The 461,373-nt window shown below is 63.3% G+C and carries 352 protein-coding genes, 18 tRNA genes and 18 pseudogenes (2 of these 388 cut by a window edge); 154 read left to right on the top strand and 234 right to left on the bottom strand.

The genetic code is table 11. The annotated features are described in order from the left end of the window. The 9 genes from folD to E6B08_RS09545 all read left to right on the top strand — a co-directional run. Window positions 1-622: the 3' portion of a bifunctional methylenetetrahydrofolate dehydrogenase/methenyltetrahydrofolate cyclohydrolase FolD gene (folD, locus tag E6B08_RS09580; protein ID WP_136913785.1), read on the top strand. 233 nt of this gene lie to the left of the window's left edge; 622 of the gene's 855 nt are visible here — the last part of the coding sequence; its start codon lies off the left edge, out of view; its stop codon occupies window positions 620-622. Window positions 623-1,624: 1,002 nt separating this feature from the next. Then, window positions 1,625-2,689, top strand: a complete 1,065-nt coding sequence (locus tag E6B08_RS09575) for an ornithine cyclodeaminase (RefSeq protein WP_136913784.1) — start codon at window positions 1,625-1,627, stop codon at window positions 2,687-2,689. 118 nt (window positions 2,690-2,807) lie between these two features. Next, on the top strand, window positions 2,808-3,293 hold the full coding sequence (locus tag E6B08_RS09570) for an Lrp/AsnC family transcriptional regulator (RefSeq protein ID WP_136913783.1): 486 nt from the start codon (window positions 2,808-2,810) through the stop codon (window positions 3,291-3,293). 85 nt (window positions 3,294-3,378) lie between these two features. Then, on the top strand, window positions 3,379-8,004 hold the full coding sequence (locus E6B08_RS09565; protein ID WP_238349299.1) for a dermonecrotic toxin domain-containing protein: 4,626 nt from the start codon (window positions 3,379-3,381) through the stop codon (window positions 8,002-8,004). Then, window positions 7,983-8,144, top strand: coding sequence for a hypothetical protein (locus E6B08_RS31075; protein WP_238349298.1), 162 nt, complete (start codon window positions 7,983-7,985; stop codon window positions 8,142-8,144). Before E6B08_RS09565 ends, E6B08_RS31075 begins: the two co-directional genes overlap by 22 nt. Window positions 8,145-8,437: 293 nt before the next feature. Further along, window positions 8,438-9,748, top strand: coding sequence for a C4-dicarboxylate transporter DctA (locus E6B08_RS09560; RefSeq protein WP_136913782.1), 1,311 nt, complete (start codon window positions 8,438-8,440; stop codon window positions 9,746-9,748). A gap of 44 nt (window positions 9,749-9,792) precedes the next feature. Next, window positions 9,793-10,500 carry a FadR/GntR family transcriptional regulator gene (locus E6B08_RS09555; protein ID WP_136913781.1) on the top strand — a complete coding sequence of 236 codons (708 nt, stop codon included), beginning with the start codon at window positions 9,793-9,795 and terminating at the stop codon, window positions 10,498-10,500. Window positions 10,501-10,515: 15 nt separating this feature from the next. Further along, on the top strand, window positions 10,516-11,190 hold the full coding sequence (locus E6B08_RS09550; RefSeq protein ID WP_136913780.1) for a GntR family transcriptional regulator: 675 nt from the start codon (window positions 10,516-10,518) through the stop codon (window positions 11,188-11,190). 101 nt (window positions 11,191-11,291) lie between these two features. Continuing rightward, entirely contained in the window at window positions 11,292-12,341 is a 1,050-nt protein-coding gene (locus tag E6B08_RS09545) for a hypothetical protein (RefSeq protein WP_136913779.1), read from the top strand. Window positions 12,342-12,351: 10 nt separating this feature from the next. Here E6B08_RS09545 and E6B08_RS09540 read toward each other — a convergent pair whose 3' ends face one another. Genes E6B08_RS09540 through E6B08_RS09530 form a run of 3 tightly spaced genes read right to left on the bottom strand, consistent with a single transcriptional unit; the run spans window position 12,352 to window position 14,985 of the window. Then, window positions 12,352-13,416: a hypothetical protein gene (locus E6B08_RS09540; protein ID WP_136913778.1), complete on the bottom strand. Its 1,065-nt coding sequence runs from the start codon at window positions 13,414-13,416 to the stop codon at window positions 12,352-12,354. Between the two features lie 47 nt (window positions 13,417-13,463). After that, window positions 13,464-13,835: a RidA family protein gene (locus E6B08_RS09535; protein ID WP_136913777.1), complete on the bottom strand. Its 372-nt coding sequence runs from the start codon at window positions 13,833-13,835 to the stop codon at window positions 13,464-13,466. A gap of 19 nt (window positions 13,836-13,854) precedes the next feature. Further along, the gene (locus E6B08_RS09530) at window positions 13,855-14,985 is read right to left on the bottom strand and encodes an NAD(P)/FAD-dependent oxidoreductase (protein WP_136913776.1); all 1,131 of its coding nucleotides are present in this window, start codon (window positions 14,983-14,985) and stop codon (window positions 13,855-13,857) included. 112 nt (window positions 14,986-15,097) lie between these two features. Between E6B08_RS09530 and E6B08_RS09525 the strand changes: the two genes are divergently transcribed. Continuing rightward, window positions 15,098-15,721: a helix-turn-helix domain-containing protein gene (locus E6B08_RS09525; RefSeq protein ID WP_136913775.1), complete on the top strand. Its 624-nt coding sequence runs from the start codon at window positions 15,098-15,100 to the stop codon at window positions 15,719-15,721. Between the two features lie 117 nt (window positions 15,722-15,838). Beyond that, window positions 15,839-16,624 carry a sulfite exporter TauE/SafE family protein gene (locus E6B08_RS09520; protein ID WP_136913774.1) on the top strand — a complete coding sequence of 262 codons (786 nt, stop codon included), beginning with the start codon at window positions 15,839-15,841 and terminating at the stop codon, window positions 16,622-16,624. A 9-nt stretch (window positions 16,625-16,633) separates the two neighbouring features. On the opposite strand, the gene E6B08_RS09515 is transcribed toward E6B08_RS09520, so the two are convergent. After that, window positions 16,634-17,173: a histidine phosphatase family protein gene (locus E6B08_RS09515; RefSeq protein WP_136913773.1), complete on the bottom strand. Its 540-nt coding sequence runs from the start codon at window positions 17,171-17,173 to the stop codon at window positions 16,634-16,636. 128 nt (window positions 17,174-17,301) lie between these two features. On the opposite strand from E6B08_RS09515, the gene E6B08_RS09510 reads away from it, so the two are divergent. Beyond that, window positions 17,302-17,895, top strand: coding sequence for a biliverdin-producing heme oxygenase (locus E6B08_RS09510; protein WP_136913772.1), 594 nt, complete (start codon window positions 17,302-17,304; stop codon window positions 17,893-17,895). Window positions 17,896-17,908: 13 nt separating this feature from the next. Here the strand turns inward: E6B08_RS09510 and E6B08_RS09505 are convergent, their stop codons facing one another. The 4 genes from E6B08_RS09505 to E6B08_RS09490 all read right to left on the bottom strand — a co-directional run bounded on the left by E6B08_RS09505 (window position 17,909) and on the right by E6B08_RS09490 (window position 22,406). Beyond that, entirely contained in the window at window positions 17,909-18,244 is a 336-nt protein-coding gene (locus E6B08_RS09505; RefSeq protein WP_136913771.1) for a DUF3325 domain-containing protein, read from the bottom strand. Further along, window positions 18,241-19,761, bottom strand: coding sequence for a PepSY-associated TM helix domain-containing protein (locus tag E6B08_RS09500; RefSeq protein WP_136913770.1), 1,521 nt, complete (start codon window positions 19,759-19,761; stop codon window positions 18,241-18,243). The genes E6B08_RS09505 and E6B08_RS09500 overlap by 4 nt, the downstream gene beginning before the upstream one ends. Then, window positions 19,758-20,045 carry an iron transporter gene (locus tag E6B08_RS09495; RefSeq protein ID WP_136913769.1) on the bottom strand — a complete coding sequence of 96 codons (288 nt, stop codon included), beginning with the start codon at window positions 20,043-20,045 and terminating at the stop codon, window positions 19,758-19,760. The genes E6B08_RS09500 and E6B08_RS09495 overlap by 4 nt, the downstream gene beginning before the upstream one ends. Before the next feature lie 126 nt (window positions 20,046-20,171). Continuing rightward, window positions 20,172-22,406 (bottom strand): TonB-dependent siderophore receptor, encoded by a 2,235-nt coding sequence (locus E6B08_RS09490; RefSeq protein ID WP_136913768.1) that lies wholly within the window; start codon window positions 22,404-22,406, stop codon window positions 20,172-20,174. Window positions 22,407-23,035: 629 nt separating this feature from the next. Between E6B08_RS09490 and E6B08_RS09485 the strand changes: the two genes are divergently transcribed. After that, window positions 23,036-24,253, top strand: a complete 1,218-nt coding sequence (locus E6B08_RS09485) for an MFS transporter (RefSeq protein ID WP_136913767.1) — start codon at window positions 23,036-23,038, stop codon at window positions 24,251-24,253. Here the strand turns inward: E6B08_RS09485 and E6B08_RS09480 are convergent. From E6B08_RS09480 to E6B08_RS09410, 16 genes and pseudogenes are all read right to left on the bottom strand, one after another. Continuing rightward, window positions 24,250-26,064, bottom strand: coding sequence for an ABC transporter ATP-binding protein/permease (locus E6B08_RS09480; RefSeq protein WP_136913766.1), 1,815 nt, complete (start codon window positions 26,062-26,064; stop codon window positions 24,250-24,252). The two genes, E6B08_RS09485 and E6B08_RS09480, sit on opposite strands and share 4 nt — an antisense overlap. A 204-nt stretch (window positions 26,065-26,268) precedes the next feature. Next, window positions 26,269-26,472: a formate dehydrogenase subunit delta gene (locus E6B08_RS09475; RefSeq protein WP_136913765.1), complete on the bottom strand. Its 204-nt coding sequence runs from the start codon at window positions 26,470-26,472 to the stop codon at window positions 26,269-26,271. Continuing rightward, on the bottom strand, window positions 26,469-29,354 hold the full coding sequence (gene fdhF / locus E6B08_RS09470; RefSeq protein ID WP_136913764.1) for a formate dehydrogenase subunit alpha: 2,886 nt from the start codon (window positions 29,352-29,354) through the stop codon (window positions 26,469-26,471). Before fdhF ends, E6B08_RS09475 begins: the two co-directional genes overlap by 4 nt. Further along, on the bottom strand, window positions 29,351-30,910 hold the full coding sequence (locus E6B08_RS09465) for a formate dehydrogenase beta subunit (RefSeq protein WP_136913763.1): 1,560 nt from the start codon (window positions 30,908-30,910) through the stop codon (window positions 29,351-29,353). Before E6B08_RS09465 ends, fdhF begins: the two co-directional genes overlap by 4 nt. Continuing rightward, complete coding sequence (locus tag E6B08_RS09460; RefSeq protein ID WP_136913762.1) at window positions 30,904-31,386, bottom strand: formate dehydrogenase subunit gamma; 483 nt, start codon at window positions 31,384-31,386, stop codon at window positions 30,904-30,906. The genes E6B08_RS09465 and E6B08_RS09460 overlap by 7 nt, the downstream gene beginning before the upstream one ends. Before the next feature lie 396 nt (window positions 31,387-31,782). Further along, a pseudogene (locus tag E6B08_RS09455) lies at window positions 31,783-31,906 on the bottom strand (dimethyl sulfone monooxygenase SfnG); the annotation flags it as partial. A gap of 421 nt (window positions 31,907-32,327) precedes the next feature. Further along, complete coding sequence (locus E6B08_RS31070) at window positions 32,328-32,984, bottom strand: cellulose synthase subunit BcsC-related outer membrane protein (RefSeq protein ID WP_238349297.1); 657 nt, start codon at window positions 32,982-32,984, stop codon at window positions 32,328-32,330. Next, window positions 32,981-35,896, bottom strand: a complete 2,916-nt coding sequence (gene bcsC / locus E6B08_RS09450; protein ID WP_238349296.1) for a cellulose synthase complex outer membrane protein BcsC — start codon at window positions 35,894-35,896, stop codon at window positions 32,981-32,983. Before bcsC ends, E6B08_RS31070 begins: the two co-directional genes overlap by 4 nt. Beyond that, window positions 35,884-36,972, bottom strand: coding sequence for a cellulose synthase complex periplasmic endoglucanase BcsZ (bcsZ, locus tag E6B08_RS09445; RefSeq protein WP_136913761.1), 1,089 nt, complete (start codon window positions 36,970-36,972; stop codon window positions 35,884-35,886). The genes bcsC and bcsZ overlap by 13 nt, the downstream gene beginning before the upstream one ends. Before the next feature lies 1 nt (window position 36,973). Continuing rightward, window positions 36,974-39,328 carry a cellulose biosynthesis cyclic di-GMP-binding regulatory protein BcsB gene (gene bcsB, locus E6B08_RS09440; protein WP_136913760.1) on the bottom strand — a complete coding sequence of 785 codons (2,355 nt, stop codon included), beginning with the start codon at window positions 39,326-39,328 and terminating at the stop codon, window positions 36,974-36,976. After that, the gene (gene bcsA / locus E6B08_RS09435; protein WP_416194377.1) at window positions 39,325-41,649 is read right to left on the bottom strand and encodes a UDP-forming cellulose synthase catalytic subunit; all 2,325 of its coding nucleotides are present in this window, start codon (window positions 41,647-41,649) and stop codon (window positions 39,325-39,327) included. The genes bcsB and bcsA overlap by 4 nt, the downstream gene beginning before the upstream one ends. A 283-nt stretch (window positions 41,650-41,932) precedes the next feature. Further along, on the bottom strand, window positions 41,933-42,661 hold the full coding sequence (gene bcsQ / locus E6B08_RS09430) for a cellulose biosynthesis protein BcsQ (RefSeq protein WP_136913758.1): 729 nt from the start codon (window positions 42,659-42,661) through the stop codon (window positions 41,933-41,935). Beyond that, window positions 42,658-42,858 carry a cellulose biosynthesis protein BcsR gene (gene bcsR / locus E6B08_RS09425; protein WP_136913757.1) on the bottom strand — a complete coding sequence of 67 codons (201 nt, stop codon included), beginning with the start codon at window positions 42,856-42,858 and terminating at the stop codon, window positions 42,658-42,660. Before bcsR ends, bcsQ begins: the two co-directional genes overlap by 4 nt. Before the next feature lie 18 nt (window positions 42,859-42,876). After that, window positions 42,877-44,472 carry a cellulose biosynthesis protein BcsG gene (bcsG, locus tag E6B08_RS09420; RefSeq protein ID WP_136913756.1) on the bottom strand — a complete coding sequence of 532 codons (1,596 nt, stop codon included), beginning with the start codon at window positions 44,470-44,472 and terminating at the stop codon, window positions 42,877-42,879. Then, window positions 44,465-44,680: a cellulose biosynthesis protein BcsF gene (locus tag E6B08_RS09415; protein ID WP_136913755.1), complete on the bottom strand. Its 216-nt coding sequence runs from the start codon at window positions 44,678-44,680 to the stop codon at window positions 44,465-44,467. The genes bcsG and E6B08_RS09415 overlap by 8 nt, the downstream gene beginning before the upstream one ends. Beyond that, window positions 44,677-46,218 carry a BcsE family c-di-GMP-binding protein gene (locus E6B08_RS09410; RefSeq protein WP_136913754.1) on the bottom strand — a complete coding sequence of 514 codons (1,542 nt, stop codon included), beginning with the start codon at window positions 46,216-46,218 and terminating at the stop codon, window positions 44,677-44,679. Before E6B08_RS09410 ends, E6B08_RS09415 begins: the two co-directional genes overlap by 4 nt. A 282-nt stretch (window positions 46,219-46,500) precedes the next feature. Here E6B08_RS09410 and azu point away from each other — a divergent pair, with 282 nt between their 5' ends. Then, complete coding sequence (gene azu / locus E6B08_RS09405) at window positions 46,501-46,950, top strand: azurin (protein WP_136913753.1); 450 nt, start codon at window positions 46,501-46,503, stop codon at window positions 46,948-46,950. A 49-nt stretch (window positions 46,951-46,999) separates the two neighbouring features. Here azu and E6B08_RS09400 read toward each other — a convergent pair. After that, window positions 47,000-48,606, bottom strand: a pseudogene (locus tag E6B08_RS09400) (PvdJ/PvdD/PvdP-like protein). A gap of 146 nt (window positions 48,607-48,752) precedes the next feature. Here E6B08_RS09400 and E6B08_RS09395 point away from each other — a divergent pair. Genes E6B08_RS09395 through E6B08_RS09375 form a run of 5 tightly spaced genes read left to right on the top strand, consistent with a single transcriptional unit; the run spans window position 48,753 to window position 54,721 of the window. Then, window positions 48,753-50,129 (top strand): dipeptidase, encoded by a 1,377-nt coding sequence (locus tag E6B08_RS09395; protein WP_136917365.1) that lies wholly within the window; start codon window positions 48,753-48,755, stop codon window positions 50,127-50,129. Further along, on the top strand, window positions 50,126-51,004 hold the full coding sequence (locus E6B08_RS09390) for a formylglycine-generating enzyme family protein (protein ID WP_136913752.1): 879 nt from the start codon (window positions 50,126-50,128) through the stop codon (window positions 51,002-51,004). Before E6B08_RS09395 ends, E6B08_RS09390 begins: the two co-directional genes overlap by 4 nt. Before the next feature lie 18 nt (window positions 51,005-51,022). Beyond that, window positions 51,023-52,132: an aminotransferase class I/II-fold pyridoxal phosphate-dependent enzyme gene (locus E6B08_RS09385; protein WP_136913751.1), complete on the top strand. Its 1,110-nt coding sequence runs from the start codon at window positions 51,023-51,025 to the stop codon at window positions 52,130-52,132. Between the two features lie 53 nt (window positions 52,133-52,185). After that, window positions 52,186-53,847 (top strand): cyclic peptide export ABC transporter, encoded by a 1,662-nt coding sequence (locus E6B08_RS09380; RefSeq protein WP_136913750.1) that lies wholly within the window; start codon window positions 52,186-52,188, stop codon window positions 53,845-53,847. A gap of 25 nt (window positions 53,848-53,872) precedes the next feature. Next, entirely contained in the window at window positions 53,873-54,721 is an 849-nt protein-coding gene (locus E6B08_RS09375; RefSeq protein ID WP_136913749.1) for a N(5)-hydroxyornithine transformylase PvdF, read from the top strand. A 351-nt stretch (window positions 54,722-55,072) separates the two neighbouring features. On the opposite strand, the gene E6B08_RS09370 is transcribed toward E6B08_RS09375, so the two are convergent. Further along, entirely contained in the window at window positions 55,073-63,625 is an 8,553-nt protein-coding gene (locus E6B08_RS09370; protein ID WP_416194392.1) for an amino acid adenylation domain-containing protein, read from the bottom strand. A 42-nt stretch (window positions 63,626-63,667) separates the two neighbouring features. After that, entirely contained in the window at window positions 63,668-74,656 is a 10,989-nt protein-coding gene (locus E6B08_RS09365) for a non-ribosomal peptide synthetase (RefSeq protein WP_136913747.1), read from the bottom strand. Window positions 74,657-74,862: 206 nt separating this feature from the next. On the opposite strand from E6B08_RS09365, the gene E6B08_RS09360 reads away from it, so the two are divergent. Beyond that, window positions 74,863-77,298 (top strand): TonB-dependent siderophore receptor, encoded by a 2,436-nt coding sequence (locus E6B08_RS09360; RefSeq protein ID WP_136913746.1) that lies wholly within the window; start codon window positions 74,863-74,865, stop codon window positions 77,296-77,298. A 794-nt stretch (window positions 77,299-78,092) separates the two neighbouring features. Here the strand turns inward: E6B08_RS09360 and E6B08_RS09355 are convergent. From E6B08_RS09355 to E6B08_RS09345, 3 genes are all read right to left on the bottom strand, one after another. Beyond that, window positions 78,093-84,533 (bottom strand): non-ribosomal peptide synthetase, encoded by a 6,441-nt coding sequence (locus E6B08_RS09355; protein WP_136913745.1) that lies wholly within the window; start codon window positions 84,531-84,533, stop codon window positions 78,093-78,095. A gap of 422 nt (window positions 84,534-84,955) precedes the next feature. After that, window positions 84,956-86,350 carry an aspartate aminotransferase family protein gene (locus E6B08_RS09350; RefSeq protein ID WP_136913744.1) on the bottom strand — a complete coding sequence of 465 codons (1,395 nt, stop codon included), beginning with the start codon at window positions 86,348-86,350 and terminating at the stop codon, window positions 84,956-84,958. An 85-nt stretch (window positions 86,351-86,435) separates the two neighbouring features. Beyond that, complete coding sequence (locus tag E6B08_RS09345) at window positions 86,436-99,302, bottom strand: non-ribosomal peptide synthase/polyketide synthase (RefSeq protein WP_136913743.1); 12,867 nt, start codon at window positions 99,300-99,302, stop codon at window positions 86,436-86,438. 295 nt (window positions 99,303-99,597) lie between these two features. On the opposite strand from E6B08_RS09345, the gene E6B08_RS09340 reads away from it, so the two are divergent. The 3 genes and pseudogenes from E6B08_RS09340 to E6B08_RS09330 all read left to right on the top strand — a co-directional run bounded on the left by E6B08_RS09340 (window position 99,598) and on the right by E6B08_RS09330 (window position 103,574). Beyond that, window positions 99,598-100,086, top strand: coding sequence for an RNA polymerase sigma factor (locus E6B08_RS09340; RefSeq protein ID WP_136913742.1), 489 nt, complete (start codon window positions 99,598-99,600; stop codon window positions 100,084-100,086). A 12-nt stretch (window positions 100,087-100,098) separates the two neighbouring features. Then, window positions 100,099-101,034 (top strand): FecR family protein, encoded by a 936-nt coding sequence (locus tag E6B08_RS09335; protein WP_136913741.1) that lies wholly within the window; start codon window positions 100,099-100,101, stop codon window positions 101,032-101,034. A 282-nt stretch (window positions 101,035-101,316) separates the two neighbouring features. Then, window positions 101,317-103,574, top strand: a pseudogene (locus E6B08_RS09330) (FepA family TonB-dependent siderophore receptor). A gap of 154 nt (window positions 103,575-103,728) precedes the next feature. Here the strand turns inward: E6B08_RS09330 and E6B08_RS09325 are convergent. The 7 genes from E6B08_RS09325 to E6B08_RS09295 all read right to left on the bottom strand — a co-directional run bounded on the left by E6B08_RS09325 (window position 103,729) and on the right by E6B08_RS09295 (window position 112,550). Further along, the gene (locus tag E6B08_RS09325) at window positions 103,729-105,111 is read right to left on the bottom strand and encodes an aspartate aminotransferase family protein (RefSeq protein ID WP_136913740.1); all 1,383 of its coding nucleotides are present in this window, start codon (window positions 105,109-105,111) and stop codon (window positions 103,729-103,731) included. Between the two features lie 12 nt (window positions 105,112-105,123). Beyond that, window positions 105,124-106,590: an NAD-dependent succinate-semialdehyde dehydrogenase gene (locus tag E6B08_RS09320; RefSeq protein ID WP_136913739.1), complete on the bottom strand. Its 1,467-nt coding sequence runs from the start codon at window positions 106,588-106,590 to the stop codon at window positions 105,124-105,126. Between the two features lie 49 nt (window positions 106,591-106,639). Next, window positions 106,640-107,659, bottom strand: coding sequence for a N(2)-acetyl-L-2,4-diaminobutanoate deacetylase DoeB (gene doeB, locus E6B08_RS09315; RefSeq protein ID WP_136913738.1), 1,020 nt, complete (start codon window positions 107,657-107,659; stop codon window positions 106,640-106,642). Window positions 107,660-107,662: 3 nt separating this feature from the next. After that, window positions 107,663-108,853, bottom strand: a complete 1,191-nt coding sequence (gene doeA / locus E6B08_RS09310) for an ectoine hydrolase DoeA (RefSeq protein ID WP_136913737.1) — start codon at window positions 108,851-108,853, stop codon at window positions 107,663-107,665. 36 nt (window positions 108,854-108,889) lie between these two features. Beyond that, window positions 108,890-109,882, bottom strand: coding sequence for an ectoine utilization protein EutC (gene eutC / locus E6B08_RS09305; RefSeq protein WP_136913736.1), 993 nt, complete (start codon window positions 109,880-109,882; stop codon window positions 108,890-108,892). A 32-nt stretch (window positions 109,883-109,914) separates the two neighbouring features. Then, window positions 109,915-110,886, bottom strand: a complete 972-nt coding sequence (gene eutB / locus E6B08_RS09300) for a hydroxyectoine utilization dehydratase EutB (RefSeq protein WP_136913735.1) — start codon at window positions 110,884-110,886, stop codon at window positions 109,915-109,917. Window positions 110,887-111,155: 269 nt separating this feature from the next. Continuing rightward, window positions 111,156-112,550 carry a PLP-dependent aminotransferase family protein gene (locus E6B08_RS09295; RefSeq protein ID WP_136913734.1) on the bottom strand — a complete coding sequence of 465 codons (1,395 nt, stop codon included), beginning with the start codon at window positions 112,548-112,550 and terminating at the stop codon, window positions 111,156-111,158. 225 nt (window positions 112,551-112,775) lie between these two features. Here E6B08_RS09295 and ehuB point away from each other — a divergent pair, with 225 nt between their 5' ends. The 4 genes from ehuB (at window position 112,776) to ehuA (ending at window position 115,859) form a co-directional block, all read left to right on the top strand. After that, window positions 112,776-113,630 carry an ectoine/hydroxyectoine ABC transporter substrate-binding protein EhuB gene (ehuB, locus tag E6B08_RS09290; RefSeq protein ID WP_136913733.1) on the top strand — a complete coding sequence of 285 codons (855 nt, stop codon included), beginning with the start codon at window positions 112,776-112,778 and terminating at the stop codon, window positions 113,628-113,630. A gap of 62 nt (window positions 113,631-113,692) precedes the next feature. Further along, the gene (gene ehuC, locus E6B08_RS09285) at window positions 113,693-114,352 is read left to right on the top strand and encodes an ectoine/hydroxyectoine ABC transporter permease subunit EhuC (RefSeq protein ID WP_136913732.1); all 660 of its coding nucleotides are present in this window, start codon (window positions 113,693-113,695) and stop codon (window positions 114,350-114,352) included. Further along, a complete protein-coding gene (gene ehuD, locus E6B08_RS09280; RefSeq protein ID WP_136913731.1) occupies window positions 114,349-115,005 on the top strand; it encodes an ectoine/hydroxyectoine ABC transporter permease subunit EhuD in 657 nt (218 codons plus the stop codon). Before ehuC ends, ehuD begins: the two co-directional genes overlap by 4 nt. A gap of 59 nt (window positions 115,006-115,064) precedes the next feature. Continuing rightward, on the top strand, window positions 115,065-115,859 hold the full coding sequence (gene ehuA / locus E6B08_RS09275) for an ectoine/hydroxyectoine ABC transporter ATP-binding protein EhuA (RefSeq protein ID WP_192938688.1): 795 nt from the start codon (window positions 115,065-115,067) through the stop codon (window positions 115,857-115,859). A gap of 86 nt (window positions 115,860-115,945) precedes the next feature. On the opposite strand, the gene E6B08_RS09270 is transcribed toward ehuA, so the two are convergent. Both E6B08_RS09270 and E6B08_RS09265 read right to left on the bottom strand, forming a co-directional pair. Continuing rightward, on the bottom strand, window positions 115,946-116,170 hold the full coding sequence (locus E6B08_RS09270; protein WP_136913730.1) for a DUF2188 domain-containing protein: 225 nt from the start codon (window positions 116,168-116,170) through the stop codon (window positions 115,946-115,948). A gap of 140 nt (window positions 116,171-116,310) precedes the next feature. After that, entirely contained in the window at window positions 116,311-117,801 is a 1,491-nt protein-coding gene (locus E6B08_RS09265) for an MmgE/PrpD family protein (RefSeq protein ID WP_136913729.1), read from the bottom strand. A 111-nt stretch (window positions 117,802-117,912) separates the two neighbouring features. Between E6B08_RS09265 and E6B08_RS09260 the strand changes: the two genes are divergently transcribed. Beyond that, window positions 117,913-118,809, top strand: coding sequence for a LysR family transcriptional regulator (locus tag E6B08_RS09260; protein WP_136917363.1), 897 nt, complete (start codon window positions 117,913-117,915; stop codon window positions 118,807-118,809). Between the two features lie 33 nt (window positions 118,810-118,842). Here the strand turns inward: E6B08_RS09260 and E6B08_RS09255 are convergent, their stop codons facing one another. The 4 genes from E6B08_RS09255 to E6B08_RS09240 all read right to left on the bottom strand — a co-directional run bounded on the left by E6B08_RS09255 (window position 118,843) and on the right by E6B08_RS09240 (window position 123,313). Continuing rightward, window positions 118,843-119,646 carry an SDR family NAD(P)-dependent oxidoreductase gene (locus tag E6B08_RS09255; RefSeq protein ID WP_238349295.1) on the bottom strand — a complete coding sequence of 268 codons (804 nt, stop codon included), beginning with the start codon at window positions 119,644-119,646 and terminating at the stop codon, window positions 118,843-118,845. 283 nt (window positions 119,647-119,929) lie between these two features. After that, entirely contained in the window at window positions 119,930-121,234 is a 1,305-nt protein-coding gene (locus E6B08_RS09250; protein WP_136913728.1) for an MFS transporter, read from the bottom strand. Window positions 121,235-121,296: 62 nt separating this feature from the next. Next, window positions 121,297-122,493, bottom strand: coding sequence for a CaiB/BaiF CoA transferase family protein (locus tag E6B08_RS09245; RefSeq protein WP_202877488.1), 1,197 nt, complete (start codon window positions 122,491-122,493; stop codon window positions 121,297-121,299). A gap of 1 nt (window position 122,494) precedes the next feature. Next, window positions 122,495-123,313, bottom strand: a complete 819-nt coding sequence (locus tag E6B08_RS09240) for an enoyl-CoA hydratase/isomerase family protein (RefSeq protein ID WP_136913727.1) — start codon at window positions 123,311-123,313, stop codon at window positions 122,495-122,497. A gap of 237 nt (window positions 123,314-123,550) precedes the next feature. Here E6B08_RS09240 and E6B08_RS09235 point away from each other — a divergent pair, with 237 nt between their 5' ends. Further along, window positions 123,551-124,228: a GntR family transcriptional regulator gene (locus tag E6B08_RS09235; RefSeq protein WP_136913726.1), complete on the top strand. Its 678-nt coding sequence runs from the start codon at window positions 123,551-123,553 to the stop codon at window positions 124,226-124,228. Window positions 124,229-124,413: 185 nt separating this feature from the next. Here the strand turns inward: E6B08_RS09235 and E6B08_RS09230 are convergent, their stop codons facing one another. From E6B08_RS09230 to E6B08_RS09220, 3 genes are all read right to left on the bottom strand, one after another. Beyond that, window positions 124,414-124,944 (bottom strand): glyoxalase superfamily protein, encoded by a 531-nt coding sequence (locus E6B08_RS09230; RefSeq protein ID WP_136913725.1) that lies wholly within the window; start codon window positions 124,942-124,944, stop codon window positions 124,414-124,416. Window positions 124,945-125,618: 674 nt separating this feature from the next. Next, complete coding sequence (locus E6B08_RS09225; protein ID WP_136913724.1) at window positions 125,619-125,936, bottom strand: helix-turn-helix domain-containing protein; 318 nt, start codon at window positions 125,934-125,936, stop codon at window positions 125,619-125,621. A 1-nt stretch (window position 125,937) separates the two neighbouring features. Continuing rightward, window positions 125,938-126,234, bottom strand: coding sequence for a type II toxin-antitoxin system RelE/ParE family toxin (locus tag E6B08_RS09220; RefSeq protein WP_136913723.1), 297 nt, complete (start codon window positions 126,232-126,234; stop codon window positions 125,938-125,940). 839 nt (window positions 126,235-127,073) lie between these two features. On the opposite strand from E6B08_RS09220, the gene E6B08_RS09215 reads away from it, so the two are divergent. From E6B08_RS09215 to E6B08_RS09200, 4 genes are all read left to right on the top strand, one after another. Next, entirely contained in the window at window positions 127,074-127,337 is a 264-nt protein-coding gene (locus E6B08_RS09215; RefSeq protein WP_136917360.1) for a DUF3077 domain-containing protein, read from the top strand. Window positions 127,338-127,458: 121 nt separating this feature from the next. Then, entirely contained in the window at window positions 127,459-128,658 is a 1,200-nt protein-coding gene (locus E6B08_RS09210; RefSeq protein ID WP_136913722.1) for an MFS transporter, read from the top strand. A gap of 91 nt (window positions 128,659-128,749) precedes the next feature. Further along, window positions 128,750-128,899, top strand: a complete 150-nt coding sequence (locus E6B08_RS09205) for a CopG family transcriptional regulator (protein WP_136913721.1) — start codon at window positions 128,750-128,752, stop codon at window positions 128,897-128,899. A 722-nt stretch (window positions 128,900-129,621) separates the two neighbouring features. Continuing rightward, window positions 129,622-129,885, top strand: coding sequence for a DUF3077 domain-containing protein (locus tag E6B08_RS09200; protein ID WP_136913720.1), 264 nt, complete (start codon window positions 129,622-129,624; stop codon window positions 129,883-129,885). A gap of 254 nt (window positions 129,886-130,139) precedes the next feature. Here the strand turns inward: E6B08_RS09200 and E6B08_RS09195 are convergent, their stop codons facing one another. After that, window positions 130,140-130,382 (bottom strand): hypothetical protein, encoded by a 243-nt coding sequence (locus E6B08_RS09195; RefSeq protein WP_136913719.1) that lies wholly within the window; start codon window positions 130,380-130,382, stop codon window positions 130,140-130,142. An 11-nt stretch (window positions 130,383-130,393) separates the two neighbouring features. Next, window positions 130,394-130,894 carry a hypothetical protein gene (locus E6B08_RS09190; protein ID WP_136913718.1) on the bottom strand — a complete coding sequence of 167 codons (501 nt, stop codon included), beginning with the start codon at window positions 130,892-130,894 and terminating at the stop codon, window positions 130,394-130,396. Window positions 130,895-131,250: 356 nt separating this feature from the next. On the opposite strand from E6B08_RS09190, the gene dusA reads away from it, so the two are divergent. The 3 genes from dusA (at window position 131,251) to E6B08_RS09175 (ending at window position 135,377) form a co-directional block, all read left to right on the top strand. Then, complete coding sequence (dusA, locus tag E6B08_RS09185) at window positions 131,251-132,261, top strand: tRNA dihydrouridine(20/20a) synthase DusA (RefSeq protein WP_136913717.1); 1,011 nt, start codon at window positions 131,251-131,253, stop codon at window positions 132,259-132,261. A gap of 120 nt (window positions 132,262-132,381) precedes the next feature. After that, window positions 132,382-133,308, top strand: coding sequence for a transaldolase (gene tal / locus E6B08_RS09180; RefSeq protein WP_136913716.1), 927 nt, complete (start codon window positions 132,382-132,384; stop codon window positions 133,306-133,308). A 197-nt stretch (window positions 133,309-133,505) separates the two neighbouring features. After that, entirely contained in the window at window positions 133,506-135,377 is a 1,872-nt protein-coding gene (locus E6B08_RS09175; RefSeq protein WP_136917359.1) for an alkaline phosphatase D family protein, read from the top strand. Between the two features lie 103 nt (window positions 135,378-135,480). On the opposite strand, the gene rssC is transcribed toward E6B08_RS09175, so the two are convergent. Both rssC and rssB read right to left on the bottom strand, forming a co-directional pair. Next, window positions 135,481-135,963, bottom strand: a complete 483-nt coding sequence (gene rssC, locus E6B08_RS09170) for an anti-sigma factor antagonist RssC (RefSeq protein WP_008099230.1) — start codon at window positions 135,961-135,963, stop codon at window positions 135,481-135,483. Next, window positions 135,960-137,144 (bottom strand): two-component system response regulator RssB, encoded by a 1,185-nt coding sequence (rssB, locus tag E6B08_RS09165; RefSeq protein ID WP_136917358.1) that lies wholly within the window; start codon window positions 137,142-137,144, stop codon window positions 135,960-135,962. The genes rssC and rssB overlap by 4 nt, the downstream gene beginning before the upstream one ends. A 270-nt stretch (window positions 137,145-137,414) precedes the next feature. On the opposite strand from rssB, the gene E6B08_RS09160 reads away from it, so the two are divergent. After that, window positions 137,415-137,714: a PilZ domain-containing protein gene (locus E6B08_RS09160; protein WP_136913715.1), complete on the top strand. Its 300-nt coding sequence runs from the start codon at window positions 137,415-137,417 to the stop codon at window positions 137,712-137,714. Window positions 137,715-137,783: 69 nt separating this feature from the next. Here E6B08_RS09160 and E6B08_RS09155 read toward each other — a convergent pair whose 3' ends face one another. Beyond that, window positions 137,784-138,491, bottom strand: coding sequence for a VacJ family lipoprotein (locus tag E6B08_RS09155; protein WP_136913714.1), 708 nt, complete (start codon window positions 138,489-138,491; stop codon window positions 137,784-137,786). A gap of 189 nt (window positions 138,492-138,680) precedes the next feature. Between E6B08_RS09155 and E6B08_RS09150 the strand changes: the two genes are divergently transcribed. Next, window positions 138,681-139,244 (top strand): phosphonoacetaldehyde phosphonohydrolase-related protein, encoded by a 564-nt coding sequence (locus E6B08_RS09150; RefSeq protein ID WP_136913713.1) that lies wholly within the window; start codon window positions 138,681-138,683, stop codon window positions 139,242-139,244. A gap of 122 nt (window positions 139,245-139,366) precedes the next feature. Next, the gene (locus tag E6B08_RS09145; RefSeq protein WP_136913712.1) at window positions 139,367-139,630 is read left to right on the top strand and encodes a DUF4404 family protein; all 264 of its coding nucleotides are present in this window, start codon (window positions 139,367-139,369) and stop codon (window positions 139,628-139,630) included. Window positions 139,631-139,731: 101 nt separating this feature from the next. Here the strand turns inward: E6B08_RS09145 and queF are convergent, their stop codons facing one another. Together queF and E6B08_RS09135 are read right to left on the bottom strand one after the other, a co-directional pair. After that, entirely contained in the window at window positions 139,732-140,562 is an 831-nt protein-coding gene (gene queF / locus E6B08_RS09140; RefSeq protein ID WP_136913711.1) for an NADPH-dependent 7-cyano-7-deazaguanine reductase QueF, read from the bottom strand. 68 nt (window positions 140,563-140,630) lie between these two features. After that, on the bottom strand, window positions 140,631-141,134 hold the full coding sequence (locus tag E6B08_RS09135) for a cupredoxin domain-containing protein (protein ID WP_136913710.1): 504 nt from the start codon (window positions 141,132-141,134) through the stop codon (window positions 140,631-140,633). Between the two features lie 164 nt (window positions 141,135-141,298). Between E6B08_RS09135 and E6B08_RS09130 the strand changes: the two genes are divergently transcribed. Beyond that, a complete protein-coding gene (locus tag E6B08_RS09130) occupies window positions 141,299-141,979 on the top strand; it encodes a heavy metal response regulator transcription factor (RefSeq protein WP_136913709.1) in 681 nt (226 codons plus the stop codon). Next, on the top strand, window positions 141,979-143,328 hold the full coding sequence (locus E6B08_RS09125) for a heavy metal sensor histidine kinase (protein WP_192938634.1): 1,350 nt from the start codon (window positions 141,979-141,981) through the stop codon (window positions 143,326-143,328). The genes E6B08_RS09130 and E6B08_RS09125 overlap by 1 nt, the downstream gene beginning before the upstream one ends. A gap of 159 nt (window positions 143,329-143,487) precedes the next feature. Here the strand turns inward: E6B08_RS09125 and E6B08_RS09120 are convergent, their stop codons facing one another. From E6B08_RS09120 to E6B08_RS09110, 3 genes are read right to left on the bottom strand one after another with little or no spacing between them, the layout of a single operon-like run. Next, the gene (locus E6B08_RS09120) at window positions 143,488-144,729 is read right to left on the bottom strand and encodes a lipoprotein-releasing ABC transporter permease subunit (RefSeq protein ID WP_136913708.1); all 1,242 of its coding nucleotides are present in this window, start codon (window positions 144,727-144,729) and stop codon (window positions 143,488-143,490) included. Between the two features lie 59 nt (window positions 144,730-144,788). Next, window positions 144,789-145,472, bottom strand: coding sequence for a lipoprotein-releasing ABC transporter ATP-binding protein LolD (gene lolD / locus E6B08_RS09115; RefSeq protein ID WP_192938633.1), 684 nt, complete (start codon window positions 145,470-145,472; stop codon window positions 144,789-144,791). 7 nt (window positions 145,473-145,479) lie between these two features. Then, the gene (locus E6B08_RS09110; RefSeq protein WP_136913706.1) at window positions 145,480-146,730 is read right to left on the bottom strand and encodes a lipoprotein-releasing ABC transporter permease subunit; all 1,251 of its coding nucleotides are present in this window, start codon (window positions 146,728-146,730) and stop codon (window positions 145,480-145,482) included. A gap of 93 nt (window positions 146,731-146,823) precedes the next feature. Between E6B08_RS09110 and E6B08_RS09105 the strand changes: the two genes are divergently transcribed. Beyond that, window positions 146,824-147,408, top strand: coding sequence for a PilZ domain-containing protein (locus E6B08_RS09105; protein ID WP_136913705.1), 585 nt, complete (start codon window positions 146,824-146,826; stop codon window positions 147,406-147,408). Window positions 147,409-147,438: 30 nt separating this feature from the next. Then, window positions 147,439-148,154: pseudogene (locus E6B08_RS09100) on the top strand (glycerophosphodiester phosphodiesterase). A gap of 48 nt (window positions 148,155-148,202) precedes the next feature. Here E6B08_RS09100 and sthA read toward each other — a convergent pair. The 3 genes from sthA to E6B08_RS09085 form a co-directional block, all read right to left on the bottom strand. Next, a complete protein-coding gene (gene sthA / locus E6B08_RS09095; protein WP_136913704.1) occupies window positions 148,203-149,597 on the bottom strand; it encodes a Si-specific NAD(P)(+) transhydrogenase in 1,395 nt (464 codons plus the stop codon). A 204-nt stretch (window positions 149,598-149,801) separates the two neighbouring features. Continuing rightward, window positions 149,802-150,800, bottom strand: coding sequence for an FAD:protein FMN transferase (locus tag E6B08_RS09090; protein ID WP_136913703.1), 999 nt, complete (start codon window positions 150,798-150,800; stop codon window positions 149,802-149,804). A 186-nt stretch (window positions 150,801-150,986) separates the two neighbouring features. Beyond that, entirely contained in the window at window positions 150,987-152,450 is a 1,464-nt protein-coding gene (locus E6B08_RS09085) for a glyceraldehyde-3-phosphate dehydrogenase (RefSeq protein WP_136913702.1), read from the bottom strand. A gap of 167 nt (window positions 152,451-152,617) precedes the next feature. Here E6B08_RS09085 and mfd point away from each other — a divergent pair, with 167 nt between their 5' ends. The 3 genes from mfd to E6B08_RS09070 are packed head-to-tail and all read left to right on the top strand — an operon-like array spanning window position 152,618 to window position 159,974. Next, complete coding sequence (gene mfd, locus E6B08_RS09080; RefSeq protein ID WP_136913701.1) at window positions 152,618-156,067, top strand: transcription-repair coupling factor; 3,450 nt, start codon at window positions 152,618-152,620, stop codon at window positions 156,065-156,067. A 9-nt stretch (window positions 156,068-156,076) separates the two neighbouring features. Beyond that, complete coding sequence (locus E6B08_RS09075; RefSeq protein ID WP_136913700.1) at window positions 156,077-156,646, top strand: CsiV family protein; 570 nt, start codon at window positions 156,077-156,079, stop codon at window positions 156,644-156,646. A 1-nt stretch (window position 156,647) separates the two neighbouring features. Continuing rightward, a complete protein-coding gene (locus E6B08_RS09070; protein WP_136913699.1) occupies window positions 156,648-159,974 on the top strand; it encodes a DEAD/DEAH box helicase in 3,327 nt (1,108 codons plus the stop codon). Window positions 159,975-160,041: 67 nt separating this feature from the next. Here E6B08_RS09070 and nagZ read toward each other — a convergent pair whose 3' ends face one another. Both nagZ and E6B08_RS09060 read right to left on the bottom strand, forming a co-directional pair. Beyond that, window positions 160,042-161,040: a beta-N-acetylhexosaminidase gene (nagZ, locus tag E6B08_RS09065; protein ID WP_192938687.1), complete on the bottom strand. Its 999-nt coding sequence runs from the start codon at window positions 161,038-161,040 to the stop codon at window positions 160,042-160,044. Between the two features lie 38 nt (window positions 161,041-161,078). Next, window positions 161,079-161,786 carry a TetR/AcrR family transcriptional regulator gene (locus E6B08_RS09060; protein ID WP_136913697.1) on the bottom strand — a complete coding sequence of 236 codons (708 nt, stop codon included), beginning with the start codon at window positions 161,784-161,786 and terminating at the stop codon, window positions 161,079-161,081. Between the two features lie 243 nt (window positions 161,787-162,029). Between E6B08_RS09060 and lexA the strand changes: the two genes are divergently transcribed. Both lexA and sulA read left to right on the top strand, forming a co-directional pair. Further along, on the top strand, window positions 162,030-162,638 hold the full coding sequence (gene lexA / locus E6B08_RS09055; RefSeq protein WP_136913696.1) for a transcriptional repressor LexA: 609 nt from the start codon (window positions 162,030-162,032) through the stop codon (window positions 162,636-162,638). A 13-nt stretch (window positions 162,639-162,651) separates the two neighbouring features. Next, complete coding sequence (gene sulA / locus E6B08_RS09050) at window positions 162,652-163,128, top strand: SOS-induced cell division inhibitor SulA (RefSeq protein WP_136913695.1); 477 nt, start codon at window positions 162,652-162,654, stop codon at window positions 163,126-163,128. A 67-nt stretch (window positions 163,129-163,195) separates the two neighbouring features. On the opposite strand, the gene E6B08_RS09045 is transcribed toward sulA, so the two are convergent. The 7 genes from E6B08_RS09045 to E6B08_RS09015 all read right to left on the bottom strand — a co-directional run bounded on the left by E6B08_RS09045 (window position 163,196) and on the right by E6B08_RS09015 (window position 171,353). Next, on the bottom strand, window positions 163,196-163,429 hold the full coding sequence (locus E6B08_RS09045) for a hypothetical protein (protein ID WP_136913694.1): 234 nt from the start codon (window positions 163,427-163,429) through the stop codon (window positions 163,196-163,198). Between the two features lie 51 nt (window positions 163,430-163,480). Beyond that, window positions 163,481-163,996: a DUF6586 family protein gene (locus E6B08_RS09040; protein WP_136913693.1), complete on the bottom strand. Its 516-nt coding sequence runs from the start codon at window positions 163,994-163,996 to the stop codon at window positions 163,481-163,483. 89 nt (window positions 163,997-164,085) lie between these two features. Continuing rightward, complete coding sequence (gene topA / locus E6B08_RS09035) at window positions 164,086-166,695, bottom strand: type I DNA topoisomerase (protein ID WP_136913692.1); 2,610 nt, start codon at window positions 166,693-166,695, stop codon at window positions 164,086-164,088. 100 nt (window positions 166,696-166,795) lie between these two features. After that, the gene (locus E6B08_RS09030) at window positions 166,796-167,047 is read right to left on the bottom strand and encodes a DUF1653 domain-containing protein (RefSeq protein WP_136913691.1); all 252 of its coding nucleotides are present in this window, start codon (window positions 167,045-167,047) and stop codon (window positions 166,796-166,798) included. A gap of 79 nt (window positions 167,048-167,126) precedes the next feature. Further along, the gene (gene fadA / locus E6B08_RS09025) at window positions 167,127-168,302 is read right to left on the bottom strand and encodes an acetyl-CoA C-acyltransferase FadA (RefSeq protein WP_136913690.1); all 1,176 of its coding nucleotides are present in this window, start codon (window positions 168,300-168,302) and stop codon (window positions 167,127-167,129) included. A gap of 31 nt (window positions 168,303-168,333) precedes the next feature. Beyond that, on the bottom strand, window positions 168,334-170,481 hold the full coding sequence (gene fadB, locus E6B08_RS09020; RefSeq protein ID WP_136913689.1) for a fatty acid oxidation complex subunit alpha FadB: 2,148 nt from the start codon (window positions 170,479-170,481) through the stop codon (window positions 168,334-168,336). Between the two features lie 434 nt (window positions 170,482-170,915). Further along, the gene (locus E6B08_RS09015; RefSeq protein WP_136913688.1) at window positions 170,916-171,353 is read right to left on the bottom strand and encodes a hypothetical protein; all 438 of its coding nucleotides are present in this window, start codon (window positions 171,351-171,353) and stop codon (window positions 170,916-170,918) included. Between the two features lie 110 nt (window positions 171,354-171,463). On the opposite strand from E6B08_RS09015, the gene E6B08_RS09010 reads away from it, so the two are divergent. After that, a complete protein-coding gene (locus E6B08_RS09010; RefSeq protein ID WP_136913687.1) occupies window positions 171,464-171,904 on the top strand; it encodes a universal stress protein in 441 nt (146 codons plus the stop codon). Between the two features lie 111 nt (window positions 171,905-172,015). On the opposite strand, the gene E6B08_RS09005 is transcribed toward E6B08_RS09010, so the two are convergent. Then, window positions 172,016-173,944, bottom strand: coding sequence for an ATP-binding cassette domain-containing protein (locus E6B08_RS09005; RefSeq protein WP_136913686.1), 1,929 nt, complete (start codon window positions 173,942-173,944; stop codon window positions 172,016-172,018). Between the two features lie 222 nt (window positions 173,945-174,166). Between E6B08_RS09005 and E6B08_RS09000 the strand changes: the two genes are divergently transcribed. Beyond that, complete coding sequence (locus E6B08_RS09000; protein ID WP_136913685.1) at window positions 174,167-176,095, top strand: transglycosylase SLT domain-containing protein; 1,929 nt, start codon at window positions 174,167-174,169, stop codon at window positions 176,093-176,095. 92 nt (window positions 176,096-176,187) lie between these two features. Here the strand turns inward: E6B08_RS09000 and E6B08_RS08995 are convergent, their stop codons facing one another. Next, window positions 176,188-176,991 (bottom strand): MOSC domain-containing protein, encoded by an 804-nt coding sequence (locus E6B08_RS08995; protein ID WP_136913684.1) that lies wholly within the window; start codon window positions 176,989-176,991, stop codon window positions 176,188-176,190. A gap of 57 nt (window positions 176,992-177,048) precedes the next feature. Continuing rightward, a complete protein-coding gene (locus tag E6B08_RS08990; protein WP_136913683.1) occupies window positions 177,049-177,984 on the bottom strand; it encodes a chemotaxis protein CheV in 936 nt (311 codons plus the stop codon). 362 nt (window positions 177,985-178,346) lie between these two features. On the opposite strand from E6B08_RS08990, the gene E6B08_RS08985 reads away from it, so the two are divergent. From E6B08_RS08985 to E6B08_RS08975, 3 genes are all read left to right on the top strand, one after another. Further along, window positions 178,347-178,856 carry a histidine kinase gene (locus E6B08_RS08985; RefSeq protein WP_136913682.1) on the top strand — a complete coding sequence of 170 codons (510 nt, stop codon included), beginning with the start codon at window positions 178,347-178,349 and terminating at the stop codon, window positions 178,854-178,856. Between the two features lie 378 nt (window positions 178,857-179,234). Further along, window positions 179,235-180,131, top strand: coding sequence for a sensor histidine kinase (locus E6B08_RS08980; RefSeq protein ID WP_136917356.1), 897 nt, complete (start codon window positions 179,235-179,237; stop codon window positions 180,129-180,131). Next, window positions 180,121-180,780 carry a response regulator gene (locus E6B08_RS08975; protein WP_136913681.1) on the top strand — a complete coding sequence of 220 codons (660 nt, stop codon included), beginning with the start codon at window positions 180,121-180,123 and terminating at the stop codon, window positions 180,778-180,780. The genes E6B08_RS08980 and E6B08_RS08975 overlap by 11 nt, the downstream gene beginning before the upstream one ends. Here the strand turns inward: E6B08_RS08975 and yegS are convergent. Then, a complete protein-coding gene (gene yegS, locus E6B08_RS08970) occupies window positions 180,764-181,651 on the bottom strand; it encodes a lipid kinase YegS (RefSeq protein ID WP_136913680.1) in 888 nt (295 codons plus the stop codon). The genes E6B08_RS08975 and yegS overlap by 17 nt on opposite strands. 224 nt (window positions 181,652-181,875) lie before the next feature. Here yegS and E6B08_RS08965 point away from each other — a divergent pair, with 224 nt between their 5' ends. Then, window positions 181,876-183,123 carry a glycosyltransferase family 4 protein gene (locus tag E6B08_RS08965; RefSeq protein ID WP_136913679.1) on the top strand — a complete coding sequence of 416 codons (1,248 nt, stop codon included), beginning with the start codon at window positions 181,876-181,878 and terminating at the stop codon, window positions 183,121-183,123. Here E6B08_RS08965 and glp read toward each other — a convergent pair. Next, the gene (glp, locus tag E6B08_RS08960; protein ID WP_136913678.1) at window positions 183,112-184,338 is read right to left on the bottom strand and encodes a gephyrin-like molybdotransferase Glp; all 1,227 of its coding nucleotides are present in this window, start codon (window positions 184,336-184,338) and stop codon (window positions 183,112-183,114) included. The two genes, E6B08_RS08965 and glp, sit on opposite strands and share 12 nt — an antisense overlap. Further along, window positions 184,322-184,861, bottom strand: coding sequence for a molybdenum cofactor biosynthesis protein B (gene moaB / locus E6B08_RS08955; RefSeq protein ID WP_136913677.1), 540 nt, complete (start codon window positions 184,859-184,861; stop codon window positions 184,322-184,324). Before moaB ends, glp begins: the two co-directional genes overlap by 17 nt. 176 nt (window positions 184,862-185,037) lie before the next feature. Here moaB and E6B08_RS08950 point away from each other — a divergent pair, with 176 nt between their 5' ends. Continuing rightward, window positions 185,038-185,259, top strand: coding sequence for a YgdI/YgdR family lipoprotein (locus tag E6B08_RS08950; RefSeq protein ID WP_027596642.1), 222 nt, complete (start codon window positions 185,038-185,040; stop codon window positions 185,257-185,259). A gap of 81 nt (window positions 185,260-185,340) precedes the next feature. Further along, window positions 185,341-185,417 (top strand) — tRNA-Pro (locus tag E6B08_RS08945). 108 nt (window positions 185,418-185,525) lie between these two features. On the opposite strand, the gene E6B08_RS31465 is transcribed toward E6B08_RS08945, so the two are convergent. From E6B08_RS31465 to E6B08_RS08935, 3 genes and pseudogenes are all read right to left on the bottom strand, one after another. Then, complete coding sequence (locus E6B08_RS31465) at window positions 185,526-186,230, bottom strand: methyl-accepting chemotaxis protein (protein ID WP_416194391.1); 705 nt, start codon at window positions 186,228-186,230, stop codon at window positions 185,526-185,528. Between the two features lie 228 nt (window positions 186,231-186,458). After that, window positions 186,459-186,569 (bottom strand): annotated as a pseudogene (locus E6B08_RS31460) (hypothetical protein); the annotation flags it as partial. Between the two features lie 743 nt (window positions 186,570-187,312). Next, complete coding sequence (locus E6B08_RS08935) at window positions 187,313-189,094, bottom strand: ABC transporter transmembrane domain-containing protein (protein WP_136913675.1); 1,782 nt, start codon at window positions 189,092-189,094, stop codon at window positions 187,313-187,315. A gap of 268 nt (window positions 189,095-189,362) precedes the next feature. Between E6B08_RS08935 and E6B08_RS30800 the strand changes: the two genes are divergently transcribed. Further along, on the top strand, window positions 189,363-189,536 hold the full coding sequence (locus E6B08_RS30800; RefSeq protein WP_192938632.1) for a PA1571 family protein: 174 nt from the start codon (window positions 189,363-189,365) through the stop codon (window positions 189,534-189,536). Between the two features lie 61 nt (window positions 189,537-189,597). Here E6B08_RS30800 and pdxB read toward each other — a convergent pair whose 3' ends face one another. From pdxB to rlmM, 3 genes are all read right to left on the bottom strand, one after another. Continuing rightward, complete coding sequence (gene pdxB, locus E6B08_RS08930) at window positions 189,598-190,740, bottom strand: 4-phosphoerythronate dehydrogenase PdxB (RefSeq protein WP_136913674.1); 1,143 nt, start codon at window positions 190,738-190,740, stop codon at window positions 189,598-189,600. Between the two features lie 60 nt (window positions 190,741-190,800). Beyond that, window positions 190,801-191,043 (bottom strand): sulfurtransferase TusA, encoded by a 243-nt coding sequence (gene tusA, locus E6B08_RS08925; RefSeq protein WP_136913673.1) that lies wholly within the window; start codon window positions 191,041-191,043, stop codon window positions 190,801-190,803. 114 nt (window positions 191,044-191,157) lie between these two features. After that, on the bottom strand, window positions 191,158-192,222 hold the full coding sequence (rlmM, locus tag E6B08_RS08920; protein WP_136913672.1) for a 23S rRNA (cytidine(2498)-2'-O)-methyltransferase RlmM: 1,065 nt from the start codon (window positions 192,220-192,222) through the stop codon (window positions 191,158-191,160). Between the two features lie 223 nt (window positions 192,223-192,445). Between rlmM and acnA the strand changes: the two genes are divergently transcribed. Together acnA and E6B08_RS08910 are read left to right on the top strand one after the other, a co-directional pair. Continuing rightward, on the top strand, window positions 192,446-195,187 hold the full coding sequence (acnA, locus tag E6B08_RS08915) for an aconitate hydratase AcnA (protein ID WP_136913671.1): 2,742 nt from the start codon (window positions 192,446-192,448) through the stop codon (window positions 195,185-195,187). Window positions 195,188-195,318: 131 nt separating this feature from the next. Continuing rightward, window positions 195,319-196,884 (top strand): methyl-accepting chemotaxis protein, encoded by a 1,566-nt coding sequence (locus E6B08_RS08910; protein ID WP_136913670.1) that lies wholly within the window; start codon window positions 195,319-195,321, stop codon window positions 196,882-196,884. Window positions 196,885-197,087: 203 nt separating this feature from the next. On the opposite strand, the gene E6B08_RS08905 is transcribed toward E6B08_RS08910, so the two are convergent. The 4 genes from E6B08_RS08905 to E6B08_RS08890 form a co-directional block, all read right to left on the bottom strand. Further along, window positions 197,088-197,972: a pseudouridine synthase gene (locus E6B08_RS08905; RefSeq protein WP_136913669.1), complete on the bottom strand. Its 885-nt coding sequence runs from the start codon at window positions 197,970-197,972 to the stop codon at window positions 197,088-197,090. Window positions 197,973-198,023: 51 nt separating this feature from the next. Beyond that, window positions 198,024-198,344, bottom strand: coding sequence for a transcriptional regulator (locus E6B08_RS08900; RefSeq protein WP_136913668.1), 321 nt, complete (start codon window positions 198,342-198,344; stop codon window positions 198,024-198,026). 60 nt (window positions 198,345-198,404) lie between these two features. Next, window positions 198,405-198,641, bottom strand: coding sequence for a glutaredoxin family protein (locus E6B08_RS08895; protein WP_136913667.1), 237 nt, complete (start codon window positions 198,639-198,641; stop codon window positions 198,405-198,407). A 70-nt stretch (window positions 198,642-198,711) separates the two neighbouring features. Beyond that, window positions 198,712-199,920: an ammonium transporter gene (locus E6B08_RS08890; RefSeq protein WP_136913666.1), complete on the bottom strand. Its 1,209-nt coding sequence runs from the start codon at window positions 199,918-199,920 to the stop codon at window positions 198,712-198,714. A 325-nt stretch (window positions 199,921-200,245) separates the two neighbouring features. On the opposite strand from E6B08_RS08890, the gene E6B08_RS08885 reads away from it, so the two are divergent. The 6 genes from E6B08_RS08885 to E6B08_RS08860 all read left to right on the top strand — a co-directional run bounded on the left by E6B08_RS08885 (window position 200,246) and on the right by E6B08_RS08860 (window position 207,203). Then, entirely contained in the window at window positions 200,246-200,560 is a 315-nt protein-coding gene (locus tag E6B08_RS08885; protein ID WP_136913665.1) for a DUF883 family protein, read from the top strand. Window positions 200,561-200,570: 10 nt separating this feature from the next. Next, window positions 200,571-200,945, top strand: coding sequence for a phage holin family protein (locus E6B08_RS08880; RefSeq protein ID WP_136913664.1), 375 nt, complete (start codon window positions 200,571-200,573; stop codon window positions 200,943-200,945). Beyond that, window positions 200,942-201,274: a hypothetical protein gene (locus E6B08_RS08875; RefSeq protein ID WP_136913663.1), complete on the top strand. Its 333-nt coding sequence runs from the start codon at window positions 200,942-200,944 to the stop codon at window positions 201,272-201,274. Before E6B08_RS08880 ends, E6B08_RS08875 begins: the two co-directional genes overlap by 4 nt. A 76-nt stretch (window positions 201,275-201,350) precedes the next feature. After that, window positions 201,351-202,682, top strand: coding sequence for a deoxyguanosinetriphosphate triphosphohydrolase (locus E6B08_RS08870; protein ID WP_136913662.1), 1,332 nt, complete (start codon window positions 201,351-201,353; stop codon window positions 202,680-202,682). Window positions 202,683-202,958: 276 nt separating this feature from the next. Next, on the top strand, window positions 202,959-203,579 hold the full coding sequence (locus tag E6B08_RS08865) for a response regulator transcription factor (protein WP_136913661.1): 621 nt from the start codon (window positions 202,959-202,961) through the stop codon (window positions 203,577-203,579). Window positions 203,580-203,588: 9 nt separating this feature from the next. After that, window positions 203,589-207,203, top strand: a complete 3,615-nt coding sequence (locus tag E6B08_RS08860) for a transporter substrate-binding domain-containing protein (protein ID WP_136913660.1) — start codon at window positions 203,589-203,591, stop codon at window positions 207,201-207,203. Window positions 207,204-207,248: 45 nt separating this feature from the next. Here E6B08_RS08860 and E6B08_RS08855 read toward each other — a convergent pair whose 3' ends face one another. Beyond that, window positions 207,249-207,593: a YggL family protein gene (locus E6B08_RS08855; RefSeq protein ID WP_136913659.1), complete on the bottom strand. Its 345-nt coding sequence runs from the start codon at window positions 207,591-207,593 to the stop codon at window positions 207,249-207,251. A 187-nt stretch (window positions 207,594-207,780) separates the two neighbouring features. Between E6B08_RS08855 and dacB the strand changes: the two are divergent. Beyond that, a pseudogene (gene dacB / locus E6B08_RS08850) lies at window positions 207,781-209,237 on the top strand (D-alanyl-D-alanine carboxypeptidase/D-alanyl-D-alanine-endopeptidase). A gap of 783 nt (window positions 209,238-210,020) precedes the next feature. Here the strand turns inward: dacB and E6B08_RS08840 are convergent. Next, window positions 210,021-212,389, bottom strand: a pseudogene (locus E6B08_RS08840) (diguanylate cyclase). A gap of 91 nt (window positions 212,390-212,480) precedes the next feature. Next, window positions 212,481-214,673, bottom strand: a complete 2,193-nt coding sequence (gene rlmKL, locus E6B08_RS08835) for a bifunctional 23S rRNA (guanine(2069)-N(7))-methyltransferase RlmK/23S rRNA (guanine(2445)-N(2))-methyltransferase RlmL (protein ID WP_136913658.1) — start codon at window positions 214,671-214,673, stop codon at window positions 212,481-212,483. A 561-nt stretch (window positions 214,674-215,234) separates the two neighbouring features. On the opposite strand from rlmKL, the gene rmf reads away from it, so the two are divergent. Beyond that, entirely contained in the window at window positions 215,235-215,450 is a 216-nt protein-coding gene (rmf, locus tag E6B08_RS08830) for a ribosome modulation factor (protein WP_003248687.1), read from the top strand. A gap of 95 nt (window positions 215,451-215,545) precedes the next feature. On the opposite strand, the gene E6B08_RS08825 is transcribed toward rmf, so the two are convergent. Next, window positions 215,546-216,571 carry a quinone-dependent dihydroorotate dehydrogenase gene (locus E6B08_RS08825; protein WP_136913657.1) on the bottom strand — a complete coding sequence of 342 codons (1,026 nt, stop codon included), beginning with the start codon at window positions 216,569-216,571 and terminating at the stop codon, window positions 215,546-215,548. A 140-nt stretch (window positions 216,572-216,711) separates the two neighbouring features. On the opposite strand from E6B08_RS08825, the gene E6B08_RS08820 reads away from it, so the two are divergent. From E6B08_RS08820 to E6B08_RS08800, 5 genes and pseudogenes are all read left to right on the top strand, one after another. Then, window positions 216,712-217,926 (top strand): CmpA/NrtA family ABC transporter substrate-binding protein, encoded by a 1,215-nt coding sequence (locus tag E6B08_RS08820; RefSeq protein ID WP_136913656.1) that lies wholly within the window; start codon window positions 216,712-216,714, stop codon window positions 217,924-217,926. Between the two features lie 11 nt (window positions 217,927-217,937). Then, window positions 217,938-218,513 (top strand): ANTAR domain-containing response regulator, encoded by a 576-nt coding sequence (locus E6B08_RS08815; protein WP_136913655.1) that lies wholly within the window; start codon window positions 217,938-217,940, stop codon window positions 218,511-218,513. A 204-nt stretch (window positions 218,514-218,717) separates the two neighbouring features. After that, entirely contained in the window at window positions 218,718-219,929 is a 1,212-nt protein-coding gene (locus E6B08_RS08810; protein WP_136913654.1) for a nitrate/nitrite transporter, read from the top strand. A gap of 9 nt (window positions 219,930-219,938) precedes the next feature. Then, window positions 219,939-221,606 carry a bifunctional protein-serine/threonine kinase/phosphatase gene (locus E6B08_RS08805; protein WP_136913653.1) on the top strand — a complete coding sequence of 556 codons (1,668 nt, stop codon included), beginning with the start codon at window positions 219,939-219,941 and terminating at the stop codon, window positions 221,604-221,606. A gap of 23 nt (window positions 221,607-221,629) precedes the next feature. Next, window positions 221,630-221,812: pseudogene (locus tag E6B08_RS08800) on the top strand (uroporphyrinogen-III C-methyltransferase); the annotation flags it as partial. A gap of 80 nt (window positions 221,813-221,892) precedes the next feature. On the opposite strand, the gene E6B08_RS08795 reads toward E6B08_RS08800, so the two are convergent. From E6B08_RS08795 to ppsA, 8 genes are all read right to left on the bottom strand, one after another. Beyond that, a complete protein-coding gene (locus tag E6B08_RS08795) occupies window positions 221,893-222,927 on the bottom strand; it encodes an OmpA family protein (RefSeq protein ID WP_136913652.1) in 1,035 nt (344 codons plus the stop codon). A 110-nt stretch (window positions 222,928-223,037) separates the two neighbouring features. Further along, entirely contained in the window at window positions 223,038-223,604 is a 567-nt protein-coding gene (gene sigX, locus E6B08_RS08790; RefSeq protein WP_136913651.1) for an RNA polymerase sigma factor SigX, read from the bottom strand. 114 nt (window positions 223,605-223,718) lie between these two features. Beyond that, window positions 223,719-224,543: a mechanosensitive ion channel family protein gene (locus E6B08_RS08785; RefSeq protein WP_136913650.1), complete on the bottom strand. Its 825-nt coding sequence runs from the start codon at window positions 224,541-224,543 to the stop codon at window positions 223,719-223,721. Between the two features lie 2 nt (window positions 224,544-224,545). After that, window positions 224,546-224,809 carry a CrfX protein gene (locus E6B08_RS08780; RefSeq protein WP_136913649.1) on the bottom strand — a complete coding sequence of 88 codons (264 nt, stop codon included), beginning with the start codon at window positions 224,807-224,809 and terminating at the stop codon, window positions 224,546-224,548. 57 nt (window positions 224,810-224,866) lie between these two features. Further along, entirely contained in the window at window positions 224,867-225,877 is a 1,011-nt protein-coding gene (locus tag E6B08_RS08775; RefSeq protein WP_136913648.1) for a zinc transporter ZntB, read from the bottom strand. A gap of 27 nt (window positions 225,878-225,904) precedes the next feature. After that, window positions 225,905-226,396, bottom strand: a complete 492-nt coding sequence (rraA, locus tag E6B08_RS08770) for a ribonuclease E activity regulator RraA (protein WP_136913647.1) — start codon at window positions 226,394-226,396, stop codon at window positions 225,905-225,907. Between the two features lie 208 nt (window positions 226,397-226,604). Then, on the bottom strand, window positions 226,605-227,630 hold the full coding sequence (locus E6B08_RS08765; protein ID WP_136913646.1) for an alpha/beta fold hydrolase: 1,026 nt from the start codon (window positions 227,628-227,630) through the stop codon (window positions 226,605-226,607). A 65-nt stretch (window positions 227,631-227,695) separates the two neighbouring features. Continuing rightward, a complete protein-coding gene (ppsA, locus tag E6B08_RS08760; protein WP_136913645.1) occupies window positions 227,696-230,071 on the bottom strand; it encodes a phosphoenolpyruvate synthase in 2,376 nt (791 codons plus the stop codon). A 175-nt stretch (window positions 230,072-230,246) separates the two neighbouring features. Here ppsA and E6B08_RS08750 point away from each other — a divergent pair, with 175 nt between their 5' ends. Beyond that, window positions 230,247-231,065, top strand: a complete 819-nt coding sequence (locus E6B08_RS08750; RefSeq protein WP_136913644.1) for a pyruvate, water dikinase regulatory protein — start codon at window positions 230,247-230,249, stop codon at window positions 231,063-231,065. A 270-nt stretch (window positions 231,066-231,335) separates the two neighbouring features. Here E6B08_RS08750 and E6B08_RS08745 read toward each other — a convergent pair whose 3' ends face one another. Beyond that, window positions 231,336-236,201: an NAD-glutamate dehydrogenase gene (locus E6B08_RS08745; RefSeq protein ID WP_136913643.1), complete on the bottom strand. Its 4,866-nt coding sequence runs from the start codon at window positions 236,199-236,201 to the stop codon at window positions 231,336-231,338. A gap of 274 nt (window positions 236,202-236,475) precedes the next feature. Between E6B08_RS08745 and E6B08_RS08740 the strand changes: the two genes are divergently transcribed. The 4 genes from E6B08_RS08740 (at window position 236,476) to E6B08_RS08725 (ending at window position 240,378) form a co-directional block, all read left to right on the top strand. Further along, window positions 236,476-236,829 carry a hypothetical protein gene (locus E6B08_RS08740; protein ID WP_136913642.1) on the top strand — a complete coding sequence of 118 codons (354 nt, stop codon included), beginning with the start codon at window positions 236,476-236,478 and terminating at the stop codon, window positions 236,827-236,829. Between the two features lie 169 nt (window positions 236,830-236,998). Continuing rightward, window positions 236,999-237,709 carry a FadR/GntR family transcriptional regulator gene (locus E6B08_RS08735; RefSeq protein WP_136913641.1) on the top strand — a complete coding sequence of 237 codons (711 nt, stop codon included), beginning with the start codon at window positions 236,999-237,001 and terminating at the stop codon, window positions 237,707-237,709. Window positions 237,710-237,812: 103 nt separating this feature from the next. Next, complete coding sequence (gene lhgO, locus E6B08_RS08730; RefSeq protein ID WP_136913640.1) at window positions 237,813-239,006, top strand: L-2-hydroxyglutarate oxidase; 1,194 nt, start codon at window positions 237,813-237,815, stop codon at window positions 239,004-239,006. A gap of 43 nt (window positions 239,007-239,049) precedes the next feature. Then, the gene (locus tag E6B08_RS08725; RefSeq protein ID WP_136913639.1) at window positions 239,050-240,378 is read left to right on the top strand and encodes an MFS transporter; all 1,329 of its coding nucleotides are present in this window, start codon (window positions 239,050-239,052) and stop codon (window positions 240,376-240,378) included. Window positions 240,379-240,492: 114 nt separating this feature from the next. Here the strand turns inward: E6B08_RS08725 and E6B08_RS08720 are convergent, their stop codons facing one another. Further along, on the bottom strand, window positions 240,493-241,740 hold the full coding sequence (locus E6B08_RS08720; protein ID WP_136913638.1) for a T6SS phospholipase effector Tle1-like catalytic domain-containing protein: 1,248 nt from the start codon (window positions 241,738-241,740) through the stop codon (window positions 240,493-240,495). Window positions 241,741-241,961: 221 nt separating this feature from the next. On the opposite strand from E6B08_RS08720, the gene E6B08_RS08715 reads away from it, so the two are divergent. The 9 genes and pseudogenes from E6B08_RS08715 (at window position 241,962) to E6B08_RS08675 (ending at window position 254,752) form a co-directional block, all read left to right on the top strand. After that, a complete protein-coding gene (locus E6B08_RS08715) occupies window positions 241,962-242,921 on the top strand; it encodes an AAA family ATPase (RefSeq protein ID WP_136913637.1) in 960 nt (319 codons plus the stop codon). Window positions 242,922-242,925: 4 nt separating this feature from the next. Continuing rightward, window positions 242,926-243,870, top strand: a complete 945-nt coding sequence (locus E6B08_RS08710; RefSeq protein ID WP_136913636.1) for a DUF58 domain-containing protein — start codon at window positions 242,926-242,928, stop codon at window positions 243,868-243,870. Beyond that, window positions 243,867-244,360, top strand: a pseudogene (locus E6B08_RS08705) (DUF4381 domain-containing protein). The gene E6B08_RS08710 and the pseudogene E6B08_RS08705 overlap by 4 nt, the downstream one beginning before the upstream one ends. Continuing rightward, window positions 244,353-245,429, top strand: coding sequence for a vWA domain-containing protein (locus tag E6B08_RS08700; RefSeq protein WP_136913635.1), 1,077 nt, complete (start codon window positions 244,353-244,355; stop codon window positions 245,427-245,429). The pseudogene E6B08_RS08705 and the gene E6B08_RS08700 overlap by 8 nt, the downstream one beginning before the upstream one ends. After that, entirely contained in the window at window positions 245,426-247,147 is a 1,722-nt protein-coding gene (locus E6B08_RS08695) for a tetratricopeptide repeat protein (protein ID WP_136913634.1), read from the top strand. Before E6B08_RS08700 ends, E6B08_RS08695 begins: the two co-directional genes overlap by 4 nt. Then, on the top strand, window positions 247,144-248,766 hold the full coding sequence (locus E6B08_RS08690) for a protein BatD (RefSeq protein ID WP_136913633.1): 1,623 nt from the start codon (window positions 247,144-247,146) through the stop codon (window positions 248,764-248,766). The genes E6B08_RS08695 and E6B08_RS08690 overlap by 4 nt, the downstream gene beginning before the upstream one ends. 516 nt (window positions 248,767-249,282) lie before the next feature. Further along, window positions 249,283-250,521 (top strand): exonuclease SbcCD subunit D C-terminal domain-containing protein, encoded by a 1,239-nt coding sequence (locus E6B08_RS08685; protein ID WP_136913632.1) that lies wholly within the window; start codon window positions 249,283-249,285, stop codon window positions 250,519-250,521. After that, window positions 250,518-254,162 carry an AAA family ATPase gene (locus E6B08_RS08680; protein WP_136913631.1) on the top strand — a complete coding sequence of 1,215 codons (3,645 nt, stop codon included), beginning with the start codon at window positions 250,518-250,520 and terminating at the stop codon, window positions 254,160-254,162. The genes E6B08_RS08685 and E6B08_RS08680 overlap by 4 nt, the downstream gene beginning before the upstream one ends. Beyond that, window positions 254,159-254,752, top strand: coding sequence for a glutathione S-transferase (locus E6B08_RS08675; protein ID WP_136913630.1), 594 nt, complete (start codon window positions 254,159-254,161; stop codon window positions 254,750-254,752). The genes E6B08_RS08680 and E6B08_RS08675 overlap by 4 nt, the downstream gene beginning before the upstream one ends. Window positions 254,753-255,112: 360 nt before the next feature. Here the strand turns inward: E6B08_RS08675 and E6B08_RS08670 are convergent, their stop codons facing one another. The 10 genes and pseudogenes from E6B08_RS08670 to E6B08_RS08625 all read right to left on the bottom strand — a co-directional run bounded on the left by E6B08_RS08670 (window position 255,113) and on the right by E6B08_RS08625 (window position 266,789). Next, a complete protein-coding gene (locus tag E6B08_RS08670) occupies window positions 255,113-256,243 on the bottom strand; it encodes a lactonase family protein (RefSeq protein ID WP_192938630.1) in 1,131 nt (376 codons plus the stop codon). Next, window positions 256,209-256,499 carry a DUF5629 family protein gene (locus E6B08_RS08665; protein WP_136913628.1) on the bottom strand — a complete coding sequence of 97 codons (291 nt, stop codon included), beginning with the start codon at window positions 256,497-256,499 and terminating at the stop codon, window positions 256,209-256,211. Before E6B08_RS08665 ends, E6B08_RS08670 begins: the two co-directional genes overlap by 35 nt. A gap of 64 nt (window positions 256,500-256,563) precedes the next feature. Beyond that, entirely contained in the window at window positions 256,564-258,963 is a 2,400-nt protein-coding gene (locus tag E6B08_RS08660) for an efflux RND transporter permease subunit (protein WP_192938629.1), read from the bottom strand. After that, window positions 258,960-259,988, bottom strand: coding sequence for a YCF48-related protein (locus E6B08_RS08655; protein WP_136913627.1), 1,029 nt, complete (start codon window positions 259,986-259,988; stop codon window positions 258,960-258,962). The genes E6B08_RS08660 and E6B08_RS08655 overlap by 4 nt, the downstream gene beginning before the upstream one ends. Before the next feature lie 279 nt (window positions 259,989-260,267). Further along, window positions 260,268-262,940: an aminopeptidase N gene (gene pepN, locus E6B08_RS08650; protein ID WP_136913626.1), complete on the bottom strand. Its 2,673-nt coding sequence runs from the start codon at window positions 262,938-262,940 to the stop codon at window positions 260,268-260,270. A 12-nt stretch (window positions 262,941-262,952) separates the two neighbouring features. Then, on the bottom strand, window positions 262,953-263,783 hold the full coding sequence (locus E6B08_RS08645; protein WP_136913625.1) for a DUF2797 domain-containing protein: 831 nt from the start codon (window positions 263,781-263,783) through the stop codon (window positions 262,953-262,955). Then, window positions 263,780-264,040 carry a YeaC family protein gene (locus E6B08_RS08640; RefSeq protein ID WP_011532970.1) on the bottom strand — a complete coding sequence of 87 codons (261 nt, stop codon included), beginning with the start codon at window positions 264,038-264,040 and terminating at the stop codon, window positions 263,780-263,782. The genes E6B08_RS08645 and E6B08_RS08640 overlap by 4 nt, the downstream gene beginning before the upstream one ends. A 13-nt stretch (window positions 264,041-264,053) precedes the next feature. Beyond that, window positions 264,054-264,931: pseudogene (locus E6B08_RS08635) on the bottom strand (rhomboid family intramembrane serine protease). Further along, window positions 264,928-265,899 carry a metallophosphoesterase gene (locus tag E6B08_RS08630; protein ID WP_136913624.1) on the bottom strand — a complete coding sequence of 324 codons (972 nt, stop codon included), beginning with the start codon at window positions 265,897-265,899 and terminating at the stop codon, window positions 264,928-264,930. The pseudogene E6B08_RS08635 and the gene E6B08_RS08630 overlap by 4 nt, the downstream one beginning before the upstream one ends. Next, window positions 265,899-266,789, bottom strand: coding sequence for an NAD(+) kinase (locus E6B08_RS08625; protein ID WP_136913623.1), 891 nt, complete (start codon window positions 266,787-266,789; stop codon window positions 265,899-265,901). Before E6B08_RS08625 ends, E6B08_RS08630 begins: the two co-directional genes overlap by 1 nt. On the opposite strand from E6B08_RS08625, the gene E6B08_RS08620 reads away from it, so the two are divergent. Beyond that, window positions 266,788-267,813 carry a DUF1853 family protein gene (locus tag E6B08_RS08620; RefSeq protein ID WP_238349294.1) on the top strand — a complete coding sequence of 342 codons (1,026 nt, stop codon included), beginning with the start codon at window positions 266,788-266,790 and terminating at the stop codon, window positions 267,811-267,813. The two genes, E6B08_RS08625 and E6B08_RS08620, sit on opposite strands and share 2 nt — an antisense overlap. A 124-nt stretch (window positions 267,814-267,937) precedes the next feature. Then, the gene (locus tag E6B08_RS08615; protein WP_136913622.1) at window positions 267,938-268,483 is read left to right on the top strand and encodes a cytochrome b; all 546 of its coding nucleotides are present in this window, start codon (window positions 267,938-267,940) and stop codon (window positions 268,481-268,483) included. Here the strand turns inward: E6B08_RS08615 and E6B08_RS08610 are convergent. Continuing rightward, window positions 268,474-269,367, bottom strand: a complete 894-nt coding sequence (locus E6B08_RS08610) for a 1-aminocyclopropane-1-carboxylate deaminase/D-cysteine desulfhydrase (protein ID WP_136913621.1) — start codon at window positions 269,365-269,367, stop codon at window positions 268,474-268,476. The two genes, E6B08_RS08615 and E6B08_RS08610, sit on opposite strands and share 10 nt — an antisense overlap. Window positions 269,368-269,940: 573 nt before the next feature. Further along, window positions 269,941-271,977 (bottom strand): NADPH-dependent 2,4-dienoyl-CoA reductase, encoded by a 2,037-nt coding sequence (locus E6B08_RS08605; protein ID WP_136913620.1) that lies wholly within the window; start codon window positions 271,975-271,977, stop codon window positions 269,941-269,943. Window positions 271,978-272,276: 299 nt separating this feature from the next. On the opposite strand from E6B08_RS08605, the gene nhaA reads away from it, so the two are divergent. From nhaA to E6B08_RS08585, 4 genes and pseudogenes are all read left to right on the top strand, one after another. Further along, window positions 272,277-273,608 carry a Na+/H+ antiporter NhaA gene (nhaA, locus tag E6B08_RS08600; RefSeq protein ID WP_136913619.1) on the top strand — a complete coding sequence of 444 codons (1,332 nt, stop codon included), beginning with the start codon at window positions 272,277-272,279 and terminating at the stop codon, window positions 273,606-273,608. Window positions 273,609-273,690: 82 nt separating this feature from the next. Then, window positions 273,691-275,037: a chloride channel protein gene (locus E6B08_RS08595; RefSeq protein WP_136913618.1), complete on the top strand. Its 1,347-nt coding sequence runs from the start codon at window positions 273,691-273,693 to the stop codon at window positions 275,035-275,037. 168 nt (window positions 275,038-275,205) lie between these two features. Next, window positions 275,206-276,323 (top strand): annotated as a pseudogene (locus E6B08_RS08590) (nitrilase-related carbon-nitrogen hydrolase). Window positions 276,324-276,327: 4 nt separating this feature from the next. Beyond that, complete coding sequence (locus E6B08_RS08585) at window positions 276,328-277,368, top strand: AraC family transcriptional regulator (RefSeq protein WP_136913617.1); 1,041 nt, start codon at window positions 276,328-276,330, stop codon at window positions 277,366-277,368. Window positions 277,369-277,616: 248 nt separating this feature from the next. Here E6B08_RS08585 and E6B08_RS08580 read toward each other — a convergent pair whose 3' ends face one another. The 21 genes from E6B08_RS08580 to leuC form a co-directional block, all read right to left on the bottom strand. Further along, complete coding sequence (locus E6B08_RS08580) at window positions 277,617-278,510, bottom strand: DUF2242 domain-containing protein (protein WP_136913616.1); 894 nt, start codon at window positions 278,508-278,510, stop codon at window positions 277,617-277,619. Window positions 278,511-278,699: 189 nt separating this feature from the next. Next, window positions 278,700-278,776 (bottom strand) — tRNA-Asp (locus E6B08_RS08575). Window positions 278,777-278,907: 131 nt separating this feature from the next. Continuing rightward, window positions 278,908-278,983: transfer RNA gene (locus tag E6B08_RS08570), tRNA-Asp, on the bottom strand. A 100-nt stretch (window positions 278,984-279,083) separates the two neighbouring features. Next, a tRNA-Asp gene (locus E6B08_RS08565) sits at window positions 279,084-279,160 on the bottom strand. A 78-nt stretch (window positions 279,161-279,238) separates the two neighbouring features. Next, window positions 279,239-279,314: transfer RNA gene (locus tag E6B08_RS08560), tRNA-Val, on the bottom strand. Between the two features lie 143 nt (window positions 279,315-279,457). Beyond that, on the bottom strand, window positions 279,458-280,228 hold the full coding sequence (locus E6B08_RS08555; RefSeq protein ID WP_192938628.1) for an SDR family oxidoreductase: 771 nt from the start codon (window positions 280,226-280,228) through the stop codon (window positions 279,458-279,460). Further along, window positions 280,228-281,439, bottom strand: a complete 1,212-nt coding sequence (locus tag E6B08_RS08550; protein WP_136913614.1) for an O-succinylhomoserine sulfhydrylase — start codon at window positions 281,437-281,439, stop codon at window positions 280,228-280,230. Before E6B08_RS08550 ends, E6B08_RS08555 begins: the two co-directional genes overlap by 1 nt. Window positions 281,440-281,455: 16 nt before the next feature. After that, on the bottom strand, window positions 281,456-282,961 hold the full coding sequence (purF, locus tag E6B08_RS08545) for an amidophosphoribosyltransferase (RefSeq protein ID WP_136913613.1): 1,506 nt from the start codon (window positions 282,959-282,961) through the stop codon (window positions 281,456-281,458). 42 nt (window positions 282,962-283,003) lie between these two features. Further along, window positions 283,004-283,558, bottom strand: a complete 555-nt coding sequence (locus tag E6B08_RS08540; RefSeq protein WP_133332196.1) for a CvpA family protein — start codon at window positions 283,556-283,558, stop codon at window positions 283,004-283,006. Between the two features lie 183 nt (window positions 283,559-283,741). Next, a complete protein-coding gene (locus E6B08_RS08535) occupies window positions 283,742-284,419 on the bottom strand; it encodes an SPOR domain-containing protein (RefSeq protein ID WP_136913612.1) in 678 nt (225 codons plus the stop codon). Then, entirely contained in the window at window positions 284,403-285,719 is a 1,317-nt protein-coding gene (gene folC / locus E6B08_RS08530; protein ID WP_136913611.1) for a bifunctional tetrahydrofolate synthase/dihydrofolate synthase, read from the bottom strand. Before folC ends, E6B08_RS08535 begins: the two co-directional genes overlap by 17 nt. After that, window positions 285,719-286,612 carry an acetyl-CoA carboxylase, carboxyltransferase subunit beta gene (gene accD, locus E6B08_RS08525; protein ID WP_136913610.1) on the bottom strand — a complete coding sequence of 298 codons (894 nt, stop codon included), beginning with the start codon at window positions 286,610-286,612 and terminating at the stop codon, window positions 285,719-285,721. The genes folC and accD overlap by 1 nt, the downstream gene beginning before the upstream one ends. 222 nt (window positions 286,613-286,834) lie before the next feature. Further along, window positions 286,835-287,455 carry a phosphoribosylanthranilate isomerase gene (locus tag E6B08_RS08520; RefSeq protein ID WP_136913609.1) on the bottom strand — a complete coding sequence of 207 codons (621 nt, stop codon included), beginning with the start codon at window positions 287,453-287,455 and terminating at the stop codon, window positions 286,835-286,837. Between the two features lie 60 nt (window positions 287,456-287,515). Then, window positions 287,516-288,370, bottom strand: a complete 855-nt coding sequence (gene truA / locus E6B08_RS08515; protein ID WP_136913608.1) for a tRNA pseudouridine(38-40) synthase TruA — start codon at window positions 288,368-288,370, stop codon at window positions 287,516-287,518. 203 nt (window positions 288,371-288,573) lie between these two features. Beyond that, window positions 288,574-291,219 carry a FimV/HubP family polar landmark protein gene (locus E6B08_RS08510; RefSeq protein WP_136913607.1) on the bottom strand — a complete coding sequence of 882 codons (2,646 nt, stop codon included), beginning with the start codon at window positions 291,217-291,219 and terminating at the stop codon, window positions 288,574-288,576. A 69-nt stretch (window positions 291,220-291,288) separates the two neighbouring features. Beyond that, entirely contained in the window at window positions 291,289-292,293 is a 1,005-nt protein-coding gene (locus tag E6B08_RS08505) for an aspartate-semialdehyde dehydrogenase (protein ID WP_136913606.1), read from the bottom strand. Between the two features lie 203 nt (window positions 292,294-292,496). After that, complete coding sequence (asd, locus tag E6B08_RS08500) at window positions 292,497-293,609, bottom strand: aspartate-semialdehyde dehydrogenase (protein ID WP_136913605.1); 1,113 nt, start codon at window positions 293,607-293,609, stop codon at window positions 292,497-292,499. 63 nt (window positions 293,610-293,672) lie between these two features. Beyond that, window positions 293,673-294,755 carry a 3-isopropylmalate dehydrogenase gene (gene leuB, locus E6B08_RS08495; RefSeq protein WP_136913604.1) on the bottom strand — a complete coding sequence of 361 codons (1,083 nt, stop codon included), beginning with the start codon at window positions 294,753-294,755 and terminating at the stop codon, window positions 293,673-293,675. Between the two features lie 66 nt (window positions 294,756-294,821). Continuing rightward, entirely contained in the window at window positions 294,822-295,586 is a 765-nt protein-coding gene (locus E6B08_RS08490) for a class I SAM-dependent methyltransferase (protein WP_136913603.1), read from the bottom strand. A 146-nt stretch (window positions 295,587-295,732) separates the two neighbouring features. After that, entirely contained in the window at window positions 295,733-296,377 is a 645-nt protein-coding gene (gene leuD / locus E6B08_RS08485; protein WP_136913602.1) for a 3-isopropylmalate dehydratase small subunit, read from the bottom strand. Beyond that, window positions 296,374-297,807, bottom strand: coding sequence for a 3-isopropylmalate dehydratase large subunit (gene leuC / locus E6B08_RS08480; RefSeq protein WP_136913601.1), 1,434 nt, complete (start codon window positions 297,805-297,807; stop codon window positions 296,374-296,376). The genes leuD and leuC overlap by 4 nt, the downstream gene beginning before the upstream one ends. A 131-nt stretch (window positions 297,808-297,938) precedes the next feature. Here leuC and E6B08_RS08475 point away from each other — a divergent pair, with 131 nt between their 5' ends. Then, complete coding sequence (locus tag E6B08_RS08475; protein WP_136913600.1) at window positions 297,939-298,817, top strand: LysR family transcriptional regulator; 879 nt, start codon at window positions 297,939-297,941, stop codon at window positions 298,815-298,817. 61 nt (window positions 298,818-298,878) lie between these two features. Continuing rightward, entirely contained in the window at window positions 298,879-302,175 is a 3,297-nt protein-coding gene (locus tag E6B08_RS08470; RefSeq protein ID WP_136913599.1) for a PAS domain S-box protein, read from the top strand. A gap of 48 nt (window positions 302,176-302,223) precedes the next feature. Here E6B08_RS08470 and E6B08_RS08465 read toward each other — a convergent pair whose 3' ends face one another. From E6B08_RS08465 to uvrB, 13 genes are all read right to left on the bottom strand, one after another. Then, window positions 302,224-302,667, bottom strand: a complete 444-nt coding sequence (locus E6B08_RS08465) for an Hsp20 family protein (protein ID WP_136913598.1) — start codon at window positions 302,665-302,667, stop codon at window positions 302,224-302,226. A 215-nt stretch (window positions 302,668-302,882) separates the two neighbouring features. Then, a complete protein-coding gene (locus tag E6B08_RS08460; RefSeq protein ID WP_136913597.1) occupies window positions 302,883-303,854 on the bottom strand; it encodes a tRNA dihydrouridine synthase in 972 nt (323 codons plus the stop codon). A gap of 51 nt (window positions 303,855-303,905) precedes the next feature. Further along, window positions 303,906-304,340 carry an acyl-CoA thioesterase gene (locus E6B08_RS08455; protein ID WP_136913596.1) on the bottom strand — a complete coding sequence of 145 codons (435 nt, stop codon included), beginning with the start codon at window positions 304,338-304,340 and terminating at the stop codon, window positions 303,906-303,908. 64 nt (window positions 304,341-304,404) lie between these two features. Next, window positions 304,405-305,238 carry an alpha/beta hydrolase gene (locus E6B08_RS08450; RefSeq protein ID WP_136913595.1) on the bottom strand — a complete coding sequence of 278 codons (834 nt, stop codon included), beginning with the start codon at window positions 305,236-305,238 and terminating at the stop codon, window positions 304,405-304,407. Between the two features lie 26 nt (window positions 305,239-305,264). Further along, window positions 305,265-305,804 (bottom strand): TetR/AcrR family transcriptional regulator, encoded by a 540-nt coding sequence (locus E6B08_RS08445; RefSeq protein ID WP_136913594.1) that lies wholly within the window; start codon window positions 305,802-305,804, stop codon window positions 305,265-305,267. 191 nt (window positions 305,805-305,995) lie between these two features. Beyond that, window positions 305,996-306,071 (bottom strand) — tRNA-Glu (locus E6B08_RS08440). Between the two features lie 42 nt (window positions 306,072-306,113). Continuing rightward, window positions 306,114-306,189, bottom strand: a tRNA-Ala gene (locus E6B08_RS08435). A gap of 64 nt (window positions 306,190-306,253) precedes the next feature. Next, window positions 306,254-306,329, bottom strand: a tRNA-Glu gene (locus E6B08_RS08430). Between the two features lie 42 nt (window positions 306,330-306,371). After that, window positions 306,372-306,447, bottom strand: a tRNA-Ala gene (locus E6B08_RS08425). A 50-nt stretch (window positions 306,448-306,497) separates the two neighbouring features. Beyond that, window positions 306,498-306,573 (bottom strand) — tRNA-Glu (locus E6B08_RS08420). A 72-nt stretch (window positions 306,574-306,645) separates the two neighbouring features. Further along, window positions 306,646-306,721, bottom strand: a tRNA-Ala gene (locus E6B08_RS08415). A 291-nt stretch (window positions 306,722-307,012) separates the two neighbouring features. Beyond that, a complete protein-coding gene (gene gltX, locus E6B08_RS08405) occupies window positions 307,013-308,494 on the bottom strand; it encodes a glutamate--tRNA ligase (RefSeq protein WP_136913593.1) in 1,482 nt (493 codons plus the stop codon). 92 nt (window positions 308,495-308,586) lie between these two features. Then, window positions 308,587-310,602 (bottom strand): excinuclease ABC subunit UvrB, encoded by a 2,016-nt coding sequence (gene uvrB, locus E6B08_RS08400; protein ID WP_136913592.1) that lies wholly within the window; start codon window positions 310,600-310,602, stop codon window positions 308,587-308,589. A gap of 287 nt (window positions 310,603-310,889) precedes the next feature. On the opposite strand from uvrB, the gene E6B08_RS08395 reads away from it, so the two are divergent. Both E6B08_RS08395 and E6B08_RS08390 read left to right on the top strand, forming a co-directional pair. Continuing rightward, the gene (locus tag E6B08_RS08395; protein ID WP_136913591.1) at window positions 310,890-312,086 is read left to right on the top strand and encodes an amino acid aminotransferase; all 1,197 of its coding nucleotides are present in this window, start codon (window positions 310,890-310,892) and stop codon (window positions 312,084-312,086) included. Window positions 312,087-312,148: 62 nt separating this feature from the next. Further along, window positions 312,149-312,224: transfer RNA gene (locus tag E6B08_RS08390), tRNA-Asn, on the top strand. 57 nt (window positions 312,225-312,281) lie between these two features. Here the strand turns inward: E6B08_RS08390 and E6B08_RS08385 are convergent. From E6B08_RS08385 to E6B08_RS08300, 18 genes and pseudogenes are all read right to left on the bottom strand, one after another. Continuing rightward, the gene (locus tag E6B08_RS08385) at window positions 312,282-312,842 is read right to left on the bottom strand and encodes a DUF1285 domain-containing protein (protein ID WP_136913590.1); all 561 of its coding nucleotides are present in this window, start codon (window positions 312,840-312,842) and stop codon (window positions 312,282-312,284) included. A 10-nt stretch (window positions 312,843-312,852) separates the two neighbouring features. Next, window positions 312,853-313,458, bottom strand: a complete 606-nt coding sequence (locus E6B08_RS08380; RefSeq protein WP_136913589.1) for a DUF4823 domain-containing protein — start codon at window positions 313,456-313,458, stop codon at window positions 312,853-312,855. Between the two features lie 68 nt (window positions 313,459-313,526). After that, complete coding sequence (locus E6B08_RS08375) at window positions 313,527-314,495, bottom strand: GTP 3',8-cyclase MoaA (RefSeq protein WP_136913588.1); 969 nt, start codon at window positions 314,493-314,495, stop codon at window positions 313,527-313,529. Window positions 314,496-314,602: 107 nt separating this feature from the next. Continuing rightward, window positions 314,603-315,238: a TetR/AcrR family transcriptional regulator gene (locus E6B08_RS08370; RefSeq protein WP_136913587.1), complete on the bottom strand. Its 636-nt coding sequence runs from the start codon at window positions 315,236-315,238 to the stop codon at window positions 314,603-314,605. A gap of 419 nt (window positions 315,239-315,657) precedes the next feature. Next, window positions 315,658-316,958, bottom strand: a pseudogene (locus E6B08_RS08365) (IS4 family transposase). 695 nt (window positions 316,959-317,653) lie between these two features. Then, window positions 317,654-318,832 carry an integrase core domain-containing protein gene (locus E6B08_RS08360; protein ID WP_136913586.1) on the bottom strand — a complete coding sequence of 393 codons (1,179 nt, stop codon included), beginning with the start codon at window positions 318,830-318,832 and terminating at the stop codon, window positions 317,654-317,656. Between the two features lie 229 nt (window positions 318,833-319,061). Continuing rightward, on the bottom strand, window positions 319,062-319,844 hold the full coding sequence (locus tag E6B08_RS08355; RefSeq protein ID WP_136913585.1) for a TatD family hydrolase: 783 nt from the start codon (window positions 319,842-319,844) through the stop codon (window positions 319,062-319,064). Window positions 319,845-319,875: 31 nt separating this feature from the next. Beyond that, on the bottom strand, window positions 319,876-320,862 hold the full coding sequence (locus E6B08_RS08350; RefSeq protein ID WP_136913584.1) for a DNA polymerase III subunit delta': 987 nt from the start codon (window positions 320,860-320,862) through the stop codon (window positions 319,876-319,878). After that, window positions 320,855-321,487 (bottom strand): dTMP kinase, encoded by a 633-nt coding sequence (gene tmk / locus E6B08_RS08345; protein WP_136913583.1) that lies wholly within the window; start codon window positions 321,485-321,487, stop codon window positions 320,855-320,857. Before tmk ends, E6B08_RS08350 begins: the two co-directional genes overlap by 8 nt. A gap of 9 nt (window positions 321,488-321,496) precedes the next feature. Beyond that, entirely contained in the window at window positions 321,497-322,735 is a 1,239-nt protein-coding gene (gene mltG, locus E6B08_RS08340) for an endolytic transglycosylase MltG (RefSeq protein ID WP_136913582.1), read from the bottom strand. A 3-nt stretch (window positions 322,736-322,738) separates the two neighbouring features. Further along, complete coding sequence (gene pabC, locus E6B08_RS08335) at window positions 322,739-323,560, bottom strand: aminodeoxychorismate lyase (RefSeq protein WP_136913581.1); 822 nt, start codon at window positions 323,558-323,560, stop codon at window positions 322,739-322,741. Continuing rightward, complete coding sequence (gene fabF / locus E6B08_RS08330) at window positions 323,560-324,804, bottom strand: beta-ketoacyl-ACP synthase II (protein ID WP_136913580.1); 1,245 nt, start codon at window positions 324,802-324,804, stop codon at window positions 323,560-323,562. The genes pabC and fabF overlap by 1 nt, the downstream gene beginning before the upstream one ends. 183 nt (window positions 324,805-324,987) lie before the next feature. Next, window positions 324,988-325,224: an acyl carrier protein gene (gene acpP, locus E6B08_RS08325; RefSeq protein WP_136913579.1), complete on the bottom strand. Its 237-nt coding sequence runs from the start codon at window positions 325,222-325,224 to the stop codon at window positions 324,988-324,990. 203 nt (window positions 325,225-325,427) lie between these two features. Next, window positions 325,428-326,168 (bottom strand): 3-oxoacyl-ACP reductase FabG, encoded by a 741-nt coding sequence (gene fabG, locus E6B08_RS08320; RefSeq protein WP_136913578.1) that lies wholly within the window; start codon window positions 326,166-326,168, stop codon window positions 325,428-325,430. A 16-nt stretch (window positions 326,169-326,184) separates the two neighbouring features. Continuing rightward, entirely contained in the window at window positions 326,185-327,123 is a 939-nt protein-coding gene (fabD, locus tag E6B08_RS08315; RefSeq protein WP_136913577.1) for an ACP S-malonyltransferase, read from the bottom strand. A 166-nt stretch (window positions 327,124-327,289) separates the two neighbouring features. After that, the gene (gene plsX / locus E6B08_RS08310) at window positions 327,290-328,300 is read right to left on the bottom strand and encodes a phosphate acyltransferase PlsX (RefSeq protein ID WP_136913576.1); all 1,011 of its coding nucleotides are present in this window, start codon (window positions 328,298-328,300) and stop codon (window positions 327,290-327,292) included. A 3-nt stretch (window positions 328,301-328,303) separates the two neighbouring features. After that, complete coding sequence (gene rpmF, locus E6B08_RS08305; RefSeq protein WP_010223221.1) at window positions 328,304-328,486, bottom strand: 50S ribosomal protein L32; 183 nt, start codon at window positions 328,484-328,486, stop codon at window positions 328,304-328,306. Between the two features lie 13 nt (window positions 328,487-328,499). Beyond that, on the bottom strand, window positions 328,500-329,027 hold the full coding sequence (locus E6B08_RS08300; RefSeq protein WP_136913575.1) for a YceD family protein: 528 nt from the start codon (window positions 329,025-329,027) through the stop codon (window positions 328,500-328,502). A gap of 96 nt (window positions 329,028-329,123) precedes the next feature. Between E6B08_RS08300 and E6B08_RS08295 the strand changes: the two genes are divergently transcribed. After that, a complete protein-coding gene (locus E6B08_RS08295; RefSeq protein WP_136913574.1) occupies window positions 329,124-329,702 on the top strand; it encodes a Maf family protein in 579 nt (192 codons plus the stop codon). A gap of 99 nt (window positions 329,703-329,801) precedes the next feature. Here E6B08_RS08295 and E6B08_RS08290 read toward each other — a convergent pair whose 3' ends face one another. From E6B08_RS08290 to rluC, 3 genes are read right to left on the bottom strand one after another with little or no spacing between them, the layout of a single operon-like run. Then, window positions 329,802-330,791 carry a S49 family peptidase gene (locus E6B08_RS08290; RefSeq protein ID WP_136913573.1) on the bottom strand — a complete coding sequence of 330 codons (990 nt, stop codon included), beginning with the start codon at window positions 330,789-330,791 and terminating at the stop codon, window positions 329,802-329,804. 2 nt (window positions 330,792-330,793) lie between these two features. Continuing rightward, window positions 330,794-331,474 carry an HAD family hydrolase gene (locus E6B08_RS08285; protein WP_136913572.1) on the bottom strand — a complete coding sequence of 227 codons (681 nt, stop codon included), beginning with the start codon at window positions 331,472-331,474 and terminating at the stop codon, window positions 330,794-330,796. Beyond that, window positions 331,464-332,420 (bottom strand): 23S rRNA pseudouridine(955/2504/2580) synthase RluC, encoded by a 957-nt coding sequence (rluC, locus tag E6B08_RS08280; RefSeq protein WP_136913571.1) that lies wholly within the window; start codon window positions 332,418-332,420, stop codon window positions 331,464-331,466. The genes E6B08_RS08285 and rluC overlap by 11 nt, the downstream gene beginning before the upstream one ends. Before the next feature lie 809 nt (window positions 332,421-333,229). On the opposite strand from rluC, the gene rne reads away from it, so the two are divergent. Next, window positions 333,230-336,547, top strand: coding sequence for a ribonuclease E (rne, locus tag E6B08_RS08270; RefSeq protein WP_136913570.1), 3,318 nt, complete (start codon window positions 333,230-333,232; stop codon window positions 336,545-336,547). 875 nt (window positions 336,548-337,422) lie between these two features. Here rne and murB read toward each other — a convergent pair. The 8 genes from murB to E6B08_RS08230 form a co-directional block, all read right to left on the bottom strand. Beyond that, window positions 337,423-338,442 (bottom strand): UDP-N-acetylmuramate dehydrogenase, encoded by a 1,020-nt coding sequence (gene murB, locus E6B08_RS08265; protein WP_136913569.1) that lies wholly within the window; start codon window positions 338,440-338,442, stop codon window positions 337,423-337,425. Then, entirely contained in the window at window positions 338,439-338,903 is a 465-nt protein-coding gene (locus E6B08_RS08260; RefSeq protein ID WP_136913568.1) for a low molecular weight protein-tyrosine-phosphatase, read from the bottom strand. The genes murB and E6B08_RS08260 overlap by 4 nt, the downstream gene beginning before the upstream one ends. After that, window positions 338,903-339,667, bottom strand: coding sequence for a 3-deoxy-manno-octulosonate cytidylyltransferase (gene kdsB, locus E6B08_RS08255; RefSeq protein ID WP_136913567.1), 765 nt, complete (start codon window positions 339,665-339,667; stop codon window positions 338,903-338,905). Before kdsB ends, E6B08_RS08260 begins: the two co-directional genes overlap by 1 nt. Then, window positions 339,664-339,849 carry a Trm112 family protein gene (locus E6B08_RS08250; RefSeq protein WP_003247142.1) on the bottom strand — a complete coding sequence of 62 codons (186 nt, stop codon included), beginning with the start codon at window positions 339,847-339,849 and terminating at the stop codon, window positions 339,664-339,666. Before E6B08_RS08250 ends, kdsB begins: the two co-directional genes overlap by 4 nt. A 43-nt stretch (window positions 339,850-339,892) precedes the next feature. Further along, window positions 339,893-340,915, bottom strand: a complete 1,023-nt coding sequence (gene lpxK, locus E6B08_RS08245) for a tetraacyldisaccharide 4'-kinase (protein WP_136913566.1) — start codon at window positions 340,913-340,915, stop codon at window positions 339,893-339,895. Further along, entirely contained in the window at window positions 340,915-341,349 is a 435-nt protein-coding gene (locus E6B08_RS08240; RefSeq protein ID WP_136913565.1) for an ExbD/TolR family protein, read from the bottom strand. Before E6B08_RS08240 ends, lpxK begins: the two co-directional genes overlap by 1 nt. Beyond that, entirely contained in the window at window positions 341,346-341,981 is a 636-nt protein-coding gene (locus E6B08_RS08235; RefSeq protein ID WP_136913564.1) for a MotA/TolQ/ExbB proton channel family protein, read from the bottom strand. The genes E6B08_RS08240 and E6B08_RS08235 overlap by 4 nt, the downstream gene beginning before the upstream one ends. A gap of 425 nt (window positions 341,982-342,406) precedes the next feature. After that, window positions 342,407-344,623, bottom strand: a complete 2,217-nt coding sequence (locus E6B08_RS08230) for a DNA internalization-related competence protein ComEC/Rec2 (protein ID WP_136913563.1) — start codon at window positions 344,621-344,623, stop codon at window positions 342,407-342,409. Between the two features lie 143 nt (window positions 344,624-344,766). On the opposite strand from E6B08_RS08230, the pseudogene E6B08_RS08225 reads away from it, so the two are divergent. Continuing rightward, window positions 344,767-345,273 (top strand): annotated as a pseudogene (locus E6B08_RS08225) (DUF2062 domain-containing protein); the annotation flags it as partial. A 9-nt stretch (window positions 345,274-345,282) separates the two neighbouring features. Here the strand turns inward: E6B08_RS08225 and E6B08_RS08220 are convergent. The 3 genes from E6B08_RS08220 to E6B08_RS08210 form a co-directional block, all read right to left on the bottom strand. Beyond that, on the bottom strand, window positions 345,283-346,062 hold the full coding sequence (locus E6B08_RS08220; RefSeq protein ID WP_136913561.1) for an ABC transporter permease: 780 nt from the start codon (window positions 346,060-346,062) through the stop codon (window positions 345,283-345,285). Beyond that, window positions 346,059-346,991 (bottom strand): ABC transporter ATP-binding protein, encoded by a 933-nt coding sequence (locus tag E6B08_RS08215; RefSeq protein ID WP_136913560.1) that lies wholly within the window; start codon window positions 346,989-346,991, stop codon window positions 346,059-346,061. Before E6B08_RS08215 ends, E6B08_RS08220 begins: the two co-directional genes overlap by 4 nt. Window positions 346,992-347,135: 144 nt before the next feature. Continuing rightward, window positions 347,136-347,759 carry a glutathione S-transferase gene (locus tag E6B08_RS08210; RefSeq protein ID WP_136913559.1) on the bottom strand — a complete coding sequence of 208 codons (624 nt, stop codon included), beginning with the start codon at window positions 347,757-347,759 and terminating at the stop codon, window positions 347,136-347,138. Between the two features lie 283 nt (window positions 347,760-348,042). On the opposite strand from E6B08_RS08210, the gene E6B08_RS08205 reads away from it, so the two are divergent. The 4 genes from E6B08_RS08205 to E6B08_RS08190 all read left to right on the top strand — a co-directional run bounded on the left by E6B08_RS08205 (window position 348,043) and on the right by E6B08_RS08190 (window position 352,954). Further along, window positions 348,043-350,490: an acyl-CoA dehydrogenase gene (locus tag E6B08_RS08205; RefSeq protein WP_136913558.1), complete on the top strand. Its 2,448-nt coding sequence runs from the start codon at window positions 348,043-348,045 to the stop codon at window positions 350,488-350,490. Window positions 350,491-350,662: 172 nt separating this feature from the next. After that, window positions 350,663-351,592, top strand: coding sequence for an RHS repeat-associated core domain-containing protein (locus E6B08_RS08200; RefSeq protein ID WP_136913557.1), 930 nt, complete (start codon window positions 350,663-350,665; stop codon window positions 351,590-351,592). A gap of 33 nt (window positions 351,593-351,625) precedes the next feature. Continuing rightward, a complete protein-coding gene (locus E6B08_RS31455) occupies window positions 351,626-352,360 on the top strand; it encodes an RHS repeat-associated core domain-containing protein (RefSeq protein WP_416194376.1) in 735 nt (244 codons plus the stop codon). Window positions 352,361-352,543: 183 nt separating this feature from the next. Beyond that, entirely contained in the window at window positions 352,544-352,954 is a 411-nt protein-coding gene (locus E6B08_RS08190) for a PA2817 family protein (protein ID WP_136913555.1), read from the top strand. A gap of 42 nt (window positions 352,955-352,996) precedes the next feature. On the opposite strand, the gene E6B08_RS08185 is transcribed toward E6B08_RS08190, so the two are convergent. Beyond that, window positions 352,997-354,490 (bottom strand): hypothetical protein, encoded by a 1,494-nt coding sequence (locus E6B08_RS08185; RefSeq protein WP_136913554.1) that lies wholly within the window; start codon window positions 354,488-354,490, stop codon window positions 352,997-352,999. A 317-nt stretch (window positions 354,491-354,807) separates the two neighbouring features. On the opposite strand from E6B08_RS08185, the gene E6B08_RS08180 reads away from it, so the two are divergent. The 3 genes from E6B08_RS08180 to E6B08_RS08170 all read left to right on the top strand — a co-directional run bounded on the left by E6B08_RS08180 (window position 354,808) and on the right by E6B08_RS08170 (window position 356,795). After that, window positions 354,808-355,347, top strand: coding sequence for a fimbrial protein (locus tag E6B08_RS08180; protein ID WP_136913553.1), 540 nt, complete (start codon window positions 354,808-354,810; stop codon window positions 355,345-355,347). 63 nt (window positions 355,348-355,410) lie between these two features. Then, window positions 355,411-356,136 carry a molecular chaperone gene (locus E6B08_RS08175; protein WP_136913552.1) on the top strand — a complete coding sequence of 242 codons (726 nt, stop codon included), beginning with the start codon at window positions 355,411-355,413 and terminating at the stop codon, window positions 356,134-356,136. Between the two features lie 116 nt (window positions 356,137-356,252). Next, on the top strand, window positions 356,253-356,795 hold the full coding sequence (locus E6B08_RS08170; protein WP_136913551.1) for a fimbrial protein: 543 nt from the start codon (window positions 356,253-356,255) through the stop codon (window positions 356,793-356,795). Window positions 356,796-356,880: 85 nt separating this feature from the next. On the opposite strand, the gene E6B08_RS08165 is transcribed toward E6B08_RS08170, so the two are convergent. The 5 genes from E6B08_RS08165 to E6B08_RS08145 form a co-directional block, all read right to left on the bottom strand. Next, window positions 356,881-360,798, bottom strand: coding sequence for an RHS repeat domain-containing protein (locus E6B08_RS08165; protein ID WP_136913550.1), 3,918 nt, complete (start codon window positions 360,796-360,798; stop codon window positions 356,881-356,883). Window positions 360,799-360,876: 78 nt separating this feature from the next. Further along, window positions 360,877-361,773 carry a hypothetical protein gene (locus E6B08_RS08160; protein WP_136913549.1) on the bottom strand — a complete coding sequence of 299 codons (897 nt, stop codon included), beginning with the start codon at window positions 361,771-361,773 and terminating at the stop codon, window positions 360,877-360,879. Further along, a complete protein-coding gene (locus E6B08_RS08155; RefSeq protein WP_136913548.1) occupies window positions 361,770-363,719 on the bottom strand; it encodes a hypothetical protein in 1,950 nt (649 codons plus the stop codon). The genes E6B08_RS08160 and E6B08_RS08155 overlap by 4 nt, the downstream gene beginning before the upstream one ends. A 1-nt stretch (window position 363,720) precedes the next feature. Beyond that, window positions 363,721-366,177, bottom strand: a complete 2,457-nt coding sequence (locus E6B08_RS08150) for a hypothetical protein (protein ID WP_136913547.1) — start codon at window positions 366,175-366,177, stop codon at window positions 363,721-363,723. Between the two features lie 86 nt (window positions 366,178-366,263). Next, a complete protein-coding gene (locus E6B08_RS08145; protein WP_136913546.1) occupies window positions 366,264-368,090 on the bottom strand; it encodes a hypothetical protein in 1,827 nt (608 codons plus the stop codon). A gap of 311 nt (window positions 368,091-368,401) precedes the next feature. On the opposite strand from E6B08_RS08145, the gene E6B08_RS08140 reads away from it, so the two are divergent. From E6B08_RS08140 to E6B08_RS08120, 5 genes are all read left to right on the top strand, one after another. Further along, window positions 368,402-368,959 carry a hypothetical protein gene (locus E6B08_RS08140; protein ID WP_136913545.1) on the top strand — a complete coding sequence of 186 codons (558 nt, stop codon included), beginning with the start codon at window positions 368,402-368,404 and terminating at the stop codon, window positions 368,957-368,959. Next, window positions 368,923-369,798: a hypothetical protein gene (locus tag E6B08_RS08135; protein ID WP_136913544.1), complete on the top strand. Its 876-nt coding sequence runs from the start codon at window positions 368,923-368,925 to the stop codon at window positions 369,796-369,798. The genes E6B08_RS08140 and E6B08_RS08135 overlap by 37 nt, the downstream gene beginning before the upstream one ends. Beyond that, on the top strand, window positions 369,795-374,075 hold the full coding sequence (locus tag E6B08_RS08130) for an RHS repeat-associated core domain-containing protein (protein ID WP_136913543.1): 4,281 nt from the start codon (window positions 369,795-369,797) through the stop codon (window positions 374,073-374,075). Before E6B08_RS08135 ends, E6B08_RS08130 begins: the two co-directional genes overlap by 4 nt. A 236-nt stretch (window positions 374,076-374,311) precedes the next feature. Continuing rightward, on the top strand, window positions 374,312-376,828 hold the full coding sequence (locus tag E6B08_RS08125; RefSeq protein WP_238349293.1) for a fimbria/pilus outer membrane usher protein: 2,517 nt from the start codon (window positions 374,312-374,314) through the stop codon (window positions 376,826-376,828). A 44-nt stretch (window positions 376,829-376,872) separates the two neighbouring features. Then, a complete protein-coding gene (locus E6B08_RS08120; protein WP_136913542.1) occupies window positions 376,873-377,952 on the top strand; it encodes a fimbrial protein in 1,080 nt (359 codons plus the stop codon). A 101-nt stretch (window positions 377,953-378,053) separates the two neighbouring features. Here E6B08_RS08120 and E6B08_RS08115 read toward each other — a convergent pair. The 5 genes from E6B08_RS08115 to E6B08_RS08095 form a co-directional block, all read right to left on the bottom strand. Then, window positions 378,054-378,129 (bottom strand) — tRNA-Gly (locus E6B08_RS08115). Between the two features lie 85 nt (window positions 378,130-378,214). Then, window positions 378,215-378,290 (bottom strand) — tRNA-Gly (locus E6B08_RS08110). A gap of 3 nt (window positions 378,291-378,293) precedes the next feature. Beyond that, window positions 378,294-378,369 (bottom strand) — tRNA-Glu (locus E6B08_RS08105). Window positions 378,370-378,461: 92 nt separating this feature from the next. Then, window positions 378,462-378,537 (bottom strand) — tRNA-Gly (locus E6B08_RS08100). A gap of 4 nt (window positions 378,538-378,541) precedes the next feature. After that, window positions 378,542-378,617, bottom strand: a tRNA-Glu gene (locus E6B08_RS08095). Window positions 378,618-378,950: 333 nt separating this feature from the next. Between E6B08_RS08095 and E6B08_RS08090 the strand changes: the two genes are divergently transcribed. Continuing rightward, window positions 378,951-379,718 (top strand): hypothetical protein, encoded by a 768-nt coding sequence (locus E6B08_RS08090; RefSeq protein ID WP_136913541.1) that lies wholly within the window; start codon window positions 378,951-378,953, stop codon window positions 379,716-379,718. Window positions 379,719-379,838: 120 nt separating this feature from the next. Here E6B08_RS08090 and E6B08_RS08085 read toward each other — a convergent pair whose 3' ends face one another. Next, window positions 379,839-380,321 (bottom strand): GAF domain-containing protein, encoded by a 483-nt coding sequence (locus E6B08_RS08085; protein ID WP_136913540.1) that lies wholly within the window; start codon window positions 380,319-380,321, stop codon window positions 379,839-379,841. Further along, window positions 380,322-381,209: an ATP-binding protein gene (locus E6B08_RS08080; protein WP_136913539.1), complete on the bottom strand. Its 888-nt coding sequence runs from the start codon at window positions 381,207-381,209 to the stop codon at window positions 380,322-380,324. It lies immediately after the preceding gene. Between the two features lie 182 nt (window positions 381,210-381,391). Between E6B08_RS08080 and E6B08_RS08075 the strand changes: the two genes are divergently transcribed. After that, window positions 381,392-383,749 (top strand): response regulator, encoded by a 2,358-nt coding sequence (locus tag E6B08_RS08075; protein ID WP_136913538.1) that lies wholly within the window; start codon window positions 381,392-381,394, stop codon window positions 383,747-383,749. Here E6B08_RS08075 and E6B08_RS08070 read toward each other — a convergent pair. Then, complete coding sequence (locus E6B08_RS08070; protein WP_136913537.1) at window positions 383,739-384,227, bottom strand: glutathione peroxidase; 489 nt, start codon at window positions 384,225-384,227, stop codon at window positions 383,739-383,741. The two genes, E6B08_RS08075 and E6B08_RS08070, sit on opposite strands and share 11 nt — an antisense overlap. Window positions 384,228-384,229: 2 nt before the next feature. Further along, entirely contained in the window at window positions 384,230-384,631 is a 402-nt protein-coding gene (msrB, locus tag E6B08_RS08065) for a peptide-methionine (R)-S-oxide reductase MsrB (RefSeq protein WP_136913536.1), read from the bottom strand. A gap of 168 nt (window positions 384,632-384,799) precedes the next feature. Here msrB and E6B08_RS08060 point away from each other — a divergent pair, with 168 nt between their 5' ends. Beyond that, window positions 384,800-386,011 (top strand): pyridoxal phosphate-dependent aminotransferase, encoded by a 1,212-nt coding sequence (locus E6B08_RS08060; protein ID WP_136913535.1) that lies wholly within the window; start codon window positions 384,800-384,802, stop codon window positions 386,009-386,011. 289 nt (window positions 386,012-386,300) lie between these two features. Further along, on the top strand, window positions 386,301-387,188 hold the full coding sequence (htpX, locus tag E6B08_RS08055) for a protease HtpX (RefSeq protein WP_136913534.1): 888 nt from the start codon (window positions 386,301-386,303) through the stop codon (window positions 387,186-387,188). Window positions 387,189-387,289: 101 nt separating this feature from the next. On the opposite strand, the gene E6B08_RS08050 is transcribed toward htpX, so the two are convergent. After that, a complete protein-coding gene (locus E6B08_RS08050) occupies window positions 387,290-387,940 on the bottom strand; it encodes a thiopurine S-methyltransferase (RefSeq protein ID WP_136913533.1) in 651 nt (216 codons plus the stop codon). 103 nt (window positions 387,941-388,043) lie between these two features. Here E6B08_RS08050 and E6B08_RS08045 point away from each other — a divergent pair, with 103 nt between their 5' ends. The 4 genes and pseudogenes from E6B08_RS08045 to E6B08_RS08030 form a co-directional block, all read left to right on the top strand. Continuing rightward, window positions 388,044-388,811, top strand: coding sequence for a DODA-type extradiol aromatic ring-opening family dioxygenase (locus E6B08_RS08045; protein WP_136913532.1), 768 nt, complete (start codon window positions 388,044-388,046; stop codon window positions 388,809-388,811). 250 nt (window positions 388,812-389,061) lie between these two features. After that, window positions 389,062-389,169: pseudogene (locus E6B08_RS08040) on the top strand (dioxygenase); the annotation flags it as partial. A 249-nt stretch (window positions 389,170-389,418) separates the two neighbouring features. Further along, a pseudogene (locus tag E6B08_RS08035) lies at window positions 389,419-389,526 on the top strand (dioxygenase); the annotation flags it as partial. 249 nt (window positions 389,527-389,775) lie between these two features. Next, window positions 389,776-389,883, top strand: a pseudogene (locus tag E6B08_RS08030) (dioxygenase); the annotation flags it as partial. A gap of 191 nt (window positions 389,884-390,074) precedes the next feature. On the opposite strand, the pseudogene E6B08_RS08025 reads toward E6B08_RS08030, so the two are convergent. Further along, window positions 390,075-391,788 (bottom strand): annotated as a pseudogene (locus E6B08_RS08025) (DEAD/DEAH box helicase). 416 nt (window positions 391,789-392,204) lie between these two features. Continuing rightward, window positions 392,205-392,960, bottom strand: a complete 756-nt coding sequence (locus E6B08_RS08020) for a spermidine synthase (protein WP_136913530.1) — start codon at window positions 392,958-392,960, stop codon at window positions 392,205-392,207. 118 nt (window positions 392,961-393,078) lie between these two features. Between E6B08_RS08020 and E6B08_RS08015 the strand changes: the two genes are divergently transcribed. Further along, window positions 393,079-394,425, top strand: coding sequence for a class II 3-deoxy-7-phosphoheptulonate synthase (locus E6B08_RS08015; protein ID WP_136917352.1), 1,347 nt, complete (start codon window positions 393,079-393,081; stop codon window positions 394,423-394,425). A gap of 145 nt (window positions 394,426-394,570) precedes the next feature. On the opposite strand, the gene E6B08_RS08010 is transcribed toward E6B08_RS08015, so the two are convergent. Beyond that, window positions 394,571-394,789: a DUF1127 domain-containing protein gene (locus E6B08_RS08010; RefSeq protein ID WP_136913529.1), complete on the bottom strand. Its 219-nt coding sequence runs from the start codon at window positions 394,787-394,789 to the stop codon at window positions 394,571-394,573. 97 nt (window positions 394,790-394,886) lie between these two features. Between E6B08_RS08010 and E6B08_RS08005 the strand changes: the two genes are divergently transcribed. Beyond that, entirely contained in the window at window positions 394,887-395,738 is an 852-nt protein-coding gene (locus tag E6B08_RS08005) for a LysR substrate-binding domain-containing protein (protein ID WP_136913528.1), read from the top strand. Window positions 395,739-395,841: 103 nt separating this feature from the next. Here the strand turns inward: E6B08_RS08005 and E6B08_RS08000 are convergent, their stop codons facing one another. Then, window positions 395,842-396,591, bottom strand: a complete 750-nt coding sequence (locus E6B08_RS08000) for a sulfite exporter TauE/SafE family protein (protein ID WP_136917351.1) — start codon at window positions 396,589-396,591, stop codon at window positions 395,842-395,844. A gap of 113 nt (window positions 396,592-396,704) precedes the next feature. Between E6B08_RS08000 and E6B08_RS07995 the strand changes: the two genes are divergently transcribed. From E6B08_RS07995 to E6B08_RS07985, 3 genes are all read left to right on the top strand, one after another. Further along, window positions 396,705-397,658, top strand: a complete 954-nt coding sequence (locus E6B08_RS07995; protein ID WP_136913527.1) for a LysR family transcriptional regulator — start codon at window positions 396,705-396,707, stop codon at window positions 397,656-397,658. 57 nt (window positions 397,659-397,715) lie between these two features. Next, a complete protein-coding gene (locus tag E6B08_RS07990) occupies window positions 397,716-398,171 on the top strand; it encodes a MarR family winged helix-turn-helix transcriptional regulator (RefSeq protein WP_136913526.1) in 456 nt (151 codons plus the stop codon). A gap of 143 nt (window positions 398,172-398,314) precedes the next feature. After that, the gene (locus E6B08_RS07985) at window positions 398,315-398,743 is read left to right on the top strand and encodes an organic hydroperoxide resistance protein (protein WP_136913525.1); all 429 of its coding nucleotides are present in this window, start codon (window positions 398,315-398,317) and stop codon (window positions 398,741-398,743) included. Window positions 398,744-398,802: 59 nt separating this feature from the next. Here E6B08_RS07985 and efp read toward each other — a convergent pair whose 3' ends face one another. Both efp and earP read right to left on the bottom strand, forming a co-directional pair. Then, window positions 398,803-399,372: an elongation factor P gene (gene efp / locus E6B08_RS07980; RefSeq protein WP_013971530.1), complete on the bottom strand. Its 570-nt coding sequence runs from the start codon at window positions 399,370-399,372 to the stop codon at window positions 398,803-398,805. 48 nt (window positions 399,373-399,420) lie between these two features. Further along, window positions 399,421-400,554 carry an elongation factor P maturation arginine rhamnosyltransferase EarP gene (gene earP / locus E6B08_RS07975; RefSeq protein ID WP_136913524.1) on the bottom strand — a complete coding sequence of 378 codons (1,134 nt, stop codon included), beginning with the start codon at window positions 400,552-400,554 and terminating at the stop codon, window positions 399,421-399,423. A gap of 132 nt (window positions 400,555-400,686) precedes the next feature. Between earP and E6B08_RS07970 the strand changes: the two genes are divergently transcribed. The 6 genes from E6B08_RS07970 to E6B08_RS07945 all read left to right on the top strand — a co-directional run bounded on the left by E6B08_RS07970 (window position 400,687) and on the right by E6B08_RS07945 (window position 406,631). Continuing rightward, window positions 400,687-401,082, top strand: a complete 396-nt coding sequence (locus E6B08_RS07970; protein ID WP_136913523.1) for a hypothetical protein — start codon at window positions 400,687-400,689, stop codon at window positions 401,080-401,082. Beyond that, complete coding sequence (locus E6B08_RS07965) at window positions 401,082-401,552, top strand: GreA/GreB family elongation factor (protein WP_136917350.1); 471 nt, start codon at window positions 401,082-401,084, stop codon at window positions 401,550-401,552. The genes E6B08_RS07970 and E6B08_RS07965 overlap by 1 nt, the downstream gene beginning before the upstream one ends. Before the next feature lie 337 nt (window positions 401,553-401,889). Next, entirely contained in the window at window positions 401,890-402,639 is a 750-nt protein-coding gene (locus E6B08_RS07960; RefSeq protein WP_136913522.1) for a 3-oxoacyl-ACP reductase family protein, read from the top strand. A gap of 47 nt (window positions 402,640-402,686) precedes the next feature. Then, the gene (locus E6B08_RS07955) at window positions 402,687-403,877 is read left to right on the top strand and encodes an MFS transporter (RefSeq protein WP_136913521.1); all 1,191 of its coding nucleotides are present in this window, start codon (window positions 402,687-402,689) and stop codon (window positions 403,875-403,877) included. Between the two features lie 70 nt (window positions 403,878-403,947). Next, entirely contained in the window at window positions 403,948-404,322 is a 375-nt protein-coding gene (locus tag E6B08_RS07950) for a hypothetical protein (RefSeq protein ID WP_136913520.1), read from the top strand. Between the two features lie 173 nt (window positions 404,323-404,495). After that, window positions 404,496-406,631, top strand: a complete 2,136-nt coding sequence (locus E6B08_RS07945) for a TonB-dependent siderophore receptor (RefSeq protein WP_136913519.1) — start codon at window positions 404,496-404,498, stop codon at window positions 406,629-406,631. Between the two features lie 161 nt (window positions 406,632-406,792). Here E6B08_RS07945 and E6B08_RS07940 read toward each other — a convergent pair. Further along, window positions 406,793-406,882 (bottom strand) — tRNA-Ser (locus tag E6B08_RS07940). A gap of 298 nt (window positions 406,883-407,180) precedes the next feature. Here E6B08_RS07940 and E6B08_RS07935 point away from each other — a divergent pair. The 3 genes from E6B08_RS07935 (at window position 407,181) to E6B08_RS07925 (ending at window position 409,873) form a co-directional block, all read left to right on the top strand. Continuing rightward, a complete protein-coding gene (locus E6B08_RS07935) occupies window positions 407,181-407,870 on the top strand; it encodes a crotonase/enoyl-CoA hydratase family protein (protein WP_136913518.1) in 690 nt (229 codons plus the stop codon). Between the two features lie 245 nt (window positions 407,871-408,115). Further along, window positions 408,116-408,838, top strand: a complete 723-nt coding sequence (locus tag E6B08_RS07930; RefSeq protein WP_136913517.1) for a lysophospholipid acyltransferase family protein — start codon at window positions 408,116-408,118, stop codon at window positions 408,836-408,838. Window positions 408,839-408,901: 63 nt separating this feature from the next. Further along, complete coding sequence (locus E6B08_RS07925; protein ID WP_136913516.1) at window positions 408,902-409,873, top strand: magnesium and cobalt transport protein CorA; 972 nt, start codon at window positions 408,902-408,904, stop codon at window positions 409,871-409,873. 106 nt (window positions 409,874-409,979) lie between these two features. Here E6B08_RS07925 and E6B08_RS07920 read toward each other — a convergent pair whose 3' ends face one another. Further along, window positions 409,980-410,717 (bottom strand): amidotransferase, encoded by a 738-nt coding sequence (locus E6B08_RS07920; RefSeq protein ID WP_136913515.1) that lies wholly within the window; start codon window positions 410,715-410,717, stop codon window positions 409,980-409,982. A gap of 528 nt (window positions 410,718-411,245) precedes the next feature. Here E6B08_RS07920 and E6B08_RS07915 point away from each other — a divergent pair. Further along, window positions 411,246-412,046 carry a c-type cytochrome gene (locus E6B08_RS07915; RefSeq protein WP_136913514.1) on the top strand — a complete coding sequence of 267 codons (801 nt, stop codon included), beginning with the start codon at window positions 411,246-411,248 and terminating at the stop codon, window positions 412,044-412,046. A gap of 117 nt (window positions 412,047-412,163) precedes the next feature. On the opposite strand, the gene E6B08_RS07910 is transcribed toward E6B08_RS07915, so the two are convergent. From E6B08_RS07910 to E6B08_RS07895, 4 genes are all read right to left on the bottom strand, one after another. Next, complete coding sequence (locus E6B08_RS07910; protein WP_136913513.1) at window positions 412,164-412,496, bottom strand: ribonuclease E inhibitor RraB; 333 nt, start codon at window positions 412,494-412,496, stop codon at window positions 412,164-412,166. 186 nt (window positions 412,497-412,682) lie between these two features. Further along, window positions 412,683-412,919 (bottom strand): hypothetical protein, encoded by a 237-nt coding sequence (locus tag E6B08_RS07905; RefSeq protein ID WP_136913512.1) that lies wholly within the window; start codon window positions 412,917-412,919, stop codon window positions 412,683-412,685. Window positions 412,920-413,036: 117 nt separating this feature from the next. Beyond that, window positions 413,037-415,094 carry an LTA synthase family protein gene (locus E6B08_RS07900; protein WP_136913511.1) on the bottom strand — a complete coding sequence of 686 codons (2,058 nt, stop codon included), beginning with the start codon at window positions 415,092-415,094 and terminating at the stop codon, window positions 413,037-413,039. A 165-nt stretch (window positions 415,095-415,259) separates the two neighbouring features. After that, window positions 415,260-415,451, bottom strand: a complete 192-nt coding sequence (locus E6B08_RS07895) for a PLDc N-terminal domain-containing protein (RefSeq protein ID WP_133330873.1) — start codon at window positions 415,449-415,451, stop codon at window positions 415,260-415,262. A 123-nt stretch (window positions 415,452-415,574) separates the two neighbouring features. Between E6B08_RS07895 and E6B08_RS07890 the strand changes: the two genes are divergently transcribed. Further along, window positions 415,575-416,525, top strand: a complete 951-nt coding sequence (locus tag E6B08_RS07890; RefSeq protein ID WP_136913510.1) for a ZIP family metal transporter — start codon at window positions 415,575-415,577, stop codon at window positions 416,523-416,525. A 124-nt stretch (window positions 416,526-416,649) separates the two neighbouring features. Here the strand turns inward: E6B08_RS07890 and E6B08_RS07885 are convergent, their stop codons facing one another. Then, complete coding sequence (locus E6B08_RS07885) at window positions 416,650-417,180, bottom strand: hypothetical protein (RefSeq protein WP_136913509.1); 531 nt, start codon at window positions 417,178-417,180, stop codon at window positions 416,650-416,652. Between the two features lie 59 nt (window positions 417,181-417,239). Beyond that, window positions 417,240-417,764 carry an ankyrin repeat domain-containing protein gene (locus E6B08_RS07880; protein WP_136913508.1) on the bottom strand — a complete coding sequence of 175 codons (525 nt, stop codon included), beginning with the start codon at window positions 417,762-417,764 and terminating at the stop codon, window positions 417,240-417,242. A gap of 258 nt (window positions 417,765-418,022) precedes the next feature. Here E6B08_RS07880 and E6B08_RS07870 point away from each other — a divergent pair, with 258 nt between their 5' ends. Further along, window positions 418,023-418,295, top strand: coding sequence for a DUF3509 domain-containing protein (locus E6B08_RS07870; RefSeq protein ID WP_027596016.1), 273 nt, complete (start codon window positions 418,023-418,025; stop codon window positions 418,293-418,295). Window positions 418,296-418,396: 101 nt separating this feature from the next. Here the strand turns inward: E6B08_RS07870 and E6B08_RS07865 are convergent, their stop codons facing one another. The 3 genes from E6B08_RS07865 to aroC form a co-directional block, all read right to left on the bottom strand. Beyond that, complete coding sequence (locus E6B08_RS07865; protein ID WP_136913506.1) at window positions 418,397-418,933, bottom strand: oxidase; 537 nt, start codon at window positions 418,931-418,933, stop codon at window positions 418,397-418,399. After that, window positions 418,933-420,087 carry an MFS transporter gene (locus E6B08_RS07860; RefSeq protein WP_136913505.1) on the bottom strand — a complete coding sequence of 385 codons (1,155 nt, stop codon included), beginning with the start codon at window positions 420,085-420,087 and terminating at the stop codon, window positions 418,933-418,935. Before E6B08_RS07860 ends, E6B08_RS07865 begins: the two co-directional genes overlap by 1 nt. Before the next feature lie 129 nt (window positions 420,088-420,216). Further along, window positions 420,217-421,308, bottom strand: a complete 1,092-nt coding sequence (gene aroC / locus E6B08_RS07855) for a chorismate synthase (RefSeq protein WP_136913504.1) — start codon at window positions 421,306-421,308, stop codon at window positions 420,217-420,219. Window positions 421,309-421,727: 419 nt separating this feature from the next. Between aroC and E6B08_RS07850 the strand changes: the two genes are divergently transcribed. Together E6B08_RS07850 and E6B08_RS07845 are read left to right on the top strand one after the other, a co-directional pair. Then, window positions 421,728-422,690, top strand: a complete 963-nt coding sequence (locus E6B08_RS07850) for an alpha/beta hydrolase (RefSeq protein ID WP_136913503.1) — start codon at window positions 421,728-421,730, stop codon at window positions 422,688-422,690. 192 nt (window positions 422,691-422,882) lie between these two features. Next, window positions 422,883-423,670, top strand: a pseudogene (locus E6B08_RS07845) (hypothetical protein). 112 nt (window positions 423,671-423,782) lie between these two features. Here E6B08_RS07845 and prmB read toward each other — a convergent pair. Then, complete coding sequence (prmB, locus tag E6B08_RS07840) at window positions 423,783-424,691, bottom strand: 50S ribosomal protein L3 N(5)-glutamine methyltransferase (RefSeq protein ID WP_136913502.1); 909 nt, start codon at window positions 424,689-424,691, stop codon at window positions 423,783-423,785. Window positions 424,692-424,889: 198 nt separating this feature from the next. On the opposite strand from prmB, the gene E6B08_RS07835 reads away from it, so the two are divergent. The 5 genes from E6B08_RS07835 to E6B08_RS07815 all read left to right on the top strand — a co-directional run bounded on the left by E6B08_RS07835 (window position 424,890) and on the right by E6B08_RS07815 (window position 427,651). Then, window positions 424,890-425,480 carry a cysteine hydrolase family protein gene (locus E6B08_RS07835; protein ID WP_136913501.1) on the top strand — a complete coding sequence of 197 codons (591 nt, stop codon included), beginning with the start codon at window positions 424,890-424,892 and terminating at the stop codon, window positions 425,478-425,480. Between the two features lie 71 nt (window positions 425,481-425,551). After that, window positions 425,552-425,872, top strand: coding sequence for a hypothetical protein (locus E6B08_RS07830; protein WP_136913500.1), 321 nt, complete (start codon window positions 425,552-425,554; stop codon window positions 425,870-425,872). Window positions 425,873-426,040: 168 nt separating this feature from the next. After that, entirely contained in the window at window positions 426,041-426,601 is a 561-nt protein-coding gene (locus E6B08_RS07825; RefSeq protein WP_136913499.1) for a Smr/MutS family protein, read from the top strand. A 70-nt stretch (window positions 426,602-426,671) separates the two neighbouring features. Continuing rightward, the gene (gene folE / locus E6B08_RS07820; protein ID WP_136913498.1) at window positions 426,672-427,217 is read left to right on the top strand and encodes a GTP cyclohydrolase I FolE; all 546 of its coding nucleotides are present in this window, start codon (window positions 426,672-426,674) and stop codon (window positions 427,215-427,217) included. 62 nt (window positions 427,218-427,279) lie between these two features. After that, entirely contained in the window at window positions 427,280-427,651 is a 372-nt protein-coding gene (locus E6B08_RS07815; RefSeq protein WP_136913497.1) for a glutaredoxin, read from the top strand. Window positions 427,652-427,758: 107 nt separating this feature from the next. Here E6B08_RS07815 and E6B08_RS07810 read toward each other — a convergent pair whose 3' ends face one another. Then, window positions 427,759-428,361 carry a glutathione S-transferase family protein gene (locus E6B08_RS07810; RefSeq protein WP_136913496.1) on the bottom strand — a complete coding sequence of 201 codons (603 nt, stop codon included), beginning with the start codon at window positions 428,359-428,361 and terminating at the stop codon, window positions 427,759-427,761. Between the two features lie 143 nt (window positions 428,362-428,504). Between E6B08_RS07810 and E6B08_RS07805 the strand changes: the two genes are divergently transcribed. The 4 genes from E6B08_RS07805 (at window position 428,505) to E6B08_RS07790 (ending at window position 432,441) form a co-directional block, all read left to right on the top strand. Then, the gene (locus E6B08_RS07805; protein WP_136913495.1) at window positions 428,505-429,695 is read left to right on the top strand and encodes a benzoate/H(+) symporter BenE family transporter; all 1,191 of its coding nucleotides are present in this window, start codon (window positions 428,505-428,507) and stop codon (window positions 429,693-429,695) included. Between the two features lie 171 nt (window positions 429,696-429,866). Further along, the gene (locus E6B08_RS07800; RefSeq protein WP_136917349.1) at window positions 429,867-430,070 is read left to right on the top strand and encodes a cold-shock protein; all 204 of its coding nucleotides are present in this window, start codon (window positions 429,867-429,869) and stop codon (window positions 430,068-430,070) included. Window positions 430,071-430,213: 143 nt separating this feature from the next. Further along, window positions 430,214-431,215 (top strand): NADP-dependent oxidoreductase, encoded by a 1,002-nt coding sequence (locus E6B08_RS07795; RefSeq protein ID WP_136913494.1) that lies wholly within the window; start codon window positions 430,214-430,216, stop codon window positions 431,213-431,215. A 425-nt stretch (window positions 431,216-431,640) separates the two neighbouring features. Then, window positions 431,641-432,441 (top strand): polysaccharide pyruvyl transferase family protein, encoded by an 801-nt coding sequence (locus E6B08_RS07790; RefSeq protein ID WP_136913493.1) that lies wholly within the window; start codon window positions 431,641-431,643, stop codon window positions 432,439-432,441. A 95-nt stretch (window positions 432,442-432,536) separates the two neighbouring features. On the opposite strand, the gene E6B08_RS07785 is transcribed toward E6B08_RS07790, so the two are convergent. After that, window positions 432,537-433,190: a hypothetical protein gene (locus E6B08_RS07785; protein ID WP_136913492.1), complete on the bottom strand. Its 654-nt coding sequence runs from the start codon at window positions 433,188-433,190 to the stop codon at window positions 432,537-432,539. Window positions 433,191-433,605: 415 nt separating this feature from the next. On the opposite strand from E6B08_RS07785, the gene E6B08_RS07780 reads away from it, so the two are divergent. The 3 genes from E6B08_RS07780 to E6B08_RS07770 all read left to right on the top strand — a co-directional run bounded on the left by E6B08_RS07780 (window position 433,606) and on the right by E6B08_RS07770 (window position 435,290). Next, window positions 433,606-434,448, top strand: a complete 843-nt coding sequence (locus tag E6B08_RS07780; RefSeq protein WP_238349292.1) for a lipopolysaccharide kinase InaA family protein — start codon at window positions 433,606-433,608, stop codon at window positions 434,446-434,448. A gap of 339 nt (window positions 434,449-434,787) precedes the next feature. Continuing rightward, the gene (locus E6B08_RS07775) at window positions 434,788-435,042 is read left to right on the top strand and encodes a hypothetical protein (protein WP_136913491.1); all 255 of its coding nucleotides are present in this window, start codon (window positions 434,788-434,790) and stop codon (window positions 435,040-435,042) included. After that, window positions 435,039-435,290: a DUF3077 domain-containing protein gene (locus E6B08_RS07770; RefSeq protein WP_136913490.1), complete on the top strand. Its 252-nt coding sequence runs from the start codon at window positions 435,039-435,041 to the stop codon at window positions 435,288-435,290. Before E6B08_RS07775 ends, E6B08_RS07770 begins: the two co-directional genes overlap by 4 nt. Window positions 435,291-435,424: 134 nt before the next feature. Here the strand turns inward: E6B08_RS07770 and pyrF are convergent, their stop codons facing one another. Then, a complete protein-coding gene (gene pyrF, locus E6B08_RS07765) occupies window positions 435,425-436,126 on the bottom strand; it encodes an orotidine-5'-phosphate decarboxylase (RefSeq protein ID WP_136913489.1) in 702 nt (233 codons plus the stop codon). A gap of 180 nt (window positions 436,127-436,306) precedes the next feature. Here pyrF and E6B08_RS07760 point away from each other — a divergent pair, with 180 nt between their 5' ends. Further along, window positions 436,307-436,474, top strand: a complete 168-nt coding sequence (locus E6B08_RS07760) for a DUF2897 family protein (protein ID WP_136913488.1) — start codon at window positions 436,307-436,309, stop codon at window positions 436,472-436,474. 51 nt (window positions 436,475-436,525) lie between these two features. Here the strand turns inward: E6B08_RS07760 and E6B08_RS07755 are convergent, their stop codons facing one another. From E6B08_RS07755 to E6B08_RS30795, 3 genes are all read right to left on the bottom strand, one after another. Further along, entirely contained in the window at window positions 436,526-436,858 is a 333-nt protein-coding gene (locus E6B08_RS07755) for a ComEA family DNA-binding protein (protein ID WP_136913487.1), read from the bottom strand. A 127-nt stretch (window positions 436,859-436,985) separates the two neighbouring features. Further along, window positions 436,986-437,105, bottom strand: a complete 120-nt coding sequence (locus tag E6B08_RS31450; protein WP_416194375.1) for a DUF6429 family protein — start codon at window positions 437,103-437,105, stop codon at window positions 436,986-436,988. Continuing rightward, window positions 437,102-437,248 (bottom strand): hypothetical protein, encoded by a 147-nt coding sequence (locus tag E6B08_RS30795; protein WP_192938627.1) that lies wholly within the window; start codon window positions 437,246-437,248, stop codon window positions 437,102-437,104. Before E6B08_RS30795 ends, E6B08_RS31450 begins: the two co-directional genes overlap by 4 nt. Window positions 437,249-437,464: 216 nt before the next feature. Between E6B08_RS30795 and tnpB the strand changes: the two genes are divergently transcribed. From tnpB to E6B08_RS07735, 3 genes are all read left to right on the top strand, one after another. Beyond that, window positions 437,465-437,752, top strand: coding sequence for an IS66 family insertion sequence element accessory protein TnpB (tnpB, locus tag E6B08_RS07745; protein WP_238349291.1), 288 nt, complete (start codon window positions 437,465-437,467; stop codon window positions 437,750-437,752). 237 nt (window positions 437,753-437,989) lie between these two features. Further along, window positions 437,990-438,379: an acyltransferase family protein gene (locus tag E6B08_RS31445; RefSeq protein ID WP_416194374.1), complete on the top strand. Its 390-nt coding sequence runs from the start codon at window positions 437,990-437,992 to the stop codon at window positions 438,377-438,379. Between the two features lie 846 nt (window positions 438,380-439,225). Then, window positions 439,226-440,236, top strand: a complete 1,011-nt coding sequence (locus E6B08_RS07735; RefSeq protein ID WP_136913486.1) for a D-glucuronyl C5-epimerase family protein — start codon at window positions 439,226-439,228, stop codon at window positions 440,234-440,236. Window positions 440,237-440,315: 79 nt separating this feature from the next. On the opposite strand, the gene E6B08_RS07730 is transcribed toward E6B08_RS07735, so the two are convergent. The 18 genes from E6B08_RS07730 to rpsA form a co-directional block, all read right to left on the bottom strand. Next, the gene (locus E6B08_RS07730; RefSeq protein ID WP_136913485.1) at window positions 440,316-442,310 is read right to left on the bottom strand and encodes a polysaccharide biosynthesis protein; all 1,995 of its coding nucleotides are present in this window, start codon (window positions 442,308-442,310) and stop codon (window positions 440,316-440,318) included. 129 nt (window positions 442,311-442,439) lie between these two features. Then, the gene (locus tag E6B08_RS07725; protein WP_136917346.1) at window positions 442,440-443,408 is read right to left on the bottom strand and encodes an MraY family glycosyltransferase; all 969 of its coding nucleotides are present in this window, start codon (window positions 443,406-443,408) and stop codon (window positions 442,440-442,442) included. A 44-nt stretch (window positions 443,409-443,452) separates the two neighbouring features. After that, window positions 443,453-444,424: an NAD-dependent epimerase/dehydratase family protein gene (locus E6B08_RS07720; protein WP_136913484.1), complete on the bottom strand. Its 972-nt coding sequence runs from the start codon at window positions 444,422-444,424 to the stop codon at window positions 443,453-443,455. Between the two features lie 14 nt (window positions 444,425-444,438). Then, window positions 444,439-445,650, bottom strand: coding sequence for a glycosyltransferase family 4 protein (locus E6B08_RS07715; RefSeq protein ID WP_136913483.1), 1,212 nt, complete (start codon window positions 445,648-445,650; stop codon window positions 444,439-444,441). Window positions 445,651-445,657: 7 nt separating this feature from the next. Beyond that, complete coding sequence (gene wecB, locus E6B08_RS07710) at window positions 445,658-446,737, bottom strand: non-hydrolyzing UDP-N-acetylglucosamine 2-epimerase (RefSeq protein ID WP_136913482.1); 1,080 nt, start codon at window positions 446,735-446,737, stop codon at window positions 445,658-445,660. A gap of 11 nt (window positions 446,738-446,748) precedes the next feature. Further along, window positions 446,749-447,852 (bottom strand): glycosyltransferase family 4 protein, encoded by a 1,104-nt coding sequence (locus tag E6B08_RS07705; protein ID WP_136913481.1) that lies wholly within the window; start codon window positions 447,850-447,852, stop codon window positions 446,749-446,751. Then, window positions 447,849-449,177, bottom strand: coding sequence for a hypothetical protein (locus tag E6B08_RS07700; RefSeq protein ID WP_136913480.1), 1,329 nt, complete (start codon window positions 449,175-449,177; stop codon window positions 447,849-447,851). The genes E6B08_RS07705 and E6B08_RS07700 overlap by 4 nt, the downstream gene beginning before the upstream one ends. A 69-nt stretch (window positions 449,178-449,246) precedes the next feature. Further along, window positions 449,247-451,133, bottom strand: coding sequence for an asparagine synthase (glutamine-hydrolyzing) (gene asnB / locus E6B08_RS07695; RefSeq protein WP_136913479.1), 1,887 nt, complete (start codon window positions 451,131-451,133; stop codon window positions 449,247-449,249). A gap of 5 nt (window positions 451,134-451,138) precedes the next feature. Continuing rightward, window positions 451,139-452,416, bottom strand: a complete 1,278-nt coding sequence (locus E6B08_RS07690; RefSeq protein ID WP_136913478.1) for an oligosaccharide flippase family protein — start codon at window positions 452,414-452,416, stop codon at window positions 451,139-451,141. Next, the gene (locus tag E6B08_RS07685; protein ID WP_136913477.1) at window positions 452,410-453,495 is read right to left on the bottom strand and encodes a DegT/DnrJ/EryC1/StrS family aminotransferase; all 1,086 of its coding nucleotides are present in this window, start codon (window positions 453,493-453,495) and stop codon (window positions 452,410-452,412) included. Before E6B08_RS07685 ends, E6B08_RS07690 begins: the two co-directional genes overlap by 7 nt. Before the next feature lie 2 nt (window positions 453,496-453,497). Further along, window positions 453,498-454,073, bottom strand: a complete 576-nt coding sequence (gene wbpD / locus E6B08_RS07680) for a UDP-2-acetamido-3-amino-2,3-dideoxy-D-glucuronate N-acetyltransferase (RefSeq protein WP_136913476.1) — start codon at window positions 454,071-454,073, stop codon at window positions 453,498-453,500. Between the two features lie 254 nt (window positions 454,074-454,327). Continuing rightward, on the bottom strand, window positions 454,328-455,272 hold the full coding sequence (gene wbpB / locus E6B08_RS07675; RefSeq protein ID WP_136913475.1) for a UDP-N-acetyl-2-amino-2-deoxy-D-glucuronate oxidase: 945 nt from the start codon (window positions 455,270-455,272) through the stop codon (window positions 454,328-454,330). A 72-nt stretch (window positions 455,273-455,344) separates the two neighbouring features. Beyond that, window positions 455,345-456,655, bottom strand: a complete 1,311-nt coding sequence (gene wbpA, locus E6B08_RS07670) for a UDP-N-acetyl-D-glucosamine 6-dehydrogenase (protein WP_136913474.1) — start codon at window positions 456,653-456,655, stop codon at window positions 455,345-455,347. Window positions 456,656-456,930: 275 nt separating this feature from the next. Next, window positions 456,931-457,995 (bottom strand): LPS O-antigen chain length determinant protein WzzB, encoded by a 1,065-nt coding sequence (locus E6B08_RS07665; protein ID WP_136913473.1) that lies wholly within the window; start codon window positions 457,993-457,995, stop codon window positions 456,931-456,933. A gap of 203 nt (window positions 457,996-458,198) precedes the next feature. Then, window positions 458,199-459,611, bottom strand: a complete 1,413-nt coding sequence (locus E6B08_RS07660; protein WP_136913472.1) for an MBL fold metallo-hydrolase — start codon at window positions 459,609-459,611, stop codon at window positions 458,199-458,201. Window positions 459,612-459,709: 98 nt separating this feature from the next. Beyond that, window positions 459,710-459,973 (bottom strand): lipopolysaccharide assembly protein LapA domain-containing protein, encoded by a 264-nt coding sequence (locus E6B08_RS07655; protein ID WP_136913471.1) that lies wholly within the window; start codon window positions 459,971-459,973, stop codon window positions 459,710-459,712. Window positions 459,974-459,992: 19 nt separating this feature from the next. Further along, a complete protein-coding gene (gene ihfB, locus E6B08_RS07650) occupies window positions 459,993-460,295 on the bottom strand; it encodes an integration host factor subunit beta (protein WP_136913470.1) in 303 nt (100 codons plus the stop codon). A 315-nt stretch (window positions 460,296-460,610) separates the two neighbouring features. Further along, window positions 460,611-461,373, bottom strand: the 3' end of a protein-coding gene (gene rpsA, locus E6B08_RS07645) for a 30S ribosomal protein S1 (RefSeq protein ID WP_136913469.1). 914 nt of this gene lie beyond the right edge of the window; the window shows 763 of its 1,677 coding nt (coding positions 915-1,677); the start codon falls outside the window, past its right edge; it ends in the stop codon at window positions 460,611-460,613.

Below are 461,373 nucleotides of genomic sequence, written 5' to 3'. Positions count from 1 at the left end.
CCTGACCGAGCTCATCGACCGCCTCAACGATGACCCGGCCGTGGATGGCATTCTCCTGCAACTGCCACTGCCGGCGCACCTGGACGCCTCGCTGCTGCTCGAGCGCATCCGCCCGGACAAGGACGTGGACGGCTTCCACCCCTACAACATCGGTCGCCTGGCCCAGCGTATCCCGCTGCTGCGCCCCTGCACGCCAAAGGGCATCATGACCCTGCTGCAGAGCACCGGCCAGGACCTGTACGGCATGAACGCCGTGATCGTCGGCGCCTCCAACATCGTTGGCCGGCCGATGGCGATGGAACTGCTGCTGGCCGGCTGCACCGTGACCGTGTGCCACCGCTTCACCCAAGACCTGCCAGGCCACGTCGGCCGCGCCGATCTGGTGGTGGTCGCGGCGGGCAAGCCAGGCCTGGTCAAGGGCGAGTGGATCAAGGAAGGTGCGATCGTCATCGACGTCGGCATCAACCGCCAGGACGACGGTAAGCTGGTCGGCGACGTGGTCTACGAGACCGCCCTGCCCCGCGCTGGCTGGATTACCCCGGTGCCGGGTGGCGTCGGCCCGATGACCCGCGCTTGCCTGCTGGAAAATACGCTGTACGCCGCTGAAGAGCTGCACAAGTAACGCTACGCAGTGCAAGAACGGCACCTCTGGCGGGTGCCGTTTTTTTTGGTTGTTCACGGATTGTCGATGGCTTGGCTTGGCTTGGCTTGGCTTGGCATTTAGATCGTGAGCTGATCCATTGTGTGTAGCGGCGCTACTGGCCCCTTCCGCCTTTACGGCGGGTCCCTTTTGTCTTGGCAAAAGGGACGCAAAACCGCTCGCTCCTGCATCCGGCCCTCCGCTGCGCTACGGGTCCCCTCGCTACGGCGCCTTCCGGGCCCGCGCGGCCTACGACTTGCTCCGCAAGTCTACATCTCGCGCCTTCGGCTACGCCGAAGGGTGCTGCGCACCTGGCCCTACAGGCGCCTACGCTCGGCCTCCTGACGTCGCGAAGTTAGCGGCGGCGCCTGCACTGGCGTTATCTTCGAAAGAGACACCGCGCTATCCGCTACAACGCAAAGCGATAGGTAAACCGCGAGAGCGCAGCGATTCGCCTGCCGTTGCTCTGGCTGTTGATCTTGCTCTTGCTGTTGATCTTGATCTACCCGCGACCTCAGGAGGCCGAGCGTAGGCGGCTGGAGGGCCAGGTGCGCAGCACCCTCCGGCGTAGCCGGAGGCGCGAGATGTAGACTTGCGCAGCAAGTCGTAGGCCGCGCGGGCCCGCAAGCCGCCGAAGCGAGGGAACCCCGAAGCGCAGCGTAGGGGCCGTATGTGGGAGCAAGCGGTTTTGCGCAACTTTTTCCAAGAAAAAAGTTGCCCGCCGTAAAGGCGGAAGGGGCCAGTAGCGCCGCTACACAAAATGGATAGTTCCCAGTCTCAAAGCCAAACCAGCCAGCCCCCCCAACAATCCGTGAAGAACCTGCCTATGCAGCACCACCCAGCTACAGCCGATTCAGCTGTCAGACCGAGATAGACAGCCGCGCCCGCTGCCCGCGCCCCCATCTTCAGCCGAGATCACCACCCCCCAACCGCGATAATCATGGGGCAGCCCACCTCAAGTGGGGCGCCGCAAGGAGGAGTCCCATGACCCGCTTCATCGATGTCCAAGATCTCGCCCGCCTGGTCAACCGCAAGGGCCTGGCCACCTGCCTGCTGGAAATGGCCGACTATATCCGCCAGGACTACCTGCGCTGGGAACAGTTCGAGAAGTGCCCACGCCTGGCCAATCATTCGCCGAACGGGGTCATCGAACTCATGCCGGTGTCCGATGCCAGCCGTTATACCTTCAAGTACGTCAACGGCCACCCGATCAATACCCGCGATGGGCTGCCCACCGTCATGGCCTTCGGCGCCCTGGCCGACGTGGCCACCGGCACGCCGCTGCTGCTCAGCGAAATGACCCTGACCACCGCGATCCGCACCGCCGCCACCTCGGCCCTGGCTGCGCGCTATCTGGCGCGTGAGGACAGCCGCAGCATGGCGCTGATCGGCAACGGCTCGCAGAGCGAATTCCAGGTCATCGCCTTCAATGCGCTGCTGGGGATCGATGAGGTCCGCCTGTACGACATCGATCCTGCAGCCTCTGCCAAGCTGGTGGCGAACCTCGCCGGCCGCCCAGGCCTGAAGCTGACCATTGCTGGCAGTGTCGCCGAAGCCGTCAAGGGCGCCGACATCGTCACCACGGTTACCGCCGACAAGGCCTACGCGACCATTCTCACGCCCGAAATGATCGAGCCGGGCATGCACCTGAACGCCGTAGGCGGCGACTGCCCCGGCAAGACCGAACTGCACCGCGAGATCGTCGAGCATGCGCGGGTGATCGTCGAGTACGAACCGCAAAGCCGCGTGGAAGGCGAGATCCAGCAGATGCCGGACGACTCGCCAGTCACCGAGTTCTGGCAGGTGCTTGCCGGGCATGCCAAAGGCCGCGAACACGCCGAGCAAGTCACGCTGTTCGATTCGGTGGGTTTCGCCCTGGAAGACTACTCGGCGCTGCGCTACGTCATGGACGTGGCCCAGGCCCTGGATATCGGCGAAGACATCGAACTGGTGCCCTCCCTGGCCAACCCCAAGGACCTGTTCACCCTGCTGCAGCCACGCGTGACCAGCACCCGCTCCATCCCCCAGGCCCGCAGCGTCTCGGCCTAGGAAGTTGATCGCACGGCGCCTGGGGCAAATCGCCCCAGGCGCTACTGCGCCTTGCAGACGCGCGCCGCAGAAGCGCCTACCCTGTTTCCATGCCCCTCCCCCACAACGAGGCCCGAGCATGGACACCAAGGCTGACGCCGCCTACCCGCTGGACCGCATCGATCATGCGATCATCGAGGTGCTGCGCCACGATGGTCGCATCACCTTCGAAAAGCTCTCCACATTGGTCCACCTGACCCCGCGCCCTTGCCTGGAGCGGGTGCGCAAGCTCGAACGCAATGGGGTCATCCGCGGCTACGGGGCGATCATCGACCCGCAGAAAGTAGCACCGGGGTTGTCGTTGCTGGTGCTGGTGGCCGTGTCCAACCTCAGCGGGCGTAGCGCGCAAAAGGCCTTCGAGGCAACCATGCGCGAGTGCGTGGAGGTTTTCGAATGCCAGCTGATCAGTGGCCACTTCGACTACGCCCTACGCCTGCGCTGCCGCGACATGGAACATTACCGCGTGCTCAGCGAGCGCTGGATGAACGATGCCGCCTTGCATATCGACAAGCTGGTCGCGCACCCTGAACTGGCGACGGTCAAAAGCACGGCACCAGGGTCCTGAGCCCTCCACAGCAGGTGCTAACCCAGTAGCACCGCCTACGTATCCCTGTTCCTAGGCTGGGCGTTTTCCTCATGGAGAACCGCCCGTGCCCACGGCATCCTCATCGCACTTCGACTTCATGCAACCCCGCCTGCCCGCCTGGCTGGCGGCGGCGACGCCTACCCAACGGCAAACACTAGAGCGCCTCGTGCGCGGGAGCCACCGCGCCATGCGCCGCGTACAAGCGCTGTTGAGCCCCATCCAGGCTCCCTCGGCATTTTGCCGGACGCGTCTGGAGGATGCATTGGCACACGGCTTCCCTGACCACGAGCTGCCGGACCCTGACCAGGGTTGGCTATGGCATGTGACAGGCAAGCACGACATGTCCTGGCTGGAAGCAGGGATGCAGAACTTCGATGCCGACGAGCAGGTCAGGCTGTTCCTCTCGAGAAACGCACCAGGCCCGATGACGTTGGACGCCGGGCGTTTTGTCAAGGTGTTGCGCAACCTCGACCTGGGCGAGGCGTACCAGTACCACCTGAACGACCATCTGGGCCAACCGGTATTTCTCAAGGCCTTGCAAGCCCAGGACCGCGCTGCTTTCGCGGCAGAACTGTGCCTTGCGCGCCTCAAGGGAGAGCTCGATGACCACGGCGCCGCACTCGGCGACGCAGCACTTGCAGGTCTGCCCGAAGCCACTCGGCAACCGCTGGAGTGCAGTTACCTGAGCCTGTTCGACATGCCATTGAACGGTCCACTGCTGATTCGCAGGCAGCCCCAGCAAAGTCCCGAGGCCTGCCTGCTCTATCTGCCAGGGCATCCTACCCAGCCGCTGCGCCAGTATGCCTCCCTCAAGGCAGTAGGCCAGGCCATCACTGAAATGTTATGGCAAGACCACGACCGACAGTTCTTCCTGCGCTATGTGAAGCGTTCCCTGCAGCCGGCTTTTGCATTGAAACTGCGCGAGACGCTCTATCCCTCTTATCCCTATCCCTACCTGATGCCGGGTGAACCGGTACTGGAAAAGGGCCAACACATCAGTGTGTTCAAGCGTTTGTTCCCCGGCCCCAAGGCCCTTTGGCAAGCCACCCTGGACAAGAACGTTCGCCTGCCCTGGGCGCATACGCCCTGGGACCGCGAGTGCTTTGGCGAGCGCGCCAGGACCCAGCGCGAGCGCCATCTGGAGGATGCCGCCGATATCGTGGTGCCCGTCGCGCAACGCGATGCCGCCGCTTACCAGGCCCACCTTCAAGGATGGCTGCAGTGGGGGATGAATGTACTGAACGTGGCGAGTTTCTTCGTACCAGGGCTGGCGGAAGTCATGCTGGTAGTGGGTGGCGCGCAGTTGGTCGACGAGTTTCTCGAAGGTGTGCATGCGGCCAATGAAAACGAAGCCGATGCCGCCATCAACCACCTGTTCGCGGTGTTCGCCGGCCTGGCCCAATTCGCCATACTGGGCAGCGCCGTGCATGCCTACGAAGTGGCGGGGCCACTGCATGGATGGCAGCGCGTGGGTGCGGGTGCCAGTGAGCGTCTATGGCACGGCGATCTCACCCCATTCAGCTACCCCCGGCCCTGGCCGCCGGACCTGCCATTAACCCCTTCGGGCATACGCCACTGGCAGGGTCGGCCTTGGCTGGAACTCGACGGCCAGGCGCTGCCCCTGCAAGCCTCTGGCAAAGGCCGCTGGCGCCTGGCCCCTCAACCAGGCCAGCGTTACCAGCCCAGCGTGTTCGGCAATGGCGCGGGCAGTTGGGTACTCGAGCACGAACGCCCGCTGGCCTGGAACGGTACCACGCTGATGCGCAGGCTTGGCCCGGTGAGCGCCGGCCTGAACGATGCCACCCTGGCTGATGCGCTGGCCTGCAGCGGATACGATGACGCTGCCCTGCGCGAACTGCTGACGGACCACAAACCCCTGCCGGCTCTGCTGCTGGACAGCCTTGAAGCCTTCGGTGCGACCCATATCGGTCAGGCTGAGGCCGGCGACACAACCGTGCTCGCCCGCGACTTCCCCAGCCTCAGCCCGCGTGCGCGCAACGAAATCCTGGAACACGCCACACCAGGCCAGCGCGCCGAACTGCAACGCACGGCACGTCTGCCACTGCCGATGGCCGAAAGCGCCCGCCTGTACCTGCGCCAAGCCCGCATCAATCGTGCCCTGGCACGCTTGCGCCAGGTGGCCGGCGCAGACCCCGACCGCGACACGCTGGTATTCACCAACCTGGAGCGTTTGCCGGGCTGGACCGGAAATGTGCGCCTGGAGCTGCGAGAGGGCGGTCGGCTGGTTCATGCCACAGGCCGCCCAGGCGCAGCGCTCAAACAGGTGAATCGCGGCCTCGATGGTTATGAACCAAGCGATGCACGCGGGCAGGTACTGGCCAATCGAAGCAATCTGTTCCACGCCCTGTTACGCGCCCTGCCAGACAGCGAGCGCAATGCCCTTGGCTTGCATATCGGCGACACCGACGGCCTGCGCGAGTCCATATACCAATTGGCGGTGAGCGATCGCGAAGGCTGTGCTCGGCAGTTGGGCATGGCCCCCGTGCGGCCACTGGTTCGCTTGCCCAACCGACTGCCGGGCAGCCCAGGCCTTGGCTATCGGCTCAGCGGCCGCGGACGCGGCTGGCAGTCCGAGGACGCGTTGTTCGACGAGTTGTTCCCCAGCGCCCCTGAACGTGACCGGCGCTTGCTGCGCCAGCACCTGCGCCACGTGGCAGGCCGCCGACCTGGCGCCTTCATGCGCCTGCTCGAAGGCTTGCGCAGCGACTACCGGCACCTGGACGAAGATCTGCAGGCCTGGGTCGAGCAAGGCATCGGACAGCAACGTACCCAACGCGACCTCCTGGCCCAGCAAATACGCCAGGCTTGGCGCCGGCAAAGTACCGAGGGCGAAATCGGTGACATCGACTTCGTCACCCTCAGGCTCGACATCACCGAGTTGCAGAGCCTTCCGACCCTGCGAAGCCAGCTGCCGCAGGTGCGCCAGTTGCATATCAGCGGGCTTTCAGCACGCTCCCCGACCTTGCTCGATGGTTTTCTTCGCACGTTCCCAGGCGTGCGTCACCTGGATCTGGAAGCTAACGCCCTGAGTGCTCTGCCGACCGTACTGAGCGAGCTGCGAGAAATCGAAACCCTCGATCTGTCTCACAACAACCTCGACCTCAGCCAGGCAAGTCTATGCCAGACCCTGACGAGCATGCCCGCACTGCGACAACTCAACCTCAGTCACGGTATCACCACGCTGCCCGTGGCTGCCCTCGAGCAGCTTGCCAGTTTGCAGTCGCTGCGATTCCTGCAACTCGACAGCAACGCCCTGGCCCTGGGAGCAGAACACTTCCGTGCCTTGGAGCGCTTGCCAGCGCTGACCCACCTGGAGCTGGGCCGCAACGCCATCACCCTGACCGAAGACAGCCGCGCCGCACTGGCAAGCCTCAACCGTCTGCAGTTGCTCTCGTTGCGGCATAACCCCCTGGAGCTTGCGCCCGATCTGACCGGGTGGACGCAGCTCGCGCAACTGGATCTGGAGCACGCAGGCCTGCAGGAGTGGCCGAACGGCCTGGTGCAGTTGATGAACCAATCCCCGCTGAGACTGCGCTCCATAGACCTGAGCATGAACGAACTGAGCGATGCCCCGGACCTGCGTGATACCGCGTTCGCCTGGCTGATTCGAGAAGACGATCAGGAACTCAACTATGCCTTCGACGACAACCCTTTCAGCGACATCGCGCTGCGCAGCCTCGAGGAGGCCGGCCTGCCGGTGAGGGGAGAACACGACGACACCGACTGGTCCAGCGGCTGGCCGTCGACATTACGCGCCCACCTGAGCGAGCTCTGGTTCGACCCACAGTGGCGACCGTTGCATGACCTCTACCAACGCCTACCCGACACCGAGGCCTATTCACGCAGCCCCGAGGCCAGCAACGAACGCATGCGCCATGTAATGCAAACCTTGGTCGATGCCTCGCACGACGACGCCAGCTGGGGCTTCAGCGAACTGCAGCAGCGGATCAACGACCTGTTGAACGATGCCGCTCAAGCCTGCGTCGATCAGGCCAGCCTGCTGTTCCAGCAGGTCGAGACCGAAGTCTCGCTATGGCAGGCGGTGGCCCACGCCGCGCCCGGCGCCAGCCATGAGCAGGTAGCGGTGGATAGCGCCACCGGACTGCTGCGCCAGCAATTGCTCGATGAACGCATCGGCACACTGTTCAATGCCCGCCGGGCACGTCGCACCGCCCTAGACGAAGGCCTGGACGCGCCGGCATTGGTCAGCTATGACACGCTGAGCGACGAACAGCTGGTCGATCCGAGCCTGCCTCTCGATGAACTGGAGATCGCGCTCTATGCACGTATCCGCCTGCAGAGCCGCTTACGCTTGCCGGCGCAGCCCGAGGGCATGCGTTTCGAATATCTGGCGCGGGTGAGCGATGCCACCTTGCAGGCCATCGCCGAGGAGGTAGGAGCGCGGCCTCGGCGTCACACCTGCGCGAGTGGGCCGGCGAGCAGGCCTTCTGGCAGCGCTGGTTGCAGCGCTTGCGCCCGGCGTCGTTCGAGGCCCTGCAGTTGGAGTGGGAGGCAGCCTCGGAGTACTTCGACACGCTCAACGAAGCGGATCCTGCCCCCGGCCCCTACACAGGCCCGGCCGTGCCCCAAACCTACATCGACAGGCTGGAAGCGGACATCGGGCAGATCGCCTGGCGCCAGGACGGCGTGCTGCAACGGATCGACCTGAGCCACGACAGCGGCCTTTATGCCCAGGCATCGGCGCTGCTGCTGCAAAGCCGCCAGCAGGCCCAGGCCGCCCTGATCGATGAGTTGACCACGGCATTGAGCGAGGCCAATCCCCAGGCCTTCACCCCAACCGAGGGCTGAAGCGCTGCGCACCCCGGTCCTGGCAAGCTGCTTGCACAGCAGTAAGCCGGGGCCTGGCTCCTTGCGCCATTTCATTCATTGCAACGTGCGCCGCATGCACCGGCTTAGAGCCACTGCATGGCAAGTGCACCACAACTGGTCAGACCGGTCAGGCCAAAAACCCTTGCAACTCGGTTTTTTTCGCGCTTTCATGACGTCGCGCTGAACAAACCGGTAAGACCACAATAATTAAGTCCTGCGCTCTTTCGCCCCGTGCGGCACCGAAGCAAGGACACCGACCTGAGATCACTCCCATGCTCAAATGGTGCTCGCGTTCGATCTTCCTTCAAGTCGTGCTCGGCCTTGCCCTCGGCATCGCCTGCGGCCTCAGCTTTCCCGACCTTTCCTTGCAGCTCAAACCCCTGGGCGACGGCTTTATCAAGCTGATCAAGATGCTCATCGGGCTGATCGTGTTCTGCGTGGTGGTCAGCGGTATTTCCGGTGCCGGCGACCTGAAGAAGGTCGGGCGCATCGGCCTGAAGTCAGTGATCTACTTCGAAGTGCTCACCACCCTGGCCCTGGTGATCGGCCTGGTGTTCGCCTTCAGCAGCGGCATCGGCAGCGGCGCCAATATCCACCTCGACCAGTTGTCCAGCGCCGATGCCAGCAGCCTGGCCGAGCGCGGCCAGCACATCCATGGCGCCACCGCGTTCTTCATGGACCTGATCCCGACTTCGGTGGTGGGCGCCTTCGCCGATAACAACATTCTCCAGGTGCTGCTGTTCTCGGTGCTGTTCGGCAGCGCCCTGAACCTGGTGGGTGACTCCGCCGCCGGCATCTCGCGACTGATCAACGAGCTCAGCCACGTGGTGTTCCGCATCATGGGCATGATCGTGCGCCTGGCCCCCATCGGTGTGTTCGGCGCCATCGCCTTCACCACCAGCAAGTACGGCCTGGAGTCGCTGCAGCACCTGGGCGGCCTGGTGGCACTGTTCTACCTGACCTGCGCCGGCTTCGTGCTGATCGTCCTCGGCACGGTGATGCGCCTGTCCGGGCTCAAGCTGCTGCCATTCATCAAGTACCTGCGCGAAGAACTGACCATCGTCCTCGGCACCGCTTCGTCCGATGCCGTGCTGCCGCAGATCATGCGCAAGCTCGAACACCTGGGCATCGGCAGCTCCACGGTCGGCCTGGTGATCCCCACCGGTTATTCGTTCAACCTCGACGGTTTCTCGATCTACCTGACCCTGGCCATCGTGTTCATCGCCAACGCCACCGGCACGCCACTGGAGATGACCGACCTGCTGACCATCCTGCTGGTGTCGCTGGTGACGTCCAAGGGCGCTCACGGCATCCCAGGCTCGGCGCTGGTGATCCTGGCCGCCACCCTGACCGCCGTTCCGGCCATCCCGGTGGTCGGCCTGGTGCTGGTGCTGGCGGTGGACTGGTTCATGGGCATTGGCCGGGCGCTGACCAACCTGATCGGCAACTGCGTCGCCACCGTGGCCATCGCCCGCTGGGAAAAGGACATCGACCTCGAGCGTGCGCACAACGTGCTCGACGGCAAGCCAGGCTTCGCCCACACGCCGCGCAAGCCAGCCAATGTCCAGCAACAGGAATTCTGACCGAAGCCGGCCGGCGCCCACGCCGGCCACTTTAGGAGCACACCGTGATCAGCTCATCGACCGTCGTCAACTCAGTGGTGGAAAAACTGCGCAAGGCCTTGGCCCGCGGACAATGGCGCAGTGGTGACATGCTGCCCGGCCAGCGCGAGCTGGCCGAACAGCTGGGCATCAGCCGCCCCAGCCTGCGCGAAGCGGTGATCGTATTGGAGACCTTGGGCCTGGTGCGTTCGTTACCCGGCAAAGGCGTGCTGGTGCTCGATGCCGATGCGGCAGGAGCCGAGTCGCCCAGCAGCGAAGCCAGCGCCGCCGCCAGCCTGGCCGACGTGCTGGAGCTGCGCTACACCCTCGAGCCTTTCATCGTCGGCCTGGTCGCGCAATCGGCCAACAGCCAGGACATCGGCCAACTGCGCCTGACCCTGATGGACATGCGCGAGGCGCTCGACGCCGAGGATAGCGAGGCCGGCGTGGCGGCCTACATTGCCTTCCACCAGGCGCTGTTCGCCCTGACCAGCAACCCGATTTTCCAGAGCGTGGTGCAACAGACCGGCAATGCCCTCAAGCAGAGCGCCGACATGTTGCGCAATTCACCTGAGCACCTGGCCGCACGCCTGCGCGAGAACGAAGCGGTGGTGCGCGCCATCCGCGAACGCAACAGCGCCCAGGCCAGTGCCCAGATGCGCCGGCACATCCTCGCCGAAGGCCTGCGCATGGGCATCGAACTGAACGTTCCCGACGACCAACCGGGCCTTTAGGACAAGACAGCGACCATGACCGACCACGCCGCCCTCCCCCTGCCCGCCCTGCTGGCCGCTGGCGAAACCAGGCTGTCAGCCGAACAGATCTACCCACGCCTGTTCGACGCCATTCTCGAACAGCGCCTGCCCCCCGGCAGCTTGTTGCCCGAACAGGCCCTGGGCAACGTTTTCGGTGTCAGCCGCACGGTGATCCGCCGGGTGCTCGGGCGCCTCTCGGACCAGCAGGTGGTGGTGCAGCGTCCGAGCCACACGGCGCACCTGGCCGTGCCCGACCCGCAACAGGCACGCCAGGTGCTCAGCGCCCGGCGCCTGACCGAGACCACGCTGATCGGCCTGGCCGCGCAACGCGCGCGGCCCACGCAGATTCGCCAACTGCGTCAACTGGTGGAGCGTGAACGCCAGCATCATCAGCGCGGCGAACGCTGCGCGGCCATCCGCCTGGGCGGCGAGTTTCACCTCAAACTCGCTCAGGTCGCCGCCAATGCCCCGTTGGCGCGCTTTCTCAATGGCCTGGTGCCGATGACTTCGCTGATCATCGCCCGCTACGAGGCTCCAGACTGCGAACACTGCGCCTGGCAGGAGCACGCCGCCATCATCGACGCGCTGGAACAGGCCGGTGGCGCGGCGGCGCTGGCCTTGATGCACGAGCATCTGGACCGCCTGGAAGGCAAGCTCGACCTCGACTGAACGCAGGAGCCGGCTTGCCGGCGATGGGCTGCACAGCAGCCCCCTGCCCCCCACCCTATACTCCGATGACCACCCCGCCTCTAGACCCGGGAGGCCGTCGAGTGAGCCCACGATTCCCGATCCTGCTCTGCCTCCTGCTGGCCCTGGGCGGCTGCGCCAGCAAGCGCCCGCCCCCGCCGCCACCGCCGGTGGTACTGACTCCAGCCATGTGGCAACGCCTCGACCGCGAGCTGATCGACGCCTCGGTCGGCGCAGCCGGCTCGGCCAACGATTATGCGCGACGCTCGATGCGGGTGTGGAAGGAGCAGGTCCAGCAACGTACCGAGCAGGACTTCATCCCCTGGTTCACCGGCTACTGGACCCAGCAGTGGCTGACGCTCAAGGTGGCCTGGTACAAGATCGACAGTGGCGAAGGCCGCGAGCCTGCGCAAAAACGCCTGGCCCTGTACCTGCAGGAGCAGTACCACGAACGGGTGATCGAACCGGTGGCCGAACAGATCAACCCCGAGATTATCCGGGACCGCGCCTGCGAGCTGTACCTGCAGCTGTTCGCCCAGCAACTGCCAGCGCTGATCGCCCGCTACAACGCACCACCCGAGCAGGTCAGCCAGCGCCTCAACCGCATCCCGGCCATCGCCCTGGGCCCGCCGGCTGCGCGCAACGCCAGCTTGTACCAGCTGTTGCGGGCCAAGCCACTGGAGCAGCAACCAGCCTGGCAGGCCTTGCGCCAGCACCTGCACCAGCAGGCCAGCAAAGGGCCGGGGCAGACCGACGTGGGGCTGTCATCGGTGGCCAACCAGGCCAGTGAAAAGCTTGGTGCCACCCTGGCGCCGCGGGGCATCGCCAGCGCGGTGGCATCGGCGGTGGGCAAGGTGGCCGGGGCGATGATCTCCGTGGCAGCGGCGGGCTACGGCATGATTACCCATGACCGCGACCAACCGCAGATGGTCGAGCAACTGAGGGTGATCCTCAACGTGGCGCTGAACCAGGAATGGCAGGAACTGATGGAAAATCGCCAGAGCGGCGCCATGGCCGGGGTGTACTACCTGTCCGGCCAGGTGGAGGACAGCCTGCTGGCCAGTGCGCCCAGGCAAGCGCCGCAAGCGGATCAGCAGCGGCAAGCGCCGCTGCTGATCCGCTTGCCGCCTTAACCACCACGCCTCAGGCAGGTACCGCCCGCCCTAGCTTGCTGCGCCGTAGCCAGGCAATCACCACCGCCGCCATCAGCACGAAGCCCAGATAACCGAAGAACGGATACACCTCACCGACCAAGCTGATGAACCCCACCAGGCTGCAGACGAATGCCGCCACGCCAGTCACCACCGAGCCCCAGCGGAACCGCGCCGTCCCCACCGGTAACAGCCGCGAAAGGAACGAGAACAGCGTGCCCACCGCCGTGTTGACGATCATGCCGAAGATGATCAGGCACATCACCACGCCGAGCAGTGGCGACACTTCGCTGGCAATCGACAGCATCGGCATCGGCAGGTCGGCGACGCTGTCAAGGCGCGACAACAGCCCCGCGCTCATCACCAGCATCAGCCCGCCCAACGCCAGGCCGCCGAGCAACCCGCCCCAGATCGCGGTCTTCTCGACCTTGGCCGATCCCCCGAGAATCGCCAGGATCGGCGCACCTGCGACGATGTTGTACGACACATACAACAACGCACCCAGCAACCAGTGCCGGGTCCCGGCCTCTTGCTGGCTGGCCAGCACATCCAGAGCCGCGAAGCTCTGGTCGCGGGTGAACACCCCGTACAGGGCGATGGCCGAGGCCACCAGGATCAGCAGCGGCGTAATCGCGCCGATGGCGAGAATGACGTTGCGCACGTCCAGGCACACGATGCCCACCACCAGCAGTGTCACCAGCACGCTGCCGGTCAATGCCGGGATGCCGAACTGCTGTTCCAGCAAGGCCCCCCCGCCCGCCAGCATCACCACGGTGACGGCGAACATGAAGAAGGTGATCAACCAGTCGACGAACAGGCCCAGGTGGCGCCCGCATATCGCCTGTATCACATCCTTGTGCGAGGTGGCCCGCTGACGATTGCCAAGCCCAGCCAGGGCCATGCCCAGGAAGGTGAACAGCGCGGCGCTGACCAACGCGCCAAGCAGCCCCCAGACGCCGAAATTGACGAAGAACAGCAACAGTTCCCGCCCGGACGCAAAGCCCGCCCCCACGATGACGCCGACGAAAGCGCCGGCGATTTTCAGCTGTTCCTGCATGTGGACCTCTGGATTTATTGTTGTTGTGCCGGGCTCATGGCTGTGGCTCAGCCGACGTACGCCTGGACTTCGATCTCCACGTCCACGCCCAGCGCCAGTGCCGAAGCCACGGTCGAGCGCACCGGCAGCGCGGCACCGAAGAATGCTTTGTAGACCTCGTTGAAACCTGCGAAATGGCTCATGTCGGACAGCCATACCGTCACCTTGACCACCTGATCGAAGCGCGCCTCGCACGCCGCCAGGCTTTCGGCGATGCGCTCGCAGGCTGCGCGGGTCTGGGTCTGGATATCGCCGCGCACCACTTCACCGGTCGGCGTCATCGGCACCTGGCCGGAGAGGAACAGGAAGCCGCCGGCCTTCACCGCACGGGAAAATGGGAACGGCAGGCTGCTGGGAACGCGCTGGATGTCATTGCTCATGGAAAAGTCCTCTTGGGATTTATTGGAAACGGGCCGGGGACAGCCGTGCAGGGCTCACCCCCTGGGCAGTCAGGCTGGAGCACAGCGGGCGCTCCAGCAGCAGGTCGGCGGCCAGGCGCGAGGCCCCAGCGGCCGACTGGATGCCGTAGCCGCCCTGGGCCGCCAGCCAGAAGAACGCTGGGGTGTGTGGGTCGAAACCGATCACCAGGTCGCCATCGGCGACGAACGAACGCAGGCCCGCCCAACTGTGGCTGGGGCGGCGGATCGCCAGGGTGGTCATGGCCTCGATGTTGTAGATGCCCAAGGCCACGTCGAGCTCCTCTGGCACCACATCCTGCGGCGCCACCGGATCGGCGTTGGCGGGCGAACCCAGCAGCTGGCCAGCATCGGGCTTGAAGTAGAAGCTTTCGTCCACGCCGATCACCGCGGGCCAGGCTGCAAAGTCCTGGTCGGCCGGGCCTGGGAAGGTAAAGGCGCTACGCCGGCAGGGTTGCAGGCCGATGCGTGTCACCCCCGATAGCTCCGCCACCTGGTCGGCCCAGGCGCCTGCGGCATTGACCAGTTGGCGGGCCTGAAGCTGGCTGCCATCGGCCAACTGCACCTGCCAGAGCTCGTCCTGATAACGGGCCTGGAGCAACTCGGCATTGCACCGCAACTCGCCGCCGGCTGCTTTGAAGCCTCGCAGGAAGCCTTGATGCAAGGCGTGGACATCCAGGTCCATGGCGCCCGGCTCGTGCACGGCCCCCGCGAGAATGTCGGCACGCAGGCTCGGCACCATCGCCAATGCCGCATCGCGGTCGAGCAGACTCACTTCGGTGCCATTGGCCTGGTTCTGCGCGTAGGTGTCGGCCAACAATTCGCGCTGCTCGACACTTGCCACGTACAAGCAACCACGTGGTTCGAGCAGCGGGTGTTCGCAGAAACCCGCCGGAGGGGCCTCGTAGAACGCCCGACTGGCGCGGGTCAGCGCCTGGATCTGCGGCGTGCCGTAGGCCTCCATGAACATGGCGGCCGAACGCCCGGTGGCGTGATAACCGGGCTGCGACTCGCGCTCTAGCAGCAGCACCCGGCGCTCGCCCGCCAGGCGATAACCCAAGGATGCGCCGGCAATGCCGGCTCCGATGATCAGGGTGTCGTAGATCTGCGTCATGCACATTCCCGCCGCATAATTATCATTTATGAGAATTCTAATATATGAGAATTTATCAATGTGCAAGCGCCCACGGTAAGATGCCCGACCAAAGCCGTACACGAGAGCCCCGATGTCCGACCACCGCCCTACTCCTCCAGGCCGCCCCGACGGGCTGCCGTTGCTCGATCGCGCAGAGGTCGGTGGCCGCCTGCGCCAGGTGCGCAAGGCCCGGCAATTGACCCTCAAGCAACTGTCGGCGCTCAGCGGCGTGCCGGTATCGACGCTGTCGAAAATGGAGTTGGCCCAGGTATCGGTAAGCTATGAAAAGCTGGCCGCCGCGGCCCGTGCTCTGGAAGTCGACATTGCCCAGTTGTTCCGCTCCAGTAGCGCCACCAACGCCCCAGGGCCGGCCACCGTGGTGGTCGACTCACTGCCCGCCGCTGCCGGCTACTCCACCGGCACCTACGACTACCATCCCATAGCCGGAGGTTTTCCCGGTCGCCGCATGACACCGGCCTATGCCCGCATCATCGCCCGCGAACGCGGCCAGTTCGACGATTTTATCCGCCATCCCGGCCAGGAGTTCGCGCTGGTGCTGAGCGGTAGGGTGCGCATCGTGTTCGAAACCGGCGAGGCGGTGAGCATAGGCCCCCAGGAGACGGCTTATTTCGACAGCCAGGTGGGGCATATCTACCTGTCGGAGAGCGAAGATGGCGGCGATGCCCATGTGATGGTGGTGATGACCGATCGCTAACGCGGTAAGCGTTGCGGCTCGGTTATAACCTAATAACGAACAAGTCTATTTGGCTATAAAAAAATCTATATGCTGCTTGCATCCGATAACGGGCAAAGCTGGGCAGTCGAGTAGCGTATGGATGTAGGTTCTTTCGGTTTCACCATTGCCGGACTGGTGGTGGGTTTCATCGTTGGCATGACCGGTGTAGGTGGCGGCTCGCTGATGACGCCGATCCTGCTCTGGTTCGGTATCAACCCCGCTACTGCCGTGGGCACCGACCTGCTCTACGCCGCCATCACCAAGGCCAGTGGCGTCTGGGTGCATGGCCGCAACAAGAACATCGACTGGAAGATCACCGGCTACCTGAGCCTGGGCAGCGTGCCTGCCGCAGCCTTGACCCTGTGGTTCCTGAGCACCCTGCATACCGACACCTCGGCGCTCAACGCGATCATCAAGCAAGGCCTGGCGGCGGTGCTGATCCTCACCGCGCTGGCGATCATGTTCAAGTCGCGCCTGCAGGCCTTCGCCAACCGTCACGCCGGCGATCACTACCACCTCAGCGACCGCACCCTGAACCTCCTGACCGTGCTCACTGGCGTGGTGCTGGGCGTCATGGTCACGCTGACTTCGATCGGGGCCGGTGCGTTGGGCACGGTGGCCCTGTTCCTGCTCTACCCGTTCCTGCAAACCCGTCGCCTGGTCGGTACCGAAATCGCCCACGCCGTGCCGCTGACCCTGGTCGCCGGCCTGGGCCATGCCGGCATGGGCAACCTCGACTGGTCGCTGCTGGGCTACCTGTTGCTCGGGTCGCTGCCGGGTATCTACCTGGGTAGCCACCTGACCGGGCGTATTTCCGACCGCGTGCTGCGCCCGTGCCTGGCCGCCATGCTCCTGCTGATCGGCTACAAGCTGGCGTTCTGAAGCCAGCCTTCAACCCAGGCGCAAGCGCCATTGCCCGGTGTGGCTCAGGCACACACGCGACAGTGGCAGCACGTCGATACGTGACTGGGCGGCAAGCGGTGCGCCCATCACCTCGACCAGCACGGCGCGGATGACCAACGGATGGGTCACCGCCAGCCAGTGCCCAGCCTCCTCGAATTCGCCCAGCCAGGCCGCCACTCGCTGGCAAAGCTCGGCAAAAGACTCGCCGCCATGAGGCTTGCTGCAGGGATCGCCCAGCCACTGCGCCAACGCCTCGGGCTGTTCGGCCTGCAATTGCTTGAGCGCCAGCCCCTGCCAGTTTCCCAGGTCGCAATCGGCCAGTGCCGGCGCGAGTCGAACGGGCAGACCCAACATGACGGCGGTGTCCTGGGCTCGGCGCTCCGGCGCACTCAGTACCTGGGTCGCGGGGTTGGGGATCCACGGCAGTTCGATTACCGGCAGAATAGGGTCGCCATGTCGCGGCAAGTGGCCGGTGCGCTGGGCATCGGTCAAGGCGTGACAGACCAGGGTGAGGTGCACGGCTTTCATCGCAGGGGCTTTTCACTCAAATGAAGTGGACTCGTTTATCACGACGTGGCGATTTTGTCGCGGCCAGTGGGGAACACTGCGGTAGGATGCCACTCCAAACTAGGCAAATTGCCAGCAGAGCCTGATCGATGTCGACCCGCACTACTTCCACCCCCTCCCCCTTGTTGCTTGCCCTGCGCGCAGGCACCCGCGAATGCCACAGGGCGTTGGAGGATCGACTGCCGTTTTTCCGCGAAGGCTTCGATGCCCACGCCTACCGTCGTCTACTCGCTGCCTATTACGGCTTTCATGCCCCCCTGGAACTGCACCTGGGCGGGTACCTGGCTGACGAACGAATGAAGGCGCCGGTGCTGGTACGCGACCTACTGGCCCTGGGCCTGAGCGCGGCGGATATCGATGCGTTGCCGTTGTGCCAGGCGCTGCCGAGCCTCGATGACGAGGCACGGGCGCTGGGCGTGATGTATGTGATCGAGGGCTCGACCTTGGGGGGCCAGGTATTGAAGCGCGCCATGGCCGAACGCCTAGGGCTCGGTCCCGACTGCGGTACGGGCTTTCTCGATGTGTATGGCGCGTCGACCGGCAGCTACTGGCGAGCCTTTCTCGACAGGCTCGGGCAAGCCCCGAACACGCCAGCGGCGCAGGCCGCCACGGTGCAGGCGGCGATCGATACGTTCGAGTGCTTTGAGCGGTGGTTGGGGCAGTGCGGGGTGTTGGAGCCTTGAGATCGAGCGCCCCCTAAAGCGAACACACCTGCATCACCCCCCAAACCGGCACCAAGCCCACCAACCCCGCCGCCACCCGGGGCCAATAAGGCAACAGCAGCACCAGCAACAACCCCGCCAGCGACATCACCCCGAACCAGGCCACCGGCCCCATGGCCCAGCCCCAGGCCTGGACACACAGCAACAGGCTGAGCAGCAGCCCCAACCAGCCCATTGCGCGCAACGAGCGGCGCAGTGCCGGCGGACAGGTGCGTCCCCACACCGGCTTGAAATGCCGCTCCAGGCCCTGGCACAGCGCGAGCATTCCCCCGTAGGCCAGCACTGCCCCACCCATTACCGACAGCATCATGCCCTGGCCTCCCTGCGTGGCATTGCCCGCGTCCTGCGTGGCGCTGCCGCGTGATGATGAACGCGCCAGGCCGCCAGGCCCAACACGGCACCGAGTATCAACGCCGTGACCACCACAGCCAGGCGCATGCCGTCGGCCAGGCCGCCCAACAGCCCCAGGCCGCAGCACAACAGCGCCACCAAACCCAGCTGCTCGACCCAGGCGCGCCGAGCCGGTCGCAGCCCGGCATGCAGCAGTGCCAACAGCCACACACCGAAGAATGCCCGCACCTCCCAGTCCTGCCGCTGCGCAAGCTCCACCGGCAACAGCCGGCTGGCCCAGAGCAATGCGACACAAGCCAGCAGCAGCCCGGCGATGAAACCGATGTTGCACACCTCGGCCAACCGGTACCAGCGCCGCGCCGAGGCATCCTCGGTGGCGCTGGCGTACTTGCGCCCGCGCTTGACGCAGAACAACACCAGGCCACTGGCGATCATCAAGCAACTGACCAAGCCGCAAGTGAAGTACAGCCAGCGCATCGGGTAGCCGCCGAACTGGGCGAAATGCAGGCCGACCATCACCCGCTGGGTCAGCGGCGCCGGGCGCCAATCGGCGACATCACTGAGCAGCTCGCCTGTAACGCCATCGAAGACCATGGCCTGGCCCTTGGACAGGGCGATGCGGTTGCCCAGTTCCGGGCGGACCTCGATGCGCGCGCCGGCCGTATTCGGGTGACTCACGCTGAAACCGCTGAGCGGGCCCAGCCGCGCCTCGGCCTGGGCCAGCAGCGGCACCACATCGACCAGTTCGCCTGGTTGCCTGGCCAGCGCCCGCGGCTGCTCCAGGCGAGCGTTGCCCTGAGCCTGGGAATAGGCTCGGTTGTCGCCCTCGAACAGTGCATCGACCCCAGCCGGGATGTAGATGAGCATGAAGATCACCAGGCCGGTGTAAGTGATCATCAAATGGAACGGCAGCAACAGCACCGCGCTGGCGTTATGGAAATCCAGCCACGATCGCTGCCCCTTGCCGGGCCGGAAGGTGAAGAATTCCTTGAAGATCTTCTTGTGGATGACGATGCCGGTGACCAGCCCCGCCAGCATCACCAGGGCCAGCGCGCCGACCACGAAGATGCCCCAGTTGCGGGGCAGGTCCAGGGTGAAATGGAAGCGGAAGAAGAAATTGCCACCGACGCTCTTGCGCACCTCGATCGCTTCGCCGCTTTGCGGATCGAGCTGCACGCTGTGGCCATGGCGACGATCACCGGTAGACACGCGCAGACCCGGCGCACGCTCGCCGGGCAGGCTGACGCCCCAGTTGCCGGCGTTCGGCTCGTGGGTTTGCAGATAGGCGATGGCACGCCGCGCGGCATCGGCCTGGGACACCTCGCTTGCCGGGATTTCCGGCTGCATCCAATGGTTGAGTTCCTTGTCGAACACCGCCAGCGTGCCAGTGACGAAAATGGCGAACAGCAGCCAGCCGAAGATCAACCCGGCCCAGGTGTGCAGCCAGGCCATCGATTGCGTGAAGCTGTTCTTCATGCCAGCCACCTCATTGCCTGGGGCCAGAATCCGACCAGCGCCAAGGGGAGCGCCAACACCAGCGGCCACCAGGCGCGTAGCGCATCGCGACTGGCGAAGGCCCAGAGCATGGCGGCGGTATAGAAGACGAAGGCCGGCAGCGTGGCGGCGATCACCGCGTCGCCAGGTGCCAGTGGCAGTAGCCTGGCCAGGCAAGCGCTGGCGGCGTAGCTGAAGGCATAGCCACCGAGCAGTGCGGCGCCGCTGCGCGAGAGGATCTGCAGCCAGGGGGGAAGACTGTTCATGGGTGCTCCTGGGGCTGCTGTACAGTCCAATCGCCGGCAAGCCGGCTCCTACGGTTCACCCAAGGCCCCAGGGCAACCTGTAGGAGCCGGCTTGCCGGCGATTGGGCCGCACCGCGGCCCCTACGATCAGAAGGAAATGTTCAACGCGGCAAACACCGCCCGCCCCGGCTGGTTATAGGTATTGGCCCCCGAACTGCTGGCATTGCCGCCGCGCAGGATCTGCTTGTCGAAGACGTTGTTCACCCCGACCCGCACGTCATAGTTGGCGTTGAACTTGTAACCTGCGCTCAGATCCACCAGCCCATAGGCCTCGACATCCTGCTGCGCCGCGGCGTCGTAATCCTCCTGGGTGCGGTAGTTGTAGGTCGGCGACTTCTGCTTGCCGAAGTAGGTCCCGGCCACCTGGAACGACAGCTTGTCGGTAGCGCGCCAGTCCAGCGTAGTGTTGACCGTGTACTCGGGGATCACCGACAGCGGCTCGCCGGTTTCACGGTTGTCGTTGTCGAGCATCCAGGTCAGGTTGGTGTTCCAGTCCAGGGTCGGGGTCAGCTCCATGAAGAAGTTGCCCTCGATGCCCTCGACCCGCGCCTTGCCGGCGTTTTCCCATTGGGTCACACGGCGGCCGCTGTTGATCGCATACAGCACGTCGGTGCCGCCGATGATCTTGTTCTGATAATCGTTGCGGAAGTAGGTGGCACTGGTACGCCAGGTGCCGCGGTCGTACAGCAGGCCAATTTCCTTGTTCACGCTGATCTCGGGCTTGAGGTCGGCGTTGCCCTGCAGGTAGCAGCCACCGGAGTTGGTCTGCTGCACGCTGCAGCCGTTGCCACGGCTGTACAGCAGGTAGTTGGGGTTGGACTGGTACAGGTTCGGCACCTTGTAGGCCCGCGCGATGCCGCCCTTGACGGTCAGGGCATCGGTGATCTTGTGCGACAGGTTCAGGCTCGGGCTGAAGTTGTCGCCGAAGGTTTCGTGATGGTCGAAACGCAGGCCTGGGGTGATCGTGGTGTTACCGACGATGATGTTGTCCTCGGCGAACAACGCGTAGCTCCTGGCGGTCATCTTCGAGTCGCTGCGGTCGAAGCCGCCGATGACATCACCGCCGCCACCGCTGGGGTCGAAGCTTTGAGGGCGGAACGACCCCTGGTCGTTGAGCGATTCGTAGAGGTACTCGCCGCCCAACGTCAGCACGTGTTCGGTGCTGCCCATGGCGAACGGCAGGTTGACCTCGCTGGAGAGGCGCGTGTTGCGCAGCCGCGACATGGCCGCGCCGCTGTCGTTGATCGCACCTTCCGGGCCACCGGCCAGGCCCTCGTTGAGGCGCCAGTTGCGCACGTACTCATAGGCCAGGGTGGTCTTGCTGGAGCCCCAGGTGAAATCGCCGAGGTGGGTCAGGTCGTAGGTGCTGCGCTGCATCACGTTGGTCTCCTTGCCGTACAGGCTGGAGATCAGGTCGATATTGCTGCCGCCGTTGCTGTTCATGGTGTCGCCAGCGTAGATGTTGCCCTGGCGGCTATAGCCGGCACTGGCTTCGAGGCGGTGCTCGTCGTTGAGCCGCCAGCTCAACAGGCCGTTGATGTCCTTGTTGCGCACGCCTTCGCGGCCGGCGGCCAAGGCACTGTTGGCGTGGCTGGCGTTGATGTCCAGGTCGTCGGCATCGGTCTTGGCCAGGCCACCATACAGGCGGAAACCCAAGTTGTCGGTGAGCCCGCCGCCAAGGTTGAAGTTGGCTCGGCGGCTGGCGCCCTCGGCGCTGTCTTCTGGCATCTGGGTGTAGAAAGTGACGTTGCCTTTGAGCTCGTCCGTTGGGCGTTTGGTGATGATGTTGACCACCCCACCCATGGCGCCGGAGCCATAACGTGCTGCCGCCGGCCCGCGCAGGATCTCGATGCGCTCGACCGCCTCAGCTGGCACCCAGTTGGTCTCGCCGCGGGTGTCGCGGTCGCCGTTCCAGCCGTAGCGCACGGCATTGCGAGCGCTGGACGGTTTGCCGTCGATGAGGATCAGGGTGTTCTCCGGGCCCATGCCGCGCAGGTCGATCTGGCGGTTGTTGCCCCGTGCGCCACTGGCGCTGTTGCCGGTGAGGTTGACCCCCGGCTCACGGCGGATGATATCGGAGAGATCGTTGGCCGGCGGGTGACGCTTGATGTCCTCAGCGGTGATGATCGACGAACCCAGGGCCTGGCGTGCCTCTCGTTCGGCGGTGACCAGGGTGTCCTGGATCACCAGCGCGTCCTCGGCCACCGGCACTTCCAGTACCTCGCCGGGCACGGCCTGCTGGCTCTCGGCCGCCATCACGGCCGGCGACGCCAGTGCGAACAGGGCCAGAGCCAGGCGATTCGGTGAGGTTCTGGGTTGCATCGGTACATCTCCTAGAAAGGTGAGCAAGGGGCAAGATCCGTCTGCGCAGCCGGAAAGCCCTCGCCCTCCGACCTCTCAAGCACAGCTTGGGGAGTCACTAGGGATGGTGAATATAGTGATTCTCAAATGAGTTTAAATCTTATTTACGAAGTTTACATATCTGATGGGGAACTTGACGGTTTCTTACGCTGAGGGTTTTTAGCGCTGCATAGATCGAGCGCCGCCAGCGCGGCGCATCGCGACGCAAGGCCGCTCCCACATCTGTTTCGGGCCAATTTTGTCTGGTAGGCCATGGTGGTCAGCCTGGCGGGCCCGGTGCGATATCTGTGTTGGCGCAGGGCGCACCCCGATATTCCGTGGTGCCCCCGAACAACCATGGCCTGACAGACAGTGGCACGTTGCAACAAATGTGGGAGCGGCCTTGCGTCGCGATGCGCCGCGCGGGCGGCGCTCGATGTATGCGGCACCACACCTCTCCAGCGCACACTCCGCGATGCGCCGCGCGGGCGGCGCTCGATGTGTGCGGCACCACACCTCTCCAGCGCACACTCCGCGATGCGCCGCGCGGGCGGCGCTCGATCTCATAGGCGCTAGAATTCTCCCGACAAGCACCTCAGAGCCGGCCCAGAATGCGCACAGCCGAAAAAGCCGACCCGCAAAACGCCACCAGCACCCTGCCAAAAATTCCCCGCAGCGTCTGGGCGCTGGGCTTCGTTTCGATGTTCATGGACCTCTCCTCGGAAATGATCCACGCCCTGCTACCCCTGTACATGGTCACCGTGCTGGGCACCTCGGTGGTCGCGGTGGGCTTCATCGAGGGCATCGCCGAGGCGACCGCGTCGATCACCAAGGTGTTTTCCGGGGCGTTGAGCGACCGCCTGGGCAAGCGCAAGCTGCTCACCGTGCTCGGTTATGGCCTGGCGGCGCTGACCAAGCCGGTGTTTCCCATGGCAGGGGGACTTGAGTGGTTGGTAGGGGCGCGTTTCGTCGACCGCATCGGCAAGGGTATCCGCGGAGCACCCCGCGATGCGCTGGTGGCCGACGTCACACCCCCGGCGCTACGCGGCGCCGCCTACGGCCTGCGCCAGACCCTGGATACGCTGGGCGCGTTTCTCGGGCCATTGCTGGCGATCCTGCTGATGTGGCTGACCGCGAGCCATTTCCAGACTGTGTTCTGGATCGCGGTGATCCCGGCATTCGTCGCGGTGTTCATCCTGGTCGTCTACGTGCGTGAACCAGCACCGGGCCCGGCACCACGCCCCACGCGCGCGCCACTTTCCCTGAAGCAACTGGTACACCTGGGACCCGACTATTGGCGGCTGGTGCTGCTGGCCGTGGTATTCACCCTGGGCCGCTTCAGCGAAGCCTTCCTCCTGCTACGCGCTCAGGACATGGGGTTGGCGGCCCTGTGGGCGCCGGCAGTGCTGGTGGTCATGGCCCTGGCCTATTCGCTGTCGGCCTACCCCGCCGGTGCCCTGTCCGATCGCATCGGTCGGCGCGGCGTGCTGCTCATGGGCCTGGGCCTGTTGGTGCTGGCCGACCTGCTGCTGGCCTTGCTGCCCGGCTGGAGCGGGCTGGCGCTGGGCGTGGTGGCCTGGGGGCTGCACCTGGGCTTCACCCAGGGCATCTTCGCCGCGCTGATCGCCGACAGTGCCCCTGGCCACCTGCGCGGCACCGCCTTCGGCGTATTCCATCTGCTCACCGGCGTGGCCTTGCTGGTGGCCAGCGTGGTCGCTGGGCTGCTGTGGGATGGTGTGGGCTTCCGGGCGACCTTCCTGGTCGGCGCGACCTTTGCCGGCGCCACCCTGGTCGGGGTGGCCCTGCTGTCCCGTCCTTCCACCCGCTAGGCCAATACCTCGCCACTGGCTTGCGGCTGGAAGGTCCACCCGCCTTGACCGTCCACCTCCAGACGATGCGTGTGGAAGCTCGCCAGGGTGCTGCGGTGGCCGATGCTCACCAGCAACGTGTCGGGCAATTGATTGCGCAGCAGCGCATACAAGGTGTGCTCCAGACCTTCGTCCATGGCCGAGGTGGACTCGTCGAGAAACACCACCTGGGGCCGGTTGAACAGCACCCTGGCAAAGGCCAGGCGCTGCTGCTCGCCGATCGACAACACCTGCGACCAGTCGTAGGTCCCGCTCAAGCGTTCGGCCAGGTGGCCCAGGTTGACCTGGCGCAACGCCTGCTGCATGCGCGCATCGTCCTGCGGCTGCGCATCGGCCGGGTAGGCGATCGCGGTGCGCAGATCACCCAGCGGCAAGTACGGGCGCTGCGACAGGAACAGCGCCTGGTGCCCCGTCGGCCGCCGCACTTCGCCTTCAGCGTAGGGCCAAAGGCCCGCCAGCGCACGCAACAAGGTCGTCTTGCCACTGCCCGAAGGGCCCTTGATCAGCAAGGCCTGGCCGGGCTGCAAACTGAGTTCCAGATCGCCGATCAAGCGATGGCCATCGGGGCGCGAGACCTGCAAGCGATGGATGCGCAGGGCATGGGCCTGGTCGTGGGTATCGACACGGGGCAGCTCGCCGGCCTCGCGATTGGCCTCGACGAAGCCGGTCAAACGGTCGAGCGTGGCGCGGTACTGGGCGAACGCATCGTACGACTCACGGAAGAACGACAGCGAATCCTGGACCTGGCCAAACGCCTGGGAGGTCTGCATCACATCGCCGAGCTTGATCGCGCCGCTGAAAAAGCGCGGCGCCTGCAGAATGAACGGGAACACCACCGCCACCTGGCTGATACCGAGGTTGAAACCATCGAACTTCAAGCCTCGGAACACCAGCGCCCAGGCGTTGGCGATCAGCGCCGCGAAACGGCCCAACAGGGTGCCGCGCTCGACCTGCGCGCCTTGGTAGAACGCGATGTTCTCGGCGTTCTCGCGCAGGCGCATCAGTGCGTAACGGAAGTTGGCGGTGAGCTTTTCGTTGAGGAAGTTAAGGCGGATCAACGGCCGCCCGAGGCGGAATGCAACCCACGTGGCCACCAGCACATACAGGTAGACGGCGAACACCATCGCCCGTGGAATCTCCACCCCAGCCACCGCCAGTGGCGCCGACAGCCCCCAGAGAATGGCCGTGAACGCCACCAGCGAGACCAGCGCACTGACCGCGCCGAGGGCCAGGGTCACCGAGCCGGTGACGAAGGTACTGACGTCCAGTTCGATACGCTGGTCAGGGTTGTCCACCGGATCCGCGACGAAGCGACCCCGGTAATAGGCATCGCCATGCATCCATTCACCGGTCAGACGCTCGGTCAACCACATGCGCCAGCGGATGCTGAAGGCCTGGGTCACGTAGGAAGTGAACAGCGAGCGTGCCACGTGGATGATCGCCAGAACGCCGAACACGCCGAGCAGGTACCAGAAGGCTGATTGATCCAGGCCCTGCAGGGCGCTGTAGAAGCGGTTGTACCAGAACGAGAACAGCACGTTCAGGCGCACCGAGAACAGCGTCAGCACCAGCAGCAAGGCGAACGCCAGCAAGGGTCGCCAACTGCGGCGGAGATTGAAGTAAGGCCCGGCGAGCTGCCAGAACTGCGCGCCCCAGCGGGTGAAGCGCACGGCCAGGGTCGCGGCAACGGCGAAGCCGACAAAGGTGGAGAGTGTGGCGATTGCCAGCCAGCTCAGGCTTTCTTGCAGGGCCTGGTGCCAGTTCATGTCCATGGGTGGAATCCGCGGCGGCGAGTGATTTCGCGAGCGTAGCATCGGGGGCAGAATCTACCGGCAAACATGACGGACATTTCATTTTGTCTGTGCCGGCCTCTTCGCGGGACAAGCCCGCTCCCACAGAGTCTCCAGCGCTTCCAAAACCTGCGCTGTACGTGTGGGAGCGGGCTTGTCCCGCGAAGAGGCCGGCACAGGCAAACGTCAGTTCAAGGCCTCCAACACCTTGGAATCCACCCCCTCCCCCGCATGCGCCTCGATCCATTCAGTCAACTGCCGACGCATCGCCGGGGTCCAGAAACTCTGCAGATGCTGCCTCACCCCCTGCACCGCCAGCGCCCGATTGGGTTCGCTGTCGAAGTAATGGGCTATCTGGTTGGCCATCTTGATCAGGTTGTCACTACTCATCGACGCACCTCGGCGTTTTCCTCGGTGGTACGGCGCTCCTTGAGCAGGCGCCGCTGTTCGTCACTGAAGTCCTGGTAGCGCTTCTGCCACTGCGACGGCTGGAACACCTTGACCACTTCCACAGCGGTGACCTTGTATTCCGGGCAGTTGGTCGCCCAGTCGGAGTTGTCCGTGGTAATCACGTTCGCCCCCGATTCGGGGAAGTGGAAGGTGGTGTAGACCACTCCCGGCGCCACCCGCGCACTGACCTTGGCACGCAGCACGGTCTGCCCGGCGCGGCTGCCGATGCCTACCCAGTCACCATCGCCAATGCCCCGGCTCTCGGCGTCAGTGGGGTGGATTTCCAGGCGGTCGGCGTCATGCCAGGCGACGTTGCCGGTGCGCCGGGTCTGAGCGCCGACGTTGTACTGGCTGAGGATCCGCCCAGTGGTCAGCAGCAACGGATAACGGCTGTTGACCTTCTCGTCGGTGGGTACGTAGCCGGTCAGCATGAAGCGCCCCTTGCCCCGCACGAACTGCTCGATGTGCATGGTCGGCGTGCCATCGGGTGCGGCGTCGTTGCATGGCCATTGCAGGCTGCCACGGCGGTCGAGCTCGGCGTAGCTGACACGCTGGAAGCTTGGGGTCAGGCGAGCGATCTCGTCCATGATCTCGGACGGGTGACGGTAGTTCATCGGGCAACCCAGGGCATTGGCCAGGGCCACGGTCGCCTCCCAGTCGGCCTTGCCGGCCAGCGGCTGCATGACCTTGCGCACCCGCGAGATGCGCCGTTCGGCGTTGGTGAAGGTGCCGTCCTTTTCGAGGAACGAGCTGCCGGGCAGGAACACGTGGGCGAACTTGGCCGTCTCGTTGAGGAAGATGTCCTGCACCACCACGCATTCCATGGCACGCAGCGCGGCAGTGACGTGCTGGGTATTGGGGTCGCTCTGGGCGATGTCCTCGCCCTGGCAATACAACGCCTTGAAACTGCCGTCCAGGGCCGCCTCGAACATGTTGGGGATGCGCAGGCCCGGATCGGGTTGCAAGGTCACGCCCCAGGCCTGCTCGAATTCGGCGCGCACGCCTTCGTTGGCGATGTGCCGGTAGCCCGGCAGCTCATGGGGGAACGAGCCCATGTCGCACGAGCCCTGCACGTTGTTCTGCCCACGCAGCGGATTGACCCCTACTCCTTCGCGGCCGACGTTGCCGGTGGCCATGGCCAGGTTGGCGATGCCCATCACCGCGGTGCTGCCCTGGCTGTGCTCGGTCACGCCCAGGCCATAGTAGATGGCCGCGTTGCCGCCCGTGGCATACAAGCGTGCGGCGGCGCGGATCTGCTCGGCGGGCACGCCGCAGATCGGCCCGAGGATCTCAGGGGCGTTCTCTGGCAGGCTGACGAAATCGCGCCAGCGGGCAAAGTCTTCGGTTTCACAGCGGGCATCGATGAAGCGTTGGGCCAGCAGGCCTTCGCCGACGATCACATGGGCCAGGGCGTTGAGCATGGCCACGTTGGTACCGGGGCGCAGTTGCAGGTGCAAGTCGGCGCGGGCATGGGGCGCGTCGACCAGGTCGATGCGCCGCGGGTCGATGACGATCAGCCGCGCGCCCTCGCGCAGCCTGCGCTTGAGCTGCGAGCCGAACACCGGGTGGGCATCGGTGGGGTTGGCGCCGATCACCAGGATCACATCGGCCTGCATCACCGAGTCGAAGCTCTGGGTACCGGCCGATTCGCCGAGGGTCTGCTTCAGGCCATAGCCGGTCGGCGAATGGCAGACCCGCGCGCAAGTGTCGACGTTGTTGTTGCCGAACGCCGTGCGCACCAGCTTCTGCACCAGATAGGCCTCCTCGTTGGTGCAGCGGCTGGAGGTGATGCCGCCGATCGAATCGCGCCCGTACTTGAGCTGGATACGCCGGAATTCACTGGCGGCGTAGGTCACGGCCTCGTCCCAGCTGACTTCCTGCCAAGGGTCTTCCAGGCGCTTGCGGATCATCGGCTTGGTGATGCGGTCGGGGTGGGTAGCGTAGCCCCAGGCGAAGCGCCCTTTGACGCAGGCGTGGCCATGATTGGCGCCGCCGTTCTTGTCCGGGACCATGCGCACCAGTTGGTCGCCCTTCATCTCGGCGCGCAACGAGCAGCCGACGCCGCAGTAGGCGCAGGTGGTGATCACCGCCCGCTCGGGCTGGCCGAGCAGAACCAGCGACTTCTCGCTCAAGGTCGCGGTCGGGCAGGCCTGTACGCACGCACCGCACGACACGCACTCGGAGGAGAGGAAATCGTCACCACCGGCCGCCACCACCCGCGAGTCGAAGCCACGCCCGGTGATGGTCAGGGCGAAGGTGCCCTGGATGTCCTCGCAGGCGCGTACGCAGCGGCTGCAGACGATGCATTTGCTCGGCTCGTAGTCGAAGTACGGATTGGACACGTCCTTCTTCTCGGCCAGGTGGTTGGCACCGTCATAGCCGTAGCGGACCTCGCGCAGGCCGACCTGGCCGGCCACGGTCTGCAGCTCGCAGTTGCCGTTGGCCGAGCAGGTCAGGCAGTCCAGCGGGTGGTCGGAGATAAACAGCTCCATGACATTGCGGCGCAAATCGGCCAGACGCGGCGTTTGCGTGCGCACCACCATGCCCTCGGTGACCGGCGTGGTGCACGAGGCCGGATAGCCACGCATGCCATCGATCTCGACCATGCACATGCGGCACGAGCCGAAGGCTTCGAGGCTATCGGTGGCGCACAGTTTGGGAATGCTGGTGCCAAGCAGCGCCGCAGCGCGCATCACCGAGGTGCCGGCGGGCACGCTGATGCTGCGTCCGTCGATGTTCAGGCTGACCTGCACGGCGCTGTCTCGAGCAGGCGTGCCGAGGTCGCTGCTTTTATCAAAAGCGGGGTCGAAGTAATTGATCACTGCGCGGCCTCCGTGGTGGTCAGGCCAAAGTCGGCGGGGAAGTACTTGAGGGCGCTGGCCACCGGATAGGCGGTCATGCCGCCCATGGCGCACAGCGAGCCGTACTGCATGGTGTCGCACAGGTCGCGCAGCAACAGGGCCTGGTCGTGACGCTCGGTGAAGTCGCTGCTGGCGATCAGGCGGTCGACCACCTCCATGCCGCGGGTCGAGCCGATGCGGCAGGGCGTGCACTTGCCGCAGGACTCCTCGGCGCAGAACTGCAAGGCGAAGCGCGCCATGCTGGCCATGTTCAGGGTGTCATCTGCCACCACCACGCCACCATGACCGAGCATCGCGCCCATGGCGGCGAAGGCTTCGTAATCCAGCGGCGTATCGAAGTGGCTCGGCGGCACCCAGGCGCCCAGCGGGCCGCCGACCTGCGCAGCCTTCAAGGGCCGACCACTGGCGGTACCACCGCCGTAGCCTTCGACCAGCTCACGCAGGGTCAGGCCGAAGGCGCGCTCGACCAGGCCGCCATGACGGATATTGCCGGCCAGCTGGAACGGCATGGTGCCCAGCGAGCGGCCCATGCCGAAGTCGCGGTAGAAGGCCGCGCCCTTGGCCAGGATGATCGGCACCGAGGCCAGGGTGAGGACGTTGTGCACCAGCGTCGGCCGGCCGAACAGGCCTTGCAGCGCCGGCAGTGGCGGCTTGGCGCGAACGATGCCGCGCTTGCCCTCGATGGACTCGAGCAGCGCGGTTTCCTCGCCGCAGATATACGCCCCTGCTCCCACCCGCACTTGCAGCTCGAAGGCCTGGCCGCTGCCGGCCACATCGGTGCCAAGGTAGCCGGCATCGCCGGCGATCGACAGCGCCTGGTTGAGCACGCGAATCGCATCGGGGTATTCCGAGCGCACATAGATGTAGCCTTTGTCGGCACCGACCGCGAGACCGGCAATGATCATGCCTTCGATCAGCAGGAACGGGTCGCCTTCCATCAGCATGCGGTCGGCGAAGGTACCGGAATCGCCTTCGTCGGCATTGCAGACCACGTACTTCTGCCCGCCCCCGGCGTCGCGCACGGTGCGCCACTTGATGCCTGCCGGAAACGCCGCGCCACCACGACCGCGCAGGCCGGAATCGAGCACGGCTGCCACCACGTCGGCGCCTGGTTGGGAAACGGCATTGGCCAAGCCAGCGAAGCCGCCATTGGCCCGGTAGTCGTCCAGCGACAGCGGTCGGGTTATACCGGCGCGGGCGAACAGCAGGCGCTGCTGGGTCTTCAGGTAGGGAATCTGCTCGACCAGGCCCAGCGCCAGCGAGTGGCCACCGGGCTGGCCGGTCAGGGCGTCGAGCAGTGCGGGCACATCTTCAGGGGTGACCGGGCCATAGCCCATGCGCCCTTCTGCGCTGTCGCACTCCACCAGCGGCTCCAGCCAGTACAGGCCACGCGAGCTGGTACGTTGGATGTCGAGGGCGAGTTGGCGCCGCTCAGCCTCGTTCTGCAAGGCGTTGGCGACCTGGTCGGCGCCCACGGCGCGGGCCACCGAGTCGCAGGCAATGTACACCTTCAGCATGCTTCACCCTCCAAGCAACCATTGACCAGTGCGCGCAGGCGCTCCGGGGTCAGGCGCGCGTGCACCTGGCCGTCCAGTTCCAGCGCCGGCGAGCAGGCACAGGCGCCCAGGCAATACACCGGGCGCAGGCTGATGGCGCCGTCGGCGCTGGTGCCATGGTCGTCGAGCGCCAGTTGCTCGCGCAGCTGCGCGGCCAACGCCTCGCTGCCACGGCTCTGGCACGACTCGGCGCGGCACAGGCGCAAGGTATGGCGGGCCGGGGGCTGGGTACGGAAATCGTGGTAGAAGCTGATCACCCCGCGTACTTCGGCGAGGCTGAGGTTCAGGGCATGGGCGATGTGGTCGACGGCGGCGTCGGGGACGAAGCCGATGGCATCCTGGATAGCATGAAGGATCGGCAACAAGGCGCCGGGCTTGGCCTTTTCGCGGGCGAGGATGGTCTGGATTTCTGGCAGGTGCAGTAATTCATCAGGCATACAGCGGACCTCGGCATCACGGACCCTGCCTGAATTGTTGTGAGGGGCAGGTGTCCAGCGTGTTCTGCTGCGGCGCGCGGGTCACGTCACGGATACGTGCTGGCGGCCTCCTTGCACCTGGCCATGCGTCTGCGCGCACTGGGTCCAGGGCATCTGACAAGCATGGCACTTGTACGGCCGAAAGGTTGTACGCGAACGACCAGGCGCATCCTGAAACCGACCTGGGATTTCGCAGGGTGTGGACTCATGCTGTTCACTCAAGAATGCCGGGGCTGCTGCGCAGCCGATCGCGGCACAAGGCCGCTCCTACATAGGCCTGCGTACGCCGATCGAAGTGGGAGCGGCCTTGTGTCGCGATGGGCCGCAAAGCGGCCTCATGTTGCATCAGGCCACCGCCTGCACAGCCGTTGGTGAAGTACCAGTCCGACACCCGAGCCGCCATGTCGCGCGCGGCACGCGAGCTGCCGCCCTGGAAGATCTCCGGATGCGGTTGCTGCAGCGGTTTGGGTTTCAGGTTGTAGTGAGTGTGGCTGGGTGTGCACTGGAGAGGTGTGGTGCCGCATACATCGAGCGCCGCCCGCGCGGCGCATCGCGGCGCAAGGCCGCTCCTACATTTGTTTCGGGCCAATCATGTCGGGTAGGCCATAGTTGTCAGCCTTGTTGGCCCGCCGCGATATTTGTGTTGGCGCGGGGCGCACCACGTTGCTCCGTGGTGCCGCCAAAGGCGAACAACTATGGCCTAACTGACATAGGCACGTTGCAACAAATGTAGGAGCGGCCTTGCGCCGCGATGCGCCGCGCGGGCGGCGCTCGATCTATGCGGCGCGACAAATCTCGTGCCGAACCCACCCGGCGGCACAGCAACTCTCGCGCCGAACCCACCCAGCACCCCTACAATTGCTCGCCACCCCCACCAACCTCACCCAACCCTCACCCAACCCTCACCGAAAATCCGCATACGGCTTGAGCGGATTGACCGGCAACGGCAAGTTCCCCTGCCACACATCGAAGCTGTACCGCAGATACATCAGCACCCGATTGGGCGCATAGTCCTCGCTACGCTGGGCCGTGAAGCCCGCGCCCAGTACCCAGTGGTCATCCAGGCGCCGCTCGACGAACGCCTGTGCCATGTACCCTGCGCCGCTGTTGTTGTCGCCACCACGCATCACGCCGATGTTGCTCGACACCAGCGACGGGTACTGGGCGAGAATGTCGTCGTTCACCGAGTCCAGCGGGAAGGCCCGCTCGGCGTCGTTGCGTGCCCAGGAATAACTCAACGACCCTTCCAGGTACACCGACCAGTCGGCATTGCGCCACGCATAGCTGACCGGCAAGCCCACCGACATGTACCGCTGCGGGCTGTAGTAGCCACCCTGGCCCAAGGTATAGCCGCCCAGGTTGCGATCGTAGGTCCAGTACATCGCGCTGGCGCCCACCCGCAGCTCCTCGTCGACGCGCTGGATCAGCCGGTAGTAATAGCCGCCCATCGCACGGAAGCGGCTGTTGTCCTCGACGTTCTCGCCGCGCAGCAAGTGGTAGCCCAGGCTGGCCCAGATGCCATCGTCGCCGCCCTGGTCGCGGCTCAGGTTCAAGGTCACGCCGGTAGCCGTGACCCCACCCCAGCTGATGCCCGTGCGCGGGTCCTTGGCCCCGCATAGGACAGCAGCGAGTTGTTCATCGGCCGCCGCGAAGCGGTCACCGTCCAGCCGGTGCCTAGATGCTTGCCGCTGTAGCTGATACCCCCGAGGATATTCTGCTCCTCGAAGCCCAACGGCGAAGTGCCGATGTCGGCGCTGAACCGATCGGTCTGCCAGCCCACCGCCAGGGTGGTGCCATCGGCGCTTTCCGAGCCGCCGGGGCAGCCGGTCGGCACCGGTCCCGACGTGGTGTTGCCGCGCAACGAACAACTACCGTAGGCCTCGCGGTGCAGGCCGTCGGCATCGGTGTCGAAGCTCGAGGTACGCAGCGATACCCGCTCCACCCGGGCAAAGCCACGGCCCTCGGCCACCGGCATCTCGGCATGCATCATGGTGGTCCAGGTGGTCAGGTCGGAAATGCCCGACGAGCCGTCGTTGTCGCGCCAGCCGTAGTCCTGGTGGATGGTCACCGTGGGGCTCTTCCACTGGTACAGGCGGTCGACGTCACTGCGCAGGCTGCGCTTGAGCCAGTCGTCGTCATCCTTGGCCCGGCTGGCCCGGGTCAGGGCGATGTCGTCACGCGGGCTGGCCTGCTCGGCGGTCAGCAGGCCAGCATCGCGCATGCCCAACGCGTAGTAGTCCAGCGCCTGCTCGGCATTGCTGCGTGGCTGCATCTGCGCCAGGTCGCGGTAGAGCAAGGCGTCCGGCTCCGTGCGCTCCTTGGCCAGGTCCGCGAGCAGGCTGGCTGCCTTGTCCTTCTCGCCCACCGCTGCCCAGGCGTTGGCCAAGCGCCGACGGGCGTCGTAGCTGGCAGACTCGAACCGAGGCGGGGCGCTGCGCAGGGCCTGGCGTGCAGCGTCGATGTCACCCCGAGCGATCTGCGCCTCGATGCGGCCCAGCCGGGCATCGCCATCGCCCGGCTGTAGGGTCAAAATGCGTGCGTAATAGCCATCGGCAGCGTCCAATGCCTGACGTTGTCTGGCCCAACCGGCAAGTTGACGCAGATCGTCGAGCTTCTGCTTCGGATCGTTGCTGGCGGCGATACGTTGCTCGAGCAGGGCTTCGGCGCCCTGCACATCGCCCTGGGCGAACAGTGCGCGGGCTCGTTCCAGACTGGCCTGGCGCTGCAGGCGTTGCTGCAACTGACGCATGCCGTCGTTCCACGTGCTGGTCGGCACGCGCTGCAGGCTGTCCAGGCCAGCCTGATAGCGGCCAGTGGCTTCCAGGTGCAAGCCATGGGCGAAGCGCGCCTGGGCATTGTCGGGCTGGCGTGCCAGCAGCTCGTCGAACACCGCATCGGCCTGGGCCTGCTGGCCCTGCTCGCGCAGCGCACGGGCCAGGTCGGCGGCCAGCCAGGGATCGTCTGGCGCACGTTGCCGGGCCTCGCGCAGCAACGGCGTCGCCGCTGCCCAGTCCTGGCGCTCCAGCGCCTGCCGAGCCTGCTCGCGCAGGCGCTCGACCTGCCCATCGCTGGCCGTACCGCCACCGCCGCCCTGCCTCTGCGAGCGGGCGAAAGCCTGGCGTTGCTTGGGCGACAAGGTCGCCAGAAACTGTTCATAGCGCTTGGCCGACTGTCCCTGATAGAGCTTGGCCAGGCCCCAGGTAGCACTGTCGTTGCCCGGGTCCATGCGCAGCGCCTGCTGGTAGTACCCTTCAGCCTGGCTGCGCTGACCACGGGCCAGGGCCACATTGCCCAGGCCGACAACGGCCTGGGGCTCCTTGGGGTCTTGCTGCATGGCCTGGCGATAGGCCTGTTCGGCGCCGTTGTAGTTACCTGCATCCAGCGCCTGCTTGCCGCGTTGCATCACCAGCCAGTACTCGGTGGAGGCCAGCAGGTCATGCCATTTGCTGAGGATGTAGGTGTCCTGCTCTTCGGCCACCGCCTGCTTGAGCCACTGCACCGCCTCCTGCCTGCGCCCCTGGCGGGCCAGGGCCAGGCCCAGGTAGCCCTTGAGCGTGGCATCCTGCGGGTAGGCCGCCAGTGCCTGGCGCAGCTTGCGCTCGGCCACCGCTGGGGTGCGCCGGGCCACCAGCAGCTGGATGCCCTCCTGCCCGGCCCGCCAGGCCGGGTCGCCGGTCAGCTTGCGCTGGCCGGCCAGCAGCTCCTCGACCTGGGCGGTGTGGCTGGCGCCGGGGTAGCGCTCCAGGTAGGCCTGCCAGGCGCGCACGCTGGCGTCGCTGGTCGGTTGCTTGCTCAGGTAGCCGAATTCGAGGTCGGCGGCCACCTGCCGCGACTGGCTTTGCTCGGCCATGCGCGCCAGCACCGCGAGGGCCTCGTCGTTGCGCTTGGCGCGAAACAGCTGCTCGACCAGAAACTGCTGCAACTCGGGGCTGCCCGGGTATTGCTGGTCAAGCTGGCGCAAGTGATCGATGGTGACCGGCAATTGCTCCGGCAGGCGGCTGCGAATGCGCCAGTATTCCAAGGCCAGTTCCAGCGAAGGCGGCTCGCCCTTGCCGAACGCGGCTTCATACTGCGCCAGCGCCTCCTCGAAACGCCCTGCAGTGGCCAGCAGGCGCACCTGTTGCAAGGCCTGCTCGCCGTCGCCGCTGTACATCTCCAGCAGGCGCGCCATTTGTTTGTCTTGCGGGCTGCCAGGGGCGATGCGTTGCAGGTCGCCATACAGCTGGCGCGCCCGGTCGACCTCCTGGGTGCGCAGCGCCTGGCGGATGGCCGCGGTAATCGCATCGAGGTTGTCCGGTTCGAGCAGACGCAGGCGGGCCAGGGAGTCTTCCACCAGCGACTCGCGGTGCGTGGCCTCGCCCAGGCGGATCTGCTGCAACAGCCAGGCACGCTGCTCGTCCCGGTCGGCCGGCGCCGCCAGCAACGCAGCCGGTAGCGAGCCCAGCAACACCAGCGTGATCAGTCTGCGCATTGTGCATCCCAGCGAATCATCAGTCGTCCCTTGTCATCGAAGCGGTAGCGCGCCTGGTCCCAGCCCTGGCCGAACAGCGCCAGCATGCCGCCGTAGTAACCGGTGGGCGGGTGCTGTTGCAGCCGTTGGCGCTGCGCCTGCAGACCAGCCTGCTCATCGAGCGCCACCAGCATCGGCAACATCGCCGCGGAAAATCCCACCGGCCCCTTGCCCTTACCGGTGCCCTCGACGATGTCGACTTTCTCGGGGGGAACGCCCTCGGCCAGGGTCATCGCGACCATCGGCCGATAGCGTTGCAACAGTTCATCACGCTGGGCCGCGCCCGCACCGAGCATGCCCAGCCAGAGGTACACACGGATGGCGTCATAGCTGCCACGGGTGCCATTGTCCGGATCGTTGGCCGGCTTGCCGTCGTTGCCCCACAACAGCCAGTCCGGCGCCAATCCTTTCGGCGCACTGCGCAGCAGCAAGGTGCGGCTGTTACGCGCCAGGTCGGCCCAGACCGGCGCCACCTGGGCGAAGCGGTCCAGCAGCTGCGGCGGCAGGTAGCTGGTGTTCAGGCGGGTGCCCTTGGCCGTGACGAAACCCTGGTCGCCCGGCAGCAGCATCAGGCCCAGGCCAGGTAGCGGGCGCAGGGTCTGCGCAGCCACGCGCCAAAGAATCTGCTCGCCCAGCACGCGGTACTCGCTGACCGCCCACAGACGCGAGGCTTCGAGCAGCGCATAGGCCATCCACAGGTCGGCATCGCTGGCGTTGTTGCCATCCAGCACCCCCCAACGCCCTTGGGCATCCTGGCCCCATTTCCAGGCGGGCAGGCGTTTGCGCAGGTCGCCCCCGGCAAGGTTGTTCTCGGCCCAGCCGAGGATGTGCTGGAAGTAGGCGCGATCGTTGCCCACCAAAGCGAAGAACATGCCATAGGCCTGGCCTTCGGAGGTACTGATGCCCTGGGCCGGGTCCATCACCCGGCCATCGGGTTTGACCAGTGCCGTCTTGAAGGTCTCCCACTGCGGCCAGCAGGTCGCCGACGCCATCGGCGCCAGCAGGTACAACACGAGCACCAGCCCGAGCCTGCGCATGTCAACCCTGCAGGCGCCGGCGCGCCACCCAGGCCAGCAAGCGCCAGATCACGATCCCCAGCAACAACATGCTCAGCACCGCACCGAGTGCAAGCAATACCGGGTGATGGGAAAGGTGGAACCACAACAGCATCCACCACGGCAGGTGGCCGACATAGTAGGTATCGCCCACGTAATGGCTGGCGACCCCGCTGCTGCGAATCAGGCTCACCGATCCGAACACGTAGTCGTTCAGCCGTCCCGGATCGGTCAGGGTATCGCGCAGCAGCTGGTAGTCACCGTCATCGCTGGCCAGCAGCGCGACGATGCTGCGCTGGCCATGGAACGGCGACTGCAGCCCGGTGATCGCGGCAATCGGGGCACGTGCCGTGACATTCACCTGGCTCACCGGCTCGCTTCGCCCTCCTTCGCGCAGGCGCTGCGAACTCGGCACGTTGGTCGACCAGGGCGAGCGGGCCTGACGCAGCCAGTCGCTGGAGCGGCTGAGCAGCAGGTTCAGTTGGCGGCCATCACGCAGCTCCTCGGGCAGTGGCCCGAGCAGCAGCAGGTCGGCATCGGCCGTGGTGGCACTGGCCCAGTCATCCGACAAGGTCAGGCCCAGCGCCGGATAGCCGATCCGAGAGGCCATGCCGCCGACCAGGTCGAGCAACGTGCCGACCTGCATCGGGGTGGGTTTGGAAGGCACCAGCAGCAGAGTCTGCGACAGATCGGCCAGGCGGCTGTAGGGGAAGGCACTGCGGGCGAATGCGGCCAGGTCGGGCATGGCGATGTAGTGGTAGTAGCCCGACAGGTCGATGGTGGAGTTCTCATCGATGGCGGCGCGCACGTCGGCCGGCAGGTAGGTCTGGCACTGGCCGTTCTGCGCATTGCCGATACGGCTGGCGAAGCTGAAGTCGTAACGCAGGCGGTTGCGGTCGCCGACCTTCAACGCCGGCACCAGGGTCTTGTCTTCCAGGGTCGAGGCATCGCCGGGCAAGAGGTTGGCGCGCAGGGTCTGCAAGGCACTGCCGAACCCATCGGAGCCGGGCAGCGGGATGCTGCCGATGAACTGGTCGTTGAGGCTGATGGTCAGGCGCGACTCGTCGGTGACCACGGGCGGTGTGTAGCGATACAGCGTACGCAGCGGCACGCCCTGGTTCCGCCAGACGAACAGGTCCGGCGGCAGGTTGATCGACAACTCGATGGGCGCGGGACGCAAGCCGCTGACCTGCAACTGCCCCGGGTAGTCGAGCAGTTCTGCCAGGCGCACCGGGCGGTCGGTGGGCACCCAGTTGGGCGCGTCATAGGGCTCGCGGGGCTTGAGCGCCTCGACCTGGTCCACCGCCACCTGCGACCCGCGGAACAGGTCGGTGCCCACCGCCAGCGCCGAGGCGGCCTTGACCAGGTCTTCCTCGTTGCGCCCAAGCACCAGCAATACCTTGGCGTAGCGGTTGTCGGGGTGGCTGATCTGCTGGATCACCGGCCCGGCCACATCCGGGAAACGCGCCTTGTCGGCGAGAAATGCCGGTCGATGATCGTTGGTGGCGAAAACGATGCTGGGCAGCGGTTGCTCGCCGCTGGCCGCCGGCAAGGTGTCGAACAGCACCGGGAAGGTCGCCATGCGCCATTTGGCCAGGCTGCCGAAGTAGGAGGCGATGATCGCAGCGGCCTTCTGCTCGCCAAGGCTGGGGCTTGCGGCGAAGACCATGGGGATTTGCACCTTGCCGGTGTCGCGGGCATCGAAATACGGCAGCGGGAAGTAGGCCAGGTCGTTGTCGGTGACCAGGGCCTGCTCATCGACGATGATCCGGCTCTCGCGGCTGAGGTTAAGCCACAGCGAACTGTGCGCGGGGTCTTCGCAGATGTCGGTGTAGTGGCCGACGAACTCCACGCGGACCCGGTTGAAGTCCTGCACCAGCTTGGGGTCGAGCTTGATCTTGTGGTCGCGCTGTACGCCGATGTCGTCTTCGGTGATCGGCACCACGCCCATCATCGCGTCGTTGAGGTACACCCGCAGGTGCGACAGGCGCGGCACCAGCGCAGGCGACGGGGTGAAGCGCAGATCCAGCTCCACGGCCGAGGCCAGGCGGTCGCGGCGCAGGCCGAACTCGACCTGGTCGCTGTTGCGCACGCCCATCAACAGGCTGTCCGAACCGCGGCCCAGGGCCTCGAAGGTCTGGTTGCGCACCCAGTGCGGCACGCCGGGCTGCGGCGCGGCCTCGCTGGCCTCGGTAGCCTCGCCGGCCTGAGGAACCGCAGCGGCTTGCGGCGCCTGTGGTGGCGAGGTCTTGGCCGACGGTGGCGCCACGGCGGGCGCAGCGATGGCCGCATTGAACAGCAAGGCCAGAACCAGCAATGGCAGGCGCGGAGCGATCATGTCGAGCTCTTCCGTAAGTCAGGTGAAATGGAATGCGGCGCCCGTGGCAGGAAGCTCGCCAGCCAGCGCGCCAGCGCTGCCATAGGGCGCAACGGCAGGCGAATCCAGGCAGGGGCGTACTCCAGCACGCGGTAGTAACCTGTGAACCCCAAGGCCAACACGTCGAAGAAACTGCGCAACGGGCGGTCCGGTACGTGGGCGTCGGTCCAGTTCAGCCAGTTGTCGGCGCGGGCGAAGGTGCATTGCACGTAGTCGATGCGTTGCTGCTGATCCAGCACCGCCAGGCTGATGCCCAGGTTGCGCCCACGGGCACGCACCACCTGGCCGGGAAAGACGTATTCGCGATCGGCGCGTTCGAGCACCAGCATGACCTCGGTGCCTTCGGCCAGGTCGCGCGTTTCGGCAAGCTCCAGGCCAACGCCACCATCGGAGTAGTCGGTCAGCACCGCTGGGTAGAGATGGCCGTCAGCCACGCGCAAGGCCGCCGGCAACCTCGCCGGTACCCGGTGATAGCGGCGCACCTGGTGCACCTCGGCGGCAACCGCCAGGGCCGCGCCGATCAGCAGCATGTTGTAGATCACCCACAACGAGCTGACCATCACGGTGCCGTACTCGTTGCTCGGCCCATAGGCGAAGCGCCACGCGGCGAAGCCCAGGCCGACGAAGTTGATCGCGGCCAGCCACAGGTAGGGCCTGGCCACCTGCCAATCGAGCTGGTCGCTGTCGGTCTGGCCGCCCTTGAGGGTGACGTTGAACGTGCCGCGCTTGGGCGCGAACAAGGCCACCAGGGTCGGCCGCACGATGTACCAGGCCAGCACCGACTCGTACACCTCGCCCCAGAAGGTCTGCCGGTACGGGCCCTGCACCCGCGAGTTGACCATGCTGGCATGGACCATGTGCGGGAGCACGTACAGCAACAGCAGAAAGGCCGGGGCATAGATCACGTAGGCATGCATCAGCAGGAAGGCCAGCGGCGCGGTGAGGAATATCAGACGCGGCAGCCCGGACAGGAAATGCAGCATGGCGTTGGCGTAGCAGATCCGTTGGAACAGGCTCAGGCCTCGGCCGAACAGCGGGTTGTCGAGGCGGAAGATCTGCACCATGCCGCGCGCCCAGCGAATGCGCTGGCGCACGTGGGCTGCCAGGCTGTCGGTGGCAAGCCCCGCCGCCAACGGGATGCGAATATAGGCCGAGTTCCAGCCATGGCGGTGCAGGCGCAGCGCGGTGTGGGCATCCTCGGTGACGGTCTGGGTGGCGAAGCCGCCGATTTCGTCCAGTGCGCTGCGGCGCAGCACCGCGCACGAGCCACAGAAGAAGGTCGCGTTCCACAGGTCGTTGCCATCCTGCACCAGGCCATAGAACAGCTCGCCCTCGTTGGGCTTGCGGCGGAACGAGCCCAGGTTGTGCTCGAACGGGTCGGGCGAGAAGAAGTGATGCGGCGTTTGCACCAGCGCCATCTTCGGATCCTTGAGGAACCAGCCGACGGTCATCTGCAAGAAAGCACGCACTGGAATGTGGTCGCAGTCGAACACCGCCACCAGCTCGCCGCTCAGTTGCCCCAAGGCGTGGTTGAGGTTGCCGGCCTTGGCCCCGCGGTTGTCCTGGCGGTCGATATAGCCGATACCCACCTCATCGGCGAAGGCCTTGAAGCTGGGGCGCGCGCCATCGTCGAGCAGATAGATGCCGAGCTTGTCGGACGGCCAGTCGATGCCTTTGGCGGCCATCACCGTGGTGCGGATCACCGACAGGTCTTCGTTGTAGGTCGGGATCACCAGGTCCACGCTCGGCCACAGCCGCTCGTCCTCGGGCAGTGCCGCGACCGGTCGGCGCAGCGGCCAGATGCTCTGGATGAAGCTGAAAATCAGGACGATCCACGAATAGGTCTCGGCCAGCAGCAGGGTCAGGCCGAGCACCAGGTCGAGGCTGTTGGTCCAGTTCAGGGTCGAGGTGTAGCGCCACCACAGGTAGCGGCAGGAAATGGTGATCGACAGAATGATCAGCATCAGCGTCGGGAAACGTCCTGGCATGTAGCGCATGAGCATCGCCAGCAACCACAGGGTGAGGACGAAAGCCAGTTGCGCGGCGATATCGAACGGCGAGGTGATGCACAACACCGCAACCACCAGGCCGAGGGTGCCGAGCGCCCAGTAGAAAACCCGTTGTGCTGTGCTGCCACTGGCCTTGAGCCGCTGCTGGGTGCGTGCCAGGGTGGCGCTGTGACCGATACGCTTGGGCAGCGCACGCATGCTCCGGGCGATGCGACCGCGCACCTCACCCAGCCGCGCCAGCGACCAGGCGCCGCTGCGGCGCAAGGTGCGCATGGCCGCGCCACGGCCGACATCGGCGCCCGGTGTCGCCGCGGCGGGCGCACCACCAGCAACCACAGGGTCTGGATCGGCCCGCGCAGCAAGTCGCCCAGGGTCGGGCGCTTGTCCGCCAGTTGCGGGTAGAACTGCTCGCGATGGCGCAGGACGCTCTGCCATTGCGGCGAGTCCAGGCGCAGCACCACCCAGGCCAGGGCCAGCGCGGCGCTCAGCACCCCAGCGGTGAGCGGCCGGGCACCCCGTTGGCGATACTGACGGTAGGCGACCAGGCGCAAGCTGCTCATCGCACCGCCCCCCACTGGCCGATGCACCAGGTGGCCAGGCTGCCGACATCCCGGGCGGCCAGGGAATCGCCGGCGTAGTGCCCCAGCGGGCTTTTCCAGGCCAGCGCGCCGGCCATGGCTTCATCGCGGTGCACCACTTGCGGCGCCAGGCGTGCGCCGAAGCGCTCACGCCAGAGCAGCAACAGGTCGCGCTGCAAGGGGCTGATCGGGTCGAAGCGATTCAACAGCAAGGTGCCCTGCCCCGCCATGTCCAGGCTGAGCAAGGCGTGGCAGGCCGCATCGGCCTCGAGCACACGCAGGTATTCGACCTCACCGCCCAAGCCCGGCATGGCCAACCCCGGCACTGCTGCGGGAAGGTCGAGCAACAACCAGTCGAAGTGCCGGCGCAACTGGCCCAGGCGCTGTGGCCAAAGCGCTGCGCCAGCGCCATGGGCTTGGCCCATTTGGCCCAGCTCTGCTGCCTCGAGCCGCCCGTGGGGCAGCAAATAGAGTTCGTCGGCCACCTGCAGCAACGGCTCGCTCCAGAGCTGACCATCACACTCCGCACGGGCCCAGCCCTCGGTAGCCTGCAAGGCATGGTTACAATGCAGCCGCAGCAGGTTTTGCGGGCACAGGTCCAGCAGCAGCACCCGCTGCCCCAGCCGGCGCAGGGCAAACCCCAGCGCCGCCACCAGCGACGTGGTGCCGACGCCGCCACGCACCCCGCTGAGCGCCAGCACCGTCATGCGGCGAACGTCCCGTCGGGCGCGGGCGCGTCGAGCATGGCCAGCCCCTCGCTTTCCGCCAACAACGGCCAGCGCGCGCACACCGCTCGCAGTTCGGCTGCACGGGTAATGTCGTGGTAACGCAATCCCTCATCACCCAGGCGCTCCTTGAGCTGGGCGATGTCATCGCTGCCTTGCAGGCGATCATCAGGTTCCATGTAGGCTCCTTCACAGAGTCATTTCGGATACGGCATCCACTGCGACTGGCCCTTGAGCTTCACATAGGGCAAGCCCTGGAACTCCACCACCGCCGAGTCGGAGTTCTCCGAAACCGGGGCGGTGGTCGGCAGGTCGTGGATCAGCGCGGGCAGGTCGAGCGCCCCACCCTGCTGCGCATACAGCCGCGAAACCACTTCGGAGACAGCCAGGTAGCTGGTTTGCGTGGTCACGTGCAGCGGCCCCTGGGAGTCGTCCTCGCCCATGTTGATCAGCTTGATACCCACCGGCACGTGGGTGATCGAGCGCGAAGGAATCTCGCGCATGCCGGAAATCTGCATGCGGTCACCATGCACCGCGGCGCCGTGCTCGGGCACGAAGACCAGGGCCACGCGGCGGCCGCTCTGCTGCATCAGGCTGATGAAGTCGTCGATGTCGTTGAGGAAGGTTTTCGCCCGTTCCTGGAACGACGCCCGCCGGGTGCTGCCGTCGGGGTTGGTGATGCGGTTGCCGTCGTGCAGGGTGATGGTGTTGTAGAACAGCGAAATGGCCGGTTTCTGCTCCTTGAGCCGGTGCTGCCACCAGGCCTGCAGGATGTCCTGGTCGCGGGCGATGTTGGCGCCATCGTAGGCCTTGAGCGCCGCCGGGAAGTCGTCGCTGTCCATCAGCCGCTCCGGCAGGTGCTGGCCGGCGAGGAAGGTCAGGTACTTGCGGGTGATCGGACCATTGTGGTTGAGCATCAGCTCAGGGCTGTAGCCGAGCTTGGCGAGGTTGTCGAACAGCATGCACTGCTCGTTGGCCGGCTCGTAGAGGTCGACATGATGCGGCTGGCCGCAACTGGCACGCAGCATCCGGATAGCGGCCGGGCCACTGTAGGAGGTGGCCGAGTTGAAGTTGTCGAAGACGATGTTCATGCGCCGGAACAAGGCGTTGTCGCGCATGCCGGCGTCTTCCAGGTCGTCCCAGGCCAGCGAGCAGACGTTGAGCACCAGCAGGTCGAACGGCTCGCCCTTGTCGCTGCGTGCCGGGAAGCGCGACACCTTGCCAGCCTGGTCGCGGTAGAACTGGTCCAGGAAATCGTCGATGGCGTTGCTGCTGGCCGGTCCGCTGGCCGAGCCCTGGGTACCATCGGCATTGGCCACCGCCACCGCACTGGGGGCGACCGCCGGCAGCGCCCCGGCCAGGTACACCCACAGCAGCAGCGTGACGTTGAGCAGGGTCAGGCGTAGCCAGGGAGCGATGAACAGGTAGGCCAGCACCAGGGCGAGGATGATCCCGACCACGTCCCAGTTGACGAAGCGGCTGAGCAGGTCGGCCACGTAGGCCCAGGAAAACGCCAGCACCTCGGACTGCTCGAACAGCCGGCGGAACGGCGGGTACCAGGTGTCCTTGTAGAACAGCGCAACGCCCAGCGGCACGGCGATCACCTGGCGCAGGCGCGGCAGCCACACACCTGGCAACGGCAGCAGCAGGCCGGTAGCGAACAGCAGGTTGAGCAATGCGTTGAAGTCGAGCAGGCCCATCCACAGCAGCACGAACTTGGCCAGGAAATACAGATTCCAGTGCCCAAGCTCCGGCCAATGCACCCCCTTGCGCGCGGCCAGGGCTTCACTCATGCAGCCGCTCCTGCGTGGCGCCCGGTGCATCGGCCTGGGGGGTGGTCGCGGTCACCCGGCGCCAACCGCGCCCGACCAGGTGGCGGGTCGGCAGTTGTCGGCGCAGCCAAGGTGCCAGGTGCTGGAACAGGGCGAAGGCGAGCATGGCTGCCGGCGCGGTCAGCAGCGCGGTCAGGCCGATCACCCAAAGCAGCAACTCCTGGGTCATCGGCGTACCTCCAGGCTGTCCAACCTCGCTGGCGTCGGTCGCAGGGCCTGGAACACGGCCTTGGCGTTCTCCTCGTCATCCTGGGCCGGAGCAGGTGGCAACCGCTCGGCGGGCGCCCGATCGGACAGAAACTGCTTGCCCGGCAACACGCTGTAGGGCGTGAGGATGTCGAAACCGGCCAGCAGTTCTTGCCAGGGCAGGCGCAGCACATTGCGCAGCGCCGCATCGAGCGCCGCCTCGCTGCAGGCGAACAGGAACAGGTAAAGCTGGCCACCGGCGACGCAGGCGATGTCGCCATTGCGGCGCAATGCCAATTGCTGCATCAACTGTTCACCTTGCAGCGCCGGCAGCGGTTTAAGGCGCAACAGCTGATTGCGCACCTCGGTACCGGCCGTGTTGTCGGTCATTTTCTTCACCGCAGCGGCAAAGGCCTTGGGCGACACAGCGCCGCGCACCGGCAAAGGTCGCAGACGCTGCAGTACCGCCGACGGCTCATCGGCCAGGTCACGACGCCAGTGATGCCCTTGGATGGAGCGCAGCAGGGTGAGAAAGCGCAGGAATGCCGTACCGGCCGGCACGACCAGGTTGGCACCATTGGCCAGCAACAGTTGTTCGTCATTCTGTCGCAGGGTGGGCAGCATCTCGCGCACCAGCAGTTTCAGCGAGCGGCCGCAATGCTTGCGCAGTCGATACAGCTCGCTGGCGAGCGCCGGCACCTGGCCGTTGCTGGTGAGGGCGAACACCACCGTCGCCACCTGGGCCTGCAGGGCCCGTTCGATGAACGCATCGTCTTCCTCGAACAACTGCCAGAACTTGGTCGGCCGTGGTTCACCGCCCAGGGCCGCGGCTTGCGCGAGCACCAGGCGCTGGTCGTCGGCGGTCGGCGGCACGTCTTCGGCCTGAGGCACCTCCATGGCCCGCAGGTTGTCGCCTTCGAGCGGCATCAGGTAGTCGTGGGGGCCGTTGACCCCGGCTTCGTTGCTCCAGAAGTGCTGCAGCAGGTGCCGTGCACCTTGGGTGATGTAGATCTGCCCTACACCGGAGACGCTGTCGTTGTAGCGCAGCAGCATGTCGAACAGCGCCGGCGGCGGCTGGTCGCCCACCACCAACAGGGTGCTTTGCACCCGCGCCAACCAGGCCTGGGCGCGCCGGCACCAAGTGGCCAGCGATTCGGCGACCATCTCGTCCCAGCCCTTGAGCGACACGCGCACGACCCACAGCGCTCGATTGCCGCCGCGCACCCGCGGCACGTCCTTGAGCAGGGCCAGGATCATCGGTACCGGGTCCTGCGGTTTGAGATCGAACAGCCCGAGTCGGCCAGGCCCTTGCGCGGGGTCGATGGCCGCGACCAGGTCACGGGCGGAACCTGCGGCATTGACCAGCACCGCGCGCACCGAAACAGGCTGCGCGGCGAGCACCTGACGACTCAGGCGGTCGGCGGTTTCCTGGGTTTCGCAAGTCAGCCAGTAAAGGCCACCGACGCGCATGCCCGCTTGTCTCTCGGGCAGCCCGGGTACGGCCAGGGTCGATGCAAACAAAGCGGGCCACCTCCAGATGGCAAGATCCGTCCAGACGCCGCAAGGTCCTCTGCGAAAGCAGATGCGGCTAACAAGTTCCGTTACCCAGATGAATGTAGACGTATTCCTGCGCTTTGCATTGCAGCGGGCGGTGTAGAGGCGCTGTCGCGGCGGATTGACGCAGGTGCCGGCGGTCGATCGCCTGCGGCGTCCGGCCCTTTTTCGCTAAAGCGTCGCCACCGGGCTTCGTCATGCTTAGGCCGGTGTTCGACAACGCCGCCCGTTCATTTCTGGAGATAGACCATGCTTCGCACTGCCGCAGCCCTGGCTGCACTGACGCTTTCCGGTTTCGCGTTTGCCGACGCCCAGTGCTCGGTGACCATCCATGGCACCGATCAGATGACCTACGACCTCAAGACCATCGCCGTACCTGCCAGCTGCAAGCAGTTTCAGGTGACCCTGGAACACCCAGGCACCCTGCCGAAGAACGTCATGGGCCATAACTGGGTGCTGAGTAAAAAGGATGACCTCAAGGGGGTGGTCGACGACGGCGCCAAGGCCGGCGAAAGCAATGACTACATCAAACCCGGGGACACCCGGGTACTGGCGCATACCAAGCTGATTGGCGGCGGCGAAACCGCGACGGTGACCCTGGACACCCAGAAGCTGAAGAAGGGTGAAGACTACCTGTTCTTCTGCTCCTATCCCTTCCACGCCACCCTGATGAAGGGCTCCCTGACCATCGAAGGCTGAGCAGGTCGCGGTGGTTCCCCCGAGAGGTAACCACCGCCGATGGCATCCTTCAGAGGCCGTCGCGGCGAGGGCCGCGCGCCAGGTGGCGGGCGAACCACGGGCGGCGCTGGGGCACGCGCTGCATCAGGCGATCGGCCTCCTGCTCGGGGCTGAAGATGACCTGCAACGCCAGCTTCATGGTCTCGATGTCCAGTTCGCTGCCACCCCCGTTCGGCCTGCCCCAGGCACCACAACCCTGGCTCGATGGCCCCAGCCACGGATCGGCCACGCATACCCAGCGCCCCGGCGCGAACCAGGGAATGCCCTTGACGGTGAGTTGCCGCACCTCACCTGGATGCGCCTGCTCATGGGCCAGGAACCAGTCGTTGATTCGGTCGTCGATCCAGCCATGGAACGCCCAGAACACCGGGTTCACGTGGGAAGAAAACGGATCGCCGAGAAAATCATTGTCGGCCGCGAACCAGCGTTCGGCGAAGTCGTAGTTGCGCCGCGCATACGGCATCGGCCAGCCGCTTTGCGGATCACGGCCCATGGCCGACCAGCGCATGTGCAACCAGTCATGGATGCCCAACTCGATGCGCGAGCCCAGCTCGCCCAGGCACAGGGTGCTGAGGTACTGCGGGTCATGCAGTTGCGACTCCCACAACTGGAAATTGGCGTACAGACCTTCACGACTCTTGATGTGGTACAGCCACTGATTGAAGTGTTCATCGCCATTGGCCTGCCAGCCCGGTGGCACGCTGTAGCCGCTGCGGTTGCTCACGTAGTCGGCGAACGCCTGGACGTTCTCGCTGACATAAGGCCGAGGGGTCGGCATGCTCGGCCACGAGCGCAGGTCCTGGACCTCGCGCACGCCATGCAGCATGTGCCGGTGCATGAACAAGAAGTCCTCGCCCGAGCCGTTGCTGTGACGCTCATGGCCACGGGCATTGCGTTCCTTGCCCAGTGGCCCGGCCTGCCAACCCAGAGCCCGGACGGCCTGGCGGCGCGACGCGTCGATGCGATGCCAGCGGTCGCGGGCCGCGTGCCATAGCTGGTGAAAGTAGCGCCAGCCTGGCGAGATCAGGCGCTCGTGCAATTCAGGCACATAGGCCAGCCGCTCACGCGCCTGGACGAAGGGCCGGCGCTTGGCGACGAAACGTGCCTGAGGCCCGGAATACCCGGCTTGGGTGCCTGCCGGTCGCACCTGGCCACTGATCGTCGCCTCGCCGCCGCCCTGGCTCCACACCGTCCAGATCTCGTCCAGCACCGCCTCGCAGTCATACGCCTGGCCAGACGCCGCCACCAGCTTGAAACGCACATGGGGCAAGCGCTCTGCGGCCAAGGGGCCATAGACCTGCAAGCCGTCGCCATACGGCGGCGCCCCGAGAAAGCCGCGCACCGCCCGCGCGCCCTGGCCCACGTCCAGCAGCAGCTCCAGTGGCCGGCCAGCTCGGCAAGCGCCTGCTCGCCCTCCAGCAAGTGCCAGTCCCAGATCCCGGCCAGGCGTTCGCCCAAAAGCGCGTTGGGCAAGTCCGCGACCTGCACCGTGGGCTCGTCGGATGCGAGCTCGGCCTCCTGGGCCGCGACCCATTTCTGCCGGGCGTAATAACCCGCGGGCAGCAGTACACCGGCGGCCCCAAGACCGGCCAGCAATCCTCGACGTGACACCTTCATCCACTGTACTCATTACGTGACTACTGCTGCGAAAACGAATGGTTGTCGAGGCGATTTAGGCATTTGTAAATTCTTCGCGCGTCGGCTCGTTTCACCCAACAAGTTCGAACGGCATGGGGCCGTCCTGAAAGCGGGTCGAAATGGCAATGACGAAACACCGGGTTCTATCGCGCAAGTGGCCATGGTTGGTGGTCTTGGTTGTTCTGCTGACAGGCGCAGGCGTCGGTGCCTGGTGGTACTGGGTGTACCTGGCCAAGCCCCATTTCAGCCGCGACATCGAGCAACGCGCCAATGCCTTGCAAGAACGCATCCTGGCGCTGGACGCCCACCTGGATGTGCCACTGAACTTTGGCAGCGAAGGCCGCGAAGCCGACCGCGACGGCCCGACCCAGTTCGACCTGGTCAAGGCCGGCAAGGCGCGCCTGCGCGGCGCCAACATCGCCATCTGGTCGTGGCCCGAGTTCTGGAGCGGGCCCAACTGGCCGCACCGCCCTACCGAGGGTTTCCAGGCGGCCATGGCCAACGAGCTGGAGGTGCGCTACAAGATCGTCACCGGCATCGCCCGCGACTTCCCCAACCAGGCCGGCATCGCCTACAGCCCTGCGGACTTCCGCCGCCTGGCGGGCGAAGGCAAGTTCGCCATCGTCATCAGCATGCTCAATGCAGCGCCCCTGGGCGACGATATCGACAAGCTCGACCTGTGGGCCGCGCGCGGGGTGCGGGTGTTCGGCCCTGGCTACGTGGGCAACAACAGCTGGGTCGATTCCGCCCGCCCGCTGCCGTTCCTCGGCGACTCGGTCGACCCCTTGGGCGGCCTGTCGGACATCGGCCGCCGCGCCGTGGCCAAGCTCAACGACCTGGGCATCGTCATCGACGTGTCGCAAATGTCCAGCCAGGCCCTGGCCCAGGTCACGCACCTGAGCCGCGCCCCGGTAATCGCCTCGCACACCGGCGTGCAGGGCATGATGGACATCCGCCGCAACCTCAGCGACGCCGACCTCGCCAACATCAAGGCCACCGACGGTGTGGTCAACATCGTCGCCTATTCCAAGTACCTCAAGCCGTTCTCCCGCGAAACCATCGCCAGGATGAACGACCTGCGCGCTCGCTACGGCCTGCCCGACGTGCAGAACCAGACGCAGATGGGCACCACCACCGATCCTGTGTTCTCGATCTGGTCGGAGAAGAAGTTCGGCGAATTCCTCACGCCCTTCTACGACATCCTGCGCCAGGAGCCAGAGGCGACCCTGGCGGACTACGTCGACTCCATCGACTACGCGGTGAAGAAGATCGGTATCGACCATGTCGGTATCAGTTCGGACTTCAACGACGGCGGCGGTGTGATCGGATACCAGAACGTCGGCGAGAGCCGCAACGTCACCGCCGAGCTGATGCAGCGCGGCTACTCGGACGAAGACATCGCCAAGCTCTGGGGCGGCAACTTCCTGCGTGCCTGGGAAGCCGCCCAGAAGGCCGCCAAGCCGGCCACCACTCCTGTCGCTCACCTGAAAGGACACCCATGAATCGCCTCAACCTGCTGTTTGCCCTAGGTTGCCTGTCATTGTCGGCCCACGCCGCGGCTGCCGACCCCACGGAGCCAGGGAAGGTCTTCACCGACTGCAAGAAGCATTGCCCGGAAATGGTGGTGCTGCCCGCGGGCAGTTTCGTGATGGGCACCCCGAATGATGAGGTCGGCAAGCAGGACGACGAGGGCCCGCAGCACACCGTCACCTTCGCCCGCCCGTTCGCGGTCAGCCGCTTCAACATCACTGCCGAACAATGGCAGGCCTACGCCGAGGCCACCGGCACGGTACTGCCCGACGGCGACCTGCGCCCCGGCCGCCTGTGCCAGAACGGCAAGCCCCATTACGCCCAGGGACCACGCCAGCCTGCAGTGTGCATGACCTGGTTCGAGGCCCGCGACTACATCGCCTGGCTGGCCAAGACCACCGGCAAGCCCTATCGCATGCTCAGCGAGGCAGAACGCGAATACGCTGCCCGCGCAGGCTCCAAGGGTGCGTTTCCGTTCCCGTTCGACAAGGAAGGCGAGTACGCCATCAGCAAGCATGCCAACGTCTACGGCCCCGCCGACGGCTTCTCGTTCACCTCGCCGGTCGGCAGCTTCCCGGCCAACGCCTTTGGCATGTACGACATGCACGGCAACGTCTACGAGTGGGTAGAGGACTGCTGGCACACCGACTATGTCGGCGCTCCCGCCGATGGCAGTGCCTGGACCACCGGTGGCACCTGCGAGCATCGGCAGATCCGCGGCAACGACTACAGCGAACCGGCGATCTTCTCGCGCTCGGGCAACCGCAACGAGCGCAAACCCGAAGTGCGCGGCGACTGGTTGGGCTTTCGCGTGGCCCGCAACCTCGACGGTGCCGACGAGGACTGATCTCACAGGAGAACTACCATGACTGCCTTGAGCCGACGCAACTTCGTCACCACCGCAACCCTGGCCAGCCTCGCCCCCGCCCTGCCCGCCTGGGCAGCCACTGGCGCGGCGCCAAGCATCAAAGGCCCGCTCGCTGGCGATGACATCGTTCGCCTGGATTACAACGAAAGCCCTTACGGACCCACACCGTCTGCAGTCAAGGCGATGGAACTGGGCGCCCGGCACAGCGGGCGCTATGAATACGAGCAGCAGGTACGGTTGATCGAACTGTTCGCCAGGCAGAACCAGGTCCCCGTGGACCATGTCGCGGTGTTCAGCGGCTCACGCGCGCCCTTGCAGTACGGGCTGGCGAGCTACGCAGGCGAACGCAGCGTGGTCATCTGCACGCCCACCTACGATTCGGTAGCCGCCGGCACCAAGGCCATCGGTGCCGTCTTGCACGAAACGCCCCTGGATGCCCGCCACGCCCATGACGTGCGCGCCATGCTCGCCGCCGACACCCAGGCTGGGGTGCTTTACCTGTGCAATCCGAACAACCCGACCGGCACCCTCACCCCACGCGCCGACATCGAACAACTCGTCGCCCAAAAGCCGGCGGGCTGCCTGGCGATCATCGACGAAGCCTATATCCATTTCTCCGATACCCAGCCCTGCCTGGACCTGGCAGTGCAGCACGATGACGTGGTGGTGCTGCGTACGTTCTCCAAGCTGTATGGCATGGCGGGTGCGCGGTTGGGGCTGGCGGTCGGCAAGCCTGACGTGCTCGCGGCGCTCGAACGCTTCAATGGCCGCAACTTCATCAGCCTGGCCGCAGCCCTGGGTGGCATCGCCAGCCTGGAGCAGCCAGACCTGGTGGCCGAACGCAAACGCACCAACCGCACCAACCTCGACAGCACGCTCGCCCGCCTGCGCGCTGCCGGCTACACCTGCACCGACGCCCAGGCCAACTGTTTCATGGTGGCCCTCAAGCGCCCCGCCGCGCCCGTCATCGAGGCGTTGGAAGGCAGCGGGGTACGCGTGGGCCGCGTGTTCCACGCCTGGCCAGACTGGATGCGCGTGAGCGTCGGCAGCGCAGAGCAGATGGACGTGTTCGTGCGGTCCTTCTTGCGCGTCATGCAGCACGCCTGAATTCACTTCCCTCAAGGAGCCCGCAAATTGACGAAGCCCAGCGAGACATCGACATGACCCGTGCATCGAACAGCCTGACCGGCGAAACCTGGCGCATCCTCAAGCCTTACTGGCTGGCGGTACTGGCCTCCATCCTGATGGGCATCGTCAGCGGGTTGAGCGTGACGACGCTGCTGGCGACCATCAACCATGCCATGAACGAAGGCCCCGGCCCCACCGTGCGCCTGGCGCTGCAGTTCGCCGGGCTTTGCATGCTGACACTGGGCTGCTCGACAGGATCGCGGCTGTTGACCAACTACGTCGGCCAGCGGGTGGTGCGCAACCTCAGGCGCGAGCTGGCAGGCAAGGTACTGGCCGCTCCGATCGAACAGCTCGAGCGGTTTCGCGGGCACCGGTTGATTCCGATCCTGCTCAATGACGTCACCACCATCAGTACCTTCGCGTTGTCGGTCGCGCCGATGGTCATCGCCTTTACCGTCACCCTGGCCTGCCTGTGCTACCTGGCCGTACTGTCCTGGCAGATCCTGCTGTTGACCGTGCTCACCGTGATGGTGGGGGTCGGCGCCCAGTACATCGCCCAGCGGTTCGGCAACGTCAGGCTGGCCCAGGCACGCGATGGCGAGGACGAACTGCAGGGCTACTACCAGGCGATGACCGACGGCGCCAAGGAGCTGCGCATCCAGCGTCCACGCCGCTGGCACCTGCGCGACGAGCTGATCGAAGGGGTCACCGAGCGCATCGCGCAGGCCAACATCCGCGCGGCGAACATCTTCATCAGCGCGGAAACCTTCGGCTCGATGCTGTTCTTCGCCGTGATCGGCGTGGCCATCGCGTTCCAGGTGCTGTGGCCAGCCGCCGAACGCACCGTGCTCGGCGGCTTCGTGTTGGTCATGCTGTACATGAAAGGCCCCTTGGAGCAATTGGTACTCAACCTGCCGATGGTCAGCCGTGCCCGTATCGCCCTGGCCCGCGTGGCCGATGTTTCCTGGCGTTTCTCGTCACCGGAGATCCAGGGGCAACCTGGCCGCCCGACCGCCCCTGCCCCGTTCCAGCAGCTCGAACTGGCTGCGGTGCGCTACGACTACCCGGTGGTCGAAGGCAGCGAGCCCTTCAGCCTCGGCCCGGTGGACCTGAAAATCGAGCGTGGCGAGATCCTGTTCATCGTCGGCGAGAACGGCTGCGGCAAGACTTCGCTGATCAAGCTGCTGCTGGGGCTCTATCCCCCGCAAGCAGGCGAGGTACGCGTCGACGGGCGCTGCGTCAGCGACGCGCAACGCGACGATTACCGCCAGTTGTTCACCACCATCTTCGCCGACCATCACCTGTTCGACGACCTCAGCCCCGAAGCGCTGGACAAGCCTGAACGGGTGAGCCGCTACCTGGAGCGCCTGGACATCGCCCACAAAGTGAGCCTGGTGGGCGGCAGCTACAGCACCACGGCGCTGTCCACCGGCCAACGCAAGCGGCTGGCCCTGGTCAATGCGTGGCTGGATGAACGCCCGGTCCTGGTCTTCGATGAATGGGCAGCCGACCAAGACCCTTCGTTCCGCCGGGTCTTCTATACCGAGCTACTGCCGGAGTTCAAGCGCCAGGGCCGAACCGTCATCGTGATTTCCCACGACGATCGCTATTTCAATGTCGCCGACCAGTTGATCCGCATGGACAAGGGTCGCGTCACCACCGAACGCGTCGCCGCTCCCCTGCAGCCGGCATGACGCCCCTTTTTCAAGGAGGGTTCCTATGAGCAAGCAGAAAATCGCCTACCTGTGGTCGCTGCGCAATGCAGCAGCCGACAAGGCCGGTCAGATGGTGCCGTACAAAGGCGAACAGCGTTACATGAAGTCGGTGCTGGAGTACCTGGTCGAGCAGTTGGAACATACCGAACTGGGCGATCACTATCACCTGGAGACGATCATCTACGATGACGATGCGCAATCGCCACGTGACCGCGAACACCTTGCCGAGTATGGCTTCAGCCATGACCCTGGCCAGCGTTGGTTCTACCCGGCGCAACTGCAGGTACAGGGCCGTTCGGTCAACGACCTGCTGACTCCGATCCCTTCGTCGTATCGCAGTCTGCCCCTTGGCTCCAGTGACCGGCCAGCAGGCAAGCACGCTTTCGAGCAACGGCTGCTGCAGCATTTGCAGGCCTTGGAGATCGATCTGGTGGTGGTCGACGGGTTGCTGGTGATTCTCGACGAACTGGTGCGCCCGACCAGCCCCTACTACCGCCGCATGATCAACATCCACCCAGGCATTACCCGGCTGGAGTCGCCTTATGAGCGTCGTGGCGCCTACGCGACCCTGGACGCCCTGAGCGGTGCCCGCGGACGCAAGGTGGTGGACTGGGTGACGCGGGAGGAGATCGACGTGCCGGTGGTCGACAAGACCGGCGCCTCGCTGCATTACATGGATACCGGTATCGACTCGGGCGAGGTGATCCATGATGTGCTCAATACGCCTATCGCGGCGCAGGACACCATTCTGGAATTGCGCTGGAACAACTTCAATCGCAGCCTGTTCCCGGCGTTGAGCGAGGGGATGATGAAGCTGGCCATGGCACGGCAGGAAAGTCTGGCACCGGCTTGAGGCGGTTAGGGTAGTGAGGAAAGCCCCCGGTCTTGTGGCCGGGGGCTTTTTTTGGGTTTGGCGTGCGCTTGAGTTGTGCAGTGCCGCATACATCGAGCGCCGCCCGCGCGGCGCATCGCGACGCAAGGCCGCTCCCACATTTGTTGCAACGTGCCACTGTCTGTCAGGCCATGGTTGTTCGCCTTTGGCGGCAATACAGATATCGCGGGGCTACCAGACATGATTGGCCCGAAACAGATGTGGGAGCGGCCTTGCGTCGCGATGCGCCGCGCGGGCGGCGCTCGATTTCAGCGGCACCACAACTCCCAAGCGCATACCCCGCGACTCACCGCAAAACCGCAGCGCCCCTCCTCACCCAAGCCGCTGCACCAACGCCTCCAACACCGCCTCATGGCGAGTGATATCCACATGCGTGCAAGCCAGCGCAGCAACACCCGACAAATCCTGCCCCAACTGCCGCTCCAATTGCAGAACCTGCCGCTCACGCCCCGGTGTCCACCACGCCAGCGGCTTGGCCGCCACCGGCCCGCAACCTTCGAACTGCTCCGCCAGCCGGCGCAGCTTGCGCGCCGCATGGAAGATCCCGGCCAGTTCACCAGCGCTCAGCGCCAGGAACCCATTGCCCTGCCGATCAGCGCCTTGGGCAACGCTCGCCAGAATGGACTCGAACAATTCGCAGACCTGCGCCTGATCCATCTCGTCACTGCCAACGGCATGCAGCGGCGCAAGATCGAGGCCAGGCGCGATAAGCGCCCAGAACCCGTGCAGGTCGGTCAGCCAGGTGTCTGCAGCCGGCGCTACCGCCACTGTTTCGACAAAGCTGTCGACCAGCCCGAGAAACGCGACTTGCTCGCCTTGGCGCTCCAGCTCAGCCGTCATCAGCGACACCAACGTGCCACCCAATGACCACCCCAACAGGTGATAAGGCCCCTGAGGCTGCTGCTCGCGAACCAACCGCACATAATCCTGCGCGGTCGCTTCCAGCGAGTGATCCGCCCAGCCAGCGTCGACCAGCATCCGCGACTGGATACCTACCACGCTGCGGCGGCCATCCAGGGCGCGGGCCAGGGGCTGGTAGTCGAACACCGTGCCGAACCCACCATGGACACAGAACAGCGGCGCTCTACCTGCCACCGCACGGTTGAGCGGCAACAGCGCAGCGTCCGCCGTGCTTGGCTCGAGCAACTGGCCAATGGTCGGTCTACCGATCAGGTCGCGGACCTTGATCTGCAAGCCTGGGTGGCCCAGGTCTCGAACCCGGGCGACCACCTGCATGCAGGTAATCGAGTCGCCACCGAGCTCGAAGAAGTTGTCCTCCACGCCGACCCGATCGATCTTGAGCACCTGCATCCAGATCGCGGCCAACTGACGTTCCAGCGGTGTGCGGGGCTCGACATGACGACCACCGGCATCTTCGGCATTCGGCGCGGGAAGACGTGCGCGGTCGAGCTTGCCATTGGGGCTCAACGGCATGCTCGCCAGCACCATGAGCACGCTGGGCACCATGTAGTCCGGCAGGCGCTCGCGCAAATGCGCCTTGAGGATATCGCCCACCTGCTGCGCTGAGTGTCCGGGCAACACCGCCACCACATACCCCACCAACTGCCGCCCGGCAGGCCCAGGCACGTCGACCACCAAGGCCTCACGCACGCTCGGGTGCGACTGCAGGGATGCCTCGATCTCGCCAAGCTCGATACGCAAGCCGCGGATCTTGACCTGGTGATCGATTCGTCCCGCGTAGTCGATGACGCCATCGGCGCTATAACGCGCCAGGTCGCCGGAGCGATAAAGCCGTGCCCCCGGCGCACCGAACGGGTCGGGGATGAAGCGCTCGGCGGTCAGACCCGGCCGGCCATGGTAACCACGGGCCAGCAAGTCGCCACCGATGGTCAGTTCCCCCGCCGCCCCTACCGACGCCAACTGCCCATCGACATCCAGCAGGTACAGGCTACGGCCAGGCAACGGCCGGCCAATCGGCATCACCGCAGGCAACGTCTGGGCCTGCTCGACGTAAGGTGCGCAGGCTTGTGCCGACACCGTGACGGTCGCTTCGGTGGGCCCGTAGGTATTGAGCAACCTGACGTGCTGCAACCCTGCGGCCCGCCATGCTGCCAACCCTTCCGGCGGCATCGCTTCGCCCCCGGCGTGCACCTGGTGCAGGCGCCCATAATCACGCGGACCGCGCTCGGCGAAGTCCTTCGCCAGCATGAACCAGTAGGCCGTCGTCAGGTCGACCACACTGATATCGTTGGCCAGCAGTTCACGATAGAACGTCTCGCTGTCCCACAACTCGTTGCCACGGATCACCACTGAGGCACCGCACATCAGCGCCGGGTAAAGCTGCTCGACGAAACCGTCGAAATTGAAGGTGGCGAATTGCAGCACACGGTCATCGCGCCCGAGGTTGAAGAACCCTTGGGACATCCGTGCATGCGCCGCCAGCGCACCATGGCTGATGCTCACGCCCTTGGGACGGCCGGTAGAGCCCGAGGTATACATGATGTAGGCCAGGTGCCGAGGGTCTACTTCCATGGGACGTCCGGCCTCGTTGTCGGCTAGCCACTGCTGCGGGTGATCCAGGCACAACGCGTCGACACCTTTGGGCAGGGACAACTGTTGCGCCCAGTGACTTTGCGTGAGCAACAGGCGCATACCGCTGTCCTCCATCATGTAATGGAGGCGCTCGCGAGGATAGGCAGGATCCAGTGGCACGTAGGCACTGCCGGCCTTGAGAATGGCCAACAGCCCGACCACCATGTCCAGGCCGCGATCCACCGCCACGCCGATCGGCACATCAGGGCCCGCGCCGTTGCGCAGCAGGGTTGGCAGCAATGCCTCGGCGCGGTCGTCGAGCGCCTTGTAGCTCAAGCGCTGGCCGTTGCAGATCAAGGCCACGGCGTCCGGCTGCGCGGCTACCTGCGCTGCGATGGCCTGCAATACGGTAGCCGGCGCATCGTCGATCGCACCGCCGTTGCTCCATTGCTGCAGCACCTTGTCACGCTGGCTGGCTGGCAACATCGGCAACTCACCGATGGGCGCCTTGGCGTTTGCGCAGATGCCCAGCAGCAGCTCCAGGAAGTGTTCGCCGAGCTGCGCCACGGCCGCCTCGGCGAACAGCGAACGGTCGAAGCTGTAGTGCACCCTCAATTGCTGGCCGAGGGTCACGCCCAAGGTCATCGGGTAGTTGGTCTGTTCGCGGTTGTAGACCTGGCCGAACGCCAGCCCCGCCGGTGCGCCCTGCTGCAACGCCTCGGCCACCGGGTAGTTCTCGAACACCAGCAGCGTGTCGAACAGGCTTTCGCCGCCGCGACCGGCCCAGCGCTGCACGTCATACAGCGGCGTGTACTCGCGTTCGCGCAGGCTCAGGTTCTGCGCCTGCAACTGTGCCAGCCATTGCTCCACCGGTTGCTCGGCGCGCACCTGGGCGAACACCGGCAAGGTGTTGATGAACAGCCCCAGTTGCTCCTCGATGCCTACCAGCGCCGCGGGCCGGCCGGCCACGGTCGCACCGAAGCTGACGCCGGCCTGCCCGGTGTAGCGGTGCAACAGCAGCAGCCAGGCAGCCTGCACCACGGTGTTGACGGTCAGGTGCTGTTGGCGGCTGAAGGCGACCAGACGCTGGGTGGTGGCCTCGTCGAGCGCTTGGTGCCATTCGCCTTGGCCATGCGCCAAGGCGCCCTCTGGGCGGCGGATGGCCTGGGCCAGTCGGGTCGGCTCGTCGAACGCCTGCAACTGCTCGGCCCAGAAGGCCTGGTTGGCAGCGGCATCCTGGGCGCCCAGCCATTGGATGTAGTCGCGGAAACGTCCTTTCGGCGCGGGGATTTGCACCCCGGCATAGCGTTGCAATACCTCGCCCAGCAGCCGCGAGTTGCTCCAGCCGTCCATCAGGATGTGGTGGTTGGTGTAGATCAGGTGGTGCAGGTCTGGCCCGGTCTTGATCGCGGTCAGGCGCAACAGAGGGTCGTTTTCAAGATCGAACCCGCGTTGCCGATCACGATCGGCGAACGCTTCCAGGTCTGCGGCCAGGTCGTCGCGGCCCTGCCAGTCAAGCGCCTCCAGGGACAAGGTCACGTGCTTGCGGATCAGTTGCAGGGCTTGCGCCTGGCCACTCAGGAAGCTGGCGCGCAGCACCTCGTGGCTATCCACGGTCGCTTGCCAGGCGGCGCGGAAACGCTCGATGTCCAAGCCACGGACATCGACCCGCAACTGGTTGACGTAGGCGCCGCCCTCCTCCTGGCCAAGGCTGTGGAACAGCATGCCCTGCTGCATCGGCGACAGCGGATAGAGGTCGGCGATGTCGCGTGCAGCCACCGGTAGTTGATCCAGGTGCGCCTGGTCAAGACCGGCCAGTGGCACGTCGGACGGCGTCAGCCCCCCGGTTTGGGTGGCTTCGCAGTGGCTCACCAAGGCCTTGAGTTCTTCAGTGAAAGCGTCTGCCAGCGCCTGTACTGTCGCATCGTCATAAACCTGCTGGCTGAACGTCCAGTTCAGTTCCAGCTCGCCGGCAAATACCTGGCCATTGATCGACAGCCTTGCCGGCAGCGGGGTTTCGCTGCTCTGGCCGGCGCCGCTACTTTCCTGGGCGGGAGTGAACAGGCCTTGCTGCTCGTCGAAGCTCTGGTCGAACTGCCCCAGGTAGTTGAACACGATCTGCCCTTGCGGCAATGCCGCCAGGGCCTGCCGGGTCGGTTCATCTCCCAGGTAACGCAACATGCCGTAGCCGATGCCCTTGTGCGGCACCGCACGCAGTTGTTCCTTGACCGCCTTGATCGAATCGCCAAGCGCCTCGCTCGGGCTCAGGCAGACCGGATAGACACTGGTGAACCAGCCGACGGTCCGGGTGATGTCGACGTCGTCGAACAAGTCTTCGCGCCCGTGCCCTTCCAGACGGATCAGCGCCGACGGTTGCCCGGTCCAGCGGCACACCACCCGGCTCAGGGCGGTGAGCAGCAAGTCGTTGATCTGCGTTCGATAGACGTGGGGGATCTCCTGCAGCAGGCGCCGCGTCCAATCACGGTCCAGGCGTGTACGTGCGCTGCGGGTATCGCCCTGGGTCTGCCGACCGTGAGGCCGGTCGCAGGGCAAGGCATCGGAGGCATCGAGCAGTTGCCCCTGCCAGTACGCCAAGCTGCTGGCAAAGCCTGGCTCGTTGGCGTGTGCACGCAAGCGTCGGGCCCAGGTCTTGAAAGCATCGCTCTTGGCCGGCAGGGCCAATGTGCGCTGCGCTGCCAGGTCGGTGTACGCCTGTTGCAGATCTTCCAGCACGATTCGCCACGACACCCCGTCGATCACCAGGTGGTGCACCACCAGCAGCAGGCGCTGGCCCTGCGTGCCCCGGTCGATCAGCACAGCGCGCAGCAACAAGCCCTCTTCCAGGCTCAGGCTGCGCTGCGCTTGCTCCGCCACTTCGGCCAGCGCCGCATCGTCCAGCGCCTGGCGTTGCCACAGCACCGCGGGCACTGGCCCGTCGTAGTTCAGGCCGTTGTCGCGCAAACACGCGCGCAGCGCATCGTGGTGGCTGAGCACCGCGTGCAGCGCCGCCTCCAGCACCGGCGCTTGCAGCGGCTCGCGTGGGGCCAGCATCACCGCCTGGTTCCAGTGGTCGCGGTGCGGTATCGCCGCTTCCACGAAGCCGCTCTGGATCGGCGTCAGCGGCGCATCGCCACTGACCAGCCCCTGGTCGATGGCCACCGCGCCACCGCGCCGTACCACCTGGGCCAGTTCGCCCACCGTCTGGTGCTCGAACAGCTCCTTGGGCGTGAACTGCAGGCCTTGGTGGCGCGCACGGCTGACCACCTGGATCGACATGATCGAGTCGCCGCCCAGTTCGAAGAAGTTGTCCTCCAGGCCGACCCGCTCGAGTTTGAGCACATCGGCCCAGACCGCCGCCAGCTGCGCTTCGGTTTCGTTGCGCGGGGCCACGTAGCCCTGCTGCAAGGCGCTCACGTCCGGCAGCGGCAGGGCCTTGCGGTCCAGCTTGCCGTTGGGGGTCAGCGGTAGCGCCGGGATCACCAGCACATGGCTCGGGACCATGTAGTCCGGCAGCAGGGTTTTCAGGTGCTGGCGTACTTCGTTGCCCTGCACCGCGTCCGACCCCACCACATAGCCCACCAGCTGCTTGCCTGCCGGCCCGTCCTGGGCCAGTACCACGGCTTCGCGCACCTGCGGATGCGCCAGCAGGCGGGCCTCGACCTCGCCCAGTTCGATCCGGAAGCCGCGCACCTTGACCTGGTGGTCGACGCGGCTCAGGTATTCCATCAGCCCATCGCCCCGGCAACGGGTCTGGTCACCACTGCGGTACAGCCGCGCCCCCGGCGCGCCATATGGGTCGGGCACGAAACGCTCGGCCGTGAGCCCTGGGCGATCCAGGTAGCCACGGGCGATGCCCTGCCCGCCCAGGTACAGTTCGCCGGCCAGCCCTTGCGGTTGCAAGCCCAGCCCGTCGTCCAGCACATAGCCGCTGCGGTGGCCGACCAACTCGCCGATCGGCGCGTAGGCCGCCCCGCACGGGTCGCCGACGCCAGCCTTCCAGATCAGCGGCGTGACCACCGTTTCGGTCGGGCCGTAGCCGTTGAAGATCCAGGTCGGTTTCAGCACCCGCCGGGCCAGCTCGTAGCTGGCCTGCGACACCGCTTCGCCACCGAAGCAGTAGACCCGCACCGCCGGTGGATGGCCTTCGCGCTCCACGTGCTCGGCCAGTTGCTGCAGGTAGATCGGCGGGAACACGCCGATCGTTACGCCGTGGCGGTGCATCTGTGCGCAGGTTTCATCGGGCAGCCACAGCCGGTCGTCGCGCACCAGTACGCGGGCGCCATTGATCAGGGGGTGCATCCAGCCTTCGTGGGCGCCATCGAAGGCGAACGACATGAAGTGCAGCTCGCAATCGGCGGGGCTGGTTTCGTAACGTTCGCCCGTGGCCTGGATATGCATCGCCAGCGGGCCGTGCTCGACCGCCACGCCCTTGGGCAGGCCGGTGGAGCCGGAGGTGTAGATCACGTAGGCGAGGTTACCGGCAGCCAGCGGTACACCAGGGTTCGCGGTGTCGTAGCCGTCCAACTGCAGTTGGTCCAACGCCACTCCAGGGGTACCTGAAGGCAACGGCAGTTGGTCGAGCCACTGCGTTTCGCTCAATACCAGCGCGGCGTGGCTGTCGCGCATCATGTGCAGCAGTCGCTCGGCCGGGTACGCCACATCCAGCGGGACATAAGCCCCACCAGCCTTGAGCACGGCCATGAATGCGACCAGGCTTTGCTCGCTACGGCTCATGGCGATTGCCACGCGGCCCTCCGGGCCTACGCCTTGCTCGATCAACCAGTGCGCCAGGCGGTTGGCCTGGAGGTTGAGTTCCCGATAGGTGAGTTGGCACTCGGCACCAGGCCGCTGACCGATAACCGCCACCGCATCCGGAGTGCGCAGCACCTGCGCCTCGAACAACTGATGCACCGGTGGCAGCACCACCTCCGGCCCGGTGTGGTCCCAGGCCTGCAACAGCGCCTGGCGCTCGCCGGTGCCCAGCAGCGGCAGGGCTGCAACTTCCTGCGCAGGATCGCGACAGACTGCTTCGAGCAGGTTCAACCAATGGCCCGCCAAACGCTCGATGGTCGAGGCATCGAACAGGTCGGTCGAGTACAGGAACGCTGCGCTCAAGCCGTTTTCGCTCTCGAAACTGTCCAGGCTCAGGTCGAACTTGGCCACATGGCCTTGTCCTTCGAGACGCTCGATGGCCAGCCCCGACACGCTGCCAACCGCCGTCTTGCTCGCGCTCTGGTGGTTGTACATCACCTGGAACAGCGGGCTATGGCTGACGCTGCGCTCAGGTTGCAACGCCTCCACCAGCTGTTCGAACGGCAGGTCCTGGTGCGCCTGTGCGCCCAGCGCCGCCTGGCGCACCTGGGTCAGCAGCTGGTCGAAGCCCAGGCCCACGTCGAACTGCGCACGCAGCACTTGGGTGTTGACGAAGAAGCCGATCAGGCCTTCGGTTTCGACCCGGTTGCGGTTGGCCACCGGTACGCCCACACGAATGTCGCGCTGCCCGCTGTAGCGGTGCAGCAAGGTCTGGAACGAAGCCAGCAACAGCATGAACAACGTCACCCCGCGCTCGCGGGCCAGCCCTTGCAGGGCCTGGCTCAGCGCTGGGCTCAGCGGCACCTGCAGACGGGCGCCACGGAAACTCGAGCGCGCCGGGCGCAGGCGGTCCAGGGGTAATTCGAGCACCGGCTGTTCATCGCCCAGTTGCTCTTTCCAGTACGCCAGTTGCCGTGCCTGCTCGCCGGCTTCCATCCACTGGCGTTGCCACTGGGCATAGTCGGCGTACTGGATCGGCAATGCCGGCAGCGAAACTTCGCGACCTTGGCAATCGCCCTCGTACAAGGCCACCAGTTCGCGCACCAGGATCGGCGTCGACCAACCATCGGAGACGATGTGGTGCAGGGTCAGCATCAGCACATGCTCGTCGCTGCCCAAACGCAACAGCCGCGCCCGCAGCAGCGGACCACGCTCGAGGTCGAACGGCTTGGCAGCTTCAGCGTCGATCCACGCCTGCACTTGCGCGGGCTCCACCGCCTCGGGTTCGAGGCTGAACGGGCTTGGCGGCTCGATGACCTGCAGCGGCTGGCCATCGACCTGCTCGAAGCGCGTACGCAGGGTTTCGTGCCGCGCGATCAGAGCAGTGAAACTGCGCTGCAAGGCCCCCACGTCCAGCGCACCGACCAGGCGCAGGGCCACGGGCAGGTTGTAGCCTGCACTATCGGGTTCCAGTTGCCAGAGAATCCACTGGCGCTGCTGGGCATAGGAAAGCCCTGGCCGATGGCCCGGATCCCGTTTGCAGATGGGGGTGACGCCATACAGATTCACCCCCTGCTTTTTAAGCAAGGCCGCCAGGGCCTTGCGTTCGTCCGCAGACAGTGACTTTACGGAGTCGAGCAGCGCTTGCATGAAAAATCTCTCCTAAGAAATCAGCTCGTTCATTTCCTCCGTTGATAGACGTTTGAGAGCCTCCAGCGATTTAGCCAATTGCTCCTGCAAGCTGTCCTGCGCGTTGGCCTGGGGCTCGAGCTGATCACAGAAGTCAGCCAGCACCGGGTGCTCGAACAAGGTCGCAAGCGACACCTCCCGGCCCAACTGATCGCGCAACCTGACCAACACTTGCACCGCCAGCAGGGAATGCCCACCCAGGGCGAAGAAATCGTCGTCTGCGCCCACGCTGTCGAGCCCCAGCACCTGCGCCCAGATCTGGGCAACCTGCCGGGCCAGTTCGCTTGCCAGGGGCTCCCCGCGCCCCTGCGCGGTGGCGCGACGCACCGGCGCGGGCAATGCCTTGCGGTCCAGCTTGCCATTGGGGCTCATCGGCATGGCCGGCAACACCGTCACGTAGCTCGGCACCATGTGCCCAGGCAGGCATGCCTTGAGATGTCGCTCGATGGATTCGAGCAAGCCGGCATCGTCGCCGTCATGACCCTGCACCGGCACCACATACGCCGCCAACTGGGTACCCGCGCCCAGGTCGACATCGACCACCACCGCTTCTCGCACCGCGTCCAGTTCAAGCATGCGCGAGACGATTTCGCCAAGCTCGATGCGCAGGCCGCGGATCTTCACCTGGTGATCGAGTCGCCCCAGGTAGTCGATGACACCGTCGTCACGCAGGCGCACCAGATCGCCCGTGCGGTATACCCGCCCACCGGGCTCCACGGCGAAAGGATCGGGAATGAACCGCTCGGCCGTCAGCGCCGGGCGTAGATGGTAACCACGGGCAAGGCCGATGCCGCCCAGCAGCAATTCGCCATTCACCCCCACCGGCACGCTGTGCAAGCCAAGATCGACGACATGGGTACGCAGGTTGTCGATAGGCTGGCCGATTGGAACGCTGCCCGCGTTTTCACGCGTGCAGTGCCAATGGGTGACGTCGATGGCGGCTTCGGTTGGGCCATAGAGGTTGTACAGGCGCGCCGTAGCCAATCGCGCCAGCGCCTCTTGCGCCAACTCGGGGGGTAACGCCTCACCACTGCAGACCAGACGCGTGATACTGCTGCAGCGCTCGACCGGCGCCGCAGCCAGGAACGCCTGGAGCATCGACGGCACGAAGTGCAACGTGGTGATGCCATTGTCGACGATGGTTTCAAGCAGCCGTTGCGGATCTCGATGATCACCGGGCTGGGCTACGACCAGTCGTGCACCGGTCATCAGCGGCCAGAAGAACTCCCACACCGACACGTCGAAACTGAAGGGCGTCTTCTGCAAGACTGCGTCGCTTGCGTCGAGTGCATACGCCTTCTGCATCCAGCACAACCGGTTGACCAGCGCCCGATGGCTGTTGCCCGCGCCTTTGGGCCTGCCGGTGGAACCGGAGGTGTAGATGATGTACGCCAGGTCATCGGCGCTCGCGCTACTGGCCAGGTTCTGCTCGGCCTCGGCGCCGTCGGCCAGCGGGCACGTATCCAGGCACAGCACCTGTACGCCTTCGGTCAAGGGCAGTTGCTGCGCAAGCGTGGCCTGGGTCAGCAACAGGCGGACACCACTGTCCTCGAGCATGTAGCCCAGGCGATCGATGGGGTATTCCGGATCCATGGGCACGTACGCCCCGCCGGCCTTGAGCACGGCCAACAAGCCGATCACCATCTCCAGGCTGCGATGGGCGGCGATCCCCACCGGTACATCGGGCCCCACGCCCATCTCGCGCAAGGTATGCGCCAGGCGGTTGGCCTGGGCATTGAGCTGGCGGTAGCTGAGTTGCCGTTCGCCGAACACCAGGGCGATGGCGTCGGGCGTTCGCTCGACCTGCTCTTCGATCAAGCGATGGATCGGGCGATCCACGGGATGGATAGCCGCCGTGTCGTTGTAGCCTTGCAGACGCTGATGCTCGGCCGAGCCGAGCATGATCAGTTCGCCCACCGGGGCGGTGGCCCGCTCAGCCAGTTGTACCAGCAAGGTGAAGAAGTGCTCGCCCAGACGTTGCACCGCTGCGTCAGCGAACAGCGCTCGGTTGAAGCTGTAATGCACCTTCAGTTGCTGGCCGAGGGTCACGGCCAGGGTCATCGGGTAATTGGTCTGCTCGCGGGTGTGCACCTGGCCGAACGCCAGCCCCGCCGGTGCGCCCTGCTGCAACGCCTCGGCCACCGGGTAGTTCTCGAACACCAGCAGCGTGTCGAACAGGCTTTCGCCGCCGCGACCGGCCCAGCGCTGCACGTCATACAGCGGCGTGTACTCGCGTTCGCGCAGGCTCAGGTTCTGCGCTTGCAACTGTGCCAGCCATTGCTCCACCGGTTGCTCGGCGCGCACCTGGGCGAACACCGGCAAGGTGTTGATGAACAGCCCCAGTTGCTCCTCGATGCCTACCAGCGCCGCGGGCCGGCCGGCCACGGTCGCACCGAAGCTGACGCCGGCCTGCCCGGTGTAGCGGTGCAACAGCAGCAGCCAGGCAGCCTGCACCACGGTGTTGACGGTCAGGTGCTGTTGGCGGCTGAAGGCGATCAGGCGCTGGGTGGTGGCCTCGTCGAGCGCTTGGTGCCATTCGCCTTGGCCATGCGCCAAGGCGCCCTCTGGGCGGCGGATGGCCTGGGCCAGTCGGGTCGGCTCGTCGAACGCCTGCAACTGCTCGGCCCAGAAGGCCTGGTTGGCAGCGGCATCCTGCGCGCCCAGCCATTGGATGTAGTCGCGGAAACGTCCTTTCGGCGCGGGGATGTGCACCCCGGCATAGCGTTGCAATACCTCGCCCAGCAGGCGCGAGTTGCTCCAGCCGTCCATCAGTATGTGGTGGTTGGTGTAGATCAGGTGATGCACGCCGGGCTCGATCTTGATCGCGGTCAGGCGCAGCAAGGCATCGCTTTCCAGGTCGAAACCGCGCTGGCGATCACCCTCGGCGAACGTATCGAGTGCCGCCGCCAGATCCTCACGGCCCTGCCAGTCGAGTTCTTGCAGAGGCAAGGTAACCTGCTTGCGGATCAGTTGCAGGGCTTGCGCCTGACCACTCAGGAAGCTGGCGCGCAGCACCTCGTGGCTGTCCAGAGTGGTTTGCCAGGCAGCGCGGAAACGCTCGATATCCAGACCGCGAACGTCGACCCGCAGCTGGTTGACGTAGGCGCCGCCCTCCTCCTGGCCGAGGCTGTGGAACAGCATGCCCTGCTGCATCGGCGACAGCGGGTAGAGGTCGGCGATGTCGCGTGCGGCCACCGGCAGTTGATCCAGGCTCGCCTGGTCGAGACCTGCAAGCGGCACGTCCGAGGGCGTCAGCCCGGCGATCGCCGGATTGATGCAATGATCGATCAGACCCTCGAGCTCCTGGGTCAATTCATTGGCCAGGCCCTGCAGGGTTTGACGATGGAACACCTTGGCACTGTAGGTCCAGTTCAACTGCAAGACGCCTTCATGCACCTGCCCGTTGATACTGATCAGGGCCGGCAACGGGGCCGCGCCATCCTGCTTGGCGCCGCTGTATTCGCCGCTAGGGGCGAAGATGGCGGTGCTGTCGTCGAAGGTCTGGTCGAACTGCCCCAGGTAGTTGAACACGATCTGCCCTTGCGGCAATGCCGCCAGGGCCTGCCGGGTCGGTTCATCCCCCAGGTAGCGCAGCATGCCGTAGCCGATGCCCTTGTGCGGCACCGCACGCAGTTGTTCCTTGACCGCCTTGATCGACTCGCCAAGCTCCTCCTGAGGGCTCAGGCTCACCGGGAAGACGCTGGTGAACCAGCCTACGGTCCGGGTGATGTCGAGGTCGTCGAACAGGTCTTCACGACCGTGCCCTTCCAGGCGGATGAGCGCCGACGGTTGCCCGGTCCAACGGCACACCACCCGGCTCAGGGCCGTGAGCAGCAAGTCGTTGATCTGGGTCCGGTAGGCCTGGGCAGTGTGTTGCAACAGCTGGCGCGTACGGGTTGCATTCAACTGGCTGCTGACGAAGGCTGCATCAGCCTGACGACTCGACCCTTGGGGGAAATCGCAAGGCAGCGTCTGCGTGCAGTGCGACAGAGCCTCGTGCCAATAGCGCGACTCGGCGCTGATCGCAGGGTCCACGGCGCGGCGTTGCAGGCGGGTGGCCCAGGTCTTGAAGGCGTCGGTCTTGGCCGGCAGAGCCAATGTGCGCTGCGCTGCCAGGTCGGTGTACGCCTGTTGCAGATCCTCCAGCACGATTCGCCAGGACACCCCGTCGATCACCAGGTGGTGCACCACCAGCAGCAGGCGCTGGCCCTGCGTGCCCCGGTCGATCAGCACAGCGCGCAGCAACAAGCCCTCTTCCAGGCTCAGGCTGCGCTGCGCTTGCTCCGCCACTTCGGCCAGCGCCGCATCGTCCAGCGCCTGGCGTTGCCACAGCACCGCGGGCACTGGCCCGTCGTAGTTCAGGCCGTTGTCGCGCAAACACGCGCGCAGCGCATCGTGGTGGCTGAGCACCGCGTGCAGCGCCGCCTCCAGCACCGGCGCTTGCAGCGGCTCGCGTGGGGCCAGCATCACCGCCTGGTTCCAGTGGTCGCGGTGCGGTATCGCCGCTTCCACGAAGCCGCTCTGGATCGGCGTCAGCGGCGCATCGCCACTGACCAGCCCCTGGTCGATGGCCACCGCGCCACCGCGCCGTACCACCTGGGCCAGTTCGCCCACCGTCTGGTGCTCGAACAGCTCCTTGGGCGTGAACTGCAGGCCTTGGTGGCGCGCACGGCTGACCACCTGGATCGACATGATCGAGTCGCCGCCCAGTTCGAAGAAGTTGTCCTCCAGGCCGACCCGCTCGAGTTTGAGCACATCGGCCCAGACCGCCGCCAGCTGCGCTTCGGTTTCGTTGCGCGGGGCCACGTAGCCCTGCTGCAAGGCGCTCACGTCCGGCAGCGGCAGGGCCTTGCGGTCCAGCTTGCCGTTGGGGGTCAGCGGTAGCGCCGGGATCACCAGCACATGGCTCGGGACCATGTAGTCCGGCAGCAGGGTTTTCAGGTGCTGGCGTACTTCGTTGCCCTGCACCGCGTCCGACCCCACCACATAGCCCACCAGCTGCTTGCCTGCCGGCCCGTCCTGGGCCAGTACCACGGCTTCGCGCACCTGCGGATGCGCCAGCAGGCGGGCCTCGACCTCGCCCAGTTCGATCCGGAAGCCGCGCACCTTGACCTGGTGGTCGACGCGGCTCAGGTACTCCATCAGCCCATCGCCCCGGCAACGGGTCTGGTCACCACTGCGGTACAGCCGCGCCCCGGGCGCGCCATACGGGTCGGGCACGAAACGCTCGGCCGTGAGCCCTGGGCGATCCAGGTAGCCACGGGCGACGCCCTGCCCGCCCAGGTACAGTTCGCCGGCCAGCCCTTGCGGTTGCAAGCCCAGCCCGTCGTCCAGCACATAGCCGCTGCGGTGGCCGACCAACTCGCCGATCGGCGCGTAGGCCGCCCCGCACGGGTCGCCCACGCCGGCCTTCCAGATCAGCGGCGTCACCACCGTTTCGGTCGGGCCGTAGCCGTTGAAGATCCAGGTCGGTTTCAGCACGCTTCGGGCCAGCTCGTAGCTGGCCTGCGACACCGCTTCGCCGCCGAAGCAGTAGACCCGCACCGCCGGTGGATGGCCTTCGCGCTCGACATGCTCGGCCAGTTGCTGCAGGTAGATCGGCGGGAACACGCCGATCGTCACGCCGTGGCGGTGCATCTGTGCGCAGGTTTCATCGGGGAGCCACAGCCGGTCGTCGCGCACCAGCACGCGGGCGCCATTGATCAGGGGGTGCATCCAGCCTTCGTGGGCGCCATCGAAGGCGAACGACATGAAGTGCAGTTCGCAATCGGCGGGGCTGGTTTCGTAGCGCTCGCCGGTGGCCTGGATATGCATCGCCAGCGGGCCGTGCTCGACCGCCACGCCCTTGGGCAGGCCGGTGGAGCCGGAGGTGTAGATCACGTAGGCGAGGTTACCGGCAGCCAGCGGTACGCCTGGATTGGCTTCGCTGTAATTGCTCAGGTCGAGCTGATCCAGCGCCACGCCTGGCGTGCCAGCGGGCAATGGCAGTTGATCGAGCCATTGAGCCTCGCTCAGCACCAGTGCCGCGCGGCTGTCGCGCATCATGTGCAGCAGCCGCTCGGCCGGGTACGCGACGTCCAGCGGGACATAAGCCCCGCCAGCCTTGAGCACGGCCATGAACGCCACCAGGCTTTGCTCGCTACGACTCATGGCGATTGCTACACGCTCTTCCGGGCCTACACCCTGTTCGATCAGCCAGTGCGCCAGGCGGTTGGCTTGGAGGTTGAGTTCCCGATAGGTGAGTTGGCACTCGGCACCAGGCCGCTGGCCGATAACCGCCACCGCGTCTGGCGTGCGCAGCACCTGTGCCTCGAACAGCTGATGCACTGGCGGCAGCACCACTTCCGGCCCAGTGTGGTCCCAGTTCTTCAAGAGGGTCTGGCGTTCGGACTCAGATAACAAAGGCAGCGCCGCGATCTCCTGCGCCGGCTCGCGGCACACCGCTTCGAGCAGGTTCAACCAATGGCTTGCCAAACGCTCGATGGTCGAGGCATCGAACAGGTCGGTCGAGTACAGGAACGCTGCGCTCAAGCCGTTTTCGCTCTCGAAACTGTCCAGGCTCAGGTCGAACTTGGCCACATGACCTTGCCCTTCCAGACGCTCGATGGCCAGCCCCGACACGCTGCCAACCGCCGTCTTGCTCGCGCTCTGGTGGTTGTACATCACCTGGAACAGCGGGCTATGGCTGACGCTGCGCTCAGGTTGCAACGCCTCCACCAGCTGTTCGAACGGCAGGTCCTGGTGCGCCTGCGCGCCCAGCGCCGCCTGGCGCACCTGGGTCAGCAACTGGTCGAAGCCCAGGCCCACGTCGAACTGCGCACGCAGCACCTGGGTGTTGACGAAGAAGCCGATCAGGCCTTCGGTCTCGACCCGATTGCGGTTGGCCACCGGCACGCCCACACGGATGTCGCGCTGCCCGCTGTAGCGGTGCAGCAAGGTCTGGAACGAAGCCAGCAACAGCATGAACAACGTCACCCCGCGCTCGCGGGCCAGGCCTTGCAGCGCCTGGCTCAGCGCTGGGCTCAGCGGCACCTGCAGACGGGCACCACGGAAACTCGAGCGCGCCGGGCGCAGGCGGTCCAGCGGCAGTTCGAGCACCGGCTGTTCATCGCCCAGTTGCTCTTTCCAATACGCCAGTTGCCGTGCCTGCTCGCCGGCCTCCATCCACTGGCGTTGCCACTGGGCATAGTCGGCGTACTGGATCGGCAATGCCGGCAGCGAAACTTCGCGACCTTGGCAATCGCCCTCGTACAAGGCCACCAGTTCGCGTACCAGGATCGGCGTCGACCAACCATCGGAGACGATGTGGTGCAGGGTCAGCATCAGCACATGCTCGTCGCTGCCCAAACGCAACAGCCGCGCCCGCAGCAGCGGACCACGCTCGAGGTCGAACGGCTTGGCGGCTTCAGCGTCGATCCACGCCTGCACTTGCGCGGGCTCCACCGCCTCGGGTTCGAGGTTGAACGGGCTCGGCGGCTCGATGACCTGCAGCGGCTGGCCATCGACCTGCTCGAAGCGCGTACGCAGGGTTTCGTGCCGCGCGATCAGGGCAGTGAAGCTGCGCTGCAAGGCCCCCACGTCCAGTGCACCGACCAGGCGCAGGGCCGTCGGGATGTTGTAGGTAGCGCCTTCTGGCTCCAACTGCCACAGCACCCACTGGCGCTGTTGCGCGTATGAAAGGCGCGGCACCTGGCCGCGCTCGCGCGGCAGGATCGGTTGCTGTACCTCGGCAACGCCACTGGCCAGGGCGGCGAATCCGGCGAGGTCATGGGTTTCGAACAGCCCCTTGAGGGGCAATTCGATCTGCGCCTGCTGACGCAAGCGGGCAATCATCTGAATGGCCAGCAGCGAGTGCCCGCCCAGGCGGAAGAAGTTATCGCCGCGCCCCACGCGCTCCACTTCCAGGACCTGCGCCCAGACGTCGGCGATGGCCTGCTCGGTGGCATCGGCCGGTGGCTGATAGCGTACCTGGGCCTTTTCCGGTACCGGCAGCGCCTTGCGGTCGAGCTTGCCGTTGGAGGTCAGGGGCAGCGCCGGCAGGACCATGAAGCTCTCCGGCACCATATAGTCGGGCAACAGGCTCTCGAGCCGTCCGCGCAGGATGTCGGCCAACGAACGGGGGTCAGCGAGGTCGCCTACCGCTACCAGGTAGGCGACCAAGGCTGCCCCATCCCTCTGCAGGACCACGGCTTCCGCCACTTCCGGCTGCGCCTGCAGCGCATCGACGATCTCGCCTGGCTCCACACGGAACCCGCGTATCTTGATCTGCTGGTCCAACCGTCCCAGGTAGCGAATGCGCCCATCGGCCAAACGGCTCGCCCGATCACCCGTGCGATAGAGACGCGCCCCTCCGGCCGCGTCGAACGGATCGGGAACGAAGCGTTCGGCCGTCAGCGCCGGCTTGCCCATGTAGCCATCGGCCAGGCCTGCGCCGCCAATGTACAGCTCACCCGCCGCGCTTGTTGGAACCGGTTGCATCTGTGGGCTCAGCACCGCGACCCGGCAGCGGCTCAAGGCTGCCCCCAAGGTCACCGGCTGCCCTGGGTCAAGCGCTGCGGTCAACACGCCCACGGTGGTTTCCGTAGGCCCGTAATGGTTGATCACCGCCAACCCCGGCGCCGCCGCATGTATCCGAGCCAACAGCCGTTCGCCAATCGACTCGCCACCGACCACCAGGCAGGCACGTGGGAGTACCTGCTCAGGGCCTGAAGACGCCATCAATGCCTCGAGGTGCGATGGCACGATCTTCAGCGCGTCGATGCCGTGCTGCTCCAGGTAGCCCGCGAAGGCCCGGGCATCCACGCTGCAATCGCGGCTGATCAGGTGCAGGGTCTTGCCTGCGCACAGGGCGCCATAGAACATCGTGTGCCCAAGGTCCGACGCAGGCGTCGAGACCATCGCCAGTGTCGCCATCGAAGCCATTGGCAAACGCTCGCTGACCGCCTGCACGTAATGACTCAGCGCGGCATGGGACACACCAACGCCCTTCGGCTGCCCGGTGGTGCCGGAGGTGTACATCACATAGGCCAGTTGCCGCGAGTCGACCGAGCACACGGGCGGCGCAGTGAGTGCCAGCGCCGGATCGGCGACGAACTCGACGAAAGCGACGTGGGTCCGTTCGGCAAGCTGCGGCGAGCGCCCCACCACGCAACGAACCCCAGCGTCTCCCAGCAGATAGGCCTGTCGCGCCGCCGGCAGGCCTGGCTCGAGCGGCAGGTAGGCAGCGCCTAGCTTCATCAATGCCAGCACCGTTGCCACGTATTCGACGGTGCGTTCGGCCACCACCGCCACCACGTCTCCCGAGGCGACACCCTGCGCCTGCAAGCGAACGGCAAGCCCGTTGGCATTGGCATCCAGCTGGCGATAGGTCAACTGACCGTTTTCGGCGACCACGGCCAGCACATCCGGCACGCTGGCAGCCTGTCGTTCGAACAAGCGGTGCACCGCCACCTGATCGGCCGACGCAGGTAATGGCGCCTGCCACTGCGCAAGCAACGCGCCCCCCTCGGCGTCGTCCAGCAACGGGATGTCCCCAACAACCTGCTCCGGCGAGCGGCTCACAGCCCGCAGCACGTGCTGCCAATGCGCGGCCAGGCGTTCGATGCTGGCTGGCTCGAACAGCTCGCTGCGGTAGACAAAGGCGGCCTGCAAGCCGTCTTCGCTTTCAAGGGTTTCCAGCGTCAGGTCGACCTTGGCGCTTGGGGCATGCGGATCCAGATGCTCGATGGTCAAACCGGCCAACGACGTTGACCGTCCCTTGCGGGCCATCTGGTGGTTGAACATGGCCTGGAACAGCGGCGTATTGCCCAGGCTTCGCTCCGGCTGCAGCGCTTCGACCAACTGTTCGAACGGCAAGTCCTGATGCGCCTGGGCTTCCTGCGCCGCAACGCGAACCTGCTTGAGGAACTGATCGAAGCGCAGTTGCGGGCTGAAATGCCCGCTCATTACCTGGGTGTTGACGAACAACCCCATCAGCCCCTGGGTCTCGATGCGGTTGCGGTTGGCCATGGGCACGCCCACGCGGATCTGTTCCTGCCCGCTGTAGCGGTGCAGCAGCACTTGGTACGCAGCCAACAACAGCATGAACAGCGTCACGCCCTGGGCCTTGGCCATCGAACGCAACGACTCGACCAGTTCGGCGGGCAACGAGACCTTGACCCGAGCACCTCGGTGACTGGGGAATCGAGGGCGTGGGTGATCCAGCGGCAGCTCCAGCACGGGCTGCTCCGCACCCAGCTTCTCTACCCAGTAGGCCAACTGACGGCTGCGTTCACCCGCTTCCATCCAGCGGCGCTGCCACAGCGCATAGTCGGCATATTGAATCGGCAATGACGCCAGGGCCGGCGCCTGACCGGTGCAGCACGCCAGGTATAGCGCCAGCCACTCATCCACCATCACCTGCATCGAGAAACCGTCGGAGATGACGTGATGCTGGATCAACACCAGCACATGCTCCTGGTCGCTCACCCGGCCCAGCACCACGCGCAGCAGAGGGCCGTTGGCCAGGTCGAAAGGCTCGCGCGACCACTGCTCGACCCAGCGCCCCAATGAAGCCCCGGCAAGGCCCGGTTGCATCGCAACCTGGTCGATCACGATGCGCTGATCGACGACGTGCTGCAGGATGCCCTGCTCATCCTGGGAAAACCGCGTGCGCAAGCTTTCATGGCGCGCCACCAGGGCATCGAGGCTTGCCTGCAGCGCCTGGGGCTGCAACGCGCCTTCAAGACGCAACACGCTGCAGATGTGGTAGGCGCTGCTGTCGGGCTGCAACTGCCAGAGGAACCACTGGCGCTCCTGCGCATAGGAAGCAGGCGCTGGCGCATCGCCTTCGCGCAACGTGGGGATCGGCAGCCTGGCGAAGCTCATGCCCTTTTCCAGCAGCCGTTGATAGAACACTTCACGCTGCTGCAACGGCAGCCGGACGAAGCGCTTGACCAGATCCACGTTCTTATCGAAATCCATGCGTAACAGCCCCGCTTAATCAGGTAGGCAGGCAGCCTCGGCGAAGAGATGCCCAATGCCTGACAGTACGAGTGGTTGCCGCCTGAATTTACCCTTTTGCTTGGCGCACTAAATTTCCCGAACGCTCGTTCGTCTGGCTCTGAATGAAGGGATTCGAGTTCAACAGCTTTCATTCACTCATCATCAAACTCCATCAGAGAGCCAACATGCCAACCCCCCAACGCTTGTCTTCACTGACGCCCACCCTGGTGCTCAAGTGGTCGCTGAAAAAGCCAGCCGCCGCGATGTCCATCGGCCTGGCCATGAGCTACCCGTGCTTCGCCGCGCAGGCTCAGGAAATGGCGTTCCGCATCCCCGCGCAATCGCTGAATTCTGCCCTGCAGAGCTTTGCCAAGCAGACCAATATCCAGGTGCTGTACAGCCCGGACGATGTCGCCGGCCTCAGGACCCAGGGCATCAACGGCCAGTTCACGATCGAAAGGGCCATCGGCGAGCTGCTGCGGGGCAGCCCAGTGTCGTACTCGTTCACCGACAACACGCTGACCCTGACGGCGAGAAGCAATGCAGCCGTGGAACTGGGCGCGACCAACGTGGACGCGAACAAGCTTGGGGCAACCACCGAAGGTACCGGCTCCTACACCACCGGTTCCGCGCAGACGGCCACCAAGCTGCCGCTGTCCCTGCGCGAGACGCCGCAATCGGTGACGGTCATCACTCGCCAACGCATCGAGGACCAGAACCTGGCCAACCTCAATGATGTGGTGCAGAACACGCCCGGCCTGACCCTTCGCCGCACCGGTCCCGAGCGTTCCTCGTACTACGCCCGTGGCTTCTCGCTCGACAACATCATGTACGACGGCCTGCCCACCAGCCTGGACAGCTCCCAGGTTTCCCAGGACCTGCTGTCGGCCGACATGGCCATGTACGACCGGGTCGAAGTGGTGCGCGGCGCCACTGGCCTGATGCAAGGTGCTGGCAACCCTTCTGCGGCGATCAACCTGATCCGCAAGCGGCCGACCCGCGAATTCCAGGCCAGCATCGAAGGCAGCGCGGGTACCTGGGACCGCTATCGCACCGAGGTCGATGTGTCCGGTCCGCTGAACGACACAGGGTCCGTTCGCGGCCGGATGGTGACGGCGTATCAGACCGGCAACAGCTTCCGCGATACGCTGGAAAACGAGCGCAACCTTTTCTACGGCATCATGGAAGCCGACCTCAACGACAGCACCACCTTGACCCTGAGCGCTTCGCGCCAGCAGGACAACAACAACGGCAACGGCTGGACCGGCATCCCGGTAGGCGTCGGCGGCAAGGACCTGCACCTGTCGCGTTCGACCTCGCTGAGCAACGACTGGGAGTACTGGGACAAGGTCAGCACCTCGGCCTATGCCGCGCTGGAGCACATCCTGGACAACGGCTGGAAACTCAACCTCTCGGCCACCAAGACCTGGGCCGACCTGGACATGCTCGGCACCTACATCGTCTTTCCCGCAGCCACGCAGGTCTATAACCAGTACGTCGGTGCCGGTCACTACCGGGAAACCCAGAACAGCTTCGACGCCTATGCCAGTGGTCCGTTTCGCCTGATGGACCGCGACCATGAACTGGTGGTCGGTGCCAGCCACCGACGCGTGGTGTTCAACGGCGACGTGCCCTACAACATTCTTCTGAACAGCGATATCGACCCTGCGAACTGGGATTCGGGTGCCACGCCAAAACCCGAGAGCCAGGATAAGTATGGTTGGCAGAACACCAACGCCAAGCTCAACAGTGTCTACGCCACCACCCGACTGAGCCTGGCCGACCCGTTGAAGCTGATTCTCGGCAGCCGTCTGGACTGGTATGAGAACAACACTACCCAGCCTTACAAGGACACCGAGAGCGAGTTGAAGGAAACCCGCCATGTCACCAAATACGCCGGCCTGATCTACGACCTGAATGACAACCACAGTGTCTACGTCAGCTATACCGATATCTTCAAACCGCAGAACTACCTGGATGAGTCCGGCAGTATCATTGCCCCTATCACCGGCAAGAACTATGAGCTGGGTATCAAGGGTGAGTACTTCGATGGCGCGCTGAACGCATCTGCCGCCATCTTCCAGATCGACCAGGAGAATCGCGCCAAATCCTTCAGTTGTAATACCTCGTTCGCCACTACGTGTTACGAGGCATCGGGCAAGGTACGCAGCAAGGGTATCGAACTGGAAGTGCAGGGTCAGCTGACCCCGAACTGGCAACTGGCCGCCGGCTACACCTTCGCCGAGGCCAAGTATGTGAAGGATACCAACGAAGCGAACGAAGGCCGTCTGTTCGACACCGACATTCCCCGCCACCTGTTCAAGATGAGCACCACCTACACCCTGCCTGGCCAATTCAACCAGTGGCGCGTAGGCACCTCGCTGTACCACCAGAACCGCATCTACAACAAAGGCACGACATACATGATCGAGCAGGATGGCTACACCCTGGTCGACTTCATGGTGGGCTTCAAGCCGACCGAGCACATCGACGCACGCCTGAACCTGAACAATGCGTTCGACAAGAAGTACTACAACTCGCTCAGCAACAACGTCACCGTGCCGAGCAACGTCTACGGTGACCCACGCAACCTGATGTTGTCGGTCAAGTACACGTTCTGATTGATTGCGATATGGAAAACGCCCCGGCTGCTGAGCAGCCGGGGCGTTTTTTTTGAATGGATTCGTGCTGGGTTTCCCGTAAAACCCACAGGTACGGCGCAGGCCCTGACAGCTATGAAGATCCTGTGGGAGCGGGCTTGCCCGCGAAGCAGACGCTGCGGTGAATGGCACCGGCTTCGCCGGTGTTCGCGGGCAAGCCCGCTCCTACAGGTACCCCGCCGAACCTGAGCATGGCGGTGACCTTGTAGGAACAGGTTCACCCGCGAATAGGCCAGCACAGGGTACCCCGCCGAACCCGAGCATGGCGGTGACCCTGCAGGAGCGGGTTTACCCGCGAATAGGCCAGCACAGGGTACCCCGCCGAACCTGAGCATGGCGGTGACCCTGGAGCGAGTTCACCCGCGAATAGGCCAGCCCAGGCAACCCGCCGAACCCGAGCATGACGGTGACCCTGTAGGAGCGGGTTCACCCGCGAATAGGCCAGCCCAGGCAACCCGCCGACCCCGAGCATGGCGGTGACCCTGTAGGAACAGATTTACCCGCGAATAGGCCAGCCCAGGCAACCCGCCGAACCCGAGCATGACGGTGACCCTGTAGGAGCGGGTTCACCCGCGAATAGGCCAGCCCAGGCAACCCGCCGAACCCGAGCATGACGGTGACCCTGTAGGAGCGGGTTCACCCGCGAATAGGCCAGCCCAGGCAACCCGCCGAACCCGAACATGACGGTGACCCTGTAGGAGCGGGTTCACCCGCGAATAGGCCAGCCCAGGCACCCCCGCCAGCCCAAGCCAGCCCTACGACATCTGCTCTTCAGGCGCCTCCAGCTCCCCGAGCAGACGCTCCAGATCGTCGAGGTCATCACTGCTGCCAGTGTCATCGCGGGCGATGCTCTGCACATAGTGCTCAAGATCCCGGGCCTGGAACAGCGCCAGCAGCGGCAGCTCGAACTGCAACTGCACCTGCAACCGCGCCGTGACCTGCGTGGCCAGCAACGAATGCCCACCCAACTCGAAGAAATTATCGCCAAGCCCCACCTGGTCGATCTCCAGCGCCTCGGCCCAGATCGCCGCGACCTGCCGCTGCAACTCGCTTTGCGGTGCCACGTAGGCCAACTGCTGGACGCTGACATCCGGCGCCGGCAGCGCTTTGCGGTCGAGCTTGCCGTTGGGCGTCAGTGGCAGCGCATCGAGCCGCACCAGGTGTGCCGGGACCATATAGTCCGGCAGTGTGGTGCGCAGATGCGCGCGCAAGTCCGGGATCTCCCCTTGCGCTACCAGATAGGCCACCAACTGCCGGCCACCCGGGCCCTCGACGTCGATCACCACCGCCTCGCGCACCGAGGCATGGGCGAGCAGCGTCTGCTCGATCTCACCCAGCTCGACGCGAAAACCGCGGATCTTCACCTGGTGGTCGATACGCCCGACGAACTCGATCACCCCGTCGTCGCGGTAGCGGGTCAGGTCACCGCTGCGGTACAGGCGGCCACCGCCCTGCGCGCTGGTGTCGAACGGGTCGGGCAAGAACTTCTCGGCAGTCAGCGCCGGGCGGCCCAGATAGCCCCGCGCCAGGCCAGCACCGGCCAGGCACATCTCCCCTGCCGCACCGATCGGTCGCGGGTTGCCGGTGCCGTCGAGCACGTAGCCGGCGCTGTTGGGCAGCGGTCTGCCAATGTTGGCCGGGCCGTTCGCCTCGCGGCGGGTGCAAGTGGAGTAGGTGGTATCTTCCGACGGCCCATACAGGTCGTACACATGCTGCACGTGGCCCAGTCCGTAGAGCTGGTCCACCAGCGCCTGCTTCAATGTCTCGCCCGCCGTGTTGATGATGCGCACGCTGGCAGGTATGTGCCCGGCGTCGTACAAGGCCTTGATCGCCGACGGCACGGTGTTGATCAGGCGCACCCGATCGCGCGCCGCCAGCGACGACAGCGCCAGGGCATTTGCCGCGATCACCGCGTAGCCGCCCGCCGACAGGGTCACGAACAGCTCCCACAGCGACAGGTCGAAGCACACCGAGGTCGCCGCCAGCACGCCCTTGAGATCGTCCTGGCTGTACTGGGCGAGCGCCCAACCGATCAGCGCCGTGATGTTGCGCTGCTCGAGCAGCACGCCCTTGGGTCGGCCGGTGGAGCCGGAGGTGTAGATGGTCAACGCAAGATTGCGCGGCGAGCCGAAGGTCTCGAGGTTTTCCTCGGCGTAGTGGTGCAACACCAGCGAATCGAGCAGCACCACCTTGGCCGAAGTGGCCTCCGGCAAGCGTTCCAGCAACGAGCCCTGGGACAGCAGCACCCGTGCCTGGCTGTCTTGCAGCATGTACGCCAAGCGCTCCTGTGGGTAGGCCGGATCCAGCGGCACGTAGGCACCACCGGTCTTGAAGATCGCCAGCAAGCCGACCACCAGGTCCAGCCCCCGCTCCAGGGCCACGCCCACCAGCACTTCCGGGCCCACGCCCTGCTCGCGCAGATAGCGAGCCAGTTGGTTGGCGCGGCGGTTGAGCTGCGCATAGGTCATTTCCTGCAGGCCATGCACCAGGGCGACGGCATCGGGGGTGCGGGCCGCCTGGTCTTCGATCAACTGGTGGACGCACTGCTCGGCGGGGTACGGCTGTGCATTGCGGTTCCACTCGACCAGCATCCGCTGGCGCTCGACACCGCCGATCATCGGCAATTCGGCGAGCGGCTCGTCGGCGTGACTGGCGATGGCCTGCAGCAGGTTCAGCCAATGCTCGCCCATGCGCTGGATGCGAGGCGCATCGAACAGGTCCGAGGCGTAGTTGATCACGGCCATCACCCCATCGCTGCGCTCCAGGGTATTGAGGCTGAGGTCGAACTGCGAGGTGTGTTCGGCCAGGTCTATTTCGCTGGCGCTGATGCCCTGCATGCTATCGGACGAGACCCGCTCGCCCACAGCATCAAGGTGGTTGTACATTACCTGGAACAGCGGGTTGTAGCCCAGGCCACGTTCGGGCTTCAATTCCTCCACCAGTACATCGAACGGAATGTCCTTGTGCGCCTGGGCCTGCAAGGCGGTTTCCTTGACGCTGGCCAGCAGTTGCGGGAACGACTGCAGCGGGTCAACGGCCACGCGAGCGACCAGGGTATTGACGAAGAAACCGATCAGCCCCTCCAGCTCCAGGCGGTTGCGGTTGGTGGCCGGCACGCCGATGTTCAAGGTCTCGCGCCCGCTGTAGCGCGACAGCAACAGGGCGAACGAGGCAAGGAAAACGTGGAACAGCGAGGCGTTGCCCTGCACCGCCAGGCTTCGCAGACGCGACGTCAGCTCGGCAGGCAGGTGGATATCGATGCGCCCGCCGCGGTAGCTCTGCACCTGCGCACGCAAGCGATCGGCGGGTAGCTCCAACACCGAGAAATCGTCTTCCAGGGCCTCTCGCCAATAGGCCAGCTGCGCCTGCAACTGGCCGCTGGCCAAGCGCTCGCGCTGCCAGCTGGCGTAGTCGGCGTACTGTACGGCCAGGGGCGTACGCTGCAACGGCTGCCCGGCGGCGAACGCGTTGTAGGTCGTCACCAGCTCGCTCACCATCACGCCCATGGACCAACCGTCGGAAACGATGTGGTGAAGCACGATCGACAGCACATGCTCATCGGTACCGACGCGCAGCAACTGGACACGAATCAGCGGTCCGTTGCCCAGGTCGAAGGGCTCGGCCGCTGATGCCTGCAGGTGCTGGGTCAGCGCCTCGACAGGCTGGTCGCTCAGATCATGTTCGGCGATGGCGACCGGTCGAGCCGGCTGCACGCACTGGTACGGCACGCCTTGGCGCTCCTCGAACACGGTACGCAGCGTTTCATGGCGTGCCACCAGTTGGTCGAACGCTGCCTGCAGCGCCGCGCGGTCCAGCCCGCCCTGCAGGCGCACCGCCAACGGCGTGTTGTACGCAGTGCTATCGGGGTTGAGCTTCCAGAACATCCATTGCCGGTATTGGGCATGGGAAACCGGCAACGGCTGCTCGCGGTCCACCCGCGCTATGTCGCTATCCAGTGCTTGCCCAAGGCTCTCGACCACCTCGGCGAAGCCTTGCAGGTCGGTGGTATCGAACAAGGCCCGCAATGCCACATCCACGTTGAGTTGCTGGCGAATCCGCGATACCACCTGGGTCGCCAGCAGCGAGTGGCCGCCGAGGGCGAAGAAGTTATCGTCCAGCCCCACCTGCCCGACCTGCAACACATTGGCCCAGATCGCGGCGACCTGGATCTGCATGGGCGTGCACGGGGCCCGGTACTCGGCCACCGTGGCCACGGGCTCCGGCAACGCCCGGGTATCGACCTTGCCATTGGCGGTCACTGGCAAGCGTTCAAGCAACGCCAGGTACTGCGGCACCAGATGCTCCGGCAAGGCCTGACGCAGGCGGGCGCGCACACCGTCGACGAAGGTGCGGCGTGCATCCTCGTCAGCGGGCCAGGCCTGGGGCACCAGGTAGGCGGCCAACTGGGCATCGCCCTCCTTGCCCACCAGGCGCACCACGACGTTGTCGATCCCAGGTTGCTGGCGCAGGCAGTTGTCGATTTCCGCCAGCTCGACGCGGTAGCCACGGATCTTGACCTGGCCATCGATACGCCCGGCGAATTGCAGGTTTCCTTCGGCGGTTTGCCGCACCCAGTCGCCACTGCGATACATGCGGGTGCCGGGAGCGCCCAGCGGATCGGGGACGAAACGCTCGGCGGTCAAGCCCGGTTTGCCGAGGTAGCCACGCGCCAGGCCCATGCCGGCGATATGCAGTTCACCCCGCGCGGCGCCCGGTACCGGCTGCAGGCAAGCGTCAAGGACGTAGGCGCGGCTGTTCTGCAGCGGACGGCCCAGCAGCGGCTGACGGCCCATCGCATGGGTCAGCACGCCTACGGTGGTTTCCGTGGGGCCGTAGTGGTTGATCACCGCCAACCCAGGCGCCAGCGCGGCGATTCGCTCCAGCAACGCACAGGCGCAGGCCTCGCCGCCCAGAACCAGGCAACGCGCCGGCAAGGCTGCGGCACCGGCGGCCAGCATGGCTTGCAGGTGCGACGGCACGATCTTCAGCGCGTCGATTTCATGCTGCGCCATGTAGCCGGCGAAGACATCGGCGTCCAGCACCTGGTCCTTGGCCAACAGGTGCAAGGTCTTGCCGTTGCACAGGGCGCCGAACAGCAGGGTATGCCCAAGGTCCGCAGCCGGCGTGCTGACCATGGCCAGCCGTTCCAGCTGCGCCATGGGCAGCCGCTGCGTCACGCCTGCCACATAGTTCACCAGAGCGCCGTGGCTGACGGCTACGCCCTTGGGCGTGCCGGTGGTGCCCGAGGTATAGATGACGTAGGCGAGGTTGCCGCCATGTACCGGCACCTGGCGCAACGGCTGCGTCTGCTGCTCGCCGTCCAGGGCGATACAGGCCACGTCGAGGGGCACGCTGGACGGGTCGATGCGCCCCAGCAGGCGTTTCACGCCACTGTCTGCGAGCATGAACGCCAGGCGGCTCGATGGTTGATCCGGTTCCAGTGGCAGGTAGGCAGCACCGGCTTTGAGCACGGCCAGCATGCCGACCAGCATGTCGATCGAGCGATCGGCCACCAGCCCTACCCGCTCGTCCACTGCCACGCCGATATCCAGCAACCGCCGGGCCAGGGCATCGGAGCGGGCCTGCAGCGCTGCGTAGGTGATCGATTCGTCACCGCTGACCGCCGCGACACGCTGGGGATGAGCGCTGGCGGCGGTGTCGATCAGGGTGTGGATGCACAGGGTTTCATCGACATCGGCCACCTCTGGCAACTGCGTAGCCGGTGCATCGGCTGCCAGCGCCAGCTCGCCGACCCTGACGCCGGGATCTGCTGCCAGAGCTTCGAGCAAGACCAGCCAGTGCTGGCTCATCGCAGCCACGCTCTGCGGGGCGAACAGCTCCTGGGCATAGGTGAACACCGCGTGCAGGCGCCCGCCGCTCTCGTAGGTATCCAAGGCCAGGTCGAAGCGCGCACTGTGCTTTTGCAGCGCGACCTTCTCCAGGCTCAGGCCGCTGCCCAGGCGAATCTGCCCGGCATCGGCGATGGCCGCCTGGTGGTTGAACAACACCTGGAACAACGGACTATGGCCACTGCTGCGGTCGAAATCCAGCGCTTCGACCAGGCGCTCGAAAGGCAGGTCCTGGTGCGCCTGGGCACCGAGCGCGGTGTCCTTGACCCGGCGCAGCAACTCGGCCACGTCGATCAACGGATCGATCTCGGTATGCAGCACCTGGGTATTGATGAAACAGCCGATCAGGCCTTCCACTTCCGCCCGATGACGGTTGGCCACCGGGACGCCCACGCGTACGGCTCGCTGGCCGCTGTAGCGCTGCAGCAGCAGCTTGAAGGAAGCCAACAGCACCATGAACAGCGTCGCGCCCTGGGCTTTGGCCAGGTCTGCGATCCGCTCCACCAGCGCTGGCGGCACTTGCAGTTCAAGGCGCGCTCCGCGGTGGCTCGGTACTGCTGGGCGGGGGTAGTCCAGTGGCAGCTCCAGCGGGCTGTGATCGTCACCCAGCTTGGCTTGCCAGTAAGCCAGTTGTCGCGCCTGTTCGCCCGCCTCCAGCCAGCTGCGCTGCCACAGCGCGTAGTCGCGGTACTGGATCGGCAAAGCCGGCAAGGCCGCGTCGGCCTGGTTGCAGGCGGCATCGTAAAGCTGGACGAACTCTTGGATCAGCACGTTGAGCGACCAGCCGTCCGCGATGATGTGGTGCAGGGTGAGCAGCAACACGTGTTCTTCGACGTCCAGGTGCAGCAGTTGCACGCGCCACAGCGGCCCCTGCAACAGGTCGAAAGGTGCTTGCGCCTCGGCCTCGGCCACAGCGCTGACCTGTGCTTCGCGCTCGGCTTGAGGCAGAGCGCCAAGGTCACGCCGAACGATCATGGCCGCCGATGGCGGGAGCACGACCTGGCGCAGTTGATCGCCTTCTGCCTGCAAATGCGTGCGCAGGCTTTCATGACGGGCCACCATCTGGTCGAAGGCGCTTTGCAGGACCTGCAGGTTCAACGGGCCGTTGAGGCGCACTGCCATCGGCAGGTTGTAGGCCGCGCCCTGGGGTGCCAGTTGCCAGAGAAACGCCATGCGCCGCTGGGCGTAGGACAGCCCGTCGCGATCACTGCCGGTCACGTTGGCAGGGATCGGAAACAGGGAAAAGTCGATACCCTCTTGTTGCAGGCCAGCCAGGAACAAACGGCGTTTTTCCAGCGGCAGTTCGATAAAGCGGCGAGCGAGTTTCAACGATTGTTCGGCATTCATGCGATGCGTCCTCGAGGATCGGAAGCGGGGCGGGCCCGGTCGTTACCTCAAAGACGAATGTCAGGCGGGTTGATTTATGGGTGGGGTGCGGGGCTGCCGGGGTGTGCGCTTGAGAGTTGTAGCGGCGCACAAATCGAGCGCCGCCCGCGCGGCGCTTCGCGGGACAAGCCCGCTCCCACATTTGTTTCGGGCCAATCATGTCTGAAAGGCCATGATTGTCAGCCTGGGGGGCCGGCGCGATATCTGTGTTGGCGCCCGGGCGCACCCCGATTGACCGTAATGCCCCAAAGGCGAACAACCATGGCCTGACAGACCGTGGCACGTTGCAACAAATGTGGGAGCGGGCTTGTCCCGCGAAGCGCCGCGCGGGCGGCGCTCGATTTCAGCGGCACTGCACAACTCCAGCGCACCCCCACCCAAAATCACCCAACAACCGAAGCCGCTACCGCCCGTTCAAAAATCCCCGCCACCTCGTCGATCTGTTGCGCCGTGATGATCAACGGCGGCAAGAACCTCACCACGCTGCCATGACGCCCGCCCAACTCGATGATCATCCCACGCTTGAGGCATTCACGCTGAATGCGGCTGGCCAGCGCCGGGTCCGCTGGAGGATGGCCCAGCGCGTCAGGCGTGCCGTTGGGGTCGACGACCTCGACGCCCAACATCAGCCCGCGCCCACGCACATCGCCCAGTTGCGGGTTGTGGCGTTGCAGGCCCGACAGATGCTCGTACAGGCGCCGGCCCATGTCGGCAGCGTGATCGACCAGTCGCTGCGATTCGATATGGCGGATCACCGCGGAGCCTGCGGCCATGGCCATCTGGTTACCGCGGAAAGTGCCGGCGTGGGCGCCGGGTTGCCAGGTGTCGAGCCAGTCGCGGTAGACCATCACCGACAGCGGCAGGCTGCCGCCGATGGCCTTGGACAGCACCACCACATCAGGAACGATATGGGCATGCTCGAAGGCGAACAGCTTGCCGGTACGCCCAAAGCCGGTCTGGATTTCGTCGACGATCATGGCCACGCCAGCGCGTGCGGTGATTTCACGCACGCCACGCAGCCACGCATCCGCCGCCGGGACCACACCGCCCTCGCCCTGCACCACCTCGACGATCACCGCTGCAGGAGGCTGCACACCGCTCTCCGGATCGTTGAGCAGGTTGTCCAGGTAACGCAGGTTCACCTCCACGCCCTGCTGGCCACCCAGGCCGAACGGGCAGCGGTAGTCGTAGGGGAACGGCATGAACTGCACGCCCTGGCTGAGCAGCGCACCGAGGGGCGTCTTGGCCTTGAGGTTGCCCATCAGGCTCAAGGCGCCCTGGCTCATGCCGTGGTAGCCGCCCTGGAAGGCGATGACGGTACTGCGGCCGGTGGCGATGCGCACCAGCTTCAGGGCCGCTTCCACGGCATCGGTGCCGGTAGGGCCGGTGAACTGGATCTTCGCATCCTTGACGAAGGCCGGAGGCAGCACCGCGAACAGGTCCTGGACGAAACGGTCCTTGACCGGGGTGCTCAGGTCCAGCGTGTGCAGCGGCAACTCGTCGTCCAGCACCTGACGGATCGCGTCGATCACCACAGGGTGGTTGTGGCCCAAGGCCAAGGTGCCAGCACCGGCCAGGCAGTCGATGAAGGTGCGACCCTCGACGTCTTCGACGTGGATGCCACGGCCGCGCTTGAGCGCCAGCGGAATACGACGCGGATAGCTACGGGCATTGGACTCTTGCAGTTTCTGACGCGCCAGGATCGGGTTGTCCTCGAACTGGTAGTCCTTTTCCACGACGTCATCGATGCCAGGTTTTTCGGCCAACACTGTGCTCATTGCTGTGCTCCTGAGAGAAAAGATAAAAAGCCGAGGGAGTGCCCGGGCGCTCCGGCGCCCGGTTCGTTGAAACAGTCAGTCAGCCTCACAGCGCCTCCAGACGCGCCATCAGGTCATCGATACGGCTGACCTTCTGCTCGTCCAGTGCGCTGCCGTCCAATGCCTCGATGTGCGCTGCCAGCTCCTGCACCGTGCTGCACTCGAACATCGCCCGCAGCGGCACCGTGCGCTGCAGCGCCTGCTGCACCCGCGAGGCGATCTGGGTGGCAAGCAGCGAGTGCCCGCCGAGGTCGAAGAAGTTGTCGGTGACGCCCACCCGCTCGGTGCCCAGCACCTGGGCCCAGATCTCGGCCAGGGTGCGCTCCAGGTCGCTGGACGGTGCCTGGTAATGCAGCGCCGTGCCGAACGCCAGGGCCGGCAAGGCCTTGCGGTCGAGCTTGCCGTTGGCGTTGAGCGGCAACTGCTGCATGGCCTGCCAATGGCGCGGCACCATGTACTCGGGCAGGGTCTGGGCCAGGTGTTGCTTGATGGCCTGCCAGTCCTCGCAGCCCACCACGTAGCCCACCAGGTAGTGCCCGGTCGCAGCCTGCTGGGCGGCCACGGCAGCGTCGCGGACCTGGGGCAGCTCGCGCAGGCGCGCTTCGATTTCGCCCAGTTCGATGCGATAGCCACGGATCTTCACCTGGTGGTCGACCCGGCCGACATACTCCAGCACCCCGTCGACCCGCCGCCGCGCCAGGTCGCCAGTGCGGTACAGGCGCTCGCCTGGGGCGCCGAAGGGGTTGGGCAGGAAGCTTGCAGCAGTGCGCGCAGGATCCGCCAGGTAGCCTCGGCCAACACCGGTGCCGGCGATGAACAGTTCGGCGTCGGCCAGCAGCGGCACGGGCGACAGGTCATCGCCCAGCAGGTACAGCAGGTTGTTGTCGGTCGGGGTGCCGATCGGCAGGTAGCTGCCGGCGGCGGAGGCTTCGTCGACCTTGAACAGCGCCACGTCGTCGCTGCACTCGGCCGGCCCGTAGGCGTTCACCAGCGGCACCGCCGGGTAGGTCTGCAGCCACTGGCGCGCCAGGGCCGGGGGCATGGCTTCGCCGGTGGGCAACATCCAGCGCAGGCCGTCCAGTGCGCCGGCTGGTTCGGCCAGCAGGCCCTGGATCAACGACGGCACGCTTTCCAGCACGGTGATGCCGGTGTCGCGGACATGCCCGAGCAACGCCGCCGGGTCGTGGGCGATGGCGTCCGGCACGATCTGCACCCGTGCCCCGCACAGGGCAGCGGTGAGGAACTGCCACACGGAGATGTCGAAGCTCTGGGAAGCGGTCTGGGCGATCACGTCGTGCTCGTCCAGCGCCAGGTAAGGCACCTTGCTCAGCTGGTTGTTGAGCATGCCGGCCTGATGCACGGCCACGCCCTTGGGCACACCGGTAGAGCCGGAGGTGTAGATCACATAGGCCAGGTGCTGGCCGCTGACGCCGATACCCGGCGCGGTATCGCTACCCTCCCCGGCTTGCACCTGGTCCCAGACCAACAGCCGCGGACGCACAGCCGCGTCTCCAAGCTCATCGAGCAGCAAGCGGGCCTGCGCCTCGCACTCGGCGCTGCACACCAGCACCGGTGCGCAGCTGCGCTGGACGATGCCCGCCAGGCGTTGGTGCGGGTGCGCAGGGTCCAGCGGCAGGTAGCCCGCACCGGCTTTCAGGGTGCCGACGATCATGCCCAGCAGCGGCAGGCCGCGCTCGGCCAACAGCGCAACCGGCGAGTCGGGCTGCAAGCCGGCCGCCAGCAGGGCGTGGCCCAGGCGATTGGCGTAGCGGTCCAGCTCGGCGTAGCGCCACTGCTCATCCAGGCAGGCGGCGGCGATGCGCTCGGGGTGAGCGGCCACACGGGCTTCGAACAGCGGCACGTAGCCCTGTTGCAGCGGGTACTCGCGGGCGCTCTGGTTGCAGTCCAGAAGGACCGACCGGCGCTCGTCCTCGGCCAACAGCGGCAAGGCATCCAGGTCGCCCTCGAAGCCATCGGCCAAGGCCAGCAGCAGGCGCTGGAAATCAGCCAGCAGGCGCTCGATGGTCGCCACCTCGAAGAATCGACGATCGTAGGACAGGTGCAGGCCCAGGTCGTCACCGGGGTAGCAGACCACGGTCAGCGGATAGTTGGTGTGGGTTCGGCCAGAGCCGGACTTGGCGTTCAGGCCTTCGGCGCCTTCGAGCACGGTGGCGTCCACCGGGGCATTCTCGAACACGAACAAGCTGTCGAACAGCGCCTGGCCCTTGGGCAGCTCACTGCACTCCTGGATGCTCACCAGCGGCAGGTGCTCATGCTCGCGCAGCGCCAGGTTGCGCTCGAACAGCTGCTGCAGCCACTGGCGCACGCTGAGCTTCTCGCCGGGGGCCGGCATGCCCACGCGCAGCGGGATGCTGTTGATGAACAAGCCGACGCATTGCTGCATCTGCGGCAGGCTGGCCGGGCGACCGGCCACGGTAACGCCGAACAGCACGTCGCGCTCGCCGCTGTAGCGGCGCAGCACCAGCGCCCAGGCCGCCTGGGCGAAGGTGTTGACGGTCAACTGGTGGGCCTGTGCCAGCTCGCGCAACCGTGCCCCCTGCTCGGGCAACAGGCGGCTGTGCAGGTCGCCCACCAGCATGCCGCCGTTGTCGTGGAGGATTGGCCGGTCGCTGGGGATGTAAGTTGGACGGGCAAAACCGGCCAAGGTCTGGCGCCAGTACTGTTGCGAGGTCTCCAGCCCTTGATGGTGCAGCCAGGCGATGAATTCGCGATAGCGCGGCGGTGTCGCCAGGCGGGCTTCGCTGCCCTGCTCCAAGGCTGTGTAGATGGCCAGGAAGTCGCCCATCATGATCGACCGGCACCAGGCGTCGATGAGGATGTGGTGATTGCTCATGATGAACCAGTGCTGCTCCGGCGCCAGGCGAATCAGGCGCAGGTGCAGGGGTGGGCGCTCGAGCAACTCGAAGCCAGCCAGGCGCTCACGCTCCAGCATGGCCTGCAAACGCGCTTCATGCTGGTCGGCAGGCAACGCGCTCCAATCCAGGAACTCGACCCCATCGCCGTCACCGCGGTGGATGATCTGCAGCATCTGCTCGCCGGTGTTCCAGCAGAACGAGGCGCGCAGGGCTTCATGGCGGGCCACCACGGCGCGCCAGGCGCGGTCGAAGCGCTCGACGTCCAGCGCACTGTCGATGCTGTAGCGGTCCTGCATGAAGTAGATGCCGGTGCCGGGCTCCAGCAGCGTGTGCAACAGCAACCCTTCCTGCATCGGCGTCAGCGGGAACACGTCCTCGATGGCGCTGGAGGCCAGCGGCAAGGCGTCGAGCTGGGCCTGGTCGAGCCGCGCCAAGGGGAAGTCCGACGGCGTGATGCCACCGGCCTCGGGTTGCAGGCAATGCTCGATCAGGGCGTGCAGGGTGCGCTGGTAGGTCTGCGCCAGTTGCTCGATGGTCTCGGGGCGGAACAGCTGGTCGCTGTAGGTCCAGCGCAGGGTCAGCTCGCCGCCGTACACCTGGCCGTCGACGCTCAGCCAGTTGGCAAGGGCGGCGTCACCGCTGTGCTGCGCGCCACCGGCCTCGGACAGCGGGCGGAACAAGGCGCCGTCGGCGAAGCCCTGGTCGAACTGGCCCAGGTAGTTGAAGGTGATGCGCGCCTCGGGCAAGGCCGCCATGGCAGAACGGCTCACAGGGTCGGCCAGGTAACGCAGTACGCCGTGGCCCAGGCCCTTGTGCGGGACATCACGCAGTTGTTCCTTGATGGCCTTGAGGCTGTCGCCGAGGGCGCTGGCCGGGGTCAGCTGCAGCGGATAGGCGCTGGTGAACCAACCCACGCTGCGGCTCAGGTCCAACTCGTCGAACAGCGCTTCACGGCCGTGGCCTTCCAGTTGCACCAAGGCCGACGGTTGACCGGTCCAGGCGCACAGCGTCTGGGCCAGGGCGGTGAGCAGCAGGTCTTCGACCCGCGCGCGGTAGGCCAGCGGCGCCTCTTGCAGCAACTGGCGAGTGGCCTCGGCGCCCAGGGTGAGGCTGACGCTGCGGGCGTCACGCTCCAGGTTGGGATTGCCGGTGAAATCCCGCGGCAGGTCGATTGGCGCACTGCGCAACTGGCCTTGCCACCAGCCCAGTTCCTCGCGCAGAGACTCGCCGGTGGCGTAGGCGCCCAGGCGTTGGGCCCAATCGCGCACCGCACTGGTCTTGACCGGGAGCTCGATGGCCTGGCCCTGTTCCAACTGGCGGTAGGCCGTTTGCAGGTCTTCGAGCAGCACGCGCCAGGACACGCCATCGACCACCAGGTGGTGGATCGCCAGCAACAGGCGCGGCTGATCGCCCGGTACCAGTACGCCGCGCAGCAGCGGCCCCTGGTGCAGGTCAAGGCTGCGCTGGGCCTGCTCGAACACTGCCAGACGCTGTTCGGCGGTGTCGGCCTGGCGCTGCCAAAGCAGTGCTTGGCCCGCATCGATGGCCGCGTAGTGGGCCTGCCACTGGCCGTCGTCATCGGCGGCGAAACGCAGGCGCAGGGCATCGTGATGGCTGACCAGCGCTTGCAGGGCCTGCTCCAGCAGCTCGGCCTGCAAAGGCTGTTCGGCGCCCAGCAGCAACGACTGGTTCCAATGCTGCGGTGTCACCAGGTCCTGGTCGAAGAACCAATGCTGGATCGGCGTCAGCGCACTGGCCCCGGTGACCGGGCCTTGGTCGATGCTGACCTGCTGGCTCTGGCTGGCAACTGCGGCCAGGGTGCGCACGGTCTGGTGCTGGAACAGGTCCTTGGCGGTGAAGTGGATACCCGCCTGACGGGCGCGGCTGACCACCTGGATGGACAGGATCGAGTCGCCGCCCAAGGCGAAGAAGTTGTCGTCGATACCCACTCGGGCGGCGCCCAGCACGCCCTGCCAGACCTCCACCAGGCCGCGCTCGACCTCGCTGCCCGGCGCGGCATAGCTGTGCTGGCTGGCGCTGAAGTCCGGGGCGGGCAAGGCACGTCGGTCGAGCTTGCCGTTGGCGGTCAGGGGGAATCGCTCGAGCACCATCAGGTGCGCGGGCACCATGTGCTCGGGCAGGCCGGCGTGCAGGTGCGCACGCACCTGCTCCAGGTCCAGATCGGCTGCTGCCAGCAGGTAGCCTGCCAGTTGCTTGCCCGACGGCCCGTCGACGGCCAGCACCACGGCTTCGCGCACCTTGTCGTGAGCCTGCAGGCGCGCTTCGATTTCGCCCAGTTCGATGCGGAAACCCCGTACCTTGACCTGATGATCGATGCGGCCCAGGTATTCCAACTGACCATCGCCGCGCTGGCGCACCAGGTCGCCAGTACGGTACAGGCGGCCACCGCCAGCGGTATCGAAGGGGTCGGCGACGAAGCGTTCGGCGTTCAGCCCGGCGCGGCCATGGTAGCCACGGGCAAGGCCCTGGCCACCGACGTACAGCTCACCGGTGGCGCCAGCGGGCACCTGCGCCAGGTCGGCATCCAGCACGTGCAGCTGGCGAGCACCGACCACCCGGCCGATGGGTACGTTGACCACATCTTCGGCCAGCATGTCGGCCACGGCGCAGGCAGTCGGCATGACCACGGTCTCGGTCGGGCCGTAGGCGTTGAACAGGGTTTGCGGGGCGAACGTTGCACGCAGGGCGTGCACATGCTCCGGGGTCAGCGCCTCGCCACCGGTGATGCACAGGCGTACCGGCAGGCGTTCGTCGCGGCTGCTCAACCACTGCGCCAGTTGGCCGCCATAGCTGGGGGTGAAGCCCAGCACGTTGATGCCGTGGGTGCGGATCAGCGCGCAGATGGCCTCTGCGTCCCACTGGCCCTGTTCGCGCAGTACCACATGGGCGCCGAACAGCAGCGGCACCAGCAGGCGCTCGCTGGCGGCGTCGAAGTTGATGGAATAGAAATGCAGTTCGCAATCGGCCGGTGTGGTGCCGAACAGTTTGCCCACCGCCAGGCAGTGCATGGCCAACGGGCCTTGGTCCACGGCCACGCCCTTGGGCAAGCCGGTGGAGCCGGAGGTGTAGATCATGTACGCCAGGTGCCCAGGCGCAGAGCGCTCGACCGGGTTGGCGTCGGGATAAGCCGCCAGCGCGGCGAGATCCTGCTCCAGGCTCCAGGCCTGGACATCGGCCGGCAGCGCCCCCTGTTGCAGCAGTTCGTCATGACCCAGCAGCACGGCAACGCCGCTGTCCTCGATCATGTAGCGCAGGCGTTCGTTGGGGTACTCGGGATCCAACGGGACGTAGGCGCCACCCGCCTTGAGGATGGCCAGCAGGCCCACCACCAGGTCCACCGAGCGCCGTAGGGCCAGGCCCACGCGAACCTCTGGGCCGACGCCCAGTTCGATCAGGCGATGGGCCAAGCGGTTGGCCTGGGCATTGAGCTGGGCATAGCTCAGGGAGCGACCGGCACAGGTCACTGCCAGGCCGTTCGGGGTCGCCAGCGCCTGGCGCTGGAACAACCCATGGACGCTTTCTGCCTGGACCACCGGCGCATCGCCGCGACCTGCGGCGAGCAGCGCCAGGCGTTCGTGCTCGGCCAGCAGCGGCAGTTCGCTCAAGGCTTGCTGCGGGTCGGCGAGCATGGCGCGCAGCAGTTGCTGCCAGTGCTCGGCCATGATGGCGATACGCGCCTCATCGAACAGGTCGGTACTGTACGTCAGGCAGCAGCGCAGCTGTTCGTCGAAGTCGGTGACCTCCAGGTTGAGGTCGAACTTGGTCGCACGGGCGTCGTTGACCAGGTAGTCCACCTTCACCCCACCCGCCAGCTCGCGCTGCTGCTGGAACTCCCAGCGCTGCACGTTGCACATCACCTGGAACAACGGGTTCCAGGCAGCGCTTCGCTCGGGTTGCAAGGCTTCGACCAGGTGATCGAACGGGATGTCCTGGTGCGACTGGCCGTCGACGGCGACTTGCCGGACCTGGGCCAGCAGCTCGTCGACGCTCATCTGCCCATGGGGGCGGATGCGCAGCACCTGGGTGTTGAGGAACGCACCGATCAGCCCTTCGCTTTCCGGGCGGATGCGGTTGGCCAGCGGCACCCCGATGCGCAGGTCGTCCTGGCCGCTGTAGCGGTACAGCAGCACCGACAGCGCGGCGGTCATGGTCATGAACAGGGTGAGACCGCGCTCGCTGTTGAAACGGCTCACCTGCTGGGCCAGTCGCTCATCGAGGTCGAAGCGATACAGTTCGCCATGGTGGCTCTGCACTGCCGGACGCGGGCGGTCGCTGGGCAGTGCCAGGAGAGGTTGCTCACCCCCCAGCTGCGCACGCCAGTAATCGAGCTGACGCTGCATCTCGCCGCCTTCCAGCCAGCCACGGTGCCAGGCGCTGTAGTCCAGGTATTGCACCGGCAGCGGCGCCAGAGGCGATTCGCGGTCGTCGACGAAGGCCTCGTACAGGGCGCCCAGTTCGCGGGCGAAGATATCCATGGCCCAGCCTTCGGTGACGATGTGGTGCAGGGTCAGCAGCAGGTGGTGCTCGCTTTCGCCGCTCTTGACCAGGCACACCCGCAACAGCGGGCCGCGCTCGAGGTCGAAAGGAGCATGGGCCTGTTCGTCGGCCAGTCGGGCGATGCTCGCTTCGCGCTCGGCCGGGGCCTGGGCGCTGATGTCCAGCCATTGCATGGCCACATCGGAGCGACTGGAAACCTGCTGCCAGGGCTTGCCGTCCTCGGACGGGAACGTGGTGCGCAGGCTTTCATGCCGGTGAATCAAGGCTTGCAGGGCACGCTCGAAGCTGTCCACGTGCAGCGCGCCGCGCAAACGCGCCATGCCGCCAACGTTGTAGGCAGGGCTTTGTGGGTCGAGCTGCCAGAGGAACCACATGCGCTGCTGCGAATATGACAGCGCCACGCGCTGCCGACGGTCGACCAGGGCGATGGCGCCCTGTTGATCCACCTGGCCTTCGGCCTTGGCGCGGGCCACCCAGGCAGCAAAGGCTTCCAGCCGGCGCGACTCGAACAGGCTGCGCAGCGGCAGGTCCACGCCCAGGGCCTGACGGGCGCGGGAGACGATGCGGGTAGCCAACAGCGAGTGGCCGCCCAGGGCGAAGAAATCATCGTCCAGGCCGACGCGCTCCACCTCCAGTACCTGCGCCCAGATGGCCGCCAGTTCACGTTCGCAGGCATCGCGCGGGGCGCGGTACTCGCGCAGGCTGACATCCGGCTGCGGCAAGGCGCGGCGGTCGAGCTTGCCAGTGGGCCCCAGTGGCAACGCAGCCAGGCGCAGGAAGTGCGCGGGCACCATCGCTTCGGGCAGGCGTTGCAGCAGCGCATCGCGCATGCGCGCGGCCAGCGCCGCTGGCGGCTCCTCGCCTTCGAGCACCAGGTAGCCCAGCAGTTGACCGCCGCCGGCGCCCTCGCCCAGCACCACGGCGGCCTGACGCACGCCCGGCTGCTCCAGCAGGAGGTTGCGGATTTCCTCGATCTCGATGCGCACGCCGCGCAGCTTGACCTGCTCATCCACACGCCCCAGGTACTCCAGGGCACCGTCGTGGCGCCAACGCGCCAGGTCGCCACTGCGGTACAGGCGCCCGCCACCTTCGGCGGGCAGGAAGCGCGCCGCGGTCAGGCCCGGTTGCCCCAGGTAGCCACGGGCCAGGGCATTGCCGCCCAGCAGCAGTTCACCCTGAGCACCGGCAGGCGCGACGTGCCAGCCAGCGTCGCGGACCTGCACCACGGCATTGCTCAGCGGGCGGCCAATGGGCACGCGCGCACCGGCTTCGGCGTCGGCACATGGCCAGTGGGTGATGTTGATGGCGCTTTCGGTCGGGCCGTAACGGTTGTGCAGGGCCACGCCAGGCAGGCGCTGCTGGACGCGACGACACACGTCGGCCGGCAGCGTTTCACCGCCGCTGAACAGTTGGCGCAGGCTGCTGCATTGCTCCACCTCGGGCTCTTCGATGAACAGTTGCAGCAACGGCGGCACGAAGTGCAGCACCGTCACGCCATGCTCGCGGACCAAGGCCACCAGGCGCCGCGGGTCGCGATGATCGCCTTCGCCGGCCAGGGCCAGACGGCTGCCGGCGATCAGCGGCAGGAAGCACTCCCAGAGCGATACGTCGAAACTAAGCGAAGCTTTTTGCAGCAGCACGTCACGTTCGTCGATGCCGTACTCGCGCTGCATCCACGCCAGGCGCTCGGCCAGGGCGGCATGGCTGACACCCACGCCCTTGGGCTGGCCGGTGGAACCGGAGGTGTAGATCACGTAGGCGAGGTTGTCCGGGTGCAGGTTCGACGCTGGCCCCTCGCTGACGCCCGGGCCACTGGCCACGCCATCGAGGGCCAAGGTGGCGAAGCCGGTTTGCCCGGCGAAGCGATCGAGCAAGGCTTGCTGACCCAGCAGCAACACAATGCCGCTGTCCTGGAGCATGAACCGCAGACGTTGCTCGGGGTAGTCGGGGTCCAGCGGCACGTACACACCGCCGGCCTTGGCGATGGCCACGAGGGCGACCATCGTGGCCAGGGAACGCTCGCCCAGCAGGCCGACGCGCACTTCCGGGCCAACGCCCTGCTCACGAAGGCGCAGGGCCAGGGCGTTGGCCGCCCGGTCCAGGTCGGCGTAGGTCAGCGCCTGGTCGCCAGCCATCACGGCAGTCTGGGTTGGGCGCTTGGCCGCTTGCTGGGCCAGGCGTGCCGGCAACAGCCAGTCCACCTCGGCACCGGGGTTGCTGCCCCAGGCCTGTTGCTGGGCCAACTGGCGCTCATCCAGCATGACGATATCGCCGACTGGCTGGCGAGGTTCGGCGCACAGCTGCTCCAGCAGGGTCACGAAATGCCCGCAAAGACGCTGGATGGTGCTTGCCTCGAACAGCGCCTCGGCGTAGTCGAAGGACACCCGCAGGCGGCCCTGGGTGTCCTGCTCGCTGTGCAACTGCAGGTCGAACTTGGCCTCGCGGCTATGCCACGGCAGCTCTTCGGCGAACAACCCGGGCAGACGGCGCAGGGCGCTGCTGTCGCGTTGCAGGTGGTTGAACATCACCTCGAAACCGGCAGCGTCACCCAGGGCGGCGCTGACCTGTTCGTAGTCCAGTACCTGATGGGCGTGCGCGTCCAGCACCGTGGACCGCACACTGGCCAGCAGCGCGTCGAAGCCGGCGCGGCCATCGACCTCGCTGCGCAGCACCTGGGTGTTGATGAAAAAGCCCACCAGGCCTTGGGCGTGGCGGTGTTCGCGGGTGGCGCTGGGCACGCCGACACGGATGTCGGTCTGGCCCGTGTAGCGGTGCAACAGCACCTGATAGGCGGCCAGCATCAGCATGAAGGTACTGACACCTTGGGCCTTGGCCGTGGCCGCCACTTGCTCGCAAAGCTTGGCTGGCAGGTTCACGCTCAGGCGTCGTGCGGCCGAGGGAGTCAGGCTGCGGGCGTGATCCAGGGGCAGCACCAAGGCCTCGCGCTCGCCACCCAGTTGCGCCTGCCAGTAGGCCAGCGATGGCGCCTGGTCGGTGACGCGGGCGTGCAGCCAGGCCAGGTAATCGCCATGGTTGATCGGCAGCGCTGGCAACGTCGCCCCGGCGTCGGCGTACAGGCGTGCGAACTCGTCCAGCACAATGGCGAACGACCAACCGTCGGCGACGATGTGATGCACGGTCACCAGCAGCAGGTGGTCCTGCTCGTCGACCTGTACCAGGCGTACGCGCAGCAGCGCGCCCTCTTGCAGGTCGAACGGAGTGGACGCCTCCTGGGAGACGATGGCTTGGGCGAGTGCCCCGCGCTGGTCCGGAGCCACGTCGCGCAGGTCATCGTGGTACACGGAGAAATCGGCAGTGTCCGCGATCTGTTGCAACGCCACGCCATCTTCTTCGAAGAAGTAGCTGCGCAGGGCTTCGTGGCGCTGTACCAGCGCCTGGAAAGCGCGCTCCAGGGCTGCGCGATCCAACTCGCCACGCAGGCGCAGGCCGCCGGGGACGTTGTAGGCAGCGCTATTTGGCTGCAACTGCCAGAGGAACCACAGGCGGCTCTGGGCGGCGCTCAGCGGCACCGGCTGGCCGGGTACCCGAGCGATCGGTGGCTCGGGTTGCTCGCCGCGGGCCAGAGCCTGCACCTGGGCTGTGAACGCTTCCAGGGTCGGGGCTTCGTACAGGGTGCGCAGGGACAGGTCGATGCCCAGTTCGTCGCGCAGCTCGGCGATCATCTGGATGGCCTGGATCGAGTTGCCGCCCTGGCTGAAGAAACTGGCGCCGGGCTCCAGCGCGTCTAGCTTGAGGGTTTCACGCCACAGGTTGTGCACCTGCGCGGGCAAATCCTGCGCAACGGGAGCGCTGACGGTGCTGGCCTGGCCGGCCTGCCAGTGGGCCACACATGCCAGGCTGCCGTCGCGCCATTGCGCCGCGCAGGCCGAACGTTGCAACTTGCCGCTGGAGGTCTTCGGCAGGCTGCCGGGCTCAAGCAAGAGGACCACCGCCGGGGTTTCCCGGTGAACGTCTGCCACCTGTGCCCGTACCTGCTCGATCAGTTGCTCAAGGGGCTGTTGCTTCTGCGCCCGCCGCCCGACTTCGGCGGCGATACCGAAGGATTCCGCGCCCTCGTGCTGCAGGGCGAACACCGCCACCCTGCCCTTGCGCACGGCTTCGATGCGGGTTTCGACGGTGCGCTCGATGTCCTGCGGGTAGAGGTTCTGGCCGCGGATGATCAGCATGTCCTTGAGGCGGCCACTGACGTACAACTGGCCTGCGTGCATGAAGCCCAGGTCACCGGTGCGCAACCAGGTCTGGCCGTTGCGCACCACGAAGGCACGGGCGCTGGCCTCGGGGTTGCGCCAATAGCCCTGGGCGACGCTGGGGCCGGTGCTGCAGATTTCGCCGACTTCGCCGTCGGCCAGCACGCTCTGGGTCAGCGGATCGAGGATCTGCACTTCATGCTCGGGCTGCGGCCAGCCGCAGCTCAGCAGCTGCGCGCCTATGCCGGGCACTGCGCGATTGGCGGCCAGGGCTTCGGCATCCAGCTGCAAGGCATCGATGCCCTGCCCCGGCCGGCTGCCGGACACGAACAAGGTGGCCTCGGCCAGGCCATAGCTGGCGAGGAAGGCCTTTGGCTCGAAACCGCAACTCACGAAGCGTGCGGCAAAGTCGTCGAGGCTGTCCTGGCGAATCAGTTCGGCACCGGAAAACGCTACGCGCCAGCGGCTCAGATCGAGGCCCGCCAGCTTGCTCTGGGCGATGCGTTCGTGGCAAAGCCGGTAGGCGAAGTCGGGGCCGCCACTGATGGTGCCGCCGAAGCGGCTGATCGCATCCAGCCAGCGCAGGGGGCGTTCGAGGAAGTACTGCGGCGACATCAGCACCACCATCACGCCGCTGTAGATGCCCTGCAACAGGCCGCCGATCAGGCCCATGTCATGGTAGAGCGGCAGCCAGCTGACGATGACTTCGCCGTCGTCGATGCCATAGCCCTGGCGAATCAACCAGGCATTGGCTTCGAGGTTGCCGTGGCTGACCTGCACGCCCTTGGGCGTGGAGGTGGAACCGGAGGTGTATTGCAGGAAGGCGATGTCTTGCGGTTGCGGCAATTCGCCGGCAAAGGGCGGTGCGTCCTGGATTTCGTCCACTGCCAGCAGCCCCGGCATGGCCAGGCCGGAATCGCGCAGCGTCGGCAACAGTTCGGCGGTGGTGAGGATCACGCTCGGTTCGGCGTCGTCGATGATCGACACCAGCCGCTCCAGGTGCTGCGGGCGCATGGATTCTGGCGGATAGGCCGGCACCGCGATGACCCCGGTGTACAGGCAGGCGAAGAACCCGGCCACGTAGTCCGGGCCGCTGGGCAGCAACAGCAGCGCCCGCTCGCCACGGCCGGTGCGCTGCGCGATGGCCGCAGCGATGGCGCGGGCGCGGGCGTCCAGTTGCCCGTAGCTGAGCAGTAGCCCGTCGTCACTATGCCCATCGAGAAAACGCAGGGCGGGCGCCTCCGGCTGCCGGGCGGCGTGCCGCATCAGTGCGTGAGCCAGGGAAGTCGGGCGCTCGAAGGTAGTGGCCATCGCTGTATCGGTCCTCAGATCCATGCTTGGGGAACGGCCGCGTGTTGTACAAGCGGTCGTTTTCATAGGAACAGTGACGGGTGAGGCGGGGGGAAATTAGTCTTCGTGGTCGGTCAGCGGATGGGAAGCGATGCAGTAACAGTCATGTCGTTGGTGGGTAGGAAATGCCCAAGGTTGCAGCCTACAGCCCGGCACTTGGAAGATTGATATCAGCAAATGGCAAAGACATATTGCGAATAATTCTCAATAAATCTATTCTGCGCGCCTTCGGAATCATCCGCTCTGGAGCGCCACCGTGCCCACCAACCTGGACCAGCTGTTCCGCCTGTACCATCGCGACCTGCAGCACATTGCCTACCGCCGTCTGGGCGATCGCGAACTGGCGGCGGATCTGGCACAGGACACTTTCGTCCGCTATGCCGGCATGGGCGATGCCAGCATTGCTCAACCGAAATTTTTCCTCATGCGTCTGTTACGCAATCTGGTTATCGATGTGGTCCGCCGACGCAAACGCGTCGGCGAGCATAGTGCTCTGCAGGATGTCGAAAACGAGTTGCTAGACCCAAGACCCAACCCCGAACAGTTACTGGAACTGCGCCGTCAACTTGAACTGCTGCGCGAGGCGTTGGACGAACTACCGAGTAACTGCCGCCAGGCACTTTTGCTCAACCGCATGGACGGCCTTGGCCACGCCGCCATCGCCGAACGCCTCGGGGTGTCGCCCAGCATGGTCAGCAAATACATCATGCGCGGTCTGCGCCACTGCGTCCGTCGCCTGGCGTGACAGAGAACCGACATGCCCGTTGACCAAACCCTGCTGGACCAGCCTCTGCCCGACCTTCAGGAACAAGCACTGCAGTGGCTGGTGGACCTGCACGACGGCAGGCCCAATGCCGACCGATGGGACCGCTACCTGGCCTGGAGCGAACAATCCCCGGCGCATCACAGCGCCGCGCTGGCCGCCGAGACGCTGTGGGAAAGCCTCGGCACCAGCCTGCGCCGCCCTCGTCGGCGGGGCCTGCCAATCCTGATGCTTGGCATCGCCGCGATGCTCGGCGTCAGTAGCCTGCACCAGGCTCAGGAGCAGGGTTGGCTGGCCGATCAGCGCACCGGCCCAGGTGAACGCCGCGAGCTTCACCTGCCTGACGGCTCGACCCTCACGCTTGCGCCGGGCACTCGGGTGGACATCCGTCTGACTGGCGAGCTTCGTCTGGTGCGCCTGTACAGCGGAGAACTCCATGTACAGGTCGGGGCCGACCCCGCTCACCCGTTCGATGTCGAGTCGGCCGGTGTGCGCATGCGAGCGCTGGGCACTGGCTTCGACACACGCAGCGATGGCAAAGGAGTTCGTCTGGTCGTCACTGAGCACCAGGTCGAAATGACCGCAGGAGGGAAATCGCAACAGGTCGACCAGGGCCAGGCGCTGGACTACGCCAACGGACAAATGGGCACGCCACATCCGGTCGACGTCGAAGCCCTCACCGCCTGGCGACGCGATCGCCTGGTGTTCGATGGCGAACCACTGGGCGAAGTGCTCGAAACCCTTGGGCGTTACCACAGGGGACTGATCTGGGTCAGCGACCCCCACCTGCGTGCTCTGCCGGTGACCGGCTCGCTGCCGACCAACGATGCCGATGCGCAGTTGCGTTGGCTTGAGCAAGTGCTACCGGTACGTATTCGTCAATGGCCATGGCTGACGCGCATTGAACCGATCTCCCAGGGTCATCATTGAAAAAATTTGGATCCGTGCTGTCAGCTTCCGGGACACCGTCGTGTATCCCCTTTGAGAGCCGCAACCGACGGCTCATCGTCGAGTGCAAAGGGGATAAACATGCAGCAGTTGTTTCGTCGCGGCGGGTTGTATCTGGCTATCAGTGGCAGCCTTGCCGCCAGCGTCAGTGGCCCACTGTGGGCCGCCCAGCCCACCCAATCGGCCGCGCGCCAGTTCACGGTAGCGCCTGGCCCTCTCGGCCAGGCGCTCAACCGGTTCGCAGAGCAGGCCGGGCTGCGCCTGATGGTCACCAGCGAACTGGTCGCCCAACGGACCAGCCCTGGGGTCAGCGGCAGTGCCAACACCGAACAGGCGCTCGCCAGGCTGCTGAGCGGCACCGGGCTGGTTGGCCAGGTGCAGGGCGACCGGCTGATCGTGCTGCCTGCCCCGACCGAGGAAGCCGCCCTTACCCTGGACGCCAGCCAGGTAATCGCCACTGCCGAGGAAGAATCCAAGCAGATGCCCGGCGTGTCGATCATCACCGCCCAGGACATCCAGAAGTCGCCGCCGGTCAACGACCTTTCGGACATCATCCGCAAGATGCCTGGCGTGAACCTGACGGGAAACAGTGCAACCGGCGTGCACGGCAACAACCGCCAGATCGACATCCGTGGCATGGGGCCGGAGAACACCCTGATCCTGATCGACGGAAAACCCGTCACCTCGCGTAACTCCATTCGCTACAGCGTTACCGGCGACCGCGACACCCGTGGCGACACCAACTGGGTGCCGGCCGAGCAGGTCGAGCGCATCGAGGTGATCCGCGGCCCGGCGGCGGCCCGCTATGGCAATGGTGCCTCAGGTGGCGTGATCAATATCCTCACCAAACGGCCCGACAACCAGACCCATGGCATGTTGTCGCTGTACACCAACGTGCCCACGCACCACGACGAGGGGGCCACCAAACGCGCCAACTTCAGCCTCAGCGGCCCCTGACCGAGACCCTTCACTACCGGCTCTACGGCAATATGAGCACCACCGATAACGACGACTTCGACATCAACGAAGGTCACCAGGCCGGCAGCAACAAGTTGCCGGCCGGCGCCGAAGGTGTGCGTAACAAGGACGTCAACGGGTTGCTGACCTGGCAGCTCGATGATCGCCAGTCGCTGGAATTCGAGACGTCCTTCAGCCGCCAAGGAAATCTGTATGCAGGCGAGAGTCAGGGCAACGTCGACACCTCCAACAAGCTGGCAGGCAACTACCTGGGTCGCGAAACCAACAAGATGTACCGGGAAACCTACTCGATCACCCACAATGGCGATTGGGATTTCGGCACCAGCAAGTTTTTCGTCCAATATGAAAACACCCGCAACCGTCGGTTGAACGAGGGATTGGGCGGAGGTGCCGAAGGCCTTATCAATTCCGACACGTTCACCACCAGCGAATTGAAGAACTGGCTCGCCCATGGCGAATTCAACCTGCCCATGGCCACCGTGCTGCCGCAAACCTTGACGGTGGGAGGCGAGTGGACGCGCCAGGAGCTCAATGACCCCGCATCCTTGAGTGCAACCGCCTCCAGCAGCAACCCACTGCCCAACGCTACCGATGGTGTACGCGACAGCGCGGTCGGCGCGACGATAGGCTCACTGTTCGTCGAGGACAATATCGAACTGGCAGAGGGCACCATGCTCACCCCTGGGGTGCGCATGGACGATCATCAGGACTTCGGCCCCAACTGGTCGCCGAGCCTGAACTTCTCGCAGCGTTTCTGGGATGACTACACCTTCAAGGCCGGCATCGCCCGCGCTTTCAAGGCGCCCAACCTGTACCAGATCAACCCCAACTACATGCTGGTCAGCAACGGCAACGGCTGCTCCATGGGTGGCACGAGCGGCTGCTACATTCTTGGCAACGCGCACCTGGACCCTGAAATCAGCATCAACAAAGAGCTGGGTGTGGAGTTCAGGCATGACAGCTGGGTGGCTGGCTTGACGTACTTTCGCAACGACTACCGCAACAAGATCACCGTTGACCTCACTGACTCGGTGGCCGACGCCGGTAGCTACGAGGTGTACCAGTGGGCCAATGCCAAGAAGGCGGTGACCCAAGGTATCGAGGGCACGCTGCAGATACCGCTGGCCGATAACTTGACCTGGTCGAACAACGCGACCTGGATGATCGAATCGAAGAACAAGGACAACGGCAACCCGCTGTCGCTGATTCCCAAATACACCCTCAACTCCATGCTTGACTGGCAGCTGACACCGGAGCTGTCCTCCCAGCTCAGCGTGACCAGTTATGGGCGCCAGAAGCCGCCAACCAACGCCACCACTCGCTCCGAGGCAACCGGCGGCGTGAACTCCCAGTCGCTCGGCAGCTACAGCCTGGTCGGACTCAACCTGGGCTACACGCTCAACGAGCACATTCGGCTGGGGGCCGGGGTCAGCAACCTATTTGACAAACGCCTGTTTCGCAAGGGCAATGCCAGCGCGGCAGGTGCTGCGTCTTACAACCAGCACGGCAGGGCCATCTACACCAGCCTCACGGCGTCCTTCTAAGCAACGTAAGCGCGAGTGTTTGGAGCTGATCCAGATACGTTGTTGTCTGGGCCGGCCTCTTCGCGGGTAAACCCGCTCCTACAGGTTCGGCGTTGACCTTTGCAGGAGCGGGCTTGTCCGCGAAGAGGCCCGCCCAGACACACGCCCATCGAGGTCAGAGCAGCTTGTCAGCTACCTCATCGACCGCCGCCTTGGTGATAGCAACGATGCGGTCAGCGTCCTTATGGTCGAGCACCAACGGCGGTGCAAAACCGAGGATGTCGCCATGTGGCATCGCCCGGGCGACCATGCCGCGTTCCAGGCACGCCGCCGATACCTGCGGTCCGACCTTGAGCGCCGGATCGAATGGCGTGCGCGCCTCGCGCTCGGCCATGAACTCGACCGCGCAGAGCATGCCGTCGCCACGCACCTCACCGACCAGCGGATGGCCTTCGAGCGTCTCGCGCATGCGCAGGTTCAAGTAACCGCCCACCACTTCGGCGTTATCGGTGAGGTTTTCCCGCTCGAGGATGTCCAGGTTGGCCAGCGCCGCAGCGGCGCAAATCGGGTGCCCGGAATAGGTCCAGCCATGGCCCATCGGCCCGGCTTTCTGCGAGCCCTCCTCGATCACGTTCCACACCTTCTCGCCGACGATCACCGCTGAAAGCGGCGCGTAGGCGCTGGTCAGGCCTTTGGCCGTGGTGATCAGGTCCGGGCGGATGTCATAGCGCTGGCTGCCCATCTTCGAGCCCAGCCGACCGAAAGCACACACTACCTCGTCGGCGATCAACAGCACATCGTAGCGCTCGAGCACGGCCTGGATCGCCTTCCAGTAACCTTTGGGCGGAACGATGATGCCACCCGTCCCCATGAGCGGTTCGCCGATGAAGGCGGCCACGGTGTCCGGGCCCTCGGCGAGGATCAACTGCTCCAGCGCGTCGGCGCAGTACTGCACGAAGGCCTGCTCGTCCATGCCTGCCGGGGCTTGCCGGTACCAATGCGGACAGACCGTGTGCTTGACCCCTTCCACCGGCAAGTCGAAATGCTGGTGGAAACTGGGCAGCCCGGTCAGGCTGCCGGTCATGATGCCGGAGCCGTGATAGCCGCGGTCGCGGGAAATGATCTTCTTCTTGCGCGGGCGACCGAGGATATTGTTGTAGTAACGCACCAGCTTGACCTGGGTCTCGTTGGCATCGGAGCCCGACAGCCCGTAATAGACCTTCTTCATGCCGGCTGGCGCCCAGTCGATGATGCGCCTGGACAGCTCGATGATCGCCTCGGTCGAGTGGCCGACGTAGGTGTGGTAGTAGGCCAGCTCCTGGGCCTGGCGGTGGATCGCATCGGCGACCTCGGTACGACCGTAACCGATGTTGACGCAGTACAGCCCGGCGAAAGCGTCGATCAGTTCACGACCTTCATGGTCACGCAGGCGGATCCCTTCGGCACCGGTGATGATCCTGCCCTTGAGCGCGCCGCTGGCGTGATCGTGGGCATGGGTCGAGGGGTGCATGAAGTGGGCGCGGTCCTGTTCGAACAGCTGGCTGAAATCTTGGCTCATGACGAAGGCTCCTTAGAACTGACCGTGGTGGTGCAGGCAAACGTATTTGGTTTCGACGAAGGGCTCGAAGCCCTCGCTGCCACCCTCGCGGCCCAGGCCCGAGGCCTTCATGCCGCCGAATGGAATGGGATGGCCGGTGAACTTGACGCCGTTGATGGCCACCATCGCGTGATCGAGTCGGCGCACCAGGGGGTGGACGACATCCAGGCGGTTGCCGACGATGTACGCCGCCAGGCCGTACTCGGTGTCGTTGGCCATGGCGATGGCCTGCTCCAACGTATCGAACGGCATGACCCCGGCGATGGGCGCGAAGTTTTCTTCCTGGTAGATGCGCATCGCCGGGGTGACATCGGCCAGCACCGTCGGCTGGAAGAACCAACCGCCCAGGGCATGGCCCTCGCCACCGGCCAAGCGCCGGGCACCGAGCTGCAATGCGTTGGCGACCCGCGCCTGGGTGGCATCGAAGGCCGCCTGATGCATCAAGGGGCCGACCTCGGCTGCCGTCTCATCGCCATCGACCATCGCCGGGCCGACTTTCAGCGCTCTTACGGCCTCGGCGAACCGCGTCAGGAACGCCTCGTACAATGGCCGCTGCACCATGATCCGGTTGGCCGCGCAGCAATCCTGGCCGGATGTCTGGAACTTGGCCGCCACGGCGACGCGTACCGCCAGTTCAAGATCGGCGTCGGCGCAGACGATGAAGGGCGCATTGCCGCCCAGCTCCAGCGCCACCTTCTTCACATCCTGCGCCGCAGCCTGCAGCACCAGCTTGCCGACGCGGGTCGAGCCAGTGAAGCTGACCGCGCGCACGCGGCTATCGCGCACCAGGGTTTCCATGGTCATCTGGGGCTCGCCGATGACCACGTTGAACACCCCCGGCGGGAACCCTGCATCCTCTGCCAACTTGGCCAGGGCCAGCGCCGAAAACGGCGTTTCATGCGCCGGCTTGACCACCACCGTGCAACCGGCAGCGAGCGCCGCAGCGGCCTTGCGGGTGATCATCGCGCTGGGGAAATTCCACGGGGTCAGCAACGCGCAGACACCCACCGGCTCCTTCAGCGTGCTGAGCTGGGCGCCTGGGATATGGCTGGCGATGGTCTGGCCATTCAGGCGCCTGGCCTCCTCGGCGAACCAGGGAATGAAACTGGCCGCGTAGGCGATTTCACCGCGCGCCTCGGCCAGCGGCTTGCCCTGTTCCTCGCTCAGGATGCGCGCCAGTGACGCCTGGTGCTCGATCATCAATTCGGCCCAGCGCCGCAGCATTGCCGCACGGTCGTCCAGGCTGCGCTGGCGCCATGCCGGGAACGCCCGCTCGGCGGCATCCACTGCGTCGACGATCTGTTCATGGTCGAGCAGCGGTACATGGCCGATGACCTGGCGAGTGGCCGGGTTGTGCACCGCGATGCTGTTGCCGCTGTGGCTGTGCAGCCATTGGCCGTCGACATGGCACAGGCTATTGAATGGGTAGTGGTGTGACATGACTGTTCTCCATACCTCTTTGTCGTGGTGACGCGGCTGAGCCCGCAGGTCAGGCCAGCACGTCGGCGATCACCGCCAGGGTGTCGCCGCACTGCACCAGCCCGGGGAAGTGCCGGGCCGCGAGCAGGCCGCTGCGCCGGGCGCGGTATTCAACCGGGGCACTGCCGGTGCGGCGGATATCATGGATGCGCGCAATCACTTCGCCCTGGCTGACCGACTCGCCCAGGTCGCGGCACATCTCCAGCAGGCCGTCGTGCTCGCTGGCGATGAAGCAATCGCCATCGGGCATGTCGAGCAGTACCGACTCACCTGGCTGCATCTGGCCGGCGAGGATGCCGGCATGGATCAGCAGGTTGCGCACCCCGCGTTCGGCGAGGGCCACGCTTTTCGCCGTGGAGGTCCCGCCGCCGCCGAGCTCGGTGGTGACGAACACCTTGCCCTGCGCTTCGGCCGCGGTGTCGTACATGGCCTGCGCGTCCAATTCGAGCATGCGCATGCTGTAGGGCGCGGCGAAGGCCCGCATGCCGGCCTCGCAGCGGGCCTGCTGGGCCTTGTCAGGCAGCACATGGCAGGCGGCGAACGGCAGGAAATCAAGGGTTCGGCCACCGGAATGAATGTCCAGCACGATATCGGCGAGTGGCAGCAAGGTGCGCCGGAAATAGTCGGCGATCTTTTCCGTCACGCTGCCATCGGGCCGACCGGGGAAACTGCGGTTGAGGTTGCCCTTGTCGATCGGCGAGGTGCGGGTACCGGCATGGAACGCCGGCGTGTTCATGAACGGCACGATGATCACCCGCCCCGTCACCTCCCCGGCCTGCAGTTGCTGGGCCAGCTTGCTCAGCGCCACCGGACCTTCGTATTCGTCACCGTGGTTACCGCCGGTCAGCAGGGCGGTAGGCCCGATGCCGTTCCTGACCACGGTCAACGGGATCATCACCGCGCCCCAGGCCGAGTCGTCACGCGAGTACGGCAGCTTGAGAAAACCATGCTGCACGCCGTCCTGGTCGAAATCCAGGTTGCAACTGATCGGGTTGGCCAGCGCGCTGGTGGCCTGTGCGATTGCGTTCATGGTTCAGTCCTTGACGAACAGTTGGCGCGGCACGTTGCACAGGGTCTGGACCCCGGTCTCGGTGATGAGGATGCTTTCGGTGATTTCCAGGCCCCAGTCGTCCATCCACAGCCCCGGCATGAAGTGGAAGGTCATGCCCGGTTGCAACACGCTGGTGTCGCTCGGGCGCAGGCTCATGGTGCGTTCGCCCCAGTCTGGCGGGTAGCTGATGCCGATCGGGTAGCCACAGCGGCTGTCCTTGTGAATGCCGAACTTCTCCAGCACACCGAAGAATGCGCGGGCGATATCGCCAGTGGTGTTGCCTGGCCGGGCGGCATCGAGACCGGCAGCAATGCCTTCGACCACGGCCTTCTCCCCTTCGAGAAAATGCTGCGGCGGCTTGCCCAGATACACCGTGCGCGACAGCGGGCAGTGGTAGCGTTTGTAGCAACCGGCGATCTCGAAGAATGTCCCGGCACCCCGGGTGAAGGGCGAGTCGTCCCAGGTCAGGTGCGGCGCGCTGGCATCGGCGCCGGTCGGCAGCAATGGCACGATGGCCGGATAGTCGCCGCCATGGCCATCGACCCCGAGGATGCCACTGCGGTAGATCTCGGCCACCAGCTCGTTCTTGCGCATGCCCGGCTCGATCCGTTCGAGGATGCCCGCGTGCATCTTTTCGACGATGCGGGCGGCGATGCGCATGTATTCGATTTCCTGCGGCGACTTCACTGCCCGCTGCCAATTGACCAGGCCTGCAGCATCGCTGAAACGCGCCTGTGGCAGATGCTGGCACAGTGACTGATAGGCCGCGGCGCTAAAATAGTAGTTGTCCATTTCCACGCCGATGCGCAGGCCACCCCAGCCCTTGGCCAGGATGACTTCCTGGCACAGGTAGTCCATTGGATGACGTTCGCGCGACTGCACGTAGATGTCCGGGTAGCCGACGATATTGTCGTGTTGCATGAACACCGTGCGCTTGGCGCCGTTGGCATCCTGCCCGCGGCCGTACCAGATCGGCTCGCCATCGAGCGCCAGCAGCACGCACTGGTGGACGTAGAACGACCAGCCGTCATAGCCGGTGAGCCAGGCCATGTTCGATGGATCGGTGACCAGCAACAGCTCCAGCCCCTGCGCCTGCATGGCGGCGCGGGTCTTGGCCAGGCGCTGGGCGTATTCCTGCCGGCTGAACGGCAGGTTGACCACTGTCTGTGACATACGGATGCCCTTCTTGTGATTGGATCGGAAAAAGTCTCAGCTGCTGAACGCCAGGCCTTTGTTGGCGGCGACGGCACGTTCGAAGGCCAGGTTGGCGATGGCGGTGTCCTGGGCGCCGGTGCCGGTCAGGTCGCACAAGGTGACCGCCTCGGCGCGCTCGCGACCTGGCTGCAGGCCAGCGATGACCTGGCCCAGTTCGCAATGGTTGGCTGCCTCGTCGACCACGCCGGCGCGCAGTGCGTGGTGCAGTTCGCCCAGCACGCGGGTCTGGCTCAGGCGGTCGGCGACATAGCGGTCGACCTGGGCCAGGGCCTGCGGCGCGATCTCATTCTTGTGCTCGGCATCCGCGCCCATGGCGGTGATATGCAAGCCGGGCTGCAGGTGTCGCGGCTGGATCAGCGGCTCGCGGCTGGCGGTGCAGGTGATGGCGATATCGACGCCCTGCATCGCTTCGTCGACGCTGCCGCACACCTGTATGTGCAAACGCCCGTCGCGCCCGAGATCGTCAGCCAATCCGGCAGCCTTTGCCGCATCGCGCCCCCAGACCTTCACCTGTTCGATCGGCCGCACCAGGCGCAGCGCCTGCAGTTGCAGACGGGCCTGTTCACCGCTGCCGATCAGCGCCACGCAGCGGCTGTCCTCGCGCGACAGCCAACGCGCGGCGACCGCGCCAGCCGCGGCAGTGCGCACGGCCGTGAGATAACCATTGTCGAGCAGCAGCGCATCGAGCAGACCGGTGCGTGCCGACAGCAACATCATCATGCCGTTGAGGCTGGGCAGGCCGAGCTTGGGGTTATCGAAAAAACCCGGGCTGACCTTGATCGCGAAGCGCTCCAGGCCCGGCAGGTAAGCCGTTTTCACATCCACTTCGCCGTTGTGCTCAGGCACGTCCAGGCGCAGGATCGGCGGCATCGCCACCTTGGCCGTGGCGAGCAGGGCAAAGGCCTGTTCGACGGCATCGAGCGCAGGCTGGTCGAGGGTGATGCAACTGCGCAGGTCGGCTTCGCTGAGCAAGGTGATGGCGGGCATTCGAATACCTCCAATGAAGGAAACCAGAAGACTCAGGCGTCGCCGCCGTTGAGAACGCGCAGGTGCTGGGCGCTATCGACATTGCGCCCGCTGACCACCACCACGACCGGCCCACGGGCTTCGACCAGGCCATCGAGCAGTGCGGCGATGCCAACCGCGCCGGCACCCTCCAGCACCAGTCGCTCATGCTGGTAGGCATGGCGCATGCCGTTGGCGATCGACGCTTCGCACAGCAGATGCAACTGGTCGAGATGGCGTTGCGTCATGGGCAAGGTGTATTGGTTGTTCAAGCCGATACCGCCGCCGAGCGAATCGGCCAGCGTCGGCAGCTCCACGACCTCGGTCGGGCTGCCGGCCTGCAGGCTGGCGTGCATCGCCGCTCCGCGTTGCATGCTGATGCCATGGGCGGTGATCGCCGGGTTGATGCTTTTCAGCGCCAGCGCCACGCCGGCGAACAGACCGCCCCCGGAAAGTGGGATCAACACCTGCTCGACCTCGGGCAACTGCTCGAGGATTTCCAGGCCCAGGGTGCCTTGGCCGGCAATGACACCGGGGTGATCGAAAGGGGGTATGGATGCCGCGCCGTGTGTGTCGGCATGCTGTTGCGCGGCCTGCTGGGCGTCATCCTGCGAGTGGCCATTGATGCAGACCTCGGCGCCAAGGTCGCGAATGGCCTGGACCTTGTTGCTCGGCACCAGCTGCGAGAGGAATACGGTCGCCTTCACCCCCAGTTGCGCGGCAGCGTGAGCCACTGCCCGGCCGTGATTGCCGGTGGAGGCGGTGACCACGCCACGCGAGCGTTGCGCCGGGCTCAGTGCAGCGATGGCATTGCTGGCGCCGCGCAGCTTGAAGCTGCCGGTGGTCTGCAGCGCTTCGAGTTTCAGGTAGACCGGCGTGCCCAGGTGCCGTGACAGGCTGGGCGACAGCTCCAGCGGCGTGCGACGCACAAGGCCGTGGATACGCTGACGGGCGAGGTAGAGATCGTGAAGCGAAAGCGCTGGCATGACCGGGACCCAACGAGTGACCTGACGTTGGGCCGAGTGTATGAGGCGAAAATTGTCACGATGAATGTACTAGGGCAATTTGCCAGAGATTTTGTTTTTTGCCGGTACCGGCCTGTTCGCGACGGTTCGGCGCCCCGACTTGTCCCGCGAATGGGGCGGCGAGGTGGATGGCACCGGCTTCGCCGGTGTTCGCGGGACAAGCCCGCTCCCACAGATCCTTGCTAAATCAATGAGTTATGTTTGTTCTATGAGAGGCCGGTGCGACCGGATCAAAGCTCGTGGATCTGCGGATACTGCCCAAACAACTCGCGCATGTCGCCCAGCGCCTGGCGCAGCTTGGCCTCGGAACATTCGGCCCCCACGCACAAACGCACCGCCCGCGGGCGTGGCGTACCGCGTACCAGGAACGGTTCGGGCGGCGTCACCGCGATATCCCGGCGGCGCAAGGCACGCACCAGGCTGTCCACTTCCCAGCGTTCGGGAATGTTCAGCCACGCTCCCAAGGCATGGGCATGCTGGCCGCGGATAGAGTCTCCAAGGTACTCACGCAACAGTGCCTGACGCTCCCCGAGCAACGTGCGCTGCAGTTCCACCAGCTCCATCGCACGCCCATCGTTGATCCAGCGCGAGGCGATCTCCGCAACCAGTGGCGTGGCCATCCAGCTGTTGACCCGCAAAATGCTTTCGGTTCGCAGCGCCAGGCGTTTGGGCATGGCCAGGTAGCCCACGCGCAGGCCGGTGAGCACCGATTTGGTCATGCTGGTGCAATAGAACGACAACTCCGGTGCATACGTACTCAATGGTCGGGCATGGCGGCCGCCAAGCAGCGGCCCGTAGACGTCGTCCTCGATGATGTGCACCCCGAAGCGCCGGGCAATGTTCGCGATGTCTTGCCGCCGGCTGTCGGGCATCAGGCTCACGGTCGGGTTGTTGAGGTTGGGCGTGCACACCAGGGCGGTCACCCGCTCATTGCTGCAGATGTCCTCGAAATGCTCGGGATCGATGCCCTCGCGGTCCATCTCCAGGCCCTTGAGGGTAAAGCCGAGCACCTGGGAATTACCGATCACGCCATGGTCGGTCAGGCCCTCGCACAGCACCACATCGTCTGGCCCGGCCAGCGAGGCCAAGGCCAGGAAAATGGCATGGGCGGCGCCGTTGGTCACCAGCACATCGTCGCGTTCGACCGGCATGCCCAAGCCACTGAGCCAGCGTACCGCCGCTTCGCGATGGCTCTCGAAACCGGCAATCGGCCGATAGGCATGGATCCACGGCTGCTCTTCTTCCTGCGCCAGCTCCGCGCAGGTGTCGCGCCAGATGCGTTCGTGCGCCTGGGTGTGAAGGATGCGGGTAATGGAGAAGTCGACGAGGGTACGCTCGGGCAGGTCGATGATGTCATCCGACACGCGGTCGCTCATGCGCCGACTGACGAAGCTGCCCCGGCCAATCTCGCAGCGGACCAGGCCCTGGCGCTCCAATTCCTTGTAGGCATTGGTCACGGTTTGTACGCTGATGCCCAGGGCATCGGCCACTTGCCGCTGTGGCGGCAGGCGCTGGTCGTGCACCAGCACGCCACGCTCGATCTCCGCGGTCACAACCTGAACCAGGGTCTTGTACTTGGATTGACCGATGCGCGCCGCATCGAGGGCTGCCTTCCAACTGTGCATGATGTTCACTTCACTCACGGGGCCGACCGACAGCATCGCCTCAGCAGACCGCCCAGGCAATTGTCCTAGTGCAATCCCATCGTCGTTTCAGCTTTTGTATGCTCCGTCCAAGGTCGACATTCCGAACAAAAGCACGGTCGGCCACCCTGCTCCGCTGTTTTGCTCCACTGCCTCCTAACACAGAGCCGTTACCGACGGTTTTTATAAGAAACAGGAGATTCATTGATGAGCCAGCCGTCCCCCGCTAAACGTCCGTTCCAGCGCCTGCTGATCGCCTGCACCACCTTCGCGGTGTTCGCCAGCGCCCAGGCCGCCAGCCTGGAGCAAATCAAGGACAACAGCCGCATTCGCATCGGCTATGCCAACGAGACCCCTTTCGCCTATACCGAGACCGATGGCCGGGTCACCGGTGAATCGCCGGAAATCGCCAAGATCATCTTCGAGAAGATGGGCATCAAGCAGGTCGACGGCGTGCTCACCGAATGGGGCTCGCTGATCCCCGGCCTGCGTGCCGGGCGCTTCGATGTGATCGCCGCCGGCATGTACATCACCCCGGCACGCTGCAAGCAGGTGATTTTCACCGACCCGCAATACGCCCTGCCCGATACCCTGCTGGTCGCCCAGGGCAACCCGAAGAACCTGCACAGCTACGCCGACATCGCCAAGAACCCGGACGTGAAGCTGGCGATCATGGCAGGCACGGTCAACCTCGCCTATGCCCGCGACTCGGGCGTCAAGGACGCGCAGATCCTCCAGGTACCGGATACCACTGCCCAGTTGCAGGCCGTGCGTGCCGGCCGCGCCGACGCTGCCGTCGGCACCCAACTGACCATGAAGGGCCTGGCCAGCAAAGGTGGCGAGAAGGTCGAGGCGATCAGTGACTTCACCGACGACCCGTCCCACACCGGCTACGGCGCCCTGGCCTTCCGCCCCGAGGACAAAGCCCTGCGCGATGCCGTCAATGCCGAGATGAAAAAGTGGCTGGGCAGCGAGGAGCACCTCAAGGCCGTCGCGCCATTCGGCTTCGACCGCTCCAACGTCACCGACAAGACCGCCGCCGAGCTCTGTGCCCAGCAGTGAATCGAGGTGGCATGGCACTTGCCATGCCATTCCCTGTGTAATGCGATTATTCAGGTCGAACCATGGGTGAATTGATACCGTTGTTACTGCAGGGCGCCTGGGTCACGATCCAGGTCACCTTCTTCGGCTCGTTGCTGGCCATCGTCGCCGCTATCCTCGCAGCCCTGGGCCGGCGTTCGTCATGGCGACCCTTGAGCTGGCTGTGCGTGGCCTATATCGAGCTGTTTCGTGGCACGTCGCTGCTGGTGCAGTTGTTCTGGCTGTTCTTCGTCCTGCCATTGCCGCCGTTCAACCTCGAACTCAGTGCCTACACCGTGGCCATCGTCGGCCTCGGGCTGCACATCGGTGCCTATGGCGCCGAAGTGATGCGCGGCGCCATCAGCTCGGTGGCCAAGGGCCAATACGAGGCGTGCACCGCTCTGAACATGCCGGCGACCACGCGTTTTCGGCGGATCATCCTGCCCCAGGCATTGCTGGCTGCGATCGCGCCCGGCACCAACCTGCTCATCGAGTTGTTGAAAAACACCTCCCTGGTGTCGCTCATCACCTTATCGGACCTGAGCTTCCGGGCCCGCCAGCTTGACCAGGCGACCTTCCAGACACTGGAGATCTTCAGCCTCACCCTGCTGCTGTACTTCGTCCTGGCCCAGGTCATCAACTTCCTCATGCGCAGGGTCGAGCGCCGCCTGAGCCGTGGCCGCCTGCGGGGGAGCCTGTCATGAATTTCTGGGACTGGAACTACGTTGCGCAGATCCTTCCTGCCTTGCTGCAGGCATCGCTGAAAACCCTGGGCATCACCTTGGTGGGCTTCGCGATCGCCGTGGTGCTGGGGCTGTTCCTGGCCATCGCCCGGCGCAGCCGCCACGCCTGGTTGTCATGGCCGGTGGCGTTGGTGATCGAGTTCATCCGCAGCACGCCGCTGCTGATCCAGGTGTATTTCCTCTACTACGTACTACCCAACTACGGGGTCAACATGACCGCCATGCAGGCCGGCATCATCGGTATTGGCGTGCACTATGCCTGCTACCTGGCCGAGGTCTACCGGGGCGGCCTGGATTCGGTGGCGCGCAGCCAGTGGGAAGCCGTGGTAGCCCTGAACTTCGCGCCCTGGACCGCCTATCGCGCGGTCATCCTGCCCCAGGCGATCCGGCCGATCCTGCCGCCGCTGGGCAACTACCTGATCGCCATGCTCAAGGACACTCCCGTGCTGTCGGCCATCACCGTGGTCGAAATCATGCAGCAGGCCAAGAATGTCGGCTCCGAGAGTTTCCGCTACCTCGAGCCGATCACCCTGGTCGGTCTGTTCTTCCTGGTCTTGAGCATCGCTCTGGCCTACCTCGTTCGGCGCCTCGAACTGCGCCTGGAGCTTCGCTGATGATTGCGCCTGTGACCCACCTCGCCACTGCCACCACCCCTTTGCCGCGGGACGCCAGCATGCCCACACCGGCCATTGCCCAACCGATCGTCAGTTTCAAGGACGTGACCAAGCGCTACGGCAGCTTCACCGTGCTCGATGGCCTCAACCTCAACGTCGCGCCCGGCGAAAAAGTCGCCATCATCGGCCCCAGCGGCTCGGGCAAATCCACGTTGCTGCGGGTCCTGATGACCCTGGAAGGCATCGACCAGGGCATGATCGAGGTCGACGGGGACTCGCTCACCCACATGCCTGGACGCAACGGCGCGATGGTCACCGCCAACGAGCGCCATGTACGCAAGGTACGGGCGAAGATCGGCATGGTGTTCCAGAGCTTCAATCTTTTTCCGCACATGACTGCCCTGCAGAATGTGATCGAGGCGCCCGTGCAGGTGCTGGGCGTCAAACCCCAAGAGGCCCGCGAGCGGGCGGCCGAATTGCTGGAAATGGTCGGGCTGGGCAACAAGTTCGAGCATTACCCCTCGCAACTGTCCGGTGGCCAGCAACAACGCGTCGCGATTGCCCGGGCGCTGGCGATGCGGCCCAAGGTGATGCTGTTCGATGAAGTGACGTCGGCGCTCGATCCGGAGCTCTGTGGGGAGGTGCTCAACGTGATCCGCCGACTGGGCAGCGAGCACAACCTGACCATGTTGATGGTCACTCACCAGATGGGCTTCGCCCGCGAGTTCGCCGATCGGGTGTGCTTCTTCTACAAGGGGCAGATCCATGAGCAAGGCACGCCGGCGCAGATCTACGAGAACCCACAGCAGGAGCGGACCCAGGCATTTCTGAGTGCTGTGCGCGAAGCGAACTGAAGGCGGGCACGGCGCAAAGAAACACCCGGAGATTGGCTATATCTGCAGGCGCGCGCGAGTCGATAATCCAGCGTCGGAAACGGCTATCACCCCTTGGAGCGCTTCGGATCGGCGGATCGCGGGTAGGTGCGCTCTTCCTCGAAGGTGCCATCGACTCGGTGAATTTTCACCGAGGCGGTTTTACCCTCGAAGAACGCACCCAGCGCGCCCACCAGTTCCTGCTTGGTCGCAGCGCGCTTCGAGGCCCGCTGCGCACCTTCTTTTTTCAGTTCCCATCCATCTGCGGTTTGAACGACGTGGTAGCTGTCCATCGTCTTGCTCCTCCTTCGCATAGGGCTCGCCATATCCAACCGGCGATACAGCGTGGGACTACCCAAGCGGCTCGGCGTTCACTCAGTGGAATCAATTAGCAGCCTGGATGTCACCTGGGGGCCGTGCCTGACGCGTGACGTCAGGAAGCAGCCCTCGAAGAAGCAGCGGTCTGAGCAAGAATGGCCACGCTGTCCAATTGCTCGACCTTCCAGCACAGATCGATCAACCGCCGCGCCTGATCGTCTGGCAGCACACCCACCGCCAAGTCGCTGAACTTCGCCTCCAGCTGTTGATCGGTCATGGGAACTTCCAGGCTGCCGATGGCATGCTCGATGTACTTGTGCAATTGACGGCCATCCTTCAGCACTACGGTCATGTCGACCTGTTCGGGTTTGATCGCAGGGTCGATCGTCGCACTGACCTTGTCGCGCAGCGCCACCACCGTGGCATCCCGGACCGCCTGGTCGCTGTACTGGCGCTCCCCGGCGGCACCTTGCACCAAGGCAACCGCCACGGAGTGATAGACACTGAATTTCCCTTCCAGGCCGATTTGCGGCGTCTTCTTGCCGGTCAGCTCCAGTACCAGAGGATGAACCTTCAGCCGCACCTCGGCGATCTGCTCCGGCTTGAGGTCGTACTGATCACGCAGCTGGATGGCGGCATCGATTGCCGGATGGATGACGATGCCGCAGGCGAAAGGCTTGTACGTGTTCAGCGCGGCTTCGTATCGAGTCCCGAGCCCATCGGTGATCTGCGCGAAGTCCTGCTTGGTGCTGATGGTGTAGCCCCAGCCTCGTTTCGCTTCGATCATCTGGTCGGAGCTGGTGAAGTTCTGCGCGGCAAGCAGCGCCGCGAACAAGCCGTTGCTGGCGGCGCGGCCCGGGTTGAAGCTTTTGTTCATCGAGCCAAACGACTCGCGCAGCCCGACCGGTTGCGAGGCAGCCAAGCCCAGGGCCCAGACCATCTGCTGCTCGTTCAGCCCCAGCAGTTTGCCCACCGCTGCGGCGGCCCCGAATACACCAGCAGTGCCGGTGATATGCCAGCCCACATCATAGTGTTCGGGGTAGACGGAGTTGCCGATCCGGCATTCGCTCTCCACGCCAGGGACCAGCGCGTTGAGAAAGTCCTTGCCGCTCACGACCTGGTATTGCGACAGCGCCAGGATCGCGGCTGCCACGGGCCCTGCAGGATGGATGATGGTTTTCAGGTGGGTGTCGTCGTAATCGAAGATATGCCCGGCCACGCCATTGAGAAACGCTGCATTCATGATATCGAAGCGCTCGCTGCGCCCCAGCAGGCTCGCCTGCTCCGGGCCGGAAAACGGCTTCAATGCACGCACCGCGCGATCCACCGTTTCGTGTCGCGAACCGCCTACGGCCACGCCGACCCAGTTGAACAGCGTCCTGACGCCTTGCTTGCGCACGTTGGGCGGCAGGTCGTCGAACTTTGCCTGCACCAGGAATCTCGCCAAGGTCTTGGTCGTGTCCTTTCCCTCCGACGGCGAGGCCGGTGTTGCCGTCGAAGTGTTGGCAGAAGAGACAGGCTGGCTGCCAAAGGAGAGTTCCGTGCCAGTGGCCACGGCAACTACGGCGCCTGCTTTGAGCAGGCTGCGGCGATTGAGCGAATTCATGCAGATCTCCAGGGTGCTTGTTGTTAGAGGTTGTGTGCGCACCGCTGCAGCTTGAGGCAGAATCCAATCGATGATAATCGCAATAATCTCAAGGACTCTTGCATGCCACACATGAATGTGGAGATCAGCGATCTACGTGCGTTCGTCGCCATCGCGGACCTGGGAAGCTTTGCCGCGGCTGCGCAGGAGCTGCATTTATCGCAGTCGGCGCTCTCCAGGCGGATTTCGAAACTGGAAGGGAATCTTGGGCTGCGCCTGCTGGAAAGAACGACGCGGCGGGTAGAACTGAGCGCCCATGGCCGGACATTCGCGCTCAAGGCACGGCAGGTGGTCAATGGTTTCGATCAGTCCTTGCTGGACATTACCGACGCCGCCAGCAAGCTCACGGGGGAGATAGCCGTGGCTTGCGTGCCTACTGCCGTCAATCAGCTGCTGCCCCGCGTGCTTGAGCGATACCAGGCGCAGTTTCCACAGATTCTGGTTCGGATCCTGGACGAAGGGGCGAGCGAGGCGCTGGCGTTGGTGACGCGTGGCGAGGCGGATTTCGGCATTAATTACCTGGGGGCTCAAGAAGGGAACGTCAGCTTCACACCGCTGTTCGAAGAACGATTCGTGCTGGTGTGCCCGGCGGATCATCCCCTGGCCCGGAGGAAATCGGTGGGCTGGGCCGAATTGAAGCAGCACCGCTATATCGCGGTGAACAAGGCCAGTGGCAACAGGATGCTGCTCGACTTGGCCTTGGCAAGTAAAACCGACTTGCCAAAGCCCGTGCTGGAGGCTCGGCATGTGCGCACTGCGGTGGATATGGTTGCTGCTGGGTTGGGGGTCGCGGCGGTGCCGCAATTGGCGGTTTCGCGGATTGGGGCGCAGAGCCAGTTGGCTGTCGTGCCACTGGTGGGGCCGAGTGTGAGCCGGACGTTGGGGTTGGTGACCCGGCGCGGGCAGTTGCTATCGCCCGCTGCGGAGCGGTTTTGCGAGTTGGTCAGGGAAGAGTTGCCACAGGCTTGACGATACGCCCGGCAACTTCGGCCGGCGATAGATCTAAATGGCGGTATAGCCACCATCGACATTGATGCAAGATCCCGTAATCAGCGAAGCGGCATCGCTCGCCAGAAAGGCAATGACGTGCGCGACTTCCTCGGGTTGCCCGAGCCTGCCGATGGGCTGCTTCTGCACCATGGCAGACAGTACCGCAGGGGGTAACTTGCTCAAAAATGGCGTTTCGATATATCCCGGTGAAACGCAGTTCACGCGGATACCTGTCTGGGCGTAGGTCAGGGCCACGCTACGGGTCAGGTTAACGACCGCAGCCTTGGCTGCCGAGTATGCATGGCTGTCTGCCTGGCCGACATGGGCCAGTATCGAGCCCATGTTGATGATCGCGCCACTGCCGCGCTCGATCATGTGCCGCACCGCATATTGGTTGCACAGCGCAACGCCGGTCAGGTTGATGTCGATCACACGCTGCCAGGCGGTCAGGTCCAATTCATGGATGGGGCTTTTGCGCTCGGGAATTCCAGCGTTGGCAACCAGTACATCCAGCCGCCCGAACGTCTTGACTGCCACTTCCATCAATTTCTCGACACTGGCTGCCTGGGTCACGTCGGTGAGTTCGAAGACGCCCTGGGTGGGTAACTCGGCCACAACGCTACGGGCGCCTTCATCGACATCGCCAATGACGACGTGTGCGCCCTCGGCAGCGAAGAGGCGTGCAGTGGCGGCGCCGATGCCGGACGCGGCACCTGTGATGACCACGACTTTTCCAGAGTGAGGGGCAGTCAGGGGATTCATGAGCTTTTTCTCCGCAGGCTCCTGAGAGCGATGGTGATCATTGTTGTTTTCCATCGGGCTCTCCCCGCACGACGCGTTGTGCGAGGTTTCGACCATTACTCAGGCTAGGGCGCCAGCGGTGGGCGCTGAATAGACAAAACTTGCAAACACCTGCATTTTTTTGGCAATCGACCGGGGGGGAGTGGGTTGTGGCAGAGCGGAGACTTCCCCGCCCGCCATGGCAAGAATGCTCGGCGCGAACGTTCCTGGTAAGCAGCAACTCACCCCGTAAGAATCAGACTTTCTCCCTCCGTTCAGTCTGTGTTGCCAGCAGACACTGCTGCAGGGCGTAGATCGCTCAGGCGACTTTCTCCTCGCTGTTGAGCCGCGTACTCTTTCTGGGCGATGCGGTCATTTCTGGCTTGAAGACTTTTTCGGGTTTCATCAGGAAGGTGAGCAAAACCCCACAACACATCACGCCGATAGACACCAGGAAGGTGATGTCCCAGTTGCCTGTCTTATCCATCACATACCCGGCCAGTACCGGACTGACGATGGCGGCAGTGAAGCCAGTACCACTCATGATGCCGCTGGCGGTACCGGCTTTATCGGTGGCGATGTCCATTGGAATCGCCCACATGGGCCCAATGGTCATCTCGTTGAAGAACATTGCCGCACCCAGGAACAGCAACGCATACATCGGGTCGCTGAGGGTCAGCACGGGAATCAGAGAAAGCGCCGTCATGCCCATGCAAACAGCGACCATGTAACTGCGAGCAACCCTGAGGTTGCCGGTTTTTCGGAAGAGGCGGTCACTGACCATCCCGCCCACCAAGTCCCCCACTACACCAGCAAAGAAGACGCCAGAGGTGAAGATCACCGCACTTTTGATGTTCAGGTCAAAGGTGTGCATGAAGTACAACGGCATCCAGCTCAACATCAACCAGAGCGTCCAGTTGTAGCAGAAGTAGACACTCGAAACGGGCAGCATCCTTTTGTACAGCCGCGCCCAGGTTCCGGGCTCATCTTTGGCTCGCACCTTCGGAGCAAGAAGCGTCTGCAGCTCTTCTTGCGTGATCCGTGGATGATCAGCAGGCTTTTCCCGGTAAACCATGCACCACAGCACCAACCAGCCAAAACTCACGGCGCCCAGGACATAGAACGCGGAGCGCCAGTCGTAGGCAGCCATCATGGCCATGACCATCATTGGCGCAACAGCGTTACCGAGTCGGGCGGCTGAGTGGGTGATACCTTGAGCCATACCGCGCTTGTCCTTGGGTACCCAAGCCGCCATTGCGGTGGTCGCTGCGGGGAACGTGGCACCTTCTCCAAGCCCCAGCAACAGTCGGGCAAGAACCAACGAGACAAACCCGCCAGCGAATCCCGTGAGCGTTGTCGCCGCAGCCCAAATCACGGCACAGACGATCAGTGTACGGCGTGCACCATAGCGATCACTCACCCACCCGCCGATGAACTGGAAGATCACATAGGGATAGGCAAAGGCCGAGAAGATGAAACCAAGCTGGGTGTTGCTCAAGCCGAGCTCTTTGCTGAACTGACCGGCAGCGGTACTAACGTTGACACGATCCACATAGGTGATGAAGTACATCAGGCACAGCATCACCAAGACGGTGGTGGTGGCCTTGAGTTTGAGCCTGTTCATGCGTGCGTTCCTCAGTGCTTTCTTGTACTTGTTCACTAATCCGCGTTTTTGAGGTCGGTCAGTTACAACTCCAGGATCGCCCCCTCCTTGCGCAATGCAGCGATTTCGTCTGCGTCGAAGCCGTACTGCTGGAGAATTTCCAGGGTGTGCTCTCCCAGGAGCGGCGAAGGACGGGTTACTTCTCGCGGCGTCTGCGAGAAACGAATAGGCAACGCGATGCTTCGGCTCGACCCGGTTACGGGGTGACTGGTTTCTACGATCATTTCCCGTTCGAGGATCTGTGGATGCTCGACTGTCTGGGAGATATCCAACACCGCCCCCACAGGCAGCCCGGCAGCATCCAGCTTGGCCACCCAGTTGTCAGTGGTGTCGGTGATGAGTACGGCAGTGATCAATTCGACCAATGCATCGCGGTTGGCCATACGCAGAGGATTGGTTGCAAAGCGCTGATCGTCACTGATGTGAGGAGCATCCAGAACCTGAAGCAAACGTTCGTAGTTGCCCTGGTTGGCCGCACCGATGTTGATCCAGCCATCCTGGGTACGGAAGGCCTGATAGGGGGTGCTGGTAGAGTTCGCCGAACCCATCTTCGGCAAGATCACGCCCTGCGAGTAATAGTTCGCGATCTGCCAATACATCTGCTGGAAGCCCGCTTCAAGCAACGACGTATCGACTACCTGCCCAAGACCTGTGCGCTGCTTGTGCGAGTAAGCAGCAACGATGCCGAGTGCGGCAAGAATGCCGGCATTGATGTCCGCCACTGGCGAGCCTGCTTTGATGGGCCCCTGACCCGGCTCCCCCGTCGAGCTCATCAATCCCGACAACCCCTGGGCGATCAAGTCGAAACCGCCTTTGTCGGCAAACGGCCCCGTGCGCCCATAACCGGAAACCGAGCAGTAAATAAGGCCTGGATTGAGCACCTTCAACGCGTCGTAACCCAGCCCAAGCTTCTCCATCGTCCCCTTGCGGTAGTTCTCCGTCACGACATCTGCGTCAGCGAGCATCCGCCGTAACACCTCTTTGCCGCCCTCGGTTTTGAGGTTCAACGCAATGTCACGCTTGTTTCGGTTCAAGACCATGAACGATGCAGATTCACCGTGTTTGAGGATCGGCGCAAAACGTCGACAGTCATCACCGCCATCCATTTTCTCGACCTTGATCACATCCGCGCCCATATCGGCGAGCATCATTCCGCAGATAGGGCCGGACATGATGTGAGACAGCTCGATTACCTTCATACCTTGCAGTGGGCCGGCCATCTCATTTACCTCCGAAAACAGGGTTGCGTTTGGACAGAAAGGCCTGATAGCCGATCTGGAAATCTTCCGTACCGAAGCAGGCAAACGCTTCGTCGTACTCCTGCGCACTCAACGGTGTCCGATCCATGCTGCGGCGAACGAACTGCTTGTGCCAGCGGGCTACAAGCGGAGCGCCGTCTGCGATCCGTTGGGCGCACTCGATTGCAGATTGCTCCACCAGCGCATCCTCTACGACGCGACTTACGATGCGTTTTTCCAACGCCTCTGCTGCACCAAAGACACGCCCCTCCAACAGCAACTCAAGCGTTACGTCCGGCCCGGCGATGCGCATCAGACCGGCCATTTCATCGTGGGACATGGCCAAGCCCAGTTTGCTAACCGGTACACCGAACCGGCTCGATTCACCGCAGATGCGAATGTCGCACAACGAGGCAATACCCAGCCCGCCGCCGACACAAATGCCGTGAATCATTGCAACCGCAGGATGGCGAAGCTGATCGATGGCGCGCAGTGCGCCATGCATGATCGGGCCATATTCGCGAGCCTTCTCCACGCTGCTGCGATGATTTTCAAATTCAGAGATGTCGTTGCCCGGCCCGAACGCCTTGATGCCTGCGCCACGGAAGATGACGCAGCGAATGGTGTCGTCTGCATCCAGGGCACGCACCGTGTCCTCAAGCAGGCGCCACATCGGCTTGGTGGTAGCGTTTAGTTTTTCAGGGCGGTTGAGGATGACGGTGGCTATAGACCCTTCACGCTGTACCAGCACCGTGGCAGGCGTGGCAGCAGTGTCTTGAAGCGGTGTCACGGGGACGCTCATGATCATTCACCTTGTTATTTTTGGGATACCGTTTTTGTTTTTTGGAATCCCAAATATAGCCAAGCATGAATCTTTGACAAGGGGTATGCTCACACCATGACGCCTCAGGACAGGTTTCGCAGAGACTGAAAAGCGCCTAAAATCAGGGTTATTTGCCCGATTCAGGCACTGAATTTTTTTTGCGACGACACAGAAGAGTCTCAGCCCATCGGGAAATTGGGACACCAAGGAGGCCGGATGAGTGAGATGGTGGATGCGACGAGCATCAACGATGCTGCTTACGCAGCGTTGAGACAGCAGATCATCAGCGGGGAATTGTCTCCGGGAGCCCCCTTGTCTGAACGGGCCCTGTGTGAGCGACTGGAGGTCTCCAGGACGCCTCTGCGTGAGGCGATCAAGATCCTGGCCAGAGAAGGTTTGATCGAGATCTCCCCCACTCGCCGCGCGAAGGTTGCAAGCGTGACGCTGGATGAAGCGGCAAACATGTTGACGCTCCTCGCAGCATTGGAAGGGTTGTCGGGTGAACAGGCTTGCCAGAAGGTGTTAGGCGAAGACATCGCAGAGCTGGAAGCGCTACAGGCCTCCATGCGCCATAGCTATGAGCAAAAAGACCTGGCGACCTATTTCGAGCTGAACCAGGCCATCCACCTGAAAATCCTTGCGATCGCAGATAACCAGGTGTTGTCCGAAATGTTCAACAACCTCAACGCGCGACTACGGCATGTCCGCAAGAGGTTGACCCCCACACAGGGACGTTGGGCGCAAGCAGTCGAGGAACATGAGCAGATGCTTGTCCACCTGAAAAAGGGTGAGGGTAAGAAACTGCGGGCCCTGATGGAGGATCACTTGCGCAATAAGATCGATGTCTTTTTGGCAACGATGCTCCAGCAGGGCATTGTCAGCACGCAGCGTTAGACCTGCGTGTGGCTGGCGAGAAAACCTCCTTCGGCAAAATCAAGTTCTACCAAGGGAAGAACCCGACACAGCCGCTGTTCTGCATCGAGCCAGGCAGCTAACCGATGGGCCTGTTCAACCTGATGTGGCTGAACAGGCACCTCGTTGTTTCTAGAAGCGGAAGTTAACCATTGGAACCCTTCGAATCAGCTTTGGCAGAAACGGATACGGTTACCAAACGGATCGTATACCTCCAGAAGCTTTCCCCATCCCTGCTCCACGATGTCGGGTCGACCGAAACCGTAGCGTTTGGCGATCAACTCGTCCCGAAACAGCTCAATGTTCTGCATGGGAACAAAAATGGTCGTTCCTGGGCTTGCGTCGCCATGATGCTCAGAAAGGTGGATTTGCACGCCGTCCCGGCTGAGCCCTAGATAAAGAGGAAGATCCACTTCGAAACGATGCTCGAATTCGACACTGAAGCCCAGAAAATCGAGATAAAACTCCCTCGCCTTCGCTTCATCGAACATTCGCAGTATCGGAATGGCTTTCTCCAGCTTGATTTCAGACCCCGTCAGATCATGAGGAAGCGCTGCTGAGGCGGTATTCCAATCTTTGTAGCCCAACTGCTGAGCGACCATTTCAAGCGCTACCGAATGGGTTACCTCATGATTGCGAGCTTCAAGCGAGGCGCGCAGAGACTTGGCCATACGCTTGGCGTGTTCGTTTGTCGACATGATTACTCCTGTAGTCGAAGCGTCTTGGTGCTCGCGTTGCCAAACCCCGACTATCAAGAGAGAGAGACGAATGGGTTGGAGCAGATATGCTTTCACCTTTCCTTAACGGTGCGAGCGGCAGGCAGCATAAGCCTCAGCTGATCGTACACAGTCTATCGCACGGTCGGAAGCTGGCTTTAGCTGCAGAGGGCAATTTGACATGGCCGGATGCTTGGAAAAATGACGGTAAACGGGGCCTGACATTCAGATTGTTCCTATTACTTGTAGGGCGTTTCCCAAACACACTCCTAGCCGCCTCCAAGCCATTGCGGTGACCTGGATTGCGCCCTAGTCTCGGTTGGTCGTCGTGAAAGCGGCGATCAGCTTTGACAGGCTGTTCAGGTCAAAAAAGTAATGCGTTGCTATGGCGGCTGTGCGTGGGGCACCTCGTGTGCGCCGGGTTCTTTTTGCTTTTTTTTCCTTCCGGTCTGTCAACCCATGCACAGCTGCCACCTTCTTGATTGGCAGTGCCATTCGGGACTGCCATTCGGGACAGATCTATTTTTGGGATTTATTTCAATTGATGGTATCGCTGGCGCACGAATTCCAGATAACGCACACGAGTCTTTCCGATGTGTCATCAACTGCAACGAAGCAGCAGGCTGGCTATAAGCATCAGCATCGCTGCAGGTGAATCAGAAAGTAGCCAGTTCCTGCGAAAGCTCAGGATGCTTGACGATCAGACGCAACAGGCAAAGTACACCACCAGGCGGCACGAAACGCCCCTGTTCCCAATCTCTAAGGGTTGCGACGGGCGTGTCGATACGCTTGGCAAAGGAAGCCTGAGTCAACCCGGAACGCTCACGCGCCTGCCGTACCAGTATCTGCTCCGGCGTACTGACCCGACCAGCACCCGCTTTCGCTTCTTTTAGAGCCTGGCGTAGATCAGGCAACGCCTCGCCTGCATCTGCCTCAATGGCCTTGGCGACGGCTTCGATATCGATGTCACGCATATCACACCACCTTGCTGATTTCAGCTGGGTCTACATTGGATCGTTCTGCCTTTGCATAGACCATGATCAGTAACACGACTTCATCTTCGGTGAGATTGAAATAAATCACCCTTACTCCGCCTGATTTACCCGAACCAGCACGACGCCAGCGCACCTTTCGCGCACCATCCGCGCCTTGGATGACGTCCCCAGCGCTCGGGTTGGCCGAAATCCAATCGATGAACGCTACACGTTCCTCATCAGTCCAGAGTTTGGCAGCGTTTTTCTGGAATGTCGGTGTTTCGATCACTGTTCGCATTGGCGAAACGTACGGGATTCCCGCACACCGGGCAATTGTAATACAGCCGCGAAATGACGTTAAGCATTTACAGCATGTTGCATGCAGATCGACCTGTACACGCCCGACTGGCAATGTGAACGCTGGCTTCAGCTAGCGCCTCGCCCCCCCCCCCCCTGTGATCGGTTCGTCGTTCTGCATTGGATAACCCAGCTGGCAGGCTTTCCCTACGACGAAGCCGACCAGCAAAAATGACCGCAGATGAGCCTAACCTTCAGATTGTTCCTATTACTTGTAGGGCGTTTCCCAAACACACTTCCAGGCGCCTCCAAGCCATTGCGGTGACCTGGATTGCGCCCTAGTCTCGGGTGGTCGTCGCGAAACGGCGACCGGCTTTGACAGGCCGTCTAGTCAAACCACATGGCTTTGCCTCAATGGCAGCTGTGTATGGGGCACTCATGTGCGCCGGATTCTTGGTTTGCCTACCGGTCTGTCAACCCATTCATAGCTGCCACCCTCTGTTTGACAGCAGGCGTGTGGTTGCCCTTACCAGGTAAACCATGATGCTTAAAACTGTTCCCGATCCACCTCACAATCGTCATCCCCTCGACGGCCTACTGATGCCGGCTTCCCACGATGCGTCCAGCTCCGACGTTGCCCGTCAACGCCTAGCGACCGCACTGCTGCGCTAAATCAAAAGTCTGTTTCGCCTGAGCTGGCCTCATCGCTGGCAAGCCAGCGACCGATATCAGGCCGGCATGATTGAGAAACCGAGGCCAGGCCTGTAGGCGTGTGCTTGCCCTCGACAGACTGGGGCGTAGGGTCAGCTCAGGCACCTGGACGTTCAGGGAGAAAGAATGATGACCAAGGAAAGCGAGAAAACCACCGTCGGCAAAACCAAGTTCTACCAAGGGGAAAACCAGACACAGCCGCTGTTCTGCATCGAGCCAGGCATTCCGTGCCAATTCGCTCGGGAGCAGGCTTCGGAGTTGTTTGGCTATGTCCAGGAATTGACGGTTACCGGGCTGATGGAAGACAAGCCGCATTTGATCTGGGCTTCGCATTATCTGGGGGCCTTGGCCAAGGCGCTGATGGATGATGCGGAGTTGGGGATGATGGGTTGAGTCCATTGGAGGTGTATTGACTGGGCGGGCCCTTTCGCGGGCAAGCCCGCTCCTACAAGTAACGCGTACTCCGCCGCGAAGGGGCCGCTTCTCACAGCAGACAGGCTAAATATAAAAGACAATGCGCAAAGACTACCTCGCCTTCTTTACCTCGCTTTTCCTGTCCCGATTAGCCGACCAGATCCTGTTATTCATCGTGCCACTGGTAGTGTTTCAAACCACCAATAGCGCCTCTTGGTCCGGCTTGGCTTTTTTCGCCGAATCACTACCGCGCTTTCTCGCCTTCCCGGTATGCGGAGCCCTCTGCGACCGGTACTCGCCGATGAAAATCTTGCATATCAGCCAGCTATACCGAGCACTGCTCTGTGTACTGGCCACCGGGCTGTACCTGCTTTTCGGCGGTCTCGCCTGGCTGGTGGTGCTCTCGGCATTGTGCGGTGTACTCACTACACAAGGCATCATGGCCCGCGAAGTGGTGATGCCGCATATCTTCCAGCACTACAGCTACACCAAGACCTTGTCCTACTCGCAGATCGCCGACCAGACCGGCTTGGTACTCGGGCCAGTGGTGGCGGCGCTGTTGCTGGACGTTTCGCAATGGCATTGGGTGGTGCTGGCGACGGGAGGGTTGTTCTTGCTGGCCGACCTTTGCATGTGGCTGTGGCACCGTTTGAGCGATATCAGCTGGACGATGTTCGAGCAAAAGCCCGGTATCTGGGTGCAGCCAGTTCGCATCGCGCTTCGGCATATTCGTGAGCAGCCTGAGTTGCAAAAGGTCATCTCGTTGGCGGTGGGCGTGAACCTGATCGTCGGGGTCACCCTGGCTACGTCGGCAGCGATGGTGCTAGGGCAATTCAGCGCCGATAAGGACGACTACGCAGTTCTGCAAGCGGCGGGAGCCGGCGTGACCATCGCCATTCTGTTCCTCCTGGCACGGATGGTACTGCCCCTGCGCGTGCTCGGTGGCGTTGCTTACTCGATGCTCTTGATCGGCGCGTTCATTAGCGCCGTGAGCCCCAATCTTGCCGGCTATGCCGTGGGTTTTCTGCTGATTGTGGGTTTCGACAAGATGTTCAATGTGTACATGCGCACGATCCGGCAACGGGTGATCCCAACAGCCGATTTTGGGAAGACGGTGGGCGTGATTACCTTGCTCAACAACCTGTCGCAACCTGCTGCGGGGCTGCTGGTTGCTTTGCTTGCGACGTCGATGGGGACGCCCTGGGTGATTGCGATTCTGGCGGTACTGGCTGCGTTGATCGGGGGGATGGTTATCAGGATCGGGGCCAAGGTTGGTAGGCGCATGCCTGGAGAGCTTTAGCGCTACGCAGCTACATCTCGCGACGACCTGCCGCTTCCCGATGTGGTCTACCGGTATACCCTACCCATGACTATCCAACGCAGAGGTTGCCATGACCGGTATATCGCTAAACCTTCCAGAAGACCTGTCCAACTCTCTTGCCGACCTCGCCAAAAGCAATGGCCAGAGTGCGATCTACCTGGCTTTGGATGTGCTTCGTGATTACATTGAACACGAAAAGACACTGACCGTGAGAACGTAAAGGGGACAGGTCCAAGATTGATTTCACTGCGGGAAACGGAAAAATAAATCCTCTTTTGGCCGGAGTCTTCGCCTGCTCCAGCAAGAATGCTCGACGCAAACGTTCGTGGTAAACAGCAACTCACCCCGCAAGAATCAGATTTTCTCCCTTACCTGTAGTCCATTTCCCAAACATACTCCCAGCCGCCTCCAAGCCATTGCGGTGACCTGGATTGCGCCCTAGTCTCGATTGGTCGTCGCGAAACGGCGACCGGCTTTGACAGGCCGTCTAGGTTTGAACAGCATGGCTTCGCCTTTGCGGCGGCTGTGCATGGGGCACCTTTGTGTGCGCCGGAAATTGTTCTCCTAGCCGGTCTGTCAACCCATGCTCAGCTGCCACCCTCTGTTTGACAGCAGGCGGTGGTCGGCCTATCTAGGAGAACGATGATGCTGAAGATAGTCCCCGACCCGCCCTACCTCCCGATTACCTTTGCACACGCGCTGATACTGCCTGCCCACGATGCGCCCTGCTCCGACGTTGCCCATCAACGCCTAGCGACCGCGCTGCTGCGCTAAATCACAAGTCTGTTTCGCCTGAGCTGGCCTCATCGCTGGTAAGCCAGCGACCCATATCAGGCCGGCATGATTGAGAAACCGAGGCCGGGCCTGTAGGCGTGTGCTTGCCTTCGACAGACTGGGGCGTAGGGTCAGCTCAGGCACCTGGACGTTCAGGGAGAAAGAATGATGACCAAGGAAAGCGAGAAATCCACCGTCGGCAAAATCAAGTTCTACCAAGGGGAAAACCAGACCCAGCCGTTGCTCTGCATCGAGCCAGGCATTCCGTGCCAGTTCGCTCGGGAGCAGGCTTCGGAGTTGTTTGGCTATACCCAGGAATTGACGGTTACCGGGCTGATGGAAGACAAGCCGCATTTGATCTGGGCTTCGCATTATCTTGGGGCCTTGGCCAAGGCGCTGATGGATGATGCTGAGTTGGGGATGATGGGTTGAGTCCATTGGAGGTGGATTGACTGGGCGGGCCTTTTCGCGGGCAAGTTCGCTCCTACAGGGGCGGTGGAGGGTCTGAATACGGCGCACTATGGGTAGGCAGGCCGAGCAACCGGGTTCCTGATAGACTACTGCCCCTTTTTTTCATCTGCGCGGTAGACGCCGGGGCCCTTCTTTGCCTCGGCAAACCGGGTTGGCTCTACGTGGATTGCTGCTACAACGCCACGCCCGATTGCTCCGGCAGGAAACAGTCCTGCTCAGCCCTCTTCCGCGAAGCGCCGCCGGGTCAGAAAAAAGCCCAAACCCACCGGTGTGGCGAAAATCGCCAGCAGCTCCAAGTCAAAGCCCAGCACCTTGCCTTCCCCAACGGTGGCGCAGCCAATGACCCCAGTGGCCATCAACGCCAGCCCAAGCCATTTGCGCAGCGGGTAAGGTTTGACCACCCAGTGGAGCAGTAAAGTGACCACCATGAGCAGGGCTATCTGAGTCAAATCGGACATTTTGCAGCCACTCAAACCTTGATGATCAATGATTCGAGGGTACGCTGTGGGCCAATTCCCCCACTGACCTGCGCCTCGATGCTGACCAGTATGTCGCCGGCATGGTACGTCGGCAGGTTTTTCTCGACATACATGCGCATGCCTCCGCCAGCAGCGGCAGTGCCAACCGTCGCACCGAAAGGCCCGCCCAGACTACCTACGGCCCCGCCAACGCTTCCGGCTGCGGACGACGCGTATCGACTGACTTTACTGCGACTGGCATTGAGTTCGTCGCCCTGTCGCCGGGTCAGAGGCCTGGAAATGCCCACCAGCATCAGGCATGGGCGCTGCCCCGCCTGCATCTTGTCGTAGACTTCGACGACCTTGCTACTGACCAGATAGTGAGCCTGCTTCGCCTCGCCGAAATGCAATTCCCGCAAACGGGGACGGTCTTCACTGGTGAGGGTAAATTTCGAAACGTTGTACACGATCCCGCGCATATCGGTACGTTGAAAAGTGTCCTCGAACTTCATTGCGCGCATCCTTTCGAGCAAAAAGAGGGGCCATTCTCCATGGCCCGACACAGGGATGCAAATACCCGCCGTAGAGGCGCCGGAGGTTATTCCGCAGCAAAAGGAACAGATTTTTTTCATAAGAGCAAAGGGGGCCGTCCAACCGCCGTGCAGGCCTAAAGCAGGCTTTCCTGATAAACTGCCGCACCCTTTTCCCACCTGCACGGTAAACGCCGCAGCCCCTGCTTGCCTCTGCAAACCGGGATGGCTCTACCTCGATGGTTGCTACATCACCCAGTCTCGTTGCCTGATTTGTGCAACTCACGTGGCCATGTAGCAAAAAACCGCAGCACACGGCAGTAAACGAGAGAACCGAAATGCACCCGAAACAAGCAGAAAACCCTGCAAACGTCGCCGATCCGGTTAACCGGAGGTTCTCCGTTGCACCTATGATGGACTGGACAGACCGCCACTGCCGCTACTTCCTGCGCCTGCTGTCCAAACACACCCTGCTCTACACCGAAATGGTCACCACCGGCGCCCTGCTCCACAACGACGCCCAGCGTTTTCTGCGCCACGATGTTTCCGAGCACCCGCTGGCCCTGCAACTGGGCGGCAGCGTGCCGGCGGATCTCGCGGCCTGTGCGCGGCTGGCCGAGCAAGCGGGGTACGACGAGGTCAACCTCAATGTCGGCTGCCCCAGCGACCGCGTGCAGAACAACATGATCGGCGCCTGCCTCATGGCCCACCCGGCGCTGGTGGCCGACTGCGTGAAGGCCATGCGCGACGCGGTCTCCACACCGATCACGGTCAAGCATCGCATCGGCATCAACGGCCGCGACAGCTACGCCGAACTGTGCGACTTCGTGGGCCAAGTCCGCGAGGCCGGCTGCCGCAGCTTTACCGTACATGCGCGAATCGCCATCCTCGAAGGCCTTTCGCCCAAGGAAAATCGCGAAATCCCGCCACTGCGCTATGACGTTGCCGCACAGTTGAAAACGGACTTTCCCGACCTGGAAATCGTCCTCAACGGCGGCATCAAGACCTTGGCCGAATGCCAGGCACATCTTGAAACCTTCGATGGGGTGATGTTGGGCCGCGAGGCGTACCATAATCCCTATCTGCTGGCCGAAGTGGACCAGCAGCTGTTCGCCAGCGACGCCGCCGTGGTCACCCGCAGCGAAGCGCTGGAACAGCTGCGACCGTACATCGTCGCCCACCTGCAAAGCGGTGGCGCCATGCACCACATCACTCGCCATATCCTCGGGCTGGGCCAAGGCTTCCCGGGGGCGCGGCGGTTCCGCCAGTTGCTGTCGGCGGACATCCACAAGGCGCCGGAGCCGCTGGTGGTGTTCGATCAGGCAGCCGAGTTGCTACAGGGGCGCTGACGGAACCACGGGCGCGCTTTCGACTCGAAACCTCACTCCCTAGCCCGGCCCCGTGCTGGCCCTTGAGTGGCCGCCGGGGCTCGGGTAAGGTCGAATCATTGCACAGGACAGAGCACGCCCATGACCTCCAAGCTGGAACAACTCAAGCAGTTCACCACCGTGGTCGCCGACACCGGGGACCTGGACGCCATTACCCGCCTCAAGCCGGTCGATGCCACCACCAACCCGTCCCTGTTGCTCAAGGCAGCCGCCATTCCTGGCTACGCCGACCTGCTCAAGCAGGTGAAAAGCGATGCCAAGGGCAACGTCGACCTGGCCTGTGACAAATTTGCCGTGGCCGTGGGCGCGGGCATTCTCAAGGTCATCCCGGGGCGCATTTCCACCGAGGTGGATGCGCGCCTGTCCTTCGACGAACCCGCCCTGTTGAGCAAGGCCCGCCAACTGATCGAGCAATACGAAAAAGCCGGTATCGGCCGCGACCGCGTGCTGATCAAGCTGGCCTCGACCTGGGAAGGCATCCGCGCCGCCGAGAAGCTGGAAAAAGAAGGCATCCAGACCAACCTCACCCTGCTGTTCTCCTTCGCCCAGGCCCAGGCCTGCGCCGATGCTGGGGTGTTCCTGATTTCGCCGTTCGTGGGCCGTATCTACGACTGGTACAAGAAAAGCACCGGCCAGGAGTACGTGGGCGCCGACGACCCGGGCGTGCAGTCGGTTACGCGCATCTACGACTACTACAAGACCAATGGCTACGACACCGTGGTCATGGGCGCCAGCTTCCGCAACATCGGCCAGATCGAACAGTTGGCCGGCTGCGACCGCCTGACCATCAGCCCTGAGCTGCTGCAACAACTGAGCGACGATCAGGGCGAGCTGCCGCGAGTGCTCAAGCCAGGCAATGCCGGTGAAGCCAAGCAGATCCTCAACGAAAGCCAGTTCCGTTGGGCGATGAACGAGGATGCCATGGCCACCGACAAGCTGGCCGAAGGTATTCGCCAGTTCGCGCGGGACCAAGAGAAGCTGGAAAAGCTGATGGCTGACAAAGCCTGATACACATCGGGTTTGCCTGACGGGCGGAAAATGTTCAGCATTTTCCGCCCGTTTTGTTTGTGCACGATGCGTTCAGCATCTGACGGCCATTCGCCGGCAAGCCGGCTCCTACAGAAAACGGCGCTATATCTGTGGGAGCGGCGGTTCGGCGCCCCGACTTGCCCCGCGAATGGCCCACCACGCCACCAGAGCTGTCGATGACCTTCTCCACACCTTTGCCCCTCGTTCTCGCCGGCCCAGTGCTACGCCGCCTGGAGCCGCAGCGCCTGGCCATCTGGCTGGTCGCCACGCAGCCCGAGCCGCCCACGCTCAGCATTGACCTTCCTCAGACCACGCCCGAGGTGCATTGCCAGACGTTGCCGATTGGCGAGCATGCCTTCGTCCACCTGCTCGACGTGCATTTCGGCCGGCCCCTGCCCCGCGATGTCGCCATCGACTACGACGTGCACTTCGCGGGCCAGGGCATCGCCGACTGGGCGCCACACTTGCTCTATCCTGGCCAGCAACGCCCCAGTTTCGTGCTGCGGGGGCGCCTCGACCAGTTGCTCCACGGCTCATGCCGCAAACCGCATCACCCTGCGCGAGACGGCCTGCTCTGCGCCGACCGCTTGCTGCAGGCCTGTGAACGGCCAGAACAGCGCCCGGCACTGCTGATGATGAGCGGCGACCAGGTCTACGCCGATGACGTCGCGGGGCCGATGCTGCGGGCCATCCATGCGCTGATCGCCCGCCTGGGGCTGTTCGAGGAGCACCTGCAAGGCGCGCGGGTAGCCAACAGCGCCGAGTTGTACAGCCACCCCGCCTGTTACTACCACCGTGCCGACCTGCTGCCCGCCCAGGACCGCAACGAAGGCCTGCGCGAGCGCTTCTTCGGCGGCAAGCGCAAGCCGATCTTCTCGTCCAGCAACGCCGACAATCACCTGGTGACCTTCGCCGAGGTCATGGCCATGTACCTGCTGGTCTGGTCGCCCACACCCTGGCGCCTGGTGAGCCTGGACATGCCGGCGGGCCTGAGCCGCGAGCAACAGGCGCGATATCGCCAGGAACTACCGCTGATAGAGGGCTTCTCCGCCGATCTTGGCCCGGTCGCCCGGGTGATGGCCCATCTGCCATGCCTGATGATCTTCGACGACCATGACATCACCGACGACTGGAACCTCTCGGCGCAGTGGGAAGAAACCGCCTACGGCCACGCGTTCTCACGGCGGATCATCGGCAACGCCTTGCTGGGCTACTTGCTGTGCCAGGCGTGGGGCAACGACCCGGACAGCTGCCAGCCACTGGTAGAGCACTACCGTGTACTGGCGGCCACCCCTCTGGAGCGCGAGGGGCAGGATGCACTGATCGATGCCCTGCTGGGCTTCCAGGGTTGGCAGTTCTCATTACCGACCGCCCCGCCCCTGCTGGTGCTCGACACCCGCACCCGTCGCTGGCGCAGTGAAAGCGACCTGGCCAAGCCCTCTGGGCTGCTGGACTGGGAGGCGCTGACCGAACTGCAACAGGCGCTGCTCGACCACCCTTCGGCGGTGATCGTATCGCCGGCACCGATCTTCGGGGTCAAGCTGATCGAAACCGTGCAGCGGGTGTTCAGTTGGCTCGGCTACCCGCTGCTGGTGGATGCGGAAAACTGGATGGCCCACCGCGGGGCGGCGCAGGTCATTCTCAATATCTTCCGCCATTCACGCACGCCGGGGCATTACGTGATCTTGTCCGGGGATGTGCATTACTCGTTCGTCTACGAGGTGCTGATCCGCCATCGACAGCGCAGCCCGCACCTGTGGCAGGTGACCAGCAGCGGGATCAAGAACGAGTTTCCACGGCGTCTGCTGGATGTGCTGGACCGCTTGAACCGCTGGCTGTACTCGCCGCGCTCGCCGTTGAACTGGTTTACCAAGCGTCGACAGATGGAAGTGGTGCCGAGGACGCCCAGCCATAGCCAGGCCGGAGAGCGGCTGTGGAACGGTGCGGGGTTGGGACAGGTATTTTTCGATGAGCAGGGGCGGCCGGCGCGGGTGTATCAGTTGAATGCGGATGGGCGGGAAGCGACGGCGTTCGTGAAGCCGGAGTGATTCGGCGGGATGTGTAGGGTGTTTGCCGGCCCTTTCGCGGGTGAACCCGCTCCTACAGGGGTTGTGGTGAACCTGTAGCGAAGAGGCCGGTACAGACTACCGATCAGGTACGCTCGAGCGCACTGACCAGGTCATGGAACGCTTCCCGGTTGGAGTCGTTCAAGCCCATGAGGATCTTGTGCGCCTCCAGCACCTTGGACCGCACCACATCCTCGTTCTGGTCTTGCGACGGCAGATCGGTCAGGCATTCCGGGCACGGCACCGGGCGGTCGACGATGTTGAACACCTGGTCGAAGCCCATCGATTGCAGCAGGCGCGAGATGTCCGGGTTGGTGGTGACCACGGTGGGCAGCAGGCCGACCTTCTGCCGTGACAGGATAGACAGCTTGGCCAGCAGGCCCAGCGTCGTGCTGTCGATGCTTTCGGTTTCGGTCAGGTCGATGACGATCGCCGAGAAATTCAACGCAGTGAAGATCTTCTCGATCGTGGCATCCAGCGCCGAACACAAGGTCAGGCGCACTTCACCGACGAATTTCAGTACGAAGGTACCGCTCTGCTCGGCGAACTGGATTCTACCGGTACTCATTGAAGGTTCCTGCTCAACACCAATAGGGCGATATCATCCGGCATCTCCCCAAGCGTAGCCAATCCAAAACGTTGTCGCAGCCCATCCAGGCTACCACCCGCAGCCTTGACGATGTCCGGCAAGGCGGCCTCTTTATCTTTGAGCGTATCCCCTGGCAAAAGGTCCAGGATGCCATCGGACGCCAGGCTCAGGCTGAACTGCTCGGGCAATTCGATGACCTGGTCTTGGTACACGGCCTCGTCGAACAACCCCACCGGCAGGCCACGGCCCTCGAGGTAACGGGCCTGGCCAGGGGTATACAGCACCGGCAGCGGCAAATGGCCGCCCACGGCGTAGGTCAGCAGGCCGGTTTCTTCGTCGATGACGCCGCCAACCATGGTCACATGCTTGCCCAGCTTGCAGTTGATCAGCCCACGGTTGATGTGGTTGAGCACTTGCGAGGGCTTGAATTCGCGCATCTTGCCGCTGCGCTTGAATTCGAACAACAGCCGGGTGGTCATGAACTTCAGCAGCACGGTGACGAACGCCGACGATGCACCATGCCCGGACACGTCCGCGAGGTAGAAGGCGATGCGCCGCTCATCCACACGGAAGTAGTCGGTAAAGTCGCCCGACAGGTACAGCGACGGGATGATCTGGTGCTCGAAGTCAAACCCGCCTACGGTCCAGGGGCTCTCCGGCAGCATGTTCATCTGCACCTGGCGCCCCGCGGTCTGGTCCTCCTGCAACAGGTGCAGGCTGGCTTCCAGCTCGCGGTTGGCGGCCTCGAGCTTGTCGCGGTAGCGCTGGTTTTCCAGCACCAGGCGCGAGCGGTCGAGGGCCCGACGTACCGAGTGCTCGAGCACGGCCAGGTCTTCCAGCGGCTTGATCAGGTAGTCGGCAGCACCGAGGCGCAAGGCTTCCACCGCGTCGCTCATCACACCGGCACCGGAGACCACGATCACCGGTAACTGCGGCGCGCGCTCGCTGATCTGGCGGATCAGTTCGAGGCCGCCCATCTGCGGCATGCGCAGATCGCAGATCACGAGGTCGGGCTGGTGTTCTTCGAAGACCTGGAGCCCCTGCTGGCCGTTACCGGCCTGGAGGACGCTGAAGCCACTGTCTTCCAGATAGGCGGCGAGGCTTGCACGGACCACGTCGTCATCATCGATGATCAGCAGCGTTGCACTGATTTTCTGCATGTGGGCGAACGGCGCCGATTTGGGTTGGTGCAGGGGCGTGCGCAAGGCGGACATCCAACTGCTGGGATACTCTGTAGTAACACTCTACTTGAGTTGTAGGCCAAGAAGACGGGCCAGGCAACCGGCAGAGGCACCTTGTAAGGCGCAGACGGTACTCCCATCCGGCAGGCGTTTCAAGCATACGTCGGTCGAGTTCGGTGCACTTTACAGGGCAAATCGCCGGGAGTTATAAGAAAGCCCACCAGCGCTAACCGATGGGAAGGACGCAGCATGCCCCAGACGCCCTCCAACCACAGCGAGAAACGCGATTTCATCCGCATGCGCATCGATACCCAGATCAGCCTGCTGCATGCCGGCCAGGTGATTGCCGCGGTGTGCCTGGACCTCTCCAGCGGCGGCATGCAGGTGCATGCGCCGCAGCGCTTCCAGGTGGGCGATCACCTGGAAGCGCGCATCGACTCCGACCACCCGGCCCTCAAAGGGCTGCATACCAGCACCGAGGTGGTGTGGATCGCCGACCAGCCGGGCGGGCAGCAGAAATTCGGCCTGCGTATCCTGGCGATGCATTGATCTGTAACTGGAAGTATCGGTTGCCTGCCAAGGCCCCATCGTCGGCGAGCCGACGATGGGGCGGGCAGATCAGAAGTCGTCTTCGACTTCGCCGTCCTTGACCTTGAACTCGCGGTTTTGCAGGTAGGCGTTGCGGATGAAGATGTACTTGTCGCCCTGGATCAGCTTCTCCGCCGGCAGCAGGCTGGCGCGGGTGTCGATCACGTCGAGCGCGAAGATCGAGTTGCGCGTCGGCACATGGTCGATATAGCGGTAGGGCTTGGTGTAGGTATCCGTGTACTTGGCCAAGCCGTCACGCACGGTGCTCGGGCCCAGCAGCGGAATCACCACGTACGGACCGCTTGGCAGCCCCCAGTAGCCGAGGGTCTGGCCGAAGTCTTCGTCGTTGCGCTGCAGGCCCATCTTGGTGCCCACGTCGAAGAAGCCGCCCAGGCCGAAGGTGGTGTTGACGATCAGCCGCGCGGTGTCCACGCCCGCTGCATGGGGCTTGAGCTGCAGCACGTCGTTGGCGAGGTTGGTGACATCGCCCAGGTTGCGGAAGATGTTATGGATACCATCCTCCAGGAACTGCGGGGTCACCGCCTGGTAACCCTTGGCCAGAGGCTTCAAGGCATAGGTGTCGAGGGTATCGTTGAACTTGAAGATCGGTCGGTTGACCACCTCCCAAGGATCCTCCTCGGTGGCCGCCTGGGTGGCTGCCACAGGTGCCAGCAGCAGGCTGGCACAAACACAGGCCTGGGTGACTCGCTCGATCACACCGGCACCGATCCTACGCATAGATGTCTCTCCATCGAAATTCTCGGCCGCGACGCGCGCTGGCGCGCCGCTATACGGCGGCAAGTATAAAGGCTTGCGGGCTAATACGCAGCTTTGCACATCATTGATCAATATTCCGTGAAGACGCTTCGCCGTCATCGCCTCGTAACAATCGCGTAATAGCCTGCGGAGTATTTCAGGAAAGTTGCCATGCACGACGCGCCCGCCTTCACCGCTGTGCTGTTCGGCCTGCGTGGTTGCCTGGTCCAGGCCGCCAACGGCAGCCCCCTGCCCGCCCCAGGCGCCTTGGAGACGCTGAGCGGGCTGCGCCAGCGGCAGGTGCCATGCATCTGGCTGGACGAGCTGGCGAGTGCGCAAAGCCAGCGCCTGGCCAGCGTGCTGCCGCAATGGTTGCCGGGGCATAGCGTCAACGGTGTGCGCTGGCCGGCGCCGAACGCCTGCTGGCAAGCCTTGATGCGCCTGGACAGCCAGCGCCTGGACGGGTGCGTGCTGGTCAGCGGCGAACCCCGGCTGTTGCAGTCGGGCCTCAATGCCGGGCTGTGGACGGTCGGCCTTGCGGCCTGCAGCCCATCCTGCGACCACGCTTCCAGCGCCTGGCAAGCCATGACCCCGCAAGACCAGGAGCTGGCACGCGGCAAGGCGACCCTGGCGCTATTTCGCCTCGGGGTGCACTCGGTGATCGACCACCTCGAGGCGCTGGACACTTGCCTGGCGGACATCGCCCAGCGCCGGCGCAAGGGCGAAAAACCCTGATACAGCCCCGTTGATACGGATCATGCAAAGCGCCTGCGAGTGGATTACGCTGAAAGCACGCCAGAACCTTTGCAGCTTCGCTGAGGTCCATGGCTTGCCAAGTCATTGATGGAGAATTACCAATGCCTGCCCGCGAACTGCAAGAGCGTTTGAATAGCCTGCGCGAGCAACTGGATCGAAACGTGCCGCTTTCGGATGAAGAACTGGCCGCCCTGCATGAGGAGGCCAGGCAAATCGAGGCGCAGCTCAAGCTCGAGGAAGCCACGCCGGACAACAACCTGGTGGACGGGGTAAACATGGCCATCGAGCGCTTCGAGGCCGACCATCCCGACCTGACCGCCACCCTGCGCAGCATTGCCAATTCGCTGCACAGCATGGGCATCTGACGCACCGCTGCCCGATCCAATCGCCGGCAAGCCGGCTCCTACAGGTGGTGATGTAGGAGCGGGCTCGCCGGCGATTGGGCCGTACAACGACCCTCAACTAATTACTGTCGAACCAGGCGCAGATTAGCCGGACTGATCGCCCCGGTGCTGCGGTACGGATTGATATCCAGCCCGCCGCGGCGCACATAACGCGCATACACCGTCAGGTACTCCGGCTGCAGCAGGTTCTTCAAGTCCAGGTAGATCCGCTCCACGCACTGCTCGTGGAAGTCGGCATGCTGACGGAAGCTGATCAGGTAGGTCAGCAGGCTGGCAGGGTCCAGCGCCCTGCCTTTGTACTCCACCACCACGCTGCCCCAGTCCGGTTGGCCGGTGACCGGGCAGTTGGATTTCAGCAAGTGGCTGTGCAGGGTCTCTTCCACCACGCGCTCGGGGCTGCAGCGCAGCAACTCGGGCTGTGGCTGCTCGTAGTTGCTGACGGCCACGTCAAGCGCATCGATGCACTGCCCCGGCAACGCCACCACGCCCTGCGCCTCGACCTCTGCCAGGGTACGCACATGTACACCGACCGACTTGCCAGCGGCAGCCGACAGGTCCTTCTCCAGGCACGCCTGCAATTCGCCGATGGACGCGAACACGGTCTGGTTCAGGGAGTTGAGGTACAGCTTGAACGACTTCGACTCGATGATGTTCGGCGAATCGGCCGGGATGGCGAACTCACCGATGGCCACCACCGGTTTGCCCGACGGCAGCAGCCACGACAGCTCGAAGCAGTTCCAGTAGTCGACGCCCTGCCACGGCAGGGTCTGGGCGGTAACGCCCAGCTCGGCCCACTTGGCCGTGCGCGGAATCGGGAACAGCAGCGCAGGCGTGTAGGTGGCGATGTATTCGCTGGACTTGCCCAGCGGGGAGTGTTCGGCAGCGGGATGCATGGAAACTGACCTGAAGGTTCGAAATTGCCCCTAGTCTACCGGTTTTGCTTCCCGCCTTGGAGCGCCGTTCACTCGATGGTCAGTGGCCCGACCATACCGGCCTGGTAATGCCCGGGTACGTTGCAGGCGAACTCGATGGGCGCCGACTTGCGGAAGGTCCAGGTCAGTTCTGCACGCTGGCCGGGCTGAACCAGCACCGTATTGCCCGTATCGTGGCCATGGGCGCCATGCTCCCTCTGGCCATGGTCCATGCCTTCGTGGTTCATCTGGCCACTGAACAGCTTGCCCTGCATGGCGATCATCTGCTTCTGATGCTCGGCATGCATGGCCTTGTCGCCGAGGTTGAATTCATGGGGCAGCTTGCCCTCGTTGATGAGCACGAAGCGCACGGTTTCGCCGGCCTTGACCTCCAGGGCGCGTGGTTCGAAGGCGATGTCCTTCATGTGCACTTCTACGGTACGGGTGGCCTTGCTGGCCGGGGCAGGCTCGCCGAAGGCGAACGATGCCGCCTCACCGGCCCAGGTAGGCAGGCTGGCGAAAGCCAGGGTGGCGGCGACGAACAGATGTTTCATGGTTGCTCCGAACAGAAAAGCGGGTGAAGCCACTCTAGATAGGCGCCGCTGGCGCCTGGCTGACAAGCAGATTACAACTTTGTCAGCTTGGGCGAAGGGACGCATCGTCACGTATCATTTCAATCCCGAGACCACCACTACGCCAGTGGGAGCCGTATCCTTTCATGAAACTGCTGATCGTCGAAGACCAGGCTCGCACTGGCCAATACCTGTGCCAAGGCCTCAGCGAGGCCGGTTTTGCCACCGAACTCGCCGCCGATGGCGACACCGGCCAGCACCTGGCACTCAATGGCGACCATGACCTGCTGATCCTCGACGTGATGCTGCCTGGACGCAACGGCTGGCAGATTCTCCAAGCCGTGCGCCAGGCCGGCCTGGACACCCCGGTGCTGTTCCTCACCGCTCGCGACGCCGTGGAAGACCGCGTGCACGGTCTGGAGCTGGGTGCCGACGACTACCTGATCAAACCCTTCGCCTTTTCCGAGCTGCTGGCCAGGGTGCGCACGCTGCTGCGCCGAGGCACTGGCACCAGCCAGGAAACCATCCTGACGCTGGCCGACCTGCGCCTGGACCTGATCCGCCGCCGCGCCGAACGCGCCGGGCAGCGCATCGACCTGACCGCCAAGGAGTTCGCCCTGCTCGAACTGCTGCTTCGCCGCCAGGGCGAGGTGTTGCCCAAGTCGCTGATCGCCTCGCAGGTGTGGGACATGAACTTCGACAGCGACACCAACGTGATCGAAGTCGCCGTACGTCGTCTGCGGCTGAAGATCGACGATCCGCACCCGAACAAGCTGATCCACACCGTGCGCGGCATGGGTTACGTGCTCGAGGAGCGCCACGACTGATGCCCAAGCTCTCCCTCGGCAGCCGCCTGGCACTGCTGTTCGCCGCCTGCACTGCCGCTGTTTCGCTGGGTGCAGGGCTGCTGTTCAGCCACGCCAGCGCCCAGCACTTCATCGAACTTGACCAACAACTGCTGGCGTCGCGCCTGTCGTTGCTGCGCAGCCAGCTCGTCGGCCTGCAACATCCAGCCGACCTGCCCACGCGCCTGCCGGCACTGCGCAACGAGCTTGACCACCAGGCAGACCTCGGGCTGCGCATCAGCGCCAGCGATGGCACGACCTGGTTCGACAGCCGCCCGGCCCTCCCGCCATCGCCCTCCACAACCGGCCTTGCAACCTCGCATGCCGACGGCGTCGACTATCGCAGCCTGGCCGAGCCACTGAGCGCCGACACCGCGCAATCGCCGCGTCTGACCCTGTTTCTCGACATCACCCACCACCAACACTTCCTCCAAGGCATGCAGCGCCTGATCTGGCTCACCGTCGGCCTGTCGGCACTGGCCACCGCGCTGCTCGGCGCCTGGGCGGCGCGCCGCGGATTAAGGCCGCTGCGGCAGATGGGCCAGGTGGCGGCCAGTGTCTCGGCCCGCTCGCTCACTACGCGCTTGCCCGAGGCCCAGATGCCTGAGGAGCTGGCCGAGCTGGCCAACACCGTCAATGCCATGCTCCAGCGCCTGGACGATGCCTTTCAGCGGCTCTCGGCGTTTTCCGCCGACATCGCCCACGAACTGCGTACCCCCCTGTCGAACCTGCTGACCCACACCCAGGTCACCCTCACCCGCCCACGCAGCCTTGAGGACTACCGCGAAGCGCTGCATGGCAACCTCGAGGAGCTGCAATGGATGGCGCAGATGGTCAATGACATGCTGTTCCTGGCCAAAGCGGACCACGGCCTGCTGGAGCCTGGGCAGTCGACGCTGGCCCTGCACGAGGAAGTGGATGCGCTACTGGAGTACTACGCGCCGCTGGCCGAAGACGGCGAAGTGCAGTTGCTGCGCGAGGGCGAGGCGACGCTCCGGGGTGACCGGCATATGTTGCGCCGGGCGCTATCCAACCTGCTCGACAATGCGCTGCGCCACACCCCGCCGGGAGGGCAGATTCGCGTGAGCGTGGCGCCAGGCGCTCAGGTCTGCGTAGCCAACAACGGTGCCGGGATCGATGCCGACGCGATACCGCGCCTGTTCGACCGCTTCTACCGGGCAGACCCTGCACGCCGGGCGAGCGGTAGCGAACATGCCGGGTTGGGATTGGCGATCACCCGCTCGATCGTGCAGGCCCATGGCGGGAGTATCCGGGCCGAATGCGAGGACGGCTGGACGCGGTTCGTGATCGAGTTGCCGGAGCGGCACTGACACTGCCACTGCAAGAGTCGCGGTGTGTGTGTGTGTGGGAGCGGCCTTGTGTCGCGAAAGGGCCGCGCAGCGGCCCCGGCAATCTTCACTTCGCCGCTTACCTAGGGGCCGCTATGCGGCCCTTTCGCGACACAAGGCCGCTCCCACATGGTCTGTTGCTCAGACCGCCAGGCCGATCGCCGGCTGCACCTGCGAGGCCCGGTACGCCGGGTAGATGGTCGCCAGGAAGCTCATCACCAGGCCGGCCACGCAGATCATCAGCACATCGCTACCCTGCAGCTCCGAAGGCAGGCTACTGATGAAATACACGTCCGACGTAAAGATATGCTGCCCACTCACCCGCTCCAGCCAACCGACGATCTGGCTGACATTGAGCGCGGCGATCACCCCGAGCACACCGCCGATCAAGGTTCCGACGATGCCGATCAGGCTGCCCTGGACCATGAACGTGCCCATGATCTGCGCCGGCGTCGCGCCCAACGTACGCAGGATGGCAATGTCCGGCCCCTTGTCGTTCACCACCATCACCAGGGTGGCGATGATGTTGAACGCCGCCACCGCGATGATCATCAGCAGCAGCAGGCCGATCATGGTCTTTTCCATCTTCATGGCGCTGAACAGGCTGCCCTGGGTGTGCGACCAGTCATCGGCGCGGTAGCCATCACCGAGGCTCGCGGCAATCGCCTTGGACACCTGCGGCGCGGCATACAGGTCATGCAGCTTCAGGCGCACGCCCTGGACCTGGCCTGGCGCCCAGCGCTGCATCTCACCGGCATCGGCGACGTGGATGTAGGCCTGGGAGCCATCGAGCTCGGCGCCCACCTTGAAGATACCGACCACGGTCAGGCGCTGCATGCGAGGCGTGATGCCGCCTGGCGCCTTGCTGATTTCCGGCACGATCAAGGTCAGCTTGTCGCCCGTGTTCAGGCGAAAGCGCCGCGCCGTCAGCTCGCCGATCACCACCCCGTACTCACCCGGGACCAACGCCTCCAGGCGCCCTTGGACGATGTGCTGGCCAACGATGGAGACCTGGTCTTCCTCGGCTGGGTCGATACCACTGACCTGGATCGGCTGCATCGCCCCCTTGTACGAGAGCATGCCCTCCATCTCGGTGATCGGCGCCGCCGCCATCACCGCCGGGTTCTTCAGCGCGGCATCGGCCACCTGGCGCCAGTCGGCCAGCGGCTGCTCACCGAGGATGCTGGCGTGCGGCACCAGGCCGAGGATGCGCGAACTCATCTCGCGCTGGAAGCCGTTCATCACCGACAGCACCACGATCATCGCCAGCACGCCCAGCGACAGGCCGATCATCGAGGTCATCGAGATGAACGAGATGAAGTGGTTGCGGCGCTTGGCCCGGGTGTAGCGTGCGCCGATGAAGATGGGCAAGGGTCTGAACATGTACGAAACACCCACAGTGTAAAAGGAACGGGGCTACGCAGTGCGCCCCGTGCAATCGGTCAGATCGCGACCAGGTGACCGTCGTCGAGCTTCAACACCCGGTCCATCTGGCGCGCCAGGTTGAGGTCGTGGGTCACCACCAGGAACGCCGTGCGCGAGGCACTGGACAGCTCCTGCATCAATTCCTGGATGCCTTGGGCGGTATGGTGGTCGAGGTTGCCGGTCGGCTCGTCGAGCATCACCAGCCCAGGGCGGTTGACCAGGGCGCGGGCGATGGCCACACGCTGACGCTCGCCACCGGAGAGCTCGGCCGGCTTGTGGTTCAGGCGATGGCCCAGCCCCACGCGCTTGAGCAGCGCTTCGGCACGCTCGCGGGCCTCGGGAATCGGCGTGCGGCCGATCAGCAGCGGCATGCACACGTTCTCGATGGCGGTGAACTCTGGCAACAAGTGATGGAACTGATAGACGAAGCCCAGTTCACGATTGCGCAGCAGGCCACGGGCGCGCTCGCCCAGTGCCGACAGTTCTTCGCCTGCCAGCCAGACACTGCCCTGGGTCGGCCGGTCGAGGCCGCCAAGCAGGTTGAGCAAGGTACTCTTGCCCGAACCCGAAGTCCCGACGATGGCCACCCGCTCGCCGGGGAGCAATTCAAGGTTGAGGCCCGACAGCACCTGCACCGATTCCGGGCCCTCGTCGTAGGACTTGCCCAGGTTGCGGCAACTCAGAACGGCTTTATCACTCATGCGCGAATCACTCATAACGTAGCGCCTCTGCAGGCTGGGTGCGGGCCGCACGCCAGGCCGGGTACAGGGTGGCGAGGAAACTCAGGACCAGCGCCGCACCGCAGACCATGTAGACGTCCTGGGCCTGGATCTGCGACGGCAGGTAATCGATGAAATACACGTCGGCGTTGAGGAACTTGTGCCCGATCAGCTTCTCGATGCCGGCAATGGCAGCGCTCACGTTGAGCGCGGCGAGAATGCCGACCACGGCGCCGATCAATGTGCCGATCACCCCGATCACGGTACCCTGGACCATGAAGATCAGCATGATCTGACCCGGGGTGGCACCCAGCGTGCGCAGGATGGCGATGTCGCCGCGCTTGTCGTTTACGACCATCACCAGGGTGGAAATGATGTTGAACGCCGCCACCGCGACGATCAGCAGCAGCAACAGGCCGATCATGGCCTTTTCCATGCGGATCGCCTGGTACAGGTTGCCGTGGGTACGGGTCCAGTCGCGGCTGTAGTACTCCTGGTCACCCAGGCGCTGGGCGATGTCCCAGGCGACTCGCGGCGCCTGGAACAGGTCGTCGAACTTCAGGCGCAGGCCCTGGACCTGGTCGGCTTTCCAGCGGTGCAGGCGCGACAGGTCGGTAATGTTGGTCAGCCCCAGGTAGCCGTCGATTTCGCCGGCTCCCACATGGAACGTGCCGACCACGGTGAAGCGCTTCATGCGCGGGAACATGCCCGCTGGCGTGACGCTGACCTCCGGGGCGACGAAGGTCAGCTTGTCGCCGATGGCGACGCCCAACTTGGCCGCGGCCTTGTCGCCGATCATGATGCCCCACTCACCTGGCGCCAGCTTGTCCAGGCCGCCCTGCAGGGTGAAGTTGTCGATGATCGAGACGTCGCGCTCGCGCGCCGGGTCGATGCCGTTGAGCAAGACCTTCTGCACCTTGCCGTCATGGGTCAGCAGGCCCTGCATCTGGGTATAGGGCGCCACCGCCAGCACGTGCGGATTCTGCTTTACTTGTTGGGCGAGGGCCGGCCAGTCGTTGATCGGCTGACCGCTCTCCAACGTGGCGTGAGGGATCATGCCAAGCACGCGGGTACGCATCTCGTGGTCGAAGCCATTCATCACCGACAACACCACGATCATCACCACCACGCCCAGGGCGAGGCCGATCATCGAGGTCAGGGAAATGAACGAGACGAAGTGATTGCGACGCTTGGCACGGGTGTAACGCGTACCGATGAATGCGAAAAGAGGTCTGAACATGTCGGGGCTTGTTCGGATGAAAGGGAACGTCCTTGTGGCGAGGCGCCTATGGCGGCTTTACACTCGGACCACCGCCGCTACCATGGGTTCGCCATGACGACATTAGACGAAGAAGATCGCCGCGAATACTACCGCATCGACGATAGGATCGCACTGGAAATCAGCCCCTTGAGCGCGGCCGAATCCCTCGAAGCAGAACTGTTGCAGGATGATTCACCACTGTTCAACCTGCTCAGTGAACTGCACCTCAGCGATTTCGAGTCACAACACCTGCTGCGCCAGTTGAGCGACAAGGACCGCACCCTCGCGGCGTTCTTGCGCGCGCAGAACAAACGCCTCGACCTGCTAAGCGCAGTGGTTGCGCAGACCCTGCTCGGCACGATCGGCGAGCCGCAGCCGGTGGTGATTTCCGAAGGCGGCATCGAATGCGCCCAGTCCCAGGCCATCGCTCCCGGCACGCTGGTGAAGGTGAAAATGGTATTGATGCCCCGCGCCCATGGCCTGTTGCTGCGTGCCCGCGTCATTCACTGCGACGCGCGCGCCGATGGCCGTTTCGAGGTCGGCGCCCAGTTCACCGAGATGACCGACGCCCAGCGCCAGTTGCTGGCGCGCTATATCCTGCAGCGCCAGCAACAGCAAAGGCGCCAGCAGCTGGAAAATGACGACCCCGCGTCCTGAGCCCTATTCATCTGATTTGAAGGAACGAACGTGACCCTGATCTACGGCCACCGCGGCGCCAAGGGCGAAGCCCCGAAAACACCCTGAACAGTTTCCGTCACTGCCTGTCCCATGGCGTCAACCGCTGTGAACTGGACCTGCACCTGTCGGCCGACAACGAACTGATGGTGATCCACGACCCGACGCTCAAGCGCACCACTGGCCGGCGTGGCAAGGTGGTCGAACATCCGGCGGCCGACCTGGTGACCATCGATGCCCGCAAGGGCGGCCCGGGCTGGGTGCAGCCCTGCCCTATCCCACGGCTGGAAGAGCTGTTCGAGAAATGCGACTTCGAGCACTGGCAGCTGGAGGTCAAGAGCGCTTCGCGCACCCGCGCCGCGACCACGGTGCTGGCGATCCGCGAACTGGCCCAGCAGTACGGCCTGCTCGACAAGGTCACCATCACCTCGAGCTCACGTGAGGTGCTGGGCGCAGCGCAAGAGCTGGTACCGGACGTGGCCCGCGGGCTGGTCGCCGAATACGCCTGGCTCGACCCGCTGAAGGTGGCGCAGAACTACGACTGCAAGCTGCTGGCGCTGAACTGGACGCTCTGCACCCCCGAGCGCCTGATCAAGGCCCAGCGCCAGGGTCTGCATGTGTCGGTGTGGACGGTCAACGAGCCGGCGCTGATGCGCCGACTCGCCGACTTTGGCGTGGACAGCCTGATTACAGACTTTCCCGGTTTGGCCAAGACCACCCTCGGGTAGGGCTGAAATCGGTCTCCCCGACCGGCTCAGGCCACCGGCCGGAGCCGCTCAAAAAAGCCGGTTCAGGCCGTCGTAGGCAGCTACCCGATAGGCCTCGGCCATGGTCGGGTAGTTGAAGGTGGTGTTGACGAAGTACTTCAAATTGTTCTGCTCACCCGGCTGGTTCATGATCGCCTGACCGATGTGGACGATCTCCGAAGCCTGGTAGCCGAAGCAGTGCACGCCGAGGATTTCCAGGGTTTCGCGGTGGAACAGGATCTTCAGCATGCCTTGCGGCTCGCCGGCGATCTGCGCACGGGCCATGCTCTTGAAGAAGGCCTTGCCCACTTCGTAAGGCACCTTGGCCTGGGTCAGCTCCTGCTCGTTCTTGCCGATCGAGCTGATCTCCGGAATGGTGTAGATACCGGTCGGCACGTCATCGACGAAGCGCCAGCTGCCGTTGTCGACGATGCTGCCTGCTGCCGAGCGACCCTGGTCGTGGGCGGCACTCGCCAGGCTCGGCCAGCCGATCACGTCACCGGCGCCGTAGATGTTCGGCACGCTGGTGCGGTAGGCGTTGTCGACGTCGATCTGGCCACGGCTGTTGACCTTGATGCCGATGTTCTCCAGGCCCAGCTTGTCGGTGTTGCCGGTACGGCCGTTACACCACAGCAGGGCGTCGGCCTTGATCTTCTTGCCCGACTTCAGGTGCAGGATCACACCATTGTCCAGGCCTTCGACACGCTCGTACTCCTCGTTGTGGCGCACGGTGATGTTGTTGTTGCTGAAGTGGTAGCTCAGCGCCTGGGAGATTTCCGAATCCAGGAAGCTCAACAGCTGACCGCGGTTGTCGACCAGCTCCACCAGCACGCCCAGGCCGCTGAAGATCGAGGCGTATTCGCAACCGATCACGCCAGCGCCATAGACGATCAGCTTGCGTGGGGTGTGGCTGAGGCTGAGGATGGTGTCGCTGTCATAGACGCGCGGGTGGTTGAAGTCGATGTCGGCCGGGCGGTAGGGGCGCGAACCGGTGGCGATGATGATGTGCTTGGCGTTCAGGCGTTCGACCACACCGTTGGCGCAGACCACTTCGATGGTCTGCTCGTCGGCGAAGCTGCCCGTGCCGACGAACACGTCGACGCGGTTGCGGGCGTAGTAGCCGGTGCGCGAGGCCACCTGCTTGGAAATCACCTTCTCGGCGCTCTTGAGCACGTCGGGGAAGGAGAACCAGCGCGGCTCACCGATGGCCCGGAACATCGGGTTGGTGTTGAACTGCATGATCTGCCGCACCGAGTGACGCAGTGCCTTGGACGGGATGGTGCCCAGGTGGGTGCAGTTGCCGCCGACCTGACGGCGGCTGTCGACCATTGCCACCTTGCGTCCCGCTTTCGCGGCATTCATTGCCGCGCCTTCTCCGGCCGGGCCAGAACCCAGCACCACTACGTCGTAGTTGTAGACAGCCATGCGTACTCCTTCAGAACTGGCCCGCGGGCCACGGTCGCCCGCGGGGCTCGATCATGCCGCCGCAGCGCCATGAGAAAATTCAGGTGCAGTCTAATCAAGCGTGAACGCCGCGCACATTAACCCTTGGTCGCGTCGTAGGCCAATTTTGCCTGCACTACATGTCCATTCGCCCGTCCCTGGCGTCGATGTTGTGTCCTTGCGCATTCACTCGCCTTGCACCGCCCGTTCGAACGCAGGCGTAGATCGGGAGACGAAGCCACCCTCGACCCGAGTCACCAGTACCGCCGCCAGGCCGTGGGCCAGGGCGAAATCCCAGCCACGCTCCGGACCGAGGATCAGCAACAGGGTCGAGTAGCCGTCCGCCTGCAGCGCCGAGGCATCGAGCACGGTGACCGAGGCCAGGTCGTGCATGACGGGGCGCCCGAGGCGTGCGTCGAAGGTATGCGAATAGCGCCGGCCATTCTCCTCGAAATAGTGCCGATAGTCACCCGAGGTCGACACCGCGAGGCCGTTCAGGGCAATGATCTGGCGAGCCACCTGGCGGTCTTCGCGGGGCAGTTCCAGGGCCACGCGCCATGGGCTACCGTCGGGCTTGTGGCCCACCGCCTTGAGCTCGCCAGTGGCTTCGGCGAGAAAGTTGGCGATTCCCATGGCGCGCAGGCGTTCGCTGATGAGGTCGACGGCGTGGCCGGCGGCGATGCTATTGAAGTCGAGCTCCACCGGGGCGTCCTTGCACAAGGCCTGGCCGTCGATACGCAGGTGCTGGTAGCCAACGCGCTGGCGGGCCTTGGCCAGGGACTGCAGGTCGGGCACCTGCTCGTGGCGCGCCTGGGGACCGAAGCCCCAGAGGTCGAGCAGCGGCTCGACGGTGAGGTCGAATGCCCCGCCGCTCTGATGCGCCAGGTGCTGGCCGAGGGCGACCAGTTCGAGCATGTCGGGCGGCATTGCCTGGCACTGGTTGGCCGGGAGCTGGTTGAACTGGCTGACGATGGAGTCGGCGCGGTAGGTCGAGTAGTGCTGGTCGATGCCGTGAAGAATGGTTTCGACTGCCGCCTGTACCTTGGCCGGCGAAGGGCCACCGGGTTCGCGCACGTACTGGATGCTGTAACTGCTGCCCATGGTCGGGCCGCCGAGGCGCTCCAGGGTGGGGCCCTGGTTGCAGGCGGTGAGGAGCATCAGGATGAACAGGAGGGTTATGCGCAAGGGTCGGGGTCTCGATTGCCTGGACGGGCTTCTTCGCGGGTAAACCCGCTCCTACAGGGATATCACCGCTCCTGGGACCTGTGAAATACCTGTAGGAGCGGGTTTACCCGCGAAGAGGCCCGTCCAGGCACACTAAAAAAAACGGGAACCCGAAGGTTCCCGTTTTTTCATTGCCTTACAAGCGAATCAGCGTGGAAACGCTGGCGGGTTCACACCGGCCATCTCTTCCATCACGCGTACCACCTGGCAGCTGTAACCGAATTCGTTGTCGTACCAGACGTACAGGACAACGCGGTTGTCGTTGCAGATGGTCGCCTCGGCATCGACCACACCGGCGTGGCGCGAACCGACGAAGTCGGTGGAGACCACTTCCTGGGAGCTGACGTAGTCGATCTGCTTGTGCAGTTCCGAGTGCATGGCCGCCTGGCGCAGGTACTCGTTGATCTCGTCGCGGCTGGTGGCGTTTTCCAGGTTCAGGTTGAGGATCGCCATCGAGACGTTCGGCGTCGGCACGCGAATGGCGTTGCCGGTCAACTTGCCCTTGAGCACCGGCAGCGCCTTGGCGGCGGCGGTGGCGGCACCGGTCTCGGTGATGACCATGTTCAGCGGCGCGGCGCGGCCACGACGGCTGCCCTTGTGGAAGTTGTCGATCAGGTTCTGGTCGTTGGTGAACGAGTGAACGGTTTCGACGTGGCCGTTGACGATGCCGAACTTGTCATTGACCGCCTTGAGCACAGGCACGATGGCGTTGGTGGTGCAGGATGCGGCGGAGATGATCTTGTCATCGGCGCTGATCTCACCATGGTTGATGCCGTGCACGATGTTCTTCAGCGCACCCTTGCCAGGTGCGGTGAGGATCACGCGGCCGGCACCTGGGCAGGCCAGGTGCTGGCCCAGGCCGTCGGCGTCACGCCAGACACCGGTGTTATCGACGATCAGCGCGTTTTCGATGCCGTACTGGGTGTAGTCGACTTCGCTTGGGCTCTTGGCGTAGATGACCTGGATCAGGTTGCCGTTGGCGGTGATGGTGTTGTTGGCTTCGTCGACGGTGATGGTGCCGTCGAACGGGCCGTGTACCGAGTCACGACGCAGCAGGCTGGCGCGCTTGACCAGGTCGTTTTCGGCCCCCTTGCGCACGACGATGGCACGCAGGCGCAGGCCGTCGCCACCACCGGTCTTCTCGATCAGGATGCGCGCCAACAGGCGGCCGATGCGACCGAAGCCGTACAGCACGACGTCGGTACCCTTGCGGGCCGAGGCGTTTTGCTGGCCAACCACGTCGGCCAGTTCGTCACGCACGAACTGCTCGGCGCTGCGGCCGTTGCCTTCGAGCTTGAATTTGTTGGCGAGCTTGCCCAGGTCGACCGAGGCGGCACCGAGCTTCAGCTCGCTCATGGCCTTGATCAGGGGGAATGTTTCGTGAACGGACAGTTCGGTCTCATCGGTCTGGCGATGACGCGCAAAGCGGTGAGCCTTGAGAATCGAGATAACCGAACGGTTGATCAGGCTGCGGCCATAAATCGAGCTCACCACGTTGTTGTTGCGGTAGAGCTGACCGATAAGCGGGATCATCGCTTCAGCAAGAGCTTCACGGTCGATCCACTCACCAAGACACTGGTCGGGCTTCTGAGTCACGGGAACCTTCCACATGTAGGGACAGAAAAAAGGGGCTACATTATGACGCCCCGGCGCGTAACCGGCAATGAGCGCCTGTCGCCAGCGCCGCGCCCTACTGCCAAAGCCTTTGCAACCTGACAGCGGACCCCGGCACCGGTACAATCGGTCTCTTTGCCGCAACGCTTGGAGTCCAATCTCCCGTGTCAGTTCTGCGCCTACCGAAAATGTCGGCCACGGCCGGCAAACAAACCTGGGGCAACCTGCCTGGTGCAGCCCTCAGCCTTGCCATCGCAGAAGCCGCCAGCAGCGCCGGCCGCTTCACCCTGTTGCTGACCGCCGACAGCCAGGCCGCCGACCGCCTCGAACAGGAGCTGCGGTTCTTTGCCCCGCAGCTGCCGGTGCTGCCTTTCCCCGACTGGGAAACCCTGCCCTACGACCTGTTCTCGCCGCACCAGGACATCATCTCGCAGCGCATCGCCAGCCTTTACCAGTTGCCTGAGTTGAGCCACGGCATTCTCGTGGTGCCGATCACCACCGCCCTGCACCGGCTGGCGCCGACGCGCTTCCTGCTGGGCAGCAGCCTGGTGCTGGACGTGGGCCAGCGGATCGACGTCGAGCTCATGCGCTCGCGCCTGGAGGCCAGTGGCTACCGCTGCGTCGACACCGTCTACGAGCACGGCGAGTTCGCCGTGCGCGGCGCCCTGATCGACCTGTTCCCGATGGGCAGCAAGCTGCCCTACCGCATCGACCTGTTCGACGACGAGATCGAGACCCTGCGTACCTTCGATCCGGAGACCCAGCGTTCGATCGACAAGGTCGACTCGGTGCGCCTGCTGCCGGCGCGCGAGTTCCCCATGCAGAAGGAAGAAGTCACACGCTTCAAGGCTCGCTTTCGCGAGCGCTTCGACGTGGATTTTCGCCGCAGCGCGATATTCCAGGACCTTGCCAGCGGCATCATCCCCGCCGGCATCGAGTACTACCTGCCGCTGTTCTTCGAAGAAACCTCGACCCTGTTCGACTACCTGCCGAGCGACACCCAGGTGTTCTCGCTGCCAGGCGTGGAACAAGCCGCCGAGCACTTCTGGAACGACGTGCGTGGGCGCTATGAAGAACGCCGCGGCGACCTGACCCGACCACTGCTGCCGCCTGCCGAGCTGTTCCTGCCGGTGGAAGACTGCTTCGCCCAGCTCAAGCAATGGCCCCGCGTGGTGGTCAGCGCCGAGCCGGTCGAGCCTGGCGCGGGCCGCGAAAGCTTCCCCGCACGCGCCCTGCCCAACCTGGCGATCGAGGCCAAGGCCAACCAGCCACTGGCCGAGCTGGCCGGTTTCCTCGACCAGTTCGCCGGGCGCGTGCTGTTCACCGCCGAATCGGCCGGGCGCCGCGAGGTGCTGCTGGAGCTGCTCGAGCGTCTCAAGCTGCGCCCACAGACGGTGGACGGCTGGGCCGACTTCATCACCGGCAGCGAGCGCCTGGCGATCACCATCGCGCCGCTCGACGACGGCCTGGTGCTGGACGATCCGGCCATCGCCCTGGTCGCCGAGAGCCCGCTGTTCGGCCAGCGCGTGATGCAGCGCCGGCGCCGTGAAAAACGCGGCGAGGCAGCCAACGACGCGGTCATCAAGAACCTCACCGAGCTGCGCGAAGGCGCGCCGGTGGTGCACATCGACCATGGCGTGGGCCGCTACCTGGGCCTGGCCACCCTGGAAATCGACGGCCAGGCCGCCGAGTTCCTTACCCTGGAATACGCCGAGGGGGCCAAGCTCTACGTGCCGGTGGCCAACCTGCACCTGATCGCCCGCTACACCGGCAGCGACGATGCCCTGGCACCGCTGCACCGGCTCGGCTCCGAGGCCTGGCAGAAGGCCAAGCGCAAGGCCGCCGAACAGGTGCGCGACGTGGCCGCCGAACTGCTCGACATCTATGCCCGCCGCGCCGCGCGCAAGGGCTATGCGTTCGCCGACCCGGCTGCCGACTACGCAACCTTCAGTGCCGGCTTCCCGTTCGAGGAAACCCCCGACCAACAGGCCGCCATCGAGGCCGTACGGGTCGACATGCTCGCGCCCAAGCCCATGGACCGCCTGGTTTGCGGTGACGTCGGCTTCGGCAAGACCGAAGTGGCCATGCGCGCCGCCTTCATCGCCGTGCACAGCGGTCGCCAGGTGGCGGTACTGGTGCCGACGACCCTGCTCGCCCAGCAGCACTACAACAGCTTCCGCGACCGCTTCGCCGAGTGGCCGGTGAAAGTCGAGGTGATGAGCCGCTTCAAGTCCGCCAAGGAAGTCGCCGCTGCCGCCGCCGACCTCGCCGAAGGCAAGATCGACATCCTCATCGGCACCCACAAGCTGCTGCAGGACGACGTGCGCTTCAAGGATCTGGGCCTGGCCATCATCGACGAGGAGCACCGCTTCGGCGTGCGCCAGAAGGAGCAGCTCAAGGCCCTGCGCAGCGAAGTGGACATCCTCACCCTAACCGCCACGCCGATTCCGCGCACCCTGAACATGGCTGTGGCGGGCATGCGCGACCTGTCGATCATCGCCACGCCGCCGGCGCGCCGGCTGTCGGTGCGCACCTTCGTCATGGAGCAGAACAAGAGCACGGTCAAGGAAGCGCTGCTGCGTGAGCTGCTGCGTGGCGGCCAGGTGTACTACCTGCACAACGACGTGAAAACCATCGAGAAGTGCGCCGCCGAACTGGCCGAACTGGTTCCCGAAGCGCGCATCGGCATCGGCCACGGGCAGATGCGCGAGCGCGAGCTGGAACAGGTGATGAGCGACTTCTACCACAAGCGCTTCAACGTGCTGGTGGCCTCGACCATCATCGAAACCGGCATCGACGTGCCGAGCGCCAACACCATCGTCATCGAGCGCGCCGACAAGTTCGGCCTGGCGCAATTGCACCAGCTGCGCGGCCGGGTCGGGCGCAGCCACCACCAGGCCTATGCCTACCTGCTGACACCCACCCGGCAGAAGGTCAGCAGCGATGCCGAGAAGCGCCTGGAGGCCATCGCCAACACCCAGGACCTGGGCGCAGGCTTCGTGCTGGCGACCAACGACCTGGAGATCCGTGGCGCCGGGGAACTGCTCGGCGAAGGCCAGAGCGGTCAGATCCAGGCCGTGGGCTTCACCCTGTACATGGAAATGCTCGAACGCGCAGTCAAGGCCATTCGCAAGGGCACCCAGCCGAACCTCGAACAACCGCTGGGCGGCGGTCCGGAAATCAACCTGCGCCTGCCGGCGCTGATTCCCGAGGACTATCTGCCCGATGTGCATGCGCGCCTGATTCTGTATAAACGCATCGCCTCGGCGGCCGACGAAGAAGGCCTCAAGGACCTGCAGGTGGAGATGATCGACCGCTTCGGCCTGCTGCCCGAGCCGACCAAGAACCTGATGCGCCTGACGTCGCTCAAGCTGCAGGCGGAAAAGCTCGGCATCAAGAAAGTCGATGCCGGCCCCAATGGCGGCAAGCTCGAATTCGAGGCCGAGACCCCGGTCGATCCACTGACCCTGATCAAGCTGATCCAGGGCCAGCCCAAACGCTACAAGTTCGAGGGTGCGACCCAGTTCCGCTTCCTGGTGCCGATGGAACGCCCCGACGAACGCTTCAATACCCTGGAGGCGCTGTTCGAGCGCCTGACCCCACAGCCTGCCTAAGGAAGATCCATGCGTGCCATCCGTTGCCTGACCCTGCTGCTGGCGTTGTTCGCGCCAGCCGCCTTCGCCGAAGGCCTGTATCAGGTAGAAATGATCCTGGTGCGGCAGAACGCCGTGCCTGCGGTGACCAGCCCGTTCGCCCCCGAAGACTGGAGCGCCGGCGCACCACGCCTGGACAGCAGCGCCGAACGGCGCCTGGCGCTGGAGGACGAAGCCACCCGCCTGGAGGCCACCGCCGACTATACCGTGCTGCTGCACAAGGCCTGGCAGCAACAGGTCGGCAGCGAGCCGAGCCGCATCGCCCTGGGCGCAGGTGAAGAGCGCTTTGGCCACTTCCCCATCGAAGGCAACCTGAGCCTCACCGAGGGCCGCTTCATCAGCGTCCAGGCCAACTTCTGGGTCAACGACCTCGACAGCAACGGCAACGTGTTGCGCAGCGAGCAGTTCAAGCAGATCAACAGCAACATGAAGGGCGGCCAACTGACCTTCATCGACGGCGGCCACCTGGCGCTGCTGCTCAAGGTCACCCCACCCATTGCGCCGAAGATGCCGGCGAACCCGGAGATGATGGAGCAGTGATGTGAGTGGGCGCGAGGCGCAGCAGCTTCTGAGGGCGCACCCCAACTGGGTCGACTTCATCGACAGCAAGACCTTGATCCGAGGCCGGGACTACGCCGCGCAAGCGCGGACCCGGATCCTGTCGCAGCAAGGCACTGCGATCGAGGCGACCTGCCGCGGCTCTGCTGGCCAGCACTACCAGCAGGACATCAAGCTGGTGATCAACGGCAACGACCTGCGCATCTTCGGACGCTGCAGTTGCCCGGTCGGCATCAACTGCAAGCATTGCGTCGCTGCGCTCCTACAGCTGCAAGCCGGTGTCGGCCACGTCGACCCGCAGATGCCCAAGGAACAGGCGGCACTGTCGCTGCCACCGGACCTGGACCTGTGGGTCGAGGGCCTGGAGTCTCCCGCCAGGCCTGCAGCGGCCCGCGAGCCCGTGCGCAAGGGCCCGGCCATCTACTACCGCATCCATATCGACCACGAACGTTGCCAGCTGGAAGCCACCAAGGGCACCCGGCAGGCCGATGGCAGCCTGAAGTTCGGCCGCATCACCTCGATGTCCGAACTGATCTACTACACCCCGCGCTACGTGACCGAAGACGATGCGCGCCTGCTGCGCCTGATCGACGCGCGCAGCGAAACATCGCTGCCGGTGGTCGACCTGCAGGGCAAGCAAGGCGCGGAACTGCTCGGCTACGCCCTGGCCAGCGGGCATCTGCTGTACGAAGACGAACCACAGGCCCTGCTCGCCGGGCCAGAGCTGCACGCCGAATTTCGTTGGGTCAGGCTGGACAACGGCAGCTACCGGGGGGCCTGGCACCTCGACGACCAGCGCGCACTGCAGGCATTGCCCACCGAGCCGATGCACTACATCGACACGCAAACGCGCCAGGTCGGCAAACTGCTCCACGGCCTCGACCCGTTCATCGCCAGCCAGCTTGCCCGCGCCCCCGTTGTCCCCGAACACCTCGTGGTTCCCCTGAGCCATCGACTGAACGCCTTGAACCGTCAGGTACCGACGCCGACTGCCGTCAGCAGCGAGCAGGTCGAAGACATCCGCCCCCGCGGGCGCCTGACCCTCGGCAGCCTCGAATTCAGCGCCTACATGCCCAAGACCGGCCGCATGCAACGGCAGATGCAACACCGCGCCGCGCTGTCATTCAACTATGACGGCCTGCGCACCAGCGGCACTGAAGACAAGCCCCTGACCCGCCTGGTCGGCGCTACCAGCCAGCGCATACGCCGCCAGCCCGAGGCCGAGCAGGCACTGCGCAAGAAGCTGCGCGACCTCGGCTTCAAGCCCGCTACCCGCCAGAGCAAGGCCCTGCCCGACAGTGCCGGCGAGATGCTGCAACTGCCTGACGACGAGGCCTGGCTGCAGTTCGCCCGCGATGGCCTGCCACGCCTGCGCGAAGCCGGCTGGGAAATCGACACCAACCGCGACTTCGCCTTCAACCTGCACGATGTCGATGATTGGTATGCACACATCGATGAAGCGCCCGGCCACGAATGGTTCGACCTGGAACTGGGCATCGTCGTCGATGGCCAGCGCCACAGTCTGCTGCCGATCGTGCTGCAACTCCTGCGCAGCAATCCCGAGCTGCTGCGCCCCAGCGAACTGGCGCGGCGCAGCGACGACGAGCACCTGCTGATCGACCTCAACCGCGGCCGCCTGGACAGCCCAGCGCTGCGCGTCGCCCTGCCCTACGGGCGAATCAAGGCGGTGATGGGCACGCTCGGCGAGCTGTACCTGCACGAAGACGCGGTCGGCCCCAGCCTGCGCATGGACCGCGCCGATGCCACGCGCCTCAACGACATCGAAGGCCTGCCGCTGCAGTGGCAAGGTGGCGAACATGTCCGCGACCTTGGCCGGCGCCTGCGCGATGCCCGCGAGATGCAGGTCGAAGTCCCGGCCGGGCTCGATGCCACCCTGCGACCCTATCAGCAGCAAGGCCTGAACTGGCTGCAGGCGCTGCGCGAGATGGGCACCGGTGGCATTCTTGGCGACGACATGGGCCTGGGCAAGACCCTTCAGACCCTCGCCCACCTGCTGCTGGAAAAACAAACCGGGCGCCTGCAGACCCCAGCGCTGGCGGTGATGCCGACCAGCCTGGTGCCCAACTGGCTCGACGAAGCCCAGCGCTTCGCGCCTGGGCTGCGTGTGCTGGCATTGCAGGGCGCGGCCCGCAGCAAGCACTTCGCCAAGCTGCACGAGTACGACCTGGTGCTCACCACCTACGCCCTGGTGCCTCGCGATCTCGAACACTTGCGCCCCCAGCCCTGGCATGTGCTGGTACTCGACGAGGCGCAGAACATCAAGACCAGCACCAGCAAGGCGGCCCAGGCGGTGTGCGAGCTGCAGGCCAACCAGCGGCTGTGCCTGACCGGTACGCCGATGGAAAACAACCTGGGCGAGCTGTGGTCGATCTTCCACTTCCTGATGCCGGGGTGGCTGGGCGACGCGAAACGCTTCAACCAGGATTACCGCTCCCCCATCGAGCGCCACGGCGACGCCGAGCGCATGGCCCACCTGGCCGCACGCATCCGCCCGTTCCTGCTGCGCAGGACCAAGGAGCAAGTGGCCACCGAACTGCCAGCCAAGACCGAGATGGTGCATTGGGTCGAGCTCAGCGACGCCCAGCGCGACACCTACGAGGCGGTGCGGGTGGCGATGGACAACAAGGTGCGTGACGAGATCGCCCGCAATGGCGCGGCGCGCAGCCAGATCGTGATTCTCGACGCGCTGCTCAAGCTGCGCCAGGTCTGCTGTGACCTGCGTCTGGTCCGCGGCCTGGAGGTCAAGGGCAACCAGGCCGACAAGGGCAAGCTTGGCGCTCTGCTGGAGATGCTCGACGAGCTGCTCAGCGAAGGCCGGCGGGTGCTGCTGTTTTCCCAGTTCACCTCGATGCTTGCGCTGATCGAGCTGGAGCTGGAAAAACGCGGGGTGCGCTACAGCCTGCTGACTGGAGACACCCGCGACCGGCGCGCGCCGGTGAAGCAGTTCCAGAACGGTGATAGCGAAGTGTTCCTGATCAGCCTCAAGGCCGGCGGCACCGGCTTGAACCTGACGGCGGCGGATACCGTGATCCACTTCGACCCATGGTGGAACCCGGCCAGTGAAAACCAGGCCACCGACCGCGCCTATCGGATTGGCCAGGACAAGCCGGTGTTCGTGTTCAAGCTGATCACCCGGGGTACGGTGGAAGAGAAGATCCAGCAATTGCAGCAGGAAAAAGCCGCGCTGGCCGCCAGCCTGCTCGACGGCGGGCAGGCCGGGCAATGGCGTCTGGGGGATGACGAGATCGAAGCGCTGTTCGCGCCGTTGCCCGGGAAGCGGGCACGCTGATCCTGACTGGCCTCATCGACCCTGTAGGGGCCGGCTTGCCGGCGATGAGGCCGCCTGGGCCCCACATTCACTCGACCAGTTGCGCGTCCTTCAACGCCCCCAAGGCCTCCAGCCACCGCGGCTGCTGGCGATAATCGGTACGCGCAAACCCTTGCCCACGCATCCGCGCAATCCGCGGCGACGGCTTGACCTTCAAGCGCTGCGCCGCACTCAACGCAAGTTCCGCTGCCGCCCGGTCGTTGCACACCAGCCCCATGTCGCAACCCGCGCTCAATGCCGCCTCGATGCGGCTGGCGGCATCGCCCACCACATGCGCGCCAGCCATCGACAGGTCGTCGCTGAAGATCACCCCGTCGAAACCAAGCTCGCCACGCAGGATGTCCTGCAACCAGCGGCGCGAGAAGCCGGCCGGCTGGTTGTCCACCTGCGGATAGATGACATGCGCCGGCATCACCGCCGCCAACTGCCCGCTGAGCCGGGTAAACGGCACCAGGTCGGCCTGGCGCAACTGCGCCAGGCTGCGCTCGTCGGTCGGGATGGCCACATGGGAATCGGCCTCCGCCCAGCCATGGCCGGGGAAGTGCTTGCCACAGGCTGCCATGCCGGCGGCGTTCATGCCGCGGATGAACGCCGCCGCCAGTTGCGTGGCGCGCTCGGGATTCCCTTCGAAGGCACGGGTACCCACCACGGCACTGCGCTGGTGGTCGAGATCGAGCACCGGGGCAAAGCTCAGGTCCAGGCCAACCGCCAGCACTTCGGTGGCCATCAACCAGCCACATTGCTCTGCCAGGTAATCGGCATTGGCGTTATCGGCGATGGCCCGCATGGCCGGCAAGCGCACGAAGCCTTGGCGCAGGCGCTGCACCCGGCCGCCTTCCTGATCCACAGCGAGGATCAGGTCGGGGCGAATGGCGCGAATCGAAGCGCACAGCTCACGCACCTGGCGCGGGCTGGCGATGTTGCGGGCGAAGATGATCAGGCCGGCGACTTGGGGTTGGCGCAGCAGATGGCGGTCTTCGGCGGTCAACCAGTGGCCGGCGATATCTACCATCAGGGAGCCGTGCAGGCTGACGGTCATAGGCAATCCTTAATTGGGGCTTTCGGTTAGGCCTTGGCGGTGCTGGCTGCGGTCTTGCTGCGCGGTCGCAGCTGGGCGGCAGCCATGGCCTGGTCGGTAACGCCGCTTTCGGCACGCATGCCCGCGGCCAGGAACGGCACCATCAGGCGCATCACCTGCTCGATGGAAGTATTGATGCCGAAATCGGTCTCGGCAATGGCGCGCAACGCCTTGATACCCGACATGCTGAACGCCGCAGCGCCAAGCATGAAGTGCACGCGCCAGAACAGCTCCAGCGGCGGAATGCGCGGCGCGGCCTCATTGACCAGCAACATGTAGCGGCGGAACACCTTGCCGTACATGTCTTCCAGGTAGCGCCGCAGATGCCCCTGGCTCTGGCTGAAGGCAAGGCCCAGCAAGCGCATGAAAATGGAGAGATCGTTGTTGCTGCGTGGCTGCACGATCAGCGCCTGCTCGACCAGCATCTCGAGCAGTTCCTCGAGGCTGGGCTTCTGCTCCGGCTTGGCCAGCCGCCGCTCCAGTTCGCGTTCCAGACTGGCGCAGAACGGCCCGAGAAAGCGCGAGAACACAGCTTGGATCAGCGCCTTCTTGGAGCCGAAATGGTAGTTCACCGCCGCCAGGTTGACCCCGGCCTTGCTGGTGATCAGGCGCAATGAGGTTTCCGCGAACCCCCTTTCCGCGAACAGCTGCTCGGCAGCATCGAGAATGCGTTCAACGGTTTCCGATTGGGCCATGACTACTCCGCCAGACAAACAGGTGTTTGAAACATACGTTTCAGCCTGGGCCCTGTCAATACTCGTGACCGCCTGGTCGCCATTAAATCACAGCCTGGCGTTTCTCGCTGCAACCCAACGCTGGCGCTGCGTCGAGGGTCGCGCGAGGGCTGCTTGACGGGCTTTGTCGCGGCGCGGCGCTTGCAGTGCGCCACCTACTGTATATAATCCCAGTCACTGTATAAAAAGACAGAGCGACCCGCCATGTTGAAACTGACGCCACGCCAAGCCGAAATCCTGGCCTTCATCAAACGTTGCCTCGACGACAACGGCTTCCCGCCAACCCGTGCGGAAATCGCTCAGGAGCTGGGCTTCAAGTCGCCCAACGCTGCCGAGGAACACCTCAAGGCCCTGGCCCGCAAGGGGGCCATCGAAATGACCCCAGGCGCTTCGCGCGGCATCCGCATCCCTGGCCACGAGGCCAAGGCCGAGGAAGCCGGCCTGCCGATCATCGGCCGGGTCGCTGCGGGGGCACCGATCCTTGCCGAGCAGCACATCGAGCAATCCTGCAACATCAACCCGGCATTCTTCCACCCGCAAGCCGACTACCTGCTGCGCGTGCACGGCATGAGCATGAAGGACGTCGGCATCCTCGACGGCGACCTACTGGCCGTGCACACCTGCCGCGAGGCCCGCAACGGCCAGATCGTGGTCGCCCGTATCGGTGACGAAGTCACCGTCAAGCGCTTCAAGCGCGAGGGCAGCAGGGTCTGGCTGCTGGCCGAGAACCCGGAATTCGCCCCCATCGAAGTCGACCTGAAAGAACAGGAACTGGTGATCGAGGGCTTGAGCGTCGGCGTCATTCGCCGCTGAATCAGGAGGCGTCATGCAGCAGTTCATCCAAGCACCCCAACAGGTCCAGCTTCCGCTCTTTGAGGCCTTCCTGGCGCAACCCGTGCTGCCAGGGCTCAAGCCTCAGGAGCCGGCGCCCAAGAGCAGCGAGCCGGAGCTGTTCAGCGAACTGACGCTGCGCGGCGCCCCTGAGCACTGCCAGAGCCTGCTGGCTCCCGTCCTGCGCGAGCTGAGCGAAGAGGAAGATGCACGCTGGCTCACCCTCATCGCACCGCCGGCGAGCCTGACCCAGGCCTGGCTGCGAGATGCCGGACTGAACCGCGAACGCATCCTGCTATTACATCCTCGCGGCACCCAGAGTGCCCTGCAACTGGCGCGTGAAGCCCTTCGCCTGGGCCGCAGTCACACCGTGGTCACCTGGCTGGGCAACATCAACGCCAGCAGTCGCCAACAGTTGACCCGCGCCGCCAGCACCGGAAACGCACAAAGCCTGAACATCCGCCTTGGCTGATGTTCAGGCTTTGTCTGCAACACCAGGATTGACACCCTGGCATTGAATGAGCTGGTACTGAAAAGAATCAGTGCAGTACGCGCGGCCCTTCGTCGCGCTCGAGCTCACCATCCATCAAGCGCCCTGCCATCTGCACACCCACGCTCAACATGGCCTTGGCCACTTCCACGTGTTGGCCTTGCAGGAACACCTTGGCGTCCTCCGAAAATTCCAACGTTACCAGCGAGCCTTCGTCCTCGGCACGACGCAGTTCGATTCGGCCATCCGGCAACTCGACAATTTCCAGAAACGACGTAGACATAATGGGGCAGTTCTCCACGAAAGGCCGCTAGTGTACCAGCCGCAGCCGGGATCAGCACTCACTCAACGCGTCGCGGAAACGCCTCACCAAGCCTTTGAGATTGCCACGCCAGCTTTCCAACTCGTCGCGCGACAACGCCGGCGCCTCGGCTTCGTCGAGATTGACGGCCTGGATCAAGGGTTGGGTGACGTCGGTTTTCGCGGTTTTTCTAGCGACCGGCGGTCGGAACAAATCGGCATAAGCCCCCAGCATTTGCGCCAGCCAGGTTTCGCGCTGACGCGCCAGCTCGAGCAACTCAGCCACCTCAGGGATGGCGATGTCGTTCAGTGCGTCATCAGCCAGCACGTTTTCCACACTGCTGGCGACGGGCAGGCGGTAAAAGCCACCAATCTCATGACACAGCCCCAACAGCGCGCCGTAGAGGTGAAACAGCGCAGATTCACGCTCGGCCTGAACCAGGCCCTGGGCATTCATGGCCTGGCTCTGTTCGGCCTTGGCCATCGATTCGAGGGCGAGGCCGGCGAAGAACAGTTTCTGGTTGGTACGGGTGTAGAGTTCCTGGGCCATTTCGGTGCCCTCCCATGAGGCTGCAAGGCCAATAGCTGCATCATAAATGATTGGGGCCGCAAAGCGGCCCCAAGCAAAGCGCTAACCGATCAGCGCTTGTCTTCCACCTTCCAGGCATTACCGTCGTAGAACGCCTTCCACCCGGTCGGCTTGCCATCGACCTCGGACTGCACGTACTGCTCCTTGGTCTTGCGGCTGTAGCGGATTACCGCTGGGCGGCCATCCGGGTCTTTCTGCGGCGCGTCGCACAGGAAGTGGTACTTAGGATCGATCTCATGCTTGTGCGGCAGAATCTCCAGCACCAGCGGCGCACGGGTCTCGCGGTTTTTCGGGAACTGGCTGGCAGCCAGGAACAGCCCCGAAGCACCGTCACGCAGCACGTAGGTGTCGTCGACCTTCTCGCACTTGAGCTCGGGCATGTCCACCTTGTCCATCTTCGGTGGCGCCGCCTCGCCGCTCTTGAGCAGCTTGCGCGTGTTCTTGCACGCAGGATTGGTGCAACCGAAGAACTTGCCGAAACGGCCGGTCTTGAGCTGCATCTCGCTGCCGCACTTGTCGCACTCCAGGCTCGGCCCTTCGTAGCCCTTGATCCGGTAGCTGCCTTCCTCGATCTCGTAGCCCGCGCAATCCGGGTTGTTACCGCAGATGTGCAGCTTGTGCTTCTCGTCGAGCAGGTAGGCGTCCATAGCCGTGGCGCAGATCGGGCAACGGTGCTTGCCGCGCAGGACGCGCGATTCCGATTCACCCTCGTCGTCGGCGGCAATTTCATCGCCCGGCACCAGGTTCACCGTTGCCTTGCAACGCTCCTTCGGCGGCAGGCTATAGCCGGAGCAGCCGAGAAACACGCCAGTGGAAGCGGTGCGGATCATCATTGGCCGGCCACACTCCTTGCACGGAATGTTGGTCATGGTCGGCTGGTTGGCCCGCATGCCATCCTCCGCAGACTCGGCGGTCAGCAGTTTCTTGCTGAAATCGCCGTAGAACTCGTCAAGGACGTTCTTCCAGTCGCGCTCGCCCTGGGCCACGTCGTCGAGATTTTCCTCCATGCCGGCGGTGAAGCCGTAGTCCATCAAGTTGGAGAAGCTCTCGGACAGGCGCTCGGTGACGATGTCGCCCATCTTCTCGGAGTAGAACCGGCGGTTATGCAGCGTCACGTAGCCGCGGTCCTGGATGGTCGAAATGATCGCGGCGTAGGTCGACGGACGGCCAATACCGCGTTTTTCCATTTCCTTGACCAGGCTCGCTTCGGTGAAGCGTGCCGGCGGCTTGGTGAAATGCTGGCTCGGGTCGAGCTGGATCAGCTTGAGCACCTCGCCCTGGGCCATTTCCGGCAGCACGTCGTCTTCGCCCGGCTTGCTCTGCTGTGGCAGCACACGGGTGTAACCGTCGAACTTGAGGATGCGACCCTTGGCACGCAATTCGAAGTTGCCAGCCGCGACCGTGACACTGGTCGACAGGTACTGCGCCGGCGGCATCTGGCAGGCCAGGAACTGACGCCAGATCAGCTCGTACAGGCGTTCAGCGTCGCGCTCCATGCCACTGAGCTTGGTCGGGTGGGTGTTGACGTCGGACGGGCGAATCGCCTCGTGCGCCTCCTGGGCGCCTTCCTTGCTGCCGTACACCACTGGGGCCTCCGGCAGATACTGCTTGCCGAACTCGCGCTCGATGTAGCTACGCGCCATGTCCAGCGCATCGACCGACAGGTTGGTCGAGTCGGTACGCATGTAGGTGATGTAGCCAGCCTCGTAAAGACGCTGGGCCATCATCATGGTTTTCTTCACACCGAAGCCCAGACGATTGCTCGCTGCCTGCTGCAGGGTGGACGTGATGAACGGGGCCGAAGGCTTGCTGCTGGTCGGGCGGTCTTCGCGCTTGACCACGCTGTAGCTCGACGCCTTCAGTTGCTCCAGGGCCGCCATGGCCTGGGCTTCGTTGAGCGGCTTGAACGCCTCGCCGTTCTGCCGGGCCACCTCGAAACGCACCTTGGCGTCCTTGGCAGTACCCAGGTCGGCGTGCACTTCCCAGTATTCCTCGGGGATGAAGGCACGGATCTCGCGTTCACGCTCCACCACCAGCTTCACCGCCACCGACTGCACCCGCCCGGCCGACAGGCCACGGGCGATCTTGGACCACAGCAGCGGCGAAACCATGTAGCCGACCACGCGGTCGAGGAAGCGGCGAGCCTGCTGGGCGTTGACCCGATCGATATCCAGCTCGCCCGGCTGGGAGAAGGCGTCCTGGATGGCCTTCTTGGTGATTTCGTTGAACACCACGCGCTTGTAGCGGGTGTCGTCGCCACCGATGGCTTCGCGCAGGTGCCAGGCAATGGCCTCCCCTTCGCGGTCCAAGTCGGTTGCGAGATAGATGGTGTCGGCATCCTTGGCCAGGCGGCGCAGCTCTTCGATCACCTTCTCCTTGCCGGGAAGGATCTCGTACTTGGCCTTCCAGCCGTGGTCCGGGTCGACGCCCATGCGTGCCACCAGCTGACGACGGGCCTTTTCCTTCGGCGACAGCGCCGGAGCCTCACCCGCGGCCTTGCCACGCTTGGCGGCCGGCTCTTTGCTCGCGCTGGCCGAACCGCTGGTGGGGAGGTCTCGGATATGGCCGATACTCGACTTCACCACGTACTGGTTGCCCAAGTACTTGTTGATGGTCTTGGCCTTGGCCGGGGATTCCACAATGACCAGCGATTTGCCCATGGATCGGAGTATTCCTGAATCTGAAGATGAAAAACGCGTCAGGTGCCGGACGCGGCACCGCTATATATAGTGGCGAAACAGTGAGGTCAAGTTCGGTCGACTATTCGTCGGCTTTCCCCGACAGCTCAGGCAACCCCGCTTCGGCCTTGACCAAAGCAAAGCGCGGCACCTGCTCGCCGTCAACCTCGACGGACTCCTGGAACATCGAAAGTGGCCGCACCCAGAACCCGTAATCACCATACAGGCACTGGTAGAAAACCATCCACTCTTCGCTTTCGGAATGCCGTGCGACACTGAAGACACGGTACTCAGGCCCCTTGTAGTGACGGTATACGCCTGGTTGTATCTGCATGTCGCCTGTCCTCTTGAAACAAAACCTGTAAAAAACAAAAACCGGGGCACTAGGCCCCGGCTGCTGCCTCGCAACGCGATCAGACGCGTTCGAAGACAGTGGTGATGCCCTGGCCCAGGCCCACGCACATGGTGGCGATACCCAGGGTGCCGCCGTTCTGCTTCATGACGTTGAGCAGGGTGCCGGAAATCCGTGCCCCGGAGCAACCGAACGGGTGGCCCAAAGCGATGGCGCCGCCGTGCAGGTTAACCTTCTCATCCATCTTGTCGAGCACTTTCAAATCCTTGAGCACCGGCAGGGCCTGTGCGGCGAAGGCTTCGTTGAGCTCGATGAAGTCGATATCGGCCATGGTCAGGCCGGCACGCTTGAGGGCTTTCTGGGTCGACGGCACCGGGCCGTAGCCCATGATCGCCGGGTCGACGCCGGACACCGCCATCGAGCGAATGACCGCCAACGGCTGGATGCCAAGGTCCATGGCACGCTGGCCAGACATGACGATCATGCACGAGGCGCCATCGGTGATCTGCGACGAGGTACCGGCCGTGACGGTGCCGCCCTTGGGGTTGAATGCCGGCTTGAGCGACGCCAGGCCTTCGAGGGTGGTTTCCGGGCGAATGGTCTCGTCGAAATCGAACACCTTCAGGAAGCCGTTCTCGTCATAGCCCTGCATCGGGATGATTTCATCCTTGAACTTGCCTTCGACCGTGGCCTTGTGCGCCAACTGGTGCGAACGCAGGCCGAACAGGTCTTGCTGCTCGCGGGTGATGCCGTGCATCTTGCCGAGCATCTCGGCAGTCAGGCCCATCATCCCGGAAGCCTTGGCGGCATGCAAGGACAGGTGCGGGTTGGGGTCTACGCCATGCATCATGCTGACGTGGCCCATGTGCTCGACACCACCGATGACGAACACGTCGCCGTTGCCGGTCATGATCGCCTGGGCAGCGGTGTGCAGCGCGCTCATCGACGAACCGCACAGGCGGCTCACGGTCTGCGCGGCAGAGGTGTGCGGGATCGGCGTCATCAGCGAGGCCATGCGGGCGATGTTCCAGCCCTGCTCCAGGGTCTGGTTGACGCAGCCCCAGATCACGTCCTCGACTTCTTTCGGATCGACCTTGTCGTTGCGTGCGAGCAACTGGGTGATCAGGTGCGCCGACATGTCTTCGGCGCGGGTGTTGCGGTGCATGCCACCCTTGGAGCGGCCCATCGGGGTGCGACCGAAGTCGACGATCACCACGTCTCTTGGATTCAGGCTCATATCAATAATCTCGCTCTAGCTCGTTGACCACTCAGTTGAAGAAGCGCTGGCCGCTCTTGGCCATTTCACGCAGCTTCGCGGTCGGGTGGTACAGCGGGCCCAGGTCGGCGTACTGGTCGGCCAGGGCAACGAATTCGGCCACTCCGATCGAGTCGATGTAGCGCAGCGCGCCACCGCGGAAGGGAGGGAAACCGATGCCATAGACCAGGCCCATGTCCGCCTCGGCGGCGGTCTCGACGATGCCGTCTTCCAGGCAGCGCACGGTCTCCAGGCACAGCGGAATCATCATCCAGTTGATGATGTCCTCGTCGCTGACTTCGCGTTGCTCGCCCAGGATCGGCTTGAGCACGTCGAGCACGGTGGCATCGAAGACTTTCTTCGGCTTGCCGCGCTTGTCGGTCTCGTAGGCGTAGAAGCCCTTGCCGTTCTTCTGGCCAAGGCGGTTGGCCTCGTACAGGGCGTCGACGGCCGAGCGCTGCTCGTCCTTCATTCGGTCCGGGAAGCCTTCGGCCATGACGTCACGGCCATGATGGCCGGTGTCGATGCCGACCACGTCCATCAGGTAGGCCGGGCCCATGGGCCAGCCGAACTTTTCCATGACCTTGTCGATGCGCACGAAGTCGACGCCAGCGCTCACCAGCTTGGCGAAGCCGCCGAAGTACGGGAACAGCACGCGGTTGACCAGGAAGCCCGGGCAGTCGTTGACCACGATCGGGTTCTTGCCCATTTTCTTGGCGTAGGCAACGGTGGTGGCAACGGCCACGTCACTGGACTTCTCGCCACGGATGACTTCCACCAGCGGCATCATGTGCACCGGGTTGAAGAAGTGCATGCCGACGAAGTTTTCCGGGCGTTTGAGCGCCTTGGCCAGCAGATTGATGGAAATGGTCGAGGTGTTGGAAGCGACGATCGCATCTTCCTTGACCTGGCCTTCCACCTCCGCCAGTACCGCTTGCTTGACCTTCGGGTTCTCGACCACGGCCTCGACCACGATGTCGACGTTGGCAAAGTCGCCATAGGACAAGGTCGGGCGGATGGCGTTGAGCGCCTCGGCCATTTTCGCCGGGGTCAGGCGGCCTTTTTCGACGCGTTTGCCGAGCAGCTTGGAGGCCTCGTTCAGACCCAGCTGGATGGCTTCCTCGCGGATGTCCTTCATCAGGATCGGCGTGCCCTTGACCGCCGACTGGTAGGCGATGCCGCCCCCCATGATGCCAGCCCCGAGCACGGCGGCCTGCTTCACTTCGCGGGCGATCTGGTCGTGCGCCTTGGCTTTGCGCTTGAGCTCCTGGTCGTTGAGGAACAGGCCGATCAGGCTTTCGGCGACCGAGGTCTTGGCCAGTTTGGCGAAGCCTGCGGCCTCGACTTCCAGGGCCTTGTCACGGCCGAAGTTGGCAGCCTTCTGAATCGACTTGATGGCCTCGACCGGCGCCGGGTAGTTCGGCCCGGCTTGGCCGGCGACGAAACCTTTGGCAGTTTCGAAGGCCATCATCTGCTCGATGGCGTTGAGCTTGAGTTTGTCCAGCTTCGGTTGACGCTTGGCCTTGTAGTCCAGCTCGCCGGAGATGGCGCGCTTGATCAGGTCGAGGGCCGCAGCCGACAGCAGTTCAGGCGCCACCACGGCGTCGACGGCGCCGACCTTCAGGGCGTCCTCGGCACGGTTTTCCTTACCCGCAGCGATCCACTCGATGGCGTTGTCCGAGCCGATCAGGCGCGGCAGGCGAACGGTACCGCCGAAGCCTGGGTAGATGCCCAGCTTGACTTCCGGCAGGCCGATCTTGGCGCTGCTGGACATGACCCGGTAGTCGGCCGCCAGGCACATTTCCAGGCCGCCACCCAGGGCGATGCCGTTGATGGCAGCGACGGTTGGCACGTCGAGGTCTTCGAATGCGTTGAAGATACGGTTGGCTTGCAGGTTGCCGGCAACCAGTTCGGCCTCGGGCAGCTTGAAGTTATCGACGAACTCGGTGATGTCGGCGCCGACGATGAACACGTCCTTGCCGCTGCTGACGATCACCCCTTTGACCGAGGCGTCGGCCTTGATGGCATCGACGGCTTGGCGCAGCTCGTCCAGGGTCAGGCGATTGAACTTGTTGACGGACTCACCCTTGAGGTCGAACTTCAGTTCGACGATGCCGCTTTCAAGAGCCTTAACCGTGATGGCTTTACCTTCGTAAATCATCAACTGATCTCCACGATATGGAAGCTGAACTGTACACGCCGATCGCTGATGGCCAAGCCCGCCTTGCGGCCCTTGCCCCAGGCTCACCCATCGGCGCGATAGTCGGGATTCTGTACGAGCGGTGTGACATACAAACGCTCAATTCATACGCCCGTTTGATTTGGGTGTGCACACATTCTCCGAAAAGATCGGCGTTGTCAAATGCTCGAAAGCAGGCTGAAAACGCGACTTTCCGGTCATGCTGCCAAATAACGGTAGTACGCATGATGACGGTGATTGCCGACCATTCATGTCGACGATTGACCGTATTTTTACAGCGATCGCTGCAATGGATGGTGCCAGCTGGAGATTACCGGCTATAGTGAGGGGGCTTGTCCGGCCTGCCTGGCCTTATCGAGGTAGATGCGGGGGTGGTTCGACCACCTCCGCATTTTTTATGCGAGGGTGTCGAAGGCGTGGGCAATATCCTGCAATACAGATTTTTCGCCACGCTCGCTCCAGTACAAGGCGATCATGCGTTTGTCGGCCTCGACCTTGTAAACGGTCTCGGGCAGACGAGCGAACACCTCTGCCAGGCGCGCGTCCTCGCACACTTCCCGCCACTGGTTCCACCACACCCCAGGGCTGACTTGCCAGTAGCACCAGCAATCCTCGTGGCCCCGGCGCCGCGCCCGATGATATTGCGGGCAAGGGCTCGGCGGCTCCCGCTCGAGCCAGTGCGGCCATTGCTGAGGCGCCAGCTGCATGGCCAGGCCCATGCGCCGCGCTTCCAGGCGCAAGGTCATCTGCTCGCCCTGCTTGCGCGACAGGCGCAACCACGAAAGCGGGCTGAGAACCAGCGCAAGGATTGACACAACCAGCCATACCGTCATATCTGTAGATTCCATAAAGCGTTGCAAATGAGCGGGTTACTCATCTTTCACGGAAGACCTGCCATAAAGCGACCATACTTCTACTATCGCGATTGTCAGGAGTACTGCTCATGCCCTACGAACATCTATTGGTCGCCGTCGACCTGACCGAAGAATGCGACCCGGTGATCAAGCGTGCCATGAAACTGGCCGAACCCACGGGGGCCAAGGTCTCGCTGGTGCATATCGTCGAACCGATGGCCATGGCTTTCGGCGGTGACGTGCCGATGGACCTGTCGCAGCTGCAACAGCAGCAGTTCGATCAGGCCAAGGAGCGCATGGACCGCTTGTTCAACAAGTACCCTGAAATCAACCGTGGCGACTCGCACCTTACCTACGGGCAGCCACGCCAGGAAATCCACCAACTGGCCAAGGACCAGCAATGCGACCTGATCGTGGTCGGCAGCCATGGCCGGCATGGCCTGGCACTGTTGCTGGGCTCCACCGCCAACGACGTGCTGCATGGCGCGCCGTGCGATGTCTTGGCGGTGCGGTTGCAGAAGAAGGAATGATGTAGGCTGCAGCGGCCTCTTCGCGGGACAAGCCCGCTCCCACAAAGCATTGCGGTACACCTGTGGGAGCGGGCTTGTCCCGCGAAGAGGCCGCTACAGATCAAACACGCATCAGCCTTCCAGCTCAGCCCAGCGCTCGACCAGCACATCCAGCTCGCCCTGCAGCTTCTCCAGCTGCGCCAGCACCGCCGACGTCTCCTCGATCGGACGCTGATAGAAGCCCGCCGCGTTGACCTCCTCCTGAACCACCGCCATGCGCTGCTCCAGTTCGTCGATCTGCCCCGGCAGCATTTCCAGTTCGCGCTGCAGCTTGTAGCTCAGTTTCTTTTTCGAAGCGTCGGCCACTGCGGCAACGGGCTCGGGCGCTGCCTCGACTACAGGCTTTTCCACCACCGCGCTGTTGAGCTCGGACTTGCCGCCCTTGCTCTCGGTCACGCCCAGCAACTTCGGCGAACCGCCCTGGCGGATCCAGTCCTCGTAGCCACCCACGTACTCGCGCACCTTGCCCTGCCCTTCGAACACCAGGGTGCTGGTGACCACGTTATCGAGGAAGGCTCGGTCGTGGCTGACCATCAGCACCGTGCCCTTGTAGTTGGACAGCACTTCCTCGAGCAGCTCGAGGGTCTCGACGTCGAGGTCGTTGGTCGGTTCGTCGAGCACCAGCAGGTTGGCCGGCTTGCTGAACAGCTTGGCCAGCAGCAGGCGCGCGCGTTCGCCACCGGACAGGGCCTTGACCGGCGTGCGGGCACGCTGGGGGCTGAACAGGAAGTCGCCCAGGTAGCTGAGCACATGACGGTTCTGGCCATCGATCTCGATGAAGTCCCGGCCTTCGGCCAGGTTGTCGATCACGGTCTTCTCCAGGTCCAGCTGGTGACGCATCTGGTCGAAGTAGGCGACTTCCAGCTTGGTGCCACGATCGACCTTGCCTGAGGTGGGCTCCAGGTCGCCGAGCATCAGCTTGAGCAGGGTGGTCTTGCCGGTACCATTGGCACCCAGCAGGCCGATGCGGTCCTGGCGCTGCAGGACCATGGAGAAATCCTTCACCAGCATCGGACCATTGGCGTGGGCGAAGCTCACATTCTCCAGCACCATGACCTGCTTGCCGGATTTTTCCGCCGCCTCGATCTGGATGTTGGCCTTGCCCTGGCGCTCACGGCGTTCGCTGCGCTCGACGCGCAATGCCTTGAGCGCACGCACGCGACCTTCGTTGCGGGTACGGCGGGCCTTGATGCCCTGACGGATCCACACCTCTTCCTGGGCCAGACGCTTGTCGAACAAGGCGTTGGCGGTTTCCTCGGCGGCCAGCGCGGCCTCCTTGTGCACCAGGAAGCTGGCGTAGTCACCGTTCCAGTCGATCAGGCCGCCGCGGTCGAGTTCGAGGATGCGGGTGGCCAGGTTCTGCAGGAACGAGCGGTCGTGGGTGATGAACAGCACCGCACCGTTGAAGCTGCTCAGCGCCTCTTCGAGCCAAGCGATGGCGCCGATGTCCAGGTGGTTGGTAGGCTCGTCGAGCAGCAGCAGGTCTGGCTCGGAAACCAGCGCCTGGGCCAGCAGCACACGGCGACGCCAGCCGCCGGACAATTCGGCGAGGGTCTTGTCGGCAGGCAGTTGCAGGCGGCTGAGGGTGCTTTCCACCACCTGCTGCAGGCGCCAGCCGTCCCGGGCTTCGAGCTCGTGCTGGACATGCATGAGTTTGTCCAGGTCTTCGTCACCCTGGATATTCTGGCTCAGGTGGTGGTATTCGGCGAGCAAGGCACCCACGCCATCGAGGCCCTCGGCCACCACGTCGAACACACTGCGCTCGTCGGCGACAGGCAGCTCCTGCGGCAACTCGCCGATCTTCAGGCCGGGGGCGCGCCAGATCTCTCCGTCGTCGCCCTTCTGCTCACCCTTGACCAGGCGCAGCATGCTCGATTTACCGGTGCCGTTGCGACCGATGATGCACACCCGCTCGCCACGGGCGATCTGCCAGGATACTTTGTCCAGCAGCGGCATCGCGCCGAATGCGAGGGACACATCGCTGAATTTGAGCAGGGTCATGTTCGTCTCCTGAAAGCGGGGGCGCATTCTACCTGACTTGGGCCTGCACGGCATCAGCCCGTCCTGGGTAACAAGGCTTTACGACGCCCGGTCGCGGTAAATGCCTTGATACAAGCACAGTGCTTTCACCCACTGCCGGCAAACGGCTAAGCTAAGCCAATCAGCTTCGAACAGTGCTGGCTCCGCCGTCACTACCCCATGGTTCAACTGCCCGGACGTATCATGCGCAGCCGCCTGTTACAGATCGCTTCATGCCTGCTGTTCACCGCCACCACCGCGAGCGCGGCGCAGGCCACCGACCTTTCCCAGCAACGCCAGTTCTACGACGAGGCCAAACGTGCCTTGGCCAAGGGCGACAAGGGCCCCTACCTGCGTTACGCCCAGGCGCTGCGCGATTACCCACTGACGCCGTACCTGGCCTACGACGAGCTGACCGCTCGCCTGAAAACCGCCAGCAACGAAGAGATCGAAGGCTTCCTCGCCAAACATGGCGACCTGCCCCAGGCCAACTGGATGAAACTGCGCTGGCTACGCTGGCTGGCCGAGCGCGGCGAGTGGGACACCTTCCGCCGTTACTACGACCCCAAGCTCAACTTCACCGAGCTCGACTGCCTGAACGGCCAGTACGAGTTGAGCCACGGCCTGCGCGCCGAGGGTTTCGCCACCGCGGAAAAAGCCTGGAACGTCGGCAAGTCGCAACCTGCCACCTGCGACACCCTGTTCGGCATGTGGGCCGCCGAAGGCCAGCTGACCGAGGCCAAGCGTTGGCAGCGTGCCAAGCTGGCCGCCCAGGCACGCAACTACAGCCTGGCCAACAGCCTGGTCAAGACCCTGCCAACGCTGGGCGCACAGGGCAAACTGCTGGTCGATGTGGCGCAGAAACCCGAATTGCTCAACCAGCCTTCGCGCTTCGCTCCGGCCAACGAGGCGATGTCCGACGTGGTCAGCCTGGGCCTGCGCCGGCTGGCCCGCCAGGACCCCGACCGGGCCATGGCGCTGCTCGACGACTATGCCCAGCGCATGCACTTCTCGCGCGACGAAAAAGTCGCCATTGCCCGAGAGATCGGCCTGACCCTGGCCCGCCGCTACGATCCGCGCGCGCTCGACCTGATGACCCGCTACGACCCGGAACTGCGCGACAACACCGTCAGCGAGTGGCGCCTGCGCCTGCTGCTGCGCCTGGGCCGCTGGGAAGAGGCCTACGAGCTGACCAAGCGCCTGCCGCAGGAGCTGGCCACCAGCAGCCGCTGGCAGTACTGGCAAGCGCGCAGCCTGGAACTGGCCCAGCCGAACAACCCGCAGATCCCGCTGCTGTACAAGACCGTGGCCCGCGAGCGCGACTTCTATGGCTTCCTGGCCGCCGACCGGGCGCAGACGCCCTACCAGTTGAACAACCGGCCACTGGTGCTCAGCCCGCAACTGGTCAACAAGGTGCGCAATACCCCAGGCATCCAGCGTGCCCTGGAGTTCCACGCCCGCGGCCAGATCGTCGAAGGCCGGCGCGAGTGGTACCACGTCAGCCGGCACTTCAACCGCGACGAGATGGTCGCCCAGGCCCGCCTGGCCTATGACCTGCGCTGGTACTTCCCGGCCATCCGCACCATCAGCCAGGCCAAGTACTGGGACGACCTGGACATTCGTTTCCCGATGGCCCACCGCGACACCCTGGTGCGCGAAGCCAAGGTCCGCGGCCTGCACTCGAGTTGGGTGTTCGCCATCACCCGCCAGGAAAGCGCCTTCATGGAAGACGCCCGCTCCCCCGTCGGCGCCAGCGGCCTCATGCAGTTGATGCCGGCCACGGCCAAGGAGACCGCGCGCAAGTTCAGCATTCCGCTGGCCTCGCCCGCACAGGTGCTGAACCCGGACAAGAACATCCAGCTCGGCGCGGCCTACCTGAGCCAGGTGCACAGTCAGTTCAACGGCAACCGGGTACTCGCCTCGGCAGCCTACAACGCTGGCCCCGGGCGCGTGCGGCAGTGGCTCAAGGGCGCCAAACACCTGAGCTTCGACGTGTGGGTCGAATCGATTCCGTTCGACGAGACGCGCCAGTACGTGCAGAACGTGCTGTCCTATTCGGTCATCTACGGCCAGAAGCTCAATTCACCGCAACCGCTGGTGGACTGGCACGAGCGCTACTTCGACGATATGTAAAGCCAGGGCCTGACCATGGGAGCGGCCTTGGGTCGCAATGGGGCCGCGTTGCGGCCCAATCGCGACGCAGGGCCGCTCCCACAGGTACTGCGCTACTCCAACACTTCCACCGGCATCCCCACCTCGAGCACGCCGCTGCCGTCCACCGCCACATTCTGGCCGAACAGCACGTCGCCATCCTTTTCACGGAACGTCTTGAGCGTGGTCAACGGCTCGCGATCGGCACTGCGCTCACCGGTGGCCGGGTCAAGCGTGGTGAGGATGCAACGCACACTGGGTTTGAGCAGACGGAACTGCAATTGACCGATACGAATCCGCTTCCAGCCATCCTCGGCGAACGGCTGCGCCCCTTGCACAACCAGGTTCGGCCGAAAGCGCAGCATCTCCATGGGCCGGCCAATGCGCCGGTTCAGTTCGTCCAGCGAGCCTTGGCCGATCAACAACAAGGGGAATCCGTCGGGAAACGCCGCCCGGTCGCTGTTCAGGCCGTAGCCATTGGGCAGATAGCGCGCCCGCGGCTCGGGGCAGTACACCAGCCGCACCGGCTTGCCCAGCAATTGGCTGAGCCAGGCCGCAGCCTCGTCGCCCGCATCGGGCACTCGCAGGGTGTCGCGCCAGATGGTCACACCGCGCAGGTCCTCCTCGCCAGCCGGAACCTGCACCTCCAGGCGCCCCAGCCCAGGGGCTTCCAGCAGCAACTGTCCGGCATCGCCGTAGCTTGCCTGGATGCGTCCCAGCTGCGGCCAGGCGCGTTGGGTCAGAAAGCGACCGTTGTCCGCCTCCACCACCATCCAGCGCCTGTCGCCCTGCAGCCCCAGGTGATCCACCTGCGATGCCTGCAGGCATTGCCCCTGCCCCGACTTCACCGGATATAGATACAACTCGCTGAGAAACATCCCCACCTGCCTCGTGCCATCGCAAAGTGCCCAGCTTATACCCGCCAGGCTCGGCGATCACCCAGCAGCGGTATCCAGTTGCAGACGCTGCTTGACCACCTCCACCAAGCGGTCTGGCTGGAACTTGGACAGGAAGTTGTCGCAGCCGACCTTCTTCACCATCGACTCGTTGAAACTGCCCGAGAGCGACGTATGCAGCACCACGTAGAGGCGACGCAGGCGCGCGTCGTTGCGGATCTCGGTAGTCAGGCGATAGCCGTCCATTTCGGGCATTTCGGCATCGGTGAACACCATCAACAGCTTCTCGCACACATCCTCGCCGGCATCGGCCCAGGCCTTGAGCATACGCAACGCTTTTAGGCCGTCGCTGGCCACATGCAGCTTCATGCCCAACTGCGAGAGGGTGTCACGCAACTGCGCCAGGGCCACGCTGGAGTCGTCCACCAGCAGTACCTCGCGACCACGGGCACGCGCCAGCACCGGATCGGCCAGCTTGTCATTGGACACCCGCGCGTTGTACGGCACGATTTCCGCCAGCACCTTCTCCACGTCGATCACCTCCACCAACTGGTCATCGACCTTGGTGATGGCGGTCAGGTAGTGCTGACGTCCGGCACTGGTCGGCGGCGGCATGATGGCGTCCCAGTTCATGTTGACGATGCGGTCGACCCCACCCACCAGGAAGGCTTGCACCGAGCGATTATACTCGGCGACGATGATGGTGCTGCCAGGGCCCGGTTGCAGCGGGCGCATGCCAATGGCCTGGGACAGGTCGATCACCGGCAGGGTCTGGCCGCGCAGGTTGACCACGCCGCAGACGTACGCATGGCGTTGCGGCATCAGGGTGAGCTTGGGCAGTTGCAGCACTTCCTGGACCTTGAACACGTTGATTGCGAACAACTGGCGACCCGCCAGGCGGAACATCAGGATTTCCAGGCGGTTCTCACCTACCAGTTGCGTGCGTTGGTCTACTGTGTCGAGAATGCCAGCCATTGGAAAGCCCCCAGGCTTGAGTCGGAAAAGGTGAAATCATCTGCCCTGTATCGGCGGCTTCGCGCCCAGCTTGACCCCTTGGGAAAATTGCTGCGAAGCCAATTGATATCACTTTACCATCATGCTTTACTTCGAGCATTCAAGCCGTCTCCAGCCCTTGCCGGGTGGCTGTTGCACTTTGTCGCACCCTAGAAGCCCATCAGGGAAACCCCTAGCCACAATCGGGCGCAACCTGATGTTCGCGATATCCTTTAGCCATTAATGTGACGCCATTCTCATTGCATGAATGGAGTCAGGCTTTTGCTAGCAATCGTCTTGGTGTGGCAACCCCTTGCTCCCGCCCCCCGTGCCGGAGCCTCATGATGGACATACCACCCTCGCAAAGCAGCGCCCTGCAGGACTTCCTGCTGGACGCGCAGGTATTGTTGACGCAGTCCCAGGAATGCCTGCATCACCTGGAACTGATCGATAACGATCCTGACGCCTGTCATTGCCTGCACGATGCCCTCGACACCCTCGCCCGTCGCGCCAGCGAATTCGGCCTGATCGAAGTCGCCCATTACGCCGCCGATCTGCAACTGCTGCTCGCCCCTGCGTGCCACCAGCAGCGCCTGCTGTCCGAAGCCCTACCTGCCGTGGAAGCCTGCCTGACCCTGCTGGCCTGGCAGCTCGAGCTGGTCGATGTTCATACCGGACGCCTGAACCTCGACGCCAGCGAGCAGACCGACTTGCTGACCGACCTGGCCTCCGCGCTCGGCCAGCCCCTGCCTCAGGGGTGCATGGCCTGCAACAGCAGCGGCAGCTTGTGTGCCCACCCACATTCTCACCTACCGGGCACAGACCTTTCCGGCGCGACCAGTCGCACGCACTAGCGGCAGCGAAGAGCAACTAAGCCCATGCGTGTGCGCCCCCCTTTCACGCAGATTGCGAAGTTGAACAAGTTGCATCGCCAGGCGATATGCGCAAGCGGCGAAGTTGCATTTGGCGTGCATTTCAATAGTAGCATTTAGCCATATCGACTGGTCCTGCAAACGGCAGGATCGCCCCGTGAATCCAGAGGTTTCGAGCACTTACCCAGCCGCGACCAAATCAACTCGAAGTGTTACCATGTGCGCCGGCAAACCCGCGTGGATCGCATGTAAAGACAACTTTTTCGCGCACTCGCGACTTGCTTGAAAGCACGACGCCAAAGCCTCTGGTTAGACATGCACAAGGCCTCCATCAGCAAGACTTCAGTGGCTTCCCTATCTATGTTCCCACGCTTGAAGATTCCTCTGCGTCGTTGCTCCCGCACCGCCCTGCTGCGCTGGACGACGACAGTGCTGTGCGTGGCATCGCTGGCTGCCAACCTGGCCGTGTCCAGTGCCGGCCACCCCTTGCCGGCCAGCCTGGTCGTGCTGCAACTGGCGGCCATGCTTGGCGTCGGCTGGCACCTGCGTCAGTGGGCTCGCTCGATCAGCCTGCGCCCGGCCGAGCTCGCCGACCGTATGCTCAAGGTCCAGGAAAACGAGCGCCAGCGCCTGAGCCGAGAACTGCACGACGACATCGGCCAGTCGCTCACCGCCGCCAAACTGCAGCTGCAGTGGCTGCAGCGCCGCTTGCCCGGCGAGTTGCAAAGCCAATGCGACACCTTGCGCAGCACCCTGGAATCCACCCTGAGCAATGTTCGCGACGTGTCCGCCCTGCTCAATCCGCGCCAGCTGGCGAGCCTGGGCCTGGAGGCGAGCCTGCGCGCGCACCTGTTGCGCACCCTGGACCGCAGCGACTTGAGCTGGAGCCTCGAGTGCCAGCAGCGTCTGGGCGGTATCTCAGAGGAGGTGGCCATGGCCGCCTACCGCATCACCCAGGAAGCCGTGACCAACGTGCTGCGCCACGCCCAGGCGCAAAACCTGACCATACGCCTGCAACGCAACCCGGCAGGCCTTGCCTTGATGATCCAGGACGACGGCCGCGGCTTCATCCCGGCCGCCGATCCCGCCACTGCCGGGCAACGCGGCATGGCTGGCATGCAAGAGCGCGCCACCGCCTTGTGCGGCCAACTCGACATCACCAGCCAGCTCGGCCTCGGCACACGGATCGACGTACTGTTCCCATGGCCACCACGCACCCAAGAACGCGCCAGGACCCCTGTTTCCAATGACCTGTAGATTGCTGCTGGTGGATGACCACTCGCTGATACGTGCCGGGGTACGCGCCCTGGTATCCGACATCCCAGGCTATGCCGTTGTCGGGGAAGCCGACGATGGCGACCAGTTGCTGGAGCAGGTGCACCGCCTGGCGCCGGATATCGTTCTGCTGGATATCTCGATGCGCTCGACCAGCGGCCTGGACGCCCTGACCCAACTGCGTGCCGAGGGCAATGCCTGCAAGGTGCTGATCCTGTCCATGCACACCGACCCGGACCTGATCATGCGCGCCCTGGAAAGCGGCGCCCATGGCTACCTGCTCAAGGACACCACGGCCACCGAGCTGGAACAGGCCCTGGCCGCCCTGCGTGCCGGCGAGCGCTACCTGAGCCCGGCGATCGCCCACACCGTGATCAACCAGGCGCTGATGCGCGCCCAGGCCGGCAAGCAGCCCAACGCCGACCGCCACAACCTCACGGCCCGCCAGCTGGAAATCCTGCGACTGATCGTGCGTGGCAAATCCACCCGCGAGGTCGCCAATGGCCTGGGCCTGTCGGTCAAGACCGTGGAGACCCACCGCTCGCAGATCATGAAACGCCTGCAGATCTACGATGTGGCGGGCCTGGTGCTGTTCGCGGTGCGCGAGAAGATCATCAGCCTGGACGACTGAGCAGCGCCGAATCGGCAGGCAGGTGCAAGCGCAGTGCCCCAGGTAGCGCCGCGAAGCGCATGCTGCTGGCCTGCAGCGGTTCACCGTCGAGGTTGATGTCCAGGCCCTGGGAACTCTTGATCTCGACCCACGGCAAGCGCGCGCGGACGAACAATCCATCACCCGCCAACAGGTCGCGCAAAGTGCCCACCACATCCTGGGGCGCGGGCAGAATGGCGATATCCAGCAGCCCGTCGTCGACCACCGCATCCGGGCACAACACCTGCCCACCACCCGCCTGTCGGCCATTGCCGATGCCCAGGGCGAGCAATTGGCCTTGCCAGTGGAAACCCTCGCCCTGCAGTTCCACCTCCGCCGGTTGCAGTTCACTGAAGCGACTCAGGCCGGTGAACAGATAAGCCGCGCCACCCAGGACTTTTTTCAGATCCTCGGAGGTGTTGGCGGTCACCTGGCTGCCAAAGCCGCCGGTGGCCATGTTGAGGAACAACTGTTCGCCGACCTGCCCAAGGTCCACCGCTCGCGCCGGCTGCTCCAGCAACGCCAGCGCGGCGGCGGGCTCCAGCGGCACGCCTGCGGCCCGGGCAAAATCATTGGCGGTACCCAGCGGCAGCAGAGCCAGGCTGGCCTGGGTATTTGCAAGCCCCATGGCTTCGGCCACATCGCGCAGTGTGCCATCGCCACCGCCCGCCACGATCCGCTGGTAACCGGCCGCCAGCGCCTCGCCGACCAGCCGCTGGGCATCCCCCGCTTCCCAGGTCACCCGTACATCGATTGTCCCGCCCCGCTCGCGCAGGGCGCCAACCGCCTCGCGCACCTGGTCATTGGCCGCCTGCTTGCCATGCAGGATCAACATCGTCTTGGGTCCTTGCATCGCACTACTCCGTGAATAGGTTCGTTGAGAGGTTCAGTCCGTATTCCGACCACGGGCAGAGGCACAATGCTGCATGGCAGTAGCGACAGGATGATCGTCGCGCGCTGGGCGAACCGCGTATCGTGGGCTTTACTGTTAGCTAAGGACGCGCCCGGCAGCAGCGAACATGGCTGACTCACCGACGGGCGCGTTTTTTCCGTGGCCGCCAGCGAGGATTCCGGGTCATGCGCATACTCTGGACCCTGCCCTATCTGCCCTGGCCGACCACCAGCGGCAGCAAGACCCGGCAATACCACTTGCTGCGCGAACTCGCCCGGCATGGCCATCGCATCACCTTGCTGGTGCAGTCCAAGGTACCGCTCGGCGACGCTGCCCGCGAAGCCCTGGAACCTTTGCTGGAACGCTTGGTAGTGCTGCCCCGGCGAGCCGTGCAGAGCCCGCTCAACCTGTTGGCCTCACCGATCATCGACTATCCCATGCGGGTCATCATCAATGGCCTTGCGCCGTGCCTGCGGCACCAGTTCGAGCAGTTGCTGGACGAGCCCTGGGACATCATCCAGGTCGAGCACAGCTACAGCTTCCAGCCATTCGAAAAGGCCCTGCAGGCCCGAGGCCTGCCGTATCTGCTCAGCGAACACACCCTCGAATCGGTGATGGGCGGTGCCAGCCACGACCGCCTGCCGCTGTGGCTGCGCCCGCTCAATGCCTTCGATCGCTGGCGCTACCGGCGCTGGGAGCAACGGGTGCTGCGTCAACCCACCGAGGTGGTGGCGGTCAGCGCGCACGATGCCGAACTGATCAGCCAGATCGTCCAGCGCCCGGTCAATGTGGTGGTCAACGGCGTGGATTGCGATTACTACCAGCAGGTGCGCCCGTCGCTGCACAGCCAGCGCCTGTTGTTCGTCGGCGATTTCGAATGCGCAGCCAACCTCGAGGCCATCGAATGGGCCCTGGAGGACATCCTGCCGCAGGTATGGATGAGCAATCCGGCGGTGCGCCTGGCCATCGCCGGGCATGCCCTGCCCCTGAGCTGGAAACGTCACTGGAACGATCCGCGCATCGAATGGATCGGCTACCGCCCCGATCTGCGCGAACTGCAACGGCGCGCGGCGATCTTCTTCGCCCCGTTGCGTTATGCCGGCGGCTCCAAAGTCAAGATCCTCGAAGCCATGGCCGCCGGACTACCGGTGATCAGCAGTGGCAAGGGTGTGTCGGGCCTAGCGTTGAACAACGGCGAGCACTACCTGGGCAGCGACGACGGGGGGCAACTGGCGCTGTTGATCACCCAATTGCTCAACCAGCCCTGGCGCATGAGCCAGCTGAGCGAGGCGGGCCGGGTGTTCGCCCGTCAGCGCCACGACTGGAGCGTGGTCGCCCAACAGCTGGAAACCGTGCACATGCGCCTGACCCAGGCGACGCCGGCAGGCGCCCCCCAACAAGGGGGCGCCTGGCTGGGTCGATCAGCCAAGTAGCTCGCTGAAGGGAATGAACGGCACGCTGTCACCAGGCTTTGGCGTACTGCCTTCGCGCACCTCCACCAACCCTTCGGCCCAGGCCGCGCTGCGCAGCACGCCGGAACTCTGGTTCTTGTAGATGCGTACCTGGCCGTTGTCGATCCGCGCACGCAGGTATTCGCGCCGGGTCCCGGCTTTGGGCCAGTCGAAGCCCGCAGGCATGTCGAAGCGCAGCGGCGTGACCTCGGCCACGCCCTGGCGGCGCAGCAGATAGGGACGCGTGAGCAGGCCGAAGGTGACCAGGGTCGAGGCCGGGTTGCCCGGCAGGCCGATCACCGGCACCCCTTGGTAATGTCCGAAGGTCAGTGGTTTGCCGGGCTTGATCGCCAGTTTCCACAGCGCAAGCTCACCCGCTTCGCGCAGGGCCGCGCCGAGATAATCGGCCTCCCCCACCGAGACACCGCCGGTGGACAGGATCAGGTCGACATCGCCCAATCCGCCAAGACACTGCCGGGTAAGCGCAAGGTCATCCGGCAGAATACCCGCATCCACCACGTCGCAACCGAGCCGTTGCAACCAGCTCACCAGCAGGCGCCGATTGCTGTTGTAGATCTGCCCGGGGCCCAGCGGCAAGCCGGGTTCGACCAGTTCGTCACCGGTGGAAAGCACCGCCACGCGCACCCGCCGCACCACGGTAAGCTGGCCGTGGCCAAGGGTCGCGGCCAGGCCCAGTTCGATCGGCCCAAGGCGCGTGCCGGCCACCATCACCTGCTCGCCCTTGCGGGTTTCCTGGCCTTGCGGGCGGACGTTCTGGTCTGCCTTGAGCGGCTGGAGAAAACGCACACGGCCGTCTTCCAGACTCTCGGTGTTCTCCTGCATCTCGACGCAGTCGGCGCCCTCCGGCAACGGAGCGCCGGTGAAGATCCGGGCGCACGTACCAGGCTGCAAAGGCTGAGGCGCGTGGCCGGCGAAGATGCGCTGGCTCACCGGCAACGGCTGGCCGGCAAGATCGGCCAGGCGCAGGGCGTAGCCGTCCATGGCGCTGTTGGGCCATGGCGGCAGGTCGAGCGCGGCGATCAGGTCCTCGGCCAGCACGCGGCCCTCGGCCTCGGCCAGGGTGACGACCTCGGTGTCAACGATCGGCGCCGCCTCGGCCAGTGCCAGCAGGCGCTCGAGCGCTTCTTCCACGGGCATCAGCGGGCGCGGCTGCACGGCTTCAACCACGGCTTTCACAGGCCGCTGCCTGCTTCAGGTGAGGGACGAAGTTGCACGGACGATGACGGGCATCGAGTTGCTCGGCGAGGATACCGTCCCAGCCGGTGCGCACGGCATTGGTCGAGCCCGGCAGGCAGCAGACCAGGGTGCCGTTGGCCAAGCCGGCCAGCGCACGCGATTGCACGGTGGAGGTGCCGATGTCGGCCACGGAGATCTGTCGGAACAGCTCGCCGAAACCTTCGACCTGCTTGTCGAGCAGGCAGGTCACTGCCTCGGGGGTGCTGTCGCGGCCAGTGAAACCGGTACCGCCGGTAATCAGCACGACCTGCACGCTGTCGTCGGCGATCCAGGTCGCGACCTGGGCGCGAATCTTGTACAGGTCGTCCTTGAGCAGCACCCGCGCCGCCAACTGGTGGCCGGCTTCGGTCAAGCGGTCGACGAAAAGCTGGCCGGAGGTGTCGTTCTCGAAGGTGCGGGTGTCGCTGACCGTGAGCACGGCGATGTTCAGCGCCACGAAGGGGGTATCTGCCTTGGCTTTCATGGTGTTCCGTCGCAAGGGGAAGAAGATGCGCCTTTTATATCACAGCGGGCCGCAGCCAACGGCGCCATTGTTTTCGGTCAATGCCGGCGGATTGACGCTATGCTGAACTGTGCATGGAACTTGCGTCGACGCGCTGCGTCTTACTGACATCTGCATCATCGCATTGGAGAAACACAATGATTCAACGGACCCTTCCCGCCTTCCTGCTCGCCTTGGGCCTCGGCGCCCTTGCCGGCTGCGCCTCGCCGACCGTCATCACCTTGAACGACGGCCGTGAGATCCAGGCAGTGGACACGCCCTCCTTCGACGAGGACTCGGGTTTCTATGAATTCGAGCAATTGGACGGCAAGCGCACGCGCTTGAACAAAGACCAGATCCGCACCGTAAAAGAGCTGTGACAGAGCGTCCCTTTTTAGCAAACGCCCTTTTAACAACAAGGGCTTGCGTGCGAAAAAGGGATGCAGTAGGATTTTGTTCATCGGAGTGTAGCGCAGCCAGGTAGCGCGTCTCGTTCGGGACGAGAAGGCCGCAGGTTCGAATCCTGTCTCTCCGACCAAAATCCTCAAAAAAACCCGCCTTGTGCGGGTTTTTTTATGTCCTGCGGAAAGAACGTTGGCCCCGATCGCCGGCAAGCCGGCGCCTACAGATTGGGGCCGGCTCGCTCTCAGGCCGTCAGCCGCGAGGTCACCTCGCCCAGCTGCCCCGACAGCCCATGCAACCGCTGCCCGGCCTGTTCGGTATGCTGCACCGCTTCCTGGTTGGCAGTGGCGATGCGGGTGATCTCGATCAGGTTGCGCGAGATGTCCTCGGCCACGCTGGTCTGCTCTTCGGCGGCCGTGGCGATCTGCCGGTTCATGTCGCGGATCGCCTCGACCGCCAAGGTGATGCGTTGCAGCATCTGGCCTGCTTGCTGCACCTGCTCGGCACCTTGCTCGCTGCGCTGCTGACCGCTTTCGATGGCCTTGACCGCCTCCACCGCGCCCGACTGCACCGCGTCGATGATCTGGTGGATCTCGGCGATCGACGCCGCTGTACGCTGGGCCAAGCTGCGCACCTCGTCGGCGACCACGGCGAAGCCGCGCCCGGCCTCCCCGGCTCGTGCTGCTTCGATCGCCGCATTGAGCGCCAGCAGGTTGGTCTGCTCGGCAATACCGCGGATCACTTCGAGCACTTTGCCGATACGTGTGCTGTCAGCCTCCAGGTCACGGATCACCGCTGCGGTGCCGGCAATTTCCTGGTTGACCGCACCGATGATATCGATGGTCTGCTGCATTACCTGCTCGCCGGCCTGGGCACTGTGGTCGGCATCGTCAGCGGCCCGCGCCGCTTCAGCCGCGTGGCGGGCGACTTCCTGGGCGGTGGCCGACATCTCGTGCATGGCGGTGGCGACCTGGTCGGTGCGCTGGAACTGGTCCTGGGTGCCCCGGGCCATATCACTGGCGATGCTGCTCAACTGGCCGCTGGCACCTTCGAGTTCCTGGGCATTGTCCTTGAGGCGGCCGACCGTATCGGCGAGGAAGTCGCGCAAGGTATTGGCCGCACGCGCCAGGCGCCCCAGGTCGTCCTCGCGGCGACTGTCGACATGGGCGGCGAAACGGCCCTGACTCAGTTGCGCGACGTAGTCGATCAACTGGCGGATCGGCTCGATCAGGCTGCGGTTGACCAACCACAGGCTGAACAACCCAACCAGCACCGCCGAGGCCAGCATTAGTGCCAGTCCCAACCACACTGTGCGCTCGGCACTGACATTAATGCTGGCCGCGCGCTGGCGAGCATCGCCGCGCAGTTGTTCGACCAACGCGTTCATCTGGTCGCTGGCGGCGCGGTCCACACCCTTGACTGCCAGGTCGCCGGCCACCGGATCACCACCGGCAGCGAGAAACGCCTGGCGGCCTCGTTCATAGGCCTGGCCAAGCTGGCGATGGCTGCCCTGCAGCTCTCGCAGTTGCGCCTCGAGCTTGCCGTTGCCATTGCTGGCGATCAGCTGTTCGAGCAACTGCTGCACCTGCTGTTCACGGGCCTCGAACTGCTGCCAGTACTTGTCGAGATCCGCCGGGTTGCGTCCGCGCAGCAACACGTTCTTCCACTCCTGCACCTGGATCTTGAACTGCAGGTTGGCTTCGTCGACCAATTGCGAGGCGCGCAGCGGACCATCGACCAGATCGGCATAGCCCCGCACGCTGGAGGACAGGAACTGGAAGCACATCAGGGCGATGAGCAGCATCGCCACCAGGCTGCCGCCAAGCAGGCTGAGAATTTGGACTCTGAGGGATTTACGCAACATAGGATCTCGGGCGCAGGGGTATGGAAACGGTGCCGTCCAGGCAACGCGACAGGCATCCATGTCCTCATTCGCAGGCCAAAAAAAAGCTGCCATCGTTCGATAGCAGCCAGGTCGAGCACGTACACAACAGCTAAGTCAGATACTCCCAGGCTAGTGCTACAAAATTGTTACAGACGCGCGACAGGCGCTCCGCTGGCGAACTGCAAGGACGCCAGGCGTGCATACAAAGGGCTACGTTCGAGCAACTGCTGGTGAGTGCCCACGGCTATTACCCGCCCCTTGTCGATGACCGCGATGCGATCGGCGTGCTGCACGGTAGCCAGGCGGTGGGCGATCACCAGCGTGGTGCGCCCGGCCATCAGGCCCGGCAGCGCCTGCTGTATCAGGTGCTCGCTTTGCGCATCGAGGGCGCTGGTGGCTTCGTCGAGCAGCAGGATCGGCGCATCCACCAGCAACGCCCGGGCAATCGCCAGGCGTTGGCGCTGGCCGCCCGACAGACCGATGCCGCCCTCGCCCAGCAAGGTCTGGTAGCCCTGAGGCATCTGCTGGATGAATTCGTCTGCGTAGGCGCTGCGCGCTGCAGCCTCGACCTCGGCCTGGCTGGCCTCTGGCCGGCCATAGCGAATGTTGGCCTCGACGCTGCCGCGAAACAGCGCCGGGTTCTGCGCCACCAGGGCGAATTGGCCACGCAGATCGTCCGGCTGTAGATCGGCGATAGGCTGGCCATCCAGCAGGATGCAACCCTGCTGCGGGTCGTAGAAGCGCAGCAGCAGGTCGAACAGGGTCGACTTGCCGGCGCCAGACGGGCCGACCAGCGCCAGTGTCTGCCCAGGCTCGATGATCAGGTCGAGGTGGTCGATGGCGGCGACCGTAGGCCGCGACGGGTAGGCGAAACACACATCCTGCAAGGCAATATGGCCCTTGGCGCGCTGGGGCGCCATGGCAGTGTCCGCAGGCGGCGGCAGTATCGCGCTGCGGGCCGCCAGCAGCTCGGCGATGCGTTCGGCGGCCCCTGCAGCGCGCTGCAGCTCGCCAATCACTTCGCTGAGGGTACCGAAGGCGCTGCCCACGATCAGGCTGTAGAACACGAAGGCGGCCAGCTCACCGCCGCTGATGCGCCCGGCGATCACATCCATGCCACCGACCCAGAGCATCACCCCCACCGCGCCGAGCACCAGCACGATCACCAGGGTGATCAGCCAGGCACGCTGGGCGATGCGCCGGCGCGCCACGTCGAACGCCGCCTCGACGGTGCCGGCGAACAGCGCGCGGTCATGCGCCTGGTGGTTGTAGGCCTGCACGGTCTTGATCTGGCCCAGGGTCTCGGCAACGTAGCTGCCCACGTCCGCCACCCGGTCCTGGCTCTGCCGTGACAGGCTGCGCACCCGTCGACCGAACAGCAGTATCGGCGCGAGAACCAACGGCAGCGCCACCACCACGATGCTGGTGAGTTTGGGGTTGGTGACGAACAACAGCACCACGCCGCCGACCACCATCAGCGCGTTGCGCAGGAACATCGACAGCGACGAGCCGATCACCGATTGCAGCAAGGTCGTGTCGGCGGTAAGCCGCGACTGGATCTCGGAGCTGCGATTGTCTTCGAAAAAGCCTGGGTGCAGGCCGATCAGGTGATCGAACACTGCCCTGCGGATGTCGGCCACGCAGCGCTCGCCGATCCACGACACCAGGTAGAAGCGGCTGAAGGTGCCAATCGCCAGCGCCACCACCAACAGCAGGAACAAGGCGATGGTCTGGTTGAGCTGGTGCGCCGAGCGGGTCATGAACCCCTGGTCGACCAGCAGGCGGATCCCTTGCCCCATCGACAGGGTGATGGCGGCGGTGACCACCAGGGCGAGCAAGGCCAACAGCGCCTGCCGGCGGTACGGGCGGATGAACTGCCAGGCCAGCTGCAAGGCGCGGCGTTGACGTGGGGAAACGGGTTCGACCATGGACGGCTCGTTGCGCACAGGAAAGCGCCCAGACTACCACTCATCCAGCGCCACGGAACTCTGCAGCACCTACAGGCGTCGCAACCATGACCGGAGCACAGCCGGCGGAAGAGGTGCGGCGGTCCCTATAGCCTTTCGATCTAACGGAGCTATGGAGGTTTGTCGCGCTTTCTGGTGGACTGTGCTTGCCGTGACGCCCGAGGGAGTTGTCACAGGCTGGTCACGGCGCAGGGGTACCCTGAGCTTGAACCTGATGAGGAGACAGGAAATGAGCTTGCAGCATAGCAGCGACACCACCAAGACCCAGACCCAAGCACAGCCTCGCGTATGCGGCTCGATCATCGATGCCGAGGGCCGCGAGGTACCGATCACCGAGCAGATGATCCAGCAGGCCTGCAAGACCCTGGAAGAAAGCCGGGTCGAGAAAGTCAAAAAGGCCTGAGTCTCGAATTCCTTGCGACCCGGCGCTTGCGCCGGGTTTTTATTGGGTTCAAGGAACCCCGTCAGACCAACTCGGCCCCCAGCGCACTGACCATCTGCGCCAATTGCGGCGCCTCACCCTGCAAACGCACTTTCAGTCCATCGATCTCGCGGCGCTGCGGGTAGTGCTTGCGCAACAGGTCGAAGGCCGCACGCTGCTCAGCCACGTCATCGCTCAGGCTACGGCGGAAATCGGCATCGTCACGCCGTGGGTCGTACACCGCCCGGCACAGCGTTGCCAAGGCCCAGGCCGGCTCGGCGCTGGCATCGAACTCGAGTTGCGCCAGCGGCGCCTTGGGCAGCAGGTCGGCCAGGCGCACCTGCTCGGCCTGGCCGAGAAAGCGGCACAGCGCCTGGTAGATCTGCGCGGTGCCGCGCTGGCGGCCATCAAGGCTGTAACCGGCGATGTGCGGGGTGGCCAGGGTGCACAGGTCGGCCAGTTGCAGGTCGACCTGCGGCTCGCCCTCCCACACATCCAGCACCGCGTGCACGTCCTCGCGGGCCAGCAGCAACGCGCGCAGGGCCTGGTTGTCGACCACCGGTCCACGGCTGGCATTGATCAACCAGGCGCCGGGACGCAAGGCTGCAAGCTGCCGTTCGGCCAACAGGTGCCAGGTCGGATAGTCGCCGTCACGCTGCAGCGGAGTGTGCAGACTGATGACATCGCATTGCGCAAGGATGGTCGCCAGGTCGACGAAATCTCCACCTTCGCCCGCCTGGCGCAACGGGTCGCACACCAGCACCTTCCAGCCCAGACCGTGCAGCACGCGCACCAGTCGCCCTCCGACTTCACCGGCCCCCACCACGCCATACACCCGCTCGCCCAGCGCCACGCCGTCGAGGTCGGCCAGGGTCAGCAGGCTACCCAGCACGTAATCCACCACGCCACGGGCATTGCAGCCTGGCGCGCTGCTCCACTGGATGCCGGCTTCGGCGAAGTAGTCGAGGTCCAGGTGATCGGTGCCGATGGTGCAAGTGCCAACGAAGCGCACGTTGCTGCCTTCGAGCAGTTGCCGGTCAACCTTGGTCACCGAGCGCACCAGCAGCACATCGGCGTCCTTGACGCAGGCGGCATCAATGCCGCGCCCAGGGAAGCGGCGGATTTCGCCGAAACCTTGGAAGAAGGCATCGAGCAGCGGGATATTCTCGTCGGCAACTATCAGCATGGCGCTCTCCTGTCAGGGGAACGCAGTGTAGGCGCTACGGACAGGCTGTTCCAGCGTGGTTCAGTCGGCTTTCTTGCGGATCCAGTAGAGGTAGGTACCCGACTCTTCCTGCTGGCCAAGCAGTTCGTGGCCGAGGAAGTTGCAGAACTTGGGGATGTCGCGGCGGGTCGAGGGGTCGGTGGCGATCACTTTCAGCAAGCCGCCGGCGGCCAGGTCGCGCACGTGCTGGTGCAGCATCATCACCGGTTCCGGGCAGTTCAGGCCGGTGGCGTCGAGGGTGGCGTCGGGGATGAAATCGGTCATGGGGGGCTCCGCGAAATATTCGCCATTGTCGCGCATTGTTTGGTGGGGACCAAGGGGGTAGGTGGCGTTGCCCTGGGGTAGCGGCACTGTAAGCCTTGAGACAGCCCACCCACCTCAGCGCGCTTTCAGATCCAACCGCCGCAAGTGGCAAGTGACCTCTTCACGATCGTGATACAACTGCTTGCAGGCGATCGAAACCCGCACCTTGCGTGCCTTGAACGTCTCTTCCATGCGATCGAGCAATCGCCTGACCTCGGCATAGCGCTGCTTCATCGGCAATTTCAGGTTGACCACCGCTTCACGGCACAACCCCTCCCCCAACCACGTCTCGATCAGCGACGTGGTGCGCGCCGGCTTCTCGACGATGTCGCAAACCATCCAGTCCACAGGCTGCCTGGGCTGCCAGGTGAAGCCATCCGCCATCAGGTGCTGGACCAACCCGGTGTCCATCAGGCTCTCGGCCATCGGACCATTATCGATGGCCGTGACCAGCATGCCGCGACGCACCAGTTGATAGGTCCAGCCACCCGGCGAAGCACCGAGGTCGACACCGGTCATGTCGTCATTCAGGCGCTGCTCCCACTGTTCGCGGGGAATGAACTGGTGCCATGCCTCCTCGAGCTTCAAGGTCGAACGGCTCGGCGCCTCACGCGGGAACTTCAGACGCGGGATACCCATTGGCCAGAGCGCGCTGTTGCCCGCCTCGGCCTGGCCGACGAACACCCGCCGGCCACTGATGAAGGTCAGCAGTAGGCGCGGGCCATGAGCTTGTTCGCGCAAGCGACCGGCCTTTTCCAGGGCCTTGCGCAGCGGCACTTCGAACTTGCGGCAGAAGGTCGACAGCTCCTTGCCATCGTTGCTGTCCAGCACCTCCAGCCAGACACTGCCAAACACCGGCAACCCGGCCAGGTGCTCGAGCAACACGCTGATGCGATCGGTCTCCGGCAATTCGACGAAAGCGCCACGGGCCCACTGGCGCGGGAAGATCAACTGGGCAAAACGCAGTTCCTGCATCAGCCGTTCGGCACCATGCGCCTCGGCGCAGACGAACTCGGCACAAGCACTCTGCGGCTTGCCCTTGGCATAACCGGCAATGCCCAGGCGGGCGGCATGTTCGCTGATTTCGGCACAGACCTCGCCCTCGAAACCGGGCCGGCAATGCATGAACAGGGTATTCATCTAACTCTCCACTTCGGCGGGCGCGCCACAGGCGCCGGCAGGGCGGCGATGATAAAGGAAGTTCGGAACCTGCGACATGCCCCGCCGGTCCAGAAAAGGGTCAGGCCAGACAATCCGGTCTAACCTGACCCTTTAGTTAGGTCCGTGCCGTGCGGGCTGAAACACAGCGGTGACACCGGCGGCGGAACGCCGTTGCCGGGCACCGGCGCAGAAGGAGTTGGCAATGCCCTCGCTCGATAGCCTGAATACCCTCAAGACCCTCCAGGTGGCTGACCGCACCTACCATTACTACAGCCTGGCCGAAGCCGCCCGGCAGTTGGGCGACCTGCAACACCTGCCCAAGTCGCTCAAGGTGCTGCTGGAAAACCTGCTGCGTTGGGAGGACGGCAAGACCGTCAATGGCGATGACCTGCGCGCACTGGCCAAGTGGCTGGAAGCGCGCCGCTCCGATCGCGAGATCCAGTACCGCCCAGCGCGGGTGCTGATGCAGGACTTCACCGGCGTGCCCGCCGTGGTCGACCTGGCGGCCATGCGCGCAGCCATGGCCAAGGCCGGCGGCGATCCGCAGCGGATCAACCCGCTGTCGCCCGTGGACCTGGTGATCGACCACTCGGTGATGGTCGACCGCTACGCCACGCCCCAGGCGTTCAGCCAGAACGTCGACATCGAAATGCAACGCAACGGCGAGCGCTATGCCTTCCTGCGCTGGGGCCAAAGCGCCTTCGACAACTTCCGGGTGGTACCGCCGGGCACCGGCATCTGTCACCAGGTCAACCTCGAATACCTTGGCCGCACGGTGTGGACCCGCGAAGAAGACGGTCGCACCTACGCCTACCCCGACACCCTGGTCGGCACCGACTCGCACACCACCATGATCAACGGCCTCGGCGTGCTCGGCTGGGGCGTCGGCGGCATCGAGGCGGAAGCGGCAATGCTTGGCCAGCCGGTTTCGATGCTGATCCCCGAGGTGGTCGGCTTCAAGCTCACCGGCAAGCTGCGCGAAGGCATCACCGCCACCGACCTGGTGCTGACCGTCACGCAGATGCTGCGCAAGAAAGGCGTGGTCGGAAAATTCGTCGAATTCTATGGCGACGGCCTCGCCGACCTGCCCCTGGCCGACCGCGCCACCCTGGCCAACATGGCACCGGAGTACGGCGCCACCTGCGGCTTCTTCCCGGTCGACGAGGTCACCCTCGACTACCTGCGCCTGTCGGGACGGCCGGCGGCTACGGTGGAATTGGTCGAGCAATACTCCAAGGCTCAGGGATTATGGCGTGAACCGGGCGACGAGCCAGCCTTCACCGACACCCTGGCCCTGGACATGCACACGGTCGAGGCCAGCCTGGCGGGGCCGAAACGCCCGCAGGACCGCGTGGCCCTGGGCCAGGTCAGCCAAGCGTTCGAGCAGTTCATCGAACTGCAGCCCAAGCCTGCGGCCAAGGAGGTCGGGCGCCTGGAAAGCGAAGGCGGTGGCGGTGTCGCCGTGGGCAACGCCGACCAGACCGAAGGCGTCGACTACCTCCACGACGGGCATACCTACCGCCTGCAGGACGGCGCCGTGGTCATCGCCGCCATCACCTCCTGCACCAATACCTCCAATCCGAGCGTGATGATGGCGGCTGGGCTGGTGGCGAAAAAGGCGCTGGAGAAAGGCCTGCAGCGCAAGCCCTGGGTCAAGAGTTCGCTGGCGCCCGGCTCCAAGGTGGTGACCGATTACTTCAAGGCCGCCGGGCTCACGCCCTACCTCGATCAGCTCGGCTTCGACCTGGTCGGCTATGGCTGCACCACCTGCATCGGCAACTCCGGGCCGCTGGATGAAGCCATCGAGGCCGCCATCACCCGCGCCGACCTCACCGTGGCCTCGGTGCTGTCGGGCAACCGCAACTTCGAGGGCCGCGTGCACCCACTGGTGAAAACCAACTGGCTGGCCTCCCCGCCCCTGGTCGTGGCCTACGCCCTGGCCGGCAGCGTCCGGGTCAAGCTCGACAGCGAACCGCTGGGCACCTGCAAGGATGGCCAGCCGGTATACCTACGTGACATCTGGCCGAGCCAGCAGGAAATCGCCGATGCCGTGGCCAAGGTCGATACCGCGATGTTCCACAAGGAATATGCCGAGGTGTTCGCCGGCGATGCCCAGTGGCAGGCGATCCAGGTTCCCCAGGCGGCCACCTATGCCTGGCAGGACGACTCGACCTACATCCAGCATCCGCCCTTCTTCGATGACATCGGCGGCGCTCCGGCACCGATCCGCGACATCGAGGGTGCACGCATCCTGGCGCTACTGGGGGACTCGGTGACCACCGACCACATCTCCCCGGCCGGCAATATCAAGGCCGACAGCCCTGCTGGCCGCTACCTGCGGGCCAAGGGCGTGGAACCGCGCGACTTTAACTCCTATGGCTCGCGGCGTGGCAACCATGAGGTAATGATGCGTGGCACGTTCGCCAATATCCGCATCCGCAACGAAATGCTCGCCGGCCAGGAGGGCGGCAACACGATCCACGTGCCCAGTGGTGAAACCCTGTCGATCTTCGACGCGGCGATGCGCTACCAGCAGGAAGGTACGCCACTGGTGGTGATCGCCGGCCAGGAATACGGCACCGGTTCCAGCCGTGACTGGGCGGCCAAGGGCACCAACCTGCTCGGGGTCAAGGCGGTGCTGGCGGAAAGCTTCGAGCGTATCCACCGCTCCAACCTGGTCGGCATGGGCGTGCTGCCGCTGCAGTTCAAGGGCGGCCATGACCGCAAGCAACTAGGCCTGACCGGCAAGGAGAAGATCGACGTGCTGGGGCTCACTGCCGGGCAACTGAGCCCAGGCATGAGCCTGCCGCTGCGCATCACCCGCGAGGATGGGCAGCAGCAGGACATCGAAGTGCTGTGCCGGATCGATACCTTGAACGAGGTGGAGTACTTCAAGGCCGGGGGCATTTTGCACTATGTGTTGCGCCAACTGATCGCCAGTTGAGCCATCCCCTGCAGGAGACCAGCCAGCCCTTGCGGGCTGCGCTGGCCTTTGTTGCAGCCTAATCAAATATCCATTCAATAAACCCCGGGGCCTGCCGATATCCCTCCAAAGCCCCGCGGACACTTCACGCCATGCGCAACAACCTGCCGATTACCAACCGGGAACGGACCTTCCCAGCCCAACAGCGGTTGATCTCGACCACCAACGCCAAGGGCATGATCACCTACTGCAACGATGCCTTCATCGAGATCAGCGGCTTCTCCCGCGACGAGCTCACCGGTGCGCCGCACAATCTGGTGCGCCACCCCGACGTCCCTGCCGCAGTATTCGGCCACATGTGGCAGACGCTCAAGCAAGGCCTGCCATGGATGGGCATCGTCAAGAACCGCTGCAAGTCCGGCGACCATTACTGGGTGAACGCCTACGTCACGCCGATCTTCGACAACAACCAGGTGGTCGGCTACGAATCGGTACGGGTCAAGCCCAGCGCCGAACAGATCCGTCGCGCCGAGGCCCTCTACCTGCGCTTGAACCAGGGCAAGCCCGCCATCCCTCGGCGTGACAAGTGGCTCCCCCTGCTGCAGGACTGGCTGCCGTTCATCCTGATAAGCCAGGTCGGCTTCCTGATCGGCAACTGGCTCGGCCACTCCTGGGGCTTCGCCCTGGCCGCCGGCTTGTCGGTGCCGCTCGGCCTGCTCGGCTTGACTTGGCAGCAGCGTGGCCTCAAGCGCTTGCTGCGCCTGGCCGAACAGACCACCTCCGACCCGCTGATCGCACAGATGTACACCGACAGCCGTGGCGTGCAGGCGCGCCTGGAAATGGCCATGCTCAGCCAGGACGCCCGCATGAAGACCTGCCTGACCCGCCTGCAGGACAGTGCCGAGCACCTGAGCGAACAGGCGCGCCAATCCGATGCCCTGGCGCACAAGAGCTCGTCGGGCCTGGAACGTCAGCGCGTGGAAACCGAGCAGGTGGCCGCCGCCGTCAACCAGATGGCCGCCACCAGCCAGGAAGTGGCCAACCACGTGCAGCGCGCGGCGGACGCCACCCAGGAGGCCAACCGCCTGACCAGCGAGGGCCGGCAGATTGCAGGCGAAACCCGCGAAGCGATCGAGCGCCTTTCGACGGCAGTCGGCGAAACCGGCGCAACCGTCACCCAGTTGGCCAAGGACAGCGACGAAATCGGCGGCGTGGTCGACGTGATCAAGGGCATTGCCGACCAGACCAACCTGCTGGCGCTCAATGCCGCCATCGAAGCGGCGCGCGCTGGTGAGATGGGTCGAGGCTTTGCCGTGGTCGCCGACGAAGTGCGTCAACTGGCCCAGCGTACCGCCGAGTCCACTGGGCAGATCCACGGGCTGATCGCCAAGCTGCAGCAAACCGCGAGCAATGCCGTGTTGACCATGGAAAGCGGCCACAAGCAAGCCCAGGAAGGGGTCAACCGGGTGATGCAGGCGGACGAGGCCCTGGTGGGCATCAGCGAGGCAGTGGCCAACATCACCGACATGGCCACGCAGATCGCCGCGGCCGCCGAGCAGCAGACCTCGGTGGCGGACGAGATCAGCCGCAACATCAGCACCATCGCCGAACTGGCCGACCAGACCGCCGAGCAGGCGCAGCACTCGGCACAACTCAGTGAAGAACTCAGCACCACCGCCGGCGGCCAGTATTCGCTGGTAGAGCGCTTCAACCGCTGAGCCCGGTCAATTGCCTGGTGCTGCTGGCGTATCCCTTGGCGCTGCAGCCCCCCCTGTAGGAGCGGCCTCGTGCCGCGATGGGCTGCGCAGCAGCCCCAGGATCTTAGCCGCTCCTCAGAACCTGGGGCTGCTGCGCAGCCCATCGCGGCACGAGGCCGCTCCTACAGAGACCGCATCACTCGCGCCTCATCTGCGAAAGCGCTTTACCAATCCAGGCTCAAGCGGCTCTCGAAGTACCGAGCCTCGCCTGTCAACGGGTCCTCGAAGCGCAAACTCTTGGCCAGCAGCTTCAATGGCTTCTGGTAATCGTCTTGTTCATTGACCAGTTGCGGATAGAACGGATCGTTGCAGATCGCCGCCCCCAATGCTGCCATGTGCACACGCAACTGGTGGGTCTTGCCAGTCACTGGCGACAACCCGTAACGCCACAGCTCCCCCTGCTTTTCCAGCACCTCGGCCAGTGTTTCGCTGTTGTCCTCGCCTGCCACCTCGTGCATGCGGAAGAATGGCTCGCCATGCACCAGACGGCTGCGGTGCACCAGGGGAAACTCATGCTGTGGCAAAGCTGCGGCGATGGCCTGGTAGCGTTTGTCGATACGCCGCTCAGGGAACAGCCGCTGGTAGGCACTGCGCGATTGCGGGTTGGCGGAGAACAGCACCAGCCCTGCGGTATGCCGGTCGATGCGGTGCAGCGGCACCAGATGAGGGTTGTCCAAGCGACGGATCAGCCGACGCAGCAAGGTCTGCTCGACATACTCGCCAGTGGGCGTGACCGGCAGGAAGTGCGGCTTGTCCGCCACTACCAGATGCTCATCCACATGCAGGATATGCTCCTGCACAGGGATCGGCTTTTCATTGGGCACCTCGCGAAAATAGTGCAGGCGCATGCCCCGCCGATAAGGCAGGTCAGCGGCCACCGCACGCCCCTCGGCATCCAGCACCCGCCCCCGGGCGAAGCGGTCGAGCCATTGTCCGCGATCGATTGCCTTGAAGTGATCGCACAGGCAATCGAGCACCGTCACCCAATTGCCAGGTGGCAGGCAAACGGTGCTGGCTTGCTGGCGGGCGGGGTCGAACGGCGTGGTCATGGCAGGGCTCGGCAATCTAGAGGGAGGCATTATCCCCTACAGCGACCCGCCTCAACCAGCCTGGGCTGGAGAAGGAACCTGTGCCTCGCAGTACGCCTTCAGCCAGCGCAGCACCTGTACCGCCTCCCAGCGGCCAGGGTCGTAAAGGGCATACACCAGCCCTTCATAGCCCACCACGTCAAGCCCGCGATGGTAGCCGGCACGCTGGAACAGGGCCTCGATCTCGGCGAAGCAGGTGTTGAAATGCACTTTGCCGAACGGCGTGCGGTCATCCGTCACCAGGCCTTCGAGGCGTAATTCCAGGACGGCGTCGAGTACACGCTCCACGGGCAAGTGGTTGACGCTGTACTTGAGTTGCTCGACATTGAGCATGAGTTCATCCCGATACTGTATTTATATACAGCATACGGACTTGCCCACGCCCACGTCAATTCAACCCAGGAACGCCACCACCTGTTCGGCGTCGAAGGGCCACAGCAGTTCGGCACCGGTATCGCAGCGGCGTAGCACCGGAATGATCAGGCCATAGCGCTCGACCATGATCTCTTGGTCGGCGATGTCGACCAGCTCGACCAGCAGGCCATGGTCGACGAAGGGCATCAGTACGGCTTCGGCCACTTCGCACAAGTGGCACCCGAGGGTGCCGAACAGTTGGCATTCAGGGAGCATGGTCAGGTCCAGGTTGGCCAGTGCAAGAGCCTATTCTAGGCCGGAGCTGACCGCCATGCACCCGCCCTGCTCAATCCTGGCTGGTCGCGCCGATGCGGTGCAGCGACAGGTCCGCCCCCTGGAACTCCTGTTCATGGCTCAAGCGCAGGCCGCGCACCGCACGCACGGCGCCATAGACGGCAAAGCCACCGACCAGGGCCACCAGCACACCCGCCAAGCTGCCCAGCAACTGGCTCACCAGGCTGACCCCGCCCATGCCGCCCAGCGCCGCCTGGCCGAACACGCCACAGGCGATCCCGCCCCAGACGCCGCACAGGCCATGCAATGGCCATACGCCGAGCACATCGTCGATCTTCCAGCGGTTCTGTGCTGCCGTGAACGCCCAGACGAACAGGGCGCCGGCCACAAGGCCGGTGGCCAGTGCGCCGATCGGGTGCATCAGGTCGGAGCCTGCGCAAATCGCCACCAATCCCGCCAGCGGGCCGTTGTGCAGGAAGCCTGGGTCGTTGCGCCCGGCCACCAGCGCCGCCAAGGTGCCGCCGACCATGGCCATCAGCGAGTTGATCGCCACCAGGCCACTGACGCCCTGCAGGGTCTGTGCGCTCATCACGTTGAAGCCGAACCAGCCGATGATCAGGATCCACGACCCCAGCGCCAGGAACGGAATGCTCGACGGCGCGAAGGCCACCAGGCGTCCATCACGATATCGCCCGCGCCGTGCGCCCAGCAGCACCACGGCAGCCAAGGCCAGCCAGCCGCCCATGGCGTGCACCACCACCGACCCGGCGAAGTCGTGGAACGGCGCGCCGAAGCGTGCCTCGAGCCAGGCTTGCAGCCCCAGGTTGCCGTTCCACACGATGCCTTCGAAGAATGGATAGACGAAGGCCACGATCAACGCCGTGGCGCAAAGCTGTGGCGCAAACCGCGCACGCTCGGCGATACCGCCGGAGATGATGGCCGGGATCGCTGCGGCGAAGGTCAGCAGGAAGAAGCATTTGACCAGCGCATAACCATGATCGACGGCCAGCTGCGGCGCCGGCTGGAAGAAGCTGACACCGTAGGCGATCCAGTAGCCGACGAAAAAATAAACCAGGGCCGAGATGGCGAAGTCGCTCAGTATCTTCGATAGTGCATTGACCTGGTTCTTGTGGCGCACGGTGCCGACTTCGAGAAAGGCGAAGCCGGCGTGCATGGCCAGCACCAGAATGGCGCCCATGAGGATGAAAAGCGTATTGGAGCCATGGACCAAAGAGTCCATCGCGCTGTGCATATGTTCCATGACGTAGGCAGACCTGCTTAAAAAAGCACCAGGACAGTTCAAGAACCTACATCCATGCACCTAATTGGTGCCAGGCCCCTGCCCCGTTTCGGCGATCCGGGTGAAGCCTGCGTTGGTTTTTTCTTGGGTTTGTCTTGGATTGGGTTAAGGTTTCATCGATGTTCGCCAGGGTTTGCCCTGTCTCGGAGCAAACGGTGGGAGCAACGCCCCGCGAGGTAGCAAAAACGATTCTCGTAGTAAGCAAGGCCCGTACCAGCGCCCACAATGAACCTTCGGCGCGCCCCATCACTCGAAATAGCCACACACACTTACAGGGAGAGCCCTAATGGCCAGCAAATCGGCAAAGACTGCTCAGGAAATCTTGATGGCTGACTTCCAGGCTTTGGTGCGTGACACCGAAAAGCTGCTCGCCGACACCGCCAACCTGGCGGGTGACCAGGCGGACGAGTTGCGCGGGCAGATCCACGAGCGCCTGGCCCAGGCGCGCGAAACCCTGCAACTGACCCAGGACTCGGTGCGCGAACGCGGCCAGGCAGCCCTGGGCACCGCCGAGCAATACGTTCAGGAAAAACCCTGGCACGCCATCGGCATCGCCGCCGGCGTCGGCCTGCTGATCGGCCTGCTGGCCAATCGGCGCTAAGGAGAGCCCGATGGAAAATGACACCCTCGGTGCCGGCGCGTCAGGCAAACGCCTGGGCGCCGCCCTGTTGGGGCTGTTGCACAGCCACATCGAACTGTTCGGTATCGAACTGCAAGAGCAAAAAGGCCGCACGCTCAAGCTGCTGCTGTTCGCAGGCTTGGCCCTGGTCTTTGCCCTGCTGTTGCTGACCGCGTTGTCGGGGCTGCTGCTGGTGTTGCTGTGGGACAGCTATCGTCTGGCCGGGATCATCGGCTTGTGCGTGTTCTACGGCATCGCCGCGTTGTACTGCGGCCTGCGCCTGAAGGCGGCCGTGTTCGACGAGTCCTCGCCGTTCCACGCCACCCTCGAAGAACTCGCCAAGGATCGGGAGCGCCTGTTGCCATGAGCCTGCCTGAATTGCCGAACACGCGTAATCCGCGTGAGTTGCGCAAGGCGCTGTTGCGTCTGCGCATGGAGATGCACCGCCAGGAGATTCGCCACGAATCGGGGCAGTTGTTGCAACCCTTGCAGCGCATGCGCGGGATGGGCAGCGCAGCGCTGCATGAGGGTTTGGGTATCAAGCAGGCCCCGTTGTGGGGGCTGGGCGCCGTGGTGGCGCTGGGCTTTCTGACCGGCAAAGGCGTGCGCAGCGGCAACCTCACGCGCCTGGTACGCCTGGGCAGCAGCCTGCTGCCATTGCTGCGCCTGTACCTGCGTAGCGGTCGCCAGCCCTGACCTCGATCGGCCTGGCGCTTGCACCGCTGGGCCCGACACGGGAAGCTATGCCCATCGACCGACAGGAGATCGCGCCTTGGACTGGCAAACCCTGCTCACCCGCGAACGTTTGGGCAAAGCCCTGTACAGCCCTGAGGAACTGGGGCGCAGCCCCTTCCACAAGGATCACGATCGGATCATCTTCTCCGGCGCCTTCCGCCGCCTGGGGCGTAAGACCCAGGTGCACCCGGTATCGAGCAACGACCACATCCACACCCGGCTCACCCACTCGCTGGAAGTCAGTTGCGTGGGCCGCTCTCTGGCCATGCGTGTGGGCGAGACCCTGCGCGAGCAACTGCCCGACTGGTGCGCGCCCAGCGACCTGGGCATGATCGTGCAGTCGGCCTGCCTGGCCCACGATATCGGCAACCCGCCTTTCGGCCACTCCGGCGAGGACGCCATCCGCCACTGGTTCCAGCAGGCGGCTGGCCGCGGCTGGCTCGACGACATGACGGACGACCAGCGCGCCGACTTTCTCAACTTCGAGGGCAATGCCCAAGGCTTCCGGGTACTCACCCAACTCGAATACCACCAGTTCGACGGCGGCACCCGGCTGACCTACGCCACGCTCGGCACCTACCTCAAATACCCCTGGAGTGCGCGGCATGCCGACGCCCTGGGTTACAAGAAACACAAGTTCGGCAGCTACCAGAGCGAACTGCCGCTGCTCGAACAGATCGCCCGCAAGCTCGACTTGCCGCAACTGGAGCCGCAACGCTGGGCGCGTCATCCGCTGGTCTATCTGATGGAGGCAGCCGACGACATCTGCTACGCCCTGATCGACCTGGAGGACGGCTTGGAAATGGACTTGCTGCACTACACGGAAGTCGAGCACCTGCTGCTCGATCTGGTCGGCGATGACCTGCCCGACACCTACCGCCAGCTCGGCCCTGGCGATTCACGTCGGCGCAAACTGGCGATCTTGCGCGGCAAGGCGATCGAGCACCTGACCAATGCCGCTGCCCGCGCCTTCGTCGAACAGCAGACGGCATTGCTGGCCGGCCGCCTCGGCGGCGACCTGGTCGAGCACATGCATGGCCCGGCCAAGCGCTGCGTGCTGCAAGCCAAGGACATGGCACGCAAGAAAATCTTCCAGGACAAACGCAAGACCCTTCACGAAATCGGCGCGTACACCACCCTCGAGATCCTGCTCAACACCTTCTGTGGTGCGGCCCTGGAGCAGCACGGCGGGCGTACCCCATCGTTCAAGAGCCGCCGGGTACTCGACCTGCTCGGCAACAACGCGCCAGACCCGCACGGCTCGCTGCACGGAGCCTTCCTGCGGATGATCGACTTCATCGCCGGCATGACCGACAGCTACGCCAGTGAAATGGCCCACGAAATGACCGGGCATTCTAGCCCGATCTGAGCGACGGCGCAGTAACATGAAGTTACTGCTGCTGCGCCGAGGCTTAAGCGCATTCCTACATCAGCAAGCTGTAACTAAACAAGTCGAAAACACCAAATAAATAGTTACCAAAATCAGTTTGATCTTTAAATTAGTCACTTTTCCCGTAGCCCTATTTTTGTTTCGCTGTAAGCCATTTCCCATATATCAATAACTGCCATTCCTACTATGCCCGCCGACTTCCAACTGAGCTAAGGTGCGATCTGCCTTTCGCCACCGCCAGCAGGGAAGTTTTATATGCACTCCGTATTCATTGTCGACGACCATCCGGTAATCCGTCTGGCCGTTCGTATGTTGTTGGAAAACCAAGGCTACAAAATCGCCGGCGAATCGGACAATGGCGTCGACGCCATGCAGATGGTTCGCGAAGCCCAGCCAGACCTGGTCATCCTCGATATCAGCATTCCCAAGCTAGACGGCCTGGAGGTGCTTTCACGCTTCCAGTCGATGTCCCTGCCACTCAAGGTGCTGGTACTCACCGCGCAGTCGCCGGCGTTGTTCGCCGTGCGTTGCATGCATTCGGGCGCGGCCGGCTACGTCTGCAAGCAGGAGGACCTGGGCGAACTGCTCAGCGCAATCAAGGCCGTACTTGCCGGTTACAACTACTTCCCCAGCCAGGCGATAAATGGTGGCAACGAGAGCACCAACGCCGACTTGCAACTGTTCCGCCAGGTCAACGACCGGGAGTTGATGGTGCTGCAACTTTTCGCCCAGGGGCGCACCAACAAGGAAATTGCCCAGGGGATGTTTCTCAGCAGCAAAACCGTCAGCACTTACAAGAAGCGCCTGATGCAGAAACTTCAGGTCAACTCACTCGTCGACCTGATCGACATGGCCAAACGCAACGCGCTGGTCTGAGGCCGGAACATGCCACGCTACCTCCCCCACCTGTTGCTCGCGCTGGCACTGGTCGGCGCCGAGGCTCGGGCCTCCGAGCCGCCGCCCACCCCCTACATGCTGCTGCCACGTTCCACAGCCAATCCCGTCCAGCCGCCCCTGAGCGATCCCCAGCGGCGCTGGCTACAGAGCCGCCGGCAACTGCTGCTGGGTACCTCGGCCCCGGACTATCCGCCGTTCGATATCACCACGGGCGGGCGTGACTACCAAGGGCTGACAGCCGAGTACGCGCACCTGATCGGCAAGGCGCTCGAGGTTCCGATACGGGTGGTGCGCTACCCCTCCCGCAATGCCGCGGTCGACGCGCTCAAACGCGGCGACATCGACTTGCTCGGCAGCGCCAATGGCTACGAGGCGGCGGTCGATGGCCTGGCGCTGTCACACCCGTATGCAGTCGACCAGCCAGTGCTGGTGACTCGCGAGGATGAAACGCGTCCACTCGACGACGGGCTGACCGACATGCGCCTGGGCACGCTCGACCACTATCTGCCCAGCGAGGAGATCCACACCACCTACCCCAAGGCCAGGCTGATGGCGTTCGGTTCGACCACCCAAGCGCTCAATGCCGTCGCTTTCGGCCAGGCCGATGTGTTCATCGGCGATACCATTTCCACCCACTACCAACTGCACCGGGGCCACCTTCCCGGCCTGCGCATGGCCAACTTCAGCAAGCACGAGGCCGTAGGCTTCGGCTTCGCCATGCGCAGCCAGGACACACTGCTGCACACCCTGGTGAACACGGCCCTCGACAGCCAGCCCAGCGCTGTGCACGGCAGCATCTTCAAGCGCTGGAGCGCCGGCAGCGACCTGCTGCTGACCGATCGCCAGCTGCAACTCACCCCGGCCGAAAGCCAATGGCTACGCCAACACCCGGTGATGCGCGTGGCCATCGACGAGACGGCCGCTCCGGTATCGTTCTTCGACGTCGGCGGCCATTTTCGCGGGGTCACCGCCGACCTGCTCGAGCTGATTCGCCTGCGCACCGGCCTGCGCTTCGAGGTGCAACGCGCCAGCGGCACCGCCGACATGCTGGCACGCCTCGAAGGTGGCCGGGTCGACCTGATCGCCGCGCTGGCCAGCGACAACCTTGACGCCCAGCACCTGCGCATCAGCCGCCCCTATCTCGAAAGCACCCAGGTGCTGGTCACCCGTGATGACCAGCAGCAGGTCGCTTCACTGGACGACCTGCAAGGGCGGCGCATCGCGATCACCCGCTACAGCACGCTGGACGAGCTGCTCGCTCGCGATTTTCCACAAATCGCCTGGATCGAGACCGAAAACACCTACTACTCGATCGCGCTGCTCGAGACAGGCGCCGTCGACGCCGTAATCACCACCCTCATCGATGCCAACCATGCCATCAGCCAAAGCCCTGCGCTGATCATCCGCAGCGCCATCGACACCGAGCCTGCCAGCTTCGCGATGGCCACGCGTGTCAACGACACTGAATTGGCATCGGTGCTGGACAAGGCCCTGGCGAGCATCTCGCCAGAGGAGTTGGGGGTGATCAACAACCGCTGGCGCGGCTACGGGCCGCCGGACAACAAGCGCTGGCAACGACTGCGCCACCTGGCCGTGCAAGTATTGCTGGGCACCGGCGTATTGCTGGTACTTGCAGTGCTCTGGAACACCCGGCTACGTCGGCAGATCCGCCAGCGCCAGCAGGCCGAACGGGCTCTGGGCGATCAGCTGGCGTTCATGCGAGCGTTGCTCAACGGCACCCCCCACCCCATGTACGTGCGCGACCGTGAAGGGCATTTGCAGAGCTGCAATAACAGCTACCTGGAGGCCGTGCAGGCCTGCGCCGAAGATGCGATCGGCAAGCGTCTGGAGCAGAGCCCGTTCTGTGACCCGGCGCATGCCAGGCAGATAGAAGCCGACTACCAGCAGGTCATGCGCGCCGGTACACCGCTGATCCTCGATCGACCGCTGCACGTGCGCGGCCGGGAGATGACCATCTACCACTGGATCCTGCCTTATCGCGACTCACTGGGCGAGGTGCAGGGCATCATCGGCGGCTGGATCGACATCAGCGAGCGCCGCGAACTGGTCGAGGAACTGCGCCTGGCCAAGCAGCAAGCCGATGATGCCAACCGCGCCAAGAGCACCTTCCTGGCAACCATCAGCCATGAGATTCGTACGCCGATGAATGCGCTCATTGGCATGCTCGAGCTAGCCTCCATGCGTGCCGAACAGGGCCAGCTCGACCGCACCGCGCTAGACGTCGCGTACCAGTCGGGCCGCGACCTGCTGGGCCTGATCGGTGACATCCTGGACATTGCCAGGATCGAATCGGGTCATATGTCGCTGGTGCCGGAGACCGTCGACGTGGCAGCCCTGATCGCTTCGGTGGAGCGGGTGTTCGAGGGCCAGGCACGGCAGAAGGGCCTGGTACTGGAGACCGAGATCGCCCCCAGCGCCTGCTGCCATGCCCTGCTCGACCCGCTGCGCCTCAAGCAGATCCTGTCCAACCTGGTCAGCAATGCGATCAAGTTCACCGATCATGGCCAAGTGCGCATCCAGGCCTGCGTTCCCGATGCATGTGAAGAGGATCCGCCGAGCCTGCTGCTGGAAGTCCGCGACAGCGGCATCGGCATCCACGACGATGACATGCAACGCCTCTTCACCCCCTTCGCCCAAGCCAATCCGCACAGCCAGGGCGCCCGCGCCGGCACTGGCCTGGGCCTGGCCATCTGCCGCAGCCTCGCCGAGATGATGGGCGCCAGCCTGCAACTGAAGAGCCTGCAGGGTGTCGGCACCCAGGTACGCCTGTCGCTGCCGCTGTACCGGGCCGAAGCGCCGACGGCCGAGGTCCGGCCAGCCGAATACCTGGTCTCACCCAACCCGCACTTGAGGGTACTGGTGATCGATGATCACCCCGCCAACCTGTTGTTGATGGCCCACCAGCTCAACCACCTGGGCCTGCAACAAACCACAGCGCAAGACGGCCGCGAAGGCTTGGCGACATTCCGCAACGGCCAGTTCGATGTGGTGATCGTCGATTGCAACATGCCGCACATGAACGGCTATCAACTGGCCCGGGCGATACGCGCCCATGAGCGCAAGCATGGTTTGGCTCCCTGCACCCTGCTCGGCTACACGGCCAATGCCCAGCCCGAAGTACGCCAGCGCTGCCTGGATGCAGGCATGGACGATTGCCTGCTCAAGCCCATCAGTCTGGCCACCCTGTGCAAGCACCTCGCACGCGTACTGCCGCGCCAACTGGAGCGACCGGCGACTGATCGGCCGTTCGACCTCAGCGGCCTGGACGCCGTCGTCGGCCTGGTGGCAGAGGATCGCGAGCGGTTCCTCGACACGGTGCGCGAGAGCTTGCGCCAGGACTACCTCACGCTGATGGCCCTGGTTATCGAATGCGATGCAGGGGGGCTGGTGGAGCAGGCACACAAGATCCTCAGCGTGGCGCGGATGCTGGAGGCAAAACCGATGATGGCGGCCTGTGCGGCCTTGGAGGAAGAAGGGTTGAGCGTGACGCAGTTGAGGGTGCGTCGGCAGGCACTGGCGCGGCACATGCGCCGCGTGGAAAAAGCCCTGGGCCAACCTGTGCAGGTTGGGCCGGGGCTTTGAAGGGGCAGCGCCACGGCATGGGAGCCTGGCGCCACTCCAGCAGGATCAGGAAGCCGGGTTGATCGGCTTTTCCGGATACCAGGCATCCAGCAGCGGGCTGACTTCGACCTTGGTCAGTTCGCTACGGCCTTTGAGCCAGGCTTCGACGGTGGCACGCTGCTCTTCGGTGACCGAGCCGCGTTCAGCCTTGCAGACCAGGCCGAAATCATCGCCGCCGACGTAGTCCAGGCCGTTGGCATCCATGGCGTCTGCCAGGAATGCATCGAGGAAGGCATCGATGGCTTCGTCGGACAGGTCTTCCTTGAAATCCAGGTTCAGTTCGAAACCCAGCTCCTGGAATTCATCGACGCACAGCTTCTTGCGCAGACGACGGGAACGGTTGGTAGCCATGAAACAATCCTCTTGAGTATTAACGCGCGGCACTTTACCAGTTTCCGCTGCCGTTCGGGCCTTTTCCGTCGAACAGGGTTCACCGCAGCCACGCTTGGGGCATAATGCGCACTATATTTCGTCCTGGGGTGATCATTCCTTACAGCCCCAATGTCTTTCTCCCTCGTCCGCAGGGTATTTATCACACATGATCAAAACGCTCCGTCCCCTCTTTCTTGCCAGCCTGCTGTTGCCGCTGGCAATGCCCAGCCAGGCCGCTGCCGTCAACACTACCCTGCCCCCAAGGTGCAACAGGCCCTGAAGGCCAACAAGCTGCAGGACAACGCCCTGTCGCTGGTGATGCTGCCGCTCGACGGGCCGGGCACCGCGACGGTATTCAATGCCGATGCGTCGGTGAACCCGGCCTCGACCATGAAACTGGTCACCACCTACGCCGCGCTCGAACTGCTCGGCCCGACCTTTCAATGGAAGACCGAGTTCTACACCGATGGCTCCCTGAGCAACGGCGTGCTCAACGGCAACCTCTACCTCAAGGGTGGCGGCGACCCCAAGCTGAACATGGAAAAGCTCTGGTTGCTGATGCGCGACCTGCGCGCCAACGGTGTGCGTACGGTCACCGGCGACCTGGTGCTGGACCGCAGCCATTTCGTGCAGCCCAACCTGCCGCAATTCGATGACGACGGCGGTGACGTCAACAAGCCGTTCCTGGTCAAGCCCGACTCGCTGATGGTCAACCTCAAGGCCCTGCGTTTCGTGACCCGTAACGACGGTGGCAAGGTTACCGTGGCGGTCGAGCCGCCGATCGCCAGTATCCGCATCGACAACCAGGTCAAGCCTGTGGCGTCCAAGCAGTGCACAGGCGATGTGCGCTACAACCCGGTGCCCCAGGCCGACGGCATCAGCGTGACGGTCAGTGGCCAGCTGGGTGATGGCTGCAACTCGCAGACCTACCTGTCGCTGCTCGACCACCCCACCTACGCCGCCGGCGCCGTGCGCGCGATCTGGAGCGAGCTGGGTGGCAGCATCCAGGGCCGCGACCGAGTCGAGAACGTGCCCAAGAGCGCGCGCCTTTTGGCGCGGGCCTTCTCCCCCGATCTGGTCGAGGTGATCCGCGACATCAACAAGTACAGCAACAACACCATGGCCCAGCAGCTTTTCCTCAGCCTCGGCGCGCAGTTCCGCACCGATGCCGACGGCGACGACGCTCGAGCCGCGCAGCGAGTAGTGCGCCAGTGGCTGGCCAAGAAAGGCATCACCGCGCCGCACCTGGTGATGGAGAACGGCTCGGGCCTGTCGCGGGCCGAGCGGGTCAGTACCCGTGAGATGGCGGCTCTGCTTCAGGCAGCCTGGAAGAGCCCGTACTCGGCGGAGTTCATCAGCTCGATGCCGCTGGTGGGCATGGACGGCACCATGCGCAAACGCCTCAAGCGCACCGCGATGGCCGGCGAAGGGCACATCAAGACCGGAACGCTGAACACGGTGCGCGCGATTGCCGGCTTCAGCCGGGACAACAATGGTCACACCTGGGCGGTAGCGGCGATCCTCAACGACCCGAAACCCTGGGGGGCCTCGCAAGTGCTCGATCAGGTACTGCTGGACCTGTATCGCCAGCCCAAGGTGGCTGACAGCACTGCGGCGAACTGAGGCGGCGTTGCACCTGTACGGGCGGGCTTGCCCAGCGAACACGGGCGTAGCCCGTGCCAGGCACCGCGGTGGCCCATTCGCGGGCAAGCCCGCTCCTACAGGATGATCTCCGCCCCCAGGCCCTGCGCTATCCCTGTGGGAGCTGGCTTGCCTGCGAACACGGGCGTAGCCCGTGCCAGGCACCGCGGTGGCCCATTCGCGGGCAAGCCCGCTCCTACAGGATGATCTCCGCCCCCAGGCACTACGCTATCCCTGTGGGGCTGGCTTGCGAACACGGGCGTAGCCCGTGCCAGGCACCGCGGTGGCCCATTCGCGGGCAAGCCCGCTCCTACAGGATGATCTCCGCCCCCAGGCCCTGCGCTATCCCTGTGGGAGCTGGCTTGCCTGCGAACACGGGCGTAGCCCGTGCCAGGCACCGCGGTGGCTCATTCGCGGGCAAGCCCGCTCCTACAGGATGATCTCCGCCTCCAGGCCCTGCGCTATCCCTGTGGGAGCTGGCTTGCCTGCGAACACGGGCGTAGCCCGTGCCAGGCACTGCGGTGGCCCATTCGCGGGCAAGCCCGCTCCTACAGGATGATCTCCGCCTCCAGGCCCTGCGCTATCCCTGTGGGAGCTGGCTTGCCTGCGAACACGGGCGTAGCCCGTGCCAGGCACTGCGGTAGCCCATTCGCGGGCAAGCCCGCTCCTACAGGATGATCTCCGCCTCCAGGCCCTGCGCTATCCCTGTGGGAGCTGGCTTGCCTGCGAACACGGGCGTAGCCCGTGCCAGGCACTGCAGGGTCTTCAGGACTGACCGCCTTCGACCCGGTCGCGTCCGGCCTGCTTGGCCGCATACACGCCGGAATCGGCACGCAGCAACAGCGCATCGGCGCCCTCCCCCGGGCGCCAGCCCGCCACGCCGAAGCTCGCAGTGACCTGCCCAACGCTCTCCACCGGCATGCCCCTCACGGTCTGCCACAGCTCGAGCGCCAGCATGCGCCCCTGCGCGGCACTGGCTCCCGGGCACAACACCATGAACTCCTCGCCACCCAGCCGGCAAAATACATCGGTACGGCGCAAGCGTTGGCCAATACGCTGGCACAGGCTGCGCAGCACCTGGTCACCCGCCGCATGGCCGAAGCGATCGTTGATGCGCTTGAAATGGTCGATATCGAGCATGATCACCGCCAGATCCGTACCTTCGCGCTGGGCTCGGTCAAGTTCGGTCTTCAGGCGATCTTGGAAATAACGGCGATTGTGGATACCGGTCAGCGCATCGGTGACCGACAGCGCTCGCAATTCTTCCTCGACCCGCTTCAAATCGGTAATGTCGGTCAGGTACCCATGCCACAGCGTGAAATCATGCTGCTTGCCGCGCTCAGGCGTCGCCTCGCCACGCACCCAACGCAGGCCGGCACGCGGCAGGCAGACCCGGTACTCCTCGCGCCAGGGTGTCAGGTGCTCGGCCGAGTAACGCACCGAACGACGCACCCGCTCCAAGTCGTCGGGGTGGATACGCTCGAACACTGCCGTGGCGTCCTCGCGCAGCACCTGCAGGTCGACTTCATAAATGTCGTAGAGCCCCTGGCTGGCATAAGGGAAACACGAGTGGCCATCGGCATCCAGGCGATACTGGTAGATACCCCCCGGCACCTCGTCGCTGAGTTTTTCCAGCAGGCGATCACGCGAGGCCAACGCCTCGTGCACGCGGCGACGCTCGGTGACATCGATGCAGACCGCCAGGTATCCCACCCACAAACCCTGCTCATCGAGCACCGCGCTCACCAGCATGTTGGCCAGCAACTGGCTGCCGTCCTTGCGCAGCAACGTCCACTCCATGGGCTCGCCACTGCCCTCTTGCAGTAACGCCTCGCCCTCGCGCCCGTGGCGCAGGTGCAAGGCGTGGGCACGCCTGTGGAGTTCGGCCGGCAACACCAGCTCCTCCAGATGCACGCGCCCCACCACCTCGCTGGCGGTGTGACCGAGCATGCGCTCGGCACCGGCGTTGAAGGTGGTGATCAGGCCCTTGAGGCTGGTCGCGATGATAGCCACCTGGGTAGCGGCATCGAGCACACTGCGCAGCTGGTTGTGCGTATCGCGTAACGACTGCTCGCTGACCCGCAATTGCGCGGTACGCTGCTCGACCACGGCCAATGCCCGCTGCCGCTGGCTGAAGAGGTTGTAGAGCAAGGCACTGAGCAGCAGGCTCAACAAGCCCCCAGAGCGGCGAGCACCAGCGCGACGGAAGAGCGATTGGCAGCGAGGAAAGCCTGGCTGGGGCGTAAGTCAAGCCGGTATTGGTGGTCGGCCATGTGCAACACGTAAGCGCTGGACAACGACAACGGCGCCAGCGCATTGCCCGAGTCGAACAGTACTTCGCCACCGCCAAGGCCGGAGGGGTCAACCACGCGCACCACCAGGTTGTCGTCACCAGCGCCCGAAAGCCCCTCGCCAAGCAGCTGGCGCATGCTCAGCACAGCCATCACATAGCCCAACGGCAGGCCGCCATCGTGGTCCTCGGCGAACACCGGAGCGACCATCAACAGCCCACGGGTGTGCTCCGGCGGCATGTTGATCAGGTCCAGAGGTGGCGACACAGCCATGCTGCCTGGTACCGTGGCGCGCGCCAGTGTCGCCTGGCGCAGCGGCTGGCCAGCCAGGTCCAAGCCATAGGGTTGCCCGAGCAGATTGGCAGCCTGGGTATAGAACACCGGAAAGTGCACCGGGCGCGCCGATGCCGGTTGCCAGTTGCCCTGGGCGTCGCGATCCCGAATCACATAATCGCGACCAAGCCAGGCACTGGCCCGACGCTCGAACTCGGCACGCTGCCCTTGCTCGACCCGCGGCGCCCACGAATAGGCCTGGGTGCGCTGCAGCAATGGCCGCGCATAGCCGTCGAATTCGCTTGGCGTGATGGCATCGGAGTAGGTGAAAAAGCGGCGCAGGCCATCCAGGCGCTGCTCTTGCTCATCGAGTCGCTCGGCGAGCCGACTATAGCGCTCGCCCGCCAGCCACTCGAAGCGCTGGCGCAGCTTCTGCTTGTACAGATCCTGCGCTCCCAGGGCGAGCGCCGCCGAGAGCAAGCCACCCGCCACCAGCGCCACCAGCGCAACCCCCCAGGCCGGCAGGCTGAACCTGCCCAGGCCAGAGCACTTCGCACGCACCTTGGACATAGCACCATCTCGTCACGTCAGCGTCCTGCGAATTATCTTGGCCCTGAGCAAGTTATAGCCATTGGCCATTAGCCGCGCAACCCCGCCCCTCTCAGCGCAATTGCAGGCGCCAAGCGCGGTGGATACGGTTGTTGCGGGCAAAGTCCGGATCCAGGGTCTGGGCGCTGATCTCCTCCACTGCGTAGCGTGCCAGCAGGTGCTCGTCGAGCTGGAACTTGCGGAAGTTGTTGGAGAAGTACAGCACCCCGCCCGGGGCCAGACGCGCCATGGCCAGGTCCAGCAACTGCACGTGGTCGCGCTGCACGTCGAACACTCCTTCCATGCGCTTGGAGTTGGAGAAGGTCGGCGGATCGATGAAGATCAGGTCGTAGCTGTCGCGATTGCCCTCGAGCCAGGCCATCACGTCGCCCTGTTCGAGCCGGTTACGCTCGGAGAAGCCGTTGAGCGACAGGTTGCGTCGGGCCCAGTCCAGGTAGGTCTTGGACAAGTCGACGCTGGTGGTGCTGCGCGCACCGCCCTTGGCCGCATGCACGGTCGCCGTGGCGGTATAGCAGAACAGGTTGAGGAAGCGTTTGCCGGCCGCCTCGCGCTGGATACGCATGCGCATCGGCCGGTGGTCGAGGAACAGGCCGGTGTCGAGGTAGTCGGTGAGGTTGACCAGCAGTTTCACGCCGCCCTCGACGACTTCCATGAACCGCCCTTCGGTACCCTGGCGCTCGTACTGGCGCGTGCCGGTCTGGCGCTCGCGACGCTTGAGCACGACACGCTGCGGGTCGACGCCCAATGCCTGGGGAATGGCCGACAGGGCGTCGAGCAGGCGCGCCTGGGCCTTTTCCGGATCTACCGAACGTGGCGCTGCGTACTCTTGCACATGCACCCAGTCCTGGTACAGGTCCACCGCCAGGGCGTACTCGGGCATGTCGGCATCATAGACACGGTAGCAACCGACCTGCTCGCGGCGGGCCCATTTACCCAGCTGCTTGAAGTTTCTCTGCAGGCGGTTGGCGAACATCTGCGCACCTTCCGACAGCCGCGCCGGTTCGCTGGCAATCGCCTCGCGGGCACGTGGCTGGGCGTCGTCGGCCTGGGCATCGCGGCGCTCGCCGGTGACGAACTGGTCGGGCTGCACTTTGAACAGCAGCAGTTTGCACGGCAAGGCGCCGTTCCAGAACGCATATTGCTTGTGGCTGCGGATGCCCATGCGCTTGCCCAGTTCAGGCGCACCCGTGAACACTGCCGCCTCCCAACCCATGCAGGCCTGGCGCAGGCGTTCGCCAAGGTTCTGGTAGAGGTACAGCAGGCTGGCTTCATCACCCAGGCGCTCGCCGTAGGGCGGGTTGCTGATGACCAGGCCCTTCTGGTTCTGGGCGGGGCGCGGCTCGAAGCTTGCGACCTCGCCCTGGTAGATTTTCACCCAGTCGCCGAGCCCGGCGCGCTCGACGTTGTTGCGCCCCGGCTGGATCAGCCGCGGGTCGGCCTCATAGCCACGAATCCACAGCGGTGGCTTGGCCAGACCGGCCTCGGCACGCGCCTGTGCTTCTTCATGCACCTTGCGCCACAGCGCCGGCACATGGCCGAGCCAGGCTGTGAAGCCCCAGCGTTCGCGCTTGAGATTGGGGGCCATGTCGGCAGCGATCATCGCCGCCTCGACCAGGAAGGTGCCCACACCGCACATCGGGTCGGCCAGCGCCCCGCCGGCTGCGGCGATGCGTGGCCAGCCTGCGCGGATCAACACGGCTGCCGCAAGGTTTTCCTTGAGCGGCGCAGCGCCCTGCTGCAAGCGATAACCGCGCTGGTGCAGGCTGTGGCCGGAGAGGTCGAGCGAAAGGATCGCCTCGCCACGGTCCAGGCGCAGGTGCACGCGCACGTCCGGGTCGACTTTCTCCACCGAAGGGCGCAGGCCTTCACGGTTGCGCAGCTTGTCGACGATGGCGTCCTTGACCTTCAGCGCGCCGAAATGGGTGTTGTCGATGCCGGAGCCGTGGCCGCTGAACTCCACCGCCAGGGTGCCATCGGCAGCCAGGTGGTCGGCCCAGTCGAGCCCGTGCACGCCGTCGTAGAGGTCGTCGGCGTTCTTCATGGCAAAGCGCTTGAGCACCAGCAGCACGCGGTTGGCCAGGCGCGACCAGAGACACAGGCGGTAGGCGGTTTCCATGTCGGCGGCGCCGCGGATGGCCGAGGTGTGCTCGCGCACATCCTCCAGGCCCAGGCTCCTGGCCTCTTCGGCAAGCAGGCCTTCAAGGCCTTTGGGGCAGGTGAGATAGAGTTCGAAACGGTCCGACATGAGTCTTCCAGAGCCTTGGGCTGTTTGAGTGACGAGGCGACGCATCGCCTTGCCGATGTTTGCCCGAACGCTCTTTTTGCAAGCGTCCGGGTGGCTGCCACCGCGCGTACTGCGCGAAGGACAGGCCGGGCCGCCTGGTGCATGGGCTGCTTGCCGGGTGGCAAAAACAGCTTAGATCATCAGGCAGTACGAAAGATTTCCAACGACAGGGAGCCAATGTGACCCTTCGTCGCATTACTAGATATTTCCTGCAGTGCCCAACACCCATGGCGATTCGCCAACAGTGCAGGGCAAACCCCGATCATAGGCGGCTCTAGCCTAAACAAGGTTGAGTCGCATTTATTTACTTATCCTTTCACCCTATGAAAGGTTACGTCCTTATGACAAATCGATCATTCCCAGGGCGATCTGCTTTCGATAGAACTGGTCTCAGGCCACTTCGCAATGAGGCGGCACTTTCAGCTCGCGACGCCGGCAGCGAGCGCAAACCGGCAGAAAGACTCTGCCCGGCCTCAGTGAGGCCGACGGGACATTACAGTCAACAAGTGAGGGCAACACCCTATGAGAAGACTTAAGCGTGATCCGTTGGAAAGAGCATATTCACGTGGCTACCAATACGGGGTCACCGGCAAATCCCGCGAACTTTGCCCCTTCAATCTTCCTTCAGTTCGCCAAGCCTGGATCAACGGCTGGCGCGAAGGTCGCGGTGATAACTGGGACGGAATGACTGGCACCGCTGGCATCCATAGACTCAACGAAAATCACGCCGTTGGCTGAACGAGGACATTGAATTCGAGTCACCATGCGCGCCCCATCCGGGCGGCGGGCTAAGGCCCAGGGGCCCCTTGATGGGGCCCTTTTTTATGCGCCTCTCACCCCTTCGGCATCGCCGCGATGGCATCCACCGCCTCGCGAATCAGCGCAGGCCCCTTGTAGATGAAGCCCGAATAGATCTGCACGAGGCTGGCCCCGGCGGCAATCTTCTCGGCAGCGTGACGCCCTTCGGTAATCCCGCCCGCGGCGATGATCGGCATCTTGCCGGCCAGCTCACCGGACAAGATCTTGACCGTGTGCGTGCTCTTCTCCAGCACTGGCGCGCCCGACAGACCACCCGCCTCGCCACCATGGGCCAGCCCTTCGACCCCTTCGCGGCCCAGGGTGGTGTTGGTGGCGATCACCGCGTCCATTCCCGACGCCAGCAAGGCGCCAGCGACCAGGGCCGTTTCCTCGTCGGTCATGTCCGGCGCGATCTTGATCGCCAGCGGCACACGCTTGCCGTGCAAGGTGGCCAGTTGCTCGCGGCGCTCGGCCAGGGCATCGAGCAACTGCTTGAGCGAATCACCGAACTGCAGGCTGCGCAGGCCGGGGGTGTTCGGCGAGCTTACGTTGACGGTGATATAGCTGGAAGCGGTGTAGACCTTGTCCAGGCAGATCAGGTAGTCGTCCACAGCCCGCTCGACCGGGGTGTCGAAGTTCTTGCCGATGTTGATGCCCAGCACGCCGTTGTAACGCGAGGCGCGAACGCGCTCGAGCAGGTGATCGACGCCCAGGTTGTTGAAGCCCATGCGGTTGATGATCGCCGTGGCCTCTGGCAGGCGGAACAACCGCGGCTTGGGGTTGCCCGGCTGTGGCCGCGGCGTCACGGTGCCGATCTCGACGAAACCGAAGCCCAACTGGGCGAAACCGTCGATGGCCGCACCATTCTTGTCCAGGCCCGCGGCCAGGCCCACCGGGTTGGCGAAGTTCAAGCCCATGACGCTCACCGGCAACGCCGCCGGCTGCTTGCACAGCACGCCGTTGAGGCCGAGGCGGCCACCGGCACCGATCAGGTCCAGGGAGAGGTCGTGGGAGGTTTCCGGAGAAAGCTTGAACAGCAGCTGGCGGGCCAGGGTATACATGGGCAGGCGAGGCTCGGGGGTGAGTGAGGGGGCGATTATAGCCAGCGCCGGCCTGGCATGACAGCAAATCCTCCGGGCGCTTGGCACATGGGTTGCTTCGTTGCCAGCACACTGCCTATTCCGTACGGGCGAGGAAACCTGTGAACACGTCCCCCCTGGCAACACCCCTGGCTTGGCTCAACGGCAGCGACGCCCCGGAAAAACCCAGCCTCGATATCGGCTTCATGGCGCTGACCGATTGCGCCTCGGTGGTGGTCGCCGCCACCCAGGGCTTCGCCCAGCAGTACGGCCTGACCCTCAACCTCAAACGCCAGCACTCCTGGGCCGGCCTGCGCGACAAGCTGGTCAGCGGCGAGCTGGATGCCGCCCACTGCCTGTACGGCCTGGTCTATGCCGTGCACCTGGGCATCGGCGGCGTTCCGGCCAGCCCCATGGCGGTACTCATGGGCCTGAACCAGAATGCCCAGGCCATCAACCTGTCCCCGGCACTGCAGCGCAAGGGCGTGACCAGCCCTGAGGCACTCGCACGCCAAGTGCACCAACATGGCGCACGACTGACCTTCGCCCAGACCTTCCCCACCGGCACCCACGCCATGTGGCTGTACTACTGGCTCGCCAGCCAAGGCATCCATCCACTGCACGACGTCGACAGCGTGGTGGTCCCTCCTGCGCAGATGCTCGCCCACCTGGAAGCCGGGCGCATCGATGGCTTCTGCGTCGGCGAGCCCTGGTCGGCCGATGCCGTGGAACGCGGCCAGGGCTTCACCCTGGCGACCAGCCAGTCGATTTGGCCGGACCATCCGGAAAAGGTCCTGGGCTGCGCCCGGGCCTTCGTCGAGCAGTACCCCAACAGCGCTCGCGCCCTGATCAAGGCCATCCTTGCCGCCAGCCGTTTCATCGAACAAAGCGCGGACAACCGCCGCAGCACCGCGCAACTGTTGAGCGGCAGTGCCTATCTGGACACACCGCTGGCCAGCATCGAGCCACGCCTGCATGGCGACTACCACGACGGCCTCGGCAACCACTGGCAGGACCCGCACGGTCTGCGGGTGTTCGACCAGGGCCGGGCCAACCTGCCCTACCTGTCCGACGGCATGTGGTTCATGACCCAGTTCCGCCGTTGGGGCCTGCTGCGTGACGACCCCGACTACCTGGGCGTGGCGCGCGACGTCCAGCAACTGACGTTGTATCGCGAAGCCGCCGGCGCCCTTGCCGTGCCTTGCCCGGAACTGCCCATGCGCAGCAGCCTGCTGATCGACGGCACGCGCTGGGACGGCAGCGACCCCCATGGCTACGCCCGCAGCTTCCGCCTGCATGCCTTGGACGAGGCGCCCCGCGCCCATGTTGGCCGGTGAGGACGACGACCATGCTGCGCATCCTGCTGATCGACGATACCCAGATGAAACTCGGCCGCCTCAAGGCCGCGCTGAGCGAGGCCGGCTTCGAGGTCATCGAAGCCCCAGACTTGACCATCGACCTGCCAGCCTGCGTTGAAACGGTGCGTCCGGACGTGGTGCTGATCGATAGCGACTCACCTGGCCGCGACGTGATGGAACACGTGGTGCTGCTAAGCCGCGACCGGCCCAGGCCGATCGTGCTGTTCACCGACGAGCACGACCCTGGGGTGATGCGCCAGGCGATCCAGGCGGGGGTCAGCGCGTACATCGTCGAAGGCATCCACGCCGCGCGCCTGCAGCCGATCCTCGACGTGGCGATGGTCCGCTTCGAGAGCGACCAGGCACTCAAGGCGCAGTTGCAGGCCCGCGATCTGCAACTGGCCGAGCGCAAACGCATCGAGCAGGCCAAGGGCTTGTTGATGAAGATGAAGGACTGCAACGAGGAAGAGGCCTACACCCTGATGCGGCGCCAGGCCATGAGCCGCCAGCAGAAGCTGATCCAGGTCGCCGAACAGATCATCGCCATGCATGAAATGCTCGGCTAGCGCCATCCTTGTGGAAGCGGCCTTGTGTCGCGCCTGCAAAAGGCCGCAGGTGCCAAGTTGGCCCATCTCTTGCTGAAGATATCGCACCGGTAGCCAACGGCGGTTGCCCTCTCACATCCGACAAAGACGTCGCTCTCCCCTCCACCTGCGTGGAGCGGGTAGCGGCGTTTTTTTGTTCCGTTGCATTGCCGAATGAGGTGTTCGATGAGTACCAGCTTCTGGAAATCCGGGCATGTGCCCACGCTGTTCGCCGCGTTCCTCTATTTCGACCTGAGCTTCATGGTCTGGTACCTGCTCGGGCCTCTGGCGGTGCAGATTGCCGCCGACCTGCAGCTCAGCGCACAGCAGCGGGGGCTGATGGTGGCAACGCCCATTCTCGCCGGCGCCGTGCTGCGCTTTGCCATGGGCATGCTGGTCGATCGACTGTCGCCCAAGACCGCCGGGCTGATCGGCCAGATCGCGGTCATCTGCGCCCTGGCCGGCGCCTGGTACCTGGGTGTGCACACCTATGAACAAGCACTGCTGCTGGGCGTGTTTCTCGGCTTTGCTGGCGCCTCGTTCGCGGTATCGCTGCCGCTCGCCTCGCAATGGTATCCACCGCAGCACCAGGGCAAGGCCATGGGCATCGCCGGGGCCGGCAACTCGGGCACGGTATTCGCCGCCCTGCTGGCCCCGATGCTGGCCGCAGCCTTCGGCTGGAGCAACGTGTTCGGCTTTGCCCTGATCCCGCTGCTGCTGACCCTGCTGGTGTTCGCCCTGCTGGCGCGCAATGCCCCACAGCGCCCCAAGCCAAAAGCCATGGCCGACTACTTCAAGGCCCTCGGCGATCGCGACAGCTGGTGGTTCATGTTCTTCTACAGCGTCACCTTCGGCGGCTTCATCGGCCTGGCCAGCGCCTTGCCCGGCTATTTCAGCGACCAATACGGCCTGAGCCCGGTGACCGCCGGCTACTACACCGCCGCCTGCGTCTTCGCCGGTAGCCTCATGCGCCCGCTGGGCGGCGCCCTGGCCGACCGTTTCGGTGGCATCCGCACCCTGCTGGGCATGTACAGCGTGGCCGCCATCTGTATCGCCGCAGTCGGCTTCAACCTGCCCAGCGCCGCAGCGGCCCTGGCACTGTTCGTCAGCGCCATGCTCGGCCTCGGTGCCGGCAACGGCGCGGTATTCCAGCTGGTGCCACAACGCTTCCGCCAGGAAATCGGCGTGATGACCGGGCTGATCGGCATGGCCGGCGGCATCGGCGGCTTCCTCCTCGCTGCCGGCCTGGGCACCATCAAGCAGCACACCGGCGACTACCAGCTGGGCCTGTGGCTGTTCGCCAGCCTCGGCGTACTGGCCTGGTTCGGCCTGCACGGTGTCAAGCGTCGCTGGCGCACCACCTGGGGCTCGGCAGCCGTGACTGCGGCGCGGGTCTGAGACGTGACGATGAGCCTGCAGCTGAGTTTCGCCCAGGCCAGCGCTACCGGGCCGCGCGCGGAGAACCAGGACGCCCTGCGCCTGGTCACTCCGGGGCCGGAGCTGGCGGCGAGCAAGGGCTACCTGTTCGCCCTGGCCGATGGTGTCAGCCAGTGCGCTGACGGCGGCCTTGCAGCACGGGCCAGCCTGCAGGCGCTGGCGTTGGACTACTACGCCACACCCGCGACCTGGGGCGTGCCCCAGGCCCTGGACCGGCTGCTGAGCGCCCAGAACCGCTGGCTGCGTGCCCAAGGCAACGGCCAGCCGCTGCTCACCACCCTCAGCGCCTTGGTGCTGCGCGGGCGACGCTACACCTTGGCGCATGTCGGCGACTGCCGCGCCTATCGCTGGCATGACGGCCAGTTGCAGTGCCTGAGCGAAGACCATGTGTGGGACCAGCCCGGCATGCAGCATGTGCTCAAACGCGCCCTGGGCCTGGATCAGCATCTGCTGGTCGATTACCTCGAAGGCGAGCTGCAAGCGGGCGAGCGCTTCCTGCTGGTCAGCGACGGCGTCTGGGCCAGCCTGGGCGACCAGCACATCCAGTCGATACTGCGCGAGCAAGCCGACCCCCAGGTTGCCGTCGATACCCTGGTGGCCAGTGCCCACCACAATGGCAGCCAGGACAACGCCAGCGCCTTGCTGGTGCAGGTCGAGCAACTCGGTCCGGCCAACCTTGGCGACACCCTGGCGCAACTGAGCCAGTGGCCGCTGCCTGGCCCCCTGCGCGAGGGCCAGGCAATCGATGGCTGGCAGGTCGACAGCCTGCTGGCGCACAGCCGTCAATCGCTGCTCTACCGGGTTCGCGACCAACAAGGCCAGCCGTGGCTGCTCAAGACCTTGCCAGCCACTCGCGAAGAGCCCGGTGCCGTTCAGGGCCTGCTGCTGGAGGAGTGGTTCCTGCGCCGCGTGGCTGGGCGCCATTTCCCCGAACTGCACGCCGGCAGCCAGCGCCAGCACCTGTACTACGTGATGCGCGAGTACAGCGGCCGCAACCTCGCCGAGATATTCGCAGAGCACGGCCCCCTGCCGCTGCCGCAATGGTTGGAGGTAGCCCGCCAGCTCCTACACGCGGTGGGTGTGCTGCACCGGCGCAACCTGGTGCACCGCGACATCAAGCCCGACAACCTGCACCTGGGCCAGGATGGCCAACTTCGTCTGCTGGATTTCGGCCTGGCGTACTGCCCAGGCTTGTCCGAAGACCTGCCGTTCGAGGTCCCGGGCACACCGTCGTTCATCGCCCCCGAGTCGTTCGAGGGGCAGCCTCCCAGCCCGCGCCAGGACCTCTATGCCGTGGGCGTGAGCCTGTACTACCTGTTGACCGGCCACTACCCGTACGGCGAAGTCGAGGCCTTCCAACGGCCACGCTTCGGCCAGCCGGTCAATGCCGCGCGCTATCGCCCCGACCTGCCGGAATGGCTGCAACACAACCTGCAGCAGGCCGTGGCGGTAGCCCCGGCGCAACGTTTCGAGACCGCCGAGCAATGGTTGTTGTTGCTCGAACGCGGCGAACGCCAGGAACTGCCCGACCGACCGCGCCCGCTGCTCGAGCGCGAGCCGCTGAAGGTATGGCGCACCCTGGCGCTACTGTCCTTGCTGCTGAACCTGATACTGCTGTTCATCCTGCTCAAGGGATGAAGGCGCCTTGCCGATGAGGAGTGCCGGGGATGCCGGTGGCAATGATCGAGAACGCTTCGCTGGCGCAGCAGCGCGAATGCCGTAGCGATGTATGGGCAATGGTCGAGACGGCCCAGGCGTTCGGACTGCGTAGCCCGGCGATTCTGGTGATTGGCGAGGTGGTTGGGGAACAGGTGGGCGAAGACCTGGCCGCAATGGCTGGGTAACGAGCCGGCACCGACAGCGCAAATTCCAGGCAAAGAAAAACCCGGCCGAGGCCGGGTTTTTCATTGAAGCGTCAAACCAATTACTTGGCCTGGGCTTCTACCTGAGCTTCAACGCGACGGTTGATAGCACGGCCTTCTTCGGTGGCGTTGTCGGCAACCGGACGGGTTTCGCCGTAGCCAACCGAGTCAACACGGCTCGATTCAACACCGTACTGCTGGGTCAGGACCTGCTTGACAGCGTTGGCACGACGCTCGGACAGCTTCTGGTTGTAAGCGTCTGGGCCGACGGAGTCAGTGTGACCTTCCACGGTGGTGGTGGTCTGTGGGTACTGCTTCATGAAGTCAGCCAGGTTCTTGATGTCGCCGTAGCTGTTTGGCTTGACGACCGACTTGTCGAAGTCGAACTTGACGTCCAGCTCAACGCGAACGACTTCGGCAACAGCCGGGCAGCCGTCGGCGTCAACGGTGACGTTGGCCGGGGTGTCAGGGCACTTGTCGACGTTGTCGCAAACGCCATCGTTGTCGCTGTCAGAGCAGACTTCGGCAACTGGAGCCGGAGCGACTTCAGCTTGCTTCGGGCTACCGCCGAAGTTCAGACCAACGCCAACGCTCGGGGCCCACTCGGTGTCGCCCTGGTCGATGTTGTACTGAGCTTCAACGCCGGCACGGGCGTAGAACATGTCGGTGATGTACCACTTGGCGCCAGCGCCGATGTTGGCGAAGGTGGAGTGGTCACGACCGCCACGGCCGGTCTGGCCCAGGCTCTGGTGCGAGAAACCAGCCGACACGTATGGACGGATGGCATCGTACGGGTTGTTGAAGTGGTAAACGGCGTCCAGGGCGGTGTTGGAGCCCTTGATGTTCTTGCCGTCGTCGCCACGAGCGTTGTGTACTTCGTCGTAGCCCAGACGCAGTTCGACGTCGTCGGTCAGGAAGTAACCGATGGAACCGCCGAACAGGTTGCCGTCGTTCTTGAAGTCGCGCTGGCTGTCGAAGAACTCTTTCTTGTAGAAGATTTCAGTCTCGACGGCGCCTTGACCTTGTGCCATAGCGCCAATCGAAGTGGCGGCTACAAGCGAACCAATGGCCAAGCCCAAGGTGTTTTTCAATTTCATCCGTTAAATCCCCATCTGGTGATAGTTAAGCAGTCCCACCAACATCCGGGGGACAACTCGTCGGCAAGTCTAGCAGAACTCGCCGGTTGGTTAGAGATATTTCCTTTGGACTAAGTTTCATCCATCCCAGCGAATTTCTCTCTAAGCTTGTCTAGGGCGCGCTTGTAACGCATTTTGGTTGCGCTGAGCCCCATGTGCATGATATCGGCGATCTCCTGAAATTCCAGTTCCGCGACAAAACGAAGCACCAGAATTTCCCGATCGATCGGGTTCACATGCACTAACCACTTGTCCAGCCCGCCCTTTTCCTCGGCCTTCGGTGCCTTGTCCTCGGACGCCTCTTCTACAGGGTCCAGGCTCAATGCATCCATCAACCGACGCTTGCGACGCTCCTTGCGGTACTGGGTGATGCACTCGTTGTAGGTGATGCTGTAGAGCCAGGTCTTGAACTTCGATTTGCCTTCGAAGTTCTTCAGCCCGTAGAGCACTTTGAGCATCACTTCCTGACAGACATCGTCAGCGTCACGGTCGTTCCCAAGGTAGCGTGAGCACACGTTGAACAGGGTGCGCTGGTAGCGCCGCATGAGCTCCTCATAGGCGCGGGTAACGTGATACAGCTCCTCATGCGAACGCGCCACCAACTCCTCATCGGTGAGTTCGCGGGGGTCATAACGCATGGGCGGCGAATGAACTTTATTCAAAACGGATCTGGCCGACAGTCAGGTCAATGTCGCCGCTCGGCCCCTCTGGGCCGATTTTCGCGGCGGCATACATTAACAGCTTTTGTGCGGTTAGCGGCTATTGACTCGCTGCTCTAGCAACACACGATTGGACAACGACACCAGTTCGCCATCATCGGTCAGCAACGTTGTCTTGACCGTGCCAATCTCTTCGATCTGCCCTTCGACCTCTCCAATCTGCACCTGCTGGCCAACTTGATAGAGTTCACGAACATAAATGCCCGCCAGAATTTGCCCGGCGATTTCACGGCTGCCGAGGCCCATGGCCAGGGCCACGGCCAGACCAACGGTAATCAGGCCGATGACGATCACATGGTTGAGCAGGTCGGTCTTGACCTCCAACTGGCTGATCGCCACCGAAATGCTGATGATCACCACCAGGCCCTGGGCGATACGCCCCATGCCCGCAGCGTAGTCCAGGCCGATGCCCTCGGCGGCGCCACGCACCAGGCCGTTCACCAGTTGCGCCAGCAGCACGCCGGCCAGCAACACCAGGGCAGCACCGAACACCTTGGGCAGGTACAGGGCAAGCATGTCGAGGGTGGCGGAAACCCGCTCCAGGCCCAGCGATTCTGCCGCCGATACCAGGAAGATCAACAGCACGAACCAATAGACGATCTTGCCAATCAGTGTGGAAATCGGCACCTGGATGCCGGCGCGACCGAGCATCTTGGTCAGGCCAGTGCCGGCCATCAGGCGGTCCAGGCCGAACTTGGCCAGCAGCTTGGACAACAGGGTGTCGAGCAGCTTGGCCACCACGAAACCGAGCAGCACCACGACCAGCGCGCCGAACAGGTTGGGGATGAAGTTCGCCACCTTGGTCCAAAGGGCGGTCATGGCGGTGACCAGGCTCTGGGTCCAGAGATCGAGTTCCATATTCAATCGGCCTTATCAGCTTTGCTGCCCGCGGCAGCGTTGCGAGTAGAGTGTCGACGGACCGGCGCGACATGCGCCGAGCCGTTGTTCACGGCGATCAGCAGCGCCTGGCTCCAGCGGCCAAGCAAGCTGAACAGATCGCCAGCGCCGACCTGGCGGTTGGCGGTTTTCAGTACGCGACCCAGGCAGGCGGCGTCGTCCCGGTCCTGGCCGGACGGCGACGCCTTGAGCAGGTCGCGCAAGGATTCTTCAAACGGATCGTGCATGGGCACCTCGCGCAATGTCTGTCAGAGACGAGACGGCCAGGCGATGGGTCACAACCTTCATACCCACCGCAGGCGACGGAACAGCCACCACTGCCCCACGGCCAACCCCAGCACGACAATGCAGGCGAACAGGAAACCGTAGGGATTCTGCGCCCCCGGAATGCCGCCGACATTGATGCCGAGCAAGCCTGTGACGAAACTCATGGGTAAAAAGATGCAGGTGATGATACCGAAGCGGAACATGGTCCGGTTCATGCGCTCGGCGCGTCGCCGGTCCTCGCTCTCAAGCACCAGTGCGGCCCGCTCCCGAGCCAGTTCGAGCTCCTCGAGATAGCGGATCAGGCTGTTGTTCAGCTCGTTCCAGTAATCGGCATCGGCCGGGGCGAACCAGCTCCACTTGCTGCGCGACAACTGCGCGTAGATTTCCCGCTGCGGGGCCAGGAAGCGTCGCAAGCCGGCTGCACGCCGGCGGATCTGCTGCAGGCTGCCATGCTCCGCGCCGGCACGCCTTGAAGAGTACCGTTCGTCGGATTCGAACTTTTCTTCCTCCAGATCAGCCAGCTCCGAGAGATCGCTGACCAGCGCCTGGACCTTTTCGGTCAACAACTCACCCATCAGCAGTAACAGTTCGGACGCCGATTTCGGCCCCCGCCCCTCTTCCAGCTGCTGGAGAACCTCTTCACTGGCGCGCAACGAACGCAAGCGCAGGGAAATGACCCGCTGCGCCTGGGCATGGATACGCACCGAGACCATGTCCTCGGGCTCGGCTCCGGGGTTCAGGTTGACTCCGCGCAGGAACAGCAGCAGTTGCTCGTCAGCCAGGGGCAACAAGCGTGGCCGGGTGTTTTCCTCCAGCAGCAAGTCACAGGCGAACTCGCTCAGGCCGCTGTCGTGCAGCAGCCAGGCACGGGTTTGCGGATGGCTGCGATCCCAGTGCAGCCACAGGCTTTCCTGCGGCTGCAGTTGCAGCGCGTCCAACTCGGTACGGGCGATCGAACGCGCGCCGCCTTTACCATCGAGCACCAGGGCATGCACCAGCCCCCACTGCGCGTTGTCTTCCTCGAACATTGACGCTCCATCAGCGCGTACGGCGCGTTACTCCGGCATTTTCAGCGGGCTTGGCGAGACGATCACACCATTGTTGTCGGCATACAGGTATTCGCCCGGGCGGAAGGTCACGCCCGCGAAGGTCACTGCCACATCGAGATCGCCCAGACCGCGCTTGTCGGTCTTCTTCGGGTGGCTGGCCAGGGCCTGTACGCCCACGTCGGTCTGGATCAGCACATCCACGTCGCGTACGCAGCCGTAGATCACCAGGCCTTCCCAGCCATTCTTGGCGGCCTTTTCGGCCAGCATGTCGCCGAGCAGCGCGCAGCGCAGGGAGCCACCACCATCGACCACCAGCACCTTGCCCTTGCCGTCGAGCTCGACCTGCTCCTTGACTCGCGAGTTGTCCTCGAAGCACTTGATGGTGACGATCTGGCCGCCGAAGGAATCGCGGCCACCGAAGTTGCTGAACATCGGCTCGAGCACCTGGACCAGGTCCGGGTAGGCATCGCACAGGTCGGGCGTAACGTAATGCTGCATGGCAAGCTCCTTGTCAGTCACAACGAAAACGGGTGTGGCGCTAGGCTACACCGGAGCGGTCGGTGCAGTCATCCCGGACCGGGCGGTCATTCAGGTTTGTCTGTAACGGCCCTGTCGCCGGCAAGCCGGCGCCCAGCGCCGCCACGTCGATCTGGGAACCTGTGGGAGCGGGCTTGTCCGCGAAAGGCCCGGCACGATCGACACACGATCACCCCGCCGGCACCGCCTCCGCCACCACTGTCGCTTCATGCACCGCCACCAACGGGTCGCGCAACCATCGCTCCACCAACGGCCAGACCTGCACCTGCGCCGCCTTGCTCACCAGCATGTCGACATGGCCAAACGCCTCGAAGCCTTCCTCGCGGCCCAGGCGCAGGAACTGCTTGCGCTCCCCGCCCAGTTGCTCGAACAGCTTGCGACACGCCCAAACCGGGTCCTGGAAATCACCGGCACCGGCCACGGCCAGCAACGGCACGTCGACCTCCGCCAGCCCCGCCCACCAATCTTCGCCCTTGTCGCCGAAGCGGCCGAACAGGCCGTGCCAGCGCATGCTCTCCAACGCCAGGCCGATCGGCTCATCCTCCGGGCCACGCTTGAGTCGCGAACCGGACAAATGCCCCCAGCGCTTGAGCAACAACTTCGCTCCCCACGCCAACGGCGGTACTTTCAATGGCCAATACACCCGGCTCACCTGACTGCCGAACAACGCCGCACTGGCCACCTGCCCGGCTTTCAGGTAGCCACCGCCCAACGCGGCGGCCAAGGTGGTGCCGCCCAGCGAATGGCCGATCCAATGCGGCATGCGCCCCGCCTGCTCCTGGACGAAAGCGGCGATCACCGGCAGGTCATGCCGGGCATAGTCGGCCACCCGGTTGCGCTGCCAGTCACGGTTGCGCGGCGACAGGCCGTGGCCGCGCATTTCCGGGATCCACACGTCGAAACCGGCACGTGCCAAGTGCGCGCCCAGGCCGATGCCCTTGGGCGAATACCAGAAGCGCCGGTTGGAAAAACTGCCGTGCAGGAGAATCACTGGCTCGCCATGGCTGCGAGCCTGATCAGCCAGCCCAAGGCGGGTAATGGCCAGCTCGACGCTCGGGTCCGGGCTGTTGCCTGCCTTGATCCGATACACGTCTTCGCTGAGGTCACCGCGACGCTCGGCACTGAGCAGGGCGACAGGAAATAGAGTGCTACTGCTTTGCATAGATGACTTGCACAAAAAAAGGGCGGGATCCATTGCTGGAACTCGCCCTGGATAAACCAGGCGCAGGCGCGCCAGGCACGCCTGCGCATTTCACGGCATCAGGCCGCGCCTTGGCCCTCGGCCAGGAAGAACCAGGTCTCGAGCACCGAGTCCGGATTCAGCGACACGCTTTCAATGCCCTGTTCCATCAGCCACTTGGCCAGGTCCGGGTGGTCCGATGGGCCCTGGCCGCAGATGCCGATGTACTTGCCGGCCTTATTACAGGCGGCAATCGCGTTGGCCAGCAGCTTTTTCACCGCAGGGTTACGCTCGTCGAACAGGTGAGCGATGATCCCGGAGTCGCGGTCCAGGCCCAGGGTCAGCTGGGTCAGGTCGTTGGAGCCGATCGAGAAGCCGTCGAAGTACTCGAGGAACTCCTCGGCCAGAATGGCGTTGGAGGGCAGCTCGCACATCATGATCACACGCAGGCCGTTGTCACCACGGGCCAGGCCGTTCTCGGCGAGCAGGTCGATCACCTGGCTGGCTTCGCCCAGGGTGCGCACGAACGGCACCATGATCTCGACGTTGGTCAGCCCCATCTCGTTGCGCACGCGCTTGAGCGCACGGCACTCGAGTTCGAAGCAGTCACGGAACGACTCGCTGATGTAGCGCGAGGCACCGCGGAAGCCCAGCATCGGGTTCTCTTCTTCCGGCTCGTACAGCTTGCCGCCGATCAGGTTGGCGTACTCGTTGGACTTGAAGTCCGACAGGCGCACGATGACCTTTTTCGGGTAGAAGGCCGCAGCCAGGGTGCTGATGCCCTCGACCAGCTTCTCGACATAGAAACCGACCGGATCGTCATAGCCAGCGATACGCTTGTCGACGCTGTCCTTGAGTTCAGCCGGCAGGCCTGCATAGTTCAGCAGCGCCTTGGGGTGCACGCCGATCATGCGGTTGATGATGAATTCCAGGCGTGCCAGGCCTACACCGGCGTTAGGCAGCTGGGCGAAGTCGAAGGCGCGGTCCGGGTTGCCGACGTTCATCATGATCTTGAACGGCAGCTCGGGCATGGCGTCCACCGAGTTCTGCTTGATGTCGAAGCCCAGTTCACCCTCGAAGATGAAGCCGGTGTCGCCTTCGGCGCAGGACACGGTCACGCCCTGGCCATCCTTGAGCAGCTGGGTGGCGTTACCACAGCCGACCACGGCGGGGATGCCCAGTTCACGGGCGATGATCGCCGCGTGGCAGGTGCGCCCGCCACGGTTGGTGACGATGGCGGCAGCACGTTTCATGACCGGCTCCCAGTCCGGGTCGGTCATGTCGGAAACCAGCACGTCACCTGGCTGTACCTTGTCCATTTCGGACACGTCGTTGATCACACGGACCTTGCCGGCGCCGATGCGCTGGCCGATGGCACGACCCTCGACGAGGACGGTGCCCTTCTCCTTGAGCAGGTAGCGCTCCATGACGTTGGCGCTGGCGCGGCTCTTCACGGTCTCGGGGCGCGCCTGGACGATGTACAGCTTGCCGTCGTCACCGTCCTTGGCCCACTCGATGTCCATCGGGCGCTGGTAGTGCTGCTCGATGATCAGGGCCTGCTTGGCCAGCTCGTTGACCTCGTCGTCGCTCAGGCAGAAGCGGGCCCGATCGGCGCGGTCCACTTCGACGGTCTTGACCGAGCGACCGGCCTTGGCTTCGTCGCCGTAGACCATCTTGATCGCCTTGCTGCCCAGGTTGCGGCGCAGGATGGCCGGGCGGCCGGCCTGCAGGGTGTTCTTGTGCACGTAGAATTCGTCAGGGTTGACCGCACCCTGTACCACGGTTTCACCCAGGCCGTAGGCGCCAGTGATGAACACCACGTCACGGAAGCCCGATTCGGTATCGAGGGTGAACATCACGCCGGCGGTGCCGGTTTCGGAACGGACCATGCGCTGCACGCCAGCGGACAGGGCTACCAGCTTGTGGTCGAAGCCCTGGTGCACGCGGTAGGCGATGGCACGGTCGTTGAACAGCGAGGCGAACACTTCCTTGGCCGCGCGGATCACGTTGTCGACGCCACGGATGTTGAGGAAGGTTTCCTGCTGGCCGGCGAACGAGGCGTCCGGCAAGTCTTCGGCGGTGGCCGAGGAACGCACGGCCACGGCCATGTTGTCGTTGCCCTTGGACATTTCGGCGAAGGCGGTTCGGATTTCCGAATCCAGGCGAGCTGGGAATTCGGCGTCCATCACCCACTGGCGGATCTGCGCGCCAGTCTTGGCCAGGGCGTTGACGTCATCGACGTCCAGCGCATCGAGCGCGGCGTGGATACGGTCGTTCAGCCCGCTCTGTTCGAGGAAATCGCGGTACGCCTGAGCCGTAGTGGCAAAGCCGCCCGGCACCGAGACGCCGGCACCGGCAAGATTACTGATCATCTCGCCCAGGGATGCGTTCTTGCCCCCCACATGCTCCACATCATGGACGCCGAGCTTATCGAGGGAAACTACGTACTCTACCAAGGTGATCTCTCCACTTCTGTATGGGAAACGCTCAAGGGCGCCGGCCTGCCTCTATGACTTGACCGGGCGCTTGTGGCCTGTACCTGGAAAATAAGTGAGAATGCCGACAGCCACGTTCGGCAAACCGAACTTATCATATCCAAGATTTGTCATCAGCTTAAGGCCCAGATCGCAAATGAAACGAACCGCGTTCTTCATCTCCGACGGCACCGGCATCACGGCCGAAACCCTGGGCCAAAGCTTGCTAGCGCAGTTCGATAGCATTCCTTTCAATAAATTCACCCGTCCGTACATCGATACGCCGGACAAAGCGCGGACCATGGTGGCGCAAATCAACGCCGCCGCCGAACGCGACGGCATGCGGCCAATCATCTTCGACACCATCGTCAATCAGGACATCCGTGAGATCCTGGCTACGTCGAACGGCTTCATGATCGACATCTTTTCCACGTTTTTATCCCCACTTGAGCAAGAATTAACTGCCCATTCGTCGTATTCCGTCGGAAAATCCCACTCGATCGGTGGAAATTCCAACTATATGGAGCGCATCGAGGCGGTGAATTTCGCCCTCGACAACGACGATGGCGCTCGCACCCACTATTACGACAAGGCCGACCTGATCCTGGTCGGCGTGTCGCGCTGCGGCAAGACCCCGACCTGCCTGTACATGGCCATGCAGTTCGGTATCCGGGCGGCCAACTACCCGCTCACCGAGGACGACATGGAGCGCCTGCAGTTGCCGACGGTGCTGAAGAAGTACCAGCACAAGCTGTTCGGCCTGACCATCGATCCCGACCGGCTCACCGCCATCCGCCACGAGCGCAAGCCCAATAGCCGCTATTCGAGCTTCGCCCAGTGCGAATTCGAGGTACGCGAGGTGGAGAACCTGTTCCGCCGGGAGAACATTCCCAACATCAACTCCACACATTTCTCGGTGGAGGAGATTTCCGCGAAAATCCTGGTGGAAAAAGGCGTGGAGCGCAGGTTCAAGTAGGCATCAACCTGTAGGAGCGGCAATGGGTCGCCTACGACCCCCCCCGGCATCAAGGCCGTAATGCTGTTCACTTAAGATTGCCGGGGCTGCTGCGCAGCCCATCGCGACACAAGGCCGCTCCCACAATGACCGTGAAAGCCTCTATCTACAGGGCAAGCACGGACAATGTGGGAGCGGCCTTGGGTCGCGAAAGGGCTGCGCAGCAGCCCCGGCACTCTTAAGTGAACAGCGTTAGGCATCACGGCCGGGGTTTTTCGTTTGCAGCTACGCTCAGGACGGCACCACCACCGCCTGTCCGCTCATCGCCAGGTCGACCAGCTCGCGGTTGGCTACCGCATACATCGCATAGTCGGTGCCGGTGGCGTTGCGCAGGTCGTCGAGCATGGCCCGCCAGCGTTCGACCATCACTCTGTGCTGCTCGGCCCACAACGCCACCCGGGCGTTGATGTCCTCTGGCGCATCGGCCATCTGCAGCACGGAAATGGTGATCGCCCGCTGCTGCAGGTCGATGTCGTCGCGGAACGCTTCGCGGGCCAATGCCTGCCAGTTGTTCTCCACCGGCAGGTTGCTGATTTCCTGCAGGTACCAGGTCAGGTCCAGTGCACTGCCGACGGCGAAGAACGCCTTGGCCACCTGTGCCGGTTCATGCCCGGTGACATCCGCCGCCTCGATGATCGGCAGCAGCGTGTAGAGATGACTGGTACCGGCGACCATGCGCGCCAGCAGTTCCGGCACGCCCGCGGCGACGAAGCTCTGGTAGCGCACCATCCAGCGCTCGCGGGTCGGCCCCTCCAGCAATTCGTCGAGCTTGAGCCCCAACTGCGCGATCTTCGGCCCGAAGTGCGCCGCATCGCGCCCGGCATCCTGCTCGTTGCGGCGGCTGCGCAGGAACCAGCGGGTGGCCCGACGCCCCAGGCGCATCAGCTCGTCCATCAAGGTCAGCTGGATCTCGGCCGGCACCTGGTAGTCCAGCGCCTCGATCTGGCGGAACCAGTGCGGCAGGTGGAAGATGTCGCGCACGATCACGTAGGCCCCAGCGACATTGGCCGGGCTCATGCCAGTGGACTCCTTCAGGCGCTGTACGAAAGTGATGCCCATGTTGTTGACCAGATCGTTGGCAATCTGGGTGCTGACGATCTCGCGCTTGAGGCGATGACGGCGCATGGCCTCGGCGAACTTGCTGACCAGCGACGGCGGGAAAGCAGTCTCCATGTCGCGGGTCAGGTAGTCGTCGTCAGGTACCTGCGACTTGAGCAGTTGCTCCTTGAGGTCGATCTTACTGTAGGAAATCAGTACCGACAGCTCGGCGCGGGTCAGCCCCTGGCCGGCCGCCAGGCGCTCGGCCAGCAGCTCCTCGGTGGGCAGGAACTCGATGGCCCGGTCGAGCTTGCCGCGGCCCTCGAGGTCAGCCATTAGGCGCTTGTACTCGGCGATCCGCTCGCGGGCGCGGCGGGCAGCCAGCGACAGCGCCTGGGTCTGCTTGTAGTTGTTGCCCAGCACCAGCGTGGACACTTCGTCGGTCATGCTACCCAGCAGCTGGTTACGCTGCTTCTCGGTCATGTCGCCGCCCTGCACCACTTCGTTGAGCAGGATCTTGATGTTGACCTCATGGTCGGAGCAGTCCACGCCGCCGGCATTGTCGATGAAGTCGGTGTTGGTGGCGCCGCCATGCAGCCCGAACTCGACACGGCCAAGCTGGGTCATGCCCAGGTTGCCGCCCTCCCCCACCACCTTGCAGCGCAGCTCGTCACCATCGACGCGCAAGGCGTCGTTGGCCTTGTCGCCAACATCGGCATGGCTTTCGCTGCTGGCCTTGACATAGGTACCGATGCCGCCGTTCCACAGCAGGTCCACCGGCGCCTTGAGCAGCGCATGCAGCAGCTCGGTCGGCGTCAGGCGATCGGCTTCGATGGCGAAGCGCTCTTTCATCTGTGCGCTGATGGCGATGCTCTTGGCGCTGCGAGTGAAGATGCCGCCGCCTTCGGACATGATGCTGGTGTCGTAGTCGCTCCAGGCCGAACGCGGCAGGTCGAACAGGCGCTGACGCTCGGCGAAGCTGCTGGCCGGGTCCGGGTTGGGGTCGATGAAGATGTGCAGATGGTTGAACGCCGCCACCAGTTGCAGCTTGTCGGACATCAACAGGCCGTTGCCGAACACGTCGCCGGCCATGTCGCCGATACCGATCACGGTGATCGGATCCTGCTGCACGTTGATGCCGCGCTCGCGGAAGTGGCGCTGCACGCCAACCCACGCGCCACGGGCGGTGATACCCATCTTCTTGTGGTCGTAGCCGGCCGAGCCACCGGAGGCGAAGGCGTCGCCCAACCAGAAGCCATAATCGATGGCGATGCCGTTGGCGATGTCGGAGAAGGTCGCGGTGCCTTTGTCCGCCGCCACCACCAGGTAGGGGTCGTCGTCATCGTGACGGACCACGTTGGCCGGCGGCACCACGCCGCCATCCTTGAGGTTGTCGGTGATGTCGAGCAGACCACTGATGAAGATGCGGTAGCAAGCCACGCCCTCGGCGGCGATCTCGTCGCGGCTGCCGCCCAGTGGCAGGCGGCGCGGCAGGAACCCGCCCTTGGCGCCCACCGGCACGATCACCGAGTTCTTCACCTGCTGGGCCTTGACCAGGCCAAGCACCTCGGTACGGAAGTCTTCCTCGCGGTCCGACCAGCGCAAGCCGCCCCGGGCGACGTTGCCAAAGCGCAGGTGCACGCCCTCGACCCGCGGCGAATAGACGAATATCTCGAACTTGGGCACCGGCTTGGGCAGCTCGGGGATCAGCTTGGGATTGAACTTGAAGCTGAAGTACGACTTGGCCTGGCCATTGCCGTCGGGTTGGTAGAAGTTGGTGCGCAGGGTTGCCTTGATCAGGTCCAGGTAGCGACGCAGGATGCGGTCCTCGTTGAGCACCTGGACATCGTCCAGGGCAGTGAGAATCGCCTGCTCCAGGCGCTGCTGCTTGTCGTCCAGGTCATCCTGACCCAGCTTGCGCGCCAGGTAGAAGCGGGTCTTGAACAACCGGGTCAGCTCGCGGGCGATGTCGGTATGGTTGTTCAAGGTGCTGGCGATGTAGCCCAGGTCGAAGCCCAGGCGGATCTGCTTGAGGTAGCGGGCATAGGCGCGCAGTAGCGCCACGTCGCGCCACGGCAGGCCGGCGGTGAGCACCAGGCGGTTGAAGGCATCGTTTTCGGCGTCGCCGTTGACGATGTGCACGAAGGCGTCCTGCAGGGTGTCGTTGAGCTGCTGGATATCCAGGCTCAGGCCTTCGCTGTAGGTGAAGGCGAAGTCATGGATCCAGTATTCACGGCCGCTGGCGTGACGCAGCCGATAGGGGAACTCGCCGAGCACGCGCAGGCCGAGGTTCTCCAGGATCGGCAGCACATCGGACAGCGCCAGCGGGGTGTCGGCGTGGTACAGCTTGCAGTGCAGCAGGCGGTCGCCCAGGCGCGTCAGCGGCTGGTAGAAGCTCATGACCAGCGGTTTGCTTTCCGACAACGCCAGCACGTGTTGCAGGTCGACTACCGCCGAGTGCGCCGGGAAGCGCTCGCGATAGCCCGCCGGGAAGCCCTTGGGGAAGTCGCCGAGCACGTTGGTGCCCTGGGCTTCGCCGAGGTTCTCGATGACCAGCGCGGTGTAGTCGTCCTGCCACGAGCGGCAAGCCTGGACCACTTCCTTCTCCAACTGCTGCGGATCGATATCGATACGGTTTTTCGGATCGACCCGCAAAATGAGCTGCACTCGGGCCAGCACCGACTCGGAGAAGAAGGTCCAGAACTCGCAGTCGCTCGCCTTCAGGCGCTCCATCAGCACCTGCTGGATCTTCTGGCGCACCTCGGTGGAGTAGATTTCCCGTGGCACGTAGGCCAGGCAGTAACAGAAACGACCGTACGGGTCCTTGCGCAGGAACACGCGGATCTTGTTGCGCTCCTGGATCTGCACGATCGACATGACGGTGCTGAACAACTCGTCGATCGGCGTCTGGAACAGGTCGTCGCGCGGTAGCACCTCGAGCACCTGGGCCAGCTCCTTGCCCAGGTGCGCCTTGGCGTCGAAGCCCGAGCGGCGCTCGACCTCGGCAACCTTGACGCGGATATAGGGGATCGAGCGCACGCTTTCGCCATACACCGACGAGGTGTACAGGCCCATGAAGCGGCATTCCTTGATGACCTTACCTTCGGCGTTCAACTGGCGGATCGACACGTAGTCCGGGTAGGCCGGGCGGTGCACCCGGCTGGGCAGCGCAGCCTTGGCGAACGACAGCAGCAGCGGCTCGTTGAGGTAGGCCACGGCGTAGTCTTCGATGCGCAGGTCCTCGGCGGTCAGGCCCACGCGCAGGCGCCGTGGCAGGCCGAGGAACGATTGCGGGTCGTAGACCATCTGGCCGCCGTCGCTATCGGCCTGGACGGTGAATTCCTCGTAGCCGAGGAAGGTGAAATGGTTGTCCAGCAACCATTCGAGAAACGCCTTGACCTCGCCCTTGTCGTGCTGGGCAGGGCCGAACGCGGTCTGCTCGACCTGCGCCACCACCTCGCGCAGCTTGGCCTTCATCGGCTCGAAATCGGCCACCGCCACCCGCACCTCGGCCAGCACCTGCTCGATTTCACGGGCCAGCACCTGCAGTTCGGCGGCGTTGGCGCAACGGTCGATCTCCAGGAACATCAGCGACTCATGCTGCACGCCCTCGCCCTGGGTGCCCTTGGGCAGCAACTCGAGCAGCTCGCCCTTGGCGCCACGGCGCACGCTCAGCACGGTGGTCTGCAGGGTGTGGATGCTATAGCCGCGGCGATTGAGTTCGGTGCGCACCGAGTCGACCAGAAATGGCAGGTCGTGATGCAGCACCTCGACCACGCTGTGCGTCGACTGCCAGCCATTGCGTTCGTAGTCGGGGTTGTAGACCCGCACCTGGGGCTGCTCGGGGTCGAAGCGCTCGATGATGCGCCAGGCCGACAAGGTGCAGCCGGCAAGGTCTGACAGCCGCCGCTGGGTGAGTTCGTCCAGAGAGATGATGCCGAAGAACTGCTCGGCGAACAGGGCCACTTGTGGCAGTGCCTGTTCGCTGATGTGCTGCGCCAGGGCCGCTTGCAGTTGGTGCTGGAAGTCGGCTTTGCTGGCTGCGGTGAAGAACGCCATCTGTGGTACTCCGCTTGGGCTTTGTCGTAGTTGGAGCGTCGCATGCGTGCGCCGTACACGGATCAACGATAGCCAACCCGTGGCAAGGCGAACGGTGAAAACCAAGGCGTTGAACGTGAAGGCACGTTCATGGCTCGCCGAAGCTTAACGACTGAGCGGTCATCGCCGCTTGCGGTGCTGCGACAATTTCGGTCAAAGGGTGGCAACTTTACGTTTATGGATGCGCACGGGGCTGTCAGAATTCCCTTTCATTTCTTTCAGCCCGAGTCCTGCCATGCACATCAAGACCGCCCTGCTCTTCGCCACCCCTTGCGACGACGAGGAAGACAACATGGCGACCCTGTGCTGCCACAGCGACAAGGGGCAGATGTTCCTGCTGACCCGGTATCCGGATGAAGACACCGTCGACCTGACCCTGGATGACGAGCCGTCGACGCTGGACGGGTTGAAGGTGACGCTGAGTGCCCAGCGCCTGCTGATCGAGGTGGCCGCCGGGGATCGCGATGCGCTCAAAGGCGATGAATCGCTGGAGATCGAGCTGACGTCGGCGGGGACCGACCTGGAAGAGGTCGAGCTGACCTTGCGCAACATTCTCAAGGACACCGGTACCTTCGTCAGCGAGCTTTGAGCCCGTTATCGCCGGCAAGCCGGCTCCTACAGGGATTACGCATTACCTGTAGGAGCCGGCTTGCCGGCGATGGGCCCGTCCTGACACACTCATAACCCCTTGAAAAAATTGACAACTCGAACCCACCGCAGGCATTGTCTGACAACCTGACTACTAGGCAACCGCTTCCATGCTAGAGCTCCAGCGCCCCGACACCCTCGTCGAACGGGTCGTCGGCGCCATCCGCGCCGAGATCGATTCCGGCCGCCTGGCCGCTGAATCGCGCCTGCCCACCGAACAGCAACTGGCCGAACAACTGAACGTCAGCCGCTCGGTGGTGCGCGAGGCTGTGGCGCAGCTCAAGGCGGATGGCGTGCTGATCGCCCGCCGCGGGCTCGGCTCTTACATCTCGCAAACGCCCAAGGGCACGGTGTTTCGCTTCCCCGGCAGCGTCGGCGGCAAACCAGACTTGGTGCAGATGTTCGAAATGCGCCTGTGGATCGAGACCCAGGCCGCAGCCATCGCCGCGCGCCGTCGCGACCCGCAGGACCTGGCCTGCATGGCCCAGGCCCTGCAGGCCATGCTCGACAAAGGCAGCGACTTCGCCACGGCCTCGGCCGCAGACGTCGCCTTCCACCGAGCGATCGCCGCCGCCAGCAAGAACGACTACTTCGTGGCTTTCCACGACTTCATTGGCGGCCAGTTGGCCAGCGCCCGGCGCACGGCATGGGAAAACTCCGCCGCCCATTCGCTGGGTGGTTCGGCCGATGCCAACCGCGAGCACCAGGCGTTGTACCAGGCCATCGCCGACGGTGATCGCCAGGCTGCTGCCGCCTGTGCCGAAGCGCACCTGCGCGCCTCGGCCAAGCGCCTGCGCATCGACCTTCCCGCTCTGGACTGACCCCATGACCTTTTGCTCGATCCGACGCGCCCTTTTTTACGCACTACTTAGTCTGACAACCTGATAAGCAGATCCACCGACAAGCGCACCAAGGTACCCCTGCATGACCTACGACTACTGCATCATCGGCGGCGGCATCGTCGGCCTCGCCACGGCGATGGCCCTGCTCGAGCAACGCCCCGGCGCCTCCTTGCTGATCCTGGAAAAGGAAGCCAGCCTCGGCCTGCACCAGACCGGCCACAACAGCGGCGTCATTCACGCGGGCATCTACTACGCCCCAGGCAGCCTCAAGGCCGAGCTGTGCAAGCGCGGCGCCCAGGCCACCAAGGAATTCTGCACCGAGCATGGCATCGCCTTCGATGTCTGCGGCAAGTTGCTGGTGGCCTCCAACCCGCTGGAGATGCAGCGCATGGGGGCGTTGCACGAGCGCTCGCGGCAAAACGGCCTGAAGGTCGATCGACTCGACGCCGCCGAGCTCAAGCGCCGCGAACCGAACATCGCCGGCCTCGGCGCGTTGTTCGTCGATACCACCGGCATCGTCGACTACAAGCAGGTGTGCGACGCCATGGCCCGGGTGATCGAGAAGGCCGGCGGCGAAGTGCGCCTGTCCACCACCGTTCGGGCTATCCAGGAACGCGGCGAGCATGTCGAGATCGCTGACCAGCAGCAGACCTGGCGTGCCCGCCAACTGGTCGCCTGCGCCGGCCTGCAATCCGACCGCCTGGCGCGTCTGGCCGGGGTGAAGATCGACCACCAGATCATCCCCTTCCGCGGCGAGTACTACCGCTTGCCGGCAAGCAAGAACCAGATCGTCAACCACCTGATCTACCCGATCCCCGACCCGGAGCTGCCGTTCCTCGGCGTGCACCTCACGCGCATGATCGATGGCAGCGTCACCGTGGGCCCCAATGCCGTGCTCGGTTTTGCCCGCGAGGGCTACCCGAAGCTGTCGCTGAACTGGCGCGACGTGGCCGAGTACGCACGTTTTCCGGGTTTCTGGAAAACCATCTGGAACAACCTCGGCTCCGGCACTACCGAAATGAAGAACTCGCTGTTCAAGCGCGGCTATCTGGAGCAGTGCCGCAAGTATTGCCCGTCGCTGGAGGTCGAGGACCTGCTGCCCTATGAAGCCGGAATCCGCGCCCAGGCGGTGATGCGCGACGGCACCCTGGTGCACGACTTCCTGTTCGCCGAGACCCCGCGCATGGTGCATGTCTGCAATGCTCCGTCGCCGGCTGCCACCTCGGCCATCCCCATCGGCCAGATGATCGCCGAGAAGATCCTCAAGGCCCGCTGAACCCAGCTGCACCCACTGACTACAAAGACAACAAGGAATACCCATGTCGGTACATGAGGCGGCGCTGTCCGCACACGAGACCCCAGAACAACAACGCAAACGCCTGCGCAAGGTGGCGGCGGCGACCATCTTCGGCTCGATGCTGGAGTGGTACGACTTCTACCTCTACGCGACCATGGCGGCGATCGTGTTCTCGAAGATCTTCTTCGATGCCAGCAACCCGGCGGTTGCCTCGCTGCTGGCCTTCTCGACCTTCGCCATCGGCTTCATCGCCCGCCCCTTCGGCGGCATTCTGTTCGGCTACCTGGGCGACCGTTTCGGCCGCAAGCACGTGCTGGTCATCACCTTCTGCATGATGGGCGTGTGCACTGCGCTGATCGGGCTCATCCCCAGCTACGCCTCGATCGGCATCTGGGCTCCGATCCTGCTGGTGGTCATCCGCATCATCCAGGGCCTGGGCGCTGGCGCCGAGCTGTCCGGCGCGGCGGTGACTTCGTACGAGCACGCCAGCGAAGGCAAGCGCGGCAGCCAGGGCGCCTGGCCGGCGCTGGGCCTGAACCTGGGGCTGTTGCTGTCGTCGCTGACGGTGTACCTGCTGACCATGAACGGCAACGATTTCCTCCTGGCCGGCGGCTGGCGGATCCCGTTCATCGCCAGCATTGCCCTGGTGGCGATCGGCCTGTGGGTGCGCAAGAGCATTCCCGAGACCCCGGACTTCAACAAGCTCGACCACCAGGACGACAAACCGCAGGTATCGCCACTGAAGCTGCTGTTCAGGAACGACCTCAAGGGCCTGGCCGTGGTGTTCTTCGTGGCCATCGGCTACAACGCCCTGAGCTACATCTTCAAGACGTTCTCGCTGGCCTACCTGACCCAGTTCAAGGGCGTCGAGGCGCATGTCACGTCCTTGTCGGTGACCATCGCGAGCCTGGTGGCGATCTTCGCCGTGCCATTCTTCGGCTGGCTGTGCGACCGCTGGAGCAGCAAGACCGTACTGGTGCTCGGTGGGGTGCTGTCGGCATTGTTCGCCTACCCGTTCCTGCAACTGCTGAGCACGGGCGAACCGACCCTGATCTACGTCGCTATCGCGATTGGCACCGGGCTTCTTGCACCGATGATGTTCGCTCCGCAGGGCTCGTTCCTCAGCCGCCAGTTCCCGACCCAGACGCGGGCCTCGGGCTTCGGCACTGGGCGCGAGATCGGCACTGCGGTGGCCGGCGGCCTGGCACCCCTGGGCGGCCTGGCGCTGGTGGCCGGTTCGGCGACCCACTCCACCGACGGTGTGGCGGTGATCCTGGCGATTTCCGGGGTGCTGGTGGTGGTGTTTGCCCTGTGCGATCAGGGGCGCAAGCATTCCACGTCGAAAAACTGATCGGTGCAGGCAGGCGCGGCCCTATCGCCGGCAAGCCGGCTCCCACAGGGTCATCACTGTCCGTGTAGGAGCCGGCTTGCCGGCGATAGGGCCGCGCCTGCCATTGCGCTTCGCTCAACCCAGCGGGTTCTCATGCACCACCCTGCTACCCCCTTGCGCCGGTCGATGCACATACATCCAATCCAACCGGCTGCTGCGCATGCCGTTCAGGGCATTCCAGTGCGCCGAGGTGTGCACGTACCGACCGCGCAGCAACCTGTGCTCCTCGCCGGTAAGCTGCAACCGTGGACAATCGCCCAGGGCAAAGCCATGCACCTTGCGACTGATGCCCAGCAATTCCTCCGGCAAGCGATGCAGAGGGTTCGCGCCCAACGCCGCGAACGGCACCCCACCACGCATGCCGAACTCGCGCATGACGCTCAGGTACACCCGCGACAGATGCCCATGCACCTCACGTTCGCGCTGCACCGTTGCGTACACCTGCTTCAGCGCCACGAACCGCTGCGCTGCGCCCCCGACAACGGGCTCTTCCCAGCTCAGCACCTGCGCCGGGGGCGCGTCCGGTTCGGCCAACGACGCCTTCAGCAGCGTGGCGGCCTGGGCGTAGGCTGCGGTGCGCTCGGCGGGGATCGCCTGTGCCACTCGCTGCGAGAACGGTTTGCACAACTGCACCTGCTCATGCATGAGCGCCTGGTAACCGCCGCCCACGTCGGCGTGCACGCCGGGCACGACGATGTCGTTCGCACTGCGTACGAGTGGAAAATTGTGCCGCCGCTCATCTGCGGCCACCAGTTGCACGACCTGCCGTGCAATCGTCGGCCCCAGGCCCAGGCGCAGACGACCATTGCGCGCATCGGCCGGGTCGAAATCCCCTCGCAATGGCTCGACGATTGCCGCCACGGTGTCGAACAGGCCGATGAAATTGATCGACCACTGCGCCTCCACCAGCCGGTTGGCCAGGTGCCGTGCAGCCGCCGCGCCGCGGCTGAAACCGAAGAGGTCGAACGCCAGAGGTGCGGACACGGACCGCTCGAGCTGCTGGCCCTCCAACCACGCCAGCACCTCGGCCACCCGCGCTTCGACGCCGGTGCGGCCACCGCCAGTGGCCTGGCCGTACAGCGAGTCGGCCGCGCCCTCACGAGTGCCGACGCCCGGCACGTAGCGCTTGATGAATATCTGGTCGCCAACCGGCCCGGTGGGGTAAAGCGCGTGCAACAACGCGACATTGCTGAGTGCGTTGCCGTAGCTGCCGCCTTCGCCATTGCCGCCCACGGCAAGGTTGCACTGGTTGTTGCCGGTGCCGTCGAAAAAAATGCCCACCCGCAGGGTCATCCCAGGGTGGAGTCTGTGCTGCTCGCTCATGGTTTCGTTCCAGACAATGAAAAGAAACCAGCAAGCGCCAGCCCACATGCGTTGCGAATAGGCAAATACGTATCGCCAGGCGGGAAGATTCGACCCGAGGGCCCGGATAAAAATACAGGCCTGCATTGGTCGCCGCCCCCCCGGATAGATTAAAGTATCAGCCCCCGCCAGATGGCCTGCGCTCCGCGCTCGCCCTGGCCCAATCCCAGGAACCGTCGCCGATGGAACACCGTGAAGCGCTGATCGCGCTGCGCACTTTTCTTTCCTCCCAGATCCTTGGCCAGGAGAAGCTGGTCGAACGCCTGCTGATCGTGCTGCTGGCCGACGGCCACATGCTGGTGGAGGGCGCGCCGGGCTTGGCCAAGACCAAGGCCATCAAGGAGCTCGCCGAGGGCATCGAAGCGCAGTTCCATCGTATCCAGTTCACCCCCGACCTGCTCCCGGCCGACATCACCGGCACCGAGATCTATCGCCCGGAAACCGGCAGCTTCGTGTTCCAGCAAGGACCGATCTTCCACAACCTGGTACTGGCCGACGAAATCAACCGCGCCCCGGCCAAGGTGCAGTCCGCCCTGCTCGAGGCCATGGCCGAGCGCCAGGTCAGCGTGGGGCGCAGCACCTACGAGCTGTCGCCGCTGTTCCTGGTCATGGCCACGCAGAACCCGATCGAGCAGGAAGGCACCTACCCGCTGCCCGAAGCCCAGCTCGACCGCTTCCTCATGCACGTCAAGATCGGTTTCCCCGATGCCGCGGTCGAACGCCGCATCCTGCTCCAGGCTCGTGGCGAGGCGTTGGGCGGCGAGGTCAAGCCCGAGCGGCGGGTCAGCCAGCAGGCGATCTTCGCCGCACGCAAGGAAATCCTCGGCCTGTACATGGCCGATGCCGTGGAGGAGTACCTGGTGCAACTGGTGATGGCCACGCGCACCCCGGCCAAGTTCGATGCCGAGCTGGCCGACTGGATCGCCTATGGCGCCAGCCCGCGCGGCTCGATCGCCCTGGACCGCTGCGCGCGCGCCCATGCCTGGCTGGCCGGGCGCGACTTCGTCAGCCCAGAGGACATCCAGGCGGTGCTGTTCGACGTGCTGCGTCACCGCATCATCCTGTCGTTCGAGGCCGAGGCCGCGGGGATCGACCAGGACCGGGTGGTCCAGCGCATCCTCGACGTTGTCGCCGTTGCCTGAGCCCATGCCCAGCACGCCGCAGGCCGAACCCGGCATCCGCATCGGCCTTGCCGAGCTGATCGACATGCGCCACCGCGTACGTGAGATCCAGCTGTTTTCCCGGCCTGGCCAGCGCAGCCCTCTGGTAGGCCTGCACCACTCCAAGCTGCGTGGGCGCGGCGTCGACTTCGACCAGGTGCGGGTGTACCAGGCGGGCGACGACGTGCGCAACATCGACTGGCGGGTCACCGCACGCACCCAGGAGCCGCACACCAAGCTGTTCCACGAGGAGCGCGAGCGGCCGATCTTCATCCTCGTCGAGCAGAGCCATCGCCTGTTCTTCGGCACCGGCCTGATGTTCAAGTCGGTGCTCGCCGCCCAGGCTGCGGCGTTGTTCGGCTGGGCTGCGCTGGGCCACAACGACCGCATTGGCGGCCTGGTGTTCGGCGACAACGAGCACCACGAAATCAAACCTCGTCGCAGCAAGCAGAGCCTGCTGCAACTGCTCAACCGCCTGGCCCGGGCCAACCAGGCGCTGCACACCGAAGCGACGCCGCACGCGGACAACCTCGGCTTGGCCCTGCGCCGGGCGCGGGAAGTGCTACGCCCCGGCAGCCTGGCCATCGTCATTTGCGACGAGCGCTCGCTGAGCGACCAGGCCGAACAGCACCTGGCCATGCTCTCGCGCCACTGCGACCTGCTGCTGATGCCGGTCAGCGACCCGCTCGACCATGCCCTGCCGGCCGCCGGCCTGTTGCGCTTCGCCCAGCGCAGCCGGCAACTGGAGCTCGACACCCTGGATGCCAGCCTGCGCCAGGCCTACCGCCAGCAGGCCGAGGCGCGGGTCGAGCGCTGGGAACTGATGGCGCAGAAATTGCGAATCCTGCTGATGCCCCTGAGCACCCAGAGCGAAATGATCGAGCAACTGCGCGAACACACCAACGCCCAACGGCCCGGGAGCCAGCCGTGAACCCGCTGGACCAGTTGCAGCCGCTGATCGCCCCGCCGCCGATCGGCCTTTGGCCGCCCGCGCCGGGCTGGTGGGTGCTGCTGGCGTTATTGCCGCTGCTGGGCTGGGGGCCTGGCGCCTGCGCCGTTGGCGCCCAGGCAAACGCCGGGTGGTGCGCGCCGAGCAACCGCTCGACCCGGTGCGCGTCGCCGCCCTGGCCGAACTCGCCCGCCTGCCGCGTCCCTATGACGGCGCCCCGGCCGGCGCCTGGCTGCAACAGATCAACGCCCTGCTCAAACGCCTGTGCCGCAACCACTACCCTGGCGCCAACAGCCACACCCTCAACGGTCGCCAGTGGCTGGCGTTTCTCGACAACCGTTGCCCCGCCGCCGGCTTGACCCGCTGGATGGTGCTGGTCGAAGGCGCCTACAAGCCCGAGTGCCGGCTCGACGACAAGGCTATCGCCGGCCTCGCCCTGGCGGTCGAAACCTGGATCCGCAAACATGTTTGAGTTCGCCTGGCCGTGGATTCTGGCGCTGCTGCCGCTGCCCTGGCTGACACGCCTGCTGCTGCCGCCCGCCGACAGCGGTGAACCGGTGCTCAAGGTCGGCTTCCTGCGCGAGCTCGAAGGCCTGGCCGGGCGCCGTGCCCGGCTGAACCTGCCGACCCTGCGCCAGCAACTGCCGTTCATGGTCATCTGGTTGCTGCTGCTGTTCGCTGCCGCACGCCCACAGTGGCTGGGCGAGCCGGTACCGGTCGCCGCCAGCGGCCGCGACCTGCTGGTGGCGGTGGACGTGTCGGGCTCGATGGACTTCCCCGACATGCAATGGCAAGGCGAGGACATCAGCCGCCTCGACCTGGTCAAGGCGCTGCTCGGCGACTTCCTCCAGGACCGCGAAGGCGACCGGGTCGGCCTGATCCTGTTCGGCAGCCAGGCCTATCTGCAGGCTCCACTGACCTTCGACCGGCGTACCGTGCACACCTTCCTCGACGAGGCGCAGATCGGCATCGCCGGCAAGAACACCGCCATCGGCGACGCCATTGGCCTTGCGGTCAAGCGCTTGCGCGCGCGTCCGGCGCAGAGCCGGGTACTGGTGCTGGTGACCGATGGCGCCAACAACGGCGGGCAGATCCACCCGTTGACCGCCGCCCGCCTGGCCGCCCAGGAAGGCGTGCGCATCTATACCATCGGCATCGGCGCCAACCCCGAGGCCAGCGGCACCCCGGGCCTGCTGGGGCTGAACCCGAGCCTGGACCTGGACGAAGCCTCGCTCAAGGAAATCGCCGAACTGACCCACGGTGCCTACTTCCGCGCCCACGACGGCGCCGAACTGGACGCCATCGGCGACACCCTCGACCAGTTGGAGCCGGTGGCCCAGCAACCGACCCAGGCGCGCACCGCCAGCGAGCTCTATGCCTGGCCGCTGGCCCTGGCACTGCTGCTCAGCGTGCTGCTGGTGGTGGCCACGCTGTGGCCGGACAACCTGCTGCAGCGTGCGCTGCGCCGGCCACGCTTCCTGCAACCCCACCCCGAATGGCGCCAGCGCCTCAAGCGCCTGCGCCTGAGGAGGCGGCGATGATCGAACTCTGGCCGCAATGGCTACGCCCGCTGTGGTTGCTGCTGATACCGCTGCTCGGCTGGCTGCTGTTCAAGCTGTGGCACCGGCGCAAGCGCGCCGGGCGCTGGCAGATGATCCTGCCGGCGGCGTTCCATCCGGTATTGCTCGGCGGTGGCAGTGGCAGCAACAGCAAGCTGCCGTGGGTCGCCCTGGGGCTGGCCTGGCTGCTGGTGGTGCTGGCCCTGCTCGGGCCGAGCTGGCAGCGCCTGGAAGAAACCCGCCAGCGCCCGGCAGACCCACTGGTGATCCTGCTCGAACTGACCCCGCAGATGCTCGCCGAAGACGCCACGCCCAACCGCCTGGAACAGGCGCGGCGCAAGATTCTCGATCTGCTCGAGCACCGCCGCGACAGCCAGACCGCCTTGATCGTCTACGCCGGGTCCGCCCACACCCTGGTGCCGCTGTCCGACGACCTCGGCACCACACGCAACCTGCTCGAGGCCATCGACCCGTCGATCATGCCGCAACCCGGCCAGCGCGCCGACCTGGCCGTACAGAAAGGCCTGGCCCTGCTGGCCCAGAGCGGCCTGGGCCAAGGGCGCCTGCTATTGGTGGGCTCGTCACTTGGCGCCGATGAGCGCCAAGGCATCGTCAAAGCCCTGGGCCGCCAGGGGCCGAGCCTGCTGATGCTGGGTATCGGCAGCCGCGAAGGCGCGCCGGTGCGCCAGGCCAATGGCGAGTACCTCAAGGACGACCAGGGTGGCATCCTCGTGCCACGCCTGGACAGCGCTGGCCTCAAGGCCTTCATCACCGGCACCGGCGGGCGCTACCGCCATGCCCGCATCGACGACCTCGACCTGCGCGGGCTGGGCCTGTTCGATACCCATCACAGCCTGCGCAGCGACGGGCAGAACCTGCAGCTCGATCGCTGGGCCGACCAGGGCTATTGGCTGCTGTTGCCGCTGCTGTTGCTGGCGGCCTGCGCCGGGCGTCGCGGCTGGCTGTTCTGCCTGCCACTGCTGCTGGCCCTGCCGCAACCTGGCCAGGCCATGGACTTCGATGACCTGTGGTTGCGTCCCGACCAACAAGGCCAGCGCCTGCTGGAACAACAACGTCCGGCAGACGCGGCCGAGCATTTCCGCAACCCGCTGTGGCGCGGCATGGCGCTGTACCAGGCTGGCGACTATGCCGGCGCGGCACAGGCATTCGCCCAGAGCAACAGCGCCGCGGCGCACTACAATCGGGGCAATGCCCTGGCCCGCAGCGGCGAGCTGGAAGCCGCGCTCGACGCCTACGAACAGGCCCTGGAACGTCAGCCCGACCTGCAACCGGCGCTGGACAATCAGGCGCTGGTGCAGCAACTTCTGCAGCAGCGCGAAGGCCAGGCCGAACAGCAACCCGCCAGCAGCGACGCCCAGGGCAGCCCAGGCAGCGATACCGAAGGCAACAGCAGCTCGGCCAGCAACCCCGCCCAAGGCACGCCCGGCAGCGACAAGCAGGCTGCGGCGCAGGAGCCAGGCGAAAGCAGCGGCAACAGCCAGGCCGCGCCCGGCGGCAACCCAGGTGGCGACGACGACGGCATTACCCAGCCACCGCAACGCCCAGCTTCCGCCAGCCTCGACGCCGAACAGCGTCAGGCGCTGGAACAATGGCTGCGGGAGATCCCCGACAATCCGGCGGAGCTGCTGCGGCGCAAATTCTGGTATGAACAGCAATTGCATCAGGAAAATCCACGATGAGTCGCTTCGGCGTCTTTCTTTTCAGCCTGCTGTGCAGCGTGATGGCCCAGGCCGCACCGAGCCTGCAGGCCAGTGTCGACCGCAACCGCCTGGAAGCTGGCGAAACCTTCGAGCTGACCCTCGAAAGCCAGGACGTGACCCAGTTCGGCAAGCCCGACCTGCGTGCCCTGGAAGGCGACTTCGAGGTGCGCGGCACGCGCCAGCTCAACAGCCTGCACACCCTCGACGGCGAGACCCGCGCCAGCACCCGCTGGATCATCACCCTGCTGCCCCGTCACAGCGGCAGCCTGCGCATTCCCGAACTGCAGTTGGGCCAGTCGCACAGCCAACCGATCGACCTGCAGGTGCTGCAAGCCGACGCCAGCCGCCCGGACAGCGCCAGGCAAGTGTTCGTCGAAGCGACCGTGGACAACGAGCAGGTCTACGTCCAGGCCCAGGTCGTACTGACCCTGCGCATCTACCATTCGGTGTCGCTGTATGACGATAGCAGCCTCAGCCCGCTGCAGCTGGACAACGCCAAGGTCGAGCCCTTGGGCGAGTCGCGCACCTATGAAAAAGACATCAACGGCGTGCGCCATGGGGTGATCGAGACACGCTACGTGGTCTACCCGCAGCAGAGCGGCACCCTGGAAATACCGCCGCTGACCTTCACCGCAACCGCCGCCGACGGGGCGCCGCAAGCCGCCAGTGCCCGCACAGGCCGCCAGGTGCAAGTCAGCTCGCTGCCGCTGCGCATCGCCGTGCGTCCGATCCCTGCGGCCTGGCCGGCTGACACACCTTGGCTGCCAGCGCGCAGCCTGAGCCTGGAAGAACACTGGAACCCCGACCCTGCCAGCCAGGCCACGCAGATCGGCGATTCGCTGACCCGCAGCATCACCCTGCGCGCCGAAGGCCTGTCCAGCACCCAGTTGCCCCCGCTGCCGGCCACCGAAATCAACGGCCTGCGCCGCTACCCCGACCAACCGCTGCTGCGCAACGACATCAACGAACGCGGCATGACCGCCAACCGCGAAGAGCGCGAGGCGCTGGTACCCACCCACAGCGGCGAACTGGCCCTGCCCGCGTTGGAAGTGACCTGGTGGAACACCCGCGAGGATCACCTGGAGCACAGCAGCCTGCCGGCCCGAACCCTGAACGTGCAGGACAACCCGGCGCTGAGCGCCGAGACCCCGGTGGGCGACGCCAGCACCGGCAGTACCCTGCTCTGGCCTTGGCAGTTGGCCACGCTGGTGTTCGCCCTGACCACGCTGCTGGGCTTCGCCCTCTGGTGGCGGGCGCGCTCGCAGCCGGCGGTGCTACGTGCCGCGCAAAACGGGCCGAGCCCACGCACGCTGCTCGACGATCTCAAGCGCGCGTGCCTGGCCAACGACCCCCAGGCCACCCGCCAGGCCCTGGACGCCTGGGCTCGCCAGCAACCGGAAACCCTGGCCGAGATGGCGGCGCGCTTCGTGCCGTTGTCGGATGCGCTGGATGGCCTGAACGGCGCGTTGTACAGCGAAAGTGGCCAGTACTGGCAGGGTGAGGAATTGTGGCGCGCCATCGGCACGATTCCCCCGGCTGAGCAGGTGGTGGTGCCTGCTGGGGAAAACGGCAGCCTGCCGCCGCTGTATCCGAAGTGAATGAGGGGGTGCGCTTGAGGGGTGCAGCGCCGTTGATTTCGAGCGCCGCCCGCGCGGCGCATCGCGACGCAAGGCCGCTCCCACATCTGTTTCGGGCCAATCATGGCTGGTAGGCCATGGTTTCAGCCTGGCGGGCCCGGCGCGATATTTGTGCTGGCGCAGGGCGCACCCCGATATTCCGTGGTGCCGCCAAAGGCGGACAACCATGGCCTGACAGACAGTGGCACGTTGCAACAAATGTGGGAGCGGCCTTGCGTCGCGATGCGCCGCGCGGGCGGCGCTCGATTTATGCGGCACTGCAACTCCCCAGCGCACGCGTCGCGATGCGCCGCGCGGGCGGCGCTCGATGTATGCGGCACCGCACCTCTTCAGCGTACGCTTCGCACGGGCGCCGCTCGATTTCCGCCGCACCGCAACTCTCAACCCAACCCATCTGGGTTACCATACCCGCCATCCGCAAAGCCCATCTTCCAAACCAAGCCCCCGCTTGCCCGAATCGATACCAACAGGTCATCCATGCGTCTGTTTCATACCTCCGACTGGCACCTGGGCCAAAGCCTGCACGGCCAGGAACGCGATTTCGAACATGCTTGCTTCCTCGACTGGCTGCTGGGCCAACTGCGCCTGCGCCAGCCCGACGCGCTGCTGATCGCCGGCGACATCTTCGACACGGTCAACCCTCCGGTCAAAGCCCAGGAGCGCCTCTACGACTTCATCGTCCAGGCCCACGAACAACAGCCCAAGCTCGATATCGTGATGATCGCCGGCAACCACGACTCCGGTTCACGCATCGAGCTGCCCGCCGCACTGATGCGTCGCCTGCGTACCCACGCCCTGGGCCGGGTGCACTGGCTCGACGAAGGCCAGCTGGACGCCGAGCGTTTGTTGATTCCGCTGAGCAACGCACGCGGCAAGGTCGAGGCTTGGTGCCTGGCCCTGCCGTTCCTGCGCCCGGCCGAGGTCACCGGCCCGCAGCTGGGCGACGACTACCTGCAAGGCATCGCCCAGGTCCACCAGCAACTGATCGCCGCTGCGCAGACCAAGCGCAAGAAGGGCCAGGCGCTGATCGCCATCAGCCACGCGCACATGGCCGGCGGCTCGGTGTCCGAAGACTCCGAGCGCAGCCTGATCATCGGTAACGCCGAGGCCCTGCCGGCCAAGCTGTTCGACAAGGCCATCAGCTATGTCGCCCTCGGCCACCTGCACAAGCCGCAGAAGGTCAACCGGGAAAACCGCATCCGCTACAGCGGCTCGCCGATCCCGCTGTCGTTCGCCGAGATCAACTACCCGCACCAGGTGCTGGAGATCGAGCTCGACGGTGCCGAGCTGGTCAGCGTCGAACCGCGCCCAGTGCCACGCGCCGTGGCCTTGCAGCGCATCGGCCCGGCGCCGCTGGGTGAACTACTCGTGCAACTCGCCGAACTGCCGGTGATCGACCTGCTCGAAGACCCCAACCGCCAGCCCTGGCTGGAGGTCCGCGTGCAGCTGGACGAGCCGCAGCCCGACCTGCGCCAGCAGATCGAGAGCGCCTTGCACGGCAAGGCCGTGCGCCTGATCCGCATCAGCGCCGAATACCTCGGTCGCGGCAACCAGGAAGACGACGACCTGGCTTTCGTCGAACTGTCGCAGATGACGCCGCAGGACCTGTTCAGCCGCGCCTGGGAACAGGCCTACGGCAACCCCGTGGACGAGCAGGTGCTGGCCGACTTCGCCCTGTTGTTGCAGGACGTACAGCTGGAAGAGGAGCAGCCATGAAGATTCTCGCCATTCGCCTGAAGAACCTGGCCTCGCTGGCGGGCCCGATCGATATCGATTTCACCGCCGAGCCCCTGGCCAGCGCCGGCCTGTTCGCCATCACCGGGCCTACCGGCGCCGGCAAGAGCACCCTGCTCGACGCCCTTTGCCTGGCGCTGTTCGGCAGCGTGCCGCGGCTCAACGACATTGGCCGCGAGGCCAAGGTGCCGGACGCCGACGGCGATATCCCCACTTCCGACCCGCGCAACCTGCTGCGCCGGGGCACCGGCAGCGGCTTTGCCGAGGTCGACTTCGTCGGCATCGACGGGCGCCGCTACCGCGCTCGCTGGGAAGCCAACCGCGCCCGCGACAAGGCCAACGGCAAGCTGCAACACAGTCGCCAGAGCTTTTACGACCTGGACAGCGACCAGGTGCTGGCCAGCGGCAAGAACGAGTACAAGCAGTTGGTCGAGGCCCGCCTGGGGCTGAATTTCGAGCAGTTCACCCGGGCGGTGATGCTGGCCCAGAGCGAATTCGGCGCCTTCCTCAAGGCCGACGACAAGGAACGCAGCGAGCTGCTGGAAAAGCTCACCAACACCGCCATCTACACTCGCCTGGGCCAACGCGCCTTCAGCAAGGCACGCGAAACCGGCGAAGCGCACAGCGCGCTCAAGGACCGCGCCAGCCACCTGCTGCCAGTGGCCGAAGAGGCACGCGTCGAGCTGGACCAACGCCTCGAACAGGCGCAGCAGCAACTCAAGGCCGACCAGGCCGGCGAGCGCCTGCTGGAACAACAGCGTAACTGGCTCAACGAACAACAGCAGCTGCAGGCCCAGCACGCCGAAGCGGGCGCGGCGCTGCAGGCTGCCGAACAGCACCTGCAGCAATTGGCCGAGCAACGCCTCGATGTGCAGCGCCTGGAGCGCCTGGCACCGCAGCGCCACCAGTTCCACCGTCAGCAGACCCTGGGCGCGCAACTGGCGCCGCTGCTGGCCCGCATCGACGAGCAGCAACGCCAGCAGACCGAACTGCACCGCCAGACCGCCGACCTCGAGCAGGCCCTGGAACACGCTCGCCAGGCTCTGGCCCACAGCCAGGCCCAGCAGGCCGAGAACGCCCCACGCCTGCGCCAGGCGTTCGCCGGCCAGGACAACCTCACCCGCCTCGACCAGGAACTGGCGGCGCAACGCAGCAGCGCCCAGGAGGCCGAACAGCAAGTCGCCGAAGCTCAGCAGCAGTTGCAACAGCTGGAGGAACACCAGCAGCGCAGCCAACAACAACTGGCGCGGATCGACGCAGCCCTGGCCAACAGCGAGCACCTGGCGACGCTGGCCAGTGCCTGGCAGGCGTATCTGCCGCAACTCAAGCAGGTGATGCTGATCGGCGGGCGCCTGGCCAAGGGCCGTGAAGAGCTGCCCGGCCTGCAAGCCCAGGCCAGCCAGGCCAATGCCCAGCTGCAAGCCGAGCGCGATGCCTTCGAGCTGTTGTTCCGCGAAGCCAAGGCCGAACCCCAGGCCCTGGCCGAGCAGATCGACCTGCTCGGCGGCATGCTCCAGGACAACCGCAAGCAGCAGCGCGCCGTCGAGGAACTGTCGCGCCTGCATGGCCGGGAAATGGAGCTGCGCCAGCTCCTCGACGCCCAACAGTTGCGCCAGCAGCACGCCATGCAGCAACGCCAGCAATTGATCGGTGAAGGCACTGCGGCCAAGGCCGAGCTGGAAGCCGCCGAGCAGGCCCTGAACCTCACCCGCCAGTTGCTCGAGCGCCAGCGTCTGGCCCGCAACACCAGCGTCGAGGAACTGCGTGGCCAACTGCGCGACGGCGAGCCATGCCCGGTGTGCGGCAGCGCCGAACATCCGTTCCATCAGCCCGAGGCCCTGTTGCAGAGCCTCGGCCGCCATGACCAGGCCGAGGAAGCGGCAGCGCAGCAGCAGGTCGAGACACTCAACGGCAAGCTGGTCGAGCTGCGTACCCAATTGGGCGTGGTCAACGCCCAGCTCAAGGACAACCAGCAACAACAGCAGCAGTTGGCCGAGCAGTTGCAGGCCCAGGTGGCGCAGGTGCAGGCGCACAGCCTGTGGCCAGCCCTGGCGCCGCAGGACGACCAGGCCCGCAGCCGCTGGCTGGCCGCTCAGTTGCAGCGCCTGGACGAACAGATCGGCCAGGACGAGAAGCGCCAGGCTGCGCTGCTCACCCTGCAAAAGGACGCCGCACGCCTCAACCAGCAACTGCAGGCCCTCGAGCAGGCTCAACAACAGGCGCAGCGCCACCTCGAGCAGCAGCATCAGGCCCTGGCCAACGACGAACAGCAGTTGCAGCAAGGCCTGGACGACCTGGCCAGCGTGCTCCCGGCAGAGGTGCTCAAGACCTTGAGCGACGACCCGGCCAACGCCTTCCTCGCCCTCGACCAACAGATCGCCCAACGCCTGCAACAGATGGAACAGCGCCAGGACGAACAGCAAGAGCAGCAAGCGCGCCAGGCCCAACTGGACAAGCTGCACGATCAGCAGCAGGCACGGCTGCAACAGCAACAGCAGTTGCAGGAAAAACTCGCCACGCTCGACCAGCAGCGCCAGCAGGCCCAGGCCGCGCTTGCCGAACTGCTCGGCGAACACACCAGCGCCGAAGCCTGGCAACAGCACATGGACGCAACCCTCGAGCAGGCCCGAGCGCTCGATGCCGATACCACCGAGCGTCTGCAAGCGCTGCGCACCCAGGGCGTGCAACTGGCCAGCGAACTCAAGGCCGAGCTGCAACGTCAACAGGCGCTGGAGCAAGAGCACCAGCAACTGCAGGGCGACATCGCGCGGTGGCGCGCAGAGCACCCCGAACTGGACGACGCCGGCCTGGATCGCCTGCTGGCCATGGATGACGCCCAGGCGAGCGCACTGCGCCAGCAGTTGCAAGCGGCGGAAAAGGCTACCGAGCAAGGCCGAGTGCTATTGCAGGAACGCGACCAGCGCCTGCAACAGCATGCCGCGCAGATGACCGTGCACGCTTCGGCCGAGGAGCTCCAGCAAGCCCTGGACGAGCTACGCGAGCGCCTGGCCAGCCACGAACAGCAATGCGCCGAGCTGCGTGCACAGCAGGCCGACGACCAGCGCCGGCAGCAGGCGCACCAGGCCCTTGCCGGTGAAATCGACCAGGCCTACCAGCAATGGCAGCGCTGGGCGCGGCTCAATGCGCTGATCGGCTCGGCCTCCGGCGATGTATTCCGCAAGATCGCCCAGGGCTACAACCTCGACCTGCTGCTGCACCACGCCAACAGCCAACTGCGCCAACTGGCCCGCCGCTACCGCCTCAAGCGCGGCGGCAGCGCCCTCGGCCTGCTGGTGCTGGACACCGAGATGGGCGACGAGCTGCGCTCGGTGCATTCGCTGTCGGGAGGCGAAACCTTCCTGGTCTCGCTCGCCCTGGCCCTGGGCCTGGCGTCGATGGCCTCGAGCACCCTGCGCATCGAATCGTTGTTCATCGACGAAGGCTTCGGCAGCCTCGACCCCGAATCGCTGCAGTTGGCCATGGACGCGCTCGACGGCCTGCAGGCGCAAGGTCGCAAGGTCGCGGTGATTTCCCACGTACAGGAAATGCACGAGCGGATCCCGGTGCAGATCCAGGTGCGTCGCCAAGGCAACGGCCTGAGCGATGTCGAGGTCTGTGGGTGATCCTCTACTCGTTCCGTCGCTGCCCTTGGGCCATGCGCGCACGCCTGGCCCTGCGCTATGCCGGGTGCGAGGTGGAAATCTGCGAGGTGGCGATGAAGAACAAGCCGGCCGATCTGCTGGCGTTGTCGCCCAAGGGTACGGTGCCGGTGCTCGACACCGGTGCCGGGGTGCTGGAGGAGAGCCTGGACATCATGCGCTGGGCGCTCGACCGCAACGACCCGCAGGACTGGCGGCTGCTGGCCGATCCCCTGGCTGCGCAACAGGCCGAGGCGCTGATCGCCCGTAACGACAGTGAGTTCAAGGCGCAGGTGAACCTGTACAAGTACGCCGAACGCTACCCGGAACATTCACGGGCGTACTACCGCGAGCAAGCCGAACCTTGGCTGGCGCAGCTGGAAGCCCTGCTGGGTGACCGGCCCTACTTGCTGGCCGAGCACCCGAGCCTGGCCGACGCCGCCCTGCTACCCCTGATGCGCCAGTTTGCCGGGGTCGAACCGCTGTGGTTCGCCGAGGCAGCTTATCCGCGACTGCGGAGCTGGCTGGAGGGATGGCTGGACTCGGCGCTGTTCAAGGCCGTGATGGGACGGTGAGAGGGGGCTTGTTGGTGTGCGCTGGAGAGCTGTAGTGGCGCGGATATCGAGCGCCGCCCGCGCGGCGCATCGCGACGCAAGGCCGCTCCCACATCTGTTTCGGGACAATTATGTTTTATATGCCATGGTTGTCCGCCTAGTGTGCCCGGCGCGATATTGGTTTTGGCGCAAGGGGCACCACGCTATTGCGTGGTGCGCCCAAAGGCGAACAACCATGACCTGACAGAAAGTGGCACGTTGCAACAAATGTGGGAGCGGCCTTGCGTCGCGATGCGCCGCGCGGGCGGCGCTCGATATCCGCGCCACTACAACTCTCCAGCGCACACCCGCGCGCCCCTCAAACCAACCCGCCCCACCCGTTCACTCGATGAACTTGAGGTCCGAAGGCGCATCCTGCTGCAGGGTCTGCACCGTCTCGCCCAGCTTGCCGCTACGCGGATCGCGGCGCATGACCACGATCTGGTTGCTCTTCTGGTTGGCCACCAGAAGGAAATTGTCGCTCGGGTCGAGGGCGAACTCCCGCGGGTGATCGCCTTCCACCGACCGCCGTTGCAGGAAGGTCAGCTGGCCATCTTCCTTGCCGACGGCAAACACCACGATCTCGTTGGCGGTGCCGCGATTGCTGACATACAGGAAGCGCCCGTCGGCCGACAGGTGCAAGCCGCCGGACGCCTTGGCCGCGGCCTCTTGCCGCTCGGTCAATGGCAGGCGCTGACGCTCGACCAGGGCATGCTCCTGGACATCGAACATGGCCACTTCGCCGCTCATTTCCAGGGTCAGGTAGGCATGTCGCCCCTTGGCATCGAACAGCAGATGACGCGGCCCGCTGCCCGGCGGCAGCTCGACCGCCGGTGGAATAGCCGGGCTCAGCGGGCGGTCCGGGCTGGCGCCGTCGTAGCGATAGATGAACACCTTGTCGGCACCCAGGTCGCTGGCATACACATGCTGGCCATCCGGGGCCAGCACCAGTGAGTGCACATGGGCGCTGGCCTGGCGCTCGGGGTTGACGCCACTGGGCTTATGCCGTGCCTGCTGCACCACCTCGCCGAGCTTGCCGCCCTTGGCCACCGGGATCACCACCAGGCTGCCGCCTGGGTCGGGCGCCACGGCATAGTTGGCGACGAACAGGTAGCGCTGATCCTGGCTGAGGCTGGCATGGGTGGGCTCGTCACCACGGCTGGCCGCCTGGTTGAGCGGCTTGATCTCACCCTTGTCATCCACGCTGAAACTGCTGGCATGGCCCTGCTTGGTCTCGTTGACCGCGAACAGCAGGCGCTGGTCGGCCGACAGCACCAGCCACGACGGACTGACGCTCTTCACCACCTGCAGCGGCTTGGGGTCGATATGGCCGGTCTTGCTATCGAACTGGTAGCGGTAGATACCCTGGCTCTGGCCATCGGTATAGCTCCCCACCAGCAGTGTCGCGGCATGCGTGTCGATCATCAGGCTCATGAGACTAGCGCTCAGCAGGCTCTTCCAGGTCCGGTTCATCTTCGTCCTCATCGGGTGCGCGAAACGCTTCCATACAGACTAGACGGTGTTCACCTTGGGCATCGCTGATCAGCCAGTCGTTCCCTTGCTGCGCCGCGGCGGCGACCTGCTCGGCGGTGAACTGCCAGCGACGAAGCTGGCGGCCATCCATGCATTCGATGGATAGACCGGTGTCGTCGGCGATGAAGTCGAAGGCATGCAGGCCGTCGATCAGGAGCATGTCGCAGGCTGCGAGGGCTGTGCTGAGGGTTGTCATGGGGGTGTCCGCTTTGAATGAGGCGGCATTATAGCGTTGGGGCCGCCATGCGGCCCCGTTTCATTCAGTGGGCGAAGATCGACCCGCCCTCCTTGCCGACCATTTTCTCCGGTTTGATCAGGAAACGTGCCAGTGCAGGCAAAAGCCACAATGCACCGAACATGTTCCACAGCAGCATGAAGGTAAGCATCAAGCCCATGTCGGCCTGGAACTTGATCGCCGAGAAGATCCAGGTGCACACGCCGATGGCCAGGCACAGACCGGTGAACAGCACCGCCTTGCCGGTCGAGCGCAGGGTCTGGTAGTAGGCCTCCTGCAGCGGCAGCCCGGCACGCAGGAAGCTTTCCAGGCGGCTGTAGATATAGATGCCGTAGTCCACGCCGATACCCACGCCCAGCGCCACCACCGGCAGGGTGGCGACCTTGACGCCAATACCCATGAACGCCATCAGCGCATTGCCCAGCACCGAGGTCAGCACCAGCGGCAGGACGATGCACAAGGTGGCGGCGAACGAACGGAAGGTGATCATGCACATCACCGCCACGCACAGGTACACCAGCACCAGGATGGTCAGCTCTGCCGACTTGATCACCTCGTTGGTCGCCGCCTCGATCCCGGCGTTGCCGGCCGCCAGAAGGAACTGCAGGCCCTCCTTGTCATGGCTGTCGGCAAAGGCCTCGGCCGCCGTGGTGACCCGCTCCAGGGTCTCGGCCTTGTGGTCGTTGAGGAACACCAGCACCGGCGCCAGCGAACAGTCGGCGTTGTACAGCCCATCGGCGCGAGCGATGGAGTTGTTGAGCACGTCCGGATTGCGCGACAGCGTCTCCCACTTCAGGCTGCCCTCGTTCATGCCCTTGATCACCTGCTTGGACACGGTGACCAGGGAAATCGCCGATTGCACGCCCGGGGTGTTTTCCATGGTCCACATCAGCTCGTCGATCGGTGCCATGGTCGAGTGGATCGAGCAGCTCTCCGGCGGGGTCTTGACCATGATCACCAGCACGTCCGAGCTGGTCGAATAGTTGCTGATGATGAAGTTGTTGTCCTGGTTGTAGCGCGAATCGGGGCGCAGCTCCGGAGCGCCCTGGTCGAGGTCGCCGATCTTCAGGTGCTGGCTGTACCAGAGGCCGCCGGCGAAGGCGACGAGGGCCAGGGCAATGGACACTGGCGCCACCTTGGCACTGGCGAAATTCGACAGCAGGCGCCAGAACGGATGCTCGCGGGTTGCATCCTTCTTGCTACGTTCGATGGCCTTGTTGCTGATGCCGATATAGGAAATGGCCACCGGCAACAGGATCAGGTTGGTGAAGACGATCACCGCCACGCCGATCGAGGCGCCGATGGCCAGTTCGCGAATCACCCCGATGTCGATGATCAGCAGGGTGATGAAGCCCACGGCATCGGCAAGAATGGCGATCATCCCGGGCAGGAACAACTGGCGGAACGTGCGCCGCGCCGCGGTCAGGGCGTTGTCGGCATCGCTGGACTGCAAGGCGATGCCGTTGATCTTCTGCACGCCATGGGAAATACCGATGGCGAAGATCAGGAACGGCACCAGCATCGAGTAGGGGTCGAGGCCGAACCCCACCGCGTGCATCAACCCCAGCTGCCACACCACCGCCACCAGGGTAGTGACCAGCACGGCGATGGTGCTGCGCATGCACCAGGTGAACCAGTACAACAGGGCCCAGGTGATCGCCAGGGCCACGCCGAAGAACATCGCCACCATCACCAGGCCGTCGATGAGGTCGCCGACCTTCTTGGCGAAGCCGACGATGTGGATCTTCACGTTGGGGTTCTGCGCCTGGTACTTGTCGCGGATCTTTTCTTCGAGCTGGTGGGAAAACTGCTGGTAGTCGAGCTTGACCAGCTGGCCGGGGTCCTGCGGATCGGGATAGCTTTCCAGCAGCGGCACGTCGACAATGCTGGACTTGAAGTTGTTACCCACAAGGCGCCCAACCTGGCCCGACTTGAGCACGTTGTCACGCAGTGCATCGAGGCTCTGCGGCGAGCCGTCGTAGGTGTTGGGTATCACCTCGCCGCCGGAGAAACCTTCCTCGGTCACCTCGGTCCAGCGCACGCTGGGGCTCCACAACGACTTGAGCCCGGCACGGTCGACGCCGGGGATGTAGAACACCTCGTCGTGAATCTGCCGCAGGGTCTCCATGTAGGCCGGGTCGAAGATGTCGCCGTTCACCGCCTCCACCGAAATGCGCACGGTATTGCCGAGGTTGGCCAGGTCGTTGCGGTGGGCCATCATCTGTTCGATGAACGGGTGCTCGAGCGGAATCATCTTCTCGAAGCTGGTTGACGGCCGGATCTGCGTGGCCTGCCAGAACAGCAGCACGCTGACCAGCAGGCACAGCACGATCACCGCTGGGCGATTGTTGAAGATGATCCGTTCGAGCAAGGATGCCTTGTTCTGGCGGTGCGGATGCACGGCAATGCTTTCACGACTGGTCATGGGCGTACCTGCGTGGCGCCTTCGGCGCTGGCCAAGTGGATACCACCCTGCCCCACCAGCAGCAGACCGCCACCGGCCAGGCCAGTGGCGCCGGCCAGGGCGATGCGATCGGCGCGGTTGTAGACGGTGAAGCTCTGGCCCTGGTCATGGCTGCGCAGAACGCTGCCGCCGTTGCCGACCAGCACCAACGAGCCGTCGTCGAGCAGGCTGGCACTGGCCAGGCCGAAGGCGAACGTGCCACGGCTGGCTTGCAGGGCGATGGGCTGCCAACTGTCGCCGAAGTCACTGGAGCGCAGCAGGTTGCCACGCAGGCCATAGACCAGCAGGGTATGAGGTTGACCGGTACCGATCACGCCGAACAGCGAGCCCTCGTAGGGGCTCTGGACCTTGGCCCAGGTCTGGCCGTTATCGGCGGAGCGGAACATGCTGCCCTGCTCGCCGACGATGAACAGGCCGCTGCCGGCGACCTGGGCGATTCCATTGAGGTGCAGTTGGTCCGGGTTGTCGAGCCGCTCGGCGACATCCTGCCAGTGTTGGCCGCCATCGGTGGTTTCCAGCAGCGCCCCGTAGGCGCCCACGGCAAAGCCGTGCTGGGCATCGAGCATGCCGATGTCGAGCAGCGGCGCTTCGCGGGCCAGGTCTTCGAACTGCTTGCTCCAGGTGGCGCCGCCATCGGTGCTGGCGAGGATCTGCGCGTCGTGGCCGACGGCCCAGCCGCGCTTGTCGTCGACGAAGGTCACGGCGGTGAGCAGTTGTCGGGTGGGCACCCGCGCCTGGGTCCAGGTATTGCCCTGGTCGTCGGAAAACAGGATATGGCCGCGATCGCCGACCACCACCAGGCGCTTGCCGGCATGGGCGGCATCGATCAGCAGGCTCTGGCTGGCCTTGGCCGATTCGCTGGAATACGCATCGTTGCCGGCCGCCTGCGCGGACCCGGCCCCCATTCCCAATGCCAGCGCAAGCATCGCGCCGGTCGCCAACGGCCAGGCGCCTCGCCTGGCCTGCGTCATCGCCCGCTCCCTCATGACCGTCCCCTGTTGTGTTCTTTTTGGTGGGTGGGTGCTGTGAAAAGCCTGCGATAGAGGCTCGCAGCAGCCTGGGCCGATCGTATCGGGGAACGTTGCGCGAATACAACGAACGGGACGTTATGTTTTGTTAACCGCCAAAAAACTGGGGCCGCTGCGCGGCCCATCTCAGGCAAGCCAGCTCCCACAGGTACAGCGCCGCGCTCGAGCAGTGCATTGTCCCTGTGGGAGCTGGCTTGCCTGCGATGGGCTGCACAGCAGCCCCAGGATCCAGCAAGCTTACGCCAGGCTCTTGCTCACCACTTCATACACATCGCTGGACAGCTCACCGGAGGCGAGAATCCGCTCCAGCTCGCCCTTCATCAGCGCCTGACGCGCATCGTCGTACTTGCGCCAGCGGGTCAGCGGCGCCAGTTGACGCGAAGCGATCTGCGGGTTCAAGGCATTGAGCTCGATCACCAGGTCCGCCAGGAAGCGATAGCCCGAGCCATCGGCCGCATGGAAGTTGACCAGGTTCTGCCCAGCGAAGGCACCGATCAGCGCACGCACCTTGTTCGGGTTCTTCATTGTGAACGCCGGGTGCTGCATCAACGCCTTGACACGGGCCAGGCCGCCCGGCAAGGCGCTGGCCGCCTGCACGCTGAACCACTGGTCCATCACCAGCGGATTGTCCTTGAAGTGCTCGGCGAAGGCCTCCAGGGCCTTGGCCCGCTCGGCCTCGAACGGCGAGTTGACCAGCACGGCCAGCGCGGTCAGGCGCTCGGTCATGTTGTCGCAATGCTCGAACTGCTCCAACGTCGCCTCCAGCACCTGCGCCTGGCCACTCAACATCAGGTAGGACAGGGCGATGTTCTGCAGGCTGCGGCGGGCAAAGTGTTCGGCCGAGGCCACGTAGGCCGTCTGGCGCGACACTTCGCGATTGGCCTGGTAACGCGCCCACAAGGCATCGAACAGCTGCGTGGCGATCTGCTGGCGGGCGAACTCGCGGGCAGCGTGGATGGCATCGACATCGGCCACCTGGCTGATCTCGGTAAGGTAGGCCTCGCCCGGCAGCGAGAGCATCTCGGCGACCATGGCCGGGTCCAGCGACGCGTTGCCCAGCACGGTACCCAAAGCGGTGATCAGACGCTGGTCGAGCACCAGCGCTTCGCCACGCTGGTGCTGGCCGATGAGCTCCTGCAGCGCCTGTACCGCCAACTGCTGCCCCGCTTCCCAGCGGTTGAAGCCGTCGCTGTCGTGCTGCATGAGGAACATCAGCTGGTCGCGGTCGTAGGGGAAGCTCAGCTTGACCGGGGCGCTGAAGCCGCGCAGCAGCGACGGCAGCGGCTTGGCCTGGATGCCCTGGAAGGTGAAGGTCTGCTCGGCCTCGGTCACCGACAACACGCGGCTGGTCTGGGTAGCAGCGGCCTCACCGACCAATTGCAGTACCAGGTCATTGCCCTCGGCGTCGAGCAGGCCCAGTTCCACCGGGATCACGAACGGCAGTTTCTCGGCCTTGTCCGGGGTCTGCGGGCAGCTCTGGCGGAAGGTCAGGCTGTAGGTCTGCGCGGCGCCGTCATAGGCCTCGCTGACTTCCAGGCGCGGCGTGCCGGCCTGGTTGTACCAACGCTTGAACTGGGTGAAGTCGACGCCGTTGGCGTCTTCCATGGCCTTGATGAAGTCGTCGGTGGTCACCGCCTGGCCATCGTGGCGCTCGAAGTACAGGTCGCTGCCCTTGCGGAAGCCCTCGGCACCCAGCAAGGTGCGCACCATGCGCACCACTTCGGCGCCCTTCTCGTACACCGTGAGGGTGTAGAAGTTGGAAATCTCGATGAAGCTGTCGGGGCGCACCGGGTGCGCCATCGGGCCTGCATCCTCGGCGAACTGGTGGGTGCGCAGGTAGGCGACGTCCTCGATGCGCTTGACCGTGCGCGAGTTCATGTCGGCGCTGAACTCGGCATCGCGGAACACCGTGAAGCCTTCCTTGAGCGACAGCTGGAACCAGTCGCGGCAAGTCACGCGGTTGCCCGACCAGTTGTGGAAGTACTCGTGGGCGACCACCCCTTCGACGCGCTGGTGGGCGGCGTCGGTGGCGGTTTCGGCGCGGGCCAGCACGCAGCTGGAGTTGAAGATGTTGAGGCCCTTGTTCTCCATCGCGCCCATGTTGAAGTCGTTGACCGCAACGATCATGAAGATGTCCAGATCGTACTCACGGCCATAGACTTCCTCGTCCCAGCGCATCGACTTCTTCAGGCTGACCATGGCGTGGTCGCACTTGTCGATGTTCTCGGGCTCGACGTAGATGCGCAGGGTCACGTCGCGGCCCGACTGGCGCACGAACGTGTCCTCGACGCACCACAGGTCACCGGCAACCAGCGCGAACAGGTAGGCCGGTTTCATGAACGGATCTTCCCAGGTCGCCCAGTGCCGGCCATCTTCGCCCTGGCCCTTCTCGAAGGTGCCGCTGCCGACCGGGTTGCCGTTGCTGAGCAGCACCGGGTAGCGATGCTGTTCGGCGATCACCGTGGTGGTGAAGGTGCTCATCACGTCCGGGCGGTCGAGGTAGTAGGTGATCTTGCGAAAGCCCTCGGCCTCGCACTGGGTGCAGAACATCTTGCCCGACTTGTACAGGCCTTCCAGTGCCGTGTTGCTCTCGGGGTGGATCTTCACGCTGGTATCGAGGGTGAAGCGCTCGGCCTTGGGCTGCACGGTCAGGCTGTCGGCGTCGAGCTGGTAGGCGCCAGCCTGCAGCTCCTCGTCGTCCAAGGAGGCGCGCAGCAGCTCCAGCTGCTGGCCGTCGAGCACCAGTGGCGGCAGGCCGGCACCGCGCGCCGGGTTGCGGCGCATCACCAATTGCGCGTGCACCAGGGTGTGGTCCTCGAACAGCTCGAAGGTCAGGTGCGTCTCGTCGATCAGGTACTCGGGCGCCCGGTAATCCTTGAGGTAGATCACTTGCGGTTGTTCAGTGCGCATGTGCAGGTCCTTTTACTGGAGCACGGCCAGCTGGTAGGCCGTGTACTTGCGAATGTTGATCACGCCGGTGTCGAAGATCAGGTACTGGCCCTTGATGCCCAGCAGCGTGCCTTCCACCACGGGGTTCTTGTCGAGGTTGAAGCTGACGATCTTCGTTGGATAGGCCTCGACCGGGTATTTCATCTGCACCACTTCGGCGTCGGGCAGCGGCTGGATGGCCTGCAGGCCAAAACGCTGCTGCAACTCGCGCAGGCCATCGGCGCAGGCGTCGAAAATCTGTTCGCGTACGGCGACCAGGTCGAGCACTTCGGCATCGCCTTTGAGCAACGTGCGCCAGTTGGTGCGGTCAGGCACCTGGCTGCGCAGCAGGTCTTCGACCAGGCCCGATTGCTGGCGGGTGGCCACGCGCATGATCGGCAGCGCCTGGCTGGCGCCCTGGTCGAGCCAGCGGGTGGGCAACTGCGTGGCACGGGTGATGCCGACCTTGATGCCCGAAGAGTTGGCCAGGTACACCACATGGTCGGTCATGCAGAACTGCTCGCCCCACGACGGCTCGCGGCAGGTGCCGGCGTCGTAGTGGCAGCGTTCCGGGGCCATGATGCACACGTCGCATTGGGCCAGCTTGGTCATGCACGGGTAGCAATAACCCTGGCTGAAGCTGGTCTTGGTGCGCTTGCCGCAATGGCTGCAATGAATGGCGCCAAGGTATTCAAGGCGCAGGCGCTGGCCGATCATGGGGTTGACCGGCACCTGCGTGTCACCCAGGCGGAAGCTGTACTGCACCAGCGGGGCTTCGAGGCGCACCGCCATCTTGCTCAAGGAGCCACGAGCGAGTTCGATCAATGTACCGAGTCCGACTTGAACAGGATGTTGGCAATCGGCGCCGACTTCGAGGCGCATTCCTGCGGGCCCATGTAGCCGGTGCGCTGCTCTTCGGGCAGGTTCTTCATCTCCCAGGCGATCACCGCCTGCAGCGACAGCTCCTTCTGCTCGGCAGTGAGCTTGCGCCCGTCCGACCATTTGCCGATTTCCACGGCCGTTTTCAGGCTCTCGTAGATTTCCGGGGTGATGTTTTCGATCATTTGCGCAAAAGTGGACATAGCGTCTCCTCAATCAAGCCGACAGTTTACGCCGGGCCAGCCATCCACCCAAGAGCCCTGTCAGGCATCCGATGAGCAGACCACCGACGTGGGCGGCATTGGCGATCTGGCCGAAGCCGAGTTGGTCTACCAGGCCGCTCAGGCACACCAGCAGCCAGATGAGCATCATCGCGATCACGCTCCTGGGCAGGCTGAAATAGCGGTTGGGGGCCAGCCACTGGAACAGCCAGACATGCCCCAGCAGGCCGTAGAGCACGCCGGACAAGCCGCCGAACAGGCTCGGCCCACTGGCGTAGTGCTGGGCCAGGTTGGACACCAGGCTGAACAGCAGGGTCAGCCCCAGCAGCATCCAGGCGCCCTGGCGCAGTTCGATGCGCTTGCCCAGCTCCCAGTACCACAGGGCGTTCATCACCAGATGCAGCACGCCGAAATGCAGCAGCATCGGCGATATCAGCCGCCACCACTGGCCCTCGCCCAGGCCCTGGGCCAGCGAGGTGAAGTACAGGTAGTCGCCCTGCACGTCGAAGTCGAGGAAGGTGAACCAGCGGATGGTCGACAGGTTGTCGCCCAGCCCGGTGATACCGGCGACGATCAGGCACAGCAGCAGCACGGCAGCGGTGACCTTGCAGGCGCGGGCCTGGGCCAGCAGAGACGGCTGGGGCGCCGGCCCGGCAGGCCCCCCGTGGCCACCGGGCCGGTCACGTCGGCATTGCCGTCGGGAAAGCGCCGGTACAGCTCCCTGACTTGCTCGGCGAGGGTGTCCGGCGCCCAGAGCACCTGCGACTCGCCCTCGACGCTGACCCGGTGCGGCAGCCTCAGGCGCTGCAACAGGTCGACGAACCCGCTGAGGTCCTGCTGCAGCGGCAGGCGCATCACCTCGACGATGTTCATGGTTGCACCTGCGGGCGCTCGACATCGACCCAGACGAACTTGTGCGGGTCGATACGGGTTTCGTCGTCCAGCCGATAGGCCGCCAGCTTGCCGTACAGCACCGCGCTGTAATCCAGGCACGCCAGGTTGGCGCGGATCGGCGACGGCCGGCCGCTGCGCCAGTAGTGGCCGACGAACAGCAAGGGCTCGTCCTCGGCATAGCGCAACAGGGCGTTCTTCTGCTTGGGGTCGAGCGGCGTGCTGGCCACAGCTTCCGGCAGAGCATCGGGCTGGAAGACGATATCGCCGTAGGTCTGCGGGTCTTCTTCCCAGAACTTGGTGCGGAAGAACGCCCGCGTCAGGCCATCGCCACCGGTCAGCGTCAGGCCATCGGGCAGGCGCATGTCGGTGCCGCGCAACAGGCGATTGCACACCGTGGCGGCAAAACTGCCGGACACCGCCGACGCCTGGATGAAATGCTCGTCGATGCAGCCATCGGGGTATTGCTGGCGCAGCGGCTCGATCAGGCGCGGATCCCAGCAGGCATGCACCAGGCGGAAGCGCCCGGCGTCGACGAACAGTGGCATCTCGTAGAACCACTGCAGGAAGTCATGCCAGTCGCCAGGATGCTGGGCGAACTGGGTCAGCGTTTCGTCGATCAGGCGCGCATGGCGCGGCGTATGCTCGCGCACGAAGGCCTTGCCACTGCCGGGCAGCGCCGGGGTGACCCAGCCCAGGGCGTTGTATTCATGGTTGCCCATGATGCAGAACGCCTGGCCGGCCTCGACCATGTCATGGACGATGTGCAGCGCCTCGCGGATGCGCGGGCCGCGGTCGACGATGTCGCCAAGGAACAGCGCCTGGCGCCGGGGATGGCGCCAGACACCGGCGACACGCTTGTAGCCGAGGGCATCGAGCAAACGTTCGAGGGTGTGCGCACAACCGTGAACATCGCCGATGATGTCGAAACTTCGCGCCGGATCGAGCATCAGTCGTCCCTACCTCCCAGGCGGCTGCCCCAGCCGAGCTTGGTGCGGCAGACCTCGTAGTAGTTGTGATCGAGCGGATGGATCAGGCGCAGCTTTTGCGCTTTCTTGCTCACCGTGATGGTGTCGCCGGGGGCGCAGGTGAAGTGGTTCTGGCCGTCGCAGGACACCTGCGGGTAGATCTGCAGGTCCTTGGACACCACGATCTTCAATTCGCTGTTGCCGTCGACCACGATCGGCCGACCCGACAAGGTGTGCGGGTACATCGGCACGATGACGATGGCATCGAGCTTGGGGTGCATGATCGGCCCTCCGGCGGACAGCGCATACGCGGTCGAGCCGGTCGGCGTGGCGACGATCAGGCCGTCGGCCTTCTGGCTGCAGACGAACTGGCCGTCGATGTAGATCTCGAACTCGATCATCCGGGTCGACTTGCCAGGGTGCAGGACCACATCGTTGAGCGCGTCGCCCTGGCCGATGGCTTCGTGATGGCGACGTACCTCGGCGCTCAACAGGAAGCGGTTCTCCACCAGGTAATGGCCGTCGAGCACCTCGGCGACCTTTTCTTCAAGCTCGTCCGGGCGGATGTCGGTCAGAAAGCCCAGGTTGCCGCGGTTGATCCCCAGCACCGGGATGTTGTGCCGCGCCAGCGCGCGGGCGGCGCCGAGCAGGCTGCCGTCGCCGCCGACCACGATGACCAGGTCGCAGACCTCGCCCAACAGCTTGCGCGTCGAGGTTTGCAGGCCGTGCCCGGGCAGCACTTCGGCGATGGTGTCCTCGAGGATCACGTGGAGGTGGCGCTCGAGGAGGAATTTTTTCAGTCGGCGAATGGTGTCGAGCACCTGCGAGCTGCCGAGGCGTCCGATGATACCGATATTGCGAAATTGCTCCATGGGGCTCCTGCGAGGCTCTGCGGCGGGTGACTATGCCGGGATTATGGGCGAAACGACCGGGCAGCGGCAAACCGGCTATGCTCGCAGCATGATGCCCTTCCCCGCACTCCAGCACCTGCCCCGTCAACTGCGCCAGCCTGCCGTACGCGACCTGGCGTGGGCGCTGCTGTCGCCGCCGCTGCTCGACACCCCGCCCTGCCCCCAGCGCCACCCCCTGGCCGGCAGTGCCTGGGCGGCCGACCCGCAGCGCCTGCACGACTGGTTGCTGGCCCTGGACGACGATGCCCAGGCTCTGCATGCCTGGCTGGCGCGCATCACCAGCCGGCGCCTGGGGTTGTATTACGAAGGCCTGTGGCAATTTGCCCTGGCGCAGGCGCCGGGGGTCGAGCTGTTGGCCGCCAACCTGGCGATTCGCGCCGAGGGTCGCACCCTGGGTGAACTGGACATCCTGCTGCGCGACGGCGACGGCACCCACCACCTGGAACTGGCGATCAAGCTTTACCTCGGGCCCACCGAAGGGGACGGGCGCGATGCCGCGCAATGGCTGGGACCGGGGTGTCATGACCGCCTGGGCAGCAAGCTGGCGCACGTGGCCGGGCACCAGTTGCCGATGTCGGGCGATGCGCGCAGTCGCGAAATGCTGGCCGGGCTTGGCGTCGGGCAGTTGCAGGCGCACCTGTGGCTGGGAGGCTACCTGTTCTATCCCTGGCCTGGGCATGCCGACGCGCCTGCGGGGGCCAATCCCGAACATTTACGTGGGCGCTGGGTGCGTCGGCGGGACTGGCCACTGGGTGATGAGGCGCGCTGGCAGCCTGTGGCGCGGCAGGCCTGGCTGGCGCCCGTACGGGTCATGGCCGACGAATGCTGGACGCCGGCACAGTTCGCGCAGTGGCTGGCGGCGTTGCCGGAACGTGCCCCAGCGCAGTTGCTGGTGAGATTGGAACAGGAAGCCGATGGCGCCTGGCAAGAGGTCGAGCGGGTATTTCTGGTGGCCGACAGCTGGCCGCATCTACCTGGCGTCTGAAGAGGCCCGCGCAAACGACACAATTTTCACCGACCTGGCGCAAAGCTTTAATCCCTACAGCGATTACAGTTACCCCCGAGCGCCAAAAAGAGCGCCACCATCGACCTGATGAAGAGGAAAACCCATGGTGTCATCCAACCCACCGGCCCACTACGCACGGCTCTCCATCGCCCTGCACTGGCTGATGCTGATACTGCTGGCCGCCGTCTACGCCTGCATCGAGTTGCGCGGCCAGTTCCCCCGCGACAGCGCCGAACGCAACCTGATGAAAGACCTGCACTTCATGCTCGGTCTGAGCGTCTTCGTGCTGGTCTGGCTGCGCCTGGCCGTGCGCCTGAGCCGCCCGACCCCGCCGATCGTGCCCAAGCCCCCGGCCTGGCAGACCGGCCTTGCGCACTTGATGCACCTGGCGCTGTACCTGCTGATGATCGGCCTGCCCCTGGCCGGCTGGCTGATCCTCAGTGCCGCCGACAAGCCGGTGCCGTTCTATGGCCTGGAACTGCCGCACCTGATCGGCCCGAACCCCGACCAGGCCAAGTTCATCAAGGGCTGGCACGAGCGCGTGGGTAGTTGGGGTTACTGGCTGATCGGGCTGCATGCCCTGGCCGGGCTGTACCACCACTACGTGCAACGCGATAACACGCTGCTGCGCATGCTGCCCTACAAGTAACCGCGTCGCCCCTGCAACCCGCCGGTATGCACGAAGATCAACCGCGTACCGGCGGCGAACAGGCCCGCCTCGACCTGCTCGCGCAGCGCCAGCAAGGCCTTGCCGGTATACAGCGCTTCGAATGGCACGCCACTGTGCCGCTCGCTGTCGGCGATGAACGCCTGCAAGTCATCGTCGAGCCTGGCGAAACCACCCCGACACGCCTCGTGCAACTGGTAGCCGCTACTGCCGGCCAGTGCCTCCACCGTTTGCGCCACACCGTGGCTGGCCGGCACCGCCAGCGCACCGTGTACCGCGTGCCTGCCGCTTTCCGCCAGCACCAGGCCCGCCAGGGTCGTGCCAGTGCCTGCGGCCAGCCACCAGGCGTGGTAGTCCGGCCAACCGAGTGTCGCCAGTTGCGCCCGGGCCTGATCGACGATCAGCGCACAGCCTTCGGCGCCTGCCAGGCCACCGCCGCCTTCGGGGATACAGTGCCAACCAGGGTAGCGGGCCTGCCAGAGTGTCCAGAAACCTGGCGCATGGCGTTCGCGGTAGCCGCCGTAGCCCAGCCAGTGCAGCTCCATGCCCATGGCCTGGAGGTCTCGCACCGTGGGGGTATCCTGGGCATGGCCACGCAACAGCCCGGCGGTGGCGAAACCGAAGCGCTTGCCTGCGGCGGCCAGGGCGTGCAGGTGATTGGAATGGTTGCCGCCGAGGCTGATCAGGCCGGAGGCGCCGGACTGCCGGGCGTGCTGCAGGTGATGGCGGAGTTTGAACCATTTGTTGCCACTGATCAGCGGGTCGATCAGGTCCAGGCGCAGGATGGCGACCTGGATCCTGGCTTGGTGGAGCCAGGGGAGGTTCAGGGGTTGAAGGGGCGCTTGGGGGAGATCGTCGGGATTCATGGGGCGGCAGCTTAGCAGGGGTGGTTGGATTGGGCTGCGCCTGCTTTGAGAAGGGTCGCGGCGCTTCGCGGATGCGTGCGCTGGAGAGGTGTGGTGCCGCACACATCGAGCGCCGCCCGCGCGGCGCATCGCGACGCAAGGCCGCTCCCACATCTGTTTCGGGCCAATTTTGTCTGGTAGGCCATGGTGGTCAGCCTGGCGGGCCCGGTGCGATATCTGTGTTGGCGCAGGGCGCACCCCGATATTCCGTGGTGCCCCCAAAGGCGAACAACCATGGCCTGACAGACAGTGGCACGTTGCAACAAATGTGGGAGCGGCCTTGCGTCGCGATGCGCCGCGCGGGCGGCGCTCGATGTGTGCGGCACCACACCTCTCCAGCGCACACTTCGCGATGCGCCGCGCGGGCGGCGCTCGATTTCGGCGGCACCCCAACTCCCAAGCGCACACTCCGCGATGCGCCGCGCGGGCGGCGCTCGATTTCGGCGGCACCCCAACTCCCAAGCGCACACTCCGCGATGCGCCGCGCGGGCGGCGCTCGATATCCGCCACGCTACAAATCCCCAGCCAGCCCCCTCAAAGCTCCGCCGCCAACCTCGACCCCTGGTTGATCGCCCGTTTGGCATCCAGCTCCGCCGCCACGTCCGCGCCACCGATCAGGTGCACCGACTGCCCCGCCGCCACCAGCCCATCCTGCAGCTCGCGCAGAGGCTCCTGGCCTGCGCAGATCACCACATTGTCCACCGCCAGCAACTGCGGCTCGGCCTCGCCGATACGGATGTGCAACCCGGCATCGTCGATCTTCAGGTACTCGACGCCGTTGAGCATCTGCACCCGCTTGTTCTTCAACCCCGTGCGGTGGATCCAGCCGGTGGTCTTGCCCAACCCATCGCCCACTTTCGAAGTCTTGCGCTGCAGCAGGTACACCTGACGCGCTGGTGCATGGGGCTCAGGCTTGATGCCCGCCACCCCACCACGGGCCTCCAGGTGGGTGTCGATCCCCCACTCCTTCCAGAATGCCTCGCGGTCCAGGCTGGTGGCCACACCCTCGTGCACCAGGTATTCGGACACATCGAAGCCGATACCACCGGCACCGATCACCGCCACCGATTTGCCGACCGGCTTGCGCTGCAGCAGGACATCCAGGTAGCTCAGCACCTTGTCGTGCTCGATCCCCGGGATGGCCGGGGTACGAGGCGCGATGCCGGTGGCGAGGATCACCTCGTCATAGCCCCCGGCCAACAAGGTTTCGACATCCACCCGGGTGTTCAGGCGCAGCTCGACGCCAGTGGTGCGCACCTTGTTGCGGAAATAGCGCAGGGTCTCGTTGAATTCTTCCTTGCCCGGCACCCGCTTGGCCACGTTGAACTGGCCGCCGATTTCGCTGGCCGAATCGAACAGCACAACCTCGTGCCCACGCTCGGCAGCGACCGTGGCCGCCGCCAAGCCAGCTGGCCCTGCGCCGACCACGGCGATGCGCTTGACTGCGCGCACCGGCAGGTAGTTGAGCTCGGTCTCGTGGCAAGCGCGCGGGTTGACCAGGCAACTGGTCAGCTTGCCGCCGAAGGTGTGGTCCAGGCAGGCCTGGTTGCAGCCGATGCAGGTGTTGATCTCGTCGCCGCGCCCGGCGGCGGCCTTGTTGACGAAGTCGGCGTCGGCGAGGAATGGCCGGGCCATCGAGACCATGTCGGCATCGCCCTCGGCCAGCACCGCCTCGGCCACCTCCGGGGTGTTGATGCGGTTGGTGGTGATCAGCGGCAAACGCACCGCGCCGCGCAGCTTGGCGGTGACCTTGCTGAACGCCGCCCGCGGCACCTTGGTGGCGATGGTCGGAATGCGTGCCTCGTGCCAGCCGATACCGGTGTTGATCAAGGTCGCGCCAGCCTGCTCGATGGCCTTGGCCAGTTGCACGATCTCTTGCCAGGTGCTGCCGCCTTCGATCAGGTCGAGCATCGACAGGCGGAAGATGATGATGAAGTTCGGCCCCACCGCCTCGCGTACCCGGCTGACGATCTCCACTGCCAGGCGCATGCGGTTCTCGTAGCTGCCGCCCCAACGATCGCTGCGGTGATTGGTATGGGCGACCAGGAACTGGTTGATGAAGTAGCCTTCCGAGCCCATCACCTCGACACCGTCGTAGCCGGCGCGCTGGGCCAGCACGGCGCAATTGACGAAGTCGTCGATCTGCTTCTGGATGCCCGCCTCGTCCAGCTCCCTGGGCTTGAACGGGTTGATCGGCGCCTGGATCGCGCTGGGTGCGACCAGCCGCGGGCTGTAGGCGTAGCGCCCGGCATGGAGGATCTGCAGGCAGATCTTGCCGCCTGCGCCATGTACTGCCTCAGTGACGATGCGGTGCTTGTCCGCCTCCTCCTCGGTACTGAGCTTGGCTGCCCCGGAATACACCCCGCCTTCGTCGTTTGGCGCGATGCCACCGGTCACCATCAAGCCGACGCCCCCCCGGGCACGCTCGGCAAAGTACGCCGCCATGCGCTCGAAGCCGCCAGGGCGCTCTTCCAGGCCGGTGTGCATCGAGCCCATCAGGGTGCGGTTGCGCAGGGTGGTAAAACCTAGGTCGAGCGGGGCCAGCAGGTGCGGGTAGCGTTCGGCAGCCATGGCGCGGTTCCTTCAATGGCGTGATCACGGGGTGCGGGAAGCTCGCGGGCAGCGGCTTACCGTCGTTTATGGAACAAGACATTAAACAGCCGTTTGAAGCGCCTCAATGATCGAAAATTACAACTTGATGACCAAAACGAACAACCCCCTGCCGAGGCTAAAAACAACCGGCAACGGCTTTGCCGTTCACCTCGCCGCCCTTGTCCGGTAGACTTGCGCCCGGGTGCAAGCTGCATACGGCAGTGAAGCAGGTTAAAAAACTACGCAGGTCGGGCCGCCATGCGGGAGTTCTTGCGCCTATGCAACACACGCCACTGCCTCGTGCCCAGCAACTTGCCGAACGTGCTTTCGCCAACCTCGAACGCTTCCTGCACATCGAAGCCGTCAGCGGCATCGTGCTGCTCATCGCCGCCATCGCCGCGCTGATCTGGGCCAACTCACCTGCTGCCAATAGCTATGACGCGCTGTGGCACACGCCGCTCACCTTCGGCGTCGGCTCGTTGCTGTTCACCCAGTCGCTGCATTTCTGGATCAACGACGGCTTGATGACCATCTTCTTCCTGGTGGTCGGCATGGAAATCCGCCGCGAGATCCACGAAGGCGCCCTCTCCAGCCTGCGCCAAGCCACCCTGCCCATGGCGGCGGCCATCGGCGGCGTGGCGGTACCGGCCTTGCTCTACCTGGGCTTCGGTCACGCCCCGAGCGAACAACAAGGCTGGGCCGTGCCGACTGCCACCGACATCGCCTTCGCCGTCGGCGTGCTGGCGCTGCTCGGCAAATCCATCCCCTCGAACGTGCGCATCTTCCTTCTGGCCCTGGCGATCATCGACGACATCATCGCCGTGCTGATCATTGCCTTCTTCTACTCCGGCGGCCTCGACTACAGCGGTTTCGGCGTTGCCCTGATCGGCCTGGTCATGGTGGTGGGGCTGCAGAAAATCGGCATAGGCTCGGCTTACGCCTATGTGATCCCCGGCGCCATCACCTGGGTCGGTGTCCTGATGACCGGTGCCCACCCGACCCTCGCCGGCGTGGTGCTCGGCCTGATGACGCCCGTTGCCGCAATGCCCATGCGTGAACGCCCACTGGATGCAGTGACGCGTTTCACACAGGAGCTGCTGGGCCGCGCCAAAGCGCCGGAGCGCGACGCCAGCGAACTGATGACCCCACTGAAACACCTGCGCCTGGCCCAGCGCGAACTGGTACCACCGGTAGTCCGTGTCCAGGGCGCCCTGCACCCGTGGGTGGCCTATGGGATCATGCCGCTGTTCGCGCTGGCCAATGCCGGGGTGAGCCTGTCGGGAGTCGACCTGAGCCTCGAGGCGCCGCAATGGGTGATGATCGCCGTGATCGCCGCCCTGGTCGTGGGCAAGCCACTGGGCATCGTCAGCGTCAGCTGGCTGATGGTCCGCCTGGGCTGGTGCTCGCTGCCTGCGGGCGTCACCTGGCGTAGCATCACGCTGATCGGCCTGCTCGCCGGCATCGGCTTCACCATGTCGATCTTCATCGCCAACCTGGCGTTCGTCGACCCAGCCTCTTTGGGCGCGGCGAAACTGGGCGTGCTCTGCGCTTCGCTGATCGCCGCTGCGCTGGGGCTTGCGTGGGGCGCCTGGGGCCTGCGCAAGCACTGAGGCGTCTACCACGTGGGTCGGGTATGCCGGTGCTGAAAAACACGCCATACTCGCGACTTTGTCTAACTGCATGGCACGGACAATGCCCGACCAACCCTCAAGCCCTTTCCCGGCCTTGCGCCGCCTGCGCTGGCGCGAGTGGCGCCAGCGCCTGGCGTTCTGGGTCGGTGCGCTGCTGGTGGGGTTGGTGGCCCTGGCGTTCGCCTGGCTGGCCGATGCGGCGTTCGCCTCGTTCAAGCAGCTGTTGCACTGGGCGCCCTGGTCACCGCTGCTGATTACCCCGCTCGGTTTCGCCGGCCTCACCTGGCTGACCCAGCGCCGCTTTCAGAACGCCAAGGGCAGCGGTATCCCCCAGGTCATCGCAGCCCTGGAAATGCCCTCGCGAAGGTTCCGAGCACAGCTACTCTCGCTGCCTGTGGCAGCCACTCGCATGGCGCTTACCCTCGGCGCCCTGCTGGTAGGGGGATCGGTCGGCCGCGAAGGCCCGACCGTGCACATCGGCGCTGCGGTGCTCTACACCTTCGGCCGCCGCCTGGGCCTGCACGGGCGGCGTACCGTCGCCGGGCTGATCCTCGCAGGGGGCGCCGCCGGCATCGCCGCAGCGTTCAACACGCCACTGGCGGGCGTAGTGTTCGCCATCGAAGAATTGAGCCGCACCTTCGAACAACGCTTCAGCGGCCTGGTACTGACGGCGGTGCTGATCGGCGGCGTGGTCACCTTGGGGCTGATGGGGCACTACGCCTATTTCGGCCAGATCAGCGGCCGCATGCCCGAAGGCTGGGGCTGGAGCGTGGTGCCGGCCTGCGCGGTGCTGGGCGGGTTGCTGGGTGGTTTCTACGCCAAGCTAGTGCTACCCAGTGACCGCGGGATCCTGGGCCGCATGGCGGCGATACGCGGGCGTTATCCCGTGCGTTTCGCTGCCATTTGCGGGCTGTTGCTGGCCGTGCTGGGGGTGATATCCGGCAACCACGTGTTCGGCACCGGCTACGAAGAAACCCGCGCACTGCTCGAAGCAAAGCCGATCACCGACGCGGACTTCCTGGCCTGGAAGTTCCTGGCCAATGTCGTCTCCTATCTTTCCGGCATCCCCGGTGGGCTTTTCTCACCTTCCTTGAGCATCGGGGCAGCCTTCGCACCGTTGCTGGCCTGGCTGCCCGATGTCGACCCACAAGCCTGCGCATTGCTGGGCATGGGTGCCTACCTTGCCGGCGTGACGCGCTCGCCATTGACGGCCTCGGTGATCGTACTGGAACTGACCCACAGCCCGGACCTGGCCATCCCGATGCTGGCCGTCACCTTGCTGGCCGCGGCGATTTCCGGCTGGATCTCGCCTGTGTCGCTCTATCATGCCCTGGCCCGGCAGATCATCGACAAGCTGGCGCCGCGCGAGCCTGCCCAGGTTGCCGCACCGGGCACTACTCCTGTTTGAGCGTTCGGAACCGAAGCTTGCCCACCTTTGGCTAGCCTAGCCAACAGCACCTTGAGCAAAGCCTTGGCGCCGAGCATTCGCCGCCGCCCGGGATATCGTGACAGAATGCCCGACGTCGGCCCGCGCTATCGCCTGGCCCATCACATTTTCAGCGAATACCGAAGCTCCATGCGAAAACTTTTGGCAAGCGCCCTGGCGCTGGTGATGATCGCCGCTCTGTGCGGCTATGGCTTCTGGACCCAGCAGCGCCCGGAAGGCCACTACCTGTCCGACCTGCGCATCGCGCTGGCGATCAACCACGGCGTGCCCGGCGAGCGTGGCAACCTGCTGGGGGTCGAACCGCTGCTCTACCCCAGCGACTACCAGAACCTGCAACGCTTGCACCGCAAGCTCGCCGCCTACCTGGAACAGGCCCGCGCGCAAGGGCTGGTGGGGCCGCGCACGGTGGTAGTGCTGCCGGAACACATCGGCACCTGGTTATGGGCGCGGGGCGAGAAGAAAGAGCTGTACCAGGTCACCCATAGCCGCGAGGCCGAGCAGTGGCTGGAGTTGAGCAACCCACTGCGCTATGGCCTGGCGATGCTCGGCGCCAGGGGTGACGACCGGCGCGCCGACGCCCACCTGCGCATGAAGGCGCAACAGATGGCCAGCGACTACCAGCAGTTGTTCGGCGGCCTGGCCAAGGAATTCGGCGTGACGCTGGTGGCAGGTTCGATCGTGCTGCCCGCGCCCTATGTCGACAATGGCGTACTGCATGCCGGCAGCGGCCCGCTGTTCAACAGCAGCCTGGTGTTCGCCAGCGATGGCTCGTTGCTCGGCCAACCCCAGCACCAGCAGTTCCCGGAGAGCGAAATGCGCCGCTATATCCATGCTGGCCACAAGCACCCGTTGCAGGTGCTCGATACACCCGCCGGACGCCTTGGCGTGCTGGTCGGCAGCGACAGCTGGTATCCGCAGAACCAACAGCAACTGACGCAACAGTCGGTGCAGTTGATCGCCAACCCGGTGTTTCTCAGCGGCAAGGGCAGCTGGCAGGCACCCTGGCGCGGCAACCGCCACCAAGGTGCGGCCGAGCGACTGGGCGTGCAACGCGGAGAGGTCAGCGAGCAGGCGGCCTGGGAACGACTGACCCAGCCGCCCTCGCTCGGGGTGACCAGCATGAGCGTATTCATGCGTGGGCAGTTCTGGGAACAGGGCAGCGACGGCCAGGGCTTCGCCTACCAGGCCGGTGAACTGCTCGCGGGCCGCCCAGCCAGGGCGCGCGCCTGCTCAACCTGTGGCTGTAGCGCGATGCCCCGCCCCCGTGTGCGCCTGGGCGACCTTTCGGTAGGCTTCGTACAACCGCTGGCGGCCGCCCTGAGCGAGCTCGGCCACGACCCACTACCGCTGCTGCGCCGCTACGGCCTGAGCGAGGCGCGCCTGGCCGAGGCCGGAGCACGGTTGTCGATCCCCCGCTACATGCACCTGGGGCATGCCGCCATCGAACTTGCCGGCGAACCGGCCCTGGGCTTGCACATGGGCCATCACAGCCGCCTGGCCCACGCCGGCCTGGCCGGAGTGACGGCGTCTCAGGCCCCCACGGTCGGCGACGCCGCACAAGCCCTGCTGCGCTTCGAGCCGCTGTACGCAGCCAACTACCGGGGCCAGTCGAGCTATCACGAAGACGCCCAGGGCGCCTGGCTGCGCTTTTACTCGATCAGCCCGTACAACGCCTACAATCGCTTCGTGGTCGAGTCCCTCCTGGCCGGCTGGCTGGCCCAACTGTCGGACCTCGCAGGCCAGCCCCTGCAGGCCGAACGCCTGGACATCGAGTTCGATGCGCCGAGCTATGCCGCCCGCTACCAGCCACTGTGCAGCAGCGCCGTGCACTTCGCCGCCGAAGGCAACCAGGTGCGCCTGGGGCGAGCCGCCCTGGACATCGCCAACCCACGCCACTGCCCCAGCACCTGGCAGCACCTGCTGCACCTGTGCGAGGCCGAGATGGCCCAGCGTACCCGGGTGCGTAGCCTGGGCGAACGCATCACCCACCTGCTCGGCCCGCTGCTCAATGGCGGCCGCGAGCCGGACCTGGAAGAAGTGGCGCGCCACCTGCAATTGCCCACCTGGACCCTGCGACGCAAGCTGGCCGAAGAAGGCACTGGATTCCGCGAATTGCTGAACGACACGCGCCGCGACCTTGCCGAGACCTATATCCGCGAAACGGAACTGGCCTTTGGCGAGATTGCGTATTTGTTGGGGTTTGCTTCGGCGGAGGCCTTCCAGCGCGCGTTCAAGCGCTGGACCGGCCTCACACCGGGGGAGTACCGCCGCAACCAGCGGCGGGTGGGCTAAAGCTCGGTGGCGTCGTCTGCCGGTTCCGGGGGATCGAGCTCGTAGGCGTGGTCCTCGAGCAGCTCTTCCTGATATTCATCCATTGTCCTGCGTCCTCGTTTCTCATGTGTCTTCGTAAGTTCTGCCCCCAACCTAAGCAGGCGGGATGAAGGAATGATGACAAGCGTATGAGTGGTAAACGTAGCAGGTGTTCAGGAAGTTATCGCCGCCTATCTGTTACAGGTCATGTGGCCGCCAACCAGGCCCAATCAGGGCGTAGAAGGCGTGCTCTCGACCGTCTCGCTGGTCTCGGTGGCCTGCACCTCCTGCGACTGCACCTGAATCGGCGCAGACTCCGCAGGCGGCGCTATCGGCTGCGACCCTTGGCTGTCATCGACCACCGGCGCGCTGGCCGCTTCATTGGCAGCGGCAACCGCCGCAGGCGCCGCTTCGGCGACAGGGGCCGCTGCTGGCGCGGTTTGGACCACAGCTGCGGGTGCAGGCTCAGGGGTAGCGACTGGGGTTGGCGCAGGCGCAAGTACCACCGGCGCTGCGGAAGCCTGCTCCGGCAAACCCAGCGCTGGCGCGGCCGGCTCGACCTTGGGCGCTTGCGCCTTGGCCTTCTTCACTTTCTTCGGCTTGGGCAGGTAACTCTCGACGAGGGCGAAATACCGGTCATAGAACTGCGCCGCAGTCACCGTCTCGCTGGCCACCTTGACCATGGAGTCGTCACTGGAGCCGATCGGCATCGACACCGAACCGAGCACCCCCACACCAAGGCTGGCCGAGGTGTTCGACTTCTTGAGGCTGTAGCGGTCCTGCAAGGCGTTGGCGAACATGGTGGAACGCTGGTCGTCGCTCACATCCGGCGCACAGGTGACGTTGAAGCTGATCTGCAGGTGGTTTTCGCTGTTCTGCTGGAAGCTCTTGTTGCCGGCAACCTGATTGGGGCCACTGTTGGTGATGATGTAGCCCTGGCTGAGCAATGCACGGCGCGCCGCCTCGCACGAGCCGGCGTCGGTGACTGGGAAACTGCGCGAGAAGGTACCCGAGTCATCGAAGTTCTCGTGCTCGTAGATGGCGGCTTTTTTCGAGGAGCAACCGGTCACGCCCGCCAGCACCAGGGCCAGCCCGAGCGCACCAAAGACGGATGATCTGGTCATTGCGAATTCCGGATAAGTCGAAGGGTGCCTATTGTGCAACACAGCACGCAGCACGGGAACCGTCGTTAGGTTAAGAGTGTGTCAGCATCTTGTAAAAGTCTGGGGTTTGCTGCAGACCAGAAACGCAAAAAGCGACCCTAAGGTCGCTTTTTACGTTGCTTCGAGGTGTTCATGGCCTCGATGCGAAGATGGCGCAGCGGACGGGACTCGAACCCGCGACCCCCGGCGTGACAGGCCGGTATTCTAACCGACTGAACTACCGCTGCGTATCGCTCGGGCTTGCGCCCGTTTGAAACCTGGACCTGCTCCGCCATGCAGTGGCGGGAGGCACAAAAAAAGCGAACGTTGTTCGCTCTTTTCGTTGCTTCGAGGTGTTCATGGGACCTCGAGGCGAAGATGGCGCAGCGGACGGGACTCGAACCCGCGACCCCGGCGTGACAGGCCGGTATTCTAACCGACTGAACTACCGCTGCGTATCGTTCAGGCTTGCGCCCGATTGAAACTGGGATCGACCTCAGGCATGGTTGCCTTTTGGTCTCAGACCGGTGCCAGGCACCCATCTGTTACTAAAAGTGGCGCAGCGGACGGGACTCGAACCCGCGACCCCCGGCGTGACAGGCCGGTATTCTAACCGACTGAACTACCGCTGCGCATATGGACTTGCATCCGGTTCCTCTCTGCCAGAAAACTTCTTTCGAAGCGTCCCAGGTCAGGAACATCTCAGGAAGTGGTGGGTGATGACGGGATCGAACCGCCGACCCTCTGCTTGTAAGGCAGATGCTCTCCCGGCTGAGCTAATCACCCTCGCGATGTTGCTTGTTGCGTTTGCTTCGCTGAGGCCGCGAAATTTACGCAGGTGCCGAAGCTAAGTCAATACCCCCATTGAATTTTTTTTCAAAAAGGGCAAAAAAGACCAAAATGAAAAAGGGACCTTTCGGTCCCTCTTCTCAGCTGTAGATCATCTTGCGAGTCATACCGCCGTCCACCACGAACTCCTGACCGGTCACGAACCCCGACTGGCGCGACAGCAACCAGGCGACCATGGCCGCGACATCTTCCACGGTCCCTACCCTGCCCGCCGGATGCTGGGCATGATCGGCCTCGGTCAGCGGCTCGGCACGCCGCTGCGATGGGTCGCGGGCATCGATCCAGCCTGGGCTCACCGCATTGACCCGGATCTCCGGGCCAAGGCTCATGGCCAGCGCATGGGTCAAGGCCACCAGGCCGCCCTTGCTCGCCGCATAGGCCTCGGTGTCCGGTTCCGACTGGCGGGCCCGGGTCGAGGTCAGGTTGACGATGGCACCATTGTGCGCACGTAGATAAGGCGCACAATGCTTGGCCAGCAACATCGGGCCGCTGAGGTTGACCGCCAGCACCCGATTCCATTGCGCCAGGCTCAGGCTTTCGAGGGTATGGTTGTGCGGATTGGCGATGGCGGCATTGCACACCAGCGCATCCAGGCGACCGAACTGGCCAAGCACCTCGGACACCCCGGCACTGACCTGCGCCTCGTCGGCGACATCCATGCTGACGAACCAGGCGTTTTCACCCAGCGCCTTGGCCACCTTGGCCCCACGTGGGCGATCCAGGTCGCTGAGCACCACCTGCCAACCCTCGCAGATCAGCCAGGCGGCGATGCCCAGGCCGATGCCGCGCGCGGCACCGGTGACCAGGGCTACCCGGCCGTTATGGCCCGGCCCGCCACCCTTGAGTTCCATCACAAAGCAGCCAGGCCGCGTGCCAGGTCCGCCTGCAGGTCGGCCACGTCTTCCAGGCCGACGGCGACGCGGATGAGGCTGTCGCGAATGCCCGCGGCCTCACGCTCCTGCGGCGACAGACGGCCGTGGGAGGTGGTGGCCGGGTGGGCGATGGTGGTCTTGCTGTCACCCAGGTTGGTAGTGATCGAGATCATCCGCGTGGCATCGATGACGCGCCAGGCGCCTTCCTTGCCACCCTTGACCTCGAAGCTCACCACCGCGCCGAAACCGCTCATCTGGCGCTTGGCCAGCTCGTGCTGCGGATGGCTCGGCAAACCGGCGTAGTGCACCTTCTCCACGCCTTCCTGCTGCTCCAGCCACTCGGCCAGCAACTGAGCGCTCTCGCAGTGAGCACGCATGCGCAGCTTGAGCGTCTCCAGGCCCTTGGTGAAGATCCAGGCGTTGAACGGGCTGAGCGTCGGCCCGGCGGTGCGCAGGAAGCCCACCACTTCTTTCATCTGCTCCGCACGACCAGCCACCACGCCGCCCATGCAACGGCCCTGGCCATCGATGAACTTGGTCGCCGAGTGGAAGACGATGTCGGCGCCGAGCTTGAGCGGCTGTTGCAACGCCGGGGTGCTGAAGCAGTTGTCGACCACCAGCATGGCGCCACGGGCATGGGCGATTTCGCTCAAGGCGGCGATGTCGACCAGCTCGGCCAGCGGGTTGGAGGGCGACTCGACGACCAGCAGCTTGGTGTTGGCCTTGATGGCCTTTTCCCAACCAGCCAGGTCGGTCAGGGGCACGTAGTCCACTTCCACGCCGAAGCGCTTGAAGTACTTCTCGAACAGGCTGATGGTCGAGCCGAACACGCTCTGCGAGACCAGCACGTGATCGCCAGCGCTGCACAACGACATCACCACGGCCAACAACGCGGCCATGCCGGTGGAGGTGGCCACGGCCTGCTCGGCACCTTCCATGGCCGCCAGGCGCTCCTCGAAGGCGCGCACCGAGGGATTGGTGTAGCGCGAGTAGACGTTGCCCGGCGTTTCGCCTGCGAAGCGCGCAGCGGCATCGGCCGCGGTGCGGAACACATAGCTGGAGGTCAGGAACAGCGCTTCGCTGTGCTCGGCCTCCGGTGAACGGTACTGACCGGCGCGCACCGCCAGGGTGTCGAAACCGACACCCTCGAGGTCACTGTCCAGTCGCCCGGCATCCCATTGATCCGTCATGCCGTCGCTCCCTAAATCAGTTGTTGTAGAGGTCGATGATCGCGCTGACCGCCTGGTTCTTGACCTTGGCCAGGTCGTTACGGGCCTGCTCGATGCGATCGAGGTAGGCTTCGTCGATGTCGCCGGTGACGTATTCACCATTGAACACCGCGCAATCGAAGTGCTCGATCTTGATCTTGCCGCCACCGACCGATTCGATCAGGTCCGGCAGGTCCTGGTAGACCAGCCAGTCGGCGCCGATCAACTCGGCCACCTGATCGGTGGTGCGGTTGTGGGCGATCAGTTCGTGAGCGCTCGGCATGTCGATGCCGTAGACGTTGGGGTAACGCACCGCAGGGGCTGCGGAGCAGAAGTAGACGTTCTTGGCGCCAGCTTCGCGAGCCATCTGGATGATCTGCTTGCAGGTGGTGCCGCGCACGATCGAGTCGTCGACCAGCATGACGTTCTTGCCGCGGAACTCCAGCTCGATGGCGTTGAGCTTCTGGCGTACCGATTTCTTGCGCGCGGCCTGGCCCGGCATGATGAAGGTACGGCCGATGTAGCGGTTCTTGACGAAGCCCTCGCGGAACTTCACACCCAGGTGGTTGGCCAGTTCCAGGGCCGCGGTGCGGCTGGTGTCCGGAATTGGGATGACCACGTCGATGTCATGGTTCGGCCGCTCGCGCTGGATCTTCTCGGCGAGCTTCTCGCCCATGCGCAGGCGCGCTTTGTACACCGACACACCGTCCATGATCGAGTCCGGACGGGCCAGGTAGACGTGCTCGAAGATGCACGGCTGCAGTTTCGGGCTCTCGGCGCACTGCTTGGTGTACAGCTGGCCTTCCTCGGTGATGTACACCGCTTCGCCCGGCGCCAGGTCGCGGATCAGGGTGAAGCCGAGCACGTCGAGGGCGACGCTCTCGGAGGCGATCATGTATTCCACGCCTTCGTCGGTGTGGCGCTGGCCGAACACCACCGGGCGGATGCCGTTGGGGTCACGGAAACCGACGATGCCGTAGCCGGTGACCATCGCCACGACCGCATAGCCGCCCACGCAGCGGCTGTGGACGTGGGACACGGCAGCGAACACGTCTTCCTCAGTCGGCTGCAGCTTGCCGCGCACGGCCAGCTCGTGGGCGAACACGTTGAGCAGCACTTCGGAGTCGGAGTTCGTGTTGACGTGGCGCAGGTCGGACTCGTAGATCTCCTTGGCCAACTGCTCGACATTGGTCAGGTTGCCGTTGTGCGCCAGGGTGATGCCATATGGCGAGTTGACGTAGAACGGCTGGGCCTCGGCCGAGGTCGAGCTGCCAGCGGTCGGGTAGCGCACGTGGCCGATACCCATGTGGCCCACCAGGCGCTGCATGTGGCGCTGCTGGAAGACATCGCGCACCAGGCCATTATCCTTGCGCAGGAACAACCGGCCGTCGTGGCTGGTCACGATACCGGCAGCGTCCTGGCCGCGGTGCTGGAGGACCGTAAGCGCGTCATACAGCGCCTGATTGACGTTCGACTTACCGACGATACCGACGATGCCACACATGCGACGCAACCCCTACTTTGATGAAACTTGAGTGAAAAGCGCTCAAGGCCGGGCTGGCCCGAGCAACTGTTCCTTGAACGGAAGATCAGCCGGAGTGCTGATCGCCCCACTGGACCACTGGCTGGTGAACCCCAGAATGAGGTTTTTCGACCAGTCGGCTACCAATAGAAATTGTGGTATCAGGCGAGACTCCTGCCACCAGCTGTCCTGTTGCACCGGGCCCAGGCTGAGCAGGCCCACGGCCACCACCACCAGCAAGGCCCCACGCGCGGCGCCGAAGGCCATGCCGAGGAAGCGATCGGTGCCGGACAACCCGGTCACGCGGATCAGCTCGCCGATGAGGAAATTGAGCATGGCCCCCACCAGCAGGGTGGCGACGAAAAGAATGGCGCAGCCGGCGATGGTGCGCATCGACGGCGTCTGGATATAGCTCTCAAGGTACACCGAGAGCGAGCCGCCGAACATCCAGGCAACGGCGCCGGCAATGATCCAGATGAGCAGCGACAAGGCTTCCTTGACGAAACCGCGCTTGAGACTGATCAGTGTGGAGACGGCGATGATCGCGATGATCGCCCAATCAACCAGGGTAAATGCCACGGTGCTGCCTGCAGACGTTTGAGGCGGCGCATTTTACCAGAGCGGCGGGCTGTGGGTAAGCGGAATGTCAGGCGGATTAGCGAGAGCTTGAATTGCCTTGGTGGGAGCGGCCTTGTGTCGCGATTGGGGCGCGAAGCGGCCCCAGGATCCGGGGCCCGCAGCACAAAGCCACCCTGCCCTTGCTCAGCCGCGCTCAGGCTGGAAGCGCACCACGAAACCCTTGAGGTTCTGCTGGCGGTTGATCACATCGCGCAGGCGCTCGGCCTCGGCGCGCTCGATCAGTGGCCCCACGTACACCCGGTTCATGCCGCCGGCGGAACGGATATAGGCGTTGTAACCCTGGCTACGCAGGGTTTTCTGCAGGTTGTCGGCACCGGCACGGTTGGACAGGCTGGCCAGCTGGATCGACCAGCTCACCGGCAGGCCATTGGCGTCGATTTTCGATGGCGCCGCAGCACTGGCCGCTGCAGTTGGCGCGGTGGCCGGTTTGGCGGCAGGCGCCGGGGTCGGCAGCGGAGTTTGCGCTTTGGGTTGAGCCTGGGATTGCGCCTGGGTCTGCGGCGACGGCGTGATCGGCTGGCTTGGCGTGGCTGGCCGCGCCGAAGACTCGTTGATCACCACGGGCGACTGCTCCGGCTGCTCCTGCACAGGCTCCGGCAACGGCTGCGGTTCAGGCACGGCTACCTGTTCCACCTTGACCTCGGGCAGGCTCGGCATGGCCGGGGCCTCGGCGGCGTCGACCTGCACCTGGCGCATCTCGTCCTCGCGGGTGAACAGCATCGGCAGGAAAATCACCGCCAGCGCCACCAGCACCAACGCACCGACCATGCGCTGCTTAATCCCTTTATCCAGCACTGCCATCTACTCCACCCTCCGGGGCCTGCCGCTCGAGCCATTGCAACGCCTCGGCGACACAGAAAAACGAACCGAACAGCAGGATCTGGTCATCCTCGGTTGCCTGCGCGCATTGCCCTTCCAGCGCTGCGTCGACACTGGCATAAGACTTCACCGCCGCGCCCAGGTTCGTCAAGGCTTGGGCCAGTTCGCCGGCAGGTCTGCTACGAGGTGTGTCCAGCGGCGCCACGGCCCACTCGTCGACCAGACCCTGCAGCGGCGCGAGCACACCAGCCAGATCCTTGTCGGCCAGCAACCCGAACACCGCCAGGCGGCGACCCTTGGGCGGCCGGGCGGCCAGGCGACGGGCCAGGTAGTCGGCGGCATGTGGGTTGTGCCCGACATCCAGCAACAACTGCACGGCCTTGCCCTGCCAGGGCACCGTGCGGCGGTCGAGGCGGCCAGTGATGCGGGTATCGAGCAGCGCCTGGCGCAGTTGCCCGGCATCCCAAGGCAGGCCCATCAGCAGGTAGGCCTGCAGGGCCAGGGCGGCGTTTTCCATCGGCAGGTCGAGCAACGGCAGGTCATGCAGCTCGACCACCACGCCATCGGCGCCCACCCCGCGCCACTGCCAGTATCGATCGGTGCTGGCCAGGTCGAAATCCCGCCCCCGCAGGAACAGCGGCGCCGCCAATTCGGCGGCCTTGTCCAGCAGTGGCTGGGGTGGATCGAGATCACCGCACAAGGCAGGCTTGCCCTGACGGAAGATACCGGCCTTCTCGAAGGCGACCCGCTCGCGGGTGTCACCCAGGTAATCGACATGGTCGACACCGACACTGGTCACCAGGGCCAGGTCGGCATCGATCACGTTCACGGTATCCAGGCGTCCGCCCAGGCCGACTTCGAGCACCACGGCGTCGAGCCCGGCACGTTCGAACAGCCAGAACGCCGCCAGGGTCCCCATCTCGAAGTAGGTCAAGGAGATTTCGCCGCGCGCCGCCTCGACGGCAGCGAACGCTTCGCACAGCTTTTCATCGCTGGCCTCCTGGCCGTCGATGAGCACACGTTCGTTATAGCGCAGCAGGTGCGGCGAGCTGTAGACACCGACCTTGAGCCCCTGGGCACGCAACATCGAGGCGACGAAGGCACAGGTCGAGCCCTTGCCATTGGTCCCGGTCACGGTGACCACACGCGGCGCGAGCTTGCCCAGCGCCAGCCGGGCAAGCACCTTCTGCGAACGCTCCAGCCCCATGTCGATGGCCGATGGGTGCAACTGCTCGAGGTAGGCGAGCCACTCACCGAGCGTACGTGGGCTGAGCTGTGTCATCACGCGACCGCAGCCGCCTCGCGGGCCTGTTCAGGCGTTGCCTGGCCGGTCATCTGGGCCAGCAGGCGGGCCAGGCGTGGGCGCAGCTCGCCACGGGAGATGATCAGGTCGATGGCGCCATGCTCCAGGAGGAACTCGCTGCGCTGGAAGCCTTCTGGCAGTTTTTCACGCACGGTCTGCTCGATAACCCGCGGGCCAGCGAAGCCGATCAGCGCCTTCGGCTCGCCGACGATGACGTCACCGAGCATCGCCAGGCTGGCGGAAACACCGCCGTAGACCGGGTCGGTCAGCACGGAGATGAACGGAATTCCCTCTTCGCGCAGGCGTGCCAGCACGGCCGAGGTCTTGGCCATCTGCATCAGCGAGATCAGCGCTTCCTGCATGCGCGCACCACCGGAGGCCGAGAAGCAGACCATCGGGCAGCGGTTTTCCAGCGCGTAGTTGGCGGCGCGAACGAAACGCTCGCCAACGACGGCGCCCATCGAGCCACCCATGAACGAGAACTCGAAGGCGCTGACCACGATCGGCATGCCCATCAGGGTGCCGCTCATGGAAATCAGGGCGTCTTTTTCGCCAGTCTGCTTCTGCGCGCCGACCAGGCGATCCTTGTACTTCTTGCCGTCACGGAACTTCAGACGGTCGACCGGCTCGAGCTCGGCACCGAGTTCGGCGCGGCCTTCGGCATCCAGGAAGATGTCGATGCGGGCACGTGCGCCGATGCGCATGTGGTGGTTGCACTTGGGGCAAACATCCAGGGTCTTTTCCAGCTCCGGACGATACAGCACGGCTTCGCAGGCTGGGCACTTGTGCCACAGGCCTTCTGGCACCGAGCTCTTCTTCACCTCGGAACGCATGATCGATGGAATCAGTTTGTCGACCAACCAGTTGCTCATGCTTTATTTCTCCAGTATCGGCGGGCGGGGACCGGTCTGGCCGGCCATGCCCTGCCCTTGAGCTCAAATTCTTCTATGAAACGATGACGACCCGACCACAGGGGCTGCCTGCGTACCGCGTCGTCGTCAATGGTGTTCTGTGCCGCACGGCGTGCCGGCGACTGCCCCGCAGGGCTGCGATAGCTATGGACGATGGCGCGCCGCCAGCCGTCACATCTGCCCTCACGCCTGTTTCACCGCACGGATGAATGCGTCAATCTTCGCGGCATCCTTGATGCCCTTGCTCTGCTCCACGCCGCCGCTCACATCCACGGCGTATGGCCGGACCTGGGCGATCGCCTGACCGACGTTGGCCGCCGACAGGCCGCCGGCGAGAATCACAGGCTTGCTTAGGCCGGCGGGCACCAGCGACCAGTCGAAGGCCTCGCCGGTACCACCAGGCACCCCCGCCACGAAGGTATCCAGCAACACCCCCTGGGCGCCGGCATACAGCTGGCAGGCGGCCTCCAGGTCGTCACCGGGGCGCACCCGCAAGGCTTTGATCCAGGGGCGATGAAAGCCTTCACAATCGGCAGGGGTTTCGTCGCCGTGGAACTGTAGCAGGTCCAACGGCACCACTTCGAGAATCTCGTTGAGCTCGCAACGCGAAGCGTTGACGAACAGGCCCACGGTGGTCACGAACGGCGGCAACTCGGCGATGATCGCCCGCGCCTGGCGTACGTCCACGGCTCGCGGGCTCTTGGCATAGAAGACGAAGCCGATGGCATCGGCCCCGGCGTCGGCCGCGGCCAGGGCGTCTTCGATGCGGGTGATCCCGCAGATCTTGCTGCGAACGTTGCTCATGGACTGCAAACCCTGAGTTTCTGGAGAAAGGCCGGATGTTAGCAAAAGCCCCCGGCAGCGTCAGTCGGCCAGGGCTTCATAGCCTGTAAGAAAGTGTGGGCCGATGTAACGGCTCGGTAGCTCGAAAGCCTCGGGATATTCCACCTGCACCAGGTACAAGCCGTAAGGGTGCGCGGTCACCCCGCCCTCGCGGCGGTTGCGCCCCTCGAGCACCTCGCGCGCCCAGCTGGCTGGCCGCTCGCCGGCACCGATGGTCATCAGCACGCCGGCGATGTTGCGCACCATGTGATGGAGGAACGCCGTGGCGCGCACGTCGAGCACGATCATGCGGCCATGGCGGGTGACGCGCAGGTGGTGGATATGCTTGATCGGCGACTTGGCCTGGCACTGGCTGGCACGGAAGGCACTGAAGTCATGGGTGCCAAGCAGATACCGGGCCGCTTCGGCCATGCGTTCGACATCCAACGGACGGTGATTCCAGGTGACCTCCTCGGCCAGGTGCGCCGGGCGGATCGGGTCGTTGTAGATGACGTAGCGGTAGCGCCGGGCGGTGGCCTTGAAGCGCGCATGGAAGTCGGCGGGCATCGGCCGCGCCCAGACCACGCTGATATCGTGTGGCAGGTTGAAGTTGCTGCCCAGGGTCCAGGCGCGCTCGTCGCGCAGGGCGCGGGTGTCGAAGTGCACGACCTGGCCACAGCCGTGCACGCCGGCATCGGTGCGGCCGGCACAAACCACGCTGATAGGCTCGTTGGCGACCTTCGACAGGGCTTGCTCCAGGGCCTGCTGGACGCTCGGCACGCCGCTGGCCTGGCGTTGCCAGCCGCGGTAGCGCGAGCCCTTGTACTCCACGCCCAGGGCGATGCGGGTGAAGCCTTCGGCGGCCGATTCGGTGGTGGCGGTGTCGATGATGTCCAAGAACGTGAAACCTGTGGGTGATACGCAATGGCGGGATTATAACGACAACGGCAGCCGTGTTGGGCTGTGGGAGCGGCCTTGCGTCGCGATAGGGCCGCAAGGCGGCCCCAGGGTTTCAGCCATGCAGCCAATATCGCTGGGGCCGCCCTGCGGCCCTATCGCGACGCAAGGCCGCTCCCACAACGACCGAGCTGCCGATTGGTTCAAACCAGCCGGGACAGCATGTCCTCGGCTTCCTGGCGCTGGGTGTCGTCGCCATCCTTGACCACTTCGTCGAGGATGTCGCGGGCGCCCTGATGGTCGCCCATGTCGATGTAGGCGCGCGCCAGGTCGAGCTTGGTCGCCACTTCGTCGGTGCCGGAGAAGAAATCGAAGTCCAGGTCATCCAGTGGCTCGGGCTCCGCTGCAGCGTCCTCGGCGGTGAACTGCGGCTCCAGCGACGGGCTTTCGAGGTTCTGCGACAGCTTGTCGAGCTCGGCGTTGACGTCGTCCAGTTCCGAGGCGAAGTTCTTTGCCGCCGGCGAATCGTCGTCCAGCGACAGCGACAGGTCGAAGTCCTCCGGCAGCTCCAGCTCGGAGATCGGGTCGAACTCCGGCATGGCGTCAAAGGCAGCAAGCTCGGCAGCCACGTCCACCGGCTCCTCGACCTCGGCCGGAGCCGCAGCAGCAGGCTCGCCCATGTCCAGGTCGAAGTCGGCAAGGTCATCCACTGCTGGCGACTCGGCCTGGGCCAGCAGAGTTTCGAAATCGGCGTCGGCGTCGGTTTCCGGCTCGGCAGGCGCAACCACCGGCGCCTCCTCGGCCAGCGGCTGATCCAGCGAAATGTCGTCGAGCAGCGGTGCCTCGACGGCAGTATCCAGCGGCAGGTCGTCGTCCAGGCTCAGGTCGAAGGCGCTGTCCAGGTCGTCGACCTCCGGGGCTGGCGCCTGGGCTACCTCTTCGGGCTCTGGCTGCGATTGCGGCTCAGGCTCCTGGGCGGTTTCGGGGGCAGCCGGTGCCTCGTCCTGCAGCAGGTCCTGAACGTATTGCTCGTCCATTTCCGCCGCCAGCGCGGCGGCGCCCAGGCCTGCGGCAGCCAGGCCGAGCATGGCCGGGTAGCGGCTCTTGAGATCGTCGACCTGGGCGACATTGGCCTCGCTGGCAGGCAGCTTGCGCTCCTGCTCGACGAAACCACTGTGATCACCCTGGCGCGCATACACGTCCATGAGTTTCAAACGCAGGTCGTCGCGCTCGGGCTCGGCGGCAACTGCCGCCTCAAGCAGGTCGGCTGCGTGGTTCAGGCGGCCAGCGGCGATGCTCTGGTCGACTTCGGCAAGCAGTTCGGCGATCGGATCGACCTCTGCTTGCGGCTCGGCCAGCGGTTGCGGCGCTACCACAGGGGCTGGAGCGACCGGCTTCTCCGCCGCCGCAGCTGCGGCGGCGGAAGCGGCGACCACGGCTGGCGACAGGGTCACGCTCGGGGCCGACACCTCCACGCCCTCGAAGCTGCTCGGCGGCAGGTCGAAGTCCGGGGCACGTTGGTTTTCCTCGGCCAGCTCACGGGCCATGCGCAGGTGCTTCTCGGCTTCCTGCTCGGCCTTGCGCTTGCGCATCAGCAGCAGAATCAACAGCAACAGCGCCAGTACTGCAGAGCCTGCGATCAGGCCCAGCAGCAGTGGATTGCCGAGCAGGTCGTCGAGCGCGCCAGGCTGCTTGTCGCCAGCCGCCTGATCAGCACCGGCTGGCGTTGCCGGCGCAGTATCAACTGCAGCCGGCGCGGGCTCGACCACCGGCTCCGCAGCCGTGGCAGGCGACTGCGCTGCGTCAGGAGCAGCTGGCGCGGCAGCCGGAGTGCCGTCGGCGGCGCCCTGCGCTTCCAGGCGCGCCAGCTGGTCGTTTTTCAGCTCGATGAGGCGCTGCAGCTTGTCCAGCTGGCTTTGCAGGTCGCTCATGCGACTTTTGAGTTCTTCGTTGTCGCGACGGCTGGTGTCCAGGCTTTCCTGGGCGACGGCCAATTGGTCGTTGAGCGCCTTGGCATCGTTGGCCTTGGCCTGGTTGCCGGGGCTCACCAGACGCAGATTGTCGCCCTGGGCGATGCGCGAAGGCGCAGCCTCGGCGGCACCGCGACGGGTAGCGTCGAGCTGGCGAGCACGCGGCCCCAAGCGCCGGCCTTCACGCCAGGCACTGTACTGCTCGGCCACCTCTCGGTTGGCTTCGCCTTGGGGAATGCTCTGCACCTGCTGCTGATCGGGCAGGCGTAACACCTGGCCAACCTTCAGCTGGTTGATGTTGTTGCCGATGAACGCATCGGGGTTCAGCGCCTGGATGGCGATCATCGCCTGCTGGACCGAACCACCATTGGCATTGCGCGCAGCGATCTGCCACAGGGTGTCGCGTCGCTGGGTGGTATAGCTGGCGCCGCTGCTGACCGCAGGTGCGACATTGGCCGCCGCCGGTTGCTCGCCCTGGGCCTTGGCCTGATCCAGCAGCACGCTGTAGTCACGCAGCAGACGGCCCTGGGGCCACATCACCTGGACCAGGAACTTGACCACGGTACCCGGCAGCGGCTGGCTGGAGGTCACCCGCAACACGCTCTTGCCGTTGGGATTGATAACCGGGGTGAAGGTCAGGTCTTCCAGATAGCTGGGATAGGCCACCCCGGCCTTGCTGAATTCTTCTGGCGAGGCCAGGCTCGGCGCCACTTCGGAGGTACGCAGGTCGCGTACGTCGAGCAGCTCGATCTCGGCATCCAGCGGCTGGTTCTGCGCCGACTTGAGGGTCAGCTCACCCAACCCCAGGGCGTTCGCCATGCCGGACGACAGCGCCGACGCTGCCGCCATGGCTAGAACCAGTTTGCGAATTCGAAGCATGACTCTTCCCTTGTATGGATCGCCAAACACCTTCTGACGGTGTAGGACAAAATTGCTCGCCAGTATCTTTTACACCATGTGTTTTATCAACAATTGCGCCACCTGGACGGCATTGAGGGCAGCGCCCTTGCGCAGATTGTCGGTGGTCAGCCAGAGGTTCAGTTGCTCCGGCTCGTCGACGCCATGGCGTACACGACCAACATAGACCACGTCCTGCCCGACTGCGTCGCCGACTGGCGTCGGATAATCGCCCGGCTCGACCAGCTCGAGGCTGTCGGCGCTGTCCAGCGCCTGGTTGACCGCGGCCAGATCGACCGGCGCACGGCTCTGCACCGCCACACTGAAGCTATCGCCGAAAAACACCGGGACTTGAATGCAGGTGACGGAAATCTTCAAATCCGCCAGCCCCAGCAGCCCGCGCAGCTCGCCCACCAGGCGGCGTTCCAGGCCGCCGTGGCCCAGCTCGTCCACCGCGCCGACCTGCGGCAACAGGTTGAATGCCACCTGGCGGTCGAAGAACCGCGGCTCCAACGGCCGAGCATTGAGCAGTTCGGCGGTCTGGCGCGCCAGCTCGTTGACCGCCTCGCGGCCCTGGGCAGAAACCGCCAGTGCGGCCATCACCTGTACCCGTTCGATGTCCAGCAGCCCCTTGAGCGGCGCCAGCGCTACGGCCAGGGCCACGGCGGCGGAGCTGGGGCTGGCGATGCGGGCCGGCAGTTGCACGCCGTCAAGGCGCTCGGCATTGGCTTCCGGTACCACAGCCAGGGCGTCGTCGAGGCCGCCGGAGAGATCGATGACCGTGCAACCGGCCTGCTCGGCCTTGCTGGCGAAGCTACGGCTCACGGCCGGGCCGGCGGCGAAGAAGGCCAGCTTGACCTGGCCGAAGTCGAAACTGTCGACCTCGCGTACCTTGAGCTTCTTGCCGGCGAACATCACGCTGCTACCGGCCGATTCCATGCTGGCGAGCAGATGCAGGGTGGCGACGGGGAACGCCAGTTCTTCGAGGATCTGTACCAGGGTTTCACCGACGCTACCGGTGGCGCCGATGACGGCGATGTCCAAGGGGGTGGTCATGGAGGAGATCCTTTTGCTGAAACGGCGGGGGCGGCACTTTACTTGGATTGTAGTGTTTTGTCTGTGCTGGCCTGTTCACGGGTCAACCCGCCCCTACACGTACAGCGTTGACCCTGGAGCGGGATTACCCGCGCAGAGGACGGCACCGACATAAAAAAACCCGCACTGTCACCAGCACGGGCTTTTCGCAGCGGCAGGAACGATCAACGCTCCAGCAGGATCCGCAGCATGCGGCGCAGCGGCTCGGCGGCGCCCCACAGCAGTTGGTCGCCAACGGTGAACGCGCCCAGGTACTGGGAACCCATGTTCAGCTTGCGCAGACGGCCAACCGGGATGTTCAGGGTGCCGGTCACCTTGGTCGGAGTCAGCTCCTGCATGCTGATCTCGCGCTGGTTCGGCACCAGCTTGACCCACGGGTTGTGCTGGCTGATCAGGCCTTCGATGTCGGCCAGCGGCACGTCCTTGTTCAGCTTGATGGTCAGCGCCTGGCTGTGGCAACGCATGGCGCCGATGCGCACGCAGATACCGTCGACCGGGATCGGGCTCTTGAAGCGGCCGAGGATCTTGTTGGTCTCGGCCTGGGCCTTCCACTCTTCGCGGCTCTGGCCGTTCGGCAGTTCCTTGTCGATCCATGGGATCAGGCTGCCGGCCAGCGGTACGCCGAAGTTCTCGGTCGGGAACGCTTCACCGCGCATGGTCTCGGCGACCTTGCGATCGATGTCGAGGATGGCACTGGCCGGGTTGGCCAGCTCATCGGCAACGGCCGCGTGGGTAGCGCCCATCTGCTTGATCAGCTCACGCATGTTCTGCGCGCCGGCCCCGGAGGCCGCCTGGTAGGTCATGGCGCTCATCCACTCGACCAGGCCGGCTTCGAACAGGCCGCCCAGGCCCATCAGCATCAGGCTGACGGTGCAGTTGCCGCCGATGTAGTTCTTGGTCCCGGCATCGAGCTGCTGGTCGATCACCTTGCGGTTGACCGGGTCGAGCACGATGACCGCGTCGTCCTGCATGCGCAGCGACGAGGCCGCGTCGATCCAGTAGCCCTGCCAGCCGGCTTCACGCAGCTTGGGGAACACCTCGTTGGTGTAGTCGCCGCCCTGACAGGTCAGGATCACGTCGAGGGTCTTGAGCTCTTCAATCGAATACGCGTCCTTGAGCGCAGCGATATCCTTGCCCACGTTCGGGCCTTGGCCACCTACGTTCGAAGTGGTGAAGAACACCGGCTCGATAAGGTCGAAGTCCTGCTCCTCCAGCATCCGCTGCATGAGCACGGAACCGACCATGCCGCGCCAACCGATCAGACCTACACGTTTCATCGCAACTACACCTTTGCTAAAAGTGGGCCGCCACCGGGAGATGTTGGTGGCGGGCCAGAGAGATTACAGATTCCGCAGCGCTGCGACTACTGCGTCGCCCATTTCTTGCGTACCTACCTTGCGGCACCCTTGCGAGAAGATGTCGCCGGTACGCAGGCCCTGGTCCAGGACCAGGCTGACCGCCTGCTCGATGGCCTCGGCCGCTGCCTGCTGGTTGAAGCTGTAGCGCAGCATCATCGACACCGACAGGATGGTCGCCAGCGGGTTGGCGACGCCCAGCCCGGCGATGTCCGGTGCCGAACCGTGGCAAGGCTCGTACATGCCCTTGTTGTTGGCATCCAGCGAGGCCGAAGGCAGCATGCCGATGGAACCGGTGAGCATGGAAGCCTCATCCGACAGGATGTCACCGAACATGTTGTCGGTCACCATCACATCGAACTGCTTAGGTGCGCGCACCAGTTGCATGGCCGCGTTGTCGACGTACATGTGGCTCAGTTCGACGTCCGGGTAGTCCTTGGCCACGTCCTCGACCACTTCGCGCCACAGCTGGCTGGAAGCCAGGACGTTGGCCTTGTCCACCGAGCACAGCTTCTTGCCGCGCACACGGGCCATGTCGAACCCGACGCGGGCGATGCGGCGCACTTCGCTTTCGCTGTACGGCAGGGTGTCGTAGGCCTGGCGCTCGCCGCCTTCGAGTTCGCGCTGACCGCGTGGTGCGCCGAAGTAGATGCCGCCGGTCAGCTCACGGACGATGAGGATGTCCAGGCCCGAGACGATTTCCGGCTTCAGCGACGAAGCATCGGCCAGTTGCGGATAGAGGATGGCCGGACGCAGGTTGGCGAACAGACCCAGCTGCGAACGGATTTTCAACAGGCCGCGCTCAGGGCGGATGTCACGCTCGATCTTGTCCCACTTCGGGCCGCCCACGGCGCCCAGCAGCACGGCGTCGGCCTGACGAGCACGCTCCAAAGTCTCGTCGGCCAGCGGCACACCGTGCTTGTCGATGGCTGCGCCACCGATCACGTCGTGGGCAAGGCTCAGGCCGAGCTGGAACTTGTCGTTGGCCAGCTCCAGTACCTTGACCGCTTCGGCCATGATTTCCGGGCCGATGCCATCACCTGGGAGAATCAGAATCTGCTTGCTCATGCTTTCCTCTATCCATTCAAGCAGCGCGGCCCAACTGACCACGCCGAACTGTATTTTGATGACAACCTAGCGCTCGGCCCACAGCACCAGCACGTCGGTACTGAACGAGCCGTCGGCTTCGATCTTGTAATACTGCCGCACTTCCTCGCCCATGGCCTGCTGCAACTGGCGGATGGCCACGCGCAGCGGCTCGGGGGTGCGCATGCGCTCGACCCAGCTGGAAAACTCGAGGCGCAGTGCCTGGCGCGTGTGGCTGCGGACATGCAAGCCGGCTTCACTGACCTGACGCTGCCACTCGGCGGCAGAGTAATCGCGAACATGGCTGGTGTCGCGCAGTACTTCCACGGTCTGCAGGTAGGTGTCGAGCAACGGGCTGCCCGGCGACATCACATCGACGAAGGCGGCCACGCCACCGGGCTTGAGCACCCGGCGCACTTCGCGCAGGGCCAGGCCCAGGTCGCTCCAGTGGTGCGCCGAGTAGCGGCTGAAAACGAAGTCGAACGAAGCATCGGCGAACGGCAGTCGTTCGGCGGCGCCGCATTCGGTGGTGATATTGCCCAGGCCGCGATCGGCGGCTGCGGCGGCGACCACGTCGAGCATCGATTGCGACAGGTCGTAAGCGACCACTTCGGCGACCAGCGGCGCGACGTGGAAGCTGACATGACCTGCACCACACCCCAGGTCCAGCACGCGGGCGCTGCCCTGCCCCGCCAGCTCGGCCTGCAGCAGGGCGAATTCGCTGCCCTGGGCGTGCACGGCGCTGCTGAGATAGGCATTGGCCTGTTCGCCGAACTGGCGCTGGACCACGTCGGTGTGGGTGGTGCTGGTCATGGGGTCAATCCTTTAAATATCAGTGCCAGGACCGGCCTCTTCGCGGGCAAGCCCGCTCCCACAGAAGCAACACAGATGCTATAGACAGCACTTTACCGTGGGAGCGGGCTTGCCCGCGAAGAGGCCAGCAAGATCAACTACAAACTTCAGGCATCCCGAAACAGCCAGGGCTGCGCGGCGCGATGCTTGCCTTCGAAGGCCTTGATCGCGTCGCTGTCTTGCAGGGTCAGGCCGATGTCGTCGAGGCCGTTGAGCAGGCAGTGCTTGCGGAAGGCATCGATCTCGAAGTGCAGCACCTTGCCATCAGGACGGGTCACGGCCTGGGCCTGCAGGTCGATGGTCAGCTGGTAGCCTGGGTTGGCCTCGACCTGCTTGAACAGCTCATCGACTTCCTCATCGCTGAGAATGATCGGCAGCAGGCCATTCTTGAAGCTGTTGTTGAAGAAGATGTCGGCGAAGCTCGGCGCGATGACGCTACGGAAACCGTATTCGTCCAGCGCCCATGGGGCGTGTTCGCGGCTCGAACCGCAACCGAAGTTCTCACGCGCCAGCAGTACGCTGGCACCTTGGTAACGTGCGTGGTTGAGCACGAAATCTTCGTTCAATGGGCGCTTGCTGTTGTCCTGGTACGGCTGGCCGACATCCAGGTAACGCCACTCGTCGAACAGGTTGGGGCCGAAACCGGTGCGTTTGATCGACTTCAGGAACTGCTTGGGGATGATCTGATCGGTGTCGACGTTGGCACGGTCCAACGGCGCGACGAGACCGGTGTGCTGGGTAAAGGCTTTCATGCTGCGCTCCCTTGGATCAACTCGCGGACATCGATGAAGTGACCGGTCACCGCGGCGGCGGCGGCCATGGCCGGGCTCACCAGGTGGGTACGACCACCGGCGCCCTGACGGCCCTCGAAGTTGCGGTTGGAGGTGGAGGCGCAGTGCTCGCCGCTTTCCAGGCGGTCCGGGTTCATCGCCAGGCACATCGAGCAGCCAGGCTCGCGCCATTCGAAACCAGCCTCGAGGAAAATCTTGTCCAGGCCTTCGCGCTCGGCTTGCGCCTTGACCAAGCCGGAGCCCGGCACGACGATGGCCTGCTTGATGGTGGCGGCGACCTTGCGACCCTTGGCGATTTCGGCGGCGGCGCGCAGGTCTTCGATCCGCGAGTTGGTGCAAGAACCGATGAACACACGGTCCAGCTGGATATCGGTGATCGCCTGGTTGGCGCTCAGACCCATGTACTTCAAGGCGCGCTCGATCGAACCACGCTTGACCAGGTCGGCCTCGGCAGCCGGGTCCGGCACGCGCTGGTCGACGGCCAGCACCATCTCGGGCGAGGTGCCCCAGCTGACCTGTGGCTTGATCTGGGCGGCGTCGAGCTCGACCACGGTGTCGAACACCGCATCGTCATCGGAGACCAGGTCTTTCCACGCCTCGACGGCGCGTTCCCAGTGCTCGCCTTTCGGCGCATACGGGCGGCCTTCGACATACGCGACGGTCGTCGCATCGGTGGCGACCAGGCCGACACGGGCACCGGCTTCGATGGACATGTTGCAGATGGTCATGCGGCCTTCCATCGACAATTCGCGGATGGCGCTGCCGGCGAATTCCATCGCGTGGCCGTTGCCACCGGCGGTGCCGATCTTGCCGATGACGGCGAGCACGATGTCCTTGGCGGTGACGCCGGCAGGCAATTGGCCTTCGACGCGCACCAGCATGTTCTTCATTTTCTTGGCGACCAGACACTGGGTGGCGAGCACGTGCTCGACCTCGGAGGTGCCGATGCCGTGGGCCAAGGCGCCAAAGGCACCGTGGGTCGAGGTATGCGAGTCGCCGCAGACCACGGTCATGCCGGGCAAGGTGGCGCCTTGCTCGGGGCTGATGACGTGGACGATGCCCTGACGTTCGTCGTTCATCTTGAATTCGACGATGCCGTACTCGTCACAGTTTTCATCGAGGGTCTGCACCTGCAGGCGCGACACCTGGTCGACGATGGCGTCGATGCCACCCTTGCGCTCTGGCGTGGTCGGCACGTTGTGGTCGGGCGTGGCGATGTTGGCATCGATGCGCCATGGCTTGCGGTTGGCCAGGCGCAGGCCTTCGAAGGCCTGGGGCGACGTCACTTCATGAATGATATGGCGGTCGATGTAGATCAAGGACGAGCCGTCGTCTCGGCGCTTGACCTCATGGGCTTCCCAGAGTTTGTCGTAGAGCGTTTTGCCAGCCATCAGACTGTTCCTCATCAGCGTCTTTCTATGCCAAAGACCCCTTGGCTTGTACGGACGATGCTATGGGGTTAGATTGAATAACTCAAATTCATAATTTTTATACTTTGGATAACCAACAGGAATTCGAACACATGGACCTCGCCAACCTCAGCGCCTTTATCGCCATTGCTGAAACCGGCAGTTTCTCCGGCGCCGCCGAGCGCCTGCTCCTGACACAACCTGCGGTCAGCAAGCGCATCGCCGGGCTGGAGCAACAACTGGACGTGCGCCTGTTCGACCGCCTGGGCCGCGAAGTGACACTGACCGAAGCCGGCCGCGCCCTTTTGCCCCGTGCCTACCAGATCCTCAACGTGCTCGATGATACCCGCCGCGCCCTGACCAATCTCAGCGGGGAGGTGAGTGGTCGTTTGACCCTGGCCACCAGCCACCATATCGGCCTGCACCGACTGCCGCCGCTGCTACGGGCCTTCACCCGCGAATACCCAGCGGTGGCGCTGGACATCCAGTTCATGGATTCGGAAGCGGCCTACGATGAGATTCTCCATGGCCGCGCCGAAATCGCGGTCATCACCCTGGCCCCCGAACCCCATCACCTGGTCAAGGCGGTGCCGGTCTGGGACGACGCCCTGGATTTCGTCGCCGCTCCCGAGCACCCGCTGGCCCGCGACAGCCAGGTCGGCCTGGCCGACGTCGCCCGCCACCCGGCGGTGTTCCCCGGCGGCAACACCTTCACCCACCACATCGTCCAGCGCCTGTTCGAAAGCCAGGGCCTGACACCGAACATCGCCATGAGCACCAATTACCTGGAAACCATCAAGATGATGGTTTCCATCGGCCTGGCGTGGAGCGTGCTGCCGCGCACCATGCTCGACGAACAGGTCTCACCCATCGCCTTGCCCGGCATACAACTGTCGCGCCAGCTAGGCTACATTTTGCACACGGAGCGAACGCTATCGAATGCGGCGAGGGCCTTCATGGCCCTGCTCGACAGCCACGCAGGGTCCGCCTGACCGGTCGTCAGCTCGGCATTTCCAACTCAAGGACGCGTTTTAAGCCAAAGGTCTGGTATCGATGCCCAAATCAGCAAACCGCTTTCCGCGCCTGCCGCGCATTCCTGCGGCCGATCCCCAGGAATCGGAACAGGCCTGGCAGAATGCCCCGCAGTTGCTCGCTGCGCTAAACGGCGCCCGCCTCGGGGCGTGGCTCTGGGATATCGAGAGCGGCCGGGTGAGCTGGTCGCGGGGCACCCAGGCGCTGTTCGGTTTCGACCCGCAACGACCACTGCCCAGCGACATCGACTACCTCGACCTGCTGCCCGAGGAAGACCGCGCCCGCACCCGCCAGGCCTTCCAGGCGGTGGTCAACGGCGAACCAGTAGTCCAGGCCATGCGCCACCGCATCCGCTGGCCGGACGGCACCTTGCATTGGCTGGAGATCAACGGCAGCCTCACCCATGACCGCCACGGCCGCCCGCAGATGATCGGCGTGATCCGCGAAATCACCCGCCAGCGCGAACGCGAGGCCGCGCTGATCAACTCGGAAAAACGTTTCGCCACGCTGTTCCACCTGAGCCCCAATGCGGTGATGCTGACCCGTCGCCAGGACGGCATGATCTTCGACGTCAACCAGCACTTCGAGGACATGTTCGGTTGGCCGGGCAGCCAGGTAATCGGCAAGACCAGCCTGGAACTGGGCCTGTGGGCCAACCTCGAGCAGCGCCACCAGGTGATCGAGGCGACCCGCGCCGGCAGCGGGCCGGTGAGCCTCGAAGTGCAGTTTCGCGCAAGCTCCGGCAAGCTCCACGACGGCATCCTGTGTACGCAAGGCATCGAGTTCGAAGGGGTGACCTTCCTGCTCAGCACCTTCGTCGATACCACCGAACGCAGGCGCGCCGAACAGGCCCTCAAGGACAGCCAGGAGCGTCTCGACCTGGCCCTGGATTCGGCGCAGTTGGGCACCTGGGACTGGCACATCCCCAGCGGCATGCTCTATGGCTCGGCGCGTGCTGCGCAGTTGCACGGGCTCGACCCGATACCGTTCCACGAATCGTTCGATGCCTTCTTCGAGGGCGTGCCCGAGCAGGAGCGCAACGTCATGCGCCAGGCCTACCGCAGTTTGCGCGAAGGCCCGGCCGGCAATTACCAGATCACCTACCGGGTCCAACTGGAGAACGGCGCCTCGCGCTACATCGAGAGCCGCGCCCGCCTCTACCGCGACGAGCACGGGCAGCCGCTGCGCATGGCCGGCACCTTGCTGGACATCACCGACCAGGTCGAGCGCGAGCAACGCCTGAGCGCCTCGGAAGAGAAGTTCGCCAGCCTGTTCCAGGTCAGCCCGGACCCGATCTACGTCACCCGCCAGGACACCGGCCAGTTCATCGAGATCAACCCGGCGTTCTCGCAGACCTTCGGCTGGACTGCGGAACAGGTGATCGGCCGCACCGCCGACGAACTTGACCTGTGGGCAGAGCCCTCCGAACGCACCCAGCGCATCGAGCAGGTGATCCGCGAGCAGGCCCTGAGCAACGTTGCGGTGACTCTCAATCACCGCAATGGCTCGCCGCTGACCTGCGTGATTTCCAGCCGCCTGATCAGCGTCGACGGCCAGCCGTGCAGCGTCACCACACTGCGCGACATCACCCAACAGCAACGCGCCGAGGCGGCACTGAAATCCAGCGAAGAGAAATTCGCCAAGGCCTTCCACTCAAGCCCCGACGCCATCACCATCACCGAGCACCACAGTGGCCGCTACCTTGAAGTCAACGACGGCTTCACCCGCCTGACCGGCTACAGCGCCACCGAGGTGATCGGCCGGACGGTCTATGAAATGGGCATCTGGGCCGATGAGAAACAGCGCGCAGCGCTGCTCAACGAGCTGCATGAGCATGGCCGCGTGCACCATCGCGAGATGCTCGGGCGCAACAAGCGCGGCGACATCCTCACCGTGGAGGTCTCGGTGGAGCCGATCAGCCTCAACGAGATCGATTGCCTGCTGCTGACCGCACGCGACGTCAGCCAGTTGAAGAACGCCCAGGCGCAGATACGCCACCTGGCCTACCACGACCCGCTGACCAACCTGCCCAACCGCGCCCTGTTGATGGACCGCCTGAGCCAGCAGATCGCCCTGCTCAAGCGCCACAACCAGCGCGGCGCGTTGCTGTTTCTCGACCTAGACCACTTCAAGCACATCAACGACTCGCTCGGCCATCCAGTGGGCGACACGGTATTGAAGATCATCACCGCCCGCCTGGAGGCCAGCGTGCGCCTGGAAGACACCGTGGCGCGCCTGGGCGGGGACGAATTCGTGGTGCTGATCGGCGGCCTTGAAGGCGGCCGCGATGCGGTCGAGGACAAGGTCCGCGAACTGGCCGATACCCTGCGCGAACTGTTGGCCGAGCCCATGTCGCTGGACGGTCAGCGCCTGCAGGTGACGCCCAGCATCGGCGTGGCACTGATCCCCGACCATGGCGCAACACCCGCCGACCTGCTCAAGCGTGCCGACATCGCCTTGTACCGGGCCAAGGACTCCGGGCGCAACACCACCCAACTGTTCCACAACACCATGCAGAAGGCCGCCAGCGAGCGCCTGCGCATGGAAAGCGACCTGCGCCTGGCCCTGGCCCGGGGCGAGCTGGCCCTGCACTTCCAGCCCCAGGTGGACGCCCGTGACAACCGCATCGTCGGAGCCGAGGTACTGCTGCGCTGGCACCATCCGCAACTGGGCCAGCAGCCGCCGGCACAGTTCATCCAGGTACTGGAGGAAAGCGGCCTGATTCTCGAAGTTGGCAGCTGGATCCTCGACGAAGCCTGCGATGCCTGCGCGGGCATGCTGAAAGACGGGCTGATCGACGCCGATACGTTCAGCCTGTGCGTGAACATCAGCCCAAGACAGTTCCGCCAGAACGACTTCGTCGAACGGGTACTGCGCAGCCTGGACGACTACGGCCTGCCGCGATGCATGCTGAAACTGGAAATTACCGAAGGTATCGTGATCCAGAACCTCGAGGACACCATCAGCAAGATGCACGAGCTAAAGCGCTACGGCGTGAGCTTCGCCATGGACGACTTCGGCACCGGCTACTCGTCGCTGACCTACCTCAAACGCTTGCCGGTGGATGCCTTGAAGATCGACCAGACCTTCGTGCGCGACGCACCACTGGACTCCAACGACGCCGAGATCGTCCGCGCCATCGTCGCCATGGCCCGCAGCCTGGGCCTTGCGGTCATCGCCGAAGGCGTCGAACTGACCGAGCAGCTGGAGTTTCTCGAGCGCCAGGGCTGCTACCTCTACCAGGGCTACCTGCACAGTCGCCCGTTGCCGCTGATGGCCTTCCGACAGTTGCTACTGGAGGCGCCGGCGGACTACTGAACAACAAAAAGGGCACCCGAAGGTGCCCTTTCGTTCATCCCGCCGAAATCAATTCAGCGCAGGCTTTTCGCCGGTGATCGGGATGCGCTTGGCCTTGGCTTCTTCCGGCACGATGCGCAGCAGGTCGATGCTGAGCAGGCCGTTGGCCAGGCCAGCGGATTTCACCTCGATGTGGTCGGCCAGGCGGAATGACAGCTTGAAAGCGCGCTGGGCGATACCCTGATGCAGGTAGGTCACCTCGGCGCCGCTGTCTTCGCGCTTGCCACCGGTAACGGTCAGGACGCCTTTTTCGACCTGCAGGTCGAGGTCCTGCTCCTGGAAGCCGGCTGCGGCAACCACGATGCGATAGTGGTCATCGCCATGTTTTTCAACGTTGTAGGGAGGGTAGCTGCTACCCGCCTCGTTGCGTGCCGCGGATTCGAACAGGTCGTTGAAACGGTCGAAGCCCACGGAATGGCGGAACAGTGGAGCGAGAGAGAAAGCACTGGTCATGGTCATAAACTCCTGAGATTCAGCAAGTAAGTCATTACGCGACCCGACTTCGGCATCGCGTACTCAAAAGATATGGCCGTGGAGGTGGGTTTCAAGGGGGAGGAAAAAAAATTTGCGTGTTGTATCGCCTGGTCAGGCCCCTTCGCGGGCAAGCCCGCTCCTACACGAGTTCGGTGGGAGCCTGTAGGAGCGGGCTTGCCCGCGAAGAGGCCTGATCAGGCAACACATTCCTCGAATGCATGCTGCTCAACCCCAAGCAACCGACTGATCCGCGCGCAATCATCCTCGCGCCGCAACTCGGCGAACAACACCACCGCCTCGGGATAACTGCGGGTCAGCATCGCCAGCCATTGCTTCATCCGCCCCGGCGCATAGCGCGGGGACAGCTTGGCCTGGGCCTGGCGCCAGAACTCGCGCAGCAGCGGCAGTAGTTCGTCCCAACGCAGCGGCTGGTAGCCGCGCCCATCGCGGGCAGCGGCGATCTGCAAGGCCAGGTCCGGACGCGACACCAGGCCGCGACCGAGCATGATGTGCTCGGCGCCGCTGACCTCGCGGCAGCGCCGCCAGTCGTCGACGGTCCAGATTTCACCGTTGGCGAATACCGGCACCGCTACCACATCCTGCACCCGCGCCACCCACTCCCAATGCGCCGGAGGCTTATAGCCCTCGACCTTGGTCCGTGCATGCACCACCAGGTGGGCAGAGCCCCCTTCGGCCAGCGCCGTGGCGCAGTCCAGCGCACCGTCCGGGCTATCGAAGCCCAGGCGCATCTTCGAGGTGACCGGGATGTGCGCTGGCACCGCCCGGCGCACTTCGCGGACGATGGCATGCAGCAGCTCGGGCTCCTTGAGCAGCACCGCGCCACCACGGGACTTGTTCACCGTCTTGGCCGGGCAGCCGAAGTTCAGGTCGATCACCGGCGCGCCCAGCTCGCAGGCCAGGGCCGCGTTCTCGGCCAGGCAGACCGGATCCGAACCCAGCAGTTGCACGCGCATCGGCACTCCGGCCGCGGTACGCGCACCTTGGCGCAGCTCCGGGGCCAGCTTGTCGAAGGACGATGGCGGCAACAGCCGGTCACAGACGCGAATGAACTCGGTGACGCACCAATCGATGCCGCCCACACGGGTCAGAACGTCGCGCAGGATGTTGTCGACCAGCCCCTCCATCGGGGCCAGGGCAATTTGCATGTTGGGGACTCGCCGGAAAAAAGCGGCAGTCTAGCAAAAAACATCGAGGTATCAGGCGCCGATCAGCGCCGGGCCGTAACCTTCGACGAACTCTGCCGGCATCCGCCGAGGCTTGCCGCTGGAAAGCTCGATGCAGGCGAACGTGGTCTGCGCACGCAGCAGCGTCACACCGTCACGCGGGCGCACCAGCTGGAAGCGCCGGGTCATGCGCAGGCGTTGGTCCCAGTCGATGATCCAGGTCGCCAGTTGCAGCTCGTCGTCCTCGTAGGCAGCCGCCAGGTAGTCGATCTCATGGCGCACCACAGCCATGGCCCGGTCCAGGCGGCGGTACTCGGCCAGGTCCAGGCCCAGGCGCTGGGAATGGCGCCAGGCGCATCGCTCCAGCCAGGTGACGTAGACCGCATTGTTGGCATGGCCGAGGCCGTCGATGTCCTCGTTGCCGACACGCAGGTCGATGATGAATGGCGTTGCCAGGTCCCAGCTCATGCCCACTTCCTTAACCCGATGTCCAATTCATGGGAATTGCGAAGCAGCAGAGTGTAACGGAAGCTCAGGCACTTTGCCGGGCCAGCGCACGGGTATCGGCCAATAGCGCCAGCACCGCCTCGCCCAGGCGTGGGTCGGCGAGCACACGCTGATGACCACCTTCCTGCAACAGCAACAGCCGGCTGTCGAACCAGGCCCGGTGGATCAACTGGGCCTCCTCGGCCGCCACCAGGGCGTCGTCGGCGGCATGCACCACCAGACCCGGCAGATCCAATTGGTAACCACTGACATCCAAGCGTCCGACCTGCATGCCGACGTCTTGCTCGATCTGGCGAATGAACGCTGCCCTGGCCCGGGCCGGCATACCCAGGCGCTGGGCGAAACCACGTAGCACACCGAGCAACTTCGCTGGCGCCGCGACACTCACCGCCGCCTCGGCGCGCAGCCCCATCTGCAACGCCAGCAGCACGCTGGCACCCCCCATGGAGTGGCCGATTACCGCGCGCAGTGGCGGCAACTCGGCAGCGGCCTCCAGCAGTGCCCGGGCAAACAGCACTACATGCGCCTGGCGCCCGGGCGAGCGCCCATGGCCAGGGCCTTCCAGCGACACCACGGTGTGCCCGGCCTGCACCAATGTCTCGATCAACGCGGCGAACTGGGTCGGCCGCCCTTCCCAGCCATGCATCAACAACACGGTCGGGCCTTGGCCCCAGCGTAGCGCCGACAAGCCGAAACGCAGGGTGATGCGTTCGGCCGAGGCCAACAGTGGCAACTCCCAGTGCTTGGGCGGCAGATTGCGTGGGGTCATGAAGGCGCGGCGCATGCGTCCGGCGACATGCTCGGGCACCAGGTGGCCGAGGGTGCCATTGACGCCACGTATCCAGTTCAAGCTAGTCATTGCCGTGCTCCCCTTTCGCACAAGGTTCAGATAACCGCCGACTTGGCGGCGCGCAGGATGCGGTCGGAAAGCTCGCCGGCGCCCAGTGCACGCGCCAGGGCCAGGCCGCCGATCATCAAGGCCAGGTCAGCCAGCGCCGCGTCCGCCTCTTCGGGGCGGTCGACCATTTGCGCGGTCATCAACTCGATATGCTCGGCCAGCACCTCGCGAAAAGCCGCCGGCAGACGCTGCATCTCGCCCAGGGCATTGGGCAGCGGGCAGGCGTGCACTTCGGCATCGCGGTGCTTGCGCGACAGGTAGAACGCCGATACCAGCGCACGCCGCCCCGCCCCATCCAGGCTTGGGTCGACCTGCGCCAACAGCGCCCGGCGCTCATCGAGCAACTGACGGAATGCCTCGAGCATGAGTTCGTCCTTGCTGTCGAAATGGGCATAGAAGCCGCCGACGGTCAGCCCCGCAGCCCCCATCACCTGACTGACGCTGGGCTCGGCCGGGCCATGCTGAATCAGCGCGGCCTGCGCCGCCTCGAGAATGCGCTCGCGGGTCTTGCTCTTCTTGTCGCTCATGGGCCAGGCCCTCGATCAAAATATGATGATCGAAATATTATACACATCATATTTTTTGGCAAGCTCTGTTTCACCCAGGCGACTGGCGGCGTGAAGTGGCTGAAGAGGAATCTTACGAGGGGCAGAAAAAACAAAAGGCCCATTCAATAAGCGAATGAGCCTTTAAAGTCCCGCAAAACGCGGGTAAAAAGTGGCGTCCCCTAGGGGACTCGAACCCCTGTTACCGCCGTGAAAGGGCGGTGTCCTAGGCCACTAGACGAAGGGGACGTAACCTTCGCGAAGATCCAAATGCATGGACCCTGGCAGAATTGGTGGAGCTAAGCGGGATCGAACCGCTGACCTCCTGCATGCCATGCAGGCGCTCTCCCAGCTGAGCTATAGCCCCGAAAACAAAAGGCTCATCCAATATGCGAATGAGCCTCTTAAAGTCCCGCAAAACGCGGGTAAAGTGGCGTCCCCTAGGGGACTCGAACCCCTGTTACCGCCGTGAAAGGGCGGTGTCCTAGGCCACTAGACGAAGGGGACGTAACCTTCGCGAAGATTCATGTTCATGAACCCTGGCTAAATTGGTGGAGCTAAGCGGGATCGAACCGCTGACCTCCTGCATGCCATGCAGGCGCTCTCCCAGCTGAGCTATAGCCCCGGATTTCTAGCCTCTCGGCCCAGCGACGTTGAACATCGCTTGTGCAAAACTGGCGTCCCCTAGGGGACTCGAACCCCTGTTACCGCCGTGAAAGGGCGGTGTCCTAGGCCACTAGACGAAGGGGACGAACCTTCTTACCTTCAAGACCCGGTTGCTGGACCCGGTCTTGCTTGCCAGCCTTGGCTGCCAAGCGGAATTTGGTGGAGCTAAGCGGGATCGAACCGCTGACCTCCTGCATGCCATGCAGGCGCTCTCCCAGCTGAGCTATAGCCCCACTATGTCGCTTTGAACCGAACCACCGGCTGGGTGCCTGGCGTTTCGTTTTCGTTCATCGCTGTGGACGGGGCGCATATTAAGATCGGATTGCAGGGCTGTCAAACGAATTTTTCAAAATATTCAAAAATTTTTGCACAGATAACAATCACTTACCGCCCTGCTCCACCGTAGCAGAGCACCAAGCCCTGCTGTGGGAGCGGGTTTACCCGCGAATGCCGAGGTAAATGCACCATCGTATTCGCAGGCAAGCCCACTGCCCCAAGGTTCAGCGCAAGGCTGGGCGATGCCGTCAGGCGATATTGGCCAGCAGCTTTTCCCATTCCTTGTTTTCTTTCTTCGACACGCCGCCGAGCAGGTCAAGGGCCTGACGCAGGCGGTAGCGGGTCAGGTCCGGGCCGAGGATTTCCATGGCATCGAGTACCGAGACCGAGCTGGCCTGACCGGTGATGGCGGCGAACATCAGCGGCATGGCGTCGCGCAGCTTGAGTTCCAATGCCTCGACCACTGCCTGGATGCAACCGGTGATGCGATCCTTTTCCCACTGGCGCAGGCTTTCCAGCTTCCAGAGGATCAGCTGCATGACCTGGCGCACCTGATCGGCGGACAGCTTCTTGCTCTCGAACAGCTTGGCATCGAGCTTCAGCGCGCCTTCGAAGAAGAAGCCGCCCAGGGGGGCAATTTGGCTGAAGGTTTCGACGCGGCCCTGCACATGCGGGGCGATCTTCATCATGTAGTCGCTGTTGAACGCCCACTTCTGCACGCGCGCGGCGAACTCTTCCACCGGCAGGTCACGCAGCCATTGGCCGTTGAGCCAGGAGAGTTTCTCGATATCGAAGATCGGACCACCCAGGGAGATACGCGACAGGTCGAAATGCTCGACCATTTCGTCCAGGGAGAACTTCTCGCGCTCGTCCGGCATCGACCAGCCCATGCGGCCGAGGTAGTTGAGCATGGCCTCGGGCATGAAGCCCATGCGCTCGTAGAACGTCACCGACGTCGGGTTCTTGCGCTTGGACAGCTTGCTCTTGTCGGGGTTGCGCAGCAGCGGCATGTAGCACAGCTTGGGCTGCTCCCAACCGAAGTATTCGTACAGCTTGATCAGCTTGGGCGCCGATGGCAGCCATTCCTCGCCGCGCAGCACGTGGGTGATGCCCATCAGATGGTCGTCGACCACGTTGGCCAGGAAGTAAGTCGGCAAGCCGTCGTTCTTCATCAGCACCTGCATGTCCATGCGGTCCCACGGGATCTCGACATCGCCCCGCAGCATGTCCGGGACCACGCAGACACCTTCGCTCGGCACCTTCATGCGGATCACGTGGGGCTCGCCAGCGGCCAGGCGGCGCTGCACTTCCTCGTCGCTCAGCAGCAAGGCGCGGCCATCGTAGCGCGGGGTCTCGCCACGGGCCATCTGCTCGGCGCGCATCTGTTCCAGCTCCTCGGCGGTGCAGAAGCAATAGAACGCGTGGCCGGCATCGACCAGTTGCTTGGCGTACCGGGCGTAGATCTCGCCACGCTCGCTCTGCCGGTATGGGCCATGCGGACCGCCAACGTCCGGGCCTTCGTTCCACTCGATACCCAGCCAGCGCAACGCATCGAAAATCTGCTGCTCCGACTCGCGAGTCGAGCGCAACTGATCGGTATCCTCGATACGCAGGATGAACTCACCGCCGTGCTGCTTGGCGAAGCAGTAGTTGAACAGGGCGATGTAGGCGGTGCCGACATGGGGGTCGCCAGTGGGCGATGGCGCAATACGCGTGCGAACGGTGGTCATGGAAAGTCTCGGACGAAAGATGAAACAAAGGCGGGATGGTAGCAGGGAGCGGGGTCGGGCTCCAGCCATGGAGCCCGGATCGCCCTACCCCCTCAACTTGTAATCAATCGTTCGCGCAGCTGAGTGATCTCGTCGCGCAACTGGGCCGCCGCCTCGAACTCCAGGTCGCGGGCGAACTGCATCATCTTGTCTTCCAGTTGCTTGATCCGCTTGGTGATCTCGCCTGGCGTGCGCAGCTCGGCCTCGTAGCGGGCAGTTTCCTCTGCGGCCTTGGCCTGGGCCTTGCGCTTCTTGCTGCGCGCACCCGGCACGGTAGCGCCTTCGAGGATGTCGGTGATGTCCTTGACCACACCCTTGGGCACGATGCCGTGGGCTTCGTTGAAGGCAATCTGCTTCTCTCGGCGCCGCTCGGTCTCGTCGATGGCCCGCTGCATGGAACCGGTGATCTGGTCGGCATACAGGATCGCCCGACCGTTGAGGTTACGCGCCGCCCGGCCGATGGTCTGGATCAGCGAGCGCTCGGAACGCAGGAAGCCTTCCTTGTCGGCGTCGAGAATTGCCACCAGCGATACCTCGGGCATGTCCAGGCCCTCGCGCAGCAGGTTGATGCCGACCAGCACGTCGAAGGTACCCAGGCGCAGGTCGCGGATGATCTCGACCCGCTCGACGGTGTCGATGTCCGAGTGCAGATAGCGCACCCGCACGTCATGGTCGGCCAGGTAGTCGGTGAGGTCTTCGGCCATGCGCTTGGTCAGCGTGGTGGCCAATACCCGCTCACTGTTGTCGACACGCTTGCGGATTTCCGAAAGCAGGTCGTCGACCTGGGTCAGCGCCGGGCGTATTTCCACCTGCGGGTCGACCAGGCCGGTCGGCCGTACCACCTGCTCGACCACGCGCCCGGCATGCTCGGCCTCGTACGGGCCAGGGGTTGCCGAGACGAAGATGGTCTGCGGGCTGACCGCCTCCCACTCGTCGAAACGCATGGGTCGGTTATCCAGCGCCGATGGCAGGCGGAAGCCGTACTCGACGAGGGTTTCCTTGCGCGAGCGGTCGCCCTTGTACATCGCGCCCACCTGCGGAACGCTGACGTGGGATTCGTCGATCACCAGCAGCGCGTCTGGCGGCAAGTAGTCGTACAGGGTCGGTGGCGGTGCACCCGCCGGGCGCCCGGACAGGTAGCGCGAGTAGTTCTCGATGCCATTGCAGTAGCCCAGTTCGAGGATCATTTCCAGGTCAAAACGGGTGCGCTGCTCCAGGCGCTGGGCCTCGACCAGCTTGTTGGCCTTGTGCAGGAACTCGAGGCGCTCGGCGAGCTCCTCCTTGATGCCTTCGACCGCCCCCAGAAGGGTCTCCCGCGGGGTGACGTAGTGGCTCTTGGGGTAGAACGTGAAGCGCGGAAGCTTGCGAAAGACCTCGCCGGTCAGAGGGTCGAACGCGGCGATGTTCTCGACCTCGTCGTCGAACAACTCGATGCGAATGGCCTCCAGGTCCGATTCGGCAGGGAAGATGTCGATCACGTCGCCCCGCACGCGGAAGGTCGCCCGGGCGAAGTCCATCTCGTTGCGGGTGTACTGCAGGTCGGCCAGACGGCGCAACAAGGCGCGCTGATCGAGCTTGTCGCCGCGATCGACGTGCAGGACCATTTTCAGGTAGGTCTCGGGACTGCCCAGGCCGTAGATGCATGACACGGTGGTGACGATGATCGCGTCGCGCCGTTCCAGCAGGGCCTTGGTCGCCGACAGACGCATCTGCTCGATGTGGTCGTTGATCGAGGCATCCTTCTCGATGAAGGTGTCCGACGATGGAACGTAGGCCTCGGGCTGGTAGTAGTCGTAGTAGGAAACGAAATACTCCACCGCGTTATTGGGGAAGAACGCCTTGAACTCACCGTAGAGCTGCGCGGCCAGGGTCTTGTTCGGCGCCAGCACCAGGGTCGGTCGCTGGACCTGCTGGATGACGTTGGCGATGCTGAAGGTCTTGCCCGAGCCGGTTACCCCGAGCAAGGTCTGGTGCGACAGGCCCGCTTCGATGCCTTCGACCATCTGGCGGATGGCCTCGGGCTGGTCGCCGGCCGGCTGGAATCGGGTGACGAGCTGGAACTCGGACATGTCGGACCTCGCGGTAACGCAGTAACTGTAAATTTAGCCAGTAGTCTATACCCAAATGCGCCCGCCCGGGGCCGGTTTCAAGCCCGGTATGTGAACGCCTATTGCGGTGGACCCGGCAATTCGACCAATGGTTGAAAAAAAATTGCCGAAATCCCCTTAAAAGCCGCGCCAGACTGTCGCCGGGACCTGCTGGTATCACTATACTGACTCCCCGTTTGTGCACCGCTTCAGTGCATTCGGCTGGAGCGTGTACGCCCTATCACACTCCATTCAGAGCCAAGGTAACAATGAGCCTGTTTTCCGCTGTCGAGCTGGCACCCCGCGACCCTATCCTGGGCCTCAACGAAGCATTCAACGCCGATACCCGTACCGACAAGGTCAACCTCGGCGTGGGCGTTTATTGCAATGAGGAAGGCCGCATTCCGCTGCTGCGCGCCGTGATCGAAGCAGAGACCCAGCGCGCTGCCCAGCACGCCTCGCGCGGCTACCTGCCGATCGATGGCATCGCCACCTACGACCAGGCCGTGCAGAAGCTGCTGTTCGGCGCCGAATCGCCGCTGCTGGCCGCTGGCCGCGTAGTCACCGTGCAGGCCGTGGGCGGCACCGGTGCCCTGAAGATCGGCGCCGACTTCCTCAAGCGCGTATCGCCCAACGCCGTGGTCGCCATCAGCGACCCGAGCTGGGAAAACCACCGCGCCCTGTTCGAAGGTGCCGGCTTCCCGGTACAGACCTACCGCTACTACGATGCCCCGAGCAACGACGTCAACCGCGCCGGCATGCTCGAGGACCTGAACGCCCTGCCATCGGGCTCGATCGTGGTGCTGCACGCCTGCTGCCACAACCCGACCGGCGTCGACCTGACCCTGGACGACTGGAAAAACGTCCTGGAAGTGGTCAAGGCGAAGCGCCACGTGCCGTTCCTCGACATGGCCTACCAAGGCTTCGGTGACGGCATCGCCGAAGACGCCTTCGCCGTGCGCCTGTTCGCAGAATCGGGCCTTGAGTTCTTCGTCTCCAGCTCGTTCTCCAAATCGTTCTCGCTGTACGGCGAGCGTGTCGGCGCACTGTCGGTCGTCACCGCCTCGAAGGACGAGAGCACCCGCGTACTGTCGCAGGTCAAGCGCGTGATCCGCACCACCTACTCCAACCCGCCGACCCACGGCGCCACCATCGTCGCTACCGTGCTCAACAGCCCGGAACTGCGCCAGATGTGGGAAACCGAACTGGCCGAGATGCGCAACCGCATCCACGGCATGCGCAAGCAGATGGTCGAACTGCTGGCCCAGTATGGCGCCAAGCGCGACTTCAGCTTCGTAGGTCGCCAGGTCGGCATGTTCTCCTACTCGGGCCTGACCGTTGACCAAGTGGCGCGCCTGAAGAACGAGTTCGGCATCTACGCCCTGGACACCGGCCGCATCGCGGTTGCCGCGCTGAACCAGAGCAACATCCACGTGGTCACCAAGGCTATCGTCGAAGTGCTGTAACTACTTGATTTGCCAGGGGGTAGCTTGACTTCCCCTTGGCGATCAGTAAGATACGTGCAGATTCCGCGATAGCTCAGTCGGTAGAGCAAATGACTGTTAATCATTGGGTCCCTGGTTCGAGTCCAGGTCGCGGAGCCAAACATTGAAAAAGCCCCCGAGTGCGCAAGCACCGGGGGCTTTTTCGTTTGCCTTGCGTCAGTCCGGCCTGCCGATCGGATAGAACTCGCCATGGCTCCACACCCCGAGCCACTCCTGGCCATCGATCAGGCGCGGCACCGCCAGGTCCACCATCTGGTAGAACACGTTGCGGTGGATCAGCGCCTCGAGGTTGTTGCGCACCAGCACATAGGGTGCGGGCTCCTGGGTATCGGGGTCGGTCTCGACGCGCAACGGGTTCTGCGGCCCAACCTCGAAGGTGTCGTCGACATTGCTGGTAAAACGCAGCACCTGCCCTTCCCCGCTGCCCTCTACGTCGAGCGTCACGGCGACGAAGGGCGCGTCATCGACACGGATGCCCACCTTTTCCACCGGCGTGATCAGGAAATAGTCGTCGCCGTCTCGGCGAATGATGGTGGAGAACAACCGCACCATCGGCTTGCGCCCGATCGGCGTGCCCAGGTAGTACCAGGTCCCGTCTCGGGCGATGCGCATGTCGATGTCGCCACAGAAATCCGGGTTCCACAGATGCACCGGTGGCAGCCCCTTGTGCTTGGGGATCTGCGTCAGTAGATCGTTGGCCTTGCCGGAGTCCGTCATTACCCTGCCCTCATTCGCTCATGCCCAGAAGGCTACGAGCGTACTCGCGCATCGGCCTGGCAAGCAAATCCTCGGGCGTCTTGTCGTGGAACGTCAACAAACCGCCACGACTCTTGATCCGGGCGGTATCGATCAGGTAGCGGCTGTTGGTCTCGATGAGCATCATCTGCACCACGCCAGAGTCCCACCCCAAGCGATCGATGGCTTGCTCGTCATACCACTCGTCGCCATTGCCGATACGATCGTCGGTGCGGGCGAAGCGGGTGTACAACACGTAGTCGGCGCCCACCGAACGCGCCTCGGCGATCGCCTGCTCCAGGCCCAACGGCCCCTGGGCGCGGCGCACCAGCGGGAAGTACTCGACGAAACTCTTGAACGCCTCCTCGGCCACGGCATTTTGCCGCGGTACCGGCCCCTTGCCCGGCGGCACGAAGGCGCCCTGGCCAATGAAGATGAACGAATCGGGCTGCAAGCGGATCGACAACGTGCGACGAGTATCGCTGTGATCCAGCAGCCCCGCGTCGCTCATCTGGCTCCGGGCAGTCTCGCCCATGTCGCTGACACTCATGCAGCCGCCCAACGCCATCAGCGCCAGCAGCAAGACCAGGCTACGCATTTTTCCTCCAAATGTCCGGCGACGAAAAACCGGCGAATAGGCCCCCGGATGCAGCTTTTGCGCCAGAGTCAGCCGCCGATCACTTTCATCACCGTCACCCCCCCGGCGAACGCCAGCTCCTGCTTGTCGGCCAGGGCCTTGACCAGTATCCGCTGCAGGGCCGGAAGCGCCAGATGACGGGGCTGCTGCAGCAGGTCGCCGACGAAATGACGGCTACCTGACGACAGGCAGCCATGCAGCCAGCCGGTAGACGAAAGACGCAAGCGTGAGCAAGCGCGGCAAAACGGCTCGCTCTCGTTGGCGATCACGCCGAAGCGACCGGTGCCAGGCACCTCATAGCGCAGCGCCGTGGCATCTGCCGGGGCCTCCACGCGCCGAAAGGCATAGTGGCGGCCAATCAGCCCCAGTATCTCGTCCAGGCCTACGAACTGCTGCGTGAAAGCCTGCCCGGCGCCTGCCAGGTGGCCCATGCGCATCAGCTCGATGAAGCGCAGCTCGAAGCCCCGCTCCAGGCAGTACTCCAGCAAAGGCAGCACCTGGTCGAGGTTTTGCCCACGCATCGGCACCATATTGACCTTGATCGCCATTCCCTGCGCGCTGGCCTGCTCCATGCCGTCGAGCACCGTAGCCAGGTCACCCCCACGGGCGATCCGACGAAACGCCAAGGGGTCGAGGGTATCGAGGGATACGTTGAGCCGGCGGATGCCGGCGGCCTGCAACAGCGGCAGCTTACGCGCCAGCAACTGGCCATTGGTGGTCAAGGTCAGGTCGGCCAAGCGCAGTCCGGCCATTGCCGCGAGAAAGCTTTGCAACCTGGGGCTGACCAGTGGCTCGCCACCGGTGATGCGCACCCGCTCGATACCGGCAGCGTCGATCAGGTAGGCCACGCCCCGAGCCAGGGTCTCGGCAGGCAGCTCATCCTGCGCGGCCACCAGGCGCTTGCCGTCTGGCACGCAATAGGTGCAGGCGTAGTTGCAGGCAGCCGTCAGGCTGACGCGCAGGTTGCGAAAACGCCTGCCTTGACGATCGACGATCATGAATGACTCCGGCGAGGATGAATCGGGGCTGGCAAAATCTGACTCAGCGTTCAGGTTTTTGCAAGCACTCCATTCACATCCCGGCTACCGGACGCCGTGGTTCAACTTCAGGCTGGGGATTCCGGGTCGCGCTTGCGCTTGTTGCCCATGCGCACGCCGATGTCCATGAGGAACTGGAAGAAGCCCTCCTGATCCTCGAGCACGTTGCTCCAAAACGGCGAGTGGTACAGCGCCACGGCGCCGTGCACCAGGGCCCATGCGGCGCAATAGTGGAAGTACGGCGGCACGTCCTCGAGCTTGCCCTCGCTGATGCGGCCTTTGATCAGTTGAGTCAGGCGATCGAAGTTGGAGGCTCGGATGCTGTGCAGTTCCTCGACCATTTCCGGCACCTGGTTGCCCTTGACCACCTTTTCTTCGAGGCGGTCGAACAACCGATAGCGCTGCGGGTCGCGCATGCGGAACTCGAAGTAGGCGCGCGACAACGCCTCCTTGTCACGATCGACATCGGCCGAGTGCAACAGCGTGTTCAGGTCGCGCTCGTAGTCGAGCATAAGGCGCAGGTAGATCTCGGCCTTGGACTTGAAGTGCTTGTAGATCGTGCCTTTGCCGATACCGACGGCGTCGGCGATCATCTCGACAGTGACGCTATCTTCACCTTGTTCGAGAAACAGCTTGAGCGCGGTATCGAGGATTTCCTGTTCGCGACGGCGAAACTCACGGACCTTACGAGGTTCTTTCTGCATGGGAAGGACTGGATGACGATCGAAGCGGTTTATTATGCCTAACTGGCGGCAAATTGCACGGATGTTCCATGCATGTGAGTGTTTCCGGGCGGTTTTGCAGGGCTTCTCAATGCGCAGAGGGAGGAACCAATCCCCGGCGTATTCCAAATCTGTTTAAAAAACGACCAAGGAGCACTGGCACTAGGCCAAACCTGGCCAATACTAGAAGTGTTGGCGCGGCGCATCCCCCCCAGTGGCGCGCCGATAAAGGTGCCCAGGGACCGCGGTACCTTTGTTTTACTCCTAATGGTCTTAACCCGGATTCCTCCCCCAGAACCCGGGTTTTTTTTGGGCTTGGCTTGGCTTGGCATTTAGATTGTGAGCGGATCCATTGTGTGTAGCGGCGCTACTGGCCCCTTCCGCCTTTACGGCCATCCCTTTCAAGGTCTTTTGGTTTTGGCGGCCTTAATGACCCGATCGGTTGAAACGTGTGCATGCACTGCCGTGCCTTGGACCCAGGCTTTGGGCTTGGGCACCTTGGGACCTCGGGGGCTTTTAGCTACTTGCTTGGGCTGGATGTTTCTGGCCAGTTCAAGTAGCCGCCGGGCCAGGTCTTCCATAGAGACAACCGGCATGTACTCGGTTGGCAAGGCAATCTGCATGCCTTCGTAACCTCCTCTGATCTGCACCGCCAAGTGATAGATCGAAGCTTCCCAATTCTCGGGCAAGGCATCGCGGTGAGCCTGTTCAACACTTCGCTTGAGCAAGGCCAGAACGTTGTATGCCAGCACGGCAGTGGTGAATCCAAGCAAGGCCGCTCGCGGACTGCCGAGGGTTTCGATTTCACTTTCCAGAATCGCTTCCAGTCGCTGGAACATCCCCTCAATGCTCCAGCGACGCCGATAGAAATCTGCGATCTGTTGTGCACTGATGCTCTCGGGCAGGTTGCTCCAGAACATCAAGCTTTTGTCACCTGAGTCATTTGGTGAATGAAGTGTCAGTTCCACACGCCGCCAGCGGTGCCCGCCTTTTACTTCGATGGATTGTTCGCGCACTGTGCCTGTCGCTACGGGCATTGGCGCCTGCCACTCACTCTCCTGGATCAAGCGTGGATGCTTGGCCTGCTGGCGAATGACAAACGATGTGTTCACCTGCTCGCATGCCTCCATTACAGGCAGCGTGCAGTAGAGCCGGTCAGCAATCCAAACCTGATTGGCCTTTGCTTCAGCCAGCAACGGCAAAACACAAACTCGTTCGCTTGTGTAGGCGTCCTCGCACGGCTGGAGGTCAATTACCTGATCCAGATCGGGGTCGTAAACCACCACCGAGAACCCGGGGCGAGCCGCCCGCGCTCTTGGCGCAACGCGCCAAGACGCTTTTCGGTAGAGGCCAAGTGGCTTCCATCGACCACTCGAACTTGCCAGCCAGGAAGCATGGCTGAACAGCCCAATTCATGGATTGTGGGCGCCAAGCGCCGCGCGCAGCCTGTCACCAGAGCACGCAACAGGGCAGGTTCGGTTCGACTGATCTTGTCGTACAGGGCTGCCAAGCTGACGGGAAGGTCGTCCAGTTGTCTGGCCGCAGCATGCAGCGATGGCTTCAAACCCAATGAAACAAGCGACATCAACTTGACGATGGTCGAGAACAGCAGCTCGCGAGAATACTGCCGTTGCCGGTGCTCCTCGAAAACCTGATCGATCCACTCCGGCGCAATGGCCTGCTCCAAGGCAAGTTTGGCCATTACGCTGGCGGGTGCTTTTTTCTCGAATCGCGCTAGTACATCAGCCCACATCTCGGATCTTCCTGACTGGATTTCAGTGGATTCTACCGAAGACCTTGAAAGGGATGGCCTTTACGGCGGGTCCCTTTTTTCTTGGAAAAAGGGACGCAAAACCGCTCGCTCCTGCATCCGGCCCTCCGCTGCGCTACGGGTCCCCTCGCTTCGGCGCCTTCCGGGCCCGCGCGGCCTACGACTTGCTCCGCAAGTCTACATCTCGCGCCTTCGGCTACGCCGAAGGGTGCTGCGCACCTGGCCCTACAGGCGCCTACGCTCGGCCTCCTGACGTCGCGAAGTTAGGGGTGGCGCCTGCAATGGCGTTATCTTCGAAAGAGACACCGCGCTATCCGCTACAACACAAAGCGATAGGTAAACCGCGAGAGCGCAGCGATTCGCCTGCCGTTGCTCTGGCTGTTGATCTTGCTCTTGCTGTTGATCTTGATCTACCCGCGACCTCAGGAGGCCGAGCGTAGGCGGCTGGAGGGCCAGGTGCGCAGCACCCTCCGGCGTAGCCGGAGGCGCGAGATGTAGACTTGCGCAGCAAGTCGTAGGCCGCGCGGGCCCGCAAGCCGCCGAAGCGAGGGAACCCCGAAGCGCAGCGTAGGGGCCGTATGTGGGAGCATGTACGGGTCACCCTCATGGGTTACACAAAAGTTCGTTCACATAGGTGACAACACCTGAAGTCTTACATAACCATCATCGGCTTCTCGCTCATCGACCCTGCCGAGAATGATTGGGCCGAAAATAACATCCCACACCCCATCCCCGACCCGCTCCAGCCCAATGGTCTGGTGCTTGAGCACATAACCTACATAGATCCTCAAACCCCGGCGGTTGACGATGCCACTACAATCAGCTTGCAGGCTCTCGATATGACTGGGGTAAGTCATTTCGGGTAGTTGCTCCGGAAACGGGCGTGGCGAAGGCTGATAACAGGACGCCGGCGTTTTCTGCTTCAGCGCTTCGTGCAATCGCTCGTAATTGTAGTGTTGCCGAAAGCGGTCGAAGTGCCGCTGTTGAGCCTCCCAAGCCACTGCAGGCGGGGATGGAAGCGTACTTTTGAGTGTCCGGTGCATACGCTCGTGCCGACCATTTTGCTCCGGCCTGCCAGGCGCAATACGTTCAGGAATGATGCCCAGGCGCAGCCACCAAATGGACAGCTGGGAGAGGCCTGCGCGTCCTTTACTCGCAAACGGCACGCCGTTATCGGTTCGGATACGTTCAGGTAGCCCGTTTTCGCGAAAGACCTCAGCGAACACAGCCTGTGTCTCCAGGAAGTTCGTGTTGGCCATGCTGTGGCACGCAAGCAAGAAGCGACTGGCGTGATCCATGATCGTCAACGGATAGCACCAGACCCCTGCTCCTGTCAGAAACTGGCCTTTGTAGTCCGCAGTGAATAGCTGATTGGGCGACTCCGCTTTCTCCAATGGCTTGGGATAGACCGCTACACGCTGACGCAGGCGTCGCGGTTTGATCAGCTCGGCCTTCTTGAGGATGTTGTAGATCGTGGTCTTGGAGGGAGGCGCCTGGTCGGGAAAACGCGCCTGCAATGCTGCCTGGATCTTCTTGGGTCCAGGCTCCGTCTGGCCTTGACCACGCAGCTCGATGATGGCCTCGCGAACGGCGACGGGTACAACCCAGTCTTGTGTCAGCCGGCGACGACTGCGCTCCTCCAGGCCCGCCGGGCCCTCTTTCTCGTACCGCTCGACCCATTTGTATCCGGTCTTTCGACTGATCTCGTAGGCCTCGCAGAGGGCGCTGAAGCTAGGCGGACCCTGCAGGTAATCCGCGATGAAAAGCGTTTTCATGTCCATAGGTTTCAGCTCTCGCCAAGGCATGGTCAGATCCTCGAAAAACCGACCCTGCCAGTTAAAAACTGTTACCTATGTGCGTGAACTGATTTGTAACCCATGTGGGTGAGTCATACCAGCAAGCGGTTTTGCGCAACTTTTTCCAAGAAAAAAGTTGCCCGCCGTAAAGGCGGAAGGGGCCAGTAGCGCCGCTACACAAATTGGACCGTTCCCAGCCTCAACGCCAAACCACCAGCCCCAAGGACAATTGCGCCGCTCAGGCAACCCGGGCCAGTGGGAACAGCCGCTTGAAGTTAGCCGTGGTCTGCTCGGCCAACTGCGCATAACTGACACCCCGCAACGACGCCACGTACTCCGCCACCTCACGCACATACTGCGGCAGGTTCGGCTTGCCACGGTAGGGAATCGGAGCCAGGTACGGCGAGTCGGTCTCCACCAGCAGCCTGTCGACCGGTACCTGTCGGGCAACTTCGCGCAGCGCATCGGCGTTGCGGAAGGTGACGATGCCCGACAACGAGATGTAATAACCGAGGTCCAGCGCCGCACGGGCCATGTCCCAGTCCTCGGTGAAGCAGTGCAGCACCCCGGCCTGTGGCAGATCGGCTTCATGCAGCAGCGCCAGGGTGTCGGCGCGAGCAGCACGGGTATGCACGATCACCGGCTTGCCGGTCTGCCGCGAAGCCTCCAGGTGCAAGCGGAACGAAGCCTGCTGCAGGTCGGCGGCCTCGGGTTCGTAATGATAGTCCAGGCCAGTCTCGCCGATCGCCACCACATGCGGATGGGCCAGTTCGCGCAGCAGCCACTCCAGCGCTGGCGTCTCGCCTGGCGCCAGGTCCAGCGGGTGCACCCCCACCGAACAGTCGACATCGACGTACTGCTCGCTCAGTGCCTTCACGGCGCCGGCATTCTCGGCGCTGACGCCGATGCACAGAAAGTGCCCCACCCCGCGCTCACGCGCGGCCTGCAGGGCGGCATCGAGAGAGCCCTGGTGGGCGCTCAGGTCAAGACGGTCGAGGTGGCAATGGGAATCTACGAGCATGGGATAACGGCACATATCGGAAAATAGGAAGTCAGCGGGCGCCCGGCAACTGCACCCAGTGGGCGAGCAAGGCTTCGAGCAACAGTACGCGGTTGAGGTTGGCCTTGCCCAGCACCTTCTGGCGCTGTTCGAGGATCCACGCCTGGACCTCGAGGACCTTGCCCTGGCGACTCTTTTGCGCCAGGTACTGGACCACCTTGCGCATATCGGCCAAGCCTAGCCCGTCCTCGTCCTGGGTCAATTGGTAGCGCAGCATCAGGTGCGCCCAATCGCAGAACCAGTCGAACAACAGCAACAACGGTACGCCGTTCCAGGCCTCGGCCAACTGGCTGGGCGACTGCTGGCCCTTGAGCAGCTTCTTCACGCCATCGGTGACCAGGGCGCGCTGTTCGAGGACGCCCTTGGCCTGCAAGGCTACGGCCATCAATGGCGAACCGGCGGCCAGGGTCAACAGTTCGACACGCTCGGCTTCATCGCTGTCGGGCAGAGCCTGATTCAACCACGCCTGGCTCTGCGCCAGGCTCGGCTGCGGGCAGGCGACCTGTTGGCAGCGGCTCTTGATGGTCGGCAGCAGACGGCTGGGCTGGTGACTGACCAACAGCAGCACGGTATCGCCCGAAGGCTCCTCCAAGCTTTTGAGCAATGCATTGGACGCGTTGACGTTCATGGCCTCGACCGGCTCGATCAGCACCACCTTGCGCCCACCCAGCTGCGCGGTCTGCACCACGAACGACACCAACTCACGCACCTGGTCGACCTTGATCGGCTTGTCGGCTTCTTCCGGCTCCAGGACGAAGTTGTCCGGATGGCTTCCGGCCTTTAGCAACATGCACGATTTGCACTGGTCGCAGGCGTCGAGGCCATTGGGCTGCTGGCATAGCAGGCGGGCCATCAGGCGCTCGGCCAGTGCCCGCTTGCCGATGCCCTGCGGCCCGTGCAAGAGATAGGCATGGGCATGCTGGGCGCGGCCGGCCAATTGCTGCCAGAGCGCTTGCTGCCAGGGGTAGCTGTCAGCCACGGCAGCGGTCCACGATGGCTGGCAGCAGGGCATCGATCGAACGCTGCACGGCCTCCAACGGCTGTGCAGCGTCGAGCAACGTGTAACGCTGCGGCTCGCGCTGCGCACGTTGCAGGTAGGCCTGCCGGACGGACTCGAAGAACCCCCGGCCTTCCTGCTCGAAACGGTCCAGGCGGCCTCGGGCAGCAGCCCGGGCCAGGCCGACTTCCACCGGCAAGTCGAAGACCAAAGTCAGGTCGGGGCGCAGGTCGCCCTGGACGAATCGCTCCAGGGTGGCGATGCGCTCGACCGACAGGCCACGGCCACCGCCCTGGTAGGCATAGGTAGCATCGGTGAAACGATCGCAGAGCACCACCGCGCCACGGGCCAGCGCCGGGCGGATGACTTCGGCCAGGTGCTGGGCACGGGCGGCGAACACCAGCAACAGCTCGGTGTCGGCGGCCATGGTCTCCTCGCTCGGGGCGAGCAGCAGTTCGCGGATGTGCTCGGCCAGCGGCGTGCCGCCGGGCTCACGGGTCAGCACCAGGTCCAGCCCCTGCTCGCGCAGGCGTGCGGCGAGGTAATCGCGATTGGTGCTCTTGCCCGCGCCTTCGGGGCCTTCCAGGGTGATAAACAAGCCGCTCACAGGCAGTCCTTAATGTTGTTCGTCAGGCGCTGGCGCGTCGGCCGGCGCGGGTTCGGCGGCCGGAGCCGGCACACTGGGCTCGGTCGGCGCGGGCTGTTCGCTCGGTACGGGAGCCTGGTCGGGAGCCGCATCCGCTCCGGGCTGCTCGTTCGCCGCAGGCGCATCAGTGGCCGCAGGCGCACCCTCGGTGCCAGGCGTTTCGCCTGGCGCAGCCTTGGGCGCTGGGCTCGAACGGTAATCGGCACGACGCTTGAGCTGGAACTCGCGCACTGCCGAGTTGTGGTCGTCCAGATCGTCGGAGAACACGTGGCTCCCGTCACCACGGGCAACGAAATACAGGCTGGTGCCGTCGGCCGGATTGAGCGCCGCATGGATCGCCTCCCGGCCGACCATGGCGATCGGCGTCGGCGGCAGGCCGGCCATGGTGTAGGTGTTGTAGGGCGTCGGCTCGCGCAGGTCGGCGCGGGTAATGCGGCCGTTGTAGCGCTCGCCCATGCCATAGATCACCGTGGGGTCGGTCTGCAGCATCATCCCCAGGCGCAGGCGCCGCACGAACACGCCGGCAATCTGCCCGCGCTCCTGGGGAATGCCGGTTTCCTTCTCCACCAGCGACGCCATGATCAGCGCCTGGTAGGGATCGCGATACGGCAGGTCGGTGCTGCGCTCGGCCCACTCCTTGGCCAGCACTTCGTCGAGGCGCATGTAGGCCTGCTGCAGCAACTCGACATCGCTCATCCCGCGCACGAAGCGATAGGTATCGGGGAAGAATCGCCCTTCGGGGAACACGCCGGCATGGCCGAGCTTGTCCATCACCTCGGCATCGGACAGGCCTTCGAGGGTGTGCTTGAGCTTTTCATGCTTGGCCACCGCCGAGCGCACCTGACGGAAGGTCCAGCCTTCGACGAGGGTCAGGTTGTACTGCACCACGTCGCCACGGCGCCAGGCATCGAACAGTTCTTCGACCGTCATGCCAGGCGTGATGCGGTACTCGCCGGTATGCAGCGGCGTGCCAGCCATGTTGAAGCGCCAGTACAGGCGCAGCCAGAACGCATCGTCAAGCAGGCCTTCGCTCTGCATGCGATAGAACATACGGTTGGGGTTGGTGCCGCTGGGCACGTCGAGCAGGCGCTCCTGCGTCACGTGCAAGGGCTGCTCCACCACGGAGGTGACCTTCCAGGCCGACCAGCCCAATGCCAGTCCAGCGAGGAGCAGGCCCATTTCCAGCAGCAGCAGGAATTTGCGTCTCACAAATCAGATATCCAGTAACGTACGGGCAACAGCCTGAAGTTTACGGGTCAGGGGACCTGGCGACCAGTTTAGGCTCAATGCAGGGATGCCGCGCACCGGCCACACACCATAGACGCTATTGCACACCAATACTTCGTCGGCCTGCACAAGGTCGGCCAGCCACAGGTCGGTGACCTGCACCGGGATGGCCAGCGCCGCAGCCTGCTCGAGCAACGCGCCACGCATCACGCCAGCGACGCCACAACGACTGAGGTCGGCGGTGAGCAACACCCCATTGCGCACCAGGAACAGGTTGCTGTAAACGCCTTCGATCACCCTGCCCTGGGCATCACGCATCAAGCCTTCGGCATGTTCGCTGTCCTGCCATTCGGCACGGGCCAGCACCTGCTCCAGGCGATTGAGGTGTTTGAGGCCGGCCAGCAACGGTTGTTCCGCAAGCTGGGTCTGGCAGGCGAACAGACAGATCCCCTGCTCGGCATGCGCTTGAGGGTAGGTGGGTAACGGGCTGCCCTGGAGGATGCGCCGAGGCGCTGCACCGGCCACCGGGGCGTAGCCGCGTTGGCTGTCGCCTCGGGTGAGAATCAACTTGGCAACTCCGTCACCCAGTTGGCTGGCATAGCGCAGCACTTCGTCGCGCACCAGCGCCAGGTCGGCATCGATGCCAAGGCGCTGGCAGCCCAGGGCCAGGCGCGCCAGGTGGCCGTCCAGCAGGCTGGGCTGGCCCCCACGCACGGCAATGGTCTCGAACAGGCCATCGCCGTAGGCCAGGCCGCGGTTCTGCAGGTTCAGCGCAGTCGCGGGCTGGCCATCGATCCAGCTCTGCATCAACCGGCGAACCGGCGGAACACCAGCGAACCGTTGGTGCCACCAAAACCGAACGAGTTGGACAGCACCACGTCGATCGGCATGCTGCGCGCCTGGTGCGGCACGAAGTCCAGGTCACAGCCTTCGTCCGGCTCGTCCAGGTTGATGGTGGGCGGCGCCATCTGGCTGTTGATGGCCAGCACGCTGAAGATCGCCTCGACGGCGCCGGCTGCACCGAGCAGGTGACCGGTCATCGACTTGGTCGAGCTGACCGCGAGCTTGTAGGCGTGATCGCCGAACACGCGCTTGATCGCCGCCACTTCGGCCACGTCACCCGCCGGGGTGGAAGTGCCGTGGGCATTGATGTAGCTGACGTCCTCGGGCTGGATCCCGGCATCGCGCAGGGCATTGACCATGCAACGGGCCGCGCCTTCGCCGCTGTCGGGTGGCGAGGTCATGTGGTAGGCGTCGCCGCTCATGCCGAAGCCAACCAGCTCGGCATAGATGGTCGCGCCACGCGCCTTGGCATGTTCCAGCTCTTCGAGCACCAGGGCGCCGGCACCGTCGGACAGCACGAAGCCGTCACGGCCCTTGTCCCACGGACGGCTGGCACGGGTCGGCTCGTCGTTGCGGGTGGATAGCGCACGCGAGGCGCCGAAGCCGCCCATGCCCAGGCCGCAGGCCGCCATCTCGGCGCCGCCGGCGATCATCACGTCGGCTTCGCCGTAGGCGATGTTGCGGGCTGCCATGCCGATGCAATGGGTACCGGTGGTACAGGCAGTGGCGATGGCGTAGTTCGGCCCCTGCAGGCCCAGGTGGATCGACAGGAAGCCGGAGATCATGTTGATGATCGAGCCAGGCACGAAGAACGGCGAAATACGCCGCGGCCCCTGGTCATGCAGGGTCCGGCTGGTTTCCTCGATGTTGGTAAGGCCGCCGATGCCCGAGCCCATGGCCACACCGATGCGCTCGCGGTTGGCGTCGGTGACTTCCAGGCCGGCATTGCGTACTGCCTGGAAACCGGCCGCCAAGCCGTACTGGATGAACAGGTCAAGCTTGCGGGCCTCTTTGGCCGACAGGTATTGCTCGACCTCGAAGCCTTTCACCGAGCCGCCAAAACGGGTGGAGTAGGCACTCAAGTCCGTGTGTTCGATCGGACCGATGCCACTGCGGCCAGCCAGAATGCCCTGCCAGGTGCTCGGTACATCGGTACCCAGTGGCGACAGCATACCCATACCGGTGACCACGACGCGTCTACGCGACACAGTACTCTCCTTTTCTAGTAACAGAGTCTCTTGCCATTGCATTCAAGGCAAAGGAATGAAATGGCAACAGGCTCTCGGTGCCTGCACTACCTGCGCACCGAAACGTGGGGCTGGCAAAGAAAAAACCGCACGCCGGCAAAGGCAGTGCGGTTCTTCTCGACAAGAAGCGTCGACTACAGCGTCTTAGGCCTTGTGGCTGTTGACGTAGTCGATGGCCGCTTGAACGGTAGTGATCTTCTCGGCTTCTTCGTCAGGGATTTCGGTCTCGAATTCCTCTTCCAGAGCCATCACCAGCTCAACGGTGTCAAGCGAATCGGCACCCAGGTCATCGACGAAGGACTTCTCAGGAGTCACTTCTTCTTCCTTGACGCCCAGTTGCTCGGCGACGATTTTCTTGACGCGTTCTTCGATGGTGCTCATACCTAGTTTTCACTCCTAATGGACATATGTCAGGCAGCTGGCCGGTGACCAATTTTATAGAAAGACATTCGCTTTTCAAGCAGAACGCACCTTCGAACTAGTCACCCGACCCTCTGTCTGGAATCTGGTTGCAGCTTTATAACGGATTTTAGGCTCGGAGTATGACTCTTTTTTTACCCGATCCGTCACATTGACTTGCGTTGTTACATGTACATCCCGCCATTCACCGGCACGGTGGCACCGGTGACATAGGCCGCGCCGTCGGACGCCAGGAAGGAAACCACCTTGGCGATTTCCTCGGCCTGGCCCAGGCGGCCCAGCGGAATCTGGGTCTGCAGGGCTTCACGCTGCGCTTCTGGCAGTTCGCGGGTCATGTCGGTGTCGATGAAGCCTGGGGTCACCGAGTTGACGGTAATGTTGCGCGAGCCGACTTCACGCGCCAGGGCGCGACTGAAGCCTTCCAGGCCGGCCTTGGCAGCAGCGTAGTTGACCTGGCCGACGTTGCCCATGGCGCCGACGACCGAACCGATGCTGATGATACGACCCCAACGTGCCTTGGTCATGCCACGCAGCACACCCTTGGACAGACGGTAGAGGCTGTTCAGGTTGGTATCGACGACATCGAACCATTCGTCGTCTTTCATGCGCAGCATGAGGTTGTCACGGGTAATGCCGGCGTTGTTGACCAGGATCGCCGGTGCACCGAATTGCTCGCCGATGGCCGCGAGCACAGCACTGACGGACTCGTCGCTGGTCACGTTGAGTTCCATGCCGGTACCCTGGATACCATGCTCCTTGAGGGTGGCGGCAATGCGCTCGGCGCCCGAGGCGGACGTGGCGGTACCGATCACGATCGCGCCCTGGCGGCCCAGTTCGAGGGCAATCGCCTGGCCGATGCCACGGCTGGCGCCGGTGACCAGTGCTACTTTACCTTGCAGGCTCATGCAAGTTTCTCCAAATTCAGGCCAGCGCCGCACGGGTGGCGGCGACGGCGTCGGGGGTATTGAGGTTGTAGGTGGTCACGCCGTCGGCACAACGCTTGTTGAGGCCCGCCAGGACCTTGCCTGGGCCGCACTCGACCAGATTGACCGCGCCATTGGCGGCCAAGGTTTGCACGCATTCCACCCAACGTACCGGCTGGTACAGCTGCGCCAGCAGGTCATGCTTGAGCGCGTCGAGGTCTGCGGCGATGGCGGCGGTAACGTTCTGCACCACCGGAATCTGTGGCGCCTTCCACTCGATGGCGTTGACCGCCTCGGCGAAGCGCTCGGCAGCCGGCTTCATCAGTGCGCAGTGCGACGGCACGCTGACTGCCAGGGGCAAGGCACGCTTGGCACCCTTGGCCTTGCACAGCTCGATGGCGCGATCGACCGCAGCCTTGTTACCGGCGATGACCACCTGGCCCGGCGAGTTGAAGTTCACCGCGCTGACCACTTCGTCTTCGGCAGCTTCGGCGCAGATTTCCACCACGACGGCATCGTCCAGGCCGAGGATCGCAGCCATGGCGCCGTGCCCGGCCGGGACCGCTTCCTGCATCAGCTGGCCGCGGCGCGCTACCAGACGCACGGCGTCCTTCAGGCTGATACTGCCGGCCGCGACCAGGGCGCTGTATTCACCCAGGCTGTGGCCCGCGACGAAGGCCGGCTGGGCGCCACCCTCCTCCAGCCACAGGCGCCACAGCGCGATGGACGCGGTGAGGATGGCCGGCTGGGTCTTGTCGGTTTGGTTGAGTTGCTCCTCAGGGCCTTCCTGGACCAGTTTCCACAGGTCGTAGCCCAGAGCCTCGGAAGCTTCCTTGAAGGTCTCGAAGATCACCGGCTTTTCGGCGCCGAGCTCAGCGAGCATGCCCAGCGACTGGGAACCTTGACCGGGGAAGACGAATGCGAGGGATGCAGACATTGAACAAGCCCTTATGATCTTGTCGTCGAATAGGGTGCACCAAGCCTTGGGCCTGGCGCGGAATCTGATAGCTTGGATGAAGACGCAGACCAAGCGGTCACATTTAAGCATCTCATGGCTGTTATGCCTAAGATCTTTGTACGTGTAGATGCAACGGAAACAAACACTAAGGCAACAAATCCTCGAGCCGCCCGTGCAGGCGTTGCGGCAGGTTTTCCTGGATTTCGATCAACGCCCGCTGGATGGCGCTCTGGAAACCTTGCACGCCCGCCGAGCCGTGACTCTTGATGACGATGCCCTGCAGGCCAAGGAAGCTCGCGCCATTGTGCCGCGCCGGCGCCAGGTCAGCCTGCAACCGCTTGAGCAGCGGCATCGCCACCGCCCCAGCCACCCGTGACAAGGCGCCGCCCTTGAACAACTGTTCGATGCGCGCACCGATCATGGTCGCCAGGCCTTCGCTGGACTTGAGCAGGATATTGCCGACGAAACCGTCGCACACCACGACATCCGCCTCGCCGCGATACAGGCCATCGCCTTCGACGAAACCGATATAGTTCAGCCCGCGCGCGTTCTGCAACAAGCTGGCGGCCAGCTTGACCTGCTGGTTGCCCTTGATGTCCTCGGTGCCGATATTGAGCAACGCCACCCGCGGCCGATGAATGCCCAGGGCCTGAGCGGCCACCGAACCCATGACGGCGAACTGATAGAGGTTGTCGGCGCTGCAATCGACATTGGCGCCCAGGTCGAGCAACTGGCAGTAACCCGCCTGGGTCGGGATCGCAGCGACCATGGCCGGCCGATCGATGCCCGGCAGGGTCTTGAGCACGAAGCGCGAAAGCGCCATCAGCGCCCCGGTATTGCCGGCACTGACGCAGGCCTGGGCCTTGCCGTCACGCACCAGTTCGAGCGCGATGCGCATCGACGAATCCGGCTTGCCCCGCAACGCCTGGGAGGGCCGCTCGTCCATGCCGATCACCTCAAGGGCCGGCACAATCTGCAGGCGTGCGCGATCCGCGGCGGTCAGGCCACTGACAAGCTCTTCAAGGAGGGAGGGTTGACCGACGAGGGTCAGGTGCAGCGAGGGAGTAGCCGAAAGGCAGGCAATGCTAGCCTGGACAATGCTGCGGGGACCGAAGTCCCCGCCCATTGCGTCGATCGCGATGATCTGAGCGGACAAGGATTACTCGTCGGCGCCCTTGTCGATCACTTTGCGACCACGGTATACGCCTTCTGGCGAAACGTGGTGACGCAGGTGTACTTCACCGGTGGTTTTTTCTACCGACAGCGCGTTTTCCGACAGGGCGTCGTGGGAACGGCGCATGTCACGGGCAGAGCGGGATTTTTTGTTCTGCTGAACAGCCATAATTGATTAACTCCTAAACGTTTGGGTCACGCTTTAACTGCGCCAAAACACTGAACGGGTTGGACCGCGATACCTCGTCCTTGCTCGAATCGGGCTCGTCTGCGCCCGCCGGCTGCTGGCATTCTTCCGGATGATGAGCAGGCACGATAGGCAAGGCGAGCAACAGCTCCTCCTCGACCAAGGCCTGCAGATCCAAAGGATCTTCGCCCAGTTCCAGCACGTCATAGCCTTTCGGCAACGACTGGGTATTCGCACCCTCCTTCACCACGGCGTATGTACATTCGCTGTGGATCGGCAGGGTGACCAGCTCAAGACAACGCTGGCAAACCATTTTGACTTCGACGTCCAGTGCGCTGTGGATAACCACGACGTGCTGTTCATCTCGCTCAAAATCGAACTTCGCCTGCACCGTACCGACATCGTCGGAAAGCGGGTCGCAGAGTCTTTCCAAATCAGCGAGTTGCAGCGAACCAGTGATGGTTACGCCACGATCGGCTAATTTGCGCGGGTCAACGTGAGGTGGAATCGGGTCATTCAACATAGGCGCAGCATTCTAGGGATGCCCCCCGCCCCTGTCAAAGGAAATTAGGCGGCATCGCGCATGTTAGAATCTGGTTCAACCGACCAGGAGTCTACCATGCTGCCCCTGCTATTGGCTTCAAGCTCTGCCTACCGCCGCGAACTGCTCGCCCGCCTGCACCTGCCCTTCGTTTGGGCAAGCCCCGACATAGACGAGCGGCGCCTGGATGACGAGCCGGCTGCCGACCTGGTACGACGGCTTGCCAAGGCCAAGGCCGAGGCGCTGGCGGGCGAATATCCCGGCCATCTGATCATCGGCTCCGACCAGGTCGCGGTCCTGGGCGAACAGGTGCTGGGCAAGCCCCACACGTTCGAGCGCGCCTGCGAGCAACTGCTCGAAGCCAGTGGGCAGCAAGTCACCTTCCTGACCGGACTGGCACTGCTGAACAGCGCCACTGGGCGCTGCCAGGTGGACTGCGTGCCATTTACGGTAACCATGCGCGAGCTGGACCGCGAGCGCGTGGAGCGCTATGTGACGGCGGAGCAGCCGCTGGACTGCGCGGGAAGCTTCAAGGCGGAAGGGTTGGGAGTGAGCTTGTTTCAAAGCACCCACGGACCGGATGCGACCAGCTTGATCGGGCTGCCGCTGATTCGGCTGGTGGATATGCTAACCCAGGAAGGCGCAATCATTCCTTGAGATGTGGGGCCGCTTTGCGCCCCATCGCGACCCAACGCCGCTGCCGCACCGCGGGGTACCCGCAGCCCCGCAAAAGCGGCGCAGCGGGCTCCGCCCAATTCAACGCAGCTGCGGCCCATTGAAGCCCATCCACATGGCCAGGTGCTCTGCGACGCTCGCGCCCATGCGCTTGGAGAAGCGATCGAATGGCGATTCCTGCACGGTGAAATCGACCAACTCCTTCTCACCGACGATATCCCGCGCGACATAGCTGGCACTGCCCAGCCCGTCCACCAGGCCCAACGCCTTGGCCTGCTCGCCCGACCAGATCAGGCCACTGAACAACTCGGGATGCTCCTTGTCTTTGAGCCGCTCACCACGCCCCTGCTTGACCATGGCGATGAATTGCTGGTGAGTGGTGTCCAGCACACTCTGCCAGAACGCGGTCTCATCAGGCTTTTGCGGCGAGAACGGATCGAGGAAGGCCTTGTGCTCGCCCGAGGTATAGGCACGCCGCTCCACGCCTAGCTTCTCCATGGTGCCAACGAAACCATAGCCGGCGGCAGTAACGCCGATGGAGCCCACCAGGCTGGCCTTGTCGGCGTAGATCTCGTCCGCCGCGCTGGCGATGTAATAGGCGCCCGAGGCGCCGAGGTCGGTGATCACCGCATAGAGCTTGATTTGCGGATACTCGCCACGCAGCCGACGGATCTCGTCATATACATAGCCAGCCTGCACCGGGCTTCCGCCAGGGCTATTGATGCGCAGCACCACGGCCTTGGTCTTGGAATCCTTGAAGGCCTCTCGCAGGCTCTTGATGATGTTGTCGGCGCTGGCAGCCTCCTGGTCGGCGATCACGCCGCGCACCTCGACCAATGCCGTATGACTGGCACTGCGCGAGGCGGCTTTGTCCATGTCCGCCAGCGGCAGGAACAGCACCAGGATGCCGAACAGGTAGACGAAGGTCAGCAGCTTGAAGAAAATCCCCCAGCGCCGAGCCCGGCGCTGCTCTTGGACACCGGCCAAGAGGGTTTTTTCGAGCAGCTTCCAACTTTTGCGCTCCTCGCGCTCCTCTGCTTCGGACTCGGGGGCTTTCCACTCGTCTGCCATGCTCACCTACCTTGGAATTGGAATTGCGCGGAACCTGCCAGCCACTCGCGCAACTGGGAAAAATGCTCGATGCACACCTGCGGACCGAATTCCGCCAGGGCCGACAGCGACATGGCGCCATAACCGACGGCAACCGAATGCATGCCGGCGTTGCTGGCCATCTGCAGGTCGAACGCCGAATCTCCGACCATCAGCGCCCGCCCAGGTTCGACCCGGCAGTGGCCGAGGATCTCCTCGAGCATCAGCGGATGCGGCTTGCCACGGGTCTCGTCGGCGGCACGGGTGATGTCGAAGTAGCGCTCCCAGCCATGCGCCTTGAGCACCCGATCCAGGCCACGGCGCGCCTTGCCGGTGGCGACCGCCATGCGGTAGCCCTCGACGCGAAAAGCCTCGAGCGTCTCGGCCACGCCATCGAACAGCGGCGACGGCTGCTGATCGAGGGCCACGTAGACATCGGCGTAGTGCTGACGGAACACCGCGACCTGGTGCGCATCGAGGTGCGGATACAGGACCGAGATGGCGTCATCCAGCGCCAGGCCGATGATGCCCTTGATGGCGTTTTCCTGGCTTGGCGCCTCGCCGGCACGCTCGGCGGCGACACTCATCGCCTCGACGATACGGCCGATGGAATCAGCCAGGGTGCCGTCCCAATCGAAGATCAGCAGTTGATAATCAGGACGCACTCAAACGCTCCACGGTCTTGGCCCAGACCTCGTCAACCGGCGCTTCGAGCTTCAGCTCGCCACCATCTGGCAGGGGCACGGTCAGGGCGTAGGCATGCAGGAACAGCCGCTTGCCGCCCAGCTCGCGGATCTCCCGACTGAAGTCTTCATCGCCGTACTTGCTGTCACCGGCGATCATGTGCCCGGCATGCAAGGTGTGCACGCGGATCTGGTGGGTACGCCCGGTGATCGGGCGCGCCTCGACGATGGTGGCGAACTCGCCGAAGCGGCGCAGCACGCGGAACATCGTCAGCGCCTCCTTGCCTTCGTCGTTGACCTCGACCATGCGCTCGCCCGAGCGCAGATTGCTCTTGAGCAGCGGCGCATTGACCTGCTTCTTGGACGTCGGCCAGTGCCCACGCACCAGGGCCATGTAGCGCTTGTCGACACCATCGCCACGCAGCGCGGCGTGCAGGTGGCGCAACATGCTGCGCTTCTTGGCGATCATCAGCAGGCCGGAGGTGTCGCGATCCAGACGATGCACCAGCTCGAGCTCCTTGGCATCGGGACGCAGCTGGCGCAGCGCCTCGATCACGCCGAAGCTCAGGCCGCTGCCGCCGTGGACGGCAATGCCAGCCGGCTTGTTCATCACGATCAGCGCCTTGTCTTCATAGACGATCGCGGCCTCCAGGCGCTGCAGCAGCCCCTGGGCGACCGGCGCCGGCTCGTCGCGCTCGGGCAGGCGGACGGGCGGTACCCGCACGATGTCGCCAGCCTGCAGCTTGTACTCTGGCTTGATACGGCCCTTGTTGACCCGTACTTCGCCTTTGCGCAGGATGCGGTAGACCAGCGTCTTGGGCACGCCCTTGAGGGCCGTGATGAGGAAATTGTCGATGCGTTGGCCGGCAAGCTCCGGCGCGACTTCGATCAGCTGAACGCCGGAAGTCGGGGGGGTATTGGTCGTCATGGCGGGATCATAACAATTTTTTATGGAATTGAAGCACTTAATCATTACTGCTATAGTCGCGAACGCCGCCAAAAGCGGCAGGCCAGCGGAACCAGGCCCTCGGCCGGCCCCTGACCAACGCAATTCTCCAGGACGCGAGGCCGTCCTACGGGGTTTTCGCCAGTTTACCGAATTGCCTGGAATCACCACCAGCGCCGTGTAGAGAAGACCGAAAAAAAACGACAAGTGCGGTGTTTCACCTGCTTACCCGCTTCTTTTCGCCGTTCCTCTGCCCGCCTCGATGCTTCCACGCAACGCCGGGCGAATGCTTCGGAAATACCTGCCTTGGACATGAATGGCGTCAGCGCGGTAGCGCGCTGGCGAAAAATGCAACCCGTTGCGGATTCAGCGCGCGGCAGCACCCGAATTATCAGGGATACGTGCAGGGTGGAGATGCACAGCCCTCGGACCGTGTAGCACCGCGTCCGGCCACCGGCCCACAGACATTGCCGGCGAGCGGATAAGGTCCTGAACAGATGCCTCCGGGCGTCCACGGCTGACGGTTGATTCCTCCTCCTGACTGAGTGCACGAGGCCGGCAGGTTGATGCGGATATCGTTCGGATATCGCATCAGTTGGCGCAACGCCTCGTTGGCACCGCAGCAAACAGGACGCGTCGTCGCGACAACGGCAGGCTGGGCAACCGGCTGGTGCCGAACGTCGCCAGACACGGGGGTGGCCCGGCTACCCTTTGCGCACCTTGGCACCGACCATTGAGAAGTCGTGTGTGCCGAACGCCGTTTCCGGCAGCCCGGAAACCGACGGTACAACATGAAAAGAATGCTGATTAACGCAACTCAACCCGAAGAGTTGCGTGTAGCCCTGGTGGACGGCCAACGTCTCTACGACCTGGACATCGAGTCCGGCGCCCGTGAGCAGAAAAAGGCCAACATCTACAAAGGCAAGATCACCCGCATCGAACCCAGCCTCGAAGCCGCCTTCGTCGACTTCGGTTCCGAACGTCACGGCTTCCTGCCGCTGAAAGAAATCTCCCGCGAATACTTCAAGAAGACGCCGGAAGGCCGCGTCAACATCAAGGACGTGCTCAGCGAAGGCCAGGAAGTCATCGTCCAGGTCGAGAAGGAAGAGCGCGGCAACAAAGGCGCCGCCCTGACCACCTTCATCAGCCTGGCCGGCCGCTACCTGGTGCTGATGCCCAACAACCCACGCGCCGGCGGCATCTCCCGCCGCATCGAGGGCGAAGAGCGCAACGAGCTGCGCGAAGCGCTCAACGGCCTCACCGTGCCTGGCGACATGGGCCTGATCGTGCGCACTGCCGGCCTTGGCCGCAGCAGCGAAGAGATGCAGTGGGACCTGGACTACCTGCTGCAACTGTGGAGCGCCATCAAGGAAGCTTCCGAAGACCGCGCCGCACCGTTCCTGATCTACCAGGAAAGCAACGTCATCATCCGCGCCATCCGCGACTACCTGCGCCAGGACATCGGCGAAGTGCTGATCGACAGCATCGATGCCCAGGAAGAAGCCCTGACCTTCATCCGCCAGGTGATGCCGCAGTACGCCAGCAAGGTCAAGCTGTACGAAGACAGCGTCCCGCTGTTCAACCGCTTCCAGATCGAAAGCCAGATCGAAACCGCCTTCCAGCGCGTGGTCGACCTACCCTCCGGCGGCTCGATCGTGATCGACCCGACCGAGGCCCTGGTCTCCATCGACATCAACTCGGCGCGCGCCACCAAAGGCAGCGACATCGAGGAAACCGCCCTGCAGACCAACCTGGAAGCGGCCGAGGAAATCGCCCGCCAACTGCGTCTGCGTGACATCGGCGGCCTGATCGTCATCGACTTTATCGACATGACGCCGGCGAAGAACCAGCGCGCCGTCGAGGAGCGCGTGCGCGAATGCCTCGAAGCCGACCGCGCCCGCGTACAGGTCGGCCGCATCTCGCGCTTCGGCCTGCTGGAAATGTCCCGTCAGCGCCTGCGCCCGTCGCTCGGCGAGAGCAGCGGCATCGTCTGCCCGCGCTGCTCGGGCACCGGCATCATCCGTGACGTCGAGTCGCTGTCGCTGGCGATCCTGCGCCTGATCGAGGAAGAAGCCCTCAAGGACCGCACCGCCGAAGTTCGCGCCCAGGTGCCGATCCCGGTGGCAGCCTTCCTGCTCAACGAGAAGCGCAACTCGATCACCAAGATCGAACTGCGTACCCGTGCGCGGATCATCATCCTGCCGAACGACCACCTGGAAACCCCGCACTTCGAAGTCCAGCGCCTGCGCGACGACAACCCGGAAGTGCTGACCAACCAGTCCAGCTACGAAATCGCTGCCGCCGAGGCCGAGGAAGCGCCGCTGCCGACCGCTACCCGCACCCTGGTGCGCCAGGAAGCGGCCGTGAAGACCGCCCCAGCCCGTGGCAACGCACCGGTCCCAGCCGCCGAAGAGACGCAGCAGCCTGCAGCGGCCCCTGCCCCAGCCCCGGTCGCGCCGGAACCAAGCCTGTTCAAGGGCCTGGTCAAGTCGCTGGTGAGCCTGTTCGCCGGCAAGGACGAACCTGCCGCCGCCGCGCCTGCCGTGAGCACCGAGAAGCCAGCCGCCGAGCGCCCACAGCGCAACGAGGAGCGCCGCAACGGTCGCCAGCAGAGCCGCAACCGCAACGGCCGTCGCGACGATGAGCGCAAACCGCGTGAAGAACGTGCCGAGCGTGCCCCTCGCGAAGAGCGTCAGCCTCGTGAAGAGCGTCAGCCTCGCGAAGAACGTGCTCCTCGCGAAGAACGCGCCCCGCGCCAGCCTCGCGAAGACCGTCGCAGCAACCGCGAAGAGCGCGTGCGCGAACTGCGCGAGCCGCTGGATGCCGCACCGGTTGCCCGCGAAGAGCGCCAGCCGCGTGAAGAGCGTGCGCCGCGTGAAGAGCGTGCCCCACGTGAAGAACGCGCACCTCGCGAAGAGCGTGCCCCTCGTGAAGAACGCGCACCACGCGAAGAGCGTGCCCCTCGTGAAGAACGCGCACCACGCGAAGAGCGTGCCCCACGCGAAGAACGCGCACCACGTGAAGAGCGTGCCCCGCGTGAAGAGCGTGCACCTCGCGAAGAGCGCGCCCCACGCGAAGAACGCGCACCTCGTGAAGAACGTGCTCCACGTCCTCCACGCGAAGAGCGCCAGCCACGTCCGACCGAACAAGCGGCCGAGCAGGCTGCTGAACTTGCCGAAGAGCAACTGCCGAACGAAGAGGCGCTGCAGGACGAGCAGGAAGGCGCGGATGGCGAGCGTCCACGTCGCCGCTCCCGTGGCCAGCGTCGTCGCAGCAACCGTCGTGAGCGCCAGCGCAATGCCAACGGCGAGCTGATCGAGGGCAACGAGGAAGAAGGCAGCGAAGAGCAGCCACAACAGCACCAGGCCACCGAGCTTGGCGCCGAACTGGCCGCAGGTCTGGCCGTCACCGCCGCCGTCGCCACCAGCAACATCAGCGCCGACGCCGAAGCGCAAGCCAACCAGCAGGCCGAGCGCGCCAGTGCCGAGGCCGTGGTCACCGACAACAGCGAAGCCACCCAGCCGGTCGAGCAGACCGAAGTGGCTGGCGAAACCGCTGCCAAGGTCGAGGAAGTGGCCATCGCGCCAGTGGTCGAGCAGCCGGTCAGCGAGCCGGTCGCCGTGGTCGAAGCCAGCGCCGAGCCAGTGGTTGAAGTAGTGCCACAGCCAGTGGTGGAAGCAGCCCCTGCCGCCGAGCCGGTAGTGGTCGCCCAGGCCCCGGTGGACGCTGCCGCCGAAGCGCCTGTGCAAGCACCAGCGGTAGAAGCAGGTGAAGCCGAGCAGGCACCGGTCGTCGTCGAAGCGGCCCCGGTTGCAGAGCAACCTGTCGTTGTCGAAGCACAGCCGGAAGTCGTCGCCGAAGCGGTCCCAGCAGTCGAGGAAGCGACTCCAGTCGCCGCCGAGCCTGCCCCGGTCGAAGCACCGGCAGCGGTCGAAGCCTCTACCGTGATGCTGCCCAATGGCCGTGCGCCGAACGACCCACGTGAAGTGCGTCGTCGCAAGCGTGAGGCCGAGGCTGCCGCCAAGGCCGCCCAGGAAGCTGCTGCTACCGCGCCAGCCGAAGAGCCAGCGCTGGAAACCGCCGATGAGCACAAGCCTCATCACGGTTGATAGCCACGGCTGAATGAAAAAGCCCCGCCAGTGCGAACTGGCGGGGCTTTTTCTTGGTTCTTCACGGATTGTCGGAGAGCTTGGCTTGGCTTGGCTTGGCTTGGCTTGGCATTTAGATCGTGAGCGGATCCATTGTGTGTAGCGGCGCTACTGGCCCCTTCCGCCTTTACGGCGGGCTCCTTTGTTCTTGGACAAAGGAGCGCAAAACCGCTCGCTCCTGCATCCGGCCCTCCGCTGCGCTACGGGTCCCCTCGCTACGGCGCCTTCCGGGCCCGCGCGGCCTACGACTTGCTCCGCAAGTCTACATCTCGCGCCTTCGGCTACGCCGAAGGGTGCTGCGCACCTGGCCCTACAGGCACCTACGCTCGGCCTCCTGACGTCGCGAAGTTAGCGGCGGCGCCTGCACTGGCGTTATCTTCGAAAGACAGACCGCGCTAGCCGCTCCAGCACGAAGCAATAGGTAAACCGCGAGAGCGCAGCGATTCGCCTGCCGTTGCTCTGGCTGTTGATCTTGCTTTTGATCTTGATCTTGATCTACCCGCGACCTCAGGAGGCCGAGCGTAGGCGGCTGGAGGGCCAGGTGCGAAGCACCCTCCGGCGGAGCCGGAGGCGCGAGATGTAGACTTGCGCAGCAAGTCGTAGGCCGCGCGGGCCGCAAGCCGCCGGAGCGAGGGAACCCCGAAGCGCAGCGTAGGGGCCGTATGTGGGAGCAAGCGGTTTTGCGTCCCTTTTTCCAAGAAAAAAGGGACCCGCCGTAAAGGCGGAAGGGGCCAGTAGCGCCGCTACACAAAATGGATCGTTCCCAGCCCCAATGCCAAACCAGCCAGCTCCCTGACCACCCTCTTTGTGGGAGCGGCCTTGTGTCGCGCCCACGATCAGTAGAGGTTGGGCTCCATCTCCAACGCCACCCCAAATCGCTCAAGGATGTCTGCCTGAATGCGCTGCGCCAGGTCATGCAACTGTGCCCCGCTCGCCTGGCCATGGTTGACCAGCACCAGAGACTGCAACCGATGCACGCCAGCATCGCCCTGGCGATACCCCTTCCATCCGGCTTGCTCGATCAACCAGCCCGCCGCCAGCTTCATCTGGCCATCGTCCTGGGGATAAGCCACTACACCGGGATGCTCGGTTCGAATCCGCACCACCTGCTCGGCAGGAACCACCGGGTTCTTGAAGAAGCTCCCAGCATTGCCCAGCTCGGCAGGGTCCGGCAGTTTTTCGCGACGAATGCTGCAAATGGCGTCGCTGATCGCTTGTGCGCTAGGGTGCTGCACGCCCTGCTCCGCCAGCCGCTGGCGCACCGGGCCGTAGTCCAGGTGGGCCTGCAAGGCATGGCTCAAGGCAAAGCGTACACGCAGGATCAACCAACGGCCCGGGGTGCGCTTGAACAGGCTGTCGCGGTAACCGAAGGCGCAGGCCTGCAGGTCGAAATCACGCAGCTCGCCGGTTTCCCGATCCAGCGCGGTCAGCCCCACGAACACATCCTTGATCTCCACCCCATAGGCGCCGACGTTCTGCATCGGCGCCGCACCCACGGTGCCCGGGATCAGGCTGAGATTCTCCAGGCCACACAAGCCCTGCCCCAGCGACCACTGCACGAACGGATGCCAGGGCTCGCCCGCCTCGGCCTCGACCACCACGCGCTCGCCATCGTCGGTGAGCAGGCGACGACCTCGGCTGGCCATGTGCAGCACCAGCGCATCGATGTCACGGGTCAGCAGCAGGTTGCTACCGCCGCCGATGACGAATACCGCCAGGCCCCGGCGACGCGCCTCGGCCAGCGCTTCACGCGCTTCTTCATCGTTGTGGGCCTGGGTGAAAAACCGGGCCTTCACATCGATGCCGAAGGTATTGTAGGGCTTGAGCGAAACCTGTTCCTGCCACTGCACCGTCATAGCCGCCCCTTGATTTCGACGACCAGCTCGCGGCACGCCGCCTCGATCAGGTCGAGCACCTGCTCGAACCCGTCCGCGCCGCCATAGTAAGGGTCAGGCACTTCATCGAGCGCCGCGCCATAGCGGCGCAGGAACAGGTCGAGTTCGCCCACGGCGGTATGCGGACGCAAGGCGCGCAAATGGCCGAGGTTGCTTTCGTCCATGGCCAGGATCAGGTCGTACTCGGCAAAATGGGCGGCCTTGACCTGCTGGGCGCGCTGCGCCGAGAGGTCATAGCCACGCGCCAGAGCCGCCTTGCAGGTACGGCTGTCAGGCGCCTTGCCGACATGCCAATCGCCGGTACCCGCCGAGGCCACGTGAACCTGCCCGGCCAGGCCTGCGGCCTGCAATTGGTGGCGCAGCACGCCTTCGGCGGTGGGCGAGCGGCAGATATTGCCCAGGCAGACGAACAGGACGCGCATCAGGCCTCCAGCAAGCGCCGCACGCGCTCCAGGTCTTCAGGGGTGTCGACGCCCACCGCCGGTGCCTCGAGGGCGTCCTCGACATGGATGCGCACACCGTGCCACAGGGCGCGCAGTTGCTCCAGCGCCTCAGTCTGCTCGAGCCAGCAAGGCCCCCAGCCGACGAAGTCCTGTAGGAAGCCCACGCGGTACGCGTACATGCCGATGTGACGGCGGTATGGAACGCCTTCAGGCAGCGCGGTGCGATCCTTGGCGAAGGCATCGCGCGCCCAGGGCAGCGGTGCACGGCTGAACGTCAGGGCCAGGCCGTTCTTGTCGCTGACCACCTTCACCGCATTGGGGTTGAACACGGTTTCCGGCTCGGCGATCGGCTCGGCCAGGGTGGCGATACCGGCTTCAGGGTGAGCGGCCAGGTTGGCGGCCACCTGGTCGATGATCACCGGCGGGATCAACGGCTCGTCACCCTGCACGTTGACCACGATGGCGTCGGCAGGCAGGCCCAGGTGGGCGGCGACTTCGGCCAGGCGGTCGGTGCCGGACTCATGGTCGGCGCGGGTCAGCAGCACCTCGGCGCCGAATGCCTGGCAGGCCTCGACGATGCTGGCATCGTCGGTGGCGATGACCACGCGGCTGGCGCCACTCTTGCGTGCCTGCTCCCAGACATGCTGGACCATCGGCTTGCCGGCGATCGCCAGCAAAGGCTTGCCCGGCAGGCGCGTGGAGCGCAGGCGAGCGGGAATCACCACGGTGAAATTCACGCTCATTTGTCCAGACGCTCGTCGTCGGTCAGGGTGCGCGCCTCGCTTTCCAGCATCACCGGGATGCCGTCGCGGATCGGGTAGGCCAGGCCTGCCCCCTTGCTGATCAGCTCGGTCTTGTCGGCGCTGAGCTTGAGCGGGCCCTTGGTGATCGGGCAGGCCAGGATATCGAGCAGTTTGGTGTCCATGGAAGCTTCCTTGAGGCCAGGTGGCCGGAAATTGAATGAGGGCTCAGGGCTGCGGCCGCTGCGGCTGTCGATCGCGCAGCAGGCGCTGCAGCTGGTCGTCGAACCAGGCAGCGAAGGCCGGCGTCGGCTGCGCCTCGACCGCCAGGTACCACCAGTCATCGGCGGCGAAGGCCCGGCATTTCACCGCATCCTTCTCGGTCATGACCAACGGCAATGACGGGCTGAAGGCCAGGCTTTGAGCGGAAAACTGTGCGTGGTCGGCAAAAGGATGCGGCACTGGCTGCCAGTTTAGCGCCAGCAGGGTGTTGAAGAAACGTTGCGGGTTGCCGATACCGGCCACCGCATGCAGGCGCTGGCCGCCAGGAAACAGGTCAAGGCCGCGGCGTTCGCCGCTGCGCAGATTGACCAGCGCCGAAGGCTGCAGACGGAAACCGAAGCCATCGGCGCGGTCTTCACTGGCACCGTTGAACAGCACCGCATCAGCGTCCTGCAGGCGTTCGGCCGGCTCGCGCAGCGGCCCGGCAGGCAGGCAACGGCCGTTGCCCAGGCCACGGGCGGCATCGATCAGCACCAGTTCGAGGTCGCGGGCCAGGCGGTAATGCTGCATGCCGTCATCGCACAGGATCAGGTCCAGCGGTTCGCTGGCCAGCAGCGCCTGCACGGCGCGCGAGCGGTCTGGGTCGATCATCAGCGGCACGCCGGTGCGCTGGACGATCAGCAAGGGTTCGTCGCCGGCCTGTTCGGCGCTGTGTTCAGGCCGCACGCGCCAGGGCAGTTGCGGCGGCCTGGCGCCATAGCCACGGCTTACCACGCCAACCTTGATACCCTGCTGGCGGCAATGTTCGATCAACCAGAGGATCATCGGCGTCTTGCCGGTACCACCGACGGTGATGTTGCCGACCACGACGACCGGCACCGGCGCGCGGTAGCTCGCGCTTTCGCCGCTGAGAAAACGCGCGCGCTTGCGCATTACCACACGTCGGTACAACGCCTCGAGCGGGCGCAGCACGGCCAGGGCCGGGTGCCCGGCGTACCAGGCGGCGAGCAGGCGATCGGCGAACGCCATCAAGGAGTCCCCTGGGCAGCCTCGACGGTGGTCATGCGCAGGTGGCTGAAACCGAGCTTGCCGGCGGCATCCATTGCAGTGATCACGGCCTGGTGCGGCGTCTTGCCGTCGGCGCTGATGGCGAACGGCAGCTTGTTGTCACCACCGGACTCGCGCTCGATGGCCTCGGTCAGGGTGGCCAGGTCGCTCTTGGGCAGCAGGTGGTTGTTCACCGAATACACGCCGTCGGCGCTGATAGTGACTTCCACCAGTTTGTCCTGGTCGGCTGGCGGCTGCTCGGCGCTGGCTGCCTCGGGCAGCTCGACGCGCAGTTGGGTCTCGCGGGTGAAGGTGGTGGTGACCACGAAGAACAGCAGCAGGACAAACACCACATCGATCAGCGACGCCAGGTTGATGTCGACGTTCTCCCGCTGGCGATTGCGCCGGAACTTCACGCCTTGCCTCCGGCCACTTCGACTTCACGGTCGCCCTGCAGCACCTCGACCAGCTTGATCGCCTCCTGTTCCATACCCACCACCAGCTCATCGATGCGACGCAGCAGGAAGCGGTGGAAGAACACCGCCGGAATACCGACCATCAGGCCGGCCGCAGTGGTGACCAGGGCCTTGGAGATACCACCGGCGAGCACGGCGGCGTTGGCGGTCATCTGCGAGCCCATGAAGGCACTGAAAATGTCGATCATGCCCAGCACGGTGCCCAGCAAGCCCAGCAGTGGGGCCATGGCGGCGATGGTGCCGAGGGTGCTGATGTAGCGTTCGAGTTCGTGGATGACGCGCGAGGCGGCTTCCTCGATGCATTCCTTCATGATCTCTCGGCCATGGCGCGAGTTGGCCAGGCCCGCCGCGAGGATCTCGCCCAGCGGCGAGTCGGCGCGCAGAGCCTTGAGCTTGTCACTGGTGAGTTGCTTGTCCTTGATCCACATCCACACCTGGCCCAGCAGGTGCGGCGGCGAGACGCGACTGGCGCGCAGGGTCCACAGGCGCTCGGCGACGATAGCCATGGCAGCGATGGAACTCAGAATGATCGGCAGCATCATCCAACCACCGGACTTGACCAATTCCCACACAGTAGATGCCCCTCTGAAAAAGGCCGCCACTCTAACATACGCAGGGCGGGGGCTCATCTGCCGGAGGTCAGGGAAATGGGTGGGGCATTGCGAAGCGTGCACTGGAGAATTGTTGTGCCGCATATATCGAGCGCCGCCCGCGCGGCGCATCGCGGCACAAGGCCGCTCCTACATTTGTTGCAACGTGCCTATGTCTGTCAGGCCATGGTTGCTCGCTTTTGGTGGCACCACGGAATATCGTGGTGCGCCCTGCGCCAACACAAATATCGCGCCGGGCCAACAAGGCTGACAACTATGGCCTACCAGACATAATTGGCCCGAAACAAATGTAGGAGCGGCCTTGTGCCGCGATGCGCCGCGCGGGCGGCGCTCGATCTCCTGGACGCTAATAATCCCCCGCCAAGCACCCCGTCGACACCCCACCGTCATTCAACCCGCCACCACCGCCGCTGCCCACGCACACCCTCAACCTCCCCCTCCCGCCCCAGCATCAGCCGCAATGCCCCATCCACTGCCGTGTCGTGCACCGCCACCCCATGGCGCCGATAACGCTCGATGACCTGCGCATGCGGATGCCCAAATCCGTTATGACGCCCCCGTGAAATCAGCACCCCACGCGGCGCCGTGGCGCGAACGAACGCTTCGGTCGAAGAACTGCGACTGCCATGATGTGGCGATTGCAGCCAATCGATGCGCGGCTCGTCGGTGGCCGCCAGCCAGGCCCGTTCGGCGCCCGCCTCCATGTCGCCGGCCAACAGCAAGCGCTCGCCCTGCGCCTCGACCAGCAGCACGCAGGAACGATCGTTGCTGCTTTGCCCATCCGCCCAGCGCCAGGACGAAAAGCGCACCCCATCCCACTCCCAGCTGTCGTCATTGCTGCATGCCTGTGCCCGCAACGCCTGCGCCAGCGCCTCGGGCTCGCCCGCCAGCACCCGTGCGACCGGCAAGCCCCGATGGATGGCGGGCGCACCGCCCGAATGGTCGGCATGGGCATGGCTGATCAGCATCACATCCAGATGCCGTATCCCCAGCTTGCGCAAAGTCGGTAGCACCACCCGCTCGCCCAGGTCGTTGTCGCCGAACGCCGGGCCTGCGTCGTAGAGCAAGGTGTGGTTGCGGGTACGCAGCAGTACCGCCAGCCCCTGGCCGACATCCAGCTGCCAGACTTCCACATGCCCTGGCGGTACCTCGTCCCTGGGCACCCAAAGGGCCAGCAGCATGACCCCGCCCAAGCCCCGCAGCGGCACGCCACGCGGCAGCAACAGCAGCAGCGCGCCCAGGCAAACCAACGCCCAAGCCCAGAGTGGCAATGCCGGCGGCTCCCACGCCGGCCGCCATTGCGCCAGCAGGGTCAGCCCACGCAACAAGAGGTCCAGCGAGCCGCCCGCCAGCCACAACAGCGCCTCGCCGATACCTGCAAGCGGGAGCAGCGCAGTGCCCAATAACGCCAGGGGCAATACCGCCAGGCTGATCCACGGTACCGCCAGCAGGTTGGCCAACGGCGCGCTGAGACTGACCGGCAACCCGGTGGCCAGCAACACCGGCAGCAGGCCGATGGCGATCACCCATTGCGCCCGCGTCCAGGCCTGCCAGGGACGCCAACCACCCAGGCGGGCGCTGAAGCAGTAGATCAGCACCGCGACCGCGGCGAACGACAGCCAGAAGCCCGGCAGCAAAGCCGCCAAAGGCTCGACCAGCAGGACCAGGACCAAGGCAAGCAGCCAGGGGAAGAAAGCCCCCAGATGGCGAAAGCGCAAGCGCCAGACCAGTACCACGGCCAGCATCAGGCAAGCGCGCTGCACCGGTACGCCCGCGCCGGCAAGCCAGCCATAAGCCAGCGCGGCTGACATGGCCAGGCCACAAGCCCAAGGCAACCACGGCCAACGCCGAGGCCACAAACCGCAGCGCACCAGCCCCACGACCAGGGCATACACCAAGCCGGCAACCAGGCCAATGTGCTGCCCGGAAATAACCAGCAGATGCACCGTGCCGGTGGCCTGCAACACCTGCCAGTCCTGGCGGGCCAACCCCGAGCCATCGCCCAGCACCAGTGCCACCAATACGGCTTCCCGGCCATGGGCGTCGACAGCCAGCAGGCGCTCGCGCAAGGCATGCCGCCAACCTGGCGCAGCGGCATCCACCACCTCGCCGGCCTTGACCGTGCCGGTAGCGCCGATCCCTCGCGCCAGCAATTGCGCCTGGCGATCCGGGCCATGCGGATTGGACAACCCTGCCGGGCGCTGCAGGGTGACGGCCAGCCGCCAACGCTCCCCTGCCTGCACGGCTGGGCCCTCAAACCAACTCACTTGTATACGCTCGGGCAATCGAGCACGGCGCGAGCGCGGCTGCTCCAGCTCGAAGCGCACGCCTTGCGCGGAACGGTTGGGCAAGCCGACGACCTTGCCCTCCAGCCACACCGTGCGGCCGTCGAGCACCGGTGCCAGGCGATCGTCCAATGCCTGCTGCGCCGACCAGCAGGCCCAGCACAGCCCGAGCAGGAAGCAGCCCAACGGCCACAACCGGGTGCAGGCGCAGACGATACCGCCCAGCAGCATCAGCCACAGCCAGCCGACCGATGGCAATGCCGGAAGAAAACCCAGGGCAAGCAGCCCGAGGGCGAGCGCAAACATCCCTGTGCGCATAGAGGTAGAGCTCCAGAAGCGAATTCACCTGTTCAGGCATAGCGCAGAACGGCGCTGGGCTCTTTCAACAATTGTCACAAACTCTAAACGAGGGCGATTCGGAATCAGGGCATACTGCCGGGATCAACGCTCCGGGAGCCTACATGCCGCGCCGACTTTTCAAACGCTACATGCCGGACCCGACCAGCATTCGGGAACACAAGTCCCTGCGCTTCTTCGGCCGGCTGCTGCATGACCCGAACCTCTGGCACCTGAACCGCCATTCGGTGGCGCGGGCCATGGGTGTGGGCCTGTTCGCCGCGTTGATCCCGATGCCGGCGCAGATGCTGCTGGCCGCCGCGCTGGCCATTCCAGTACGCGGCAACCTGCCGATCGCGGTGAGCCTGGTGTGGCTGACCAACCCGCTGACCATGCCGCCGGTGTTCTTCGTCACCTACATGACCGGCGCCTGGCTGATGCAGGTGCCGCCGCGCACCCTGCCCGACGAACTGACCTTCCAGTGGATCACCGACCAGCTGTCGACCCTGTGGCAACCCTTCCTGCTCGGCTCGGTGGTGTGCGGCGTGCTGCTGGGCATCCTCGGCTACTTCACCACCATGCTCTACTGGCGCTGGTGGGTGGGCCGGCAGTGGCGTCGGCGCCAATGCCGGTGCAAGGCCTCAGGCACGCATGCCGCGGCCACTGACCAGCAGGCGAACGCACAGCAGGTAGAGCACCGCGGTGGCCACCAGCATGAAGGTGATCGCCGTGCCGATGCTGATATCCGACACCCCTAGGATCCCGTAGCGGAACGAGTTGACCATGTGCAACACCGGGTTGGCCAACGATACCGCCTGCCAGAACGGCGGCAGCAGGTTGATCGAGTAGAACACCCCGCCCAGGTAGGTCAGCGGCGTGAGGACGAAGGTCGGGATGATCGAGATGTCGTCGAAATTGCGCGCGAACACGGCGTTGACGAAGCCCAGCAGCGAGAAGATGGTCGCCGTCAGCAGGACCACGATCACGGTGATGCCCAGGTGATGGACCTGCAGGTGGGTGAAGAACAGCGACAGGATCGTCACGATCACGCCCACCGCCAACCCACGCAGCACGCCGCCCAGCACATAGCCGACGAGAATGGTGTGCGGCGATACCGGCGAGACCATCAACTCTTCGATCGAGCGCTGGAACTTGCTGCCGAAGAAGCTCGACACCACGTTGCCGTAGGAGTTGGTGATCACCGACATCATGATCAGCCCCGGCACGATGTACTCCATGTAGGTGAAGCCCCCCATGTCGCCGATCTGCCGGCCGATCAGGTTACCGAAGATGACGAAGTACAAAACCATGGTGATCGCCGGGGGCAGCAAGGTCTGCGGCCAGATGCGCAGGAAGCGCCGCACTTCGCGGTAGACGATGGTGTTCAGGGCGACCCAGTTGGTGCGCAGCTCCACACTCATACCGCCACCTTCGACAGGTTTTTTTCCACCAGGGACACGAACAGCTCCTCGAGTCGGTTGGTCTTGTTGCGCAGGCTCTGCACCTCGATGTTCTGCAGCGCCAGTTGGCCGAACAGCGCGGTGATGCCGATGTCCTTGTCCACCTGCACCTCCAGGCTGTGCGGGTTGATCAACCGGCACGGGTAGCCCTGCAGCACAGGTGCGGCAGGCAGGTCACGCTTGAGGTCGAGGACGAAGGTCTCGACGTGCAGCTTGCCCAGCAACTGGCGCATGCTGGTGTTCTCGACGATGGTGCCGTGGTCGATGATGCCGATGTTGCGGCACAGCTGCTCGGCTTCCTCGAGGTAGTGGGTGGTGAGAATGATGGTGATGCCTTTCTGGTTGAGCTCGGTGAGGAAGCTCCACATCGAACGGCGCAGCTCGATGTCGACCCCGGCGGTCGGCTCGTCGAGGATCAGCAGGCGCGGCTCGTGGATCAGTGCGCGGGCGATCATCAGGCGCCGCTTCATGCCACCGGACAACGAGCGCGACGGCACGTCGCGCTTGTCCCACAGGCCGAGCTGGGTCAGGTACTGCTCGGCGCGGGCCTTGGCGACTTTCGGCGGGATGCCGTAGTAGCCGGCCTGGGTCACGACGATGTCGAAGCACTTCTCGAACTGGTTGAAGTTGAATTCCTGCGGCACCACGCCCAGGCAGCGCTTGAGCGCCGCCGGCTCGCGATCGAGGTCATGGCCGAACACGTTGACCGTGCCGCTGGTCTTGTTGACCAGGGTCGAGAGGATGCCGATGGTGGTGGACTTGCCGGCGCCGTTGGGGCCGAGCAAGGCGAAGAAGTCACCTTCGGCGACGTCCAGGTCGATGCCCTTGAGGGCTTGGAAGCCGTTGCCGTAGGTCTTGGTCAGCTGTCGAATGGACAGTGCGGAACTCATAGCGGGTCACTTACCGAGGATAAAGGTGCAGGACACGCCAGATCAGGTCACTGGCGCAGTGAGTACGGCCATGGTGCAAGCCCTGGCCGCACAAGTACAGTCACGTCTATTGATAGTGACTATCGAAATAGCCGGGGTGTTCGATCAGGTCAACGATGTCATCACCGCCGCCTGATAGGCCGGGCGCGCCTTGAGGCGCTCGTACCAGGCTTGCAGGTGGTACATGGCTGGGCGCTCGATGGGCATCTCAAACCAGGCGTAGACGAAGCTGCCCAATGGGATGTCGCCCATGCCGATCTGGTCACCCGAAAGGTACGGCTGCTTGGCCAGGGTTTCATCGGCGATGGCCAGCAACTGGGCGCACTGCTTTTGCGCGGCGTTGATCGCCACCCAGTCGCGCTGGTCTTCGGGGGTGCGCAGCAGGCCCCAGAACAGCGGGCGGAACGGCGCGGCGAAGGACGAGGTGGTCCAGTCCATCCATTTGTCGGCCAGGGCGCGCTGGCGCGGGTCGTCGAGGTACCAGCCCTGCTCCGCGCCATATTCGGCGCACAGGTAGCGGACGATCGTATTGGACTCCCACAGGGTCAGGTCGCCGTCCTCGAGCATCGGCACCAGGCCGTTGGGGTTGCGGGCCCGGTAGTGCGGTTCGTCGACCACGCCGAAGGCGCCACCGGCGTCGATCGACTCGAAGTCCAGGCCCAATTCGTGGGCAATCCACAATGCCTTGCGCACATTGCTCGAATTCTTACGGCCCCAGATCTTCAGCATGGCAACGTCCTTATAGGTGAGGAAGCGTGAGTCTACTCCAGACCTTTGGTGTCTGTACTGGCCTCTTCGCGGGGCAAGCCCGCTCCTACAAGTACGGCGCCGTACCTGAGAACTGTAGAGATCCTGTGGGAGCGGGCTTGCCCCGCGAAGAGGCCGGTCCAGACAAACAATGGACTGAAACTCCCACCGCCACACCCTGTCACTGTTCAGACCCTGCCGTTTACAGCGTTGCGTCTAAGCTCTGTACGACGGCCAAAGCCCCTGGCTCCAAGGAGGATCGAATATGTTGCTGTTGTGGTTGGTGGTACTGGTGATCGGAGCTGCGTACCTCACGCACCGGCGCCTGGCGCCCCTGCAGATACTGGGCATCCTCGCGGCCTATGTGCTGCTGATGGGCATCTTCAGCAGCGCCCCCGGCTGGCTGCTGGCCGTGCTGTGGATCGTGCTGGCCTTGAAAATCGCCCTGGTGGCCCTGCCGCAATGGCGGCAAAAGGTATTCACCGCCCCGGTGTTCAAATGGTTCCAGCGCACCCTGCCGCCAATGTCGCAGACCGAGCGCGAGGCCATCGATGCCGGCACCGTGTGGTGGGACGGCGAGCTGTTCAGCGGCCGCCCCGACTGGCGCGTACTGCTCGACTACCCGGCACCGAAACTCACCGAAGAAGAACAGGCCTTCATCGACGGCCCCACCGAGGAACTGTGCGCCATGGTCAGCGACTGGCAGATCGGCCAGGACCTCGACCTGCCGCCAGAGGCCTGGGCGCATATCAAATCCAACGGTTTCTTCGCCCTGATCATTCCCAAGGAATATGGCGGCAAGGGCTTCAGTGCCTATGCCCACTCCCAGGTCGCGATGAAACTCGCCACCCGCAGCGGCGATCTCGCCTCCACGGTGATGGTGCCCAACTCCCTGGGCCCCGCCGAGTTGCTTCTGCATTACGGCACCGATGAGCAACGCAACCACTACCTGCCACGCCTGGCCCGTGGCGAGGACATCCCCTGCTTCGCCCTCACCGGCCCCCTGGCGGGCTCCGACGCGGGCGCCATGCCCGATACCGGGGTCATCTGCAAAGGCCAGTGGAACGGCGAGGAAGTCATCGGCCTGCGCCTGAACTGGGAAAAGCGCTACATCACGCTAGGCCCGGTGGCTACCTTGCTGGGCCTCGCGTTCAAGGCCTACGACCCCGATCACCTGCTGGGCGAGCAGGAAGAACTGGGCATCAGCCTGGCGCTGATCCCCACCGACACCCCCGGCGTCGACATCGGCAAGCGCCACCTGCCCCTGGGCGCCGCCTTCATGAACGGCCCCAACAGCGGCAAGGACGTGTTCGTGCCGCTGGACTACCTGATCGGCGGCCAGGACATGCTCGGCAAGGGCTGGATGATGTTGATGAACTGCCTGTCGGTAGGCCGCTCCATCTCGCTGCCTGCAGTCGGCACGGGCGCTGCCAAGTACACCAGCCTGGTCACCGGACAGTACGCCAACATCCGCGAGCAGTTCAACGTGCCGCTGGCGGCGTTCGAGGGCATCCAGGAATCGTTGGCGCGCATCGGCGGCAATGCCTGGCTGATGGACAGCGCGCGCCTGCTGACCGCCAAGGCCGTGGACCTGGGCGAAAAGCCCTCGGTGCTGTCGGCGATCCTCAAGTACCACCTCACCGAACGCGGCCGTGAATGCATCCAGCACGCCATGGACGTGCACGGCGGCAAGGGCATCATCATGGGCCCCAATAACTATCTGGGGCGCAACTGGCAAGGGGCGCCGATCTTCATCACGGTCGAAGGCGCCAACATCCTTTCGCGCAACCTGATGATCTTCGGCCAAGGCGCCATCCGCTGCCACCCGTTCGTGCTCAAGGAGATGGCCCTGGCCGGGCGCCAGGACCACGACCAGGCGCTGCGCGAGTTCGATGACCTACTGATGAAGCACATCATGTTCGCCGCCGGCAACGCGTCCAGCACCTTGGTCTACAACCTCGGCCTGGGCCTGCTGGAGAAGGTGCCCGGCGATGCCCTGAGCCAAGGCTACTTCCGCGCCCTCAATCGTCAGGCAGCGGCCTTCGCACTGCTGGCGGACCTGTCGATGATGCTGCTCGGCGGTGCCCTCAAGCGTCGTGAACGGCTCAGTGCTCGTCTGGGGGACGTGCTCAGCTACCTGTATCTCTCCAGCGCCGCGCTCAAGCGTTATCACGACCTGGGCTCGCCCGAGCACATGCGGCCCTTGCTGCGCTGGGCGATGGAAGAAAGCCTGGGCCAGGCGGAAAAAGCACTGGATCGCTTGCTCGACAACTTCCCCAACCGCTTCGTCGGCTGCGCTCTACGCCTGCTTGTGTTCCCCTTTGGCCGGCGCCATACCGGGCCGAGCGACGAATTGGATGCAGAGGTCGCCGAGCTGATCGGCCGTCACAAGGGCGACCCTGCGCTGGAGGAGTTGTTGGCCGGCTGTTTCAGGCCCCAGGCCGAAGGCGATCCGGTGGCGGCACTGCAGCGGGCCTGCAACCTGCTGGAGGAAACCGCGCCGTTGTACGAAGCGTTGCGCCAAGCTATCAAGGGCGGCAAGGTGCAGCCAGTGCCGGGGCAATCGGCCATCGATGCGGCGGTTGAGGGTGGCGTGCTTCAACCAGGTGAAGGGCAGCGGCTGCATGAGGCGGAGCGGGCGCGCAGGCAGGTGATAGACGTGGATGCCTTCGACAAGGCGCAATTGTTAGGCTTGCCGGACATGGTCCGCTGAACCGCAAGGGATATGGCCAACGCTGGCGAGCTTGAGACGCCGTTGCCCATCCATCCCACCCTGTACAGCACGAGGAAACTGTCATTTTTGCCAGTTGAGCGCCGCTGCGCAAACCACCAAGCTGAAAGAGGAATGCAAAGACCGTCCCAGGCTCGTAGCGAGGCCATAGACTATGAACAGGCGCATGCTTTTTTATCACCAAAACGCGGTAAAGCTCGAGGTTGAAGGGTCAAGAAGCTGGGTATTGTTTCGCGCAATTACCCAGCCCCTTGCAGAACTGCAAAATACCGCCGAGACACGTCTCTATATTGCCGACGGCCAAGGCTCAGTCCAGCAATACCCAGGAGGGGGCCCTCATGGGTATACCGCTTACGGATATGACATCAGACAGCGCAGCCTAACCAAACTTGGCTTCAACGGGGAGCGGCGTGAACCAAGCACAGAATACTATTTGCTAGGCCAAGGCTATCGCGCCTACAACCCAGCCCTGATGCGTTTTCAAGCGCCCGACAGTCTCAGCCCGTTCGGTGAGGCTGGAATAAATAGTTACGCTTACTGCCTAGGCGACCCGATCAATAACGCTGACCCCTCAGGCCATATCAGCGCAATCCAGCTTCAGGCCGCTCGGAACGCGTTCACGCCTCCATCGCGCAATGCCTCCAGACCTTCCGTTGCGTCCCCGCGAAGCCGCCTGGCCAAGAAAGAACAACCTCTCGTTAAACGAAGCCTAGCCGCCGTAGTACACGCCTATGAGTCACCGCAAGAAACACTGCAATTGACAAGACGGACCAATCGCCAGCCCTATGTGCCCGGGCAGCCGATTTTAAAGTCAAGCGCCGAGCCTGCTGCAAAGCCAAGCGCCGAGCATTTCGGGAAAAGTGTCTATCTTCAAAGAAAACAGTTCTATCACCAGCACGCTCAACTTGTGGAAGCGGTACGTACACAGCAACAAAATTTCTATCGCGCTGCCGCGCACTTGGATCACAAAGGCATGGATTTCTCTAAAGGTATCAAGGCAATCCGAGAGGCTGAGTTGGTTAACCTGGCGCAACGTTACGCAGCTGGTCTTGCAGCATTAAATAATTACCTTAAAAATAACTGAAGAAGGCGAAACGACATGCAGGCCTCAAGGATAATGGATCAGGCCTATACACCCTACGGTTACAGCCAAGGCAGTCACAACCAAAGAACGCTACTTGGCTTCAATGGCGAACAGGAAGATTTATTTTCAGGTTGTTATCACCTTGGCAATGGTTATCGGCTTTACCTCCCTGCACTTCAGCGGTTCGGTGCGCCAGATAGTTGGTCTCCATTTGGCGAGGGCGGGTTGAATAGCTATTGCTATTGTGCGGGCGATCCGGTCAATCGGGCTGATCCCACCGGCCATCTAGACTTCAGCCATAACCGTGTAACAGCGAATAGATTACGTGAACAGGCACGTCGACGGCAGCCCGCTCAACAGCGAGTAGATGCATTGCGCGCCCGACTGGCTCAGCGTAATCAACCGCAAACCGTCCCCCAGAGGTTTGGCCCTCCCCTCGCCCGACAGCAAGAGGCCTTGGCTCCCCCTCCTCGCGAGGCCATTCATCAATCTGGCAACCGGAATCCGTTGGCCAACCCGATCAATGCAAACTCCCCGCAAGAGCAGCCAGCGCAAGCACCCGTCACGCCCGTGCAAGCGTCACAATTGTACGAGCGGCTTGAAACCGCTTATCGACATGAACAAAGATTCATAGAGAATATTCGCTACGTCGCACCTGGCACCGAACTATTTCAGCAATACCACGCCGCCATGATACGCATCCGTGCCGATGTCGCTGCGATCCGCGCCAGGCTAGACGTCGATCGCCTTAGCTGGTTCCATTTTTGACCTGCCACATTCAGCGTACTCACATTGAGGCTAGAGGGCCGCATAGAGCGGTTGGCTAGCAGCACTGCAGCAAGGGCTTGATGCCCCACCATCGACTTGCCAGACACGCCTTCCCAGCCACCACTCCCTGATTTCGTGCGACCGGCGTATACTCCGCCTGCTTCAAAGACCTCGAGGATTACCATGGCTACCCCCAACCTGGACTATCACCTGCAACTTCTCCACCACCTGCGGAGCATACTCGCGGCACTCGCAGACGCGGAGCAAGTGCCGGAAGAAAGCCATGCCCTGTTCCTCGAGCGCTTCGACGAACTGCTGACCTTGCTGCCTCAGGACCCGCTGGAGAGCCAGTACCTGGGCCAGGACCTGATCTGCCAGGTGATCCAGCGCTATCCGCAGATCGCCCACCTGGTGCCCCGCGATCTGTTGTGGTTCTTCGGCGGCGATTGCCTGCACTTCATGCCTGATGACGAGTTGGACCTGTACCAGGAGCTGGAGGAGCGCCGTTTTGCGGCTGAGCAGAACGACGCCCCCTTCGACTGGAACCAGGAGAAGCAACTGTTGACTAGCGCGCAACAACGTAACCAGCACTGATACCTGCCTCGCCCTCGGCATGCAGGCCGAGTCGGTGCTCGCTCACTCCAGCAGGCGCATCACGTCATCCACCGCAATCAACGGTAAAGGAACGATGACAATCCCGTAGAGCCACACGGAGTCATCTGACAAATCTTCTGCCATCACAATCGTGACGGAACTCGGGGCCTGCGTAGCGGGTACGAACAGGCCCTGCGCAGAGACCATGCCGTTACCCGACAGCACATGCCACTTCACCCGCTCAGCCGGGACCTGACGCTCACCTGTTCTGGTCACCCACCACAGCTTCAGCTCCAATCCATCCGGGTGGATGCCAAACCTGAAGAAGTGTGTGGGCGGTATGACAGTGGTAACGAAGGTCGACATGGCGGTTTGTGTAGCGTTGGCAACCTGCACGACATCAGTGACTACAGGCAGGCCGCTGAAACTGGATCGATAGGCAGCGGGGATCAACGACTCTACTGACTCATCGAATACCGCTGCCGGAGAGAGGCTTATAGGAGGGACATAGAAGTACCCGTCGCTATCACTTTCCAGCTTCCCCCGCTTTGCGCCTGTCAGGGTCCAATTCGCACTGCTTAGCGGTGTGGCTACGAACTCCAGGCGCTGTGGCTCATCACCGGCCTGAACAATTCGAGCATGAGGAGAAAGTGTCTGGATGTTTTGGTTCGCGGTGCGCGGCGAAACGCCTGCACGCCTCTTAGAATCCTTGCCGTATTCGGTAAGCCACCCCCCTGCATCTTTTTCCCCTCCGACCACCTTCATCGACCCACGGGGCGCGACTAGTTGATAAAGCCATCTGGCCTCCGCCGGTTCTCTCCCAGCGGCCGCTTCAGGAAATTTGCTCGAACGGAATAAAGCCACCAAGGCATTGTTGGCAAGCGGCTGATCGTCACTGTTTTCTTGCGAACAGAGGGCAACGGTAGCGGATGCCAGAGGTCGCTCGCTTATCATAAAAACCAGCTGCCCCCCGGAGAATCGTTCAACGATGTAGAGTTTTTCTAGAGAGGGATTTGCCTCACTATCAACAGAGCCTACAGTGATCTTCTTCAACCCTTCGAAGTAAGTTTGATACCTCTCCGGAGGTTCTAAGGGGAAAGGATTCCAGAGAATGTATGCGGCCTGGTCCTTCCACTCCACGCTGAGCGCTCCAGCACTCGATTTGTCATAAGTGATCCAACTTTTTTCGGCGCTCATGAGGATACAGAGTTGACCTGTGAGTGGATTGATACCATCGACCTTGATGATCTGCTTCGCGTCGATACCGCTACGCTGCGATACACGTATTACCGTCTCATCACGACGGTATAGCGATACCTGAAGAACATTCTGCCCCCTGGTCAACTCGACTTCGCCAAAGCGAGTCAATGTCGTCTCCCATACGCCGTGGATCAGTTCCCTAGTGTCGTGTATGGTGTGAGGCGAAGGGGATCGCAATGCCCAGAGGGAGTTAATGAACGCAGCCTTGCCCCATAGCGATACCATCACAGCATCATCATCGTCAGAATCTGGTCTATCAAATTTCCCCGCGCTCATAGTCTGCTCCCGGTATTAAGCATCGAGATCCAATTAGGGACAGGATAATCAATGAGGTCAACTGATAAAACTACCAGTTGACCGCCGCACTGAGCACCTCCAATCTTCCCGAGAATCGCCGTTCTCATGAACGCACTGACTAAGCATGAGGAGCGCCAAGCCGCAGTACTTCCTTGGCGCCCCTTCAGATTAATCCTACAGACTGAATTACATCCGATGACTAACTTAGCCACCTCCTGCCGCCCCCCGCTACAACGCTTGCTGCAGGCATTGGCGGACATACACAGTGCCCGCAACCACTTCAGCTTGGAGTTCTCATGAAAAAGATCCTCATCGCACTCGGTCTCGGCCTCGCCAGCACTACAGCCTTCGCCAACACCGGCTCGATCAACTTCTACGGCCAGGTGCACGCCGGCACCTGCCCGATCGAGATCATCGACCCTGCAAGCGGGCTGCCGGTGGCGCGCATCAACATGGGCAACGTCAGTGCTTCGCAGTTCGTAAACGTTGGCGACGAAGCTGCTTCCCGTGCCTTCGGCATGCGGGTTACCCCAGGTGCCGGCTGTGTCGTGGCCCCTGGCAGCAATGCCAACGTAACCTTCACCGGTGCCTACGGTGGAGCAGGCGCAGGCAATGCACTCTACGCGTTAGAGCCAGGTGGCGCCGCTGACCTGGCCTTGATCATCAAGGACAATGCTGGTACGCCAATAACCAATGGTACGGCTTCCAAGGACTACCCGCTGGACGCTACCAACCCTACCACCATGATCTTCTCCGCCGCCTATGTATCCACTGGAGCAGGCGTAACGGCAGGCCGCGCCAATACCGATGTGCAGTTCTTTGTCGATATTCCATGACAATTTTCTCCAGGCACACTACCGGGCCTGGAGTTGCCCATCCTTTTCTGAAGGTAACGCCAGATGACTACCCATTTGCGCCGCCTTGCCTTGGGTGCCTGCCTTGCATGCACCCTGTCACCCGTACAGGCAGCCTTGACCGTCAATACCACACGGGTCGTGTTCGACAGTGACAAACGCAGCACGTCAGTCGTCATCGCCAACCCTAGCCCGCGCCCCTATGCAGTGCAGACCTGGAGCAACACTGCAAAGGACGACACGGACACTCCTGTGCCCCTGGCCACGTCACCGGGGCTGTTTCGGCTGGACCCTGACAAGGAGCAGATGGTGCAGATCAGCCGCTTGCCCAACCATCTGCCCGAAGACAGGGAGACGCTGTTCTATTTCAATGTGCAGGAAATTCCCGAAACCAGCCCTGAGGATGAGAACGTACTCAATGTCGCATTGCGTACCCGCATCAAGCTTTTCTACCGCCCTAGCCAACTGAAAGACCGGCCGGCCGACCGCGCCGCCGATCTGAAATGGTCCGTGCGCCATAGCGCCGGGCGTATGCAGCTGATCGTGGATAACCCGACGCCGTTCTACTACACCTTCGGCCGCCTGGAAGTCAGCGCTGCCGGCCAGACCGAAGCAATCCAGGCCATGGCCATGGCGCCGCCCTTCGGCCAGCAAGCTTATGACCTCACCCGCATCGAATCTGTCAACGGATTGCAACTGACCTTCACCACCATCAATGACTACGGCGTAGCCACGCCGGTGGTGCAAAAGGCACTGTCGATCGGTCCATGAGAACCCACCCGTCCTCCGGCCCTGTTCACCCCCTGCCAAGCCAATGGCCTTGTATGGGGCATCGCATTGGACTGGAGTGGTCTTCCCAACGCGCTCACGCCGTCAAGGAGCAGTTCATGAAAAAAATCCTCGTTGCCTTGGGGCTTGGCATGGCCAGCCACCAAGCACTGGCCAATACCGGCGCCATCAACTTTTTCGGCCAGGTACAGTCAGGCACCTGTGCGATCGAAATCATCGACCCTTCTACTGGCCTACCCGCCAGCAGAATCCGTATGGGTAACGTCAACGCCAGCGAGTTCAAGAAAGCCGATGACGAGGCAGCTTCACGATCATTCGGCTTGCGCCTCACTCCAGGGTCGGCTGGCTGCATTCTGCTACCGGGCGCCAACGCCAGCGTGACCTTCACAGGCAGCTATGGCGGCGCAGGTGCCAGCGGAACGCTGTATGCCTTGGAGCCAGGCGGCGCCAGCGGCCTGGCCCTCGTCATCAAGGACAACCTCGGCGCACCGATCGACAATGGTGTAGCCTCCAGGCCATACCCTCTGCATGACAGCCTGCCGACCGATATGATCTTTACTGCTGCTTACAAAGCGATCGATGCCAGCGTTACCGCCGGTCTCGCCAATAGCGACGTGCAGTTCAGAGTAGATATTCCATGAGCAGCGAAGTTGGCGTGTAAGCGCAGGCACGTTGAGAGTATCCAAAAGCATCGGGCCTTACGGCCCGATGTTCATTTCAGAGTATTCATGCATCCTGGCTCGACAACCTGTCCAATGCGTCGTAGCCATAGCCACTGCCGTCATAGCTGCTCAAGCGGCCCAGCGCGTCGTAGCTCAGCGTCTTACCTTTATCATCCTGTACCATATTGCCATCCAAATCATAGCGCAACGTGAAGTCAGCGTAGTCAGCATGTGTATTCATTACACCGCTGAGTTGTGCAGGGTCCTTATAGTCGAAGAGATAGGTAGCCTCGTTATCACCCGTGGTACCGTCTTCTTCTTCGAACCCGGTATATAGCCAAATGATGTTGTCGAGGGCATCGAATTGGAAATACTGCTCACGAATGTTTTTGCCAGCGGGATCTTTCGGGCAGTAGGCGATCGGCCCAGCGCAAGTGTAGGCCTCCAGGCGGCCGCGCGCGTCGTAGTCGAAGGTTTCCTCGCGCAAGACGTCGCCATTCTCGCTCAGCGACTTGCGTGTTATCTGGTCCAGGACGCTATAGGCCTGCCCCAGTTCCTGCACTCCCTGCACGAGTAACCCTGCCTCGTCGACAAGCGCTTGAACGCACTCATTGGTAAAGCTGAAGCCCTCGATCGGCGCCTCGACAACCGTCTTCAAGAAGATGAAACGACGCAAGACTTCCCGACCCTGGTGGTCGTACTCCAGTTCGGTGGCAAGCCCCTGTGCACCGTCCAGGGTCAGTATGCATTGCGTATAGCCCAGCCCCTCGTAGAAGAAATGGCTCTGGGTGGTACCCAATGCCGTTTCCTTCAACCGGCCAGCCTCATCATAGGCGTAGGTCTGTGTCTGCCCGAGGACATCCACGTAGTACAGCTGACGCCCCAGCAAGGAGGTGCCATATTCCATGGACCAGTGCTCAGCACCGATCATGCGGGTTTCCGATTTGATCTGACCGGTACTGAAATACACCCGAGACAGTTCTTCACCTTCCTCTTTGCACCAGGTAAGCCGAGCGTTGGCGGGGTCATAGGTGTAATCCGCTTGTTTCCCGGGTAGGCGCCGCAGTTGGGGATCTTCACCCAGTTGCGGAACGTACTCGTACTGGATGCCATTGCCCGCGGCCGTTGTCACCTTGTACGGGTTGTTTTGGCCGGGCGCATAGCACATGAGCCGTGGACGCCCCCCGGTAATGGAAGCGATCATGCGGTTCAGGCCATCGAATACCTGCTCACCCAGGGTGTTACCTGCAACGGAAATCTGGATCGGCAGGTCTTCGCTGCTGTGCACGGCGTAGTCCCGGTGAACCACGGAGCGATCCGCCAGGGTCTGGTCGACCAGGCGGTCGAAGGCGTCATAGGTGTTGCGGACGACCGCGTTGCGCGCGTCGACTTCTCGCACGTTACGCCCCAGCCCATCATAGAAGTACTGATGCTTGCCATAGAGCTTGCCCGAAAGGTCGAAGCGCTGGACCTGCGCTGGTGCCTCGAAGAGGTTGAACCAGGTGATGGTCTTGCCCTGGCTCAAACTGCCATCGGCGGACTCGCTCCAGTGGGTCTGGGTTGGCATGTTGCAGGTTGGGTCATTTCCCGTCGGATTGGAACCGATCGGGTCATGCACCTCGAAGCGTTTGACACCATCAGGCCCAATCTCACAGGACTGTTGGCCCCAATCGTCATACACGTACTGCGTGGCAAGCGGCATTTGCGTATCGGTGAGCCAGTCGTATTCGATTGCCTCGGTCAACTGGCCAAGCTCATCGTAGACGAACTTGTTGCACTCGCGAAACAGCTGATGGCGGTCCTCCTCTTCAGCGTCGGCATCATGACGTGCTTCGCTGGCCACCCGGCCCAAACCATCGATCCGGGTAAGAATCGCCACGCCCTTGACGTCCACCCTCGTTTGCGAGGCCTGCTCGCCTGGCGCGCCTACCAGCCCGTATTGGTAAGTGCGCGATGCCTTATAACGGTCGTCGTTGGGTGACACTGTCTCGCGGGTAACCCGACGGATCGCATCGTACTCATAGGCAATTTCAACATCGTTGTCGTCGCGATTGAGCAGCGGCTCACCGATCAGCAGCGAGGTCTCGAGGGTGATGACCTTGCTGACATCCCGCGGTTCGTCACATGCTGCGTGCAACTGTGCGGGATCCAGGGCGCCGTGGCGCCGAAGGGTAGCCAACATGGATTGCCCGTGGTCGAAACCGGTAAGCCGCTGCTGGGTAACCAGCACGGGGTGCTGATTGCGCACTTCCTTGCTGTAGGTGAAACAGGTCCTGGTATTCAGGCTGCCCATGCACAAGGTCTGCAGCAAAGGGCGCCCATGGCGCAACAGATCATCGGGCTTGTCCACAGGGCACGTAGTGGTGACCTGCAATGGAGCCTGCTCGACGTCATCCAGCACTTCACACAAGGTTTCCTGCTGCTGTACCAACCAGGTATCCGCTACCTGCGCGGCGATGGCATCCGGGTGATTGACCCTGCCCAGCGCCACGTATCGGTAGTGCGTACGCAGTATCGGCGCTGGCGCGTCCCCTCCGACTGCGGGGTACACCGTCTGCCTCATGGGGCTGCGCACGAAGCCATCCGGGTCGGCAGGGCACCCCTCCCCGCCCAGAGCAGAATAATACTCCGTAACGGTGCGCTTACCGACGGGCAGCACCACCTCGGTCAAGTTGCCATGCAAGTCATACAGCGTCTGCGTAGGAGGTTCCTCACGAACCCGCGAGGCATCATTTGCCAGCGCCCATTTGCGCTGGGTTTCGCGAGGAAGCTGGAAATTGGCCGGCTGGGTTTCGAAAGCATCGGTGACCTTACCGTGATACGTCGTTTCGCTGGTCAGCACATGCCCCTCCTGCTCGGTGACCTCACGCACCAGTAAATGAAAACGGTTGTAGGTGCGCTGAACAGTGCGCAGTACCCTGTCTTGCCCGTCCGGCCCCTTGCCCCATTGGTGGGCAGTGCTGCGGTACAAGTAGCTAGACGGTGCGCGGTAGAGGTTGTCTTCGCCATTGTCACCCCAGGTAATACCACTGCCAAAGCCGACGAAGTTGCGCGCGGTCTCTACGCCCTCTACCAAAATGGTGTAGGTATAGGTGGTGTTCATTGATGGCTGTTGGCCCCCCGGCTCGATTGCATGGGAGGTTACCCGGGGTATCGCTGCGCGCTTGCCACCACCGGGCAGCAGATGGCCAGGATCCTGGTTTTCCCCATAACCGATCCGCTCTATGGCACCGTAGGGTGTCGAGACCTTGGCCACGCAGGTCAGCCCATGCACGGTGCTGTACTCGAATCGCCAGTTGCCACCCACTTCCGCAGGTAGGCTCACTTTAATTAGCTGCTGGTTCTCCAACGTGAGCGTATAACGCGCCAATGGCTCGATGCCGCCCTTGGCGCCAGGGTGCAGGTCCAACGTTACACTGCCGCTGCTATACCCTATCTTGAGTAGGGGCAAGCCATTGCCATCGACAATGCTCTCCAGCCTTTGCGTGTCTTTCGTGTAGCCAAGCTGGATGCGATGGCCCGACGCCGCCCTGACCTCGGCAGGCAAAGCGACTTCGTTCACCCCATCCCCATAGACTTCAAGTATTTCCTCCATATAGGACTTGTACACGACCCGATATTGTCGTTTGCCCCGCCCGCTGTCGTCATGGAAGTGAAAACTGTCCAACTTTTTCTCTCGGATCGGCGGTTGTTCCCCCGTCCCGGTGACTTTGTAGCTTTCTCCCGTGTGCAACCTCAACATACGGCTACCGGGTAAATACTGTGTGAGCGCGATATACCAGCCCTTGCCGAAGCCGACGTTGTCGTCGCTGAACGGGTTGAACATCAAGCGAATCGGCAGGTCGGGTCCGATCTGGTCATTACCGACAATGGGCAGCACGTTGATCCCCAAAGTGTATTGCCCTGTACGGGGATCGACCCCCCCCTCGACAAAACTGCTGGCGTTGAATGCATTGGAATGAATGACTGTTTCGATCGCCATGGCCTATCGTCCTCTTGTTTTTCAGGTTGGCATCTGGTCCCAGGGCGAGCTGCACGCCCCAAGACCAGGTCACCTCAATCAACGACGGAACAATCGAAGTTTGTCGCGAGCAGCAAGCCCGTTCCTCGCATCGTCCTCTTCCACACCGTATTCAAAACGGAGTGGGTGCTCGTTGCCTTCCTTATCGATCAAGTCGAACAACAGTGATTTTTCCAGTGCCTGGGTATAACCCGACCCCGCAGCGTCGCCGAAGAGGAAGTTATCCGACCGGTGCAAGCTGAGCATCAACTGCCCCGCACCAGGTCCCTTTTCATCCAATAGCTTGGGCAAGCGATGCGACCGTTGTTTTGCCATGCGATAGAGCAGACCGTCGAACAGCAAGGGATCGTTGATGTTGCTGTCATCAGACTGGAAAGAAAAGCCCGTGTAACTGACGAATCGGTCATCAACCAAATGCGAGGCCCAGAGCACGCTGGATTTATTAGCGGCACTCGCAATGCGTAAACGCGCGAACTTGATTATCTGGGTATCGCGCCCCACATATTCAAGCAGCCAATAATCCGTACTGTTATCCACGTAAGCGAACTCATCACCGTCGGAAGGTGAATCGTCCCCAGCAACACGTGTGCGCACAAAGGAATAAGACTGCCTGGTAAAGGACGGTAACGGCAAACCGGTCATCTCGAGGGTATCGTCCGCCCCCATACCCTCAGATTTGAACCACAGGTACGTTTCAGCATTCTGGATCTCCGCACGCACCTTGATCATCCCGGGTTCACGAGAGTGCATGAAGAAGCGGCGCCTTCTGATAGGCCCTAGGATGCCATCGTCTGCGTGAGCGACCGCCGGCTGCCGATCTATCTCATTACCATTGTTATTGACTGCCCAACCATCTCCACTTGCAGCGTCCAGTGCGTCTTCATCCTTTTCAAGGAAAGGCAGCTGTTGATTGCTCACCACATTCACGAACTTCAAGGTAGCGAGGTCATCGTCGGAAATCTGCAACTCTTCCCCGGTGGGCCGCCTGCGGCGGCGACCGCTACCTCGACTTCTATCTGCTGCCAGCCGTTGGCGAAACAGCGTGGCGCGCTGATAGCCCTGATCGTGAAGGTGCTAAGAGCGGTCCAAGGCACCATCGCCGCCGATACCCTTCTGCCCTCGCTGAACTCAACGACGGCATAGCCGGCGCGATCATCATCCTCCGCAGCAACAACCGAAATGGGCATTTCTGGCGCCTCGGGGGCGGTGTAAACGCCATTGGCATCAATACCGCCTTCACCATAGACAGACCATGTCACTGCCCTTTCCGTTTCGACCACGAACTGCGTCGGTTGAACCGACTCCGCCTGCCGCAGGTGAAAGGGCACAAGATTCAAGCTTGCCTCCCATTTGATGACCACCACCGCACACTCGGCATGTTCACCGCTTTGCCGGTTGCTCACCCTGATCCGCTGCACGCGCAGGTCTGGCCCCCCCCCTGCGGGCGGATCCGGCGTGAACCGTGCCCGCCCGTTGCCCAGATCTTCAAGCTTGCCAAGCGCCTCATCGAGCGGCAAGCCTCGTTGTTTACCCGCTGACAAGCGCACTGCCCCCGTGAGTCTCCACTCCAGCGTGCCACCGTCACTGTCCGCGGCACGTAGCTCGATCGGCGCGTTACCTTCAACCCAACTGGCCACACGCGGCGCAACCTGCATCGCTCGGGCAGTTTCCATGACCAATGCATGGCGGCGCCCCTCGCCCCCCGCTTCGGGGAAGGTTGCAGTAACCAGCACCATTTGCTGGTCCTGGGCGAAATCGGCTACGCCACGCGGGCTGTAGGTGCCGTTCTCGAAAGCCCCGGTAACCCCAGGGCGCCTCAGGTTGCGGGCAGACCACTGCACCGCGCCTGTCGCGCCTTCTGCGGCGAACGTCGTGCTTCGCCCGGCCACGACGCTGATGATGCCTGGCTCTACCACGACGCTCTGTGCACTGGCCCGCCAACTACCGAAAAGCACCAGGTCATGAGGTGTTTGCGTGTCATTGGCGGTAAACGCATAGTCGTTGGACAGCTGCAAGGTCCTCAGCACATCCTTCGCATCGCCTGCGCCCAGGTCCGGAATATCGGGGTCGAGGATCAAGGTGCCAGGTAGGCCGTTCGCTTCCTCGGGAATCGGGTAGGGGAAATCGAAAGAAGGGTCCGGTTGCCCCCCCGCACGCAGGTCGGTACCCAGTTGCATGAATACCAGCACAGCGCCGTCGCCATGACGAGGGTCATGCTCCTGTTGCCCCCATGGCGCTGCCATGGTCCGGACCAAGAGCTGCTTCGGGCTCAACGGGTAATAGTCGTCCATGCGCATGTGAGCCAACGCATACGTGCGCCGGTACGCCTGCATATAGCCGATAGACTCTTGCAACTTTCTGCCGATCATGATGTTGACATAATCGGTGGGCCCCAGATTGGTGGTGAATTCGGCGGCACTCGCCAAATCCAGTACCACCGATGCATATCGGCTGGTCTCGAGCTGCTCGACACGCAAGGGCAATTGGGCCTCGACCCGATAGCCCATCGCTTCACTGATGGTAAAGCTTTCCATGACGCGCTTGGGTCTACCGGGCACACGCTGGGTGCGCAAGTACTCCCCCGCGATGATATTCAACCGTACCGTCAGCTCTGAACTCGAAACCGTCGTGTTCTCGAAGCTTACCTGCGGTGCACCCAGTACCAGCCCCTGGAACGAGACGTTCGATACCCCACCCTCATCTAGTTCGGCATCCAGGCTGATAGGTTCCAGGGCCCTGAAATTACCGATCGCTTCAAGAAACTGCTCACGCAACACCAGGTCGAGGAGCCTGCGGTCCAGGGCCAGTACACCGCCCCAGCCAAAACGCACCGAGGCCTCTTTCATCCGTTCCAGAATGACGTGTTTGGAATGACTGTGCATCTCACACTTCCTTGATCGCTGGGTTGAGCATATCGGCGTAGCGTTTGACCGAAACGAACGGCACAGGGAGGATGATGTAGTCGAACCGGTCAGCACTATCACCGTCGTCGTAGAAGGCAACGATAATTGCGTATTGCTCCGCCGAACCCTCTTTCGGCGTGTAGACGCCATTCTCGAAAGCTCCATCGCCCTTGAGTAATGTCCATTCGGTGTCGTCGTCCGGAACGTCTGTCACCTCACCGTTGCGGTTAAGCCGCTTGAACTTGACGGTCACACTGCCATCAGCGTTGGAGTTGGGTTCCAGCCAGTAATTCCCGGTCTGAGCACCGACAACCAGCATGTCGATGGTGGCTGGCTCACCGCCCACCTTTGGCTGCACGGTGATGGGTACCAAACGCAGTCCAAAATAGTGCAGGGGGTCCCCACTTTGCCAAGGGGGCAGCATCGTCGTCGCGGTAAAGACGTAACCGCCCGGATTGTCTGGGTCGGTGTCCGGGGCGATCGTTCCCAGCTCCTCGGGCGGGTCTTGCCATTCCAGCGCGGCGGAATCAGGGCTACCTGCGCTCATCGGGTAGTTGGCACCCAAGCTGACCGCCGCCACCAAGGGGTACACCGACACTTCGTTTTCGACCAGGCTGACCAAGGCCTTGCTGACCATGCCTTCGCGGGCGGCCGTCACGATCACCCGACGGTGACCAGCTTCACGCAGGGAATCAGCGGAGGGCGCTGTGTATAGGCCGTTATCATCGATATTGCCTTTAGCGCCCGTCTCACCAGGGAGGTTTTCCACGGCCCAAGCGACATCGCTACTGTCAGGCTCGATCGTGAATTGTGTGGTTTTACCGGCCGCTACGATCACCTCCGCCGGGCTGACCACCAGGGTGGTACGCTCAGGGGCCAAATCGCCCAAAACAGTCAAGTCCAGCGGCCAGTTAAGATCGCGTGGCGAAACCACATTTTGACTACGGAACAACAGGCTGTTCAGACGGAATGCATCGAGTGAAAAGTCAATCCCGGCCAGCGCGGTCACTAGCTGCTCACCTAAACGCAGGCCGCCCTTTAGCGCGCTAATATATTCGTCTGCTTTTTTCTTTACTATTTCCTTGTGGCCCGCCTGCACTGACGCCCCCCCAGCGTAATCGAAATTCACCACTTCCGATGTCCTGATCATTTCAAAAGCAATGACATTCCTCCCCTCTTCCTGCTTCAAGTAAAACCTGAAATCAGCCTGCGCTTCAATCTGCAACGAGTAGGGTATGTCTCCTTCATCGCCACCAAAAGGCACGTTTACCCAGGTCCAATGATATGAGACGTCCGTGACTAGGCTCACCCAACTGAATTTCAATATATTGCCCACCACTCTGAACTGCATGGGCGGATCACCTTCACCAAAATATAACCGTCCCCCCGGACCTTTCAGCGTGTAGGTTTCTAACAAACCGTTTTGCCAGATAGTATCTAGGCCGCCAAATGCCATAGACCCTGCAGTTGGGTACAACCCAAATCCAGCATCCCCGCCCAGATCCCTCACGACAAACTTACCGTCTCGCACCCATTGCGCACGCTCGATTCGGGGAAGAATCATTTCTTCCAAAATAAATCTATTTCCAAGCAGCAAGTTACTGGTATAAGGCGTTGTCGCCGTGGGCAGCATGTACAACAGGTCTCCATCGGCATGCGGATAACTGCCATTTTTACTCCCCCTCATGGCAATGAATACCACCACTGCCCCTTCACCATAGGTGCCGCTACCGAGAACACTTGCACCCGGTGCCGGATGGGTACGAATACCGAACTCCCCTGGCTGCAAATCAGCCCCCTCATCCTGGGCCAACTCGCTGAGCTGGAACTGAGTCAATTCTGAACCCCATTTTTTTATGATGGATTCAAGATGCAAACCCAGTTTTATCTTCTCATATTGGGTCTCCAGCCCGGTAAAAACATGATCAGTGCCCTCGCTCAAGTTCAACATCACCTTGCCACTCGTATCGACGCTACCCGGCACCTGACTCAGCTTTATATTCATGAGCAGTGCGGGGCCGGCAGCCGCATTGAGCACTGAAAGACGCTTTATGCTGCGGACCTCGTTCCCTCCCTTGAATGATTTGTGAAGCTGAACCTGCTTACCCCCTACCATGCGCAGCACAAGTTTCCCTCTTGAGTCCACAATGGTGGCATTCTCGAACGACAACCGCGGCTTATCCATCACCAAACCGATCAAGACATGCTGGTAACCTTCCTCGGTATCGATCACGTCATTAGGAAAAGGCGGGAAATAACTGTCCGTGTCGAACCGGTCAATGTACTCTTGCATCAACAGGGTGTTGGTAGCGGCTTTGTCGAACACCAGCAGTGCATCCCAGCCGAACGTTTGCACCCCTTTGCGCATGTTTTCGAGAAAATCCTCAAGCGATTGGGTACCTGCTATTTGAGGCTGTATAAGAGATTTGCTGTTCATTGAAAGTTTCTCCGAGTGTTAAGCGACCGAGAGAGCGATGCCACTCGGCCCGTGTGTAACGCCGCCATAACAGAATGCGTCGTGGCTCAAGTCGATTTCTTCGGCGTCAGTCGAAGGGGCGTCAGGGCGTGCCAACTATCGCCTTGATCGAAACTGACTGTTCCAGAGACGGTATGCTGCTTGTTGTCTTCCATCTGGTCGTAAACTGCGCGGCTCAGCCACTGTTCGACTCTTACGGCTCTCAGCTCCATCGCTGTAATGGGTGTTGCATCACGCAGGACAGCAATATTTTCGACGGCGATGGTGAAAGGTTGGCCTTGCGCGGCGAATGCCCACAGGCCGGTTCCTCCCGTGACGGCGAGCAAAGCACCGTTGGGACCTAACCTCGATTGGGGAAGATCGCCAACGGCATCGGCTTCCCGGCAGTTGATAGTACTGCCGAGGCTCACTGGAACGACACGCAGATTCACAGCCGCAGACGGCTGCGAACGCACACCGTGCTCGTCGACGATGTGGTAGAACACCTCGAACCGCCTGCCCTCGGTATCCAGTGGTTGGTGCATATTCGCCGCCACCACGCCAGGGTCTATCTTGAAACGGCGGCCCCCGGCCGTCTCCGGGGTGTCGGTGACTTGCCGCCCGCCTTTCTCATACCCCCACCAATGGACCTCGAAGTTTTCACCCGGGCGCAGCTCGACATCGGGCACGGTCACGTACGCACCTAGCAGCGCATCGCCAGCGGCAAGCTGCTGCCTGCCCGGTCCATCCTCAGTCGCTCGCTCAATGGCGGGCGCTGCAAGTGCGCGCGGTGCCTCGAACTCGACCCGCAGCGGTTCTGACGTCAATGCATCGCCTGTGCGCGCAAACTGATAAATCACGTTGTGCTCGCCCTGCACCAGCAGGTCGGCGCTGACATGCAAGACGATTTCATTCGTCTCTAGGCAGCTCACATCCATGCGTGCGAACTGCGCCACCGGTTGGGGCTGCCCAGGGCTGTGCCAGTACAACAGCAAGAAGTCACCTGGCTGAATACCTGGGTATACAGGCACACGCACCGTAACCCCGTCAGGGAACATGCCTGGGTCCAGGGGCGCACCTGTAGAACCATCGATCTCAGCCACAGCAAGCCGGTCGGCAGGGGCCGACGCGCTGTCGACTGCGAACGTTTGCACAGGAGAGGTCAGCGTGCCGCCAACGCCGGCCAGCGTGACCTCGTAATGAAATTCTGCCCGCCCACCTCGCACACGCATGAAATGCGACTTGGCCACCTGCCATTGCAATGGCTCGGCAAGGTTGGCCGCAGTCACTGCATGAACCTCGCTATGCTCGGGTACTGGATCGCCTGAAGCGTTGAACCCCTTCATCAGCAGTTCGACACTGTCGCCAATCTGGATCGCCTGGTAACGCGGTGCCAGGAGGCTGACGCCTTCGGTCGCCAGATCCGTAGTGACAATCACACGATCATGGGACTCACGGGCCTGCGCCACCGCTAACGTTTCAAAGCCGCCGCGCTCGCGCAAGCCCAAGTAACAAAAGACCCGTTCAGAGTCCGGTGTATTCTCGTCCATGCCGTCCACTTTATAAGATAAAAATGCCGAGCCTCCCTGATAAGGTTTAACGTACCGATTGGAGACGTAGGCGGTAATGCCCACGTCAGGATCATAATCAACCGGAACTTCGACCACCGCATTGAGTTCGTCGAAAGGCTCGCCATCTACAGCCGCGCCGCGCCAAACAGGGTATACCTCGTTGCCAAACTTTATATGATCACCTTTGATGACCATCTCCAAAGGCGCGTCTTTCAACGCCTCGACATCGATTTCGCCATACTCGTTGCGCAGCGGAATGTCAGGAGCGGGATAGGCAGCTGCCTGCTGATTGGGCCTTGTGGTGTCTCGTAATTTGGAGGCCATGAGCAAAGTCCCGATGGGCTAAAGATGCTCACAGTTTTACGTCACCCTCTTGAAGCTGACTACTGACAGAAATACCAGGTAGCGTACATTTGGCATGCTCTGCCATACCTGACAAATTTGCCAGGTGACAATACCGCATTGAAACGTACATGCTTGAAATTTACCCCATGCCCCTGAACACCACCTGGTATTTTTGACAGGTGCGGCAACGATGAAACTTAAATAACCTGCGATCAGTGAACATGCACTTCAACTAGGCGGAAAACGCAAGTATTCGCCTGTTCCAGCATCCATGGCACGGATCTCTTGAAATGAAACGACTCCATTACCGCACCTACACTGTCAAACAATTAATGCTGAGCGCACCACTGCTGCTAGGCCTGGTGGCACCCTTTGCCATTGCAAACAGTGAGCTCACCAGCGCCGACCCTAAGCCCACCCTCGCCCTGTACCAAACCGTGGATAACTCCACAGAGCCAGCCTGCTCGTTCGACCTGCCCGTACTGGGTAGCGGCGCGACACAGACCCTGAAGCCCGAACAAACCTGCCCCGAAGTCGAAGGCGCCCCCATCGAGCCGCATTCGATCCGCATTCGCAACGTGCCTATCGCGACCACATTCCTGCTCACTGACAATGACCGCTGCGAAAAAGAAGGCAGCGCGTGGATCGAACTCGAAACGACCCGGGCCAACGCTTCGCTGGAAAAACTCGGCATTGACAAAATCTGGACCTACTCGAGTTACCTGACAAATAGCGGCCTTGATAGCTCCGCACTCAGTCGCGGCTTCAAGGTTCGCGCTAAAGGGGACCCGATCCAGCAGGGCAAGCTCGCATGCATCAAGGTCACCACCTCTGCGGGGAGCCGATAAACATGGCCAGCTCAAGCGCGGTACACAGTAACGCCACCAACTTTCAAAGTTTCGTGCAGAACCATGTCGACCAACGAACCGGTCAGTACACCCTGAGCATCGACCTCAATGCCCCCACCGGCAATGACCTGACCGGCCCCAATCTGCCGCTGCGCCTGGCATTTAGCCCGTTCAACGACGAGGATTCGGGTTTTGGCAAAGGCTGGGACTTGGCACTGACTCAATATGTGCCGGGCTCGAGAATGCTCACCCTGCATACCGGCGAAAGCTACAAAGTGACGGGTAGCGGCCCACAACCTGCCATCCAGGAAAAGAAAATCGACAGTTTTCACTTCCACGATGACAGCGAGGGCGACAAGCAACAGTATCGCGTGGTGCACAAGTCCGGCCTGGTGGAAATTCTGAGTGTTTACGGTGATACCCGTCCCATCGCGCTACCTTCCCAAGTGCAATCACCCTCCGGCCATACCCTCACGCTCAGCTACACCCCGGATACCCGGCGACTCACCCGCATCGTCGATGGCAGCGGCGTGCCGCTGATCGAGCTGGACTACACCGAAGGCCTTGTGACGGTCGATGTGCATCCGCGTGCCGGCGACGATGGCCAACCGTTCTTGCGCTACAGGCTGGAGCTGAAAAACAGGTCGCTGGTGGAGGTAGCGCTGCCGCCGGAGCTAGGGGGCAACTGGCGCTTCGAATACACCACGGCAAACGGCCAGACCAGCCTGAAGAAAGTCATGACCCCACAGGGCAGCGTGGAGAGATCAACTACGGTGAAAATGGCGACCAGGGCCATATCCTGCCCGGCACTCAACCCGCCAGGGCGCTGCCACGGGTGACCAGCCATGTGGTCAAACCTCGCGCCGATCAGCCGCCACTGAAGACAACTTACACCTATACCCATTTCGACCAGGGTGAAGGCATCTACAAGGCAAACAATTTTGTCGGCAACAATAGCGGCATCAGTTGGCGCGACGATGGCCTGGACAACTTGTATCGGGCCGACAGTAGCTACCGCTACAGCGTCACCGCCCACTACTGGAAAGGCGACAAGGTGGTGCGCAAGCAGACCCAGACGTTCAACCGCTACCACCTGATGACGCTGCAAACGCTCGAGCAGGATGGCCACATCGAAGAAACCGAAACATGCTTCCATGAAAACCTCGGCGCCGATTTCGAACGCCAGCCCGCCTATTTCCAACTGCCCCACATCATCACCAAACGCTGGAAGATGGCTGATGATGCCAGCAAACTGCGACTGGAAACCGCAACCACCCGGTATGACGATTACGGCAATATCATCGAGGAAGTGAACCCTAATGGTGTGCGTACCACCTATGAGTACTACGGCAAGGACGGTGAGAGCGGCGCCTCCTTGAGCTGCCCGGCCGACCCGCAGGGGTTTGTACGCAACCTCAAGAGCAAGACCGTTTATCCCGCCCCAGACCAGCCCGACAGCGCACCCGTCCAACGTACCCGGTTGAGTTACAAGGCCATGCCGGCGCTGGGCCACCCTGACGATGCGGCCGACTGGCTGGCACCAACCGAAGAGCAAGTGGTAGAGCTTCGCGACCCCAACCTGCCATCAGAAGCCGAACAGCTGCTTATACGGGTGGAGCGGGCATACCTGAACAAACCCGAAAACGCCTACCTGCACGGCCGCCCAAGCTATCAGACCACCACGCGTTATGGCGCAGAAACCGAAAACCCGCTGCGCAGAGCCATTGATAGCCGCACCGCCCGCATCGACTGGTACTACGAGAAGATCACCGACCCGAAACATGGCCTCGAATACTGGACACAGCAGACCCTGACCGGTTTCGACCTGGTGCAGAAGACCACGCGCCAGGCGACGTCTGCCTTGCATGGGCAGAGCGTGTTCGAACAGGACGACTTCGGTAACGACATCCGCTACCGCTACGACTCGCTGGCCCGGTTGGTGGAAGAGATCGTCGCTCCCGGCATGGGGGAGGATGAAGTCACCATCACCCATGCCTACGCGTTGGCCACCCACCCCGAGCAGGGGGTTGCGGGCCAAGCCAGGCAGTGGGTTACGAGCAGTACCGGGGTAGTCAGCATTTTTACATTCGATGGCTGTAACCGGGTGGTGATCGAAGAACGCGAAACGGAGCTGCCGGATGCCGCGCAAAGTGCGCAAAAGAAACGCCAATGCAAACGCGTTGCCCAGCATACCTACGATGAACTGGGGCAGTTGAGCGAAGAAACCACATTCGACTACTACGACGATAAAACCCTGACGCTGACGTCCAGCTTTGAATACGACGGTTGGGGGCGGTTGTGCAAGACCACGTTGCCGACGGGCGTTACCCAGCACAGTGAACACTCGCCCTTCGGCGAAGAGGGCGACATGGTCACCCGCTGGATCGAAACGCCCGACAAACCAGGCGTTCGCCAACTGCAGCAGGTCAGCGCAAGCAACCGCTTCGACAAGTTGAATTACCAGTACCGCCTCGACGAGAAAGGCAAGGTCGTTGGCCGCCACGACTTCTTTTACGATGGCCTTGGCCGCTGCACCAGCGAGAAACGCCAGGTGAACCTGACGGGTGAACGCGCAAAGCCGCCACAACGCCTCAAGAAAGGCTCGGCCCACGTGTTCACGTCGTTTGCCGAGCGCGTGACCCAGTACGCGTACGATACCGAAGGGCGGGTGACCCGCTGCGAACGCCCAGACCGATCGGCAGTACTCAGCGAGTTCGCGCTGCACAGCCCTGCCGCGCTGGCCGAGCAATTGCTGATCGAGCCGCGTAAAGATACCGAACCCACCCTCGCCTGGCACCGTGAATACGATGGCCTCGAACGCCTCAAATCCATGGCGGCTGGCCCGCAGCAGGAAACCTACGAGTACAAGGACAACACCTCACTGGTAGAAACACGCAGCACGGCGGCAAACCGCACCTTCACCTACCACTATCGCCCCACCCGCTCGGCACAACCTGAACGCATCGAGGTGAAGTCACTCAGCACAACCTTTGGTTACGACCCCAAAACCTCAGCCATCAGTACCGCCACCGACGAACAGGGCACACGCAGCTATTCGTACACTGACCAAGGTTACTTGCAGGAAACGCAATGGCAGGACAACAACGCCGCCAGTTACCGCTGCACATACCGCAACTCGCTGCAGGGCCTGCCATTAGGTTATACCGACAGTGACGGTACACAAGTCAGCCACCACTACAATGCCTTGGGCCAAGTAGAAGGCATCACCAGTGGCAATCTCGTCGCCACTTTCGAGTACGACAGCGCCGGCCGACCGTGGAAGACCACTACCGAAGACCGGGTCAACCAGCAGATGGTGTTGTGCGTGCAGACTTACGACAGCCTCGGCCGGGAGGAAAAACGCGAGCAAACCCTGACCAGACAGGATGGCTCAACGCTCACCCAAAGCCTCTCGCTGACCTGGCGAGAGGATGACCAACTGCATACCCGCACGCTCACTTGTGATGGCCAACAGGTGCTGCTGGAAACATTCGATTACGACACCCTCGACCGCCTGGAGAACCATGCATGCGAAGGCACTACCCTGCCACGCAATGCCGCTGGGCGGGCTATCCGCAACCAGTTTTTCGTCTATGACGCACTGAACAACCTCACTGAGTGCTACACCGATTTCGCTGACGGCGAAACGGACGACGCGTTCTATACCTACGACGGCTTCATCCTGGAAAAGGCGGAGCACACGCTGCAGCCCGATTACCTGGCCAGCCAGGCTTTCGAACATGACGCCGACGGCAACCTGCTGAACGATGAGTGGGGGAATCAGCTGACGTATGACGATCACGGCCGCTTGAGCGAAGTACAACGTGCCAGCGACGCAAAAACCCTCTACCGCTACCGTTATGACGGCCACAACGACCTGATCGGCGTACGCCATGAAGACGCAGCGGAAGTGCTGCGACGTTACCAGGGCTATCGGGTGAGCAGCACACGCGAAGCGGATTTGCTGACAGAGTACTTGTACGCTGGCGACCGCCCACTGGGGTTGCAACGCCCGGCGCAAACCGAAGACAACCGGCTGTTCGTGACCGATGCGGCCAACAGCGTGCTGGCTGAATGCAGCCGCGACGACCTGCACGAGGTGTCATACACCGCCTATGGCGACTCGCCGGACAATGACCAACTGGTGGGCCTGCTCGGCTTCAACGGCGAAGCCCGCGAACGGGCCTTGGGCTGGTCGCTGCTGGGACGTGGCTACCGTGCCTACAACCCCGGGCTGATGCGCTTCCACAGCCCCGATGCGGCGGCGCCGGAAGCTGCCGGGATCAACCCCTATACCTACTGTCGCGGTAACCCGGTCAACTGGTACGACCCCAGCGGCCACTACGGTGTGCGGCACAGCACCGAAGCCCCGTACATCCCACCCAAACCACAACCCAAGCCCAAGGCGGACTGGCGCGCCTGGTTTGGCGTTGCCCTGGGCGCGGTATTTGCGGTGGTCAGCTTCCTCCTGCTACCCCCGGTGGGCCTGACTGCGGCCTTCGCGCTCGGGGCCGGCAGCCTCGCCATCGACGTGGCCGCCACGGCGGTTTCCGCGGGCGCACTGGTGAGCGGTAGCGAAGCGGCAGCAGATTGGGCGTTCTGGCTTGGGATTGCCAGTGCGTTGAGTACCTTGGGGATCGTCGGATATAGCAGGTTTGGGGCGAAGGGGGCAGGTAAGGGCATGAGCATCGGCACACAAACGGCGACCGATACAGCCAGTGTAGGAGTAGGTACCTCTATTCGTCCGATTGCCCGAGCCATCAAACCAACCCGCGGGCCAGTAACAGTAAGCCCAGTAAAAGAAGCTACATTGCCCCCCCCATCTAACATGACTTCAAGTGTGACGCCGGAGTTAGATTGGGATGTCATACCGCCAGGAAAAAAAGGTGTAGTGCATGATAACCCGCTCTTTATTGATGACAGTCCTAGCCCTGCAATTCAGGGCCCAAGCAGCAGCATAACTAAACAAACCTCAGTATCAGCACTTACCCCCAAAAGTCCGTCCTCCCAACAGGCTTGGGGGAGCGCTATAGGGGCTAATGAAAAAACACCGGACGGAAACTGGAAAATTACAAACATATATAACTACATCCCTTTTAGAGGTAAATTCGTATAGATGCACAGCGCTGTAATAAACCGTTCCTGAAGGCGCCCCCTGAAAAGGTCGTCTTCACGGAAATTTCTAACGCACACCACTGTCGACTATTCGTGGCAACCATCAGATTTGTCCTACACAAACCTTGGCACGGCATCCGTATTATTCGCGAAAATTCCTTATCCAAACTAGCAGATCAACGCTAGTACTGTGCGACAAACAGGCCTGGTCGCAAAATATACCGAAGGTGCCTAATTATGCTTAACCCCACCCGGCGTTGGAAGTTACCGATGCGTCCCGGCTCGCCTCCAGCACTACTCGTGGCCAGTTGTGGTCTGCTGTTTTTCTTTATTACCCCGAACTTTGCCGATGAGCGTTCAGTCAAGTTCAACCCCAACTTCATGCGCCAAGCCCCAGGCCAATCCAGCGACGCCAGCGCCGCCGCCCTGAACACCCTGGCCGCACAAGCAACCCTGGCGCCTGGCCGCTACCAGGTCGAGGTGTCGGTCAACCTGGCCCCAGCTGGGCGGCACAAAATCGACTTCCGTGAGCGCAGCGACGGCAAGGGCCTGGAGCCCTGCCTCAGCGCCAGCCTGCTGCGCGAACTGGGCCTGAGCGAACAGGGCCTGGCCGAGCCGTTGCCCAGTGATGAGCGCTGTGTCGACCTGCCCGCGCTGGTACCAGATGCCACCTACGACCTGGACCCTGGCCAGCTCCAGCTGGCACTGTCGATCCCGCAGATCGCCTTGCGCCGCGATGTGGCCGGCAGCGTCGCGCCAGAACGCTGGGACACTGGCATCAATGCCGCATTCGTCAGTTACCAGGCCTCCGCGCAGCACTTCAGCGGTGCCACTGGCAACTCCCGAAGCAGCCAGGACCTGTACCTGAACAGTGGTATCAACCTGGGCGGCTGGCGCCTGCGCAGCAGCCAGAGCTGGCGCGACGACGGCAAAGGCCAGGATTGGGCCCACTTCAACACCTACGCCCAGCATGACCTGCCCGGCCAGTGGGGCACGCTGACACTGGGCGAAACCTTCAGCAACGGCGATGTATTCCGCAGCCTCCCCATCAAGGGGGTACAGCTGGCCACCGACATGGGCATGCTGCCCGATGTGATGCAAAGCTATGCGCCGGTCATCCGTGGCGTGGCCCAAACCCGGGCCAAACTCGAGGTGTTGCAGAACGGCTATCCCATCTACTCTACCTACGTAGCCGCCGGCCCCTACGAAATCAATGACCTGGGTATCGGCGGCAGCAGTGGCGACCTGGAAATCGTCCTCACCGAGGCCGATGGCCAGGTTCGCCGCTTCATCCAGCCCTACTCCACCCTCAGCAACCTGCTGCGCGAAGGCGTGTGGCGCTATAACCTGGTTGTCGGGCGTTACGATGTCGCCGACGGCATCGATGACCCTGCACTGTGGCAAGCTACCCTGGCCCGTGGCGGCAAGTGGGGCACCACGCTGTACGGCGGCCTGCTCGGCAGCGAGTACTACAACGCCGCCAACATCGGCGTTGCGCGTGACTTCGGCACACTCGGCGCAGTGTCGCTGGACATGACCCAAGCCCGCACCGACCTGGGTGAACAAGGCGGCCAGGTACAGGGGCAGAGTTACTCCGTACGCTACGGCAAAGCATTCCAGACCGGCACCAGCCTACGCTTCGCCGGCTACCGCTACTCCACCGAAGGCTATCGCGAATTCGACGAAGCCGTGCAGCAGCGCAACGCCTCCAGCCGCTACCAGGGCAGCCGCCGCAGCCGTCTGGAGAGTTCGATCTACCAGGCGTTCGGCAACCGCAACTCACTGAGCCTGACCCTGTCCCAGGACGATTACTGGCACAGCAACAGGCAACGCCGCCAGTACCAGTTCCAATTCAATACCCAGTACCGCCGGGTCAGCATCAACCTGTATGCCTCGCAGTCGTTGAGCAACGATAGCAGCAGCGACCGTATCGTTGGCCTGGGGTTCACCATCCCGCTCGATGGGGGCTCCTCGACCACCGCCGGCTTCGATGTCAAGGAAAGCAACGGCCACTTCAGCGAACGCGCCACCCTGAACGGCGGCTCACAGGACAACCGGCTGAGCTACCTGGCATCGCTGGCCAACGACGAGCGACAACACAAGACCGCCTCGGTATCGATGGGTTACCAGACGCAGAAGGTAAACGTGGGTGCCGGCTACACCGAAGCGGACGACTACCGCAGCGTTTCGGTCAATGCCAGTGGCGCGGTGCTGGCGCACGCCGACGGCATCGTGCTGGGGCAATACCTGGGCGAAACCACGGCACTGGTGCACGTGCCCGATGTGCCCGGCGTCGGCGTAGACAACGTGCCCGGCGGCAGCACCGACGGCAGCGGTTACATCCTGGCATCGCACATGCGCCCCTACCGGGTCAACCAGGTGACCCTGCAAACCGACCAGCTTGGCCCGGACGTGGAAATCGAAAACGGAGCGACCCAAGTCGTACCCCGCCGCGGCGCAGTCGCCCTGGCAACTTTCAAGGCACGCCAGGTCAGCCGCCTGATCCTTACCCTGCAACATGCCGACGGCCGCCCGCTGCCCTTCGGCACCCAGATCAACGACCAGCAGGGCGAACACCTGGCGGTAGTGGGCCAGGCGGGCCAGGCGTTGGTTGCAACGGATGCTCAGCCCCAAACATTGGAAGCACGCTGGGGCGACCGTGCCGAGCAGCGCTGCCTGTTGCCAATCGACCCGGCAAGCATGCCAGAAGAACAAGGCTATCGCCTGCAGACCTTGCGCTGCCCTACCCCATGACCCGCCCGTGCGCCAACGCCGGGTGCCTGCATCAGGAACCGACCATGCCCCCTTTTTCACGCTTTTTCCTCAGCATCGCCACCGCCGCAGCGATGTTGACACTGTCAAGCCAAGCCCATGCCATCGCGGGCTGCGAGTGGCCAGGGGCATCAGGCCCTATGCAATTCAAGCACGACCTTGGCGCAAGGTGGGTGGCACGCGATGCGCCAGTGGGTACCAAGATCTACTCCGTCAGTACCACTTCATTGGCCGGCCCCGGTTTGATCCTGAAGTGCGACAACGATGGGTCAAGGCGACTGACAGCCGACATGAAGACGCCATTAGCTAGGGATCCCGGCGACTTCCCCCCTGTCGACGGCAAGACTGTCACAGGCAAAGTGCTGAAGACCAATATTCCGGGTGTAGGCCTGTATCTGGAATTAGGCGGTTTCCTCAACGGCGTGGCGAGCAATACATTCCAGGCAGACGACGGGGGCATCGGCGCCGTCCCTTATATCGGTGAAAACCAACGGAACATGACACCCACGTTCATGGAGATGCGCAATCTCACCATCAAGTACATGGCCTTGATCAAGACCGGCCCTATCCCCGCTGGCATCAGTTCATTCAACCAAGAGATCGCCAGTGGCGTGGTCAGCGATGTGGGGGATGCTGTCAGGCTGAACCTGAGCGGGCAGGTTCAACAGGCCCAGTGTACGCTCAGAGCCGACGCAGTCAGCGCCAACCCAGTACAACTTAAAAACCATGATGTTGCCGACTTAAAGGGCCCAGGCACCACAACCGACCCGGTTGATTTTTACATCACCCTCAACGACTGCGAGGACGACCCGGGAAGCAGCATTGCCCGCGCCTTCATGCGCCTGGATGGCGTGGACGGCTCGGTGTCGATAGACCGAAACCTGGGTTTGTTCACCCTGACCACGGACTCGACCGCCAGCGGGATCGGCATCCAGGTGCTGCGCAGTGACAATACCCCACTGGAACTGGAAGCGTTCGTGGATATGGTGCCTCTGACCCCCGGCATCACCCGCCTAGACCTTCGTGCACGGTATTATCAGACCGAAGCGGTGGTTACACCAGGCGAGGCCAAGGGCGCGTTGAACTTCACGATCGAATACCGCTAAGTAGGCTGGCCATGGCTTGATCGCCATGCGCCTGCGCCCTAACGCACTGACGAAAAAAAACGCACCAAGGAATCTTGAGATTCTTTGGTGCGTTCTATATTTGGAGCGGGAAACGAGACTCGAACTCGCGACCCCGACCTTGGCAAGGTCGTGCTCTACCAACTGAGCTATTCCCGCATTGTGAAGCTTTACCACTTTCGGCGTGAAGCGCCATTAAGACCTTCACCACCACTGCACCGCATAGACGCCACAGTATTCAAACTGGAGCGGGAAACGAGACTCGAACTCGCGACCCCGACCTTGGCAAGGTCGTGCTCTACCAACTGAGCTATTCCCGCAAATGGCGTCCCCTAGGGGACTCGAACCCCTGTTACCGCCGTGAAAGGGCGGTGTCCTAGGCCACTAGACGAAGGGGACACACGACACTTTTCAGTGCACCAGCACATGAACCTCACGATTCAGACTGGGTTTTCTTTTCCTGCCCCGCCGCTAGGCGTTGCCGGAGAAACTGGAGCGGGAAACGAGACTCGAACTCGCGACCCCGACCTTGGCAAGGTCGTGCTCTACCAACTGAGCTATTCCCGCAATTTGGCGTCCCCTAGGGGACTCGAACCCCTGTTACCGCCGTGAAAGGGCGGTGTCCTAGGCCACTAGACGAAGGGGACACGCTACAAGCATTACTGCTTGCTTTCACTCCCTGCGGCATTTAGCTGTGCGCTTTACGCTGCAAGTGGCGCGCATTCTATGGATGCCTTACCGGGTCGTCAACCCTTTTGTAGAAATTTATTTAAATCAATGACTTCGGGCAGTGTGGCGGGGGCTTATCGATCGCGCCCGAGGATTGGCGTTGATTTTCTGACGGCATCTCGGCATTAATGTGCCACCATCCAGTTATCGGGCCGCTTGCCGATACCAGCATAGATTTGCCTGCACGGGCTTCTGGCGAGCACGCGGGCTCCTACACTCTATATGCAGAACCTTTTGACGAGGCGTAAACGGTGACACCACTTCTGATCACACTGCTCATCGTGGCGGGTATCGCATTGCTGATCGTGATCGGCTACCTCAACAACGTGGTCGAAAACGGCAAGCTGGAACGTGCGCGCCTGAAGGTCGAGCTGGCCGACCGCCTGCGCCGTTGTGGCGAAATCACCGAAACCTTCCCCGGCCAGTTCATGACCCCGGCATTGAAGCTGCTGCTGACCCGCCTGGAACTGAACCTCAACCAGCGCCAGTTGGCGCTGGACAAGCACAGCGGCGACCTCAAGGCGCGCATCGCTGAAATCGAGGGACTGATCGCCAAGGGGGAACAGATCCCGGTCAACAACCCGCCCAGCCCGATCCAGACCGAGGCCAAGGCCAAGGATGTGCGCTTCTTGCTCGAAGCCCTGCACAACCAGATCGTGCGGGCCAACCAGGAAGGTTTTCTGAATACCCAGGAGGCCAAGCATTGGGTCAAGGAGATCCGCCATATCCTGGTGCTGCTGCATATCGAGTTCTTCAACAACCTTGGCCAGCAGGCCCTGCAACAGGAACAACCCGGCCAGGCGCGGCTGGCGTTCGAGCGGGGCGTGCAGTACCTGCGCAAGCAGCCTGAGCCCAAGCAGTATGAAGAGCAGCTGCGGTATCTGGAAAAATTGCTGGCGCGGGCCAATGCCCAGGTGCTGGACAAAATGGAACCGGCGGCGGATGAGCACAACGAATTGACCGATGGGCTCAAGACCGATGAGGACGAAACCTGGAAGAAGCGGGTGATCTACGACTGATCCCGGGTTTTGGGCTGAGGCTACCGGCCTCTTCGCGGCTAAAGCCGCTCCTACAGGTGCAGCGCAGTCCCCTGTAGGAGCGGCTTTAGCCGCGAAGAGGCCGGTAACATCAACCGACTATCAGCAGTCGGTCAACTCCAAAAAGATCGCCGCCAACCGCTCCAACCCCACCTGATCGGCCTCACTGAAACGCGCAAGCTTCGGGCTGTCCAGATCGAGCACACCAACCAACCTGCCCGCCTTCACCAGCGGAATCACCAGCTCGCTGTTCGAGGCGCTGTCGCAAGCGATATGCCCCGGGAAGGCATGCACATCCTCGACCCGCTGGGTCTGCCGGCTGGCCGCAGCCGCACCACACACACCCTTGCCGAACGGGATGCGCACGCAAGCTACTTGCCCCTGGAACGGGCCGAGCACCAGCTCTTCGTTGCGATTGAGGTAGAACCCCGCCCAGTTCAGGTCATCGACCTGGCTATACAGAAACGCCGAGAACTGCGCGGCATTGGCGATGAAATCACGCTCGTCGGCGAACAGTGCCTGCACTTGCGCGGCCAGCAGGCTGTAGCCATCGAGGCCGGCGCCACTGGCATTGAGGTCGATCATTTACTTTTGCTCCAACAATTGCAGCCCGACCCAATAGCGGGCGAACTGATAGGCACAACGGCCATTTCGGTTACCGCGGCCGGTGGCCCAGCGCACGGCGAGGATGTCGAGTTCTTCAGTGCGGCTCCATCTCAGGCCCGCAGGGCGTGCCAGCTGGCCGATCCAGTGCTCGACCACGTTCAGGAAGTGCTCCTGGGTGAACGGGTAGAACGACAGCCACAGGCCGAAGCGGTCGGACAAGGCGATCTTGTCTTCCACCGCTTCGCTGGGGTGCAGCTCGCCGTCGACGCGTTTCCAGTTCTCGTTGTCGCTCTCTTTCTCCGGCACCAGGTGGCGGCGGTTGGAGGTGGCGTACAGCAGCACGTTGTCCGGGGCCTGCTCCAGCGAGCCATCGAGCACGCTCTTGAGCACCCGGTAGTCGCCCTCCCCGGCTTCGAACGAGAGGTCGTCGCAGAACAGGATGAAGCGTTGCGGCAGTTTTTGCAGTTGTTCGACGACACGCGGCAGGTCGGCCAGGTGGTCGCGCTCGATTTCGATCAGGCGCAGCCCGGCACCTGCGTGCTCGGCCAGCAAGGCGCGCACCAGCGACGACTTGCCGGTGCCGCGCGAGCCCCACAGGAGGGCGTGGTTGGCAGGCATGCCGTTGATGAACTGGTGGGTGTTGCGGCCCAGTTGTTCACGCTGCTTGTCGACGCCGATCAGGTCGCTCAGGCGGATGTCCAGGCTCACTTCCAGCGGCAGCAGGTAGCCCGTGCGGCCATCGCGCTGCCAGCGCGCGGCCAGGGTGGTGGTCCAGTCGATGTCCGGGCGTACGGCCGGCAACAAGGGTTCGAGACGCGCCAGTACGGATTCGGCGCGTTCCAGAAAAGCATTCAAGCGAGCGTCCATGACGACTCCTGTAAATTCAGATTCGAGTCGGCTGTACCGGCCTCTTCGCGGGTAAACCCGCTCCTACAGGTATCGCGCAGGTCCTGTAGGAGCGGGTTCACCCGCGAAAGGGCCGGCACAGCCGGTTGAGCAATCAAGGCTGAATGTGCGACAGACCCGCCAGCAGCCGGGGCTGATCGGCTATGCTTGCGCAGCGCAAGGGCGTTGAAACCGGCTCGGGACCCATGGATATCAAGTTCACCAATCGCCTGTCCTACAAGCAAGCCCGGTTGACAGTCCTGGTCGGCTTCATCCTGGGAACATTGCTCAGTCTCATCCAGATCGGCATCGATTATGCCAGCGAAGACGCGTCCATCAACCGCGAAGTGCAGGCTTTGCTGCAAATCAGCCAGACCCCGGCCTCACGCATCGCCTACAACATCGACTCGGAACTGGCCCTGGAGCTGACCCGCGGGTTGCTGCAATCGCCTGCGATCATTCGTGCTCGGCTGATCGACAACAATGAAACGGTGCTGGCCGACGTCGAGCGACCGCGCCTGGAGGACCGCTACCGACCGCTGAGCGACTTCCTGTTCGGCGAGCAACGCCAGTTCAGCGAACGCCTGACGTTCTCGCACATGCCCGATGACTACCTGGGCACCTTGTACCTGGATGTCGACACCTATGCCTTCGGTAGCCGCTTCCTCGACCGCGCCGGGGTCACCCTGCTCAACGGCTTCGCCCGCAGCCTGGTGCTCACCGGCATCCTCCTGGCGTTGTTCTACATCATGCTGACCAAGCCGCTGGTCAAGGTCATCGCCGACCTCAGCAGCGGCGATCCCCGCCAGCCCCGGCAAAACCGCGTGGAGTGCCCACCTGGCCACGAGCACGACGAGATCGGCGTACTGGTGCAAGCCGCCAACCGGCAGTTCGTCAGCATGGCCACCGAGATCCAGCAGCGGCGCACTGCAGAAAACCGCCTGACCCAATACCTCAACGAACTCGAAGACATCGTCTCGGCGCGCACCACCGAACTGAAGGCCAGCAACAGCCGCCTGAGTCAGTCCAACCTGGAACTCGACGACGCCCGCCAGCGTGCCCTCGACATGGCCCAGGCGCGCGCGGCGTTTCTGGCCAACATGAGCCACGAGATCCGCACCCCGCTCAACGGCATGCTCGGCATGATCGCCCTGGCCCTGGACAGCCCGCTGCCCAGCGAACAACGCCAGCAACTGTCGATCGCCCACGACTCGGGCAAGGTGCTGGTGGAGTTGCTCAACGATATTCTCGACCTGTCCAAGTTCGATGCCGGGCAGCTGGAACTCGAGCGCATTCCGTTCGACATGGGCGCCATGGTCGAGGACACCGCCAACCTGCTGTCGCAAAACGCCGCGCAGAGCGTCGAGCTGACCTGCTTCGTGGCCCAAAGGTTTCCCAGCAGCGTGCTCGGCGACCCCACGCGGGTGCGCCAGATCGTCAGCAACCTGCTGTCCAACGCGCTCAAGTTCACCCGTTTCGGCCGCGTGGACGTGCGCTTGGCGCCGATCGTCGGCGGTGTGCGCCTGGAGGTGTGCGACACCGGCATCGGCATTCCCGAGGATGCCCAGGCGCGGATCTTCCAACCTTTCACCCAGGCCGGCGCCGGCATCACCCGCCAGTTCGGCGGCACCGGCCTGGGCCTGGCCCTGACCCGCAATCTCTGCCAGGCCATGCAAGGCCGCCTGCACATTCAGTCGGAACCGGGCTTCGGCAGCCGCTTTTGCGCCGAACTGCCATTGCTGCCGCACACCGAAGCCATCGCGCCGGCCACGCTACACGGCCAGGTGGCGGCCCTGAGCGTGGCCGGCAGCGGTCTCGATGAACTGCTGCACGACCTGCTGCCACGCTGGGGCCTGGGCTACCAACGCCTCGACAGCCCCGCCGAGTTACCGGACCAGACAATCGACCTGCTGATCACCGACGACCTCGACCACCTGTTCCAGCTGCGCCCGGCAGTGACCGCGCCGATCCTGCTGGTGACCGCCTATGGCAACTTCCTCCCGGCCGAGCAATCGACGGCCCTGGCGCCACTGCATCAACTGGCCAGGCCACTGGCACGCAATGCCTTGTACCAGACCCTGCGCCGCACGCTGCAAGGGCACGAGCCTGAACACCCGCTGGCCAACCCCAGCGGCGAGGCCTTGCCGGGGCGTGCACGGGTACTGCTGGTGGAGGACAACCCGGTCAACCAGTTGGTGGCCAAGGGCATGCTGGCCAAGCTCGGCTGCCAGGTTCAGTTGGCCACGCAAGGCGCCGAAGCGCTGGCGATGCTGGAACAGGGTGAGTTCGACATGGTGCTGATGGACTGCAACATGCCGGTGATGGACGGCTACGAAGCCAGCCGGCAGATCCGCCAGAGCGGCCGCTGGCCGGACCTGCCGATCGTCGCCCTCACCGCCAACGCCATGCCCGAAGAGCGCGAGCGCTGCCGCGCCGCGGGCATGAACGACTACCTGGCCAAGCCGTTTCGCCGCGAAGAGCTACTGGCGCTGATCGACCACTGGGTGCCGCTCAACGGCTGAGCAACCGCTGGATATCGGCTTCCAGGGCCTGGGGCTTGGTGCTCGGCGCATAACGCTTGATCTGGCCGCTGGCCGGGTCGATCAGGAACTTGGTGAAGTTCCACTTGATCTTCTGCGTGCCGAACAGGCCCGGCGCCCGTTGCTTGAGTTCGACGAACAGCGGATGGGCACCCGGGCCGTTGACCTCGACCTTGCGAAACAGCGGAAAGCTCACGCCGAAGTTGCGCTCGCAGAACTGCGCGATGTCCCGCGCCTCGCCCGGCTCCTGCTTGCCGAACTGGTTGCAGGGAAAACCCAGCACCACCAGGCCCCGTTCGCGGTACTGCTGCCACAGCTGCTCCAGGCCCTTGTACTGCGGGGTGAAGCCGCACTGGCTGGCAGTGTTGACCACCAGCAACGCCTTGCCGGGGAAGTCGCCGAGCTTTTTATGCTCGCCGCCCAGGGTGACGCAGGCAATATCCTGCAGCGACTTGGCCATGATCAGGCCTCGGCTCGCGGGGTGAAGTCCAGGCATACCGAGTTGATGCAGTAGCGCAGGCCGGTCGGTGGCGGACCATCAGGGAACACGTGACCCAGGTGGGCGTCGCACTGGGCGCAGGTGACCTCGGTGCGGATCATGCCGTGGGAGGTGTCGCGGATCTCGATCATTGCGCTCTGCTCGATTGGCGCGTAGAAGCTCGGCCAGCCGCAGCCGGAATCGAACTTGGTGCGGCTGTCGAACAGCGCCAGGCCACAGCAGATACAGGTGTAGGTACCGGCACGCTTTTCGCTGTTGTACTTGCCGGTAAACGGCCGCTCGGTGCCCTTGAGGCGGCAGACCTGGTACTGCGCCGGGTCGAGCATCGCACGCCATTCTTCCAGGGTTTTTTCGATCTTTTGCATGTGGGTACCTCGGCAGGCTGAAATTCACCTCACGCCGTCTTTTCCCTGGCGCGGGCGGCACGTATATTAGTTGGCTTCGTGTGCAAGGCTCCAAGTCTGGCACCCGCGCCTCGCCCTTTCAAACCTTTCGACGACGGCGCACCGCGTATTCTCAATCGGGATCACATCATGCAGTTCAGCAAATCGAACAAGCTCGCCAATGTCTGCTACGACATTCGCGGCCCGGTGCTCAAGCACGCCAAACGCCTGGAAGAGGAAGGCCATCGCATCCTCAAGCTGAACATCGGCAACCCGGCGCCGTTTGGCTTCGAGGCGCCGGACGAAATCCTCCAGGATGTGATCCGCAACCTGCCCACCGCCCAGGGCTACAGCGATTCCAAGGGCCTGTTCAGCGCGCGCAAGGCGGTGATGCATTACTGCCAGCAGAAGGAAATCGCCGGCGTCACCATCGAGGACATCTACCTCGGCAACGGCGTGTCCGAACTGATCGTCATGTCGATGCAGGCGCTGCTCAACAACGGTGACGAAGTGCTGATCCCGGCGCCGGACTACCCATTGTGGACCGCCGCCGTGAGCCTGGCCGGCGGCAAGCCGGTGCACTACCTGTGCGACGAGCAGGCTGACTGGTTCCCCGATCTGGAGGACATCAAGGCCAAGATCACCCCGAACACCAAGGCCCTGGTGATCATCAACCCGAACAACCCGACCGGCGCGGTGTACTCCAAGGAGCTGCTGCTGGGCATGCTGGAACTGGCGCGCCAGCACAACCTGGTGGTGTTCTCCGACGAGATCTACGACAAGATCCTCTACGACGAAGCCGTGCACATCAGCACCGCCTCGCTGGCTCCCGACCTGCTGTGCCTGACCTTCAACGGCCTGTCCAAGTCGTACCGGGTGGCGGGCTTCCGTTCCGGCTGGCTGATCATCTCCGGGCCCAAGCACCACGCCCAGAGCTACATCGAAGGCATCGACATGCTGGCCAACATGCGCCTGTGCGCCAACGTGCCGGCCCAGCATGCCATCCAGACCGCACTGGGCGGCTACCAGAGCATCAACGACCTGGTGCTGCCGCCGGGTCGCCTGCTGGAGCAACGCAACCGCACCTACGAGCTGCTCAACGACATCCCTGGCGTGAGCTGCGTGAAGCCGATGGGGGCGTTGTATGCGTTCCCGCGGATCGACCCGAAGGTGTGCCCGATCCTCAACGACGAGAAGTTCGCGCTCGACCTGCTGCTGTCGGAGAAGCTGTTGATCGTCCAGGGCACTGCGTTCAACTGGCCATGGCCGGACCACTTCCGCGTGGTGACCTTGCCGCGGGTGGATGACTTGGAAGCGGCGATCGGGCGGATCGGTAATTTCCTGCGGACCTATTCGCAGTAAGTACCGGCCTCTTCGCGGGCTAGCCCGCTCCCACAGGAACCTCAGTGCCCTCTAGGTTGATGTGATCCTGTGGGATCGGGCTTGCCCGCGATGGGCTGCAAAGCAGCCCCTTCCCCTCCTCGGATGTTTCTTACATCCTGCAATGCTCTATCCCACAGCGTGCGCCTTTTCCTCTGCCATACTCCGCCGTACACAGTTTGAAATAGTCGGCGCATTGAATCCGCGCCTTCGGCCCCTTATATACCCCGCAGTAAGCAACAAACCCTTCCGTCAGGAGAACGTGACAACCATGATGCGCATTCTGTTGTTTGTAGCCACCAACCTCGCGGTGGTGCTGGTTGCAAGCATTACCCTGAGCCTGTTCGGCTTCAACGGGTTCATGGCCGCCAACGGGGTCGACCTCGACCTTGGCCGCCTGCTGATCTTCTGCGCCGTGTTCGGCTTCGCCGGTTCGCTCGTCTCGCTGTTCATCTCCAAGTGGATGGCGAAGATGACTACCGGCACCCAGATCATCAGCCAGCCGCGCACCCGCCACGAACAGTGGCTGCTGCAAACCGTCGAGGAACTGTCCCGCGAAGCCGGCATCCGCATGCCCGAGGTCGGTATCTTCCCGGCCTACGAGGCCAACGCCTTCGCTACCGGCTGGAACCGCAACGACGCCCTGGTAGCAGTGTCCCAGGGCCTGCTCGAGCGCTTCTCGCCCGATGAAGTGCGTGCGGTACTGGCGCACGAGATCGGCCACGTGGCCAACGGCGACATGGTCACCCTGGCACTGGTGCAGGGCGTGGTGAACACCTTCGTGATGTTCTTCGCCCGTATCATCGGTAACTTCGTCGACAAGGTGATCTTCAAGAACGAAGAAGGCCAGGGCATCGCCTACTACGTGGCGACCATCGTCGCCGAACTGGTGCTGGGTATTCTGGCCAGCATCATCGTCATGTGGTTCTCGCGCCGCCGCGAGTACCGCGCCGACGAAGCCGGTGCGCAATTGGCCGGCACCGCCGCGATGATCGGCGCACTGCAGCGCCTGCGTGTGGAGCAAGGCCTGCCGGTGCACATGCCCGACACCCTCAAGGCGTTCGGCATCAATGGCGGCCTCAAGCATGGCCTGGCCGGCCTGCTGATGAGCCACCCGCCGCTGGAAGACCGCATCGAGGCCCTGCGCCGCCGCGGTTGATTGGCTGAGTGATGCGAACAAGGGCGACTTCGGTCGCCCTTGTTTCGTCTGCTCCGGCCCTTTCGCGGCGGTTCGGCGCGAAAGGGCCGGCACAGACAAACTCAGAAACCGACCCGATACACCCGCTCCACCACACTGGGCACCCCAGCCTGGATGAACTTCGGGCTCTCCCCGATCACTTCCCGCTCATCCAGAACCTGAACATTACCCCCAGCGTACCCCCGCCTCACCTCGCCATCGGCCACCGCAAACGGCGGCCCATCGAGCAACTGCTGGTCGTAATCCATGGTCAGCAACAATCCCTGGCAACCCGCCGGCAGCAACGCCGACAGATGCGCCATGTAGCGTTCGCGCATTTCTACCGGCAGGGCAATCAACGCGGCCCGGTCGTATAGCCCTAAGCAATCGCCGGCATCCTGCGCCCGCAAGGCGAAGAAATCGCCGCACCAGACTTCCACTTCACCGCTACGCCAGACTTCGAACGCACCTTGCCCGAAGACCTCGGCCTGCAGCCCTTGCTCGCGAAAGAAATCCTCAACGGCCCGCCGCGATAGCTCCACACCCAGCACCCGGTAGCCCTGCCCCGCCAGCCAGGCCATGTCCACGCTCTTGCCACACAACGGCACCAGTACGCGCGCGCCAGGGGCCAGCGCCAGCTTGTGCCAGTGCGCCTCGAGGAATGGGTTGACGTCTTCGCGATGAAAACCGATCTGGTTATCGGCCCAGCGCTTCTGCCAGAACGCAGGTTCCATGATCACTCCCGATTTTTAGATGGATTAAGGGCAAAACTTGATTTGGATTTCGATCGATACCTGACCGAAGATGATCACATCTTAAACCCTCAGGACCGCTACCATGCTCCCCAGCCTGTTCATTTCCCATGGTTCGCCCATGCTCGCCCTGCAACCCGGAGCCAGCGGGCCGGCGCTGGCTGCACTGGCCAATGCCCTGCCGCGACCGAAGGCGATCGTGGTGGTGTCGGCGCACTGGGAAAGCCAGGAGCTGCTGGTGACCGCCGCCGCGCAGCCAGAGACCTGGCATGACTTCTACGGCTTCCCTGCGGCGCTGTACGCGGTGCAGTACCCGGCACCGGGCGAGCCACGGCTGGCAGCCGAGGTGAGTGAGCGACTCAAGGAAGCTGGCTTGCCGGCGCGCCTGGATGCGCAGCGGCCCTTCGACCATGGCGCCTGGGTGCCGCTGTCGTTGATGTACCCGCAGGCTGACATCCCGGTGATCCAGGTGTCGCTGCCAAGCCGCCTGGGGCCGACCCTGCAGGTGAAGGTCGGGCAGGCCCTGGCAGGCTTGCGCGACCAGGGCATCCTGCTGATCGGCTCGGGCAGCATCACCCATAACCTCGGCGAGCTGGACTGGCATGCCGGGCCGGATGTAATCGAGCCTTGGGCGCTGGCGTTTCGGGACTGGGTGGTGCAGCGGCTGGATGACAATGACCAGGCGGCGTTGCTCGATTATCGGCAGCAGGCGCCGTTCGCGGTGCGCAACCATCCCAGTGACGAGCATTTGCTGCCACTGTTCTTCGCCCTTGGGGCCGGGGACAGGTTCGCGGTGGTGCACCAGGGCTTCACCCTGGGGGCGCTGGGGATGGATATCTATCGGTTCGACTGACGATTGCCGGGGCGCGTTGCGCCCCTTTCGCGACACAAGGCCGCTCCCACAAGTGCAGCGCAAACTTCATGGATTGTGCTGTACCTGTGGGAGCGGCCTTGTGTCGCGATGGGCTGCGGAGCAGACCCAAAATGGCACAGGCAAAAAAAAATCCCCGACCTAGGCCGGGGATTTTTTCATTGCGCCAGGATCAATCCTCGCGGTAGCGACGCAGCTTCAGCTGCTTGCCAGCCACGCGGGTGTCCTTGAAAATGACCAGGCGGCGTTGCTCGATTATCGGCAGCAGGCACCGTTCGCGGTGGTGCACCAGGGCTTCACCCTGGGGGCGCTGGGGATGGATATCTATCGGTTCGACTGACGATTGCCGGGGCGCGTTGCGCCCCTTTCGCGACACAAGGCCGCTCCCACAAGTGCAGCGCAAACTTCATGGATTGTGCTGTACCTGTGGGAGCGGCCTTGTGTCGCGATCGGCTGCGGAGCAGACCCAAAATGGCACAGGCAAAAAAAATCCCCGACCTAGGCCGGGGATTTTTTCATTGCGCCAGGATCAATCCTCGCGGTAGCGACGCAGCTTCAGCTGCTTGCCAGCCACGCGGGTGTCCTTGAAAATGACCAGGCGGCGTTGCTCGATTATAGGCAGCAGGCACCGTTCGCGGTGGTGCACCAGGGCTTCACCCTGGGGGCGCTGGGGATGGATATCTATCGGTTCGACTGACGATTGCCGGGGCGCGTTGCGCCCTTTCGCGACACAAGGCCGCTCCCACAAGTGCAGCGCAAACTTCATGGATTGTGCTGTACCTGTGGGAGCGGCCTTGTGTCGCGATGGGCTGCGGAGCAGACCCAAAATGGCACAGGCAAAAAAAAATCCCCGACCTAGGCCGGGGATTTTTTCATTTCGCCAGGATCAATCCTCGCGGTAGCGACGCAGCTTCAGCTGCTTGCCAGCCACGCGGGTGTCCTTGAAAATGACCAGGCGGCGTTGCTCGATTATCGGCAGCAGGCACCGTTCGCGGTGGTGCACCAGGGCTTCACCCTGGGGGCGCTGGGGATGGATATCTATCGGTTCGACTGACAATTGCCGGGGGCGCGTTGCGCCCCTTTCGCGACACAAGGCCGCTCCCACAAGTGCAGCGCAAACTTCATGGATTGTGCTGTACCTGTGGGAGCGGCCTTGTGTCGCGATGGGCTGCGGAGCAGACCCAAAATGGCACAGGCAAAAAAAAATCCCCGACCTAGGCCGGGGATTTTTTCATTGCGCCAGGATCAATCCTCGCGGTAGCGACGCAGCTTCAGCTGCTTGCCAGCCACGCGGGTGTCCTTGAGCTTGGACAGCAGACGCTCCAGGCCATCTTCCGGCAGCTCGATCAGGCTGAAGCTGTCACGTACCTGGATGCGGCCGATGGCGTCACGCGCCAGGCCACCCTCGTTGAGGATCGCGCCGAGCAGGTTCTTGGCGGCGATACCGTCACGGGCGCCCAGGGCGGTACGGCAACGCACGCGGCCTTCGGCCAGCGGCATCGGTGCACGACGCTCGCGGTCACCACGGTCGCCACGGTCACTGCGCTCGCCACGCTCGGTACGCTCGCCACGCGGGGCGAAGCTCGGTACCAGCGGCTGCTCGCGCTCGACTGCGGCCAGATCCAGGGCCTGGCCATTGGTGGCCTTGCGCAGCAGCGCCGAGGCCAGGGCACGGGCGCTGCAACCGAGGTCGGCGGTCAGGCGGTCGAACAGCTCGCCATGGGTCGCTTCGGCTTCGGCAACCAGTGGTGCCAGGCTGTTGGTCAGCTTCTTGATGCGCGCATCGAGCACGGCTTGAGCGTTCGGCAGACGCGCTTCGGCGACCTTCTGCCCGGTCACACGCTCGATCACCTGCAGCATGCGGCGCTCACGCGGGGTGACCAGCAGCAGCGCACGGCCTTCGCGACCGGCACGGCCGGTACGACCGATACGGTGCACGTAGGACTCTGGATCGTACGGCATGTCGACGTTGAACACGTGGGTGATACGCGGTACGTCCAGGCCACGGGCAGCGACGTCGGTGGCGACGACGATGTCCAGGCGACCATCCTTGAGCGAGTCGATGACGCGCTCACGCTGGTTCTGGGCGATGTCGCCGTTCAGCGCGGCAGCCTTGTAACCCTTGGCTTCCAGCGCGGCGGCCAGGTCCAGGGTGGCTTGCTTGGTACGCACGAAGGCGATCAGCGCGTCGAACTCCTCGACTTCCAGCAGACGCAGCACAGCCGGGATCTTCTGGTCGGCGTGCACCATCAGGTGGGCCTGGTCGATCGCGGTAACGGTCTGGGTCTTGCTCTGGATCTTGACGTGCTTGGGCTCGCGCAGGTGACGTTCGGCGATCGAGCGGATCGACGACGGCAGGGTTGCGGAGAACAATACGGTCTGGCGGCTGGCCGGGATGGCATCGAAGATCACTTCGAGGTCGTCCATGAAGCCCAGCTTGAGCATTTCGTCGGCTTCGTCCAGTACCAGGTACTGCACGGTGGACAGGACTTTCTCGTCGCGACGCAGGTGGTCGCAGAGACGGCCCGGGGTGGCCACGACGATTTGCGCGCCGTTACGGATAGCGCGCAGCTGTGGGCCCATCGGGGCACCACCGTATACGGCCACCACGTTCACGCCTGGCATCTGCTTGGCGTAGGTTTCGAAAGCGGTGGCTACTTGCAGCGCCAACTCACGGGTTGGCGCCAGGATCAGGGCTTGCGGTTCGCGCTTGCTCACATCGATCTTGTTGAGGATCGGCAGGGCGAAGGCAGCGGTCTTGCCGGTGCCAGTCTGCGCCTGGCCGATCATGTCGTGACCGGCGAGGATGATCGGGATCGATTGTTGCTGAATGGCCGACGGCTCTTCGTAGCCGGTAGCCAGAACGGCGGCAACAATGTTCGGATTGAGATCGAGAGCGGCGAAGCCGCCGGTTTCCTGGGTCATGGGTCTGCCTCTAGGTGCATCCGCAAAGACCCATGCTCCAAAGCTGCACATGCCTTGAAAGACCAGAAGGTCACCCAGGCAGCTTTGGCGGCGGGGATTTGCGAAAACGATTGAAAAAGAAAACTTGGGAAAGTCCGCCTAGCGGACGTGCAGCCGAAGCTGGACTCGGAGGATTTGCACCACCTGATTTTGAGGTCCGCTAAAAGACCGGCGCGTACTATACCTGAATTGGCCGGGGACAGTGAGGAAATTTTTTGCCTGTGGAGACCATTTTCGAGCCATCCGGAACCCGGAGCTGAAACGATAATCCCATGAAGCCAACCCGATCGAGGTGGGAGCGGCCTTGTGTCGCGAAAGGGCTGCAACGCAGCCCCCGATTTCAGCATGGCCGCAGAGATGGCCGGGGCCGCTGTGCGGCCCTTTCGCGACACGAGCCCGCTCCCACACAGGTCAGGTCGCCGCGCGGATCTCGCCAATCAACCCCTCAAGGCTATACCCCAAGCGCGGCGCCAGGGCCGCGGCCCGTGCCCGCAGGCCGTCCAGGTCCAACTGCTGCTCAAGATCCGCCGGCACCAGCAGGATCACATTACCCTCCTTCACCGGCAGCTCCCAGTAATGCCGCAGGTACAACCCGCGCAGCAGCGCCGCACCCAGCGGCCGGCCGTCATCGCTGGCCCATTGGTTGATCACCAGCCAGCCACCGGGGTTGAGCTGCTTCTGGCAGTTTTCCAGGAAGGTCCAGGCCAGGTGCCCGACGCCCGGGCCATGGTCGGTGTACAGGTCGACGAACAGCAGGTCGGTCTTTTCCGCCGTGGGCAGCAGGTCCAGGGCATCGCCGACCCGAACGTACAACCGAGGGTCGTCGTCCAGGCCCAGGTATTCCATGGCCAGGCGCGGCACGTCCGGGCGCAGCTCGATGGCCTCGATGTCTTCGAGCGGCAGGAACTTCATGCACGCCTGGGTCAGCGTGCCGGCGCCCAGGCCAAGGAACAACGCGCTTTCCGGTTGCTCATGGCACAACGCGCCGACCAGCATGGCGCGGGTGTAGTCGTACTCGAGCCAGCTGGGATCGGCGGTGAACACGCAGCTTTGCTCGATGGCATCGCCGAACTCGAGAAAGCGATAGTCCTCCACCTCGTACACGCTGATGACGCCGAAGGCATCCTCGACCCGAGCCAACAGCCGCTCTTCCCGCTCCGTCGCCATGTACTCGCCATCCACCCGCGTAAAACGCGCATTGTCCGTCAACGCCCTCGATGCAACAAGCACAGCGCCAGCTGTTAACATGGCAGGCAAGCCTATTCCCTACCTGATCGAGCCTGTGATGAACCACCCGTGGAGCCCCGACAGCTGGCGCGCCCTGCCGATCCAGCAGCAACCGACCTATCCCGACGCCGCGCACCTGGCGCGGGTCGAGCAGACCTTGGCCAGCTACCCGCCGCTGGTGTTCGCCGGCGAGGCGCGCGAGCTGCGCCGACAGTTCGCCGAGGTCACCGAAGGGCGCGCCTTCCTGCTGCAGGGCGGCGACTGCGCCGAGAGTTTCGCCGAGTTCTCGGCGGCGAAGATCCGCGACACCTTCAAGGTGCTGCTGCAAATGGCCATCGTGATGACGTTTGCCGCCGGTTGCCCGGTGGTGAAGGTGGGACGCATGGCCGGTCAGTTCGCCAAGCCACGCTCGGCGAATGACGAGACCATCGGCGACATCACCCTGCCCGCCTACCGCGGCGACATCGTCAATGGCATCGGCTTCGACGCCAAGAGCCGCGTACCCGACCCCGAACGCCTGCTGCAGGCCTACCACCAGGCCACCGCCAGCCTCAACCTGCTGCGCGCCTTCGCCCAGGGCGGCTTCGCCGACCTGCACCAGGTGCACAAGTGGAACCTGGACTTCATCGCCAACTCGGCGCTGGCCGACAAGTACCACCAACTGGCCAACCGCATCGACGAAACCCTGGCGTTCATGCGCGCCTGCGGCCTGGACAGCGCCCCGCAACTGCGCGAAACCAGCTTCTTCACCGCCCACGAGGCGTTGCTGCTCAACTATGAAGAAGCCTTCGTGCGCAGCGACAGCCTGACCGGCGACTACTATGACTGCTCGGCGCACATGCTGTGGATCGGCGACCGCACGCGCCAGCTCGACGGCGCCCACGTCGAGTTCCTGCGCGGGGTGCACAACCCGATCGGGGTGAAGGTCGGCCCAAGCATGGACTCCGAGGAGCTGATCCGCCTCATCGACATCCTCAACCCATCGAACGACCCAGGCCGCCTGAACCTGATCGTGCGCATGGGCGCCGGCAAGGTCGGCGAGCACTTGCCGCGGCTGATCCGCACCGTCGAGCGCGAGGGACGCAAGGTGTTGTGGAGCTCCGACCCGATGCACGGCAACACCATCAAGGCCAGCAGCGGCTACAAGACCCGCGATTTCGCGCAGATCCTCGACGAAGTGAAGCAGTTCTTCCAGGTGCACCAGGCCGAGGGCAGCCATGCCGGCGGGATTCATATCGAGATGACCGGGCAGAACGTCACCGAATGCATTGGGGGTGCCCGGCCGATCACCGAAGACGCCTTGTCCGATCGCTATCACACCCACTGCGACCCGCGCATGAATGCCGATCAGTCGCTGGAGCTGGCATTCCTGATTGCCGAGACCTTGAAGCAAGTCCGGCGCTAAATCGTTCGCGGCGGTTCGATGCCCCGACAAGCCCGCTCCCACAGGATCAGCGCCGATTCCAAGGTCGGCGCTGATCCTGTGGGCGCGGGCTTGTCGGGGCGCCGAACCGCCACGAAAGGGCCGGCACTTGCACCCGGGCTTCCCTTCATTTGCGCAGAGGATCATCCCAGAACGGCCGATCGGCCTCCTGCATGATGTCGGCACGGCTCAAGCCCAGGTCCTGCAGTGTCGCATCACTGAGGCTGGCCAACTCGCGGCGCTGGCGATACAACTGGTGCCAGCGCGCCACACGCCGGTACGCCCCTTGCCACAGGTGGGTGAAAGAGAATGCAGGTTGCTGGATGCTGCTGACATGACCTTTCATCGTGAAGCCCTCCGTGTTTGATGGCTTCAGTTTCGGCGTGGGCTTAAGATCAATCCAACGAATGTTTCTGATGCGATCCATCTCGGAGATTGATGCAATGTCCCAGTACCAGAGCCTCGACGCGGACGTGCTGCGTACCTTCGTCGCCATCGCCGAGCAAGGCGGCTTCACCCGTGCCGGAGAAGTGGTGAACCGCACCCAGTCGGCGGTGAGCATGCAGATGAAGCGCCTGGAGGAGGACATCCTGCAGCGCCAGCTGTTTTTGCGCGATGGCCGCCAGGTACGCCTGACCGCCGAGGGGCAAGTGCTGCTGGGCTATGCCCGGCGCATCCTCAAGCTGCATGGCGAGGTGTTCAACACCCTGCGCATGCCGCACATGGTCGGCCTGGTGCGCATCGGTACGCCGGACGACTACGCCATGCGCTTCCTGCCGACCATCCTGTCGAGCTTCGCCCAGGCCTACCCGCTGGTGCAGGTGGAGGTGCATTGCGACTCGTCGAAGCAGCTGATGCTGCGCCAGGACCTGGACCTGACCATCGTCACCCGCGAGCCGGGCAACGAGGTGGGCCAGCTACTGCGCCAGGAGCGCCTGGTCTGGGCGGCCGCCGAAGGCTTCTGCCCGCACGAGCAACGGCCCATGCCGCTGGCGCTGTTCAATACCGATTGTTTCTGCAGGGCCTGGACCTGCAATGCCCTGGAAGCCCAGGGCATCGATTACCGCATCGCCTACACCAGCCCCAGCCTGGCGGCGATCTTCGCCGTGGTCACGGCCGGGTTGGCGGTGACCGCGCAGCTGCAGAGCCTGATCGGCGGCAACGTGCGCATCCTCGGGGAAAGCGAGGGGTTGCCCCAATTGCCGTTGGCCAATGTGATGCTGCTGCGCAATACGCAAAGCCAGTCGCCGATCACCGACTGCATGGCCGAGTACATCGTCGAAGGGTTCCAGTGATCCACCCCGCAAGCCCCCGCGACCATTGTGGAACAACCTGTGGGAGCGGCCTGTGGGAGCGGCCTTGCGTCGCGATTGGGCCGCAAAGCGGCCCCCTGCCCCCTCAAAGCTCGTAAGCCAACATCACCGCGCACACCACCAAGAACACGCAGAACATCCCCCGCAACACCTTCTCCGGCAGCGCATGAGCCAGCTTCACCCCCCAACTGATGCTCAGCAACCCACCGATGGCCAACGGTATCCCGATACTCCAGTCGACACTGTGGTGCAGCCCATAGGTCACCAGCGTCACCGTGGTACTGGGCGCCGCCAGCGCCAGCGACAAGCCCTGCGCCACCACCTGGGTAGTGCCGAACACGCTGGTCAGGATCGGCGTGGCCACCACTGCCCCGCCCACGCCGAACAAACCGCCCATGGCCCCGGCGAAACTGCCCAGCACGCCCAGCCATGGCCAGGCATAGCGCAGCTCGTTGCTGGCCGGGGCAACCTTGAGGAACATCCGCGCCACGTTCCACACCGCCAGCGCCACCAGGAAGCCAACGAACCCCAGGCGCATCGAGTGGGCATCGAGCCCCACCGCGAAAATCGACCCCAGCCAGGCGAACAGGAAGCTACACAGCGACAGCGGCAACGCATGGCGCAACTCGATGCGGATGCGCTGGTGGTAGCGCCACAGCGCCAGCAGCACGTTAGGCACGACCATCACCAGCGCGGTACCCTGCGCCAGTTGCTGGTCCAGGCCGAACAATACCCCCAGCGCCGGAATGGCGATCAACCCGCCGCCAATGCCGAACAAACCACCCATGGTCCCCAGGCCGGCGCCCAGCACGATATACATCAACCACTCGATCATCAGGGCCTCATCCACCTGCGTTATCAATGCGAGCATGCTAACGACTGCGGCCTGGCAGGGAAACGCACAGCAGCGCACAATGGCTTTGCGTTTCATGCATAAGCACGGTACCCATGAGCCCCGACACCCTGACCGACCAACTGAGCCTGTTCCTCGACGTGCTCGAAACCGGCAGCTTCTCCGCCGCTGCCCGCCGCCATCCACTGACGCCGTCGGCAGTCGCCCGGCGCATCGACAGCCTGGAACAGGCCGTGGGCAGCCGTCTGTTCACCCGCAGCACCCACGCCGTGCGGGCCACGCCGGCCGGCAACGCCTTCGCCGAACGCGCCAGGCGCATCATCGAAGAGTTGCGCCTGGCCCGCGCCGAGGCGGTGTCGCTGAGCAACGCGCCGGAAGGCTTGATCCGCGTCGACGCCCCCGCCCCCTTCGGCCGCCGCCACCTGGCTCCGGCGATCGCCGACTTCCTGGTGGCCTACCCAGGCCTGGACGTGCAACTGCGCCTGATCGACAGCTTCGTCGACCTGCGCGGCAGCCATCTTGGCGAAGTCGACCTGGTGCTACGTGCCGGCCCTCTGGCCGACACCCGCCTGGTGGCCACGCCACTGGCGTACATGGTGCGCATCGCCTGCGCCAGCCCCGCCTACCTGGCCAGCCGGGGCATGCCCACCTGCCCCAGCGAGCTGGCGGGCCATGATGGCCTCGACTGGGCCGGCCTGGCGCCACCCTTCGCCTGGCGCTTCAACGTGGGCGGCCAGGCCCGCGTGTACAAGCCGACGCGCATGCGCATGACCGCCAACAATGCCGAGACGCTGCTGTTCGGCGCGATTAGAGGCCTGGGCATCGCTCACCTGCCCACCTGGCTGGTCAGCGAGTACCTGCTGCGCGGCGAACTGGTCCCGCTTTTTTGCCTGGATGGCCTACCCGAAGCAGAAACCAGCGGCATCTATGCACTGCGCCTGGAACATGAAACGAACTCTCGCAGCCGTTTGTTGCTCGAATTCCTCAAGAGCCGGTTCAGCCCGATCCCACCTTGGGACTTGGCGCTGCGCAGCGAATTACGTTGGTAGTGAGCGCGCCAACCATCAGCGTGCTAGATTCTCATCTGATCGAATTCAAGGACCTGCATGAACGCCGACATACAAGCCCCCTGTGACGAGCTGCTGTTGAACAACCAGGTCTGCTTCGCCCTGCACTCGACCTCGTTGCTCATGACCAAGGTCTACAAACCGCTGTTGCAGGCCCTGGGCCTGACCTACCCGCAATACCTGGCGATGCTGGTGCTGTGGGAACAGGATGGCCTCACCGTCGGGGAAATCAGCCAGCGCCTGCTCACCGACCCGGGCTCGCTGACCCCGCTGCTCAAGCGCCTGGAAAGCGAAGGCCTGCTCAAGCGCACCCGCAGCCGCGAAGACGAGCGCGTAGTGCTGGTGCAACTGACCGACAAGGGCCAGGCCCTGCGCCAAGACGCCAAGCGTGTACCGCAGTGCATCCTCGAAGCCAGCGGACAGACCGGCGAACGCCTGCGTCAGCTGCAAGCCGAATTGCTCGAACTACGCGACAACCTGCAAAAAAAGCTCTGACGACTACGCTGTGAAATGGCCGCTCGGATGAACGGCAGATAATTTATCTTGCGCGCAAACTAATTGCGCGCTAATTTAAATCCCGCACCCACCTGAGACGACCCGGACTACGCCGGGCGCACAGCACACTAGCGAGGCTCAAGATGCAAAAGGTCACTCCGCTGTACATCGCAGAAGCCACCTCCACCGGCGGTCGCGACGGCAAGTCCCGCTCCAGCGACGGCAAGCTGGAAGTCAAACTGAACACGCCCAAGGAGCTGGGCGGCGCGGGTGGTGAAGGCACCAACCCCGAGCAGTTGTTCGCCGCCGGCTACTCGGCCTGCTTCATCGGGGCACTGAAGTTCGTCGCCGGCCAGGCGAAAAAGGCCCTGCCGGCCGACGCCTCTATCACTGCCAAGGTCGGCATCGGCCAGATCCCCGGTGGTTTCGGCCTGGACATCGACCTGCACATCAACCTGCCGGGCCTGGCCCAGGCCGATGCCGAAGGGCTGGTGGAAAAAGCGCACCAGGTCTGCCCTTATTCCAATGCCACCCGTGGCAACGTGGATGTGCGGTTGCACGTGACGGTGTAAACCGCAGGCACAAAAAAACCCGGCCAAGGCCGGGTTTTTCATGCTCGTCGCAAGAAGAATTACTTCTTGGAACGGCCCTTGAAGCTGTTGTCGCGAGTGTCGATGTCGATCCACTCGTCGATCTGGATGAAGTCGGCAACCGAGATCTCGGTACCGTTCTTCAGCTTGGCAGGCTTCATCACCTTGCCCGAGGTGTCGCCGCGAGCAGCGTTCTCGGTGTAGACGACCTGACGGCTGATGGTGGTCGGCAGTTCTACCGATACCAGGCGGCCTTCGAAGAACACGGCTTCACAGACGTCTTCCATGCCTTCTTCGATGTATGGCAGAACGGCCTCGATGTCTTCGGCGTTCAGCTCGTACATGGTGTAGTCGGTGGTGTCCATGAAGGTGTACTCGTCACCGTTGATGAACGACAGGGTCGCTTCTTTGCGATCCAGGATCACGTCGTCCAGCTTGTCGTCGGCACCGTAGACGGTTTCGGTCTTGTAGCCGGTCAGCAGGTTCTTCAGCTTGGTCTTCATGATCGCGCTGTTACGGCCCGACTTGGTGAACTCAGCTTTCTGTACCAGCCACGGGTCGTTGTCGATACGCAGTACGGTACCGGGTTTCAGTTCTTTACCAGTTTTCATTACGAAGTATCCGAATCTGGATGGATTTATAAAAATCGAGGCCGCGTATCATAGCCAATTTCGGTAAAACTGTACCAGCTTCATGGCAAGGTCCGGCTGAGCGGCCTGATTGGCGCACCATTGGCGGCCATGCACCTGTAGTTCATCCCAGTGCGCCAGCACGGCGCGCCAGGCCTGATTCATGTCGCGATGCATGTTCCAGGCCCGCCACAACGCCACCAGTGCCTCCCCGGCATCTTCCGATAAACCTTGGCGATAAAGCGCTAGGAAGGCTTCGAGTTTTTCCCAGTGGGCGTTCTCTTCCTGGACGTAGATGTGCCACAGCAACGGGCGCCCCGCCCACTGCGCGCGAACGAACGAATCCTCGCCACGCACGGCATTGAAATCGCAGCACCAGAGCAACCGATCGTAATCGTCCTGGCTGACGAAGGGCAGGATCTGCACCGTCAACGACCCGCGCTGGCGCAGCGCCCCCACCGCCAGCGCATCCTCGCCGAGCCAGGTGCACAGGTCACCGAGGATTCGCCCTTGCGGCACCAGTAGATGGCTGGGGCGGGTGTCGCTGGCGAGGGCCTGGAGCCAGCCACCCAGCTGGGCGTTTTCGTAGGCGAACAACGAGATCAGCCGAGCGTCGGCCTCGGGGTGCACGCCCAGCCCGGCCAGAAACGCGGCGCGCTGGCCGGGATCGGCTGCGAACGCGGCCCGGCGCGCCAGCAAGGTGCCTTCGCGCAACAGGCCACCGGTCTTGTCCGTGAAGCCGGGGAAGAAGAACACCTTGCGCAGGCCGCCCGGCTGAGGCGATGGCAAGCCATGGCAGCCCTCGACCCAATCCTCGGCACTCAGGTACTCGAGATTGAGCCACAGGGCAGGCGTCGACCGCTGACCCATGGCCTCGATGTAGGCTGCAGGCAGTTGGCAACCGAAGGCGCCGATGACCACATCGGCAGGCTCGGCTGGCTGCCAGTCGGCCGGCCAGGCACGCACCTCGACACCTTGCTGCCATTGCTGGGCAGCGCTGGCATCGGCAGCGGGGCACAGCGGCACGAAGGCGGCCAGGTCGTCCACCCACAGGCGCACCGCCAGGTCATGTTCGGCTGCCAGTTGCCGGGCCAGGCGCCAGGTGACGCCGATGTCGCCATAGTTGTCGACGACCGTGCAGAAGATGTCCCAGGTGGTTTTCATGTGCCCTGCCCTTGCCCTCGGGTAAACCGCGAATTCTGCGCATAATTTATCGTGGGTTAAAGCACCGCCTCTGAAAAAACCGCCAGGGGGCGTGCGACAATAGCGCTCGACTCGCCTTGCCAGGAGGCCGCCATGCCGCGCCCGCGTGAACTGAAGATTACCCTCAAGCCCATGCAGTTGATTCTCTGCGTGGCCCTTGGCCTGTGGCTGGGCGCCGTAGCGGTGGCAGTGAGCACCTGGCTGGCCCTGCGCCTGTGGCCGGAACAGGCGCAGCCGGTAGCCGCCGTGCTAGCGCCCGCCCTGGCCCGCCCGGCACCACCGGCAGCGCCTGCAGCCGACGCCCAGGCGCAGATGTTCGAACGCTACCAGGACATCCTGCACCAGCAGGCGCTGCAACAGGCCGCCGACGCCGCCCAAGGCAACCCACGCAACCTGAACAGCCCCAAGTGCCAGTTCTGGCTGCAGCAAAACCGCACCGCGCCGACCGACAAGAGCCAGGCCAACGTGTTGGAGTTCTGCTACCGATGATGGACAAGATCACCCTGCTCGCGCGCATCGTCACCGCCTTGGAAGTCGACATGGAGGTGTTGCGCCGGGCAGCCCAGACGGCCTACGAGGCAGCGACCGCCGAAGAGAACATCGCCGAGAACAAGTACGACACCCTTGGCCTGGAGGCGTCCTACCTGGCGACCGGCCAGGCCCGGCGCACGGCCGAGATCCGCCAGGCGCTGCTCACCTACCAGCAACTGCTGTTGCGTGATTACGACCCGGCGCGGGGTGTGCAGGTCAGCAACCTGGTGACCCTCGAAGATGAACAGGGCGAGCAGCGCCTGCTGTTCCTCGGGCCCGAGGCGGCGGGGCTGAAGATTGGCGAAGGGGATGGGCTGGTGACGGTGATTACGCCGCGTTCACCCTTGGGGCAGCAGTTGCTGGGCAAGAAGGTCGATGATGAGGTGGGGCTGGGGACGCAGGTGTTCTATGTCATTGATGTAGCCTGAACGGGCCTCTTCGCGGGTAAACCCGCTCCTACAGGACTCGCGCTGTCCATGTAGGAGCGGCCTCGTGCCGCGATGGGGCGCGAAGCGGCCCCGGATCTTCGTCGCGTCCCGGATCCTGGGGCCGCGTTGCGGCCCATCGCGGCGCAAGGCCGCTCCTACCGTGAATTGTGTTGGCACGGCGGTGGTGGCGGGGTGACGGACCATCGCGGAGCAGTGTCAGCGCACCCCGCTAGCCTCCCGCCACCCCCCGCTCGGCAAACTGCTCTATTCAGCAGGCAATCAGCGGTCGATACTGCGCATCCAAGGCATCCGGCCTTGCTTCCAGCAGGAGATCAGCATGTCCAAGCAACTTACCCTCGAAGGCAAAGTCGCCTTCGTCCAAGGTGGCTCACGCGGTATCGGCGCGGCCATTGTCCGGCGCCTGGCCCGCGAAGGGGCTCAGGTCGCCTTCACCTACATCAGCTCTGCAGGCCCGGCCGAGGCCCTGGTCGAAGAGGTCAAGGCCGCTGGCGGCCAAGCCCTGGCCCTGCGCGCCGACAGTGCCGACGCCGCCGCGATCCAATTGGCGGTGGACGACACCGTGAAGGCTTTCGGACGCCTCGACATCCTCGTCAACAATGCCGGCGTGCTGGCCGTGGCACCGGTCGCCGAGTTCGACCTGGCCGAATTCGACCGCATGCTGGCCATCAACGTACGCAGCGTGTTCGTCGCCAGCCAGGCCGCCGCGCGCTACCTGGGCCAGGGTGGGCGCATCATCAACATCGGCAGCACCAATGCCGAGCGCATGCCGTTCGCCGGCGGCGCGCCCTATGCCATGAGCAAGTCGGCCCTGGTCGGCCTGACCCGCGGCATGGCCCGCGACCTGGGCCCACAGGGCATCACCGTGAACAATGTGCAACCTGGCCCGGTGGACACCGACATGAACCCAGCCAGCGGCGAATTCGCCGACAGCCTGATCCCGCTGATGGCCATCGGGCGGTATGGGCAAGCGGATGAAATCGCCAGTTTCGTCGCCTACCTCGCAGGGCCGGAGGCCGGCTACATCACCGGCGCCAGCCTGACTGCCGATGGTGGCTTCGCAGCCTGATAAACTGGGGCCTCGCGCCCCAAATTCCTTCTGATCACGAGAGACACATGAGTTCCCCTACCCTCAGCCGCGGGCTGATCCTGCTGATGGCCGTGGCCACCGGCCTGGCCGTGGCCAGCAACTACTACGCCCAACCCCTTCTGCACAGCATCGCCGAGCAATTCGGCCTGAGTACCGCCAGCGCCGGCAGCATCGTCATCGCCGCGCAACTGAGTTACGGCGCCGGCCTGTTGCTCTTGGCGCCCTTGGGCGATCTGTTCGAACAGCGCCGGCTGATCGTGATCATGACCACCCTTTCCGCCCTGGGCCTGGTGATCAGCGCCTGCGCGCCGAGCCTGCCCTGGCTGATCCTCGGCACAGCGCTGACCGGGCTGTTCTCGGTGGTGGCGCAGATTCTGGTACCACTGGCCGCGACCCTGAGCGAACCCCACCAGCGTGGACGCGCCGTGGGCACGCTGATGAGCGGCCTGCTGCTGGGCATCCTGCTGGCGCGCACCGCCGCCGGTTTCATGGCCGAACTCGGTGGCTGGCGCAGCATCTACGTGCTGGCGGCAGTCCTCATGGGCCTCAGTGCCATCGCGCTCTACCGCAGCCTGCCAAGCCATCACAACCACGCCGGCATGAAGTACCCGGCGCTGATCGGCTCGGTATTCCGCCTGTTCTGTGAAGAACCACTGTTGCGTCTGCGCTCGCTGCTTGGTCTGTTGGCATTCAGCCTGTTCGGGCTGTTCTGGACGCCGCTGGCGTTTCTCCTGGCCCGCGAGCCCTACCAGTATTCCGACGCGGTGATCGGCCTGTTCGGCCTGGCTGGCGCGGCGGGCGCACTCTCGGCCAACTGGGCCGGGCGCCTGGCCGACCGCGGCAAGGGCCCGCTGGGTACTACCGTGGGCCTGGGGGCGCTGCTGCTGTCGTGGGTGCCGCTGGGGTTCGCCGAACATTCACTGGCCGCGCTGCTGGTCGGGGTGCTGTTGCTGGACCTGGCGGTGCAGTTGGTGCACGTGAGCAACCAGAACGCGGTGATCGCCCTGCGCCCGCAGGCACGTACACGCATGAACGCAGGCTACATCACCTGCTACTTCATCGGTGGCGCGCTGGGCTCGCTGCTGGGCACGCAGCTGTTCCAGCACCAGGGCTGGACGGGCATCGTCGTGGCCGGCCTGACGATCGGCACCCTCGCACTGCTGGTATGGTGCCTGGCTGAAGCCAAGCGCAAACGGGCGCTGCACTCTGTCGTATGACGGTTGACTTGCCTGGCCTCGCGGAGCTCAGTAGGCGCTAGCCGACAGCCGCTCTCCGAGGGGACGAACGATGACCAGGCTCACAGTGCAATCTGGCGATTTCTTGCAGGGTGAAGGTGAGTTTCGCAACGGATCACTGACCCTCAAGACCCTGCGCAGCCCCTCGCCGGGCGAGCGCATTTCCCTGGCCCGGGTCAGCGATCTGCGCCTGGCCAGCCTGGAGACCAACCGCAGCCTGGGCACGGCCCTGGGCTGGGGCATGGCCGGGGCACTGGTGGCAGGGCCACTGGGGTTGCTGGCGGGTTTGTGGCTGGGTGGGCAGAAGGAGGAAGCGACCTTTTTGGCAACGTTCAAGGATGGGCGCAAGCTGATGGCCAGCACCGATGGCAAGACCTGGTCGAAGATCGACGACACCTGGCGGCAGCGGCAGCGGCCTGGGCTGTAGGAGCCTTTGTGGGGGCGCCTGATAAGATGGGCGCCTTTTGTCTGCGCCGGCCTCTTCGCGGGTAAACCCGCTCCTACAGAATCACCACCGCTCTTCAGGGCGCGGGTATGCCTGTAGGAGCGGGTTTACCCGCGAAGGGGCCGGCGCGATATCCCGCCTAGGAGCTCCACCGCATGCCCCTGCATCGCCCCCGCCTGCCCCTGAGCCTGCTCAGCCTGGGCCTGGCCCTGCACAGCCCCCATGGTTTGGCCGAAGACAGCGTGCAGTTGGCGCCCATCGAGGTCCAAGGCAGCGCCGTCGACGATGGCTACCAAGTGCAGCAGGCATCAGTGGGTGGCTTTCAGCCAGCGCCACTGCTCGACACACCGGCTTCGATCAGCGTGTTCGGCGAGCAACTGCTCAAGGACCGCCAGGTCCGCCTGCTCAGCGAGGTCTTGCAGAGCGATGCCTCGGTCGGCGAAAGCTACGCCCCGATCGGCTACTACGAAAACTTCAACGTACGCGGCTTCGAGTTGAACGCCGCCAGCAGCTACCGGATCAATGGCCGGACCATCGTCGGCGAGCAGAACGTGGCACTGGAGAACAAGCAGCAGGTCGAGTTGCTCAAGGGGCTGTCAGGCTTGCAGAACGGCGTGTCGGAACCCGGCGGGCTGATCGACTACGTGACTAAGCGCGCTGCCGACGTGCGCAGTGTGACGGTATCGACCAACGAACAAGGCGAGCGCTACCTGGCCACCGACCTCGGCGGCTGGTTCGGCAGCGAGCGACAGTTCGGCCTGCGGGTCAACCTCGCCCACGAAGACATCCGTTCCTACGTCGACCATGCCGATGGCAAGCGTGATTTCGCCTCGTTGGCCTTCGACTGGCAGATCAACCCCGACGCCACCCTGCAGCTGGACGCCGAGTACCAGCACCGCGAACAACGCTCGGTGCCGGGCTACCAATTGCTGGGCGGCAGCGAAGTACCGCATGGCATCGACCCAGACGACCGCCTGGCCTACCAGCACTGGGCAAAACCGGTGCAGAACGATTCGCTGAACCTTGGCGGGCGCTTCCTGTACCGCTTCAACGACACCTGGAGCGGCACGCTGAGCGCCTCGCGCAGCCAGGTGGTGATCGACGACTACAGCTCGTTTGCCTGGGGCAGCGAAAGCGGCTGGCAGTCGCATTTCAGCCCGGAAGGTGACTACGACATCTACGATTTCCGCAGCCCTGACGACACCCGCCGAACCGACGAGGTCCAGGCCACCCTCGATGGCCGCTTCGATGCCATGGGCGTTGCACACGCATTGACCCTCGGCACCAGTGCCCAGCGCCGCACCCTGGATCAGCGGCCTTATTACAACGAGCTGATAGGCAGCGGCAACCTCTACACCGGCGCGCCGAACCTGGAACCTTCCAGCAACCCCATCGGCAGCAGCGAGCGACGCCTGGACAGCCGACAGTACGGGCTGTTCGCCAGCGACCGCATCACCTTCAACGACCAATGGCAGGCCCTGGTCGGTGCCCGCGAAGTACGCCTGGACGAACGCACCTGGGACGAGGACGGCAACGCCGGGCGCCATACCCAGCAGTACCAACTGCTGCCCAATGCCGCGCTGATCTACACGCCACGCCCGGACACCACGCTCTACGCCAGCTATGCCAAGGGCCTGTCGGCCGGCGGCACGGCGCCGTGGTACGCCACCAACGCCAGTGAAATCCTCGCCCCGACGTTGTCGCACCAGTTGGAGCTGGGCATCAAGCGCGATTGGCAGGGCATGAGCTTCAGTGCCGCGCTGTTCCAGATCCGCCAGGCGTACCAGTACGCCAAGCCGCAAGGCAGTGACTTCGTCTATGTGCAGCAGGGCCAGCAGAAGAACATCGGTCTGGAGCTGGGCGCCAGCGGCTGGCTGACCTCGAAACTGCAGGTGCAGGCCAGCGCCGCGGCGATTCGCGCGCGGGTGAAGAACAGCGGCACCGAGGACTACGAAGGGCATCAGGCGATCAACGTGCCGCGCCTGCGGGCGGCGGTACAAGCCGACTACAGCCTGCCGGTGCCGGGCCTGGCCTTGCTTGCCGGGGCCCGCTACAGCGCCAGCAAGTACGCGAGCCAGGCGGGTAACGTCGAGGTGGGCGGGTATACCGTGTTCGATGTCGGCAGCCGCTACCGGACGCGGATCGCTGGGTATGACACGACGCTGCGGCTGACCGTGGACAACCTGTTCGACAAGCGCTACTGGCGCGACGTGGGCGATTACCTGGGGGACAACTACCTGTTCCAGGGGGCGCCGCGGACGGCGCGGTTGTCGGCTTCGGTGGAGTTCTGAGGGGCAGGTCGGGCCGCTTCGCGGCCCTATCGCCGGCAAGCCGGCTCCTACAGCGAGCTCGGCATAACCCGTAGGAGCCGGCTTGCCGGCGATAGGGCCTGCACAAGCCCCACAAAAGCAAAAAGCCCCCGCGCTTTTGAGCACGGGGGCTTTTCGGAATGTGGCGGTGAAGAAGGGATTTGAACCCTTGATACGATTTCTCGTATACACACTTTCCAGGCGTGCTCCTTCGACCACTCGGACACTTCACCGTTTTCTCTTCAAGCTGTTCAGCCTGTCGAGGCGCGCTAATTTAGTGGAACACCTTTCACTTGGCAAGCATTTTTTTCAGAAATTTCATGTGTTTAAGCCAACCCTACAAAAACATGGGGTTATCAGGGCAAAGCTGCCAATCAAGCCTGCGCTTTTACCAACGGCAAATGCCCTGCCCCGACGCGTCAAGGCATGCAGCCCAAACGCTGACTGGCCAGTCAACCTTGCCGCTTTACCTGGCTCGCAGCGCTGGGTAACGTCGGGACCACGCAACGTCGCCACCCAAAGGACTCTGTCATGAGCGAGCTGATTACCTACCACGCCGAAGATGGCATCGCCACCCTGACCCTGAACAACGGCAAGGTCAACGCCATCTCGCCAGACCTGATCATCGCCTTCAATGCCGCGCTCGACCGCGCCGTGCAGGAACGTGCGGTGGTGATCATCACCGGCCAGCCCGGCATTCTCTCCGGCGGCTACGACCTCAAGGTAATGACCAGCGGCCCCAAGGAAGCGGTCGGGCTGGTGACCGCCGGCTCCACCCTGGCGCGCCGCCTGCTGTCGCACCCGTTCCCGGTGGTGGTCGCCTGCCCGGGCAATGCCGTGGCCAAGGGGGCCTTCCTGCTCTTGTCGGCGGACTACCGCATCGGCGTCGAGGGGCCGTACAAGATCTGCCTGAACGAAGTGCAGATCGGCATGACCATGCATTACGCCGGCATCGCCCTGGCGCGTGATCGTCTGGGCCGCGCGGCCTTCCAGCGTTCGGTGAACAATGCCGAGGTGTTCGACCCACAGGCGGCGGTGCAAGCCGGCTTCCTCGACCGCGTGGTGCCAGCCGAGCAACTGCATGAAACCGCCCTGGCCGCCGCGCGCGAGCTGAAGAAACTGAACATGCTGGCGCACAAGAACACCAAGCTGAAGGTGCGCAAGGCATTGCTCGACGAGCTGGACGACGCGATCATTCGGGACCAGGAATACACGGGCTGAAACCTGGCCACCGCGATTCCCCTGGACTTGCCACGATCCCCGTGTAGGAGCGGCCTAGCGCCGCGATGGGGCGCGCAGCGGCCCCAATATCTCGGCAACACGGTAGATAGCCGGGGCTGCTGCGCAGCCCATCGCGGCGCAAGGCCGCTCCCACAAGGCCGCTCTGTACTGCCCCGGACGCAAGGTTTGCCCCAGACAGTGCACAGTCGTACACTGCACCGCGACTGTCTGGTGTGAGTCGTATCATGCTTTATTCGCTTCGCATGTTCCTGCTGGCCGTACATTTTCTGCTGGTGGGCGTCGTCGGCCTGCTGATCGGTCTGTGCCGCCCTTTCAACCCTGACAACAGCCGCCTCTTCGCCCGCCTCTACAGCCTGCCGGCAACCTGGCTCATGCGCCTGCGGGTCAAGGCCGAGGTCGGCCCGTTGTGGGACCAGCCGCCCGGCTGCGTGATCATCGCCAACCACCAGTCCAATTTCGACCTGTTCGTGCTCGGTCACGTGGTACCCCAACGCACCGTCGCCATCGGCAAGAAGAGCCTGGGCTGGATCCCGCTGTTCGGCCAGCTGTTCTGGCTCGGCGGCAACGTGCTGGTGGATCGCAGCAACGCCTACCAGGCCCGCAAGGCGCTGCAGCTGACCACGCGAATCCTGCGCGACGACACCTCGATCTGGATCTTTCCGGAAGGCACGCGCAACCGCAGCGTGCAACTGCTGGCATTCAAGAAAGGCGCGTTTCACATGGCCATCGCCGCCGGCGTGCCGATCGTGCCGGTGTGCGTCAGCCGCTATGCCCGGCGCCTGAGCCTGAACAGCTGGCGCCGGCGCACGGTGATCGTGCGCTCGTTGCCACCGATCAGCACGGCTGGCATGACCCAGCAAGACATCCCGGCGCTGATCGAACAATGCCGCGCGCAGATGCAACAGAGCATCGAACGCATGGAAAGCGAGCTGGCCAACCCGCGCTGAGTTGCCCTCGCGCCGCGAACCGACCAAGCTGTAGGGCGTGTTCAACCGAATAAGCGGACAACCATGGGTCGAGTCGTCGCAGCGGCGGTGTACAGCGCCGGCAGGAAAGTCACCAACATCAGCATCGATGAAGGCAGCGAGTGGGCGAGCAAGCCCGGGCACTTCGTATGGATCGGCCTGGAAGAACCCAACGCCGAGGAACTGGCCAATCTGCAATGCCAGTTCCACCTCCACGAACTGGCCATCGAGGACGCCCTGGAAAAGCACAGCCGACCCAAGCTGGAAACCTTCGGCGACGCACTGTTCATCGTCACCTATTCACCGGTGCGCCACGAAGGTCGGCTGGAATTCATCGAAACCCATATCTTCGCCGGCAACGGCTACATCATCACCTGCCGCAACGGCCACTCCAAGTCCTACGCCCTGGTGCGCCAGCGCTGCGAGGCGCGGCCATTGCTGCTCGAGCACGGCGAGGACTTCGTGCTCTACGCCCTGCTCGACTTCGTCACCGAGAACTACCAGCCGGTCAGCGAAGCCATTCATGGCGAGATCGAGGAGCTGGAGCAGAGCGTGCTCAGCAACTCCCTCCAGGAAGAAGACATCCAGCGCCTGCACAGCCTGCGACGCGACATCCTGCGCCTGCGCCGCTACGTGGCGCCGATGGTCGAGGTGAGCGAAGAACTGCAGCGCCTGAGCTTTCCGTTCATCGACAAGAACATGCGCCCGTATTTTCGCGATGTGCAGATCCACGTCACGCGGCAGATGGAAGACCTGGCGAGCATCCGCGACATCGCCAGCCAGACCATCGAGATCGGCATGCTGCTGGAGGCATCACGGCAGAGCATCGTGCAGCGCAAGTTCGCAGCCTGGGCCGCGATCCTGGCCTTCCCCACGGCGATTGCCGGGATCTATGGGATGAACTTCCAGAACATGCCCGAGCTGGGCTGGCACTATGGGTATTTCACCGTGCTGGGGGTCATTGGCCTGGGGTGCGCGGGGCTGTATGCGAGCTTCAAGCGGTCGGGTTGGCTGTAGATCGCCGGGGCCGCTTTGCGGCCCATCGCGGCACAAGGCCGCTCCTACAGATGATCGCGCGATCCCTGTCGCCGCGATGGGTGGGCTGCGAAGCAGCCCCCGGCCATTAAGCGGCGCTGTCGTTGGCCTTGCTGATCGGGTGCTGGATGAAGCGCAGCATCCACTCGCCGACCAGGTCGCCCTGGTGCTCGGTGGCCAGGCTGGCGATGGCCTTGTGGTACACCTCGTCGCCCAGGTACTGCTGACGCGCATCGAGCAGTGCCCGGGAATAGTCGTGGACGAACTCCGGGTGGCCCTGGAAGCACAGCACCTGGTCGCGGATGTGGTACGCGGCGTTCGGGCAGAAATCGCTGGAGGCGATGACCGTGGCGCCTTCCGGCAGCTCGGTGACCTGATCCTGGTGGCTGATGAGCAGGGTCAGCTCGGACACTTCCGGGTCCATCCACGGCGCATGGGCGGCCAGTGAGTAGCGGTGGATGCCCACACCCCAGCCCTGCTCGGCGCGCTCGGCCTTGCCGCCGAGGGTCAGCGCCAGCAGCTGGTGGCCGAAACACACGCCCAGCAACTTCTCGCCGCGCTCGTAGAGCTTGAGCAGGTAGGCCTTGAGGGTCTGGATCCAGGGATCGCTACCGAACGAATCGGCCTTGCTGCCCGTCACAAGGTAAGCATCGTAGGATTCATCGTCCGGGGGGTAGTCCCCGTTCATCACGTTGTAGACGAAAAACTGCGCTGCGATCGGCTGACGCGAAAACAGCTGCTCGAACATCCTTCCGTAGCCCTGATACTGCGCGGTCAGTTCCGGTCGCAGGACATCGGTTTCAAGGATGCAGATGCGTAACGACATAGGGATAGTCCTGGACGACATGTGTGGAAAACTGTTGTAGAGACTGACGCGAAAGACACGTACAAGCAAGTAGGCCGCACTGACGAACGGTCACATTTTGTCGGGGTGACGCAAGCATGGCTGCAACTGTCTAGCCGGAGCATGACAGCTAGATGGCCATTGGCCTCATAGCCACGAAATATTAGGGCAGTTGCTGCTTAGTACAAAGGGTTCTGAAACAGGGATGATGTTCACCCTACTGTTGGTTGTATATCCACTTACAAGAGGCAAGCGGCCCAGGCGTTAGCGTTACGCCACCGCGATCGACCCGAAGCACGACAAGGAAGCCCCCGGGTATTCAGGAATAACAACAAGAAGGCGGTCCGCCATGTTCAGACAATCGAAAGTTCGCCAAGCTGGGCTCATTCTGTTCGCCACCACGCTGCTGCTGATCCTGCCGAACCTCACACGCCTGTTCGGATGATCGACGCTGTGGCCTTGTTCGCAGTGCGCAGGTAACCTGCCGACCTCTATGGTTGGAGTCTTGCCATGCGCCACTGCCTAGCCCTCCTGGCCCTGCTGCTGAGCCTACCTCTGCATGCCGCGCAATTGCACCTGGAACTGGGCGATACGTCGCGCACCTGGAGCAGTGAAGCGCTGTTGGTCCATGCCCAGGCCAAGGACATCAACGTCGATCAGGACGTGTCGTACAAACGGCCGATGCAGTATCGAGCCGTGCCGCTGGCAGCGTTGCTCGATGGCGTGAACGCCGGCGACCATCTGCAGGCCGTGGCACTGGATGGCTTTGCTGCCGAGATGCCGGCCGGGCCACTGCTGCAAAAAGGCCCCGCGCAGGCGTGGCTGGCTGTCGAAGACCCCGCCCACCCCTGGCCTGCGCTGGCGCCTGGCAAGCCCGGCGCCGGGCCGTTCTACCTGGTATGGAGCAACCCGCAGGCGGGCGCCATCAGGCCCGAGCAATGGCCCTTCCAGATCGCCACGATTCGCCGCCTGGCGCCTGTGGAGCAACGCTTTCCCGCACTGCTACCGGACCCTGCCCTGCCGGCCAACGATGCGGTGCGCCAGGGCTTTGCCCTGTTCCAGCAAAATTGCCTGGTGTGCCACCGGCTCAATGGTGCGGGGGACGCGCAGTTCGGGCCGGACTTGAACGTGCCGCACAACCCGACCGAGTATTTCCAGCCGGGGTATCTGCGCCAGTACATTCGTGATCCGCAAAGTTTGCGCCAGTGGCCACAGGCGAGGATGCCGGGGTTTGCCGAAGGTGTGTTGAGCGATCAGGAGCTGGATGCGTTGCTGGCCTATCTGGGGCATATGGCCAAGCGTAGGCCCTGAAGTTTGCGGCGGCCTCTTCGCGGGGCAAGCCCGCTCCCACAGGGCCCTCACAGTCCTTGAATGGGGTGAGTACCTGTGGGAGCGGGCTTGCCCCGCGAAGAAGCCACCGCAGAAGGTTCAGGCAATCGGCCGCTCATGCTTGACGCCCCACCCTTCGACCTCACCGCCATAGGGCGATACGACCTGTTCGAAGGTTTCCTCGAAATCCCCGATACCACCGTAGGTGGCATACATGACCTTGCTCAGTTCGAGGTGCCAAGCGCCGTCATCGAGCTCGCGTACCTGGGCATTGAGCGACTCGCCGCGAAACTGCCTCGCCGCCCGCCGCGCCCCGGCTTCGTCGGGGAATACGGCGTAGAACTCGATGGGATGGATGCGGGTGAAGTCGAAACCGCCAGCTTTCATCTGGCGCAGGACATTGCTGCTGATATCGTCGTTCTGGCTGCTCATGAATCGTCCTCCTACAAGCGATGGATAGACTTTCCGTGCACTGCGCACCCCCGGCGAGGCCAGCAGGTGGAGTTGATCGAGCTGATGCAAGACGCGAATCGGAACGGTACGGCCCGCAAAGTAGACCATTACCTTCAACCAGCGTAGTGCCTGCGAGGGCGCTACGCCACTACGCCACTACGTCGCTCAGGATGCTTCCTGGATACGGGTGATGGTCACGCCGCTCTGTTCCTTGAGCCAGCGCGCCGTGGGGGATGTGCTGCGGTCCTGGAAATCGTTGAGGTCCAACTCATCCATGACCGGGAACAGGTGCGAACGAATGGCCCGCGCCGCATCTTCTTCGCTGGGGCGCTCATCGGCCCGCAACAGCAGCGACGTCGGTTCGCCTTTCTGGTCGGCAAAGATGACTTCCCACGCTTTCATTGAACGAGCCCTCTCAGTCAAGAAACACCAGTGTGTGATGCCTGTATACCTTGACCTTGAAGCAATGGCGTTCGTTCAGTCGTGGCGTGGGGGGCCGCCAGGCGGCCCCCGTCTGCCCTACTTCGGCGTACCGTGGACCACACCGGCGGTGTTGTCCAGCAGGCTCTTGGTGGCGGTCTGGATGAACGCTTCGAGCTTTTTCAGCATTTCGGGCTGGTCCGGGCTTTCGATCAGCTCGGCCTTGAACTGGCTGCCCAGCTGGTAGCGGTACAGACGCGGGCTCATGTCCTTGGACTCGATGAGGATGCGATCACCCTGCACCAGGCCAACGATCTGCTCGCTACCGGACGGCTTGATCATGCCTACGCCCTGATCGCCTGCGGGCAGGTTGAGCAGGTCGCGGCCCCAGCACTGATGGCGGGTCTGGCCACCGAGGCGACCCATGATGGTCGGCACGATGTCGACCTGGGTGCCCACGGTGTGGTCGACGGCACCGAACTTTTCCTGGATGCCTGGGGCGATCAGCAGCAGCGGTACGTTGAAACGGCCCAGGTCGAGTTCGGTGACCTGGTCGTGGTTGCCGAAGCCGTGGTCGCCAACGATCACGAACAGGGTGTCCTTGAAGTACGGCTCCTTGCGCGCCTTCTCGAAGAACTGGCCCAACGCCCAGTCGGAGTAGCGCATGGCGGTCAGGTGCTCGTCCAGGCGGCCTTGGCCTGTGACCTTCTCGACCGGCAGGTCCTTGGGCAACGCATACGGGGTGTGGTTGGACAGGGTCTGCAGCAGCGCGTAGATCGGCTTCTTGCCGTCGTGCTTGGCCAGCTCCTCGGCGCCGCGGTCGAACATGTCCTGGTCGGACACGCCCCAGGTCGGGTCGGAGAACACCGGGTCGACGAAGTCGTTGCGGCCGATGAAGGTGGTCATGCCCTGGTTGCCGAAGAATCCGGACTGGTTGTCCCAGGCGAAGTCGCCGTTGTAGACGTAGACGTCGTCGTAGTCACGAGCGCTGAGCAGGGCCGGCAGGCCGGAGAGCTTGTGGCCACCTTCTGGCGTCTGCATCAGGTATTCGAAACCTGGCAGGTTGGGGAAGCAGGCCATGGTGGCGAACATGCCCTGGTGGGTATGGGTACCGTTGGAGAAGAAGCGGTCGAACAACAGCCCCTCCTTGGCCAGCTTGTCGAAGTACGGGGTGATGTTGTTCGGGCTGCCCAGGGCACCGACCGAGTGACCGGCGAAGCTCTCCATGAGGATCACCACGACGTTCTTGACCGGCAGGGTGCGGTCGGCCGGCGGCAGGAAGTCGCGGCGCACGGCGGCTTCGTCGGCATCGACCAGCGTGTCGTGCGGGGTCAACAGCAGGTCACGCACGCTCTGCTGGGCCACTTCCTGGTCGAGTACCGGCTTCCAGATGTTGGCGCGGTCTTCGCCGAAGCGGCTCTTGGCGGCGTCGATCAAGGTCAGGGTGCCGTTCAGGCCCAGCTGGTTGACGAAGTTCGAGTCGGTGGTGAAGGCGTCGCCCCAGCGCATCGGCGGGCCCTGGCGCAGGGTACCGCGCGCCGCCACCACGGCCACCAGCAAGATCACCATGAACACCGCCAGGCGGTTGTACCAGGCGGTCGGCGCGACCACACGGTCGCTGCGGGTCAGGCGGTCGATGCCCTTGAACAACAGGCTCAGCAGCCAGGTACCGAACAGCCACGCCAGCAGGTAGCGCACTACCGGGAAGCCGTACCAGAGCATGCTCAGCACGGTCTTGGGGTCTTCCTTGATGTACTGGAAGACCAGGCCGTTCAGGCGCTGGTGGAACTCGCGGTAGAAGTCCATCTCCATCAGGCCGAGGAACATCACGATGCTGGCGGACAGGGTCAGCCAGAAGCGGAAGAAACCTCGACGGGCCATGGCCCAGGGGCTCAGGATGGCCAGCAGCAGCGGGATGCTCAGGTACACCACCACCCGCAGGTCGAAACGCAGGCCATTGAGGAAACCCTCGGCGACGGTCGAATAGGGGGTGTCACCGATCATGTCGCTGTTGTAGACCAGCAGTGCCAGACGCACGAGGCTGAGCATGAGCATGATCACCAGCCCGCTGAGCAGCGTATAGGCCAGGTGGGACTTCAGGGTAGGCGCGTAGAAGGCTCGCGCGCCCTGTTGCTTCAGGGCATCCGTGTTAGCCATGAATGGAGGGATCCTAGGATTGCGGTTTGCGAAGAGGTGCGGGTTAAGACCAACGCAGCATTGTGCGGCGGGGATTCTGTTTAAAACAATGTGAAAATTTTGTCACTGGGCTGTTTCGGACTTTGTCTGGACCGCACCTCTCACTGCCGACCAGTGCCTGCCGGTTCAGATCCGCACATCGCCCCGCGGCCCGGCAATGGCCCAGATCACCAGGCCGATCACCGGCAACAAGGCGATCAGCAGGATCCACAGGACCTTGACGCCAATCTCGCGGGGGCTCTTGATCACATTGAGGATGGCCCAGATATCCAGGGCCAGGATGATCAGCCCGACCAAACCGTTGAATGTGGACCCCATGGGCCTGCTCCCTTGCAAGTGGTTGCTGCACAGCATAGCCCTATCGGGGCAATAGAAGGGAATCCTTGGCCGTTTCGGTCGGTCAGTGAATAGACTGCTACAAAGACCAGTGAAGAGGTGCCCATGCCCCCAGCCAATACCCAATCCGCCCAGCCCGGCAACCCGTCCGGCAACCTGCTGCAGGCCTGGCGCCAACAGGCCTTGGATTCACCCTGGGTCAGTGCCGGCCTGGGCGTGACGCTGCTGGTGGTGCTGGCTCTGCTGGCGATCAGCGTGTGGAATGCGTTGAATGGCGAGCATTCGCACAACCTGCACCTGGCGGCGCTCGGCGGGCTTTCCGGCTTTGCCGCCACGGCCCTGGGCGCGCTGTTGGCGGTGGTGCTGCGCGACGTCAGCGCACGCAGCCAGGACGTGATGCTCGGCTTCGCTGCGGGGATGATGCTCGCCGCCAGCTCGTTCTCGCTGATTCTGCCAGGGCTCGACGCAGCCCGGGAAATCACTGGCAACGGGCCGGCTGCGGCCTTCACCGTGGTCCTGGGCATGGGCCTTGGCGTGCTGCTGATGCTGGGCCTGGACCGCTTCACCCCGCACGAGCACGAAACCGTCGGTGCCTGCGGGCCGCATTCGGACCGGATCAGCCGGGTATGGTTGTTCGTGCTGGCGATCACCTTGCACAATCTGCCTGAAGGCATGGCCATCGGCGTGAGCTTCACCAATGGCGACATGAACATTGGCCTGCCGCTGACCAGCGCCATCGCCATCCAGGACATTCCAGAAGGCCTGGCAGTGGCCATGGCCCTGCGAGCGACGGGGCTGTCCAACTTGAAGGCGGCGTTGGTGGCGGTCGGTTCGGGCTTGATGGAGCCGCTGGGTGCGGTGATCGGGCTGGGGATTTCGACCGGCTTCGCCCTCGCCTATCCGGTGAGCATGGGGCTTGCGGCGGGGGCGATGATTTTCGTGGTGTCGCACGAGGTGATTCCGGAAACCCACCGCAACGGGCACCAGACGTCGGCTACCCTGGGGTTGATGGGTGGGTTTGCGGTGATGATGTTTCTGGATACTGCGTTGGGCTGAGGGTCTGCATCGCCTGGGCTGGCCTCTTCGCGGGCAAGCCCGCTCCTACAGGATTACCCCAATTTCGAATTCGGTGCGGTCCCTGTGGGAGCGGGCTTGTCCCGCGAAGAGGCCAGCGTAGATATCAGACGTGCACCGCGACCTTCAACGCCTCCAGCGCCGGCTCCACCTTGATCCCCACCTCGGCCCCCAGCTCCAGCACCCGCGCCAGGTCCTGCTGGCCAACCATCACCATCTGCAGCTCATCATCGAGCAACTGGCTGAAATTGAGCAGCACATAGCCCCCCGCTTCCTTGTTCAGCGCGCCCATCTGCACCTGGATGCGGTTGAGCGCAGTCAGAGCTTCGGTGCGGGCAAGCTGCTTGGGCTTGAGGGTGAACGGCACGCTCTGGTCGAACGAGTCGCTGATCTGCTGGAACAGGTCCTGATAGCTGTCGGCCTGGAACACCACGGTGTCCGGCAGGCTGCCGAGCACGACCCACTCCCCCAGCGGGATCGGGAAGCTGTCGTCGTAGTTGATGTCCGGATTGGCGGCCAGGAAAGCGGCAGGGTCGGCGTAGGCCTGGGCGGCCTCGTCGGCGATGCGCTCGATGTCTTGCTCGCGCATGCAGCCGGCGCCGATGAGGCTGATGAATTCGAGCAACTGGTTTTTCATGAAGGGGGCCTGCGACGGGTGAAAAGTCGCCAAGGATAGCCGCAAACGCCCCCGGACGGTTAGCCGGCCAGCGCTTGCAGACGTGCCGCCGCCTCCACCGCGCCCATGGTCTGGGCTGCCATCAGCGCAGTGGCGCCGCGGGCATCCTGGTGCGCCGGGTTGGCACCCTGGGCCAGCAGGTACTCGAGGATCTCGCCCCGGTTGAACATTGCCGCCAGCATCAACGCGGTACGCCCGTCCTGCGCAGCGGCATCCACCGGCACGCCGTGCTCGAGCAGCAGCTTGATCATTGTCAGGTCGCCCTTGAACGCCGCCCCGGCAATCGGCAGTTGGCCATTGTCGTTGGCAATCAGCGGGTCGGCGCCATGGGCCAGCAGCACCCGCACCGCAGCGTGGTGGCCGTGGTAGCTGGCGAGCATCAGCAGGGTGTCGCCCTTGTGGTTGCGCAGGTTAGCCGGCAGACCGCTGGCCAGCAGACGCTCGAGCATCTCGGCATCGCCCTGGCGGGCACGCTCGAATACCTGCTCGGCGAACGCCGCCGCTTCGTCCTGGCTCATCTGGGTGGGCGTTTGTTGTGCGGACATCTGAACCTCCTGGCCTGAAAGATTGCCCAAGTGTTCGTCAGGCAAGCGCGACGGGTCAAAGGTTCAGAATCTATCGGGGCGATAGCTTCGTGCAAATTGCACTGTGCAAAAATGCACGACCTTGCAGGCTGCACGAAAGGCATTCTGAAAAAATATCGCAAGATACTGATTTTAAAGGCTTTTATCGATTACCTGGTTCTGGCACGGTCGCTGCAAATATCAACTCACGTCTGCAAACACATTCAGTCAGGAGTTGATATGGACCTCATCCAGGAAAAATTCGTCTCGGTGTTCTCCGCCTATCAGGTAGCCACCCAGCCCCGCCCCGATGGTGGTGTGCTGCTGACCCTGCGCGCCGCCGATGGCAAGGTGACCCGCCGCGTACTGACTTATGGGCAACTGCACAGTGCCGAGCAACTGTCCTGGGCGATCAGCGCGATTCGCCGTGACCTGGCTGAGCAGGCCAGTGAGCTGCCAGTGATCTCGATGCTGCAGAGCCAGCAGCGGTTTGCGCTGCCTACTTACCGTTGAGGTTGTCTGCACCGGCGCTTTCGCGGGACAAGCCCGCTCCTACAGGATTTGCGCAGATCCTGTAGGAGCGGGCTTGCGCCGCGAAAGGGCCGGCACAGGCGTTAGAGCTCGTCGATCCCCAGAAATTCCCTTGCGCTCGTATCCCCGGTAAACACCGCCTGCGCCCCCTGCTCATCGGCAAACACCCGCAACGCCAGGCAAAACGGATTATCCCCCAGCTCCACCCAGCGCCGCGTCCCAGCCGGGACCACCAGCCGATCGCCCTTCTCGCAGAGCACCGCGAACACCTGCTCGCCCAAGCGCAGCCCGACCTGGGCCCGCCCGCCGACCACCGCGAACACTTCCTCGGCGCCATGCTCATGCTCGTTGCGCAGATCTACCTGCGCCGGGTCCGCTGCGTCACGGTTGACCAGCTGGAACGCGCGGCTACCGTGCGCCGTCATCAACTGATCCAGGTATTCACGGCAGGCGGCCAGGGCATCTTCGGCACTGCCGCCCGGCCGCACGCGCAGCTCCAGCGGGCCATGGGCAAAGCCGACGCCATGCTCGGCCAGGGTCGCGGCGATGTCGTCGTGATGGGTCAGCACCTTGTGCGGCGAGGCTGGGCTTGCAGGGTGGAAAACGCAGAGGATGCTCATCAGGGGCTTGTCCTGGTCGATGGCGAACGGAAGGCAATGATAACGGCTGCAGCCAAGGCTGCGGCGCTGGCCATACCAAAGGTGAAGGCCGGGCCCAGCAGGTTCCAGCTGTAGCCCGAATACAGCGCGCCCAATGCGCCGCCGGTACCCGACAACGCCGCGTACAACGCCTGGCCCTGGCCTTGCTGGCGGGCGCCGAAACTTGCCTGGACGAAGGCGATGGAGGCGGCGTGGAAGCAGCCAAAGGTGGCGGCGTGCAGGACCTGGGCGAACACCAGTACAGCCGGCTCGTCCGCCAGGTTGCCGAGCAGCAGCCAGCGCAGCGCGGCCAGCAAGAAGCTCAGCAACAGCACCCGCTGTACCGAAAAGCGCGCGAACACGCGGCTCATCAGCATGAACATGAGCACTTCGGCCACCACGCCCAGCGCCCACAACAAGCCGATTTCGCCCCGGCTGTAGCCCAGGTGCTCGAGGTGCAGGGTGAGGAAGGTGTAGTACGGGCCGTGGCTGAGCTGCATCAGCGCCACGCAGGCGTAGAAGGCGAGCACCCCGGGCGCCAGCAGCTGGCGCAGGAAGCCACCGGCCGGGGTGCGCTCACCCTGCTCCGGGGGCTGGGCGTTGGGCACCCACAGGCTGGCGGCGACGATACCGGCCATGATCACCAGAATGGCCACCGGGTAGATGTCCAGGCTCAGCCATTCGAACAGACGGCCCAGGCCGACCACGGTGAGGATGAAACCGATCGAGCCCCACAGGCGTACCTGGCTGTAGCGCGAGGTCTGGCCGTGCAGGTGGGCCAGGGTGATGACTTCAAACTGTGGCAGCACGGCATGCCAGAAGAACGCGTGCAAGGCCATCACCAGCGCCAGCCAGGCGTAGCTCTTGCCAAGGAAGATCAGCGAGAACGAGGCCAGGGTCGACAGCGCGCCCAGGCGCACGATCAACAGCCGCTGGCCACTGCGATCGCCCAGCCAGCCCCACAGGTTGGGGGCGATGCAGCGCATCAGCATGGGGATGGCCACCAGCTCGCCGATGCGCGCCGGAGAGAAGCCCAGGTGGTCGAAGTACAGGGCCAGGAACGGCGCGGTGGAACCGAGCAGGGCGAAGTAGAAGAGGTAGAAGCTGGACAGGCGCCAGTAGGGGATCGGGGGCATGGGAATTGGGCCGGTAGGGATGTTGGCCTCTTCGCGGGTAAACCCGCTCCTACAGGGGCAGTGGAGATCCTGTAGGAGCGGGTTTACCCGCGAATAGGCCGGCATAAGCAAACATGGGCATCAGACGAATCAGAGCTGCCCCAGCACCGGGGTCGACACCTTCACATCGGCATTCTGCGCACGGTGGCGCAGCAGGTGGTCCATCAGCGCGATGGCCATCATCGCCTCGGCGATCGGCGTGGCACGGATGCCCACGCAAGGGTCGTGACGGCCCTTGGTGATGACATCCACCGGGTTGCCGTCGACATCGATCGAACGACCCGGGGTGGTGATGCTGGAGGTCGGCTTGAGCGCCAGGTGGGCGACGATCGGCTGGCCCGATGAGATACCGCCGAGGATGCCGCCGGCGTTGTTGCTGAGGAAACCTTCCGGGGTCAGCTCGTCACGGTGCTCGGTGCCGCGCTGGGCGACGCTGGCGAAGCCGGCGCCGATTTCCACGCCCTTGACCGCGTTGATGCTCATCAGCGCATGGGCGAGCTCGGCGTCGAGGCGGTCGAAGATCGGCTCGCCGAGGCCCGGCATCACGCCTTCGGCAACCACGGTGATCTTCGCCCCTACCGAATCCTGGTCACGACGCAGTTGGTCCATGTAGGCCTCGAGCTCCGGTACCTTGTCCGGGTCGGGGCTGAAGAAAGCGTTCTGCTCGACCGAATCCCAGGTCTTGAAGGGGATTTCGATCGGGCCGAGCTGGCTCATGTAGCCGCGCACGCGGATGCCCTGGGTGGCCAGGTACTTCTTGGCGATGGCGCCAGCGGCCACGCGCATGGCGGTTTCGCGGGCCGAGCTGCGACCGCCGCCGCGGTAGTCGCGGATGCCGTACTTGTGGTGGTAGGTGTAGTCGGCATGGGCCGGGCGGAACAGGTCCTTGATCGCGGAGTAGTCCTTGGACTTCTGGTCGGTGTTGCGGATCAGCAGGCCGATCGAGCAGCCCGTGGTTCGGCCTTCGAATACCCCGGAGAGGATCTCGACCTCGTCGGGCTCCTGGCGCTGGGTGGTGTGGCGGCTGGTACCCGGCTTGCGGCGGTCGAGGTCATGCTGCAGGTCGGCCAGGGACAGCTCGAGGCCCGGCGGGCACCCATCGACAATGGCGACCAACGCCGGGCCATGGCTTTCGCCAGCGGTGGTGACAGTGAACAGCTTGCCGTAGGTATTGCCGGACATGGACGCTCCGCGAGTCTGAACGAAAGCGGCAGTATACGCTGCAAGGCGGGGGATTTGCAGCGCTGCGGATATCGAGCGCCGCCCGCGCGGCGCATCGCGACGCAAGGCCGCTCCCACATTTGTTGCAACGTACCACTGTCTGTCAGGCCATGGTTGTCCGCCTTTGGGGGCACCACAAATATCGCGCCGGCCCACCAGGCTGACAACCATGGCCTACCAGACATAATTGGCCCGAAACAAATGTGGGAGCGGCCTTGCGTCGCGATGCGCCGCGCGGGCGGCGCTCGATTTGTGCGGCACTGCAAATCCCAAGCGAACGGGCGGCGCTCGATATCCGCCACCCCCTTACATCTCCAGTCAATCCTAAGAACCTTCCCCCAATCCCCCTGTCAAACGCTCATCTCCCCATGTAGTCCCCGATGATGTCGCGCCTCGTCGCCTTCTTCCTCCTGCTTTGCACCGGCCTGGCCCAGGCCGCCTCCCCCACCGTGCTGCACCGCCCCATCGACCTGGATACCGGCCAGGGCGTGCTGCATGGCAGCCTGCTGTTGCCGCAACAGGCGACGCCGCCACCGGTGGTGCTGATCATCGCCGGGTCCGGCCCCACCGACCGCGATGGCAACAACCCAGGCGCCGGGCGGGTCGACAATCTCAAACGCCTGGCCCTGTTGCTGGCCGACGCGCACATCGCCAGCGTGCGCTACGACAAACGCGGCGTGGCGGCCAGCCAGCCGGCCACACCCGATGAGCGCGACCTGAGCGTGGAGCGCTATGTCGCCGACGTGGTGGCCTGGAGCCGCAAGCTCAAGGCCGACCCACGCTTTGGCCCGCTGATCCTGATCGGCCACAGCGAAGGCGCGTTGATCGCCAGCCTTGCGGCCGAACAAGCCGGTGCCAGCGCGGTGATCACCCTGGCTGGCAGCGGCCGGCCGATGGCCGAGGTGGTGCGCAAGCAACTGGCCGGACGCCTGCCACCGGCGCAACTGGCCAAGGGCAGCGCCCTGCTCGACCGCCTGCAAGCCGGACAGACCAGCCTGGATGTGCCGGCACCGCTGCGCCAGGTGTTCCGCCCCAGCGTGCAGCCCTACCTGATCTCGTTGTTCCGGCAGAACCCGGCGCAGGCCTTCGCCCGCCTGCCCATGCCAGCGCTGATCGTGCAGGGGCGCAACGACGTGCAGGTGGACGTGGCCGATGCCGAACGCTTGAAGGCCGCCAAGCCCGATGCGCAGTTGGTATTGATCGATGGCATGAACCACATGCTGCGTATCAGCCCCAAGGACATGAGCCAGCAGCGCGACAGCTACCTCAATCCGGAGCTGCCGCTGGCGCGGGAATTGGGTGAGCGGGTGGTCGGGTTCATTCACGGCCTACCGGCAACTTGAGCTCAAACTTCAGTCAAGGCTGCCGATAAGGCAGGTATCGGCGGTGATTGGGGCCGCTTGCGGCCCATTCGCGGGGCAAGCCCGCTCCCACAGGCGCAATGCACTACCTGTCCTGTGGGAGTGGGCTTGCCCCGCGAATGGGCTGCACCGCAGCCCCTGTCGGCGCCCGCCCGTATCTGAGGAAACGCCCTGATGACCGAAGCCCCCGCCGTCGTAGAGCCGGCCGAAGAGCCGCAAACCCCGGACAGCGCCCCGCTGCCCTGGGACGACCTGACCGCCGAACACTTCCAGCTACTGCGCCTGGCCCCCTGCCCACCGACCGCAACAGCGGCGCCCGCCCGCTGCGCTTCGTGCAGTTCGGCTATGCCGAGCGCAACGACAAATCCCATAGCTTGCTGCGTATGGAAGTCCGCTTGCCAGGGCAGAAAACCCGCAAGGAGCAGAACCAGCTGGACGTGCGCGTCGATCATCAGGAGCACCTGGTCCGTATCGGCAGCGACAACGGCCTGCAGCTGGAGCCGCTCAACCGCGGCCTGGGCCGCTTCATGCTGGCGCAAGCCGTGCAATGGCTGCAGCGCCGCTGGCCGCATTACCAGGTCGAAGGCATGGCACTGCCGAGCAAGGACGCGCTGAACGAAGACTCGCGCCTGCGCCGCGATCAGTTCCTGCGGGCGACCGGCATCGAGGTGGAGTACGCCGACCCGCAGCACCTCAAGGGGCGCACGGTCGAGGCCACGGTAGGCCAGCTCAAGGGCGGCTGGAACAGCGAGAAGGTGCAGCGGGTGGACATGCTCGATGCGGCGAACATGCTGCAGCAAGCGGACCAGCAACTGATGGAAAAAGAGGGGCAACTGCGCGAGCGGGACGAACGGGTGGCCAAGTATCAGCGGGAGGATACCGGCCTGCGGTTTACCATCACCTGCCTGATCGCGTTCGTCTTGTTCCAGGTCGGATTGTTCGTCTGGGTGGCGTTGCGGTAGGCCTGCTAGGGCCTCATCGCCGGCGAGCCGGCTCCTACAACGGCGCCATTTGCAACGATGGCGATCCCCGGTAGGAGCCGGCTTGCCGGCGATAGGGCCCTGACAGCCGCAATCAGACCCGTGCCTTGAACAACTCCTGGTGCTGGCGGCACTGCTCGGCGGTCAGCATGAACACCCCATGCCCGCCGCGCTCGAACTCCAGCCAGGCAAAGTCCACCTCGGGGTACAGCGCCTCGACGTGCACCTGGCTGTTGCCCACCTCGACGATCATCAAGCCCTTCTCGGTCAAGTGGTCGGCCGCCTCGGCGAGCATCCGCCGCACCAGGTCCAGGCCATCGTTGCCACAGGCCAGGCCCAGTTCGGGCTCGTGGTGGTACTCGGCCGGCATGTCACCGAAGTCCTCGGCATCGACATACGGCGGATTCGACAGGATCAGGTCGAAACGCTGCCCGGGCAGGCCGGCAAAACCATCGCCCTGGACGGTGTACACGCGCTCTTCCAGGCCATGGCGCTCGATGTTCTGGTTGGCCACTTCGAGGGCCTCGAACGACAGGTCGGCCAGCACCACCTCGGCCTCGGGGAACACATCCGCAGCGACGATGCCGATGCAGCCCGAGCCCGTGCACAGGTCGAGAATCCGCGCCGGCTCGTTCGCCAGCCACGGCTCGAAGCGCTTCTCGATCAGCTCGCCGATGGGCGAGCGCGGCACCAGCACGCGCTCGTCGACCACGAACGACATGCCGCAGAACCACGCCTCACCGAGCAAGTAGGCGGTGGGCACGCGTTCTTCGATACGGCGCTTGAGCAGGTGCTGCAAGCGTACCCGCTCGTCGTCCTCGAGCGCGCAGTCCAGGTAGCTGTCGGCCACCTCCCACGGCAGGTGCACCGCGCCCAGCACCAGCAGGCGGGCTTCGTCCCAGGCATTGTCGGCGCCATGGCCGAAGAACAGCTCGTGCTCATGGAAGCGGCTGACCGCCCAGCGGATATGGTCGCGCAGCGTGCGCAGACGGGATGTGATCACGGGGTACTCCTAACTTAATTCAGACCGTCTGATTCAGACCGTACAAAAGTCTAACAGCCCAACCACCACAAATGTTCCTCGGCATTCCTCGCCGGGTAGCCACAGGCCAGTAATGACGGCGGTTTCGATGTCAACCATTCCCATTGGCGCCAAGGCAGGGGACAATAGCGCTACAAAAGCCCTTCCAAGGAGCCCTTGATGTCCGTTCCAACCACGATGTTCCGCCTCACTGGCCGCGACTATCCGCCGGCCAAGCTGAGCCAAGCCAGCCTGATCATCATCGATGCGCAGAAAGAGTACCTGAGCGGTCCTCTGCAACTGTCGGGCATGGACGAGGCCGTGGCCAACATCGCCCGGTTGCTCGAAGCCGCCCGCAAGGCGGGCCGCCCGATCATCCATGTCCGCCACCTCGGCACGGTAGGCGGGCGCTTCGATCCGCAGGGCCCGGCAGGCCAGTTCATTCCCGGCCTGGAGCCGCGCGATGGCGAGCATGTCATCGAAAAGCGCATGCCCAACGCCTTCAAGAACACCCAACTGCACGAAACCCTGCAGGCGCTCGGCCACCTGGACCTGATCGTCTGTGGCTTCATGAGCCACTCCAGTGTCAGCACCACCGTGCGCCGCGCCAAGGACTATGGTTATCGCTGTACCCTGGTGGAAGACGCCTCGGCAACCCGCGACCTGGCACTCAAGGACACGGTGATCCCTGCCGCACAGATCCACCAGTGTGAAATGGCCGTGATGGCCGACAACTTCGCCTGCGTCGCCCCTACCGCCAGCCTGATCTGAGCACACAGGCCAGGGCGGAACCCAAGGGCCGGCGGCAGGTCATATTCCTGATGTCCAGAGAGGAAATCGGAATGAAGATCAAAGGCAGTTTCGACGCCAAGCGCCTGCGCCCGCGCGAACCGCGCAACTGGGGCGCCCGCCTGGCCGCCGGCCTGTCCGCCCTGCTGGCAACACTGGGCGTACTGCTGGCCATGGCCGGCGTGTCCGGCCTGCTGGGCAACTACGAAGCCCTGGCCGACCTCAATGCCAACCGACCGATGGCCGCGATCGTGGCCGCGGTAGGCTTGCTGTTGCTGTACCTGGGCGTGCGCTTCTGGCGCCGGAGCCGCATCCGCCTGCGCCGTGGGCGCGAGCTGAACCTGTCGCCGCATTTGATGAAGAAGCATGATTGATTTTTGCTGCGTCAGTGCCGGCCTATTCGCGGGCAAGCCCGCTCCCACAGGTACGGCATAGGTTTCGAACTCGGCGGTGCCCCTGTAGGAGCGGGCTTGCCCGCGAATAGGCCGGTACTGACGCCACAAGGCCATTCGCGTAAACTACTCCGCCCTAGCGGAGGCATCATGCAAGACGACGACTTTTCCCTATTCCACGCCGAAGTGCGCGGCGTCAAGCCGATCAAGCACGACCGCGCCGATGTCGGCAAGGCCAAGGCCGACCGCAAGCAGCTCGCCGGCCTGCGCCAGGCAGCGACGGTGCGCAGCGACCAGACGCTGGTGATCGACGGCCTGTCCGACCAGTTCGTGATCGACGTGGGCGCCGAGGATGAGTTGATGTGGCGCCGTGACGGCGTGCAGGAAACCCAGTTGCGCAAGCTCAAGCTCGGGCAGATTCCGTTCGAGGGCAGCCTCGACCTGCACGGCATGAGCGTGGAAAAGGCCCGGGAGACCTTGTGGGCGTTCATTGCCGAGGCGACCAAGCTCGAAGTACGCTGCGTGCGCGTGACCCACGGCAAGGCCGCACGCCTGGACGGCAAGCGGCCGATGATCAAGAGCCACGTCAACACCTGGCTGCGCCAACACCCGCAAGTGCTAGGGTTTACCTCGTGCCAGGCCCGCCACGGCGGCACCGGCGCGGTCTATGTGATGCTCAAGCGAACCATGATGGAAGGCCGCGACGAGTAACGCCGCGCTTGCAGCGCCGCCGTTGCCGCCGTACCCTTCCTTATTTGCGATTTTTCCCACAGGTAGATCAATGTCCCTGGAACAGAACTACACCGAGATCCTTAGCCAGATTGGCGAGGACGTCTCCCGTGAGGGCCTGCTCGACACGCCCAAGCGGGCTGCAAAGGCAATGAAGTACCTTTGCCGCGGTTACGAGCAGACGCTGGAAGAAGTCACCAACGGCGCGCTGTTCACCTCCGATAACAGCGAGATGGTGCTGGTCCGGGACATCGAGCTCTACTCGATGTGCGAGCACCACATGCTGCCGTTCATCGGCAAGGCCCACGTGGCCTACCTGCCCAAGGGCAAGGTGCTGGGCCTGTCCAAGGTCGCGCGGATCGTCGACATGTTCGCCCGCCGCCTGCAGATCCAGGAAAACCTCAGCCGCCAGATCGCCGAGGCCGTGCAGCAGGTCACCGGCGCCGCTGGCGTGGCGGTGGTCATCGAAGCCAAGCACATGTGCATGATGATGCGCGGTGTCGAGAAGCAGAATTCGACCATGCTCACTTCGGTGATGCTCGGCGAATTCCGTGACAACGCTGCCACGCGCATGGAATTCCTCGGCCTGATCAAGTGATCGGCGCGTGATCCCAAGCCGGCCCCCTGGGGTCGGCTTTTTCATTTCAGGAGTATGTTGCCATGATCGTCAAAGCCCTGCGGGTTGGCCTCGGCCAACTCATCGTGTTCGGCGACTGGATCAGCCGCCCGGCCAAGCGCAAGCGTGATGCCGCGGCCCAGGCGCGTGTCGACCAGGCGGCCAAGGGCCTGGCGCTGTACCAGTTCCATGCCTGCCCGTTCTGCGTGAAGACCCGCCGAACCCTGCACCGGCTGAACGTGCCGGTCGGGCTGCGGGATGCCAAGAACGACCCGGTGCACCGCCAGGCCCTGCTGGAAGGTGGTGGGCGGGTGAAGGTGCCTTGCTTGCGGATCGAAGAGGAAGGCCAGGTGACCTGGATGTATGAGTCCAAGGACATCATTGCGTATCTGGACAAGCGGTTTGCGGCGGCCTGATAGCAAGCTGGCGCCTGGGCTGGCCCTTTCGCGGGTAAACCCGCTCCTACAAGATCTAGCGTCGTCCCTGTAGGAGCGGGTTTACCCGCGAAGGGGCCAGCAATGCCTCAATCCACCATCGGCACATGCCGAGGATGGCTGGCCACCCTGGCCAACCAAGCCTGCACCGCCGGGTAATCCGCCAGATCGAACCCACCCTGATGCGCCACATGGGTGTAGGCATACAACGCCACATCGGCAATCGAATACTGGTCCCCCACCAGGTACGGCGTCATCTGCAGCTGCCGCTCCATCACCTTCAGCGCCTTGTACCCGCCCTTGTGCAGCTTGCGGTACTCCTCGACGCGCTCATCCGGCAACCCCAGGTAGAACTGGATGAACCGCGCCACGGCAATGTACGGCTCGTGGCTGTACTGCTCGAAGAACTGCCACTGCAACACCTGCGTACGCAGGCGCGGTTCGTTGGGCAGGAACTCGCTGCCATCGGCCAGGTAGTTGAGAATGGCGTTGGACTCCCACAGGTACGAGCCATCCTCGAGCTGCAGCACCGGCACCTTGCCATTGGGGTTCATGGCCAGGAATTCCGGCGTTTCGGTCTCGCCCTTGAGTATGTCCACCGGCTGCCACTGGTAGGGCTGGCCCAGCAAAGCGAGCATCAGCTTGACCTTGTAGCAGTTGCCCGACTGGTAATCCCCATAAACCTTGTACATCGCCCCTCCCCTCGCGCAGTTGCATGGTATTCGCCCAATAGTGGCAACTGTACGGCCAAAAGCAATACCTGCTGTATGGCAAAAATCCCGCGCCGCCGCGTTAGGCTGAAAAAACTGCTTACACCTCTACAAGGATTTTCTTCATGACCGATGCCACCTCCGCTCGCCTGCGGCCCCTGGCAGACAGCTCCCCGTCGGCGGTGGTTGCCGGCTTCATCGCCATGCTCACCGGTTACACCAGCTCACTGGTGCTGATGTTCCAGGCCGGCCAGGCTGCAGGCCTGACCAGCGCGCAGATCTCATCGTGGATCTGGGCGCTGTCGATCGGCATGGCGGTGTGCAGCATCGGCCTGTCGCTGCGCTACCGCACCCCCGTGACCGTCGCCTGGTCGACCCCCGGCGCGGCGCTGCTGATCACCAGCCTGGGCGGCGTCAGCTATGGCGAGGCGATCGGTGCGTACATCACCTGTGCGGTGCTGGTGCTGATCTGCGGCGTGACCGGCAGTTTCGAGCGCCTGGTCAAGCGCATCCCGGCCTCGCTGGCCTCGGCGTTGCTGGCTGGCATCCTGTTCAAGATCGGCAGCGAGATCTTCGTCGCCGCCCAGCATCGCACGCTGCTGGTACTGGGCATGTTCTTCAGCTACCTGCTGGTCAAGCGCCTGTCGCCGCGCTACTGCGTGCTGGCAGCGCTGCTGGTGGGCACGGCGCTGTCGGGAGCCTTGGGCCTGCTCGATTTCAGCCATTTCCACCTGGAAGTGGCGAAACCTGTATGGACGACGCCGAGCTTCTCGCTGGCGGCGACCATCAGCATCGGCATTCCGCTGTTCGTGGTGGCGATGACCTCGCAGAACATGCCGGGGGTGGCGGTGCTGCGGGCCGATGGTTACCAGGTGCCGGCCTCGCCATTGATCTCCACCACCGGCCTTGCGTCGCTGCTGCTGGCGCCGTTCGGCGCGCATGGGGTCAACCTGGCGGCGATCAGCGCGGCGATCTGCACCGGCCCGCACGCCCATGAAGACCCGGCCAAACGTTATACGGCGGCGGTGTGGTGTGGGATTTTCTACGGCATTGCCGGCACGTTCGGCGCTACCTTGGCCGCTTTGTTCGCCGCGCTGCCGAAGGAATTGGTGCTGTCGATCGCGGCATTGGCGTTGTTCGGCTCGATCATGAACGGGTTGAGCGTGGCCATGAGCGAGGCACGGGAACGGGAGGCGGCGTTGATCACCTTCATGGTGACGGCTTCGGGGTTGACCTTGTTTTCGATTGGGTCGGCGTTCTGGGGGATTGTTGCGGGGGTTTTGACGTTGATGATTTTGAATCCGCGGCGGGGGTGAGGGGGCAGCGGCTTTGCGCTGCAAACCTCAAGACGTACATCGGCTACCTGGTAAAACTGCCAGTTTCGTCCTGCAGCGCGATTGATCAGACTTGGTCTGCAGATCCCTCGCCAGCGCCGGGGGCTTTGGGTGGTACGTATCAAGGCGCTTATTGATCCAAGGGTGAAAACGATGGCTCAAGGTAAAGTGAAGTGGTTCAACGCTGAGAAAGGCTTTGGATTCATTTCGCCAGACGATGGAAGTGCCGATGTGTTCGTGCATTTTTCAGCGATCATGGGAACAGGTTACAAGGCGTTGGTGGAGAACCAAGCGGTCGAATACGAAGTAACCCAAGGCCCGAAAGGTCCTCAGGCGGAAAATGTGAGGCCTGTATGAGGTCTATCTGAATACCGCAAGCGCTCGAGCATCATCAGGTCCACAGTTGGGCTAGCATGCTTGTCGGTGATATTAGGCACCGACGAGCATCAACAAGGTAGATTGTCGATGTTTCCCTTGTCAGCCCTTCTCGAGGACGCCCCATGACCCAGACCAACCGCCGCTTCCTGCTCAGCAAACGCCCCGTCGGTGCCGTGCGCCGCGACGACTTCACCTTCGAAAACGTCCCCGTCGCCGAGCCTGCCGAAGGCCAGGTCCAGGTTCGCAACCTGTACCTGTCGCTGGACCCGGCCATGCGCGGCTGGATGAACGAAGGCAAGTCCTACATCCCGCCGGTAGGCCTGGGCGAGGTAATGCGCGCACTGGGCGTAGGCGAAGTCGTCGCCTCCAAGCACCCGGACTTCAAGCCAGGCGACCACGTGAACGGCCCGCTGGGCGTGCAGGACTACTTCACCGGCGCCCCCCAGGGCCTGTACAAGATCGATCCCAAGCTCGCCCCCCTGCCCCGCTACCTATCGGCCCTGGGCATGACCGGCATGACCGCGTACTTCGCGCTGCTGGAAGTCGGCCAGCCCAAGGCCGGTGAAACTGTGGTGATTTCCGGTGCAGCCGGTGCCGTGGGCAGCATTGTCGGGCAGATCGCCAAGATCAAGGGCTGCCATGTGGTGGGCATTGCTGGCGGCGCCGAGAAGTGCCAGTACCTCAAGGAGGAGCTGGGCTTCGATGGGGTGATCGATTACAAGGCCGAGGATGTGCTGGCCGGGTTGAAGCGTGAATGCCCCAAGGGGGTGGACGTGTATTTCGACAACGTGGGCGGCGAGATCCTGGATGCGGTGCTGACGCGGATTAACTTCAAGGCGCGGATCGTGATTTGCGGGGCGATCAGTCAGTACAACAACAAGGAAGCGGTGAAAGGGCCGGCTAACTATCTGGCGTTGCTGGTGAATCGGGCAAGGATGGAAGGGTTTGTGGTGATGGACCATGCCAAGGAGTATGGGAAGGCGGCGCAGGAGATGGCTGGGTGGTTGGCGAGTGGGCAGGTGAAGAGCCGGGAGGATGTGGTGGAGGGGCTTGAAACGTTCCCGGAGACGTTGTTGAAGCTGTTTAGTGGGGAGAATTTTGGCAAGTTGGTGCTGAAGGTCTAACCGTGTGGGAGCGGCCTTGCGCCGCGAAGGGCTGCGCAGCAGCCCCAGATCTAAAGCCCCGAAAACCTCGCCCCTGCAGGATCATCATGCGGAAAACACGCCGCCGAATCCTGTAGGAGCGGGTTCACCCGCGAACACGGGCGTACAGCCCGTGCCAGACAGCGCAAATTGCCTAGCGCACTAATCCACCAGCTCAAGTTCCAATCTCTGAAATATTGCCAAAGTAGTATCCTCACCGACAAGTGACCTGCGGCTACTTACTTTCCTCCCAATAATCAGTAAGATGCACGCCCTAGCCCCTGCTAACGGCTCATTGACATCAACTGAATTCGCTCCCCGCTCTCAATGCGGAAGCCGAGCCGCCGTACGAGATTCCACCGCAACGAAGCGCCTAGTGCGCCGCCCCTCTGAAGGAAATCACAACAATGAAGCCAATCAGACTTTTCTGGTGCCGTGGCAGCGGCCGCGATAATGCTGCCCAACAAAACTTCGGTGATTACCTGTCCGCAGACGTTGTCGAATTCGTCTCGGGCCGGAAGGTCCAGCACGCCTCCATCCGCCGTGCCGACATGATTGCCATCGGCAGCGTTCTGAACCGCGAGAAGAAGGCAAAAAGCTGGGGCTTACCGCGCAAGCTGCATATCTGGGGCACTGGTTCCGGCGACCCAAAAGACGAGTTCTCTAGCCGTCACTACTTCCATGCCGTCCGCGGCCAGAAGTGCCTGGATCAGATCAAGGGCGCGAAAGCCAAGCCTGTACTGGGCGACCCAGGACTGCTGGCTTCTTCACTGGTGAACAAACCGCAAACCAAGCGCATACGTGTTGGCGTCATTCCCCATATTCGTCATCGGGACAGCACAGTTGTGAGTGAACTACTCAGTCAGATTCCAGGCGCGAAGGTGATCGACGTGTTCTCCCCGGTCAAGGAAGTCTTGAGCGAAATTGCCTCCTGCGACTTCGTGCTGTCGACCAGCTTGCACGGGTTGATCGTTGCGGATTCGTACGGTGTACCAAACCAATGGGTGACCACGGGCCGCTGCGCTGGCTGGGAGTACAAGTTCCAGGATTACTACAGTAGCTTTGGGCTTCAGGATCCGGCCCCTCTGACCACCGAGGAACTGCTCCTCAATCCGTCGAAGTCGATCGAGGAAGCACTGCAGCAATATGAGCGGCCAGGTCTCGATGACATGAAACAGGCTTTGGTCAAAGCCTTCCCGGCCCTCTAAGACCTACGCAGGTTCTAAAGAAGTAAGCCGGTGATATGGATCATCACCGCGGTCAAAGCGCCTTTTATCTCTCCTAGCTAAACAGGCATCACGCCTCAGAAACCCAAGCGAAAAATCGTACGCCAGAAGTTTTTCAGCGGAGAGCGTATATGTTTTTGCCAGTTACGCTCCCACCATGCATCTTCATTGCACACCACTTGCTCAAGATCACTACTCGTGACGGAACCGGCGTATTGCCGAAACATCATGGGGAAGACGCAATGCTGCTTGATCCTATGCTTGAACATGACGTCCACCGGGGTGCCGTCATAAGGTGTCTCAGCCAGAATCTTGCAGCCCTCACGGGAAAGCACGTAAGCATGCAGTGCGACTACTCTTCCGCGCGCGATGAACGGGAACCACGTCAACCAGGTCCGGCCCATCGAATACCCCAAGTGCAGCGCTTCGAACTTGCGCGTGCGCAAGAACCGATTGATCCAACGAACGCGTAGCGCCTTTATCTCATAGGGCATCACGTCATCTTCAAAAATCAAGATACTGCTCAAGCCATTGTCTAATGCGAACTGGGCGAGCTGCTGATGAGACTCGTAGCATCCACGCTTTGGATCACTGTTCTTATCCACAATGTGAAAGAACACATCATTCTCAATCAGTGCGGCAACATTGTCGGTAAATAACTTGCGGCGGTCTTCTCTGCTAGCAAGTGAAATGCAGTGAACCGAATCAACCTCAAATCTTACTTTAGACAAAATCTTCTCTCTTACTACCATCCAACAATAGCAACTGCAGAAATAGGCTTAATCGTAAGCTACTCGACTAGCGGCGCTTGCCTGTGACATTCACTGCTAACTCCTAAATCAGGCCCGCCTTCATCCCCAAGGGAGCCCAAAATGAGGTGCATTTTGCCATCACTGCACCGCTCCGTCACCGGCATCGAGCCCGTCCATGTGTAACGTCGCGTGACATCGAACTCCGAAGCGGGAAAGACGCGATGGTGCACAGCAAGCGCGTCGTTTCTCGCCAAGCCGTGCTGAATAGACCTGGCAACCCAGCAGATACGTGCTGCAACCCAACCGGCCCACCTTTGACCGCTTGTGAAAAATATGTGAAAAGCCGTACCATCCGCCTTGCTTAAATGGCCATTTGACACTACAGGGACGATACGTGGTGGTAGGTAGTACACAGTTCTGGCATGACGAATACCCGCACACCCTGCAGCACCGCGACACCACGCTGCATTTCCAATCTCCGATCGAGCCACACACTCGTGAGGCTTTCGAGTATCTGATCGAGCAGAAGCCAACGGCCAAACGTGTCAGCGCTCCCCTGGATTGCGCTGTGAGCAAGCTGTTCACCAAACGCGAGAAGCTTGATTCGCTGAGAAAGAAATGGCGGGTGCAACGTGGCAACCCAAAGCGTAACGGGATGTATGACTGGTCGCTTGAAGAGCTTATCAATACCCGCGAGGCTGCCCTGCGCGGAGCACCGGTCCCCAAGCTCAAAGGCTTCGGCTACCGGCGCTCGAAACTCGGCCTGATCCAGGATGTGTTCCTCATCACCGAGTTACTGGCCAATCACGTGGACGGGCTGACGAAGGTGCGAGAAAACCCTCAGACCGTGCATCACGTCATCGAATCCACCTTCGAATTGCTGTATGCCTTGCACGGCCAGGGCATCACCCATATGGATCTGTGGGCCGCCAATGTGATGCTTCCCGAGAAAGGCAGGGCTCAAGCCATCGATCTTGAAAACAGCTTTTCTGAGCCGACCCACTATCTGAATGAAACACTGGGGTTCCAGTGCGGCTTTTTCTATCGTCGGGAGATCTATCGGTACATTACTGAAGCTGATTACGATGCTGCTGTGGAATGCGCACTTGCCAAGTACTTTCCTGAGGTGGAGCGTAGCCATTTCGATTGGGTCTATGAGATAGCCAAGCATGAGGATATTGGCCGTTTGGAGCGACGCGAGATTTTTACGCGCGGGGGCCTGAACACTCACGGATAACGCTAAAAACCGCAGGCCTACCCGTAAGACTTTTCCGAACCTGAAACCACTTGCTTCAAAACGAAGCTGCTTCGGAACTATCCTACGCGCACCGCTGAAGTTTCACTGTTGTCGGGCCAGTACCCCAGGAATAACGTTCCTAGGTCGCCATTTAGAGGTGACCGGGTGTGAGAACCTGACGACGAATAAGTGGACGCTGTGATGGTGGCCGTACACGGGCAGACTTCGGTCTGGCCGAGTTTCCTTATTCGCTCGGTTTCTCACCCCGTGTGCGGCTGCCACCTAAATCCGTGAGAAAGGTCTGGGTGTCGGAAACTTCAGCGAATAAGGACCCACACCATGACAAAGAAAATCGTCCCCGACCCACCAACCGATCACCCCTCCTCCACTTACACACTTCCCCACCGCGTTCCCCGCGAAGATGCCATATTCTGCGCAACCAGGCTCATGGAAAGCTTCACCAAAGCCAGTGACAAGTACTTGAACGCGCAATCCGAGGAACAGGCAAACTTCGCCCTCGACGAAATGGCAATGTCTACCGACCTGCTGGCCGCGGTCTTCGATCACCTAACGGCTCTGGAGCGTGCGCGATGAAAACCACGCTCGGTGCTCACACGACCGCAGGCCAGACGACATTCTCAGGGCTATATGCCATCCGCCCAGGCATTCCCCTCGACCATGCCTTCTCCGAACTCTCTGCCCTGCTCGGTTGCATCGAGCACCTCGCCGAAGAGGCCGAAATGGAAAGCAACCGGATCGCCGGCAGTGCAGCGCGCATCCTCAGCGCCATGGCCAAGGCACTGATCAACGATATGGAGATCGGCTTCAACTGCGCTGAATGATCCGCTTCGAGCCGTTGCCAATCAGAGGGCTAAATTTTCGGATGTAGGAGCCGGCTTGCCGGCGATGAACACACCACGAAAAAGGGCCGGCATTCAAAATGCCGGCCCTCCTTCCGCTATAGGCAACAGGCCAATTAAGCGCGAATCTCTGCAACTACTGCCGCCAACGCTTGGGCCGGGTCAGCCGCCTGACTGATCGGACGACCAATCACCAGATAATCAGAACCCGCATCCAACGCCTGACGCGGAGTCAGAATCCGGCGCTGGTCGTCCTGGGCGCTGCCTGCTGGACGAATACCTGGCGTCACCAGTTGCAGCGAAGGATGCGCAGTCTTCAGTGCAGGCGCTTCGAGGGCCGAGCAGACCAAGCCATCCATACCCGCCTTTTCAGCCAATGCAGCCAGACGCAGTACCTGCTCCTGCGGATCGACATCCAGGCCGATACCGGCCAAGTCTTCACGCTCCATGCTGGTCAGCACGGTCACACCAATCAGCAACGGTTGCGGCCCAGTACGCTTGGCCAGGACTTCGCGGCAAGCCGACATCATGCGCAGGCCACCGGAGCAGTGCACGTTGACCATCCATACACCCATCTCGGCTGCAGCCTTTACCGCCATGGCCGTGGTGTTGGGAATGTCGTGAAACTTGAGGTCGAGGAACACTTCGAAACCCTTCTCGCACAGGGTTTCGACGATACCCGAGGCGCTGCTGGTGAACAGTTCCTTGCCGACTTTTACCCGGCACAGGGCTGGGTCGAGCTGGTCAGCCAGTTTCAGGGCAGCGTCACGGGTTGGGAAATCGAGGGCGACGATCAGGGGCGTCTGGCAGGCGGGCATGGGCGGGTCTCTTGGCAAGTCTTGAACGGCGCGCATTGTAAACGATGTGGGGCGGGGATTGGGGGCCGTGGGTCATCGGAATTGGTGTGGTGAGGTGCCACTTCTATAATTGAACCAATGGGCCGGGTGATTGCTCAAAAATTGTACAATCGAGGCCCGATAGGCCATAGGAGAAAGACAATGCCCTGGTATGCATGGCTGATACTGCTCATAGCCCTTGGTTCCATCGTGGGCGGGCTGATGATGTTGCGGGATACGGCGAAGAAGTTGCCGTTGACTGAGGAGCAGTTGCGTAAGGTGCATGAGCGGAATGCTGCGGCGGATGCCAAGGATGCGCAGGATCGGTAGATGCAGCGCTATGGCGTTGGGGCAGGTAATACCCTGCCCCGGCCAGTTGGCTTACTCGACTACCAGTTTGCCTCGATTGCGCTCAAGTAAAGCGTTACCTATACCCTTGATTTCAAGCAACTCATCCACCGAAGCGAATGGGCCGTTGGCATCCCGGTAAGCCACGATGGCCTCTGCCTTGGCTTTGCCGATTCCGGTTAGCTCCTGTTGTAGCGTTAGGGCGTCGGCGGTGTTCAGGTTCAATAGGCTGGATGGGGTTTGGGCTTGGGTTACGACTGGCATCGGTTCGTTCGGCAAGCTCGCGGTCGTTGTGGCTGCACTGAGGTTGAACGACAGGCCGGCGAACAGAGGAAGCAGAAGGTGTTTGAGGATGGATTTACACATAACGGTCACTCCTGTGAGGTGGGGTTGAATGCAGCAGCTCCTTGGCTGCCTTTTCAAGCTAGCGGGTCACAGGCGATTCGACCAGTATCGTTGGCTGAGCAATAGTTACTGGATTAGACGTCTCAGATTATTGCGAAACCGTTGGGTAATTTTTCCTACAATGAACCGTACGCTCCTCCGTCAACCAGATAGATTTGTTCCTGTTCACTGGATTGCTGATGAAACACTGGTGATGCAGTCGATTCACCCGTAGACATTTGAAAATCCATCGACGGCCTCACCACTCTGGTCGAGCTGGATATCAAAGTCGCCATGTTCGACCCCGCACTCTTCGGTTTCCCCAACAAGGGCAGGCTCTATCGCGCGCTCTGCCGGATTGTTGGTTGCCAATACCCAACCTTTACATAACGCTCCAGCTGACTCCAATTGATCGCCACAGCCTTCCGAGCATGTGGTGTCTCATGCGGCTGCATTTTCTCTAACCAACTTTTCGACTGCCCAAGATCAGCGCAACCGCTTCATAAACCCCGCTTGCCCGTACCCTGCAGATAATTGGAGCCGAATGCCCACATGTCTCACAGGCATTCACCACCATGATGCGCCCAGATGCTAAAGTGCAAGAAGGTCTACTTGTATCCCAAGCCCATCGACTTCCGCAAATCTATCAACGGCCTAGCTGTTCTGGTTGAGTTGGCCATCAAAGTGGAACTCTTCAACCCCGTGCTATTCGTGTTTCTCAACCGCACTCGTAACCAGGTGAGGATTCTCCACTGGGAGCGCAACGCTTTCTGTCTCCGGTTCAAGCGTCTGGAGGCAGAGCGCTTTCATGATCGCGTCCCAGGTGCGGGCCAGGCACTGGTACCGACCCACGGCTGTGCAGCTGATCCCCGATAGCGAGGCAGCGGCACCGGCACCGGCACGTGAGTGCATTCTGTAGTCGGTGAAAACCTTCGCCTACCAGTACGTTGTAGCCGTGGTCGCTGTCCTTGATGGTCGAGGTGCCTTCGGACCACGCCAGCATCTCCGGGAAGGCGAGCGCGTTCGAGCCGCCAGCATCGGCATGCAGGAATTCTAACCGTTGAGTTTCTCCATGCAAAAACTGCTTGCGATAGGTTTTTTGTTGTCTCGTGGATGACTACCAGATGCTGCTTGTGGATTGGCGCTCAGGTCGCAAAAGGGGTGGACACACCGAGTGGTGTGATTCACAATTTGTCGTTTTTATTTCAAGGCAGCATGATGACAAATCGAATAAAAGGATTAGACGGCCTGCGGGGCATTGCCGTCATATGCGTAATAATATCTCACTCGGTACTATGGCCTTATATAGGCATAGAAAGCGCAAAAATAAAATCATTAATGAACGGGCACATTGGGGTTAGCATTTTCTTTGTACTCTCAGGTTTCTTGATTACCACACTCCTAATCCAAGAAAAAGAATCCACCGGCCGAGTAGACATAGTCGCCTTCATAAAACGCAGGGCAATGAGGATTTTCCCCCTGTACTATCTATATTCCTCCTGATGTACATGGATTACATAGGCAAAGCAAGTATACCAAACTGCTCGTATATTTTTTCACTCACATACACAGTTAACTTCATCAGCAAAGCCTGCGATCACTCAACAATTTCTCACTTCTGGTCTCTGTCAGTAGAAGAGCACTTTTACTTATTTTGGCCATTTATATTCATGCTGGGAAAGCGATTTTCAGCAATTATCGCAAAAGTTATGATCATAGCATGCATTAACATGGGAACAGTGTTCTACCAGAACATTGATTCATGGTATCCAAACCGCTGGACTTTCCCGGCAATGCTGCCGATTCTTTGCGGATGTGTTACCGCAATTGCTTCTAGAATGTCAGGCCTGTCTTCATTCTTCTCTGACAGTTCAAAGTCATCCATTGCATTAATATGCATTGTCACTGGATTTTTTCTCCGGCATTTACCACCTACGAGCTTCCATGGATAATATCCATGTGCAGCATTCTGATTTACATTAAATACAACCAGGGATCGACGCTAGTTAAGATTCTAGGATTTAAGCCATTAGTAATTATCGGCATAATTAGCTACGGCCTCTATGTGTGGCAAGGGGTATTCACTGGAAACGGCCCATATCGGACAGGGGCGGCCTTCCCCCCACCGTTGTATACCGGGCTTTGGCTAACGTTTATCGTTGCTCCTCTGAGCTATGTGCTATTTGAAAAGCCGCTACTAAAAATGAAAGAACGATATTCCTGGCGCCACAATGAAAACCCCAACCAAAACATAGCAGTACAACATGAAAACAACTAGAAAAGCCTAGTTATAATTAACAGAAAACATTCGAAGCACTTATACAAAATAAACCAAAGATCAATGGGCCGATGAAGAAAATATCTATAGCAGTAGCCTCAATTGCAGGTCTCGCATTAGCCGTCTACGTTGGTTATCAATACATACCCAAGTGGCCAGAATACAAACCCAATGCGGAGCAGGCGGCAGCGGGTGAACAATTCCGAGAAGAATACATTCGCGTAAAGCTTGACGCTTCGTCACGCTCGCAGAACTACACAGCCACCGGTGACTACCTGAACTACAGCAAAACGGTTCACTTCAAAACCGCTGGACGCATCAAGCTGGACGCCAACGGAATGCCGATGGTTCTTTTCGGTAGTGAGTACCAGTACAACCCCATCACCATTTCTCACTATGCACTGTCCGAGTACGGATCTACCCTTCCGGGCAAGCCTGGAAAAACATTCTGGAATGGCGTCAACAAGCTTTTAAGCATGCAGAGCTTCGAGGGCGCGTTCCGCTACAACTTCCCGTTCCACCATTACGCATTGGGCAAGACTTATCCGCCAGGCTGGGTGAGCGGAATGGCCCAAGGCACGGCGCTCAGCGTGCTTGCCAGGGCTTACCATGTCGACCAGCGCCCAGACCTACTGGAGGCAGGGAATAAGGCGCTGCACTTCTTGACGGTGCCTATCGACCATGGCGGCCCCTTCACTTCCATGAAGGATCTGGACAAGTCCCTGGACGGCTATATCTTCTTCGAGGAATACGTAGGCGATAAGAACATTTACACCCTAAACGGGTACATGTTCACCCTACTTGGTCTTTACGACTGGTGGCAGATAACAGGCTCAAAAGAGGCTGAAGATTTATTTAAGCGGGGTATCAGGACGCTGGATGAAATCCTTCCTTATTACGACTTCGGCGGATTTTCTTCCTACGACCTAACTCATATCACATTCAACAGAAAAATACCGCATGGTCCATTGCGCTACCACGCGACCCATATTTCCTTGTTGAACTGCCTGTACTTTGTAACAGGTGATAAAATTCTGAAGGAGTTCGCTGTTCACTGGCAGGACAGCGTCACGAAGAAATGAATAAAGGGCTGCATCTGCAGCCCTTTATTATTCTCAAACAAGTTAAACCAAACCATCAAAGCCAGTTGAATCCCTACACTCAAAAATCTTGGCGGCGTTGCTGGTACACCCAGTCTACAATTTCATCCTGAGGTGTATAGCCGCTTACCAACTCTCGCAACGTCTTGCGCACAAGACCAAAGTCTTCGCTCCCCACGGCCTGCATCAAGGCCAATAACTTTTCCTTCAAGGTTTCCCAAGCGAGGTAATCTTCATTAGCAGTCATGATCATCGGATGCGAAGTCGGCGAAACATTGTCACCGATCAAAAGTTCCTCATAGAGCTTTTCACCAGGACGCAATCCCGTAAACTCAATTTCAATATCGCCATGAGGGTTTTCTTCCGAGCGGATACTCAGCCCTGACAGATGAATCATCTTCTCCGCCAGCGTTGCGATTCTGACCGGCTCCCCCATATCCAAAACAAATACATCACCGCCCTGCCCCATCGATCCGGCCTGAATCACGAGCTGCGCAGCTTCAGGGATGGTCATGAAATAGCGCGTAATTTTGGGATGCGTAACAGTCAACGGGCCGCCAGCCTTGATCTGCTTGTAGAAGAGAGGAATCACCGAGCCCGAAGAGCCAAGAACATTCCCAAACCTCACCATGGTGAACCGAGTCTTGTTAACGCGCGCCACATTTGCGGAATCACTAAACAGAACGGGGGCTAGTTCTTTGCTTAAGGCCTGGAGCACCATTTCCGCCAACCGCTTGGTGCTCCCCATTACATTAGTCGGGCGCACTGCTTTGTCAGTTGAGATCAGTACAAAGTTCGAGACGTTGGCCTGCAGCGCAGCCTGCGCAGTATTAAGTGTACCGATTACGTTATTGAGCACACCCTCGGCGATATTATGCTCGACCATAGGTACATGCTTATACGCAGCCGCGTGGTAGACCGTATCGACATGCCACATCGACATCGTGTCATACAGGTGCTTCTCATTACGTATGGAGCCGAGGAACGGAACCAGGCGAACAGGTAACGAATGGCGCAGGATACGCTGTTCCAGCTCGCTGTGAATGCTATAGAGGTTGAACTCACTATGCTCGAACAGCAGCAAGGTTTTAGGCTTGAGCAAAAGGATCTGACGGCATAGCTCCGAGCCGATTGAACCGCCAGCGCCGGTCACCATGACTACCTGGTCGGTAATGCAATGGGCCATGAGATCTAGTTGTGCAGGGACTGCATCCCGACCCAGAAGATCTGCGATATCGACCTCCTGAATATCGTCAACCTTAACCCGCCCACTCGCCAAGTCCATGATGCCGGGAACACTTCGGACGTGAAGCGGAAACCTTTCGAGGCCCCCCAGGATTTCCCTGCGTCGCGCTCGAGTTGCAGACGGGACAGCAAGCAACACCTCCTCAGCCCCCGTCACGTCGATCATTTTCTGAATGTCCTGCCCCCTGAAGACCTGAAGGCCGGAAATGACCCGATCAGCCACACCTTCATCGTCATCGATGAAGGCCACAGGCCGCATCACTCGCCCCATTCGCAGGGCGGCAACGAGCTGATTACCAGCAGCGCCCGCACCATAGATCGCTACCTTCGGCAACCCATTGTCACGGCTGGTGAACGGAACATGCTGCTTGGTCGCAAACCAGTCTCCCAGAAAGTACTGACGCATGATAAGGCGCAATCCGCCGATCATGATCAGGCTGAGCCACCAGTAGTTGAAGATAATGGAGCGCGGCACGATGTATTTATGGTTGGCATACCAGTAGACGATCAAGGCCAGAATCAGCGCAGACAGACTGACAGCCTTGATAATGGTGATCAGCGCATCGTTGCCGAAGTAGCGCATGACCGCGCGGTACATGCCGAAGCGGATAAAGATCGGGACGGCGATCACAGGCGCCGCAACAAACAGCCACGGATGACTGACCAACGGATTGGGCATTTCATCAATACCCAGGCGCACCGCAAAAGCCAGCCACAGGGCAACGACCACCAGCAGCACATCCACGGCGACCTGCAGAGCTCGCTTGTACCGGCGTGGCAGTGCAAGCATGCGCGTTCTCAAACTATTCATTTTTCCAGTGGGCCCTCGCACTCTTTGAGACCATGGCCATCCAGGCCATTGGTGATGAGAAGCACCGCAGAGTGCGACTCACCATGACTTTATTATTTTCCGTATCCGGCACTTGGGCCATTACCTGGATCAAGAATGCTCCAGTTCACCCGCCCTAAAGTTGACCGCGAGCCCAACCAACGGGGCGTAGCCGATGAGCACACCGACCGGACCGGCCAGCCACCCCAACGCCACGGCGATCGCAATCGGCAATAGCCAGACCACGTTGAGAATCAGCACTGCGACTGTTACCGGCAGGTGCCGTCCGAACCGGCGAGAGGCGAACTGATAAGCATGACTACGATGAGCCTCGTACAGCTTTTCGCCGCGAGTAAGCCGGCGAATAAGTGTGTAGGTGGCATCGACGATGAACACACCCATGAGTACTAACCAAGACCAGAAAATCGCTGGCGACATCCAGGCGCCTTGAATCGAGAGCGCTCCGAGGGTGATCCCCAGGAAGCCACTTCCAGCGTCCCCCATGAAAATTTTCGCGGGAGGAAAATTCCAGTAAAGAAACCCTCCGACGGCAAGCGCCAGCAACAAGGGGAGAATGATCAGATCCTCGAAGCCACACATCCAATAGATGAGCGAAATACCCAGAGTCGTGGTAATCGCTTCGACGCTCGCAAGCCCGTCGATGCCATCCATGAAATTGTAGAGGTTAAGCAGCCATACCAGATAAAAAACGGCAAAGACAACGAGCAGCAGAGTCGCTTCCAGCTTGAATCCAAACAATTCAAGGACAGGAAAGCCGCTGAGCCAGTACAAAAGCCACAAGGCCCCACCGAAGTGCCCCAGCAGCCGCCAGCGGGCGGCAATATGGCCATGGTCATCCATGAAGCCAATAACCGCGATCAGCAGCCCGGCACCGCCAACTCCGACCAATTCCTGCCAACGGCCAAAGCCGCACAGCATGCAAACCAGCAAACCAGCGATGAACACTACAACGATTGCGACGCCGCCGCCACGCGGAGTTGGCATACTGTGTGAACTCCGCGCGTTGGGTATATCGATAATACTACGGGCGATCGCATACCTACGAAGCAATCCGGTCATGACAAGTGCGGCGAAAAAAGCCCAGATAAACAGAAGAATGCTACTCAAGGTGTTTTCGCTCCTAGCTCGTCATGATCCTGCACCCCAAAATGTTGTCCTGCCGCGCGCAGCGCATCTTCAGGCGCTGCTGGTGGAGTCCAGCCAAGCAACTGCCGGGCTTTACTCGAATCTATCACCAACGATTTACACAATTGGCTGTACATGCTTTTTCTTCCCAGCACAATCAAGCCCGCGCCCAACATCCAAACTGGAAACCCGAAAAGCCTCGGCGGTTTGCCCATTCCGCTGGCAAGGTACCGCACGATTTCGGGCGTGGAAACGTCGACGCCATCCGAGATAACGAATGTCTGATTCGCTGCCAGCGAGTGCTCAACACAAACGTGGATGAAATCCACCAGATTCTCTCGGGAAACCATGCTGCGCTGATTTCGCACCCTTGCGAATGGAAGGGGCAGCCCCTTACCAATTATCTTCAGTAACCGATGGAAATTGCCAGGCGCATCGCTGGCATAGACGAGGGGCGGTCGAATCACAACCAGCGCCATACTGGTTCCCTGGATCAGCTGCTCAAGCTCACGTTCAGCTGTCAGCTTACTCACGCCATAAAGCTGTGTCGGCGTGCAGGGGCTACTCTCGGACACGGCGATACCCTCGCCTGTTTCCGCTGCGTTCACGCCTATCGAGCTGAGGAAGATGAAACGGCTCACACCCTGCCGGATCGCTGCCTGGGCAAGCCTGATCGTGGCCTCAACGTTGGCACTGTGGAATGCAGCAGCAGGATCCGCCGAGGTGTCGTTCAAGACGTGCGCGCGCCCCGCAAGATGAATGACTGTATGAACCCCTTCACACAACTCGTCGAGTTCGGCATCGCGCTCTAAATCGCAACTTACGTAGTCTGACAACTCTGCGGGGCCCACTTGGTTTCGGCCTGCTCCGCGCACAAACAAGTGCTCACTAGCCAACTTCGAGCACAATGCTCTTCCAATGAAGCCGGACGCACCTGTGACCAAAATCATACGGACTCCTTGAGTCATGCGAGAATTTTCCTCGCAATGGCTGCGTATTCGAAATTGGCCGTCAAATAAGCTCGGCCTCGTTCGCCCATGGCCTGCAGGGCAGCCGGATCGCGGACAACAAGTGACCTGAAGGCAGCAGCCAGCTCCTCTGGCCGATCCGGAACAACCGAAATGCCACAACCTGCGTCAGCCAATGGGTCGTTAAACGCTCGATAAGCCCCTACCACAGGCACTCCAAGCGCCATGTAGTCGTACAGTTTGTTCAAACTGATGCCGAACCTGTAGATCGGCAGGTCGTGCATGACGAAAAAGCCTGCATCAACGCTCTTCAGGGCCTCAACAATGACGCTCTTGTCGACCTGACCGTAAAAGCTCACGTAGTCGAACGCCCGTTCTGCACAGCGACGCTCGAGTGCTTCGGCTTGTTCGCCCTTGCCCACGATGACGAATCGAATGTTGCGACCTGCCGGAAAGGACAAGTACTCGAGGGCATCCACAAATTTATGCATCGCATTGGGCTCACCCAAGGCTCCAGCATAAAAGTAGATGAACTCTCCATTGCGTCTGAACGACTCCAAATCCGACAGCAGGAGATGCGCATGTGCCTGCACGGCTGAGGGCGCAAGCGAAAAACCATTCGGTGCATAGACGAAGCGGCTTTCAGACAAACCACGCTTGCCCATATATTCAAAAGCTCCCGGCAGTAGCGATATGACCTTGTCAGATGCCCGGTAGGCGAGGCGCTCGATATTCGCTAATAACCAGACAATCGGGTGACGTGTGCTGACACCCGCAACCTCGACAAGACTCAACGGCCACAGATCTCTGACCTCGAAATAGATGCGAGCCTTGTAGAGCTTCGCCATAAGCAGCGCACTTGGGTAAGCAAATGGGTGAGCTGACGAGTAGATGATCAGATCTGGGCGCATGTCGCGCGGTAGCTTGATCAGAAACACCAGCAAAGTGAAGGCGAAAAACAGCATCGCCAGCAGCCGCTTCAATCCATTACCCGCGTACTTCAGGGCCGGTAGAAAACTGTAAGCCACCCCACCGTGCTCCGATCGCCCCACCGCCATCGCCTCTCCCTCCATCAGATGATGATAGGCAGGCGAGACGACAGTCACTTCATGTCCCTCTCTTTTCCATTCACAGGCCAAGTGATAGGCACGCCAATAGCGACCCACCCCTGGCCCACCCGCGTATGGGTTTACATACATTATTTTCATGTATGCCTCATGCGGCTTTCAGTGGAAATGTACTCAAATACTGGGCGATCTTACTGGACGCCTGCCCACCACCGTAGAGGTTATCTGGGTCCAAAATAGCGCGCCCGTGGTTGCGATTCACCGCGTCAACAATTCGGTCGGAATCGGCACCTACCAAAACATTCGCGCCGCAAGTAATCAATTCAACCCATTCAGTCTGGTCGCGCATGGTTACGCATGCCTTTCCGAAGAAAAACGCCTCTTTCTGCACACCACCGCTGTCGGTGAGCACCAGACCACAGCGCTGCAACAGCCAGATCATTTCCAGATAACCGACAGGGTCAATGACGTGGGCGTCCAACTTCAACCCCAATCGCCCTACAACACCTCGCGTACGTGGGTGCAAAGGAAGCACAACCGGAGCAACCTTTCGATTGATTTCATTCAGAGCTTGCACGATTGAGGCAAGACGGACTGGGTCGTCCGTATTTTCGGCGCGGTGCAGCGTTGCTAGAACAAATCCTGATGGCGGAACTGATTCGGCTGGCGCAGTGGCCCGTTGAGCGAAGAAAATAGCACTATCCTGCATGACGTCGCCGACATTAAGGATTTTCACAGACTTCTCGGAGAAACCTTCATTCTTGAGGTTGTCAATCGCAACTTCTGTAGGGCAAAACAGGACGTCGCTGACCTGATCGGTCAGAATGCGATTGACCTCTTCAGGCATGCGCATGTTATAGCTGCGCAGCCCAGCCTCAATGTGCGCAACTGGAATATTCAGCTTGGCGGCCGCCAAAGCACCAGCCAACGTGGAGTTAGTGTCGCCATAGACCATGACACGATCCGGGGCTTCCCTGAGCATCACGCTCTCAATTTCGATGAGCATGCGACCGGTCATCTGCCCGTGAGAGCCGCCATGGATATCCAGTTGGTAGTCCGGCTTTGGTATACCGAGTTGTTCAAAGAAAATGTCCGACATATTGGCGTCGAAGTGTTGCCCGGTATGAACAATGATCTCATCCAGCTCCAGCTTTTGGCCGATCGCTCGCGAGACCACACTTGCCTTGATAAACTGTGGCCGTGCGCCGATAATAGTAAGTATTTTCAAAGAAAACTCCATCACACCAGCTTCGCGTATATCCCAAGGAGGACTTTCTCCTCAATGGACCAATTATATTTTTCCTGGACTGAGCGCTGACCACGGCGCCCCATCGCTTCAGCTTCGGCAGGATGTTCTACCAAATAATCGATGGCCGCTGCGATTTTCTCGGGATCCATTGGGTCCACACACAGACCGCACCCATTACCCTCGATGATCTGGCGCCATAGAGGAAAATTAGAAGCAATGACAGGAACCCCGGCACTCATGTATTCAAACATTTTATTAGGCTGCGCATCTATGTGATTCGGTGCGGACAAGAAAGTAACTATCCCACCCACGGATCGGGAAAGTGCATCGCGAACTCCCTCTCTGCTCACAAAGCCGAGCTCATCCACGTGTGACCACCCTTCATCGGCCTTCGCCGATTTTTCAACTAAACTCTCTGAAAATCGACCGCCCAATTGCAGGCGCACGCCACTTTTCACATAGGACATGGCGGATACAACTTGTGAAATGCCCCGAATCGCAGCTATACCGCCAATGTAGCTTACCTCCTTTTCTTTTTTTGACCAATCAATTTCACCACACGCGAGCTCACCGATCATGGGAAAATTGCTGACAGTATAGCTTGCAGGGTTTATTGACTTAAACTTTTCGGTAATAAATGGTGTCGCCGTGATAATGACATCGAAGCGCTTACAAATGACCCTTTCTATAACCTTGAACAAGTTAGAGAGTAAAAATTTTGACAAGCCATTCAAATAGGGCTTACCCATCAACTGCTTCGGAAGATCTTCATGGGCGTCAAATATTACTTTTTTCCCTTTAAGCTTGAGCCTCAAACCGACAGGCAATAGCTCCGGATCATGAAAATGATAAATCTGCGCATCCAGTTCTAGCGCCTTATCGTAGACTTTTCGCGTTGCTACCATCATCCGGTTGAGTCTACCCGCCGAAGCGCCAACATCGTGGATGCCTACCAAATCTCGAACTTCATTCCCCTTCCCATCAGCGACTACTAAGTGCGTTTCATGTCCGGCTTGGGCGAGGCTTCTGCATTCCTTTAAAAAAATTCTAGTATCATATCTAGGATGAGCAGAGGTTAGGTGAGCAATCTTCATGAGTTACCTTTGGAAATATTTAGCTCTTGATAAATGACCGGATCTTGGACTACTGATCGCTTACGTGAAAGGTACATCATCAAAATCGCAATACCGAAACCATGAGTCAACATAACTGTAAATAGATCTGATGAAAGTAGAAGACTTCGCAATGGAACAAGTGAAATAGCAACAGCTACCCAAATCGGCATTCTGCCACTTGACAAATCATTGACCAGCTTGAGCAGAAGCCCTACGAGGGTTGCATAGAAAAAAACTCCGAAGAGACCTGCATGTGCATAACCACTTGATACAAAGCCATTATTAGCCCCCATATCAGGCTTACCCAAATATCCCCCAATCACGTAGGGAATACCTATATCGCCGTATGGATAGATAAAGAGGGACGAAAGCACAGAATTCGACCAATATACCTGAGCATGGGTTGAGAAGTAGTCAAAATATACAAAACAGAGGTCCGCGGGAACATAAAAGACTCTTCGAGACAGCAATGACGACAACCACAAATCATCCAAAAAAGAATAACTCAACAAAGATAATAGCATGACGCCAACACACGCAACTGGAAGGATAAGCAAGGAATCCGAGCGCCCAAGGTAAAACCAAACACTGACAACCAGGATCGGAAGAAAGAGTATGGACTTATGGGAAGCAATTGAAAAAAAATAAACCTGAACAGCAAGCAATAAAACGACAATTAAATATCGCCGTGCTAAAAGCGCAAAACAAATCAAATAAATCGTAAATACTTGAAAGGTCCAATTATTTGTGTATGCAAAAACACCTTGCGCTGTCAGCTCAGCATTTTGCTCACGATATTCGTATACTGCGGAAAAATCCAGATTAGATTTCGCTCCAGAGAAATAAAACCAGACGACAAGGAATACGACAAACACGAGCGATAATGCGACAGCCAATACACGCCCCCCCAGAACCACCGGCAGCCCCCTGAAATTAATAAAATTTTGACAGCAAATCAAATATGCATACACTAATGCCCCGATTGAAATAAGAACCGGAAATACAGGGCGACTCGCATCTAGGCCATATAACGATGTCAGCGGTGCCACTAGCGACAACACGGCCGTCGCAAAAAAATAATGACTAACATGCCTTACCCGATCCGACAATAAAAACAAGGATAAAACATAGATCAACCAGGAAGAGACATAGTTTAGCAACTGTATATCAAGTACAAACCCCTCAGAAGCGAAGGACCCTGCTATCACGGTAATATAGGAGGCATCCAACAGCGCTCTAAACAGAAGAACAAAAAAAACAAACAAAAATCTATGCAAGCTGATTTTTAGCTCAGTGGATTTCATAATACCTCCGCACAAAAATCAAGGCTCATTTCGCGCTAAACTCTCGAAAGCCACATAACTCTAGAAGGCTCAACCCAAGAAAATCTGATGCCAGCGGTAGAAATTAATCCAACGCCATACTTGAGGAGTGAATTTTCTACCACCTTCAACTATTAACTCAAATTCGCGAAGCACCCGATCGCTAGATAGAAACGGTAGCTGTACACCGTCTTTGAGCCAACCCCTTATTTTATCTGAATTCTGTATTATGAAGTCGCGCTCTGGGGTTTCAAAGCCAACTTTGTCACGCCTATTAAGAACTTCTTCTGGCACGATCCCACGCATGGCAGCGCGGAAAATATGTTTCGTTTCTCCTTGATCCGAGATCAGGTAATGCTCTGGGACGGATAGAAGGAGCTCTGAAAGCTTTGTTGTCAGAAAGGGAACCCGGCTTTCAATTGAAAAGCGCATAGAATTTCGGTCGCCGTGACGTAGCAGGTGCTGCAGACCTCGCTGATGCAATGAAGCTGAGAGTTCTGCAGTTAATCGACGCCCCCTTAGGTCCACAGGGCATTGACGTCGCGTGTTCTCGCATCGAACGCCAGCGTCGCGCAAACTACCTTCATGCATCCACTCAGGTATGTTGGTTCGCCCATCCAATCTACGTAATGAGTCGTTGAGTTTACCCGAGGTGAATTGACCTAGAGTCGAGCCTATACCCCACTTGATGCTGCGGCCAGGCCATTTTGACCAATTTCTCAGGAATCGTATGGCGCGGCTGTATTCACCATTCTCAATAAGGCTGCGGATACGCTGCCCAGGGTAACCGCTATAACCTGCCAGCATTTCGTCAGCACCTTGACCGTCCAGAGTTACCGTGACTCCTCGCTCCCTGGCAAGCTGGTAGACTCGATATTGGGCATAAATGCTTGTACTGCCAAAAGGCTCACCTTGAACACTTATCATATCATCAAGATCACGAATCAAATCTAATGGCGATACGACGACCTTGTTTGCATGAGCGCCTACATGCTGATTCACCTGATCCGCCCAATACTCTTCCGATAGAGAGCTCCCTTTGGCGATGTAGCTAAATGTGTGTATCGGCATTTCTGGCTCTACATGGCGCATCGCACAAACCACTGCAGAAGAATCAAGACCACCCGATAGAGCTGCACCAATTGGAACATCACTTCGGAGGTGGAAACGAATACTGGTCAGAAAACGTTCACGCAGCTCATCGGCAGCGTCCGCAAAGCTCAGCTCGGCACGCTCTTCAATACGAGGCGTATACCAAGGTTCTGGTTCAGTCAATTGCCCTGTTGCGATGCTGTAACGTATAATATGCCCAGGCGGAAGATGCAAAACATCTTTAAAAAATGTTTGTTCGTTAGTATCGTAGTCGCCGTGAACTAGATAATCATATGCCCGCTGCCAATTCAGCTCTACCTCACTATTTTTCAGCGCCTTGATCGCTGGGATCTCAGATGCAAAAATAATGTTGCCGTCTTCAAAATTATAAAAGAATGGCTTAATCCCAAAAGCATCCCTAACACAGGTAATAGTACCGTACTCATGATCAAATAGCACAAATGCAAACATGCCCACAAACCGTGACAAGCTTGCTTCTTTCCAATACTGCCAAGCAGCCAGCAATACCTCAGTATCTGAATCAGATCTAAAGATGCACCCCAGCGCGCCCAATTCCCTACGCAACTCTCTGTAGTTATAGATTTCACCATTAAAAACCACAGAATATTTACGATCCTGCGAATACATCGGCTGATGCCCTGCACTCGACAGGTCGATGATTGACAACCTCGTATGACCAAGCACCAGGCGGCTATCATGAAGAGGAGTTATTTCATATCCTGAATCGTTTGGACCACGATGTTGGATAGTGAGCAGCGCGGCTTTCACCCGCTCCTCGAGCGAATTATCTGCCTTTTTCCATACGCCACCTAAAATTCCGCACATAACTATTATCCGAACCTGTGTATTTTTGCGCCAAAGATAATAAAGCCTAAATACAGGCTATACAGGGCAACCTCATGCAGAGTAAACGCGAGCAAGAACACTTCCATACCAGCGTTTCTGAAAATATACAGCGTCGACGTGATGGTCACAAAATAGATCATCTGCCACAACGTTCCAATCTTGATATTGTGATCCATCGCTAGGACAGTACTCAGCGGGCTCACTGCAAAACGTATGGCAACAGCGAAGATCAGCACGGTGGCATAATTACCGGCTTGGCGCCACGTCTCTCCGAATACAAGCGCAAACAGCTCTGGACCGACGACCCATACGAACGCTACCAGCGGCACCATCAGTCCCAACAGGCCAAAAAATAGCTTGAGGACGAAGGGCGCCAACCGATCGGGATTTTCGCGATGCAGCACCACAAAACGCTGAAACAGCACTTGTGAAAACGCAGTTGCGATCAAACTCATTGGTAAGTTCAGCGCTCTGAATGTAAGGCTGAAAATGCCAACAATGTGAGTGTCGTAAAACCTGCTGAGCACGAGCACTGGCATTTGCACTGCGGCATTATCTAGCAACGCACCGATCGTAGAGTATTTGGGAAATTTGCTGTAGCGACGAGCGTTATCAAGCATTGTCGCGACGCTGACCTTTGAAAGCACTGTCCGATCTTCACGCCACGTCCGGGTCAAAAAGACCAGAAGGCCGCTCATTTGCCCGACGAGATAGCCGACCACCAGTCCACCAGCTGACAACCCCTTCAGTACAAATTGAGCAATGGTCATGCCACCACCTTGTGCAACCCTGCTGACAGCCAGGCGCTTGAACTTCTTGGCCCGGTTGTTCCAGTAGTTCAACGCCTGCCACACCCCAGTAACGAAAACGGTAACCGGCAAGAGATAGAGCCATGGCCCAATGGCTTTATTGTTAAGCAGCGCTTGGATGCTCTCATTGAAAAAAAAGACGACTGCCAGCAGCGCAAGGCTGATAGTGCCCGCTATGCTGATCGATAGCGTAACCAGGCTGGCTGCATCTTCGTCCCGTTCAGGCAACATCACTGCGACTTCATACCTCGCAGTGATAATGACGGAGATCATCCCCGCTAGAGACATGTACAAAGCCAGAACACCGAAATCTTCTGGCGTGTACAAGCGAGTCAGCAATGGCATTGCTGCAATCGGGATGGCCTGCGCAAGTGTGGTGCCGGTCATCAGCGTCAGCACATTACGCAGGAAATCACTTTTCCCGCCTCTCAAGGCCCGCAATGCTCTCAGCACGCCTTCAGCGCCGCGACAATTAATTGTTGGTCCAACAGGGTCAGATAGGGGTGCATCGGCAGACTCATCACTTGGCCAGCAACCTCATCACCAACTGGCAGATGGGCGGTTGCGTCAGCAACGGCCGGCTGCTTGTTCAGTGGGATCGGATAGTGTACGGCGGTCGGCACGCCGGCTTCCTTCAGCCTGGCCTGCACTGCATCCCGGTTCTCGACACGCACTGTGTACTGCGCGTAAACACTGACATTATGCGGTTCGATATACGGAATCTTTTCAATACCTGCCTCGGCGAGAAGGCGATCATAGTTCTCGGCAACCTGCTGGCGCAGGGAAATCTCTTCCTCGAAAATTTCAAGCTTGGGCAGTAGGATGGCCGCTTGCAGGGTATCCAGCCGGCTATTCACACCCACGCGAATGTGATGATAGCGGCGATCCTGGCCATGGCGTGCAGTTTGCCGAAGCACAGTCGCCAATTGCTCGTCGTTAGTGAAGATGGCACCGCCATCGCCATAACAACCCAGAGGTTTACTTGGAAAGAAGCTGGTGCAAGAGATTGTCGATAGATTGCAAGAGCGCTTCCCTTTATAGGACGCACCAAAACTCTGCGCTGCATCCTCGATGACGGGAATACCGTGCTTCGTCGCAATAGCATTGATTGCGTCAAAATCAGCGCATTGCCCATACAGGGAAACCGGAATGACAGCCTTGGTACGCGGGGTAATCGCGGCTTCAAGCAATGCTGGGTCGAGATTGTAAGTACGTGGATCAACATCCACATACACCGGTTTCGCGCCCAACAATACAACCGTTTCAGCCGTCGCAATGTAGGTGAATCCAGGGGTGATAACCTCATCGGCAGGGCCAATATTCAATGCCATTAGCGCGATCTGCAATGCATCGGTACCGTTTGCACAGGTGATGCAGTATTTGGCTCCGACAAACCCAGCCAAGCTCTGCTCCAACTCCGCCACTTCCGGGCCAAGAATATACTGGCCGTGGCTTAGCACGCGCTGGATACCAGCATCGATCTTGTCTTTGATCCGAGCTTGCTGGCTTTTCAGGTCAATGAACTCAATCATGTTCAAATATCCACCTTATTCAAGGTAACTCCGCTCAAAACGTAGCGCGCGCCAGTATGCGAGCAAATGGCTTCGTTCTTGTCATCCAGCTCAAGCTGCTCACCAAATTCGCTCATCCATCCGATCTGGCGGGCAGGGACGCCCACCATCAACGCGTATGCCGGGACGTCTTTGTTGATAACCGCGCCTGCCCCCACGAAGGCATATTCACCGATGGTAACGCCACAAACGATGGTGCAGTTAGCGCCGAGGGTGGCGCCTTTCTTGACCAGGGTGTCACGGTATTGATCCTTACGTTCGATCAAGGAACGAGGATTATATACGTTGGTAAAAACCATGCTAGGTCCACAGAACACGCCTTCTTCCAAGGTCACGTTGTCGTAGACCGATACATTGTTCTGAACCTTGCAGCGGTCACCGATCACTACCTTGTTACCTACGAAAACGTTCTGTCCCAGAGAAACGCCCTCCCCAATTCGGGCGCCGGCACACACATGAACAAAGTGCCAGACTCTGGAGCCGTTACCGATCTGCGCGCCCTCATCGATGATAGCGCTCGGGTGCTGAGAGAAATTCATGGTTTAAGACTCACACTTGACTGAGGTTGTTGGAAACCGTTCCGTATCACATGTAAACATGCATGAAGGCCGCTCTCGTCGGCGTCCGACCGGTTAGACTTGAGTATTCGCTGAGACAGGATGCTGAGGTCAAATCCGCTTGCCCGATCATCTAAAGACTCTGGCAGCCTTTTATCGCGACTTCACCAATGCGGCAAGAGACACAATGAACGGACCGCTGTTTCAAGCGATCCGGTCCAATCGTTCAATCAGCGCTAAAGCGCCAACACAAATGGGTGCCCTTCGTTGTCCGCAGCCGCAACAATCTGCGCGCTACGAATAGTGTTGACCGTTTCGACGCAGTGTCGAGCATCCTCGATACCGTAACCACGACCAGCAAGAATTTCTTCATAGCTCGTAGTGTGCAAGTCAGTGAATCCTTCAGAAAACTCCATCTCCTCACCGTTCACAGTGATAGAGCGGTAGGTCGGTTTCTTACCCTTCACTGATTCTGGCAGGTCGTTGGCATCAACCGACAGGAACCAGCGAACACGGGCTTTTTCGTACTCCAGATAGCCCGCAGCCTTGTGTTCGGAGGTGAAGTGCACAATATTGCGCTGCAGCTTGCCGAAAATGAAGTGCAGCATGTCGTAGAAATGCACGCCGATGTTGGTGGCTACACCGAACGACTTACGCGGGTCACCTTTCCAACTTTGCAGGTACCACTTGCCACGTGAAGTGATGTAGGTAAGGTCGACCTCATACTTGTGCGGGTTGTTTTCGCGAGCGACCTTATCCTTCAGCGCGATGATCGCCTGATGATGGCGCAGCTGCAGGATGTTGAACAGACGCTTGCCGGTTTCTTGCTCTACCAGCGCCAGTTCATCCAGTTGCTGCGGTGTTGGTACTAACGGCTTTTCGCAAATCACGTCGCATCCCAGGCGCAGGCCTGCAGCGATGTGCGGGTGGTGCAGGTAGTTGGGCGAGCAGATCGCGACGTAATCCAGTGCGTTAGCCGGGTCGCGCTTGAGCCCATGGGCGTGATCGAGGAAAAACTCGAACTCGGTGAAGAACTCGCTCTGAGGCGAGATGCTATCGATTATGCCAACCGAGTCATTGATATCGTATGCCGACACCAGGCGGTTACCGGTATCTTTAATGGCACGCATGTGGCGCGGAGCGATGTAGCCTGCAGCACCGATCAGAGCAAAGTTTTTCATGAGGCGTCCTTTGAAACGGATGAATCCGCCTGCCCTTATGGACCAGACGGATCAATATGCTGGCGATGCCAATCAGGCCTTGATGATATGCACAGTTGGCGTGCGGTACTTGCCGCGGCTGTCGACGATCAGCTTGGCTTTGGCTTCGATCAGGGCATAGTCGAATTTGTCGTGGTCAGTGGCCAACACCACAGCGTCGAAGCTTGCCAGGTTCTCAGCGGTCAGGGGTTCGCTGCTCAGTTCAAAGTGATGTTCGCGCATCTTCGGAAACACCGGTACATGCGGGTCGCTGTAGGCCACAACGCCGCCTTTGGCCTCGATCAACTCCATGATCTCCACGGACGGCGACTCGCGCATGTCGTCCACGTTCTTCTTATAGGCAATACCTAGAACGAGTACACGGCTACCCTTCAGTGCCTTGCCGGAATCATTCAGTCCGTCCATCAGCTTGCCCAATACATACTCGGGCATGGCCTGGTTCACTTCGCCCGACAGCTCGATGAAGCGAGTGTGCAACCCGTATTCGCGCGCCTTCCAGGTGAGGTAGAAAGGGTCGATTGGAATGCAGTGGCCACCCAAGCCCGGGCCTGGGTAGTAGGGCGTGAAGCCGAAAGGCTTAGTCGCCGCGGCATCGACAACCTCGAAAATGTCGATACCCATACGATCCGCCACGATCTTCATTTCGTTGACCAAGCCGATATTCACTGCACGATGAATATTTTCCAGAAGCTTGGTCATTTCAGCGGCTTTGGTAGAGCTCACCGGCACTACTTGATCAATGGCCTGTTCGTACAGGGCGATACCCACTTCAAGACAGCTAGAAGTATGCCCGCCAATAACCTTAGGGATCGTCCGGGTTTCAAAATTCGGGTTACCCGGGTCTTCACGCTCTGGCGAGTACACCAGGTAGATATTCTCACCTACCACCAGGCCACCTTCTTGCACGCGCGGCAGCAACTCTTCCTCGGTGGTCCCTGGGTAAGTGGTACTTTCCAGGGACACTACCTGCCCCGCTCTCAGGTACGGTTTGAGCGCGTCAGTGGTATTAATCACGAAGCTCATATCTGGTTCGCGATATTTGTTGAGCGGCGTAGGAACGCACAAAATCAACGCGTCGCACTCTGCGGCGCGTTCAAAGTCGATGGTGGCCTCAAATCCGCTTGTCCGAGCCTTGGCGATATTGGTGGCCGAAATGTGCTCAATGTAGCTCTCACCCGCGTTCAGCTTATCAACCTTGGTTTGATCGATATCAATACCCAACACATTGAAGCCGATCGAGTTGTAACGAAGCATCAGCGGCAGGCCGACGTAGCCTAGCCCCACAATACCAATCAAGGCTTGCCGACTTTTGAACTTCTCTACCACTTTATTAATATCTGTCATGCTTTCCAACTCACCTTGAATTTACTTGCCCGTATTCATGAGCAGAACAACGGGTTATCGAACATCATCGATTCATTCGGCAGTCGAGTGAATCCATTCGTCGGCAGTGTAATAATGACACTGACCGTAAAAGCACCACCCTATGAGGCCAGCAGAGAAGGCCTTACTGGATGATGATCGAAAGGCCGTCTCAGTCATAGGTATACAGGGGAAAGGAATCCTTCCGGGATTCTCCCCAGATGCAGCGACTTCGGCCGCTATTAGACCAATATCACTCAAACCGCGCTAGGCGGTTGCGCCGAGCGGCGCCGCAACCAGAGATCTCGCCCGAGGGCGACCAGCATGCCGAGCCCGACACCAACAATCGCAGTCATCAGCATGATCACAGCTTTGCGCGGCTTGATTGGTTTGTCAGGTTGGCTCACCGCACCGTCTTGTTTGTACATGGCGACCAGCGACGGATTGATATCCCAATGACGGAGGAAATTGAGTTGTTCCTGCTTTTGACGCAATTTGGGTATGAAGGGATCAGCCGACTTACGAGAGTGCAGATTGGCGATTTCAGCCTCCAATGCTTTAGTACCACGCATGTAGGTCAGCTCACCATCCATGCCCGCCGACACCTCGTTCCCCAAAGTGGAGGAAATGATAGGAGGCTTGTCCAAACCGATCGATTTGGCTACCCGCAGCGCTTCTTCAAGCTGAGCAATCTGGTCTTTGCGCTGGTTATCAGCGCTGGCGCGAGCAGCCCGAATCTGCTGCTCAAGATTATCCGCCATGATCGATATTTCACTGCGAGCTCCGTTGAGTAGCTCGCTCTTTGCTCGCTCTGCGGCCAGTTCGGCATAACCTGAAACCCACGTAGCCGCAAGCCGCGGATCCTCCAGATGCGCCGTCAACACGTAGCGATCAGGCATGTCCTTCCCTGCCTTAGAAACACTGAGCATCCCATTGAACTGGGCATACAATGCATCACGTGAGCCTTTGCGCTCTTCCTCCGTCAACGTGGGAAGAAAAGCATCGCGGAAGAATTTGTCCCGGACTGTCTCGGATTGAAGAGCGTTCAAATAGATACCGTAGACATAGGCAGCACTGATAGGCGGGAGACCGGTATTGCCCCCCCTACCATAATTGAGCTGCGCGACTTCGTTCTGCGCGGGCGGCTGAATATAGAGTTTTGCTTCGTAGACCGGCGACACCATCAAGACATAGGCCAAGCCAATAGCGATTACAGGTACCGCAACCAACGGAACCCAAAGCTTCTGCCGCCATACGCCCTGAACAAGCTCAAGCAAATCGATCTCACCATCACCGCTAACCCGCTCAGGTTCACTACGCATTTATTCTGTTATTCCTTGGGTCCGTCTTGGTTGTCTGCGTACGATCTCAAATCGCCATGCCTGATCTGCCTGTCAGGCTCGACCGCTGGCTAGCGCCAACGGTAGCGTGACCGCCATCTTAATCATTAATCAGTAATAGATGAAAGCATAGCGAGAAAGTTCCGCGTTATCTGACAGCGTATCGCGTCGGCGCTGAACGCGTCCTATGGGACATCTATCCTCGATTCAACCCCGATCATCCGCAAACGCACCTCCAAAGCCCCCGCTAACGCCCGCTTCGCCCCACCCTCCCCATGCACCAAAACCACCCTCCCCGCAGGCCTCCCCTGCCCCAGCGCAAACCCCACCAACCCCGCCTGATCCGCATGCCCCGAATACCCCGCCAAGCTCATCACCTTGGCCCGCACCTCATAGCGCTCCCCATCCAGGTCCACCGTGACGAACCCTTGCACCCTCTCACAAGCCTGTATCACCGCCCCAGGCGTCCCCTTGGCCTGATACCCCACAAACATCACCTCATGCCGCGGATCCCCCAGCATGGCCTTCAAGTAATTCACAATCCGCCCACCCGAACACATCCCATTCCCCGCAATCACGATCGCCGGCCGCCCTGTACTCTTGAGGTAGTTCACCACTTCCAGGTGCTTGCCATGGCTCTCAACACTCACCAACTGATCGAACGCCAACGGATTACGCCCACCCTCGAGCCTATCCTGAGCCTCATCCCGCCAGTACTGATGCAGGTCCTTGTAAGCCTTCGTAATGCGCTGTGCGAGCGGCGAGTCGAGAATGACCGGCAACCGCGACCAATCCAGCGGATCGCTTCCAGAAGCCCTGGCAGTGCGCCCTAGCAGCGCCTTGCGATGGAGGATGTCCTCCAGCTCGTAGAGCAACTCCTGAGTACGCCCCAGGCTGAAAGCGGGTATGAGAATGGTGCCCTTGTCGGCCAAAGCCCGATCGATCGCTCGTTCGAGCTGCTCCTGGCGTTGGCTGCGGTCGGGATGCAAGCGATCGCCATAGGTGCTTTCCAACACCAGCACGTCCGCCCGTTCTGGTGGCTGCAGCGGCCGCAACAGCGGATTGCATGGCGCACCCAGGTCGCCCGAGAAGACATAGCGGGTATTCTCATCGCCCAGGTCCATATCGCATTCGACATAGGCTGAGCCCAGCAAATGCCCAGCACGCTGGAGACGAATACGACAACGCATACTCTCGCGCTCTACAACCGGGTGCCATTCATCGAACGGCAGCGGCACAATGCGTTCTTCCAGAAATTCGAGATATCGCGCGACATGCGCCGGTACGCGGCTGATGCCGAGCTTGTAGGCATCCTCCAGCACCAGTGGCAAGAGTTTGGCTGAGGGTTCGCTGCAATAGATAGGCCCACGAAATCCCGCTGCGAACAGCGCAGGAATGCGTCCGACATGGTCGAGATGAACGTGAGTGACGATTAGCGCGCGTACGCCCTGGATATCGAAGCCCAACTCGCCGGACTCATCGTCTTGCACGAGCCCACAGTCGATCAGCAGGCTGGTCGCGCCGTCCAAGTGCAGTTGGTGGCAGGAACCGGTGACATCACGGACGCCGCCGTGGTGGGTGAGCGAGGGGAAATGCATGGCGCGGGTCCTTTGCGGGTGAGGAACGAGCAAGCATTACCCCATTCCTTCGCCCGTGAACCCAGCGCGCAAATCCCAACGGGGTGTAGGAATAGACCTCAGCTGCCGGCCAGCGCTTCCTGGCGAGCGCTGCGGCGGAGTTTGCGTTTGCTGCGCATGAACGCGTAGGCGCCCAGCAAGGGGCCGACGGCCAGGCCAACGACCAGTGCGGCCAAGACCAGGACTGCCACCGGTACTGCTGGGGCGGACCAGCCGAACAGGACCAGGGCGACGCTCTGCTGGTTTTCCAGCACGAAGAACAGCACCACAGCCGCCAACAGCAGCACGAACAACGCCGCCAGGGCGCGCTTGAGGTTACGCATGTCGATCTCCTTCGCTGGATCAGCTACCCACGTGGTCTTCTTCGTCTTCGTTGACGCGATCACGCAGTTCCTTGCCCGGCTTGAAGTGCGGGACGAATTTGCCTTCGAGGCTTACCGACTGGCCGGTCTTGGGGTTACGACCTACCCGGGGGGCGCGATAGTGCAGGGAAAAGCTGCCAAAACCGCGAATTTCGATGCGGTCGCCGGTCGCCAGGCACTGTGACATCTGCTCAAGCATGGTCTTGATGGCCAGCTCCACATCCTTTGAGGAGAGCAAGCCTTGATGGGTGACAATACGTTCGATCAGCTCCGACTTCGTCATGTTTTTCCCTTCGTTATCAAGCAGCTAGATCATTGCTTAATCAGTTTGTAGCACGCTCGGCGGGATTTGAACAGGGTGGATCTTGACTTAATAAAAAAATTCAAGAAGGGGGTACGTTCTGGCTAGCGAGACGGCGTCAGCCAGGCGAGGAGTGACGCAGGTTTGAGGGGGTCGAGGGGATAGCACGGGTGATGCTTGAGTTCGCGGCGGTTCGCGCTCTGCGATGCACCCGCTCCCTCAAAGGGTCACGGGATTTTCTTGCAGGCATAAAAAAGGGCGGCCCGAAGGCCACCCTTTTTACCGATCAAACAGAACTCAGTTCTGCTTGGCCATAGCTTCGCGCAGCAGCGCGGCCATGGTGGTGTCGGCAGCCGCTTCCGGAGCGTTTTTCAGGCTCTGGATGGCTTCACGCTCTTCAGCGTCGTCTTTCGACTTGATCGACAGGCTGATGACGCGGGACTTGCGGTCAACGCTGATGATCTTGGCTTCGATCTCTTCGCCTTCCTTCAGGACGTTACGCGCGTCTTCAACGCGGTCACGGCTGATTTCGGAAGCTTTCAGAGTGGCTTCGATGTCGTCGGCCAGGGTGACGATGGCGCCTTTGGCGTCAACTTCTTTCACGATGCCCTTGACGATAGCGCCCTTGTCATTGACAGCAACGAAGTTGGAGAACGGATCGTCTTCCAGCTGCTTGATGCCCAGGGAGATGCGCTCGCGCTCTGGATCGACCGACAGGATGACGGTTTCCAGCTCGTCGCCCTTCTTGAAACGACGTACGGCTTCTTCGCCGGTTTCGTTCCAGGAGATGTCGGACAGGTGAACCAGGCCGTCGATGCCGCCTTCCAGACCGATGAAGATACCGAAGTCGGTGATCGACTTGATGGTACCGGTGATCTTGTCACCCTTGTTGAACTGGCCGGAGAAGTCTTCCCATGGGTTGGATTTGCACTGCTTGATACCCAGGGAGATACGACGACGCTCTTCGTCGATGTCCAGAACCATGACTTCCACTTCGTCGCCAACCTGAACGACTTTCGACGGGTGGATGTTCTTGTTGGTCCAGTCCATTTCGGAAACG

Source organism: Pseudomonas putida (genome assembly GCF_005080685.1).
GTDB lineage: Bacteria > Pseudomonadota > Gammaproteobacteria > Pseudomonadales > Pseudomonadaceae > Aquipseudomonas > Aquipseudomonas putida_V.
The sequence above is the reverse complement of the archived record's forward strand: the minus strand, read 5'-3'. Positions and strand labels throughout refer to the sequence as shown.

Excerpts from the sequence above, each read along its gene's own strand:
- E6B08_RS07955 (WP_136913521.1), top strand. The coding sequence starts at position 402,687 with ATGAGTTCCCCTACCCTCAGCCGCGGGCTGATCCTGCTGATGGCCGTG.
- E6B08_RS08660 (WP_192938629.1), bottom strand. The coding sequence starts at position 258,963 with ATGACCAGTCGTGAAAGCATTGCCGTGCATCCGCACCGCCAGAACAAG.
- fadA (WP_136913690.1), bottom strand. The coding sequence starts at position 168,302 with ATGAGCCTGAATCCAAGAGACGTGGTGATCGTCGACTTCGGTCGCACC.
- bcsZ (WP_136913761.1), bottom strand. The coding sequence starts at position 36,972 with ATGCGCAGGCTCGGGCTGGTGCTCGTGTTGTACCTGCTGGCGCCGATG.
- E6B08_RS09075 (WP_136913700.1), top strand. The coding sequence starts at position 156,077 with ATGCGTGCCATCCGTTGCCTGACCCTGCTGCTGGCGTTGTTCGCGCCA.
- E6B08_RS08070 (WP_136913537.1), bottom strand. The coding sequence starts at position 384,227 with ATGGCCAAGTCGCTGCAGGATATTGCCTGCGTCACCCTGGGCGGCGAG.
- E6B08_RS08605 (WP_136913620.1), bottom strand. The coding sequence starts at position 271,977 with ATGGCTGCCGAACGCTACCCGCACCTGCTGGCCCCGCTCGACCTAGGT.
- E6B08_RS09195 (WP_136913719.1), bottom strand. The coding sequence starts at position 130,382 with ATGTCCGATTTGACTCAGATAGCCCTGCTCATGGTGGTCACTTTACTG.
- rssB (WP_136917358.1), bottom strand. The coding sequence starts at position 137,144 with ATGCAGAAAATCAGTGCAACGCTGCTGATCATCGATGATGACGACGTG.
- E6B08_RS08050 (WP_136913533.1), bottom strand. The coding sequence starts at position 387,940 with ATGGAACCTGCGTTCTGGCAGAAGCGCTGGGCCGATAACCAGATCGGT.
- E6B08_RS08965 (WP_136913679.1), top strand. The coding sequence starts at position 181,876 with ATGCGCATACTCTGGACCCTGCCCTATCTGCCCTGGCCGACCACCAGC.
- E6B08_RS08450 (WP_136913595.1), bottom strand. The coding sequence starts at position 305,238 with ATGACTAGCTTGAACTGGATACGTGGCGTCAATGGCACCCTCGGCCAC.
- E6B08_RS09490 (WP_136913768.1), bottom strand. The coding sequence starts at position 22,406 with ATGCAACCCAGAACCTCACCGAATCGCCTGGCTCTGGCCCTGTTCGCA.
- E6B08_RS08665 (WP_136913628.1), bottom strand. The coding sequence starts at position 256,499 with ATGACAACCCTCAGCACAGCCCTCGCAGCCTGCGACATGCTCCTGATC.
- E6B08_RS08985 (WP_136913682.1), top strand. The coding sequence starts at position 178,347 with ATGGACATACCACCCTCGCAAAGCAGCGCCCTGCAGGACTTCCTGCTG.
- dusA (WP_136913717.1), top strand. The coding sequence starts at position 131,251 with ATGCACCCGAAACAAGCAGAAAACCCTGCAAACGTCGCCGATCCGGTT.
- E6B08_RS08465 (WP_136913598.1), bottom strand. The coding sequence starts at position 302,667 with ATGACCAGTGCTTTCTCTCTCGCTCCACTGTTCCGCCATTCCGTGGGC.
- E6B08_RS09575 (WP_136913784.1), top strand. The coding sequence starts at position 1,625 with ATGACCCGCTTCATCGATGTCCAAGATCTCGCCCGCCTGGTCAACCGC.
- E6B08_RS08975 (WP_136913681.1), top strand. The coding sequence starts at position 180,121 with ATGACCTGTAGATTGCTGCTGGTGGATGACCACTCGCTGATACGTGCC.
- htpX (WP_136913534.1), top strand. The coding sequence starts at position 386,301 with ATGATGCGCATTCTGTTGTTTGTAGCCACCAACCTCGCGGTGGTGCTG.
- E6B08_RS08250 (WP_003247142.1), bottom strand. The coding sequence starts at position 339,849 with ATGGACACCAAACTGCTCGATATCCTGGCCTGCCCGATCACCAAGGGC.
- E6B08_RS09250 (WP_136913728.1), bottom strand. The coding sequence starts at position 121,234 with ATGAACAGGCTCAAACTCAAGGCCACCACCACCGTCTTGGTGATGCTG.
- E6B08_RS09350 (WP_136913744.1), bottom strand. The coding sequence starts at position 86,350 with ATGAGCACAGTGTTGGCCGAAAAACCTGGCATCGATGACGTCGTGGAA.
- E6B08_RS07965 (WP_136917350.1), top strand. The coding sequence starts at position 401,082 with ATGGACAAGATCACCCTGCTCGCGCGCATCGTCACCGCCTTGGAAGTC.
- E6B08_RS08475 (WP_136913600.1), top strand. The coding sequence starts at position 297,939 with ATGGACCTCGCCAACCTCAGCGCCTTTATCGCCATTGCTGAAACCGGC.
- E6B08_RS07870 (WP_027596016.1), top strand. The coding sequence starts at position 418,023 with ATGGACCTCATCCAGGAAAAATTCGTCTCGGTGTTCTCCGCCTATCAG.
- E6B08_RS08585 (WP_136913617.1), top strand. The coding sequence starts at position 276,328 with ATGCCCCGCCCCCGTGTGCGCCTGGGCGACCTTTCGGTAGGCTTCGTA.
- E6B08_RS31445 (WP_416194374.1), top strand. The coding sequence starts at position 437,990 with ATGACTACCAGATGCTGCTTGTGGATTGGCGCTCAGGTCGCAAAAGGG.
- E6B08_RS08805 (WP_136913653.1), top strand. The coding sequence starts at position 219,939 with ATGAGCCTGCAGCTGAGTTTCGCCCAGGCCAGCGCTACCGGGCCGCGC.
- E6B08_RS07910 (WP_136913513.1), bottom strand. The coding sequence starts at position 412,496 with ATGAGCAGCCAGAACGACGATATCAGCAGCAATGTCCTGCGCCAGATG.
- E6B08_RS08535 (WP_136913612.1), bottom strand. The coding sequence starts at position 284,419 with ATGGCAGTGCTGGATAAAGGGATTAAGCAGCGCATGGTCGGTGCGTTG.
- E6B08_RS08685 (WP_136913632.1), top strand. The coding sequence starts at position 249,283 with ATGCGTCTGTTTCATACCTCCGACTGGCACCTGGGCCAAAGCCTGCAC.
- E6B08_RS07815 (WP_136913497.1), top strand. The coding sequence starts at position 427,280 with ATGATCGTCAAAGCCCTGCGGGTTGGCCTCGGCCAACTCATCGTGTTC.
- E6B08_RS08680 (WP_136913631.1), top strand. The coding sequence starts at position 250,518 with ATGAAGATTCTCGCCATTCGCCTGAAGAACCTGGCCTCGCTGGCGGGC.
- E6B08_RS09530 (WP_136913776.1), bottom strand. The coding sequence starts at position 14,985 with ATGACGCAGATCTACGACACCCTGATCATCGGAGCCGGCATTGCCGGC.
- E6B08_RS08720 (WP_136913638.1), bottom strand. The coding sequence starts at position 241,740 with ATGAGCGAGCAGCACAGACTCCACCCTGGGATGACCCTGCGGGTGGGC.
- E6B08_RS08950 (WP_027596642.1), top strand. The coding sequence starts at position 185,038 with ATGATTCAACGGACCCTTCCCGCCTTCCTGCTCGCCTTGGGCCTCGGC.
- E6B08_RS08015 (WP_136917352.1), top strand. The coding sequence starts at position 393,079 with ATGAACCACCCGTGGAGCCCCGACAGCTGGCGCGCCCTGCCGATCCAG.
- leuB (WP_136913604.1), bottom strand. The coding sequence starts at position 294,755 with ATGAGCAAGCAGATTCTGATTCTCCCAGGTGATGGCATCGGCCCGGAA.
- E6B08_RS08910 (WP_136913670.1), top strand. The coding sequence starts at position 195,319 with ATGCGCAACAACCTGCCGATTACCAACCGGGAACGGACCTTCCCAGCC.
- E6B08_RS09085 (WP_136913702.1), bottom strand. The coding sequence starts at position 152,450 with ATGTGGAAGGTTCCCGTGACTCAGAAGCCCGACCAGTGTCTTGGTGAG.
- E6B08_RS08060 (WP_136913535.1), top strand. The coding sequence starts at position 384,800 with ATGCAGTTCAGCAAATCGAACAAGCTCGCCAATGTCTGCTACGACATT.
- leuC (WP_136913601.1), bottom strand. The coding sequence starts at position 297,807 with ATGGCTGGCAAAACGCTCTACGACAAACTCTGGGAAGCCCATGAGGTC.
- E6B08_RS09230 (WP_136913725.1), bottom strand. The coding sequence starts at position 124,944 with ATGTCGACAAACGAACACGCCAAGCGTATGGCCAAGTCTCTGCGCGCC.
- E6B08_RS09520 (WP_136913774.1), top strand. The coding sequence starts at position 15,839 with ATGGATGTAGGTTCTTTCGGTTTCACCATTGCCGGACTGGTGGTGGGT.
- E6B08_RS09320 (WP_136913739.1), bottom strand. The coding sequence starts at position 106,590 with ATGTCACACCACTACCCATTCAATAGCCTGTGCCATGTCGACGGCCAA.
- E6B08_RS09550 (WP_136913780.1), top strand. The coding sequence starts at position 10,516 with ATGACCGACCACGCCGCCCTCCCCCTGCCCGCCCTGCTGGCCGCTGGC.
- bcsQ (WP_136913758.1), bottom strand. The coding sequence starts at position 42,661 with ATGACGGTGCTGGCGCTCAGCGGGGTGCGTGGCGGCGTCGGCACCACG.
- eutB (WP_136913735.1), bottom strand. The coding sequence starts at position 110,886 with ATGCCAGCGCTTTCGCTTCACGATCTCTACCTCGCCCGTCAGCGTATC.
- E6B08_RS08135 (WP_136913544.1), top strand. The coding sequence starts at position 368,923 with ATGCATCAAGGTCACCACCTCTGCGGGGAGCCGATAAACATGGCCAGC.
- E6B08_RS09125 (WP_192938634.1), top strand. The coding sequence starts at position 141,979 with ATGCCCAAGCTCTCCCTCGGCAGCCGCCTGGCACTGCTGTTCGCCGCC.
- E6B08_RS09225 (WP_136913724.1), bottom strand. The coding sequence starts at position 125,936 with ATGCGTGACATCGATATCGAAGCCGTCGCCAAGGCCATTGAGGCAGAT.
- E6B08_RS08295 (WP_136913574.1), top strand. The coding sequence starts at position 329,124 with ATGCTGCCCCTGCTATTGGCTTCAAGCTCTGCCTACCGCCGCGAACTG.
- bcsB (WP_136913760.1), bottom strand. The coding sequence starts at position 39,328 with ATGATCGCTCCGCGCCTGCCATTGCTGGTTCTGGCCTTGCTGTTCAAT.
- tnpB (WP_238349291.1), top strand. The coding sequence starts at position 437,465 with ATGCTAAAGTGCAAGAAGGTCTACTTGTATCCCAAGCCCATCGACTTC.
- wbpD (WP_136913476.1), bottom strand. The coding sequence starts at position 454,073 with ATGAATTTCTCTCAGCACCCGAGCGCTATCATCGATGAGGGCGCGCAG.
- E6B08_RS07925 (WP_136913516.1), top strand. The coding sequence starts at position 408,902 with ATGGGTCGAGTCGTCGCAGCGGCGGTGTACAGCGCCGGCAGGAAAGTC.
- E6B08_RS08900 (WP_136913668.1), bottom strand. The coding sequence starts at position 198,344 with ATGCTCAATGTCGAGCAACTCAAGTACAGCGTCAACCACTTGCCCGTG.
- doeB (WP_136913738.1), bottom strand. The coding sequence starts at position 107,659 with ATGAACGCAATCGCACAGGCCACCAGCGCGCTGGCCAACCCGATCAGT.
- E6B08_RS07775 (WP_136913491.1), top strand. The coding sequence starts at position 434,788 with ATGACAAAGAAAATCGTCCCCGACCCACCAACCGATCACCCCTCCTCC.
- E6B08_RS09010 (WP_136913687.1), top strand. The coding sequence starts at position 171,464 with ATGCCCTACGAACATCTATTGGTCGCCGTCGACCTGACCGAAGAATGC.
- E6B08_RS08085 (WP_136913540.1), bottom strand. The coding sequence starts at position 380,321 with ATGATCGACCTCAATGCCAGTGGCGCCGGCCTCGATGGCTACAGCCTG.
- E6B08_RS08625 (WP_136913623.1), bottom strand. The coding sequence starts at position 266,789 with ATGGAGCAATTTCGCAATATCGGTATCATCGGACGCCTCGGCAGCTCG.
- E6B08_RS07950 (WP_136913520.1), top strand. The coding sequence starts at position 403,948 with ATGACCAGGCTCACAGTGCAATCTGGCGATTTCTTGCAGGGTGAAGGT.
- E6B08_RS08610 (WP_136913621.1), bottom strand. The coding sequence starts at position 269,367 with ATGAATCCCGACGATCTCCCCCAAGCGCCCCTTCAACCCCTGAACCTC.
- E6B08_RS07890 (WP_136913510.1), top strand. The coding sequence starts at position 415,575 with ATGCCCCCAGCCAATACCCAATCCGCCCAGCCCGGCAACCCGTCCGGC.
- E6B08_RS07730 (WP_136913485.1), bottom strand. The coding sequence starts at position 442,310 with ATGAATAGTTTGAGAACGCGCATGCTTGCACTGCCACGCCGGTACAAG.
- E6B08_RS08460 (WP_136913597.1), bottom strand. The coding sequence starts at position 303,854 with ATGCAAATTGCCCTGGCCCCGATGGAGGGGCTGGTCGACAACATCCTG.
- E6B08_RS09110 (WP_136913706.1), bottom strand. The coding sequence starts at position 146,730 with ATGTTCAGACCTCTTTTCGCATTCATCGGTACGCGTTACACCCGTGCC.
- E6B08_RS09460 (WP_136913762.1), bottom strand. The coding sequence starts at position 31,386 with ATGCCTGATGAATTACTGCACCTGCCAGAAATCCAGACCATCCTCGCC.
- fabD (WP_136913577.1), bottom strand. The coding sequence starts at position 327,123 with ATGTCTGCATCCCTCGCATTCGTCTTCCCCGGTCAAGGTTCCCAGTCG.
- E6B08_RS08815 (WP_136913655.1), top strand. The coding sequence starts at position 217,938 with ATGCTGCGCATCCTGCTGATCGACGATACCCAGATGAAACTCGGCCGC.
- E6B08_RS09390 (WP_136913752.1), top strand. The coding sequence starts at position 50,126 with ATGAATCGCCTCAACCTGCTGTTTGCCCTAGGTTGCCTGTCATTGTCG.
- E6B08_RS09510 (WP_136913772.1), top strand. The coding sequence starts at position 17,302 with ATGTCGACCCGCACTACTTCCACCCCCTCCCCCTTGTTGCTTGCCCTG.
- E6B08_RS08990 (WP_136913683.1), bottom strand. The coding sequence starts at position 177,984 with ATGGCTGGCATTCTCGACACAGTAGACCAACGCACGCAACTGGTAGGT.
- E6B08_RS08215 (WP_136913560.1), bottom strand. The coding sequence starts at position 346,991 with ATGAGTTCCGCACTGTCCATTCGACAGCTGACCAAGACCTACGGCAAC.
- E6B08_RS07960 (WP_136913522.1), top strand. The coding sequence starts at position 401,890 with ATGTCCAAGCAACTTACCCTCGAAGGCAAAGTCGCCTTCGTCCAAGGT.
- E6B08_RS09480 (WP_136913766.1), bottom strand. The coding sequence starts at position 26,064 with ATGGACATGAACTGGCACCAGGCCCTGCAAGAAAGCCTGAGCTGGCTG.
- E6B08_RS08995 (WP_136913684.1), bottom strand. The coding sequence starts at position 176,991 with ATGTTTCTCAGCGAGTTGTATCTATATCCGGTGAAGTCGGGGCAGGGG.
- E6B08_RS09505 (WP_136913771.1), bottom strand. The coding sequence starts at position 18,244 with ATGATGCTGTCGGTAATGGGTGGGGCAGTGCTGGCCTACGGGGGAATG.
- E6B08_RS09200 (WP_136913720.1), top strand. The coding sequence starts at position 129,622 with ATGACCAAGGAAAGCGAGAAATCCACCGTCGGCAAAATCAAGTTCTAC.
- murB (WP_136913569.1), bottom strand. The coding sequence starts at position 338,442 with ATGACGGTGCAGTGGCAGGAACAGGTTTCGCTCAAGCCCTACAATACC.
- E6B08_RS09525 (WP_136913775.1), top strand. The coding sequence starts at position 15,098 with ATGTCCGACCACCGCCCTACTCCTCCAGGCCGCCCCGACGGGCTGCCG.
- E6B08_RS09215 (WP_136917360.1), top strand. The coding sequence starts at position 127,074 with ATGACCAAGGAAAGCGAGAAAACCACCGTCGGCAAAACCAAGTTCTAC.
- E6B08_RS09495 (WP_136913769.1), bottom strand. The coding sequence starts at position 20,045 with ATGAACAGTCTTCCCCCCTGGCTGCAGATCCTCTCGCGCAGCGGCGCC.
- E6B08_RS07905 (WP_136913512.1), bottom strand. The coding sequence starts at position 412,919 with ATGAAAGCGTGGGAAGTCATCTTTGCCGACCAGAAAGGCGAACCGACG.
- E6B08_RS08140 (WP_136913545.1), top strand. The coding sequence starts at position 368,402 with ATGAAACGACTCCATTACCGCACCTACACTGTCAAACAATTAATGCTG.
- E6B08_RS08455 (WP_136913596.1), bottom strand. The coding sequence starts at position 304,340 with ATGAGCTGGGACCTGGCAACGCCATTCATCATCGACCTGCGTGTCGGC.
- uvrB (WP_136913592.1), bottom strand. The coding sequence starts at position 310,602 with ATGTCCGAGTTCCAGCTCGTCACCCGATTCCAGCCGGCCGGCGACCAG.
- E6B08_RS09130 (WP_136913709.1), top strand. The coding sequence starts at position 141,299 with ATGAAACTGCTGATCGTCGAAGACCAGGCTCGCACTGGCCAATACCTG.
- E6B08_RS09325 (WP_136913740.1), bottom strand. The coding sequence starts at position 105,111 with ATGAGCCAAGATTTCAGCCAGCTGTTCGAACAGGACCGCGCCCACTTC.
- E6B08_RS07850 (WP_136913503.1), top strand. The coding sequence starts at position 421,728 with ATGATGTCGCGCCTCGTCGCCTTCTTCCTCCTGCTTTGCACCGGCCTG.
- E6B08_RS09235 (WP_136913726.1), top strand. The coding sequence starts at position 123,551 with ATGAGTGAGATGGTGGATGCGACGAGCATCAACGATGCTGCTTACGCA.
- E6B08_RS08370 (WP_136913587.1), bottom strand. The coding sequence starts at position 315,238 with ATGCAGAAAGAACCTCGTAAGGTCCGTGAGTTTCGCCGTCGCGAACAG.
- E6B08_RS08690 (WP_136913633.1), top strand. The coding sequence starts at position 247,144 with ATGAGTCGCTTCGGCGTCTTTCTTTTCAGCCTGCTGTGCAGCGTGATG.
- tal (WP_136913716.1), top strand. The coding sequence starts at position 132,382 with ATGACCTCCAAGCTGGAACAACTCAAGCAGTTCACCACCGTGGTCGCC.
- ehuB (WP_136913733.1), top strand. The coding sequence starts at position 112,776 with ATGAGCCAGCCGTCCCCCGCTAAACGTCCGTTCCAGCGCCTGCTGATC.
- E6B08_RS07805 (WP_136913495.1), top strand. The coding sequence starts at position 428,505 with ATGACCGATGCCACCTCCGCTCGCCTGCGGCCCCTGGCAGACAGCTCC.
- E6B08_RS07665 (WP_136913473.1), bottom strand. The coding sequence starts at position 457,995 with ATGCGTAGTGAACCTGAGCGGGTTAGCGGTGATGGTGAGATCGATTTG.
- E6B08_RS08775 (WP_136913648.1), bottom strand. The coding sequence starts at position 225,877 with ATGTTCGAGGAAGACAACGCGCAGTGGGGGCTGGTGCATGCCCTGGTG.
- E6B08_RS07795 (WP_136913494.1), top strand. The coding sequence starts at position 430,214 with ATGACCCAGACCAACCGCCGCTTCCTGCTCAGCAAACGCCCCGTCGGT.
- E6B08_RS07760 (WP_136913488.1), top strand. The coding sequence starts at position 436,307 with ATGCCCTGGTATGCATGGCTGATACTGCTCATAGCCCTTGGTTCCATC.
- efp (WP_013971530.1), bottom strand. The coding sequence starts at position 399,372 with ATGAAAACTGGTAAAGAACTGAAACCCGGTACCGTACTGCGTATCGAC.
- E6B08_RS08725 (WP_136913639.1), top strand. The coding sequence starts at position 239,050 with ATGTCGGTACATGAGGCGGCGCTGTCCGCACACGAGACCCCAGAACAA.
- accD (WP_136913610.1), bottom strand. The coding sequence starts at position 286,612 with ATGAGCAACTGGTTGGTCGACAAACTGATTCCATCGATCATGCGTTCC.
- topA (WP_136913692.1), bottom strand. The coding sequence starts at position 166,695 with ATGGGCAAATCGCTGGTCATTGTGGAATCCCCGGCCAAGGCCAAGACC.
- rne (WP_136913570.1), top strand. The coding sequence starts at position 333,230 with ATGAAAAGAATGCTGATTAACGCAACTCAACCCGAAGAGTTGCGTGTA.
- E6B08_RS08580 (WP_136913616.1), bottom strand. The coding sequence starts at position 278,510 with ATGACCAGATCATCCGTCTTTGGTGCGCTCGGGCTGGCCCTGGTGCTG.
- E6B08_RS08865 (WP_136913661.1), top strand. The coding sequence starts at position 202,959 with ATGCACTCCGTATTCATTGTCGACGACCATCCGGTAATCCGTCTGGCC.
- E6B08_RS08185 (WP_136913554.1), bottom strand. The coding sequence starts at position 354,490 with ATGAGCGCGGGGAAATTTGATAGACCAGATTCTGACGATGATGATGCT.
- E6B08_RS09485 (WP_136913767.1), top strand. The coding sequence starts at position 23,036 with ATGCGCACAGCCGAAAAAGCCGACCCGCAAAACGCCACCAGCACCCTG.
- E6B08_RS09375 (WP_136913749.1), top strand. The coding sequence starts at position 53,873 with ATGAGCAAGCAGAAAATCGCCTACCTGTGGTCGCTGCGCAATGCAGCA.
- E6B08_RS09535 (WP_136913777.1), bottom strand. The coding sequence starts at position 13,835 with ATGAGCAATGACATCCAGCGCGTTCCCAGCAGCCTGCCGTTCCCATTT.
- E6B08_RS08145 (WP_136913546.1), bottom strand. The coding sequence starts at position 368,090 with ATGGCCTCCAAATTACGAGACACCACAAGGCCCAATCAGCAGGCAGCT.
- rssC (WP_008099230.1), bottom strand. The coding sequence starts at position 135,963 with ATGAGTACCGGTAGAATCCAGTTCGCCGAGCAGAGCGGTACCTTCGTA.
- E6B08_RS08080 (WP_136913539.1), bottom strand. The coding sequence starts at position 381,209 with ATGGACGCTCGCTTGAATGCTTTTCTGGAACGCGCCGAATCCGTACTG.
- pyrF (WP_136913489.1), bottom strand. The coding sequence starts at position 436,126 with ATGCCCGCCTGCCAGACGCCCCTGATCGTCGCCCTCGATTTCCCAACC.
- E6B08_RS08740 (WP_136913642.1), top strand. The coding sequence starts at position 236,476 with ATGCACATCAAGACCGCCCTGCTCTTCGCCACCCCTTGCGACGACGAG.
- E6B08_RS31465 (WP_416194391.1), bottom strand. The coding sequence starts at position 186,230 with ATGTCGGCCACCGCCCAGGAAGTCGCCCGCCACGCGGCTGAAGCGGCG.
- E6B08_RS08180 (WP_136913553.1), top strand. The coding sequence starts at position 354,808 with ATGAAAAAGATCCTCATCGCACTCGGTCTCGGCCTCGCCAGCACTACA.
- E6B08_RS08075 (WP_136913538.1), top strand. The coding sequence starts at position 381,392 with ATGCTTGCGCAGCGCAAGGGCGTTGAAACCGGCTCGGGACCCATGGAT.
- E6B08_RS07860 (WP_136913505.1), bottom strand. The coding sequence starts at position 420,087 with ATGCCCCCGATCCCCTACTGGCGCCTGTCCAGCTTCTACCTCTTCTAC.
- E6B08_RS08885 (WP_136913665.1), top strand. The coding sequence starts at position 200,246 with ATGGCCAGCAAATCGGCAAAGACTGCTCAGGAAATCTTGATGGCTGAC.
- E6B08_RS08360 (WP_136913586.1), bottom strand. The coding sequence starts at position 318,832 with ATGCCTTGGCGAGAGCTGAAACCTATGGACATGAAAACGCTTTTCATC.
- E6B08_RS09150 (WP_136913713.1), top strand. The coding sequence starts at position 138,681 with ATGCACGACGCGCCCGCCTTCACCGCTGTGCTGTTCGGCCTGCGTGGT.
- E6B08_RS08780 (WP_136913649.1), bottom strand. The coding sequence starts at position 224,809 with ATGCACGATCCGTTTGAAGAATCCTTGCGCGACCTGCTCAAGGCGTCG.
- E6B08_RS09220 (WP_136913723.1), bottom strand. The coding sequence starts at position 126,234 with ATGCGAACAGTGATCGAAACACCGACATTCCAGAAAAACGCTGCCAAA.
- ehuC (WP_136913732.1), top strand. The coding sequence starts at position 113,693 with ATGGGTGAATTGATACCGTTGTTACTGCAGGGCGCCTGGGTCACGATC.
- E6B08_RS07900 (WP_136913511.1), bottom strand. The coding sequence starts at position 415,094 with ATGGCTAACACGGATGCCCTGAAGCAACAGGGCGCGCGAGCCTTCTAC.
- E6B08_RS09365 (WP_136913747.1), bottom strand. The coding sequence starts at position 74,656 with ATGGATTTCGATAAGAACGTGGATCTGGTCAAGCGCTTCGTCCGGCTG.
- E6B08_RS08640 (WP_011532970.1), bottom strand. The coding sequence starts at position 264,040 with ATGTCCACTTTTGCGCAAATGATCGAAAACATCACCCCGGAAATCTAC.
- tusA (WP_136913673.1), bottom strand. The coding sequence starts at position 191,043 with ATGACCGATTTCATCCCCGACGCCACCCTCGACGCCACCGGCCTGAAC.
- E6B08_RS08520 (WP_136913609.1), bottom strand. The coding sequence starts at position 287,455 with ATGAGCAACGTTCGCAGCAAGATCTGCGGGATCACCCGCATCGAAGAC.
- E6B08_RS08510 (WP_136913607.1), bottom strand. The coding sequence starts at position 291,219 with ATGCTTCGAATTCGCAAACTGGTTCTAGCCATGGCGGCAGCGTCGGCG.
- E6B08_RS07935 (WP_136913518.1), top strand. The coding sequence starts at position 407,181 with ATGAGCGAGCTGATTACCTACCACGCCGAAGATGGCATCGCCACCCTG.
- E6B08_RS09540 (WP_136913778.1), bottom strand. The coding sequence starts at position 13,416 with ATGCAGGAACAGCTGAAAATCGCCGGCGCTTTCGTCGGCGTCATCGTG.
- E6B08_RS09360 (WP_136913746.1), top strand. The coding sequence starts at position 74,863 with ATGCCAACCCCCCAACGCTTGTCTTCACTGACGCCCACCCTGGTGCTC.
- E6B08_RS09160 (WP_136913715.1), top strand. The coding sequence starts at position 137,415 with ATGCCCCAGACGCCCTCCAACCACAGCGAGAAACGCGATTTCATCCGC.
- E6B08_RS08395 (WP_136913591.1), top strand. The coding sequence starts at position 310,890 with ATGAGCCTGTTTTCCGCTGTCGAGCTGGCACCCCGCGACCCTATCCTG.
- E6B08_RS08795 (WP_136913652.1), bottom strand. The coding sequence starts at position 222,927 with ATGAAATTGAAAAACACCTTGGGCTTGGCCATTGGTTCGCTTGTAGCC.
- E6B08_RS09335 (WP_136913741.1), top strand. The coding sequence starts at position 100,099 with ATGCCCGTTGACCAAACCCTGCTGGACCAGCCTCTGCCCGACCTTCAG.
- E6B08_RS08220 (WP_136913561.1), bottom strand. The coding sequence starts at position 346,062 with ATGAGTGTGGAGCTGCGCACCAACTGGGTCGCCCTGAACACCATCGTC.
- E6B08_RS07985 (WP_136913525.1), top strand. The coding sequence starts at position 398,315 with ATGCAAAAGGTCACTCCGCTGTACATCGCAGAAGCCACCTCCACCGGC.
- E6B08_RS09345 (WP_136913743.1), bottom strand. The coding sequence starts at position 99,302 with ATGGCCACTACCTTCGAGCGCCCGACTTCCCTGGCTCACGCACTGATG.
- E6B08_RS08045 (WP_136913532.1), top strand. The coding sequence starts at position 388,044 with ATGCTCCCCAGCCTGTTCATTTCCCATGGTTCGCCCATGCTCGCCCTG.
- E6B08_RS07825 (WP_136913499.1), top strand. The coding sequence starts at position 426,041 with ATGCAAGACGACGACTTTTCCCTATTCCACGCCGAAGTGCGCGGCGTC.
- msrB (WP_136913536.1), bottom strand. The coding sequence starts at position 384,631 with ATGCAAAAGATCGAAAAAACCCTGGAAGAATGGCGTGCGATGCTCGAC.
- E6B08_RS08005 (WP_136913528.1), top strand. The coding sequence starts at position 394,887 with ATGTCCCAGTACCAGAGCCTCGACGCGGACGTGCTGCGTACCTTCGTC.
- E6B08_RS09270 (WP_136913730.1), bottom strand. The coding sequence starts at position 116,170 with ATGGACAGCTACCACGTCGTTCAAACCGCAGATGGATGGGAACTGAAA.
- E6B08_RS08785 (WP_136913650.1), bottom strand. The coding sequence starts at position 224,543 with ATGGAACTCGATCTCTGGACCCAGAGCCTGGTCACCGCCATGACCGCC.
- E6B08_RS08595 (WP_136913618.1), top strand. The coding sequence starts at position 273,691 with ATGCCCGACCAACCCTCAAGCCCTTTCCCGGCCTTGCGCCGCCTGCGC.
- ihfB (WP_136913470.1), bottom strand. The coding sequence starts at position 460,295 with ATGACGAAGTCGGAGCTGATCGAACGTATTGTCACCCATCAAGGCTTG.
- E6B08_RS08615 (WP_136913622.1), top strand. The coding sequence starts at position 267,938 with ATGGTGTCATCCAACCCACCGGCCCACTACGCACGGCTCTCCATCGCC.
- E6B08_RS08380 (WP_136913589.1), bottom strand. The coding sequence starts at position 313,458 with ATGCGTAGCCTGGTCTTGCTGCTGGCGCTGATGGCGTTGGGCGGCTGC.
- E6B08_RS08825 (WP_136913657.1), bottom strand. The coding sequence starts at position 216,571 with ATGTATACCCTGGCCCGCCAGCTGCTGTTCAAGCTTTCTCCGGAAACC.
- pabC (WP_136913581.1), bottom strand. The coding sequence starts at position 323,560 with ATGCAGAGCTGGATCGATGGCCAGCCCGCGACTGCGCTGAACCTGCAG.
- ehuA (WP_192938688.1), top strand. The coding sequence starts at position 115,065 with ATGCCCACACCGGCCATTGCCCAACCGATCGTCAGTTTCAAGGACGTG.
- lexA (WP_136913696.1), top strand. The coding sequence starts at position 162,030 with ATGTTGAAACTGACGCCACGCCAAGCCGAAATCCTGGCCTTCATCAAA.
- E6B08_RS08155 (WP_136913548.1), bottom strand. The coding sequence starts at position 363,719 with ATGCACAGTCATTCCAAACACGTCATTCTGGAACGGATGAAAGAGGCC.
- E6B08_RS07700 (WP_136913480.1), bottom strand. The coding sequence starts at position 449,177 with ATGAAATCCACTGAGCTAAAAATCAGCTTGCATAGATTTTTGTTTGTT.
- queF (WP_136913711.1), bottom strand. The coding sequence starts at position 140,562 with ATGCATCCCGCTGCCGAACACTCCCCGCTGGGCAAGTCCAGCGAATAC.
- E6B08_RS08120 (WP_136913542.1), top strand. The coding sequence starts at position 376,873 with ATGCCCCCTTTTTCACGCTTTTTCCTCAGCATCGCCACCGCCGCAGCG.
- E6B08_RS08555 (WP_192938628.1), bottom strand. The coding sequence starts at position 280,228 with ATGGAACTCAAGGGTGGCGGGCCGGGCCATAACGGCCGGGTAGCCCTG.
- acpP (WP_136913579.1), bottom strand. The coding sequence starts at position 325,224 with ATGAGCACCATCGAAGAACGCGTCAAGAAAATCGTCGCCGAGCAACTG.
- E6B08_RS08745 (WP_136913643.1), bottom strand. The coding sequence starts at position 236,201 with ATGGCGTTCTTCACCGCAGCCAGCAAAGCCGACTTCCAGCACCAACTG.
- sulA (WP_136913695.1), top strand. The coding sequence starts at position 162,652 with ATGCAGCAGTTCATCCAAGCACCCCAACAGGTCCAGCTTCCGCTCTTT.
- E6B08_RS08855 (WP_136913659.1), bottom strand. The coding sequence starts at position 207,593 with ATGGCTACCAACCGTTCCCGTCGTCTGCGCAAGAAGCTGTGCGTCGAT.
- E6B08_RS08880 (WP_136913664.1), top strand. The coding sequence starts at position 200,571 with ATGGAAAATGACACCCTCGGTGCCGGCGCGTCAGGCAAACGCCTGGGC.
- E6B08_RS09135 (WP_136913710.1), bottom strand. The coding sequence starts at position 141,134 with ATGAAACATCTGTTCGTCGCCGCCACCCTGGCTTTCGCCAGCCTGCCT.
- E6B08_RS08170 (WP_136913551.1), top strand. The coding sequence starts at position 356,253 with ATGAAAAAAATCCTCGTTGCCTTGGGGCTTGGCATGGCCAGCCACCAA.
- fadB (WP_136913689.1), bottom strand. The coding sequence starts at position 170,481 with ATGATTTACGAAGGTAAAGCCATCACGGTTAAGGCTCTTGAAAGCGGC.
- asd (WP_136913605.1), bottom strand. The coding sequence starts at position 293,609 with ATGAAACGTGTAGGTCTGATCGGTTGGCGCGGCATGGTCGGTTCCGTG.
- E6B08_RS07990 (WP_136913526.1), top strand. The coding sequence starts at position 397,716 with ATGAACGCCGACATACAAGCCCCCTGTGACGAGCTGCTGTTGAACAAC.
- E6B08_RS08190 (WP_136913555.1), top strand. The coding sequence starts at position 352,544 with ATGGCTACCCCCAACCTGGACTATCACCTGCAACTTCTCCACCACCTG.
- E6B08_RS09415 (WP_136913755.1), bottom strand. The coding sequence starts at position 44,680 with ATGACCCAGGAGTTGCTGCTTTGGGTGATCGGCCTGACCGCGCTGCTG.
- E6B08_RS09355 (WP_136913745.1), bottom strand. The coding sequence starts at position 84,533 with ATGAATGCCGAACAATCGTTGAAACTCGCTCGCCGCTTTATCGAACTG.
- bcsC (WP_238349296.1), bottom strand. The coding sequence starts at position 35,896 with ATGCGCAGACTGATCACGCTGGTGTTGCTGGGCTCGCTACCGGCTGCG.
- E6B08_RS08905 (WP_136913669.1), bottom strand. The coding sequence starts at position 197,972 with ATGACCACGCCGTTCGACCCCGCCCGCCAGCAAGCCAGCACCGTTTGC.
- E6B08_RS07770 (WP_136913490.1), top strand. The coding sequence starts at position 435,039 with ATGAAAACCACGCTCGGTGCTCACACGACCGCAGGCCAGACGACATTC.
- E6B08_RS07715 (WP_136913483.1), bottom strand. The coding sequence starts at position 445,650 with ATGAAAATAATGTATGTAAACCCATACGCGGGTGGGCCAGGGGTGGGT.
- rraA (WP_136913647.1), bottom strand. The coding sequence starts at position 226,396 with ATGCAGCATTACGTTACGCCCGACCTGTGCGATGCCTACCCGGACCTG.
- E6B08_RS08200 (WP_136913557.1), top strand. The coding sequence starts at position 350,663 with ATGAACAGGCGCATGCTTTTTTATCACCAAAACGCGGTAAAGCTCGAG.
- E6B08_RS08935 (WP_136913675.1), bottom strand. The coding sequence starts at position 189,094 with ATGGTCGAACCCGTTTCCCCACGTCAACGCCGCGCCTTGCAGCTGGCC.
- pepN (WP_136913626.1), bottom strand. The coding sequence starts at position 262,940 with ATGCGCACTGAACAACCGCAAGTGATCTACCTCAAGGATTACCGGGCG.
- E6B08_RS09500 (WP_136913770.1), bottom strand. The coding sequence starts at position 19,761 with ATGAAGAACAGCTTCACGCAATCGATGGCCTGGCTGCACACCTGGGCC.
- E6B08_RS09260 (WP_136917363.1), top strand. The coding sequence starts at position 117,913 with ATGAATGTGGAGATCAGCGATCTACGTGCGTTCGTCGCCATCGCGGAC.
- E6B08_RS08385 (WP_136913590.1), bottom strand. The coding sequence starts at position 312,842 with ATGACGGACTCCGGCAAGGCCAACGATCTACTGACGCAGATCCCCAAG.
- E6B08_RS08630 (WP_136913624.1), bottom strand. The coding sequence starts at position 265,899 with ATGCTCGATCCGGCGCGAAGTTTCGACATCATCGGCGATGTTCACGGT.
- wbpB (WP_136913475.1), bottom strand. The coding sequence starts at position 455,272 with ATGAAAAACTTTGCTCTGATCGGTGCTGCAGGCTACATCGCTCCGCGC.
- folE (WP_136913498.1), top strand. The coding sequence starts at position 426,672 with ATGTCCCTGGAACAGAACTACACCGAGATCCTTAGCCAGATTGGCGAG.
- E6B08_RS08875 (WP_136913663.1), top strand. The coding sequence starts at position 200,942 with ATGAGCCTGCCTGAATTGCCGAACACGCGTAATCCGCGTGAGTTGCGC.
- gltX (WP_136913593.1), bottom strand. The coding sequence starts at position 308,494 with ATGACCACCGTTCGCACGCGTATTGCGCCATCGCCCACTGGCGACCCC.
- E6B08_RS08260 (WP_136913568.1), bottom strand. The coding sequence starts at position 338,903 with ATGCGCGTCCTGTTCGTCTGCCTGGGCAATATCTGCCGCTCGCCCACC.
- E6B08_RS08375 (WP_136913588.1), bottom strand. The coding sequence starts at position 314,495 with ATGATCGTCGATCGTCAAGGCAGGCGTTTTCGCAACCTGCGCGTCAGC.
- kdsB (WP_136913567.1), bottom strand. The coding sequence starts at position 339,667 with ATGAGCGTGAATTTCACCGTGGTGATTCCCGCTCGCCTGCGCTCCACG.
- E6B08_RS07915 (WP_136913514.1), top strand. The coding sequence starts at position 411,246 with ATGCGCCACTGCCTAGCCCTCCTGGCCCTGCTGCTGAGCCTACCTCTG.
- E6B08_RS09570 (WP_136913783.1), top strand. The coding sequence starts at position 2,808 with ATGGACACCAAGGCTGACGCCGCCTACCCGCTGGACCGCATCGATCAT.
- E6B08_RS07865 (WP_136913506.1), bottom strand. The coding sequence starts at position 418,933 with ATGAGCATCCTCTGCGTTTTCCACCCTGCAAGCCCAGCCTCGCCGCAC.
- E6B08_RS08765 (WP_136913646.1), bottom strand. The coding sequence starts at position 227,630 with ATGGATCCCGCCCTTTTTTTGTGCAAGTCATCTATGCAAAGCAGTAGC.
- E6B08_RS08810 (WP_136913654.1), top strand. The coding sequence starts at position 218,718 with ATGAGTACCAGCTTCTGGAAATCCGGGCATGTGCCCACGCTGTTCGCC.
- E6B08_RS09105 (WP_136913705.1), top strand. The coding sequence starts at position 146,824 with ATGACGACATTAGACGAAGAAGATCGCCGCGAATACTACCGCATCGAC.
- E6B08_RS09515 (WP_136913773.1), bottom strand. The coding sequence starts at position 17,173 with ATGAAAGCCGTGCACCTCACCCTGGTCTGTCACGCCTTGACCGATGCC.
- E6B08_RS09205 (WP_136913721.1), top strand. The coding sequence starts at position 128,750 with ATGACCGGTATATCGCTAAACCTTCCAGAAGACCTGTCCAACTCTCTT.
- E6B08_RS08150 (WP_136913547.1), bottom strand. The coding sequence starts at position 366,177 with ATGAACAGCAAATCTCTTATACAGCCTCAAATAGCAGGTACCCAATCG.
- sthA (WP_136913704.1), bottom strand. The coding sequence starts at position 149,597 with ATGGCTGTCTACAACTACGACGTAGTGGTGCTGGGTTCTGGCCCGGCC.
- E6B08_RS09465 (WP_136913763.1), bottom strand. The coding sequence starts at position 30,910 with ATGCTGAAGGTGTACATTGCCTGCGACTCGGTGGCCCGCGCCGTGGGC.
- E6B08_RS09295 (WP_136913734.1), bottom strand. The coding sequence starts at position 112,550 with ATGCACAGTTGGAAGGCAGCCCTCGATGCGGCGCGCATCGGTCAATCC.
- E6B08_RS08020 (WP_136913530.1), bottom strand. The coding sequence starts at position 392,960 with ATGGCGACGGAGCGGGAAGAGCGGCTGTTGGCTCGGGTCGAGGATGCC.
- nhaA (WP_136913619.1), top strand. The coding sequence starts at position 272,277 with ATGCAACACACGCCACTGCCTCGTGCCCAGCAACTTGCCGAACGTGCT.
- E6B08_RS08230 (WP_136913563.1), bottom strand. The coding sequence starts at position 344,623 with ATGCGCACAGGGATGTTTGCGCTCGCCCTCGGGCTGCTTGCCCTGGGT.
- E6B08_RS08980 (WP_136917356.1), top strand. The coding sequence starts at position 179,235 with ATGTTCCCACGCTTGAAGATTCCTCTGCGTCGTTGCTCCCGCACCGCC.
- E6B08_RS09120 (WP_136913708.1), bottom strand. The coding sequence starts at position 144,729 with ATGTTCAGACCCTTGCCCATCTTCATCGGCGCACGCTACACCCGGGCC.
- E6B08_RS07800 (WP_136917349.1), top strand. The coding sequence starts at position 429,867 with ATGGCTCAAGGTAAAGTGAAGTGGTTCAACGCTGAGAAAGGCTTTGGA.
- pdxB (WP_136913674.1), bottom strand. The coding sequence starts at position 190,740 with ATGCTGATAGTTGCCGACGAGAATATCCCGCTGCTCGATGCCTTCTTC.
- rluC (WP_136913571.1), bottom strand. The coding sequence starts at position 332,420 with ATGACGACCAATACCCCCCCGACTTCCGGCGTTCAGCTGATCGAAGTC.
- moaB (WP_136913677.1), bottom strand. The coding sequence starts at position 184,861 with ATGAAAGCCAAGGCAGATACCCCCTTCGTGGCGCTGAACATCGCCGTG.
- E6B08_RS09240 (WP_136913727.1), bottom strand. The coding sequence starts at position 123,313 with ATGAGCGTCCCCGTGACACCGCTTCAAGACACTGCTGCCACGCCTGCC.
- lpxK (WP_136913566.1), bottom strand. The coding sequence starts at position 340,915 with ATGGCGTTCGCCGATCGCCTGCTCGCCGCCTGGTACGCCGGGCACCCG.
- aroC (WP_136913504.1), bottom strand. The coding sequence starts at position 421,308 with ATGTCCGGCAATACCTACGGCAAGCTGTTCACTGTCACCACCGCTGGC.
- E6B08_RS08550 (WP_136913614.1), bottom strand. The coding sequence starts at position 281,439 with ATGACGGATCAATGGGATGCCGGGCGACTGGACAGTGACCTCGAGGGT.
- E6B08_RS08000 (WP_136917351.1), bottom strand. The coding sequence starts at position 396,591 with ATGATCGAGTGGTTGATGTATATCGTGCTGGGCGCCGGCCTGGGGACC.
- E6B08_RS07895 (WP_133330873.1), bottom strand. The coding sequence starts at position 415,451 with ATGGGGTCCACATTCAACGGTTTGGTCGGGCTGATCATCCTGGCCCTG.
- E6B08_RS09385 (WP_136913751.1), top strand. The coding sequence starts at position 51,023 with ATGACTGCCTTGAGCCGACGCAACTTCGTCACCACCGCAACCCTGGCC.
- E6B08_RS07705 (WP_136913481.1), bottom strand. The coding sequence starts at position 447,852 with ATGAAGATTGCTCACCTAACCTCTGCTCATCCTAGATATGATACTAGA.
- rpmF (WP_010223221.1), bottom strand. The coding sequence starts at position 328,486 with ATGGCTGTTCAGCAGAACAAAAAATCCCGCTCTGCCCGTGACATGCGC.
- E6B08_RS09245 (WP_202877488.1), bottom strand. The coding sequence starts at position 122,493 with ATGGCCGGCCCACTGCAAGGTATGAAGGTAATCGAGCTGTCTCACATC.
- E6B08_RS08010 (WP_136913529.1), bottom strand. The coding sequence starts at position 394,789 with ATGAAAGGTCATGTCAGCAGCATCCAGCAACCTGCATTCTCTTTCACC.
- wbpA (WP_136913474.1), bottom strand. The coding sequence starts at position 456,655 with ATGACAGATATTAATAAAGTGGTAGAGAAGTTCAAAAGTCGGCAAGCC.
- ehuD (WP_136913731.1), top strand. The coding sequence starts at position 114,349 with ATGAATTTCTGGGACTGGAACTACGTTGCGCAGATCCTTCCTGCCTTG.
- doeA (WP_136913737.1), bottom strand. The coding sequence starts at position 108,853 with ATGTCACAGACAGTGGTCAACCTGCCGTTCAGCCGGCAGGAATACGCC.
- E6B08_RS08860 (WP_136913660.1), top strand. The coding sequence starts at position 203,589 with ATGCCACGCTACCTCCCCCACCTGTTGCTCGCGCTGGCACTGGTCGGC.
- E6B08_RS08505 (WP_136913606.1), bottom strand. The coding sequence starts at position 292,293 with ATGACCACCCCCTTGGACATCGCCGTCATCGGCGCCACCGGTAGCGTC.
- E6B08_RS31455 (WP_416194376.1), top strand. The coding sequence starts at position 351,626 with ATGGATCAGGCCTATACACCCTACGGTTACAGCCAAGGCAGTCACAAC.
- E6B08_RS09175 (WP_136917359.1), top strand. The coding sequence starts at position 133,506 with ATGACCTTCTCCACACCTTTGCCCCTCGTTCTCGCCGGCCCAGTGCTA.
- rmf (WP_003248687.1), top strand. The coding sequence starts at position 215,235 with ATGAGAAGACTTAAGCGTGATCCGTTGGAAAGAGCATATTCACGTGGC.
- E6B08_RS08290 (WP_136913573.1), bottom strand. The coding sequence starts at position 330,791 with ATGGCAGACGAGTGGAAAGCCCCCGAGTCCGAAGCAGAGGAGCGCGAG.
- E6B08_RS09155 (WP_136913714.1), bottom strand. The coding sequence starts at position 138,491 with ATGCGTAGGATCGGTGCCGGTGTGATCGAGCGAGTCACCCAGGCCTGT.
- E6B08_RS07880 (WP_136913508.1), bottom strand. The coding sequence starts at position 417,764 with ATGTCCGCACAACAAACGCCCACCCAGATGAGCCAGGACGAAGCGGCG.
- E6B08_RS08710 (WP_136913636.1), top strand. The coding sequence starts at position 242,926 with ATGCCCAGCACGCCGCAGGCCGAACCCGGCATCCGCATCGGCCTTGCC.
- E6B08_RS08165 (WP_136913550.1), bottom strand. The coding sequence starts at position 360,798 with ATGGCGATCGAAACAGTCATTCATTCCAATGCATTCAACGCCAGCAGT.
- folC (WP_136913611.1), bottom strand. The coding sequence starts at position 285,719 with ATGACACAGCTCAGCCCACGTACGCTCGGTGAGTGGCTCGCCTACCTC.
- asnB (WP_136913479.1), bottom strand. The coding sequence starts at position 451,133 with ATGTGCGGAATTTTAGGTGGCGTATGGAAAAAGGCAGATAATTCGCTC.
- E6B08_RS08210 (WP_136913559.1), bottom strand. The coding sequence starts at position 347,759 with ATGCTGAAGATCTGGGGCCGTAAGAATTCGAGCAATGTGCGCAAGGCA.
- lhgO (WP_136913640.1), top strand. The coding sequence starts at position 237,813 with ATGACCTACGACTACTGCATCATCGGCGGCGGCATCGTCGGCCTCGCC.
- rlmM (WP_136913672.1), bottom strand. The coding sequence starts at position 192,222 with ATGAATACCCTGTTCATGCATTGCCGGCCCGGTTTCGAGGGCGAGGTC.
- E6B08_RS08175 (WP_136913552.1), top strand. The coding sequence starts at position 355,411 with ATGACTACCCATTTGCGCCGCCTTGCCTTGGGTGCCTGCCTTGCATGC.
- E6B08_RS09210 (WP_136913722.1), top strand. The coding sequence starts at position 127,459 with ATGCGCAAAGACTACCTCGCCTTCTTTACCTCGCTTTTCCTGTCCCGA.
- E6B08_RS09560 (WP_136913782.1), top strand. The coding sequence starts at position 8,438 with ATGCTCAAATGGTGCTCGCGTTCGATCTTCCTTCAAGTCGTGCTCGGC.
- E6B08_RS08355 (WP_136913585.1), bottom strand. The coding sequence starts at position 319,844 with ATGCTCGTAGATTCCCATTGCCACCTCGACCGTCTTGACCTGAGCGCC.
- fabG (WP_136913578.1), bottom strand. The coding sequence starts at position 326,168 with ATGAGCCTGCAAGGTAAAGTAGCACTGGTCACCGGCGCCAGCCGTGGC.
- E6B08_RS07830 (WP_136913500.1), top strand. The coding sequence starts at position 425,552 with ATGAAGATCAAAGGCAGTTTCGACGCCAAGCGCCTGCGCCCGCGCGAA.
- E6B08_RS08655 (WP_136913627.1), bottom strand. The coding sequence starts at position 259,988 with ATGAGGGAGCGGGCGATGACGCAGGCCAGGCGAGGCGCCTGGCCGTTG.
- E6B08_RS08750 (WP_136913644.1), top strand. The coding sequence starts at position 230,247 with ATGAAACGAACCGCGTTCTTCATCTCCGACGGCACCGGCATCACGGCC.
- E6B08_RS08890 (WP_136913666.1), bottom strand. The coding sequence starts at position 199,920 with ATGGAACATATGCACAGCGCGATGGACTCTTTGGTCCATGGCTCCAAT.
- E6B08_RS09380 (WP_136913750.1), top strand. The coding sequence starts at position 52,186 with ATGACCCGTGCATCGAACAGCCTGACCGGCGAAACCTGGCGCATCCTC.
- E6B08_RS09255 (WP_238349295.1), bottom strand. The coding sequence starts at position 119,646 with ATGGAAAACAACAATGATCACCATCGCTCTCAGGAGCCTGCGGAGAAA.
- E6B08_RS07790 (WP_136913493.1), top strand. The coding sequence starts at position 431,641 with ATGAAGCCAATCAGACTTTTCTGGTGCCGTGGCAGCGGCCGCGATAAT.
- purF (WP_136913613.1), bottom strand. The coding sequence starts at position 282,961 with ATGTGTGGCATCGTCGGTATCGTCGGTAAGTCGAACGTCAATCAGGCG.
- E6B08_RS09265 (WP_136913729.1), bottom strand. The coding sequence starts at position 117,801 with ATGAATTCGCTCAATCGCCGCAGCCTGCTCAAAGCAGGCGCCGTAGTT.
- rlmKL (WP_136913658.1), bottom strand. The coding sequence starts at position 214,673 with ATGTCGGACCGTTTCGAACTCTATCTCACCTGCCCCAAAGGCCTTGAA.
- E6B08_RS07660 (WP_136913472.1), bottom strand. The coding sequence starts at position 459,611 with ATGCATTTCCCCTCGCTCACCCACCACGGCGGCGTCCGTGATGTCACC.
- E6B08_RS08205 (WP_136913558.1), top strand. The coding sequence starts at position 348,043 with ATGTTGCTGTTGTGGTTGGTGGTACTGGTGATCGGAGCTGCGTACCTC.
- E6B08_RS09190 (WP_136913718.1), bottom strand. The coding sequence starts at position 130,894 with ATGAAGTTCGAGGACACTTTTCAACGTACCGATATGCGCGGGATCGTG.
- E6B08_RS07835 (WP_136913501.1), top strand. The coding sequence starts at position 424,890 with ATGTCCGTTCCAACCACGATGTTCCGCCTCACTGGCCGCGACTATCCG.
- E6B08_RS08895 (WP_136913667.1), bottom strand. The coding sequence starts at position 198,641 with ATGCTCCCTGAATGCCAACTGTTCGGCACCCTCGGGTGCCACTTGTGC.
- E6B08_RS08715 (WP_136913637.1), top strand. The coding sequence starts at position 241,962 with ATGGAACACCGTGAAGCGCTGATCGCGCTGCGCACTTTTCTTTCCTCC.
- earP (WP_136913524.1), bottom strand. The coding sequence starts at position 400,554 with ATGAAAACCACCTGGGACATCTTCTGCACGGTCGTCGACAACTATGGC.
- E6B08_RS07725 (WP_136917346.1), bottom strand. The coding sequence starts at position 443,408 with ATGACCGGATTGCTTCGTAGGTATGCGATCGCCCGTAGTATTATCGAT.
- E6B08_RS09040 (WP_136913693.1), bottom strand. The coding sequence starts at position 163,996 with ATGGCCCAGGAACTCTACACCCGTACCAACCAGAAACTGTTCTTCGCC.
- E6B08_RS07655 (WP_136913471.1), bottom strand. The coding sequence starts at position 459,973 with ATGCGTAACCTCAAGCGCGCCCTGGCGGCGTTGTTCGTGCTGCTGTTG.
- E6B08_RS09000 (WP_136913685.1), top strand. The coding sequence starts at position 174,167 with ATGCGCAGCCGCCTGTTACAGATCGCTTCATGCCTGCTGTTCACCGCC.
- E6B08_RS08670 (WP_192938630.1), bottom strand. The coding sequence starts at position 256,243 with ATGAACCGGACCTGGAAGAGCCTGCTGAGCGCTAGTCTCATGAGCCTG.
- E6B08_RS09145 (WP_136913712.1), top strand. The coding sequence starts at position 139,367 with ATGCCTGCCCGCGAACTGCAAGAGCGTTTGAATAGCCTGCGCGAGCAA.
- E6B08_RS07920 (WP_136913515.1), bottom strand. The coding sequence starts at position 410,717 with ATGTCGTTACGCATCTGCATCCTTGAAACCGATGTCCTGCGACCGGAA.
- lolD (WP_192938633.1), bottom strand. The coding sequence starts at position 145,472 with ATGAGTGATAAAGCCGTTCTGAGTTGCCGCAACCTGGGCAAGTCCTAC.
- sigX (WP_136913651.1), bottom strand. The coding sequence starts at position 223,604 with ATGCGTTATGACCCCCGCGAACTCACCGATGAGGAGTTGGTGGCGCGT.
- E6B08_RS09475 (WP_136913765.1), bottom strand. The coding sequence starts at position 26,472 with ATGAGTAGTGACAACCTGATCAAGATGGCCAACCAGATAGCCCATTAC.
- E6B08_RS07885 (WP_136913509.1), bottom strand. The coding sequence starts at position 417,180 with ATGAAAAACCAGTTGCTCGAATTCATCAGCCTCATCGGCGCCGGCTGC.
- E6B08_RS07945 (WP_136913519.1), top strand. The coding sequence starts at position 404,496 with ATGCCCCTGCATCGCCCCCGCCTGCCCCTGAGCCTGCTCAGCCTGGGC.
- E6B08_RS09045 (WP_136913694.1), bottom strand. The coding sequence starts at position 163,429 with ATGTCTACGTCGTTTCTGGAAATTGTCGAGTTGCCGGATGGCCGAATC.
- yegS (WP_136913680.1), bottom strand. The coding sequence starts at position 181,651 with ATGCAAGGACCCAAGACGATGTTGATCCTGCATGGCAAGCAGGCGGCC.
- E6B08_RS09060 (WP_136913697.1), bottom strand. The coding sequence starts at position 161,786 with ATGGCCCAATCGGAAACCGTTGAACGCATTCTCGATGCTGCCGAGCAG.
- E6B08_RS08300 (WP_136913575.1), bottom strand. The coding sequence starts at position 329,027 with ATGTTGAATGACCCGATTCCACCTCACGTTGACCCGCGCAAATTAGCC.
- bcsA (WP_416194377.1), bottom strand. The coding sequence starts at position 41,649 with ATGCGCACCTTGCGCCGCAGCGGCGCCTGGTCGCTGGCGCGGCTGGGT.
- azu (WP_136913753.1), top strand. The coding sequence starts at position 46,501 with ATGCTTCGCACTGCCGCAGCCCTGGCTGCACTGACGCTTTCCGGTTTC.
- acnA (WP_136913671.1), top strand. The coding sequence starts at position 192,446 with ATGCCCTCGCTCGATAGCCTGAATACCCTCAAGACCCTCCAGGTGGCT.
- E6B08_RS08490 (WP_136913603.1), bottom strand. The coding sequence starts at position 295,586 with ATGACCAGCACCACCCACACCGACGTGGTCCAGCGCCAGTTCGGCGAA.
- E6B08_RS09015 (WP_136913688.1), bottom strand. The coding sequence starts at position 171,353 with ATGACGGTATGGCTGGTTGTGTCAATCCTTGCGCTGGTTCTCAGCCCG.
- E6B08_RS07735 (WP_136913486.1), top strand. The coding sequence starts at position 439,226 with ATGAAGAAAATATCTATAGCAGTAGCCTCAATTGCAGGTCTCGCATTA.
- bcsG (WP_136913756.1), bottom strand. The coding sequence starts at position 44,472 with ATGAGTGAAGCCCTGGCCGCGCGCAAGGGGGTGCATTGGCCGGAGCTT.
- bcsR (WP_136913757.1), bottom strand. The coding sequence starts at position 42,858 with ATGGAACCTGATGATCGCCTGCAAGGCAGCGATGACATCGCCCAGCTC.
- eutC (WP_136913736.1), bottom strand. The coding sequence starts at position 109,882 with ATGCCCGCCATCACCTTGCTCAGCGAAGCCGACCTGCGCAGTTGCATC.
- leuD (WP_136913602.1), bottom strand. The coding sequence starts at position 296,377 with ATGAAAGCCTTTACCCAGCACACCGGTCTCGTCGCGCCGTTGGACCGT.
- E6B08_RS30800 (WP_192938632.1), top strand. The coding sequence starts at position 189,363 with ATGAGCTTGCAGCATAGCAGCGACACCACCAAGACCCAGACCCAAGCA.
- E6B08_RS08445 (WP_136913594.1), bottom strand. The coding sequence starts at position 305,804 with ATGAGCGACAAGAAGAGCAAGACCCGCGAGCGCATTCTCGAGGCGGCG.
- E6B08_RS08470 (WP_136913599.1), top strand. The coding sequence starts at position 298,879 with ATGCCCAAATCAGCAAACCGCTTTCCGCGCCTGCCGCGCATTCCTGCG.
- E6B08_RS07720 (WP_136913484.1), bottom strand. The coding sequence starts at position 444,424 with ATGATTTTGGTCACAGGTGCGTCCGGCTTCATTGGAAGAGCATTGTGC.
- E6B08_RS07995 (WP_136913527.1), top strand. The coding sequence starts at position 396,705 with ATGAGCCCCGACACCCTGACCGACCAACTGAGCCTGTTCCTCGACGTG.
- E6B08_RS09395 (WP_136917365.1), top strand. The coding sequence starts at position 48,753 with ATGACGAAACACCGGGTTCTATCGCGCAAGTGGCCATGGTTGGTGGTC.
- E6B08_RS08700 (WP_136913635.1), top strand. The coding sequence starts at position 244,353 with ATGTTTGAGTTCGCCTGGCCGTGGATTCTGGCGCTGCTGCCGCTGCCC.
- E6B08_RS08735 (WP_136913641.1), top strand. The coding sequence starts at position 236,999 with ATGCTAGAGCTCCAGCGCCCCGACACCCTCGTCGAACGGGTCGTCGGC.
- E6B08_RS07755 (WP_136913487.1), bottom strand. The coding sequence starts at position 436,858 with ATGTGTAAATCCATCCTCAAACACCTTCTGCTTCCTCTGTTCGCCGGC.
- E6B08_RS07810 (WP_136913496.1), bottom strand. The coding sequence starts at position 428,361 with ATGTACAAGGTTTATGGGGATTACCAGTCGGGCAACTGCTACAAGGTC.
- E6B08_RS09005 (WP_136913686.1), bottom strand. The coding sequence starts at position 173,944 with ATGACCCTGCTCAAATTCAGCGATGTGTCCCTCGCATTCGGCGCGATG.
- E6B08_RS08620 (WP_238349294.1), top strand. The coding sequence starts at position 266,788 with ATGGGGCTCCTGCGAGGCTCTGCGGCGGGTGACTATGCCGGGATTATG.
- E6B08_RS07930 (WP_136913517.1), top strand. The coding sequence starts at position 408,116 with ATGCTTTATTCGCTTCGCATGTTCCTGCTGGCCGTACATTTTCTGCTG.
- E6B08_RS08125 (WP_238349293.1), top strand. The coding sequence starts at position 374,312 with ATGCTTAACCCCACCCGGCGTTGGAAGTTACCGATGCGTCCCGGCTCG.
- E6B08_RS07685 (WP_136913477.1), bottom strand. The coding sequence starts at position 453,495 with ATGATTGAGTTCATTGACCTGAAAAGCCAGCAAGCTCGGATCAAAGAC.
- E6B08_RS07970 (WP_136913523.1), top strand. The coding sequence starts at position 400,687 with ATGCCGCGCCCGCGTGAACTGAAGATTACCCTCAAGCCCATGCAGTTG.
- E6B08_RS08695 (WP_136913634.1), top strand. The coding sequence starts at position 245,426 with ATGATCGAACTCTGGCCGCAATGGCTACGCCCGCTGTGGTTGCTGCTG.
- E6B08_RS09030 (WP_136913691.1), bottom strand. The coding sequence starts at position 167,047 with ATGCAGATACAACCAGGCGTATACCGTCACTACAAGGGGCCTGAGTAC.